Source organism: Pseudomonas sp. B16120, from assembly GCF_044218845.1.
In the GTDB taxonomy this organism is placed as follows: Bacteria; Pseudomonadota; Gammaproteobacteria; order Pseudomonadales; family Pseudomonadaceae; genus Aquipseudomonas; species Aquipseudomonas paracarnis.
Window position 1 is genome coordinate 4049931 of sequence record NZ_CP162588.1, and the last position, 447678, is coordinate 4497608.

444 protein-coding genes, 10 tRNA genes, 10 pseudogenes and 2 riboswitches (2 of these 466 running past the window's edge) are annotated in these 447678 nt (G+C 60.1%); of the genes and pseudogenes, 178 read left to right on the forward strand and 286 right to left on the reverse strand.

Annotation, left to right across the window (positions count from 1 at the left end; all coding sequences use genetic code 11):
- From AB4P90_RS18660 to AB4P90_RS18725, 14 genes are all read right to left on the reverse strand, one after another.
- On the reverse strand, nt 1-225 hold the 5' end (the start) of the coding sequence (locus AB4P90_RS18660; RefSeq protein ID WP_044274816.1) for a phage baseplate protein. Its footprint begins 396 nt before the window's first position; the window shows 225 of its 621 coding nt (coding positions 1-225); its start codon is at nt 223-225; its stop codon lies off the left edge, out of view.
- A complete protein-coding gene (locus AB4P90_RS18665) occupies nt 222-1763 on the reverse strand; it encodes a phage tail tip lysozyme (RefSeq protein WP_395605248.1) in 1542 nt (513 codons plus the stop codon). Before AB4P90_RS18665 ends, AB4P90_RS18660 begins: the two co-directional genes overlap by 4 nt.
- Nucleotides 1764-1989: 226 nt before the next feature.
- Nucleotides 1990-2436, reverse strand: a complete 447-nt coding sequence (locus AB4P90_RS18670) for a phage tail assembly chaperone (RefSeq protein ID WP_198719824.1) — start codon at nt 2434-2436, stop codon at nt 1990-1992.
- On the reverse strand, nt 2433-2837 hold the full coding sequence (locus tag AB4P90_RS18675; RefSeq protein ID WP_198719823.1) for a hypothetical protein: 405 nt from the start codon (nt 2835-2837) through the stop codon (nt 2433-2435). Before AB4P90_RS18675 ends, AB4P90_RS18670 begins: the two co-directional genes overlap by 4 nt.
- Before the next feature lie 12 nt (nt 2838-2849).
- Nucleotides 2850-3980: a DUF3383 family protein gene (locus AB4P90_RS18680; protein ID WP_395605249.1), complete on the reverse strand. Its 1131-nt coding sequence runs from the start codon at nt 3978-3980 to the stop codon at nt 2850-2852.
- Nucleotides 3964-4521 (reverse strand): LIC_12616 family protein, encoded by a 558-nt coding sequence (locus tag AB4P90_RS18685; RefSeq protein ID WP_044274823.1) that lies wholly within the window; start codon nt 4519-4521, stop codon nt 3964-3966. Before AB4P90_RS18685 ends, AB4P90_RS18680 begins: the two co-directional genes overlap by 17 nt.
- Nucleotides 4514-4933, reverse strand: coding sequence for a hypothetical protein (locus AB4P90_RS18690; protein WP_395605250.1), 420 nt, complete (start codon nt 4931-4933; stop codon nt 4514-4516). The genes AB4P90_RS18685 and AB4P90_RS18690 overlap by 8 nt, the downstream gene beginning before the upstream one ends.
- Nucleotides 4933-5430 (reverse strand): hypothetical protein, encoded by a 498-nt coding sequence (locus AB4P90_RS18695; protein WP_395605251.1) that lies wholly within the window; start codon nt 5428-5430, stop codon nt 4933-4935. The genes AB4P90_RS18690 and AB4P90_RS18695 overlap by 1 nt, the downstream gene beginning before the upstream one ends.
- Nucleotides 5427-5870: a DUF4054 domain-containing protein gene (locus AB4P90_RS18700; RefSeq protein ID WP_395605252.1), complete on the reverse strand. Its 444-nt coding sequence runs from the start codon at nt 5868-5870 to the stop codon at nt 5427-5429. Before AB4P90_RS18700 ends, AB4P90_RS18695 begins: the two co-directional genes overlap by 4 nt.
- A 62-nt stretch (nt 5871-5932) precedes the next feature.
- Nucleotides 5933-6226 (reverse strand): hypothetical protein, encoded by a 294-nt coding sequence (locus tag AB4P90_RS18705; protein WP_395605253.1) that lies wholly within the window; start codon nt 6224-6226, stop codon nt 5933-5935.
- Nucleotides 6227-6296: 70 nt separating this feature from the next.
- The gene (locus tag AB4P90_RS18710) at nt 6297-6641 is read right to left on the reverse strand and encodes a hypothetical protein (protein ID WP_395605254.1); all 345 of its coding nucleotides are present in this window, start codon (nt 6639-6641) and stop codon (nt 6297-6299) included.
- 9 nt (nt 6642-6650) lie between these two features.
- Entirely contained in the window at nt 6651-7628 is a 978-nt protein-coding gene (locus tag AB4P90_RS18715) for a major capsid family protein (protein WP_395605255.1), read from the reverse strand.
- A 12-nt stretch (nt 7629-7640) separates the two neighbouring features.
- On the reverse strand, nt 7641-8150 hold the full coding sequence (locus AB4P90_RS18720; protein WP_083377830.1) for a hypothetical protein: 510 nt from the start codon (nt 8148-8150) through the stop codon (nt 7641-7643).
- Entirely contained in the window at nt 8150-9256 is a 1107-nt protein-coding gene (locus AB4P90_RS18725; protein ID WP_395605256.1) for a DUF2213 domain-containing protein, read from the reverse strand. Before AB4P90_RS18725 ends, AB4P90_RS18720 begins: the two co-directional genes overlap by 1 nt.
- Before the next feature lie 104 nt (nt 9257-9360).
- Between AB4P90_RS18725 and AB4P90_RS18730 the strand changes: the two genes are divergently transcribed.
- Nucleotides 9361-9843: an ead/Ea22-like family protein gene (locus AB4P90_RS18730; protein WP_220381665.1), complete on the forward strand. Its 483-nt coding sequence runs from the start codon at nt 9361-9363 to the stop codon at nt 9841-9843.
- A complete protein-coding gene (locus tag AB4P90_RS18735) occupies nt 9833-10057 on the forward strand; it encodes a helix-turn-helix transcriptional regulator (RefSeq protein WP_220381666.1) in 225 nt (74 codons plus the stop codon). Before AB4P90_RS18730 ends, AB4P90_RS18735 begins: the two co-directional genes overlap by 11 nt.
- Here AB4P90_RS18735 and AB4P90_RS18740 read toward each other — a convergent pair.
- The 19 genes from AB4P90_RS18740 to AB4P90_RS18830 form a co-directional block, all read right to left on the reverse strand.
- Nucleotides 10036-10959, reverse strand: a complete 924-nt coding sequence (locus AB4P90_RS18740) for a phage head morphogenesis protein (RefSeq protein WP_258925257.1) — start codon at nt 10957-10959, stop codon at nt 10036-10038. The two genes, AB4P90_RS18735 and AB4P90_RS18740, sit on opposite strands and share 22 nt — an antisense overlap.
- Nucleotides 10892-12298: a DUF1073 domain-containing protein gene (locus AB4P90_RS18745; RefSeq protein WP_395605257.1), complete on the reverse strand. Its 1407-nt coding sequence runs from the start codon at nt 12296-12298 to the stop codon at nt 10892-10894. The genes AB4P90_RS18740 and AB4P90_RS18745 overlap by 68 nt, the downstream gene beginning before the upstream one ends.
- A gap of 52 nt (nt 12299-12350) precedes the next feature.
- Nucleotides 12351-12683 (reverse strand): hypothetical protein, encoded by a 333-nt coding sequence (locus tag AB4P90_RS18750; RefSeq protein ID WP_395605258.1) that lies wholly within the window; start codon nt 12681-12683, stop codon nt 12351-12353.
- A gap of 1 nt (nt 12684) precedes the next feature.
- Nucleotides 12685-13008 (reverse strand): peptidase M48, Ste24p, encoded by a 324-nt coding sequence (locus AB4P90_RS18755; protein ID WP_395606105.1) that lies wholly within the window; start codon nt 13006-13008, stop codon nt 12685-12687.
- A gap of 310 nt (nt 13009-13318) precedes the next feature.
- Nucleotides 13319-13483 carry a hypothetical protein gene (locus AB4P90_RS18760; protein WP_395605259.1) on the reverse strand — a complete coding sequence of 55 codons (165 nt, stop codon included), beginning with the start codon at nt 13481-13483 and terminating at the stop codon, nt 13319-13321.
- A gap of 79 nt (nt 13484-13562) precedes the next feature.
- The gene (locus tag AB4P90_RS18765; RefSeq protein ID WP_395605260.1) at nt 13563-14009 is read right to left on the reverse strand and encodes a GIY-YIG nuclease family protein; all 447 of its coding nucleotides are present in this window, start codon (nt 14007-14009) and stop codon (nt 13563-13565) included.
- A gap of 198 nt (nt 14010-14207) precedes the next feature.
- The gene (locus AB4P90_RS18770; protein ID WP_395605261.1) at nt 14208-14879 is read right to left on the reverse strand and encodes a hypothetical protein; all 672 of its coding nucleotides are present in this window, start codon (nt 14877-14879) and stop codon (nt 14208-14210) included.
- A complete protein-coding gene (locus AB4P90_RS18775; protein ID WP_395605262.1) occupies nt 14876-15520 on the reverse strand; it encodes a recombination protein NinG in 645 nt (214 codons plus the stop codon). Before AB4P90_RS18775 ends, AB4P90_RS18770 begins: the two co-directional genes overlap by 4 nt.
- Nucleotides 15517-16011, reverse strand: coding sequence for an HNH endonuclease (locus tag AB4P90_RS18780; protein ID WP_215518715.1), 495 nt, complete (start codon nt 16009-16011; stop codon nt 15517-15519). Before AB4P90_RS18780 ends, AB4P90_RS18775 begins: the two co-directional genes overlap by 4 nt.
- On the reverse strand, nt 16011-16427 hold the full coding sequence (locus AB4P90_RS18785) for a recombination protein NinB (RefSeq protein WP_395605263.1): 417 nt from the start codon (nt 16425-16427) through the stop codon (nt 16011-16013). Before AB4P90_RS18785 ends, AB4P90_RS18780 begins: the two co-directional genes overlap by 1 nt.
- Nucleotides 16424-16645, reverse strand: a complete 222-nt coding sequence (locus AB4P90_RS18790; protein WP_395605264.1) for a hypothetical protein — start codon at nt 16643-16645, stop codon at nt 16424-16426. The genes AB4P90_RS18785 and AB4P90_RS18790 overlap by 4 nt, the downstream gene beginning before the upstream one ends.
- Nucleotides 16642-17118: a hypothetical protein gene (locus AB4P90_RS18795; RefSeq protein ID WP_395605265.1), complete on the reverse strand. Its 477-nt coding sequence runs from the start codon at nt 17116-17118 to the stop codon at nt 16642-16644. Before AB4P90_RS18795 ends, AB4P90_RS18790 begins: the two co-directional genes overlap by 4 nt.
- Nucleotides 17115-17423: a hypothetical protein gene (locus AB4P90_RS18800; protein ID WP_395605266.1), complete on the reverse strand. Its 309-nt coding sequence runs from the start codon at nt 17421-17423 to the stop codon at nt 17115-17117. Before AB4P90_RS18800 ends, AB4P90_RS18795 begins: the two co-directional genes overlap by 4 nt.
- Complete coding sequence (locus AB4P90_RS18805) at nt 17423-18148, reverse strand: replication protein P (protein ID WP_395605267.1); 726 nt, start codon at nt 18146-18148, stop codon at nt 17423-17425. Before AB4P90_RS18805 ends, AB4P90_RS18800 begins: the two co-directional genes overlap by 1 nt.
- Nucleotides 18145-18987 carry a DnaT-like ssDNA-binding domain-containing protein gene (locus AB4P90_RS18810; protein WP_198719802.1) on the reverse strand — a complete coding sequence of 281 codons (843 nt, stop codon included), beginning with the start codon at nt 18985-18987 and terminating at the stop codon, nt 18145-18147. The genes AB4P90_RS18805 and AB4P90_RS18810 overlap by 4 nt, the downstream gene beginning before the upstream one ends.
- The gene (locus AB4P90_RS18815) at nt 18987-19853 is read right to left on the reverse strand and encodes a Bro-N domain-containing protein (RefSeq protein ID WP_395605268.1); all 867 of its coding nucleotides are present in this window, start codon (nt 19851-19853) and stop codon (nt 18987-18989) included. The genes AB4P90_RS18810 and AB4P90_RS18815 overlap by 1 nt, the downstream gene beginning before the upstream one ends.
- 86 nt (nt 19854-19939) lie before the next feature.
- On the reverse strand, nt 19940-20185 hold the full coding sequence (locus AB4P90_RS18820) for a hypothetical protein (RefSeq protein ID WP_053254929.1): 246 nt from the start codon (nt 20183-20185) through the stop codon (nt 19940-19942).
- A gap of 20 nt (nt 20186-20205) precedes the next feature.
- A complete protein-coding gene (locus tag AB4P90_RS18825; RefSeq protein WP_040267807.1) occupies nt 20206-20400 on the reverse strand; it encodes a hypothetical protein in 195 nt (64 codons plus the stop codon).
- 29 nt (nt 20401-20429) lie between these two features.
- A complete protein-coding gene (locus AB4P90_RS18830; RefSeq protein WP_395605269.1) occupies nt 20430-20615 on the reverse strand; it encodes a hypothetical protein in 186 nt (61 codons plus the stop codon).
- Between the two features lie 96 nt (nt 20616-20711).
- Here AB4P90_RS18830 and AB4P90_RS18835 point away from each other — a divergent pair, with 96 nt between their 5' ends.
- Nucleotides 20712-21383, forward strand: coding sequence for a LexA family protein (locus tag AB4P90_RS18835; RefSeq protein WP_395605270.1), 672 nt, complete (start codon nt 20712-20714; stop codon nt 21381-21383).
- Nucleotides 21384-21408: 25 nt separating this feature from the next.
- Here the strand turns inward: AB4P90_RS18835 and AB4P90_RS18840 are convergent, their stop codons facing one another.
- A complete protein-coding gene (locus tag AB4P90_RS18840; protein WP_395605271.1) occupies nt 21409-22176 on the reverse strand; it encodes a hypothetical protein in 768 nt (255 codons plus the stop codon).
- A 454-nt stretch (nt 22177-22630) separates the two neighbouring features.
- Between AB4P90_RS18840 and AB4P90_RS18845 the strand changes: the two genes are divergently transcribed.
- The 22 genes from AB4P90_RS18845 to AB4P90_RS18950 all read left to right on the forward strand — a co-directional run bounded on the left by AB4P90_RS18845 (nt 22631) and on the right by AB4P90_RS18950 (nt 35395).
- Nucleotides 22631-23164, forward strand: a complete 534-nt coding sequence (locus AB4P90_RS18845) for a tellurite resistance TerB family protein (RefSeq protein WP_395605272.1) — start codon at nt 22631-22633, stop codon at nt 23162-23164.
- A gap of 279 nt (nt 23165-23443) precedes the next feature.
- The gene (locus AB4P90_RS18850) at nt 23444-23716 is read left to right on the forward strand and encodes a hypothetical protein (RefSeq protein WP_010566440.1); all 273 of its coding nucleotides are present in this window, start codon (nt 23444-23446) and stop codon (nt 23714-23716) included.
- 714 nt (nt 23717-24430) lie between these two features.
- Nucleotides 24431-24733, forward strand: coding sequence for a hypothetical protein (locus tag AB4P90_RS18855; RefSeq protein WP_395605273.1), 303 nt, complete (start codon nt 24431-24433; stop codon nt 24731-24733).
- A 21-nt stretch (nt 24734-24754) separates the two neighbouring features.
- Nucleotides 24755-25189 carry a hypothetical protein gene (locus AB4P90_RS18860; protein ID WP_141123435.1) on the forward strand — a complete coding sequence of 145 codons (435 nt, stop codon included), beginning with the start codon at nt 24755-24757 and terminating at the stop codon, nt 25187-25189.
- Nucleotides 25190-25206: 17 nt separating this feature from the next.
- Nucleotides 25207-25467, forward strand: a complete 261-nt coding sequence (locus AB4P90_RS18865) for a hypothetical protein (RefSeq protein WP_395605274.1) — start codon at nt 25207-25209, stop codon at nt 25465-25467.
- A gap of 21 nt (nt 25468-25488) precedes the next feature.
- A complete protein-coding gene (locus tag AB4P90_RS18870; RefSeq protein ID WP_198831154.1) occupies nt 25489-25776 on the forward strand; it encodes a hypothetical protein in 288 nt (95 codons plus the stop codon).
- Complete coding sequence (locus AB4P90_RS18875; protein ID WP_038440773.1) at nt 25773-26009, forward strand: hypothetical protein; 237 nt, start codon at nt 25773-25775, stop codon at nt 26007-26009. Before AB4P90_RS18870 ends, AB4P90_RS18875 begins: the two co-directional genes overlap by 4 nt.
- Nucleotides 26006-26155: a hypothetical protein gene (locus AB4P90_RS18880; protein ID WP_169862700.1), complete on the forward strand. Its 150-nt coding sequence runs from the start codon at nt 26006-26008 to the stop codon at nt 26153-26155. The genes AB4P90_RS18875 and AB4P90_RS18880 overlap by 4 nt, the downstream gene beginning before the upstream one ends.
- Complete coding sequence (locus tag AB4P90_RS18885) at nt 26155-26970, forward strand: hypothetical protein (RefSeq protein ID WP_395605275.1); 816 nt, start codon at nt 26155-26157, stop codon at nt 26968-26970. Before AB4P90_RS18880 ends, AB4P90_RS18885 begins: the two co-directional genes overlap by 1 nt.
- Before the next feature lie 159 nt (nt 26971-27129).
- Nucleotides 27130-28239 carry a hypothetical protein gene (locus AB4P90_RS18890; protein ID WP_395605276.1) on the forward strand — a complete coding sequence of 370 codons (1110 nt, stop codon included), beginning with the start codon at nt 27130-27132 and terminating at the stop codon, nt 28237-28239.
- Between the two features lie 10 nt (nt 28240-28249).
- On the forward strand, nt 28250-29014 hold the full coding sequence (locus AB4P90_RS18895) for an ERF family protein (RefSeq protein ID WP_219903626.1): 765 nt from the start codon (nt 28250-28252) through the stop codon (nt 29012-29014).
- 5 nt (nt 29015-29019) lie between these two features.
- Complete coding sequence (locus AB4P90_RS18900; protein WP_106119901.1) at nt 29020-29637, forward strand: lambda exonuclease family protein; 618 nt, start codon at nt 29020-29022, stop codon at nt 29635-29637.
- Complete coding sequence (locus tag AB4P90_RS18905) at nt 29634-30224, forward strand: hypothetical protein (RefSeq protein WP_395605277.1); 591 nt, start codon at nt 29634-29636, stop codon at nt 30222-30224. Before AB4P90_RS18900 ends, AB4P90_RS18905 begins: the two co-directional genes overlap by 4 nt.
- A gap of 69 nt (nt 30225-30293) precedes the next feature.
- Nucleotides 30294-30782 (forward strand): hypothetical protein, encoded by a 489-nt coding sequence (locus tag AB4P90_RS18910; protein ID WP_395605278.1) that lies wholly within the window; start codon nt 30294-30296, stop codon nt 30780-30782.
- 110 nt (nt 30783-30892) lie between these two features.
- Entirely contained in the window at nt 30893-31480 is a 588-nt protein-coding gene (locus AB4P90_RS18915; RefSeq protein WP_395605279.1) for a hypothetical protein, read from the forward strand.
- Nucleotides 31477-32034, forward strand: a complete 558-nt coding sequence (locus tag AB4P90_RS18920) for a hypothetical protein (protein WP_395605280.1) — start codon at nt 31477-31479, stop codon at nt 32032-32034. The genes AB4P90_RS18915 and AB4P90_RS18920 overlap by 4 nt, the downstream gene beginning before the upstream one ends.
- 10 nt (nt 32035-32044) lie before the next feature.
- Nucleotides 32045-32482, forward strand: a complete 438-nt coding sequence (locus AB4P90_RS18925; protein WP_395605281.1) for a hypothetical protein — start codon at nt 32045-32047, stop codon at nt 32480-32482.
- Nucleotides 32461-32784 (forward strand): hypothetical protein, encoded by a 324-nt coding sequence (locus AB4P90_RS18930; protein WP_395605282.1) that lies wholly within the window; start codon nt 32461-32463, stop codon nt 32782-32784. Before AB4P90_RS18925 ends, AB4P90_RS18930 begins: the two co-directional genes overlap by 22 nt.
- A 49-nt stretch (nt 32785-32833) precedes the next feature.
- Nucleotides 32834-33100 (forward strand): hypothetical protein, encoded by a 267-nt coding sequence (locus tag AB4P90_RS18935; RefSeq protein WP_395605283.1) that lies wholly within the window; start codon nt 32834-32836, stop codon nt 33098-33100.
- A 51-nt stretch (nt 33101-33151) separates the two neighbouring features.
- Nucleotides 33152-33886, forward strand: coding sequence for a metallophosphoesterase (locus AB4P90_RS18940; RefSeq protein WP_395605284.1), 735 nt, complete (start codon nt 33152-33154; stop codon nt 33884-33886).
- Nucleotides 33887-33926: 40 nt separating this feature from the next.
- Nucleotides 33927-34343 (forward strand): hypothetical protein, encoded by a 417-nt coding sequence (locus AB4P90_RS18945; RefSeq protein WP_395605285.1) that lies wholly within the window; start codon nt 33927-33929, stop codon nt 34341-34343.
- Nucleotides 34244-35395: a tyrosine-type recombinase/integrase gene (locus AB4P90_RS18950; RefSeq protein WP_227778907.1), complete on the forward strand. Its 1152-nt coding sequence runs from the start codon at nt 34244-34246 to the stop codon at nt 35393-35395. Before AB4P90_RS18945 ends, AB4P90_RS18950 begins: the two co-directional genes overlap by 100 nt.
- An 82-nt stretch (nt 35396-35477) precedes the next feature.
- On the opposite strand, the gene AB4P90_RS18955 is transcribed toward AB4P90_RS18950, so the two are convergent.
- The 9 genes from AB4P90_RS18955 to thrS all read right to left on the reverse strand — a co-directional run bounded on the left by AB4P90_RS18955 (nt 35478) and on the right by thrS (nt 42932).
- Nucleotides 35478-35554, reverse strand: a tRNA-Pro gene (locus tag AB4P90_RS18955).
- A gap of 90 nt (nt 35555-35644) precedes the next feature.
- The gene (locus AB4P90_RS18960; protein ID WP_003174972.1) at nt 35645-36001 is read right to left on the reverse strand and encodes a MerR family transcriptional regulator; all 357 of its coding nucleotides are present in this window, start codon (nt 35999-36001) and stop codon (nt 35645-35647) included.
- Nucleotides 35982-36284 (reverse strand): integration host factor subunit alpha, encoded by a 303-nt coding sequence (ihfA, locus tag AB4P90_RS18965; protein WP_002553164.1) that lies wholly within the window; start codon nt 36282-36284, stop codon nt 35982-35984. Before ihfA ends, AB4P90_RS18960 begins: the two co-directional genes overlap by 20 nt.
- Before the next feature lie 3 nt (nt 36285-36287).
- Nucleotides 36288-38666, reverse strand: coding sequence for a phenylalanine--tRNA ligase subunit beta (pheT, locus tag AB4P90_RS18970; RefSeq protein WP_395605286.1), 2379 nt, complete (start codon nt 38664-38666; stop codon nt 36288-36290).
- Nucleotides 38667-38692: 26 nt separating this feature from the next.
- Nucleotides 38693-39709 (reverse strand): phenylalanine--tRNA ligase subunit alpha, encoded by a 1017-nt coding sequence (pheS, locus tag AB4P90_RS18975; RefSeq protein ID WP_003192486.1) that lies wholly within the window; start codon nt 39707-39709, stop codon nt 38693-38695.
- A 109-nt stretch (nt 39710-39818) separates the two neighbouring features.
- Complete coding sequence (gene rplT, locus AB4P90_RS18980) at nt 39819-40175, reverse strand: 50S ribosomal protein L20 (RefSeq protein WP_003192488.1); 357 nt, start codon at nt 40173-40175, stop codon at nt 39819-39821.
- 29 nt (nt 40176-40204) lie between these two features.
- Nucleotides 40205-40399 (reverse strand): 50S ribosomal protein L35, encoded by a 195-nt coding sequence (rpmI, locus tag AB4P90_RS18985; protein WP_002553160.1) that lies wholly within the window; start codon nt 40397-40399, stop codon nt 40205-40207.
- A gap of 59 nt (nt 40400-40458) precedes the next feature.
- Complete coding sequence (gene infC, locus AB4P90_RS18990; protein ID WP_015884933.1) at nt 40459-41010, reverse strand: translation initiation factor IF-3; 552 nt, start codon at nt 41008-41010, stop codon at nt 40459-40461.
- Nucleotides 41010-42932: a threonine--tRNA ligase gene (thrS, locus tag AB4P90_RS18995; RefSeq protein ID WP_003192490.1), complete on the reverse strand. Its 1923-nt coding sequence runs from the start codon at nt 42930-42932 to the stop codon at nt 41010-41012. The genes infC and thrS overlap by 1 nt, the downstream gene beginning before the upstream one ends.
- 364 nt (nt 42933-43296) lie before the next feature.
- On the opposite strand from thrS, the gene AB4P90_RS19000 reads away from it, so the two are divergent.
- Both AB4P90_RS19000 and AB4P90_RS19005 read left to right on the forward strand, forming a co-directional pair.
- Nucleotides 43297-43611 (forward strand): hypothetical protein, encoded by a 315-nt coding sequence (locus tag AB4P90_RS19000; protein WP_019820908.1) that lies wholly within the window; start codon nt 43297-43299, stop codon nt 43609-43611.
- 289 nt (nt 43612-43900) lie between these two features.
- The gene (locus AB4P90_RS19005; RefSeq protein WP_003192493.1) at nt 43901-44113 is read left to right on the forward strand and encodes a cold-shock protein; all 213 of its coding nucleotides are present in this window, start codon (nt 43901-43903) and stop codon (nt 44111-44113) included.
- A gap of 67 nt (nt 44114-44180) precedes the next feature.
- Here the strand turns inward: AB4P90_RS19005 and AB4P90_RS19010 are convergent, their stop codons facing one another.
- The gene (locus AB4P90_RS19010) at nt 44181-44501 is read right to left on the reverse strand and encodes an I78 family peptidase inhibitor (RefSeq protein WP_003192494.1); all 321 of its coding nucleotides are present in this window, start codon (nt 44499-44501) and stop codon (nt 44181-44183) included.
- A 144-nt stretch (nt 44502-44645) separates the two neighbouring features.
- Nucleotides 44646-44951 (reverse strand): hypothetical protein, encoded by a 306-nt coding sequence (locus AB4P90_RS19015; protein ID WP_014719123.1) that lies wholly within the window; start codon nt 44949-44951, stop codon nt 44646-44648.
- A 156-nt stretch (nt 44952-45107) separates the two neighbouring features.
- Between AB4P90_RS19015 and AB4P90_RS19020 the strand changes: the two genes are divergently transcribed.
- On the forward strand, nt 45108-45314 hold the full coding sequence (locus AB4P90_RS19020) for a hypothetical protein (RefSeq protein WP_014719124.1): 207 nt from the start codon (nt 45108-45110) through the stop codon (nt 45312-45314).
- A gap of 29 nt (nt 45315-45343) precedes the next feature.
- On the opposite strand, the gene AB4P90_RS19025 is transcribed toward AB4P90_RS19020, so the two are convergent.
- The 7 genes from AB4P90_RS19025 to AB4P90_RS19055 are packed head-to-tail and all read right to left on the reverse strand — an operon-like array spanning nt 45344 to nt 52312.
- On the reverse strand, nt 45344-46372 hold the full coding sequence (locus AB4P90_RS19025) for a nucleoside hydrolase (RefSeq protein WP_395605287.1): 1029 nt from the start codon (nt 46370-46372) through the stop codon (nt 45344-45346).
- A gap of 27 nt (nt 46373-46399) precedes the next feature.
- Nucleotides 46400-46804 carry a D-ribose pyranase gene (rbsD, locus tag AB4P90_RS19030; RefSeq protein WP_019820905.1) on the reverse strand — a complete coding sequence of 135 codons (405 nt, stop codon included), beginning with the start codon at nt 46802-46804 and terminating at the stop codon, nt 46400-46402.
- Nucleotides 46801-47718, reverse strand: a complete 918-nt coding sequence (gene rbsK / locus AB4P90_RS19035) for a ribokinase (RefSeq protein ID WP_395605288.1) — start codon at nt 47716-47718, stop codon at nt 46801-46803. Before rbsK ends, rbsD begins: the two co-directional genes overlap by 4 nt.
- 23 nt (nt 47719-47741) lie before the next feature.
- Nucleotides 47742-48764: a LacI family DNA-binding transcriptional regulator gene (locus AB4P90_RS19040; protein ID WP_014719128.1), complete on the reverse strand. Its 1023-nt coding sequence runs from the start codon at nt 48762-48764 to the stop codon at nt 47742-47744.
- 3 nt (nt 48765-48767) lie between these two features.
- Nucleotides 48768-49745, reverse strand: coding sequence for an ABC transporter permease (locus AB4P90_RS19045; RefSeq protein WP_032903933.1), 978 nt, complete (start codon nt 49743-49745; stop codon nt 48768-48770).
- The gene (locus tag AB4P90_RS19050; protein ID WP_019820902.1) at nt 49742-51295 is read right to left on the reverse strand and encodes a sugar ABC transporter ATP-binding protein; all 1554 of its coding nucleotides are present in this window, start codon (nt 51293-51295) and stop codon (nt 49742-49744) included. Before AB4P90_RS19050 ends, AB4P90_RS19045 begins: the two co-directional genes overlap by 4 nt.
- Before the next feature lie 57 nt (nt 51296-51352).
- Nucleotides 51353-52312, reverse strand: a complete 960-nt coding sequence (locus AB4P90_RS19055) for a sugar ABC transporter substrate-binding protein (RefSeq protein WP_014719130.1) — start codon at nt 52310-52312, stop codon at nt 51353-51355.
- A gap of 565 nt (nt 52313-52877) precedes the next feature.
- Here AB4P90_RS19055 and AB4P90_RS19060 point away from each other — a divergent pair.
- The 3 genes from AB4P90_RS19060 to AB4P90_RS19070 all read left to right on the forward strand — a co-directional run bounded on the left by AB4P90_RS19060 (nt 52878) and on the right by AB4P90_RS19070 (nt 55103).
- Entirely contained in the window at nt 52878-53966 is a 1089-nt protein-coding gene (locus tag AB4P90_RS19060) for an asparaginase (protein WP_019820900.1), read from the forward strand.
- A gap of 191 nt (nt 53967-54157) precedes the next feature.
- Entirely contained in the window at nt 54158-54409 is a 252-nt protein-coding gene (locus AB4P90_RS19065) for a DUF1654 domain-containing protein (RefSeq protein ID WP_014719132.1), read from the forward strand.
- A gap of 4 nt (nt 54410-54413) precedes the next feature.
- Nucleotides 54414-55103 (forward strand): endonuclease, encoded by a 690-nt coding sequence (locus tag AB4P90_RS19070; protein WP_019820898.1) that lies wholly within the window; start codon nt 54414-54416, stop codon nt 55101-55103.
- A gap of 35 nt (nt 55104-55138) precedes the next feature.
- On the opposite strand, the gene AB4P90_RS19075 is transcribed toward AB4P90_RS19070, so the two are convergent.
- Nucleotides 55139-55504 carry an SPOR domain-containing protein gene (locus tag AB4P90_RS19075; protein WP_019820896.1) on the reverse strand — a complete coding sequence of 122 codons (366 nt, stop codon included), beginning with the start codon at nt 55502-55504 and terminating at the stop codon, nt 55139-55141.
- A 264-nt stretch (nt 55505-55768) separates the two neighbouring features.
- Here AB4P90_RS19075 and csrA (AB4P90_RS19080) point away from each other — a divergent pair, with 264 nt between their 5' ends.
- The 3 genes from csrA (AB4P90_RS19080) (at nt 55769) to AB4P90_RS19090 (ending at nt 56829) form a co-directional block, all read left to right on the forward strand.
- Nucleotides 55769-55963 (forward strand): carbon storage regulator CsrA, encoded by a 195-nt coding sequence (csrA, locus tag AB4P90_RS19080; protein WP_003192511.1) that lies wholly within the window; start codon nt 55769-55771, stop codon nt 55961-55963.
- A 210-nt stretch (nt 55964-56173) separates the two neighbouring features.
- A complete protein-coding gene (locus tag AB4P90_RS19085; RefSeq protein WP_014719135.1) occupies nt 56174-56434 on the forward strand; it encodes a hypothetical protein in 261 nt (86 codons plus the stop codon).
- Nucleotides 56435-56532: 98 nt separating this feature from the next.
- Nucleotides 56533-56829: a hypothetical protein gene (locus tag AB4P90_RS19090; protein ID WP_014719136.1), complete on the forward strand. Its 297-nt coding sequence runs from the start codon at nt 56533-56535 to the stop codon at nt 56827-56829.
- Here AB4P90_RS19090 and AB4P90_RS19095 read toward each other — a convergent pair.
- Complete coding sequence (locus tag AB4P90_RS19095; RefSeq protein ID WP_014719137.1) at nt 56791-57495, reverse strand: HAD family hydrolase; 705 nt, start codon at nt 57493-57495, stop codon at nt 56791-56793. The two genes, AB4P90_RS19090 and AB4P90_RS19095, sit on opposite strands and share 39 nt — an antisense overlap.
- A gap of 184 nt (nt 57496-57679) precedes the next feature.
- On the opposite strand from AB4P90_RS19095, the gene AB4P90_RS19100 reads away from it, so the two are divergent.
- From AB4P90_RS19100 to AB4P90_RS19110, 3 genes are read left to right on the forward strand one after another with little or no spacing between them, the layout of a single operon-like run.
- Nucleotides 57680-57940, forward strand: a complete 261-nt coding sequence (locus AB4P90_RS19100; protein WP_020300939.1) for a DUF2790 domain-containing protein — start codon at nt 57680-57682, stop codon at nt 57938-57940.
- A 42-nt stretch (nt 57941-57982) separates the two neighbouring features.
- Entirely contained in the window at nt 57983-58654 is a 672-nt protein-coding gene (locus tag AB4P90_RS19105; protein ID WP_003192516.1) for a heavy metal response regulator transcription factor, read from the forward strand.
- Nucleotides 58651-60051 carry a heavy metal sensor histidine kinase gene (locus tag AB4P90_RS19110; RefSeq protein WP_038450862.1) on the forward strand — a complete coding sequence of 467 codons (1401 nt, stop codon included), beginning with the start codon at nt 58651-58653 and terminating at the stop codon, nt 60049-60051. The genes AB4P90_RS19105 and AB4P90_RS19110 overlap by 4 nt, the downstream gene beginning before the upstream one ends.
- Nucleotides 60052-60063: 12 nt before the next feature.
- On the opposite strand, the gene AB4P90_RS19115 is transcribed toward AB4P90_RS19110, so the two are convergent.
- The 5 genes from AB4P90_RS19115 to AB4P90_RS19135 all read right to left on the reverse strand — a co-directional run bounded on the left by AB4P90_RS19115 (nt 60064) and on the right by AB4P90_RS19135 (nt 63620).
- Nucleotides 60064-60555 (reverse strand): anti-virulence regulator CigR family protein, encoded by a 492-nt coding sequence (locus AB4P90_RS19115; protein WP_019820889.1) that lies wholly within the window; start codon nt 60553-60555, stop codon nt 60064-60066.
- 64 nt (nt 60556-60619) lie between these two features.
- Entirely contained in the window at nt 60620-61249 is a 630-nt protein-coding gene (gene pcp, locus AB4P90_RS19120) for a pyroglutamyl-peptidase I (RefSeq protein WP_395605289.1), read from the reverse strand.
- 7 nt (nt 61250-61256) lie between these two features.
- A complete protein-coding gene (locus AB4P90_RS19125) occupies nt 61257-62207 on the reverse strand; it encodes a DUF979 domain-containing protein (RefSeq protein ID WP_019820885.1) in 951 nt (316 codons plus the stop codon).
- Entirely contained in the window at nt 62204-62920 is a 717-nt protein-coding gene (locus AB4P90_RS19130; protein ID WP_014719143.1) for a DUF969 domain-containing protein, read from the reverse strand. The genes AB4P90_RS19125 and AB4P90_RS19130 overlap by 4 nt, the downstream gene beginning before the upstream one ends.
- 623 nt (nt 62921-63543) lie before the next feature.
- Nucleotides 63544-63620 (reverse strand) — tRNA-Val (locus AB4P90_RS19135).
- A gap of 184 nt (nt 63621-63804) precedes the next feature.
- On the opposite strand from AB4P90_RS19135, the gene AB4P90_RS19140 reads away from it, so the two are divergent.
- A complete protein-coding gene (locus AB4P90_RS19140) occupies nt 63805-65088 on the forward strand; it encodes an FAD-binding oxidoreductase (protein ID WP_020300943.1) in 1284 nt (427 codons plus the stop codon).
- 42 nt (nt 65089-65130) lie between these two features.
- Here the strand turns inward: AB4P90_RS19140 and AB4P90_RS19145 are convergent, their stop codons facing one another.
- From AB4P90_RS19145 to leuC, 23 genes are all read right to left on the reverse strand, one after another.
- Nucleotides 65131-66102, reverse strand: coding sequence for an XdhC family protein (locus tag AB4P90_RS19145; protein WP_014719145.1), 972 nt, complete (start codon nt 66100-66102; stop codon nt 65131-65133).
- 1 nt (nt 66103) lies between these two features.
- Nucleotides 66104-67339, reverse strand: coding sequence for a c-type cytochrome (locus AB4P90_RS19150; RefSeq protein WP_395605290.1), 1236 nt, complete (start codon nt 67337-67339; stop codon nt 66104-66106).
- Between the two features lie 2 nt (nt 67340-67341).
- A complete protein-coding gene (locus tag AB4P90_RS19155) occupies nt 67342-67881 on the reverse strand; it encodes a (2Fe-2S)-binding protein (protein ID WP_034128255.1) in 540 nt (179 codons plus the stop codon).
- On the reverse strand, nt 67874-70705 hold the full coding sequence (locus AB4P90_RS19160; RefSeq protein ID WP_395605291.1) for a xanthine dehydrogenase family protein molybdopterin-binding subunit: 2832 nt from the start codon (nt 70703-70705) through the stop codon (nt 67874-67876). Before AB4P90_RS19160 ends, AB4P90_RS19155 begins: the two co-directional genes overlap by 8 nt.
- Nucleotides 70706-71092: 387 nt before the next feature.
- A tRNA-Asp gene (locus AB4P90_RS19165) sits at nt 71093-71169 on the reverse strand.
- Nucleotides 71170-71274: 105 nt separating this feature from the next.
- Nucleotides 71275-71351: transfer RNA gene (locus AB4P90_RS19170), tRNA-Asp, on the reverse strand.
- 56 nt (nt 71352-71407) lie between these two features.
- Nucleotides 71408-71483: transfer RNA gene (locus AB4P90_RS19175), tRNA-Val, on the reverse strand.
- A gap of 107 nt (nt 71484-71590) precedes the next feature.
- The gene (locus AB4P90_RS19180; protein ID WP_395606106.1) at nt 71591-72355 is read right to left on the reverse strand and encodes an SDR family oxidoreductase; all 765 of its coding nucleotides are present in this window, start codon (nt 72353-72355) and stop codon (nt 71591-71593) included.
- 11 nt (nt 72356-72366) lie between these two features.
- Nucleotides 72367-73578 (reverse strand): O-succinylhomoserine sulfhydrylase, encoded by a 1212-nt coding sequence (locus AB4P90_RS19185; RefSeq protein WP_014719150.1) that lies wholly within the window; start codon nt 73576-73578, stop codon nt 72367-72369.
- Nucleotides 73579-73643: 65 nt separating this feature from the next.
- Nucleotides 73644-75149 (reverse strand): amidophosphoribosyltransferase, encoded by a 1506-nt coding sequence (gene purF, locus AB4P90_RS19190; protein WP_003192537.1) that lies wholly within the window; start codon nt 75147-75149, stop codon nt 73644-73646.
- Nucleotides 75150-75190: 41 nt separating this feature from the next.
- Nucleotides 75191-75748 carry a CvpA family protein gene (locus tag AB4P90_RS19195; RefSeq protein ID WP_014719151.1) on the reverse strand — a complete coding sequence of 186 codons (558 nt, stop codon included), beginning with the start codon at nt 75746-75748 and terminating at the stop codon, nt 75191-75193.
- A 242-nt stretch (nt 75749-75990) separates the two neighbouring features.
- On the reverse strand, nt 75991-76659 hold the full coding sequence (locus AB4P90_RS19200; RefSeq protein WP_014719152.1) for an SPOR domain-containing protein: 669 nt from the start codon (nt 76657-76659) through the stop codon (nt 75991-75993).
- The gene (gene folC, locus AB4P90_RS19205) at nt 76643-77950 is read right to left on the reverse strand and encodes a bifunctional tetrahydrofolate synthase/dihydrofolate synthase (protein ID WP_019820868.1); all 1308 of its coding nucleotides are present in this window, start codon (nt 77948-77950) and stop codon (nt 76643-76645) included. The genes AB4P90_RS19200 and folC overlap by 17 nt, the downstream gene beginning before the upstream one ends.
- Nucleotides 77947-78867, reverse strand: coding sequence for an acetyl-CoA carboxylase, carboxyltransferase subunit beta (gene accD / locus AB4P90_RS19210; RefSeq protein ID WP_014719154.1), 921 nt, complete (start codon nt 78865-78867; stop codon nt 77947-77949). The genes folC and accD overlap by 4 nt, the downstream gene beginning before the upstream one ends.
- Nucleotides 78868-79112: 245 nt before the next feature.
- Entirely contained in the window at nt 79113-79745 is a 633-nt protein-coding gene (locus tag AB4P90_RS19215) for a phosphoribosylanthranilate isomerase (RefSeq protein WP_014719155.1), read from the reverse strand.
- 63 nt (nt 79746-79808) lie between these two features.
- On the reverse strand, nt 79809-80633 hold the full coding sequence (gene truA / locus AB4P90_RS19220; protein WP_003192549.1) for a tRNA pseudouridine(38-40) synthase TruA: 825 nt from the start codon (nt 80631-80633) through the stop codon (nt 79809-79811).
- Between the two features lie 207 nt (nt 80634-80840).
- Nucleotides 80841-83366, reverse strand: a complete 2526-nt coding sequence (locus tag AB4P90_RS19225; RefSeq protein ID WP_395605292.1) for a FimV/HubP family polar landmark protein — start codon at nt 83364-83366, stop codon at nt 80841-80843.
- A 161-nt stretch (nt 83367-83527) separates the two neighbouring features.
- The gene (locus AB4P90_RS19230; protein ID WP_395605293.1) at nt 83528-84538 is read right to left on the reverse strand and encodes an aspartate-semialdehyde dehydrogenase; all 1011 of its coding nucleotides are present in this window, start codon (nt 84536-84538) and stop codon (nt 83528-83530) included.
- A gap of 249 nt (nt 84539-84787) precedes the next feature.
- On the reverse strand, nt 84788-85900 hold the full coding sequence (gene asd, locus AB4P90_RS19235) for an aspartate-semialdehyde dehydrogenase (protein WP_003192554.1): 1113 nt from the start codon (nt 85898-85900) through the stop codon (nt 84788-84790).
- Nucleotides 85901-85964: 64 nt separating this feature from the next.
- Nucleotides 85965-87047, reverse strand: a complete 1083-nt coding sequence (gene leuB, locus AB4P90_RS19240) for a 3-isopropylmalate dehydrogenase (protein WP_014719158.1) — start codon at nt 87045-87047, stop codon at nt 85965-85967.
- Nucleotides 87048-87100: 53 nt separating this feature from the next.
- Nucleotides 87101-87865 carry a class I SAM-dependent methyltransferase gene (locus AB4P90_RS19245; RefSeq protein WP_019820862.1) on the reverse strand — a complete coding sequence of 255 codons (765 nt, stop codon included), beginning with the start codon at nt 87863-87865 and terminating at the stop codon, nt 87101-87103.
- 129 nt (nt 87866-87994) lie between these two features.
- Nucleotides 87995-88639, reverse strand: a complete 645-nt coding sequence (leuD, locus tag AB4P90_RS19250) for a 3-isopropylmalate dehydratase small subunit (RefSeq protein WP_014719160.1) — start codon at nt 88637-88639, stop codon at nt 87995-87997.
- A 10-nt stretch (nt 88640-88649) separates the two neighbouring features.
- Complete coding sequence (gene leuC, locus AB4P90_RS19255; protein ID WP_020300951.1) at nt 88650-90068, reverse strand: 3-isopropylmalate dehydratase large subunit; 1419 nt, start codon at nt 90066-90068, stop codon at nt 88650-88652.
- Between the two features lie 140 nt (nt 90069-90208).
- On the opposite strand from leuC, the gene AB4P90_RS19260 reads away from it, so the two are divergent.
- Together AB4P90_RS19260 and AB4P90_RS19265 are read left to right on the forward strand one after the other, a co-directional pair.
- Nucleotides 90209-91099, forward strand: coding sequence for a LysR family transcriptional regulator (locus AB4P90_RS19260; RefSeq protein WP_014719162.1), 891 nt, complete (start codon nt 90209-90211; stop codon nt 91097-91099).
- 66 nt (nt 91100-91165) lie between these two features.
- Nucleotides 91166-94465 (forward strand): EAL domain-containing protein, encoded by a 3300-nt coding sequence (locus AB4P90_RS19265; protein WP_200600268.1) that lies wholly within the window; start codon nt 91166-91168, stop codon nt 94463-94465.
- Here AB4P90_RS19265 and AB4P90_RS19270 read toward each other — a convergent pair.
- From AB4P90_RS19270 to uvrB, 10 genes are all read right to left on the reverse strand, one after another.
- The gene (locus AB4P90_RS19270; protein WP_057711844.1) at nt 94425-95384 is read right to left on the reverse strand and encodes a tRNA-dihydrouridine synthase; all 960 of its coding nucleotides are present in this window, start codon (nt 95382-95384) and stop codon (nt 94425-94427) included. The genes AB4P90_RS19265 and AB4P90_RS19270 overlap by 41 nt on opposite strands.
- A gap of 55 nt (nt 95385-95439) precedes the next feature.
- Nucleotides 95440-95874 carry a thioesterase family protein gene (locus AB4P90_RS19275; protein ID WP_020300953.1) on the reverse strand — a complete coding sequence of 145 codons (435 nt, stop codon included), beginning with the start codon at nt 95872-95874 and terminating at the stop codon, nt 95440-95442.
- 38 nt (nt 95875-95912) lie between these two features.
- Nucleotides 95913-96746, reverse strand: coding sequence for an alpha/beta hydrolase (locus tag AB4P90_RS19280; RefSeq protein ID WP_395605294.1), 834 nt, complete (start codon nt 96744-96746; stop codon nt 95913-95915).
- A gap of 15 nt (nt 96747-96761) precedes the next feature.
- Entirely contained in the window at nt 96762-97301 is a 540-nt protein-coding gene (locus AB4P90_RS19285; protein ID WP_014719166.1) for a TetR/AcrR family transcriptional regulator, read from the reverse strand.
- A 185-nt stretch (nt 97302-97486) separates the two neighbouring features.
- Nucleotides 97487-97562: transfer RNA gene (locus tag AB4P90_RS19290), tRNA-Glu, on the reverse strand.
- A gap of 81 nt (nt 97563-97643) precedes the next feature.
- Nucleotides 97644-97719, reverse strand: a tRNA-Ala gene (locus AB4P90_RS19295).
- 50 nt (nt 97720-97769) lie between these two features.
- A tRNA-Glu gene (locus AB4P90_RS19300) sits at nt 97770-97845 on the reverse strand.
- Nucleotides 97846-97924: 79 nt separating this feature from the next.
- A tRNA-Ala gene (locus AB4P90_RS19305) sits at nt 97925-98000 on the reverse strand.
- A gap of 147 nt (nt 98001-98147) precedes the next feature.
- Nucleotides 98148-99629, reverse strand: coding sequence for a glutamate--tRNA ligase (gene gltX, locus AB4P90_RS19310; RefSeq protein WP_014719167.1), 1482 nt, complete (start codon nt 99627-99629; stop codon nt 98148-98150).
- Nucleotides 99630-99813: 184 nt separating this feature from the next.
- Nucleotides 99814-101829 carry an excinuclease ABC subunit UvrB gene (gene uvrB, locus AB4P90_RS19315; protein ID WP_003192575.1) on the reverse strand — a complete coding sequence of 672 codons (2016 nt, stop codon included), beginning with the start codon at nt 101827-101829 and terminating at the stop codon, nt 99814-99816.
- 343 nt (nt 101830-102172) lie between these two features.
- Between uvrB and AB4P90_RS19320 the strand changes: the two genes are divergently transcribed.
- Together AB4P90_RS19320 and AB4P90_RS19325 are read left to right on the forward strand one after the other, a co-directional pair.
- Entirely contained in the window at nt 102173-103369 is a 1197-nt protein-coding gene (locus AB4P90_RS19320; RefSeq protein WP_137270621.1) for an amino acid aminotransferase, read from the forward strand.
- 106 nt (nt 103370-103475) lie between these two features.
- Entirely contained in the window at nt 103476-103685 is a 210-nt protein-coding gene (locus AB4P90_RS19325) for a hypothetical protein (RefSeq protein ID WP_005789784.1), read from the forward strand.
- A 106-nt stretch (nt 103686-103791) separates the two neighbouring features.
- Here the strand turns inward: AB4P90_RS19325 and AB4P90_RS19330 are convergent, their stop codons facing one another.
- Nucleotides 103792-104664, reverse strand: a complete 873-nt coding sequence (locus AB4P90_RS19330; RefSeq protein ID WP_019820847.1) for a LysR family transcriptional regulator — start codon at nt 104662-104664, stop codon at nt 103792-103794.
- 256 nt (nt 104665-104920) lie between these two features.
- Here AB4P90_RS19330 and AB4P90_RS19335 point away from each other — a divergent pair, with 256 nt between their 5' ends.
- Nucleotides 104921-106315: an aldehyde dehydrogenase family protein gene (locus tag AB4P90_RS19335; RefSeq protein ID WP_395605295.1), complete on the forward strand. Its 1395-nt coding sequence runs from the start codon at nt 104921-104923 to the stop codon at nt 106313-106315.
- Nucleotides 106316-106326: 11 nt separating this feature from the next.
- Here AB4P90_RS19335 and AB4P90_RS19340 read toward each other — a convergent pair whose 3' ends face one another.
- Nucleotides 106327-106725: a helix-turn-helix domain-containing protein gene (locus tag AB4P90_RS19340; protein WP_019820843.1), complete on the reverse strand. Its 399-nt coding sequence runs from the start codon at nt 106723-106725 to the stop codon at nt 106327-106329.
- A gap of 99 nt (nt 106726-106824) precedes the next feature.
- On the opposite strand from AB4P90_RS19340, the gene AB4P90_RS19345 reads away from it, so the two are divergent.
- A complete protein-coding gene (locus AB4P90_RS19345; RefSeq protein WP_014719171.1) occupies nt 106825-107946 on the forward strand; it encodes an NADH:flavin oxidoreductase in 1122 nt (373 codons plus the stop codon).
- A 14-nt stretch (nt 107947-107960) separates the two neighbouring features.
- Here AB4P90_RS19345 and AB4P90_RS19350 read toward each other — a convergent pair whose 3' ends face one another.
- Complete coding sequence (locus AB4P90_RS19350; RefSeq protein WP_003192587.1) at nt 107961-108266, reverse strand: protealysin inhibitor emfourin; 306 nt, start codon at nt 108264-108266, stop codon at nt 107961-107963.
- Nucleotides 108267-108295: 29 nt separating this feature from the next.
- Complete coding sequence (locus AB4P90_RS19355) at nt 108296-109357, reverse strand: M4 family metallopeptidase (RefSeq protein WP_014719172.1); 1062 nt, start codon at nt 109355-109357, stop codon at nt 108296-108298.
- Between the two features lie 136 nt (nt 109358-109493).
- Here AB4P90_RS19355 and AB4P90_RS19360 point away from each other — a divergent pair, with 136 nt between their 5' ends.
- The 4 genes from AB4P90_RS19360 to AB4P90_RS19375 all read left to right on the forward strand — a co-directional run bounded on the left by AB4P90_RS19360 (nt 109494) and on the right by AB4P90_RS19375 (nt 113622).
- Nucleotides 109494-110423 (forward strand): DNA/RNA non-specific endonuclease, encoded by a 930-nt coding sequence (locus tag AB4P90_RS19360; protein ID WP_073842545.1) that lies wholly within the window; start codon nt 109494-109496, stop codon nt 110421-110423.
- 118 nt (nt 110424-110541) lie between these two features.
- Nucleotides 110542-110735: riboswitch (cobalamin riboswitch) on the forward strand.
- Between the two features lie 114 nt (nt 110736-110849).
- Nucleotides 110850-111860, forward strand: a complete 1011-nt coding sequence (locus AB4P90_RS19365; protein WP_395605296.1) for an ABC transporter substrate-binding protein — start codon at nt 110850-110852, stop codon at nt 111858-111860.
- Nucleotides 111857-112861 (forward strand): iron ABC transporter permease, encoded by a 1005-nt coding sequence (locus tag AB4P90_RS19370; protein ID WP_014719175.1) that lies wholly within the window; start codon nt 111857-111859, stop codon nt 112859-112861. Before AB4P90_RS19365 ends, AB4P90_RS19370 begins: the two co-directional genes overlap by 4 nt.
- Nucleotides 112858-113622: an ABC transporter ATP-binding protein gene (locus tag AB4P90_RS19375; RefSeq protein WP_038450899.1), complete on the forward strand. Its 765-nt coding sequence runs from the start codon at nt 112858-112860 to the stop codon at nt 113620-113622. The genes AB4P90_RS19370 and AB4P90_RS19375 overlap by 4 nt, the downstream gene beginning before the upstream one ends.
- A 464-nt stretch (nt 113623-114086) precedes the next feature.
- Here AB4P90_RS19375 and AB4P90_RS19380 read toward each other — a convergent pair whose 3' ends face one another.
- The 3 genes from AB4P90_RS19380 to AB4P90_RS19390 are packed head-to-tail and all read right to left on the reverse strand — an operon-like array spanning nt 114087 to nt 115937.
- A complete protein-coding gene (locus AB4P90_RS19380) occupies nt 114087-114578 on the reverse strand; it encodes a GNAT family N-acetyltransferase (protein ID WP_395605297.1) in 492 nt (163 codons plus the stop codon).
- Nucleotides 114568-115497, reverse strand: coding sequence for an alpha/beta hydrolase (locus AB4P90_RS19385; protein ID WP_003192599.1), 930 nt, complete (start codon nt 115495-115497; stop codon nt 114568-114570). The genes AB4P90_RS19380 and AB4P90_RS19385 overlap by 11 nt, the downstream gene beginning before the upstream one ends.
- On the reverse strand, nt 115497-115937 hold the full coding sequence (locus AB4P90_RS19390) for a TspO/MBR family protein (RefSeq protein WP_003192600.1): 441 nt from the start codon (nt 115935-115937) through the stop codon (nt 115497-115499). The genes AB4P90_RS19385 and AB4P90_RS19390 overlap by 1 nt, the downstream gene beginning before the upstream one ends.
- A gap of 164 nt (nt 115938-116101) precedes the next feature.
- Between AB4P90_RS19390 and chrA the strand changes: the two genes are divergently transcribed.
- Complete coding sequence (chrA, locus tag AB4P90_RS19395) at nt 116102-117301, forward strand: chromate efflux transporter (RefSeq protein WP_395605298.1); 1200 nt, start codon at nt 116102-116104, stop codon at nt 117299-117301.
- An 8-nt stretch (nt 117302-117309) separates the two neighbouring features.
- On the opposite strand, the gene AB4P90_RS19400 is transcribed toward chrA, so the two are convergent.
- The 3 genes from AB4P90_RS19400 to AB4P90_RS19410 form a co-directional block, all read right to left on the reverse strand.
- Nucleotides 117310-117873, reverse strand: coding sequence for a nucleotidyltransferase family protein (locus tag AB4P90_RS19400; RefSeq protein WP_072433773.1), 564 nt, complete (start codon nt 117871-117873; stop codon nt 117310-117312).
- Nucleotides 117874-118065: 192 nt separating this feature from the next.
- On the reverse strand, nt 118066-118587 hold the full coding sequence (locus AB4P90_RS19405) for a DUF2846 domain-containing protein (RefSeq protein ID WP_395605299.1): 522 nt from the start codon (nt 118585-118587) through the stop codon (nt 118066-118068).
- Nucleotides 118588-118650: 63 nt separating this feature from the next.
- On the reverse strand, nt 118651-119253 hold the full coding sequence (locus AB4P90_RS19410; protein WP_122299345.1) for a hypothetical protein: 603 nt from the start codon (nt 119251-119253) through the stop codon (nt 118651-118653).
- A 524-nt stretch (nt 119254-119777) separates the two neighbouring features.
- Here AB4P90_RS19410 and AB4P90_RS19415 point away from each other — a divergent pair.
- The 5 genes from AB4P90_RS19415 to AB4P90_RS19435 all read left to right on the forward strand — a co-directional run bounded on the left by AB4P90_RS19415 (nt 119778) and on the right by AB4P90_RS19435 (nt 122497).
- Nucleotides 119778-120011: a DUF6124 family protein gene (locus AB4P90_RS19415; protein ID WP_072433770.1), complete on the forward strand. Its 234-nt coding sequence runs from the start codon at nt 119778-119780 to the stop codon at nt 120009-120011.
- Between the two features lie 301 nt (nt 120012-120312).
- Nucleotides 120313-120783 carry a hypothetical protein gene (locus AB4P90_RS19420; protein WP_032874212.1) on the forward strand — a complete coding sequence of 157 codons (471 nt, stop codon included), beginning with the start codon at nt 120313-120315 and terminating at the stop codon, nt 120781-120783.
- Nucleotides 120784-120934: 151 nt separating this feature from the next.
- Nucleotides 120935-121312: a GFA family protein gene (locus AB4P90_RS19425; RefSeq protein ID WP_395605300.1), complete on the forward strand. Its 378-nt coding sequence runs from the start codon at nt 120935-120937 to the stop codon at nt 121310-121312.
- Nucleotides 121313-121713: 401 nt separating this feature from the next.
- Nucleotides 121714-121944, forward strand: coding sequence for a DUF6124 family protein (locus tag AB4P90_RS19430; RefSeq protein ID WP_106111508.1), 231 nt, complete (start codon nt 121714-121716; stop codon nt 121942-121944).
- 145 nt (nt 121945-122089) lie between these two features.
- A complete protein-coding gene (locus AB4P90_RS19435; protein WP_200601335.1) occupies nt 122090-122497 on the forward strand; it encodes a GFA family protein in 408 nt (135 codons plus the stop codon).
- Here AB4P90_RS19435 and AB4P90_RS19440 read toward each other — a convergent pair.
- A complete protein-coding gene (locus AB4P90_RS19440) occupies nt 122470-122916 on the reverse strand; it encodes a GNAT family N-acetyltransferase (protein ID WP_395606107.1) in 447 nt (148 codons plus the stop codon). The genes AB4P90_RS19435 and AB4P90_RS19440 overlap by 28 nt on opposite strands.
- 455 nt (nt 122917-123371) lie before the next feature.
- On the opposite strand from AB4P90_RS19440, the gene AB4P90_RS19445 reads away from it, so the two are divergent.
- A complete protein-coding gene (locus AB4P90_RS19445; protein WP_169912643.1) occupies nt 123372-123605 on the forward strand; it encodes a DUF6124 family protein in 234 nt (77 codons plus the stop codon).
- 195 nt (nt 123606-123800) lie between these two features.
- Here AB4P90_RS19445 and AB4P90_RS19450 read toward each other — a convergent pair.
- Nucleotides 123801-123970 (reverse strand): annotated as a pseudogene (locus AB4P90_RS19450) (IS110 family transposase); the annotation flags it as partial.
- A 165-nt stretch (nt 123971-124135) separates the two neighbouring features.
- On the opposite strand from AB4P90_RS19450, the gene AB4P90_RS19455 reads away from it, so the two are divergent.
- Complete coding sequence (locus AB4P90_RS19455) at nt 124136-125068, forward strand: hypothetical protein (protein ID WP_198790793.1); 933 nt, start codon at nt 124136-124138, stop codon at nt 125066-125068.
- A gap of 2 nt (nt 125069-125070) precedes the next feature.
- Entirely contained in the window at nt 125071-125601 is a 531-nt protein-coding gene (locus tag AB4P90_RS19460; protein ID WP_395605301.1) for a restriction endonuclease, read from the forward strand.
- A gap of 129 nt (nt 125602-125730) precedes the next feature.
- On the opposite strand, the gene AB4P90_RS19465 is transcribed toward AB4P90_RS19460, so the two are convergent.
- Together AB4P90_RS19465 and AB4P90_RS19470 are read right to left on the reverse strand one after the other, a co-directional pair.
- The gene (locus AB4P90_RS19465) at nt 125731-127848 is read right to left on the reverse strand and encodes a hypothetical protein (RefSeq protein ID WP_395605302.1); all 2118 of its coding nucleotides are present in this window, start codon (nt 127846-127848) and stop codon (nt 125731-125733) included.
- A gap of 153 nt (nt 127849-128001) precedes the next feature.
- Nucleotides 128002-129161: pseudogene (locus AB4P90_RS19470) on the reverse strand (IS3 family transposase); the annotation flags it as partial.
- 38 nt (nt 129162-129199) lie between these two features.
- On the opposite strand from AB4P90_RS19470, the gene AB4P90_RS19475 reads away from it, so the two are divergent.
- Nucleotides 129200-129655, forward strand: coding sequence for a Shedu anti-phage system protein SduA domain-containing protein (locus tag AB4P90_RS19475; protein WP_395605303.1), 456 nt, complete (start codon nt 129200-129202; stop codon nt 129653-129655).
- Between the two features lie 282 nt (nt 129656-129937).
- Here the strand turns inward: AB4P90_RS19475 and AB4P90_RS19480 are convergent, their stop codons facing one another.
- From AB4P90_RS19480 to AB4P90_RS19490, 3 genes are all read right to left on the reverse strand, one after another.
- Nucleotides 129938-131869 (reverse strand): UvrD-helicase domain-containing protein, encoded by a 1932-nt coding sequence (locus tag AB4P90_RS19480; protein WP_395605304.1) that lies wholly within the window; start codon nt 131867-131869, stop codon nt 129938-129940.
- Entirely contained in the window at nt 131866-134268 is a 2403-nt protein-coding gene (locus AB4P90_RS19485; RefSeq protein ID WP_395605305.1) for an AAA family ATPase, read from the reverse strand. Before AB4P90_RS19485 ends, AB4P90_RS19480 begins: the two co-directional genes overlap by 4 nt.
- A gap of 481 nt (nt 134269-134749) precedes the next feature.
- Nucleotides 134750-135265 (reverse strand): GNAT family N-acetyltransferase, encoded by a 516-nt coding sequence (locus AB4P90_RS19490; protein ID WP_395605306.1) that lies wholly within the window; start codon nt 135263-135265, stop codon nt 134750-134752.
- A gap of 119 nt (nt 135266-135384) precedes the next feature.
- Between AB4P90_RS19490 and AB4P90_RS19495 the strand changes: the two genes are divergently transcribed.
- Nucleotides 135385-135879 carry a GNAT family N-acetyltransferase gene (locus AB4P90_RS19495; protein WP_395605307.1) on the forward strand — a complete coding sequence of 165 codons (495 nt, stop codon included), beginning with the start codon at nt 135385-135387 and terminating at the stop codon, nt 135877-135879.
- A gap of 6 nt (nt 135880-135885) precedes the next feature.
- On the opposite strand, the gene AB4P90_RS19500 is transcribed toward AB4P90_RS19495, so the two are convergent.
- Nucleotides 135886-136119 carry a hypothetical protein gene (locus tag AB4P90_RS19500; RefSeq protein WP_323556263.1) on the reverse strand — a complete coding sequence of 78 codons (234 nt, stop codon included), beginning with the start codon at nt 136117-136119 and terminating at the stop codon, nt 135886-135888.
- 160 nt (nt 136120-136279) lie between these two features.
- On the opposite strand from AB4P90_RS19500, the gene AB4P90_RS19505 reads away from it, so the two are divergent.
- From AB4P90_RS19505 to AB4P90_RS19515, 3 genes are all read left to right on the forward strand, one after another.
- The gene (locus AB4P90_RS19505; RefSeq protein ID WP_323556262.1) at nt 136280-136819 is read left to right on the forward strand and encodes a GNAT family N-acetyltransferase; all 540 of its coding nucleotides are present in this window, start codon (nt 136280-136282) and stop codon (nt 136817-136819) included.
- 28 nt (nt 136820-136847) lie between these two features.
- The gene (locus tag AB4P90_RS19510; protein ID WP_014719193.1) at nt 136848-137090 is read left to right on the forward strand and encodes a hypothetical protein; all 243 of its coding nucleotides are present in this window, start codon (nt 136848-136850) and stop codon (nt 137088-137090) included.
- 809 nt (nt 137091-137899) lie between these two features.
- Nucleotides 137900-138265, forward strand: a complete 366-nt coding sequence (locus AB4P90_RS19515; protein ID WP_395605308.1) for a hypothetical protein — start codon at nt 137900-137902, stop codon at nt 138263-138265.
- 25 nt (nt 138266-138290) lie between these two features.
- Here the strand turns inward: AB4P90_RS19515 and AB4P90_RS19520 are convergent, their stop codons facing one another.
- A complete protein-coding gene (locus AB4P90_RS19520) occupies nt 138291-139007 on the reverse strand; it encodes a class I SAM-dependent methyltransferase (RefSeq protein WP_032904106.1) in 717 nt (238 codons plus the stop codon).
- Between the two features lie 185 nt (nt 139008-139192).
- On the opposite strand from AB4P90_RS19520, the gene AB4P90_RS19525 reads away from it, so the two are divergent.
- Nucleotides 139193-139561: a cupin domain-containing protein gene (locus AB4P90_RS19525; protein ID WP_005789834.1), complete on the forward strand. Its 369-nt coding sequence runs from the start codon at nt 139193-139195 to the stop codon at nt 139559-139561.
- 72 nt (nt 139562-139633) lie between these two features.
- Here the strand turns inward: AB4P90_RS19525 and AB4P90_RS19530 are convergent, their stop codons facing one another.
- From AB4P90_RS19530 to AB4P90_RS19560, 7 genes are all read right to left on the reverse strand, one after another.
- Nucleotides 139634-140719, reverse strand: a complete 1086-nt coding sequence (locus AB4P90_RS19530; protein ID WP_032904108.1) for a GlxA family transcriptional regulator — start codon at nt 140717-140719, stop codon at nt 139634-139636.
- Nucleotides 140720-140741: 22 nt separating this feature from the next.
- Nucleotides 140742-142148 (reverse strand): amino acid permease, encoded by a 1407-nt coding sequence (locus AB4P90_RS19535; RefSeq protein ID WP_019817557.1) that lies wholly within the window; start codon nt 142146-142148, stop codon nt 140742-140744.
- A 138-nt stretch (nt 142149-142286) separates the two neighbouring features.
- Nucleotides 142287-143027, reverse strand: a complete 741-nt coding sequence (locus AB4P90_RS19540; RefSeq protein ID WP_014719200.1) for a BPL-N domain-containing protein — start codon at nt 143025-143027, stop codon at nt 142287-142289.
- 110 nt (nt 143028-143137) lie between these two features.
- Nucleotides 143138-144868 carry an OPT family oligopeptide transporter gene (locus AB4P90_RS19545; RefSeq protein ID WP_395605309.1) on the reverse strand — a complete coding sequence of 577 codons (1731 nt, stop codon included), beginning with the start codon at nt 144866-144868 and terminating at the stop codon, nt 143138-143140.
- A 311-nt stretch (nt 144869-145179) separates the two neighbouring features.
- Nucleotides 145180-145806: a glutathione S-transferase family protein gene (locus AB4P90_RS19550; RefSeq protein WP_019817555.1), complete on the reverse strand. Its 627-nt coding sequence runs from the start codon at nt 145804-145806 to the stop codon at nt 145180-145182.
- Nucleotides 145807-146023: 217 nt separating this feature from the next.
- On the reverse strand, nt 146024-146719 hold the full coding sequence (locus AB4P90_RS19555; RefSeq protein WP_395605310.1) for a tRNA (adenine(22)-N(1))-methyltransferase: 696 nt from the start codon (nt 146717-146719) through the stop codon (nt 146024-146026).
- A 10-nt stretch (nt 146720-146729) separates the two neighbouring features.
- The gene (locus AB4P90_RS19560) at nt 146730-147443 is read right to left on the reverse strand and encodes a FadR/GntR family transcriptional regulator (protein ID WP_032896089.1); all 714 of its coding nucleotides are present in this window, start codon (nt 147441-147443) and stop codon (nt 146730-146732) included.
- Between the two features lie 337 nt (nt 147444-147780).
- On the opposite strand from AB4P90_RS19560, the gene AB4P90_RS19565 reads away from it, so the two are divergent.
- Nucleotides 147781-149130: an MFS transporter gene (locus tag AB4P90_RS19565; protein ID WP_395605311.1), complete on the forward strand. Its 1350-nt coding sequence runs from the start codon at nt 147781-147783 to the stop codon at nt 149128-149130.
- Nucleotides 149131-149149: 19 nt separating this feature from the next.
- The gene (gene gudD / locus AB4P90_RS19570) at nt 149150-150475 is read left to right on the forward strand and encodes a glucarate dehydratase (protein WP_014719206.1); all 1326 of its coding nucleotides are present in this window, start codon (nt 149150-149152) and stop codon (nt 150473-150475) included.
- Between the two features lie 196 nt (nt 150476-150671).
- Here the strand turns inward: gudD and AB4P90_RS19575 are convergent.
- The 4 genes and pseudogenes from AB4P90_RS19575 to AB4P90_RS19590 form a co-directional block, all read right to left on the reverse strand.
- A pseudogene (locus tag AB4P90_RS19575) lies at nt 150672-151673 on the reverse strand (chitinase); the annotation flags it as partial.
- A 40-nt stretch (nt 151674-151713) separates the two neighbouring features.
- Nucleotides 151714-152349, reverse strand: coding sequence for a lytic polysaccharide monooxygenase auxiliary activity family 9 protein (locus AB4P90_RS19580; protein WP_019817551.1), 636 nt, complete (start codon nt 152347-152349; stop codon nt 151714-151716).
- A gap of 306 nt (nt 152350-152655) precedes the next feature.
- Nucleotides 152656-153030, reverse strand: a complete 375-nt coding sequence (locus tag AB4P90_RS19585; protein WP_395605312.1) for an addiction module antidote protein — start codon at nt 153028-153030, stop codon at nt 152656-152658.
- Between the two features lies 1 nt (nt 153031).
- On the reverse strand, nt 153032-153334 hold the full coding sequence (locus AB4P90_RS19590; RefSeq protein WP_014719210.1) for a type II toxin-antitoxin system RelE/ParE family toxin: 303 nt from the start codon (nt 153332-153334) through the stop codon (nt 153032-153034).
- 627 nt (nt 153335-153961) lie between these two features.
- On the opposite strand from AB4P90_RS19590, the gene AB4P90_RS19595 reads away from it, so the two are divergent.
- The 3 genes from AB4P90_RS19595 (at nt 153962) to AB4P90_RS19605 (ending at nt 156273) form a co-directional block, all read left to right on the forward strand.
- Nucleotides 153962-154297, forward strand: coding sequence for a DUF6124 family protein (locus tag AB4P90_RS19595; RefSeq protein ID WP_019817546.1), 336 nt, complete (start codon nt 153962-153964; stop codon nt 154295-154297).
- 189 nt (nt 154298-154486) lie between these two features.
- On the forward strand, nt 154487-155227 hold the full coding sequence (locus tag AB4P90_RS19600) for a type 1 glutamine amidotransferase domain-containing protein (RefSeq protein ID WP_019817545.1): 741 nt from the start codon (nt 154487-154489) through the stop codon (nt 155225-155227).
- 119 nt (nt 155228-155346) lie between these two features.
- Nucleotides 155347-156273 carry an acetoacetate decarboxylase family protein gene (locus AB4P90_RS19605; RefSeq protein WP_019817544.1) on the forward strand — a complete coding sequence of 309 codons (927 nt, stop codon included), beginning with the start codon at nt 155347-155349 and terminating at the stop codon, nt 156271-156273.
- 14 nt (nt 156274-156287) lie between these two features.
- Here AB4P90_RS19605 and AB4P90_RS19610 read toward each other — a convergent pair whose 3' ends face one another.
- Nucleotides 156288-156746 carry a MerR family transcriptional regulator gene (locus AB4P90_RS19610; protein WP_395605313.1) on the reverse strand — a complete coding sequence of 153 codons (459 nt, stop codon included), beginning with the start codon at nt 156744-156746 and terminating at the stop codon, nt 156288-156290.
- Between the two features lie 177 nt (nt 156747-156923).
- Here AB4P90_RS19610 and AB4P90_RS19615 point away from each other — a divergent pair, with 177 nt between their 5' ends.
- The 3 genes from AB4P90_RS19615 (at nt 156924) to AB4P90_RS19625 (ending at nt 159088) form a co-directional block, all read left to right on the forward strand.
- The gene (locus AB4P90_RS19615) at nt 156924-157754 is read left to right on the forward strand and encodes an alpha/beta fold hydrolase (RefSeq protein ID WP_395605314.1); all 831 of its coding nucleotides are present in this window, start codon (nt 156924-156926) and stop codon (nt 157752-157754) included.
- A gap of 94 nt (nt 157755-157848) precedes the next feature.
- Entirely contained in the window at nt 157849-158874 is a 1026-nt protein-coding gene (locus AB4P90_RS19620) for an alpha/beta hydrolase family protein (RefSeq protein WP_395605315.1), read from the forward strand.
- 43 nt (nt 158875-158917) lie between these two features.
- The gene (locus AB4P90_RS19625) at nt 158918-159088 is read left to right on the forward strand and encodes a DUF2986 domain-containing protein (RefSeq protein ID WP_069558568.1); all 171 of its coding nucleotides are present in this window, start codon (nt 158918-158920) and stop codon (nt 159086-159088) included.
- On the opposite strand, the gene AB4P90_RS19630 is transcribed toward AB4P90_RS19625, so the two are convergent.
- The 5 genes from AB4P90_RS19630 to AB4P90_RS19650 all read right to left on the reverse strand — a co-directional run bounded on the left by AB4P90_RS19630 (nt 159060) and on the right by AB4P90_RS19650 (nt 164146).
- Complete coding sequence (locus tag AB4P90_RS19630; protein ID WP_395605316.1) at nt 159060-160055, reverse strand: GlxA family transcriptional regulator; 996 nt, start codon at nt 160053-160055, stop codon at nt 159060-159062. The genes AB4P90_RS19625 and AB4P90_RS19630 overlap by 29 nt on opposite strands.
- Before the next feature lie 4 nt (nt 160056-160059).
- Nucleotides 160060-160602, reverse strand: coding sequence for a cysteine hydrolase family protein (locus AB4P90_RS19635; RefSeq protein WP_019817539.1), 543 nt, complete (start codon nt 160600-160602; stop codon nt 160060-160062).
- A 91-nt stretch (nt 160603-160693) separates the two neighbouring features.
- On the reverse strand, nt 160694-161230 hold the full coding sequence (locus tag AB4P90_RS19640; protein WP_060767255.1) for a GNAT family N-acetyltransferase: 537 nt from the start codon (nt 161228-161230) through the stop codon (nt 160694-160696).
- Nucleotides 161220-162431 carry a YeeE/YedE family protein gene (locus AB4P90_RS19645; protein WP_019817537.1) on the reverse strand — a complete coding sequence of 404 codons (1212 nt, stop codon included), beginning with the start codon at nt 162429-162431 and terminating at the stop codon, nt 161220-161222. Before AB4P90_RS19645 ends, AB4P90_RS19640 begins: the two co-directional genes overlap by 11 nt.
- 1097 nt (nt 162432-163528) lie before the next feature.
- Nucleotides 163529-164146 (reverse strand): TetR/AcrR family transcriptional regulator, encoded by a 618-nt coding sequence (locus tag AB4P90_RS19650; protein ID WP_014719222.1) that lies wholly within the window; start codon nt 164144-164146, stop codon nt 163529-163531.
- Nucleotides 164147-164280: 134 nt separating this feature from the next.
- Here AB4P90_RS19650 and AB4P90_RS19655 point away from each other — a divergent pair, with 134 nt between their 5' ends.
- Together AB4P90_RS19655 and AB4P90_RS19660 are read left to right on the forward strand one after the other, a co-directional pair.
- Entirely contained in the window at nt 164281-164721 is a 441-nt protein-coding gene (locus tag AB4P90_RS19655) for a hotdog fold domain-containing protein (protein WP_395605317.1), read from the forward strand.
- Between the two features lie 512 nt (nt 164722-165233).
- Entirely contained in the window at nt 165234-167096 is a 1863-nt protein-coding gene (locus tag AB4P90_RS19660) for a DUF3857 domain-containing transglutaminase family protein (RefSeq protein WP_395605318.1), read from the forward strand.
- Between the two features lie 126 nt (nt 167097-167222).
- On the opposite strand, the gene AB4P90_RS19665 is transcribed toward AB4P90_RS19660, so the two are convergent.
- Both AB4P90_RS19665 and AB4P90_RS19670 read right to left on the reverse strand, forming a co-directional pair.
- Nucleotides 167223-168533 (reverse strand): HAMP domain-containing sensor histidine kinase, encoded by a 1311-nt coding sequence (locus tag AB4P90_RS19665; RefSeq protein ID WP_014719226.1) that lies wholly within the window; start codon nt 168531-168533, stop codon nt 167223-167225.
- On the reverse strand, nt 168526-169200 hold the full coding sequence (locus AB4P90_RS19670; RefSeq protein WP_020302273.1) for a response regulator transcription factor: 675 nt from the start codon (nt 169198-169200) through the stop codon (nt 168526-168528). Before AB4P90_RS19670 ends, AB4P90_RS19665 begins: the two co-directional genes overlap by 8 nt.
- A gap of 135 nt (nt 169201-169335) precedes the next feature.
- Between AB4P90_RS19670 and AB4P90_RS19675 the strand changes: the two genes are divergently transcribed.
- Both AB4P90_RS19675 and AB4P90_RS19680 read left to right on the forward strand, forming a co-directional pair.
- A complete protein-coding gene (locus AB4P90_RS19675) occupies nt 169336-169509 on the forward strand; it encodes a hypothetical protein (RefSeq protein WP_395605319.1) in 174 nt (57 codons plus the stop codon).
- On the forward strand, nt 169490-169837 hold the full coding sequence (locus tag AB4P90_RS19680; RefSeq protein ID WP_020302272.1) for a hypothetical protein: 348 nt from the start codon (nt 169490-169492) through the stop codon (nt 169835-169837). Before AB4P90_RS19675 ends, AB4P90_RS19680 begins: the two co-directional genes overlap by 20 nt.
- A gap of 27 nt (nt 169838-169864) precedes the next feature.
- Here the strand turns inward: AB4P90_RS19680 and AB4P90_RS19685 are convergent, their stop codons facing one another.
- The gene (locus AB4P90_RS19685) at nt 169865-171364 is read right to left on the reverse strand and encodes a PLP-dependent aminotransferase family protein (RefSeq protein ID WP_058410780.1); all 1500 of its coding nucleotides are present in this window, start codon (nt 171362-171364) and stop codon (nt 169865-169867) included.
- 95 nt (nt 171365-171459) lie between these two features.
- On the opposite strand from AB4P90_RS19685, the gene AB4P90_RS19690 reads away from it, so the two are divergent.
- The 4 genes and pseudogenes from AB4P90_RS19690 to AB4P90_RS19705 all read left to right on the forward strand — a co-directional run.
- Complete coding sequence (locus AB4P90_RS19690; RefSeq protein WP_019817531.1) at nt 171460-172683, forward strand: benzoate/H(+) symporter BenE family transporter; 1224 nt, start codon at nt 171460-171462, stop codon at nt 172681-172683.
- 285 nt (nt 172684-172968) lie between these two features.
- Nucleotides 172969-173334, forward strand: a pseudogene (locus AB4P90_RS19695) (BrnA antitoxin family protein).
- A 211-nt stretch (nt 173335-173545) separates the two neighbouring features.
- The gene (locus AB4P90_RS19700) at nt 173546-174097 is read left to right on the forward strand and encodes a hypothetical protein (RefSeq protein WP_019817530.1); all 552 of its coding nucleotides are present in this window, start codon (nt 173546-173548) and stop codon (nt 174095-174097) included.
- 80 nt (nt 174098-174177) lie between these two features.
- Nucleotides 174178-174704: pseudogene (locus tag AB4P90_RS19705) on the forward strand (NAD(P)-dependent alcohol dehydrogenase); the annotation flags it as partial.
- Here AB4P90_RS19705 and AB4P90_RS19710 read toward each other — a convergent pair.
- Nucleotides 174701-174793 (reverse strand): annotated as a pseudogene (locus AB4P90_RS19710) (transposase domain-containing protein); the annotation flags it as partial. The pseudogenes AB4P90_RS19705 and AB4P90_RS19710 sit on opposite strands and share 4 nt — an antisense overlap.
- Nucleotides 174794-175089: 296 nt before the next feature.
- Nucleotides 175090-175683 (reverse strand): SH3 domain-containing protein, encoded by a 594-nt coding sequence (locus AB4P90_RS19715; protein WP_306372330.1) that lies wholly within the window; start codon nt 175681-175683, stop codon nt 175090-175092.
- Between the two features lie 505 nt (nt 175684-176188).
- On the opposite strand from AB4P90_RS19715, the gene AB4P90_RS19720 reads away from it, so the two are divergent.
- From AB4P90_RS19720 to AB4P90_RS19740, 5 genes and pseudogenes are all read left to right on the forward strand, one after another.
- Nucleotides 176189-176521 (forward strand): carboxymuconolactone decarboxylase family protein, encoded by a 333-nt coding sequence (locus AB4P90_RS19720; RefSeq protein WP_014719234.1) that lies wholly within the window; start codon nt 176189-176191, stop codon nt 176519-176521.
- 45 nt (nt 176522-176566) lie between these two features.
- Nucleotides 176567-177673, forward strand: a complete 1107-nt coding sequence (locus AB4P90_RS19725; protein WP_108538346.1) for an alkene reductase — start codon at nt 176567-176569, stop codon at nt 177671-177673.
- 30 nt (nt 177674-177703) lie between these two features.
- Complete coding sequence (locus AB4P90_RS19730) at nt 177704-177922, forward strand: 4-oxalocrotonate tautomerase family protein (RefSeq protein WP_014719236.1); 219 nt, start codon at nt 177704-177706, stop codon at nt 177920-177922.
- A gap of 107 nt (nt 177923-178029) precedes the next feature.
- Nucleotides 178030-178236: pseudogene (locus AB4P90_RS19735) on the forward strand (NAD(P)H-dependent oxidoreductase); the annotation flags it as partial.
- Nucleotide 178237: 1 nt separating this feature from the next.
- Nucleotides 178238-178568 (forward strand): annotated as a pseudogene (locus AB4P90_RS19740) (glutathione-regulated potassium-efflux system protein KefC); the annotation flags it as partial.
- 31 nt (nt 178569-178599) lie between these two features.
- Here AB4P90_RS19740 and AB4P90_RS19745 read toward each other — a convergent pair.
- The 9 genes and pseudogenes from AB4P90_RS19745 to AB4P90_RS19785 form a co-directional block, all read right to left on the reverse strand.
- Nucleotides 178600-178929: a co-chaperone YbbN gene (locus tag AB4P90_RS19745; RefSeq protein WP_038450968.1), complete on the reverse strand. Its 330-nt coding sequence runs from the start codon at nt 178927-178929 to the stop codon at nt 178600-178602.
- Nucleotides 178930-178994: 65 nt separating this feature from the next.
- Nucleotides 178995-179693, reverse strand: coding sequence for a DsbA family oxidoreductase (locus tag AB4P90_RS19750; RefSeq protein WP_014719238.1), 699 nt, complete (start codon nt 179691-179693; stop codon nt 178995-178997).
- A 6-nt stretch (nt 179694-179699) separates the two neighbouring features.
- Nucleotides 179700-180050: pseudogene (locus tag AB4P90_RS19755) on the reverse strand (TetR/AcrR family transcriptional regulator); the annotation flags it as partial.
- 132 nt (nt 180051-180182) lie between these two features.
- Nucleotides 180183-180956 (reverse strand): SDR family NAD(P)-dependent oxidoreductase, encoded by a 774-nt coding sequence (locus AB4P90_RS19760; RefSeq protein ID WP_019817523.1) that lies wholly within the window; start codon nt 180954-180956, stop codon nt 180183-180185.
- Between the two features lie 72 nt (nt 180957-181028).
- Nucleotides 181029-181583 carry an OsmC family protein gene (locus tag AB4P90_RS19765; protein ID WP_014719240.1) on the reverse strand — a complete coding sequence of 185 codons (555 nt, stop codon included), beginning with the start codon at nt 181581-181583 and terminating at the stop codon, nt 181029-181031.
- Nucleotides 181584-182280: 697 nt separating this feature from the next.
- Nucleotides 182281-182841 carry a TetR/AcrR family transcriptional regulator gene (locus AB4P90_RS19770; RefSeq protein ID WP_014719241.1) on the reverse strand — a complete coding sequence of 187 codons (561 nt, stop codon included), beginning with the start codon at nt 182839-182841 and terminating at the stop codon, nt 182281-182283.
- A 340-nt stretch (nt 182842-183181) separates the two neighbouring features.
- Nucleotides 183182-184276 (reverse strand): HlyD family secretion protein, encoded by a 1095-nt coding sequence (locus AB4P90_RS19775; RefSeq protein ID WP_038450971.1) that lies wholly within the window; start codon nt 184274-184276, stop codon nt 183182-183184.
- Nucleotides 184269-185906 carry an MFS transporter gene (locus tag AB4P90_RS19780; RefSeq protein WP_395605320.1) on the reverse strand — a complete coding sequence of 546 codons (1638 nt, stop codon included), beginning with the start codon at nt 185904-185906 and terminating at the stop codon, nt 184269-184271. Before AB4P90_RS19780 ends, AB4P90_RS19775 begins: the two co-directional genes overlap by 8 nt.
- Before the next feature lie 39 nt (nt 185907-185945).
- Nucleotides 185946-188240, reverse strand: a complete 2295-nt coding sequence (locus AB4P90_RS19785) for a membrane-bound PQQ-dependent dehydrogenase, glucose/quinate/shikimate family (RefSeq protein WP_395606108.1) — start codon at nt 188238-188240, stop codon at nt 185946-185948.
- A 134-nt stretch (nt 188241-188374) separates the two neighbouring features.
- Here AB4P90_RS19785 and AB4P90_RS19790 point away from each other — a divergent pair, with 134 nt between their 5' ends.
- A complete protein-coding gene (locus tag AB4P90_RS19790; RefSeq protein WP_069868682.1) occupies nt 188375-189280 on the forward strand; it encodes a LysR family transcriptional regulator in 906 nt (301 codons plus the stop codon).
- A gap of 93 nt (nt 189281-189373) precedes the next feature.
- Nucleotides 189374-190048, forward strand: a complete 675-nt coding sequence (locus AB4P90_RS19795; protein ID WP_038450977.1) for a MarC family NAAT transporter — start codon at nt 189374-189376, stop codon at nt 190046-190048.
- Nucleotides 190049-190239: 191 nt separating this feature from the next.
- Here AB4P90_RS19795 and AB4P90_RS19800 read toward each other — a convergent pair whose 3' ends face one another.
- Entirely contained in the window at nt 190240-191139 is a 900-nt protein-coding gene (locus tag AB4P90_RS19800) for a LysR substrate-binding domain-containing protein (protein WP_395605321.1), read from the reverse strand.
- Nucleotides 191140-191322: 183 nt separating this feature from the next.
- Between AB4P90_RS19800 and AB4P90_RS19805 the strand changes: the two genes are divergently transcribed.
- Complete coding sequence (locus AB4P90_RS19805; protein ID WP_395605322.1) at nt 191323-192333, forward strand: NAD(P)-dependent alcohol dehydrogenase; 1011 nt, start codon at nt 191323-191325, stop codon at nt 192331-192333.
- Here AB4P90_RS19805 and AB4P90_RS19810 read toward each other — a convergent pair.
- The 3 genes and pseudogenes from AB4P90_RS19810 to AB4P90_RS19820 all read right to left on the reverse strand — a co-directional run.
- Nucleotides 192264-192422 (reverse strand): annotated as a pseudogene (locus AB4P90_RS19810) (transposase domain-containing protein); the annotation flags it as partial. The gene AB4P90_RS19805 and the pseudogene AB4P90_RS19810 sit on opposite strands and share 70 nt — an antisense overlap.
- 89 nt (nt 192423-192511) lie before the next feature.
- Nucleotides 192512-192587, reverse strand: a tRNA-Asn gene (locus tag AB4P90_RS19815).
- Nucleotides 192588-192620: 33 nt separating this feature from the next.
- Nucleotides 192621-193544, reverse strand: a complete 924-nt coding sequence (locus AB4P90_RS19820; RefSeq protein WP_395605323.1) for a LysR family transcriptional regulator — start codon at nt 193542-193544, stop codon at nt 192621-192623.
- Nucleotides 193545-193644: 100 nt separating this feature from the next.
- On the opposite strand from AB4P90_RS19820, the gene lldD reads away from it, so the two are divergent.
- Together lldD and AB4P90_RS19830 are read left to right on the forward strand one after the other, a co-directional pair.
- Complete coding sequence (lldD, locus tag AB4P90_RS19825; protein WP_014719250.1) at nt 193645-194775, forward strand: FMN-dependent L-lactate dehydrogenase LldD; 1131 nt, start codon at nt 193645-193647, stop codon at nt 194773-194775.
- A gap of 413 nt (nt 194776-195188) precedes the next feature.
- Nucleotides 195189-196115 (forward strand): GGDEF domain-containing protein, encoded by a 927-nt coding sequence (locus AB4P90_RS19830; protein WP_014719251.1) that lies wholly within the window; start codon nt 195189-195191, stop codon nt 196113-196115.
- A 44-nt stretch (nt 196116-196159) separates the two neighbouring features.
- Here AB4P90_RS19830 and AB4P90_RS19835 read toward each other — a convergent pair whose 3' ends face one another.
- From AB4P90_RS19835 to AB4P90_RS19865, 7 genes are all read right to left on the reverse strand, one after another.
- The gene (locus AB4P90_RS19835; protein ID WP_178122936.1) at nt 196160-196933 is read right to left on the reverse strand and encodes a TenA family transcriptional regulator; all 774 of its coding nucleotides are present in this window, start codon (nt 196931-196933) and stop codon (nt 196160-196162) included.
- Nucleotides 196934-197011: 78 nt separating this feature from the next.
- Nucleotides 197012-199474, reverse strand: coding sequence for an EAL domain-containing protein (locus tag AB4P90_RS19840; protein ID WP_020302253.1), 2463 nt, complete (start codon nt 199472-199474; stop codon nt 197012-197014).
- A 71-nt stretch (nt 199475-199545) separates the two neighbouring features.
- Nucleotides 199546-201348: an ABC transporter ATP-binding protein gene (locus AB4P90_RS19845; protein ID WP_019817586.1), complete on the reverse strand. Its 1803-nt coding sequence runs from the start codon at nt 201346-201348 to the stop codon at nt 199546-199548.
- Nucleotides 201341-201976, reverse strand: coding sequence for a DsbA family protein (locus AB4P90_RS19850; RefSeq protein WP_058410342.1), 636 nt, complete (start codon nt 201974-201976; stop codon nt 201341-201343). Before AB4P90_RS19850 ends, AB4P90_RS19845 begins: the two co-directional genes overlap by 8 nt.
- Before the next feature lie 3 nt (nt 201977-201979).
- Nucleotides 201980-202921 carry a rhodanese-related sulfurtransferase gene (locus tag AB4P90_RS19855; RefSeq protein WP_019817587.1) on the reverse strand — a complete coding sequence of 314 codons (942 nt, stop codon included), beginning with the start codon at nt 202919-202921 and terminating at the stop codon, nt 201980-201982.
- A 101-nt stretch (nt 202922-203022) separates the two neighbouring features.
- The gene (locus AB4P90_RS19860) at nt 203023-203316 is read right to left on the reverse strand and encodes a BolA family transcriptional regulator (protein WP_014719257.1); all 294 of its coding nucleotides are present in this window, start codon (nt 203314-203316) and stop codon (nt 203023-203025) included.
- A 6-nt stretch (nt 203317-203322) separates the two neighbouring features.
- Nucleotides 203323-203841 (reverse strand): DUF2059 domain-containing protein, encoded by a 519-nt coding sequence (locus tag AB4P90_RS19865; protein WP_014719258.1) that lies wholly within the window; start codon nt 203839-203841, stop codon nt 203323-203325.
- Nucleotides 203842-204037: 196 nt separating this feature from the next.
- Here AB4P90_RS19865 and AB4P90_RS19870 point away from each other — a divergent pair, with 196 nt between their 5' ends.
- Complete coding sequence (locus AB4P90_RS19870) at nt 204038-205420, forward strand: class II fumarate hydratase (protein WP_133633020.1); 1383 nt, start codon at nt 204038-204040, stop codon at nt 205418-205420.
- Here AB4P90_RS19870 and AB4P90_RS19875 read toward each other — a convergent pair.
- The 3 genes from AB4P90_RS19875 to pap form a co-directional block, all read right to left on the reverse strand.
- Nucleotides 205417-206373, reverse strand: coding sequence for a DMT family transporter (locus tag AB4P90_RS19875; RefSeq protein WP_014719260.1), 957 nt, complete (start codon nt 206371-206373; stop codon nt 205417-205419). The two genes, AB4P90_RS19870 and AB4P90_RS19875, sit on opposite strands and share 4 nt — an antisense overlap.
- A gap of 633 nt (nt 206374-207006) precedes the next feature.
- The gene (locus AB4P90_RS19880) at nt 207007-208191 is read right to left on the reverse strand and encodes a thiolase family protein (RefSeq protein ID WP_014719261.1); all 1185 of its coding nucleotides are present in this window, start codon (nt 208189-208191) and stop codon (nt 207007-207009) included.
- A gap of 92 nt (nt 208192-208283) precedes the next feature.
- Nucleotides 208284-209798, reverse strand: a complete 1515-nt coding sequence (gene pap, locus AB4P90_RS19885; RefSeq protein ID WP_020302249.1) for a polyphosphate:AMP phosphotransferase — start codon at nt 209796-209798, stop codon at nt 208284-208286.
- Nucleotides 209799-209952: 154 nt separating this feature from the next.
- Here pap and mnmC point away from each other — a divergent pair, with 154 nt between their 5' ends.
- From mnmC to AB4P90_RS19910, 5 genes are all read left to right on the forward strand, one after another.
- Nucleotides 209953-211953 carry a bifunctional tRNA (5-methylaminomethyl-2-thiouridine)(34)-methyltransferase MnmD/FAD-dependent 5-carboxymethylaminomethyl-2-thiouridine(34) oxidoreductase MnmC gene (gene mnmC, locus AB4P90_RS19890; protein WP_395605324.1) on the forward strand — a complete coding sequence of 667 codons (2001 nt, stop codon included), beginning with the start codon at nt 209953-209955 and terminating at the stop codon, nt 211951-211953.
- Nucleotides 211954-212089: 136 nt separating this feature from the next.
- On the forward strand, nt 212090-213862 hold the full coding sequence (locus AB4P90_RS19895) for an N-acetylglutaminylglutamine amidotransferase (RefSeq protein ID WP_201914618.1): 1773 nt from the start codon (nt 212090-212092) through the stop codon (nt 213860-213862).
- A 3-nt stretch (nt 213863-213865) separates the two neighbouring features.
- Nucleotides 213866-215611 carry an N-acetylglutaminylglutamine synthetase gene (gene ngg / locus AB4P90_RS19900; protein WP_014719265.1) on the forward strand — a complete coding sequence of 582 codons (1746 nt, stop codon included), beginning with the start codon at nt 213866-213868 and terminating at the stop codon, nt 215609-215611.
- Between the two features lie 135 nt (nt 215612-215746).
- Nucleotides 215747-216931: an osmoprotectant NAGGN system M42 family peptidase gene (locus tag AB4P90_RS19905; RefSeq protein ID WP_020302247.1), complete on the forward strand. Its 1185-nt coding sequence runs from the start codon at nt 215747-215749 to the stop codon at nt 216929-216931.
- Between the two features lie 72 nt (nt 216932-217003).
- The gene (locus tag AB4P90_RS19910) at nt 217004-217231 is read left to right on the forward strand and encodes a YheU family protein (RefSeq protein ID WP_003192759.1); all 228 of its coding nucleotides are present in this window, start codon (nt 217004-217006) and stop codon (nt 217229-217231) included.
- 7 nt (nt 217232-217238) lie between these two features.
- Here the strand turns inward: AB4P90_RS19910 and csrA (AB4P90_RS19915) are convergent, their stop codons facing one another.
- Both csrA (AB4P90_RS19915) and AB4P90_RS19920 read right to left on the reverse strand, forming a co-directional pair.
- Nucleotides 217239-217442 carry a carbon storage regulator CsrA gene (gene csrA / locus AB4P90_RS19915; protein WP_014719267.1) on the reverse strand — a complete coding sequence of 68 codons (204 nt, stop codon included), beginning with the start codon at nt 217440-217442 and terminating at the stop codon, nt 217239-217241.
- A 127-nt stretch (nt 217443-217569) separates the two neighbouring features.
- The gene (locus AB4P90_RS19920) at nt 217570-218385 is read right to left on the reverse strand and encodes an SDR family oxidoreductase (protein ID WP_073527032.1); all 816 of its coding nucleotides are present in this window, start codon (nt 218383-218385) and stop codon (nt 217570-217572) included.
- A gap of 329 nt (nt 218386-218714) precedes the next feature.
- Here AB4P90_RS19920 and AB4P90_RS19925 point away from each other — a divergent pair, with 329 nt between their 5' ends.
- Nucleotides 218715-218867 (forward strand): DUF3309 family protein, encoded by a 153-nt coding sequence (locus AB4P90_RS19925; RefSeq protein ID WP_003192767.1) that lies wholly within the window; start codon nt 218715-218717, stop codon nt 218865-218867.
- Nucleotides 218868-218966: 99 nt separating this feature from the next.
- Here the strand turns inward: AB4P90_RS19925 and AB4P90_RS19930 are convergent, their stop codons facing one another.
- The 5 genes from AB4P90_RS19930 to AB4P90_RS19950 form a co-directional block, all read right to left on the reverse strand.
- Nucleotides 218967-221054 (reverse strand): LTA synthase family protein, encoded by a 2088-nt coding sequence (locus AB4P90_RS19930; RefSeq protein ID WP_014719269.1) that lies wholly within the window; start codon nt 221052-221054, stop codon nt 218967-218969.
- Between the two features lie 409 nt (nt 221055-221463).
- Nucleotides 221464-221655, reverse strand: coding sequence for a PLDc N-terminal domain-containing protein (locus tag AB4P90_RS19935; protein WP_003192770.1), 192 nt, complete (start codon nt 221653-221655; stop codon nt 221464-221466).
- Nucleotides 221656-221722: 67 nt separating this feature from the next.
- A complete protein-coding gene (locus AB4P90_RS19940) occupies nt 221723-222253 on the reverse strand; it encodes a hypothetical protein (protein ID WP_032903736.1) in 531 nt (176 codons plus the stop codon).
- 41 nt (nt 222254-222294) lie between these two features.
- On the reverse strand, nt 222295-222810 hold the full coding sequence (locus AB4P90_RS19945) for an ankyrin repeat domain-containing protein (RefSeq protein ID WP_014719271.1): 516 nt from the start codon (nt 222808-222810) through the stop codon (nt 222295-222297).
- Nucleotides 222811-222916: 106 nt separating this feature from the next.
- Nucleotides 222917-224743 (reverse strand): long-chain-acyl-CoA synthetase, encoded by a 1827-nt coding sequence (locus AB4P90_RS19950; protein WP_198833583.1) that lies wholly within the window; start codon nt 224741-224743, stop codon nt 222917-222919.
- A 468-nt stretch (nt 224744-225211) separates the two neighbouring features.
- On the opposite strand from AB4P90_RS19950, the gene AB4P90_RS19955 reads away from it, so the two are divergent.
- Complete coding sequence (locus tag AB4P90_RS19955) at nt 225212-225490, forward strand: DUF3509 domain-containing protein (RefSeq protein WP_003172952.1); 279 nt, start codon at nt 225212-225214, stop codon at nt 225488-225490.
- A 59-nt stretch (nt 225491-225549) separates the two neighbouring features.
- On the opposite strand, the gene AB4P90_RS19960 is transcribed toward AB4P90_RS19955, so the two are convergent.
- From AB4P90_RS19960 to aroC, 4 genes are all read right to left on the reverse strand, one after another.
- A complete protein-coding gene (locus AB4P90_RS19960) occupies nt 225550-225819 on the reverse strand; it encodes a response regulator transcription factor (RefSeq protein ID WP_014719273.1) in 270 nt (89 codons plus the stop codon).
- Between the two features lie 209 nt (nt 225820-226028).
- The gene (locus AB4P90_RS19965; RefSeq protein ID WP_014719274.1) at nt 226029-226559 is read right to left on the reverse strand and encodes an acireductone dioxygenase; all 531 of its coding nucleotides are present in this window, start codon (nt 226557-226559) and stop codon (nt 226029-226031) included.
- Complete coding sequence (locus AB4P90_RS19970) at nt 226556-227719, reverse strand: MFS transporter (RefSeq protein WP_395605325.1); 1164 nt, start codon at nt 227717-227719, stop codon at nt 226556-226558. Before AB4P90_RS19970 ends, AB4P90_RS19965 begins: the two co-directional genes overlap by 4 nt.
- Nucleotides 227720-227795: 76 nt before the next feature.
- Nucleotides 227796-228887 (reverse strand): chorismate synthase, encoded by a 1092-nt coding sequence (gene aroC, locus AB4P90_RS19975; RefSeq protein WP_014719276.1) that lies wholly within the window; start codon nt 228885-228887, stop codon nt 227796-227798.
- 143 nt (nt 228888-229030) lie between these two features.
- Here aroC and AB4P90_RS19980 point away from each other — a divergent pair, with 143 nt between their 5' ends.
- Nucleotides 229031-229993, forward strand: coding sequence for an alpha/beta hydrolase (locus tag AB4P90_RS19980; protein WP_038450997.1), 963 nt, complete (start codon nt 229031-229033; stop codon nt 229991-229993).
- 99 nt (nt 229994-230092) lie between these two features.
- Nucleotides 230093-230896 (forward strand): hypothetical protein, encoded by an 804-nt coding sequence (locus AB4P90_RS19985; protein ID WP_395605326.1) that lies wholly within the window; start codon nt 230093-230095, stop codon nt 230894-230896.
- A 128-nt stretch (nt 230897-231024) separates the two neighbouring features.
- Here the strand turns inward: AB4P90_RS19985 and prmB are convergent, their stop codons facing one another.
- Nucleotides 231025-231933, reverse strand: coding sequence for a 50S ribosomal protein L3 N(5)-glutamine methyltransferase (gene prmB, locus AB4P90_RS19990; protein ID WP_014719279.1), 909 nt, complete (start codon nt 231931-231933; stop codon nt 231025-231027).
- Nucleotides 231934-232173: 240 nt separating this feature from the next.
- Here prmB and AB4P90_RS19995 point away from each other — a divergent pair, with 240 nt between their 5' ends.
- The 5 genes from AB4P90_RS19995 (at nt 232174) to AB4P90_RS20015 (ending at nt 234951) form a co-directional block, all read left to right on the forward strand.
- Nucleotides 232174-232764, forward strand: coding sequence for a cysteine hydrolase family protein (locus AB4P90_RS19995; RefSeq protein WP_014719280.1), 591 nt, complete (start codon nt 232174-232176; stop codon nt 232762-232764).
- Nucleotides 232765-232900: 136 nt separating this feature from the next.
- Nucleotides 232901-233221 (forward strand): hypothetical protein, encoded by a 321-nt coding sequence (locus tag AB4P90_RS20000; protein WP_395605327.1) that lies wholly within the window; start codon nt 232901-232903, stop codon nt 233219-233221.
- 75 nt (nt 233222-233296) lie between these two features.
- The gene (locus AB4P90_RS20005) at nt 233297-233854 is read left to right on the forward strand and encodes a Smr/MutS family protein (protein WP_003192796.1); all 558 of its coding nucleotides are present in this window, start codon (nt 233297-233299) and stop codon (nt 233852-233854) included.
- Nucleotides 233855-233932: 78 nt separating this feature from the next.
- Nucleotides 233933-234478 (forward strand): GTP cyclohydrolase I FolE, encoded by a 546-nt coding sequence (gene folE, locus AB4P90_RS20010; protein ID WP_014719282.1) that lies wholly within the window; start codon nt 233933-233935, stop codon nt 234476-234478.
- Between the two features lie 101 nt (nt 234479-234579).
- Nucleotides 234580-234951: a glutathione S-transferase N-terminal domain-containing protein gene (locus AB4P90_RS20015; protein ID WP_014719283.1), complete on the forward strand. Its 372-nt coding sequence runs from the start codon at nt 234580-234582 to the stop codon at nt 234949-234951.
- Nucleotides 234952-235066: 115 nt separating this feature from the next.
- Here AB4P90_RS20015 and AB4P90_RS20020 read toward each other — a convergent pair whose 3' ends face one another.
- The 3 genes from AB4P90_RS20020 to AB4P90_RS20030 are packed head-to-tail and all read right to left on the reverse strand — an operon-like array spanning nt 235067 to nt 238003.
- A complete protein-coding gene (locus tag AB4P90_RS20020) occupies nt 235067-235387 on the reverse strand; it encodes a hypothetical protein (RefSeq protein ID WP_014719284.1) in 321 nt (106 codons plus the stop codon).
- Nucleotides 235384-236709, reverse strand: a complete 1326-nt coding sequence (locus AB4P90_RS20025) for an acyclic terpene utilization AtuA family protein (RefSeq protein ID WP_395605328.1) — start codon at nt 236707-236709, stop codon at nt 235384-235386. The genes AB4P90_RS20020 and AB4P90_RS20025 overlap by 4 nt, the downstream gene beginning before the upstream one ends.
- A 1-nt stretch (nt 236710) precedes the next feature.
- Nucleotides 236711-238003 (reverse strand): CitMHS family transporter, encoded by a 1293-nt coding sequence (locus tag AB4P90_RS20030; protein ID WP_003192804.1) that lies wholly within the window; start codon nt 238001-238003, stop codon nt 236711-236713.
- Nucleotides 238004-238128: 125 nt separating this feature from the next.
- On the opposite strand from AB4P90_RS20030, the gene AB4P90_RS20035 reads away from it, so the two are divergent.
- Nucleotides 238129-239025, forward strand: coding sequence for a LysR family transcriptional regulator (locus AB4P90_RS20035; protein ID WP_014719286.1), 897 nt, complete (start codon nt 238129-238131; stop codon nt 239023-239025).
- Nucleotides 239026-239127: 102 nt separating this feature from the next.
- Here AB4P90_RS20035 and AB4P90_RS20040 read toward each other — a convergent pair whose 3' ends face one another.
- Nucleotides 239128-239730: a glutathione S-transferase family protein gene (locus tag AB4P90_RS20040; protein WP_014719287.1), complete on the reverse strand. Its 603-nt coding sequence runs from the start codon at nt 239728-239730 to the stop codon at nt 239128-239130.
- A gap of 290 nt (nt 239731-240020) precedes the next feature.
- Between AB4P90_RS20040 and AB4P90_RS20045 the strand changes: the two genes are divergently transcribed.
- Nucleotides 240021-241367 carry an NCS2 family permease gene (locus AB4P90_RS20045; protein ID WP_102667007.1) on the forward strand — a complete coding sequence of 449 codons (1347 nt, stop codon included), beginning with the start codon at nt 240021-240023 and terminating at the stop codon, nt 241365-241367.
- 66 nt (nt 241368-241433) lie between these two features.
- Complete coding sequence (locus AB4P90_RS20050) at nt 241434-242072, forward strand: LysE family translocator (RefSeq protein WP_014719289.1); 639 nt, start codon at nt 241434-241436, stop codon at nt 242070-242072.
- Here the strand turns inward: AB4P90_RS20050 and AB4P90_RS20055 are convergent.
- Nucleotides 242056-247341, reverse strand: coding sequence for a dermonecrotic toxin domain-containing protein (locus tag AB4P90_RS20055; protein WP_395605329.1), 5286 nt, complete (start codon nt 247339-247341; stop codon nt 242056-242058). The two genes, AB4P90_RS20050 and AB4P90_RS20055, sit on opposite strands and share 17 nt — an antisense overlap.
- 148 nt (nt 247342-247489) lie before the next feature.
- Entirely contained in the window at nt 247490-247843 is a 354-nt protein-coding gene (uraH, locus tag AB4P90_RS20060) for a hydroxyisourate hydrolase (RefSeq protein ID WP_014719291.1), read from the reverse strand.
- 148 nt (nt 247844-247991) lie between these two features.
- Here uraH and AB4P90_RS20065 point away from each other — a divergent pair, with 148 nt between their 5' ends.
- The 9 genes from AB4P90_RS20065 to AB4P90_RS20105 all read left to right on the forward strand — a co-directional run bounded on the left by AB4P90_RS20065 (nt 247992) and on the right by AB4P90_RS20105 (nt 255495).
- Nucleotides 247992-248288 carry a hypothetical protein gene (locus AB4P90_RS20065; protein WP_395605330.1) on the forward strand — a complete coding sequence of 99 codons (297 nt, stop codon included), beginning with the start codon at nt 247992-247994 and terminating at the stop codon, nt 248286-248288.
- Complete coding sequence (gene puuE / locus AB4P90_RS20070) at nt 248285-249211, forward strand: allantoinase PuuE (RefSeq protein ID WP_014719292.1); 927 nt, start codon at nt 248285-248287, stop codon at nt 249209-249211. Before AB4P90_RS20065 ends, puuE begins: the two co-directional genes overlap by 4 nt.
- Complete coding sequence (uraD, locus tag AB4P90_RS20075) at nt 249208-249723, forward strand: 2-oxo-4-hydroxy-4-carboxy-5-ureidoimidazoline decarboxylase (RefSeq protein WP_014719293.1); 516 nt, start codon at nt 249208-249210, stop codon at nt 249721-249723. The genes puuE and uraD overlap by 4 nt, the downstream gene beginning before the upstream one ends.
- A 41-nt stretch (nt 249724-249764) precedes the next feature.
- Entirely contained in the window at nt 249765-250760 is a 996-nt protein-coding gene (gene alc, locus AB4P90_RS20080) for an allantoicase (RefSeq protein WP_014719294.1), read from the forward strand.
- A 135-nt stretch (nt 250761-250895) separates the two neighbouring features.
- The gene (locus AB4P90_RS20085; protein WP_014719295.1) at nt 250896-251399 is read left to right on the forward strand and encodes an ureidoglycolate lyase; all 504 of its coding nucleotides are present in this window, start codon (nt 250896-250898) and stop codon (nt 251397-251399) included.
- 51 nt (nt 251400-251450) lie between these two features.
- On the forward strand, nt 251451-252734 hold the full coding sequence (locus tag AB4P90_RS20090) for a urate hydroxylase PuuD (protein ID WP_003192825.1): 1284 nt from the start codon (nt 251451-251453) through the stop codon (nt 252732-252734).
- Between the two features lie 195 nt (nt 252735-252929).
- Nucleotides 252930-254273 (forward strand): nucleobase:cation symporter-2 family protein, encoded by a 1344-nt coding sequence (locus tag AB4P90_RS20095; protein WP_014719296.1) that lies wholly within the window; start codon nt 252930-252932, stop codon nt 254271-254273.
- 44 nt (nt 254274-254317) lie between these two features.
- The gene (locus tag AB4P90_RS20100) at nt 254318-254686 is read left to right on the forward strand and encodes a hypothetical protein (RefSeq protein ID WP_130175205.1); all 369 of its coding nucleotides are present in this window, start codon (nt 254318-254320) and stop codon (nt 254684-254686) included.
- Between the two features lie 23 nt (nt 254687-254709).
- The gene (locus AB4P90_RS20105) at nt 254710-255495 is read left to right on the forward strand and encodes an outer membrane protein OmpK (protein ID WP_003192827.1); all 786 of its coding nucleotides are present in this window, start codon (nt 254710-254712) and stop codon (nt 255493-255495) included.
- Between the two features lie 108 nt (nt 255496-255603).
- Here AB4P90_RS20105 and AB4P90_RS20110 read toward each other — a convergent pair whose 3' ends face one another.
- Nucleotides 255604-256752, reverse strand: a complete 1149-nt coding sequence (locus AB4P90_RS20110; RefSeq protein ID WP_060767620.1) for a patatin-like phospholipase family protein — start codon at nt 256750-256752, stop codon at nt 255604-255606.
- A gap of 30 nt (nt 256753-256782) precedes the next feature.
- The gene (locus AB4P90_RS20115; protein WP_288856114.1) at nt 256783-257718 is read right to left on the reverse strand and encodes a lipid A biosynthesis lauroyl acyltransferase; all 936 of its coding nucleotides are present in this window, start codon (nt 257716-257718) and stop codon (nt 256783-256785) included.
- A 119-nt stretch (nt 257719-257837) separates the two neighbouring features.
- Here AB4P90_RS20115 and minC point away from each other — a divergent pair, with 119 nt between their 5' ends.
- From minC to AB4P90_RS20155, 8 genes are all read left to right on the forward strand, one after another.
- Nucleotides 257838-258575, forward strand: a complete 738-nt coding sequence (gene minC, locus AB4P90_RS20120; protein ID WP_014719299.1) for a septum site-determining protein MinC — start codon at nt 257838-257840, stop codon at nt 258573-258575.
- 199 nt (nt 258576-258774) lie between these two features.
- On the forward strand, nt 258775-259587 hold the full coding sequence (gene minD, locus AB4P90_RS20125) for a septum site-determining protein MinD (protein WP_003192835.1): 813 nt from the start codon (nt 258775-258777) through the stop codon (nt 259585-259587).
- A 3-nt stretch (nt 259588-259590) separates the two neighbouring features.
- Entirely contained in the window at nt 259591-259845 is a 255-nt protein-coding gene (minE, locus tag AB4P90_RS20130) for a cell division topological specificity factor MinE (RefSeq protein WP_003175252.1), read from the forward strand.
- 106 nt (nt 259846-259951) lie between these two features.
- Complete coding sequence (locus AB4P90_RS20135) at nt 259952-260587, forward strand: RluA family pseudouridine synthase (RefSeq protein WP_003192838.1); 636 nt, start codon at nt 259952-259954, stop codon at nt 260585-260587.
- A gap of 195 nt (nt 260588-260782) precedes the next feature.
- Nucleotides 260783-262072 (forward strand): M18 family aminopeptidase, encoded by a 1290-nt coding sequence (locus AB4P90_RS20140; protein WP_014719300.1) that lies wholly within the window; start codon nt 260783-260785, stop codon nt 262070-262072.
- A 199-nt stretch (nt 262073-262271) separates the two neighbouring features.
- Nucleotides 262272-262439: a hypothetical protein gene (locus AB4P90_RS20145; protein ID WP_014719301.1), complete on the forward strand. Its 168-nt coding sequence runs from the start codon at nt 262272-262274 to the stop codon at nt 262437-262439.
- Nucleotides 262440-262511: 72 nt separating this feature from the next.
- Complete coding sequence (locus AB4P90_RS20150; RefSeq protein ID WP_191949367.1) at nt 262512-264677, forward strand: mechanosensitive ion channel family protein; 2166 nt, start codon at nt 262512-262514, stop codon at nt 264675-264677.
- A 16-nt stretch (nt 264678-264693) separates the two neighbouring features.
- A complete protein-coding gene (locus tag AB4P90_RS20155) occupies nt 264694-266040 on the forward strand; it encodes an amidohydrolase (protein ID WP_014719303.1) in 1347 nt (448 codons plus the stop codon).
- Between the two features lie 51 nt (nt 266041-266091).
- Here the strand turns inward: AB4P90_RS20155 and AB4P90_RS20160 are convergent, their stop codons facing one another.
- From AB4P90_RS20160 to AB4P90_RS20180, 5 genes are all read right to left on the reverse strand, one after another.
- Nucleotides 266092-266316 (reverse strand): MbtH family protein, encoded by a 225-nt coding sequence (locus tag AB4P90_RS20160; protein WP_003192847.1) that lies wholly within the window; start codon nt 266314-266316, stop codon nt 266092-266094.
- Nucleotides 266317-266398: 82 nt separating this feature from the next.
- Entirely contained in the window at nt 266399-267799 is a 1401-nt protein-coding gene (locus AB4P90_RS20165; protein WP_014719304.1) for an aspartate aminotransferase family protein, read from the reverse strand.
- Between the two features lie 260 nt (nt 267800-268059).
- On the reverse strand, nt 268060-268833 hold the full coding sequence (locus AB4P90_RS20170; RefSeq protein ID WP_060767617.1) for an N-acetylmuramoyl-L-alanine amidase: 774 nt from the start codon (nt 268831-268833) through the stop codon (nt 268060-268062).
- A gap of 122 nt (nt 268834-268955) precedes the next feature.
- Nucleotides 268956-270275 carry an ATP-binding protein gene (locus AB4P90_RS20175; RefSeq protein WP_014719306.1) on the reverse strand — a complete coding sequence of 440 codons (1320 nt, stop codon included), beginning with the start codon at nt 270273-270275 and terminating at the stop codon, nt 268956-268958.
- Entirely contained in the window at nt 270275-270955 is a 681-nt protein-coding gene (locus AB4P90_RS20180; protein ID WP_014719307.1) for a response regulator, read from the reverse strand. The genes AB4P90_RS20175 and AB4P90_RS20180 overlap by 1 nt, the downstream gene beginning before the upstream one ends.
- 175 nt (nt 270956-271130) lie before the next feature.
- Here AB4P90_RS20180 and dsbD point away from each other — a divergent pair, with 175 nt between their 5' ends.
- Genes dsbD through dsbG form a run of 3 tightly spaced genes read left to right on the forward strand, consistent with a single transcriptional unit; the run spans nt 271131 to nt 274440 of the window.
- Nucleotides 271131-272858 carry a protein-disulfide reductase DsbD gene (dsbD, locus tag AB4P90_RS20185; RefSeq protein ID WP_020302231.1) on the forward strand — a complete coding sequence of 576 codons (1728 nt, stop codon included), beginning with the start codon at nt 271131-271133 and terminating at the stop codon, nt 272856-272858.
- Nucleotides 272858-273703 carry a TlpA disulfide reductase family protein gene (locus tag AB4P90_RS20190; protein ID WP_014719309.1) on the forward strand — a complete coding sequence of 282 codons (846 nt, stop codon included), beginning with the start codon at nt 272858-272860 and terminating at the stop codon, nt 273701-273703. The genes dsbD and AB4P90_RS20190 overlap by 1 nt, the downstream gene beginning before the upstream one ends.
- On the forward strand, nt 273679-274440 hold the full coding sequence (gene dsbG, locus AB4P90_RS20195) for a thiol:disulfide interchange protein DsbG (protein ID WP_014719310.1): 762 nt from the start codon (nt 273679-273681) through the stop codon (nt 274438-274440). Before AB4P90_RS20190 ends, dsbG begins: the two co-directional genes overlap by 25 nt.
- Before the next feature lie 76 nt (nt 274441-274516).
- Here dsbG and AB4P90_RS20200 read toward each other — a convergent pair whose 3' ends face one another.
- The 3 genes from AB4P90_RS20200 to AB4P90_RS20210 all read right to left on the reverse strand — a co-directional run bounded on the left by AB4P90_RS20200 (nt 274517) and on the right by AB4P90_RS20210 (nt 291090).
- Nucleotides 274517-277222, reverse strand: coding sequence for a hypothetical protein (locus tag AB4P90_RS20200; protein WP_395605331.1), 2706 nt, complete (start codon nt 277220-277222; stop codon nt 274517-274519).
- A 167-nt stretch (nt 277223-277389) separates the two neighbouring features.
- Nucleotides 277390-290286 carry a non-ribosomal peptide synthetase gene (locus tag AB4P90_RS20205; RefSeq protein ID WP_395605332.1) on the reverse strand — a complete coding sequence of 4299 codons (12897 nt, stop codon included), beginning with the start codon at nt 290284-290286 and terminating at the stop codon, nt 277390-277392.
- Between the two features lie 51 nt (nt 290287-290337).
- Nucleotides 290338-291090: a thioesterase II family protein gene (locus tag AB4P90_RS20210; protein ID WP_038451030.1), complete on the reverse strand. Its 753-nt coding sequence runs from the start codon at nt 291088-291090 to the stop codon at nt 290338-290340.
- A 301-nt stretch (nt 291091-291391) separates the two neighbouring features.
- Between AB4P90_RS20210 and AB4P90_RS20215 the strand changes: the two genes are divergently transcribed.
- Nucleotides 291392-291943 (forward strand): RNA polymerase factor sigma-70, encoded by a 552-nt coding sequence (locus AB4P90_RS20215; RefSeq protein ID WP_014719314.1) that lies wholly within the window; start codon nt 291392-291394, stop codon nt 291941-291943.
- 539 nt (nt 291944-292482) lie between these two features.
- On the opposite strand, the gene AB4P90_RS20220 is transcribed toward AB4P90_RS20215, so the two are convergent.
- Both AB4P90_RS20220 and AB4P90_RS20225 read right to left on the reverse strand, forming a co-directional pair.
- The gene (locus AB4P90_RS20220; RefSeq protein WP_020302548.1) at nt 292483-293271 is read right to left on the reverse strand and encodes an ABC transporter substrate-binding protein; all 789 of its coding nucleotides are present in this window, start codon (nt 293269-293271) and stop codon (nt 292483-292485) included.
- Nucleotides 293272-293363: 92 nt separating this feature from the next.
- Entirely contained in the window at nt 293364-293987 is a 624-nt protein-coding gene (locus AB4P90_RS20225; protein WP_014719316.1) for a TetR/AcrR family transcriptional regulator, read from the reverse strand.
- Between the two features lie 153 nt (nt 293988-294140).
- Here AB4P90_RS20225 and AB4P90_RS20230 point away from each other — a divergent pair, with 153 nt between their 5' ends.
- The 8 genes from AB4P90_RS20230 (at nt 294141) to AB4P90_RS20265 (ending at nt 303524) form a co-directional block, all read left to right on the forward strand.
- Nucleotides 294141-295919, forward strand: coding sequence for an acyclic terpene utilization AtuA family protein (locus AB4P90_RS20230; protein WP_395605333.1), 1779 nt, complete (start codon nt 294141-294143; stop codon nt 295917-295919).
- A 12-nt stretch (nt 295920-295931) separates the two neighbouring features.
- Nucleotides 295932-296804: an SDR family oxidoreductase gene (locus tag AB4P90_RS20235; protein ID WP_395605334.1), complete on the forward strand. Its 873-nt coding sequence runs from the start codon at nt 295932-295934 to the stop codon at nt 296802-296804.
- Between the two features lie 4 nt (nt 296805-296808).
- On the forward strand, nt 296809-298422 hold the full coding sequence (gene atuC / locus AB4P90_RS20240; protein WP_019818528.1) for a geranyl-CoA carboxylase subunit beta: 1614 nt from the start codon (nt 296809-296811) through the stop codon (nt 298420-298422).
- 93 nt (nt 298423-298515) lie between these two features.
- Complete coding sequence (gene atuD / locus AB4P90_RS20245; protein ID WP_395605335.1) at nt 298516-299673, forward strand: citronellyl-CoA dehydrogenase; 1158 nt, start codon at nt 298516-298518, stop codon at nt 299671-299673.
- Nucleotides 299670-300431 carry an enoyl-CoA hydratase/isomerase family protein gene (locus AB4P90_RS20250; protein WP_089041954.1) on the forward strand — a complete coding sequence of 254 codons (762 nt, stop codon included), beginning with the start codon at nt 299670-299672 and terminating at the stop codon, nt 300429-300431. Before atuD ends, AB4P90_RS20250 begins: the two co-directional genes overlap by 4 nt.
- Before the next feature lie 109 nt (nt 300432-300540).
- Nucleotides 300541-302424 (forward strand): acetyl/propionyl/methylcrotonyl-CoA carboxylase subunit alpha, encoded by a 1884-nt coding sequence (locus AB4P90_RS20255; RefSeq protein WP_019818533.1) that lies wholly within the window; start codon nt 300541-300543, stop codon nt 302422-302424.
- 74 nt (nt 302425-302498) lie between these two features.
- Nucleotides 302499-303041 carry an exonuclease domain-containing protein gene (locus tag AB4P90_RS20260; RefSeq protein WP_395605336.1) on the forward strand — a complete coding sequence of 181 codons (543 nt, stop codon included), beginning with the start codon at nt 302499-302501 and terminating at the stop codon, nt 303039-303041.
- Between the two features lie 198 nt (nt 303042-303239).
- Nucleotides 303240-303524: a pyrimidine/purine nucleoside phosphorylase gene (locus AB4P90_RS20265; RefSeq protein WP_014719324.1), complete on the forward strand. Its 285-nt coding sequence runs from the start codon at nt 303240-303242 to the stop codon at nt 303522-303524.
- Nucleotides 303525-303573: 49 nt separating this feature from the next.
- On the opposite strand, the gene AB4P90_RS20270 is transcribed toward AB4P90_RS20265, so the two are convergent.
- Both AB4P90_RS20270 and AB4P90_RS20275 read right to left on the reverse strand, forming a co-directional pair.
- Complete coding sequence (locus tag AB4P90_RS20270; RefSeq protein ID WP_032904201.1) at nt 303574-304380, reverse strand: MOSC domain-containing protein; 807 nt, start codon at nt 304378-304380, stop codon at nt 303574-303576.
- 38 nt (nt 304381-304418) lie between these two features.
- Nucleotides 304419-305354, reverse strand: coding sequence for a chemotaxis protein CheV (locus AB4P90_RS20275; protein WP_003192887.1), 936 nt, complete (start codon nt 305352-305354; stop codon nt 304419-304421).
- A 548-nt stretch (nt 305355-305902) separates the two neighbouring features.
- Between AB4P90_RS20275 and AB4P90_RS20280 the strand changes: the two genes are divergently transcribed.
- The 3 genes from AB4P90_RS20280 (at nt 305903) to AB4P90_RS20290 (ending at nt 308159) form a co-directional block, all read left to right on the forward strand.
- Nucleotides 305903-306349 (forward strand): hypothetical protein, encoded by a 447-nt coding sequence (locus AB4P90_RS20280; RefSeq protein ID WP_014719326.1) that lies wholly within the window; start codon nt 305903-305905, stop codon nt 306347-306349.
- Between the two features lie 260 nt (nt 306350-306609).
- Nucleotides 306610-307503 carry a sensor histidine kinase gene (locus AB4P90_RS20285; RefSeq protein WP_060767608.1) on the forward strand — a complete coding sequence of 298 codons (894 nt, stop codon included), beginning with the start codon at nt 306610-306612 and terminating at the stop codon, nt 307501-307503.
- The gene (locus tag AB4P90_RS20290) at nt 307500-308159 is read left to right on the forward strand and encodes a response regulator transcription factor (protein ID WP_014719328.1); all 660 of its coding nucleotides are present in this window, start codon (nt 307500-307502) and stop codon (nt 308157-308159) included. The genes AB4P90_RS20285 and AB4P90_RS20290 overlap by 4 nt, the downstream gene beginning before the upstream one ends.
- Here the strand turns inward: AB4P90_RS20290 and yegS are convergent.
- From yegS to flhA, 15 genes are all read right to left on the reverse strand, one after another.
- Nucleotides 308118-309038 (reverse strand): lipid kinase YegS, encoded by a 921-nt coding sequence (gene yegS / locus AB4P90_RS20295; RefSeq protein WP_019818546.1) that lies wholly within the window; start codon nt 309036-309038, stop codon nt 308118-308120. The genes AB4P90_RS20290 and yegS overlap by 42 nt on opposite strands.
- A 934-nt stretch (nt 309039-309972) precedes the next feature.
- Entirely contained in the window at nt 309973-310365 is a 393-nt protein-coding gene (locus AB4P90_RS20300; RefSeq protein ID WP_014719330.1) for a DUF2802 domain-containing protein, read from the reverse strand.
- The gene (locus tag AB4P90_RS20305) at nt 310366-310848 is read right to left on the reverse strand and encodes a chemotaxis protein CheW (protein ID WP_003192896.1); all 483 of its coding nucleotides are present in this window, start codon (nt 310846-310848) and stop codon (nt 310366-310368) included. It lies immediately after the preceding gene.
- A gap of 79 nt (nt 310849-310927) precedes the next feature.
- Nucleotides 310928-311719 (reverse strand): CheW domain-containing protein, encoded by a 792-nt coding sequence (locus AB4P90_RS20310; protein ID WP_014719331.1) that lies wholly within the window; start codon nt 311717-311719, stop codon nt 310928-310930.
- The gene (locus AB4P90_RS20315; protein ID WP_014719332.1) at nt 311719-312507 is read right to left on the reverse strand and encodes a ParA family protein; all 789 of its coding nucleotides are present in this window, start codon (nt 312505-312507) and stop codon (nt 311719-311721) included. The genes AB4P90_RS20310 and AB4P90_RS20315 overlap by 1 nt, the downstream gene beginning before the upstream one ends.
- Nucleotides 312508-312558: 51 nt before the next feature.
- A complete protein-coding gene (motD, locus tag AB4P90_RS20320) occupies nt 312559-313446 on the reverse strand; it encodes a flagellar motor protein MotD (protein WP_014719333.1) in 888 nt (295 codons plus the stop codon).
- A gap of 16 nt (nt 313447-313462) precedes the next feature.
- Nucleotides 313463-314203 (reverse strand): flagellar motor protein, encoded by a 741-nt coding sequence (locus AB4P90_RS20325; protein ID WP_003192902.1) that lies wholly within the window; start codon nt 314201-314203, stop codon nt 313463-313465.
- Complete coding sequence (locus AB4P90_RS20330) at nt 314203-315333, reverse strand: chemotaxis response regulator protein-glutamate methylesterase (protein WP_003192904.1); 1131 nt, start codon at nt 315331-315333, stop codon at nt 314203-314205. Before AB4P90_RS20330 ends, AB4P90_RS20325 begins: the two co-directional genes overlap by 1 nt.
- A 48-nt stretch (nt 315334-315381) precedes the next feature.
- Nucleotides 315382-317586: a chemotaxis protein CheA gene (locus tag AB4P90_RS20335; RefSeq protein WP_014719334.1), complete on the reverse strand. Its 2205-nt coding sequence runs from the start codon at nt 317584-317586 to the stop codon at nt 315382-315384.
- An 11-nt stretch (nt 317587-317597) separates the two neighbouring features.
- A complete protein-coding gene (locus AB4P90_RS20340; RefSeq protein WP_003192906.1) occupies nt 317598-318386 on the reverse strand; it encodes a protein phosphatase CheZ in 789 nt (262 codons plus the stop codon).
- 18 nt (nt 318387-318404) lie between these two features.
- Nucleotides 318405-318779, reverse strand: coding sequence for a chemotaxis response regulator CheY (locus AB4P90_RS20345; protein ID WP_003192908.1), 375 nt, complete (start codon nt 318777-318779; stop codon nt 318405-318407).
- 167 nt (nt 318780-318946) lie between these two features.
- Nucleotides 318947-319687: an RNA polymerase sigma factor FliA gene (fliA, locus tag AB4P90_RS20350; protein WP_003192909.1), complete on the reverse strand. Its 741-nt coding sequence runs from the start codon at nt 319685-319687 to the stop codon at nt 318947-318949.
- Complete coding sequence (gene fleN, locus AB4P90_RS20355; RefSeq protein ID WP_003192912.1) at nt 319684-320517, reverse strand: flagellar synthesis regulator FleN; 834 nt, start codon at nt 320515-320517, stop codon at nt 319684-319686. Before fleN ends, fliA begins: the two co-directional genes overlap by 4 nt.
- 105 nt (nt 320518-320622) lie before the next feature.
- On the reverse strand, nt 320623-321939 hold the full coding sequence (gene flhF / locus AB4P90_RS20360; protein ID WP_019818351.1) for a flagellar biosynthesis protein FlhF: 1317 nt from the start codon (nt 321937-321939) through the stop codon (nt 320623-320625).
- An 11-nt stretch (nt 321940-321950) separates the two neighbouring features.
- Nucleotides 321951-324065: a flagellar biosynthesis protein FlhA gene (gene flhA, locus AB4P90_RS20365; protein WP_058410283.1), complete on the reverse strand. Its 2115-nt coding sequence runs from the start codon at nt 324063-324065 to the stop codon at nt 321951-321953.
- 401 nt (nt 324066-324466) lie between these two features.
- Between flhA and AB4P90_RS20370 the strand changes: the two genes are divergently transcribed.
- Entirely contained in the window at nt 324467-324721 is a 255-nt protein-coding gene (locus AB4P90_RS20370; protein WP_020302703.1) for a DUF6124 family protein, read from the forward strand.
- 112 nt (nt 324722-324833) lie between these two features.
- On the opposite strand, the gene AB4P90_RS20375 is transcribed toward AB4P90_RS20370, so the two are convergent.
- Complete coding sequence (locus AB4P90_RS20375; RefSeq protein ID WP_020302702.1) at nt 324834-325037, reverse strand: cold-shock protein; 204 nt, start codon at nt 325035-325037, stop codon at nt 324834-324836.
- Nucleotides 325038-325422: 385 nt separating this feature from the next.
- Complete coding sequence (locus tag AB4P90_RS20380) at nt 325423-325599, reverse strand: cold-shock protein (RefSeq protein ID WP_020302700.1); 177 nt, start codon at nt 325597-325599, stop codon at nt 325423-325425.
- Between the two features lie 283 nt (nt 325600-325882).
- Between AB4P90_RS20380 and AB4P90_RS20385 the strand changes: the two genes are divergently transcribed.
- Entirely contained in the window at nt 325883-326995 is a 1113-nt protein-coding gene (locus AB4P90_RS20385) for a hypothetical protein (RefSeq protein WP_032902455.1), read from the forward strand.
- Between the two features lie 33 nt (nt 326996-327028).
- Here the strand turns inward: AB4P90_RS20385 and flhB are convergent, their stop codons facing one another.
- The 35 genes from flhB to AB4P90_RS20560 form a co-directional block, all read right to left on the reverse strand.
- Entirely contained in the window at nt 327029-328165 is a 1137-nt protein-coding gene (flhB, locus tag AB4P90_RS20390; protein ID WP_019818363.1) for a flagellar biosynthesis protein FlhB, read from the reverse strand.
- Nucleotides 328166-328168: 3 nt separating this feature from the next.
- Nucleotides 328169-328954: a flagellar biosynthetic protein FliR gene (gene fliR / locus AB4P90_RS20395; RefSeq protein WP_005790062.1), complete on the reverse strand. Its 786-nt coding sequence runs from the start codon at nt 328952-328954 to the stop codon at nt 328169-328171.
- A gap of 4 nt (nt 328955-328958) precedes the next feature.
- Nucleotides 328959-329228: a flagellar biosynthesis protein FliQ gene (gene fliQ, locus AB4P90_RS20400; protein ID WP_003192936.1), complete on the reverse strand. Its 270-nt coding sequence runs from the start codon at nt 329226-329228 to the stop codon at nt 328959-328961.
- 4 nt (nt 329229-329232) lie between these two features.
- Nucleotides 329233-329976 (reverse strand): flagellar type III secretion system pore protein FliP, encoded by a 744-nt coding sequence (fliP, locus tag AB4P90_RS20405; protein WP_003192937.1) that lies wholly within the window; start codon nt 329974-329976, stop codon nt 329233-329235.
- Nucleotides 329976-330410 carry a flagellar biosynthetic protein FliO gene (fliO, locus tag AB4P90_RS20410; RefSeq protein WP_019818369.1) on the reverse strand — a complete coding sequence of 145 codons (435 nt, stop codon included), beginning with the start codon at nt 330408-330410 and terminating at the stop codon, nt 329976-329978. The genes fliP and fliO overlap by 1 nt, the downstream gene beginning before the upstream one ends.
- Before the next feature lies 1 nt (nt 330411).
- Nucleotides 330412-330879, reverse strand: a complete 468-nt coding sequence (gene fliN, locus AB4P90_RS20415) for a flagellar motor switch protein FliN (RefSeq protein ID WP_003192941.1) — start codon at nt 330877-330879, stop codon at nt 330412-330414.
- Between the two features lie 43 nt (nt 330880-330922).
- Nucleotides 330923-331891 (reverse strand): flagellar motor switch protein FliM, encoded by a 969-nt coding sequence (gene fliM, locus AB4P90_RS20420; RefSeq protein WP_014719344.1) that lies wholly within the window; start codon nt 331889-331891, stop codon nt 330923-330925.
- Between the two features lie 9 nt (nt 331892-331900).
- Nucleotides 331901-332401, reverse strand: coding sequence for a flagellar basal body-associated protein FliL (gene fliL, locus AB4P90_RS20425; protein ID WP_014719345.1), 501 nt, complete (start codon nt 332399-332401; stop codon nt 331901-331903).
- A gap of 262 nt (nt 332402-332663) precedes the next feature.
- Nucleotides 332664-333968 carry a flagellar hook-length control protein FliK gene (locus AB4P90_RS20430; protein ID WP_395605337.1) on the reverse strand — a complete coding sequence of 435 codons (1305 nt, stop codon included), beginning with the start codon at nt 333966-333968 and terminating at the stop codon, nt 332664-332666.
- Between the two features lie 84 nt (nt 333969-334052).
- On the reverse strand, nt 334053-334400 hold the full coding sequence (locus AB4P90_RS20435) for an Hpt domain-containing protein (RefSeq protein ID WP_014719347.1): 348 nt from the start codon (nt 334398-334400) through the stop codon (nt 334053-334055).
- 30 nt (nt 334401-334430) lie between these two features.
- Nucleotides 334431-336149, reverse strand: a complete 1719-nt coding sequence (locus tag AB4P90_RS20440; RefSeq protein ID WP_058410279.1) for a fused response regulator/phosphatase — start codon at nt 336147-336149, stop codon at nt 334431-334433.
- The gene (locus AB4P90_RS20445; protein ID WP_014719349.1) at nt 336146-336451 is read right to left on the reverse strand and encodes an STAS domain-containing protein; all 306 of its coding nucleotides are present in this window, start codon (nt 336449-336451) and stop codon (nt 336146-336148) included. The genes AB4P90_RS20440 and AB4P90_RS20445 overlap by 4 nt, the downstream gene beginning before the upstream one ends.
- Nucleotides 336452-336634: 183 nt before the next feature.
- Complete coding sequence (gene fliJ, locus AB4P90_RS20450) at nt 336635-337084, reverse strand: flagellar export protein FliJ (RefSeq protein WP_003192954.1); 450 nt, start codon at nt 337082-337084, stop codon at nt 336635-336637.
- A gap of 3 nt (nt 337085-337087) precedes the next feature.
- Nucleotides 337088-338446, reverse strand: a complete 1359-nt coding sequence (fliI, locus tag AB4P90_RS20455; RefSeq protein ID WP_003192955.1) for a flagellar protein export ATPase FliI — start codon at nt 338444-338446, stop codon at nt 337088-337090.
- Nucleotides 338436-339200: a flagellar assembly protein FliH gene (gene fliH, locus AB4P90_RS20460; protein WP_395605338.1), complete on the reverse strand. Its 765-nt coding sequence runs from the start codon at nt 339198-339200 to the stop codon at nt 338436-338438. The genes fliI and fliH overlap by 11 nt, the downstream gene beginning before the upstream one ends.
- 10 nt (nt 339201-339210) lie before the next feature.
- Nucleotides 339211-340227, reverse strand: coding sequence for a flagellar motor switch protein FliG (gene fliG / locus AB4P90_RS20465; RefSeq protein WP_003192957.1), 1017 nt, complete (start codon nt 340225-340227; stop codon nt 339211-339213).
- Nucleotides 340220-341995: a flagellar basal-body MS-ring/collar protein FliF gene (gene fliF / locus AB4P90_RS20470; protein ID WP_014719351.1), complete on the reverse strand. Its 1776-nt coding sequence runs from the start codon at nt 341993-341995 to the stop codon at nt 340220-340222. Before fliF ends, fliG begins: the two co-directional genes overlap by 8 nt.
- A 16-nt stretch (nt 341996-342011) precedes the next feature.
- Nucleotides 342012-342341, reverse strand: a complete 330-nt coding sequence (fliE, locus tag AB4P90_RS20475) for a flagellar hook-basal body complex protein FliE (protein ID WP_003192959.1) — start codon at nt 342339-342341, stop codon at nt 342012-342014.
- 131 nt (nt 342342-342472) lie between these two features.
- Complete coding sequence (locus AB4P90_RS20480; protein ID WP_019818386.1) at nt 342473-343849, reverse strand: sigma-54 dependent transcriptional regulator; 1377 nt, start codon at nt 343847-343849, stop codon at nt 342473-342475.
- Between the two features lie 7 nt (nt 343850-343856).
- Nucleotides 343857-345068: a PAS domain-containing sensor histidine kinase gene (locus AB4P90_RS20485; RefSeq protein WP_014719353.1), complete on the reverse strand. Its 1212-nt coding sequence runs from the start codon at nt 345066-345068 to the stop codon at nt 343857-343859.
- A gap of 111 nt (nt 345069-345179) precedes the next feature.
- Nucleotides 345180-346652 (reverse strand): sigma-54 dependent transcriptional regulator, encoded by a 1473-nt coding sequence (locus tag AB4P90_RS20490; RefSeq protein WP_003192966.1) that lies wholly within the window; start codon nt 346650-346652, stop codon nt 345180-345182.
- Nucleotides 346653-346821: 169 nt separating this feature from the next.
- Nucleotides 346822-347118 (reverse strand): hypothetical protein, encoded by a 297-nt coding sequence (locus tag AB4P90_RS20495; RefSeq protein WP_014719354.1) that lies wholly within the window; start codon nt 347116-347118, stop codon nt 346822-346824.
- Between the two features lie 25 nt (nt 347119-347143).
- A complete protein-coding gene (gene fliS / locus AB4P90_RS20500; RefSeq protein WP_057023033.1) occupies nt 347144-347533 on the reverse strand; it encodes a flagellar export chaperone FliS in 390 nt (129 codons plus the stop codon).
- Nucleotides 347534-347661: 128 nt separating this feature from the next.
- Complete coding sequence (fliD, locus tag AB4P90_RS20505) at nt 347662-349029, reverse strand: flagellar filament capping protein FliD (protein WP_014719356.1); 1368 nt, start codon at nt 349027-349029, stop codon at nt 347662-347664.
- 82 nt (nt 349030-349111) lie between these two features.
- Nucleotides 349112-349459, reverse strand: coding sequence for a flagellar protein FlaG (locus AB4P90_RS20510; RefSeq protein WP_395605339.1), 348 nt, complete (start codon nt 349457-349459; stop codon nt 349112-349114).
- Between the two features lie 76 nt (nt 349460-349535).
- The gene (locus AB4P90_RS20515; RefSeq protein WP_395605340.1) at nt 349536-351266 is read right to left on the reverse strand and encodes a flagellin; all 1731 of its coding nucleotides are present in this window, start codon (nt 351264-351266) and stop codon (nt 349536-349538) included.
- A gap of 264 nt (nt 351267-351530) precedes the next feature.
- Nucleotides 351531-352460, reverse strand: a complete 930-nt coding sequence (locus tag AB4P90_RS20520) for a ketoacyl-ACP synthase III (RefSeq protein WP_014719359.1) — start codon at nt 352458-352460, stop codon at nt 351531-351533.
- Between the two features lie 276 nt (nt 352461-352736).
- Nucleotides 352737-354347, reverse strand: a complete 1611-nt coding sequence (locus AB4P90_RS20525; RefSeq protein ID WP_014719360.1) for a flagellar hook-associated protein 3 — start codon at nt 354345-354347, stop codon at nt 352737-352739.
- 14 nt (nt 354348-354361) lie between these two features.
- Complete coding sequence (gene flgK, locus AB4P90_RS20530) at nt 354362-356407, reverse strand: flagellar hook-associated protein FlgK (protein ID WP_060767637.1); 2046 nt, start codon at nt 356405-356407, stop codon at nt 354362-354364.
- 10 nt (nt 356408-356417) lie between these two features.
- Nucleotides 356418-357677, reverse strand: coding sequence for a flagellar assembly peptidoglycan hydrolase FlgJ (gene flgJ, locus AB4P90_RS20535; RefSeq protein ID WP_032902465.1), 1260 nt, complete (start codon nt 357675-357677; stop codon nt 356418-356420).
- A 4-nt stretch (nt 357678-357681) separates the two neighbouring features.
- Nucleotides 357682-358791: a flagellar basal body P-ring protein FlgI gene (locus tag AB4P90_RS20540; RefSeq protein ID WP_161793221.1), complete on the reverse strand. Its 1110-nt coding sequence runs from the start codon at nt 358789-358791 to the stop codon at nt 357682-357684.
- Nucleotides 358792-358797: 6 nt separating this feature from the next.
- The gene (gene flgH, locus AB4P90_RS20545; protein ID WP_014719364.1) at nt 358798-359493 is read right to left on the reverse strand and encodes a flagellar basal body L-ring protein FlgH; all 696 of its coding nucleotides are present in this window, start codon (nt 359491-359493) and stop codon (nt 358798-358800) included.
- Nucleotides 359494-359545: 52 nt separating this feature from the next.
- A complete protein-coding gene (gene flgG, locus AB4P90_RS20550) occupies nt 359546-360331 on the reverse strand; it encodes a flagellar basal-body rod protein FlgG (protein WP_003192986.1) in 786 nt (261 codons plus the stop codon).
- A gap of 62 nt (nt 360332-360393) precedes the next feature.
- Nucleotides 360394-361134, reverse strand: a complete 741-nt coding sequence (locus AB4P90_RS20555; protein WP_003192988.1) for a flagellar basal body rod protein FlgF — start codon at nt 361132-361134, stop codon at nt 360394-360396.
- A 244-nt stretch (nt 361135-361378) separates the two neighbouring features.
- The gene (locus AB4P90_RS20560) at nt 361379-362941 is read right to left on the reverse strand and encodes a sigma-54-dependent transcriptional regulator (RefSeq protein WP_072433691.1); all 1563 of its coding nucleotides are present in this window, start codon (nt 362939-362941) and stop codon (nt 361379-361381) included.
- Nucleotides 362942-363198: 257 nt separating this feature from the next.
- On the opposite strand from AB4P90_RS20560, the gene phhA reads away from it, so the two are divergent.
- The 3 genes from phhA (at nt 363199) to AB4P90_RS20575 (ending at nt 365638) form a co-directional block, all read left to right on the forward strand.
- Entirely contained in the window at nt 363199-363990 is a 792-nt protein-coding gene (gene phhA, locus AB4P90_RS20565; protein WP_014719366.1) for a phenylalanine 4-monooxygenase, read from the forward strand.
- Between the two features lie 98 nt (nt 363991-364088).
- Nucleotides 364089-364445, forward strand: a complete 357-nt coding sequence (locus tag AB4P90_RS20570; RefSeq protein ID WP_003192995.1) for a 4a-hydroxytetrahydrobiopterin dehydratase — start codon at nt 364089-364091, stop codon at nt 364443-364445.
- Nucleotides 364445-365638, forward strand: a complete 1194-nt coding sequence (locus AB4P90_RS20575; protein WP_019818405.1) for an amino acid aminotransferase — start codon at nt 364445-364447, stop codon at nt 365636-365638. The genes AB4P90_RS20570 and AB4P90_RS20575 overlap by 1 nt, the downstream gene beginning before the upstream one ends.
- Nucleotides 365639-365814: 176 nt before the next feature.
- Here the strand turns inward: AB4P90_RS20575 and AB4P90_RS20580 are convergent, their stop codons facing one another.
- Nucleotides 365815-366624, reverse strand: coding sequence for a UDP-2,3-diacylglucosamine diphosphatase (locus tag AB4P90_RS20580; protein ID WP_014719368.1), 810 nt, complete (start codon nt 366622-366624; stop codon nt 365815-365817).
- A gap of 137 nt (nt 366625-366761) precedes the next feature.
- Here AB4P90_RS20580 and AB4P90_RS20585 point away from each other — a divergent pair, with 137 nt between their 5' ends.
- Nucleotides 366762-367511, forward strand: a complete 750-nt coding sequence (locus AB4P90_RS20585; protein ID WP_014719369.1) for an AraC family transcriptional regulator — start codon at nt 366762-366764, stop codon at nt 367509-367511.
- A 100-nt stretch (nt 367512-367611) separates the two neighbouring features.
- On the forward strand, nt 367612-368493 hold the full coding sequence (locus AB4P90_RS20590) for a DMT family transporter (RefSeq protein ID WP_019818408.1): 882 nt from the start codon (nt 367612-367614) through the stop codon (nt 368491-368493).
- 2 nt (nt 368494-368495) lie between these two features.
- Here AB4P90_RS20590 and AB4P90_RS20595 read toward each other — a convergent pair whose 3' ends face one another.
- Nucleotides 368496-368783 (reverse strand): SelT/SelW/SelH family protein, encoded by a 288-nt coding sequence (locus AB4P90_RS20595; protein WP_014719371.1) that lies wholly within the window; start codon nt 368781-368783, stop codon nt 368496-368498.
- Between the two features lie 83 nt (nt 368784-368866).
- On the opposite strand from AB4P90_RS20595, the gene AB4P90_RS20600 reads away from it, so the two are divergent.
- Nucleotides 368867-371056, forward strand: a complete 2190-nt coding sequence (locus AB4P90_RS20600) for a patatin-like phospholipase family protein (protein ID WP_032903134.1) — start codon at nt 368867-368869, stop codon at nt 371054-371056.
- A gap of 120 nt (nt 371057-371176) precedes the next feature.
- On the opposite strand, the gene AB4P90_RS20605 is transcribed toward AB4P90_RS20600, so the two are convergent.
- Together AB4P90_RS20605 and recQ are read right to left on the reverse strand one after the other, a co-directional pair.
- Nucleotides 371177-371611 (reverse strand): MarR family transcriptional regulator, encoded by a 435-nt coding sequence (locus AB4P90_RS20605; protein ID WP_003193007.1) that lies wholly within the window; start codon nt 371609-371611, stop codon nt 371177-371179.
- Nucleotides 371612-371732: 121 nt separating this feature from the next.
- Nucleotides 371733-373862, reverse strand: coding sequence for a DNA helicase RecQ (gene recQ / locus AB4P90_RS20610; protein ID WP_014719373.1), 2130 nt, complete (start codon nt 373860-373862; stop codon nt 371733-371735).
- A 276-nt stretch (nt 373863-374138) separates the two neighbouring features.
- Between recQ and AB4P90_RS20615 the strand changes: the two genes are divergently transcribed.
- The 3 genes from AB4P90_RS20615 to AB4P90_RS20625 all read left to right on the forward strand — a co-directional run bounded on the left by AB4P90_RS20615 (nt 374139) and on the right by AB4P90_RS20625 (nt 378720).
- Nucleotides 374139-374726, forward strand: coding sequence for a YecA family protein (locus AB4P90_RS20615; protein WP_003193011.1), 588 nt, complete (start codon nt 374139-374141; stop codon nt 374724-374726).
- Nucleotides 374727-374746: 20 nt separating this feature from the next.
- Entirely contained in the window at nt 374747-375130 is a 384-nt protein-coding gene (locus AB4P90_RS20620; protein ID WP_019818414.1) for a YbaN family protein, read from the forward strand.
- A gap of 119 nt (nt 375131-375249) precedes the next feature.
- Nucleotides 375250-378720: a PAS domain-containing hybrid sensor histidine kinase/response regulator gene (locus AB4P90_RS20625; RefSeq protein ID WP_038451065.1), complete on the forward strand. Its 3471-nt coding sequence runs from the start codon at nt 375250-375252 to the stop codon at nt 378718-378720.
- A gap of 48 nt (nt 378721-378768) precedes the next feature.
- On the opposite strand, the gene rmuC is transcribed toward AB4P90_RS20625, so the two are convergent.
- Nucleotides 378769-380133: a DNA recombination protein RmuC gene (rmuC, locus tag AB4P90_RS20630; RefSeq protein WP_169918249.1), complete on the reverse strand. Its 1365-nt coding sequence runs from the start codon at nt 380131-380133 to the stop codon at nt 378769-378771.
- A 175-nt stretch (nt 380134-380308) separates the two neighbouring features.
- Nucleotides 380309-380632 (reverse strand): hypothetical protein, encoded by a 324-nt coding sequence (locus AB4P90_RS20635; protein ID WP_038451067.1) that lies wholly within the window; start codon nt 380630-380632, stop codon nt 380309-380311.
- 457 nt (nt 380633-381089) lie between these two features.
- Between AB4P90_RS20635 and AB4P90_RS20640 the strand changes: the two genes are divergently transcribed.
- The 4 genes from AB4P90_RS20640 (at nt 381090) to AB4P90_RS20655 (ending at nt 384247) form a co-directional block, all read left to right on the forward strand.
- A complete protein-coding gene (locus tag AB4P90_RS20640) occupies nt 381090-381395 on the forward strand; it encodes a hypothetical protein (RefSeq protein ID WP_014719378.1) in 306 nt (101 codons plus the stop codon).
- 443 nt (nt 381396-381838) lie between these two features.
- Nucleotides 381839-382063, forward strand: a complete 225-nt coding sequence (locus tag AB4P90_RS20645; protein ID WP_003193022.1) for a hypothetical protein — start codon at nt 381839-381841, stop codon at nt 382061-382063.
- 278 nt (nt 382064-382341) lie between these two features.
- Entirely contained in the window at nt 382342-382824 is a 483-nt protein-coding gene (locus tag AB4P90_RS20650; RefSeq protein ID WP_130175629.1) for a hypothetical protein, read from the forward strand.
- A gap of 145 nt (nt 382825-382969) precedes the next feature.
- Complete coding sequence (locus AB4P90_RS20655; protein WP_003193026.1) at nt 382970-384247, forward strand: OmpP1/FadL family transporter; 1278 nt, start codon at nt 382970-382972, stop codon at nt 384245-384247.
- 64 nt (nt 384248-384311) lie between these two features.
- Here AB4P90_RS20655 and AB4P90_RS20660 read toward each other — a convergent pair whose 3' ends face one another.
- The 13 genes from AB4P90_RS20660 to cobO form a co-directional block, all read right to left on the reverse strand.
- Nucleotides 384312-384863 carry a glutathione peroxidase gene (locus AB4P90_RS20660; RefSeq protein WP_014719380.1) on the reverse strand — a complete coding sequence of 184 codons (552 nt, stop codon included), beginning with the start codon at nt 384861-384863 and terminating at the stop codon, nt 384312-384314.
- Nucleotides 384864-385013: 150 nt separating this feature from the next.
- Nucleotides 385014-386222: an MFS transporter gene (locus AB4P90_RS20665; protein ID WP_395605341.1), complete on the reverse strand. Its 1209-nt coding sequence runs from the start codon at nt 386220-386222 to the stop codon at nt 385014-385016.
- Between the two features lie 54 nt (nt 386223-386276).
- A complete protein-coding gene (locus AB4P90_RS20670) occupies nt 386277-386681 on the reverse strand; it encodes a MarR family winged helix-turn-helix transcriptional regulator (RefSeq protein WP_014719383.1) in 405 nt (134 codons plus the stop codon).
- A gap of 42 nt (nt 386682-386723) precedes the next feature.
- Nucleotides 386724-387452 carry an adenosylcobinamide-GDP ribazoletransferase gene (locus tag AB4P90_RS20675; protein ID WP_032873566.1) on the reverse strand — a complete coding sequence of 243 codons (729 nt, stop codon included), beginning with the start codon at nt 387450-387452 and terminating at the stop codon, nt 386724-386726.
- A 2-nt stretch (nt 387453-387454) separates the two neighbouring features.
- The gene (gene cobC / locus AB4P90_RS20680) at nt 387455-388030 is read right to left on the reverse strand and encodes an alpha-ribazole phosphatase family protein (RefSeq protein WP_333958704.1); all 576 of its coding nucleotides are present in this window, start codon (nt 388028-388030) and stop codon (nt 387455-387457) included.
- A complete protein-coding gene (cobT, locus tag AB4P90_RS20685; RefSeq protein WP_395605342.1) occupies nt 388027-389082 on the reverse strand; it encodes a nicotinate-nucleotide--dimethylbenzimidazole phosphoribosyltransferase in 1056 nt (351 codons plus the stop codon). The genes cobC and cobT overlap by 4 nt, the downstream gene beginning before the upstream one ends.
- Nucleotides 389079-389600: a bifunctional adenosylcobinamide kinase/adenosylcobinamide-phosphate guanylyltransferase gene (gene cobU / locus AB4P90_RS20690; RefSeq protein WP_019818435.1), complete on the reverse strand. Its 522-nt coding sequence runs from the start codon at nt 389598-389600 to the stop codon at nt 389079-389081. The genes cobT and cobU overlap by 4 nt, the downstream gene beginning before the upstream one ends.
- A gap of 550 nt (nt 389601-390150) precedes the next feature.
- Entirely contained in the window at nt 390151-391602 is a 1452-nt protein-coding gene (locus tag AB4P90_RS20695) for a cobyric acid synthase (protein ID WP_072433686.1), read from the reverse strand.
- A complete protein-coding gene (gene cobD, locus AB4P90_RS20700) occupies nt 391599-392588 on the reverse strand; it encodes a threonine-phosphate decarboxylase CobD (RefSeq protein WP_032903127.1) in 990 nt (329 codons plus the stop codon). Before cobD ends, AB4P90_RS20695 begins: the two co-directional genes overlap by 4 nt.
- Nucleotides 392581-393489 (reverse strand): adenosylcobinamide-phosphate synthase CbiB, encoded by a 909-nt coding sequence (gene cbiB / locus AB4P90_RS20705; protein ID WP_395605343.1) that lies wholly within the window; start codon nt 393487-393489, stop codon nt 392581-392583. The genes cobD and cbiB overlap by 8 nt, the downstream gene beginning before the upstream one ends.
- The gene (gene bluB / locus AB4P90_RS20710) at nt 393486-394136 is read right to left on the reverse strand and encodes a 5,6-dimethylbenzimidazole synthase (protein WP_014719391.1); all 651 of its coding nucleotides are present in this window, start codon (nt 394134-394136) and stop codon (nt 393486-393488) included. Before bluB ends, cbiB begins: the two co-directional genes overlap by 4 nt.
- Nucleotides 394133-395524, reverse strand: a complete 1392-nt coding sequence (locus tag AB4P90_RS20715; protein WP_060767400.1) for a cobyrinate a,c-diamide synthase — start codon at nt 395522-395524, stop codon at nt 394133-394135. The genes bluB and AB4P90_RS20715 overlap by 4 nt, the downstream gene beginning before the upstream one ends.
- A complete protein-coding gene (cobO, locus tag AB4P90_RS20720; RefSeq protein ID WP_073845497.1) occupies nt 395521-396132 on the reverse strand; it encodes a cob(I)yrinic acid a,c-diamide adenosyltransferase in 612 nt (203 codons plus the stop codon). Before cobO ends, AB4P90_RS20715 begins: the two co-directional genes overlap by 4 nt.
- A 78-nt stretch (nt 396133-396210) precedes the next feature.
- A riboswitch (cobalamin riboswitch) is annotated at nt 396211-396458 on the reverse strand.
- A gap of 99 nt (nt 396459-396557) precedes the next feature.
- Between cobO and AB4P90_RS20725 the strand changes: the two genes are divergently transcribed.
- Nucleotides 396558-397871, forward strand: a complete 1314-nt coding sequence (locus tag AB4P90_RS20725) for a PQQ-dependent sugar dehydrogenase (protein ID WP_395605344.1) — start codon at nt 396558-396560, stop codon at nt 397869-397871.
- Nucleotides 397872-397994: 123 nt separating this feature from the next.
- On the opposite strand, the gene AB4P90_RS20730 is transcribed toward AB4P90_RS20725, so the two are convergent.
- From AB4P90_RS20730 to AB4P90_RS20750, 5 genes are all read right to left on the reverse strand, one after another.
- Nucleotides 397995-398534 carry a C40 family peptidase gene (locus AB4P90_RS20730; RefSeq protein ID WP_003193049.1) on the reverse strand — a complete coding sequence of 180 codons (540 nt, stop codon included), beginning with the start codon at nt 398532-398534 and terminating at the stop codon, nt 397995-397997.
- A 144-nt stretch (nt 398535-398678) separates the two neighbouring features.
- The gene (locus tag AB4P90_RS20735) at nt 398679-399308 is read right to left on the reverse strand and encodes a C40 family peptidase (RefSeq protein ID WP_003193051.1); all 630 of its coding nucleotides are present in this window, start codon (nt 399306-399308) and stop codon (nt 398679-398681) included.
- A gap of 209 nt (nt 399309-399517) precedes the next feature.
- Nucleotides 399518-400222 (reverse strand): DnaA regulatory inactivator Hda, encoded by a 705-nt coding sequence (hda, locus tag AB4P90_RS20740; protein WP_014719395.1) that lies wholly within the window; start codon nt 400220-400222, stop codon nt 399518-399520.
- A gap of 205 nt (nt 400223-400427) precedes the next feature.
- A complete protein-coding gene (locus AB4P90_RS20745) occupies nt 400428-401501 on the reverse strand; it encodes an AI-2E family transporter (protein WP_014719396.1) in 1074 nt (357 codons plus the stop codon).
- 55 nt (nt 401502-401556) lie between these two features.
- On the reverse strand, nt 401557-402597 hold the full coding sequence (locus tag AB4P90_RS20750; RefSeq protein WP_014719397.1) for a DUF2066 domain-containing protein: 1041 nt from the start codon (nt 402595-402597) through the stop codon (nt 401557-401559).
- A 341-nt stretch (nt 402598-402938) separates the two neighbouring features.
- Between AB4P90_RS20750 and purM the strand changes: the two genes are divergently transcribed.
- From purM to AB4P90_RS20785, 7 genes are all read left to right on the forward strand, one after another.
- On the forward strand, nt 402939-403997 hold the full coding sequence (purM, locus tag AB4P90_RS20755; protein WP_014719398.1) for a phosphoribosylformylglycinamidine cyclo-ligase: 1059 nt from the start codon (nt 402939-402941) through the stop codon (nt 403995-403997).
- The gene (purN, locus tag AB4P90_RS20760) at nt 403997-404647 is read left to right on the forward strand and encodes a phosphoribosylglycinamide formyltransferase (protein WP_003193061.1); all 651 of its coding nucleotides are present in this window, start codon (nt 403997-403999) and stop codon (nt 404645-404647) included. Before purM ends, purN begins: the two co-directional genes overlap by 1 nt.
- An 8-nt stretch (nt 404648-404655) precedes the next feature.
- A complete protein-coding gene (locus tag AB4P90_RS20765; protein ID WP_014719399.1) occupies nt 404656-405369 on the forward strand; it encodes a DUF3108 domain-containing protein in 714 nt (237 codons plus the stop codon).
- A 364-nt stretch (nt 405370-405733) separates the two neighbouring features.
- Nucleotides 405734-405922 carry a hypothetical protein gene (locus AB4P90_RS20770; protein WP_003193064.1) on the forward strand — a complete coding sequence of 63 codons (189 nt, stop codon included), beginning with the start codon at nt 405734-405736 and terminating at the stop codon, nt 405920-405922.
- Nucleotides 405923-406108: 186 nt separating this feature from the next.
- Nucleotides 406109-408034 (forward strand): IucA/IucC family protein, encoded by a 1926-nt coding sequence (locus tag AB4P90_RS20775; protein WP_339231311.1) that lies wholly within the window; start codon nt 406109-406111, stop codon nt 408032-408034.
- Nucleotides 408024-409250: an MFS transporter gene (locus tag AB4P90_RS20780; protein ID WP_019820433.1), complete on the forward strand. Its 1227-nt coding sequence runs from the start codon at nt 408024-408026 to the stop codon at nt 409248-409250. The genes AB4P90_RS20775 and AB4P90_RS20780 overlap by 11 nt, the downstream gene beginning before the upstream one ends.
- Nucleotides 409247-411367, forward strand: coding sequence for a TonB-dependent receptor (locus tag AB4P90_RS20785; protein WP_014719401.1), 2121 nt, complete (start codon nt 409247-409249; stop codon nt 411365-411367). Before AB4P90_RS20780 ends, AB4P90_RS20785 begins: the two co-directional genes overlap by 4 nt.
- 60 nt (nt 411368-411427) lie before the next feature.
- Here the strand turns inward: AB4P90_RS20785 and AB4P90_RS20790 are convergent, their stop codons facing one another.
- From AB4P90_RS20790 to AB4P90_RS20820, 7 genes are all read right to left on the reverse strand, one after another.
- Nucleotides 411428-411973: a DUF2058 domain-containing protein gene (locus tag AB4P90_RS20790; RefSeq protein ID WP_014719402.1), complete on the reverse strand. Its 546-nt coding sequence runs from the start codon at nt 411971-411973 to the stop codon at nt 411428-411430.
- Between the two features lie 25 nt (nt 411974-411998).
- A complete protein-coding gene (mazG, locus tag AB4P90_RS20795) occupies nt 411999-412832 on the reverse strand; it encodes a nucleoside triphosphate pyrophosphohydrolase (RefSeq protein WP_014719403.1) in 834 nt (277 codons plus the stop codon).
- Nucleotides 412833-412986: 154 nt separating this feature from the next.
- Nucleotides 412987-415230 carry a GTP diphosphokinase gene (gene relA / locus AB4P90_RS20800; RefSeq protein WP_005790193.1) on the reverse strand — a complete coding sequence of 748 codons (2244 nt, stop codon included), beginning with the start codon at nt 415228-415230 and terminating at the stop codon, nt 412987-412989.
- A 120-nt stretch (nt 415231-415350) separates the two neighbouring features.
- Nucleotides 415351-416703 carry a 23S rRNA (uracil(1939)-C(5))-methyltransferase RlmD gene (gene rlmD, locus AB4P90_RS20805; RefSeq protein WP_038451087.1) on the reverse strand — a complete coding sequence of 451 codons (1353 nt, stop codon included), beginning with the start codon at nt 416701-416703 and terminating at the stop codon, nt 415351-415353.
- Nucleotides 416703-417605: a cysteine synthase CysM gene (cysM, locus tag AB4P90_RS20810; protein WP_003193080.1), complete on the reverse strand. Its 903-nt coding sequence runs from the start codon at nt 417603-417605 to the stop codon at nt 416703-416705. Before cysM ends, rlmD begins: the two co-directional genes overlap by 1 nt.
- Before the next feature lie 105 nt (nt 417606-417710).
- Nucleotides 417711-418310 carry a tRNA-uridine aminocarboxypropyltransferase gene (locus tag AB4P90_RS20815; RefSeq protein WP_014719405.1) on the reverse strand — a complete coding sequence of 200 codons (600 nt, stop codon included), beginning with the start codon at nt 418308-418310 and terminating at the stop codon, nt 417711-417713.
- Between the two features lie 7 nt (nt 418311-418317).
- On the reverse strand, nt 418318-419211 hold the full coding sequence (locus AB4P90_RS20820; RefSeq protein ID WP_014719406.1) for a LysR family transcriptional regulator: 894 nt from the start codon (nt 419209-419211) through the stop codon (nt 418318-418320).
- A gap of 186 nt (nt 419212-419397) precedes the next feature.
- Between AB4P90_RS20820 and speB the strand changes: the two genes are divergently transcribed.
- Both speB and AB4P90_RS20830 read left to right on the forward strand, forming a co-directional pair.
- Nucleotides 419398-420348 (forward strand): agmatinase, encoded by a 951-nt coding sequence (gene speB, locus AB4P90_RS20825; protein ID WP_014719407.1) that lies wholly within the window; start codon nt 419398-419400, stop codon nt 420346-420348.
- A 163-nt stretch (nt 420349-420511) separates the two neighbouring features.
- A complete protein-coding gene (locus AB4P90_RS20830) occupies nt 420512-421894 on the forward strand; it encodes a sodium:solute symporter (protein WP_014719408.1) in 1383 nt (460 codons plus the stop codon).
- A 177-nt stretch (nt 421895-422071) separates the two neighbouring features.
- Here the strand turns inward: AB4P90_RS20830 and AB4P90_RS20835 are convergent, their stop codons facing one another.
- A complete protein-coding gene (locus AB4P90_RS20835; protein WP_003193089.1) occupies nt 422072-422194 on the reverse strand; it encodes a PA1414 family protein in 123 nt (40 codons plus the stop codon).
- A gap of 142 nt (nt 422195-422336) precedes the next feature.
- Nucleotides 422337-423230 carry a LysR family transcriptional regulator gene (locus AB4P90_RS20840; RefSeq protein ID WP_032903115.1) on the reverse strand — a complete coding sequence of 298 codons (894 nt, stop codon included), beginning with the start codon at nt 423228-423230 and terminating at the stop codon, nt 422337-422339.
- Nucleotides 423231-423334: 104 nt separating this feature from the next.
- On the opposite strand from AB4P90_RS20840, the gene AB4P90_RS20845 reads away from it, so the two are divergent.
- Entirely contained in the window at nt 423335-424513 is a 1179-nt protein-coding gene (locus AB4P90_RS20845; protein ID WP_395605345.1) for an MFS transporter, read from the forward strand.
- Here AB4P90_RS20845 and AB4P90_RS20850 read toward each other — a convergent pair.
- A complete protein-coding gene (locus tag AB4P90_RS20850; RefSeq protein ID WP_058410744.1) occupies nt 424457-424855 on the reverse strand; it encodes a DUF2177 family protein in 399 nt (132 codons plus the stop codon). The two genes, AB4P90_RS20845 and AB4P90_RS20850, sit on opposite strands and share 57 nt — an antisense overlap.
- A gap of 111 nt (nt 424856-424966) precedes the next feature.
- Nucleotides 424967-425803, reverse strand: a complete 837-nt coding sequence (locus AB4P90_RS20855) for a S1 RNA-binding domain-containing protein (RefSeq protein ID WP_019820451.1) — start codon at nt 425801-425803, stop codon at nt 424967-424969.
- A 312-nt stretch (nt 425804-426115) separates the two neighbouring features.
- Between AB4P90_RS20855 and AB4P90_RS20860 the strand changes: the two genes are divergently transcribed.
- The 3 genes from AB4P90_RS20860 to AB4P90_RS20870 all read left to right on the forward strand — a co-directional run bounded on the left by AB4P90_RS20860 (nt 426116) and on the right by AB4P90_RS20870 (nt 428163).
- Nucleotides 426116-426295, forward strand: coding sequence for a hypothetical protein (locus AB4P90_RS20860; RefSeq protein WP_003193095.1), 180 nt, complete (start codon nt 426116-426118; stop codon nt 426293-426295).
- A gap of 212 nt (nt 426296-426507) precedes the next feature.
- A complete protein-coding gene (locus AB4P90_RS20865; protein WP_019820453.1) occupies nt 426508-427230 on the forward strand; it encodes a TorF family putative porin in 723 nt (240 codons plus the stop codon).
- 66 nt (nt 427231-427296) lie between these two features.
- Nucleotides 427297-428163: a DUF6279 family lipoprotein gene (locus AB4P90_RS20870; RefSeq protein WP_395605346.1), complete on the forward strand. Its 867-nt coding sequence runs from the start codon at nt 427297-427299 to the stop codon at nt 428161-428163.
- Here AB4P90_RS20870 and copD read toward each other — a convergent pair.
- From copD to AB4P90_RS20895, 5 genes are all read right to left on the reverse strand, one after another.
- Nucleotides 428160-429041 (reverse strand): copper homeostasis membrane protein CopD, encoded by an 882-nt coding sequence (gene copD / locus AB4P90_RS20875; protein ID WP_003193101.1) that lies wholly within the window; start codon nt 429039-429041, stop codon nt 428160-428162. The two genes, AB4P90_RS20870 and copD, sit on opposite strands and share 4 nt — an antisense overlap.
- Nucleotides 429038-429424, reverse strand: a complete 387-nt coding sequence (copC, locus tag AB4P90_RS20880; protein ID WP_003193103.1) for a copper homeostasis periplasmic binding protein CopC — start codon at nt 429422-429424, stop codon at nt 429038-429040. The genes copD and copC overlap by 4 nt, the downstream gene beginning before the upstream one ends.
- A 49-nt stretch (nt 429425-429473) precedes the next feature.
- Nucleotides 429474-430301: a copper resistance protein B gene (locus tag AB4P90_RS20885; protein ID WP_014719414.1), complete on the reverse strand. Its 828-nt coding sequence runs from the start codon at nt 430299-430301 to the stop codon at nt 429474-429476.
- 10 nt (nt 430302-430311) lie between these two features.
- Nucleotides 430312-432027, reverse strand: a complete 1716-nt coding sequence (locus AB4P90_RS20890; RefSeq protein ID WP_014719415.1) for a copper resistance system multicopper oxidase — start codon at nt 432025-432027, stop codon at nt 430312-430314.
- Nucleotides 432028-432154: 127 nt separating this feature from the next.
- Nucleotides 432155-432544 (reverse strand): hypothetical protein, encoded by a 390-nt coding sequence (locus AB4P90_RS20895; protein ID WP_014719416.1) that lies wholly within the window; start codon nt 432542-432544, stop codon nt 432155-432157.
- A gap of 153 nt (nt 432545-432697) precedes the next feature.
- Here AB4P90_RS20895 and AB4P90_RS20900 point away from each other — a divergent pair, with 153 nt between their 5' ends.
- On the forward strand, nt 432698-432967 hold the full coding sequence (locus tag AB4P90_RS20900; RefSeq protein WP_014719417.1) for a hypothetical protein: 270 nt from the start codon (nt 432698-432700) through the stop codon (nt 432965-432967).
- A gap of 64 nt (nt 432968-433031) precedes the next feature.
- On the opposite strand, the gene AB4P90_RS20905 is transcribed toward AB4P90_RS20900, so the two are convergent.
- Nucleotides 433032-434378 (reverse strand): DEAD/DEAH box helicase, encoded by a 1347-nt coding sequence (locus AB4P90_RS20905; RefSeq protein WP_014719418.1) that lies wholly within the window; start codon nt 434376-434378, stop codon nt 433032-433034.
- Nucleotides 434379-434569: 191 nt separating this feature from the next.
- Between AB4P90_RS20905 and AB4P90_RS20910 the strand changes: the two genes are divergently transcribed.
- The gene (locus AB4P90_RS20910) at nt 434570-435862 is read left to right on the forward strand and encodes a mechanosensitive ion channel family protein (RefSeq protein WP_014719419.1); all 1293 of its coding nucleotides are present in this window, start codon (nt 434570-434572) and stop codon (nt 435860-435862) included.
- Between the two features lie 16 nt (nt 435863-435878).
- Here the strand turns inward: AB4P90_RS20910 and AB4P90_RS20915 are convergent, their stop codons facing one another.
- The gene (locus AB4P90_RS20915) at nt 435879-436445 is read right to left on the reverse strand and encodes a TetR/AcrR family transcriptional regulator (RefSeq protein WP_014719420.1); all 567 of its coding nucleotides are present in this window, start codon (nt 436443-436445) and stop codon (nt 435879-435881) included.
- A gap of 125 nt (nt 436446-436570) precedes the next feature.
- Here AB4P90_RS20915 and AB4P90_RS20920 point away from each other — a divergent pair, with 125 nt between their 5' ends.
- Nucleotides 436571-437359 (forward strand): SDR family oxidoreductase, encoded by a 789-nt coding sequence (locus AB4P90_RS20920; RefSeq protein WP_014719421.1) that lies wholly within the window; start codon nt 436571-436573, stop codon nt 437357-437359.
- Between the two features lie 62 nt (nt 437360-437421).
- Nucleotides 437422-438450, forward strand: a complete 1029-nt coding sequence (locus AB4P90_RS20925; RefSeq protein ID WP_020302666.1) for an NADP-dependent oxidoreductase — start codon at nt 437422-437424, stop codon at nt 438448-438450.
- Here AB4P90_RS20925 and AB4P90_RS20930 read toward each other — a convergent pair.
- The 3 genes from AB4P90_RS20930 to AB4P90_RS20940 all read right to left on the reverse strand — a co-directional run bounded on the left by AB4P90_RS20930 (nt 438407) and on the right by AB4P90_RS20940 (nt 440544).
- The gene (locus AB4P90_RS20930) at nt 438407-439276 is read right to left on the reverse strand and encodes a carboxylate/amino acid/amine transporter (protein WP_060767370.1); all 870 of its coding nucleotides are present in this window, start codon (nt 439274-439276) and stop codon (nt 438407-438409) included. The two genes, AB4P90_RS20925 and AB4P90_RS20930, sit on opposite strands and share 44 nt — an antisense overlap.
- A 202-nt stretch (nt 439277-439478) precedes the next feature.
- Nucleotides 439479-440078 (reverse strand): FMN-dependent NADH-azoreductase, encoded by a 600-nt coding sequence (locus AB4P90_RS20935; protein ID WP_014719424.1) that lies wholly within the window; start codon nt 440076-440078, stop codon nt 439479-439481.
- Between the two features lie 151 nt (nt 440079-440229).
- Complete coding sequence (locus AB4P90_RS20940) at nt 440230-440544, reverse strand: 3-phosphoglycerate kinase (protein ID WP_014719425.1); 315 nt, start codon at nt 440542-440544, stop codon at nt 440230-440232.
- Between the two features lie 49 nt (nt 440545-440593).
- Here AB4P90_RS20940 and AB4P90_RS20945 point away from each other — a divergent pair, with 49 nt between their 5' ends.
- The 5 genes from AB4P90_RS20945 (at nt 440594) to aqpZ (ending at nt 445694) form a co-directional block, all read left to right on the forward strand.
- A complete protein-coding gene (locus tag AB4P90_RS20945; protein WP_014719426.1) occupies nt 440594-441517 on the forward strand; it encodes a LysR family transcriptional regulator in 924 nt (307 codons plus the stop codon).
- Between the two features lie 14 nt (nt 441518-441531).
- Nucleotides 441532-442335 carry an alpha/beta fold hydrolase gene (locus AB4P90_RS20950; protein ID WP_032903108.1) on the forward strand — a complete coding sequence of 268 codons (804 nt, stop codon included), beginning with the start codon at nt 441532-441534 and terminating at the stop codon, nt 442333-442335.
- Nucleotides 442336-442338: 3 nt separating this feature from the next.
- Complete coding sequence (locus AB4P90_RS20955) at nt 442339-442902, forward strand: peptidylprolyl isomerase A (RefSeq protein WP_014719428.1); 564 nt, start codon at nt 442339-442341, stop codon at nt 442900-442902.
- Nucleotides 442903-442984: 82 nt separating this feature from the next.
- Complete coding sequence (locus AB4P90_RS20960; RefSeq protein ID WP_073527169.1) at nt 442985-444817, forward strand: ABC transporter ATP-binding protein; 1833 nt, start codon at nt 442985-442987, stop codon at nt 444815-444817.
- Nucleotides 444818-444992: 175 nt separating this feature from the next.
- Complete coding sequence (aqpZ, locus tag AB4P90_RS20965; protein WP_019820470.1) at nt 444993-445694, forward strand: aquaporin Z; 702 nt, start codon at nt 444993-444995, stop codon at nt 445692-445694.
- Between the two features lie 44 nt (nt 445695-445738).
- Here aqpZ and AB4P90_RS20970 read toward each other — a convergent pair whose 3' ends face one another.
- Nucleotides 445739-446872: a GNAT family N-acetyltransferase gene (locus AB4P90_RS20970; protein WP_014719431.1), complete on the reverse strand. Its 1134-nt coding sequence runs from the start codon at nt 446870-446872 to the stop codon at nt 445739-445741.
- A gap of 285 nt (nt 446873-447157) precedes the next feature.
- Here AB4P90_RS20970 and AB4P90_RS20975 point away from each other — a divergent pair, with 285 nt between their 5' ends.
- Nucleotides 447158-447678 carry the beginning of a putative porin gene (locus tag AB4P90_RS20975; protein ID WP_003193136.1) on the forward strand. Its footprint extends 802 nt past the window's final position, so the window shows 521 of its 1323 coding nt (coding positions 1-521); its start codon is at nt 447158-447160; its stop codon lies beyond the right edge, outside the window.

Consider the following 447678-nt stretch of genomic DNA (forward strand, 5'->3'; position numbering starts at 1 on the left):
CATGCCGATGTCGTCCAGGCCGAGGCCGAGAGGGCTATTCGATACAGCTCCGGTGAGCAGGTATCGGTTCGGCATGAGAATCGCGTGATCGTTGGTGTTGGCGCCGAACTCGACCGGATATTGGGTCAGCGTGATCGCCTTGCTAGTAATGCCTTCCAGCTTGGCGTCGAACTCAAGAGGGCCGATCTTCGGCAGCGTCTTGGTGAATATGCTCATCAGGCTCATAGTTCTGGGCTCTTGAAGTCCTGCATGGTCTGCTCGGTCATCTGACCCATCTGCTCGTTGAGTACCTGCTTGACCTTCTCTGTGTCGGCGCCGCTGATGTGATACACGCGGTTGTCGGTGTATCCAGCAGCACTTGCTCCGCGCCTGGACGCCTCGCCAGCAGCGTCTGCAGGTCTCTCATATTCGCGGGAGACGATAGAAGCAGCGTCGTAGGAGCTGGTCGCGGCGCGTAGCTTGGTGCCGGCCGACTTCTCGTTGCCCCGAGTCAACTCGTGGTTGATGAACTCAAGCTGTTCGGCGCCGGTGGAGTTGCGGATGTCTTTGCCATATTGCTTGGCGAACTCGGCCTGGCGATCTGGGTGCCACTGGGCCAGGCCGTATGCCTGACCGCCGTCACCGGTAGCGTTTGCCTTGAATCCGCTCTCAGCCTCGAGGTTGGCCGCGATCCCCTCGGCCTGCTCCTTGGTCCAACCTTTGGACGTGAAGTAGTCCACGACAGCGCCAATAGCCTCTCCTCCGCCTTTCTTTAGGCGGTTGTTCAGCAGTTCTGTGTCTTCGCCGCTGTTCAAGCTGCTGGAATACAGAAGGGCTGCAGCGCTGCCGCCGGCGACTGCGAGCATTGAGGCGCCACCAGCGGCCGCAGCACCACCGGCAGATCCAGCGGCAGCAACACCGCCAAGACCAACAATGGCGCGCAGAGCGGCCAGGCCCTTGAGAGCAGCGCCACCACCAAGCAACGCCATGGCAATGGCGACAAGCTCAATGTTGTCAGCCAGGCCGCCGAAGAACTCCTTCAAGCCCGAATCTACGAGCTCTTTGTTGTTTCGGTAGAAGGCTACGAAGTCCTCGGCCATATCGGCCAGGGCCGGGGTCAGCTCTCCGGCGATGGTGTTACCGATATCGGTGAACACCTGGTCAAGTTCGCTGGTTGCCTTGGTCAAACGTGCCGAGTCGTCGATTTGCTTCTGGGTCATCACGGCAAGCTTCCCGCGGGAATCCAGCTGCTTCTCTACCTCGTCGCGACCACGCATCAGCAGACGAACCGTGGAATCGTCCAATCCCAAGGCCTGGCCTGCCAGGCGCTGGTTTAGCGCACTCATGTGCTCGAACTCACCAGCAATACCAGCCAGGGCGTCAGCCGTGTTCTGCGCGCCGATGATCACGTCCGGGTTAAGACCCAGCTTGGCCACGTCGCCAAACCATCCGGTATCACCGGTGATAGGCGATGCCATCAGGTCCTGAATCTTCTTCATTGCAGAGAAGGCATCAGAGGCGCTGCCGCCCTGGGCCTTCAATGCCTGGCCGAGCGACTGCACGTTTTGAGTGCTGAGCCCGGTCAGTTTGTTGAAGTTGTTCAGCTCGGTGCCGGCCTGCTTGAAATCGCCCACCACCTTGTCGATGGCCAGCTTCCCGGCGAACACAGCACCAAGCTGCAGCGCCGATTTAGTCAGCCCACCAAACGCAGCATCAGCCTTCTGGAATGACTTTTCATCGACCTTCATGCCGAGGGCGATCAAGAAGCTTTCGAGAACTTTCAAATTTCAGCCCCTTGAAAAACAAAAGCCCCACGAGTGCAGGGCTATTTCGGTCGATTGGCTTCAGCCAGGTGGCGGGCGTAGATCATTTCGTCCATGACCAGGTTGGCCCGCTTTACCCATCCCAGTGAATGAGTGCCGTCCGTGAGCTGGCTATACGTGCACAGCGGCGGGCAAAGCCCAGGTATGCCAACGCACGGGCGCCACAGCTCCCAATCGACAGCCGGGTTTAGGCGTTCTCCTGACTCGAATCCGGCGCCTCGGCTGAAGCGGTAGATTTCTGGAAGGGGGTCAGGAGTCCGGAAAAATCCTCGAAGGCATTCCCCAAAGCCAGCACAACGATCGTGAAATATGTCTTCAGGCGCCCGGAAAAGTCTTCCATGGTCAGCGGCGTTTGGCTTCCTTCCTTGAAAAGCTTGCCAAGCATGGAGTCGCAGACGAAGTTGAAGTCATCCTCCGGCATGCGCGAGAGCATAGAGCCGACGATGCCGCCGGCAACGATGAACGAGGACGCGCTGCCAAGCTCGGCCAGGGCCAGGCCCTTGATCATTGGCTCTACACCGTACTTGCCCAGGCGGAACAGAACCGCCCGCTGTTTCTCTGCGCTTGGCATACCGAAGCGATAGGTCACACCGTCATGCTCAATCGTTCGGATGTAGGATTCAGCCTGACTCATACGATATTGCCCTTGTTGAACTCGATCACGAAGGTGGCGTCGTTCATGCCTGGACCGCCGCGAGCCATGGACTTTCCGCGAGTGATAACGCCTTCAGAGAACACGCTACCCTCAAGGCCGGAGATTGAGGCATAAGAACCTGAGATTTCAGCCCGGGCTGTTACCTGGGCCTGCATTGCGAGCGCTTGAGGACTGCCGGGCATGAAGTTCACCGTGAGCCGCAGGCCGGGGTTCTTACGATGGAACCGAACAGCGTTACCACCCAGGCCGCGACTGAGGTTCGCTACGTCATCGATGTTCTCAATCGTGAACGGCGGGTCGGTACGGCCCCAGTCGTCCAGCACGCCGACGCCAGTGATGACCACAATGGTGTTTTCTACAGAAAGATCAGATAAAGACATGGTGGTCGATCCTTATTCTACGTTGGCGGTCAAGTCGACGGCATGGATGGCGCCAGCACGGAATAGCCGCATGCTGATCGGAGACGATCCCCGTGCTGCCCGCTCAGCGTCCGAAATCGACAAGATATCCTCGGCCTTACTGAGCATTTCATACCCTTGGCTCGTTTTATCCTCTCCTGTTTCATCATCGGTGTAGGTGCGCTCACCGAGATATCCGTTACTGATGAACTTCTCACCGACTTGGCAGGCGGCATCAATCAGCACCTGCTGGCCTGGCGGTGTCTGACGCAGCTTCGTTGGCACCTTGGTGAGGGCGTTGTACAGCGCTACACGCTCAAAGTTCACGAAAGCGTCAAGGTTGAACACATCGTCGATGTACTCGCCGAAGGTGGAGGTGGACTTCGAGTTGATGATGCGACCCATGTCCTTCTCGCCGCCGGTCTCGACAACCGTGTAGAAAATGGCTCCCTTCGACTTCATGGTGCTGTAGGCGGTAGGGGTGAGGCTTTCCGCATCAATACCCGGCAGCTTCTTGAACTCCCCGGTAATGGTCGAGTTGGCTGCGTTGAAATTGACTCGACTGAATACGGCTGCAAGCTCGAAGCCCGCATACAGTTCAGTGGCGTGACTCACAATGAGCATGCGGCGAGAGCCTTGAATGAAGGCCTTGCTGACAATGTCGGTAGTGATCGCTGGGTCGCGGACTGACGCTTGATTTGTAGTGAACGCAAAGAACTTGTTCGCGGCGTCTCCAGCGGCGCCAAGAGCGAGCACGTCTGCATCTACAGCACGAATGGAGGTTTCGAACTCGTACCAGTAGAACCAGATTCCCTTGCTGATTGCGTCATTCAGCGATTCGACAGGGGTGTCGTCCTCGATGCGCAGATAGATTCGCATGGTCTTCGGCTTGGGAGTCGCCGAAAACCATGCCAGTGCAGCTGCATATGGGTCCGAAGCGATGTTGAAGTCTGCCGCTACTTGGGCCGCCGTGCCGTAGTCACGGTAGGTGCCGGTCACGAATGTCGCATCGCTCGATGAGTCAAAGTCCGCAAACACCATGCCCGCGCCGAAGTTGGAAGTACCAAGCCCGGCCGAGTTGATTAGGACGTTGATGTTGATGATTTCTTCAGCCGGATAAGCCATTTACTTCCCCTTGCGCGACAGCGCCAGATTGTTCGGTTTGCACGGAGAAGCCCGCTCGATAGATCCGCTGTACGCGGTCTTCGGCGATGGATTCGCCATACAGGTAGAGGGTGAGCTGGGAGCGCTCTTCCATGGCGGCCTGATATAGGCCGGTCAGGTTGTTGATTGGTGACACGCGGGACCAGCCAAGCTTTGCAGCGCGCAGGATGGTCTTCACCGGTTCGCGCTTGTTTGCCTCGCACAGGGCGGCGGCATACATCACGGCGCCGGCCCGGTAGAAGTTGATGCTGAACCCCAGGGTGAACTGGGTAGCCACCTTGGCGATGATGTCCTCGTATTGAGGGTCGTCCTGGGCAGGCACGTTGGTTTGCGAGTTGAGCGCCTGACCGAATTGCTCAGGGTTTTGCAGGCGCACCGCGCAGTAGCTGCCAGATGGGGCCGCCGTGTTGTTGTCCGCAAGGATCACCTTATCGGCCGGAAGCCCAGTAACAGCCACGACAATCCGGCATACCGCCTTGGATAGCGCTTTGGAGTCAAGCATCTGTGTGCGCCTCCAGACTGGCTATCTCGGCAGGGTCAAGCTTGGCCACCACGGCGCGGCAGAAGTTGTGCCAGGGCCGGTAATCGGTCGCGATGGACTTCCACCAGGTGGCAGGCTTGTCGGGCGTCTCGGCGAACACGAGGATGTCGGCCAACTTGCCAGGGGTCGAAACCTCGATACCCTTACCATCGTTTCGGTGGATCACCCGAACATCATTGATGCGCTCGGCGCCGATCTGGAGGAATTCGATTTCCTTGTCACTGACTGGCTGCACGTTTGCGTCGAAAGCATCCGTGTAGGTGATGGCCAAGACAGGCTCAAAGTCGACTATCTCGCTGGAGTAGCGGTTTAGCACCACGCCCTTGTGGGTGATGAATGGCCCGCTGACATGGCCGCGCATGTTCAGGCCCATTACAAGCCCTCTTCAATTTGGTCGCCCGGTTCGGCGATGACGTAGCGAATGGACTGACGGAAGGCGCCGGTGTCAATCAGCGGACTGTCAGAGCCCTTCTTGGCAATGGTCGACGGCGCGTTGGGCGGGCTGTCGAGGTCGGTTATTTCCTGCTTGATATGACCCTCGGCCAGCTGGCCCATCTGCTCAAGCAGGGTGGTCATTGCCATTTCGCCGCTGAGTACTTTAGGGATCATCACCTCGGCAAGGCGCTGGTACTGAGGTGCACCCTTGGTAATTGCTGGTTCAAGCACTGGGCGGGCCGGGATGCGGCCATCAGCCGAACCGAAGTTGTTCACTGCTGCGACTGTCGCCAGGGTCAGACCGTCCTCGTAGGTGCCGGCCCCCTCAGGAACACCAGCAAGAACACGAGTTTCGCCGGAGAGTCGCTTGGCGAGCTGCTTCAGCGCTTCCTCGACCTGCTGCGTCCCGACCATGCTTATGGTTGGCTCGATCATACGCAGATAGCCCCCATGCCAGCCCGAGAGCGCAAGTGGAGATACTCGACACCGTATGGAGTCAGGGCCAGGGCCGCTTCCCAGGTCGTAAGCGAGGCGTTCGCGCCTGGAATGGCGTAGGACACCGACTCGTCGCGTACGCCCTTGCTGGACTGAGCGTAGGGCGTCGATGCGCTACCGTCTGCCGAGGTGGCATCAGTCGCCAGCTTGTTCCAAGTCAGGTAATGCGCTGCGAGGGCGAACCAGCTGCGCTGGAGGAATGAGTAGGGCTTGTAATCCCCCCATCCGGCACAGCCACAGCCGCCAAACTCGCCGCGTGCGATGTACAGCGCTTTGGTGATCTTGGCATCAGGCCAAATAGCACTGTCAGAAAATTCTTCGTAGAACGCTCGGAAGTCCGCAATGATCGCCGGCGTCACTTCAATGGTCAGTTCAGCCACGGGTCAGACTCCGGAATGCAAAAAAACCCGCACTTGGCGGGTCTTGTGTGTTGTTTCGTGCGCTACCGGTCGGCGGCGCTGATTGCGCGCCTCAGCTCGGATCGCGAGAACTGCGGAAATTCAAGAGCAATCGACTCAAAAACTCCGCTAGCGTAGCGATTGACCTTTTCGCGCTCAAATTGACTCACGGGCACTATCGAGCCATGAACAATTGGGCCTGTGCATACAGTGCGGTCATAGGCCTCCGTTACGCGATGGTACTTTTCGGCAAGCTGCACCAAAAGATAATCGGTATCGGTGATCTCGAACTTGCCTTCGTACAATTCCTTGAATTGCTCAAAGGTGAATTGGCTCATAGCGGAATCCTTGGCAGGAGGTTGACATGGCCCATCTTAGCTCAAGATGGGCCACGCCACGCACCAGATATTACTCGGCCTTTGGAATCTTAGCCTTCAGCTCATCGAGCTCGGTCTGGAGCGCGGACTTCTCGCCGCCGACGGAGAGCAGTTGAGCGCGCAGGGTTTCAATCTCGGCGCTCAACACTTCGATCTGACCAGCACCGTCATCGGTCAGAACCGGCGCGCCAGACACCAACACGCCATGCTCCTCCCACAACGACCCCTCGGCGAACTCAGCCTGCTCTGGGGTGGTTTGCTCACCAGCCCCCACAGTGCTGCCATCGCCCAGGACCACTGGGTTCTTGCTGATATTGGTCCAGACAGTCGCTTCCGACGAAGAGGATTCACCGGTTTGCTTTTTCTTCGCAGCCATGTGACCCCCTTAGATGCCGTCTACATACAAATGGCTCATCGGAACACGCAGCTCAGTACCAGCAGTGCGCACCACGCCAGCGGCTTCGAAGCGCAGGCCGCCGTGAGACGGGATCGGCGCGTTCAGCGTGTAAGGCATTGGCAGGTGGAACTTGGCGAACTGAGCGTTCTTGGTGTAGACCATCATGCGATTGCCGCCACCAGCGCCGGCGGTGGACGCCTGCAGGATTGGCTCAATCTTGATGTTCAGCACGCGCTCAAGGTAGCTGACCAACGTTTCCGAGGTGTTCGGGATTCGGAAGGTGGTCAACAGGCCGTATTCAACCAGCGGCAGCAGGATGTGTGTCGGGCGGAAAATAGAGTTGGTCTGAGTAGCGTAAACACGCAGGATCGCGTTGTTCAGCAGGGTCAGGATCTCGTTTGCGGCTGTCTCACCACCACCAGCCAGGATCTGGGCGATGGTCTTGTTCGCGCCGCCCAGCAAGGTGCCGGTAGCCACGACAGGAACGCCTGGGTATTTCAGCAGGCCGCCAGTGGTCAGCGAAGGCCAGCGAGCATCACCGACGAACGCCACTCGATCCAGCCACTGCTCGGTCAGGGTGCGGGTTGCGATTGGCTTCTCGGCCAACAGGTTGATCGCGCCACCGAAACCGACGGAGTTGGCGATTTGCATGGCCTTGCCGACTTCGATCTGGGTGTAGGTGTAGCCCAGGCCAGCCTGAACCACGTCAACACCTCCGACCTTGGCAGCGATTTCAGCCAGCGGGAAGTCGTGGGAGACGTCGCCGATTGGCGCCGGCTCACCCTTGTAGTCGAGAACCTTAAAGGCGATCGACTCGGTGTAATCCGGTGCCGAGGTGTCGACGGTCAGGATCGACGGGTATTTGATTTCTGGGTATGGCTGGCGCAGGACTTCCTGTTCAACGTAGGTCAGTTGACCAATCAGGAAGCCCAGTTGCGCCTGGGGGGAAGCGTCGAAAGTCTTCATTCGATCTGATCCTTAAGCGGCGATGGTGGTGGTGACGTCGGACTTGACCTGTACCAGCGCCAACTCACCTGCCGCCGCGGTGGTCTTGAATACGCAACCTGGGAGCAGGTGATTACCTGCTGTGGCTGCGTTGGTCAGCTCGCCTGTCAATGGCACGGCGTAGACCTGGGCGCCCTTGGTGGCACCGGCCAGGGTCTTGACCCAGATACGGCCAGTGCTGAGCAGGCTGACTTCTTCGTTCAGGCGATAGCCGCCAACAGTGTTGCCGCTGTCGGATACCTGGCCAGTCATGTAGTTACCGCTCACGCCCACAGGCTTACGCACGGAGATGCCCAAGAAGAAGCCAGCGCCAGCGGCTGGAAGTGCGCCTTGCTTGTCGACAGTGGCGGAAACCACGGCGCGTGCAAATGGAATGGCGACCGATGCGACGGCGGTGGTTACATCCGCCATGCTCAGGTCATTGATCTGGCCTTCGTAGGCCTTGCCGGCGTACTGGCCGAAGGTATCAATTGCAATGCCCATTATTTGCCACCATTCAGGAATTTGTTGTAGGCGTCAGTACCGTCTTGGGTCGGCTTCAGGCCGCGTGCGGCTGCGTCCCTGGCGAACTGGCGGAGGCTGTCGTTGACTTTCGACTTGTCGTCATCGTCGTCTTCGTCCTCGGTTTTCTTCTCTTCAGCTTCGTCAGCCGCAGCATCGAATGCGGCGGTTACGTAGGCTTCGGACTTGGATGCCCAGTCGCGAGTCGGCTTGAGTTGAGCCATTGCGGCGCGCTTGATCTCCAGAGAGGAGACCAGGCCTTTGGCGTCGAAGGACTTAACGACCTTGGCAGCAAGTGCGATGGTGTCGAGGGTTGCTTTCACGCGCAGGCCGATAGCGGCGTCAGAAGTCTCCTTCTTGGCCTCTTCCAGTTCTTCCTCTGCCGAGTCCTTGGTGGCTTCGGCCTTGTCTGCGCGCTCAGACTCTTCGTCAGCGAACTTTTGCAGTACCGCGAAGGCGTCCTCAACAATGACTGCTGTGTCTTCGTCGAGCACGACGGAGCGTGTTTTTTTGGAGTCCAGAAAAAGCTTCCGGGTCGCCATAGTGGTAGTACCTTTCGGTTTGTGATCAAAAATACGGGCGACCTTTCCGGCCCGTGCTGCTTCTACAACGGCGTTGTGATTGATTTGAATGTCACGCTGCTCGTATTCGTAGGCGGTGCCGTCGGGGGAAACGCCAGGGGCTTCCACGTATTCAGCGAGGTAGCCGGGGGATAGTTCGGCCTTGCCGGACTGGATGTCGTCGATGGCTGACTGATCCTTGATGATCATGTCCACCACCAGGTTGTCGCCGTCACGCTCAACGCCACGCACATGTCCGACCGAGACATCCTTGAACGTGGTTGAGTCGACCAGATCGTCGGGGTGGTCGTTGGTAACGTCCTTGTCGAGGTAGGTGGCCATCGACTCAGGCTTGAACACCTCTTCTGGCGAGCGGTAGACGTTTACGATGCGCTCAGGCCCATCCAGATCCAGTTCGCTCGACAGGTACTGATAAACCCCTGTCCGGGCCGCCACTCCCTTCACGCAAAGGAAGCCTTCAGGCGTGACAGTGCGCGACGAAGGCTTGAAGGCCTCATCGATGGTCATTCTTTTCATAAGGTTGGTTTCGCCCATTGCAAAATAGGAACATTGTTCCTATATTGGTAGCCATGCCAGCCGATTGGGCGAGGCAAATAACGGAGTGATTCGAGATGGATTACGAAAACCTTAAACGTCTGGCAAAGTCTGCAACGCGCGGTCCTTGGTTTTGGGAAAAGACTAGAACCTATGGCGTTTCAGGTGGGGTCGGAGAAGATGAGATCGTTGTAAGTCAGGAGTTCGGCATAGATCGTTCTGCCGACGCCTTCTTCATTGCAGCAGCTAGCCCCTCCACAGTTCTGCTCCTAATCTCTGAAATCGAGCGCCTAACCGCTCACATTGCCGATGGCATGGATTGCAAGGCTGTAGCGATCCAGGGCATGGCACGCCTAACAGCTGAGAACAAGGCCCTGCTCAAGGACGGTGAGCGCTACCGGTGGCTGCGCAATCGACTCATAGGCGTATCTTCGGATTGGGATGACAGCGGCAATGGAATGCTAGGTCTGGCTTTCAAGATCAAGGGTGATCGATGGATCGGTTGCGACGAGAATATCGACGACGCCATGAGTAAGGGCCTCAATACAAATGAAGCCTGACGCCTCCAACCACAACCCAAGCCCTCACTACCTGCGCGGCGTGCTTGATCAGGCTGGCATCAGTCAGCGAGAAGCGGCAACGATGCTCGGCCTGTCCGACAGGGTGATACGCTACTACCTGAGCGACACGTCATCGCCAAGCCATAGGCCAGCGCCGTATGTCGTTCAGTTCGCTATCGAATGCCTGGCAGATCAGCCCTTGTCGGGGAAGTAGTTCACGCCTGGAATTTGAGCCAATCCGACGCATCTACATAAAATATGGTGCTTCCCTGGGTGCAGATTGGTGACACCCTTCCAGGTCGCACCGTCCGCTACCTTGTAGATGCCCACCCCATAACCGATGTCCTGCCGAGCGATACCCCAGCAGCTGATCTTGGCGTTTGGGTATTTCCCGCCTGGCGCGCCAGATACACGCTGATCCCCAGCATCCACTGCCTTGTAGAACTCGATCCCGGCTGCGGCCTGTCGCTGCCGGGTCAGGTCGCTATTGAGCTGAGACACTTGATCGCGCGCAATGAGCTTGGCCCGCCTGGCGCTGACACCGGTCTGCTCCTGTATCTGCTTGGCGATGGCGGTAGGTGCGAGACCATCCTTCATGCCGCCAAGTACGATCGTCTCGACGTTTTTGAAGTACTCGTCGGGTATCGACTTGATCAGGTTGACGTTTTCAGCCGTCGAGGCTTCCAGGTAGTCCTGCATGCCCCGTGGCCGGGTGATCAGCTGGAAGTCGACACCGACCGCCTGATTGACTGACTTCCGGAAGTCCTCGGCATTATCTGCGTCGGCCCGGCTGACAGTGCTGGCGGCTACCCGCTGGATCTGGGATTCGAACAGGGATGAGCTGAACCGGCGTGATACCCCGCGTATCGCCGCAAGGACCTCATCAGTCCAGCCGTCCATGGTCAGCATGGCGTCTGCGATGTAGTCACGCTTGAGGCGCTTCAGCTCAGGCTCCAGCGCCTTAACCAACTCACCAGCCATCAGCCTAACCATTCCACGAAGCTGGCCGCTGTAGTAGCGCTCAGCCTCTTGGCTTGGCAGAACAGGCTTAGGGGCGCGGGGTTTCTTTTTCCGCTGCTCCATCATCGCCAGGTTTGTCGCCGTCAGTTTCTCCAAGGGAGAATCCGGGGAGACCTTCGCCGTCGTCGCCGATTCCATTGTCCTGATCCTTCTCGATCTTCTCTTGGGCGGCAATCTGCTCGTCGGTGATGGCGTACGTGCCTTTCGACTGTATGCGGCGCATGGCATGACTGGGGCGAATGACGCGGGATTCAATGCCCAGAGCATCCGCCTGGGCGTCTGCCAGATCTTCCTGGGCCTGTTCAGTCCCTGTTGGCAGGGAGAGAGGCTTCCATTCAAATTCGAGATCGTCGGGATAATCGCCAAGGGCGGATCGGATCAGCACCTGGTCGAGCGCCTCAAGGTCGAGACGCATCTGTCCGTCCTGCTTGCCCTTGATGGTGCCTTCGTAGGTCTTGCGGTCACCCTCACCTGTAGCGCTAAGACCAGAGGCCGACTGCCCCCAAAGCTCTGTGACAGGCATCTCAGCTGCACCGGCAGTCCACACCATGAATTGCTCCATGATCTGGCTGAGCCCGGAGAACGAGATGCTGTTGCGCTCGTACTCTTCGCTGTCCGCATCAAGCAATCCGAGGTTAACCAGCGACTTCATCATGCCGAACATGCGGTAACGCTCAGTGACGTTGTCGCACTGGGCGCTGGCCAATGCTGACTTGAGGCCTTTCACCTTGATGGTGTCGACGTTGGCTTCCAGCACCAGGGAAGCAATACCGCCCTTGGTAGCCACCACATCGCGCAGGTCAGACATGCAGCGACGTAGGCGACTATCACCCCAACCCTGCTCGAACATGCGCATACGGCGCGGCAGGCGAGCCCCAGTGCGGCGAATGATGTGGCTATAGTGAATGCGTTGCTCGCCGTTCACCATCATGTAGAACTCTGGAAGCATCCAGTTTTGCTTGAGCGGGTCTGTCAGGTTGAATTCGGTTGGCTGGATATCCCAGCGGTCGAGGACGACCAGGTTCTTCAGGTCGCCCTTCTTGATCTTCTTCAGGTCGAGCGGCGAGCTTAGGTCCTGCCCGGTCACCATCAGCAAAGCTGCGCCACCGTACAGGTCAGCCCAGCAGCACGTATCAAGATAGGCTTGCTGAACACCAAGGCGGCGCTCTTCGTTCGCGATGTCCTTGGCCTGCTTGCCATTGAACGTGCGCCACTCACGCAGCGCATCTTCGTTCGGCTTGTCCACGATACGACGGGCAATCCAGTTCGACTGGTACGCCGCCTCAAGCTCAATCTGGTTGACGAACTCAAAGCCGAATACGTTGTGGGTGCGCTTGTCTCGGTTGGTGCCGATATTGGCAACCATGTTCGACAAACTATCAGTTGACACGACCTTACCGGCCTGAATCTGAATTCGCGGTTTTGATGTGGTCATAAATTGATCTATCTCGCGCCACGAAACGGCGGTTATGAAAACGTGGCGCGGATTACGGATTCTTCGGTGGTGGCGCTACCTGGCCTTTTCGCTCAATGGGCTGATAGCCACCGACTGGCGCGATCTCGCATACATACCCACGACGAGCCCAGGCATAAGCCACCATCCCAGCGTGAAGCATCGCGCTCATGGGGTTCACCCAGTGACCTTGCATGGAAGTGACGAATGAACCGAAGGCGCCGATCGCGACCAGGTAGAACGCAGCACTAAGTAGTGGCTGATCGATCGGACGCAACCGCCGCAGGTAGTCACAGGCGGCCAGAGCGACGACGAGGCAAAGAGCCGCATCAACCAGCCCCAGCGTCGATAAAAGAATGCTGTTCATGTCAGGCACCTCGCGCCGTTACGACCGCGCCCATTGCTGCCTTCATGGCCGGAATGATGTTCATCGCTGTCAGGCCGAGCACGAATGCCACGCCACACAACAGATCATCATTCACAGCAAGGCCGAGCTTGGGGGCAAGCCATAACGTCACTGGTTGCGTCAGGTAAACCGAAAATCCGAAGCCGGTAGCTACAGCGGTTGCCGCCTGGCCCCGAGTAAGGTCTTTCAGAAAACCAAGGGACAGGATCGAACCGATGAAAGCAGCCATGACCACGCCGTACTTCACCAGCAACACGCTGGCGGCAGTGCTCGTTGGTTCTGCCATTGGTTTCTCCGCGGAATAGATCGGCATCCGCTGCACTCCCAGCTCGGAGCAATGGGTGTGGGGAGCCGAAAATGAAAAAGCCCCGATCAATGTCGAGGCCCTGAATAGGTGCGCGTGTCTTCCCACGCTGCCAGCCAAAGACCATCACGGCGTCGACACCCAAGTGCATCGATCTCGCTGTTCCTGTCTCGCACCACCCTGAAAGCGTGTTAGGTCAGGGCGCGCGGGCTGCCGGTGTTTTTCCGTAGCGCTGCACTACCGGCTTATCAGCGTCCAGGCCTCCCGATGGCTGCCCTGGCTGCAGGTGAAACTACAGATTCTTTTTGTGGATCCGCCAACCCATGGCGACACCGGGATGCAAATACTCGCCGGTGCGTGGATGGCGCGAGAAGTCGGTCTCGCCAACTTGGCGTGCGACCGCCTCCCAAGCATTTCTGGCGCGCTCCAGCAGATTGCTTTTGGCTTTCAGCTTCATGCGCATCTCCAGAAGGATGAATTCGAGGAAATAAAAAAACCCGGCTCGAAAGCAGGGTTTTGGTGTTCTTTTGTTTGGTTTAGATGTTCTTGAGGCTGCCTATTAGCGCTTTCTTCGCGCCGCTTCTCGGCAGTCCCTGAGCGTCCCAGTGATAGCCCTCAGCAATGAACCTGCACACAACGTCACGGATACCCAGCTGGTCGCGCAAAGCCTTGCTTACGCCAAGCCTTACGGCCAGAGCTTTGGCTTCGTCGTAGTGGAACCACTCACCCCTGACATGATGCTCCTGAAGCTCTCGGTGCATGAGCGCCTCGGATTTTACGTCACCGGCAAACACGGCCAAAACCAGAAGCTTCTTCGGCGAGCCAACCTGCATGTTGATCATGCGGCTACTCAGCTCTGACGCAAATCCAACCTTGATGTAAGGCTCGCCCTCAATACCAACCATGTACACGACATTGAGACCTACCCAAGAGGGCGGCCTTGATTTCGGCTTTGGCTGGTGAGCGGCGCAGTGGTTGGTCATCTTGACCGTGTCCCGATAGCATCTCGATCGCAGACATATTCCAGGAAGTGCGCTTGTATCGGTAGGTACGACAGTGCGTAAAGTCTGCAAAGTATCTCCAGATACTCAGTGCCGCTCTTGCGCATTACCCTCAACGCGCAAGATCGACAGGATGGATAAATATTCTCTCACTTTCTCACTAATTGCAATGGGTATTTGCTACGCCGCGCAACTTTCGATAAGCCCCTCAGCATCAAGCAGTTCCTGGGCGGCCGTCAGCGCCTCGTTCACCTGGTCATCCAGCGCCTTGCGGATCGACGAGCGCCACCGGTAGCGGGTCGACTCCGGCTTGCCATCGTTGTCCCAATTAGTAATGTCGTACCAGGCAGCAGGCAGAACTGCTGTAGAGCGCTTGAGCGTCTGCTTGCGATCTACAGTGTCATCCATACCGCGCACGCCCTTCTCATGAAACGAATCCAGCAACGCCTTGTTCTTGGCTATGGCCTCAGCTTCACGACTTACCACCTCGATACCAGCCGACTCATGCTTGCCGCGCACCTGAGGAATTGCCCAGGTCAGAATGGCGCACTCGCGAAACCGCTGCGGCGCTGGCGTCTTCACGGAATTGAGCAATTCCAGGATGGCGCCGTGCTTGCGTTCGTCGTGAGTGGAGTACTTCGCCACCAGTGCCCGCCAGTGCGCCGGATTCAGCGCCTTGTGCAGTCGACCGAACACCCAGCAGTCCTGGAGAAGCGCCGCCTCCTTACCGACGATCTCCCCCTTCTGCTTGGCGCACTGCACCTTTGGCTCAAAGTCGCAGCCGCCTGCGGAATTGATGGTCTCGGCCGCAAGGGCGCGAACTACTGCTGAAACAACGTTGCGATAGGTCATGCTGCCTGCCCCTTCTTCAGTTCTTTGGTCTTTGCCCGGTATTCGGCAGTGATGGCTTTCAGTTGCTCTATGGTTTCCTTGCGCGGCGTGTGGTCTGCCTCCAGCGCCTCGACAGCCTCCAGGCCGATGCGGCCGATCAGCCCTTCCCGGAACGCCTGCGAAACCGTTTGGCCCTTTCGGGCGTACTTGGACGAACCGGCATTACAGCTCTTGCACTGCAACCAAATATTGCTGGGCACCAGCCTTAACTCTGGCCGAGCGCCCTTGCCGAGGAAGTGCCCGGCATCAAATGCGCCGCCAGTCTTCCAACCCTGGGCGTGGAGGATTGATTCCTGCGACTCACCGCAACTGATGCACCCGCTACCGATGCTCAGTTCGTAGGTGCGCCGGTAGTCGCGTACGGCCTTCTCGGCGTCCTTCATGTGGTCGCCGCGACTTTTCAGGGCCTCCTTGCGCACCTTGATATCCCGGCGCCCGGCCTGGGCCAGCGACTTCTTCTCCTTGGCCTTCTGCACCTCTACGGTGGCCAGCGCACACTTAGGGCTGCACACCGCCTGACCCAGGCGCTGCGGGACGAATGAGGCCCTGCATGCTGGGTTCTTGCAGGTCTTGGGCTTGGGTTGTTTGGCTTGAATGCTCATAGAGTGCACCCCGCATGAATCTTTCGCTTTTCGGCCACGTACGCGTCATGGGCCGCTATGGCAGTATCGAAAACCCCAAGGTGATGTTTTTTCCCTAAGTGATGGATCTGCGCACAGAATCTTTTGCCGAGAGGCGAAACCCCCAAATAACCGGATGAGTTATCGGATCGCGGGCGGCGCTGATTTTGCACGTTCAGCAACTGATCGCCCGGACGAAGATTGCTAAAGCGGTTATTGGCGCCAACCCCGTCTCGATGATCAATACCGGTGGCGGGGTCTTCACCTGTAACCCAGTACCACGCGAGGCGATGCGCAAAATAGCGAACACCGTCTACGGTTATGAGCAAGTAACCATTCTTCTGCAAAGAGCCTGCTGGCTCGTCTTGATATCGTCCCTTCCTGCGAACCTTCCAGGTGAAAACCCCGGTTTCTTGTGAGTAATGGATCTGATCGATCAAGTACGAGTGATCTGGCATTGAATTCAACTTCATCAGTACCGGCCCCCATAGTGATCCTGAGCCGCCCAGCGGACGCCCTCTTGGCTGCCAAATGCTTCGATCCAAGTGATAAGGCTTGCGCACTGGGCAATGCTCAGCTTTGAGGTGTGCTCGAAAATCATATCTATCCCATGCCCATCCAAAGCCGGAACCAGCATCGGCGAATGTCCGGCCTCTCTGAGCCATGCTGCGGTGCACAGTCGCTTCCATACGTCGATGGTGAGTTTCTGACCGTGCCAGGAAACTTGCTCTGCGATTTGGCTCAGTAACTTGTGGAGCTTCTTGTTCTGCTCCCCGCTGCGGTCCACTTCGGTGATGGCCAGCTTCTTCGGCTTGGCCAGGTCCAGGCCGGCGATGTAGCCCATGGCCTTGTTGCGGTCTGATTCGTTGCGGATCTGGAGGCTGGTCATGGCTTCACTCCCGTCGACTTACTCACCTTCCCTTCCGCCTCAAGCTGACGCATGGTCTTGCGCAAGGTGCCAAGGTCGTAGGCTCGCATCATTGCCTTGATCCACTTGTTCACGATCGTTACGCAGGCATAGGACAGGACGAACAGAATCAAGGCCAGGAAGCCAACGGCCGAGCAAACCATCACGCCATAGCCGATCCATTGAGCAATCTCGTTCATGACTGCTCTCCCTGGCTCATGGCGGCGTCAGCCATAGCTTGGTCGCACATCGCATCCATTTTTTCTGGAGTCATCTTTCCCCATGCGTGTGGGAACGCCTGAAGATCATTTGCCAATACCGAAAAGAATCTCCAGCGCTCTGCATCCTTGCGAAGCGCCTCATTCTCAGCCTTCAGCTCAGCATTCACCTGCTCGTAGGCTTCGTAGCCGGTCTTGAGGCCGGCGATTTCGGCGCGGAGTTGGTCGCGCTCGGTGACAACTTCGACAAGCTCAACTACGCGGCTCCAACCCGGCACGCCTTCAAGTTCAGTCAGCGGCACATGCTGCTCTACGGTTCGCTCAAGAAGATTTAACAACCGCTCGTTCTCGGCGATCAGGGCCAGGACCGTGTCGATTGACAGGCCGTCGGTGCATTGCCAGCCGGCGGCTTTCTTTGCTGTGAGTTCGGCTTGCAGTTCGTTGTAGTCGGTCATGTCCGCTGCTCCGCTGCTTCTGCGATCAATGCCATGCGCTCAAAGCGCTCCGATTCGTCTTTGCGGATTGCCCGAACCATCGTGAAGATGCAGTAGCCGAGGAAGATGGCGATGGGCGCGAACAGAATCCAGCCGTTGTAAACCCATGCCTTGCGCCACTCGAAGGTGCCAATGGTTGTCCCCTCGTAGATCCATGGGCCAATCCAGATAGTGTTCAGCGGCCCCCAAATCACGAAACAGAAAACCAGCATTGCGAGCCCTGCAACAGCGCATCGAATACCCGCTTTGTCGATGTGATCCTTCATCAGAATTTCCCCTCTACGCGCTGTGCTTCGCGCTTGATATTCATTTTTGCCAGCAGCAGTTCACGGGCTGACTTGCCGTCTGCCGGGATGCCTTGCTGAAGGATTCGTGCCTGGGTTTGTTGGTCGGCCAGGTCGTTGGCCATCTCAAAGGCCGTCTTCTGGCTGTCGTGGCCGATGCCTGTCAGGATCTTGCCGTCGAGCGGCTGGCCTTCCTGGGCGCGGCGGATCACCACGGCGTAGTTGTGATCGAAGCGCTGGCGAAGGCCCTTGTCTTCCTGCTTGGCTGAGCGAAGGTCGAACAGGCCAGTGGCAACGGCAGCGATCTTCACGCCTTCATGGCTGTAGGTCTCCATCAGCGCCTCCATCCAGGCCCCGGCGACCGAAGGCATGCCGAAGTCTTCCGGGCCAGGCACGCACATCGCGATGAACTCCCCCACGCTCGGCGCGAAAGGCTTCTTGAGCTTGCGGCACTTCTGGATACCGAACTCGATCTGCTCCAGAGTGCGGATGCCCTCATCGGCGAATTCCTTGATCCACTCGGCCTTGGCGGCGTCGAGCGCTTCGGTGGATGGCCATGCCTGGCGCCACGCCGGGAAGATCCCGCGCAGGCGGCGGAACAGGTCGTTAACCACTTCGGCCGTCTGCGGCGTCACATGGAGGGGCAAGGCGTGAATGGCTGGCGGCAGGTTTCCCATGGTCGCCATCAGTTGGTTGACTGGCTTCATGGGCTCACCACGATGCCTTCGGCCCAGGCGTTGCTGTCGAAGTCAGGCTCGTTGCTCTGGCGGCGCGCCGGGAACTGACGGACGTTGCTGGCTTGATTTCGGTCAGTTTTGACCCACTTCACCAGCAGCGCCACCCATGCGTCTTGCGTCTCCATCCGGCCGGATGCCGTGTAGTGACAGACGAACGAAGCCGTGGCATCAGCAGTGAACACATCCACCGGCAGCGTCATCCGAAGGGCATAGTTTTTCAGGAGGTTCCGGTTCGGCTCCCAATCCAGCGTCATTTCAGATGGCGCCTTGGGGTCGACAGGAACGGGGTCGGCTTCTGGCTTTTCTTCTCCCTGCACACCTTCGGCTGGCGCCAAGCCGTCGAACGTTTCGGCGACCAGCGCTTCGTGCGCAGAGAGAGAGTTGTGTTGATCTTTATTCTTCTCTACATCTACATCTTCTTTAGGTAACGCAGAAGTAACGATGCGAGCGTTACCTTTTGCGTTACCTGCTTTATGACTGGCTACGCGCTTTGCCGTGAGGAGCCTGTTTTTAGCGGTCTTCCCGTTGTGACGCTCAAAATGAGGAAGGCTGATCACACCCTCAGCTTCTGCCATCCAGCCCACGGACTTCATGTGATCGCAGAAACCGGTAACGCCTACTGAGCGATCAAGTAACTTTTTACTAACGCTTGGAGCGTTACCATTTTCTGTTTGCTGATCGAACCAAGCCCACACACGCATGAGCTTCCCCACCACCGCATCCGGATCAATGCCGGCCAGGTCGGCGATAAGGCAAACCTCTGGCTTGTCCATGGTAGTGAGTTCGAATTTAATCCAGTCGCCAGCCATTACTTGGCTCCTTTGCCGACAAGGCAGGCCAATTCAAGGAAGCGATCCACGTACCAGTGCGGCGCGGTCTCGCGGGGGTTATTGGGGCTGGTCAGGTTCTTGCCATAACGAAGGCCCTTATCAGTCACCGACCAGAAGTCGACGACGCCGCGCTTGGTGCTGTTGCGCTGGCACTTCTTGATAAAGCCGTTGGCAGCCAACAAGCGGTTGAAGGCCGTGGCCGTGCTGGCAATGCCGTTTTCTTTGATGAGGTCGGTGATGGGCTTGGTTTCCATCGAAGATCCGCCAGTAGCGTCTGGGGCGGCGTCAATGGCATAGCCTGGGAGGAATTTCGCATCCAGTCCGTTATTGGCGGCGATCTGCGCAAGCATCATCATTTTGCTGGAGGGTGCCGGCTTCAGTAGACGATCGAAGCATTCCAGAATGGCGAGTTCGCCAATGACCTTGGAGTTGTTCGTGTCCTGGGCAGTGTAAGAACCAGTCTTTCGAATAGTCGGCAGCACCTGGCCCACCACCCATTCTTCGAACTGCTCAGCAGCCGGAAGCTTGGACTTCATCACCAGACGGTAGAGATCGCGCTCAGGGATGATTTGCACTGCGCGAACCTGACCTCCCATTTCGGTATGGCAGGTACTGACCGCTTTGCAGTGGACATTGATCGCCTTCGACGTGTTGGAGTAGCCGAGGGCTTCGGCGATGTCCTTGGCGATGAACCAGGGCTCCCCGTGACCGTCGTCAATTACGCGGACAGGGAAACCGTGGAAGTCGAAAGGAGTCACTGGCTTAATCCGCGCCACGTTTTCAGATTGCGAAAAACGTGGCGCGGGATTATTCAGGGCCTGTACATCGAGATTAGAGGTGTGCATAATCGGCTCCAGATTGAAACGATTTTTGCAAGCGCTGTGAAAGAGCCGGGATTGCGCCCCGGCTTTTTTGTGCCTGCGATTTGGGTTTATGGATTGGGGTCTTCATCAGTCCCTCCTTTTTCAGGCCCTATTCCGGCCTTCGGCGGGTCACGCCTTGTTGTTGGTAGATGCCGGATCTTTCCAGCCCCTTTTGGCCTGGTCTTCTCGAAAAAGCGTTCTGCTCCAAGCTTTGCGGCGTACTCGTCAGGGGTCATCCCTGCCGCTGCTGCCAACCGTTCAAGCTTTTCGTAGAGGCGCCCATCGATCCCGTGGCAGATCGTGGTTTCAGGCACGTAAGCCTCCTTCAGGGCCTTCAGGCCTGCATGTGTTTACCGGTAGCATTCGGTTCAACGATGCTTTCCAACTTCTCCTCGACGCACATCCGAACGAACACGGCCAGTTGCAGCTTGTGCAGGCGGGCCACAGCCTTTAACGCCTCATAGGTTTCATCGTCATAGCGGGACTTGATCTCCCGGTCTTTCAGGTGGCGTGTGTCGTCGTATGCCATTGGTGAGGCTCCTTGGTTGTTCGAGAGGGTTAAGCGGCTGATTTCTGGATGGCTTCTTCGTACAGGGTTTCGATAGCTTTCCCTGTTTCATAGCGAACCCCGGCGCCCTTGCTGGCCCGGTGAATAGTTGGCTGAGTGGTCTCTGCCTTGTCGGCTATTGCCTTCTGGGAGAAGCCCATGGCGAACAAGCCGGACAGCATCTGTTGAATCGTCATAAGTGCCTCCAATTCGGCGACGTATCGAGCGAATGATACGCGCACGTATTGATACAAGCAATACACTCTTGCAATACGTTTTTCTATTGGTGGCAAATGCACATTGGTGATCGGGTATTTTCGGAGATGACCGCGCGAGGCTGGAGCGAGGGCGAGCTTGCTCGGCAGGCGGGACTCAAGCAGCCGACCGTGCATCGCATAATTTCAGGTGAGTCGAAATCCCCCAGAAGGGAAAATATCGAGAAAATCGCTAAAGTGTTGCGCGTCCCTAGTAAGTGGCTTTGGGATGGCGGCCCGCGCCCCGACTTGATTGATCAGTTCGACGCGAACGTAGAGATGACTCTGCAACCAACAAGATCATTTCTGTACCCGGAAATAAGCTGGGTGCAAGCCGGGAGCGCTAAGGAAGCGGTAGAAATGAGCAATGTGGCGCTGTGCCCTCAGCACTCTTCAGACGTGTGGGCAGGCGAAAACGCATTCTGGCTTAGGGTAGTTGGATCATCCATGACCAGCTCCAGCGGAAGCTCGTTCCCGGAGGGATTTCTAATCCTGGTTGCGCCAGATATTGAGCCGCGCCCCGGGCAGTATGTCGTAGCAAGGATGACAGATACCAATGAGGCGACATTTAAGCAACTGGTCCGCGACGCCGGGGATCTTTATCTGAAGCCATTGAATTCATCTTACCCGACGAAACTGGTGGATGACACCTGGGAGATCGTCGGGACCGTTGTCGATGGCAAGATGCCTAAATCTGTGTTCATGATGTAGCGGGCACAGTTGGCTGCCTAAGTTACTAGATTGGCCTGAAGATCAGGGTCTGCCGGGTCGCTCCTATTGCTGTCCTGTAGCTTTTGACCCCGACGAACTGGAGTGGACCTCTCGACGCCGCTGACCAGAACTGCCCCTCTATCACTTGCTTATCGGTGATTATCGTTATGGCAGGCCATCTGACAGGATTAGTCATGCTGAGCAGAAGCACGGCGCCGTCCATAACCTGCGAAACGACGTAGTCTCCATCCTCAACCCAAACAAATTTCCCTTGGAAGGATGCGATCCCGGATGTCTGGAATATTCCGACCAGATTGTTGAGTGTCTTCTGATTCTCTCCGCCAAACATAGGCTGGGTGCCGGTCCGGCTGACGACGTCAGCTATCAAGTCTTCGTCCTTTTTTCGACTTTTTTCGATTGTGCTGTTGATGTTAGCCACAACCTCGGCCTGCTTCTGCTTGCACAGTTCGGGAATGCGGAGCATCTGGGCATTTGCAACTTGCATCCGGGGCTGACCGCTAAGAATACTCACGGGGCCGACTATCTCCATAGTTTCGAGCGAGGCAAGGAATGATGCCTCATCGTCATAGCTGAGGTCGCTCCGCCAGAACTTGTCGCCATCAATTTTCACAGTCCATCGCCTTCCCTCGACCCTGAATTCAGTTGTCGGATTAATGGAGTACTCGCGTCGATCCGCATCGCAATATGCGAAGACGTCAATAGTTGTCCCGGCGGCGGCGGAGCTAGCTCGAATGCCGACCATCGCGTAATCGGAGATGCTTTCATAGGTCATATCATCCTGGCTGCGATCGGGTGCACTCATGCATCCAGCCAAAACCAACGTCGACAATAGAGGGGCTACCCGTTTCATTTCCTACTCCGATCAGTTAATGAGCCGGATTCTAGCAGAGAGCCAACGTCGACCCATTCCCGCCACTGAGCGGGTTTTTTGTGCCCATCAAAAAAATGATACGTCAGCGTATTGACTATATTGATACGCAGACGTATTGTTCACTCCATCGAGTCACCCAACAGGGACTCGCCAGGGCCTCACAGCTCGCCGCTCTTTAGCGACACCCCTTGCCGGATCACCACCGGCCTAGATTCAAAGGCAGCGATGAACCGGCCTAAACGGTTCAGAGGGTTGGCAACTGACCCGGGCGTGCAGCGTAAAGCGCCAAGAACAGTTATCCAGCGGGAGAAAAAGCCGAAAGGCCCGCGGCTGGAGTGACATTTGATTCAAGCCAGTGACCGACGCCAGTTGCGGGTCACGGCGAACAGATTTCCTCGATGACCTTGGCGACAGGGTCATCTGGGAAATCACCCAAAAAGAGGAATCACCCATGTTCGGCATTGGCAAAAAATTGTTCGGCGCCAAGCGCGCAGTAAAGAAACTGGAAAATCGCGACCTGATGCAGGCCATCGTCGGCGGCTGCCTGCTGGTGGCAGCGTCGGACGGCGAGATCAGCAAGAACGAAGCGGCACAAATTGATATCCAGATCCGGGCCAACAAGGCGCTGGAGCATTTCGGCTCCGAGATCACCAGCACCGTCAACCTTTTCACCGAGCAACTGCAGGCCGGTTTCCGCCTCGGCCGCATGAACATCCTGCGCGAGATTCGCGATATCAAGAACAACCCAGCCGACGCGGAAGAGGTGTTCGTGAACATGCTCACCGTTGCAGAAGGTGACGGCAATATCAGTCCTGAAGAGCTGAAGGTCCTGGGTGAGATCGGCAACGAACTCGGCCTGCGACTGAAAGACTTCGGCATTGAGGCTTAAGGCCTGGGTCGGAATAGCTGCCGCGACTGCGATCGCAATCTCAGCGGCCTCTAACTGGACCAATTGCGCATGGTTCGGCTACCAAACCGACAGAACAACGCGCTATGCACTTGGTGTCGGGTGCTTGGTGAAAATGCCAACTGGTTGGACGCCAAGATCAGAGATCAGAACCGAGCAATAGCACACAGATGGCCCCCTGCTGATTCAGGTAGCCATCTGGTTTCACAAATGCCTCTAGACCCCCTGGAGGTATTTGGAAGCCAATCAGGAGACAGCAGCATGCAAATCAATCAGCAAAAAACGGTGCAGGTCGATGTGACTGAGCTGCACCTCTACATCAAGGTCCGCGACGGTTTCGCTGCTGGCCTGAAAGACGCCCAGGGCGAGGAAGTCGGCAGCTATGAAGGCTACGTGCCGGACTTCTTTCCCGGCCAGCACTACGGCGACTACCTGATCCTGAACATCGACCTGGAAACAGGCCAGATCAAGAACTGGCAGAAGCCGGTCGCCGCCGACATCGAAAAGATGATCGAAGCAGGCGACGACGACTGATCAACCCCTTCCTTGCACGTCAGCCAGACGAAAATTGGACCGATCCTTTCCTTGGGGAGACTCGTATAGGGAGAGGCTGCATCGGAGTGTGATCTGGTTGCGACGGAGGTTCGCCCTCGATGGCGGATCGACGGATTGGGTCAGATCACACCCCGATGCGGAAGAAATCGCGGCCTATAACCGCCCACCTGCATCACCGCAACAAGCAGATGAATGCCCGGGCTGACGGGCAAGTGTAAGACCTGAGGGATCGCGGGAATCGTGGCCGGTAGAGTGAGTAAGCGCCCAGATGGCCACGGCGAGTCCAAGAATAAGCGGCTGAAACCTTCGCCCCGGTGAAACCCCGGTGTCACTAAGGCCGCTAATAGTCGTGCCGGGATCAGCTCCGGCCTCTGCATCAACCCCGGGGCCCACTGCACATCCCGCCGGGAGGGAGCCGAAAGGTAGCAGCAGCCCGCACATGCGGATTAATTCAATAGGTGGCCACTGCCTTCCCAGTGAGCGAACGATAGGAGGGTTTCACCATGGACTAGCCAATAGCTGCCCGACGCCACATGCGCCCGGCAGGCTTGTACGTAAAGAGGGAAAAGCCCGGTTTCGACTGGGCTTTTTTGCGCGCCTCTACCCGTCAGCACTCCTCCCCCCGCGCCCATCGGCAACCAGCGGGAGGCATGAGTGTTGAGCGAATACAGGTGAACCCACAGAGGAAACGACATGGCACTTCAAGTTGACGAGGTCGCGGTAACGGGCGGCTTCCGGATCATTGATACCGACCGTAGCCCTGCTTATCAGGGCGTTGCGGTTGTGGTCCAGCGCGATGCGCACCCGGTGATTGCCGATTGCGAGATCACTTACGCCGAAGCACTTTCCACCGCAAAGGCAATGGCTTCGGCACGTGAGCTGCTGGAAAGCCTTACAAACCTGGTTGGACTGGCAAGGCTTGGCGCAGCGCACCTCAGCAAGTACCACGCCGCCCTGGCTCATGCAGAAGCTGTAATCGCCAAGGCTACCGCCTAACCCCAAACACTGGAGGTCGCCATGAGCGATTTCGGATATTCCGAGGGCGACGTGTGCGCCCGTGATGGCTGCCAAGGTGTAATCGAGCTGGAGCCAGTCAAGGATTGTAGTTGCCACATATCAGCGCCGTGCTGGCGACATGAGAGCGCCGACATGCACTGTCATGACTGTGGGTGGCGCGCCGCTGATGACCCGCTGTGCGTTCGCGATATCTCGTCTATCAGCATGGGCGGCCCGGTTCCATACATCCAAACAAAGCCTCGCGTGCTAGACCCCACCAAGATCGACTGGGTGGACAAGCTCCACAGCAGCAGCTCGATGATTAAGGAGGGAGTTTTCCCTATCGGCACCGAGGCCAAGGAAGTCGAGGAGAAGGTGCGCGGAACGTTCGGCGGCAGGTTTGAGCGCTTCAACAAAGATACCGGACACTTCAAATACATCGCTTACACCGACTAACGCCACCTGGAGGAATCATGGCCCGCACTTACGAATACTGGACGGTCAAGGGCGGCGAGGACGTTGCCATCAGCCTGACCGTCGCATATTTCTCGGCTCGAAAAGGCAATTTCAGCTCCCAAGCCGCCGATCCCGATGAGTACTTCGGTCATTGCGAAATCGAGTGGGATTCGAAAGACGACACCAGCTTCATGACTGAATCCGAGATCGCCTCAATGGAGGAATGGCTTGTAAGCGAGCATTCCGAGTATCTGGCCGATCAGGACTACTACGACTAACCCGCCACTCTGGAGGCATCCATGGAACACGAAATAGTTGTTGAGGGGTTTGTCCTCCAGGTGGGAGTGACCCATTGCGTGAATGAGCCTGCACGGCCGGGAACGTGGGATAGCGACTGGGACGCCCAGGGCTGTCGGGAACTGGAATTCAAGTTGGTTTCGGGCATCTGCTACGACGAAGACGGCACTCGCATGGATGTTCCGGACTATCAACTGCCGGTGCTGGCCCACCAGTACGGGCCGCAGATCACGCTGGCGCTGTGGGTTGAGATCGACGCCATCAAGCGCCGGCAACGGTGGGCAGCATGAGCCGTGCAAACGTTATCGCGGTGGGCATGATCGATGCTCGCTTCGAATGCATTCGCAACGGCGACACGTCGTCTCAGTTGTTCGCCGAAACCAGCATGGCCATGGAAATGGCCTATGCGTTGGGCGCCATCGATGACGGCGAATTCTTCCACTACAAGGAACGCTACAACCGCCTTTATCAAACACAGGCGGAAGCGTTTCTTGCGGATATCCGAGCGAGGTCTGCGCAATGAACACCATGACCCTGGCATTTACCCACACGTCCTGGCTCGGCGCACTGTCGCTGGCCTACGACGCCGGTATCGAAAACGTCCACGCCTGGAGCCGTAGGGCCTGCCTGTGCGGTGAGTGGACCGTGGCTTATGAGGTGAAAGCGTAATGAATAATCAATTTGAAGCAGGTCAGACGGTCTACAGCATCCACGGCGAAGCGGCCTCGTTCGTTGCGCAGACCTCAAGCGGTTATGCGGTTGAGCCGATTTATGAACAGGAAGACGGTGAGCCTCACTACGGCCCGGTGAAGTCCTGGCCCGAGGTCTACGCCGAACCACCAGTTGCAAAGCTGCACGGAAAGGTTCAAGAGCTGGAAGGCCGAATTAATGAGCGGCGCAAAGAGCTGAACGATCTTTCCAGCGAAAAACGCACCATGGAGAGCGATCTTGCCAAAATGCGCAAGCGCCATGAAGAGAACGACCAGCTTCGAAACCTGGACCTGTGGATTTCCGGAGCGGTGACGCACTTGGTCAAGATCGACCACTACAGCGGCTTCTTAATCGGCACGGTCGAGTCGATCCTTGGCTATGACAGCGACAAGGAAATGCGCCTGCTCTCGATCTACGGCGGGACTAAAAATCACTACCGCTGGAAAATGGCCGCCTACTCCGATGGTAGCGGCTCAAATACCGAGGTTCTCTTGGCAACGTCAGAAGAAGAGGCTCGGCAAGTTGCAGCAAAGTGGTACGCCAAAGAGGTCGCGTCTTGCGCTCGCAACAATCAGGATCACGTAGTTATCAGTCTGGCTAGGTCAGCGATGAAGTACGGAATTCCTGTATCCGATGAGCTGCGGGAGAAGATCGCCAAGAGTGAAGTAGAGGGCCGGAAGCGCATTATCGAATCCGCGCAAAAGGAATTCGAACGGGCAAAACAGCGGCTTGATGAAGCTGTTGCAGCCGCCTCACTGCCTGCGACGCCATGACCACCCACCAGCGGCACCGGCGCCGCGCCATCCGCTGGACCTCGGCCATCGTTGGCCTGACCTTCCTCACCATCGTTCTACTGGGCCCCGCCATCGGCGGCCTGATCACCCAATAACCACCACCTTCAATCGCTGCGAGCATCGCGGCAGGGAGTCACCGTGTCCGCAGAAACTCAACTGGCCGTCGTGCCGCCGAAAGAAACCGCTCTGGCCGTGTTCAGCACAGTGAAAGGCCTGGATCCTTGGCTTGATCAGGTGCGCGCCAAAGTCGACGAATTCAAAAAAGTGCTTCCTGATCTCAAGACCCGCAAAGGCCGAGAGGCTTATGCCTCGATGGCGCACCAGATCGCCAAATCGAAAACGGCACTCGAAGCGGTAGGTAAGGAAATCTCTGCGAAGCAAAAGGAGATACCGAAACTGATCGACGCCGAACGTAAGCGCGTATGGGACACGCTGGAGTCATGGCAGAAGGAAGTCCGCCAGCCGCTGGATGATTGGCAGGCGGCCGAAGACGCTCGCGTTGCCAAGCACGAGGAAGGAATCCAGCAGATCAAGGACATGGCGCTGTTCGGCGAAACACCTCAGGCGTCCGTAGTTGCCAGGGTGATCGCCGACCTCGAAGCCATCGAAATAAACGATACATGGGAAGAGTTCTTGCCAGAGGTCGCCCAGGTGAAGGACGAGACACTGGCAAAGCTGCGCAACCTGCTGGCAGAACGCACCCAGTACGAAGCCGAACAGGCCGAACTGACCCGCCTGCGCCTGGAGAAGGAAGCCCGCGACAAGAAGGACAACGAAGATCGCATTGCCCGCGAAGCCGCAGAGCAAGCCACCCGCGAAGCTGAAGCGCGTGCCCAGCGTGATCGTGATGCCGAAGCGCAGCGTGTCCGTGATGAGCAGGCCGCCGCCGAGAAGCGCGAGAACGATTTGAAGTTGCAGGCCGCCGAGTCTGAGCGCCGCGCCGAGCAGGCAAAGCGCGAACAGATCGAAGCCGAGCAGAAGGCCGAGCGCGACCGTCTCGCATCCATTGAGCGCGAGCGGCAAGCCGTGGAACAGGCCCGCCTAGACGAGAAAGCCCGTGCAGATGCAGCCGCAGACGAAATCCTGCGCCAACAGCAGGAACGCCAGGCTGACGTAGCGCACAAGTCGAAAATCCTGGGCGAAGCCAAAAAGGCTTTGATCGACATGAACATCAGCGAAGAGCTGGCCAAGGCCATCGTCCTAAAGATCGCCCGCGGCGAAGTCCCCCACATCACCATTCAATTTTGAGGCTATAGCCATGTCGCAAGAAATCATCATGCCGCTGGAGAGAGATCGCCAAATGGCCGCCCATGCAGCGCCAGCGCAGGAAATCAGCATGTTGTCGACCATCAGCCGGCTTGCCCTGGATCCTCGATGCGACATGGACAAGCTTGAGCGCCTCATCTCGCTTCAAGATCGAATGGAAGCTAAAACCGCGCTTGAAGCCTTCAATGCCTCATTCGCCGAAATGCAGTGCGAAATGCCTTCTGTAGAGAAGCGCACCGAGAATACGCATACCAAGAAGATGTACGCCGACCTGGACGATATCAACTACGCCGTGCGCCCGGTCATGGCCAAGTTTGGCTTTGGTGTGTCGTTCAAGATCGTCAATCAGGCCGCCGGCGTGAGCGTCACCGGCATTCTGATGCACAAGGCCGGACACCGCGAAGAAACGACCATGATCCTGCCCCTCGATACCGGTGCTGGTCGCAGCGCTGTGCAGTCGGTTGGCTCGACCACTACCTACGGAAAGCGCTACGTCATGTGCGCCCTGCTGAACATCACCAGCGGCGACGACAACGACAACGACGGCTATGTCGAACCATCTGATCAACTGGTGACTCCAGCCCAGGCGCGGCAGGTTCAGGCCCTGCTGGATAAGTGCAGCGCGTCTGTTCACGCCAACTTTGAAAAGATGTACGGCGACCCAGGCCAGATTCCTAAGCTGGCGTTCGATGGAGTTGTTGCCGGGCTGAACAACTCAATTTCAAAAGCTGCGAAGACGGCGCAACAGGCGGGGTAAAGACCATGCAAATCATCACTGAGGTTGAACAGGGTTCGCCGGAATGGCTGGCCCTGCGCTTGGGTATCGTCACTTGCTCGGAGCTGGAATGCCTGCTTACCAACGGCAAGGGCGAGGCCGGTTTCGGTGTCGGCGCCTTCACCTACATGAACACCCTGATCGGCGAGCGCATAACCGGCGAAGCTGCCGACCCGTTCATGGGTAACCGCCATACCGAGCGCGGCCACGAACTGGAAGGTGTCGCCCGCAAGCTCTACGAGCAGCGAGAGGAAGTCAAAACCAACCAGGTGGCGATCATCCTCAACCACGGCGCCGGATACTCGCCTGACTCGCTGGTGGGACCTAAGGGCCTGACCGAAATCAAAACCAAACTCCCGAAGTTCCAGGTTGAGGTGATCCTCTCCGGCGAGATCCCCAAGGAACACGTCGCCCAGTGCCAGGGCGGCCTTTGGGTATCGGAGCGCGAGTGGATTGATTTCGTTTGCTACTGGCCAGGTATGCCGCTGTTCATCAAGCGCGCTTACCGCGACGAGGCGATGATCCGCAAGCTGTCCGAGCGGGTTAAGACATTCTACGAGATCCTCGAAGACCGCATGAACCAAGTATTGGGGATAGCAGCATGATCAGCATCCTACAGAACGAAGTAGAACGGCTTCGGAAGTCTTCGAACGAGCTGGCCGCCCAGGTCGCTGAGTTTGTGGCGGCCGGCGGTGAGATAGAGGAAATAAAGCCTCCACCACCGCCGAAACCGGTCGTATACGTACCTCAAGAGCCGCCCGCGCCAAAGCCGTTCGTTCGGCGCAGGGTTGAAGCAGCTCCCCTGCCCCTGGACAGGGAAGATGTTCGGGAGCAGGCCCGGCTAAAGCTGGTCGAGCACATGCGCCAACTGAGCGCCACGCACACCCAAACAGAGGCCGCCGCCGCCCTGGGCATAAGTCGCCGCAACGTCTACAAGCACGCCACCATGAACGACATCACGTTCAAGAAGCCGGAACGAGGCGGTGCGAACAACAACTACCGCCGAGACCAAATGGGCGAGCGCGAAGCGAAGTACGCCGAGCGCATCCGTGCATTCCTGGCGCTTGGAATCACACGGCGCCAGTGCTGCGGAAAGCTCGCCATCAACAATAAGGCCTTTGAGCGGATCATCGCGGCCCACGGCACAGACTATCCAAAGGCCCGGCGTGGAAGCACCTCATGCGCCGCATAGCCCGCACCCAGCAACGCAAACGACAAACCTGGCTCGCACTGCCGGCCAGCGGAATAGAAGAGGTAGGCCATGGCTGTGAGCCAGGAAGAACGAACGGCCAGGCTTGCCGAGAAACGGCAGGAGCTTGGCGAGCAGGAATTGCGGCACACGGTGCCATACGGCGCCCGGCAGATGCTCGACGAGCTGATGCTCTGGCATGAGATCGAGGAAGTCAGCGAGGCGGTGCAACTGCTGGTGCTGAATGGGCGGGCCGAGGATCTGCCTCCGGCGCCGCCGAAAGTCAAAGGGCCGTCCGATATCATCCGCCATTACTTCCGTCAGGGAATGCGTGACCGCCTGGAAGCGCTCACCGCTGAACTGGGCGAGACGAAAGACCGCACGACCATCTGGCGACTGATCGCACATGCCCACTCGCTGGGCGCCGAGAGGTCCGCCTCGATGCTCGAAATTAAGCGCCACGGAATAGATATACCGCAAAACGTGGCGCGCAAATTACGGCAAGCAGGCTTTGCCGAATCGCTCCAGATGAACGCCGAAGACGACGGCGACAACGACTGATCCGGCTCCATGCCGGTCACCCGTAATACCCCATATCAAACAATCACGCCAGCCGGCGCCGCATAACTCCCCCACTCCACCGCCCGGGCATGGCCCGGCAAGGACTCCCCATGCCTACAGAAACCCAAATCGCTGAGCCCGCGCCGAGCCTGGCAACCGGCCACGGCCTTGACGCTGCTACCTGGGCCGACTTCGTGACCCGTCTTCGCCATGACTGCAACGGCGCCGGCGTTAAATGGCACCACACAGCGGCAGCGCTGTTCACCGTGCAGACCAAGCGCATTGATTACGGATATGAGCCGGACTACGCGGAAGGCCTGGTGGTTTGCCGCGAGGACTGCTCGTGGTTCAGCCCTGAAGAATACTGGGAGGACTGCGACGAGGAAGACCAGGCCGACCTGAACGCCAGGGTGCAACAAGACTTCGAGTGCGACTTCCTGGGGCTCAGCGTCGACGATCAGTGGGAGTTGCTCGGAGAGCTTGACGATCACACCGTCACTGGCTGGAACAAGCGCTGGGAGATAGTGAACAGCCACTTCACCAAAGACGCGGCAGAGGCATTCATCCGCCGCAAGCAGCACGACTACGGCGAGATGCGCGTCTACGTGGAATCGCAGTATTACGCCTGGGAATTCGAGGCCATCAAGGAAGCGATCATTGCCGGCGCGCTGACCTACACGCCGAAGGAGGCAGCATGACCAACCTGTTCTGGCGCCTGGTCGCCAAGCTGCTTGCGCGCCCGGCGGTTGCCGCCTGGCTCATCGCCCGCGCCCAGCGCACCCCGTACCTGCACATCATGTCCGCTGACGGCACCGAGATGTACATGGGCCGTTGGTGGCTGTTCAACCCCTACTCCCGAGAAACGCACAAGCCGGCGCTGTGGTGGTGTCCGTGGTCGTTCCGTGTGCACCACATCATGCGGCCCGACGAAGACCGGGACCTGCACGACCATCCGTGGAACGCTCGCACGATCATCCTGCGCGGGTGGTACACGGAACAGCGGCTGCTCGACCATGAAGACCCGGTGCTGTCAGGCCTCAACGTGCCGACCGGCGCCCAGGCCACCGAGTACATCGACCGCCACGCCGGAGACACCGCTCGACTCAATCACGGCGAGTACCACCGGATCGACGAACTATCGCCTGGTGGCGTCTACACCCTCTTCATCACCAGCAAGTGGCGTGGTGACTGGGGCTTTCTGGTCAACGGCGTGAAGGTGCCTTGGCGCACCTACACCGGCACAGACAATTGAGGTTATGAGCATGAGCAAGCCAATTAAAACGCTTGAAGAACTGGACGCCGCGCTGTACTGGCGCAGCAAGCATGCGCAGGCAATCAAAGAGCGTGACGCCCTGCAGCAAAAATTGGCAGTGGCGGCAGCGATGCATCCATTCGCCGAAAAGGTGATCCGCAAACTGGAACGCTTCCAGGAGTGCGCGGACGACGGGCAAGGCGCCGACATCGGACGGCACTGGTTTGACCTGCTGACCCAGCTCGGCCTGCTGAATCGCGTGCAGCGCAGCCCTGCCTTGTGGGAAATGTCCCAGCAAGGCGAAGACGCCCTGGAATTGTCGCGGCAGAACGCAAAATCCCGACAGGAGTACATCCGTACTCCACCCGCAAAACCTGTAACCCCTCCCCCTTCAAAGTCAGCCGCTATAGCGGCAAGGAACCCGGCATGCCTGAAGAAAGTGTTTTGATCCAGCCGCTGCCAGTCGAGCGTGACGCACACGGCTACTGGACCCACCCAGCCTGGCCATCAACCGAAGACGAGTTGATCCCATACGCCTGGTTTGACTCGCGCGGTCTGGAAGCTCGCGAACGGGCTTTCGAATACGACGCGCCAGAGGAAGTGCAGGCGTCTTGGCTTGCTGAAGGTATCGCCGATTGTGCGGCCTGGCACCCGACCAATCCTCCTGGCGAAGGCTGGTTCATCTTCTCGATCCACGATACCGACGACGGCCCGATCTGTGTGTGGGTGCGTAAGCTGGTGACGCCATGATCGCCACCCTCTGGTTCGCCTACGTCTTCAACAACAAGGGGCCAAGGCCATGAGCGATTCCCCGAAGAGCATTGGCTTCATAGATCACGGCAAGACAAATTGCGGCCTTCTCGTGATGAGCCGTTGGGATGAGCCTGATCGCGCCGGTAACGCAAAAGACCTGCAGCGCTTTGTAAAAGACATTAAGCGCACCGGCCTAAGCCACTCCCGCATTGAGCGCTTCGAGGGCGACCAATTCCCTGAATGGGTTGGTGAGCTGTACTGCGACGATCAGCAATGTCAGTGCCGGCGCTACCTCCGCACCAAACAAGCCTAACCCCAATCCCCCTACATGCCTGCCGGTGAGCGGCGGGCGAGGTATTCATGCATGCTCGAAACTATCGAGGTGTCGCGCGTGAAGCGCTTCGCCGCAAACACTGCTGGACGGGATTTCGCGGTTGGCGACATTCATGGGCATTTCACCCGGCTACAGGTCGCACTTGATACAGCCGGGTTCGATCCTGCAGTTGACCGGCTCTTCAGCGTTGGCGATCTGGTTGATCGCGGGCCCGAGTGTCGCGCCGTGATCGACTGGCTTGCCAGGCCTTGGTTTCACCCCGTTCGCGGCAACCATGACGACTACGTGGTGCGCTTCGATACCTGCGACGTCGACAACTGGGTCTACAACGGCGGCTCATGGTTCGCCGGTCTGGCATGGGATGAGCAGCGTGAGTTCGCGACGCAATTCCGCGATATCCCTATCGCCATAGAGGTCGAGACGGCCGGCGGCCTGATCGGCATCCTGCATGCGGATTGCCCTTTCCCGTCATGGGACCAACTTCGCACTGAGCTGGAAGCCCCGGAGAGCAACAAGCGGCTGAAGCTGGTGCAGAACTCCTGCATGTGGTCGCGCAGCCGAATTCAGGATGCTGACTCCTCAGGGGTTGCAGGGATCCGCGCCCTGGTGGTCGGGCACACCCCGCTGCGTCAGCCGGCAGTCCTCGGCAACGTCTATCACATCGATACCGCCGGATGGATGGATGGGCACTTCACGCTGCTTGATCTGGCATCCCTGCAATGCATCACGCCTATCAACCCTGCGCTCAGTTACGACTGGGAATAACCACCTTCTGCCGCCCAGCGCGGCGCGGAGCAGTACCGCTATGGCAAACAAATCTGCCGCCCAGGTAGCGCCAATCCCGCCCCGATTCATCCGGGCCGGTGATGCCTACGGCTACCTCGGCATGTGCCGGGACGAATTCAACAAGACGGTACGCCCTAACGTCCGCGAATTCCCCATTGGAAAACAGGGGGTCGGGTTTGATCGGCTGGAGCTTGACGCGTGGGCTGACGCCTACGTCGAAAGCAAGTCGATTGAAAAGGCGACCAATCAGGACAACAATCAGCCCCGCAGCGAGCGCCATGCGCGGGCCACAGGAGCAACGCCATGGCCCAAAAAGCAATCACCGGCCTCCAGCAAATGCCGAACGGCATCTGGAAGATCGACAAAAAATACAGAGGAGAGCGAATTCAAGAGAGTACTGGCACTTGTAACCGCGCCGAAGCAGAACAGTACCTGATCCACAAGCTGGAGAAGTTGCGCCAGCAGAAGGTGTACGGCATTCGGCGTGTTAGGACCTGGCGGGAGGCGGCGACTCGCTTCCTGCTTGAAGTGAAGGATCAGGCGTCCATCCACATTTCGGCGACCTATATGGAGCAGCTCGACCCGTTCATTGGTGACATGCCGCTGACTCACATTGATGACGATGCGCTTGCCCCATACGTGCGATCGAAGCTGAACCCGGCGACGGGCAAGCCGGTCACGAACAGGACTGTGAATATCGCACTACAGCGGGTTATCCGGGTTTTGAACCTCTGCGCACGAAAGTGGCGAGATGAAGAGCGACGGCCATTGCTCGACGTGGTTCCGATGATTTCTCTGCTGGATGAGAAGACGAACAGCCGGAAGCCCTACCCGCTTTCGTGGGAAGAGCAGTCGATCCTGTTCGCCGAGCTTCCGGCACACCTTCAGACCATGGCAATGTTCAAGGTCAATACGGGGTGCCGGGAGCAGGAGGTTTGCAAACTTCAGTGGAATTGGGAGATTGCCGTACCTGAGCTGGGAACGAGTGTGTTCCTGATACCGGCTGGATTTGGAGGAAGGAGCGCAAGGGCTGGAGTGAAGAACCGGGACGAGCGCCTGGTCGTGATGAATGACGTTGCCAAGTCAGTGATCGAGAAGCAGCGCGGAAAGCATCCGCTCTACGTGTTCCCGTTTGGCAAGCCAGATGGCGAGGGGAATGAAACGACGGTTCACCGCATGAACGACTCAGCCTGGAAGAAGGCGAGGATTCGGGCGGCGAAGAAGTGGCAGGAGAAGTTCTTGCGGCCGGCACATGACGGCTTTGCCAGAATCCGCATACACGACTTGAAGCACACCTTTGGGAGAAGGCTGCGTGCTGCTGGCGTGACAGAGGAGGATCGGAAAGCGCTGCTCGGCCACAAGAACGGAAGCATTACCAGCCACTACTCGGCGGCGGAGCTGGATCAGCTTATTGCGGCGGCAAACAAGGTATCAGCAACCGACTCGCGCGCACCAGCGCTGACTATTCTGAAAAGGAGGGAAGCGTGAAGAAAAAGGCCAGGGTCACTAGGAAGGTCACTATGGCAGAAACAACAAAGCCGCTAAAAAGCGGCTAAGTCATTGAAAAATATGGTCGGGACGGAGTGATTCGAACACTCGACCCCTAGCACCCCATGCTAGTGCGCTACCGGACTGCGCTACGCCCCGACTAGGCGTGTTACTGGGTTCGCTTCTTAACGAAGCGAACCGGAATATACCGCAAGCTTTTGAAATGTGAAAGTATTTTTAAAGCTTGAATCATTTTTTCAGCACCACCAGTACATCTTCCAATTCGGAGATCATCTGGCGGATCAGTTGCTTGTATTGGGTGGTGTCGTCTTTGGCTTCATCACCGGACATACGCTGACGTGCGCCGCTGATGGTGAACCCCTGGTCGTACAGCAACGCGCGGATCTGTCGGATCATCAGCACGTCCTGGCGCTGATAATACCGACGGTTCCCGGTGCGTTTGACGGGGTTGAGTTGAGGAAACTCCTGCTCCCAATAGCGCAGCACGTGCGGTTTTACCGCACACAGCTCGCTGACTTCACCGATGGTGAAGTAGCGCTTGCCTGGGATGACGGGTAGCTCGTCGTTATGACTTGGTTCCAGCATAAGCCTCAACTCGGGCCTTCAACTTCTGCCCTGGACGAAAGGTGACCACACGGCGAGCCGTGATCGGGATTTCTTCTCCCGTTTTTGGATTGCGGCCAGGCCGCTGGCGTTTGTCTCGCAGGTCAAAATTGCCGAAACCGGACAATTTGACCTGTTCGTTGTCTTCCAGAGCGTGTCTGATCTCTTCAAAAAACAGCTCAACCAATTCCTTGGCCTCGCGCTTGTTCAGACCCAACTCTTCGTACAGACGTTCCGCCATCTCAGCTTTCGTCAAAGCCCCCATACGTCACTTCCTTAACGTGGCGTTCAACCTTTGTTCGAGCGAGGTGAGGATATTTTGCGTCGTGGTATTCACCTCATCGTCATTAAGAGTGCGCGATGGATGCTGCCAGGTCAAGCCAACTGCGAGGCTTTTTCTATGCGGATCAATGCCTTTACCCTGATAGACGTCAAATAGCCTGAGGTCTGTCAGCCATTCCCCTGCATTTTCACGGATTACATCCAGAACTGCAGTGGCAGCGACTTCACGGTCGGCAATCAGGGCCAGGTCGCGACGCACTTCAGGGAAGCGCGACAACTCGCTGAATTTAGGCATCTTGCCCGACGCAACTTCAGCCAAGACTAGCTCAAACACAAAGACTGGACGGTCCAGCCCCAAGGTTTTCGACAGTTCTGGGTGAATGGCGCCCACGAAGCCTACCAAGCGACCTTCACGCTCGATACGTGCAGTCTGGCCTGGATGCAAGGCTGGGTGGCTACCCGGCACGAACGTAAAGGCGTCCAGCGCACCGGCAAAGCCGAGCACCGCTTCCACGTCTGCCTTGACGTCGAAGAAGTCCACGACCTCACGGCCTTGCGCCCAGCCTTCTGGCAGACGGCTGCCGCAAACGACGCCCGCCAGCATCGGCTCTTGCTTCAAGCCATCAAGCTGGCCGACGAAACGCAAGCCGCTTTCGAACAGACGCACGCGGTCTTGCTGGCGGTTCAGGTTGTGGGAAAGCGCCTTCACCAGGCCCGGCCACAGCGACGAACGCATGGCAGCCATATCGTTGGAGATCGGGTTAGCCAACAGCAACGGCTCAACGCCAGGGTTGAACAGTTCGAACTGTTTTGGATCAATGAAGCTATACGTCACGGCTTCCTGGTAACCACGGGCAACCAGCAGGCGACGCAGTTCAGGCAGGTGCGCACGCGCTTCGGCCTTGGGTTGCGGTGCCAGGCGTGCTTGCGGATAGCGAACCGGCAGACGGTTGTAACCGTACAGGCGCGCCAGCTCTTCGATCAGGTCGACTTCCAGGCTGATGTCGAAGCGATGGCTAGGTACTGCAACTTGCCACTGCCCTTCCCCGCCCGCGGAAATACCCAGGCCGAGCGCGGACAGCAGTTGCTCGATTTCAGCCGGTTCGATGACTAGGCCGAGCATTTGCTCGACGCTTTTGGCACGCAGGGTGATCGGCGCAATCGACGGCAGGTACTGTTCGCTGACGGTTTCGGTGATCGGGCCGGCTTCGCCACCGGTGATTTCCAGCAGCAGGCCGGTGGCGCGCTCCATGGCTTCACGGGCGAGCTTCCAGTCCACACCACGCTCGTAGCGGTGCGACGCATCGGTGTGCAGGCCGTAGGAACGAGCCTTGCCAGCGATCGCGATCTGGTCGAAGAACGCGCTTTCAAGGAATACGTCACGGGTGGTCGCGGATACACCGCTGTGCTCGCCACCCATCACGCCGGCAATCGCCAGGGCGCGAGCGTGGTCGGCGATGACCAGGGTGTCGGCACGCAGGCTGACTTCCTGGCCATCGAGCAGCACCAGTTTTTCACCCTCTTCGGCCATACGCACGCGGATGCCGCCGTTAATTTCGGCGAGATCGAAGGCGTGCAGCGGCTGGCCGAGTTCCAGCATCACATAGTTAGTGATGTCGACGGCGGCGTCGATGCTGCGCACGTCGGCACGACGCAGGCGCTCGACCATCCACAGCGGGGTTGGCTTGGACAGGTCGACGTTACGGATCACACGCCCCAGGTAACGCGGGCAAGCGTTGGACGCCAATACTTCAATCGAGCGTACTTCGTCGTGTACCGCCGGCACGGCAGCAACCACTGGACGAGTGACAGGCGCGTTGTACAGCGCACCCACTTCACGGGCCAGGCCAGCCAGGGACAGGCAGTCGCCGCGGTTGGGGGTCAGGTCGACCTCGATGCTGGCGTCTTCCAGTTCCAGGTAAGCACGAATGTCCTGACCCACTGGCGCGTCGGCCGGCAGCTCCATCAGGCCATCATTGCCCTCACCCACTTGCAGCTCGGCCTGGGAGCACAGCATGCCGTTGGATTCAACGCCACGCAGCTTGGCCTTCTTGATCTTGAAGTCGCCCGGCAACTGGGCACCAATCATGGCGAACGGGATCTTCAGGCCCGGGCGCACATTAGGCGCTCCGCACACGACCTGAAAGGTTTCCGAACCGTTGCTGACCTGGCACACACGCAATTTGTCGGCATCCGGGTGCTGCTCGGTGCTCAACACCTCGCCCACCACCACACCACTGAAAACACCGGCGGCCGGCGTAACGCTATCGACCTCAAGACCGGCCATCGACAGACGAGCAACCAGCTCGTCGCGATCTACCTGCGGGCTTACCCAGCCACGCAGCCATTGTTCACTGAATTTCATCCTGCTCTCCTAAAGATTCGTTACGACTAGCGAAATTGCGCGAGGAACCGCAAGTCGTTGTCGAAGAACAGACGCAAGTCGTTCACGCCGTAACGCAGCATGGCCAGACGCTCAACGCCCATGCCGAAGGCAAAGCCCGAGAACTCTTCCGGGTCGATCCCGGACATGCGCAGCACGTTGGGGTGAACCATGCCGCAGCCCATCACTTCCAGCCAGCCGGTCTGCTTGCACACACGGCAGCCTTTACCGCTGCACATCACGCATTCCATGTCGACTTCAGCCGATGGCTCGGTGAACGGGAAGAACGAAGGACGGAAACGTACCGCCAACTCTTTTTCGAAGAACACCCGCAGGAATTCTTCGATGGTGCCTTTGAGGTCGGCGAAATTGATATCGCGATCAACCAGCAGGCCTTCGACCTGGTGGAACATCGGCGAATGGGTGATATCCGAGTCGCTACGGTACACACGGCCTGGGCAGACAATGCGGATCGGCGGCTTGTTCGCTTCCATGGTGCGGACCTGTACCGGCGAGGTATGGGTGCGCAGCAGCATGTTGGCGTTGAAATAGAAGGTGTCGTGCATCGACCGGGCCGGGTGATGGCCTGGGATGTTGAGCGCCTCGAAGTTGTGGTAGTCGTCTTCGACCTCAGGGCCTTCGGCAATGCCGTAGCCGATGTGGGTGAAGAACTGTTCGATACGTTCCAGAGTCCGGGTGATCGGATGCAGACCGCCCGACGCCTGGCCACGACCAGGCAAGGTCACGTCAATGGACTCGGCGGCGAGCTTGGCCGCAAGATCGGCCTCCTCGAGCGACGCCTTGCGCGCATTGAGAACCTCTGTGACACGCTCCTTGGCGACGTTGATCAGCGCACCGACTTGCGGACGCTCTTCAGCGGGCAGATTTCCCAGGGTCTTCATCACCTGAGTCAATTCACCTTTCTTACCAAGGTAGTGAACCCGGATTTGCTCCAGGGCATTTACATCTTCAGCGCTTTGCACAGCCTCAAGGGCTTGGGCGACGAGCGCGTCCAGGTTTTCCATGTACAGACTCCAGATACAAAATAGGGGAAGAGCTTGAAGGCTCTTCCCCTATTTATGACGTTTACCACCTTGGGCTACAGGAGTAGCCCAGGGTGACTGTCGGGGGTACTTAAGCCAAAGAGGCTTTAGCTTTCTCGACAATCGCAGCAAACACCGCTTTTTCGTTCACGGCCAGTTCAGCCAGAACCTTACGGTCGATTTCGATGGACGCTTTTTTCAGGCCAGCGATGAAACGGCTGTAGGACAGACCGTTAACACGCGCACCAGCATTGATACGAGCGATCCACAGAGCGCGGAACTGACGTTTTTTCTGACGACGGTCGCGGTAGGCGTATTGGCCTGCCTTGATTACCGCTTGCTTGGCAACACGGAATACGCGTGAACGCGCGCCGTAGTAGCCTTTAGCAAGTTTCAGAATTTTTTTGTGACGCTTACGGGCCATGACGCCACGCTTTACACGAGCCATGAGTTACTTCCTCTATTCTTGAACCAAAATTAACGAAGGCGCAGCATGCGCTCGACTTTTGCCACGTCAGACGGATGCAGCAAGCTGCTACCGCGCAGTTGACGCTTACGCTTGGTCGACATTTTGGTCAGGATGTGGCTCTTGAAAGCGTGCTTGTGCTTGATGCCGTTAGCAGTTTTCAGAAACCGCTTAGCAGCACCACTTTTAGTTTTCATCTTTGGCATGTTCGGTACTCCGCATTCAGTTGATAAACATAATCAGAAGGCCTGCCGTGCCCTGTTGATTACTTCTTCTTTTTCGGGGCGATGACCATAATAAGCTGGCGTCCTTCCATCTTAGGATGCTGTTCGACCGAACCGTACTCGAGCAGGTCAGCTTCAACCCGCTTGAGGAGTTCCATCCCCAGCTCCTGGTGGGCCATCTCACGGCCGCGGAATCGCAAGGATACCTTGGCCCTGTCCCCATCACTCAGGAAACGTACCAGGTTGCGCAGTTTTACCTGGTAATCCCCTTCCTCCGTCCCTGGACGAAACTTGATTTCTTTTACTTGAATCTGCTTCTGGTTCTTCTTCGCTGCGGCAACCTGCTTCTTCTTTTCGAAGATCGATTTGCCGTAGTCCATCACCCGACAAACAGGTGGGATTGCATCGGCGGAGATTTCCACCAGGTCCAGCTTGGACTCTTCTGCAATACGAAGCGCTTCATCAATCGAGACGATGCCAATCTGCTCGCCATCAGCGCCAATTAACCGAACCTCGCGTGCCGAGATATTCTCGTTGATCGGGGCTTTCGGTGCAGCTCGTTTATCTTGTCTCATTTCACGCTTAATAATAATTACTCCGAATCTGGGCGACCACGCCGGGAAACCGCTTGCGCGAGGAACTCAGCGAACTGGGCGACGGGCATCGAGCCCAGGTCAGCACCTTCACGAGTACGCACAGCGACAGTCTGCATCTCGACTTCCCGATCTCCGATAACCAAGAGATAGGGAACCTTGAGCAAGGTATGCTCGCGGATTTTAAAGCCGATCTTTTCATTTCTCAAGTCGGACTTGGCACGAAACCCGCTTTCGTTGAGAGTTTTTTCAACTTCAGCGGCAAAATCTGCCTGTTTATCAGTGATATTCATGATCACTGCCTGAGTCGGAGCCAGCCACGCAGGGAACGCGCCCTCGTAGTGCTCGATCAGGATACCGACGAACCGCTCGAACGAACCGAGGATCGCCCGGTGCAGCATAACCGGGTGTTTACGGCTGTTGTCTTCGGAGACGTATTCGGCTCCCAGACGGATCGGCAGGTTAAAATCGAGCTGCAGGGTACCACACTGCCAGACACGGCCAAGGCAATCTTTGAGCGAGAACTCGATCTTCGGACCGTAGAAGGCGCCCTCACCCGGCTGCAGATCGTACGCAAGGCCCGCACTGTCGAGCGCAGCGGCCAGTGCCGCTTCAGCGCGATCCCACAGCTCGTCGGAACCGACGCGCTTTTCCGGACGAGTGGACAGCTTCATCTCGACTTCGGTAAAGCCGAAATCGCGATAAACGTCCATGGTCAGCTTGATGAACGCTGCGGACTCGGCCTGCATCTGCTCTTCGGTGCAGAAGATGTGGGCGTCGTCCTGGGTGAAGCCACGCACGCGCATGATGCCGTGCAGCGCACCCGATGGCTCGTTACGGTGGCAGGCACCGAATTCGGCCAGGCGCATCGGCAACTCGCGGTAGCTCTTCAGGCCCTGATTGAAGACCTGCACGTGGCACGGGCAGTTCATCGGCTTGATGGCGTAGTCGCGGTTTTCCGACTGGGTGGTGAACATGTTGTCGGCGTAGTTGGCCCAGTGCCCGGATTTCTCCCACAGGCTGCGATCGACCACCTGTGGAGTCTTGATCTCCAGGTAACCGTTTTCGCGCTGCACCTTGCGCATGTACTGCTCAAGCACCTGGTACAGGGTCCAGCCATTCGGGTGCCAGAACACCATGCCCGGCGCTTCTTCCTGAAGGTGGAACAGGTTCAGGCGCTTGCCGATCTTGCGGTGGTCGCGCTTTTCGGCTTCTTCGATGCGCTGGATGTAGGCGGCCAGCTGTTTCTTGTCAGCCCAGGCAGTGCCGTAGATCCGTTGCAGTTGCTCGTTCTTTGCATCGCCGCGCCAGTAGGCACCGGACAGCTTGGTCAGCTTGAACGACTTGAGAAAGCGCGTGTTCGGCACGTGCGGGCCACGGCACATGTCGACGTATTCTTCGTGGTAGTACAGGCCCATGGCCTGCTCGTCCGGCATGTCTTCCACCAGGCGCAGCTTGTAGTCTTCGCCACGCGCGGTAAACACGTCGATCACTTCGGCACGGGGGGTGACTTTCTTGATGACGTCGTAATCTTTTTCGATCAGCGCGTGCATGCGCTGCTCGATGGCCGCCAGGTCGTCCGGAGTAAAAGGACGCTCATAGGCGATGTCGTAATAGAAGCCTTCTTCAATGACCGGGCCGATCACCATCTTGGCGGTTGGATACAGTTGCTTGACCGCATGGCCAATCAAGTGCGCGCAAGAGTGGCGAATGATCTCCAGCCCCTCTTGGTCCTTGGGCGTGATGATTTGCAGGCTGGCGTCGCTGGTGATCAGGTCGCTGGCGTCAACCAGCTTGCCGTCGACCTTGCCGGCCACGGTGGCCTTGGCCAGGCCAGCACCAATGGATGCGGCGACCTCGGCTACGGAAACCGGATGATCGAATGAACGTTGACTGCCGTCGGGAAGAGTAATAGTTGGCATGGCGCCTCCTCTCCTAGTGGTGACCCCTACCAAAGGTCACGTGGGTTGGGATGAGCCAGTACAAGATCCAACACCAGGCCGTTCAATGAAGAACGCCTGCCTTACAGCGGCAGGAGCCTTTCGGCCAACCGATAATCGAACCAGAGTGACTGGAGTGAACAAAAAGGACCTGGCAAGGCGGCAAATGGCGCGCCCGGAAATAGCCAGGCAAGGATGCTAGCACAGATGAACGGTCATCGCTTCGGCCAAGCGTTGGGTAAAGAGCAATTCATGGCTTTATAGCTGCGAAAGTGAACTTGAGCTGTACGCAGGGCCTCAAAGCCACTGAGAATCGCCGTTCGTCCTCGACCCAAAGGAGCATCCCATGATGCGTTTTACCTCTACCCTCGCTGTCGCCGCTACCCTGAGCCTCCTTTCCCTCGGCGCGCAGGCTGCAGCGCCTTCCAACTGGCCAGCCGGCGCCCGTGACGCCTTCGTCAACGACTGCAGTGCCGCCGCCAGCCAGAACGTGGACGTCAAGACCGCCAAGGCCCACTGCGAATGCGGCGCTGACAAGATCAATGCCGAATTGAGCACTGCCGAGATCAAGGAATTGATGACCAACCAGAACGCCAGCCCGGAGCTTAAAAACAAAGCGGTCGCGGCTATTTCGTCCTGCAAAGTGGTGAAGAAAAAGTAAGATTGGCTGACGATTCGACGGCCATTTCGCTGGAAAAACAGCCTGAAAACTGCCATTTCACACAAATTATGCAGGTTTTACGGCTTTTTTTAACAGCTGATATTTCGTCGCAAAGCCCCGTAAATCGGGGCTTTCAGCCGAATGATGAATCAAACGCAAAGCGATTGATTAGCAAACAGTGCCTTGGGGGGGCTCCCAAGCCGAACATTTCGACTATGATAGCCCAGTGTGCCCAGTTGGCCTGAGCAGCACAGCACTACTGAAAATATATGTTTCTTGGAGATACACCATGTCTAATCGCCAAACCGGCACCGTTAAATGGTTCAACGATGAAAAAGGCTTCGGCTTCATCACTCCTACAGGTGGCGGTGACGACTTGTTCGTACACTTCAAAGCTATCGAAAGCGACGGTTTCAAAAGCCTGAAAGAAGGCCAAACCGTTTCCTTCGTGGCTGAGAAAGGCCAAAAGGGTATGCAAGCTGCACAGGTTCGCGGCGAGTAATTCTCCGCTGAGCTAAAAAAACCCCGTCCATGTGACGGGGTTTTTTATGGGTAATGCAAAAGCCGTATCAGCCGCAGTTAACCCGGTTGATCACCAGATTGTTGTCGGTGTTCAGGTTCAAGCGGTCGGAGCGATATTCCAGCGTGATCATGTCATTGGGCTTGAGAATGCGTGCATTCTGCGCGCCGGCACGTGTGCGAGCTTGCTCCAGCAACTGGGGCGAGGCCTTCTGGCCGATGGCGAACTCTGCAGCCTTCGACTCACAGCGGCTATGACCGGCATCGGTCGCAGTGGCAGCTTTGCCTGGCTCAGAGGCACCCGGGGTGCTGCAACCTGCCAACGCGAGCGCAGCCAACAAAGTACCGAATGATGCGAGCTTCCAAGGCATGAAGCCTCCTATGATAAAAAGTGGAGAGAGATCGTGCGACATCAGTCAAAGCGATTGGTTTCAAGACGTTAACCGCTTGTGGGCAAGTCTGCCTGACTCACTGCTGGCAAGCGCCCTGTCAATCGTGACTAGATATGAACGCACTTAGTAGATGTCGATATAGTCTGACGTCGCTGTAGGCCAATTCTGCTTCAGCGCGTTAAAAATCTGCATGACCCACACTTCATCACTGGCCGCCACGAGGCCGACATAACCGGAACCCTTGGCCCAGGTCTCCAGGCGAAACAGCAGGCCACCGATATCAGCCCCCCCGACTACGCCGGAAGAAATGTAGGCAACGCCTGCCTTGCTCACCCGCAGCTGGGTATGTTCGTCGTCACTGGCGCTGCCAAGCAGTTGGCGCACGGCCTCCAGCGTCAGGTTGTCGGGGTTGCTCAAATCGATTTGCACGCGGTGTTTCCGGGCCATTTAACAGGCCGACAGTGTCGCACAGCCGCTGCTTCATGCCTAAGTAGCAGTGCCAAATGCCGTACAAAATGCTTAACTGCGCCCCTCTGGAACGGCGTTCCAGTGCACTACCCCGCATTTTCAGCCCGTGAGATTTCCATGACCACCGTAACGCTTCAAGCCGACATCAAAGCCAAGTGGCCCCAAGGGCAAAGCTCCTACAGCCCCGGAAGCCCGGAAGAACTGGCGATCATTGGTATCGATCTGTTGGTCAAGGAACTGGGCACCCAGGCGGCGCAAGCGTTCATCGGCCAGATATTCGAGAAATACCCGGCCGACTACAGGGGCGCCCAAGAGCGCGATTAGAACCGGGCGACGAGTGCCGCCCCGCTAACTTACTTCAGACGCGCCAGGCGCTCGGTCAACAGATCGAAGAAGCCCTGGGCGTCGCCATTCTCAACCCAGAACACATTCTTTGGCTGCTTGAGCCCATCGTACCAATCGACGATGGTCTGGCCGAAGGTCGGGCCTTCGCGGCTGTCGACTACCATATTGGCCTCACGACCGCTGAACAGCGAAGGCTTGAGCAGGTACGCCACCACGGTAGCGTCATGGACCGGGCCACCCGGAATGCCGTAGTGCTCCATATCGCCTTTGACGTACTCATTCAGAATACTGCTGACGACCTTGCTCGCGTTGTTGTTCAGGTCCGCAATCTTCTTCAGGCGGGCGTCGCTGGTGAGGACTTTATGGGTCACGTCCAACGGCAGGTAGGTCAACTTCACACTGCTTTTGAGCACGATCTCCGCCGCCACCGGATCGGCGAACAGGTTGAACTCAGCCACTGGGGTGATATTGCCGCCATTGAAGTGGGCGCCGCCCATCACGACCACTTCCTTGATGCCCTGGGTGATTTCGGGCGCTTGAGTCAGTGCCAGTGCCAGGTTGGTCTGCGGGCCGAGCATGGCGATGGTGATGCTGTGCGGCTTGGCGCTGCTCAGGGTGTTGATCAGATAGTCGACCGCATTGCCTTCGGCCAGACCTTTTTTCGGTTCATGCACCGTGACGCCCGAGATGCCTTCCTTGCCATGAATATTCTCGGCGTAGATCGGTTTGCGCAGCAGCGGCGCTGGCGCACCGGCGTACACCGGGATGTCCTCGCGCCCTGCCCACTCGCGCGCCAGGCGTGCGTTGCGCGAGGTCTTGTCCAGGCGCACATTGCCGGCGACGGTGGTCAGCGCACGAATGCTCAACTCCTGCGGCGAGGCCATGGCGAACAGCAAGGCCACCACGTCATCGGCACCCGGGTCGGTATCGATGATCAGGTCGATTTTTTCCGCCGCTTGGGCGCTTGCAGCAGTGAGCGCGGACAAAAGCAGAACACTCCGGAACAGGTTTTTCAGGGTAGGTAGACCACGTTGCATAAAGCACTCCTTGTCATTGGGGGGACGCTAGAACGTTACGCCGGACACCAGCGCGATATTGCAGTACGGCTGGCATTCGCCAGTGCGCACCACGGCGCGGGCATTGCGGCTCAATTGCTTGAATTGGTCATGGCTGAGCAGGCGGCGCTCACCCAGTGCAGCCTGCTCTGTGAGCGCATTTAGCGCGGTCAGCGCGGGCGGTTGTTTCAGCAGGATCTCTTCTGCCAGCACATGGCTTTCCACCTGCATTTCGCTAAGCACGATGCGCAAGGTGCTGATGAAGTCAGGGATGCCCTGAGTCAGTGCCAGGTCGATCAGTTCGACGCCGGGAGGCACCGGCAGGCCGGCATCGCCGATGACCAGGATGTCGCCGTGACCCAGGGACGCGATCACGCGCGACAGGGCGATATTCAGCAAAGGTGTCTTTTTCATGCGGGCACAAAACCTTGTACGTCGTGCAGCGTAGGAATGGAAGGCTGAGCGCCGGCGCGGGTCACTGACAATGCCGCCGCCACCTGGCCAAAACGGATCGCCCGGGCTTCGCTCTGGCCCGCGGCCAGCGCGGCGGCAAAGCCACCGACAAAGGTATCGCCAGCAGCGGTGGTATCCACCGCCTTGACCTTCGGCGCCACCAAGTGCTCAAAGCTCTTGCCGTCGGCAAACAGCGCGCCTTGGGCGCCAAGGGTGATGATGACCTTACCGGCGCCCGCCTGGATCAGCGCGATCGCGGCGACCTTGGCGCTGTCGAGGGAGTCGACCGTCACGCCACTCAGAGCGCTGGCCTCGCTTTCATTGGGGATCAGATAATCGATCGAGGCATACCAATCAGCGGGCAACGGCCCGCTTGCCGGGGCCGGGTTGAGAATGACCGTCTTGCCCAGTTCGCGCCCCCGCTGGAGCGCATACCCAACAGTCTCCATCGGCACCTCAAGCTGGCAGATGATCACGTCTGCCGCCTGCAGCACAGCGTCGCACGTTCGCAGCGACGCAGGCGTCAGCTCACCGTTGCTGCCGGCCACAATGACAATGGCGTTCTGGCTGCTGTCATCGACCACGATCAATGCCACACCGCTGGAGCCGTCCACCGTGCTGACGGCCTGGCAATCGATCCCTTCCACCAACAGCGCATCGCGCAATTGGCTGCCATAGGCGTCGGTACCGATGCATCCCACCATGGCGACACTCGCCCCCAGGCGTGCCGAGGCGACGGCCTGGTTGGCGCCCTTGCCGCCGGGCACAGTGGAGAACGTCTGGCCGATCAGGGTTTCACCGGCACGCGGCAAGCGACTGGCGCGAGTGACCAGGTCCATGTTCAAGCTGCCTATTACCACTACTTTTGCTGGCATACATCAGTACTCATCAATTCGGTTCAGCGGTATTGGGCGAACACATCAGCCAATGGCGCAGTCGACTCACGCAAAACAATACTGGGCGTCACGATACGTTGATCGATCGGCAGTTGGGGTGTTGCTATTCGTTGCAGTAACAATTCGGCCGCAGTCTCGCCCAATTGCAGGATCGACTGGCCGACCGTCGTCAGCGCGGGGTAGACGTAGCGCCCCATCTGGATGTCATCGAAACCGATGACCGACAGCTCGCCCGGCACCCGCACATTGCGCTCGGCGGCGGCGCGCAGCACGCCAAAACCAATCATATCGTTGCTGGCGAAAATCGCGCTGGGCGGGTGTTGCGATAATAACTCTACGGCTGCGGCATACCCGCCCGTGCTGGTGAAATCGCTTTCCAGGGTACGACTGGCCAACACCTCGATGCCCGCCTCGCGCAATGCACGCTGGTAACCCGCCAGGCGCATCTGCGCCACGCGGGTATGCCCAGGGCCGCCGATACAGGCGATGTCCCGGTGCCCCAGTTCAAGCAAGTGCCGGGTCGCCAGGTAAGCGCCCTCTTCGTGATCGATGCGCACCAGGTCCACATCAATCCCATCCAGCGCCCGGTCGACAATCACCATGGGCGTGCGCACTGCACTCAAGCCCGCGGCAAGGCCACTGTCATCGCCGCCCACGGATGTCACGATCAAGCCATCGACGCGCTTTTCCAGCAACACGCGCAAGTAACTGCGCTGTTTCTCTGCGTCGTCATCCGAGTTGCAGAGGATCACGCAATAGCCATTACGCTCGCAGTAATCCTCGATACCCCGAGCCAGTTCGGCAAAATACGGGTTGAGGCTATTGGGCACCAGCAGGCCGATGGTGGCCGTGGTCTTGGCCTTGAGCGAGCGTGCGACGGCACTGGGCACGTAGTCCAACTGCTTGATCGCCGCCTCGACCTTGATGCGTACCGGCTCGCTGACTGGGCGCGTCTTGTTCACCACATGGGACACGGTGGTGTAGGAAATACCTGCAAGCGCTGCCACATCCTTGATCGTTGCCATGGTTCAGCCCCGCCGACTGGCGCGCTGGCTGCGGTAAGTATCGAGGACCACGGCAATCACGATCACGGCGCCGGTAATGATACGTTTAGTCGGTTCCGTCGCGCCGATCTGTGCCAGCCCAGCGGCCAAGACCGAAATAATCAACACCCCGAAGAACGTACTGATGACCGAACCACGCCCGCCCATCAGGCTGGTACCACCGATCACCACGGCGGCGATCACTTGCAGCTCCAGGCCCGAACCGGCATTCGGGTCCGCCGCTTCCAGGCGCGAAATCTGGAACAGCGCCGCCACACCGGCCAGCAGGCCCATCAGGCTGAACACCAGAATCTTGTATGGCTTGGGGTTAATACCCGCCAGGCGCACCGCTTCTTCGTTGGTACCGATGCCGATCAGGTAACGCCCGAACACAGTACGGGTCAGCACCAACTGGGCCGCGATGATCACCAGCAAGGCGATGATGAACGACGGGGAAATACCAAAAGCAATCGGGTTGGACAGCCAGGCAAACGAGTCACCGATATAAGCGGTGCGCGAGCCCGTCATCTGGTAGGCCACGCCGCGGGCCATCTCCAGCACGCCGAGGGATACGATAAATGACGGAATGCGCCAGGCCACCGTGATGGAACCGGTGATGGTGCCGGCCAACGCCGCGCAGCCCATGCCCAACAGGGCGGCGGGCAACACGCTCCAGCCCCAGCCCAGGATCGCCACGCTGACCGCCGAGGCCGCCAATGCCAACACCGAGCCCACGGACAGGTCGATGCCGCCAATGATCAGGATGAAGGTCATGCCCACCGCGAGCACCATCAGGTCAGGAATCTGGTTGGCCAGGGTGCTGAAGGTGTCATAGGACAGGAAGTGATCGCTGAGCACCGAGAACAGCGCAATCATCGCCAGCAAGGCACCTGCCAGCCCCAGGTAAGTACCCAGGCCATAGAAGTTGCCGCCAGTTTTACCGGGGGAAGTGCTTGTTTTCATGGGGTATTCCTAGGCGCGGCTTCGTTGAGCAGCGCATCACGTTTCTGATAGCCGGCGAAGGCGGCGGCGAGCAATTCGTCCTGGGTCCAGCTGTCACGCTCGAAGGTCTCGATCAGCCGCCCGGCGGACAACACACCGATGCGGTCACAGATCAGCATCAGCTCACGCAGGTCACTGGACACCACTACCAGCGCTTTGCCCTGACGGGTCAACTCACCGAGCAAAGCGTAGATGTCGAACTTGGCACCGACGTCGATACCACGGGTGGGCTCATCGAACAGCATCACCGCGCAATCGCGCTCCAGCCAGCGGCCAATCACCACCTTCTGCTGGTTACCACCCGACAGCTCGGACACCAGTTGCGTCGGGCTGGAACTGCGGATACGCATGGCGTCGATCTGGCGCTTGGCCAGAGCGGTTTCGTTGCGACTGTTGACGACGCCACCGCCGGAAATTTCCGGCATGTTGCCCAGGGCGATGTTGGCGCTGATGGATTGGGTCAGCAGCAGGCCCTCACCCTTGCGGTCTTCGGTGATCAAGGCAATACCATGACCGACCGCGTCCACCGGCGAGCGAATGCTCACCACCTTGGCCGGCGAACCCAAGGCCACGGTGCCGCTGTCGGCCGGGTCGGCGCCGAAGATCAGGCGCAGCAATTCGGTGCGGCCGGCGCCGATCAGGCCGGAAATGCCATAGATTTCACCGGCGCGCACTTCAAAGGACACATCGCGGACCTTGTCCGAACGGGTCAGGCCCTTCACCGTCAAGGCCGGGCCTCCGATGGTGCGCGGGCCCAAATCGATGTGTTCACCCAGTTCGCGCCCGACCATCAAGGTCACCAACTGCTCACTGTTGTAATTGGCCATCGGCTCGACGCAGACCAGCTTGCCGTCGCGCAATACCGCAATGCGCTGGGCGACACGGGCCAACTCTTCGAGCCGGTGAGAAATATAAATGATCGCCACGCCTCGAGCCTGCAGGCGCGTGATTTGTTCGAACAGCATCTCGACTTCACGAGCGGTGAGCATCGCCGTGGGCTCGTCGAGGATCAGTACATGGCAGTCGCCGATCAGGTTACGGGCGATCTCGACCATTTGCTGGTGACCGATGCCCAGGCTGCCCACCAGCGTGTCCGGGTCGATCGCGTCCAGGCCGACTTGGGCCATGGCTTCGATCGCGGCTTTGCGCAGTTGTTTGCGGCTGATCCAGCCACAGCGGCTCGGCAGGTTATCCAGGAATAGGTTCTCAGCCACGGTCAGCGTCGGCAGCAGGTTGAGTTCCTGCATGACCATGCGCACGCCCAAGGCTTCGGCCTGGGTGCGGCTGGCGGGGCGGTAATCCTGACCATTGAATTGCATGTGCCCGGTAGTGGGCGTGACCAAGCCACCGATGATCTTCGACAAGGTGCTTTTGCCTGCGCCGTTCTCACCGGTCAGCGCCAACACTTCCCCGCGATTGAGCGTCAGGGTGATGTCGGACAGAACCGGTTGGGCATAGGTCTTACCGATACCGCTGACCGAGAGGACAGCGTTCGGGGCGGAAGATGACATAGGAAAATCTCCAGGCGCCCGCTCAGGACGAGCAGGCGCTGTTGGGTACTGCCAGGATTACTGCTTGATGACGAGCTCGACCGGGGTTTCGATCACGCCATCTTTGGCATCGACTTTCTCACCCTTGACCAGCTTCAGCGCGTTCTGGATACCAAACACGGCTTGCTGGGCAGCGGCCTGGTCAGCGGTGGCCAACACACGACCGTCCTTGAGCATTGGTTTGATCGCGTCAATGTTGTCATAACCCACAACCAGCACCTTGCCGGCCTTGCCTGCCGCACGCACGGCGGAAACAGCGCCCAGGGCCATGTTGTCGTTACCGGCCAACAGCGCCTTGATATCCGGTGTTTCGCTCAGCATCGCTGCCGCGATCTTGTTGCCTTGGTCGATTTCCCAGTTACCGGATTGGGTGGAAACAATCTTCATGCCTGCCGCGTCCATCGCATCCTTGAAGCCTGCGGTGCGCTGCTGGGCATTGGTGGTAGTGGGTACGCCCTCGATGATGCCGACCTTGTCACCGGCGGCCAGTTGCTTGGCCAGGTAGTCGCCCACCAGCTTGGAGCCTTTGCGGTTATCCGGGCCTACGAACGGGATATTGAGGTTTTTGCTTTTGAGTACTTCCGGGTCCAGGCGGTTGTCGATGTTGACGACTTTGATACCGGCATCGGAAGCTTTCTTCAGCACACTGGCGAGTGCCTTGGAGTCGGCGGGAGCGATGACAAGCGCATCGACCTTGGCGTTGATCATTTCGTTGACAATGGCGATCTGCGCGCTGGTATCGGTTTCGTTCTTGATGCCGTTGGAGATCAACTTGAATTCTGTTGGGTGCGCTTTCTGGTAGTCCTTCGCACCGTCGGTCATGGTGACGAAAAACTCATTGGCAAGGGACTTCATGACCAAACCCACGGTAGGCGTTTTGGCAGCGTCATCGGCAAATGCAGAAGAGAGAGGCAAAGCGGCGGATGCGGCAGCAAGCACAGCAACAGCAAGAAGACGTCCAGCAAATGGCAGCTTCATGGGTTCACTCCGATCTTATGATTATTGTGAGCAACGCTTGCACCGAAGACCCCTTCGGCAGCCCTCCCACTTGGGCGGCTGATACGAGCTGTCACGATGTGCCAAGGGCGCAGTGAAACATCTCGCAAACGTTTGCGTTGAGTAAACTATGAGAACCTTGTCGAGATTTGTCAACGGTAGCAGCAAGGCTTTCACGGACGCCCTCCACGCCCTCCCTTCAGCTATCGGCCGCTGATACGTTTAAGCAAGCTCGCCCTCTCTGACCTTCGCTGAAACGACAGCCTGGGTGGCGAATGATCATGCAGGGTGCCCGGACAAATCGTGAACGCTTTTCGGACAACCGAACACCACAGCCCTTCTCGTTCGGAAAGCCGGACAGCACCGACCCCCACCAAACCGAAATCTTGCTTTAAGTTGTTTTAAATCAATAAGTTAATTTAAAAAAACCAACATACTCAGCCTGGTACAAATCCTGCTCTTTCTCAGCACCTCGCGGCGTTCAGAACCGCCCGGGTGTTCTAGATGAACCTGCTACAGCACTCATCAAAAACCAGAGAGAAAAATAATGAAATCTGCATTGAAGAACGTTATTCCGGGCGCATTGGCCCTTCTGCTGCTGTTCCCCGTTGCCGCCCAGGCAAAGGAAGTTGAAAGCAAGACCAAACTGTCCAACGTGGTCATCCTCGCCACCGGCGGCACCATCGCTGGCGCCGGCGCCAGCGCGGCCAACAGCGCCACCTACCAGGCAGCCAAAGTCGGCATCGAACAACTGATCGCCGGCGTTCCTGAGCTTAGCCAGATCGCCAATGTTCGCGGCGAACAAGTAATGCAAATTGCGTCGGAAAGCATCAATAACGAAAACCTGCTGCAATTGGGTCGCCGTGTCGCCGAATTGGCCGACAGCAAGGACGTGGATGGCATCGTGATCACCCACGGCACCGACACCCTTGAAGAAACCGCCTACTTCCTGAACCTTGTGGAAAAAACCGACAAGCCTATCGTGGTCGTCGGCTCCATGCGCCCAGGCACCGCGATGTCGGCAGACGGCATGCTCAACCTGTACAACGCCGTTGCGGTCGCAGGCAGCAAGGAAGCCCGCGGCAAAGGCGTGCTGGTGACCATGAACGACGAGATCCAATCGGGTCGCGACGTCAGCAAGATGATCAACATCAAAACCGAAGCCTTCAAGAGCCCATGGGGCCCAATGGGCATGGTCGTTGAAGGCAAATCCTACTGGTTCCGCCTGCCGGCCAAGCGTCACACCATGGATTCTGAGTTCGACATCAAGACCATCAAAAGCCTGCCTGACGTTGAAATTGCCTACGGCTACGGCAACGTGAGCGACACCGCTTACAAAGCATTGGCCCAAGCGGGCGCCAAAGCGATCATTCACGCCGGTACCGGCAATGGCTCGGTATCGTCCAAGGTCGTTCCAGCACTGGTGGAATTGCGTAAGCAAGGCGTGCAGATCATTCGTTCTTCCCACGTCAACGCCGGTGGCATGGTTCTGCGTAACGCCGAACAGCCAGACGACAAATACGACTGGGTCGCCGCCCTTGACCTGAACCCGCAGAAAGCCCGCATCCTGGCCATGGTCGCACTGACCAAGACCCAGGACAGCAAGGAACTGCAACGGATCTTCTGGGAATACTGATCCCTGCTGATTCACCTGTAGATGCTTTTGTGGCGAGGGAGCTTGCTCCCTCGCCATATTCAACCCCTCTCCCCCCGCACCTCAACAAACTTCCTGATTCGCTGTCAGACGAACTTCTTGAAATTTAAGCAGTTGCGAAATTGCCTACAGTTAAATACTGTATGTGCGTACAGCCAATTAAGGAATGTTCTGTGGCAAAGCCCTCTTCCGCAGCCCCTGCATCGCCTGACGCCTACCAGCGCCTGGCTATCCGCGTGCAAAAAATCATCAATTCGACCAACGCCCAAAAAGCCAAGGCAGCGTTGATCTTCCGTTTACCCGATGAACCGGAGACCGATTGGCAACGTTTACTGGAAGAGATTTCGGAAAACGACAACGTCACCCTCGCCTATCGAGATGACGGTGGCGTGCAGATTTTCTGGGTTGTGCCGAAGGAAGATTGATTCAATGAGTGCCCGTTTTATTGCTGTGTGCTGTCTGTTTTTAACCGTCACCGCCAACGCCCAAGCCCCTCGAACCTTCAGCGAAGCCAAGAAAATCGCCTGGAAGCTCTACGCGCCGCAATCCACCGAATTTTATTGCGGCTGCAAATACACCGGTAACCGGGTCAACCTGAAAGCCTGCGGTTACATCCCCCGCAAAAACGCCAACCGCGCCGCGCGCATTGAGTGGGAACACATCGTACCGGCCTGGCAAATCGGGCATCTGCGCCAATGCTGGCAAAATGGCGGGCGAAAAAACTGCACGCGCCATGATGAGGTGTTCAAGCGCGCCGAGGCAGACCTGCACAATCTGGTGCCGAGCATCGGCGAAGTGAATGGCGACCGTAACAACTTCAGCTTTGGCTGGCTGCCGGTGCAAAGCGGGCAGTATGGCTCATGCCTGACCCAGGTGGACTTCAAGGCAAAGAAAGTCATGCCGCGCCCGTCCATTCGCGGAATGATCGCGCGCACGTATTTCTACATGAGCAAGCAATATGGCCTACGCCTGTCGAAGCAGGACCGGCAATTGTATGAAGCCTGGAACAAGACCTATCCGGTGCAAATCTGGGAGCGCCAGCGCAACCAGACCGTGGCTTGCGTGATGGGGCGCGGCAATGAGTTCGTCGGTCCGGTCAACCTGAAGGCCTGCGGCTGAACGTGGGCGGGGCTGCCCGCCCACCTGGCCTGCTGCTACTGCGCAGCCTTGTGTTCGATGATCTCCGACACGGTGTCGTTTTTCTTGGCCCGTGCCATTTTTTCGTTTAGCAGCGCCTGCTTGGCTTCGGCCTCGGCTTTGGTCGCGAACGGCCCCAATAGCACCTCATCCTTGCCGTCGACTTTGACGATATAGAAATTGAAGCCGTGTTCCAGCAACCAGGCGGTCAGGTCGGTGATCGCCTGCAGCTTGTGGTCCGGCGGGCCGACCCGTATATCCCACTCCTGAGCGGCAATCGCACCGGTTTGCGGCAGGCTTTCGGTCACGGCAGGCTTGGCCTTGGGGGCATCGACCGACTTACCTTCACCGCATCCGGCCAACGCCAACACCACAATTGCCATCGCTACTTTACGCACTGCCCTGCTCCTTTGAGGATCAAAGAGGCAACTTTACCATTCACTGTCTATTCTGGCCGTCATAAACGTTGGCTTAAACAATGCGAATCATGTATCGCGACCTGTATGATACCGCCATGGGAATTAATGTTGCCTCTATGCGTCCTAGAAAGAGGCAGTCACAGGGAAGCGCTTCGCAGTAAGCTACACACATCCGACACCTACCCTGTCTGAAACATGTGTCCTTAAAAGTAATTCAAGGAGAAGTCCATGCTTATACTCACCCGCAAAGTCGGTGAAAGCATAAACATCGGTGATGACATTACGATCACCATCCTGGGCGTTAGCGGCCAGCAAGTACGAATCGGCATCAACGCCCCTAAGGATGTTGCCGTGCATCGCGAGGAGATTTACCAGCGTATCCAGGCCGGCCTGACTGCACCCGATAAAAACCAGACGCCTTGAAACGCCTCCAGTAGCCAGCCTTTTCGTTCACTGTAACGGCTGGCGAAAACCCAATTGGCCTGCTCGCGTTTCCCCGCGTGACCAGCGCGCCTTGAGCTTTCCCTTCGCTGCAAGATGAAACTGTCAGGGTATCCGGAACTTGTCGCGCTATTGGCAGCCCAATTTCTGACACTTTATCCTGCCATCCGAGTGCATTTCAGGAACACGTCGATGAGGCCAGCCGCGTCGCAATCCCTTGTTTCCAGATCCTGGATGATTGCCCTGTTGATAGGGCTGACCTTCGTGGCACTCGGGTGTGGCCTGAGAATGGAAGTTGAAGGGGCCGATCCCGACACCCATTCCTGGGTGGATCTGGCGCTTCTACTCTGTGGCTACCTGCTTGTGTTCTGCCTCAAGCCCATCCAGAAGGTGATCTTGCGCAAGCTGTGTCAGCGCGCCGCTCATCGCGCCCATGAAAAAGCCGCACGCTGAGGGCGTTTAGCGGTTATCGGATCGCCGGTATTTACACCGCCGCACCACCACCTATCATTGGGCTTGCGTTGCGCAGCTAATCAAAGGTGCAAAAGCAGATGGACACCCTCAACAAATCCCAAATCGAAAAAGCCTTGGCAGAACGCCTGCCGAGCTACAGGGTTGAGTGCACGCTGCATGCCGACGGCACCCTGTCAGCCGTGCTCAGCGGCCCAGAGACCGATCACTTCGCGATTACCGGCATCGTGCGTGCGCACTATCACGGTACAGAGGCCATCAACCAGCTCGCCACCGAGATACTCAGGGAAATGGTGATGTCGCGCCAAGGCATGAAAAACAGCCGGTTGCAGGCGCTATCAGACTCCCTCGACTGCCTGGAAGGCCGAGACCGGTAACGGACTTAAGGACAGCAAGCCATCAGCCCCACGCTCGGCTTTCAACGCACTATATTCCTCGATGCAAGCATGGGCAGTCACCATCGGCGCCATGTGTGTCGAGGTCACCACCATGATATCCGCCCCCGCCGCTTCCCCAGCCTGAATGCCCACTGTGGCGTCCTCGAACACCAGGCAGTCTTGCACCGGCACGCCCAGGCGCTGGGCACCCAGCACATAACAGGCCGGATCGGGCTTGCCCGTCTTTACATCTTCGGCTGTCACCAGTACCGCCGGCACCGGAATGCCCGCCGCTTGCAGCCGGCGCACGGCCAACGCTTTTGGCGCAGAGGTGACCAACGCCCATTGATCGACGGGCAGGCTGGCCAAAAACGCCACCGCGCCGGGAACTGCCACGATGCCTTCGACATCGTCCAGCTCAGCCTCGGTGATCCATTGGGCTTCTACCTGTGGATCGACACCCGGCAACGCCTGGCGGGTGATCGTATCAATTGCGCGGGCACCATGAATGGTGTGCAGGAACGCTTCCACATCCAAGCCATGCCGTGCAGCCCAGATGCCCCACACGCGCTCCGCAGCCGCAATGGAGTTGAGCAGGGTCCCGTCCATATCGAACAGAAAGGCGCGGTAACGCCGGGTAAATACGTTTGGAGTTGGGCTGGACACTGCACGGCTTCCTCATGGGCTGGGCCCCTGCAATCTACGGATCACCTTGACGCTTGTAAACGCCGAGATCTGGCCCGTCAGTTCCGAGGCAAAAATGACGAACTTGTCATGATCCTGTTGGTTGGCTGTTGGGGTCGCCTGGTTACCGTGAGCTCACTACCCACCCGGAACGTGAGACACCACCATGAAACTGATTGCCTTGGGCTTCGCCGCTTTGCTCGCCACTGGCTCGGTATTCGCTGCCGATACCGCCCCCGCCACCAACGTGATCCACGACAAAACCGGCTTCTTCGTGCACCTGGATGTCGCCAAGGTGCTGTCGAGCACCGACACCTACGGCCAATGCGGGGTTGTGCCGGCGCAACTGCGCTACCTGGACCACCAAGACCGCGAACATGTGCTGGATTACCAAGTCCAGGGCACCGGTTGCGCCAATGACAATTGATCGGGCTACACTGGCGCAACTTATTGAAGCAGAGCACTTCCCATGAACATCCTTGTAGTCGAAGACGAACCCAAGGCCGGCAATTATCTGCTCAATGGCCTGCAGGAACTGGGGCATTGTGTGAGCCTGGCCCGCGATGGCGTGGACGGTTTGCACCAGGCCCTTGAAACGCCCTTCGACGTGATCGTACTCGACGTGATGATGCCGAAAATGGATGGCTGGGAAGTGCTGCGTCGCCTGCGCAAAGAGGCCGATACGCCGGTGCTGTTCCTCACCGCCCGCGATGACATCGCCGACCGCATCAAAGGCCTTGAACTGGGTGCCGATGACTACCTGATCAAGCCCTTTTCGTTCGCCGAACTGGTGGCGCGCCTGCGTACCCTCAACCGTCGTGGCCCGAGCCGGGATGAAGAGCAACTGCACATCGCCGACCTGCACATTGACGTACTCAAACGTCGGGTCACCCGCGCCGGCACGCGCATTACCCTGACCAACAAAGAGTTCGCCCTTCTGCACCTGTTTGCCACGCACCAGGACCAAGTGCTGTCCCGCTCGCTGATTGCTTCGCGGGTATGGGACATGAACTTCGACAGCGACACTAATGTGGTGGATGTCGCCGTGCGCCGCCTGCGCCTGAAAATCGACGACCCGTTCCAGCTCAAGCTGATCCACAGCGTGCGGGGCATTGGCTACCGCTTCGATACCCAGCCATGAGCCGCCAGCACCCTTACTCCCTGACCCTGCGCCTGGCATTGATCTTCGCCCTGCTCGCCTTCGCCCTGCTGGCAACCCTGGGCGTGGCGCTGTACCGGGAGCTGGAGCGCGAACTGATCCGCCGCGATGACGCCGCGCTGATATCGCGAGTGGATCAGTTGCGCAACCTGCTTAACGACAGCAATACCTTGGACTTGATCAAGACCAAGCCAGAGCTGTTCCAGAACATGTTGGGCAACCGCGAATCGGTGCTGAGCATTACCGCCCCCGGCAAACAGGCACTGCTGCTGGTAAACCCGGGGAATATTGAGTTGCCGTCGATCCAGCCGCTGCCCAAGGATCACCGGCTCATATTGAGCGACGTGCAACATTTACCAGGCCTGAACGGCATTCCCTTCTCGCTGGTGGCCGTGGCCATCGACTCCGGCGACCTGGGCAGCTTGCAAATCACCAGCGGCCGCCTGATGACCGAGCGCACCGCGGTGCTCGCCAGTTATCGACTCAGCGTCTACATCCTGGCGAGTATCGCCGCGATCATCCTGGCGCTGGTGGGTTACCTGCTGGTTCATCGCGGCTTGCTGCCGTTGCGCCGCCTGGCCCGGCATGCCCAAGGGATCGGCGTCAGCAACCTGGCCGAACGCCTCGACAGCCACGGCGCGCCGAAAGAATTGCTGCCAATGATCGACTCGTTCAACACCATGCTTGAGCGCCTGGCCAAAGGTTTTGTACAACTGGGCCAAGTGTCCACCGATATGGCCCATGAACTGCGCACCCCGATCAACAACCTGCTCGGCGAAACCCAGGTGGCCCTGCAGCAGCAGCGCAGCATCGAGAGCTACCAGCAACTGCTGGCCTCCAATGTCGAAGAGCTGGAACGCCTGGCGCGAATGCTCGACAACATGCTGTTCCTGGCCCGCACCGACCCCGCCAGCGCACTGCGCCAACGCCAAGCGCTGGACGCAGCGGATGAAGTGGAACGCATCGCGGATTACTTCGAGGGGCTGGCCGGTGATGTGGACATGCACATCACGGCCTTGGGCGAAGGGGTGATCTGGGCTGAACCGATGCTGCTGCGCCGTGCCTTGGCCAACCTGTGTGCCAACGCCATCAAGTATGGCGCGCCGGGCTCGGAGCTGAGTATCCAGGCAGTGCCGGATGGCGCGGGCATCAACCTGAAAGTCAGCAACCAAGGCCAGACGATCCCGGCTGAGCACCTGCCGCGGCTGTTCGAACGGTTCTACCGGGTGGATGAATCCCGCGAGCGGTCATCCCAGTCCAACGGCCTGGGACTCTCGATCGTGGCGACCATCATGCAACTGCATAACGGGCGGTACCGTGTAAGCAGTGAAGATGGCGTGACCTGTTTTGAGTTGTTTTTCCCCGGCCGTGAAGCCTGAGGGCGCTGCACCTCAATCAAACGCACCGTTCAGAACTTCGTAGATGATACCGGTCGCAATGGCCACCAATATCAAGTCGGTTCCCGCTTGCTGCCATTCGTAACCATCATAACGAGGCAACTGCCCCAGCAAGCGGCCGTCCAGCTTCTTGGCAATACCAGGCGGCAGGGGCTTGCCGCGTGCCAGGTTTTTCTGAATGCCAGGCGGTAAGGCTGGCCCTGGGCGCCAATAATCGCGGTGACCGCCCAGCACGTTCAGTACAAGACCGCGATCAACGCTGAAGTCATTTCTGGATTGGCCGCCCTTGTCTTTGGCCTTACCCGGCCCGCCCTGGGCATTACCTTTGTTATTACCGTGACCTTTGCCGTTGTCCTGCCCACCATAGGCATCACCCTTGTTATTGCCTTGGCCTTTGCCATTACCTGGATCTGCAAGGGCAAGGCCACTGGTGACGGCCAGTGCAAGCGACAACGCAGCCGATACAAGTTTCGTACGCTTTAACATGGCGACTTTCCGAGGCAAGGGTGTGCTGGAACTGTAGTTGAAATTGCAACACAGCGTACAGCTGTCAGCTGATCTGGCCACCGGCAAGGACGACATCCGCCTGGGTTTGCCAGGCTGCCAGCGCCGCAACCCGCAGCCCTTCCACGGTTGTCGATAGCACCATCGACGGCTCGCTCGATCCGGGCAAGCCGGGAACGTGAATAAACCCACTGCGCACCCCAGTCCCCACCAAGGCGTGCTGCAAACGATAAAACACCTGGTTGCACACAAACGTCCCCGCCGTCTGCGATACCGAGGCCGCAATACCCGCCTCACGCACCGCCTTGACCATGCCCTTGATCGGCAACGTCGAGAAGTACGCCGCCGGGCCGCCGTCCACCACTGAGGTATCAATTGGCTGAGCGCCCAGATTGTCGGGAATACGCGCATCGTTAACGTTGATCGCAACGCGCTCGACGGAAATATCACTGCGCCCAGGCCCCAGGCCCGTGGCGATGACCATTGCCGGCTGCAGTTCGTTGATCAACTGCAGCAAGGTCTCGGCCGCGGTGGCAAATGCGCAGGGCAAGCAACGCGCAACTATCTGCACCCCCTCGCACAACTGCACACCGTCCAACTGGCGCACGGCCTCCCAAGAAGGGTTTACCGCCGCCTTATCAAAGGGCTCGAAGCCCGTCAGCAATACGTTTTGCACAATGACCTCACATCAACAGGTAAAGCAGCACGATATTGACCACCAGCATCATCAGCGCCGTGGGTATCTGGGCCTTGATCACCGCATTTTTGTCCGGCAGTTCCAGTAGCGCCGCCGGTACGATATTGAAGTTGGCCGCCATGGGCGTCATCAACGTACCGCAATAGCCCGAGAACATACCAATGGCCGCCATCACCGCAGGGTTGCCGCCGTAAATCCCCACCAGCACCGGCACGCCGACGCCACCGGTCATCACCGGAAAGGCCGCAAAACCATTGCCCATGATCACGGTAAACAAGGCCATGCCCAACACATAGACCATCACCGCCACCAACTTGTAGTCCAGGTTGATGTAGGTGGTGGTGACATGAGCGACCGCCGTGCCCACCCCGGCCTCATTGAACAACAGCCCGAGCATCGCCAGCATTTGCGGGAGCACCATGGCCCAGCCCAGAGCTTCGGTCAGGCGACGGGATTCGCGTAACGCTTGTACCGGCGTATCCCGGGTCAGCCAGCAGGCCAGGCCAAGGGCGATCAGGCAACCGATGCCCAGGGAGACGAAGGTGGTGTTCTTCGGGTCCAGCAGCGGTACACCACCGATTTCGGTGTGTTTGAGCAACACTGAGCCAATCACCGTGGTCAGCGGAATCGCCAACGCCGGGATGAACAATTTGTGGCCCAGGCGCCCGGCACTGGCGCGGGACGCCTTGTCGTGCAATTGGGCATGCTGGCCACGACCAACGCCGCCCAAGCCCGCAATCAATGCCATCACCACCACACCCACTCCGATGACCACCGAAGGCAAGCGCTCGCCTATAAGGAACGGTACGGCGAACAACAACCAGAACAGCGCACTGGACCAGCGCTTGGGGTGGGAACGGTCGAGCAGGATCATGCCGGCGGTGATCAGCAACAGCACGCCCGCCAGCCAGTACAGGTATTGAATGGAAATAATCATTGAGCAGCCTCCACTGGAGCGGTGGCCGAGCTCATTTCGCGGGTCAAGCGCCGGTCGAAACGATGCAACCGGATAGCGTGAATGATGAAGGCGCAGATCGCCGTCGGGATGCCCCACACCGCAATGTGCAGCGGCTCCACATCAATCCCCGAGCCAAGCAGGAAGGTGTGCATCAACGCAATCGCACCAAAGGCCACGAAGATGTCCTCACCAAAGAACAACCCGACGTTGTCGGTGGCAGCGCACATGGCCAGTACCTTGTGGCGTAGCTTGTCAGGCAGCTTGCCATAACGTTTTTCTGCGGCGCCCTCGGCCATCGGCGCCAGCAGCGGCCGCACCATCTGCGGATGCCCACCCAGGCTCGTCAACCCCATGGCCGCCGTGGACTCACGCACAAACAGATAGATGATCAACAAACGCCCGACCGTGGCGCGTTCGAAGCGTGCAATCCAGTTCTGCGCATGCAGGCGCAGGCCATGGCGTTCCAGCAGGCCAATCACCGCCAGCGGCAATAACAGAATCAGTTGCAAGGCACGGGTCTGAAGGAAGCCATCGCCCATGGTGGCGAGAATTTTTTCCAGCGGGAACTGGGCGGCAAGCCCGGTGGCGATGGCGGCCGCGGTGACCACCAACAGCGGATTGAAGCGCAATACAAAGCCGACCACGATGACAAGTACGCCGATCAACGGCCATAAGTTCACAACAGTTTGCATGGCGAAGAGGTCCTTTAGTGCGCGCTGCGGCGCCATTACAGCAGGATGTGGGCAAAGGGCTCACAGCATGAAAATGACGTGCAATCGGCTCGGTTTTTTATTGTTGACCTGGAAGGTCGAGCGTCAGTGGCGGCAACTTTGCTGCCTGGGGACGGGGGTGTCCAACAAGAAAAATTGTTGCTGCAAACCAATAATTTTTGTGGGGGGATGGCATCGGGGGTACGGCACCATGGAGAGATTCAGCGCAGTTTTTTTGGAAAAGACGTGAGGATGAACTCGCTATGGCGTCGGCAGGGAAAATTCCTGATCTGCACCTATACTCCACGGTGCAGCTGTGTGTACTTGCAGTTCATTCACGGTGTCACGCCGACAATGAGGGTTCCCGCTATGTATGCCGGACAAATGAGTAATATGGCGACCACGCTTGGCGAAATACGCTGCCAGCTGTTCGCCCAGGTAATTTGCCTGCTGGCGGTGGCGACGCTTTTCGCCTGATTGGACATACAAGCCCTGAAAGGACGCCGCCCGGCGTCTTGATGTTCCTTTGCCCAAATTTCAGGCAACAAAAAAGGGCCCACCTTTCGGTGAGCCCTTCCAGACCGCCCAGCAGAGCGGATTTTGTTTGGTAGGCGCGATTGGACTCGAACCAACGACCCCCACCATGTCAAGGTGGTGCTCTAACCAACTGAGCTACGTGCCTGCTGTGAGGCGGCATTCTACGGAATTCCGGAGGGGTGTCAACATCTTTTTTGCAGCTAACCCTATGAATATGCGAATTTTTTATTTGCGCCGGGTACACCCGTGATTTTCGGGTGGCTGGCAGGCAATTTTCAACTCAGGTAGGATCGGCGCACTCGTAAAAAATATAAAACAGAGGTTCCAGGATGGCGAACACCCCCTACCCCCAGTCGTATTACGCCGCTTCTGCGAATGCAGTTCCGCCCCGTCCTGTGTTGCAAGGTGAGGTCGAGACCGATGTGTGCGTGATCGGGGCCGGCTATACCGGGCTTTCCAGTGCGCTGTTTCTGCTGGAGAACGGCTTTCGCGTTACGGTGCTGGAAGCCGCCAAGGTCGGTTTTGGTGCCTCGGGTCGCAACGGTGGGCAGATCGTCAATAGTTACAGCCGCGATATCGACGTGATCGAGCGCAGCGTCGGGCCTCAGCAGGCGCAGTTGTTGGGGCAGATGGCGTTTGAAGGCGGCAGGATCATCCGTGAGCGCGTGGCCAAGTACCAGATCCAGTGCGACTTGAAGGACGGTGGCGTGTTCGCCGCCCTCAACAGCAAGCACATGGGCCACTTGGAATCGCAGAAGCGTCTGTGGGAGCGCTACGGCCATACGCAACTGGAGTTGCTGGACGAGCGACGCATCCGCGAAGTGGTGGCCTGTGACAACTATGTGGGCGGCTTGCTGGACATGAGCGGCGGCCATATCCACCCGCTCAACCTGGCGCTCGGTGAAGCCGCGGCTGTGGAATCCCTGGGCGGCACGATCTATGAGCAATCGGCAGCGGTGCGCATCGAGCGCGGCGCTAATCCGGTGGTGCATACCGCCGAAGGCAAGGTCAGGGCCAAATTCATTATCGTCGCGGGGAACGCTTACCTGGGCAATCTGGTGCCGGAGCTGGCGGCCAAGTCGATGCCGTGTGGCACCCAAGTGATCACCACGGCGCCACTGGGCGATGAAGTAGCCAAGACTTTATTGCCACAAGATTACTGTGTCGAGGACTGCAACTACCTGCTCGACTACTACCGCCTCACCAGCGACAAGCGCCTGATCTTCGGCGGCGGCGTGGTGTATGGCGCGCGGGACCCGGCGAATATCGAAGCGATTATCCGGCCGAAAATGCTCAAGGCATTTCCGCAACTGAAGAACGTGAAGATCGACTACGCCTGGACTGGCAATTTCCTGCTGACCCTGTCGCGTTTGCCGCAGGTCGGTCGCCTGGGTGACAACATCTATTACTCCCAGGGCTGTAGCGGCCATGGCGTGACGTACACGCACCTGGCAGGCAAAGTACTGGCAGAGGCCTTGCGGGGTCAGGCAGAGCGTTTTGATGCGTTTGCGGGTTTGCCGCATTACCCGTTCCCGGGTGGGCAAATGTTGCGCACGCCGTTTGCGGCGCTGGGGGCTTGGTACTACGGGTTGCGAGATAAATTCGGGATGTAAACACTGTAGGAGCGAGCTTGCTCGCTCCTACAGGGCTGCGCTTCAGAGCCGGTCGCGAGCAATCCCGCTGCGAATCCGCACGATATCCGCCAATACCGCCAACGCAATTTCCGACGGCGTCCTGCTCCCCAGGTTAAGCCCGATGGGCGCGTGTATCCGCGCCAGTTCAGGCTCCCCCAACCCACCGATGCGGCGCAGTCGCTCAAAGCGCTTCTGCGAGGTCTGCAACGACCCCATCACGCCAATGTAGAACGCGTCGGTACGCACCGCTTCCATCATCGCCAGATCGTCGATACGCGGGTCATGCGTCAGCGCAACCACCGCCGTATCACGGTGACAGCCGCCATCGGCAATAAACACCGACGGCAACTGGCGACGAATCTCCACGCCATTGAGCACCACGCCTTCGAGCACTTCATCGCGTGGGTCGCAGAGAATCACTTCGAACCCGAGGCCGACTGCAAACTCGGCACACGCCTGCGCCACGCTGGAGTACCCGGCCAGCAATAGACGCTGAGCCGCACCGACGCGGAGGCGCACCCGCTCACTGTCACGCTCGATGCGCGCGCCCTGCTCACAATCAGCGACCAGGCGGCGCGCCCCGCTGGCCAGGTCGACCTGGCGAATCAAGCGCCGCTGCCCGAGCAGCGCCGACTCCACTTCACGCAGGTGCGCCTGCACCTCGCAGTCAGGCTCGAACTTCTCAACCAATACTTCGAGAATGCCGCCGCAGGGCAGGCTGACCCGCGAGCGCGGATCGTCCCCTGCGCCGTAGCGCACCACGTTGACCGCATCGAGAAACGCACCGTCAGCGACGCGTTCGAGAAAGTCTTCCTCGACGCAACCACCCGACAACGACCCAATCCACTGCCCTGCGGCGTTCACTGCCAGCAACGAACCCGGCGCACGCGGCGCCGAGCCGTAGGTGGCCAGTACCGTACAGAGCCAGATGCGTTGCCCGGCCACCGACCACTCCAGCGCCCGTCGTATCACCTGCAGGTCCAGATGCTGCATGTCAGTGCGCCTTGTGCTCGATGGACGGCGCCTCAGCCTGCAACTTCTGCACATCGCTCACCGCCAGCTCCGCCGATTGCCCGCCCCAGCCTTGGCGCAGGTAATTGATCAGATCGGTGAGTTGCGCCGGGCTGAGTTTTCCAGCGAAGCCCGGCATCGGTTGCATGTGCTCGAACCCGGAGAACTTCTGCTCACCGATCCCGTCCTCGATCACCCGCACTAGGTTGCGCGGGTCTTCCAGACGCAGCGTGGTGTTGCCGCGCATCGCCACCGCGATGTGCGGCTTGCCTTCACCACCGGCGGCATGGCAACCGGCACAGACGTTCAGGTATTCCTGGCGGCCGCGCAGAGCGCTCGGGCCGAGCTTGTCCACCGGCACTTCGACCAACGCCTTGGCTGCCGGCGGTTTATCGCCGAGCAGGAAGGTCGCCATCGCGGCCAGGTCCGTATCGCTCAGGCCCTGGGTGCTGTTGTGGAACACCGGGAACATCTCGTTGAACATCGTCCCTTGGGCGCTCATGCCGTGCTTGAGGAACGTGGCCAGGTCCTGCTCATTCCAGCCGCGCGCGGCCAGGTCCGTGGCGAGCAGGCTGGGCGCCAGATAGCCATTGAGGATGCCGCCGGTCAGGCGCTTGTCCAGCTCCATCGCACCGGGCAGGCCACGTGGCGTGTGGCATTCGCCGCAGTGGCCGAGCACTTCGACCATGTACTGGCCGCGCTTCCAGGCTTCGCTCTTGCCTTCGGCCGGTTCCAGTTTCAGCGCTTTGCCGTACAACACGTTCCAGCCCATCAAGCCCAGGCGCACGTTGAAGGGAAAGCTCAGGCTCGTGACCGGCGCTGCGCGCTTGATCGGCTCGATGGTTTTGAGGTACGCATGAATGGCGTCCGAGTCTTCACGCGGCATCAGGTGGTACGAGGTGTAGGGCATCGCCGGATACAAGTACGCACCGTCGCGACGCTTGCCTTCGGTCAACGCAGCGAAGAACTCGTCATCGCTGTACAAGCCGATGCCGTGTTCTTTGCTTGGCGTGATATTGGTGCCATAGATGGTGCCAAACGGCGAGACAATCGGCAGGCCGCCCGCAAACGGCGCGCCGCCCGGTGCAGTGTGGCAGGCCATGCAGTCAGCGGCGCGGGCGAGGTATTCGCCACGCTTGGCTTGATCATCAGCGTGGGCAAACAATACCGGCGCGGCCAGGCCGGCCGCCAAAGCCAAGCGGGTCAGAAAAAGCTTCATGCTTAACCCTCCTTGACCAGGCCGAGATCGGTCAGCACGTTGCGGGTGGCGTTGTAATAACGCACGTACCCGGTACAACGGCAGACGTGATGACCGAGGCTGTCCTCGATGACTTGTTCCAGCTTGCTGTGCACGGTCGGCTGGCGTTGCAGTTTCTCCACCAATACGGTGGCCGCATTGACGAAGCCCGGCGCGCAATAGCTGCACTGAAAGGCGAACTCATCCACGAAGCGCTGCTGGATCGGGTTGAGCTCAGTGACCTGGCCCGACTCATCGCGCTTGGCGTGGCCTTCGATAGTGCGCACTTGCTTGCCTTCGAAGTAATGCGCGCCGGTGATGCAGGTGCGCACTTCTTCGCTGGTGCCATCCGGGTTGTCGACGATCACCACACAGGCGTGGCAAATGCCTTGGCCGCAGCCCAGCCGCGAGCCCGTGAGGTTTTTGTATTCGTGCAGGTAGTCGATCATCGGCAGGTCATCAGGGATGTCCACCGGGCCGACGGGTTGACCATTGAGGGTCAGTTGAAGCGGACGGTTAGCCATTGAGGGCCTCCTTAATGCGGGCAGCCGTGATTGGCAGGTCGCGAACACGTTTACCGATGGCGTGTGCCACCGCATTACCAATGGCCCCGACAATCGGGATCATCACCACTTCAGCGATACCTTTGGACGGGTCGCTTGGCGACAGCGCCGGCAGAATCTCCGAGGTCTGTTTCCATACGGCAACGTGACGCGCCATCGGCAGACGGTAGCGGTTGAAGTTCCAGTCGCCCTCCCCCGGCCCGCCTTCGTACAACGGCATTTCCTCCATCAACGCGTGACCGATACCCATGGCCACTCCACCTTCGAGCTGGCCTTTGACCAACTCTTCAACCAGCACACGCCCGCACTCGACCCATGAATGGTGATTGAGCACTTCGACCTGCGCCGAACCCTTGTTGACCTTCAACTCGACCAACGTGGCGACGGGGCTGTAGTACGTCACCGCAGCGTTATTCAACTGGGTGGCGGGATAGCTGACGTTCTGGCGATCGAGCAGGTGGAAACCGGCAGTGCTCATCAGCGCCTGCTTGGCTTTCGGTGCGCCATCGCCGTATTTCACCGCCAGACCGTCGAGCGGCAGGCGCTCGCGCACACCGTCGATGCTGTACTCAGCCTCGGCCCAGCTCCAGCGGTTGAACCCGTGGACCGTGGCAGCGGTGACCAGGCCGCGCTCATGAGCGCGCTTGGCCAGTTCTTCAAAGCTCAATGGCTGCATGCCGTTGGCAGTGAGCTTGCCGTCCACCCAATGTGCGTCTTCGCGGCGCACCACATAGGGGTTGGCCTGGCCGCCGAACGGGCCCTGGCGCCAGATCTCCAGCGCCGCTGGCCACAGGCCGTGGTTGAACAGCACACGCGCCGCTTCACGGGTGGCGTGGCTGAAGTAGTACGCCGAGTTGGTCGCGGACGACGCCGACGCGAGCTTGCCCACCCAACGCGGGTTGCGCAGCAGGTTGTCCTGCTCGGCCTGGCTCATGGTGTAGGGGTTGCCGCCGGTGACCAACTGCATTTCCTGCCATTGTGTTTCGCCGGTCTTCACTTCGTGGGCCGGGCTGCCAAGGAAGTCGGCGACCACCAGCGATTGCGAAGTGGACATGCCGGTGCCGATTTCGATCCCGATGTGGCGCAGGCTGATGCGGCCGTCAGCGCTGAATTCAACACTGGCCATCGGCGCTTCGGAACCGGTGCCGAAGTCTTTCTGGCAGATGGCAAAACCGACGCCATACCAGTTATCCGGGTCTGCGGCTTCGCGTTGTTGCTTGATCGCGTCGCGGTTTTTCCACACGTCGTGCACAGCGGCCTTGTCGAGAATTTCGTGCAGGCGCAACGCACCGGCAGGGATCGCGCCCTGGGTGTTCTTCATGCCCGAACGCAGTGCGTTCTTGCGCCGCAGCTCAATGGCATCCACACCCAGGCGACCGGCGATTTCGTCGACCATCATTTCGGTCGCCGCCATGCTTTGCAGGGTGCCGTAGCCCCGCATCGAACCGGCTTCAACGCCACGGGAATGGTACGCGGTGACTTGCAGGTCGTTCTGCGGCATGTAGTAGATCGACTGCGCCGCCGTGGCGCCGACCGCAGCCACCGACGGGCTGTAGTTGATCCGGCCACCGCCGTCGACGCTCATGTCGGCGAGGAAGATTTTGAAGCTGTGGTCGTTCTTGTCGACCGCCAACTGATAGCGCATATCGAACGAGTGACGCTTGATGCCGCTCTGGAATTGCTCGTAACGATCATTGGCCAGACGCACCGGTACACCGGCGCCATACAACGCAGCGAGGGCGGCGTAGTAGACGAAAATGTTGTGGTCTTTGGAACCGTAACCCACGGTATAACCCGGATGCATGTTCAGGTGGGCCAGGCCGAAGCGCGACGGCGAGATCATCTTGGCGGTCTCGGTCGCCACTTCCAATGGGCACTGGGTGGCCACCACAAAGTGCAGGGTCTTGGTCGCCGGATCGTACCAACCGTTGCCGTTGTCCGGCTCCATGGCGGCCGGTTCGATCGATGGGGTTTTGTAGCGCTCGTCAAACACCAGCCAGTTGTCCGGTGGCGTGTTGATCTGGCTTTTCATGCGCTCGGCGTAGAACAGCCCGCGCTCGGTCAGGTTGCCGTGCAGGTTTGGCTGGGAATTCCACACCGGGCGACGGTTTTTCAGCATCGGGAACAGGATCGAATCCTTGAGGCTGGCGAATTCGTCTTCGTCGGCCGAGGTCGGGCCACCCACGCGCACGTAGCGGAAGCTACCGTAGGGGTCACCTTCGTAATACGGCACTTTGGCGCCGTAACGAATCGCCTTGTCATTGAACTTGAGTTTGTTCTTGGCCTGACGGAAACGCTCGAAGTCGTTCCAGATCAGGATCGCCACCGGGTGACCGATGAACATCGGCACTTTGCCCTCGGGCAACAACGGGTCCGGCGCATGTTCTTCCGGGAAGACGATACCGTCCTTGTCCAGGTCGGCAGCGGTGACAACGCGGTCCGGCTGCAACTCGGCGCCAAGCCACGACAGGTCGTAGCCCGCGTAGATGTGGTCGGCCTTGATGGTTTTGAGCAACATGGCGTGACCTTGCTGCTGGGGCCAGCCAGGCATGTCCTTGGAACGGATGTCGCGGGCAAACACCTTGCTGCCGCAGACTTTCGACAAGGCATCGTTACGCTGGCGCGCCTTGCCGTTATGGCCGAGCCACTTTTCAGACGGCACGGTCACGCTGTTTTCCATCAAGGCAGCCAGCGCCTGGGTGCTGAGCGGCGTGAGCGTGACACTCACACCCGCCACCAGCCCGCCCTGAAGGAACGAGCGCCGGGTGATTTCACGGTTGGACATGGATCATCCTCTGAGCGGTTATAAATCCGCCCTTATGGTTAAGTACACCGAATCTGGAGACTTGCAGAAGCCTTTCTCGACGAATCAAAAGGCCATGATGACAGTGCAAAGTTGACCGAAGGGTTAACTTTAAAGGTTTCTGCGCCTGCGGCAAATAACCACATTGAAATTTTTTGACACAAGAACGCAAAAACGGCCGACAGAATCGAAATGATCTGTCGGCCGTTTGCCGATAATGAGCGCTGTTGGCAGCGAAGAAGATGAGGTTTTTTCAAACCCCAGACACAAAAAACCCCGGTCTTTCGACCAGGGTCTTTGCTATCGGATCAAGGTGAGCCAGTGGCTTTCCTTGTGCTTCAAGGCGTTCAGTGGGCCTTGAGGCAGATATGGCGCAGCGGACGGGACTCGAACCCGCGACCCCCGGCGTGACAGGCCGGTATTCTAACCGACTGAACTACCGCTGCGTATCGCTTGGCTGATTGAGCATGAACCCTCAACCACCTTTAAACATCTGATCGATCAGCCTTGGCTGTTCAATCTCAAGCCCGACAGATCGAACCTGGAAAATATGGCGCAGCGGACGGGACTCGAACCCGCGACCCCCGGCGTGACAGGCCGGTATTCTAACCGACTGAACTACCGCTGCGCGTCGGTGCAACCTTTAACGTTGCGTCTTGCCCTAGGGGCAAAACTCTCAAGAAGTGGTGGGTGATGACGGGATCGAACCGCCGACCCTCTGCTTGTAAGGCAGATGCTCTCCCAGCTGAGCTAATCACCCTTTGCTTCGTTGAGGCCGCGAAATTTACGCAGGTAGCGGACCTAAGTCAATAGCCTGCTTGAAGTTTTTCTGAAAAAGACAAAATAACTTCAAGGCGGCTACCCGCCCTACTCGCTGTAAATCATCTTCTTGCTCATGCCGCCGTCCACCACGAACTCTTGCCCGGTGACGAACCCGGCCTGGCGTGACAACAACCAGGCCACCATCGCCGCCACGTCCTCCACCGTCCCCACCCTGCCCGCCGGATGCTGGGCATGATCGGCGTCGGTGAGCGGCTCTGCACGCCGCGCAGCCGGGTCACGTGCGTCGATCCAGCCAGGGCTGACCGCATTGACCCGCACTTCGGGACCCAGGCTCATGGCCAACGCGTGGGTCAGGGCCAACAGCCCACCTTTGCTGGCCGCATAGGCTTCGGTGTCGGGCTCGGATTGACGCGCCCGGGTCGAGGCCAGGTTGACGATAGCGCCGCCGTGGGCACGCAGGTAAGGCGCGCAGTGCTTGGCCAACAGCATCGGCCCGCTGAGGTTGACCGCCAGCACCCGATTCCAATACGTCAGATCGAGGCTTTCCAGGGTGATATTGCGCGGGTCGGCCACCGCCGCGTTGCACACCAACGCATCCAGGCGCCCGAACTGCCCCAGCACCTCGGCGACACCCTGGGCCACTTGCTTCTCGTCGGCCACGTCCATGGTGATAAACCAGGCATTGTCGCCCAGCACCTTGGACACCTTGGCACCGCGCTCGCGGTCCAGGTCGGTCAGCACCACCTGCCAACCTTCACTGATCAGCCACGCGGAAATCCCGAGGCCAATGCCCCGCGCCGCGCCCGTCACCAGCGCCACGCGCCCGTTACTGGCCGCCGCAGCCTCCATGGACCACTCGATCACAAGGCCGCCAGCCCGCGGGCCAGGTCTGCCTGCAAGTCAGCAACATCTTCCAGGCCCACCGCGATGCGGATCAGGCTGTCACGAATGCCGGCCGCTTCACGCTCCTGCGGCGCCAGGCGCCCGTGGGAGGTGGTGCTCGGGTGGGTGATGGTGGTCTTGCTGTCACCCAGGTTGGCGGTAATGGAGATCAAGCGTGTCGCGTCGATGAAGCGCCAGGCGCCGTCTTTGCCGCCCTTCACTTCAAAACTCACCACCGCCCCGAAACCACGCTGCTGGCGCTGGGCCAAGGCGTGTTGCGGGTGGCTCTTGAGGCCGGCGTAATGCACTTTCTCGATACCGTCCTGCTGCTCCAGCCACTCGGCCAGGGCCTGGGCGTTGGCGCAATGGGCTTTCATGCGCAGGCTGAGGGTTTCCAGGCCTTTGAGGAAGATCCAGGCGTTGAACGGGCTGAGGGTCGGGCCGGCGGTGCGCAGGAAGCCCACCACTTCCTTCATCTGCTCGCTGCGACCGGCCACCACGCCGCCCATGCAACGGCCCTGGCCGTCGATAAACTTGGTTGCCGAGTGCACCACGATGTCCGCACCCAGCTTCAGCGGTTGCTGCAAGGCCGGGGTGCAGAAGCAGTTGTCCACCACCAGCATCGCGCCCTTGGCATGCGCGACTTCGGACAGCGCGGCGATGTCCACCAGCTCAGCGAGCGGGTTGGACGGCGATTCGACGAACAACAGCTTGGTATTGGCCTTGATGGCCGCCTCCCAACCGGACAGGTCCGCCAGGGGCACGTAATCGACTTCAATACCGAAACGCTTGAAGTACTTCTCGAACAGGCTGATGGTCGAGCCGAACACGCTGCGCGATACCAGCACATGGTCGCCGGCGCTGCACAGGCTCATCACCACCGCCAGGATGGCCGCCATTCCGGTGGCAGTCGCCACGGCCTGCTCGGCACCTTCCAGGGCCGCGATGCGCTCTTCAAACGCACGCACGGTCGGGTTGGTGTAGCGCGAATACACGTTGCCCGGCACTTCGCCAGCAAACCGCGCAGCGGCGTCGGCGGCAGTACGGAACACGTAGCTGGAGGTGAAGAACATCGGGTCGCCGTGCTCACCTTCCGGGGTACGGTGCTGGCCGGCGCGCACAGCCAGGGTATCGAAAGCTACGCCATCGAGGTCGCTGTCCAACCGACCGGCATCCCATTCCTGACTCATGCTGCGACTCCTTATTCAATTCTTTGTTTAAGATACAAAACCGGCCCCTCAGGGCCGGTGTTTACTCAGTTGTTATACAGGTCGATGATCGCGCTGACCGCCTGGGTCTTGATCTTCGACGAGTCGTTGCGCGCTTGCTCGATCTTGTTCAGGTAGGCCTCGTCGACATCGCCGGTGACGTACTTGCCGTCGAACACGGCGCAGTCGAACTGCTCGATCTTGATCTTGCCACCGCCAACCGCTTCGATCAGGTCCGGCAGGTCCTGGTAGATCAGCCAGTCGGCGCCGATCAGGTCGGCCACGTCCTGAGTCGAACGGTTATGCGCGATCAGCTCATGGGCGCTCGGCATGTCGATACCGTACACGTTCGGGTAACGCACTGCGGGCGCCGCAGAGCAGAAGTACACGTTCTTCGCCCCGGCTTCGCGGGCCATCTGGATGATCTGCTTGCAGGTGGTGCCGCGTACGATGGAGTCATCTACCAGCATTACGTTCTTGCCGCGGAACTCAAGCTCGATGGCGTTGAGCTTCTGGCGTACCGACTTCTTGCGCGCAGCCTGGCCGGGCATGATGAAAGTACGACCGATGTAGCGGTTCTTCACGAAGCCTTCGCGGAATTTGACGCCCAGATGGTTGGCCAGCTCCAGCGCGGCGGTGCGGCTGGTGTCCGGAATCGGGATGACCACATCGATATCGTGCTCGGGACGCTCGCGCAGGATCTTCTCGGCCAGCTTCTCGCCCATACGCAGGCGCGCCTTGTAGACCGAGACACCGTCGATGATCGAGTCCGGACGCGCCAGGTAGACGTGTTCGAAGATGCACGGGGTGAGCTTCGGCGCTACGGCGCACTGACGGGTGTGCAGCTTGCCGTCTTCGGTGATGTAGACAGCCTCGCCCGGCGCCAGGTCGCGGATCAGGGTGAAGCCCAGCACGTCCAGGGACACGCTTTCGGAGGCGATCATGTACTCGACGCCTTCGTCGGTGTGACGCTGGCCGAACACGATCGGGCGAATGCCGTGGGGGTCGCGGAAACCGACGATGCCGTAACCGGTGATCATCGCCACCACCGCATAACCACCGACGCAACGGTTGTGCACGTCGATCACGGCGGCGAACACGTCTTCTTCGGTCGGCTGCAGCTTGCCGCGCTGGGCCAGCTCGTGGGCGAACACGTTGAGCAGCACTTCCGAATCCGAGCTGGTGTTGACGTGGCGCAGGTCAGATTCGTAGATCTCCTTGGCCAGTTGTTCAACGTTGGTCAGGTTACCGTTGTGCGCCAAAGTGATGCCGTAAGGCGAGTTGACGTAGAACGGTTGAGCTTCGGCCGAGGTCGAGCTACCGGCAGTCGGGTATCGCACATGGCCAATGCCCATGTGCCCGACGAGGCGCTGCATGTGACGCTGATGGAACACGTCACGCACCAGGCCATTGTCCTTGCGCAGGAATAACCGGCCGTCGTGGCTGGTCACAATACCGGCAGCGTCCTGGCCGCGGTGCTGGAGGACGGTTAGCGCGTCATACAGCGCCTGATTGACGTTCGACTTACCGACGATACCGACGATGCCACACATGCGACGCAACCCCTACTTAATGAATCTTGACTGAACACAGCTTACTGAGGCGTTTTGGCCGGTAAGAGGTGTTCCTTGAACGGAAGATCAGCGGGTACGCTGATTCCGCTGGCCAGCCACTGACTGCTCCACCCCAATATGAGGTTCTTGGACCAGTCTGCAACCAATAGAAATTTTGGCACGAGTACCGACTCCTGCCACCACGAATCCTGCTGTACCGGCCCCAGGCTCAACAGCCCGACCGCCACGACCACCAGCAGCGCGCCACGCGCAGCCCCGAAGGCCATGCCGAGAAATCGATCGGTCCCTTCGATGCCGGTGACACGTATCAACTCGCCAATAAGATAATTGACCATTGCCCCCACCAACAGCGTGGCGATGAACATGATGGCGCAGCCCGCGATGACGCGAGCCGAAGGTGTCTCTATGTACCCGGCCAGGTAGACCGACAGTGAACCACCGAACATCCAGGCTACGACTCCTGCAATGATCCAGGTCAGCAACGACAGTGCTTCTTTTACGAAGCCGCGGCTCAGACTGATCAAAGCGGAGATGGCGACGATTGCAACGATCGCCCAATCAACCCAGGTAAATGGCACAGTGCAGCCTACGTACGGATAAGGCGGCGCATTTTAGCAGAGCGCCGGGCTATCGGTAAGCGGTGATTGCGGCTGCTTTGCAAATCAATAGATTGGGCGGTGTGAACGCCATTTCAAGCCCACCATAAATCAATGTGGGAGCTGGCTTGCCTGCGATGAGGGCGGCATATTCGACATCGTTGTCGATTGAACCACCGCCATCGCAGGCAAGCCAGCTCCCACATTTAGAGCCTATTGCCCGTTCAGCCGCGCTCGGGCTGGAAACGCACCACAAACCCGTTGAGGTTCTGCTGACGACCCAGCAAATCGCGCAGGCGATCTGCCTCGGCACGCTCGATCAGCGGCCCCACAAACACACGGTTCTTGCCATCGGCACTGCGGATATAGGCGTTATATCCCTGGGCACGCAGCTTTTTCTGCAAGGCATCGGCGCTTTCGCGATTGGCCAGGCTGGCGAGCTGGATCGACCAACTGATCGGCAAGCCATTAGGGTCGATGCGGCTCTGACCCACATCCGGCTTACCCGGTGCAGCAGGCTGCGGCGCCACAGGCTTGGGCGCTGGCGCCGGTGCAGCCGGTTTGGCGGCGACAGCCGGGGCTGGCGTCGGCTTGACCACCGGCACACTTGGCTGCACCGGCATCGAAGGGGCCTGCGAAGGTGCCTGTTGGGTGACGACCTCCTCCTCGACGGGCACAGGTTCTTCCGGCAACACCTGAGGCTCAGGCACAACTACCGGTTCGACTTGAACCTGGGGCACCACCGGCGCCTGGGGCGCAGCGGGAGCTTCAACCACCACCTGGCGCTGTTCGTCCTGGCGGGAAAACAGCATCGGCAGAAAGATTACCGCCAACGCCACCAGCACCAGGGCCCCGACCATTCGCTGCTTGTATGCGCTATCCAGTAATGCCATGTGCAGCTTCCTCCGTGGAGCGCCGGGCCAGCCATTCAAGCGCCTCGGCAACACAATAAAATGATCCGAACAACAGGATTTCGTCTTCGGCCGCAGCCAGCGCACACTGCGCCTCAAGGGCGGCAGTGATGCTTGCATACGACGTCACGGGCGCGCCAAGGTTCTGCAAGGCAGTTTCCAGCTCAACCGCAGGACGGCTGCGCGGCGTATCCAGCGGCGCAACGGCCCAAGACTGTACGCTGCCAAACAACGGCGCTATTACGCCATCAAGATCCTTGTCGGCCAGCAACCCGAACACCGCCAGGCGGCGGCCGGCCGGTGGTGTGCGCGCCAGGCGCTGAGCCAGATAGTGAGCCGCATGGGGGTTATGCCCGACATCCAGCAACAGGTTCAGGCGCTTGCCTTGCCAGTCCAGCACCCGGCGATCCAGGCGCCCCACCACCTTCGTCGCTCGCAGGGTTGCGCCGATCTGCTTGGCATCCCACGGCAGATCCAGCAGCAAATAGGCTTGCAGCGCGAGTGCGGCGTTTTCCATCGGCAGGTTCAGCAACGGCAAATCGAGCAGCTCTACCACCTTGCCACGGGCATCACGCCCACGCCATTGCCAGTGGGTCGCACCGATGTCGAGATTGAATTCACGACCTCGCAGGTAGAACGGGCAATCCAGCTCGCGCACCTTGTCCAGCAAAGGTTGCGGCGGATCCAGGTCGCCACAGAGCGCGGGCCTGCTCTGGCGGAAGATCCCGGCCTTTTCATAGGCCACAGACTCGCGGGTATTGCCTAGATAGTCGGCGTGATCAACACCGATGCTGGTGACCAGCGCCAGGTCGGCATCCACCACGTTGACCGTATCCAGGCGCCCGCCGAGGCCGACTTCCAGCACGACCACATCCAGCTGCGCACGCTCGAACAGCCAGAACGCCGCCAGGGTGCCCATTTCGAAATAGGTCAGGGAAGTCTCGCCACGCCCGGCCTCCAGGGCCGCGAAGGCTTCGCACAGTTGGGCATCAGTGGCTTCTACGCCATTGAGCTGCACCCGCTCGTTGTAGCGCAGCAGGTGCGGCGAGCTGTACACGCCGACTTTGAGGCCCTGGGCCTGCAACAGCGCGGCGACAAAGGCACAGGTAGAGCCCTTGCCGTTGGTGCCGGTCACCGTGATCACACGCGGTGCCGGCTGACCCAACCCGAGGCGGGCCGCTACCTGTTGCGAGCGCTCCAGGCCCATGTCGATGGCGGACGGATGCAACTGCTCAAGGTAGGCGAGCCATTCGCCCAGGGTACGTTGGGTCATAGGTTTGCTGGCACCGGCGGCACAACGATCGGCTCGACTTTAGGTGCGACGTACACAGGCGTCGGCAAGCCCATCATTTGCGCGAGCAGGCTGCCCAGGCGCGGGCGCAGTTCGCCACGCGGAATGATCAGGTCGATCGCACCGTGCTCCAACAGGAACTCGCTGCGCTGGAAGCCTTCCGGCAGTTTTTCCCGCACGGTCTGCTCGATCACGCGTGGGCCGGCAAAACCGATCAGGGCTTTAGGCTCGCCAACGATCACATCGCCCAACATCGCCAGGCTGGCGGACACGCCGCCGTAGACCGGGTCGGTCAGTACGGAGATGAACGGAATGCCTTCTTCACGCAGGCGCGCCAGTACCGCCGAGGTCTTGGCCATTTGCATCAGGGAAATCAGGGCTTCCTGCATACGCGCACCACCGGAGGCGGCGAAGCAGATCATCGGGCAACGGTTTTCCAGGGCATAGTTGGCAGCGCGAACAAAGCGCTCACCGACGATGGCACCCATGGAACCGCCCATGAAGGAGAATTCGAAGGCCGAAACCACCACCGGCATGCCCAGCAGCTTGCCGCTGACCGAAATCAGCGCGTCTTTCTCGCCGGTCTGCTTCTGCGCGCCGACCAGACGGTCCTTGTACTTCTTGCTGTCGCGGAACTTGAGACGGTCAACCGGCTCCAGGTCGGCACCTAGCTCATTACGGCCGTCGGCATCCAGGAAGATGTCGATACGGGCGCGGGCGCCAATACGCATGTGGTGGTTGCACTTGGGGCAAACGTCCAGGGTCTTTTCCAGCTCTGGGCGATACAGTACCGCGTCGCAGGATGGGCATTTGTGCCACAGACCTTCAGGAACCGAGCTTTTCTTCACCTCGGAACGCATGATCGAAGGGATCAGTTTGTCTACTAACCAGTTGCTCATGCTTTCTTTTCTCCAGTACCGGTGGCTTGAACACAGCCCCGCGTATGCCCTTGAGCTAAATTCATATGTGGCGATGACACAGGCGGGACGGGGTCAGACGTTGGACCTGCCATTTCCCGCCCGTATCCTCAGCCTTCCAGACAACCTGCCAGCGCAGGGTTGCCACTTCGTTTCCGGGCCACCCACAGGCGGCGCCGGGCTGTTTTACACAGTGGTAGTTATGGACGGCGGCAGACTGCCAGCCGTCACATCCCACCCCTGCTGTTGCGCACGGCCTGCATGAACGCGCGAATCTTGCTCGGGTCCTTGATCCCCTTGCCCTGCTCCACCCCACCGCTGACGTCGACGGCATACGGCCGAACCTGTTCGATGGCCGCCTGGACGTTCTCTGAGGTGAGCCCACCCGCGAGAATAACCGGCTTGCTCAACCCCTCGGGAATCAGCGACCAGTCGAACGCCTCGCCCGTACCACCGGGTACGCCTTCGACGTAGGTGTCCAGCAGAATCCCGCGAGCGCCGGCATACGCGGCGCAGGCTGCGGCAATATCGTCCCCGGCCTTGACCCGCAACGCCTTGATGTACGGGCGCTGATAGCTTTCGCATTCCTCTGGCGATTCGTCGCCGTGGAACTGCAACATATCCAGCGCCACCGCATCCAGGGTCTCGTTGAGCTCGCAGCGGCTGGCGTTGACAAACAACCCCACGGTGGTCACGAAGGGCGGCAACGCAGCGATAATCGCCCGCGCCTGCAGCACATTTACCGCCCGTGGGCTCTTGGCATAAAACACCAGGCCAATGGCATCCGCCCCCGCTTCGACTGCCGCCAGCGCGTCTTCTATGCGGGTAATCCCGCAAATCTTGCTGCGAACGGCTGACATGTCGTAGGAACCTCAGGGTTGGTCCGAGAAAGTCCCGGATGGTAACAAAAGCTTTTCCGGGCGTCAGCCGCCAAGTTCGCTGAAACCGGTGAGGAAGTGCGGCCCGATAAAGCGTTCCGGCAGTTCGAACTCGTCGCGGTACTCCACATCCACCAGATACAGGCCGAACGGATGCGCCGTGACCCCGCCCGTGCGGCGGATGCGGCTTTCCAGCACTTCCTTGGCCCACTCCACCGGGCGTTCACCGGTGCCGATGGTCATCAGCACCCCAGCGATATTGCGCACCATATGATGCAGAAAGGCCCCGGCACGGATATCCAGCACGATCATCTTGCCGTGGCGCGTCACCCGCAGGTGGTGGACTTCCTTGATCGGCGACTTGGCCTGGCACTGCCCGGCACGGAAGGCGCTGAAGTCATGCACCCCCACCAGATGCTGCGCGGCTTCGGCCATACGCTCGGCATCCAGTGGGCGGTGGTTCCAGGTGATTTCTTCATTGAGGTGCGCCGGGCGGATCTGATCGTTGTAGATCACGTAGCGGTAACGCCGGGCGATGGCCTTGAAACGGGCGTGAAAATGCGCCGGCATGACCTTGGCCCAGCTGACACTGACATCATGGGGCAAATTGATATTGGCCCCCATCACCCACGCCTTCATCGACCGCTCGGCCTGGGTGTCGAAGTGCACCACTTGGCCACACGCGTGCACGCCGGCATCGGTGCGCCCGGCACACATCAGCGACACCGGCGAGTTGGCGACTTTGGACAGGGCGTTTTCCAGGGTTTCCTGCACCGTCAGCACCCCGGAGGCCTGACGCTGCCAGCCGCGATAGCGCGAGCCTTTGTATTCCACGCCCAGAGCGATGCGGTAAAAGCCTGCGGCCGCCATTTCGGCAGCCGCGTTATCTATATTTGCCAAGAACTGAGAGCCTGATGAGTTGCGCAAAGGCGGGCATTATAGGGCGTCAGGGTGCATGAGTGGACTTTAAATATGGGAGCGGGCTTGCTCGCAAATGCACCGTGTCATCCAGCACATCAGCAACTGCACCACCGCATTCGCGAGCAAGCCCGCTCCCACATTTTTCTGCGTCGGCCGTTAGATTCTGCCGAGCATTTCCTTGGCTTCGCTACGCTGACCCTCGTCGCCTTCGGTCAACACTTCGGACAGGATGTCTCGCGCGCCGTCCGCATCGCCCATGTCGATGTAGGCCTGGGCCAAGTCGAGCTTGGTGGCCACTTCATCAGTGCCAGAGAGGAAATCGAACTCTGGCTCATCCTCAGCACCCAGCGCGGCATCTTCAGCCGTGAAGGAAGGCTCGATCGGCGGATGCTCCAGACTCTGTGACAAACGATCCAGTTCAGCGTTGACGTCGTCCAGCTCCGAAGCAAAAGCATCGGGCTTGGCTGCCGGGGCGCTCGGCTCGTCCGCCAGCGAGAGGTCAAAGTCTTCTGGCAGGTCGAATTCGTCCAGCGCGGCCGGCGTCAGGGTCGGCGGCTCAACCGGCGGGACATCCTTGATCTGCCCTTCAAGGCCCGACAGGAAGTCGTCATCGGATTGCGACGTCGGCGGGTCCAGTTGCAGGTCCAGATCGAAGTCCGACAGGTCCGGCGCATCGGCCTTGGGCTCAGTCTGTTGTTTGAGCAGCGATTCAAAGGTTTGCTGGTCTTGCGCGATCTCGGCCGGCGAGGCGGCTTCCAGGTCATCCAGACTCAGGTCGAAATCGGTGTCGAAGGTGTCTGCCTGCGGGGCCGGGGTCGGCTTGTCATCGAGCAGGTCCTTGACGTACTGCGCATCCAGGGCCGCGGCAGCCACTGCGGCACTGACACCCGCCGCCAACACGGCCATGGCCGGGAAACGCGCCTTGAGCTGCTCGACCTGGGCATGGTTCTCACCGTTGGCCACCAACTGGCGCTCCTGGGTGACGAACCCGTCCTTGTTGTTCTGCAGCCCATAGACTTCCATCAGCTTCAAACGCAGGTCGCTGCGCTTGGGCTCGCGCTTGATGGCTTGTTCAAGCACATCCGCCGCCTGGTTCAGATGGCCACGGTCGATATGGGATTGGGCCTGGGCCAGGGCGTCACTGGCGTTTTCCTGAGCCACGGCAACCGCCAACGGCGCCAGCACGGAGGCGACCGTCGGTGCCACTACCGTCTCAACCACCGGCGCCGGCGCGGGCGCAGATGCTGGCGGCGTTGCGGTGGCGAGCTTGACGCTCGGCGGCGGCACTTCAAGGCCCTCGAAGCTGTCAGGCGGCAGGTCTTGATCGATATTGGAAACGAACTCAGGCTCTTCGGCCAACGCCCGCGCCATACGCAGATGTTTCTCTTCTTCGCGGCGAGCATTGCGATGGCGTGCCCACAGCAGCAGAAGCAGCAACACCACCAGCAGGGCCGCACCGCCAAGGATGCCGAGCACAATCGGGTTGGTCAGCAGGTCGTTGAACTTGCCTTCGGTGCTGGCCGGCGCAGCAGCCGGCTTGGCCGGTTCAGGCACTGGCGCTGGTGTTGCAACGGGGGCCGCCGGCTCAGCTGCCGGTTCACCCGGCAACTGCGCGGGCATCGCGGCTGTCTGTGGCTCGCCCGTTTGCGCTTGCAAACGAGCCAATTGGTCATTCTTCAGCTGGATCAGCTTCTGCAGCTTGTCCAACTGGCTTTGCAAGTCGGCGGCACGGCTTTTCAGTTCTTCGTTGTCGCGCCGCGTGGTGTCGAGCTCTTCCTGGGTCATTGCCAGCTTGTCGCTCAGGGCGCGGCTGTCACCGACGGTGCCCTTCGCGCCTTTCTTGGCAGCTTCGGCCGACACCAGGCTCAGGTTATCCTTGGCCTGGGTACTCGACGGCGCATTGCCGGCCTGGGTGCGTTTGGTCGCGTCCAACTGCGGCTTGCCGGCCACTTGGCTCTGAGGGCCACGGCGGCCCTGGCGCCAGGCGGCGTTCTGCGCGCTCACTTCGGCAATCGCTTGCGGCTGCGCCAGCGCTGTACTTTGCGTGGTATCTGGCAGGCGCAGGACCTGGCCGGTTTTCAGGCGGTTGATATTGCCGTCGACAAAGGCATCCGGGTTAAGCGCCTGGATGGCCAGCATCGTTTGCTGGACCGAGGCGCCATTGCGGTTCTTTGCGGCAATTTCCCACAAGGTGTCGCGGGACGTGGTGGTGTGCTGGGCAGGCGTGCTGGCGGCTGGCGCGGTACTGGCCGGCGCGCTCGCCGTCGGCGCTGGCTGATCGAACTTGGCCGGGTCGAGCAGTACGCTGTAGTCACGCATCAAACGGCCATTGGGCCATTGCACCTGCATGAGGAAGCGCACATAGGAATCGGGCAGAGGCTTGCTGGAGGTCACGCGCACCACGCTGCGCCCCTCGGGGTTGATCACCGGGGTGAACGTCAGGTCATCGAGAAACGCCTGGCGGTCGACACCCGCATCCACGAAGGCCTGGGCCGACGCCAGGCTAGGGGTGATCTCGGCCGCCGTAAGGCCGCCCACATCGCGCAATTCGATTTCCACCGACAGCGGCTGGTTCAACTTCGACTTGAGCGTCATCTCCCCAAGTTGCAGCGCCTGCGCCATACCGGAGGACAGCGCCGAGGCGGCCGCTATTGCTAACACCAGTTTGCGAACTTGAACCATAGCCTCATCCTTTGTTTGAACACTTCCCGCCCTGCGAGAAGGTTGGTAACCGCTGCCATTAGGCATGGCGAGCCGATAGGTCACCGACGCGCTTGTGTTTCACTTGGGACCAAGCATAGCGCCTGGTTAGAATCAATCTACAAATTGCCGCCAAGTATCTTTTACACAAGGCCTTTTATCAACAACTGCGCCAGCTCCACGGCGTTCAGGGCCGAGCCTTTGCGTACGTTATCTGACGTCAGCCAAAGATTTAGTTCCGCCGGGTCGTCGATACCGGCGCGAACTCGCCCTACGTACACCACGTCCTGGCCGACGGCATCGCCTACGGCCGTGGGGTAATCGCCCTCCTCGACCCGCTCTATTCCCGGTGCAGCGTCGAGCGCACGGTTCACCGCGTCCAGGTCGACCGGCGCGGCCAATTGCAGCGACACAGCCAGGCTATCGCCGAAAAACACCGGGGCTTGAACGCAGGTGGCGGAAATCTTTAGTAAAGGTGTTTCCAGCACCGCACGCAGTTCGTGTACGAGACGTTTCTCCAGGGCGGTATGACCTTGGGCATCCGGCGTGCCGACTTGCGCCAGCAGGTTGAACGCCACTTGCCGATCAAAGAACGCCGGTTCCAAGGGACGCACGTTCAACAGTTCAGCGGTCTGGCGCGCCAACTCGCTGACGGCCTCGCGGCCCTGGGCAGAGATGGCCAGGTTAGCGGTGACACTCACGCGCTGGATGTCCACCACACCGCGCAAGGGCGCCAGCACCACCGCGAGGTACGTGGCACAGGGGCTCGGGCTGCCGAGTTGAAAAGGCTTTTTCAACTCGTTCAGCACATGGGCGTTGGCCTGCGGTACCACTTGCGGCGCCTGCTCGGCGGGCAATGCGCCGGACAAGTCAATCACCGCGCAACCAGCGGCGGTGGCACGCGGAGCGAAGCTCAAGGTCACCGCCGGGCCTGCAGCGAAGAACGCCAACTGCACCTTGCTGAAGTCAAACGTGTCGACTTCTTTGACCCGCACGTTCTTGCCCCGAAACGGCACCGAAGCCCCCGCCGAGTTGCTGCCCGCCAGCAAGTACAAGGTGCCCACAGGGAACTCCAGCTCTTCAAGAATCTGCACCAGGGTTTCACCCACGGTACCGGTGGCGCCGATCACGGCGATTTCAAAGGTCTGGGTCATGGGGTTGCCTCGGGCATTACGGGGGAGCGGCACTTTACCGGGTGGTAGAGGGTGAGGCAATTACAGCCCCCCTGATCGTTCCCACGCTCTGCGTGGGAATGCCTCCTGTGACGCTCCGCGTCACGCCTCTAAAGCAGACGCAGAGCGTCCAGAGCTGCATTCCCACGCAGAGCGTGGGAATGATCACAAAGGCAACAAAAAACCCGCGCCTATCACCAGAACGCGGGTTTCTGTTATTGCTTCAAGCGATCAACGCTCCAGCAAAATCCGCAACATGCGACGCAACGGCTCAGCCGCGCCCCACAGCAGTTGGTCGCCGACGGTGAACGCGCCGAGGAACTGGCTGCCCATGTTCAGCTTGCGCAGACGGCCCACCGGTACATTCAGGGTGCCGGTGACCTTGGTCGGGCTCAGCTCCTGCATGCTGATATCGCGGTTGTTCGGCACCAGCTTGACCCAGGGGTTGTGCTGGCTGATCAGGCCTTCGATATCGGCGATCGGCACGTCTTTGTTCAGCTTGATGGTCAGCGCCTGGCTGTGGCAACGCATGGCGCCAATGCGCACGCAGATGCCATCCACCGGGATCGGGTTCTTGAAGCGACCCAGGATCTTGTTGGTTTCGGCCTGGGCCTTCCACTCTTCACGGCTCTGGCCGTTAGGCAGTTCCTTGTCGATCCACGGGATCAAGCTACCGGCCAATGGCACGCCAAAGTTCTCGGTCGGGTAAGCGTCGCTGCGCATGGCCTCGGCCACACGGCGGTCGATATCGAGAATCGCACTCGCCGGGTCAGCCAGTTGATCGGCGACAGCGGCGTGGGTCGCGCCCATCTGCTTGATCAGTTCGCGCATGTTCTGCGCGCCGGCGCCGGAGGCCGCCTGATAGGTCATGGCGCTCATCCACTCCACCAGGCCCGCTTCGAACAGGCCACCCAGGCCCATCAGCATCAGGCTCACGGTGCAGTTGCCGCCCACGTAGTTCTTGGTGCCGGCGTCCAGTTGCTGATCGATGACCTTGCGGTTGACCGGATCGAGGATGATCACCGCGTCATCCTGCATGCGCAGGCTCGAAGCGGCGTCGATCCAGTAACCCTGCCAGCCGGCTTCGCGCAGCTTGGGGAAGACTTCGCTGGTGTAGTCGCCACCCTGGCAGGTCAGGATCACGTCGAGGCTCTTCAACTCTTCAATGCTGTAGGCATCCTTGAGCGGGGCAATATCCTTGCCCACGGACGGCCCTTGGCCACCTACGTTCGAAGTGGTGAAAAACACCGGCTCAATAAGATCGAAATCCTGCTCTTCCAGCATCCGCTGCATGAGCACGGAACCGACCATACCGCGCCAACCGATCAGACCTACACGTTTCATCGCAACTACACCTTGTTAAAAAGTGGGCCGCCTTGCAGCAACAACTGCAAGCGGGCCCGAGAGATTACAGATTCCGCAGCGCGGCGACTACTGCGTCGCCCATTTCTTGCGTCCCGACCTTGGTGCAACCCTGGGACCAGATATCGCCCGTGCGCAAGCCCTGATCCAGCACCAGGCTGACAGCCTTCTCGATGGCGTCCGCCGCATCGCCCAGGTTGAAGCTGTAGCGCAGCATCATCGACACCGACAAAATCGTCGCCAGCGGGTTGGCAATGCCCTGCCCCGCGATGTCTGGCGCCGAACCGTGGCACGGCTCGTACATACCTTTATTGTTGGTGTCCAGGGACGCCGACGGCAGCATGCCGATGGAACCGGTGAGCATCGACGCCTGGTCGGACAGGATGTCGCCGAACAGGTTGTCGGTGACGATCACGTCGAACTGCTTGGGTGCGCGCACCAACTGCATGGCGGCGTTGTCGACGTACATGTGGCTCAGTTCGACGTCCGGGTAATCCTTGGCGACTTCTTCGACGATTTCACGCCACAGCTGGCTGGAAGCCAACACGTTGGCTTTATCCACCGAGCAGACCTTTTTACCGCGCACCCGCGCCATGTCGAAACCGACACGGGCGATACGGCGGATTTCGCTCTCGCTGTACGGCAGCGTGTCGTAGGCCTGGCGTTCGCCATTTTCCAACTCGCGCACGCCCCGTGGCGAGCCGAAGTAGATACCGCCGGTCAGCTCGCGCACGATGAGGATATCCAGGCCCGCCACCACTTCCGGCTTGAGGCTCGACGCGTCGGCCAGTTGCGGGTAGAGGATGGCCGGGCGCAGGTTGCCGAACAGGCCCAGTTGCGCACGGATTTTCAGCAGGCCGCGCTCAGGGCGGATGTCACGCTCGATCTTGTCCCATTTCGGCCCACCCACGGCGCCGAGCAGCACGGCATCGGCAGCCCGGGCGCGGTCGAGGGTCTCGTCGGCCAGCGGCACGCCGTGCTTGTCGATGGCGGCGCCGCCGATCACATCGTGGCTCAGCTCGAAGCCCAGGTTGTACTTGCTGTTGGCAAGCTCAAGGACCTTGACCGCTTCGGCCATGATTTCCGGACCAATACCGTCGCCAGGGAGAATCAGAATCTGCTTGCTCATGCGTTCCTCATTTCATCAAGCGACCCGCCCGTGGGCAGGTCGGGAAAAATCAATCAGCGTTCGGCGAAGACCACCAGCACATCGGTGCTGAAGGTGCCGTCGGCTTGAATGTCGTAATAATCGCGCACTTCCTGGCCCATCGCCTGTTGCAGCTTAAGGATTGCCGCACGCAATACCTCTGGCGTGCGCATGCGCTCGACCCACGAGGTGTATTCCAGGCGCAAGCGCTGGCGACTGCTGTTGCGCACGTGCAGGCCAGCCTCACTCAACTGGCGCATCCACTCGGCGCCGGAGTAATCACGCACGTGGCTGGTGTCGCGCAGCACTTCGACGGTTTGCAGGTAAGTGTCCAACAGGGGGCTGCCCGGTGACAAGACATCCACAAATGCCGCCACGCCGCCCGGCTTGAGCACCCGGCGCACTTCACGCAGGGCCAGGCCGAGGTCGCTCCAGTGATGGGCCGAATAACGGCTGAATACGAAGTCGAACTCACCCTCGGCAAAGGGCAAGCACTCAGCGGCGCCGTGCACGGTGCGGATGTTGTCCAGGTTGCGGTCTTTGGCGGCAGCGGCCACCACGTCGAGCATGGGCTGGGACAAGTCGTAGGCCACCACTTCTTTGACCAGAGGCGCCACATGGAAGCTGACATGACCGGCACCGCAGCCCAGGTCCAGCAAGCGTGCAGCGCCCTGCCCAGCCAGCTCGGCCTGTAGCACAGCGAATTCGGTGCCCTGGGCGTGTACGGCGCTGCTCAGGTAGGCCGAGGCTTGCTCGCCGAATTGTTTTTGCACGACTTGGGTGTGGGCGGTGGTGGTCATGGTGGCTTTCCTTGGGGTTTGTGGTGGTTGCACTGGCGCTATCGCAGGCAAGCCAGCTCCCACCGTTGGAATGCACTCCAATGTGGGAGTCGGGCTTGCCCGCGATGGGGCCCGCACGGTTACCGCAAATCAGGCATCGCGAAACAACCAGGGCTGGCTCGCCCGGTGCCTGGTTTCAAACGCAGCAATCGCATCGCCGTCCTGCAAGGTCAGGCCAATGTCATCCAGGCCGTTGATCAGGCAGTGCTTACGGAAGGCATCCACTTCAAAGTGGTACACCTTGCCGTCAGGGCGGGTCACGGTTTGCGCGGCCAGGTCCACCGTCAATTGGTAGCCGACATTGGCCTCCACTTGCTGGAACAACTCGTCCACTTCTGCGTCGCTCAAGATGATCGGCAACAGGCCGTTCTTGAAGCTGTTGTTGAAGAAGATATCGGCGTAGCTCGGCGCGATGATGCTGCGAAAGCCGTACTCTTCCAGGGCCCACGGCGCGTGTTCACGGCTGGAGCCGCAACCGAAGTTTTCCCGGGCCAGCAACACGCTGGCACCTTGGTAACGCTCGGCGTTGAGCACAAAGTCCTTGTTCAGGGGGCGCTTGGAGTTGTCCTGGTAGGCGTAGCCCACGTCCAGGTAGCGCCACTCATCGAACAAGTTGGGGCCGAAACCGGTGCGCTTGATCGACTTCAAAAATTGCTTGGGGATGATCTGGTCGGTGTCCACATTGGCACGGTCCAACGGCGCTACAAGGCCTGTATGTTGGGTAAAAGCTCTCATCGGGTTTTCCTCAGATCAATTCGCGAACGTCGATGAAACGACCGTTGACGGCAGCAGCGGCGGCCATGGCCGGGCTCACCAGGTGGGTACGCCCACCCGCGCCCTGACGCCCTTCGAAGTTACGGTTGGAGGTCGATGCGCAATGCTCGCCCGACTCCAGGCGGTCCGGGTTCATCGCCAGGCACATCGAGCAGCCCGGCTCCCGCCATTCAAAACCGGCTTCGAGGAAGATCTTGTCCAGCCCTTCGGCTTCCGCCTGGGCTTTAACCAGCCCGGAACCTGGCACCACAATGGCTTGCTTGATAGTCGAGGCCACCTTGCGGCCCTTGGCGATCACCGCCGCGGCGCGCAGGTCTTCGATCCGCGAGTTGGTGCAGGAGCCGATAAATACACGGTCCAACTGGATATCAGTGATCGCCTGATTGGCGGTCAACCCCATGTATTTCAAGGCGCGCTCGATGGAGCCGCGCTTGACCAGGTCGGCCTCTTTGGCCGGGTCCGGCACGTTCTGGTCAACGGCCAAGACCATTTCCGGCGAAGTGCCCCAGCTGACTTGCGGCTTGATCTGCGCAGCGTCGAGTTCGACCACGGTGTCGAACACCGCATCGGCGTCGGAGACCAGGTCTTTCCAGGCTTCGACGGCGGCGTCCCAATCGGCGCCTTGCGGCGCGAAGGGGCGACCTTTGACGTATTCGACGGTTTTTTCGTCCGCCGCCACCATACCCACGCGGGCACCGGCTTCGATGGACATGTTGCAGATGGTCATGCGGCCTTCAATGGACAGCTCGCGGATAGCACTGCCGGCGAACTCGATGGCATGGCCGTTACCGCCCGCGGTGCCGATCTTGCCGATCACAGCCAGTACGATGTCCTTGGCGGTCACGCCAAACGGCAATTGGCCTTCGACGCGTACCAGCATGTTCTTCATTTTCTTGGCCACCAGGCACTGGGTGGCAAACACGTGCTCCACCTCGGAAGTACCGATGCCGTGGGCCAGGGCGCCGAACGCACCATGGGTGGAGGTATGGGAGTCACCGCAGACCACGGTCATGCCCGGCAAGGTTGCGCCCTGCTCCGGGCCGATGACGTGGACGATGCCTTGGCGCACGTCGTTCATCTTGAATTCGGTGATGCCGTATTCGTCGCAATAGTCGTCAAGGGTCTGCACCTGCAACCGCGAGACCTGGTCGGCAATGGCGTCGATGCCGCCTTTGCGCTCAGGAGTGGTCGGCACGTTGTGGTCCGGCGTGGCGATGATGGAGTCGACGCGCCAAGGCTTGCGCCCGGCCAGTCGCAGGCCTTCGAACGCTTGGGGCGAGGTCACTTCATGGATGATGTGACGGTCGATGTAGATCAGCGACGATCCATCATCGCGACGTTTCACTTCATGGGAATCCCAAAGCTTGTCGTAAAGCGTTTTGCCGGCCATCAGTCGGTCCTCATCAGCGGTGCTTCTATACGCCGGGCTTTTCAATAACCCTTTGGCTTGTGAGGCTGATGGTATGGCGCTACATTAAATAACTCAAATTCATATTTTTTATGCTTTGGATTACCAACTGGAATAGCACCATGGACCTGGCCAACCTCAACGCCTTTATAGCCATCGCCGAGACCGGCAGCTTCTCCGGCGCCGGCGAACGCCTGCACCTGACCCAGCCGGCCATCAGCAAGCGCATCGCCGGTCTGGAACAACAATTGAAGGTACGACTGTTCGACCGCCTGGGCCGCGAAGTCGGCCTGACCGAGGCCGGGCGGGCCTTATTGCCCCGCGCCTATCAAATCCTCAACGTGCTGGACGACACCCGCCGGGCCCTGACCAACCTCACCGGCGAAGTCAGCGGCCGCCTCACCCTGGCCACCAGCCACCATATCGGCCTGCACCGCCTGCCACCGATTCTGCGCACCTTCACCCGGCAATACCCGAATGTGGCGCTGGATATTCAGTTTCTGGATTCAGAAGTGGCCTACGAAGAAATCCTCCACGGCCGTGCGGAAGTCGCAGTGATCACCCTGGCGCCAGAGCCCCACAACCTGGTACGCGCCACCCGGGTGTGGGACGACCCGCTGGATTTTGTGGTGGCGCCGGAACACAGCCTGATCAGCAACGGTTCCGTCAGCCTGGCGGATATAGCCGGGCATCCGGCGGTGTTTCCCGGAGGCAATACCTTTACCCACCATATTGTCAGCCGCCTGTTCGAGGCGCAGGGCCTGATGCCCAATATCGCGATGAGTACTAACTACCTGGAAACCATCAAGATGATGGTCTCCATCGGTCTGGCCTGGAGTGTGTTACCACGCACCATGCTCGACGATCAGGTGGCAAGTATCGCTTTGCCGGGCATACAGCTCAGTCGCCAGCTAGGCTATATCGTGCACACCGAAAGGACGCTGTCGAACGCTGCGCGGGCTTTCATGAGCCTGTTGGATGCACAGGTCGATCTGCCAGGGTTATCGGCATGACACCGTGCGGGCCAAGGGTTTGGGTCAAACCGCGCGGTTTTCTCAATGAGCCAAGGCCCTTTGATAATGCGCAACCCCCTTGACCCGATTCCACCCCTGCCCCGCATCTACGCCCTGGACCCTCAAGCGGCGGAACAAAGCTGGGACAGTGCCCCGCAGCTGCTGGCGGCCCTCAATGCCGCGCGGCTGGGTGCCTGGTGCTGGGAAATCGACACAGGAAGAATCAGTTGGTCACGGGGCACCCAGGCGCTATTCGGCTTTGACCCGCGCCAGCCTCTGCCCAAGGACCTGGACTACCTCGACCTGCTGGCCCCGCAAGACAGCGCGCGGGTGGTGCGCGGCTTTCATGCGGTGCTCGCCGGAGAGCCCTTCGACCGCGCCATGCACCACCGCATCCAATGGCCCGATGGCAGCCTGCACTGGCTGGAAATCAGCGGCAACCTGGCCCCCGACAAAGCCGGACGGCGACGCATGATCGGGGTGATCCGCGAGATCACCCACCAACGCGACCGTGAACATGCCCTCAGCCATTCTGAAAAGCGCTTCGCCACACTCTTCCACCTGTGCCCGAACATGGTGCTGCTGACGCGCCAGGCCGACGGCTTGATCAGCGAAGCCAACCAGTATTTCGAGATGCTGTTCGGCTGGCCAGTGGCCGATGCCATCGGCCGCACCACCCTGGAACTGGGCCTGTGGCGCCATCCGGAACAGCGGGCGCTGCTGGTCAAGGCCACCCAGCGCAAAGGCGAACCCATCACCATGGAAGTGCAGTTCTGCGCCAGCAACGGCCAGATCCATGACGGCACCCTCAGCGCACAAAAGGTCGAACTGGACGGCGAGGCGTACCTGATCAGCACGTTCCTGGACACCACCGAACGTAAAAACGCCGAGCAAGCACTCAAGGACAGCCAGGAGCGCCTGGACCTGGCTCTGGATTCCGCGCAACTGGGCACCTGGGATTGGCACATCCCCAGCGGCATGCTCTACGGCTCGGCGCGTGCCGCCCAGTTGCACGGACTGGAACCCGCGCCGTTCCATGAATCCTTCGATGCGTTTTTTGAGGGCATGTCCGATGAAGACCGCGAGGGTATGCGCCATGCGTACCGCAGTTTGCGCGAAGGCCCGGACGGCAACTATCAGTTGACCTACCGCGTGCAAATGGAAGACGGCAGCCCGCGTTACCTGGAGAGCCGCGCACGCCTGTATCGCGATGAGTCAGGCAAGCCCCTGCGCATGGCCGGCACCTTGCTGGATATCACCGACCAGGTCGAGCGCGAGCAACGGCTGACCGCCTCGGAGGAAAAGTTCGCCAGCCTGTTCCAGGCCAGCCCCGACCCGATCTGCGTCACCTGCCTGGACAGCGGCGCGTTCATCGAGATCAACCCGGCGTTTACCCAGACGTTTGGCTTTACAGCCGCCGAAGTACTCGACAAAAGCGCCGAACAAATCGGCCTGTGGGACGACTCCAGCAAGCGCCTGCAACGCATCGAGCAGGTGATTCGCGAGCAGGCCCTGAGCAATGTGGCCATCGTGGTGCATCACAAGGACGGCCAAAGCCTGACTTGCATGATTTCCAGCCGTTTAATCAAGGTCAGCGACCAGCCGTGCATCGTCACCACGCTGCGCGATATTACCCAACAGCAACGCTCGGAAGCCGCACTCAAGGCCAGCGAAGAGAAGTTCGCCAAGGCGTTCCACTCCAGCCCCGATGCGATTTCCATCACCGAGCGCGACACCGGCCGCTATGTGGAGGTCAACGATGGCTTTTGCCGCCTGACCGGTTACCGCACCGAAGAGGCCATCGGCCTGACCCTGTACCAGATCGGCATCTGGGCCGACGAAAACCAACGCGCCGCACTGTTGGCCGAGTTGCAGATCAAGGGGCGCATTCACCACCTGGAAATGCTCTGGCGCAACAAGCGTGGCGAGGTACTGGCGGTGGAGGTCTCGGTGGAGCCGATCACCTTGAATGAAACCCCCTGCCTGCTGCTGACCGCACGGGATGTGAGCCTATTGAAGAACGCCCAGGCACAAATCCGGCACCTGGCCTATCACGACCCGCTGACCAACCTGCCGAACCGCGCACTGCTGATGGACCGCCTGAGCCAGCAGATCGCCCTGCTCAAGCGCCACAACCTGCGCGGCGCCCTGCTGTTTCTGGACTTGGACCACTTCAAGCACATCAACGACTCCCTCGGCCACCCCGTTGGCGATACCGTGTTGAAAATCGTCACCGCGCGCCTGGAAGCCAGCGTGCGCATGGAGGACACCGTGGCGCGCTTGGGCGGCGATGAGTTTGTGGTATTGCTCAGCGGCCTGGAGGGCACCCGCCAGACGGTCAGCAGCCAAGTGCAAGCGCTGGCCGATACCCTGCGCGAATTGCTCTCGGAGCCGATGTTTCTCGACGGTCATCGGCTGCAGGTCACACCCAGCATCGGCGTGGCACTGATCCCCGACCACGGCACCACACCCGCCGATTTGCTCAAGCGCGCCGACATCGCCCTGTACCGCGCCAAGGACTCCGGGCGCAACACCACGCAGATGTTCCACAACAGCATGCAAAGAACCGCTAGCGAACGCCTGCGCATGGAGACTGACTTGCGCCTGGCCTTGTCACGCGGCGAATTCAGCGTGCATTACCAGCCCCAGGTGGATGCGCGCGGCAACCGGATAGTCGGCGCCGAGGCCCTGGTGCGCTGGCAGCACCCACAATTGGGCGCGCAGTCACCGGCGGAATTTATCAAGGTATTGGAAGACAGCGGCCTGATCCTGGAGGTCGGCACCTGGATTCTCGATGAAGCCTGCGGCGCCTTTGCCCAGTTGATTGCCGACGGCTTGGTGGACCCGCTCAATTTCAGCCTGTGCGTGAACATCAGTCCCCGGCAGTTTCGCCAGAACGACTTTGTGGAACGGGTGGAGCACAGCCTCAAGCAACACGGTTTGCCGTTCAGCCTGCTGAAACTGGAAATTACCGAAGGCATCGTGATCCAGAACCTGGACGACACGGTGGTGAAGATGCGCCGCCTGAAAAAACTCGGCGTGAGCTTTGCGATGGATGATTTCGGTACCGGCTATTCATCCCTGACCTACCTCAAGCGCCTGCCGGTGGACGCGCTGAAGATTGATCAGTCGTTCGTGCGCGATGCGACCCACGACCCCAATGATGCGGAAATCATCCGCGCCATTGTGGCCATGGCCCGCAGCCTGAACCTGGAAGTCATCGCCGAGGGGGTGGAAACCCTGGAGCAGTTGGCGTTCCTGCAAAAGCTGGGCTGCCATTTATTCCAGGGGTATTTGCACAGCCGACCGTTGCCGATCGAGGGGTTCAGGCGGCTGCTGGATGAGGCATGCCCAGCAGGCGGCTGACTTGGCCCAAGTCCGTCTCGCGGCGCAGGGCCGTGAACAACTCCACTGCCTCCGGGTAGTTGCGCGTGAGCATCGCCAGCCACTGCTTCAAGCGGCCGGGCGCCTGCTTTTCCGTCAGTTGCGCCACCGACTGGCGCCAGAACTCCTGAAGCATCGGCTGCATCTGCGCCCAGGTCATCTCGACCACGTCTTCGCCGGCCTTGGCCGCCACAATCTGCCGCGCCAGATCGGGCCGCGCCACCAGGCCACGGCCCAGCATGATGTCTTCGGCGCCGCTGATTTCGCGGCAGCGTTTCCAGTCTTCGACGCTCCAGATATCGCCATTGGCAAACACCGGCACCTTGACCACGTCCTGCACCCGCGGGATCCACTCCCAATGAGCCGGCGGCTTGTAGCCATCGGCCTTGGTGCGTGCATGCACCACGATATGCGCAGCGCCGCCCTCGGCCAGGGCCGTGGCGCACACCAGCGCGCCATCCGGGCTGTCGAAGCCCAGGCGCATCTTGGCGGTCACGGGAATATGGGCGGGTACGGCGCGGCGCACGTGCTCGACGATCTGGTTGAGCAGCTCCGGCTCCTTGAGCAGCACCGCGCCACCTCGGGATTTATTCACGGTCTTGGCCGGACACCCGAAGTTCAGGTCGATCACTTCAGAGCCCAATTCACAGGCCAGGGCGGCATTTTCCGCCAGGCACACTGGGTCGGAACCGAGCAACTGCACCCGCAACGGCACACCCGCCGCCGTGTGGGCACCGTGCAGCAGTTCAGGCGCGAGCTTGTGGAAATAGGCAGGCGTGAGCAGGCGGTCGTTGACCCGGATGAACTCGGTCACGCACCAGTCGATACCGCCCACGTGGGTCAACACGTCCCGCAGGATGTTGTCGACCAACCCCTCCATGGGCGCCAAAGCAATTTGCATGGAAAACACTCAACAAAAATCGTGGCGCAGTTTACTGGGTTTCCCGCGGCAACCGTTAACCCCCTGTCAGGGCGGGGCCGTAACCTTCAATAAACTCGGCGGGCATGCGCTTGGGCTTGCCGCTGGACAACTCAATGCACACGAAGGTTGTTTGCGCACGCAGTAGAGTCGCGCCGTCGCGGGGGCGTACCAGCTGGAAACGACGGGTCATTTTCAGCCGTTGGTCCCAATCGACGATCCAGGTGGCCAGTTGTAACTCATCGCCCTCATAGCCTGCCGCCAAGTAGTCGATTTCATGGCGCACCACGGCCATGGCGCGGTCCAGGCGGCGGTATTCGGTGAGGTCCAGCCCCAGGCGCTGGGAATGGCGCCAGGCGCAACGCTCCAGCCACGAGACATACACCGCATTATTGGCGTGTCCCAGGCCGTCGATGTCTTCAGCCGCAACCTGCAGATCGATGATGAACGGCGTTGCCAAATCCCAGCCCATGCCTTGCTCCAGTCGATTGATGTCGGCGGGGCAGTGTATCAGGCGCTCTGGCGCTCCTGTAGACGGCAGCCGGCTAATAGGGCGAGTACAGCGTCGATCACCTGCGGGTCGGCGAGCACTTTCTGGTGGCCGCCCTGCTCCAGGCGCAGCAGGCGGCTGTCGAACCAGGCTTCGTGAATGGCTTGAGCCGCCCTGACCGGAACGAAGGTGTCGTCTTCGGCGTGGACGATCAGGCCGGGAATGTTCATTTGGTAGTGGGCCACGTCCAGATGCTTGAGCGGCATGCCCATGCTCAACTCCACTTCTTGGAAAAAGGCTGAGCGCGCCCGTGGCGGCAAGCCGACCATGCGGGTGAACCCGCGCAACACATCCAGAAAGCGCGACGGTGCGGCAATGCTGACCAATGCCTGTGTACGCAACCCCAACTGCACCGCCAGCATCGCACTGGCGCCGCCCATGGAGTGGCCGACCACCGCGTACAGCGGCGGCAGCTCGGCCGCCGCCTCAAGCATGGCGCGGGCAAACAGCAGTACATGGGCTTCACGCCCTGGCGACCGGCCGTGAGCGGGACCGTCCAGGGCTATCACCGAATAGCCGTTGTCGACCAACGCCGTGATCAAGCTGGCGAATTGAGTCGGCCGGCCTTCCCAGCCATGCATCAGCAGCACCGCCGGGCCATGCCCCCATCGCAACGCCGACAGACCGAAACGCAGGGTAATGCGCTCCGATTGGGCCAGCAGCGGCAGCTCCCAGTCACGCGGCGGCAGATCGCGCGGGGTCATGAAGGTGCGACGCATCTTGCTGGCGACCGCATGCGGCGCAAGGCGCCCCACCGTGCCATTGAAACCACGAACCCAGGTCAATGCGCCCATCTCGCGTCCCCTTTTTCAGCGTACCGCCGACTTGGCCGCACGTATCACCCGATCCGATAACTCGCCCGGCCCCAGCGCCCGCGCCAGGGTCAGCCCCCCGACCATCAAGGCCATGTCCGCCAGGGCTTTGTCGATCTCTTCAGGGCTGCCGGCCAGTTGCGCAGCCATCAACTCGACGTGCTCGTTCAAGACCTCGCGAAAAGCGTCCGGCAAGCGCCCCATCTCCCCCACCGTCGCGGGCAACGGGCAGGCCTGGGTCGTGGAGTCGCGGTGCTTGCGTGACAGATAAAACGCGGCGACCAACGTGCGACGCTCTTCGCCGGTCAGCTGGTCATCCAAGTCATCGATGGAGGCGCGGCGCTGCGCCAACAACTGGTTGAACGCTTCCAGCATCAGTGCGTCTTTGCTTTCAAAATGCGCGTAGAAGCCTCCTACCGTCAGCCCAGCCGCCCCCATCACTTCGCCCACACTGGGCTCAGCCGGGCCACGCTGGATCAACGCCGCGCTGGCAGCCTGCAAAATACGTTCGCGGGTTTGCGCTTTTTTATCGCTCATCGAAGCCTCCGTCTCTCATGGGGTTTAATATTATTACCATAATAATATTTGGCAAGCGACAAGCACGACCGCCGGTCAGAACAGAAAAATGGGTAATAAAGGAGGGAATTGGCCAAACGCCAGACAAACAAAAGGGCCATTCAATAATTGAATGACCCTTAAAAATCCCGCAGAGCGGGTAATCGTGGCGTCCCCTAGGGGACTCGAACCCCTGTTACCGCCGTGAAAGGGCGGTGTCCTAGGCCACTAGACGAAGGGGACACAAACCTTCTATACAACTGATCAGCGCTGAGAACTGATCGATTCAAGGACGGTGTGGCCGGAACCTTGAACCTGTAAAATTGGTGGAGCTAAACGGGATCGAACCGTTGACCTCTTGCATGCCATGCAAGCGCTCTCCCAGCTGAGCTATAGCCCCGGATTTTTCGTCTCGCGACGCAGCAGACCTTTCGAGCTGCTTGTTGAAACTGGCGTCCCCTAGGGGACTCGAACCCCTGTTACCGCCGTGAAAGGGCGGTGTCCTAGGCCACTAGACGAAGGGGACAAAACCTTCTGTACATCTGATCAGAGCTGAGACCTGATCAATTCAAGGACGGTGTGGCCGGAACCTTGAACCTGTAAATTGGTGGAGCTAAACGGGATCGAACCGTTGACCTCTTGCATGCCATGCAAGCGCTCTCCCAGCTGAGCTATAGCCCCTCATCGGTGAGGACGGGGCGAATCTTAATGGCGGTTTGGAAACGTGTCAAATTTATTTTCAACAATTTCCAAAATTTTTTGCCGGGATAACAATCACTTACCGACGAAACCCCGAAAAACCGGGGTTTCGTGCCCTAAGCGGCCTGCTTAAACGATAGCGCCCAGCAGCTTTTCCCATTCCTTGTTTTCTTTCTTCGATACACCCCCAAGCAAATCAAGGGCTTGGCGTAGACGGAAACGAGTCAAGTCCGGGCCGAGAATTTCCATCGCATCAAGCACCGACACCGAACTGGCCTGCCCGGTGATTGCGGCAAACATCAGCGGCATGGCATCGCGCAGTTTCAGCTCCAGGGATTCCACCACCGCCTGGATGGTCGCGGTGATCGCATCCTTCTCCCACTGACGCAGGCTTTCAAGCTTCCACAGAATCAACTGCATCAGCTGGCGCACCTGATCACCGGAAAGCTTCTTGGACTCGAACAGCTTGGGATCGGGATTCACGCCACCAGCAAAGAAGAAACTGGCCAAGGGTGCGACCTGGCTGAACGTCTCTACCCTGCCCTGCACCAACGGCGCAATTTTCATCATGTACTCGGGGTTCAATGCCCACTGCTGCACACGGGAGGCAAACTCCTCCACGGGCAAGTCACGCAGCCACTGACCATTGAGCCACGACAGCTTCTCGATATCGAAGATCGGCCCACCGAGGGAGACGCGGGACAGGTCGAAGTTGTCGACCATTTCCTGCAGCGAGAACTTCTCGCGCTCGTCCGGCATAGACCAGCCCATGCGACCCAGGTAGTTGAGCATCGCCTCAGGCATAAAGCCCATGCGCTCGTAGAACGTCACCGACGTCGGGTTCTTACGCTTGGACAGCTTGCTCTTGTCCGGGTTACGCAGCAGCGGCATGTAGCACAGCTGCGGTTGCTCCCAGCCGAAGTATTCGTACAGCAGGATCAGTTTCGGCGCCGATGGCAGCCACTCTTCGCCGCGCAGCACATGGGTGATGCCCATCAGATGGTCATCGACCACGTTGGCCAGGAAGTACGTCGGCAAGCCGTCGGTCTTCATCAGCACCTGCATGTCCATGCGGTCCCACGGGATTTCGACGTCACCGCGCAGCATGTCCGGCACCACGCATACGCCTTCGCTTGGCACTTTCATACGAATGACGTGAGGCTCACCGGCGGCCAGGCGCGCAGCCACTTCTTCCTTGGACAACAGCAGCGCACGGCCATCGTAGCGCGGAGTTTCGCCACGGGCCTGTTGCTCGGCGCGCATCTGGTCCAGTTCTTCGGCGGTGCAGAAGCACGGGAAGGCATGGCCCATATCGACCAGTTGCTGGGTGTACTGCTTGTAGATGTCGCTGCGCTCGCTCTGGCGATACGGACCGTGAGGGCCGCCCACGTCCGGGCCTTCAGCCCAGGTAATGCCCAACCAGCGCAGGGCATCGAAAATCTGCTGTTCGGACTCACGGGTGGAGCGCAGTTGATCGGTGTCTTCGATCCGCAGGATGAACTCACCGCCATGCTGCTTGGCAAAGCAGTAGTTGAACAGGGCGATGTAAGCAGTACCGACGTGGGGATCCCCAGTAGGCGATGGCGCAATGCGCGTGCGGACGGTGGTCATGGCAGGTCTCGAATGGGCGATATAACTGAAAATTGAAACAAGGGGCGAATGGTAACAGCCTGGGTGATTTCTGGAAAACCGAGGCGCGGCCATCGCAGGCAAGCCAGCTCCCACATTGACCGTGTTCACAGATCAATGTGGGAGCCGGGCTTGGCCGCGATGAAGCCAGCCCAATCTACGCAAATCAAACAGCCAACAGACGCTCACGCAACTTGCCAATCTCATCACGCGTCTGCGCCGCCGCTTCAAACTCCAGATCCCGCGCCAGCTGGTACATTTTTTCTTCCAACTGCCGAATCCGCTTGGTGATCTCACTCGGCGAGCGCAGTTCGTTCTCGTACTTGGCACTTTCCTCGGCAGCCTTGGCCATGCCCTTGCGCTTCTTGCTGCGCGAGCCTGGCACGGTGGCGCCTTCCATGATGTCGGCAACGTCCTTGAACACGCCCTTGGGGGTGATGCCGTGTTCCAGGTTGAACGCGATCTGCTTGTCGCGACGACGCTGGGTCTCGCCAATCGCACGCTCCATGGAACCGGTGATGCGGTCCGCATACAGGATCGCCCGCCCATTGAGGTTACGCGCCGCTCGGCCGATGGTCTGGATCAGCGAGCGTTCGGAGCGCAGGAAGCCCTCCTTGTCCGCATCCAGGATCGCCACCAGCGACACTTCCGGCATGTCCAGGCCTTCGCGCAGCAGGTTGATCCCCACCAGCACATCAAAGGTGCCCAGGCGCAGGTCGCGGATGATTTCCACGCGCTCCACGGTGTCGATGTCCGAGTGCAGGTAACGCACGCGCACGCCGTGGTCGGCCAGGTAATCAGTCAAGTCTTCGGACATGCGCTTGGTCAGAGTGGTGACCAGCACCCGCTCTTCCAGGGCCACGCGCTTGTTGATTTCCGAGAGCAAGTCGTCGACCTGGGTCAGCGCGGGGCGGATTTCGATTTCCGGGTCCACCAGGCCAGTGGGACGTACCAGTTGCTCGATGACGCGGCCCGCGTGCTCGGCTTCATAGTTGCCGGGCGTAGCGGAGACGAAGATGGTCTGCGGGCTGATGGCTTCCCACTCGTCAAAGCGCATCGGCCGGTTGTCCAGCGCCGACGGCAGGCGGAAACCGTATTCCACCAGGGTTTCCTTGCGCGAACGGTCGCCCTTATACATGGCGCCCACCTGCGGCACGCTGACGTGGGATTCGTCGATCACCAGCAAGGCGTCCGGCGGCAGGTAGTCATAGAGCGTCGGTGGCGGCGCCCCGGAGTCACGGCCCGACAGGTAACGCGAATAGTTTTCGATGCCGTTGCAGTAACCCAGTTCCAGGATCATCTCCAGGTCGAAGCGAGTGCGCTGCTCCAGGCGCTGGGCTTCCACCAGCTTATTGTTGGAGCGCAAGTATTCCAGGCGCTCGGCCAGCTCGACCTTGATGCCCTCGATGGCGCCCATCAAGGTTTCGCGTGGAGTCACGTAATGGCTTTTGGGGTAGAAGGTGAAGCGTGGCAGCTTGCGGATCACTTCACCGGTCAACGGGTCGAAGGCTGACAGGCTTTCGACCTCATCATCGAACAGCTCGATGCGAATCGCTTCCAGGTCGGATTCCGCCGGGTAGATGTCGATCACATCGCCGCGCACCCGGAAGGTGGCGCGGGCAAAATCCATGTCGTTACGGGTGTACTGCAGGCTCGCCAGGCGCCGCAGCAATTCGCGCTGGTCGAGTTTGTCACCACGGTCGACGTGCAGCACCATCTTCAGATAGGTTTCCGGGCTGCCCAAGCCGTAGATGCACGACACCGTGGTGACGATGATCGCGTCTTTGCGCTCCAGCAGTGCCTTGGTGGCCGACAGGCGCATCTGCTCGATGTGGTCGTTGATCGACGCATCCTTCTCGATAAAGGTATCGGACGACGGCACATAGGCTTCGGGCTGGTAGTAGTCGTAGTAGGAAACGAAATACTCCACCGCGTTGTTCGGGAAGAACGCCTTGAACTCGCCATAGAGCTGCGCCGCCAGGGTTTTGTTCGGCGCCAGCACCAGGGTCGGGCGGTTGGTCTGGGCGATCACGTTGGCGATGCTGAAGGTCTTGCCGGACCCGGTCACCCCAAGCAGCGTCTGGTGCGCCAGGCCGGCTTCAATGCCTTCGACCATCTGACGAATGGCTTCCGGTTGATCGCCGGCGGGTTCAAAACGGGTAACGAGCTGGAAATCCGACATAACGTACCTCGTGAAGTCACCCCAGACTCGACACCGCCAGGGACGAAATAGCTCAGCAACCCGCGAATAATCATCGCAGGTTGCAGGAAAAAACCATGATAGCTGTAGAAGTGGTGTCAAATGTGACGGGTTTCAAGGCCGTCGTCCTACACGACCTTGCTCGCCAATGTTGCAATAAGACTAACGGTCAGCAAATAAACCGAAAAACATGGCCGAAAAGCCGTTTCCGTTGTCGCTCTCAGCCGTGATGGCCTCTATACTAGCTCCCCGTTTGTGCACCGCTCTAGTGCATTCGGCTGGAGCGCGACACGTCCCTCCTACCCCCCATAGAGCTGCCGCAAAAATGAGCCTGTTCTCCGCTGTCGAAATGGCACCACGCGATCCAATCCTGGGCCTCAACGAAGCATTCAACGCCGACACACGAACCACCAAGGTGAACCTTGGCGTGGGCGTTTACTGCAACGAGGAGGGGAAGATTCCACTCTTGCGTGCCGTTGCCGAAGCGGAAGCCATTCGTGTGGCGCAACATGCCGCCCGTGGCTACTTGCCAATCGACGGCATCGTGGCGTACGACCAGGCCGTGCAAAAGCTGCTGTTTGGCGCTGAGTCGCCGCTGTTGAGCGCCGGCCGTGTGATTACCGCCCAGGCCGTGGGCGGCACAGGCGCGCTGAAAATCGGCGCCGACTTCCTCAAGCAACTGCTGCCCAACGCCGTCGTCGCCATCAGCGACCCAAGTTGGGAAAACCACCAGGCGCTGTTTGAAAAAGCCGGTTTCCCGGTGCAGACCTACCGCTACTACGACGCCGCCACCCACGACGTGAACCGTGCCGGCCTGCTCGAAGACCTCAACGCCCTGCCGCCACAGTCCATCGTGGTGCTGCACGCCTGCTGCCATAACCCGACCGGCGTCGACCTCAGCCCGGCCGACTGGCAAAACGTGCTGGACGTGGTCAAGGCCAAGAACCTGGTGCCGTTCCTCGACATGGCCTACCAGGGCTTCGGCGACGGCATCCACGAAGACGCCGCCGCGGTGCGCTTGTTCGCGGAATCAGGCTTGACCTTCTTTGTGTCCAGCTCGTTCTCCAAGTCGTTCTCCTTGTATGGCGAACGCGTAGGCGCGCTGTCGATCGTCAGCGAGTCCAAGGAAGAAAGCGCGCGCATCCTGTCCCAGGTCAAGCGTGTGATCCGCACCAACTACTCCAACCCGCCCACCCACGGCGCAGCCATCGTTGCCGCAGTGTTGAACAACCCTGAGCTGCGCGCCCAGTGGGAAGCCGAGCTGGCCGAGATGCGCCTGCGCATCCGCGGTATGCGCGAGCAGATGGTCGCCGAACTGGCCAAGGCCGCGCCAGGTCACGACTTCAGCTTCGTCGGTCGCCAGCGCGGGATGTTCTCCTACTCCGGTTTGAGCGTTGAGCAAGTCACCCGTCTGCGCAGCGAGTTTGGTATCTACGCACTGGATACCGGCCGTATCTGCGTAGCGGCGCTGAACCAATCGAACATTGGTGCCGTGACCAAGGCGATTGTCGAGGTGCTGTAAGCAAGCCGGCAAACGTAAGACGAAGGGGGAAGCCACTGGCTTCCCCCTTTTTATTGGCGAACACACTAGACTGAACGCCGACTGCCTCTTTGCTGCGAGAACCCTAATGAGAAACGATGACCTGGACCTGCGCGCCGACCGCGACGAACTGCACGACTACGCCCCACGCGCACCGCAAGCCAAGCGCCAGAAGAGCCTGGTGTTGCAGGTTGCGCTGGGAGTATTCCTCGGTGGGTTGGCGTTATGGCTGGTACAACTGGGCGCGACGGCAATCATGGCCAAACTGGCCATGGGCACCCTGCAGTTCGGCGGCTGATGTACGACACCTGTGGGAGCTGGCTTGCCTGCGATAGAGGCGGTTCAGTTAAAGATTCATTGACTGACACACCGCTATCGCAGGCAAGCCAGCTCCCACATTTGATCTAGGATGCTGGCAGATTGCGTTCTTCCAGCAGTTTTACGAAGCTGTTCAAGCTTTGTGACACCGTGCCCCGCCGCCAGATCAGCCAGGTATTCAAGATACGGAATGTGTCGGGCAGCGGCCACACACTCACCGCCGCACACCCCGGCATACTCTCCAGCATGCTGCGTGGCATCAGCGCCAGCCCGGCCCCGGCGCTGACACAGGCCAACATGCCGTGGTACGACTCGATCTCGAAGATCCTGCCCGGCACCGCGCCATCCTGTGAGAACCAGCGTTCGAAGTGATGCCGGTAAGAGCAGTTGGAGCGAAACGTATAGATGTTCTCGCCATTCACATCCTGGCCGCGGGTGATCGGCGCGTGATGCAGTGGCGCAATCACCACCATCTCTTCCTCGAACACCGCCACACCCTCTAGCGTGGAATGCAGCACCGGCCCATCGACAAAGGCCGCCGTCAGCCGGCCCGACAGCACACCTTCGATCATGGTGCCCGAGGGACCCGTGCTCAGGTCTAGCTCGACCTTGGTGTATTGCTGGTTATACGCCGCCAGTAACGCAGGTATACGCACGGCCGCCGTGCTCTCCAGCGAGCCCAGGGCAAAGGCGCCTTGGGGCTCCTCCCCCGCCACCGTCGCACGGGCTTCTTGCACAAGGTCGAGAATGCGCCGCGTATAGCCAAGGAAATTCCACCCGGCCGGCGACAGGCGCAGGCGGCTTTTCTCGCGGATAAACAACTCCACGCCCAGGTCCTGCTCCAGTTGTTTGATGCGCGTGGTGAGGTTCGATGGCACGCGATGAATCAACTGCGCGGCGGCGCTGATGCTGCCTTGCTCGGCAACGGCCTTGAAGATTTCCAGCTGCACCAGATCCAAATCATTCTCCAATCATGTACATGATCGTTCCCACGCTCTGCGTGGGAACGCTGCCTCGGACGCTCCGCGTCCGATCGTTGGCGCATAGGTCTTTGACGCGGAGCGTCATGGGATGCATTCCCACGCAGAGCGTGGGAACGATCTAATTTCCAAATCATTCTCCATTCATGAACGTATTGCTTAATATTATTCAGTTTCCAGAAAACATACAGCCCCGTACGCTGGCCCCATTCCACTCATTCAGCCGGACGGTGCCATGAACAATGCTATCTCCCACCAGACCCACGCCCTGTCGATCAACCCCGCCAGCGGCGAAACAGTCGGCAGCTACCCCTACGAAAGCGCAGAACAGCTGAACGCCGCCCTCGCCCGCTCGACCGATGCCTTCCGCACCTGGCGCCGCACGCCTGTGAGCCAGCGCGCCGAATACCTGCTGGCCCTGGCTGCCGCCCTGCGTGAGCAAGCTGAAGACATGGCGCAAATGATCACCCTGGAAATGGGCAAACCCATCGCCCAGGCCCGCGCCGAAATCGAAAAATGCGCCCAACTGAGCGAATGGTACGCCGCCCACGGCCCGGCCATGCTCGCCCCGGAGCCCACCCTGGTGGACAACGGCAGCGCCCGGATCGAATACCGCCCACTGGGCCCGATCCTCGCGGTAATGCCGTGGAATTTCCCGGTATGGCAAGTGCTGCGCGGCGCGGTGCCGACCCTGCTTGCCGGCAACACCTACGTACTCAAACACGCGCCAAATGTGATGGGCAGCGCCTACCTGATCCAGCAAGCGTTGCGCAAAGCCGGTTTTACTGAAGGCGTGTTTGAAGTCATCAACGTAACCCAGGACGGCGTGTCCACCGCCATCGCCGACCCGCGCATCGCCGCTGTGACCCTCACCGGCAGCGTGCGCGCTGGCATCGCCATCGGCTCACAGGCCGGGGCCGCGTTGAAGAAATGCGTGCTGGAACTGGGCGGCTCCGACCCCTTTATCGTGCTCAACGACGCTGACCTCGACGCCGCCGTACAAGCCGCTGTCATCGGCCGCTTCCAGAACAGCGGCCAAGTCTGCGCCGCCGCCAAGCGCTTGATCATCGAAGCGGGCGTGGTTGAAGCCTTCACCGCCAAATTCCTAGAAGCCAGCCGCGCCCTGGTGATGGGCGAGCCCACCTCCTACAGCACCTATATCGGCCCCATGGCGCGTTTTGATCTGCGTGACGAACTGCACGGCCAGGTCCAGGCGACCCTGGAAGAAGGCGCCACGCTGCTGCTGGGTGGCCATAAAGTCGCGGGCGCGGGCAATTACTACGAACCGACCGTCCTGGCTGACGTCACCGACCAAATGACGTCGTTCAAACAGGAACTGTTCGGCCCAGTAGCCTCGATCATCACCGCCCGCGACGCCGAGCACGCCGTGGCGCTGGCCAATGACAGCGAGTTTGGCCTGACCGCGAGCATCTTCACCAGCGACTCGGCAAAGGCGCGGGCTATTGCCGATCAGTTGGAAACCGGCGGGGTCTTTGTCAACGCGTTCAGCGTCTCAGACCCGCGGGTGGCGTTTGGCGGCGTGAAGAAGAGCGGGTTCGGCCGCGAGCTGTCGCACTTCGGCGTACGCGAGTTCTGCAATGCGCAGACGGTGTGGCTGGATCGCAAGTAAAGCTGCAACGGCTAGGCATCGTCGGTGCGCGCATCGAACGCCGCCTGCGCCTGCAGCACCGCTTCCGAATGGCTGAGCGTCCAGGCGTAAAGCGCCTTGAACGGCTCTTCCAGCGTCCCCCCCAGCGGCGTAATGCTGTACTCCACCGCCACCTGCGAAGACGCGATGACCCGGCGCGCCAGAATGCCACTGCGCTCAAGACGGCGCAGGCTCTGGGTCAGAGCTTTTTGCGTGATGCCGTCCAGGCGACGCCTGATTTCATTGAAGCGCAACGGTTTTTCGCACAAAGAGCCCAGTATCAGCACCGACCACTTGTCGGTGATCTGATCAAGCAATAATCGGCTGGAGCAATCGGCTTTGAATACCTTCACGGTACCGTCTTGAGTCAGCGCCGGGTCATGATCGAGCATGTGGTTTCCTCTGGGATACCTGATAGCTTTAAAGTGCCTAATTGATATTAGGTATACACAATATACTATCAAGACTCATTTCAAATGGAGTCTCTGGCAATGAGTGTTACGAATCTGGATGCTTTGTTTCAGCCATTTGCGCTGAAATCCCTGGCCCTGAAAAATCGCATCGTCATGGCACCCATGACCCGTTCGTTTTCCCCCACCGGTGTACCAGAAGAAAACGTCGCCGCCTATTATCGCCGACGTGCCGAACACGACGTCGGGCTGATTCTCTCAGAAGGCACCGCCATTGATCGCCCCGGCGCACGTAACGACCCCGGCGTCCCGCTGTTCCATGGCGACCGGGCATTGGCGGGCTGGAAACAGGTCATCGACGGCGTGCATGCGGCAGGCGGCAAAATGGGGCCGCAAATCTGGCATGTCGGATCGGTGGGCAATCCCTTCAACGACTGGGCGCCCGAGACAGGTATCGAAGGCCCTTCCGGCCTCGCCGCACCCAGTACGCCACGCGGTGACGCGATGAGTGATGAAGCCATCGCCGATACGATTGCGGCTTACGCCAAGGCGGCTGCCGACTCCAAACGGTTAGGGTTTGATACCGTTGAAATACACGGTGCACACGGTTACTTACTCGATCAGTTCTTCTGGGAAGGCACCAATCAGCGTCCCGACCAGTTCAATGGCGCATCCATCAAGGAGCGCTCGCGTTTCGCCGCAGAGGTGGTCAAGGCGATACGTGCAGCAGTAGGCCCGGCGTTCCCCGTGATATTGCGGGTGAGCCAGTGGAAGCAGCAGGATTACAGCGCGCGCCTGGTGACCACGCCGAACGCCATGTCGGACTGGCTGGTGCCGTTGGTGGAAGCGGGTGTCGATATCCTGCATTGCTCACAACGGCGTTTCTGGGAAGCCGAATTTCCCGAACTGGATGGCGAGCAGGGGCTGAACTTCGCCGGCTGGGCCAAGAAACTCACCGGCGCGGCGACCATCAGCGTGGGCTCGGTCGGCCTGTCCGGGGACTTTCTTGCCGCCTTCGGAGGCGAAAGCTCTCAACCCGCCAGCCTGGATAATCTAGTGCACAGGCTTGAACGCGAAGAATTTGACCTCATCGCCGTTGGCCGCGCATTACTGAGCGACCCACAGTGGGCCAGCAAAATTCGCACGGGAGAGACCTCCAGCCTGAAAGCCTTCAGCCCATCGGATCTTGCTGAGCTCATCTAGCCAATAGGCCCAAGTCAGCCCCGACTATGCCGTCGCACGCACTGCACCAACCCGTCCAGTGCCGGGGGATTCACCGGCGCGAGCACACAGACCGTGTGCTCGCGCTTGCCTTCCGCAACTGTCAGGGTGTAATGCACCCGGCCTGGGTTGCCAGGCTCGGGATCGGTGCTTTGCGGCAACTGGAAAAAACCCGACGCTTCAATCAGTTGCCGCAACTCCTGCTGATCAGGCTCGGGCAGCGCGTCCAACTCTACCGTGCGCGGCTTGGCCAACCCCGGAAAAAACGCCGGTCCGCCGCTTTCCTTGATTGAAATTCGCATGGTTTTTCCTCGCCGCTCAGGCGGCTTCGTCAAACGTTTATGCCCACCGCTTTCCAGCCTTCCTTGACTGCCTTTTGCTCAGCTTTGTTCACACCATAAAGCTGGCCGGCAATATCGTGCGTGATACGTGCAAAACGCAAAAAGCCGGAATTGGGCCGCAACCGCGAATCGCGCAGTGCGTCATACCAGATACGCCCGGCACGCTCCCAGGCGAACCCGCCAATCCGGGTGGCCACCTGATAGAACGCGTGGTTGGGAATGCCGGAATTGATATGCACCCCACCATTGTCCTCGTAAGTGTGCACAAAATCATCCATGTGCCCAGGCTGCGGGTCTTTGCCCAGCAGCTTGTCATCAAACGCGGTGCCCGGCGCTTTCATCGAACGCAGAGCGGTGCCTTTGATCTTTTTGGTAAACAGCCCCTTGCCGATCAACCAGTCGGCGTCCTCGGCCTTTTGCTTCAGCGCGTACTGCTTGATCAGCGAACCAAACACATCCGACAGCGACTCGTTCAGCGCACCGGATTGATTAAAATACATCAGCTTGGCTTCATCCTCGGTCACGCCATGGGCCAACTCATGGCCAATGACGTCGAGTGCCACGGTGAAGCGGTTGAACAGCTGCTGGTCGCCATCGCCGAACACCATCTGGGTCGAATTCCAGAACGCATTGTTGTAGTCCTGGCCGAAGTGCACCGTGGCGTCCAGCGCCATGCCCGCATCGTCGATGGAGTTGCGGTCGAAGACCTGGTCGAAAAAATCGAAGGTTGCGCCCAGGCCGTCATAGGCTTCGTCTACTGCGGCATCGCCACTGGCGGGCTGCCCTTCGCCGCGAATCAGCTTGCCGGGCAGGCTGTCGGTGTTTTCGGCACTGTAGATCGAGCGTTGCTTCTCGGCGCCCACGGCCAGTGCCATGCGGGCCGGGCCCTTGGCGGGTACCGCGACCATACGCAACGAGCGGAACGTGCTGTCCTTGGCGCGCGTGCGTAATGCGACCTCCCGTTGGGCTTTATCCCCGTGGCGGGCGATCTGGTCGAGCATGTACGGCGGGATCAGGCAAAAAATCGGGTTGCGCAGTTGGCGAACACACATGAGCTGGCTCCTTTTTGGCGTGTGATGAACGTCCGGGTAACGGTTTTCAGGATAGTCCTGAGTTCGCCACCTGGGCCAAATTGTCATGAGTTTGTGTTTCAGTGGTGTTTATCCGAGGCCCATAAGGAACATGCCCATGCCTGCCCGCACAGCTAACATCGACCTTTCCCATCGCCCAAGGCTCGCCGACCTGCGCCCATTGGTCGCAGCCAGCCCCAGCCTGCTGGAAGCCAGAGCCGCGACGCCGCGTGTCACAGCAGCCAAGGACCTCAAAAACCGCGCGGGCTATGCCGACGACTTCCTCAGCGACTTCGTGGTGCCATGGCCCACGGTTGACCAGCCACTGGCAGGCGACGTGCAACCCAAGCGTCTGGACTACACGCATTTCTCCATCACCCTGTCGCGCTCTCGACGACTGGCGCTGTACGTGGGGGTGAATATCGACGGCGCCAAGCATGTAGACATCACCCGCAGCAACGACACCTGGGCCTACGATGGTCGCCTACCCCTGGAGGCGCAGGTAGGTGAAGAGCTCTATGCCGGCAATGGCCTGGACCGCGGCCACCTGGTACGGCGCCAGGATCCCAATTGGGGCGACGAGGCGACCACCGCCAACTTCGACACCTTTCACTTCACCAACTGCTCGCCACAGATGAGCGGCTTCAACCAGAAGACGTGGCTGGAACTCGAAGACTACATCCTCGACAACACCCAGCGCTGGAAAGCCCGGGCCACGGTATTTACCGGACCAGTGTTCGCCGATGACGACCGACTTTACCGTGGCGTGAAAATCCCCAAGGCGTTCTGGAAAGTGGTGGCCTACCTCAGCGACGAGGGCAAGCCGTCCGCCAGCGCCTACATGATCGACCAAAGCCGCGAGCTGGGCCAACTCGACCTGGTATTCGGCCCGCTGCGAACCTACCAGCGCAGTGTGATTGCGATCGAACAATTGACCGGCATCCGCTTCGCCAACCTGGCCGACTACGACGGCTTCAGCAACGAAGAGCGCGCCACAGGCACCCGGATCGAAGCGCTGATCCGCGGCCCCCAGGATATTCGGCTCTGACGCTTCTTTTGTAGCAGCGAGCTTGCTCGCGAAGACCAGGAAAGCGCCGCGGGGCATCAGGTGCCCAGCGTTATCGTTGACGACCTTCGCGAGCAAGCTCGCTCCTACAGGGATGATCGCTTACCATACGGCCGCCGGTTCCCGTATGGGACTAACAGGGAATTCGAAACGCCGCACGCGGCGTGAACCGAAACTGCCCCCGCAACTGTAGATGCCGAGCCTACCCTCGAATGCCACTGGACCACGTCCGGGAAGGCGGGGCATGGCGACGACGCATCAGTCAGGAGACCTGCCGGCCTAGCTAATTCACTAACCGGCGGGGTGTCCGGGAAGGACATCCTGGCCCTGCGCTTCAGCAGCCTCCATGGGCGTATTTCCGAGCCGTACCTCCCCTGCTGCACCTACGGTTCACAAGGAGATCGCCTCATGCTGCCACGCGTTACCGCCCTGATCGCAGGTTTGAGTGTGTGTGCCCTGGCGCAAGCCGCGCCCACTCAGTACCCGCTGACCCTGCAAAACTGCGGCAGCCCCCTGACCTTCCAGCACGCCCCCGCCCGCAGCGTCACCATCGGCCAGGCCGCCACCGAGATGCTCTACGCCCTGGGCGTGGGCGACAAGGTGGTCGGCACTTCGCTGTGGTTCAACAACGTGGCGGCGCAGTACAAGGCCCAGGACGATCACATCGAGCGCCTGGCCAACAACGAGCCCAGCTTTGAAGCCGTACTCGCCAAGCGCCCGCAACTGGTGGCCGCCGAGCTGGAATGGGTGGTGGGCCCCCAAGGCGTGGTCGGCACCCGTGAGCAGTTTCATGAACTGAAGATCCCCACCTACCTGTTGCCGTCCGACTGCGAAGGCAAGGACAACCTGGTGGGCGCCGATGGCACGCGATTGGAGCCCTTTCGCATCGAGACGATCTACCAGAGCCTCCAGCAACTGGCGCAGATTTTCGACGTGCAGGATCGCGGCCAACAACTGACCGACGAACTCAAGGCGCGCCTGGCCAAATCCGTCGCCACGGCCCAAGGCAAGGGCTTGCAGCAAGCCAGTGCACTGGTGTGGTTCTCCAGCGCCGAAATGGCCAGCGACCCTTACGTAGCCGGCCACAAAGGCGTGCCGCAATTCATGCTGCAAACCCTTGGCCTGCGTAACGTGGTGCAGTCCGATGAGGAGTGGCCCGCCGTCGGCTGGGAAACCATCGCCAAGGCCAATCCCACCTTCCTGGTGATCGCACGCATGGATCGCCGTCGCTACCCGGCCGACGACCATGAAAAGAAACTCGCCTTCCTGCGCAGCGACCCCGTGACCCGCAACATGGACGCGGTGAAGAACAACCGCATCATCATCCTCGACGCTCTGGCCTTGCAGGCGAGCCTGCGCACCTTCGAAGGCCTTGAACAACTGGCGGCCGCCATTGACGGCTACCACCTGGGCCAATGATGCGCACCCTACTCGCCCTGGCGTTGCTGCTGCTCGCCCTGCTCGCTGGCGTCGCCATCGGTGAAACCGCTATCGAACCGCAGGTGGTGCTGCAGGTGCTCGCCAATAAACTCTGGGGCGCCGGCTACGTACTGGACCCCATCGACGAAGGCGTGGTGTGGAACTACCGCCTCACCCGTGCATTGGTGGCCGCAGCTTGCGGCGCAGGGTTGGCAACGTGCGGGGTGATCCTGCAATCGCTGCTGCGTAACCCGCTGGCCGACCCGTACCTGCTGGGCATCAGCGCCGGCGCGTCAACCGGCGCGGTGCTCGTGGCCTTGATCGGCGTGGGCGGTGGCCTGGTGTCGTTGTCGGCGGGCGCGTTTGTGGGGGCGATGGCGGCCTTTGCGCTGGTGACGCTGCTGGCGCGGGCCAGCGGATCGTCCAGCGGTACCGGGCAGATCATCCTCGCGGGCATCGCCGGTTCACAGTTGTTCAATGCCCTGACGGCCTTCCTGATCACCAAGTCGGCCAGTTCCGAACAAGCCCGCGGCATTATGTTCTGGCTGCTGGGCAACCTCAGCGGCGTACGCTGGCCGTCGGTGTGGTTGGCGGTGCCGGTGGCGGTCGTGGGGCTCGCGGTGTGCCTGTGGCACCGGCGGGCACTGGATGCGTTCACCTTCGGCAGCGACTCGGCGGCCTCCCTCGGCATCCCGGTGCGCCGCGTGCAATTTGTGCTGGTGGCCTGCGCCGCGCTGGTGACGGCGGTGATGGTGTCCATCGTCGGCTCCATCGGGTTTGTCGGCTTGGTGATTCCCCATGCGGTGCGCCTGTTGCTTGGCACCGGGCATTCGCGCTTGCTGCCGGCCAGCGCCTTGGGGGGCGCGCTGTTTCTGATCGCTGCAGACGTGCTGTCGCGCACCTTGATCAAGGGCCAGGTGATTCCGGTGGGGGTGGTCACGGCATTGGTGGGCGCGCCGGTGTTTGCGTTGATTTTGATTGGCCGGAGGAACGCCCGATGAGCGTGCTCAGTTGCAGCGGCCTGGGTTTCAAGGTGCGTGAGGCCCAGTTACTGGACGGTATCGACCTGGACGTGCAGGCGGGCGAAACCCTGGGCATCGTCGGGCCGAACGGTTCGGGCAAGTCCACCCTGCTCAAATTACTCGCCGGTTTGCGCCCGCCGGCCAGCGGTGAAGTGCGCCTGGGCGGCAAGCGGGTCGGTGAGTTGTCACGCCGCACCATCGCGCAACAGCTGGCGGTGGTGGAGCAACAGGCCGACACCGACGACGCCATCCGCGTGTTCGACGCCGTGGCGCTAGGCCGCACGCCCTGGCTGTCGGCGCTGAGCCCGTGGTCGCGTGAAGACGACGCCATCGTGCACCAGGCGCTGCACGACGTAGACGCCACCCACCTGAGCCAACGCGCCTGGCGCAGCCTCTCTGGCGGCGAACGCCAACGCGTGCACATCGCCCGCGCCCTGGCGCAACGGCCGCAGATTTTATTGCTGGATGAGCCGACCAATCACCTGGATATCCAGCATCAACTGGCGATCCTCAAAGGTGTGCAAGGCTTGCCGGTGACCACCTTGATTGCGCTGCATGATCTGAATCAGGCATTGACCTGTGATCGCCTGGCCGTGCTGGATCGCGGGCGGCTGGTGGCGCTGGGTACGCCGCTTGAGGTGCTGACGCCGCAGCGTTTGCAGGAGACATTCGGAGTGCAGGGGCATTACCTGACGGACCCGTTCGACGGCGCGCAAATCCTGCGCCTGCGCTCCAACTGAATCCGTACGTTGGGGCAGCTTGCTCCCGCGACGGCCTGGCAGCCGACGCTGATCTAACTGACGCACCGCGATCCAACTGTGGGAGCTGGCTTGCCTGCGAAGACGGCTTGACAGTCAACACAGTTGGACCGTGTACATATCCATTCCTGCGGTAACGGCCACTTAGGGTTCCGCCCTGACGGCGGCTCACTTTCGAAAAGCGCGAAAGTAAGCAAAGCGCTCTTGCCCCACCACTCGGCACCTCGCCCAGGCTCGGTGTGCCCGTAATCCGCCAGTGATTTGGGGGGGCGCCTAAGATCAAAAGCAGATCAAGATCAAGAGCGTCTCGCTTCGCATCGTGGTTACCGTCGGCTGCTACAGCCTACAAAGTTGTGTAGATACCTCTGCCCCGATGAGGGAGTGTCAGCAAATACATCGGTGACTGGCCCACCGCTATCGGGGGCAAGCCCCCTCCCACACTTCATCTACAGAAGTTGGTGCATATGGGTGGTCTGCCATATCGGGTCGGCCTCGACATCCACCACCTCAAACCCCTGCCTGCGCCAGAATTCAATCGCACCGGGCAGAAACGGATGGGTGTGCAGGTACATCACCTCTACGCCATCGGCCCGCGCCAGCGCTTGCAGCGAGCGGTATAACCGGCCCGCCAGGCCCAAGCATCGTGCTGCCGGGAGCACATACAGGCGCACCACTTCCACCGTGTTGCGGCCCTGGTAGTTCAACTGGGGGAAACGGCCGTCGTAGGGCCGATAAGCCACGGAGGCAACGATCCGGCCTTCAGCACGAGCAATCAAAAATCGCCCGCTGCCCTCAAGGTAGAGGGCTTCAAACTGCGCCAGATCCTGGGGTACTCCGGTGGCACTGAGCGTGGGAAACAGTTCATCACGCGCCTGCAAAGCGAAGCTCAGCACCTGGGAAATGTCAGCGGCCTGCACCGCCTCGATACTAACGCTCATTGCCAAGGATCCGGCCCGTTATCCACTGGCGAGCGTAAGCCAACACGCGATCAGCCATCGCCACCGGAAAGTGAATAAACCCATGGGCCGCTTCCGGCAAGAGATGGGCCTCCACCGCCGCCCATCGCTCGGCAATAAGCAGGGTGTCATCCTTGAGCGGGTCCAGTTCACCCACAAACATCAATGCTGGCGGCAACCCCGCAAAGTCCCCATACAAGGGGGACAACGGTGGCTGACGGCGCGTCTCGTCGCTGATCCCCGGCGTCAGCAGGCGCAGCGCCTGAACCATGCCCGGTCCGTCCAACAACAGCGTGTCCCGCCCGGCCGTGCGCACGCTGGGGGTGCCGGTCAAATCGTAGACGCCGTAATACAACACCGCGCCGCTGACCCGCTGGAGTAACTCGGGCCATTGCTTGAGCGCCAACAAAGTGGCCGCCGCCAGGTGCCCGCCGGCCGACTCACCGACAAAAAACACCGGCAGGCCGGCAAACTCCGGGCAGTCCGCCAACAGCCAGCGCGCAGCCGTCAGGCAGTCATCCAGCAGCCCTTCAATTGGCGTATCCACCGCCAGCCGATAATCCACCGACACCACCGCCACATCGCACGCGTTGACCATGCCAAGGTTAAGGTCGTCATCCATTTGCGCATTGCCGATCACCCAGCCACCGCCGTGGATATCCAGCACCACGCCTTTGGGCTTGCCACTGGGGCGCAAGATGCGCACGGGCACCGTGCCCAGCCTTTTCAGCTCAACCACGGGCGCCTTCTTGAACGTCTGTCTAGCGCGTAGCAGTGCCTGGATCAGACGCGGTGTCACGCGGTTGCGGACTTTAAAGCGCGGCATCCACGCCAGTTTCCGATTGAAGCGGCGCATCTGGGCCAGTTCGGGCTCGCTGGCGGGCCAATGCTGGTAGGCCATCAGCGATTATTACGCAGGATCGAGAAGTTCAACGCCGCGGCCACGCACAGCCACGCCAGATACGGGAACAGGATCAGGCCGGTGATCAAATCCAGGCGCACGGCCAGCACTACCATGGCGGCTACGGTGAGCCACAAGAGCACGATAATCACCATCCCCGCGAACAAGCGATGGGCACCAAAGAACACCGGCGTCCACAGCGTGTTCAACGCGATCTGCGCCGCCCACAGGGCCAACACCATTTCGCTGCCGGGGATCAAGGTCAAGCGGTAACCGGCCCAGGCCAACAGCAGGTAAATGATCGTCCATGCCACCGGGAACAGCCAATTAGGCGGGGTAAAGCTGGGCTTGACCAGGGATTCGTACCAGGCGCCGGGTTTGAAGATCACGCCAGTGCTGGCGGCGGCGGCGCAGGCGAGCAGGAAGATGAAAAAGGTCATGGTCGGTCCTTGAGGTCCTGTGGATGGAAAAACAATGCACTGCTTTGAGTGACTCAAGCAACCTCGGATAAATTCAATGGGAGCAGCAAAATACCCGCGCTTCTACGCGTCATGAAAATTGGTTATGGTCGGCGAAATCCAGCACCGTTGCCCGAGACATCCCCTTGCCCCAGCTTACCGATCACCGCAGCCGCCCCTGGTCAGTGTTCCTGATCTTCCTGCGCCTGGGCCTCACCTCTTTCGGCGGGCCGATTGCACACCTGGGCTATTTTCGCCAAGAGTTCGTCACCCGCCGCCGCTGGCTCAGCGAGCGCAGCTATGCCGAACTGGTCGCCCTGTGCCAGTTCCTCCCCGGCCCGGCCAGCAGCCAGGTCGGTATCGCGTTGGGCCTGTCCCAAGCAGGTTACCGGGGCGCGGCGGCAGCCTGGGCCGGGTTCACCTTGCCGTCGGCCATCGCCCTGATTCTGTTTGCCCTGGGGCTGGCCCACTACGGCGGCGCCCTCCCCCATGGCGCGCTGCACGGCCTCAAGGTTGTCGCCGTGGCGGTGGTGGCCCAGGCCGTGTGGGGCATGGCACGCAACCTGTGCCGAGGCGTTTTACGGGTGGCGTTGATGTTGATCGCCGCCTGCGTGGTGCTGCTGCAACCCTCCGCCTGGGCTCAGGTCGGGGTCATGGTGGCTGCAGGCGTGGCTGGCCTGCTGTTGTTCAAGCCCGAGAGCAGTGCCGAGCCCGACGCCCTGCCCATCGCCATCAGCCGCCGCACCGGAGCCCTGTGGTTGATGCTGTTTTTGCTGTTGCTGGTGGCCTTGCCACTCCTCGCCGCATGGGCGCTCAACCCCACGCTGGCGCTGGTGGACGCCTTCTACCGCACCGGCGCGCTGGTATTCGGCGGCGGCCACGTGGTGTTGCCATTGCTGCAAGCCGAAGTGGTGCCCAGCCAATGGGTCAGCAACGATGTTTTCCTCGCCGGCTACGGCGCCACTCAAGCTGTGCCCGGCCCGCTGTTCACCTTCGCCGCCTTCCTCGGTGCCTCGATGACCCACGCCCCGAGCGGTTGGCTTGGCGGGGGGATCGCGCTGCTGGCGATCTTCGCCCCGTCGTTCCTGCTGATCTTCGGCGCCTTGCCCTTCTGGGCCAACCTGCGCAAAAGCCCGCGTACCCAGGCGGCGCTCGCCGGGGTGAACGCGGCGGTGGTTGGCGTGTTGTTGGCGGCGCTGTACCAGCCGGTGTGGACCAGTGCGGTTTTCAACGGCTATGACGTGGCGTTGGCGTTGCTCGCACTGGTCGCGTTGATGGTGTGGAAGCTGCCGCCATGGCTGGTGGTGTTAGGTTGCGGCGTACTCGGGGGGTTACTGGATTTGTGAGCGGGGGCTCAGCCCGGCTCGACAATCTTGAGCCACGGCCAACGCGCCTGATAACTCCTGGCCTTGTGCAAAAACAACGCCGGCTCCGGATGCAAAGGGTTGATGCGCAAGACACCCTGCTCCACATCCTCCAAGCCATAAGGCGCATACACCTCGCCCGAGGCAATATCCAGCGCAATGCACGTACCCGCCACCAGGTAACGGTCAACCCCTTGCCGGGCCGAATGCAACTGCGGGTAAGGCCGGCCAAACCGCTGCCCATACCAAAGGTGCACCCGCGCCTGATTCCTGACCTCCACATTCACCCCCAGGTCTTGGAATAGCACCTGCGCCGCACGAATTACCGCGTCTTCCGCCTCGTAGGACAGGTCCTCGTCAAAGTAAAAAACGTCGTAGTCCTTCACGCCCTGAGCCGCCGGCAGATTCGCCTGATGGTTCCACACCGCCTGGAACAAACAGCCCGCCGTGAGCAAGCACTGCTGCACACCCAGATCCGGCAGGCGCGCGGTGATTTGCGCGTTGATAGGATTGGCCATGGCCAATTCGAGCAAGGTGTCGACAGTCAATGTCATGTTCAGTCCTCCATCGTCAGCGCCAACCATAACACCTGAATATGGCACTCCTGTAGGAGCAAGCTTGCCCGCCAAGCGCCCTGCCCTGGCTGATGATTATCCCTTCACTCAATAGCTCGCCCACTCGCCGCGTCTTCCTAATCCACGTAAAACGACTCGGCGAGTTGGATGTTGATGAAGTGGGGCGGGGGGTTACCGTGCGGTTGCCGGCAGCTCCTGGCACCACTTGATAGAACGCAGCGCTTCCTCGGCAGGCACAAGCGCGTAGCGCGAGTAAAACATTGTTCCGCTGAAACGACGGCCGTCGACTTCACCCAAGGTCTGCCCATCCTTGTAGTCAGAGGTGCTGAGTTGATCGGCGGTGTAATACACCTTGCCATTCTCGACGGTGATATCGAAACGCTGGTTAACCATACCGCTGATGATCGGTGGCGAAGTGGAGGCGACGCTGTGCTTACCGGCGGAAATGCCAGCCTTGAAAAAACTACCGGAAGGCAAGCTGCCGACGGTGCGGCCATCGACCTGAATAGTCGGGGCGACCCCGCCACCGATGCTCGCCGCCGTGCGATAAAAGTAAACCGTGGCCTCATCCGCACGAGGTTCCGCCGGTGACGTGAAGAACGGTTGGCCTTTGAGGTCCGGACCACTGATGCAACCGGTCAGTGAGGCCAGGGCTGCGAACAGGCCGACCCAGAGTAGCGTAGAGCGCTTCATGCATGAATTCCTTGAACGTGGATCAATGGGCGTCGGGTTTGATGACTGTCACCGGTACCGGCTTCAAATCGTGCACAACCCTTTACCGAAGTCAGTGGCATCAGAACTCGGCCAAGGCGCAAAACCACTCTTCGGTGTCAGATTCACGATGTTCCGGTCCTTGAGCATCGGGTACTTGCGCTTGAGCGCCTGCACCGTGTCATCGGCATTGTTCACGTTTGACAGGCAAAAGCGCAGGGCATCGACGCGCAGATCACCGATATAGAGAGTTTCCCCGGCCTTCACCGAGAAAACCGCAGGCACCGGGCGCGGCATCGACTTACCCGCGTAATACACGTAATGCCACTGCGTGTACTCATACTCACCCGGTGGCACTTCATACATGAAGTAATGACCCAGCACAGAGGGTGATGGCTGATCATCTTCATTGCCCAGCGTCGTCAGCCGTAATACGGTGCCGGGGGCTCCCTGTTGCTTGATCTCAACCACCAGCCCATGGGGCTGCATCATCGGAAAGCTCTCACCAACCGAACCCACGATGATCGCCTTACTTGGGTCCGGTGCGTGCTTGCCGTCGTAGCGTGACGTCGCGCAGCCGGACAAAAGGGTCGCGCAAAGTGCGACTGCGCCCCAGACGAGATGTTTACTGCTGACTTTCCCTAGCATTGGTTTTTTTCCGATCAGTAATCTTGCAGTTCGTGGAGCCCAGCCGAGCGAACCAAACGTTCGCACATCTGATGCTTCGTTGCTGGCTCGTCGGCCTCTATTGTCCAGCTACCCGCACCTTGATAACAACCCACGCTTGACCCACTCTTGTAGGAGCGAGCTTGCTCGCGAAAAACCCAAACGATCACGCAGCGCCTGAAGGCAAAATCCGATTCCCCTGCCGCACCTTGCTCCATTGCCTACGCCTGCGTCAGAATCCGCCGGCTTGTGCGCTGAGGTGGCCGTCTCTAAGGTGGCTCGGTCGCTGAATTGTTCAGTGATTCGGGTTTAGTAGCCTGAGCTTGGGTATCTATTAGTGCATGAGTTTCATCAATCAGACAGTGCGTCTGTGCTTGATGGTGGCTGTGCGTAGGGCGTCTTCGGGCGCGCCGGCTTTAGATATCCACCGGTCTACTAACCTGCGTACAGCTGCCACCCACTGTTTAGTAGCGGAAAGGTGGTGGCATCACTCAGGATGTCTACTCATGCCAAAAGCAGATTCAACAACGCTCTTCACCGTCGCCCCCAACACCAGCAACGAAACCCTCATCACCAACAGCTACGAAACCTTCACCAGCGTCAGCACCCTGCTGCTCGACCTGTCCGAAGACCTCAACGGCAAACACCGCGACATCGCCCTCGCCATACACCAACTGAGCGAACTGGGCGTACTCCTCACCGCCAGACTCCTCGACCGTGAAGCGCCTTGCCCTGGCTGATGATTAGCTCTTCGACTCATTAAACCGATGACTCGCCGCGTCGTTGTAGGCCACATACAACGACTCGGCGAGTTGGCGCTTGATGGCATTGGGGGATTCCAGCCTCGTTACAAAATCCTCTGCTTTGAGTGCCTTGCCGCCGACGCGGTTGAGTCATTCATGAAACGAAGACGGGTGGACCTGACAACAAGAGCGGTGACCGCTTTCGGCCACGAGCAATTCATCGCGATCAGAAAGGTTTGACGACAGCGCGTCGCTCTCCCACCCTGTTTTGCCACCTATTTCTTCGCTAGGCTAACTTATGTCATTCGCAACTGTAGTGCTGCTCGACTCCTGGCCACAGCCAAGTACGTCGCCCGAACCCGTCGTGTTTGTCACGGACACTCAGCTATGTTTACGGTATTGCACCGCTGGGGAAGAAATAGCTGTAATCCATTTTCCGCTAGTTAAAAAAATTCAGTTCGGGTCACCAAACGACGAGGCTTTGGGCGGCCACCCGCTTATTGGACTTGGTCTAAAGCACTACCAAATTCATCGAATAGATAATTCCCCTTGGCTAGCAGAGCTTGAGCAGAGAAACGCCATTCATCCGCGACATGATAAACAGCGATTTCTAAAAGATGCCATCCATTATGTCTTTACATTTCAGGACTCTACTCTGGAATGCATCGTAATTGAGGGGCAATTCTGGCATCCGAAAGTACAAGTCTTTGCGTCGGAGCAGAAGGCAAGGGAAGTCTGGCGGGAACTGATAAATGACGTGGGCGCATGATCTCACTAGCCACGAGCGGATGACCGCTTTGGAGTGAAAAGGGCAAAGATTTATTTTTTTGTCTAAAAATAACCCCCTCGCCTTTCCCCAATCGGTCGACTGACTAGAGTGGGGCAGTTACGCTGACGTTTTCTGCATGACTGGAAAGCGCATGTACCAAGGAAGCTGCTTATGCACAGCCGTCACTTACGAGCTATCCGCAACGCCGAAAGCAGTGAGCCATTGCCATTGCAGCCAGTGCCGCAAAGGTCACGGGGCCGCATTCGCTTCTTACGGCAGTGTTCCTCGTGACGCACTACGGGTACTTTCCGGCACCACCAGCATCAGAACCTATGCATCCTCAGAAAACGTGTTACGCGAATTTTGCTCGCATTGTGGCTCGACATTGTTCTGGTCACGGACTCAAGGCGACTTTGCCGACTGGGTTTCGATAGCCTTGGGCACGCTCGACACATCCTTCATACCTGAAAAGCAAAAACACGTTCATGTCGACTCCGCAGTGCACTGGTACACGCCATCCGAAATATAGAGCCAGGGTGGCTGTCACTCCTGTAGGAGCGAACTTGAACTCGCGAAAACCCCAAACGATCACGCAGCGACTGAAGGCAAAATCCGATTCCCCTGCCGCACCTTGCTCCATTGCCTACGCCTGCGTCAGAATCCGCCGGCTTGTGCGCTGAGGTGGCCGTCTCTAAGGTGGCTCGGTCGCTGAATTGTTCAGTGATCGGGTTTAGTAGCCCACCTTAGACCTAACAAGTGCACACGCTTCATCCATCAGACGTTCGCGTCTGTGCTTGATGGTGGCTGTGCGTAGGGCGTCCTCGGACGCGCCGGTTTTTGTTAGGTTCCACCGGTCTACTAACCTGCGTACAGCTACCGCCCTTATTGTTTAGTAGCGATGGGGAAGTGGCCCAAGCAAGGAACTTAACCATGGTTAACGATTCAACCACCCTCTTCACCGTCGCCCCCAACGCCAGCAACGAAACCCTCATCACCAACACCTACGAAACCTTCACCAGCGTCAGCACCCTGCTGCTCGACCTGTCCGAAGACCTCAACGGCAAACACCGCGACATCGCCCTCGCCATACACCAACTGAGCGAACTGGGCGTACTCCTCACCGCCAGACTCCTGGACCGCGAAGCGCCCTGCCCTGGCTGATGATTAGCCCTTCAACTTGCTAGCCCGATAAACCGCCGCGTCGTCGTGAGCCACCTACAGCGACTCGGCGGTTGGGTTTGATGGGTAGGTCGACTGACTAGAGCGGGACGGTTACGCTGACGTTTTCGCATGACGGGAAAAGCGAATGACAACGGTGTATCAGGGAAGCTGCTTATGCGCAGCCGTCACTTACGAGCTATCCGCCACGCCCAAATCAGTGAGCCACTGCCATTGCCGCCAGTGCCGCAAAAGTCACGGGGCCGCATTCGCTTCTTACGGCAGTGTTCCCCGTAACGCACTACGCCTACTTTCCGGCGCCAACAGCATCAAAACCTATGCATCCTCAGAGGCAGTGTTGCGCGAATTTTGCACGCACTGCAGCTCGGCATTGTTCTGGTCGCGGTCTCAAGGGGAATTCGCCGACTGGGTGTCGATAGCGCTGGGCACGCTCGATACGCCCTTCATAGCTGAAAAGCAAAAACACGTTCATCTCGACTCCGCAGTCCACTGGTGCAGCTACCCGCCTCAGAAACCGCCAAGCTGCATGATATGAGTCGCCTGGGCATCATCTGTTCGCTTGAAGCCACAGCGCTCATAAAAGGCGCTTCCTTCAGCCGTATCCGTGAAAAGACGCACGACCTGAAACCTGAAAGCGGCACGTTCAACAAGCGCCTTTACCAGCGCCTGCCCGACATGTTGCCCCCTTGCCGACGCTGCGACGTACACCCGCCGCAGTCTGGCCACATCATTGTCAGCATAGGGATCAACTGAAACACCTCCGATGCCTATCAGTTGCCGATTCAAATAGGCCGCCATCAGACACTCGCCGGGTGCATCAAAGCGGTTTGCTCCAGAGTGCCACTCGTTAATCAGACGAGTGAGAAACCTGAAACCCTCGCCAACGGCTTCCTTTTCAAGCACTTGTATCTGGCGCGGAAGGTGGGTGATCCGTTGAACCTCATATCGTTTCATCCATCCCAGCCTCCAATATGAAACTCGTACAATGCTAACAATTTCGTTTGAGGTGATGAACACTGCAAGGTGACTCCTGTAGGAGCGAGCTTGCTCGCGAAAACCCCAAACGATCACGCAGCGCCTGAAGGCAAAATCCGATTCCCCTGCCGCACCTTGCTCCATTGCCTACGCCTGCGTCAGAATCCGCCGGCTTGTGCGCTGGAGTGGCCGTCTCTAAGGTGGCTCGGTCGCTGAATTGTTCAGTGATCGGGTTTAGTAGCCTGAAGGTTAATCCAGACAACGTGCACAAGCTTCATCGATCAGACATTGCGTCTGTGTTTGATGGTGGCTGTGCGCAGGGCACCTTCGGGTGCGCCGGCTTTGTTTGGATTCCCCGGTCTACTAACCTGCGCACAGCCGCCACCCTTATGTTTAGTAGCTAAAGGATGATGGCCCTAAACAGGAATTCAAACATGCTCAAACCAGACTCAACCACGCTCTTCACCGTCGCCCCCAACGCCAGCAACGAAACCCTCATCACCAACAGCTACGAAACCTTCACCAGCGTCAGCACCCTGCTGCTCGACCTGTCCGAAGACCTCAACGGCAAACACCGCGACATCGCCCTGGCCATCCACCAACTGAGCGAACTGGGTGTACTCCTCACCGCCAGACTTCTCGATCGCGAAGTGCCCTGTCCTGGGTGATGATCGGCTCTTCAGGTCGATGACTCGTCGCGTCGTTGTAAGCCACGTACAACGACTCGGCGAGTTGGCTTTGGATGACTTTGGTAAGCGCAGCCGCGGCGCAAAAGCCTCTGCGATCACAAAAGCGGCGACTGCTCTCAGCCCCAGAAGCAGTCAGCTGTGATATGCCATATTCAGCACCAAGCGCCCTTAGGAGTACGCCGTGCCACACGATTCCATCACCCACTCGACTGGTTCCACCTGCTGCTGTATATATCGCCGAGATGCTCACGCCTAAGGCGGTAGTGCTGACTCACTTGACCGACACGGACACTGTCGGAAACCTGGTAAACGGACTTGGCCAAATCAACCGCTGTGCGCTTAATCGTCGCTGCTCCCTTGCTAAAGCCACCGACCATGCAATTTCTTCTGCTTTCGGTGCAAGTGGGGTTGATTACAAAAAACAAGTCCCTCATTCATTCGAAAGTGTGGCGTGTCGCCCATAGATTAACTGTTATCGCCTTTGACAAGGCATCAGATGTGAGAAAAAAATGAAAAGAATTGGGCTATTAAACGGTTTTACTTACGAAGCAGACCAGCTGAAAAGTGCGCTTAAGCACATATCCGAAGTTGAAGGTTATGAAATTGAAACCCTTGATGATTTTAACCTTCAGGAAACCGTTTCAGGAGCCATATGGGGGCTTATTAATTTATGCGATGTGCTTATTGCTTTTGTTAGCAGCAATACTGAAAGTCTCTATTACCAAATAGGGCTTGCGCATGGAGCAGGAAAACCAGTAATAATTGTCACTGACCACGAACACTCCTTACCTCCAGAAATTAGAGGGCAGCGCATTTTAAGCATATCTCAGCGAAGCCTTTTTGATGACAATTTTATTTTTCAATTAAAGGAGGCAATTGAAGATTCAGCGCGCAGAAAGTCTGGTTATCTCGGCCCTAGAAGCGAACATAAGCAATACCCAATATCGCAGGACTTTAGACCCTCAGAAAACTTTCGAGACCTTTTTGCTGCGGAGGGCCCTAGGAGAGGCAGGCTATTTGAGAGGTGGTTTGCCGAGGTAGCCTCTGGAATCGAAGGCTGGGAAGTAATAGAGTCCGAGGCCCAAAACCCAAGAGGTAGAGGCTTTGACTTAGTAATTTGGAACTCGCAAGATGACTCCGAACTTGCAGTTTTGGGAAACCCAATAGCTGTAGAAATAAAAGCTATTGGTTCAATGAACTCTTCAATGCTGCATCATTTCCTTCATATGAGCAAAAAATCCGGAATAAAAGGGCTTATTCTAGCCACTACCGGATTGAATGATAGAAGAACTAAAGACTTACTCAGCAGATTGAGGGCTGAGGAAGGTGTAAATGCGATCGCGCTAGACCGAGATGATCTTATAAATGTAAAAAACCCTAGTGATATGTTATTTCTGGTGAAATCTAAAGTTAGGGAGCTACTGTATGGGCAGGAGTTCTAAAAATGTTTGACATAAATAACTTTAGAGCTCTAATAGCCAGTGTTGATCGGGCAACTACCAACCAAGAAAAAGGGCTATCTTTCGAGCTTTTGTCAATATATATGTTCGAACATCTTGATGGCGTTGATGTTACTGAGCATGACATACGAATGCCTTCTGAAGAAATAGATATTGTCCTTTGGAATGCTCAAACTGAAGAAATATTGAGGCCATGGGACTCCATAATATTGGTGGAGTGTAAAAATTGGAGCGCAACTGTAGGAGCTCCCGTGCTGGATAATTTTATCAACAAAGTTAGACGGCGCGCTCTAACTACAGGAATTTTCGTTGCAGCCAATGGAGTCACTGGTGGATTCGTTAGGGGCGATGGAACAGATCCTGGAGCTGTTGGAATTTTAACAAGTGCCTTACAGGACGGAATCAGGGTTATTGTTATTACAATGAATGATATTCGAACCATCACATCTCTTGATGACATTAGAGCTTTGATAAAGAAACGGTATTGCGGCCTATATGTTCATAAGGTTTTATAAAAATAGCAGGCCGCACATGCTCGCGGCGCTCTAATTTGAGTCGCCGCGATCGTCTGACCTTGAAAAAACACTTCGTGTCACGCCACTTTCAGAATACGTTAGGCCTTTTATTTAACGATCAGAAAGATTTTAGTCCCTACACCCACCTCTGCATTCTGGAAGCTCAAAATACATCAGCTTAGTTAAAGATGCGCTACCAATATCGGTGCGAACTTTCAGGACCTGAAGCTTGTCCAGTTGCATTTTTGCTATTCCACCGTCGTCAAGATAGACAACAAGGTCTTGTGTTGTAAAATCATCTTCCTTCCAAAATTTTTTAATTGGTAGCCCCTCTCCTTCAATCTTTCCACGCAAAATAACGTTTATAAACTCATGGGCCTGTCTACTAGGGTGTTCCCCTTGTTTGAATCCAGTGAAAAGTCGATTCGCAGTTATGACGGCGGTGTGAATTGAACTCACCGGAACATCCCACTTCAAAGACTTTAATAGCTTTTCTTTATTTCCAGATTTTTCCAACCAGCGTTTCCGGATGCTCAATTGCTTTTCGGCAGTTTTCAAATGTTCAAATGTATTGCTCAGTTCGTGCGCTGAGCAAGGCAGGTATGAATTTTTACACTCAAAGACAAATAAATGACCATCTCGCCAGCAAAATATGTCGGTTTCGCGCTTGCCGTCTATGTTGTACTCATGCCCCGTTTTTACTTTAAAACCGGCTTTCGTCAAAGCGCTAGAAACAGCTCCTTGCATAGGGTCATTTTTAGGATCGATCAGTTTTTGCCTGAGCCCATTGGCAATCGCGATATTTCTTGCCAAGTTTGAATACCCGATCACTGCCGGAGCCAAGACGTACCACTCACCGGCCTTGATGAATGGCCTATATTGTATATCTACGAATTTATGCGCTGTATCAAGACTGAGAAGTTCAATAGCCTCTTGCGCCTTTTCTTTACCAATCAACAGAGAAAGCTGTTGCAAGAAAACGTCATTTTTTATAATCGGCAAAGTTGACCTAGCCCTCAAAATACGTTTCTCTTTTGAGTTTTCAATAGCGTTGAAGTGCTCATCGAATATCGCTTTCAAAAATCGAAAATATCTCTGAATATGTATTGCGTCACCTGCAGTAAGAGTCCTGCCAATCAGAATTCTTCTCGGATCATCTGACTCTCTTTCAAAGTTTTCTATACTAAGCCCCACGAGCTCGGATACTTCATCTGAAAACAAAAAATCCCCAGTCAGTATCGGAAGAGCTGTAAACGGAACACATACGACGTAACGACTAATTGGCTCTTTTGCCAAAATCACACAACTACTGAAATCGCCTTTGAACTGCAGGCTAACAAACTCCTCAATCGATTCAAAAGGAGGAGTTGGCTTAAGCCAATATTGTATCCCTCTAGCCCTTATATAGATTTGCTTATTAGTTTGAATATAGCCTAACTGAATAGTTTTATCGAAATTCTCGTTTTCAGAAAACAAATGATAAGTTCCGCCTTCAACAGCGACAGTGTACGGCATTGATTCAACTTTATATTCAGCCTCTCTTAAATCCTGCAACACTGCAGCATCCATCAATATCTCGCCATAGGAGTTATCAAAATTGCCAGTCATTGAGTCATCCACATGTTGCCAATCGTGAAGAGAAAACCCGACTTTTTCTCTCATTAAATTAAATATATAAGAATACGCCTCGGCCATATCCTCCTGGCTCCATCTACGCAGATCGTTCGATGGCATCTCAGGATCACCCCGCCAAGGTAGTGAAAATAGGTGATTGACGAATGCCAGCAAAGATTTCAAAACATACTTCTTCTTTGCATGCAACCTTGCAACAAGACGCTTATAAATTTTTTCTGCGTCGCGACTAATTTGTATTAGATTTTTGAGAGAAATCAAATAATTTATTCGGTGCGCCTGGACCTCTGCAAGCAACGAATCCAAAGAAAATATGGCATCAATCACCCTCTGAATTCCACCTGCTCGAAACTCATACTTGGACATACTTAGAATGCCGCTTCGCCTAATACGTGCAATTGCTCCATCCGCATCGACGATTATCATGGCAAGCGTTATTGACACCGCTGCATGATGTTTGTTTGACTTAAGGTAGCTTTCAAGCAGCTCAACTCCGCCCTTTAAGTCTTCTTTGGCTCGCGATATAGTAGAAATCTTTCTAGCCTCAGCATGAATCCGAGAAACCCCTCTAAATTTCTCTAACTCTTTTGCAGTTTCAAAGATATTCAAGCTCATGCGCTTTGACCTCATTATTGTAATACATAAAAATAACTGCGACATCGTGAACATCTAACGCAGCGAAAGCAATATGAAATAAAAAGAATCGCTGCAAACGTAGGAAACAGAGTGGCATTGCCGCGTCCTTATTCTACAGGACTGTAGTGGGCAACTAATCCCGGACACGACGTTAAGTTTTTCCTCGGCCCGCGCTGGCGCCACCCCCTCGTTGAATTGATGAGGCCGAATCCAGTTGTAGCGACGCATCAAAAAATGGCTGATATCGCGCTGTGCTTCCTGCGCAGTTCGATAGCCCACGGTCGGTATCCATTCTGTTTTCAAGCTGCGAAATACGCGCTCCATCGGTGCGTTATCCCAGCAGTTTCCTCGTCGGCTCATGCTCTGTCGCATGCGGTATCGCCACAACCGCTGGCGAAAGAGTCGGCTTACATATTGCGATCCCTGGTCCGAGTGGAATAGCAGATCCGAAGGCCTGCCACGCTGCTCGTAAGCCATATCCAGCGCTTTGATCACCAGCTCAGCGTCTGGCTTTTCCGACAGCGCCCAGCCCACGATGCGACGCGTACAAAGATCCAGGACGACAGCCAGGTAATGCCACTTTCCTTGCGCCCAAATTTAGGTGATATCGCCGCACCAAACTTGATTGGGCGCTGGCACGTCGAACTCGCGGTTCAATGTGTTCGGGATATCCAGTCTTTCTACTGTTGCTCGTTTGTAGGCATGGGAGCCGGGTTGTTTGCTGACTAAATCAAGCTCGCGCATCAAGCTGCGCACTTTGAATCGACCGATCTGCTCACCGTCTTCACGCATCAGCGACAGGATGCTGCGACTGCCCGCAGAGCTGCGACTTTGCGAGAACAGCTCACTGACGCGACTTCGCAATCGAAGCCTTTCAACATCGGGCGTGCGGCGCCGCAGGCGCTGGGCGTAGTAATACGAGCGCGTGACGTCAAACACCTTGCACAGCCAATCAACCGGCTCATGTGCACTCAACTGGTCAATCAGCGCGAACGCACGTGATCTTCCGACATCAAGAGCGCGGTAGCCTTTTTTAATATGGATTTCGCTCGCTCAAGCCGAGCGATCCGTGCCTCCAGTTCCTGAATTTTTTGCTGTTACGGTGTCAGCGCCTTGCTCTACGGGGTGATGCCTTTATGTTCTTTCTGAATCTGGTCAACCCAGCGGCGCAATGCTGACTCACCAATGCCGAGTGAACGGCTGGCTTCGATGTAGCTGTAGTTTTGTTTGAGCACGAGGTCGGCAGCCTCGCGCTTGAATTCAGGAGTAAAGGAGCGGCGTTGTTTGGTCATCTGACACCTCGATCTGGCGAGCATTCTCGCCTAAATGGGTGTCCGGTTTCATTAGAACACTACACAACGACCTCCACCCTGATTTCGTATCAGCTTTTAGCCAAATTCTGCAGTGGCGCGCCTGGTTTGAAAACCAGAGTAACTATACGGGATTTATAAATGGCACGTTGGGGTCAGTACGAGAGCCCATGGGCCACAATAGTTGCCACGTAAAGTACGTCCTCGTGCATGGCCGTCGCCATGAGTTCGCCGAAAACGCGGTTAAACGCAACAAAATCAAAGCCATGGAGCAACATGACTTCAAGATCCTGTCCTATGACAGTCTGCTTGAGGCTCTTGATAGGAAACACCCACTTTACGCGTGCGCCCGCAAGAACGAATGGATAGATTTCCTCTCCACAGCATATGTTTCAGATGAGGTCTTCTCTTATTTCGATCCGAGCATACTTCGGATCAATGATGACCTCAGAAAAGACATTGTCGAAAAAACCTAACTGGCGTATCAGCAGCCTAAGAGGTGGAATGGCATTAGATCATGTGCTGGATAAGCTAGGTCGCTGCTGACGAGCATCACTGTAGAAGCTCAAATGAACTGGTCAAGTCATCCCGGACAACCGCGACTGTCTGCTCTGGGTCGTTTTCTGACTCTCACGGCGGGCAGAAAACGGCCAATTGCTTTCAATCATACCCGCAGAGTTACCACCCGGTAGCTACCACTTGCCACGGCGGGAGCCTACCGCTCGCTCTTGCTTCAAGTAGGTCAGACAATCATTTGTCTATGGCCATTCAGCTAAAACCTCCTGTGTAAACACTGCGCTTCGCGGCAAGATCCCGCTCGCCACGACATTTTCCAAGGTGGTCGTCGGATCGGCGACAAAGAACGTTAGTACCAGCCCCCGCTGGGCGCGAGTGCAGCAGACGTAAAGCAGTCGCAGCGTTCGGCTCCAAGTGTTTTCATCACCGCCTAGTGCTCGTGCACGATCTGCAGCACGGGCCTTAGCGCTCGCGAAGACACGTTCGTAGTTGTACGTTCGGTAGTCGCTTTCTTCCTCGTCCATCACCACCATGACGCGTTCGAACTGCGCTCCCTTCACACCGTGCTGTGTAGCATAGGGAGACCCTTCTGAGACATAGCGCTCATAGGGCCAAAGCTCTTGTGCAGAGCACTTGAAGAACTTGGCCATTGCCGCATCTGAGGATAGTCCTTCGGCCGGAACTGCATCAGCAGCCTCGGGCTCCTGGGCAGCGTCTGCAACATCCCTGACAAATCCGAGAACACGCGCATAGCGATCGTCGAACTCGAAAAGACCCGTGTCACAGAGATGGAGTGCTATGTCACCAATGGTGGTCCCTGCCTCGTCCAGCATGGCGACAAGTCTAGACATAGCAGCGTGCAGTTCTCGCAATACAGCCGCGGCACGTCGGCCGGTAAGAGCCCCTGGCGCCAGACGCGGGCTGAACTTCCGGAGCAGGTTCATCGCCGCGAACTCGTTGCCGGCCTTCACGGCGGCAACGATCGGTAGCGCAAAACTTAGGAACGGTCGAACGGGCCAGCCGGTGCCATCCTGCATCCCCTGCTTCATGCCCTCCGATGTCTTATCGTTCAGCGCCGAGTAGATGCCACCGAAGCCGAGCCGGTTTGCGGCCATGCGGTGCACGATGACAAGAATCTTGAGCGCGATGTCTGGGGTCGTCCAACCCTCGTCGTTGTTCGTCGCCGCACTCCACGCACGGACTCTCGCCAGGGCCTCAATTCGGTTCAGCGTGTTCGGCAGGATGAACATCCGGGCCGAGCCCTCCACCGGCTTGAGTTCTCCATCAACCCTTTCGTGCAGCCCGCGGACTTGCTCCATGCCGTCGCCCTGCGCACGCACGGCGTTGGCAACGTCAAGGATCTGCTTGGCACAGCGAAAATTCTCTGGTTTCGTGATGGCCCGCCAATGGTCCTCAAGCGGGATGTCCCCCGCCCCTCTCATGAAAATCGCCTGCATCGGGTCGCCAAAAAAACCGAGACAGAACTTGCGCCGCATCTGGGCTTCCACTTCCTTGAAGGACTTCACTACGCTCAGGAACGTGTCCTGACTCTCGTCAATGAACACAAACGGGAAGTTCAGCGCTACGACCCGTCGGAACAGCGGGCGATTTTGCAACAGGAAATCGGCGAGCTGAAGGATGTCCTCGTGGCCGAGGACGCCCTTCGCGTAGTCACTGCCCACGCCGTAGTTGAAAGTCTTGACGTCAGCAATAGCCTCCAGGCTTCGGGCATAACGCTCTTGGTCAGCCTTGTTCCTGTCGCGTGTAGTCTGCCGGACACGCGAGCTGTAGTTCTTGAATTCTTCTTCCAGTTCGGTGATCCGCCTGCGGATGTCGTTCTGTAGCCAAACCTTAATGTCCGCCTGAAACGTCTTGGTAATAGACCAGTAGAAGCTGTGGATGGTCGAGACATGAACCAGCGGGTCATCGTTGACATCCGCCAAGATTTCTTTGGCGGCGAGGTCCGTATATGTGATGCAGGCGACCTTCTGCTTCTTCGCCCGCATGCTGGCGCCGTGCTCTGAGATCACCCAGTCCAGCGCCTTGATAAGGGAGGTGGTCTTGCCGGAACCTGCGCCGGCGCGGACCACGAACGGCTGCGGGGGGGTCTCGGTAATACACGCGTGGATCTCGCGGTCGGCGCCGGTGTCTGGGCTATCAATTCGTCTGCTCATGTCGTCTGCCCCGCGCCTGCAATAACGGCGACAACACCGGCTGCAGTCGGCTCAATTGTCGCGACCTCGTTGGCAATAGCCGCGTCCGCCTCAATCTCGTGGGCTACTTTGGTTTCGAGCCAGGCCAAGCCCTCGGCGATGTACGTGGGGACTTTCCAGCAGTTGAGCGGCCCGCTTGCGAGGACCTCCAGCGCAAAGCGAGTCTTGTCGAAGTTCTTGCCGATCACCCTTTCGTGCAACTTCTCAGCCAGTTCTTCAGGGCTGTTTGGTGCGCGCTTCAGCTTGAGTCCGACCGCCCGGTTAGCCTCAGCCTGACACCAGTCGGAGTTCTCAAGACCGAAGGCCTCCTCAAGCGTGCGGCCGCAGAGCTGCGAGGTCGTGGCGCCCACCGTCACCAAAACCTTGGTTTGATAGGCCACCCGAACCTCAGCGCTGGTCCCCTCGGCAAGCGACAGCGTTTTTTGCTCCGCCGTGACTTCCCAGAGTTCGGCAACCAACCGCTTCTTAGGGATCCAACTGATAAGGGTTTGGTTGGACGTGAACGCACCCTCCACGTGAGCATGGCAGGTGCTGCCACGCTTCTTGGACTTCTTCTTTCCGCCCGGTGCTGCTTCGTCGTCGTCTTCGAGCTCGAAGGGCTTCAGGTCGTCTTCCTCGTTATCTCCGTCGACGGCACCGGCTCCTGTGTCTTGCTCAGCGGCATTCTCGGCATCCGCCTTGACCGCTACGCTGTCCAGATCCGTGATGACCAGCGTAGTAAGTCCAACGAAGGCAATCAATTCCTGGAACCGATGCGCGAACGCGCCACCGACTTCAAGGATGGTTAGGGCGGAGGAACGCAGGCGCTTGGCCGCCGTCTCGATCATGGCTGGCAAGAGCAGGCGCTCGACATTGCCCTCCACTAGGATGACAGCATCGGAAAAGAAGAGATCGCAGTGTGTCAGTTTCAGATACCGCTGCAAGAATTCGCGCGCTGGAGCGTCGGCCGCGCCCGTCTTGAAGAGCGAAAGATTCCTTACCTCGGTGTTATGGTCCAACTGGTCGCTAACACGGCGAAAGTACCTGATGGGAGAGAACCCGCGCTCATAGAGAATGTGCGGGGAGTGCGTGGTGACAACGAGCTGCGTGTGGAAAAACGTTGCGTGATCGTTGGCATCCTCAAGGAGGCGCAAAACATTCCTGATGAAGACCTGCTGGATCTGAGCGTGCAGATGCGCCTCAGGCTCCTCGATGAAGACCAGATGCAGTGGCGCCCGCTTGTCTTCCTCGGCTTTCCACTGCTCGTGCAGGTCGAGGAGTTCAACCACCATATAGACTAGGTTCTTGAACCCCAGGCCATTGTAGCTGTCGGGCAGTTGCGCGGTGATCGCACCAGGAACCACGTAGTGAACCTTGGAATCCTGCCCCAGGACGGTGGTCGGATCCAAGGCCGCCCGAATCACGATCTCGGGGTTGTTGACGCCTGGATAGCCGAGTTTGGCGAGGCGCTTGAGAGTGTCGCTGAAGACTTCCTTCAGGTGGAAGTTCAGTTCTTTCTCCGAGGTATCGAGCGCTTTGAGCGCTGCATGGTCGTCGCCACGTTTCTCCAGATTGCGGTGATAGAAACGGCTCAGACGCCGCGACAAGCTCTCGGCGCGGTCGGAGCTGCCAGCATCCGGGTCATCGAGGTGCCGCTGCGCGCGCAGGAAGTCCACCCTCACCAGAGACTTGAGAATCGCCGCGCCACCCGGTTCCTTGCCTAGGGGCAGCGGCGCATAATCAACTTCCTTTGGCTGATAGCCGACAAATGCGCGCTCATCGAGCACGTAGTAGCGGAACGTATATTCTTTGCTCAGTTCCTTGGTGAGGTACTTCGTCAGACTTTCCGGCCAGGGCTTGTACTCGCCGGGATCCGCTACCACCGCCGCCGCATTTTCCGCACCTGCCTCCGCGCCTACACTGCGTCCGGCCACCAGTGCGTTCGCAGCGTTGTTGGCCTTTTCATGCAGTTCGTGGAACTTCCGGACGAGTGCATGGGCGTCCTGAGGCTCGAACGCCACCCGGATCCCGACGCACTTACCGTCCCACTCCGTGCTCGGAAGAAGCGACATTGCAGTGGCGAGGTCGTCTTCACCGACCCGGAACCAGAGATCCAAAAGAATGGACGGCAACTGCTTGGGCGCGTCCTCATCGCCTGGAGGCGTCCTGCCGATAGTGTCGATCTCGGCCCACAACGCCGCGCTGAAGTCGAAGAGTTCGAACTTCTTCGCTTCGCCACGGAGCATCGAGTACAGGCCTTGTACGGCAGACGTCTTGCCGCTGTTGTTGGCGCCAACGAAGATGGAAATCTCATCGTCAAGCTCAATGACGACGTCGCGCAGTCGGCGATAGTTCTGCAGCCGATATGCCTGTAGCTTCATGATCACCTCTTCCTAAGTGTGGCCGGGACAACTTGGTGCTGAGCACACAGGCCGGCTGCGTTCCTTTGAGCGTTCGTGAATCTAACAGCATCTATGTTCGGATGCCGAGAGGAAACTTATATAGCGCACGCCATGCTAAACCTCCAGTCAGCACATCAACGTCGAAATAACGACGACCTTACCCATACATACATCACTTCACGTATCGTAGCAGCGGCGATTTTGAGGCCATGCCAATCAAGAAGAAGTAGGAGACAATGATGAAAAGCAATGAGTTACCAACAGAAATATCTTGCGAGGTCGACCTTACGCTGACCTATGAATCGCCCCTAGTTTCGTAGAGCCATCACGCTTCAAGGAAGGGTTGCTAACTTTGCGTAACTGTCCGCTTTTGGCCGAAAGCGGCGGCTCACGAACGACCGCTTTCGAGGGATTTCTGCCGTTCGTGAAGGACAGCAATCGGCCAACCTGATACCCAGAGTTAAACCACCGGTATCCGGTACACAACCGAATCATATTTCTCCGCCATCCGCCTCTCGATGACCACTCCCCCCAAAGCTTCGGCAATACGTCGACTCGCACGATTCTGCGTCGCAACAGGATAGATGAAGTGCTTTGCCGCCACCCACTGGCTAGCCCACTGAACAACCGCCCGCACCGCTTCACCACCAAACCCCAACCCATGTTTATCTTCACGAATCCAGATACCCAACTCCGGTGTTTCACTGCCGGTATGGTGCAACCCAACCAAGCCGGCAAAACGAGCACCTACCCGCTCCCTGACCGTGAACACAATGTCGCTGCCATCCGCTATCGCAGGCAGCCACCGCCCCCAGACTTGCGAGTACTCTTCCAGCGAGGCAGGCGGTTCCCAGGACATGTAGCGAGTCAAAGACGGTGTGATACAAGCGAAAGACTCAACAGCGTCTTGCTCGCAGAAGGGCTCGATGCTCAGGCGTTGCGAGAGAATGCGGATTGCGTGGGTGTCCACTGGCATGGCCATTTCCTTCCTGGGGGCCGTTACTCCATGTATGCCGTGAACATATCATGCGGGTCGCGTCATCAGTATCAGGCTCTCTATACTGAGCCCCCAGGATGGTAGCTAGAGCACCCAATATGCCCGTCGCACCCAATCAAAATTCCCCCATCAGTTTGGTCCCGGTTCAACAACGCGACTTGGATAATCTTGTAGCCATTCGAATCGAGGCCATGCGCGATAGTCTGGAGCGTGTTGGGCGATTTGATCCAGCCCGTGCGCGGGAGCGGTTTGTTGGCGGCTTTGAAGCTCGCGACACACGCTATATCGAGGCGTCTGGAGAGAGGGTGGGTTTCGTAGTGGTCAAACATCACCCCAATGAACTCTTGCTCGACCACTTGTATGTAAGGCCGAGCGCGCAAGGTTCAGGGGTAGGGTCTGCTGTTCTCTCTCAGATTTTCAAAGAGGCGGATGCGGCTGCGCTGCCTATCAAAGTAGGGGCTCTCAAAGAAAGCGCTTCGAATCGCTTTTATACCCGCCATGGCTTTCAATTCATCGAAAGCAGTGAGTTCGACAATTATTATGTTCGTCAGCCTATTCCAGTGATTGGCGCTCATTCCGCAACCATGGGCTGACTGGCACTAGCCCTTCAGTTCACCAGCTCGATTGCTCGCCGCGTCGTCATACGCCACATACAGCGACTCTGCAATTTGGCTTTTGATCGCCTTGGTGGCCTCCAGCCCCAGCACAAAACCTTCGGCTTTACCGCCAGCACGGTTGAGTTCTTCATGGGTGGAGGCGCCAGTAATGGCGTCAAGCAGCTTGGCGGCGTTGGGGCCGACGCCTTTGGGGAGGGAGATTTGGTCGATGGACATTATCGCTACCTTGAAAAATGGAGTTCGGGAGCGAGTGAAACCACTGCCGGGGCTGGCATGGTAGACCTGTTTGCCATGAAAGGGGTCGCTTTACGCGCAGCGGCGCTATTCTTTGCGGCTACGCAGTGAGATGGGGCCATTGGTAAATCTGGAGGGGCTTATGGAGTATTGCGTTGAGGGCTACTGCCTTCGGCCATTGGCATGTGACGATTTCGAGAGGGTCAGCCGTTACGAACGCGTCAATCGCAAGCATCTGCAACCCTGGGAGCCGCTCAGGGACGAGGAATACTTCACCACGGGCAACGCCAAGGCCAGGGTCGAGCAGCAGGTCAACAATATGCACGCTGACAACGCTCTGTGTTTCCTCTTGCTTGCCGAAAGCGGAGAGGTTCTAGCGCGGTGTAACTACACGAACATTGTGAGGGGCGTTTTTCAGGCCTGTCATCTCGGCTTTTCGTTGGCGGAATCTGCCCAAGGTCGCGGCTTGATGAATAAAACGCTTCAGGTCACTAACCGACACTGTTTTGAGCAGTTGGGTCTTCACCGGATCATGGCCAATCATTTGCCCCGCAATGTGCGGAGTGAACGCCTTCTGGAGTCGCTGGGGTTTGAGAAGGAGGGACATGCGCGAGCCTATCTAAAAATCGCTGGCGTTTGGGAGGACCATACGTTGAGATCGTTGATCAACCCTGAACAATAAGCGCCCCACCCCACTCAGGAAAAAGCTGATGTCTACCGAGCCCCTCTGCCTGGTTTTCGTGCCCGCCCTGGCCGCCTTGCTGACCGCCGCCGAATCGAAAAAAGGCACCCCTCTCAGCGAAGTCGAAGTGTGCAATATCCGCGACCAGGCCACTTGCATTGCGGTAACCTTCTCCACCGCGTTGGCGATGGAACAAGAACGGGGTTACCCGGATATCGTTGCCGAGGATTGCTGGAATGAGTGGCAACGCTTGCGTCCCTCGCTTCAATAGCGCCCGCTCTGATCAGCATAGGTATCTACACAACTCTGTAGCGCTCAACGGTAACCACGATGCGAAGCGAGCCGCTGTTGATCTTGATCTACTTTTGATCTTGATCTCAGGCGCCCCGTTAAACCACGCTGGCCGAACGCAGGCTTGAATTCGTGGGTAACCCGGCAGGACGCCGGGTTAGCCGCCCCGCGCCATGGATGGCGCGTGGCGGCGGCCCACGGATTCAAGCCTGCGTTCGGGCACACCGAGCCTAGGCGAGGTGCCGAGTGGTGAGGCAAGAGCGCTTTGCTTACTTTCGCGCTTTTCGAAAGTGAGCCGCCGTCAGGGCGGAACCCTAAGTGGCCGTTACCGCAGGAATGGATATGTACTCGGTATAGCTGTGTCGCCTATAAGGCCGCCTTCGCGAGCAAGCCCGCTCCCACAGTTTGACTGCGGGGTGTCAGGTAGATTGGCGTCGGCTGGCAGGCCGCCATCGCAGGCAAGCCAGCTCCCACAGTTGGATCGCTGAGTGTCAGGTAGATTGGCGTGGGCTGGCAGGCCGTCATCGCAGGCAAGCCAGCTCCCACAGTTGATCGTGGGGTGTCAGGTAGATTGGCGTCGGCTGGCAGGCCGTCTTCGCAGCGATGCGGCGACCCGACAAGCCAGCTCCCACATTTGGATTTCGGAGCGTCAGATGGATATGCGCCGGCTGTCAGGCCGTCACGGGAGCAAGCTCCCTTGCCACAGATTTAGCGTCGTGCCGAAGTTGTGTAGATAGCTATGCTCTGATCAGCGCCCCAACCCACTTCCAGGATTCACGGACTTCCTTTATGCCCCCGGCCTCACGCGACCACGCCCGTATCGAACGCTGCCTCATCGCAGCCCTGACCGACGCCTGCGAGATCGCAAAGGCCGAAATCCCGGGCTTCGACTGGTTGACCCACACCGTCGACTACCGCGCCTTCCCCCAAAGCCTGCGGGTGATCTGGGTGTTCGACAGCGTCGCGAGCAAGGCTCACGCCCTCGCGACCGGGGCGGACGCCCGTATGCGCGAGCTGACTACCGCCGCGCTGGATGACGTTGACGTGCACGTCCCGAACATCGCCCGCTGCGTCAGTTTCGACTCCGAAGAGGAATGCCACCTTCGGCATGGCGGCGATTGGCGTCGGCGGCTGGCTACTCTCCGGGCGATCTGAATCGTGCCACGGGTTGCTGACTTCGCTATTGCACCTTACACGTCAGCCAAGCCCCCCAGAACAGGCTGCTGAAGAAACGGGTCGCGTCGCCGAAGCCAGCGTCGTGCAACAGCTTCTGAACAGCGGCCTCGGAATGTGGCGGGTCGGCGCCTTGAAGGATTTTGCCGAGCTTGGCCTTCACTTCGTCCGGGGTGGCGCCATGCTGACGCCAGCGTTGGCCCCATGCCGCCAGCAGCAACGGCTGGCTGGCATACGCGTAGTGATTGCCCGCGACGATCAGCGGTGCCCCCGGTTTCAGGTGCGCCCGAATCGATCGCAGCATTCGGGCCTTGGCGTCATCACCCTCCAGATGGTGGAGCACACCGATCAAGGTGGCGGCATCGTATGATGCGTCTGCTGCCAGGTCTTCAAGCGTCCCGAGATGCAGGGTGGTTCTATCAAGCAAGTGGTTGGCTTCCAACTGCTGCCTTGCCGCGTCGAGCATCGGCTGGGAGGGATCAACCGCCATGAAGCGCCATTCCGGTTCAAGGCTGGCCATGGCGATGATCTCCTGCGCCGTACCGCCGGCGCCGACCACAAGTACCTTGGCCGAAGGGGCATCACCAAGGCTTGCCGCGAGCATGCAGGCTGCCAGGTCCTGGCACGCGTCATAGCCCGCCAACGCGATACGGCTTTGTCGTGCGTACTCGTTGGCTCTTGAGGTATCGAATTTGTCAGCAGGATTGGATGAGGATGAGTTCAAGGCGGTTCTCCGTGGCCTTGACGCAAATTACGTTAACCGTCGCAGTAAGAAAAATGCATTAATTTTATGTGCTGCATTCCCGTGGGGAATGCGGGAGCGTACGAGTGGAGAGGTTGCAGGATCGTACAAGCCTGCTGACCGCTTGCTTGGATAGTCTGGCCTTCTCATCGAAAGGAAGATCCCGCATGACTCAAGCACAGCCTGTAAACCTTGCTCAAAAAGCCTCGCTCATCGACCAGCAATGGAGCCCAAGAGTGGTCGCCGAAATGAACGACTACCAGTTCAAGGTCGTGCGTATCGAGGGTGAATTCATTTGGCATTCGCACCCCGAAACCGATGAAGCGTTCCTGGTGCTTGAAGGCACGCTGCGTATCGACCTGCCGGATGGCCCGGTGTATGTGAAGCCGGGCGAGTTGTATGTGGTGCCGCGTGGCATTGAGCACAGGACCGCCGCCGAAGGTGAAGCCAGGCTGATGATGATCGAGCCAAGGGGCATTTTGAATACCGGGCATGAAGGCGGTGAGCGTACCGCGTTGAATGACCAGTGGATTTGAGCGCTGAAGCTTATTGCCTTTTGTAGGAGCGGGCTTGCTCGCTCCTACTGGCATTCGGGCAAGCCCCAAGCCCTATCGCCTTTGAATCTGCACCGTAGCAAACGTCGGCTCGTCGCGCGCCTGCTCCAGTGTATTTCTGGGCTGTTGCGGGGCCAGGGATTGCCCCTCTGGCCGTAACGCAGGCGGCGGATGCAGGCGCATGTCCGAGCGCTCATCGCTGGGCGCCACGCCGAAGAAATCCCGGTAGCACTTGGAAAAATGCGGCGTGGAGACAAAGCCGCAAATCACCGCCAGTTCGACAATCGAAATGGGCGTCTGCATCAGCAACTGGCGGGCACGGGTCAGGCGCAGTTTGAGGTAATAGCGCGATGGCGTGCAGTACAAGTGCTTCTGGAACATACGCTCCAACTGGCGGCGGGACACGTGCACGTAGGCGGCCAGTTCGTCGAGGTCGATGGGTTCTTCCAGGTTGGCTTCCATCAGGGCGACCACTTCTTGCAGCTTGGGCTGTTGCGTGCCGAGCAGGTGCTTGAGCGGCACGCGTTGGTGGTCGCGCTCGTTGCGAATGCGCTCGTACACGAACATCTGGGAAATCGCCGCCGACAGCGTGTGCCCGTGATCGCGGCCGATCAGGTGCAGCATCATGTCCAGCGGCGCAGTGCCGCCAGAGCTGGTAAAGCGGTTGCCGTCGAGGGTGAACACGCTGGAGCTGACCTTGACGCGGGTAAACGCCTCCTGCATCGACGCCATCAGCTCCCAATGCACGCTGCACTGGAAGCCATCAAGCAACCCCGCCTGGGCCAGCGCCCAACTGCCGGTGCATACCGCGCCGAGACGTTTGCAGTACAGGCGCGCCTGGCTGCGCAACCAAGCGATGAGCGCAGGGCTGATAGCCTGTTGAATGCCGACGCCGCCGCACACGATCACCGCATCAAAACCGCGCTGGTCCTGCGCGCACGCATCCGGGGTCACCGACACGCCATCGCTGGCCCACACCGGCTGGCCGTCCAGGCTCAGGGTTTGCCAACGGTAGAGCTCTTCGCCCGCCAATTGGTTGGCCATGCGCAGCGGCTCGACCGCACACGACAGCGATATCAGCGTGAATTGGTCCAGCAGCAAAAAGCCGATGGTCTGGCAAACAGGTGCCTCGGTTTCCATCACCGCTACCCCACGGGCGTGATCAGGACTGTTCCAGCGCCACCGGCTTGGGTGCCCGGTTGTGCTGGCGCGACGTGACCAGGCCGATAAAGGAAATCACCAACGCCAGGCCAATGGTCGAGGACACTTCGGTGCGGTGCTCGGGCGTCACCATCATCACCCCCAGGGCCAGGCAGATGAACACGATCACCAGGTAAGTCAGCCAGGGAAACAGCCACATGCGAAAGGTCAACTCGACGTTCTGCCGAAGCAGCAAGCGACGCATACGCAGTTGCGAGATAGCGATCACCAGGTACACCAACAACGCGATGGCGCCGGAGCTGGCGAGCAGGAACTGGAACAGACCGGCCGGCATGAAGTAGCTCAGCAACGTAACGCCCGCACCGATGATGGTGCTGGCGATCACCGCAGCCCTGGGCACGCCCGCCTTTGAGGTGATTTTAAGTGCCGGTGGCGCATCGCCGCGTTTGCCCAGGGAAAACAACATGCGCGAGGAAATGTAGATTGAGGAGTTCATGCAACTGGCTACCGCGATCAACACCACCACATCGACCATGAACTTGGCGTTGGGGATGTTCATAATTTCCAGTGCACGCTGATAGGAACCCACGGACGCCAGTAGCGGATCGTTCCAGGGCACCACGGAAATCACGACGGAGATCGACAACAGGTAGAACACGCCAATGCGCCAGATCACCGAGCGGGTAGCCTTGGCGATGTTCTGCGCCGGGTTGCTCGATTCTGCTGCAGCGATGGTCACCGCTTCGGTGCCGATGAAACTGAACATGATGGTAATGAACGCGCCCACCACCGCCGACAGGCCGTTGGGAGCAAACCCGCCATGCTCTTCCATCAAGCGGCTCAAGCCGCTGGCTTCGCGATCCGGGATCCAGCCCATGAGTACGCTGAAGCCCAGGCCGATAAAGCCGACGATGGCGATCACCTTGGCCATGGCGAACCAGAATTCGAATTCGCCGTATTTGGCCACGCTGAACAGATTGGTGATCACCAGCAGAACGATTGAGATCAACGCAAACAGCCACGCATCGACCTGAGGGAACCACTGATTGAGCACATGCCCGGCGGCCAACGCTTCGATGGGAATGACCAGCACCCAGAACCACCAATACAACCAGCCGATGGTAAACCCCGCCCACGGGCCGATGGCCTGGTCGGCGTAGGTGGAAAACGAACCGGTGTCCGGGCGCGCCACCGCCATCTCCCCCAGCATGCGCATGACCAGCACCACCAGCAGGCCGGAGAACAGGTAAGCCAGCAACACCGCTGGCCCTGCTGCGGCGATGGCATGTCCGGAGCCGACAAACAACCCCGCGCCGATGATGCCGGCGATGGACAACATAGTCACGTGGCGGGGCTTGAAGCCTTGCGCCAGCTGACCGTTAGAATCGTTGGGAGTCGGGCTAATCATTGTTTTTGTTGTGCTCAGGCGGCCAATGACCCTCACCTTAAGTGCGCGGGGCCCGGTACAAGTAGCCTGGTTACGCCATCATCGAGTCTGATATCGACATTGGTCATGGCGGTGCACGGGTTTACCGAGCGTCACGCCTTACTCTTGAACGCTGCGTATGAGCGAGCCAAACAGCTCCCCACGCGGCATCTTGTCCAGTGGGATACCGGCATTCTCGAACCACTCCTGGCCGGCTTCCGGATGCGGCCCGCTCAGCACCACAACGCCTTTCTGGTAGGCATAGCGCGCCGCTGCCACATCGCCATTGCGGTAAGTGGCGAGGGTCCTGTAGGGCGCGGCGGCACTGGCCTTGGGAAAGTACGGGCCGTCCTGATAGAACACATGATCAGCCTGGCCGTCCCACGTCACCCGCACAGCAGCGTCGTCGATACCGGTCACTTCAAAACCGGGGCGGCCGGCTTCGGTGTCCAGCGCCTGGGGGATCAGCCCGAGATTGTTGTCGTCCGCCAGGTAGGCGCCCATGCACAGGCCCAGGTAACGGCCACCCTTGGCAACATAGTCGCGGATAGCCTCGGCACGCTCATCACCGAGACTGTCGAGGGCGCCGGGGATGTCCTGGCCGCCGCCGGGTTGTACATAAAGGTCGTAGCGGGCCAGGGTGTGTGGGGTGATGTCGATGGGTTCGTCGGCACCCACGAAGTCGATCTGGTAATTCGGGTTGAGACGCTGCAAGGCGGTTTTCACGTTTTCCGAGCAGTCCGGGCAGCCTGCCGGGCCTCGGTAGATAGCGACATGGGTAATGGGGCCTGCGCCGTGTACGGGTAAAGGGTGCAGCGTCGCAACGGCGAGAAACGTGGCAGCGAGGGCAGGCAGTTTCATGGGATAGGCTCAACGGTCAGTTGAATGGGTTTGATCCAGTGGTCGCAGCGCCAAGCCTATAACGATGAGCCTTTTGAATTCGTGAAGAGTTGTAAATCCACGGGGGCCACTCATCCACTTCCCAGCATCTGCCATAACGACGCGCCTACGCCGGTAATGCTCTCGCCGGCGATCAGCCCCGCCGCTGCCGTGATCGCAAAGCGCTGCGTCACACTTGGCCAGCGACAGCTCACGGCCCAGGTCATGATCGCGCCAAGGGCCATCATCAGCGACACCGACGCAGGCAAGACAAACGCCAGTCCCAAGGCTGCCGCACTCGGCAGGTAGCGGGCGCGATGGGTGGGTAATGTGCTGTCGAGTATGCCCAGCAGCACGCCGAACAAGCTTGCAATGCCGATGGCCCAGCGGATGCTGGGGGACAGTGAATCCAAACCGTGGGTCAGGGTTTGGGCCACGGCTTTCCAGGTGGCGACGGCCGGGGCTGGCCATTGTTCGGTGAGCAGCATGGTTTGCGGGTCGGGGATCAACGCCAGGTACGCGAATACGCCGACGATGCTGCCGACAAAAATCCCAAGAATCTGGGCGATAACCTGTTTGTGCGGCGTCGCGCCAATCGCCTTGCCCACCTTGAAGTCATTCATCAGGTCCGTGCACTGCCCCGCCGAACCGCCAGCGGTGTTGGCGCTCATCAGGTTGATCGGTACCTGGCCGGGCGCAGCGATACCAAAGCTCAGCTGGGACAGTTGCCCGATGGCGCCAATCGGCGGAATACCGGTAGCCCCCACCACCCGCGCCGCGACGGCGGCCAGGCAGATTGCCAGGGGAATGGTCAGCAGCGCCATCCCAAGGTTGATACCGAACAACAGCGCTTGCAGGCTCACCACCAACGCAATCGCCAAGGCAAACCCCACGGCAGGCCCAGGCTTGGGAACCGCCCAGGGCGTGCCGCCAGCCGCTCGGGTTGAGCGATGCAACGCCCACAGGCGAATCGCCAGGGACGCCAGGGTGGAACACACCATCAGGCTCACGCCGGGCCACAGCAGCCATTCCACCAGCGCGGCAAATTGCGGGCCGCTGCTGTCGGCGGGCAGGCTCACCAAGCCATCGGCCAACAGCCACGGCCCCAGCCCGCCCCATGCCAGCAAGGCGCCGAGCAACAGGGTCAGGCCTACGCGAATGCCGATGATGCCGCCGAACCCCAGCAACAGCAGAGAGGGGTCGGCGGTGAAGGTCAGGCGCTCCAACTGGGCGTTCGGCGACCAGCGCGGGAAGGCCCATATAAAGGTATCCACCCACTTGACCAGCCCCGACAACAGCGCCGCGCCGAGCAGCACTTTCAAGCGCGTGGCAGCTTCGCGGCCATGGTTGTAGATGTGCAGCAGGGTTTCCAGGGTGGCCATGCCTTCGGGAAACTTCAGCGCCTTGTCATTGAGCAATGAAGGCCGCAGGTACCACGCGATCCAGATCCCCAGGAAGCTCACCGAGAACACCCACGCGATCATCGGCAGCGCTGCCAGTTGGTTGCCGGTGAGCAAGGTATACGCCGGGATGGGCGCGACCAGCCCGCCGGAAATGATCGACGCCGCGGCAGAGGCCACGGTCTGGTTGATATTGCTCTCGTGCAGGGTCCACGGCAGGTGTTCAGCGGAACGCTGGGCCAGGCCTTGCCAGAGGCCATAACCGATCAGCAAGGCGATGATCGACATATTGAACGACCAGCCGATCTTCAAGCCTGCGTACACGTTGGAAGGGGTCAGCAGGATACCCAGCACGATCCCGGTGATGACTGCCCGCAGGCTCAGTTCGCGCTCTACGGGCGCGATTGACGAGATGGAGTGCATGCAGATTCCTTTCGAGAAAAGCCAGTGCCACCTTTTAAGTGAGCGCTGGGAGACTCGAAGGTTCACCTGACGAACCTGGGTCTAAGGCTGTAAATGTGGGAGGGGGCAAGCCTCAATGCCAGTCAGTTAAGCGAACGAAGTGTTCAAAGCAGCGAAGGTCAAATGTGGGAGCGGGCTTGCTCGCGAAGGCGTCGGCCCAGCAAACATCGAGGCTGACTGACCCACCGCTTTCGCGAGCAAGCCCGCTCCCACAGGAGATCTGCGCTTAACTGACTGGCATTAGGGCAAGCCTCCTCCAACATGGCTTCTGGCTATTTGGCGAATGCGTATTCCCCACCCCGCTCCACCGCCTTGCGATAAGCCGGCCGCGCCTGGAGCTTTTGCAGCCACGCCGCGAGGTTCGGGTAGGCCTGCAATTTGCCCTGGGCCTGGGCGACTTCGCCGATAAAGCTCATCTGGATATCCGCGCCGCTGAGTGCGTCGCCCACCAGGTACGGCGTGTGGCCCAGCACATCATTCAGGTAGCCCAGGTAGTTGGCCAGCTCCGATTCAATCCGCGGATGCAGCGGCGCACCCGCTTCACCCAGGCGTCCGACGTAGAGGTTGAGCATCAGCGGCAGCATGGCCGAGCCTTCGGCAAAATGCAGCCATTGCACATAGCTGTCGTAGGCATCGGTGGCCGGGTCGGGTTGCAGTTGGCCGTTGCCGTGGCGGCGGATGAGGTAGTCGATGATCGCGGCGGACTCGATCAGCACACGCGAGCCGTCTTCGATCACCGGGGATTTGCCCAGGGGGTGAATGGCCTTGAGCTCAGGCGGCGCCAGGTTGGTCTTGGCGTCGCGCTGGTAGCATTTGATGTCGTAGGGCAGGCCCAGTTCTTCAAGCGCCCACAGGATACGTTGTGAGCGGGAATTGTTGAGGTGGTGAACAGTGATCATCGAGGCAACACCTTGGGGGGATTTAAGAGAAGACTACAGCGTAGCGGTGAAGTGCCGCGAATGTCGCCAGGCAGCACCGGCCTGCACGATCGAATGTGGGAGATGTCGAGCTTTAGCGAGGCTTCGAAGGCTGCGGCATTCACGACATGGATGTTGCCTGATACACCGCTCGAAGCCTCGCTAAGGCTCCACATCTCCCACACTGGACCGGTGGCGGTCAGGCGAGCAACTGATCGATCCACTTCACCTGCTGCACGATCTCCTGCACTTTCTGCTCGGGCACCGCCTGCCGCGCCTGTTCGAGGCTGGCCAATGTCTTGCGCTTCTGGCGCAACATCCGTTGCCATTTCGCCACAAACGCCGGGCTGCGGGCCTGCATTTGCAGCGGGCCGAAGTACAGTTGCTCGGCGGTATAGGTGACCGCCTCGGCGCGTTCGGCAACGATGATTTCGTAGTAGAAGCGGTTTTCCAGCAGCAGCTCCTCGTGCAGGATCCGGTAGCCGTTGTCCATCAACCATAGGCGCAGGGGCTGCTCGCCGCCGTTGGGTTGCAGGATCAGGCGTTCCCGGCCATTGAGGTGCGCCTTGCCACTGTCGAGAATGTCGCGGATCGTCTCGCCGCCCATGCCGCACAGGCTGATGGCGGTAATGTCATCGCCGGCTTGAATCGCCGCCAAACCATCGGCCAGGCGCACGGTGATGTGCTGCGTCAGGCCGTTGTCGGCCACGGTACGGTTGGCCGCCTGAAACGGTGTCGCGGCCACTTCCCCCGCCACGGCCGCCGCAATAGCGCCGCGGTGTATCAGGGCCACCGGCAGGTAGGCGTGGTCGGAGCCGATATCGGCCAGGCGGGCACCCGTCGGTATGTGCGTGGCAACGCGCTCCAGGCGCTGGGACAAGGTGTGTTCGTTCAACGGTGATTCCTTAAGAGTGCCCGGAAAATCGATCCCGGCTGTTGGTCAAGTGCAGCACCATGGCCGCCCGTGCGGCGTCCGGGTCCTGGCGCTTGATAGCGTTGTAGATGGCCTCGTGTTCCAGGTTCGCCAACTGCCCCAGTTGGGCAAAGTCCGCGCCGCCGCGCTCGACGGCATTCACCTGGGTGCGCGGAATCATCGCCGTGCCCAGGTGCTGCATGATGTCGGTGAAAAACGTATTGCCGGTGGCTTCGGCGATCAGTTGGTGAAAGCGCTTGTCCTCCTCCACACAGCTGTCGTTGTTGGCCAGGGAGGCTTGGTAGTCGTCCAGTGCCTGGCGCATGTGGGCCAGTTGTGCCTCGCTCCTGCGCAGCGCGGCCAACGCCACCGCTTGCACTTCCAGGCCCAGGCGCAATTCGAGCATGTTGCGCACGCTGGCGACCGTGTCCACATGTAGGCGCAGGCCCGGCTGCGTGTGCTGCTCCAGCACAAAGGTGCCGATGCCGTGACGCGTCTCCACCAGCCCCGACGCCTGCAGCTTGGACAAGGCCTCACGCACCACGGTACGGCTCACCCCATGCTCAAGCACGATGGTGGATTCGGACGGCAGTTTTTCACCCGGCTTGAGTTGTCCCAACTGGATGCGCTGGGTCAGTGCCTCGACCACACCCTGTGCCAGGTTGGCGGAACGTTTACGCACAGGCGGTGTGCTTTTAATCGGCATCGAGACGGGTCCACGGGGTTGGGCTGGGGGGGAGCTTATCACCCTGAGCGCACGGGGCGACGGGTGGTGGCGAAAAACACCCAACTTGTATGACAACACACTCATCCCACCTCACCTGACCCTGTCTTCGCTTTGAGAGAAGCGCACACCCCGAGCCGTCACCAGCGGGGCAAAACCCAATAAAATCTGGCAAATAACCAAAATAGCCAATCTCAATACCGGCTTATAAGAACAAAAACAGCCCTCACAGGATTGCGGCCTTCAAAAAACAACTTGTATGATGTCTGTCAACAAAACACCAAACCCGCATAAAAATAATCAGGGGGAGTTTTCATTCGTGAAGCATTCAAGCCCAGCATCTGCCGTACCCGAAAGTGATTCAGCGCTCGCCCGCGCCGTGAGCAAAGTGAAGGGTCATGTGCTCCCACTGTTCGTGGTCATGTTCATCCTCAACTACATCGACCGGGTCAATATCGGCTTCGTGCGCACGCACATGGAGCATGACCTGGGGATCGGCGCAGCGGCCTACGGCTTCGGCGCCGGGCTGTTCTTCATTGGCTATGCGCTGTTCGAAGTGCCGTCCAATATGCTGCTGCAAAAAGTCGGCGCGCGTATCTGGCTGACCCGCATCATGTTCACCTGGGGCATCGTCGCCACGCTGATGGCGTTTATCCAGAACGAAACCCACTTCTACATCCTGCGTTTCCTGCTGGGTGTGGCGGAAGCAGGATTCTTCCCGGGCGTGATCTATTACTTCACGCGCTGGTTGCCCGGCGTGGAGCGTGGCAAGGCCATCGCGATCTTCCTCAGTGGCTCGGCGGTGGCGTCGTTGATCTCCGGGCCGTTGTCGGGCGCGTTGTTGCAGATCGAAGGCTTTGGTTTGCATGGCTGGCAATGGATGTTCGGCATCGAGGGCCTGGCCTCGGTGGCGCTGGGCTTCTTCGTGTGGTTCTGGCTCGACTCCAAACCCCACGACGCCAAGTGGCTGAGCCGCGAAGAGCAGGATGCGCTGGTGGGCGCCATCGATCAGGAGCAACGTGATCGCGAAGCCCTGACCACGGTGAAACCCACCCTCGGCAAGCTGCTCAAGGACCGCCAGATCCTGCTGTTTTGTGCTCTGTACTTCTGCATTCAACTGACGATCTACGCCGCCACCTTCTGGCTGCCCAGCATCATCAAGAAGATGGGTGACCTCACTGATGTGCAGGTGGGTTTCTTCAACTCGATCCCCTGGCTGATCTCGATCATTGCCATGTACGCCTTCGCGTCGCTGTCGGGCAAGTTCAAGTTCCAGCAAGCCTGGGTCGCGGCGGCCCTGCTGATCGCGGCGGCCGGCATGTTCATGTCCACCACCGGCGGGCCGATTTTCGCTTTCGTTGCGATCTGCTTTGCGGCCATCGGCTTTAAATCTGCGTCTTCGCTGTTCTGGCCGATCCCTCAGGGCTACCTGGATGTGCGCATCGCCGCCGCCGTAATCGCGCTGATCAACTCCATCGGCAACCTGGGCGGTTTTGTGGCGCCGACTACCTTCGGCTTTCTCGAACAAACCACCGGCTCGATCCAGGGCGGGCTGTATGGCCTGGCCTGTACCTCGGTGCTCGCGGCCATCCTGGTGTTCTTTGCCAAGACCTCTCCCTCTGCCGTGTTGGCCGTGCCCGACGGTGCCGCCATCAGCAAACCTCTTTGAACTCAGCCAGGAACACGCCATGAATACCCCTGTAGTCACCCACTTCCAAGTCATCCCCGTCGCCGGCCACGACAGCATGTTGCTGAACCTCAGCGGCGCCCACGGGCCTTACTTCACGCGCAATATCGTCATTCTCAAGGACAGCAGCGGCAACACCGGCGTGGGCGAAGTACCCGGCGGCGAGCGCATTCGCCAAACCCTGGAAGACGCCCGCAGCCTGGTGGTCGGCCAGCCGATTGGCCAGTACCAGCGCGTTCTCAACCAGATGCGCAGTACCTTTGCGTCTCGAGACAGCGCGGGCCGCGGCCTGCAAACCTTCGACCTGCGCATCACCATCCACGCCGTCACCGCCATGGAGGCCGCACTGCTAGACCTGCTGGGCCAGTTCCTCGAAGTGCCGGTGGCCGCCTTGCTAGGCGAAGGCCAGCAACGCGACGCAGTGAAGATGCTCGGCTACCTGTTCTATGTGGGGGATCGCAACGCCACCGACCTGGCCTACCGCAACGAGGCCGACGCCGATGACGACTGGTTCCGCCTGCGCCATGAAACAGCCCTGACCGCCGACGCGGTAGTGCGCCTGGCCGAAGCGGCCAAGGCCAAATACGGTTTCAACGATTTCAAGCTCAAGGGCGGCGTATTGAGTGGCGACGCGGAAATCGAAGCCGTCACTGCGCTGGCCGAGCGTTTTCCCGATGCGCGCATCACCCTTGATCCCAACGGCGCATGGTCCTTAAAAGAAGCCATCCGCCTGTGCCGCGACCAGCATCATGTGCTGGCCTACGCCGAAGACCCCTGCGGCGCAGAAAACGGCTACTCGGGCCGCGAAGTCATGGCCGAATTCCGCCGCGCCACGGGCCTGAAAACCGCCACCAACATGATCGCCACCGACTGGCGTGAAATGGGCCATGCCATCCAGTTGCAATCAGTGGACATCCCCCTCGCCGACCCGCACTTCTGGACCATGCAGGGCTCGGTGCGCGTCGCGCAGATGTGCAACGAGTGGGGCCTGACCTGGGGCTCGCACTCCAATAACCACTTCGATATTTCCCTGGCGATGTTTACCCAGGTGGCGGCGGCCGCCCCCGGCGAGATCACCGCCATCGATACCCACTGGATCTGGCAGGACGGCCAGCGCCTGACGCGGGAGCCGTTGAAGATTGAAGGGGGCTATGTGAAGGTGCCGGCCAAGCCGGGCCTGGGTGTGGATATTGATATGGACGCCGTAGCCCAGGCCCATGAGCTGTACAAAGGCATGGGCCTTGGAGCCCGGGATGACAGTGTGGCGATGCAGTTTCTGATCCCGGGTTGGGGCTTTGATAACAAGCGGCCTTGTTTGGTGCGGTAACTCGGTTTGAGGAACGCTCAGCGCAATATGAGCGTGACGCAAAAAATCCGATGCCCAAACAGGCATCGGATTTTAGTCAGATCAGAAGCTTACCGGTTTGACCTCTGGCACGTCTGCCAGAGGCCCCTTTGCGCTACTGCCGATTGGCGACCTCCAGATCCGCCGCATCCTGTTCCAGGCCAGAGAGAGCAGTGCCATTGATCATCGGCCCATAACGGCGGCTGAATTCCCAGTTGTAGGGCACATGGTCTTTGCTGATCCCGTTGTCCCAATTCACCGACCAGGTCATCAGGCCCTTGATCGACAATCCTTTGTCGTGCAAACGCTTGAATGTATTGGTCACGGCTGTCGGGTTGATCACATAACCGGTGGCAGCCGCATCGACGTTCGCAGGCAGGCCAATGACGAACTTGTCTGCCGGGATCTTGGTAAACCCGCGCGTTCCGCTCACCAGACTTTCGGTGAGGTAAAACAGGAAGTCCTCCTTCAGCGCGTCGTTGTTCTGGGCAATCCAGGCGCCGTTGCCGCTGTTGACCTCCTGCACCCAGATGCCGTCGCCACCCTGGTTGTAATACTGCGGGGCGATGAAGTCGTAATAGCCTTCCAGCGCCTGGATGTAACCGACGTATTTGCCGGCGGTGGTGAGGTACGGAAACTCCGGCGCCATGCTGATGATGAAGTGTTTGCCTTGAGCCGCGTAGTGGTCCTTGACCAGTTTCAAGGCGGCGGGCAGGACAGTCTTGTTGTCGGCGAAATCAATCGCGCTCTGTTCAAGATCGATATCCAGGCCATCAAAGCCATAGGTTTCCACCAGGCGGATAATCTCGCTGGCCAGTGGCTGTTCGTTGCCTTTATGCAGTTCGATGTGTGCATCGGCGCCGCCAAGGGAAATCAGCACCGCCCTGCCCTGGCTGTTCAGCACGCCCACCTGGCGACGAAACTCGGCATCGGACAGGTTGTACGGTTTGAAGGTTGGGATACCGTTGCCCTTCATGAAGGCCACGGCCACCACGTTGTAATCCTTTGGGACATCCGCCAGGCTGATATTGGCGAACTGGCCACGCTGGTAGCCATCGCTCGGGCCGGCAGGCCAGTTGTGCCAGAAGCCCATGAGGATCTTTTTGCCGGCAATGCTCGGCATCAGCGAAGCGGCATCGTTGAGCGGCGATTGCAGTGAGGTAAAGTCAATCTTTGACATGTTCTAATCCTTCAGAACGTGTGGGTTTAACGGTGGGGGCTTATTTGAAGTCCACATCGAAGGCTTGATAGAAGGCGTTGCCGGTGTTGGCGACGATCCACATCAACACAATCACATGCTGGCCCTTTTTGTGGGTCGGCAGTTTCACTTCATGATCGACCTTGGCCTTCAGTTCGCCTGCATGGCTGTAGTACGGCACCTGGGCATAGAAGTCTTCAGCGAACGGCTGGGCTTCCAGCTGTGCGCGGGTGATGCGCTGTTTCGGATCCCAGCCATCCTTGGTGATCAGCCAGCGATAGCCACGGGTGGTGTGCGGCGCGGTGTATGCCCAGGTGACCTTGAAGGTCTGACCCGGCTCGACATTGAGCAACGGCCAGGTGAAGGCGCGACCAAGTTTCTTGGCCATTTCCTCGTGGGTGAAGTTGACGCAGTCACGGGCATCGGTCTTGCCACCGCTGAGGATGACGCCGTCGGCGGGTGGCGTGACGCTGTCACTGTCGGTTTGATAAGGCGCCGGGAACGGACCGGCCGTCAGTGCCGGGAAGTTCTTGCCGCCTTCCATTTCATTGACCTGCCAGGTTTCCAGCAGGCCAAGATCCACGGCGACTGCGCCACGGCTGGAAGGGGATGTGACACGACCATGGCGAAGAGGTGTCTGGGTTTGTGGTTTGTTCATGTTGTGACTCCATTGATTTGATTAAGAACTCTCCTTTCTTGAAGGAGAGGACCTCAACCTAACGGAGTTGCTTTTTTTTGCCACAGGCCCATTTTTCACTCATTTTCGTTTCAGGAGCGCGCCGACCTGCAAATACTGGATATATAACCAGCATCATGGAGGAAACCCTACGCTGCCAGAGGTCGATTTCCTACAAGACCAGGCGCACATCAACACGCCTTCTCGCGTAAATGGCGAATGGGCGCTCTGTCGACAAAAAGGGACGTATCTATTTTCAAGCAAATAAACCGTCCTGTTTTTGGTTCATCACGTTTTGCCAATGACGACCGTTTTATTAATTGCGGTCGCGGCAATCGGTTGCACCGTCAGTTCCACCCCTAATGCCAACATCAGCTTCTGGACCGTCTCATAACGCGTCTTTGAGCCGCCTTTCAGGGTTTTATACAGGCTCTCCCGATTCACCCCCGCCGCTTCGGCAACCTTGTTCACTCCCTGGGCCTTGGCAGCCTCGGCCAGCGCCTTCATAAGGACTTGCGGGTCGTGGCACGCCATGCTTTGCGCAAGATAGGCACTGATAGTTTGCGGGCTATCAAGGAAACGTGAAGCCTCATAGGCGCTGGTGCCGGATGTATCCAGCTCGAGGATCGGCATGTCCTCTGGTTTGAATGTTGACTGACTCATGTCATTGACCTCTCAGGGCATCAAGAATCTCTTTTGCCCGCTTGATTCCTCGTTTCTGGTCGGTTTTATCGCTTCCCCACAGCATCAGGTAAGCGGTGATGCCCGTGCGCACAAAGTAAATCCTGTAGCCGGGCCCGACAAACACACGCATTTCACTCATGCCATCGCCTACAGGCTGGCAATCGCCAAAATTGTTTTCTTCGGCTCGATCCAGGCGGATCAGTACAGCCGTCTTACCCCACACATCCTTCATACCGTCGAGCCATGTATCGAACTCGGGCGTCCTGCCGATCGTATTGGTCACAGATTCAAATGTAGCCTACTGGCTACTCCTTGTAGATGCCAGTGAATTTTTAATGTCGGTGTGCACCGCCAGAAAAAATCCTAGTCCAGCCGCCGCGCAGGCAGCCGAGCAATACTATTAGCGCTTGTGTCCTCAAGACCGAAACGTTGCGTCGCGACTGAGGCATCCTCTCTGTAGGAGCGAGCTTGCTCGCGAAGAACGTAAAGATAATGTGTTCATCCAGAATGAACGCGGCGCCTATGGTTTTTCGCGAGCAAGCTCGCTCCTACAGGGAGTGAGTGAGTGGGCCGGCGTTGATGTAGACCCGTCCTACAGCAAGCTGCACCACCTTGCTCCGTTGCCTACAGTTGCGTCAGAATCCGCCGGCTTGTGCGCTTGGATGGGCGTCTCGAAGGTGGCTCGGTCGCTGACAACTCAGTGATCGGGTTTAGTAGCCCGAGGGTCAATTACACTTAGTGCATGAGCTTCATCTATCAGACGTTCCTGTCTGTGCCTGATGGTGGCTGTGCGTAGGGCGCCTTCGGGCGCGCCGGCTTTGTGTAATTCCCCGGTCTACTAACCTGCGTACAGCTGCCACCCTTTCGTTTAGTAGCGAAACGGTGTCGGCCCCATTCAGGAATTACGCATATGTACAAAGTCACGCCCAACCCTCCAAACGATCCAAACCTGAAGCTTGATCAGGCAGCCCGTCGTGCGATCGATCACGCCCTCAACCCCAACGCCGAGCCCCCTCCTCCACCCTCGACACCGCTGTTCAGCGTTGCCGACGATGCCAGCAACGAAATGCTCGTCGCCAATAGCTATGAAACCTTTTCCTCAGTAACCGCCCTGCTGCTCGACCTGTCGGATGAACTGACCGGTAAACAGCGCGACGTCGCGTTGGCGATTCATCAGTTAAGTGAGCTGGGAATGTTGTTGGTCGATAAGTTGATGGAGCGCGAGGCGGCTGTAGCAGCTGGCTAAACGTTCAACACGCCCAAAAAAAGCCGAGCCGTCGCGCCCCAAGACGACTCGGTTTTTTTTTGCCAAAGCAGGGGTTGACCTTAAAGCGAGGTTTAAGGTGAGCATGCACCAACCGACAGGATTACTGGACCCTGGATCATGCTCAAAACCCTTATTTCTTTTGCGTTGGTAGCGATAGGTGGCGCGCTTATGACATTTGCACAGGCTGAACCCGGCCCTTCCACGGCCGCTGCAAACAATCGCCAGATCCTGGTGATCATGACCAACCACGCCAGCTACCCCTCAAGGGCCGATACCACGGGCCTCTGGCTGACTGAGCTGACGCATTTCACCGAGGTTGTGGAAGCCGCTGGCTATACGACGGTGTTTGCCAGCCCCAAAGGTGGCGCTGTGCCCCTGGACGAGCGCAGCCTCGGTTGGCTGTACATGGACAAGCCGGCGCGTGAGCAGTTGCAGTCCCCAGCCTTTCGCGCCCGGCTGCAAAACACGCTGCCCATCGCCAATGTCGATCCGTCGCAATTTCGCGCGATCTACTTCACCGGCGGCCACGGTGTCATGTGGGACTTCCCAGGCAACCTCGACCTGCAACGTGTCGCCCAAACCATTTACAACCAGGGCGGCATCGTCTCGGCCGTGTGCCACGGTGTGGCGGGCCTGCTGGACCTGAAGGATGAACAGGGCAACGCGATCATCAAGGGTAAAAACATCACCGGCTTCTCCAACCGCGAAGAACTGCTGTCGGGCATGAAGCGTGAGGTGCCGTTCTTGCTTGAAGACCGGCTGCTGAGCCAAGGGGCGCGTTACCGCAAGGGCTGGGTGCCGTTCACCTCATTTGTCATCACCGATGGCCGCCTGATCACGGGCCAGAACCCGCAATCGCCCAGGGCCGTCGCACTCGCCGTGATAACCGAGCTGTCCCACGAACGATAGAGCCTAGGCCCCACCCGTAGCCCCTCCCTGGAGAAGACCGATTGAACATTCCAAGCGCCGTTTTAACCGGATTGCTGCTCACCCCTTTTGCCAACCTTGCGTTGGCGGGAACGCCCGAGATGCCCAGCCCCAACGACACAACCCACATCGATATCGCCGGCCAGCAGGTGCCCGTCGTCAAGGGCGGCTTGTACGACCGCTTTCGCTCCAACCCGCCGTTGTCGGTGGTTGCAGCAGAATTACCAGAGGTTGATTTAAGCTGGTTCAAAGGGTTGCAAAAGCACAAGGTCGACATCGGTTTTGAATCCTACTCGCCCAATTTTTACTATCAGAACAGTCGGGTAACAGCGGTCTATACGGCTGACATCGATAAGCTTCGGGCGTTGATGCCACCGCAGGTACTGGCCGCCGTGCAACCCTTGCAAGTCTGGCCGGGTCGCGGACTGATCGCGTTTACTGCGTACACCTATGAGCATTGCGATAACGACGCCTATAACGAAGTCGCCGTGTCGATCATCACTAACAAACCTGGCAAAGCCAACCTGGGCCCCTTCACGCTGGTGGGCCAGTCGATGTCGCAGGATTTTTGGGGCTATGTGCTCAAGCTGCCGGTGAATACCGAGCTGGCGCGGGTGCGCGGCGTGGTCGGTTACAACCTGCCGAAATGGCTGACTGGCATTGATCGCAAAGAGGATGGGCACTCGGTGGTGTATGACATTACCGACAGCCAGACCGGCAAGCTGGACGTGTCGTTCAAGGCCAAAAAGCTTGAGAAACTGTCCCATGATGCGGACCTGGTCACCAGCAGTTTCACCAATCTCGATCACCACGGCCAACTGGCCTACGGGTACGCGGTTTCCCGCCAGCTCAGCCATGGCTCCAGCCGTGACGCAGACTCAGCCACCCTCACGCTGGGCGATGGCAGCCTGTCCAATTACCTGCGCGACCTCAAGCTGGGGAAAATGCTGAAGTACGAATACGTACCCGAGTTCCAGAGCGCACTCTATGCGCCAGAGCCGCTCGCCAACCTGATTGGCGAACGCTGACCCTTGTGCGCCGGTCAGGCCCTCGGGGCCCGGCGGGCGCTTTTTCTTGTGGATGAGGCTGGAGCGCCCCCTTCCTCGCGCAGACGGTTAATCAGCATCTGCGCATTCTCCGCACAGGCCATGCCCTCGGGCTTGCCTTCGATGCCCTTGATGACGTTCAGCAACTGCGCCTTGTTCTGGGCCAGCCGTTGTTGCAGCACCTCGATTTCCTCGACCTTGTGCTTGAGCCCGCTGAGCAGCTCGTCATGCCGCCAACCACCGGCACTTCTGGGCATTAACTGCCGGATTTCTTCCAGAGAGAAACCGGCTGCCTGGGCACCCTTGATGATCTCCAACACCGCCTCGGTGCCGGGTGCATAGTCCCGATAGCCGTTGGATTTACGCTCAACCGATTGGATCAGGCCGCTCGCTTCGTAGAAACGGATGCGTGAGGCCGCCAACCCGCTGATTTTTGCCAACTCGCCTATTCTCATGTACCACCCACAAAAAACCATTGACCTTAAAGTTGACTTTAAACCTAAAGTCATTGGGCGGCCAAGGCGGCGATTCGTAGACGGCACGCTTGCCAGACACGAATGGGCTGCAGTGGGTCAATCCAGCGCCATGATCGCGATTCGATCAGGCCATCATTTCATTTGGGAGAGGCGAACATGGGCTACGTCACCACGCGAGACGGTGTTGAAATTTTCTACAAGGACTGGGGCCCACGCGATGCCCAGGTCATTTTCTTTCATCATGGCTGGCCACTGAGCGCAGATGATTGGGACGCGCAAATGCTGTTTTTCCTGGGCGAAGGTTACCGGGTCGTTGCCCACGACCGGCGTGGCCACGGGCGTTCCAGCCAGGTCTGGGACGGGCACGATATGGACCACTATGCCGACGACGTTGCGGCGGTGGTCGAGCACCTGGGTATACAAACTGCGGTGCATGTCGGTCACTCCACCGGCGGCGGTGAAGTGGTTCATTACATCGCCCGCCACGGCGAAGACCGCGTCTCGAAGGCCGCCATCATCAGCGCCGTGCCACCGTTGATGGTCCAGACCCCGAGCAATCCTGGCGGCCTGCCCAAGTCAGTGTTCGACGACTTGCAGGCGCAACTGAAAGCCAACCGTGCACAGTTCTATCATGACGTTCCGGCGGGCCCTTTCTACGGCTATAACCGCCCAGGCGCCACACCGTCCGAGGGCATCATCCTGAACTGGTGGCGCCAAGGCATGATGGGCTGTGCCAAGGCGCACTATGACGGGATCGTGGCGTTTTCCCAGACCGATTTCACCGAAGACCTGAAGAGCATCCAGATTCCCGTATTGGTCATGCATGGCGACGATGATCAGATCGTCCCCCATGAAAATGCCGGGGTGCTGTCCGCCAAATTGTTGAAAAACAGCACGCTGAAAATCTACCCGGGCTTCCCGCATGGCATGCCTACTACCCATGCCGATACGATTAATGCGGATTTGCTGGCGTTTATAAGGAGCTGATTGATTATTGGGGGGGCGGGTGACCGCCTCCCCTCTACCTGAACCGCTCGTTTCAGGTCATGCTGCGTCCTTCATTTCAAGGACGATAAAAACAATGAAAGCCCCCCTCGCCGCCCTGCTCCTGATCAGCCTGACTGGGCCTGCACTCGCCAACGACCCCATCGGTTTCCAAACCACCACCATCCCTGACACTCACAACATTCGCCCACTGGAAATGGCCGTGTGGTACCCCTCCACCAGCACCGCCCAACCCAAGCTGATCGCTGACAACCTGGTGTTCATCGGTGTGCTTGCGGTGCCTGATGCCGCACCGACGCCCGGTAAACATCCGGTGGTGGTGCTCTCCCACGGCTACGGTGGCAATTGGGGCAAGCAGGCGTGGTTGGCCAGTGCGCTGGCCCGGCAGGGGTATATCGTGGCGGCAGTGAATCACCCTGGCACCACCAGCCAGGATCGCAGCGCGCAAGCCGCCGCGCAGTTGTGGCAACGGCCCAAGGATTTGAGCCGGGCCATTGATGCGCTGCTGGCGCAGGCCACGCCATTTGGCGCGGCGGATAGTGGCCGGATCGCGGTGATAGGCCATTCCCTGGGGGGCTGGACGGTCATGGAGAGCGCGGGGGCGCGTTTCGACCCGGCGTTGTTTGCCCGGGACTGCAACGCCCATCCGACGTTGGTGGCGTGCACGGCCTATCGCGAGATGAACCCTGAAGGTACGCCGAACGGGAAGGCTCAACTGGCTGCGGACTTGAGCGATAAGCGCGTGACCGCTGTGGTGTCCCTGGACCTGGGCCTGTCACGCGGTTTTACCGATGCGAGCCTCGCGGCGTTGCCAGTGCCGGCCCTGGTGATCGCCGCCGGTGAGCCATCAGCGGATTTGCCGGCGCAGATGGAATCGGCTGACATGGCCAAGCGGCTGCCAAAAACGTCGACTCAGTACGTGGAGATCCATGACGCCAACCACTTCAGTTTTATGTCTCAGTGCAAACCGGGCGCGGCAGCGTTGCTTGACGCTGATGTGCCCGGCGACAGCATCATTTGCCAGGACGGCAAAGGCGCGCGGCCACGGCCCGTGATCCAGCAGCAGGTGATCACACTGATCAGCGAGTTCCTGGCGCGCTGAACCGGTAGTATCATCCGCGCCTTTCCCCTTCAGGCAACGGAACATGAACCGCCAGAAAAAACTTCAGCAGCTCTTCAAAGCCAAAGCGAAAAAGGCCAGCGCCAAGCTGGCGCCAAAAAGCAAAGACAAATACATCAGCAAGGCGGACCGCTTGAAGCTGGCGACCGAAGCCGGCCAGGAGCCGGTCACGGCTGTCGAGACGCCTGCTGAGTAAGACGCATGGCTGAAGGGGTTGCCGCTTCGTATTTACCCCAGATACGCCGCAAATGCCGCGCCGAGCCAAAGCCTGCGCGCTCGGCGATGGTTTCTATGTCCAGGGCCGACTCGGCCAGCAGTTCCCGCGCCACCGCCAGGCGCAGGCGATGCAGGTAATCCAGTGGGCTGATGCCGACATGCTCCTGGAACAGGCGCGCCAGGTGTCGGCTGCTGGTGCAGGCCAGGCTTGCCATACGGGTGAGTGTCCAGGCCTCGCAGGGGGCGGCGGCGATGGCGTCCTGCACGCGATGGACCGCCGGGTGCAGGTGATTGCGCCCGGTCACCCAAGGCGATAGCTGCGGGTCGCTGCCGCTGCGGCGCAGGTACACCACCATGTCCCGCGCCACGGCGCAGGCCAAGCGTGGCCCGGCCAGTTCGGCAACCAGGTGCAGCATCAGGTCGATACCCGCCGTGATACCGGCGCTGCAACTGACCGGGCCGTCGGTGACGTACAGCCGGTTTTCCAGGACCCGGGCCTTGGGTGCGAGGGCTTGCAAGGTGGCGCACAGCGAATGGTGCGTGGTGCATTGGCGCCCATCGAGCAGCCCGGCCCTGGCGGCACTCAACGCGCCGGCGCACACGCACACCAGGCGTCCGGCCGAGGGCGCGAAGACGTTTTGCAACCACAGGGTGAGCTGCTGGCTGGCCGATTCGAAAGCCTTTTGGTGGGCCTTTGATACGTTCATCGTGGAGCCCACCAGCACCACCAGCGTGCCGGGCGCCAGAGTCTGCGGCAGGGGCGCCAGCCCGGTCAGTGGCAAGCCGATGGAGCTGTGCAGCGACTCCACCGGGCTGACGTACTGCAGGTCGAAATCCACCGCCGCCGGGTCCTCGGCTTGCGCGGCCAGGCGCAACACTTCAGCAGGCCCCGCCAGGTCGAGCATCAGCACATTGGGCAACAGCACGAACAGCACCGGTACGCTCACAGGTTCATCCTTCCAAGGCCTGTTCGACCGTGACGATGCGCGCAAAACGCTCTTCCAGCACTAGCTCCGTGCGTTCGCGGATTTGCGCCGAGGTGTACTCCCGGCCGCTACGCAGGTGGGTCATGGGGAACGTCAATGTCGCTTCACTGACAAAGTCCACCTTGAAGCCGCTGTCCGACGCCTGCCGCGTGGTGGTCTCGCAGCATTGCTCGGTCCGGATGCCACTGATGATCAGCGTGGTGACGTCCATCTCCGTGAGGCGAGCGGCCAGGGGCGTACCGGCGAAGGCGCTGTGGTAACGCTTGTGGATCACCAACTGTGGATTGATCGACAGCTCGCTCAATGCCCTGACGTTGCCCGATTGCATGGAGAAATGCCCCTGGTCTTCAACATGGAAGACTTGTACCACCGGGATGCCGCGCTGAACACAACCATCGATGAGGGCCTGCTGTTTTTCCAGATAGTCGGGCAGGTCATTTTCGGACCAGTAGGTTGAATGGCGGAAGGAATGTTGGGCGTCGATCACGATCAGGGCTTTATGGGTCATGGACAGTCCTTGTGGCTTGCATCAGTGGGTAAACGATGCACGCCATGGTAAGGACCACCCACAGTGCGCGACAGACGCAAGGCGGACTACTTCAGGACGGATTCGGACATGTCACCGGGCACGCCATGGCACAACGGCTGCCGGGTTCGAAGCCATGGGCGTATTCATCCGCCAGGATTGTTTCCAGACGCGGATCGACGTGAATTGCAAAGCCCAGGCGCCGGTAGAACGGAGCATTCCAGGGTACATGCTTGAAGGTGGTCAGCGTCACCGCACGCAGGTGTTGGGCGCGGGCATGCTCTATCGCCGTTTCCACCAATCTGCGCCCCCAGCCCTGGCCTTGCAGCGGCTGGGCAACCGACACTTCATGGATATGCAGGTCGTCGCCAAAGCGTTCTGCGCTGAGGAAGCCTTGAGGGTGATCGTGGTCATCAACCACCACCCAACAGGTCGATAGCGCGATCCATTGCCGATGGCGTTCGATGCTGATCGACGCCGCATCCGCCAGCCAAGCCAGCCCTTCGATTGCGCCAAATGCCTGGGCTGCGCACTGCTCGATTGCGGGCAACAAACCGGCATCTTGCGCGCGCGCCAGGCGAATAATGTGGGTGGACTGCTCAGCAGCCACTCAATGCCACCTGGGGCCGTTCACCCGCAAAGAAGAAGGGCCGCAAACGTACGCCCACGCCGTTGCCGATAAAGGCCGCCACCAGCCACACCCAGCCATGCAGGCTGCCCGAGGCGATGCCACTGAAGTACGCGCCGATGTTGCAGCCATAGGCCAGACGCGACCCATAGCCGAGCATCAGGCCGCCGATCACCGCCGCGATCAACGAGCGCAGCGGGATGTTCAGGCTGGGCGCGAAACGCCCGGCCAGGCCTGCGGCCAGCAGCGCGCCGAGGACAATGCCGATGTCCATGACGCTGGTGATGTCTTCCCACACCGGTGCAGCCAGGGCCTTGGCATTGCCCGGCATCTGCCAGAATGCCCAACTGGCGACATCCACGCCCAGCCCGCTCGCCACCTTGGCGCCCCACAGCGCGAACGCCGAGGTGATGCCCCACGGCCGTCCGGCCAGGGCGAGGGTGGCGTAGTTGAGCAGCGCCAGGCCAATCGCGCCCCACACCAGCGGCCAGGGTCCGCGCAGGAAGCGGCGTAGCCCTTGGTGCTCGCTTTGCACGCCTTGTTCAAGCTGGCCGTGACGGCGCTTTTCCAGGCGCACTGTCACCACTGCAATCAGCGCGAACACCGCCAGGCTCAAGACCAGCGCCGGCAGCACACCGAAACTTTTGACAATGGAAACCGCCGGGAACGATGGCAGTGCAAACCACCAGTCGACGTGATGGGTGGCGATCAACGAGCCACAGATAAAGAACAGCAGCGTCACCAACATCCGGGCATTACCGCCGCCCACGGTGAACAAAGTACCCGACGCACAACCACCACCCAGCTGCATGCCGATCCCGAAGATGAACGCCCCGAACACCACCGACACACCGGCCGGCGCCACCAGCCCCACGACCGGCTGACCGAACAAAGTGCCCGCGCCCAACGCCGGGAAAAACAACAGCACCGCCACCGCCAGCATCACCATCTGCGCACGCAAGCCAGCGCCACGCCGATCATTGATGAACACACGCCAGGCCGAAGTGAAGCCGAAGGCCGCGTGATACAGCGTCAGGCCCAGCGCGGCGCCGACCACCAGCAGCAACACCTGGCGTGCGCCGACCATGTTTTGCAGGAACAGCGCGCCCGCCACCAGGATGATAAAGGCAATCAGTGGCGCGAGCGGCTTGCGCGCAGGCGTCAGGGAAAGAGAGGTGCTCATGGGGTTCTCGATTGGTTGGAAGGAGGCAAGTATAGCCCTAGACGGAATTTGATCAGATGGCGGCATTGCCGAAAGGCTCATCGCCTGAACCACCGCTATCGCAGCCTCGCTAAAGCTCGACAGCTCCCACAGGGGATCGGCGGTGTATGTGGAATACCGCTTTGCAGGGCCATCGCGACAAGCACAACTCCCGACAGCAACACCGCCCAAATGTGGGAGCTGTCGAGCCCCAGCGAGGCTGCGATGGCGGCGGCACAGGCAACCTCTTCATCGCCTGAACCACCGCTTTCGCAGCCTCGCTGAAGCTCGACAGCTCCCACAGGAGATCGGCGGTGTATGTGGAATATCGGTTTGCAGGGCCATTGCGCCAAACACAACTCCCGACAGCAACACCGCCCAAATGTGGGAGCTGTCGAGCCCCAGCGAGACTGCGAAGGCGGCGGCACAGGCAACCTCTTCATCGCCTGAAGCACCGCTTTCGCAGCCTTGCTAAAGCTCGACAGCTCCCACAAGGGATCGGCGGTGTATGTGGAATACCGTTTTGCAGGGCCATCGCGACAAGCACAACTCCCGACAGCAACACCGCCCAAATGTGGGAGCTGTCGAGCCCCAGCGAGGCTGCGATGGCGGCGGCACAGGCAACCTCTTCATCGCCTGAACCACCGCTTTCGCAGCCTCGCTGAAGCTCGACAGCTCCCACAGGAGATCGGCGGTGTATGTGGAATATCGGTTTGCAGGGCCATCGCGCCAAACACAACTCTCGACAGCAACACCGCCCAAATGTGGGAGCTGTCGAGCCCCAGCGAGGCTGCGATGGCGGCGGCACAGGCAAAATCTTCAGCGCCTGAACCACCGCTTTCGCAGCCTCGCTAAAGCTCGACAGCTCCCACAGGGGATCGGCGGTGTATGTGGAATATCGGTTTGCAGGGCCATTGCGCCAAACACAACTCTCGACAGCAACACCGCCCAAATGTGGGAGCTGTCGAGCCCCAGCGAGGCTGCGAAGGCGGCGGCACAGGCAACCTCTTCAGCGCCTGAACCACCGCTTTCGCAGCCTCGCTGAAGCTCGACAGCTCCCACAGGGAATGGAGGACTGACTAACCCAGGCTGATCGACTTCCACGCGGCTTCAGCCAGCAGTTCGCGGTACTCAAAGGGGCTTTTTTTGACCTTCGCCGACAGCCACGCACGCGAGTAGCTTTCGGCCGCGCCAATGATCAGCGAAGGGATAAGTTCTGCGGGCAAATGACTGAAGTGCTCCTTGCGCCCTTCCCCGCCCATCCACTCCTTCAACTGCTGGTTGCGCTGCTTGTTGCGGGCAATCAACTCGTCCTTGAACGGCCCGCTGGACACGGCGAAACGGCTCTGGAAAACAAACCGCGCCCAGTCCGGCTGGGCGGTGACCCACTCAACGTAGCTGTATACCAGGCCGACCACACCGGCATGGGCCGTATCCGCCGCTTGCAGGTAGTGGTCACGCAGGGCGGCCTGGTCTTCCAGCGCAGCGAAGAACAGCGCGGCGACCAGCCCTTCCTTGTTGCCGAAGTGGTGATAGATAGCCCCCACACTGGTGTCGCAGCGCGCACGAATGGTCTCGATGTTGGTCGCCTCGATGCCTGCCTCGTTAAAACAGGCCAGCGCCTCACGCAGGATGGTGCGTTTGAGGTCGCTGCGCCTGCCGGGGAAGGTGCGCTCAATGAGATCGATGGAGTGCATGGGAGAACGCCAAATCGAAATAGTTTATAGGCTGAGCGCCCAGCAGAGAAAGCTCAGGTTGACAGCCATGAAATCTACAGAATATTGTTCTGTTACAGAATATTATTCTGCAACTACCCCTTGAGGATATTCCGATGAGCCAAGCCCTGAGCATGTTCAATAGCGTAGGCCCCGCCGCATTCAGCAACCTGGCGTGCCAAATGGCGCCCTACTTCAGCACCATCACGCCCGAGATCGCGGAGCTCAAACCCAACCATGCGGTGGTCACCGTGCCGTTTCGCAAGGAAATCACCAACCACCTGGCCTCGGTGCATGCCATCGCACTGTGCAACGCCGCCGAACTGGCCGGCGGCATGATGACCGACGCGTCGATCCCCGCAGGCGCACGCTGGATTCCCAAAGGCATGACTGTGGAATACCTGGCCAAGGCGAAAACCGATATCCGCGCTGTTGCCGATGGCAGCGCTATCGATTGGCAGACTGCGGGGGACAAGATCGTGCCGGTCGAGATTTTCGATGCGGGTGGCGTCAAGATCTTCACCGCCCACATCACCATGAATGTGAAGCTCGCTTAGGTAATCGGCCGGCCCAGGCAGTATCAGCTACGCCGCATCTGCAATGCGTGACTGGACGCCTGGTGCGGTCGACGATGCACTGCGAAGCGGTGCGGATTGCCGTGGTGGTATCGCCGGCGACGTGCGGCATCAATTGCGCATCGGCAATACCGCCAACGGCGAGCTGAACCGGTCTTTTCCAGGGCGGAGGTATCAATGGCGAACGCCTTATCGGCATATCAAATAAGAGGACGGGAAAAGATCATCGGCCGTCAAAAAAATACCTCTTCTCCCAGGAGACACGGATCAAAGCTTTTAACTTTCTGATTAACCAGCGCTAAATAAAATCCTTCGAAAACGTCTTACTCAATGGGAAGTCTCGGCACACATAGCGTGCGAGAGAAACCTAAAAATCTTCATAACCCCTGAACGTCAGCCAATTGAGTAGGCGAAGCACTTGCGAGTCCTATCCATCGGCTTATTCAGGAACACACGGCCGGTGAAATGGCGCCCCCTAGCTCAGAAGGATCTCTATGCAAAGCCTCCCGCTCTCTTCGTTACGCCTGTTCGGTGTGCTGGCAGTCACGGTCTGCGCGCTGTTGACGACGCCAGCCCGTGCCGATTACACCGACCTTTCCCTGACCCACGAAAAAAACATCCAGTCCTACGTCGTGAACCCCGACGGTAGCTTTGTGCTGGATGTCGAACGGGTTATGCGGATCAATGAAGAGCGCGCGATCACCTCCAACGCCCAGCGCTCTGTGACCTACAATCGCACCCTGGAAACTCTGGATATTGTCGAGGCCTACACTCTCAAATCCGATGGCCGCAAAGTCGTGGTAACACCAGACCGGATCAAGGAGCAGCAGGAACTGGAGTCTGCCCAGGCGCCGATGTTTCAGGACTCGCGGGTCAAAGTGGTGATCTTCCCGGAGCTGCAAGTGGGTGATCGCATGGTTCTGCGGTACCAGCGCCATCGCAATACGCCGTTGTTTGCGGGGCAGTTCGAAGACCTTTTCTCGCCGGATTTCTACCAGAATGAGCAGGTGCGCCTGAGCTACGACATGCCCGCCGAAATGAAGCTGTACGCCGACTCACGGGGTTTCAAAGCGTCCACGCCAGCCAACGCCAACGGGCGAACGGTGTACCGCTGGGACGTGGAACAAACCAAGAAAAATCGCGTGGAAGATGGCTCCGTTGCCTACACCGACTACGGGCAACTGCTGGCCGTATCGACGTTCACCGACTACAAACAGTTTGCCCAGGCCTACGCCGCACGCGCACAGGTAGAAGTGACCCCGGCCATGACCCAACTGGCCAAGGAACTCACCGCCAACCTCGACAACCCACGCAGCAAGGCCTTGGTGCTGAGTGACTGGGTACGCAAGAACATTCGCTATGTGGCCGTGTACGTCGGTGCCGGTGGCGTGGTGCCGCATTCAGCGCAGGCGGTGCTGGATAACCGTTATGGCGACTGCAAAGACCATGTAGCCCTGCTTGAAGCGCTGCTCAAAGCCGTCGCCATTGAAAGCTCGCCCGCACTGATCAACGCCGGCAACGCCTACGTACTGCCCCAGGTGCCGACCCTGGGCGTGCTCAACCATGTAATCACTTATGTACCCAGCCTCGATCTGTACCTGGACTCCACCGCGACACCCATCTCCGCTGGCTACCTGCCTCTGCCCGAACTCGGCAAACCGGTATTGCTGACACAGACCGGTGAACGTAAGCAGACACCGTCCCGCCAGCCTGGCAAAGTGGACACAACCATGGTGTTCAAGGTCAACACCAAAGGCGCTGCAGACTTTACCAACGACTCCACCATCGACGGTTGGGGCGCGGAGCTTAACCGCTTCATGCTCAAGGCCATGCAGCCAGCCGACCGTAATCAGTTGGTGCAACAGGTCCTGAGCATGTTTGGGCAATCCGGTAGCGGAGTGATCGAAACTGACGCTTTGGACAGTACTGCCAATACCTTCAAGTTCACCCTCAAAGGCCACACCAGCAATCTGGTCAACCTGCCTGGCCCGACCGGGGTGCCTACCCTCTCCAGCCTGGCCGGCGGTATTGGCCAGAGCGTGTTTTCCTTGATGGCCGAAAAGGAACGCACTCAGAACTTCTCCTGCCTTTCGAGTGAAATCTCAGAAGTTGCGCGCCTGGAGTTCCCCGCCAAGGTGAAGATCCTCGCGGTGCCCAAGGCAGTGTCGGTGAAACAGGCGGGCTTCGACTATCGCTCGACCTATGTGAAGAAGGCCAATACGGTGCTGATCACGCGCCAATATGTGTTTAGCAAGCCAGAGATTCTCTGCACGCCGGAGGATTTTGCGGCCATGCAGCCGGCGATTGAAGGCATGGTCAACGATTTGAAAAGCCAGGTCATTGTGCAGACGTTGTAACGCCCTGGCCCTTCTTGCGTGTCAGTGGTTATGCACTGGCGCGCGGGAAGCGGGGACTGCATGCTGAGGCCTAGCTATAAAACCGTTCCTAACCCGGTTGGCGCTTCTGTGAGGCGCTATCAGCCTTTAACGTTCTGACTCGACAGCCCGCCCGCTCGTAAAATCAAGAATGACGGTAAACCTCTGTTGCTCACGGATCACCTCAATCTGCCAGCCCAGCTTTGCGCACAATTGCCGCATCAACTGCAACCCAAGACCATATCCATAGTCGTCGGATTCCTGCCGCGGCTTGGCCTCGTTGATGTAATTGGCAATCACCAGCCGGGGGTATTTGAAACTGATATCCACCGTGCCCTCTTCCGCGTATTGCAGCGCATTGCGCAGGAAGTTGCCGATCACGATACGACACGCCGTAGGGGGCAGTCGGCAAGGTTCGTTGTGGATGTCGATGCTCAGCTCAATATCTCGGTGACCGATCAGGTAGCGGTGTTTTTCAATCAGGTCGCCCACCAGCTCGCTCAGGTCAACGTCTTCTTCCGGCAGCGGCTCTGGACGCTCGCGACTCATCCACAGCAATGTCTCGGCGATCAGTTGCATATTCAGCACCGAGCGTTCTATGCGCTGCAATGAGGGTGGCAGCACACCGCCCGATTGCAGGGCCAACAATTCGATTGTGGCCTTGAGCACCGCCAGGGGCGTGCGCAGTTCATGGCTGGTGTAGCGCAACAGGCGGCCTTCGCGCTGGCTGGCGGCCTGCACCTGCTCAACACTTTTGGCCAGGGCATCAGCCAGCATGTTGAACTCCTTGAAACTGAAACCCGGCCGTGTGCCGGTCAGTGCCTCAGGGTCTTTGAGTGTGCCGGACCATTGCACCAGGCGCCCCAGCGGCCGAACCAGCCACCAGACCAGCAAGGCGATGATGATCAGCGCCGGCACGAAGACCGCCAGGCTGATGAACTTGACACTCTCTATGACCTGATCGAAATAGGCGTCAGACAACGGCGTCTCGACCTCTCCCCCTGCTTCCTTATCGTGATCGATGTCGTACATGTAGAGGATTTTGCCGTCACCCAGGGGCTGTTCGAGGATGATCTGGAAGGGCTCGTCGTCGTCATCGGAATAGAGATCGCCAAAGATATTCACCGCGCCGAAGGACAGGCTCGGCGATGTAGTGAGCAACTCGCGCACGTCCTGCGGCAACGCCTCCTTGCCGATGACGCTGGTGTAGAAGTAATTGTGCGGCGTCGGCGTGGTCGGGTCCTGTTTGTAATGCCGGAGAAAATACTGAGCTTCCTCCTCCATCATCGCGCTGGCCGTGTAGAACAGGCCGCGCACGGTGAATTCAGGCAGCAGCTTGCTGTAGATCACCAGCACCACCGCAATCAGACACAGGAAACTGCCGCTGATTACCCACTTCAGACTCAGGCCGTTACGCATGGGGTTTTACCTGAATGCCGACACCCGCCAGGGTATGAATCAACGGCCGGCCAAAGGGTTTGTCTACCGTCTTGCGCAGCCGATGCATATGTACTTTGAGCGAATTACTGTCGGGCGGCTCATCGCCCCAGATCTTCGCCTCCAGGCGCTCCCGAGAGACCGGTTGAGGACTTGCGCGCATCAGGTTTTCCAACAAGGTCCAACAGATGGGCGACAAATGCAGCTCCTGCCCTGCCCGGCTGACTTTACGCGTGGTCAGTTCCATCACTAGGTCGTCCACTTGCAGCCGACTGGTCTGGCCGCTGCGACGCAGGCTCAGGGCACGAATCCTGGCGACCAGTTCGGCCAGTTCGAACGGCTTGACCAGGTAGTCGTCGGCGCCAGCGGCAAAACTGGCGAGCTTGTCGGATAACGCGTCCAGCGAGGTCAGCATCAGGATCGGCGTCTGGATGCCTTGCTGGCGCAACCGATCGCATACCTGCTGGCCGTCCAGGCGCGGCAGCATGATGTCCAGGAGAATAACGTCGTAATGCTGATTGAGGGCCAGGTTAAGCCCGGTCTGACCATTGCTGACGTGATCGCAGACGATGCCGCTGATGTCCAGGTACTCGATGACGGTGGTGGCCAGATCCAGGTTGTCCTCGACCAGCAGCAGATGAATATGCACGGAAAAAACCTCGGGCGGGTAGTGCTCAGCGGTGTGAAGGATAGCGGAAGTCGGGCTGTTTCCCGCGATGTTTACCTGGTGTTAACCCCGTGCTGCTTAGGCTAAGGCTCTTCTTATCCAGAGCTCGTCACCGTCATGAACCTGTATTCGATGATCAAAGGGGTGCTGTTAGCCGTGATTTTCCTCGCGCTGATGGTGGGCATCCTTCCACAGCAAACTCAGTTGGTACGCATGGGAGGCAGTGGCTGGTTTCTGGTGGGCCAGAACGTTGAGCAGACAGGGTCGTGTGATGTCGCCCGTGCGTCGTGATGAGCTGGGCGCCAACTATGCCAGCCAGTTGGTCGCCTGCGTGGTGCTGGTTATTGGTGTGGCGGTTTCGATGGGTGTCTATATCGCGCGCTTGAATGCGCACCTCGATGAGCAACGCGACCTGTCCTCGGTGTATCTGCCCGACTGCCCTGACGGCCGTGGTGGTTTTATGGTCTATCCCGATGACAGGCGCAGTGGTGATCAGTGCTACACCGCCGGTGAGGATGAATCGATGGATGTCGATCAGGTGCAGCGGCTATCAGGCTCGAACCTGGCGCAATGGTTCGACTCCATCCTGCCTGCGGTTCAAACCCCGAGCAGGCACTAGATACCTCGCGCACTGAACGGCACGGGCCTATTGCTTGCGCAGCGCAGCAGCCAGCCGCCCCATGGCTGTTTCGATTTCATGGGCAGTCAAGGATGAATACCCCAACAGCCAACCTTGTTTCTTCTCCTCGCCGGCGTACAACCGACTGAGTCCGGGCAACTGCACGCCTGCGCTGGCAGCTTGGCGGATGGTGTTTTCCTCCGACCAGCCATCGGCCAAAAGGCAGGGCATCTGCAGCCCGCCATGGGGGCACAAGGCTGTGGCAATCCCCTTCAGGTGTTTGCCGATGGCGGTGAGCATGACGGCCCGGCGCGCAGCGTACAGTTTGCGCATGGCCCGGACATGGGCGTGGTAGTGGCCGTCCTCCATGAAGCGCGCCAGGGTCAGTTGGAGGATCTGTGGCGTGTGACCGTCCATGATGCTTCGCGCATAGGTGAATGCGCTGACCAGTTCGGCAGGCAGCACCATGTAGCCCATCCGCAATCCGGGATAGAGGGTTTTGCTGAAGGTGCCGAGGTAGATCGTGCGCTGGTACGGGTCCAGGCCCTGGACGCAGGCAATCGGCGGCCCGTCGTAGTGGAACTCGCTGTCATAGTCGTCCTCGAGGATCCACTTGCCCTGCTCGGCCGCCCAGTTGATCAGCTCCAACCGGCGCTCCAGCGCTAACGTGGCGCCGGTGGGGTATTGGTGCGAAGGCGTCACATAGACGCAATTGGCGCCGCTGCGGTCTGCCCGCAGCAGGTCGGTGCGGATCCCCAGTGCATCAACTTCAATAGGCACCACCTGGGTCTCGGCCGCTTCAAAAGCCTTCTTGGCACCGTAGTAACCGGGGTTTTCCAGGAGGATGGGCTTGCCGGCATCCACTAATAATTGGGCACACAGGTACAGGGCCTGGCGAGTGCTGCTCAGTACCAGAACCTGGCTGGGTGAGCATTTGGCGCCGCGCTCGAGGTTCAAGTAGGTGGCGATCGCCTTGCGCAAAGGCTCGGCGCCTTGCGGGTCGCCATGCAACAGGACGTTGCCCCGGTAGTCCTTCATGGCCTGGCGTTGCAGGCGCTCCCATATATCGACAGGAAAGGTACGGGTTTCCGGCAGCCCGGTGGCGAAGGCCTTCACCGCCTGTTGATCAGTCACGCCACCCGTATCGAACATCATCCGGCCGCGCCGGCTCAAGCCCGCCCCTGGCACTGCATCACTGCGCTGGGTGTCTTGCATGTTGATGCGCTGGCGCGCAGCCCCGCGTAACTCGGTGCCCACTGCCTCCGATACATAGCTGCCCGAGCCCTCGCGCCGCACAATGAAGCCGTCCCGGTGCAAATGCACATAGGCGTTCTCGACCGTGTCGCGGGCAACACCTAGCGTTTTGGCCAGAACTCGGGTTGCCGGCAGCTTGAGGCCCGCATCAAGGGCCCCCTCAAGAATCAATGCCCGCAAGGCGCGCTGGATTCGCAGGTGCAGATCCAGCCGCTGAAACTCGGCATCGTTGAGCCGGATTTTCAGTGTTTCGAGCTCGAAGGTTTGCGCCATGCGGTCTGCTCTATATGAATAAATTGGCAGGAAGAAGCAGGCCAGTTTATCCGTAGACTCTGCGCTTCGCCATTTGCAAGGAGCAACGTAACGCCATGCCTTCGTCAACACCCAACGCATCGGTTCGCCTCAGCGACCTCATCCCGCCGATTGTCGCCGGCCTGATCTCGGTCATCGTCAATTATGGCGGCACCTTCATTCTGGTGTTCCAGGCCGCCAAGGTCGCTGGGCTGAGCCCTGAGTTGACGGCGTCCTGGGTGTGGTCGGTGTCCATCGGCGTGGGGGTCACCGGGCTGTTTCTCAGCTGGGTTTCCCGCACACCTATCATCACCGCCTGGTCCACACCGGCTGCTGCCTTTCTGGTTGTGGCCCTGTCCACCACGCCCTATGCCGAGGCGGTGGGCGCGTACATGATCTCGGCCGCGGCCTTCGTGCTGCTGGGCTTATCCGGCTATTTCGAAAAAGTCATCCGGCTGATCCCGCCAGGCGTGACCGCCGGGTTGCTCGCCGGTATTCTGTTACAGTTCGGCATCGGTGCTTTCGGCGGCATGAGCCTTGACCCGATGCTGGTCGGCTTGCTGATTGTTGCCTACCTCGTGCTCAAACGCCTGACCGCACGCTACGCGGTTGTGGGTATTCTGGCGTTGGGACTGGCCTTCTTGATGGCTCAGGGACGGGTCGACTTGTCGGGCCTGGAACTGCAACTGGCAGCGCCCATATTCACCCGGCCTGAGTTTTCGCTCAACGCCTTGCTCAGCGTCGCGCTGCCGCTGTTTCTGATCACCCTGACCGGCCAGTACATGCCCGGCATGCTGGTGCTGCGCAACGATGGGTTCAACATCAGTGCCAACCCTATCGTGACCATCACCGGGCTGGGCTCCTTGCTCATGGCGCCCTTTGGTTCCCACGCGTTCAATATCGCGGCGATCACTGCTGCCATCTGCACCGGCAAGCAAGCCCACGAAGAGCCCTCCAAGCGCTGGATCGCCGGCATTGCGGCAGGTGTTTTTTACATCCTGGTCGGAGTCTTCGGCGTGACCCTCGCCGCGCTGTTCATGGCCTTTCCGGCCACCTTCATCACCACCCTGGCCGGGCTCGCCCTGCTCGGCACTATCGGCGGCAGCCTGGCCGGCGCCATGGCCGATGCCAGCTCCCGTGAGGCTTCGCTGATTACCTTTCTGGCAGCGGCCGCCAACATCACGTTGTTCGGGATTGGCGGGGCGTTTTGGGGGCTGCTGATTGGGTTGGCGGCGTACGTCGTGCTTAATGGGCAGTTGCCGCGTCGGGGGCTTGATGCTCGTGAGAACGCTGCTAACTGAGGCTCCGCGACCTGGGCTCAAACGCAGCCCGCCTACCACTCAAACGCTTCGATATGGCATTCGGTCATGTCTATGCATGCCTTCCGACAAAGCATACAGAACATGGCTACGTAAACAGACGCCCGTTGCGCACGGAAATCCGCAGGCAATCTCTGCAAGATCAAGCTCCAACTGATCGGAGGGAAAATGGCGTGTCCACGATATGGATCGTCACAGCCGATCGTCCATTTCATCGCTTTTCATGCATCCAAAAATGAACGGCGCCAGTACCTGGAGGTTTGAGCCATGAAAGACGAATACGACTTCAGTAACGCCAAGCGCGGCGTCATCGCAAGCAACAAAGGCAAAACCCGTATCACGATCATGCTGGACGATGCTGTGATCGAAGCCGCCCGTGAACGTGCGCAGAGTGCAGGCACCGGCTATCAGACCGTAATCAACAATCTACTGCGGCAGGCATTGGTGTCCCAGGACACCTATAACCTAGCGCCAGCCTCGAAGAAATAAGCCAAAACCTTGCAAGTTCTCAACAATGGCATCAGCGTGTCAGAGGTCGAAGCGTTGGAACAGCAGTTGATAGCGCTCGCTGGAGAATTGAATCGAATGCTTGTTAATCCGCTGCCTGCCAAATCAAAAAGCAAACCTGTCTAAATCGAAGCGCTAGAGTTGGCTTCTTGCGAATCGCGCCATGCAGGCCAAATCCTAGGCAAAAAAAGCCTGCATCTCTGCAGCCCGCCTCCCGAGCAAGAGTCTCTCCCAAGTATCCTAGCTGAGTAAGACGCTACCAAGGCGGCTAGGAAAAAATTCCGTTTTGTGGAAGTCGTTTCTATCAGGTCGATGTAATTCATAGGAAATGAAAGCCATGTACTTCAAGTTCATCACTCTGTTCGCACTCGCATTGCTCACTGGCTGCACGACAATCCCCTACGAAAAACCGCAAGACCAGTTGAACATCCAGAAAGACTTGTTATTAAAGCCTGAGGAAATTGTCACAATGACCCAGGTGAATTGGTGCGCCTACGCCTATGGAGAAGTGACGCCTTGCCACCCTCAGGAAGCGCTGGGGGTTCAGACTCGGACAAAATTGATATTGGCCAGTTACGACAAGCCCCACTACAAAACAGTTGTTGAAGTACGAGCCAGCGACGTCATGTGCGCGCACCTACAAACGCCGGTAGATACCGCTCCCAATCTGCTTTTGTTCGCCCAAGACTATGCCGTGCAGATTTGGCCAGTAGAGCCGAGTTTTAAACCGGATATCGCGAAGAAAAAGCTCATTGTGGAAACCCTGCTCCAACCAGGAAAACGAACCTTGGTGGGCACTGAAAAGGATTATGTAAGGGACACGGGGCGAGGGAGAGCGGGGATGACGATGACCTCTATCGTAAACCTGGTTAATCCTTGTTCGCTTTGAAACTGTAAGGTAACCGTCCGGCCCACTCACCGTAAGCGTCTGCCGAACACATCTTGCACTCGCCCGTCTTGGTGCGCAGGCAAACCGTCTTGGTTCAGGGATCTGGAGGTGTTTCTGTTTTTGCAGCACAAATTGCTACAGCTTTGGGAGCCAAGGTTATCGTCACCTCCAGCCGTGATGACAATCTGGAGGCTGTAAAAAACTGGGCGCTGTTGCGGGTATAAATTATCGCACTACCCCTGAGTGGGCAGAGGAAGTTCTGAAGCTCACTGACGGCAAGGGAGTGGATCTCCTGCTGGATGTGGCAGGCGGTGACGGCATCAATCAATCGATTGCTGCAACAAAGGCAGGTGGACGTATCGCACAGATCGGCTTTCTGACAGGCCAGACCTCTACCTTGAACCTGATGCCTATGATTTTCCGGCAAACAACGATTCGCGGCATAGCCGTTGCTCCACGCTCGGCATTTGACCGAATGAACGAATTCTTGAACGAGCACAAGATTCGCCCGGTAATCGACCACGTGTATCCAGTCGATCAAGCACGCGAAGCGTACGAACATTTGGCCAGAGGCGCCTTTGGTAAGGTAGTAATCAAAATTGCTTAGGACCCAGCCACTTCAATCTCACTCGCCCGCTGCGAAGGCAGGCGCGTGAGCACGCCCTTCAAATAAGCATACGGATCATGCCCGTTGATGGCGTCATGGGAAGCGCGCTGGGTTGCTGGGTCAAATCCCAAGAAAAAAAAGCCTGTATCTCTACAGGCTTTTCTCTATCTGGCTCCACGACCTGGACTCGAACCAGGGACCCAATGATTAACAGTCATTTGCTACCTGTTAGTCACAACGGTGCCACGAAAAACGAGGTGGAGACATAGAAACGCTGTGTAGCGCGAGCGCATGAACGCATCACGCCATGAAAGTTAGTCGCGTTGGATTAGCTTGTCAAAGCAGGGTAACTCATTGGGCTGTAGGAAAAGGAGACGGTAATCGCTCATACGCCATACCGCTTGTTACCGCCAGAGGTAATGCAGTATCGACCACCCCTAGGCCCTATACACACGTTTCCAGAGGAACAGGGGCACGAGGAGCCGTAAGCTGGAGTCTGTTGGCGAGCAGGCTGTACTGGCTGCGTCACTGGTTTGGGTTTCGAAACGAAGTAGCAGCCCGACCCGCTGCACAAGCTTTTTGACGAAAGCCACTTCGGTGATTGACCATCAATACTGATGCGCGCCCAATCGTTGCGCGTCTCGAAAACCTGAACCTTTTCCCCGCGCTTCAGCTTTGAGACGACCTTACCGCTTGGTTGATTCCGGACATTGAGATTATCAGCGCTTACAAAGTGCTCAGTCGCAGAGACAGGGGCCGGCGTTGAGGGTGAGGCTGGAGAAGTCGACTCAAACGTACTCGGCGCGCTCAGAACGCCTGACTGTGCGGGGGCTGAAGGCGTGTCCTTCTTCCCCACTGCCCACAGGACGGCAAAAACAAGCAGGAGCGGGACAAACCATGACCGGGACTTCTTGCGCATATCCATTGCTCTCATTCGGCACGTATTACAACGGGTGTCTTCCTGACCAACCTGACGCATCACCTATTGCGAGCTTAGCCAATCTTCCGTTTTTTGCAGCCAACCTAATTTCGAAAGCTTGGTTTTTCCCTGATCCAGTATCTCGAGCAGACGCTGCGTCGCATCATTAGAAAGAAACCATTTGGCTCTTTCTGCGTTGCAGTGTTTTGGGTCGCTCCACGCCCATTCACCACTCTGTCCGCCGCAGCTATGTAGTGGTCAGCTATGAAGATCTGATGCCCTTTGAAAGCCCCCAATTGCTCGGTCGCATCAGTGACACTGGTGTCACCAAAAGACGTAGTGGTATGAAATGGTTGAGTTGCTAAACAACCCGCCAGATAAGCCTCCAGCTAGCTAAGCGATATTTTTCACTCGAAATTTCCTTCCAAAAAACAGCGTAAAGCCGCCTATTAAATTGCATTGATATTAAAAATCACCCCAGACTCGTTGAAACCCTACCAACTGGATGGTAGCTTTGTTTCAGATCTTAAATATCTGCAACCAACGACATCCCTGTGAGAATCCCATGCAAGACTGGAAGCAAACCCGGAAAGACATCAACACTCGTTTGATAGAGCTGAATGGCTTGTCACCTGAAACCATGAAGGGTATGGCTGCTCTCGGTGCCGCCGGAAGCAAAACCCATCATCTAGACGCCAAGACTCGCGAACTCATCTCCCTCGCAGTGGCCGTGACGACTCGCTGCGATGGCTGCATTGCATTTCACGCCGCTGAAGCAAAGAAGCTCGGTGTAACCAGTGAAGAGGTCGCCGAAGCACTGGGTGTAGCTATCAACATGAATGCCGGTGCCGCGCTGGTCTACAGCACCCACGTACTCGACGCGTTCGATAAGTCCTAATTCAAACGCCGATGTTCTTCCCCTTCAACGACGTCGAGATTAATTATGAATACGCTGTTCGCACCTTACGATCTGGCCGGTACTCCGCTGAAAAACCGTGTTGTCATGGCCCCAATGACTCGCACCCGAACCTTGAACAACATTCCGAATGAATCCAACGCGCTTTACTACGCGCAACGAGCTTCCGCCGGCTTGCTGATCACAGAAGGCCTGCCTATTTCCGATGAGGCTCGCGGCTATCTGTACACCCCTGGCATTTACGAAGATGTGCACTTACCAGGCTGGCGCAAAGTGACTGACGCGGTGCACGCCAAGGGCGGGAAGATTTTTGCGCAGCTCTGGCACGTAGGCCGTATGTCCCACACCTCGGTACACGGCATGGTGCCAGTCTCCTCGGGCACGGTGCCTGCGGTAGATACCACGGTGTATGCCTGGATCGAACCAGGTAAATCTGGCCCGGTACAGCCAAGCACACCACGTGCGCTGGAAACTGAAGAAGTGAAACGCGTCATCGCCGACTTCGTGAAGTCCGCAAGGATGGCCATTGACGCCGGCTTTGACGGTATCGAAATCATGGCAGCCAACGGCTTCCTGTTCGACCAATTCCTGAGCAGCGCCCTGAACACTCGTACTGATCAGTACGGTGGCTCTATTGCAAACCGTCAACGCTTCCTGCTGGAGACCATTGATGCGATTGCTGCTGAAATCGGCGGATCGAAGATTGGTGTTCGCTTCTCTCCGTTTGGTCGACTGTATGACTTCGGTGTGTACGAAGGCGAAGAAGAAACCTGGATGAGTATGGCGGCTGCCCTCAACGAAAGAGAGCTGGCATTTGTTCACCTGAACTACCAACCGACCATCCTCGCCGCGCAAACGCCACCAGGTTTCGGCGCTGCATTTCGTGAAGCGTACAAGGGCACCTTGATGGCTGCGGGCGGCTTCACCAAAGAGATTGCAGAGTCTGAGTTGGCCAAAGGCGAGCTAGATCTGATTGCCTTTGGCACCGCCTACATTGCCAACCCTGATCTGGTAGAGCGCATGCAGAACAATTGGCCATTGGCCGAGGGTGATCGCGCGACCTACTACGGCGTAAGCGGTTCGATTGATAAGGGCTACACCGACTATCCGGAATACGCAGCGGCCAAAGCCTGATATTCCTTCACAAACATCTAGGAGAACACCATGCCACTCGTAACTATCAAAGGGATTGAAGGCGTTTTTTCCGACGAGCAAAAAGCTGAGGTGATTCGCAAAGTGACTGACGCTATGGTGTCGGTTGAAGGCGAAAACATGCGCGCTCTCACGTGGGTCATCTTCGAAGAGGTAAAAAGTGGAGACTGGGGTATTGGTGGCAAACCTGTGACCACCCAAGAAGTATTGAAGCTGCAAGCCGGCGAGTAAGGCTTCACCTTCAGATCATTAGCTTCCTGTTATTTGAGTGCGGCCATGCTCAACGAACAGGGAGCTTTTCCGTTCTTGGAGAACGCCAGGTTTGTGGGGACTACTCCGTGATTCTGATCATTTACGCCCATCCTTACCCTGACAAATCCAACGTCAACATGTTGATGCTCAATCTGGCAGCCAGCAATCCCGCTGTCGCAATCCGTTCGCTGTACGACCTCTACCCCGGTTTCAATATCGACGTTCAAGCTGAGCAGAGAGCGGTGGAACAGGCGGATCTCCTCGCTCTGCAACACCCGCTGTACTGGTATAGCTATGGGGCACATCATTACCCTACGTCAGATGGGTGTGGAAGAAGTCGAGCGAGAAACATTTGAAAGCGCATTGCCCCTCGGGCGCCGGGGTTTTGGAGCAACTCGGGATAGGACGCTACGAAGCTCGTGAGCGTGCGGATCGATTCCGCCGCCTGAGTTTGGAGATGCTAGAGGAGATGGCCGCTCAGGCCCAGGACGATACCGAATTCAAGTATGACGCTTACAAACGAGCCAACGCTTTACTAACGGAAATATTCAATGAAGACCGCGCTCATCCAAGTGATGCTGGCCCAGGAAAAGTGAGCCTTGCGCATAGGGAGACAGGTAGCTGATTTGGCTTATAGGTCGCGGAGGGATGCTTGGTTAGCTAGCATCTTCCAGCTCAGTGATGATTGCTTTTTTCAAGGCCGAGACCGATTTAGACCCAGCGAAGACTTTCAACAGTCGGCCTTCATGAAACACCGCCAACGACGGCACAGAGCGGATGCCGTACATCTGCGCGATTGTCGGAGACGCCGCGATATCGATCTTCCCAAAAACTGCTAGAGAGTGGAGCTTTTCCTCCAGCTCAATGAAGATTGGCTTCATTTCTTTACAGGGTTTGCACCAAGAGGCTGAGAACATTACGACACTGCTTCCTTTGGCTACGAAGCGGGCAAATTGGGGAGCGCTCAATTCAACGATACGGCTCATTGGGATCTCACATGTTGTGTTAAGGAAAAGGGGGCACCTTCTGAGTACCCCCGTTCCGTTGTCCATCAAATTTCGCAGCCATCAATGCCGCAGACTTGACCCATCAATGAGCTATCCCCGGTTCTCGCTTTAGCAACCATTTGATCCAGCGCTTCAAGAAAGATCGCTTCTGGCTGAGCACCTGACACCGAGAACGCGTTGTTGAAGACAAAAAGTGGCACGCCGGAACCCAGTTGGGCTGCGAAATGCTCGTCCTCTAGCATCTCAACACGCAGCTCCACGGATGACCGCGCCAACTGAATTGATTCATCGGGCACACCTGCCTCCTTCGCAATCGCCTCCAAATTGACGCGATCAAAAAGCGACTTGCCGTGACTGGTACTTTGCTCGTACAGCGCCTCAACAAGGCGCTTTTTCACTGTCGTGTCTTCAACTGCTTTCACCAGGATATGAGCATCCGCTGTGTCACCAAACATCATGGTGTCGAAGCGATAATCCAGCCCGTCAGCCTGGCCATATTTACTGACCGTACTCATCATCGCCGCTGCGGAGTCTGGGTTGCCGAGTTTACGTTTCAGTGCCGCGATCATCGGTTCAGGGGCGTGATTTGCAGCCAGTCGATAGGCCCGAATGTTGACCTGTACATCGTCCTTCTGCGGTAAGTTTTCGAGTGCTTTTTCAAAACGACGCTTGGCAATCCAGCACCAGGGACACACATAATCAGACCAGATATCGACTACATATTTTTTCGAAGGGGTTTGCATATTTTTTCCTGCACGGAGAAGTGAAGATTGCATTGCGGCCATTTCAAGCAAATGGTTAAAGCCAGCCAACGGGTCGGCTGAGCGACCCAATGTCCAATCAATGAGGCTTGCTCCCTCCAACATGCTCAGAAGCATGAAAGCGAAGTGCTCAACAGATGTTCCCAGCGATCAGCTGTGCTGCCGGACGGCGTCATTGAGGGTGCTTTGGAGCCAAGTGAGCTGCGAATTGAAGAATTCCCTTGTGAGCCCTTGGAGCGACAAAGGCAACGCAGCGATTTGCGCCGCCAAGGCGCCGCATAACGGCAGCAGCCCCTCATTCGCGCTGATCACAAAAAGTCGGGAAAAAGCCTGTAAGCGGTTTCCGCGTAGCTCAGCAGCGCGGCTTTTGATGGACACTTGAAACTCCTACAACCAGCACCCTTGTCACCGGAGCGGCGTGCTGCAGAGCGCCCCAATGAGAGGCGCTACACGCAGAGCTTGCCTCGGTGTTTAGGCACGCACCGCCATCACCCCTGCATCGACGTCCCAGATAGCACCAGTCACCCAGGAGGTTTTATCGGAGAGTAAGAAGAGGATGGTGTTGGCGACGTCTTCAGGAACACCGACTCGACCCAGTGGGTGGAAGTCGTTCAGCGACTTCATCGCATCCGGGATCGCGTCCTTATCCATGAAACCTTCATAGATCGAGGTGTGAACGATGCCTGGCGAAACGGCATTGACTCGGATACCTGAGGGAGCCAATTCAATTGCCAGGTTTCGGGTGACTGCGTGCAGGCCCGCCTTGGCCATCGAATAAGCGGTTGCTGGAGAGCCGGCCAGCGCGGCCTGCGCGCCAATCGAACCGACGTTAACAATGGAGCCTTCGCGCTTGGCAGCAAGCATATTCTTGACCACGGCCTGCGTGATAAAGAATGTGGCGCGGTTCAGATCCAAGTACATGTCGTAGTCAGCCTCATCGTGCTCGATGAAAGGCTTCGGAATGAATATGCCTGCAGAGTTCACCATGAAGCCGATGTCACTGTGGTTGGCATTGATTTCGTTGCGTACATGATTCATCCCTTCCTCGGTCATGAGGTTGGCAACGATCACTGATACGGTCCCCAACTGACTCAGCTCGGCGCGCACAGCATCGGCTTTATCCTGTTTGCTGCCGGTGAGAACCACGCTGCCACCTGCCTTTAAAAACTGGCGCGCTGTTTCCAGGCCCATGCCGCTCGTGCCGCCAACAACCAACAGTTTTTTACCTGCAAAAAAATCGCTCATTACAGACTCCGGTATTAGATTCGTAAGAGGTCGCCAGCGGCAAGGTGCCGCGCTGACCTATGGCCAGAACGGTTAGCCTTCGATGACTTCGAGCTTAGGGAGCATGCGAATGGCTTTAGAGAAGTTTGCGTAGTTGACCGAAGTCTTGAGCACTACGTTGTGCAGCTCCTCTACACGCTCACGGGAGGCGTCGGTTTGCAGGCGAATGACGACACTCACCTCGTCGTAGCCTGGGTTAACGCTTTCGTCGATGCCTAGGAAACCGCGCAGGTCGAGGGTGCCGTCAGTCTCGATCTCCAGGCTGTGAATCTTGATGCCCATCATCGCGGCATTGGCGGCATAGCCGACCGACATGCAGGCGTTGAGAGCAGCCATCAGCAGCTCCTGAGGGTTGGGCGCGGTGTTCTCGCCAAGCAATTCATTCGGCTCATCGGCTGCAATTTCAAAATCGCGGGAATAGGTTTCACCAGCCAAGCTGTAACGGCTGACTTTGGCTACAGAACGGGTCTGACCCTTCCAAGCAGTCTTAACGTTGAAGCTTGCGTGGCGCTTAGTCGCATCACCAGCAACGCCTTCGGCGAAATTCTGGAGTGCGGCGACATCGATACCATTCAGATTGCTGCTCATTGGACGTTCCTCTTCAGATAAGCCGGACGATTCGACCGGAAGAGAAACAAGCCTACCAAGTAGTAGGTTGGCTTACAAGGAAGATGACGATACCAATAGCTTCGAAAAGCTAGGCTGCATAGAGGATTTGGGAATATTGATGACAACACAGTGGGAGTCGTGACCGACAGAATCACTCCGAGAGTGACGCCAGCACAGGTCATCTCACAGCTCTAAGCATCAGGTTTGTTTTATATAACTGTACGAATTGATGGCACAAGACCGTCTCCGCATAGATATAAAATCAAGGAGGTTTATCGCTGTTTATGCCCCAGGCCACGTATTGGGACGAGATGGAGCTTCGTTTCAAGAGGTCACTTTGAACGCAGCCAAGAGCGCGGTCGCCGCTAAACATGGGCGATACTGTACAATTCGCGGTCAGGAAAAAGCGCCGCCTACAAGCAAACCTCCCCGTTATTGGATGCAAATCTACCGCACACCAGATAATACCGAGTGATCTATCTGGTGGTTTTAGTCTGCGCTAATTAAAACAGCGTAGATTGGCTCGCGACCCCGAATCAAATAATTCAAGGCCGCCTGCTCTTGGCAGGCGATCAAGTCGGGAGACTATTGGAATATGTACCAAAGATACAGCGATGAAAGACGCCCCCGGGCAGAGAGTGCAGCGGTAGAGTCTATAAACGTAATTGCTACGTCTTTAGTGACGAAGGGTAGATAAAATCAAATCAAATCCCGAAGATCTCTCGTAATCATCGCTCATCGCCCAAGAAACAAAGCTCGCACCTTCTAAAGTGTTCAATATGAACCTTGAAACCCTGATTACATCCAGTTCGGCTTTAAGCTCTCCTCGATCTTGACCCTGCTTAATATTTTCTTGGAGCCAAGTGAGATGGATCTCAAAGAATTCCTTTGTCACTTCTTTGAGGCTTTCAGGCAGGGCCATAAGCTCTGCGGCCAAGGCTCCACAGAGTGGAAGCATCCCGTTCAGGCTGCTGTGAGCGAACATCAAGGCGAAGGCATTCAGCCGGTCGACAACACTGACGTGTTCATCATTGATAGCGTCCAGCTGCTTTTTAAACCGGAACAGGTAGCTCTCGACGATGGCAATTGCCAAGCCTTCCTTGGTGGGGAAGTGATGATGAATACTCGCCTTTTTAATGCCGATGTCGTCCGCAAGGTCGGCATAGCTGAAGGCCGCATAGCCTTTCGTGCGCAGCAGAACCTCGGCGCTGGTCAAAAGGTCTGAACGTGTACTCATGATGCTGCATCCAAATTTATCATCCTGGCATCATAAATTAGTCACACCTCATAAGACAGCGTTCGCCGAACGCTGAACTGAGCTACCGATGTGATTGCCGATTTCGTGTGCATGCCCTAAGCCGCATGAACCTCCTCGAATAGCCAATCTTGAAACGCTCTCAACCTCGGCACGCTCGCATATTTTTTACACGGGACAACGTCGTGGCAAAGTAAAGCACCCTCAGATTACGGGGCACGTGTGCCCTACGGGAAAGCCGGACCTGGGACCCACTACCTGTCCATACGCTCCAGGGGGCTCTCAACAGCAACTGAATGCTGATGGCCCACTACCCGCCTCCTCACCGATGACGCGTATCGACATCGACCTCAACCGACATGCCCGGGCGCAGCGAAGACTCGAAAGGCTGGTCCGGATCAACAGATATGCGCACCCCGATACGCTGCGGTACCTTGACGAAATTGCCCGTTGCATTGTCCGGCTTGAGCACCGCGAATTCCGAGCCCGTCGCTGGTGAGAGCCGCTCGACATGCCCCGTTAGCGTCGCCCCTCCTAACGCATCAATCCTGAGCGTCGCGATCTGGCCGGGCGCAATAGCCTTAGTCTGCGCCTCCTTGTAGTTCGCGACTATCCAGTGATCAGCGGGCACTACCGACATCAATTGTGTGCCGTGGGTCACGAATTGGCCCAACCGCACGCCCACTTCTCCGAGCACGCCATCCTCCGGCGCCTGGATGACCGTGTGATTAAGATCAATCTGAGCCGCACGCAGTTTTGCCTGTGCCACCCGCACCTGGGCTTCCAGACCTTCACGGCCGACATCCACGGTACGCAACTCCTCCCGAGCAATCGACTCTTGCGCACCCGCCTGCTGTACCTCGGCCTGGGCTTGACTGAAATCGGCTCGTGCCTGGTCGCGCTCGCGCGTAGAAATGGCGCCATCCATGACCAACGCGTTTGCGCGCTGCATGTCAGCGCGGGCACGCAATAAGCGCGCCTGCGCACCGGCCATAGCTGCAACATGACTCTCGATGCCCGCCATGCGAGCAGCGTGCGCCTGCTGGTTGTTGGAGAGGTCGGCATTGGCGACGCCAAGATTGGCCGTCGCCTCATCTACCTGCGCCTGATAGACCTCATCGTCAATACGCACAAGGACCTCGCCTCGCTTGACCTGCGCGAAATCTTGCCCGGCCACCTGGACGATATAGCCGCTGACCTGAGGGGCAATCACCGTGGTTCGCCCCCTCACATAGGCGTTATCTGTCTGTTGCAGACCTGCGTCAAAAGGCGGCAACTTCCAGATGTACAGGACGATCGTAATAACGCCAATCGCAGCCAGCACCATGATGATGCCTTGCAAACGGCCCCGGGGCGGGGGCGACCAATGAAAAGCAGTGTGTTCAACATCCGATGGAACAGTCATGGAATCAGTCATTTACGTTCTCAGGCTCGCGACGGATGCGCGAGAGGAAAAAAGCCGACATCTGCAGATAAAACACATACATCGCGGTGCCAAAAGCCAGCACTGACACCATGCGAAAGACGTCATTGAATGCCAGTACGCTAGCCTGTTGCTGCAACGCTTGTCCTAGCAGCTTGCTGCTCTGTTTCTGGCGCTGTTCCGGGTCGGCTATATGACTCGAAAGCAACGCCTCGCCAATGCCGAGGCGCGCTACGACAAGGGGATTGGTGATCGGCGCACTGTCCGCCAGGCTAGCGATATGGGACTGGGTTCTGATGAACTCGTAGCTGCCCATTACAGCCGACCCTGCCAGGCTGCCGATACTCTGGCTCGCCCCGTACAGGACCACGAGCGTGATCATGTACTGAGGTCCCTTCGCGAACAGTTTGAGAAAGCCAAAGATCAAGGCAGGCCCGATGAACAGCGTCGCACCGAACCCAATCAAACACTGGCTCAGGTACAGTTGCGGCGCACGCGTGAGGCTGGTGGATTGCGAGTCCAGATACGCTCCCGTTGCGATAAACAACGCCGCGACCATGACCTGCCAGGGGATACGTTTGGGCGACAACGTCAGGCAAGCGACGACGATCCCCATCAGCATCGACACCAGTACGCACGCAAACAGGACACGCAACTGATCGTTATTGAGCCCGCCCATTGATAGCAAACCTACCGAGCCGAAAGTCTGCTCGGCCAGCGATAGCCGAACCAGCAGCGCAATCGCAACAAAACGCATCAAGTCGAAACTGCCCAGCCAATCCAATTGCAACAGCGGCTGACGCCGACGTCGTTCAATGAACACCACCGTCACCAGCAACGAGATAGCCGCCACCAGCATCCAGCCGAGAAAGGGCGCGTCGGTCCACCAATAGCTCCGGCCGAGGCCAAGCACACCGGCAAACAGCAGGAAGGATGAAACCAGCAATACAATCACGACTGCGTCCGAGGCAGCAAACACGCTGGCCCTATCACTGCGTGGCAAAGGCACCGCCAACGTCACACCCAACACCGCTATACCAATGCCTAGATTCAACAAGTGCAGCCCCAGCCAATGTTCCGAGGCGAGAAATTCCACGGGAATCATGCGCGCCACCGGCGATCCTATCTGGGTAAGCCCTACGCTGATAATCAGGGCCATCGGCTGGGCCGATGGGGCTATGGCCTGCATCAGATAATAGGTACTCAAGGCGATCAACGTCGCGCACATCAAGCCGTTGATCGCCGTGGCAATGACCGCAGTTGTCAAAGTGGGCCACAGTAACTGCAGCACACAGGCAGCGATGTAGGTACCGACAATGCTTGCCGTGACCAAAGGGATTCCGAACTGCATCCGGGCCTTGACCAAGGTCAGGTTGGCGCTGGCATTGATCGCCAAAAAAACTGCCACCAACCATGAGACCTGAGCCGTGTACTCGCCAATAGAGCCAGAGATTACGCCTAGATTGCTCGCCACCAGGCCGTTGCACAGCGTCGTGCAGGTCCCGAGGAATAAGCCTACGACAAAATATATGCCACGCCTGGCCGGCGACAGCCTGGGCTTATAAGGACTGCCCGCCATCGCCGGTTTCTCGTCAGCTTTGAACACGTATTCAGCGCTGGCCATGTACAGGTAACGCCTTCTTTTGCTGTCGCTGCAGACGCTTCACGGTTGGGATGTCGGAAGGCTGAAGGCCATTACATAGTCACCGGTGTCGGGAGAATGCGCTGCCCCGCCTACGGAAATGACAACGTACTGTTTGCCCGTCGTCGGCGAGACGTAGGAGATCGGCGTGGCGCTGGCGCCGACCGGTAATTCATGTTCCCAGACGAGTTTGCCACTTTGCCCGTCGTATGCCCGGATGTAGTAGTCCTGATAACCGGCAAAGAATACGAGGCCGCCTGCCGTGGTCATCGTTCCTGCATAAGTTGGCATGCCCATGGGCATGGGCAGGTGTGATGCGATACCCAGTGGCCCCAATTGCTCTGTGGTGCCAGCCGGCACTTGCCAGGCCACCTTGTGCGTATTCAGATCGACCGCCGTGACGGTCCCATAGGGTGGCTGGTTGCACGGAACCCCTAGGGATGACATCCAGATATAAATGGCTTGACCGTAAGGTGTTTTCAACTGCGGTGACGGCCCATGTCCGCTCACCTCGATCTGGTGGTTTTTTGTCCAAGTATTGAACTCATCACGAGGCATCAGCCAAAAGATGTTCGGCACCCGGATATCGTTCATATAAGCCAGATGATTAACGGGGTCGTAGGAGACGCTACCCCAGTTGAATCCTCCGATATTGCCGGGCTGATCCAGCGCCTTGGTCAGACCGATCGGCGTGAAGTCGCCCTCGTAGCGCAGTTGCTTGAACATGATGCGGCACATGAGTTGGTCGAACATGGTTGCCCCCCACATCTTCTTCTCGGTGAGGTGTTCGGCACCGATAGTCGGCATCCCTACCGAATAAGGCTGTGTAGGCGAAAGCTTTTCTTCAGGTACCGCACCGGCCGTAGGCACGGGCTTTTCGACGACGTCCGCAATCGGCTCTCCGGTGGCGCGATTTAGCAGGAAAAGCTGGCCACGCTTGGTGGTTTGCAATACCCCGGGGATGGTTCCGCCTTGGCCGTCAGGCAAATCGACCAGCGCGGGTTGAGAAGGCAAGTCGTAGTCCCAGATGTCGTGATGGACGGTCTGGAATTTCCATTTCGGGCGGCCCGTCATGATATCGAGGGCGACAAGGGAAGAGTTGTATTCATCCGAGTGCGGTGGTCGCTCCATGCCGAAAAAGTCCGGCGTGGCATTTCCCAGCGGCGCATAGATAAGACCCAACTGGTCGTCATAGGCAGCGGCGGTCCACATGTTGGGCGTGCCGGGCGTGTAGGTCTGCCCCGCCGGTGGCAAGCCGGTTATGTCCGGGTTGCCCAGGTCCCACGCCCATGCCAGTGCGCCGGTGCGGGCATCAAAGGCGCGGATCACGCCTGACGGCTCACCGCGGCTGTAGTTATCAACTACCCAGCCACTGATAATAATGTAGTCGCGCGCCACCAGCGGCGCGGAAGTCTGAAAGTAGAACCCAGGCTTAACGTCGCCCATGCCCTGCTTCAGGTCGACGACGCCGTCGCTGCCAAAACCTGGGCACTGCTTGCCGGTCTTGGCATCTAGTTCGATCAGGCGCGCATCGATGGTGGAATTGACGATTCGTTCCGCACAGACGCCATCAGCCGGCGCCTCCTTGAGCTTGTAGTAACCCAGGCCGCGGCAACGGTTCCAGATAGGAGATGCACTATGGGTATCGAATTTCCAACGTTCTCCCCCCGTATCTGCATCGATAGCAGCAATGCGATCATCGGGTGTGCAAGTGAACAACGTATCTTCAATTTGCAATGGGGTGTTCGAATCCACGGCGCCCTTGTCCAACTGGATCTTCGCGCCGGTACGATACGTCCAGGCCACTTTCAGGTCCTGAACGTTGTCACGGTTGATCTGCGTAAAGGGCGCGTAGCGCGTACCCGCAGTGGTTCGGCCATATGCGGACCAATTTGAAGGCGTGGTGTTTGTGGCTGCTGCAGTAAAAGGTGTGCCCGAGACAGGCGAGACGACACCATGTGGAGTAAAGGCAAACCCAAAGAACACAGCCGTCCCTAATAGCGCTAGTACACCCAGGCCGCGTATCCGACGCCGGGAGTCCGCAGGCGACCAAGTGGATAACAGGAGCAAGCCGATGCTCGCCAACGCTGCCGGTACGAGCAGGCGTGGAAACAGCGCCCAATAGAACGTGCCTGACTCCCAGAGCGCCCATGGAACACTCAGCACGGCAACCGCTACCAGCAGCCATACTCCACAAACTTGCCTACGCCAAAGCATGACGCCAGCGCTCAGATAGGCCCATCCGGCCAGCACGTAATAAAACGATCCGCCAAGGGTTAAGAGGTAAGCTCCACCTAACAATAGCCCCAGCCCCATCAAGGCAACTAGGCTGGCAAAAATACGATTTATCGAGGTCACAGTTGAACTCCTATACGCTAAATGGCTCTCAGACTTGGTGATGATAGTGTTAGTCTATTAATTTTAGCCATGCCATATGGAGCAACTATACATTGCATAAAAGCAACGCCATGTGGAGCGAATACCACACCTTCCTCGTTGCCGCGCAAACATTGAACTTCAGCCGTGCGGCTGAACGGCTTGGGCAGAACACTTCAAGCATCAGTCGCGCCGTGACCCGGCTGGAGGAGCACCTGGGTCTGCGCTTGTTCAATCGGATGCCCTCTATGCGATTGACGGACCCGGGCGAGCGGCTCTATAGCGAAATCGCGCCCTTGTTCGAAGGCCTTCAGGAGGTTGAAAGCGCGATCAAGTCGGATGATGGAAAAATTAGAGGACGTATCCGGGTCGTCGGATCGCCCGAGGTTGTGCACTGGTTTATCAACCCGGCTATCGCTCGAATGCTGGAAGAACAGCACGAAATTCATTTTGAAGTGGAGGCCAGCACACGCGTGCCAAACCCCATTGAAGAGCCAGTGGATGTCTACTTCAGTCATCGCCGCGCCGAAGTGATTAACAAGTCGCTGGTTGCTCGGCCAATCTGTTCAATGCCACAAGGGTTATTCGCTTCTCCCCTGTTACTGGCCGGCAGGAAACCTCCCCGTGTACCGGACGATCTCCTGCAATGGCCCTGCCTTGGACGTCAGGGAGAACCCGAGTGGGAGCTGATCGACCCCCAAGGACATAAACACCTGATGCCGGTGCAAGCCATCCTGCTTGCCACACCGAACGATGCGCGCATGGATCTTACTCTGCGCGGACTTGGCATCGCGCAGTTCAATTTGCCCAGCGCCAATGAGGCCGTAGAGAGCGGAAAACTGGTACGTGTTTTACCTGGCTATACCCTCCAGAACATGTCGCTGTATGCTTTTCTACTGTCACGACGCTTGATTCCGCAGGCGGTGCAGATCTTTCTGCGCTATACCACGGAAGAGGCAAAAAAATACTTCCCCGATTGACCCCTGACTTGATATCGGTTCGTTAGGGCAGATGACGTACGACCTTAATAATCTTATAGCCTCCTATTCGTTGCATAACCGAGTAAAAACACTATGGGCAATTACTTTCATCATGTTCTTATTGGACTATTGGCCCTGCTTCCTATGGCCAATCCTCTAACTAGCATCTCCCTTTTACTAGGCCTTGGAGGAAAGCTGCCTACAGTAGAGCGTAACCGGCAAATCCTGAAGGCAAGCTTATATGTAGCTCTGATTATGTTTGTCAGCTTCTACGGAGGCAGCCTGGTAATGCAGGTATTCGGAATATCTGTCCCCGGCTTGAGAATAGCCGGAGGCCTGATCGTTACCTACATCGGTTTCGCCATGCTTTTTCCAGCAACGACACCTGACGAAACAGAGGTTCAGAAAGATTTACTTTCAGAGAAAGAGAAATCAACCCCACATTTCCGCGATCTGTCATTTGTACCTTTAGCTCTTCCTGGTGCAGCAGGCCCCGGCACGATAGCGTTGCTTATCAGCTCCGCCTCTACCCTGCAGTCGACCTACCAGACCCTGCCACTCGTCATTCACCTTGCAGCCGCAACCGTATTCATCATTACTGCGCTTATTTTCTGGATAGCTTTACGATGTTCGGGGCGAATCATGAAAGTGCTTGGTGAGTCAGGAATCGATGCAATTTCCCGCGTCGTTGGTTTTCTACTGGTTTGTATGGGCGTTCAGTTCGTTATCAATGGTGGTTTTGAGTTAGCGTCTACACCTATGCACTGATCATAGTTCTCATAATAGTGAATTATTAAAGGCCGTTGATATTCCCGCGGCCACATTCGCTAGCACCAGGTGAATGGGTGTTCCTACGCCTATGGAGAACTGACGCCTTGCCGCCCTCAGGAAGCTAGGGGGCCAGACTCGGACAAAATCAACATTGGCCAGTTACGACTAGCCCCACTACAAAACAATGGTTAGTGCGCTGTGAACCAGTTGGGGTGTAGCACCGGAAAATGTTCCTTCAGCCAATCCACAAATGCCTCGACCTGAGGCGCAAGATGCGTTCTGCTTGGATAAAGCACGAAAACCAGGCGAGGCTTTGGACGAAATGCCTTGAGCACTTCGATCAGTTCTCCGCTTGCGAGGAATGTCTCAACGGCAATTCCAGGCGCTTGAACAATGCCGAAGCCTGCAACACCGCATTGAACGTAGGCATTCGACTCATTCACGGTGATTCCACGCCGAGGCGTATGTGGACGATCTTCGCCGTCTACCGAGAAGTGCCAAGGCAGCGGTCTGTTATTTTGACCGGAAAGGAAGCTGACACATTGGTGGTCTACTAGATCTTGTAGGGTTATGGGTGCACCGCAGGCTTGGAGATAACCTGCAGACGCACAGGTCACCATGGTGGCGGTGCCAATTTCTCTAGCCACCATGCTTGAATCCGGAAGTTCACCCATTCGCAATACACAGTCGATGCCCTCGGCTACGAGATCTACCGTACGGTCGGTCACGCCTAGCACAAGCTCGATGTCGGGAAATGCCTCGGTAAACCTCCTAAGGCTTTCCATGAAGCTGTGCTGGGAAAATGCAGTAGGGATGTCAATTCGAAGCCGCCCTCGCAACGTCGATCCACTACGGTCGAACATGGAAGTGGTTTCTGCGATGGTTGCTAAAATCTCTTTGACGCGTTCGTAAAACCGCTCTCCCTCAACAGTCAGTTTTACTTTACGCGTAGTGCGCTGGAACAGACGGACACCCAGCGAGGCTTCCAGATCCTGAATGGTGCGTGTGACGTGCGGTCGCCCGGCCTGCATTGCCTCAGCGACTTTGGTGAAGCTCCCCAACTCCGCTAGCTTGGCGAATACTTGCATCGACTGTAGAAGCTCCATAAGTCTCTTCTCGGGAAGCGAGTTAACGGGATGATTGTTGCTTATCAGGATAACAATCCTGTTCGTTTCTGCACATTTATCTAGGGCCGCGAAACCTTAACAATGTCCTCAGCGTAAAGGAGGAGCTTTGCTCCCCTGCACATTCAAAATTGTTGGAGACAGAAAATGAAAGCGTGGCTTCTAAAAGATTTCGGCTTGGATAATCTCGTGCAGGGCGAAACGGAAACCCCCGTGCCCCGAGCGGGTGAGCTGCTGGTTAAAGTAGGCGCTGTATCACTCAATTTCCGGGACAAGGCCATCGTTGACGGCATCTATGAACCTCACATGGTGCCCAAGCCGCTGATCCCCGTCAGCGATGCGGCGGGAACTGTCGTGGCAGTAGGTGAAGGTGTCAGCCGCTTTGCTATCGGAGATCGGGTCAACTCACACCTCTACTCACGTTGGTTAGACGGCATGCCTGGGCCAGATGAACCCAACTACTGCTTCGGCTCGCCATTGCCTGGTGGTCTGGCGCAATACATGATCATCCATGAAGACAGCGCAGTACGTGCCCCCGACAATATGTCTGATGAGGAAGCAGCGACCCTTCCAATTGCTGCTCTGACGGCGTGGTATGCGCTCGTCGACTATGGCCAGATAGAGGCCGGCCAAACCGTTTTGGTTCAGGGCTCTGGAGGTGTTTCTGTTTTTGCAGCACAAATTGCTACCGCTTTGGGAGCCAAGGTTATCGTCACCTCCAGCCGTGATGACAATCTGGAAGCTGTAAAAAAACTGGGCGCGGTTGCGGGTGTGAATTATCGCACCACCCCTGAGTGGGCAGAGGAAGTTCTGAAGCTCACTGACGGCAAGGGAGTGGATCTGCTGCTGGATGTGGCGGGCGGGGACGGCATCAACCAATCGATTGCTGCGACAAAGGCAGGTGGACGTATTGCACAGATCGGCTTTCTGACAGGCCAGACCTCCGCCTTGAACCTGATGCCTATGATTTTCCGGCAAACAACGATTCGCGGCATAGCCGTTGCTCCACGCTCGTCATTTGACCGAATGAACGAATTCTTGAACGAGCACAAGATTCGCCCGGTAATCGACCACGTGTATCCATTTGATCAAGCACGCGAAGCGTACGAACATCTGGCCAGAGGCGCCGTTGGTAAGGTAGTAATCAAAATCGCGTAGGACCAAGCCGCTTCAATCTCACTCGCCCGCTGCAACGGCAGGCGCGTGAGCACGGCCTTCAAATAAGCATGCGGATCATGCCCATTGATGGCGTCATACGAAGCGCGCTAAGCGTCTGGATTGCTGGGTCAAATCCCAAGCAAAAAAAAGCCTGCATCTCTGCAGGCTTTTCTCTATCTGGCTCCACGACCTGGACTCGAACCAGGGACCCAATGATTAACAGTCATTTGCTCTACCAACTGAGCTATCGCGGAATGCGCCGTATGTTACTGATTAAAAAGAAGAAGTCAAGCGCCATCAGAAATTTTCCGCAAATTCCCCCCCTGTTCGCTTGAATACGACGGTTCCCTGGCCAGTTCCAACCAGGCCCGCGCTGCCGGTGGCAGGTGGGCGCTGGCGCGCCAGGCCAGGGCGATGTGCCAATCGGTGTGGGGCTCGTCCAGGGGGATCAAGGCGATGCCGGGGTGTTGGTGTTTGTGCGCCAGCATCCGGGGCAGGAAGGCGACGCCCAGCCCGGCGGTGACCAGGTCGACGATAAAGTCTATTTGCCCACTGCGAGCGGTGACTTTAGGTGTCACGCCTTTACGTTCGCAGGCGCTGAGGATCTTGGCGTTGAGGGCAAAGCCGGCTTCGAACAGGATGAACGGCGAGTCGGCCAGGTCGGTGAAGTCGATGCGCTTGCGCCGGGCCAATGGGTGGCCCATGGGCAACACGGCGACCAATGGCTCGTTGCGCACCGGTTGGTAGTCGAAGCCTTCATCAACCGGTAGCAGCAAGGCGGCGAGGTCAACCTCCCCCGCTTCCAGGCATTCGCGCAGCCTTTTACTGCCGTATTCGGTCAGTTCGATGTCGATGCCCGGGTAGCGGCTGCGGTAAGTGGCAAACATGGCCGCGAACAGCACGCCGCACCCTACCGGCGGCAGACCGATGCGCAGCACGCCGCGCTTGAGACCGCGCAGGTCGTTGATTTCAGCCATCAGGTCGGTGCGTTCGGCGAGCATTACCAAGGCGCGGCGGTAGGCAATTTCGCCGGCGGCGGTGAGTTCGTTCTTGTGGCCAAGGCGATTGAGCAGCGGCATGCCTAATTCGTCCTCAAGGGTCTTGATCGCTTTGCTGACGGTGGACTGGGTCAGGGCAACCACTTCGGCCGCCTGGGAGAACCCACCCTGGCGCACCACTTCGACAAACGCACGCAGTGTTCGTAGGTTCATCAGTATTCCTATAACGACTGGATGGCAGTGATAAAAGTTGTTTTCATCATGGCATAACTTTGCTTAGGGTGTAGCACTTTGCCCTGTGGAGACACCGTCGATGATCATCTCGTCCGCTTCCGACTACCGCGCTGCGGCCAAACGCAAGTTGCCGCGCTTTCTGTTCGATTACATCGACGGCGGCGCCTACGCCGAGCACACGCTGCGCGCCAACAGTTCGGACCTGGCCGAGATCAGCCTGCGCCAACGCATCCTGCGCAATGTCGACAACCTGAGCCTGAGCACCCATTTGTTCGGCACGGAACTGGCGATGCCGGTCATCCTCAGCCCCGTCGGGCTGACCGGCATGTATGCGCGACGCGGTGAAGTGCAAGCAGCCAAGGCGGCGGCCAACAAAAACATCCCTTTTTGCCTGTCGACAGTGTCGGTGTGTTCGATTGAGGAAGTGGCCTCGCAAAGCCCGCAATCGATCTGGTTCCAGCTGTATGTGCTCAAGGATCGCGGCTTCATGCGCAACGCCCTGGAGCGGGCGCAGGCCGCCGGGGTGACAACGCTGGTGTTCACCGTTGACATGCCGACACCGGGCGCACGCTACCGTGACGCTCACTCCGGCATGTCCGGCCCCTACGCGGCGCAGCGGCGCATGTTGCAGGCAGTGACCAAGCCGCAATGGGCCTTCGATGTGGGCTTGATGGGCCGCCCCCACGACCTGGGCAATATCTCCAAATATCTGGGCAAACCCACCCACCTGGAGGACTACATTGGCTGGCTGGCCAACAACTTCGACCCGTCGATCAGTTGGAAAGACCTGGAATGGATCCGCGAATTCTGGAAAGGCCCGATGATCATCAAGGGCATCCTCGACCCGCAGGACGCCAAGGACGCGGTGAGTTTCGGGGCCGACGGCATCGTGGTCTCCAACCATGGCGGCCGCCAGCTCGACGGGGTGCTCTCCACGGCCAAGGCGTTGCCGCCGATTGCCGAAGCGGTAGGCGATGACCTGACCGTGCTGGTGGACTCGGGCATTCGCTCCGGGCTCGACGTGGTGCGCATGCTAGCCCTGGGTGCCAAGGCGTGCCTGCTAGGGCGTGCCACCGCCTATGCGCTGGCCGCCGAGGGCCAGCATGGGGTAGAGAACCTGCTGGACATCTTCGCCAAGGAAATGCGCGTGGCCATGACCCTGACCGGGGTCACCTCCATCGCGCAGATCGACCGTACCACCTTGGTCTAGTAGTGATGAGGGATGGTGTACGTTGTGTGCGGATAACCGAAGCGTTGTTTATTTGCGACAAACAACTCGCCCCACCGAAACAGTAAGGTTAACCGGGCCGGCAGTAATGCCGGCCCCAATCAGCCAAATAACTGGCGCCATGCTTTAACAGACTTTTCTTACTTAAAAATTAGTTAATTGATTTATAAGGATTTTTACCAACCAAATACACTTGGCATGAATCTCGCTCCAGTACTGTTCAAGCAGGTTCGGCGATGACAAGACGTGCGGCAGTGCCCCGGGGTTATAACCCAAAGAAAAGCGGTTTAAACTGTTTCCAATGTTTTACGGAACTGAAGGATCAGTAAGACGCTTGGCACTCGCCACTCTCATCCCGCCTGTAAGACAGCCCAGTGCTTAGAGGCCACCCGCTTATGAAAACCCCCACCCAGACCAACGCAATTGACTTTGACAGTGCCAAATTGCAACGCCTGGGATTTGGCCAGCCATCCTTACGCCCACGTCGCCCCGCCACCCTTGCCGAACTTCGCCAGCAACTGAACCAGCAGTTGCAGACCAGCCTGGAGCCGGAGCGCATCCTGGGCCTGTTCTTTCGTGAGGTTCAGCGCCTGGTGCCGCTGGACGCGTTGCAATACCGTCACGCCGCCAGCGACCTGCGCCTGGAGTTTGGCCACCGGGGTCATCACTCCGTCAGCTACACCCTGAGCCATGAAGGCGAGCATCTGGGGGAACTGGTCTTTCGTCGCAACCAGCGGTTGCTTGAAGAAGAACTGAGCCAGCTCGAACTCCTGCTGGTGACCTTGCTTTATCCGATGCGCAACGCCCTGCTCTACCGCGCCGCCACCCGCAGCGCCCTGCGTGACCCGTTGACCGAAACCGGCAACCGTGTGGCCATGGACCAGACGCTGCAGAGAGAAATCGACATGGCACGCCGGCATTTGCACCCGCTGTCGTTGTTGATGCTGGACATCGACCACTTCAAGAAAATCAACGACACCCATGGGCATGCCGCGGGCGACAGCGTGCTGCGCGCCGTGGCCGGAGCGATCAAACGCCAGCTGCGCAACGTGGACATGGTGTTCCGGTTTGGCGGGGAGGAGTTTTTGATCCTGCTGTCCAACACCGGTCGCGATGCCGCGAGGATGGTGGGAGAGCGCCTTCGCCAGGCGGCACAAGCCCAGGACTACTGGGTGGAGGGCACGCGAATAGAACTGACCGTGAGCCTCGGCTGCTCGACGCTGCTGGCGGCCGAGTCGGCTGAAAGCCTGCTGCGTCGGGCCGACAATGCGTTGTATGTGGCCAAGCGCGAAGGTCGTAACCGCTTGGCGATGGCGGGGTAAAGTCAATTGTGGCGAGGGAGATTGCTCCCTCGCCACAGTTACCGCTACGCCTCACTGGCGATGCGCACAGGGCGCTCGCGAACGGCTGGCGCCTTGTCTTTCTCTGTATGCTCTAGACGCATGCAGCTTTCCAGGAACAAGTGCATGTAGTCGTAGCTCTTGCATACCGCCTGGCGCAACTCTTCCTGCAGGGCCTTGCTCGGGTTGGTCCCGGCCAGCGTGCAGATGATTTCCAGGGCTTCCCAAGGGTGGGCGTCATCGTACTGGGCGTGCATCTTCAGCCACTTCATCGCCCGCTTGCGATCTTCCTCAGGGAAGGCGGCAGCATACACACCGGTAGAGCAGACCACGGCGGACCACTCCCCCGTCGCCCCCTCGATCGCGTAGTTGGTGGCGGCAATCGCGACGATCAACGCATCCGCCGAGCTGGTGTGCCAGCACCAATGACTCAGGGCGTGCAACTCAGGCGGCACCTCCTGCGCTTGCAGTTCTTCAAGGCTGACGCCGTGAGCCCGCGCCCAATTGACCCAATAGTCGGCATGGTTGAGCTCCACGCGGATATTGCGCATGAGCCAACGGCGCGCCATATCCTCCCCAGGATGACGGGCAAACTTGGTCTTGGTCAGGTTCTGCGCCATGTACAAGGCAAACTGTTCCACCACCGGCCAACCACCAATCAGGTAGTGGCGCATGGTCTTGGCGCTGAGGGCGTTGTCACGCATGCGCTGATACAGTTCGTGCTCGACAACCCGACGCTTGCTCTCGCTACAGTCCTGGATCAATTGCTGCGCCCAGGCGGGGTAACTGGAGGCTTCCATAAGCGGGCCGGTTCTGTTGAATGTGTCGATCACTGTGGGGCTCCTTTTCAAGTGTGATTGTACAGACCAGCAAATGTTTCAGCGGAAAGTGCCGGGCGCCTTGAATAACAGTGGCTGCGGCCGCTCAGGTCGGCACTGCAAGCTATCAAAGGTAAACAATTGCGGGCGTTCAATCAGGTAGCCCTGAGCGTAATCCACACCTATCTCAAGTAAAGCCTGTTCGATCTGGGGTGTTTCAACAAACTCGGCAATCGTGCGCTTACCCATGACGTGGCCGATGTGGTTGATCACTTCGACCATGGCGCGGTTAATCGGGTCGTCCAGCATATCCTTTACGAAACTTCCATCGATCTTCAGGAAGTCTACAGGTAAATGTTTCAAATATGCGAATGAGGACATTCCGGCGCAAAAATCATCGAGTGAGAAATGGCACCCTAACGCTTTGAGTTCATTAATAAACCGAATCGCGCTGCCCAAATTGGCTATAGCGCTGGTTTCAGTTATTTCAAAACAAATCATTTCCGGTGGAATGTTGTAAGTATCGAATTTCTGACGCAAAAAACCTAAAAAGTCATCATCGCCAATGGTTATGCCTGACAGATTAATCGCACACATGGCCATGGGGCGGCCCGGGCGCTCATGCATGCAACGGGCGATAATCTTGAATACGTTTTCCACTACCCAACGATCCAGGGACGTCATCAACCCGTAGCGTTCGGCCGCCGGAATAAAACTGTTGGGCAAAATGATCCGCCCCGCTTCGTCATGCAGGCGCAGGAGAATTTCGATGTGCCCACTGCCGGCGTCGGTAGGGCCCAAAGGCGCAATTTCCTGGGCGTAAAGGCAAAAGCGGTCTTCCTCAAGCGCAATATGCAGCCGCTGTACCCAGGCCATCTCGCCAAACCGCAGAGACAACTCCGAGTCGTCGACATGGTAGACCTGCACCCGGTTGCGCCCCTTTTCCTTGGCCATGTAGCACGCCATGTCGGCGGCACGCAGGGAGGTTTCCAGGGTGGTCGGGGTTTGCGAGATATGCACCAGGCCGATGCTGACGGTGGTCATGAAGGGCCGACCCTTCCACACGAAGTGCAAGTTCTGCACAGTGTGGCGCAGGCTCTCGGCGATTTTTTCCGCCACCGGCGCCGGGCAGTTCTCCAGCAGGATACCAAACTCGTCGCCGCCCAACCGAGCCAGGGTGTCGCCCTCGCGCAGGTCCGACTGCAGCAACGCGCAGATGTGGCGCAGCAGTTCATCGCCCGCGGCATGGCCACAGGTGTCATTGACCAGCTTGAACTGGTCGAGGTCGAGGAACATCAAGGCATGTCGCCCACTTTGCTGGCGCGCGACCTGTTGCAGCACCTGTTCAAGGCGGAACTCGAACTCGCGACGGTTAGCCAGGCCAGTCAACGCGTCGTGGGTGGCCTGCCAGGAAAGGTTGGCGATGTACTGGCGTTCCTGGGTCATGTCATGCAGCACCAGGACCGCACCGCTGACCTTGCCGGCACTGCGGATCGGCGCGCCCACCAGGGTGACCGAGACGGTGCTGCCGTCCAGGCGCTGGATCAGCTTGGAATGCTCGCTGCCGCCGCTGAACTGGCCTTTGACGATGTGTTCAATCAGTGTGAAACCGTCGGGCTCGGCGTTTTCATTCAAAAGCTTGAACAGCGCCGCCAGCGGCAGGCCCTGGGCTTGCTCCGAGCGCCAGTGGGTCAACGCTTCGGCTGCAGGGTTCATATAGGCAATGGCCCCGTCGACGTCGGTGGTAATCACCCCGTCGCCAATCGACTCCAATGTGATCTGCGCCCGCTCCTTCTCCGCTTGCAGCGCATCGGCAAAGGCATGACGCTGGGCCAGCAGCTTGTGGGTGCGCAGCAGCGCCAACACGATCAGGCCCAAGGCAGTCGCCAGGTTGGTGATCAACAACAGGCGCAGGATCATCCGCGAACCTTCGCCCAGGGCATCGCTGAACGCCTTGGCAGCGGGCGTCACCCCTTCATTGATGGCCGTGATGCGCGCCTTCCAATGATGGACATCGTCACTGCTGACGTAGCCGGAGGTAATGGCGCCGTGCATCTCCTGAGCCAGCTCATCGAGCTGCACGAGGTAGCCGTCGCCCACCGTCCACAGCTCAATGGCTTTTTCCAGGTAGCTGAAATGACGGAAGTTGAGGTATAGCCAGATCAGGCTGGAAACGTCGTCCGGATGATTACCGCCCTTGAGAATGCCCAAGCGGGCCGCGTCCGTATCGGGGGTGGGACGGTCCAGAGCAATGCGCAATTCATGCCCACCCTGGGGCACGGCAATGGCCTGCTGGTATTTGAGGTAGGTGGCGTCGTTGCGGTTATCGGCGTAGAGGGTCAGGTAGTAGATGGCATCCTTCTGGCCCTTGGACCACAGGCTTTCGCCCGCCACATAGCCCCGCACTGCCGAAAGCACGTAGAGACTGACGCAGCCTAACAATGCCTGGAACAACACGACGGCGATAAAGGGCCAGACAATACCCAGCAGGCGTGGCGTTCCGAGAGTCCGCTTTTGCTTCATGAAGTCCCTTACACATGCACAGCTTGATACGCACGCGAAAATCCGCTCCCGATAGCACAGCCTAAGCTAAATCAACGCACTTGTTGCAAGTGTCCGTACAGTTTGGCGTACAGCCCGCCATCGGCAATCAACTGCTGATGGTCGCCGTCCTCGGCGATGTGCCCGCCATCGAACACCAGCACTCGGTCAGCCTGCTTCACCGCAGACAGCCGGTGGGCGATGATCAGTGTAGTACGCCCGCTGAGAAACCGCGCCAGTGCCTGGTGCAGGTTGTACTCGGTCGCCGCGTCCAATGCGGAGGTGGCCTCGTCCAGAATCACCACTTTAGGCTCGGCGAGCACCATGCGGGCAATGGCCAGGCGTTGCCGCTGGCCACCGGAAAAGCGCACGCCCGAACGCCCGACCACGCTGTCCAGGCCCAAGGGCAATGCCTTGACAGTAGCATCCAGTTGGGCGATTTCCAGCGCCTGCCAGCAGGCTTGATCGGTGCGGGTGCGGCCCATGGTCAGGTTGGCGCGCACGGTATCGTTGAACAGCGCAGGATGTTGCAGCACCACCGCGACGTTTTCGCGGATGGTCTCCAGGCCGATCTCCTGCTGGGTGGCAGTGCCAAAACGAATGCTGCCGGCCTGCGGCGTGTAGAGCCCCAGCAACAGTTGCACCAGGGTGCTTTTACCGCCGCCGCTGGCGCCGACAATTGCCACCTTTTCACCCGGTGCGATGGCCAGGTTCAACTGGTTGAGTACCAGCTCTTCGCCGTAGCCGAAGTCGAGGCCACGCACTTCGATGCCGACCGTCTCGCGCCCGCTGAACGGGTCTGCGCCGCCTGGGTATTGCGGCTCATCGGCACGCGCCAGCAGCTCGTTGATGCGCGACAGCGCGCCGCCTGCCGCGTAATAGGCGTATTGCAGGTTCAGCAATTGTTCCACCGGGCCAATCATGAACCACAGGTAACTGAACACCGCGAGCATCTGGCCGATGGACAGGTCGGAAAACAGCACGGTGAGCATGGCCGCGGCGCGGAAGATGTCGATACCGAACTGGAACAGCAAGCCACTGGCGCGGCTCGACGCGTCGGTTTTCCATTGGGAATGAATGGCGTAGTCACGCACTTCCTGGGCACGCTGGCCCAGGCGCCCGAGGAAAAAGCCCTGGCGGTTGCCAGCACGTACTTCCTGTATGGCATCGAGGGTTTCGGTCAGCGCCTGGGTAAAGCGTGAAGTACTGTCGTTTTCCAGCTTCTTGAGGTGCTTGACGCGCTTGCCCAACTGCACCGTGGCGTAGATCACCAATGGGTTGAACAACAGGATCAACAACGCCAGTTGCCAATGCATCCACACCAGGATCGCCGAGGTGCCGACCAGGGTCAGCATCGCCACCAAGAAGCGGCTGAGGGTTTCGCCGACGAATTTGTCCAGGGTGTCCAGGTCGGTCACCAAGTGGGTGGTGACCGTACCGCTGCCCAGGCTTTCGTACTCACCCAGGGAGATGCGCTTGAGACGCTCGATCAGGCGCACGCGGATGCGGTACACGATGTCCTTGGCCAAGCGCGCAAACAGCCGCGCCTGCACCACGTTGAACACCAACGCGCCGCAACGCAGGGCCAGGGTGACCAAGAGCATCAGGCCGATATAGCCAGCCGCTTTTTGCCAGCCCAGGGGCAACGCGTGGTTCATCACCTTGAGGGCGGCATCGCCATGGCCCAGTAGCACTTCGTCGACCAGCAACGGCAACAACAGCGGGATAGGCACGCTGCACAGGGTGGCGAGCACGGCGACACCGTTGGCGACCCACAGGGATTTTTTGTGACGCAGGGCCAGGCGGCGAATTTCCGCCCAGGTCAGGCGGTCGGTGCGTGGAGGCTGTTCATACACAGGCAGCTCGCTCCAACCATCGAGCGAGTAACGGCGACAGCTCGGACAGCGGCTGGTAACCATTGGTCAGCAAAGCCAACTGGCCGTTGCGCTCGGCCAGCAGGGTCGGAAACCCGGCAATGCCCAGGTCCTGCACCCAGGTGAAATCGGCCGCCGTGGCCGCGTGCTGATCGGCACGGTCGAACTCGCCGGCAAACTCGATACGTGGAATACCGGCCTGTTCGGCCAGCTCCACCAGCACAGGGGCGAGCGTCACGTCCCGGCCTTCGACATAGAACGCGCGCTGGATCAGCCCCAGCAGCTTCCAGGCGCAATCCGGCGCCAGGCTGCGTGCGGTGACGATAGCGCGGCACGCAGGCTCGGTGTCATAGACAAACCCGTCGGGCAATGCGCCTTCTCGCTTGAACGGCTGGCCGGTGGCGTCGGTGACGGCCTGCCAGTGTTCAAGGATGTAGCGCCGGGTAGTCGGCTCCAGCGCCGCGCCGCTGCCGGTGCGCAAGCCGCCCACCACCAGGTGCACGTCCACGCCGGCCGCCTGGGCCTGCTCCACCAGCGCTTGTGCCACCGGGGCAAAGCCCCAGCACCAGGAACACATCGGGTCCATTACATAGAGCAGGCGCGCAGACATGGCTCAGGCCTCGGAAGGGGTTTGCTTGTAGTTGTAACCAATCGGGTGCGGCATGTTGCGGGCCTTGGCCAGTTCGATCTGCTTCTGGCGGTCGATCGCACTGCGACGGGTCTTCTCCGGCAGCTTATCCCAGCAATGGGGGCAACTGATGCCGGCCACATAATGCTCGGAGGCGCGGTCTTCTACGCTCACCGGTGTGCGGCAGGCATGACATTGATCGTAGTCGCCTTCGCTCAAGTCGTGGCGCACGGTCACGCGATTGTCGAACACAAAGCAGTCGCCCTGCCATTTGGTTTCTTCCTGGGGCACCTCTTCGAGGTACTTCAGGATACCGCCCTTGAGGTGGTAGACCTCATCGAAGCCTTCGCTGAGCATGTAGCTCGACGCCTTCTCACAGCGAATGCCGCCAGTGCAGAACATGGCGACCTTCTTGTGCTTGGCCGGGTCGAAGTGGGCTTTGATGTAGTCGGGAAATTCGCGAAAACTGGTAGTTTTCGGGTCGATTGCGCCTTCAAAGGTGCCGATGGACACTTCGTAGTCGTTACGGGTGTCGATCAACAATACTTCCGGGTCGCTGATCAGCGCGTTCCAATCCTGCGGGTCGACGTAAGTACCCACCTTTTTGTTCGGGTCCACGCCTTCGACACCCAGGGTCACGATCTCTTTCTTGAGTTTGACCTTGGTGCGGTAGAACGGCTGGTCGTCGCAGTAAGACTCTTTGTGGTCGATGTCGACCATGCGTGGGTCTTTCTTGAGCCAGGCCATCAGGCCGTCAATGCCTTCGCGGCTGCCGGAAACGGTGCCGTTGATGCCTTCTTCGGCGATCAGCAAGGTGCCTTTGATGCCGTTATCGACCATCGCCTGCAACAGGGGCTCGCGCAGGGCGACGTAATCTTCGAGGGTGACGAACTTGTACAGTGCCGCCACGACAATCGGTTGAGTCATGGGTGTTCTCTCCAGGTGGCTACCCTCGTAAGGGGTGAACCGGATGCAAAAAAAACGCGCCGGCTAAGCGGCGCGTTGCGGATTCTATCAGGGTTACCCCATCAATGTCCGCCGGCGCAGGTCGGCGAGGCCGGGGCTGCGCCGATTGTCGCCCATTCTTCGGGCGTATAGGTATGCAGCGCCAGCGCATGAAATTCGCTCATCAGGCTACCCAGGGTGGCGTAGACCTTCTGGTGGCGCTTGACGCGGTTAAGCCCCTCGAACTGCTGGCTGACCAGCACGGCCTTGAAGTGGGTCTGCAACCCACGACTGTGCATGTGGCTTTCATCCAGCACGCTCAAATGCTCCGGGGCCAGGGCGGCAAGGGCCGTTTCGATACGCTGTTGCATGGTCATTCCTGCTTACTTCTTCTTGGCCGGTGCGGCGGCTTTTGGCGCCAGCTCGTTGGTCATGTCTTCCAACAGCTTGTTCACCACCGGTACGGCGCTTTCCAGCTTGGCCTGGGTCATCTGGGCCGACTGCTGGGTCAGCTGGGGCATTTTTTCCAGGACTTTCTTGCCAAGTGGCGACTGGTAGAACGCTACCAGGTCCTTGAGCTCGGATTCGCTGAAGTTGGTGGTGTAGAGCTTGACCATGTCGGGCTTGAGCTTCGGCCAGCCGATGGCCTGGTCCAGAGCGGCGTTGGCCTTGGCCTGGTAGCTGTCCAGTACGGACTGCTTGGCGGCAGGCGCCTTGGTCTGTTCGAAACGCTGGGCGAACATTTGCTGCACTTGCATGTACACCGGGGTCCCCAGCTTGTCAGCATGGGCCAGGGTAAGGAAGGCTTCGGCACTGGCGTTGTGGCTGGCGGTATCGGCAAGAACCTGGCCGCTGGCGCAAACCAGAGCAACCGCGGTACAGATGGCACGAAGACGAGTCATCGAGTTTCCTTTTCTAGCAGGCGAGGTAAGACCCCAAGGGCGACCATTCTGCGCCTAAAAAACCTCGCGGCTCAACCCCACCCCTCGGCAAGCCCTGGTTTCACGGGGCACGAGGGCACAAATGCGCTTTTAGGGAACCCACGCTGGCCGCCAGGGCCTAAACTGACCAATCACGACTGGATAAGGAGGGTGACCGATGAGCCGTATCGAAACCGACAGCCTGGGGGAAGTACAGGTCCCTGATGACGCCTATTGGGGTGCGCAAACCCAACGTTCGCTGGTCAATTTCGCGATTGGCGAGCAGCGCATGCCGCTGGCGGTATTGCATGCCTTGGCCTTGATCAAGAAGGCTGCGGCACGGGTCAACGACCGTAACGGCGACCTGCCCGCCGATATTGCCCGCCTGATCGAGCAAGCTGCCGACGAGGTTCTGGACGGCCAGCACGACGACCAGTTCCCGCTGGTGGTCTGGCAGACCGGCAGTGGCACCCAGAGCAACATGAACGCCAACGAAGTGATCGCTGGCCGCGCCAACGAACTGGCCGGCAACAACCGCGGCGGCAAGAGCCCGGTGCACCCCAACGATCACGTCAACCGTTCCCAGAGTTCCAACGACTGCTTCCCTACTGCCATGAGCATTGCTGCGGTGCAAGCGGTGAACAAGCAACTGCTGCCGGCGATCGCCACCTTGTCCGGTGGCCTGGCGGAATTGGCCGCGCGGCATATGAAACTGGTCAAGACCGGCCGTACCCACATGATGGATGCCACGCCGATCACCTTCGGCCAGGAACTTTCGGCGTTTATCGCCCAGCTCGATTACGCCGAGCGTGCGATCCGCAGCGCCCTGCCCGCGGTGTGCGAGCTGGCCCAGGGCGGCACTGCCGTCGGCACCGGCCTCAATGCCCCTCATGGCTTTGGCGAGGCGATTGCTTCCGAACTGGCCGCGTTGTCAGGTTTACCCTTTGTGACCGCGCCGAACAAATTCGCCGCCCTCTCCGGCCATGAGCCGCTGGTGACCCTGCACGGCGCGCTGAAAACCCTGGCCGTGGCGCTGATGAAAATCGCCAACGACCTGCGCCTGCTGGGTTCGGGCCCTCGCGCCGGGCTGGCCGAAGTCAAGTTGCCGGCCAACGAACCGGGCAGTTCGATCATGCCCGGCAAGGTCAATCCGACCCAGTGCGAAGCGCTGTCGATGCTGGCCTGCCAGGTACTGGGCAACGACGTGACCATCGGCATGGCCGCCAGCCAAGGGCACTTGCAGTTGAACGTGTACAAACCGGTGATCATCCACAACCTGCTGGAGTCGATTCGCCTGCTGGCCGATGGCTGCAACAACTTTCAGGAGCATTGCATTGCCGGTCTTGAACCCGACGCCGAGCAAATGGCCCAGCACCTGGAACGCGGGCTGATGCTGGTCACTGCACTCAACCCGCATATCGGCTACGACAAGTCGGCCGAGATCGCCAAGAAGGCTTACGCCGAAGGGCTGACACTGCGTGAGGCTGCACTGGAACTCGGCTATCTTAACGATGCCGAGTTTGACCAGTGGGTACGCCCGGAAAACATGCTCGGCGCTTAAACCGACATCCGCAGCCGCCGGGCCCTGAGCCCGGCGAGCAGCGAAGGCGCCAGCGCCACCATCGCCGAGCCCGTCACCACCACTAGCGCCCCCACATACCCCAAGGCATTGATCTCTTCGGCTTGCACATAGTCCGGCCATAGCCACGCCGCTACCGCCACGGCTACGAAGGTCACCAGGGGCGTCAACGCCAGGGTTGCACTGACCCGCGAAGCTTCCCAATGCGCCAGGGCTTCGGCAAATGCGCCGTAGGCCACCAGCGTATTCATGCAGCACGCCAGCAGCAGCCAGCCTTGCAGCGGGCTCAACTGCAACGCCTCCAGCGGATGTGCCCAAGGGGTGAGCAACAGCGCGCACGACAGATAGATCACCATCATCACCTGCAGCGAATTCCACACCGTCAGCAACTGCTTCTGACCCAGTGCATAGAACACCCAGATGGTGGTGGCGAGCAGGATCGTCAGCACACCGGCGGTGTAGGTGCCCATGGACGTCAGCAATTCCACCAGACGTTGGTTGAAGAACAAACCAAAGCCTGCGATCAGCACCAACAACCCCACTCCCTGCCCCAGGCTGAAGCGCTCCTTGAACACAAACACACTGGCTACCATCAGAAAGATCGGCCCCATCTGCACCACCAACTGCGCCGTGCCCGGGCTGAGCATTTTCAGGCCCACCAGGTACAACACGTAGTTGCCCACCAGGCCACACACCGCCATGCCCACCAGCCACCCACCCTTGGGGCCAAGCACTTTGCGGCTGGGCAGGCGTTTGGTGGCGGCCAGGTAAACGAACAGGCACGTGCCCGCTACCATGAGGCGAAACCAAGTCACAGTGATCGGATCCATCACCTGCAACACTTGCTTGAGCTTGATCGGAAGAATGCCCCACAGAAACGCGGTCAGCAGGGTCAGGAAAAAACCGTAGACCCAGCGGCCGGAAGAGATGTGCATGAGTGCCCCAGATGCCAGAGGAAGTGGAGCAGGCATTCTAGGGGCAAGTCACTGAGTTCGGATACGTCACAGTCTTGAATGGGGGAGCTGGCTTGCAAGCGATGGCCATAGGCATCTATATAAATTTCATAGGTTGTTGCAGCCAACGGTAACCACGATGCGAAGCGAGCCGCTCTTGATCTGGCTCTTGATCTGCTTTTGATTTTGATCTTAAGCGCCCCGTTAAACCACGCTGGCCGAACGCAGGTTTGAATTCGTGGGTAACCCGGCAGGACGCCGGGTTAGCCGCCCCGCGCCATGGATGGCGCGTGGCGGCGGCCCACGGATTCAAGCCTGCGTTCGGGCACACCGAGCCTAGGCGAGGTGCCGAGTGGTGGGGCAAGAGCCCTTTGGTTACTTTGGGGCTTTTCCAAAGTGACCCGCCGTCAGGCGGAACCCTAGGTGGCCGTTACCGCAGAAACGGATATGTACTCGCTATTACAGTGTCGCCTGCCAGGCCGCCTTCGCGAGCAGGCCCGCTCCCACAGTTGGGTTGTGGGGTGTCAGGGAGAGAAGTATCGGCTAGTAGGCCGTCATCGCAGGCAAGCCAGCTCCCACATTAGCCCTCCCACACTGGCGCTGTTCCAACCGCAATCAGCGTACGGCTTCGAAGAGTCCGGTGGCGCCCATCCCGCCCCCCACGCACATGGTGACAATCCCGTAACGCAGGTTGCGCCGTTGCAGCTCGCGCACCAGGTGCCCCACCTGCCGCGAGCCGGTCATGCCGAACGGGTGCCCGATGGAAATCGAGCCGCCGTTGACATTGTATTTGGCATTATCGATCTCCAGGCGATTGCGTGCGTAAAGGCACTGGGAAGCAAAGGCCTCATTGAGTTCCCACACGTCGATGTCCGCCACCTGCAAGCCCTTGGCCTTGAGCAACTTGGGCACCGAGAACACCGGGCCAATGCCCATTTCATCCGGTTCGCAACCGGCCACGGTAAAGCCCCGGAAGAACGCCTTGGGCTTGAGCCCCAGTGCCAAGGCTTTTTCCAGGCTCATCACCAAGGTCATCGACGCACCGTCGGAAAGCTGCGAGGAGTTACCTGCCGTCACCGAGCCATCCTCGGCAAATACCGGCTTCAGGCCGCTGAGGCTGGCCAGGGTGGTGTCCGGGCGGTTGCAGTCGTCACGGTCGACCACGCCATCCAGGATCTGCACCGTGCCAGTGTTCTTGTCCTCGACCTTGTACTTGACCGCCATCGGCACGATTTCATCGTTGAACAAGCCATCAGCCTGGGCCTGGGCGGTGCGCTGCTGGCTTTGCAGCGCGTAAAGATCCTGGTCTTCGCGGCTGACGTGATAGCGGCGCGCAACGATTTCGGCGGTCTGGCCCATGGGCAAGTAAATGCCCGGCACCTGTTCCTTAAGCAGCGGGTTGATCAGGTTATCGGTGTTGACGCTCTTCATGGTCAGGCTGATGGACTCCACGCCACCGGCAACAATGATGTCGCTGCAGCCCGAAGCGATCTGGTTGGCGGCAATGGCAATCGCCTGCAAGCCCGACGAACAGAAACGGTTGAGGGTCATGCCCGCCGTACCGGTGCCCAGTTGCGAGAGCACCGCCACGTTACGCCCGATGTTATAGCCCTGGGCGCCTTCGTTGGAGCCGGCACCGACGATGCAGTCTTCTACCGTCGCCGGGTCGATACCGTTGCGGGCCAGCAGCGCATTGACACAATGGGCCGCCATGTCATCGGGGCGGGTCTGGTTGAACTTGCCGCGAAAGGACTTGGCCAGGCCGGTTCGCACGCTGTCGACGATCACTACTTCACGCATGGGCTACCTCAATCTTGTGGTTGTGGATCGAGGATAGAGCCGGGCCAGGCCGACCGCGATGATCATTCACTGCGTGGATGCAAAAGCATGGGCTATTTCTTTTTCTTTTTGTCGTGCTTGTCGCTTTTATCAAACGCCTCTTCCAGCGCACGGTTGATGGTGCGCAGCACCTTGACCCGCGCCCAGCGTTTGTCGTTGGCTTCTACCAGGGTCCAAGGCGCCACCTCGGTGCTGGTGCGGTCAACCATGTCGCCCACCGCCGCGCGGTAGTCGTCCCACTTGTCGCGATTGCGCCAGTCGTCTTCAGTAATCTTGAAGCGCTTGAAGGGGATTTCTTCACGGGCCTGGAAGCGTTCCAGCTGCGTCTCCTTGTCGATGGCCAGCCAGAACTTGACCACGATCACGCCCGCATCGCGCAGTTGCTCTTCGAAGTCATTGATCTCGCCATAGGCGCGCATCCAGTCCGCTGGGGTACAGAAGCCTTCGATGCGCTCCACCAGCACGCGACCGTACCAGGAGCGGTCAAACACGGTGAACATGCCGCGCGCCGGGATCTTCTGCCAGAACCGCCACAGATAAGGCTGGGCCCGTTCGTCTTCGCTGGGCGCGGCAATCGGCACGATGTGGTACTGGCGTGGGTCCAGTGCTGCCGCCACACGGCGGATCGCCCCGCCCTTGCCTGCCGCGTCGTTGCCCTCGAATACACTCACCAACGCGTGCTTGCGCATGCGTTTGTCGCGCATCAGCCCAGAGAAGCGCGCCTGCTCGGTAATCAGTTGTTCTTCGTAATCATCCTTGTCCAGGCGCAGGGTCATGTCGAGGCTGTCGAGCAGGCTCTTTTGGTCCACCGAGGCAAGCAACGGCGCCGGGTTCATACCGCTGGCCTTGACCTTGGCCTGCTTCAGGGCACTTTGCAGCCCATCGAGCAGGATCTTGCCCACGGTCAGCCCCCGGTAATGGGGGTCGACGCCTTCGATCACATGCCACGGCGCGTAATCGCGGCTGGTGCGGCGCAGCACCCGCTCACCGAAATGTACGAACTTGTCGTAGGTCCTGGACTGCTGCCAGTCCAATGGGCTGATACGCCAGCTGTGCAGCGGGTCGTCGGCCAAAGCCTTGAGGCGCGCCTTCATCTGTTTTTTGGACAGATGGAACCAGAACTTGAAGATCAGCGCACCTTCATCGCAGAGCATCTTTTCCAGACGTTCGGCGCCGGCAATGGCCTGGTCCAGCCGCGCATCCTTGATCTGCCCATGCACGCGGCCTTGGAGCATCTGGCTGTACCAGTTGCCGAAGAAAATGCCCATGCGGCCCTTGGCCGGCAGTTGCCGCCAGTAGCGCCATGCCGGTGGGCGCGCCAGTTCTTCGTCGGTCTGCTGGTCGAAGGTGCGCACTTCGATCAGGCGCGGGTCCATCCATTCATTGAGCAGCTTGACGGTTTCACCCTTGCCCGCGCCCTCGATGCCGTTGATGAGGATGATCACCGGGAAGCGCTTCTGCTGTTGCAGCTCGTACTGAACTTCCAGCAAGGCTTCACGCAGGGCAGGCACTTCGGCGTCGTAGGTGTCTTTGTCGATGGCGTGACCGATTTCGGCGGATTCGAACATGGGCAGCTCCGTTTCAAGATGGCTCAAGACTAGCGGATTGGGCCAAGACACGCGCAAGGAAATACAACCCAGCCTTGCCATGGATCAATTCAACGCCTGTTGATCGGCTAGAATGGCCGCCTTGCCTTTGCCCGCTTTCATTTTATGAGCCGCCATGAACCCCATCACCCACGCCCAGCTCGACTGGGATGACCAAGGCCGCCCGCATTCGCGGGTATTCGACGACGTGTATTTCTCCGACCAGTCGGGCCTGGAAGAAACCCGCTACGTGTTCCTGGAGCAGAACCGCTTGCAGGAACGCTTCGCCGCCTTGCCCACAGGTGGGCGCCTGGTGATTGGTGAAACTGGCTTCGGCACCGGTTTGAACTTCCTCTGCGCCTGGCAGTTGTTCGAACAGCACGCAGTCGCCGGTGCGCGGCTGCACTTTGTCAGCGTGGAAAAGTACCCCCTCAGCCATGCCGACCTGCAACGCGCCCTCGCCCTCTGGCCCGAACTGCAACCCTTGGCCGAGCAACTGCTGACGCAATACATTGCCATCCACCAGGGTTTTCAGCGCCTGGTATTGGACAATGGCCGCGTGACCCTGACCCTGTTGATCGGTGATGCGCTGGAACAATTGCCGCAACTGGACGCCCAGGTCGATGCGTGGTTTCTCGACGGGTTCGCCCCGGCGAAAAACCCCGACATGTGGACCGCTGAGCTGTTCGCCCAACTGGCGCGCCTGGCGGCACCGGGCTCGACCATCAGCACCTTCACCAGCACCGGCTGGGTAAGGCGGTTGATCAATGCCGCCGGGTTCAAGATGAAACGCACGCCAGGCATCGGCCATAAGTGGGAGATCCTGCGTGGGGAGTTTGTCGGTTGGCCCGCCGACTTACCCGCGCCGGCCCCACGTAAACCCTGGTTCGCCCGGCCACCCGCCATCGAGGGAGAACGTCATGCCCTGGTCATCGGCGGTGGCCTGGCCGGTTGCGCGACCGCCGCCAGCCTGGCCGCCCGGGGTTGGCGTGTCAGCCTTCTGGAGCGCCATGCCGGCCTGGCACAGGAAGCTTCGGGCAACCCACAGGGTGTGTTGTACCTCAAGCTTTCGGCCCATGGCACGGCCTTGTCCCAACTGATAGTCAGCGGTTTTGGCCACACCCGACGCCTGCTGGAACATTTGCACCGAGGTGTCGATTGGGACGGCTGTGGCGTGTTGCAACTGGCGTTTGACGCTAAAGAAACCCAGCGTCAGGCTCAATTGGCCAACGCCTTTGCTCCGGACCTGCTGCATCTGCTGGACCGCGAGCAGGCGCAGCAAAAGGCGGGAATCGAACTGGCCCACGGCGGGTTGTTTTTTCCACAGGGCGGTTGGGTGCATCCGCCCGCGCTGTGTCAGTGGCAGGCGAAACATCCACTGATTGAAGTGCTCACCCACCACGAGGCCCTGGAACTGCGCCGGCTCGACGACCAATGGCAAGCCCGCGCCGGTGACCGCGTATTGGCCAGCGCCAGTGTCGTGGTGCTCGCCGGGGCTGCGGAGATCAAGCGTTTCCCCTTCAGTGCAGACATACCGCTCAAGCGCATCCGTGGGCAGATCACTCGGCTGGCGCAAACCTGCGCGAGTAAAGCGCTGGCCACGGTGGTCTGTGCCGAAGGCTACGTCGCGCCGGCCCGGCTTGGCGAACACACCCTGGGCGCGAGTTTCGACTTCAACAATCAAGACCTCACGCCCACGCCCGCCGAACACCATGGCAACCTGCAGATGCTGGGTGAGATTTCTACCGACCTGCTGCAACGCCTGGGTGCTGATCGCTTGACACCTGAACAGCTGGAGGGCCGTGCCGCGTTTCGTTGTACCAGCCCTGACTACCTGCCCATCGTTGGGCCACTGGCTGACCATGCGGCGTTTGAGCAGGCTTATGCGGTACTGGGCAAAGACGCGCGGCAAGTGCCGCAAACGCCCTGCCCGTGGCTGCCGGGGCTGTTTCTCAATAGCGGCCATGGCTCGCGTGGCCTGATCACTGCGCCGTTGTGCGGCGAACTGCTGGCTGCATGGCTGAGTGATGAGCCCCTGCCAGTGCCAACCAGCGTAGCCGAGGCTTGCCACCCCAATCGATTTGCCCTGCGCGCGTTGGTGCGAGGCCAGGGCGCTGCACAAAAAAAGCCGGATTAAAGGCAAGGCGGCTATCTGCCTTATAACTTATCGGTCTAAAACTCCACGCATAGCACTGGGTCAGTTTCTGGGTACGCGCCCTTTTGGGCGTATTGAGTGTTGACCCCTCCCCAACGGAAAAACCGGTAAGGAACTTATGTGTGGACTAGCTGGCGAGTTACGCTTTGATTATCAACCTGCCGACCTGGCAGCCGTAGAACGCATCACCCATCACCTCGCCCCCCGAGGCCCCGACGCCTGGGGCTTTCATGCCCAAGGGCCGATTGCCCTGGGCCACCGCCGCCTGAAGATCATGGACCTGTCGGACGGCTCTGCCCAACCGATGGTCGACGCCCATCTGGGGCTGTCCCTGGCGTTCAATGGCGCTATCTATAATTTCCCGGAGCTGCGCCAAGAGCTGGAAGCCCTGGGTTACGCCTTCTATTCCGGTGGCGACACCGAAGTGTTGCTCAAGGGTTATCACGCCTGGGGCGAAGCGCTGCTGCCCAAGCTCAACGGCATGTTCGCTTTCGCCATCTGGGAGCGTGATGCCCAGCGTCTGTTCATCGCTCGTGACCGTCTCGGTGTGAAGCCCTTGTACCTGTCGCGCACCGGCCAGCGCCTGCGTTTCGCCTCGGCGTTGCCAGCGTTGCTCAAGGGTGGGGATATCAACCCGATCCTCGATCCGGTCGCCCTCAACCACTACCTGAATTTCCACGCCGTGGTCCCCGCGCCGCGCACGCTGTTGGCCGGCATCGAAAAGCTGCCGCCCGCCAGTTGGATGCGCATCGACGCCAGCGGCAAGACTGAACAGAAAACCTGGTGGACCCTGCCCTACGGCCCCCATGAGGACGAAAAACACCTGACCCTGGAAGACTGGACCGACCGCGTGCTCGACAGCACCCGCGAAGCCGTGGCCATCCGCCAACGTGCGGCGGTGGATGTGGGTGTGCTGCTGTCAGGCGGCGTCGATTCGAGCATGCTCGTCGGCCTGCTGCGTGAAGTGGGCGTGGAGGATTTGTCGACCTTCTCCATCGGCTTTGAAGACGCCGGCGGCGAACGTGGCGATGAGTTCCAGTACTCAGACCTGATCGCCAAACACTACGGCACCCATCACCACCAACTGCGCATCGCCGAAAGCGAGATCATCGAGCAACTGCCAGCAGCCTTCCGCGCCATGAGCGAGCCGATGGTCAGCCATGACTGCATCGCCTTCTACCTGCTGTCGCGGGAAGTGGCCAAGCATTGCAAAGTGGTGCAGAGCGGCCAGGGCGCCGATGAACTGTTCGCCGGTTACCACTGGTACCCGCAAGTGGACGGTGCCAGCGACCCGTACGCGGCCTATCGCGAGGCGTTTTTCGACCGCAGCTACGACGACTACGCGGCGACCGTCGCGCCCCAATGGCTGACCGCCAACGACGCTGCCGGCGACTTCGTGCGCGAGCATTTCGCGATGCCGGGCGCCGACGCGGCGGTGGACAAGGCCCTGCGTCTGGACAGCACGGTGATGCTGGTGGACGACCCGGTCAAACGCGTCGACAACATGACCATGGCCTGGGGCCTGGAAGCGCGCACACCGTTCCTCGACTACCGCCTGGTAGAACTGTCGGCCCGTGTGCCGGCCCAGTTCAAGCTGCCCGACGGCGGCAAACAGGTGCTCAAGGAAGCGGCGCGTCGGGTGATCCCCAGCGAAGTCATCGACCGCAAGAAAGGCTACTTCCCCGTGCCCGGCCTCAAGCACCTGCAGGGCGATACCTTGAATTGGGTGCGCGAGTTGCTGCTGGACCCGAGCCAGGACCGCGGGCTGTTCAACCCGGCCATGCTCGACCGCTTGCTCACCGACCCGCAAGGCCAATTGACCCCGCTGCGCGGCTCCAAGCTGTGGCAGCTGGCGGCGCTGAACCTGTGGCTGAGCGAACAAGGAATCTGATCCATGAAACCGAATGCCGCGGCTTACAGCCAACGCTTACTCAAGGGCCAGGCGCCGACCTACGAGCGCCTGCAAGCGCGCCTGGCCGAAGATGGCAGCGCACTGGCCGCCGACCCGATTGCCGTGCATTGCGGCTGGGGCCGGTTGTTGATTGGCCACACCTTTCCCGACCCGGCAAGCCTGGCCCAGGAACTGCTCAACGAGCAGCCTGGCGAGCGCGATATCGCCCTGTACGTGGCAGCGCCCCAGCAAATCCTGGGCATTGACCCGCAGCAACTGTTCCTCGACCCGTCCGACACCCTGCGCCTGTGGTTCACCGACTACCGCCCGGCCACCCGGGTGTTTCGCGGCTTTCGTATTCGCCGGGTACAGAGCGAGGCCGACTGGCAAGCGGTCAACCACTTGTACCAGGGCCGCGGGATGCTGCCCATCGACCCGGAACGCCTCACCCCACGTCATCAAGGCGGCCCGGTGTACTGGCTGGCCGAAGATGAAGACAGCGGCGCGGTGATTGGCAGCGTGATGGGCCTCAACCATCACAAGGCCTTCCACGACCCGGAGAACGGTTGCAGCCTCTGGTGTTTGGCCGTCGACCCTCAATGCACCCGCCCTGGCGTCGGTGAAGTGTTGGTGCGCCACTTGGTGGAGCACTTCATGAGCCGAGGCTTGAGCTACCTGGACTTGTCGGTGCTGCACGATAACCGCCAGGCCAAGAGCCTTTACGCCAAGCTCGGCTTTCGGGCGTTGACCACCTTTGCAATCAAGCGCAAGAACGGCATCAATCAACCGCTGTTTCTGGGCCCGGGGCCTCAGGCGGAGTTCAACCCTTACGCGCGCATCATTGTCGAAGAAGCCCACCGACGCGGTATTGATGTGCACGTTGACGACGCCGATGCGGGCCTGTTCACCCTCAGCCACGGCGGGCGTCGCGTGCGTTGCCGTGAGTCCTTGAGCGACCTGACCAGCGCCATCAGCATGACCCTGTGCCAGGACAAGAGCCTCACCCACAAGGTGCTCAAGGCGGCGGGCCTGCAGGTGCCGGTGCAACAGTTGGCGGGCAGTGCCGACGACAACCTGGAGTTTCTCGACGAACACCAGCGCATCGTGGTCAAGCCGCTGGATGGCGAGCAAGGCCATGGCGTCGCCGTGGATCTGCGCAGCATCGAAGAGGTGCAGCAGGCGATCGAAGCGGCGCGCCAGTTCGACAGCCGCGTGTTGCTGGAAAGCTTCCACGAAGGCCTGGACCTGCGCATTCTGGTGATCGGTTTTGAAGTGGTCGCGGCTGCGATTCGTCGCCCTGCCGAAGTGATCGGCGACGGCCAGCATTCGATTCGCGCGTTGATCCAGGCGCAAAGCCGTCGTCGCCAGGCGGCCACCGACGGCGAGAGCAAAATCCCGCTGGATGCAGAAACCGAGCGCACCCTCAAAGCCGCAGGTTACGACTACAACAGCATCCTGCCCCGTGGCGTGCAACTGGCCGTGCGACGCACCGCCAACCTGCACACCGGGGGTTGCCTGGAAGATGTCACGGCGATCCTGCACCCGACACTGGTGGACGCAGCCGTACGTGCGGCCCGTGCCCTGGATATCCCTATGGTCGGCCTGGACCTGATGGTACCTGCGGCCGACCAGCCAGAGTATGTGTTTATCGAAGCCAACGAACGGGCCGGCCTGGCCAACCATGAACCGCAACCCACGGCTGAGAAGTTTGTGGATTTGTTGTTTCCACACAGTCAGCCAGCTACCTGACTACCGATCGTTCCCACGCTCCGCGTGGGAATGCAGCCTGTGATGCTCTGCGTCACCACAGCGGACGCAAAGCGTCCCTGAGGCGTTCCCACGCAGAGCGTGGGAACGATCGCCCTCAACTCATCAGGAGTTTCCATGACCCGAACCATTCCCGAACCCGATCTCGCGTACCTGCAAAAAGTGCTGCTGGAAATGCTCGCCATTCCCAGCCCCACCGGTTTTACCGACACCATCGTGCGTTACGTCGCCGAACGCCTGGAAGAGCTCGGCATTCCGTTTGAAATGACCCGACGCGGCACCATTCGCGCCACCCTCAAGGGCCAGAAAAACAGCCCTGACCGCGCCGTCTCCGCCCACCTGGACACCATCGGCGCCGCCGTGCGTGCGATCAAGGACAACGGGCGCCTGACCCTGGCGCCGGTGGGCTGCTGGTCGAGCCGCTTTGCCGAAGGTAGCCGGGTCAGCCTGTTCACCGACAACGGCGTGATTCGCGGCAGCGTATTACCGCTGATGGCCTCCGGGCACGCATTCAACACCGCCGTGGATGAAATGCCGGTGAGCTGGGACCATGTCGAGCTGCGCCTGGACGCCTACTGCGCCACGCGTGCCGACTGCGACTCCCTGGGCATCAGTGTGGGTGACTACGTGGCGTTCGACCCACTGCCCGAGTTCACCGAGAGCGGGCATATCAGCGCTCGCCACCTGGACGACAAGGCCGGCGTCGCCGCCCTGCTCGCCGCGCTCAAGGCCATCATCGACAGTGGCGAACCCTTGCTGATCGACTGCCACCCGCTGTTCACCATTACCGAGGAAACCGGCAGTGGCGCAGCGGCCGCCCTGCCCTGGGATGTGAGTGAGTTTGTCGGCATCGATATCGCCCCGGTCGCCCCCGGCCAGCACTCCAGCGAACATGCGGTGAGCGTGGCCATGCAGGACTCCGGCGGGCCCTATGACTATCACCTGTCCCGCCACTTGCTGCGCCTGGCGTCGGACAACGACCTGCCGGTACGCCGCGATCTGTTCCGCTATTACTTCAGCGATGCGCACTCGGCGGTCACCGCCGGCCATGACATTCGCACTGCATTACTGGCCTTCGGTTGTGACGCCACCCATGGTTACGAGCGTACCCATATCGACAGCCTCGCCGCCCTGAGCCGCTTATTGGGCGCCTATATCCTCAGCCCGCCGGTGTTTGCCAGCGATGCGCAACCGGCCCAGGGCTCACTGGATCGGTTCAGTCATCAGATCGAGCATGAAACGCAAATGGAGAGCGACACCCGCGTGCCGTCGGTAGACAGCCTGGTCGGCCAGAAGTCCTGACGCGGTGAGTTGATACTGGCAACAAAGGTCCCGGCACAGTAGCATCGCCGGGACCTGACACCTGAGGCTTGTATGCTGATTCCCTACGATGCACTTGAAGTCGACACCCTGACCCGCCTCATCGAAGACTTCGTCACCCGCGACGGCACCGACAATGGCGACGACACGCCCCTGGAAACCCGCGTGCTGCGCGTGCGCCAGGCGCTGACCAAAGGCCAGGCGCTGATCGTCTTCGATCCCGAGAGCGAGCAATGCCAGTTGATGCTCAAGCACGATGTGCCCAAGCACCTGTTCGACTGAAGCCTGCCTAAGGGTTGGGCACCGGCACGGGGTGGGTAGCCTGGCCCTCGCCTTTGAGAATCTTGCGGTACACCTCGGCACGGTACACGTTGACGCCCACCGGCGCCTCGATGCCGAATTTCACGTGAGTACCGTTCACTTCAAGGATATGCACGGTGATGTCATCGCCAATGGCGATGGCTTCGCCTATGGCACGGCTTAAGACCAGCATGGCGGTAGTCCTTTTCCAGTAACAGGACCTCGACCATGCCCCCTTCGCGCTGGACCGGCAATGGCTTGCGGGCAAATCAGGCGCCGCCTACACAGGTAGGTAACTTGCCTGACAGACCGCAGCCAAATCAGCCCTTCACAGCCTGCGCCTTGGCGCGCATCTTGTCGGCCATCAGGGTCATTTCGTCATACAGCAGTTGCGGATTTTTCTGTTTCAACGCCCAAGCCATGCGGCCTTGCTCGTGGGGCAGGATCATGAATTCACCTTCGGCCACGCGCTGGTAAATGTAGTCGGCAATATCCGCCGCCGAGATGGGCGAACTCTCAAGCAACTTGCCCACTTGAGCCTTCATGGCTGGGGTTGGCCCACGGAACGAGTCGAGCAGGTTGGTCTGGAAAAACGACGGGCACACCACATGCACGCCCACTTCCTGTTGCTTGAGTTCCACCAACAGGCTCTCGGATAACGCCACCACGCCCGCCTTGGCGACGTTGTAGTTGCTCATGGCCGGGCCCTGCATCAGCGCTGCCATTGACGCGATGTTGATGATGCGCCCCTTGCTCTTTTCCAACAGCGGCAGGAACGCCTTGCAGCCTTTGACGACGCCCATCAGGTTGATTGCGATCTGCCAGTCCCAATCCTCCAGGGACAGTTCAGCGAAGAACCCGCCCGAGGCCACGCCGGCGTTGTTGACGATCACATCGATGCCCCCGAGCTTCACCTCACAGGCCTGGGCAAAGGCCGTTAGCTGGCTATAGTCACGCACGTCGCAGCGCTGGGTAAAGCCATCCCCCCCGGCTTCGCGAACCTGCTTGAGGGTTTCCTGCAAACCGGGCTCGCTGACATCAGACAACGCCAACTGCCAGCCTTCACGGGCCCAGCGCAGAGCGATTTCGCGACCCAGGCCAGACCCGGCGCCAGTGATCATCATGCGGTTTTGCATAGGAAGTAGCCTTGTGGTTCACGAAAGAAGTGACCGGCAGTGTAGCGAAGGTTTTTGCTCTACCCACGCACCATCAGGGTGATGAATGCCCCGGGCAAACCGTGGGCTCGGTCGCAGGCGTGCCTATAGATTAAGTTCAATTTTTTTCAACTGATTAGTTCAAGTTGCGCACGCGTTAAAAGAAATAAGCGACCCATCAAAATGTTTTATAAAAACAATGAATTTTTTACGAAGTGGCAGAGTCGGAATGGGTAAGGCGTCCCACTGTACATGGACGAACCAACGGTTAAACAGCCGGTTTTTGCAAAGAACCTATAAGGAATAAAACCATGAGCCTCATTCTGATTATTATCCTGATCCTGCTGCTGGTCGGTGGTCTGCCGGTGTTCCCGCACTCGCGTAACTGGGGTTATGGACCGTCGGGTATCCTGGGTGTGGTACTGGTTGTTCTGCTGGTGCTGTTGTTGCTCGGCAAGATATAAACACCGCGCTACGGTGTTTGTCGGAGCGAGCAAGCGCTCCTACAATTGAGAAGCAAAAAAAGAGGCCTTCTAGAAGGCCTCTTTTTTATTGTCGGTCAGTTAGTCCGGCTTACCGTCCACGACACCTGCGGTGTTATCCAACAAGCTCTTGGTCGCGGTCTGCAGGAACGACTCGAGTTTCTGCTTGAGTGCAGCTTCGTCCGGCGACTCCGGAATCACCTTGCCAGTCGGCTCGGCGCCCAGTGTGTATTCCCACAACTTGGGTGGCATTTCCTTGGGCAATACCAGTACGCGGTCGCCGGTGAGCAAGGCCACGGTCTGGTCGCTGCCCGATGGCTTGATCACGCCGAAACCCTTGTCACCTTCGGGCAGGTTCAGCAGGTCGCGGCCCCAGCACTGGTGCAAGGTATCGCCGCCCAGGCGGCCCATGATGGTCGGCACGATGTCGATCTGGGTGCCCACAGTGTGGTCACGCTCACCGAACTTCTCGCGCATGCCCGGTGCAATCATCAGCATCGGCACGTTGAAGCGACCCAGGTCCATCTCGGTGATCTGCTGCTCATTGCCAAAGCCGTGGTCACCGACGATCACAAACAGGGTTTCCTTGAAGTACGGCTCTTTGCGGGCCTTTTCAAAGAACTGGCCCAAGGCCCAGTCGGAGTAACGCATGGCCGTCAAATGCTCGTTGAGGCTGCCACGGTCGGTGACCTTCTCAACCGGCAATGGGGTCGGCAATGCGTACGGCGTGTGGTTGGACAGGGTTTGCAGCAGTGCGTAGAACGGCTTGCCGCCTTCGCGCGCCTTCAGTTCTTCCAGGCCACGGTTGAACATGTCCTGGTCGGACACGCCCCAGGTCGGGTCGGAGAATACCGGGTCGACGAAGTCATTGCGGCCGATGAAGTTGGTCATGCCCTGGTTGCTGAAGAAGCCCGACTGGTTGTCCCAGGCGAAATCGCCGTTGTAGACATACACATCGTCGAAATCACGCGCACTGAGCAACTGCGGCAGGCCCGACAGCTTGTGGCTGCCTTCCGGAGTCTGCATCAGGTATTCGAAACCCGGCAGGTTCGGGAAGCAGGCCATGGTGGCGAACATACCCTGGTGGGTGTGGGTGCCGTTGGAGAAGAAGCGGTCGAACAGCAAGCCCTCGTGGGTCAACTTGTCGAAGTACGGGGTGATATTGCCCGGACGTCCCAATGCGCCCACCGAATGACCAGCGAAGCTTTCCATCAGGATCACCACGACGTTCTTGATCGGCAGGGTTTTCTCGGCCGGTGGCGTGAAGTCACGGCGCACGGCAGCGGTGTCGGTGTCTACCAGCTTCTCTTGCGGCAGCACCAGCATGTCACGCACGGTCTGGGTGGCCAGCGGTTGTTCCAGGGTCGCCTTCCAGATGTTGGCGCGGTCTTCACCAAAGCGCGCCTTGGCCGCCGCGATCAGCGACAAGGTGCCATTGAGGCCCAACTGGTTGGCGAAGTTCGAATCGGTGGTGTAGACGTCACCCCAACGCAGCGGTGGCCCCTGGCGCAGGGTGCCACGGATGGCGACCACGGCGACCAGCAGGCAAACCATGAACACTGCGATGCGGCTGTACCATGGCGCCACCTGGCGCGTGCTGACAGTGCCGCCGCTGAACGGGCCCCGTGGGCGCGTTGCGCGGTCAGCGCCCTTGAAGGCCATGCTCAGGATCAGCGTGCCCACGGCCCAGGCCAGCAGGTAACGCACCACCGGGAAACCGTACCAGAGCATGCTCATCACGGTTTTCGGGTCTTCCTTCACATACTGGAAGACCAGGCCGTTGAGGCGCTGGTGGAATTCGCGGTAGAAGTCCATCTCCATCAAGCCCAGGAACAAGGCGATGCTGGACGCGACGGTCAGCCACAAACGGAAAAACCCGCGCGCCGCCATGGCCCGCACGCTGAACAGCGCCAACAGCAGCGGAATCAGCAGGTACATCACCAGGCGAATGTCCAGGCGCAGGCCGTTGGCGAACGCTTCAAGGAACGTCGAGGCCGGCGTATCGAGGATCATCTCGCGGTTGTAGACCAGCAACGCCAGGCGCAGCAGGGAAAACATCACCATCATGACCAATGCGCAGAGCAGCGTGTACGCCAGATGGGATTTGACGGTCGGTTGCAGCAGGCGATTTGAAGCTCGCTGCTGATTCAGGGCGTCCGGGTTTGCCATGTCGTTTTAGGACCCATTGGAAGTTTAAGTTGCGAAATAATGCAGTGGCGTCCGTCCCTCGCCCAGGCTGGCTGGGGTAGGCGGTTAACGCGGTGGCACAAATGGTGCCCGATCGAGGCCGGCAAGGCTATTAATTACTGAACGTAAGGCACGGCCCTGCCTTTAAGGGCACTGGAGATAGAGCCCTGGCAGCCGGATAAAGCCGGCGAATTGTCTTGGATGGGATGTGAAAATTTCGTGCGGCGAATAGTTTCGACACACAAATTTAATTAATGCTGTGAAACCCACTGTGGGAGCTGGCTTGCCTGCGATAGCGGTGTGTCAACCAAAACAATGCAAGCTGACCCACCGCTATCGCAGGCAAGCCAGCTCCCACATTGACTGTGCCCGCTCCAAATCGGGTGGGGCGTCAGATCCGCACGTTACCGCGCGGCCCGGCGATAGCCCAGATGATCAGGCCCAGCACTGGCAACAGCAGGATCAACAGGATCCACAGCACTTTGGCGCCGGTGCTGGCGCCGCTTTTGAACACGTTGATGATTGCCCAGATATCCAGCGCGAGGATGATCAGGCCAATCAGACTATTAAACGTGGAACCCATGGTGTCGCTCCTAAGTGAGGGCATGCACTTGTAGGATAGTCAGCCTTGGCGCGGGTTCCGTTTTATTTCAGACGTGTACGGCAATCTTCAAGGCTTCCAATGATGGTTCGGCCTTGATGCCGACTTCGGCACACAGTTCCAGTACCCGCGCCAGGTCGTTGCCGAACACCAGCACTGCCTGGATCTCGTCGTCCAGCAACTGGCTGAAGTTCATCAGCACATAACCGCCGTCTTCCGGGCTCAGGGCGCTCATCTGGATCTGGATGCGGTTGAGCGCGGTCAGGTCTTCGGTCTTGGCCAGTTGCTTGGGCTTGAGGTTGAACGCCACGCCCGGACCGAACGACGCGACGATCTGGGCAAACAGGTCGCCATAGGTATCGGCCTGGAACAACACCGTGTCTGGCAGGCTACCGACCACCACCCACTCTCCCAGCGGAATCGGGAAACTGTCGTCGTAGTTGATATCCGGATTGGCCGCCAGGAACGCCGCCGGGTCCGCGTAGGCCTGGGCCGCTTCGTCGGCAATACGCGCTACTTCATCCTCCCCCATGACGCCGGCGCTGATTTTGCTGATGAGTTCGACGAGGGCGGTTTTCATGGGGCGATCCTGTAACGGGCAAGTTTTGAAGGGCGCGTAGCCTACACCAGTTTCTGCAACTGCGCCGCCGTATCCACCGCGCCCATGGTCTGCGCCGCGGCCAGTGCCGTCGCGCCTTGTGCATCGGTGGCCTTGGGGTTTGCGCCTTTACCAAGCAGGTAATCAACCATGTCAACGCGGTTGAACATCGCCGCCATCATCAAGGCCGTACGCCCGTCCGAGGAGGCCGCGTCAATCGGCGTGCCGCCCTCGATCAACGCCTGCACCACCGGCAGGTTGCCTTTGAACGCCGCGCCGGCAATCGGCAACTGGTTCTTGTCGTTGGCGATCAGGGGGTCGGCCTTGAACTCCAGCAGCACTTTGACCGCCTCGGCATGGCCGTGGTACGCCGCGAGCATCAACAAGGTGTCGCCATTGTGATTACGAAAGTTGGCCGGCAGGCCTTTCGCCAACAGTGCGGCAAGCATGGCGGCGTCGCCGCGCCGGGCGACGTCGAAGACTTGCTCGGCAAACTCGGCGGCTTCGTCTTCGGTCATTTGTTTAGGCTGATCTGACATGGGGGCTCCTTGCTGAGGCGACTGACATAACTGTTTAAGGCGCCCAGTGTCGCGATGGAGTTCCCCGGTGTCATGGCTTTTTTGTCAAAAGCCGCCATAGCCAGAATCAATAACGGAATTGGCCGCCCTGGATCTGCGCCAGCAATTGCCCGGTCACCGGCACATAGCTGTCCGAACCCGGCAACCAGGCGTAGACCGGGTCATTGCCAGCCTTGTCCGGGTCGAACCCTTGCTCCTTGAGCTTCACTTTCTGGTACTTGAACGTGCCGGTGGTTTCCATCTTCACCTTGATCCGCAAAAACAACGGCACCGCATAAGGGGGCAACTGGCCGTGGGCGAATTGCAGCAGTTCGCGCATGTCCAGGCTGGCCAGGGATTCGCTGGGGGTGATGGCGACCATGCCGGCGCGGCCGTTGGTGTTGTCGATTTCGACGCCATAGGCCACCACTTCAGCGATCTGCGGGTGTTTCAGCAGGACGTTTTCCACCTCGGTGGTCGAGACGTTTTCGCCCTTCCAGCGATAGGTATCCCCCAGGCGATCGACAAATTGCGCATGCCCGAAACCGATGCTGCGCACCAGGTCGCCGGTGTTGAAATAGCGGTCGCCTTTTTCGAATACGTCGGTCAGTACCACCTTGCGGTTCTTTTCCGGGTCGGTGTAACCGTCGAAGGGCGACTTATCATCAATGCGCGCCAATAACAGGCCCTGCCCGCCGGTGGGCACCTTGACCATGAACCCGTTGCTGCCGCGCAGCGGTTCACCAGTGTCATGGGCGTAGTCCACCAGCGCCCAATGCTGCAGGCAAAAGCCGATGGTGTTGTCAAAGTTCAGCACGTTGGTAAAGCCGATATTGCCGTCGCTGGCGGCATACAGTTCGCAGATATGCTCCACACCATAGCGCTGCTTGAACTGCGCCCACACACCGGGGCGCAGGCCGTTGCCGACCATCTTGGTCACCTGGTTATCACGGTCCTGCGCACTCGCGGGCTGGTCGAGCAGATAGCGGCACAACTCACCGACATAGCCCAGGGTGGTCGCCTTGAACTTGCGTGCATCGTCCCAGAACTGGCTGGCGCTGAATTTGCGCCGAATGGCAAAGCCGGACGCACCGATAATCGCCGCCCCCCAGCACACGCACAGGCCGGTGGCGTGGTACAGCGGCAAGGTGCAATAGAGGACGTCCTGTGGCCCCATGTCCAGGGCGATACTGCCGAAGCTCACGGCGGTTTTGGTCCAGCGCCCGTGCTTCATGATGCCGGCCTTGGGCAAGCCGGTGGTGCCGGAGGTGTAGATATAGAAGCAGGGATCGTGGAAGAACACCTGCGCGGAACTCGCCGGGTCGTCCACCGGGCTTTCGGCACTGGCGGCCATCAGGTCGATGTAGCCGTCGGGCACCCTACTGCCCGGCTGATCGGCCACGAACCAAGTGCGCTCGGCCGGGATCTGGACTTGATCGCGCACTGCTGCGTAAGGGCTCAGCAATTCGGCACCGACCACAATGGCAACCGGCTTGACCAGGGTCAGGCTGTGTACCAGCGCCCCTTGAGTTTGCGCCGTGTTGAGCATGGCGCAGATGCCGCCCAGCTTGGCCACGGCCAGCACGTTGAGCAGCAACTCGGGGCGATTCTCGATAAACAGCGCTACCACATCGCCCTTGCGGATGCCCTGGGCCTGCAAGTGATGGGCAATGCGATTGGCGCACTGATTGGCGTCGCGGTAGCTGATCACGCTGTCCCCATACAGCAGGGCAGCACCGTCAGGGTTACGCAAGGTGGCTTGTTCGAAATGCCAGCCCAGGCCGCAGGGTTGGTTGGGGTCGGTGACGTTGGCCGCACGCATGCCGCGCACCACCCGTGGGAGCGCCCGAACAATGGCAGGCACCTTACGCAGCATCATGCGCCAGGTGATCATGTCGACTTGCTGATGAGTCATGGCGGGACGTCCCTTTTCTTATTCTTGGTCTGGTCCAGGTACATCGACTGGTGTAGCGGAAAATACGTCAGCGGTTCTTTGGCTGTACACGTGGGATTTGAAAAGTTTTGTATCTCGTGGCGGCCGGCCGATGCTTATCTCCCTGACACTGCACCCTCAAAATGTGGGAGCTGGCTTGTCGGGTCGGCGCATCGCTGCGATGACGACCTCCCAGCCGACCGGGATTTTTCCGAGCAAAAGACGGTCAGTATCATTACAGCCCTCCCCCTTCCTGCCGGAAAAATCACCGGGCAGATAGCGCAAAATGCAGGATGCACGATGGCCCTTCATGCAAATTGCACGAAAACGAAAATCCTATAAATTTATAACTTGCTGATTTATAACGATTTTTTAGAATAACCAATACTGGCACAATCACTGCACCTATCACTCCATGCTTGCCAACTTGAGCCAATGGAGCTGATAGACATGAGCCTGATCCAAGATAAATTCGCTTCAGTATTCTCCAACTACGACGTCACCACCCAGCCACGTCCGGACGGCGGTATCCTGTTGACCCTGCGCAACAGCGAAGGTAAGCAGGTCAAGCGCTCGATCTCTTATCAGCAGCTGCACACTGCCGACCAACTGACTTGGGTGATTAGCGCTATTCGCCGTGACTTGGCCGAACAAGCCAGCGAACTGCCGCAGATTTCGATGTTGCAAAGCCAGAACCGCTTTGCGCTGCCGACCTATCACTCGGCCTAATCTACACCTCTGAAAAAGGGCCGCGACGCTACTCAGCGTCGCGGCCCTTTTTCATGCCATTAACATAAGCCCTGCCGAACCGCCTCATTCTTTGCCTGCACACGGTTGGTGACATCCAACTTGCCGTAGATGTTGCGCAGATGAAATTTCACCGTGGCTTCAGAGGTGGCGCGAATCTGGCTGATTTCCCAGACAGTCTTGCCCTCGGAGGCCCATCGCAGGATTTCCAGCTCCGTGGGAGTCAGGGGCTTGCCGGACAAGCTCCGGCGTTTTCTGATAGCCGTGGGCACAATAACCGACGGGCGATACGTCTCCTCGGGGCCACTCATTGTTCTCTCCTTATGTCTGCTGATGCGCTGCCATCTTTCGGATTCCTCCTATTGACAGATGGCATAAACATTTACGCTGAACAGAGAGTTACATAACGAGTGGAATCAAAGCGCACGGCAGAGAACAAACAGCTTTACCCTACAAATAATTAAGTTTCTTCCCACAGCGACTTCCAACTTGCCAGGGTTGAACATTCAGTTATCTACGCTTAGTCATCCAGTCCTGGAAAGCGAGTGGCAATCGCATCACAGGTCAACGAGGGCACAACGCCTTGGGCCGTGTTGAACAAACGCAGTGTCACACAGTGCGGGTTCTCGCCCATGTCGAACCAGTGCGGCACACCGGCCGGGATGATCAGCAAGTCATTCTTCTCACAGCGCAAGCTGTACACATAGTCGCCTATGTGCAGCGTAAACAGCCCCTGGCCTGCGATGAAGAAACGCACCTCGTCTTCACTGTAGGTACGTTCGTCCAGGAACTGCGCACGTAACACGTCCTTCTGCGGATGGTCTTGGGTCACGCTGACCACTTCCACAGCGGCGTAGCCGAGGGCTTCGATCTGAGCCTGGTAGGCGGCAATCATTTCAGCATCAGTGGCGCCCTTTTCTATCGGGCTGGGCTGCCAGCGCTCAAAACGCACGCCGTGCTCGGCCAGGGTCGACTGGATGTCGTCGGCATGGGTCAACACTTTGTTCGGGGTGTCCGGGGAGGCGATGGAGTAGACGGCTACATAGCTCATTGCACGGTTCCTTGGTTCGGCTCTTGCAATCGAAGGCCAATGATAATGGCGACGGCCAGGGCCGCGAGGCTGGCGATACTGAACGTGAAGGTGGGCCCCAGCAGGTTCCAGCTGTAACCGGAATAGAGGGCGCCGAGCGCGCCGCCGGTGCCGGCCAGCGCGGCATAAAGGGCCTGACCCTTGCCTTGCTGGCGGTCACCGAAGCTGCGTTGCACAAAGGCAATTGCCGCCGCGTGAAAGCTGCCGAACGTGGCGGCGTGCATCAACTGCGCCACCAGCAGCAGCCAGAAAACTTCGGCAAATGAACCCAGCAGCCACCAGCGCAGCGCGGCCAGCAGGAAACTGGCGAGCAGCACCCGGCGCACCGAAAAGCGCGCAAGAATACGGCTCATGGCCAGGAACATCAGCACTTCCGCCACCACCCCCAGCGCCCACAGTAGGCCGATTACGCCGCGGCTGTAGCCCAAATGCTCCAGGTGCAGGGTCAGGAAGGTGTAATACGGGCCATGGCTCATTTGCATCAGCGCCACGCAGGCATAAAACGCCAGCACGCCGGGGCTGCGCAATTGTTTGAGAAAGCCATCGCCGGCCATGCGGTTGCCGTGGCTGGCCGGCTGCGCGTTCGGTACCCAAAGGCTGGCGCCGATGATGCCGGCCATGATCACCACGACCACCACCGGGTAGATATCCAGGCTCAGCCAATCGAACAGGCGCCCCATGATCACCACGGTGAGGATAAAACCAATGGAGCCCCACAGACGGATCTGGCTGTAGCGCGAGGTTTGCTTGTGCAGGTGGGCCAGGGTGATGACTTCAAACTGCGGCAGCACCGCGTGCCAGAAGAACGCGTGCAGGGCCATGACCATCGCCAGCCAGGCGTAGGTCTTGCTGACAAAAATCAGGCAGAAGCTGGCCAGGGTGCACACCGCGCCGAATCGCACAATGGCCAGGCGCCGGCCGGTGTAGTCGCCGATCCAGCCCCACAGGTTGGGGGCCACGCAGCGCATCAGCATGGGAATCGCCACCAGTTCGCCGATGCGCGCGCTGGAGAAACCGAGGTGATCGAAGTACAGCGCCAGGAACGGCGCTGTCGCCCCCAGCAGGGCGAAATAGAACAGGTAGAAGCTGGAGAGGCGCCAGTATGGGAGGGCTGGGTTCATTTTATTCAGGGCTGCTTTGCAGCCCAGCGCGAGCAAGCTCGCTCACCACAATAAGCGCGCTCATTGCCCCAGGCGATCACAGTTGGCCCAGTACCGGGGTACTCACGCGCACATCGGCATTCTGCCCGCGGTTGCGCAGCAGGTGGTCCATCAGCACGATGGCCATCATGGCTTCGGCAATCGGTGTGGCGCGGATGCCGACGCACGGGTCGTGGCGGCCTTTGGTGATCACGTCCACCGGGTTGCCGTGCACATCGATCGAACGGCCAGGCGTGGTAATGCTCGACGTGGCCTTGAGCGCCAGGTGCGCCACGATCGGCTGGCCGGAAGAAATACCGCCGAGGATGCCGCCCGCGTTGTTGCTGAGGAAACCTTCAGGGGTCATCTCATCGCGATGCTCGGTACCGCGCTGGGATACGCAGGCGAAGCCGGCGCCGATTTCCACACCTTTCACCGCGTTGATGCTCATCAGCGCATGGGCCAGTTCGGCGTCGAGGCGATCAAAGATCGGCTCGCCCAGGCCCGGCTTCACGCCTTCGGCCACCACGGTGATCTTCGCGCCGACCGAGTCCTGGTCGCGGCGCAACTGGTCCATGTAGGCTTCCAGTTCCGGCACCTTGTCCGGGTCGGGGCAGAAGAAGGCGTTGTCTTCGACGCTGTCCCAGGTCTTGAACGGGATTTCAATCGGCCCCAACTGGCTCATGTAGCCACGGATGACGATGCCCTGGGTGGCCAGGTATTTCTTGGCGATGGCGCCGGCGGCCACGCGCATGGCGGTTTCACGCGCCGAGCTGCGGCCACCGCCACGGTAGTCGCGTTCGCCGTATTTGTGGTGGTAGGTGTAGTCGGCATGGGCCGGGCGGAACAGGTCCTTGATCGCCGAGTAGTCCTTGGACTTCTGGTCGGTGTTGCGGATCAACAGGCCAATGGCGCAGCCGGTAGTGCGGCCCTCGAACACCCCGGAAAGGATTTCGACTTCGTCCGGCTCCTGGCGCTGGGTGGTGTGGCGGCTGGTGCCGGGCTTGCGGCGGTCGAGATCACGCTGCAGGTCGTCCAGGCTCAGCTCCAGGCCTGGCGGGCAGCCGTCGACAATGGCGACCAACGCCGGGCCATGGCTTTCGCCCGCGGTGGTGACAGTGAACAGCTTGCCGAAGGTATTGCCGGACATGCAGGGCGCTCCGTGAAATCAGTTGAATCAAGTCAACCGTAATAACTTAAGGCGGCCAGTATACGCAGGCTAACCGACTAGTTCATCCTCGAAACCTTACCGGTAGACGTTGGTCCAACCGGCACCTCTCCAATGATGGCGCTATGATGCTGCGAGTTCTGCTGTTCACCCTCACCCTGTTCACCGCCGTGGCCCAGGCCGCCTCCCCTGTCGTCTTGCAACGCCCGATCAGCCTGGACACCGGCAGCGGCCAACTCTTTGGCTCGCTGCTCTTGCCGCAATCGGATAAACCGGTGCCGGTGGTGCTGATCATCGCCGGCTCCGGCCCCACCGACCGCAACGGCAACAGCGCCGACGGCGCGCGCAACGACAGCCTCAAGCGCCTGGCCTGGGTACTGGCCCGGCATAAGATCGCCAGCGTGCGCTACGACAAGCGCGGCGTGGCTGCAAGCCTGGCGGCCACGCCGGATGAGCGCAACCTGACCCTGGCGGCGTATGTGGCCGACGCCGTGGCCTGGGGCAAGTTACTCAAGGCCGACAAGCGCATGGGCCCGCTGATTGTGCTGGGCCACAGCGAGGGCGCGCTGGTCGCCGCCCTCGCCGCGCCGCAACTTGAACCGGCCGGGGTCATTTCCTTGTCTGGCAGCGCCCGCCCGGTGGACCAGGTGATCCGTCAGCAACTGGCCGATCACTTGCCCCCTGCCCTGCTGCTGCGCAGCAATGAAATACTCGATCACCTCAAGGCCGGCCAGGTGGACGCCGACGTGCCGCGCCCATTGGAGGGCATTTTCCGACCCAGCGTGCAGCCGTATCTGATCAGCCTGTTCCGCGCCGATCCGTCGGCCGCCTTTGCGCGCTTGGACATGCCGGCGCTGATTATCCAAGGCACCAACGATATCCAGGTTGGCGTAGGTGATGCCCGGCAACTGAAGCAGGCCAAGCCCGACGCGCAGTTGACGGTGATCGAAGGCATGAACCACGTGATGCGCATCGTGCCCAATAACGTGAAGCAGCAACTGGCCTCCTACAACGACCCGAAACTGCCGCTGGCTGCGGAGCTGGGCCAACGTATCGTCAGCTTTATCGAAGGACTTCAACCCCGTTAAGCGGCAATTGGCCTCCAGTCCTGGGAAAAACGGCCGATAAGTCCAGAGTCGACAGTAAAAAGACTGTCGGCTCGCAGGGCTTGGACAGGATCGCGCCGCATGACAACCACCGAAACAACACCCGAATCGACCGCCGAGACCCCGGCCGCAACCGAAGCTGGCGCCGCAGCGGCCCTGCCGTGGGCCGACGTTCACGCCGAACATTTCAAGATGCTGCGCCTGGCCCCGCTGGCCACCGACCGCGCGACCGGCGCACGGCCGTTGCGCTTTGTGCAGTTCGGCTATGCCGAGCGCCATGATAAACACCACAGCCTGTTGCGCATGGTCATCCAGTTACCGGGCCAGCGAGTACGGCGCGAGCAGAACCACCTGGATATCTGGGTCGATCACGATAAACACCGCGTGCACTTCGGGCCCGGCAACAGTCTGGAAATCGAGCCGGCCAACCGCGGTATCGGGCGTTTCCTGGTGGCTCAAGGCGCCGCCTGGGCGAAGAAGAAGTGGTCCCACTACCGCGTCGACGGCGTGGACCTGGCCAACAAGGACGCCATCAACGAAGCCACGCGCCTGCGCCGCGATCATTTCCTGCGTATCCAGGGTTTCGATGTGGCCTACGCCGATGTGCAGCACCTCAAAGGCAATGTGCAGCCCGGCAAGGTCAGCGAGGTGCTGGACAGCTGGAACACCGAGAAAGTGCAGTTCGTGGAGATCCTTGAAGCCGCACAGATGCTGCAACAGGCCGAGCAGAACCTGGCGGAGCAGGAAGTGAAGCTGCGCAAGGAAGAGGAGAAAGTCACCAAGTTCAAGCGTGAGGACAGCGGGCTGCGCTTTACCATCACTTGTCTGGTGGCGTTTACGGTGTTCCAGGCGGGGTTGTTGATCTGGATTGCCACGCACCGCTGATAGATTGAAATGCAATCAAAATGGGGGAGCTGGCTTGCCTGCGATAGCGATGTATCAGTAGCACAAGTGCAAGCTGACCCACCGCTATCGCAGGCAAGCCAGCTCCCACATTGACCGAGTTTCTGCAGTTATATCCGGGCAGCGAAAACGGCCTGGTGTTGGCGGCACTGCTCAGCCGTCAACATAAACACCCCATGCCCACCGCGCTTGAAGTCCAGCCAGGCGAAGTCCACTTCCGGGTACAGCGCCTCGACATGCACCTGGCTGTTGCCCACTTCGACAATCAGCAAGCCCTTCTCGGTCAGGTGGTCCGCCGCTTCGGCCAGCATCCGGCGTACCAGGTTCAGGCCGTCTTCACCGCAGGCCAGGCCCAGTTCCGGTTCGTGCTGGTATTCATCGGGCATGTCGGCGAAATCTTCGGCATCCACGTAGGGCGGGTTCGACACGATGAGGTCGAAACGCTGGCCGGGTAACCCGTCAAAACCATCGCCCTGCACGGTGTAGACGCGCTCGTCGACGCCATGGCGCTCGATGTTCTGGTTCGCCACTTCCAGGGCTTCGAAGGACAAGTCTCCCAGCACCACTTCGGCCTCGGGGAACTCATAGGCACAGGCGATGCCGATGCAACCGGAGCCGGTGCACAGGTCGAGGATGCGTGCCGGCGGCTGGGCCAGCCAGGGTTCGAAGCGGTCTTCAATCAGCTCGCCTATGGGTGAACGCGGGATCAATACGCGCTCATCGACGATAAACGACATGCCGCAAAACCAGGCTTCGTTCAACAGGTAGGCCGTCGGCACTCGCTCATGGATACGGCGATGCAGCAAGCGCTGCACGTGGGAGATTTCCTCTTCTTCCAGGTTGCAATCCAAATAGCTGTCGGCGATTTCCCACGGCAGGTGCAAGGCGCCCAGCACCAATTGTCGGGCTTCGTCCCAGGCATTGTCGGTGCCATGGCCAAAAAACAGCTCTTCCCCATGGAAACGGCTGACAGCCCAACGGATATGGTCGCGCAAGGTGCGCAGGCGGGAAGTGATCACGGGGGCAAGCTCCTGGAAAAAACGACTGGCGATTCTAACAGCCTTCACCTGTACCGACGATGTACGAAAAACCTGGCGCCGTACGTCGGATTTCATCCAATTTGCCCGCATTGTGTTAAACAGGCCTGCCTCTTGACATGGCTGCACGCCAGCAACGGCGTACCTTACGATAGTAGCGATTCACAGAAGCGCTCAGCCAGTGGACAATGTCGCAAAAGCCCCACTCACAGGAGCCCCAGAATGTCCGTTCCAAAGACGATGTTTCAACTCAGCGGTCGCGGTTACGCAGCAGCCAACCTCAATCATGCGACCCTGGTGATCATCGACGCCCAGAAAGAATACCTCAGCGGCCCGCTCGCCCTCTCGGGCATGGACGCGGCGGTAGAGAACATCAAGCAGCTTGTGACCGCAGCGCGCAGCGCCGGGCGCCCGATTGTGCATGTGCGCCACCTGGGCACCGTGGGCGGCCTGTTTGACCCCCAGGGCGAGCGCGGCGAATTCATTCCGGGCCTTGAGCCTGAGGGTGACGAAACCATCATCGGCAAACTGCTGCCTAGCGCCTTCCATGGCACCGGTCTGGAAAAGCACCTGCAAGACCTCGGCTCCCTGGACCTGATCGTCTGCGGTTTCATGAGCCACTCCAGCGTCAGCACCACCGTGCGCGCGGCCAAGAACCTGGGCTTTCGCTGCACCCTGGTGGAAGACGCCTGCGCCACCCGCGACCTGCCCTACAAGGGCGGTATCCTGAGCGCCGAGCATGTGCAGCAAACCGAAATGGCCATCATGGCAGACAACTTCGCCACCCTGGCGCTGGCCAAAGACTTGATCTGATCCTGCTGGCGGTGAGCGGCGTGTTTATTGCTCCGCTCATCCGCAAAGCCCTTTCATTTGGCGCATTTACCTCTCCCCCCGGAACAACCTGTGTATCTTCCGGTCGAAGGGCCGATACCCTGGAGGAAAGGTCGGAATGAAGATATCCGATGGTTTTGATGCTCGTCGCTTGCGCCCCAAGGGCCCGAGCAATTGGCGTCTGCGCCTGGTAGCGTGCATGGCCGCGTTGCTGGCGATAGTAGGCTTGTTGTTGGCGGGCGCTGGTGGCGCCGGCCTGTTTGGGCATTCGCCCGCCCTGGGCGAACTGAATGCCAGCCCGGGCGGCTCGGCACTTCTGCTGGGGATCGGCTTGCTGGTGCTGTGGTTGGGCGTGTGGCTATGGCGTCGCAGCCGTCGGAAAATGCGCCAGCCGCTGTCGTTGAATATCGCCTCTCACCTGATGAGAAAGCACGACTGATGGCGCTTGGATAGCGTTTCCTGCGCCCTGGCCGCCGCGATTTAGGTAAACTGCCCGCCCTTCGCGGAGGCTGACATGCAAGACGACGATTTTTCCCTGTTCAAAAACGAGCTGCGCGGCGTCAAGCCGATCAAGCACGACCGCGCCGACACCGGCAAACCCAAGACTGACCGGGCGCAGATCGCCAAGCTGCGCCAGGCCGCGACCGTGCGCACCGATGCCACCACCGTGGATGGCCTGTCTGACCAGTTCGTGATCGACGTCGGCCCCGAAGATGAACTGATGTGGGCCCGCGACGGCGTGCAGGAAAGCCAGATGCGCAAGCTCAAGGCTGGCCAGATCCCGTTCGAAGGCAGCCTCGACCTGCACGGCATGACCGTGGAAAAAGCCCGGGAAACCCTCTGGGCCTTCCTGGCCGAAGCGACCAAATTCGAAATCCGCTGCGTGCGCGTCACCCACGGCAAGGCGGTGCGGTTGGACGGGAAGCGGCCGATGATCAAAAGCCACGTCAATACCTGGCTGCGCCAGCATGCCCAGGTGCTCGGCTTTACCTCCTGCCAGGCTCGTCACGGCGGCGCCGGCGCGGTGTATGTGATGCTCAAGCGCACCATGATGGAAGGGCGCGACGAGTAACAAGTGCCATCGTCAGGCTTGCAGCGATGTGTCCGCCACCGTAACCTTGCGCTTTGCGAAAATCCCACAGGTAGTTTCATGTCCCTGGAACAGAATTACACCGCGATCCTCGGCCAACTCGGCGAGGACGTGTCCCGCGAGGGCCTGCTCGACACGCCAAAGCGTGCCGCCAAGGCAATGCAGTACCTCTGCCGCGGTTATGAACAGACACTCGAAGAAGTCACCAACGGTGCCTTGTTCAGCTCTGACAACAGCGAAATGGTGCTGGTCAAGGACATCGAGCTGTACTCGTTGTGCGAGCATCATCTGCTGCCGTTTATCGGCAAGGCCCACGTGGCCTATATCCCGAGCGGCAAAGTGCTGGGCCTGTCGAAGGTCGCGCGTATTGTCGACATGTATGCGCGCCGCCTGCAGATCCAGGAAAACCTCAGCCGCCAGATCGCCGACGCCGTGTTGGAAGTCACAGGCGCCCTGGGCGTGGCCGTGGTGATCGAGGCCAAGCACATGTGCATGATGATGCGCGGTGTCGAGAAACAGAATTCGTCGATGATCACCTCGGTGATGCTGGGTGAGTTCCGCGAGAACGCGGCCACCCGCAGCGAATTTCTCAGCCTGATCAAGTAACCGGCCAGGCAGGAAAAAACCGGCGTTCATCGCCGGTTTTTTTTCGCCTGCAGAAATCAGGTAAGCTGCGCCCCCTCAGTCATGGGCAAGAGGTTTCAGCCATGTTCGTCAAAGCACTTCGAGTGGGCCTCGGCCACGTCATCATCGCGGGCGACTTTCTTACCCGCCCACGTAAAAAACAACGCCCGGCGGAGCAACAGGCCAAGGTCAATGCTGCAGCCAAGGACCTGACCCTGTATCAGTTCCACGCCTGCCCGTTCTGCGTGAAGACCCGTCGCACCCTGCACCGTCTGAATGTGCCGGTGGCGCTCAAGGACGCGAAGAACAACGAGCAGGACCGTCAGACCCTGCTGGAGCAAGGCGGCAAGATCAAAGTGCCGTGCCTGCGCATCGAAGAGAACGGCCAGACCACCTGGATGTATGACTCCAAGGTCATCATTGACTACCTGGACAAGCGCTTCGCTGCGCTCTGAAGCCCACTGCGGTCAATGTGGGGCTTGCCTGCGATGCGGGCACCGCGGTGCAGCAGATGTACCGAGGTGATGCAATCGCAGGCAAGCCAGCTCCCACATTTGCTCTGCTGTGTTCTTAATTCGGTATTGTCAGGTCGAGATTCAACAGTGCCGAACCCAGGCACTTGCCGTGGGCGTCCAGGGCCAGCGACCGGGTTACGCCGCCGCGCAGGATTCCCGGCAGGACGAAGTTCAGCGCCTGCACGTTCGGCAACTCATGACGCTGAACCGGTGCCGCATCGGGATCGCGTAAATCGGCAAAGAACTCGGCCACGCGCTCAGCCGTCAGTTGTTCACACAGCAACGGATAATCCTCGGCGCGATAGGCAATGATCGAGATGTTCGACGTGTCGCCCTTATCCCCGGTGCGGGAATGGGCCAGCCTGTGCAGTTTCATTCTTCAATCCTCGGTTTGACCGCTTCACGGGGCAACAGCAACGACGCCACCGCCACCACCTGACGCACGCTCTTGCTCGCCCCACCGCCGCCGGCCGGGCCGTTGGTGTAGAGGGTCTCCACTTCATTGCCGATCCGCACGGCGTCGCTGCGCTCGTCACACCGGGCAGCGACCCGCAGGCGCACTTCCCAAGGCTCGACGCTGCTGCGCAGGCCGTGCAATGAATCCATGCCGATCAACTCGGCGCGCAGGTCCTGCATGTTGACGCCGATCAACGCCAGACGTTTGAGCACCACTTCTCGCGCCAACTCAGCCCGTGCGACAGCACCGGGACCGCCGTAAGACATCTGCCCTTCACCGATCCAACCGTCCAGGTAACCGACGCTGACCTTCAGTTGATCAGGCCGGGCACGCCCACTGGCACCTTGGGCACGCACCCGGTCCACGCCCTCCTCGACAAACCCGACCTGAGAAAAGTCGGCCGTCACATCCGGGGTCAAGTAGGCTGCCGGGTCGTGAACTTCATAAATCAGTTGTTCGGCGCAGGTCGCGCGGCTGACCCGCCCACCGGAGCCTGCCACCTTGGTGATCACTGCATTGCCGTCGGCGTCGACCTCGGCCAGGGGAAAGCCCAGGCGCGCCAGATCCTCCACATCCTTGAAGCCTGGATCAGCGAAATAACCGCCACTGACCTGCCCCGCGCACTCGAGCAAATGCCCCACCAACGTGCCCCGGCCCAGTCGCGGCCAATCATCGAAGGCCCAGCCGAACTCGAACATCTGCGGCGCCAGGAATAGCGAAGGGTCGGCCACGCGTCCGGTGATCACCACATCGGCGTCGGCGTGCAACGCGTTAAGAATGCCCTCCACACCCAAGTAGGCATTCGCGGAAATCAGCCGCTCGCCCAATGCGCCTAAGGTCTGGCCGTTATCCAGCAACTGCTCGGCAGACAAGGTATGCAGCACGTCATCCCCGACCACCGCCACGACCTTGAGACCCAGGCCCAGCTCGCCGGCAATGCGCCGCACTTCCCCGGCCGCCGCCAACGGGTTTGCCGCCCCCATGTTGGTGATCACGCGCAGGCGACGACGCCCCGCCCCCTGCCCTACAAAGGGCAAGACACGGCGCATGCGCTCAGCGAGCAGCGGGTCATAACCGCCCTGCGGGTCGCTGATGCGCGCCTGTTGCGCCAGGGCGATGGTGCGTTCGGCCAGGCATTCGAAGACCAGGTAATCCAGGTCGCCGTGTTCGGCCAGTTCCACCGCAGGTTCTATACGGTCGCCGGAGTAGCCGGCGCCGGAGCCGATGCGCAAGGTGTTCATCTCAAATCACTCCCAGGAGCAACGCCGTCAGGGTCATCAACACCGAGGCGGCAAACAGGAAAGGAATGGTGAAGCGCTGGTGATCGGCCAACTCGATCTTGCACAGGCCCACCAGCAGGAAGGTCGCAGGCGTCAGCGGGCTGACCGGGAAGCCGGTGGTGTGCACGCCCAGCAGCGAAGCCTGGGCCACCTGAAGCGGGTCGACGCCCAGGGCCTTGCCGACTTCGGCGATCACCGGCATCACGCCGAAATAGTAGGAATCGGGGTCAAACAACATGCTCAGGGGCATGGACAAGAAGCCCACGACGGCCGGGATCAACTTGCCGTGGCCCGCCGGGATCTGCGCCACCGCCACTTCGGCGATGGCCTTGAGCATGCCGGTGCCTTGCATGATGCCGGTAAATACCCCGGCGGCGAGCAGGATACTGGCCATGGTCAGGGCGGTTTTCGCATGGGCGTCGATGCGCGCACGCTGGGCGTCCACGTTGGGATAGTTGATGCACAACGCAACCACGGTGCCGAGCATGAACATCACCACCGGGTCGACCCAGCCGGCGATCATCACCACCATCACCAGCACGGTCAGCATCAGGTTGACCCAGAACAACCGTGGACGACGCAGCGTGATGTCGTCATCGCTGAGCACTCGTTGCGGCACCGCCTCCACGCTGGAACCCGCGCCCAGGCCGAGGCGCTTTTCTTCGCGATGGCCCAGCCACCAGGCGCAGGCGAAGACAAAGATCAGCCCGACGATCTGAACCGGGATCAATGGTTGGAACAGGTCGGCCACCGGCACATGCAAGGCCGCCGACGAACGCAGCACCGGGCCGGTCCAGGGCAGGAAGTTGACCCCGGCGGCCATCGCACATACGCAGGCGAGGATGCGTTTATCAATGCCGAGGCGCGTATACAGCGGCAGCATCGCCGGCACCGTCACCAAGAAAGTCACAGCGCCAGAGCCGTCCAGGTGTACCAGCAACGCCAGGGTCGCAGTACCCACCACAATTCGTGTAGGACGCGTCCCGACCGTGCGCAGGATGCGATCAATGATGGGATCGAGCATGCCCGCGTCGGTCATGATCCCGAAAAACAGGATCGCGAACACAAACATGCCCACCACAGGGGCGACGTTCTTGATACCGGTAATGATGAAGGCGCTGGTTTGCAGGCCAAATCCACCGATCAGCGCGGCAATGATCGGCAAGGCGATCAAGGCCACCAGCGGCGAGAGACGTTTGCTCATGACGGCAGCGAGCAGGCACAGGATGGTGATGACACCCAGGGTTGCGAGCATGGGTTACTCCAGGGCGGCCTGGTTGGCCGGTTATTGTTTTCCCTGGAGTATTGGAATCGCGCTAGGCTTTGTAAATTGCAATATTCAGCCACCAGCGTTCGGAAAAACAAAATGAAGCGACGCGCATGAAAAACAGCATCCAGCACATTCAAGCTTTCCTTGCGGTTGCCCGCACAGGCAGCTTCACCAAGGCGGCCAACGAACTGCATCTGTCGCCGTCGGCCCTCACCGTGCAGGTGCAACAACTGGAAGACTGGCTCGGCGTCGCCCTGCTCGACCGCAGCCCGCGCCACGTGAGCATTACCGCTGCGGGCCAGGAGGCGCGCGGGCCCATGGAAAAACTGCTGCTGGACCTGGACAACATCGTCACCGGCTCCCGCGACCTCGCCGCCTTGCGCCGCGGCGTGGTGACCATTGCCGCCCTGCCCTCAGTCTGCGCAGGCGCTCTGCCCCCGGCCTTGCGCCTGTTTCGCCAACGCTTCGCCGGCATCGAAGTGCGCCTGCATGACCTAGTGGCCCAGCGCATTCATGCAAAGGTTCGCAACGGCGAAGTGGATTTCGGCATCGGCGTGCGCGCCCGCCTGAGCCACGGGCTGGACTTCGTGCCGGTGCTCAATGATCGGCTGTGCGCATTTGTGCCATCGGGCCATGCGCTCGCCCGCCATCGCCAACTGACTCTGGAACAATTGGCGGACCAGCCGATCATCCTGACCGGCCGCGACAGCAGTGTGCGCGAGCAAGTGGACACGCTGTTCGATGAGACACGGCTGACGCTGAACGCCGGCATGGAGGCCAACTACATGTCGACCGTATTGGCCTTGGTGCGCCAGGGCCTGGGCATCAGTGTGTTGCCGGAGTCAGCGGCGGATAGCCTGGAAGGTTTGAAGCGGATCAGCATCGATCATCCCGGGGTGAATCGAGAGATCGGGTTGATCAGCCGTAGCGGGATGGGCTTGAGCCCGGCGGCGCAGCGCTGCTTTGAACTGCTCAACAAAGCACTGCCTGACACGCCGCCGCGCTAAATGTGGGAGCTGGCTTGCATGCGATGCAGACACCTCGGTTTAGCCGGGGCGCCAGGGTGACGCTCTCGCAGGCAAGCCAGCTCCCACATTGGACCGAGGGAGTCAGTCGAGCATCGCCACGTACTTGGGATGACTGGCCACGCGCTGCAACCACGCCTGCACCGCCGGATACGGCGCCAGGTCAAAGCCGCCTTCATGGGCCACATGGGTGTAGGCATACAACGCAATATCGGCAATGGAAAACTGCTCGCCCACTAAATAAGGCGTGGCTTGAAGCTGACGCTCCATCACTCTCAAGGCCTTGTAACCGCCTTTGTGGGTGGTCTTGTATTCTTCCAGCCGATCCTCGGGCATGTTCAGGTAGAACTGAATAAACCGCGCCACCGCAATGTAAGGCTCATGGCTGTACTGCTCGAAAAACTGCCACTGCAATACCTGGGTACGCAGGCGCGGTTCGGTCGGCAGGAATTCGCTGCCATCGGCGAGGAAGTTGAGAATCGCGTTGGACTCCCACAGGCAGGTGCCGTCTTCAAGCTCCAATACCGGGACCTTGCCATTGGGGTTCTTGGCCAGGAACTCAGGGGTCTGGGTATCGCCCTTGAGGATATCGATATCGATCCATTCATACGGGATGCCCAACAGATTGAGCATCAATTTGACCTTGTAGCAATTGCCCGACTTGTAATCGCCATAAACCTTGTACATGGGGCTCCCCTTTTCGCCGCGCTGACCGAATGCTTGCGCCCACAAGGTGCGGGTATCGAAGGCTTGTTTCAAGGCGTTGCGCAGAATAAATCCCTTGGCCTGCGCCTTTCATCCCTTTTCGCCGAGACAATCGAAAACATTATTTGCTTTATTTGTATACAAAAGCATAATTCGCTTCGTGCGAGTTCCTGACCTTTTGGTCAACAAACCCGCCGGTACCTCAAAGCGCTGTTGCCCACTCATGTGACCGGCGCTGGACATAACAATAAAACGATTGAGGAGTACTCGCTGTGGATAGCCGCAAAACCGAAGCCCCTACGTTGGACCTGGCCGCGCCCCGAGGCGGTTGGCTGGAACGCCTGTTCAAACTGCGCTTGCATGGCACCACAGTGAAGACCGAGCTGATCGCCGGCCTCACCACCTTTATCACCATGGCCTACATCATCTTCGTCAACCCCAACATCATGGCCGATGCCGGTATCGATCACGGCGCGGCTTTCGTCGCCACCTGCATCGCCGCGGCGCTGGGTTGCCTGCTGATGGGCCTGTACGCCAACTGGCCAGTGGGCCTGGCACCGGGCATGGGCTTGAACGCGTTTTTCACCTACACCGTGGTCGGCACCATGGGTTACACCTGGGAAACCGCCCTCGGCGCGGTGTTTATTTCCGGCGTGCTGTTCATGATCCTGACGCTGTCGCGCATCCGCGAATGGCTGCTCAACAGTATTCCGGTCAGCCTGCGCCATGCCATGGGCGCCGGCGTGGGTTTGTTCCTGGGGGTGATCGGCCTGAAAACCGCCGGCATCATTGTCGACAGCCCGGCTACGCTGATCAAGCTCGGCTCCCTGCATGAGCCCGCGCCGTTGCTGGCGGCGGTGTGCTTCCTGCTGATTGCTATCCTCAGTTATCACCGCGTATTCGGCGCAATTCTCATCAGCATCATCGCCGTGACCCTGGCCGGCTGGGGCCTGGGCCTGGTGCACTACAACGGCATTCTCGCCACCCCACCGAGCCTGGCACCGACCTGGATGGCCATGGACGTGATGGGTGTGTTCAATGTGAGCATGATCAGCGTGGTATTTGCCTTTCTTTTTGTACACATGTTCGACACTGCCGGTACACTGATGGGCGTTGCCCAACGCGCCGGGCTAGTCAAGGCAGACGGCAAGATCGACAACCTGTCTCGCGCCTTGAAGGCTGACAGTGCGTCCAGCGTGTTCGGCGCCATGGTCGGTGTACCGCCGGTGACCAGCTATGTAGAAAGTGCCGCCGGTGTGGCTGCTGGCGGCCGTACGGGTTTGACCGCGGTGACCGTGGGCATATTGTTCGTGGCGGCGATGTTTTTTGCGCCGCTGGCCGGCATGATTCCCGCCTACGCCACCGCGGGCGCGTTGATTTACGTTGCGATGCTGATGATGGCGAGCATGGCCCATATCAACTGGGATGAAGCCACCGACAGCATTCCGGCGATCGTCACCGCGATCATGATGCCGCTGACGTTTTCGGTCGCCGACGGAATCGCCCTGGGTTTTATCACTTACGTGGCGTTGAAAGCCGGCACCGGCAAGTACCGCGAGATTTCCATCAGCCTTTGGGTGCTGTGCGCGATCTTTATCGCCAAGTTCATCTTTCTGTAGTTCAGGAAGGGCTGAAAAACCGCCTCACCTTCGGGTGAGGCTTTTGCATGAAAGGGAGGAATGTAAATGACCTTGGAAACCTGGCTGCTGTTCAGCGGCGCTGCGCTGGTGGTGATCCTGATCCCCGGCCCGCTCTCATTGCTGATGATCAGCAACAGCCTTAACTATGGCCTGCGCCGCTCGTACCCGGCGTTTCTCGGTGGTGTGTTTGCCTCGATCTGCCTGTTGAGCGCCTCGGCCCTGGGCCTGGGCGCGCTGCTGCTAGCGTCCGAACAACTGTTCAGCGCGCTCAAAATTGTCGGCGCACTCTACCTGTTCTACCTGGCGTGGCAGAGCTGGCAGCAATCGCGCCTGCCGAATGCGGGCGCTGAAGTTCCGCACGCTGCGCCAGTACCACGCTTTCGTGCATTGTTTGGCCGGGCTTTTGTACTGGGCGCCAGCAACCCCAAGGACATCCTGTTTTTCGCTGCCTTCCTGCCACAATTTCTCAGCAGCCAGCAACCGTTCCTGCCGCAGTTGCTGGTCATGATCGTCACCTGGACGCTGCTTGATCTGCTGTGCAAGTTGGCTTACGGCTTGGGCGCCCATGGCGCTGCGCGCTATTTGCGCAGCGGCTCGGGCCAGAGCTGGTTCAATCGGATCAGTGCCGCACTGTTTGGTGGCGCCGCAGCAGCGGCACTCGTCAACGCTAGGGGGCCAATTTGACGAAGTAGACGCTGGGGTTCAGATTGCCCTTCGTCGCCCATTGGATACCCGCCACGATCCGCACCAAGCGCTGTTCTTGCAGCGCGCTGTCGACCGCTTTCAATAGAAGAGAGTCGGGGTGTAATTTAATTGCGAACCGAATCCACTTGTCCGTCAGCTTGGTTCTCAATGTCATTCGCCCCGTCTCAAGCCATTGATAGGCGACATAGTAAATTTTGTTCGAATGGCGATGCGTCACAACTGATTCGTGGCTGAATTCTCCAGCGGTTGTCCCCTGCCGCCGCAAAGACAAATCCTGGACGGCGAAGCCCTGCTGCTCCAGCACGGTTCTGACGGCAGAGCGCTCTGCCTCGAGCCGCTGCGTCCTGACCGGTGTGACACCAAATTGAAGGCGCGGATCCAACGGGTGAGGCGGCGTGAAGTCAACACGCGTGAAGCCTGGCGCCTTGCCATCGTACCCGATGTACACCATTTCTTTGCGCCGCTCATTGGGCCGCAACATCTGTAGCAAATCATCCGTCTGGCCAACACGGCCATTTACAGCAAGCAACCACTTGTCGAGCGTGGCGCGAATATTCAGTAAATGACTGGCCGTTGCCAGTTGTGGCGGCCCCGATAACTCAATCAGCCTGGCGACTGCCAGCGCTTGGCTTGTATTTGTGAGGGTGGGAAAAGCACTGCCCACATAGCGCTCCAGTGGCCTGTCGAACAGCGGCGCATGCAGCTGCCACTCGCCCGCCGAAGTGCGTGATACCGGAATGGGCTGATCGTTGATTGCCGTACTTGTCCAGCGCTCAATATCAGTGCGAGCCAATGAAACCTGCTGCGTATCCCTGGTAATAAACGCAATGTCGGTCAATGGCGCCTGATCCCCCGTGTCCAGTAGCCTGTAATATCCGATTCCCGATCCAGCGCTCGGTGTGTCATACCTCGCGCCGATATAGATGGCATTGTAGAAGGCTCCTTGAGGAGTCGATTGCACACGTAAAACGCCAGGTATCGATGAGTCCGACAGCTCAATGGCCTGGGCTCGGATACGCCAATCGAACCAGTGGGTGGCGACCGTTGAGGACTGGACAATGGTGCTTTGTGTAGCAGAACGCACAGTCGGTGGGAACCAATCCCGTAGCGCCTCTACTTCTACGCGCCAGGGGTTGAGCACCCCCGAGCTGGGCCCCGGTTGAGGGTCGCCCGAGCCCAACAAGCGTTCACCGGGCTGATCGATGTGCAAGATCAACTCGTCTTCGCCCGGCTGCCGGGTATTTTTGAGTCGAAATACCTGTTCGTTTTCGCGCTGGTAAATCGGGTAATGGTGCGTATCGTCTGTCAGAAACAGCTCACCCTTTTTGACATGGATTCCCTTTTTGCCCGGGCCTTTCAGCGCCACGGCGTCGTCAGCAATCGCCTTGATTTTGAACCGGTCGAACACCTTGAGCTGAGTTACAACGGGCACCTTCACGCGCGCAAGGCTACCGCGCACGGCCATGCGCATGCGGTGTATGCGTGCCAGTAAAGCCCTCGGCGCAGGACGCGTCACCTTGGCCACAGCACTGCCGCGCCCCTTGGGCCCCGGTATAAAGTTTGTCAGCAGGTCAGCCGCCATAAACGCACTCATAAAACCCACGTCAACGGCATCATGAGGGTCCCCATAGCGATGAAAGCGCCGCGCCACAAGCAGCAACTCGTAGGCATCATTGAACATCCCGAATAACGGAGAGAAAAAAGCGATCAACCGGCGCCTGCGTGTCTCGCCCTGCTCGCCCAGCCGACGGGTGCGATACTCATCCAGCGCTTTGCCGGAATGGCTGGCTGCCTGGGTCTGACGTTTCAACTCCAGCACCGGGGCGTCGTAAAGCAATGCCTGGGCATCACTGTGGGACGTGGGGACAATTGCCAGCCAAGCCTCAGGTTCACTGGCAATCTGCTCAAGGATTACCTGCTCAACCTCATCCGGCAGCACCGTCGGCTCCAAGTGCTTGATACCGAAGGAGCGAACAAACTCAACCGCTTGCCATATCCCTTTGACCATGGCAAACGCAGGTATAGCGTCCAGGTAACTGACGGCAGCACCGAGCCTATCGACCCTGACCGGGTGATGGGTAATTGCCTGAAATGCCCAGCCGGGTGCGATCTGCCTCGCCAGCATCTGGGTGTTTTCAGGCCGTGCGCCAAGGCGGTTCAATGCATCCTGGGCTTGTTGCAAACTGCAGTACTCGGTGAGAACCAACGCGGGCGAAGCATTCGGCCAATAGATCACGCAATGCCCCGACCGCAGGTCTCGCACGATCACCAGGCCCGCGATATAGCGGTCATGCTGCATCGTGTGGCCCACTAAATGAAGCACATGCAGTTGCAGCTCATGTTGGTTTTTCAACAAGTCTTGCGGCGTTCGTGCGGCCATCGCCGTGGTGAAGATACTTTGCGCGGTTGCCGTCAAGCCTTGTTGCGTGGCCAACAACAGATGTTGCTCAGTGCCGGCAAGCAACGTCCGGTTCAGTAACTCGGGAATGCGCCCTTTGCTGAGCGTGTGGAGGGTATCGCCAGGCGGGTAAAAAACCTGGTTGATCAACGCGTCGTACTGACCGCCGACATCCAGCGAGGAAATCGTACGGATCAAGTAAGCGGCATTCAGTTGATTTTTCCATTCAGGTTGCAAATAGCGGGCGCGATTGAGTCGCCACTGCGTCCAGGGCGCCAGTGGGTCCAGGTTATGCTGCGCCAGTTGTAACAGGCTGTAGGTGGTGCGCTTCAGGGTCGGGGTAAGTTTTATGGCGCGGTCGCCAATGGCACAACCGCTTGTCCATCCACAATAACTGCCTTGAACATCATCGGGCATATCAATGAAGGGCTGGTCGATATCAAACTGCGCAGGTATGCCGTCCAACCGCAAGCGATCGATCAGGGCACGGCGAGCGAAGGTTTCCAGACCGGGCAACTGGTCTTCAAGCCTTGTCTTGAATGCAAAAGTACTGCTCAGGTAAAAGCGCTGCGATCGCCTGAACTTCTTACGCTGGTAACGGGATGCGTGCTCCAGCCAAGCTGGCAGTTTCTTCGCTTGCAGTGCGGTTTTGCGCAACAACTCGACATTGGCCTGGGCGCGGCTCTGGGCGTCACTGACAGGTGCCTTGAGCTGCTCTTGCAGTTCTGCCAGCAGCAGGGCGCGACTTATTTGCGCATCTTTCACGCCGTTGAATATGCGCGTGATGTCTTCTGTGCTGTTGTGCAGGCGCTGATAGCACCCAAGCAATGTCTTGATCGCAGCCAGTGCGGGCTTGCCATTAATCGGTACGTAGCGCACAGCCAGCGTTCCACGCGCCGCGTGTGAGCGCAAGTCGTTACGCTTGTCGTGCTCGACATAGTCCCACAGCGCGCTGCGGTCCCAACTCTCAAGGCTGGCTTTGATACTTCGGGTCAGGGCGTCCAGTCCGAAAAACCCCTGCACCCCACCTTCCGCTCCGAAACCGCACAGGACTACCGCATGCTGGCGCCGCGGCACCCGTACCGCCGCCGCCGTAGTCACCACCCACATGTTATGGAGCGGATAGAAGGCATCCGGGTCATTGCCAATCGCAATTGACAGCACTCGGGTTTGACTGTCTGGACGTTTTGACGGCAAAGGCTGATCGAGCACTTCGATGATCAGGTCCCGATGCGCGGTGCTTATCAACTTGAGTCGATGCTGCAATTGCACCTCACAGCGTAGCGCCTCAGTCTGGGCGTCAAGAAACAACGTGCCGCGCCTGAGCGTACCCTTTCCACCAGGGCGCTCAGCCCAAAATGCCACCTCGAACAGCCGTTGCTGGGCATCCTGCACCCACCTGTCCATCGTTTGGGCATGGGCGTTGAGCTGGGATACCAGCGATACAAATGCCTGGTATGCGGGCGTATCGTTACTCAAATCATCGGGATCGAGCAACGCAACCAGCCCTTTTTCGTAGCGTTTGATCCGGTGTTCTACGGTGTATTCGGCCAAGCCTGGCGCAGTGCTGCCAAAGATTATTTCGGCGTGTCGTCGTTGCTGGTCCCATTTGAGCAACTGCTCTCGAAGCGGGCCAAGTCGGGCCCCGCCGATTAACTGCTGCCGGTTACGCTCCACTCGTGCGAGAACAACTGCTGACTCCAGAGGCTGTGACGTTCCGGCGGCAAACACATGGGCGTGGTTGCTTTTTACCGTACACGCTAATTCATTGGCCCATTGCCCTTCCAACAACGCCTGCGCGCTTGACGCCAGCGCATCCTCCATAAGCTCCACGCCTCGAGAGACAGTGGATACCGAGGAGAACGTTGCAGGTGGATGCAACACAGAGCGACGACTTAATGGCAAACATTGCCAGAGCTCGTGTAGACGAGACCTGCCCAGCGCCTGCACGCCGCACGCCAGGGCGACGAAAGACGGGTACTCGTAAAAATTGCGAGCCACACCCGGTAAATAGACAACATGAGGCACATCATCGGGATCGCCCTCACGATAGAAATGCAACGCGCCCGCAATAGCCACCGCAGGGTTACCCGGCCACATCAACGGGCCTACTCGCACATCGGCCCACTGTCCGCCCGCACGCAGGCGTGCTTCAGCGGTTGGTGCATCGATCACGGCCTGAACCATGGCCAATCCAGCCCGTGATAGCTCGTTCAGTTGCCTGGCAATAAAGGCCCGGTCAGCAAAAAGCGCCTGGTGCAGCTCGATCCAACGCTCCCGGCGTGTGAGCCAGGAGCCGTACTCCAGCGCGTCCCAATATTGATTGGCTGCGCGACCCAACCGCTCAAACAGCCCCAACGCGATAACCCGCCGCAGCGCTTCCAGCGGTGTATAGGGCAACCGACGGTCAGGCGCGCCCTTGACGCTGAGGAGGGTGTATTGATTGATATTGAAAGGCACCGAAGGGCGGACCAGCAGCAACAACGCACGATCAGTCAAGGTGTCGACTTTCTGCGGTAAACGCGGAGGCATGGGTTCGGTGAAGAGCAGACTGTCCGGGTCAATCTCGAACGCCTTCTGCAACTGGGCGCGGATCACCTTCAAGATCCTGGGTGAGCGCCCTATCAGGCGTGTGAGCGCCCGTGTCGACTCGCGGCATCTCGCGTCGGCCAGCCCGATCTGATTGATCAGGCGGCTGGGATGGGGATAGGCGTTGATCCGTTCTCGCAACGGAGTGCGTAGGGCCTGTAAATCGGCATCGACGAAAAAGGGCGGCGCGTCCTCCTCAAGGGTGTCGTCAGGGTCACTGGAGGGCGCTGTAACGCCGAGCTGATCAGGGGGCAAGGTCATGGTGTTTTCTTCTCTATGCACTGAGGAAAAACCAGCCTAGGGCCCATCAATGAGCAAGAGGGGCTAGATAGTTGAGCGAAAAAAAGCCCGCAGTGTGCGCGGGCGAAACCAACGAAGAGCATTTGGGGGTGTGAAGCGAGGTGACGACTCAGCTACCGCGATAAGTGGAGTAGCTGTAAGGCGAAATCAGCAGAGGCACGTGGTAGTGGTCTTGCTCGGCACTGATACCAAAGCGCAACACCACCACGTCGAGGAAGGCAGGTTCAGGCAATTGCACACCGCGGGCACGGTAGTAATCACCGGCGCTGAACTGCAGTTGGTACACGCCGCTGCGGTAGTCGTCGCCTTGCAGCAGCGGCGCGTCGCAACGACCGTCTCCGTTGGTAGTGGCGGTAGCGACGAGCTCAAGCTGCGTGCCTTCGACACGGTAGAGCTCAACCTTGATTGCGCTGCCAGGGCAGCCGTGTGCAGCGTCCAAAACGTGTGTGGTCAAACGTCCCATGGCTTCTATGCGCCTCCGGAAGTCAGTGATTGAGAAACCCGCACCTTTTCAGAGCGTTGAAAAAGCCGGCGATGACTGATTAAGACACTTTTTATAAAAATTGTACACAATAAATTCCACAGCCTTCCAATCCCCTGTAGGAGCGAGCTTGCTCGCGAAAAACGTCAACGATGACGCGGGCTTTCAGGATGAAAAGTGGCGCGCTCGGGTTTTTCGCGAGCAAGCTCGCTCCTACAGTGGGCTTTTTCATTTTAATCTGACCATTCAGGCAAGTTTCTTGCAGAGACCCGTAGAGAGCCCGTTCAGAAAAAATGCAGAAATGCAGGCTTACAAAGTTCGCGATAAGTTGTATACAATCAATCATCGCTGTGACGCCACTCAGTCATTCCACTGCCCGGACGCCACACACACCTGCTACCACGAACAAGAAGGAAGACTGCAGTGAGCGCTGACTACCCACGCGACCTGATCGGTTACGGCAGTAACCCTCCTCACCCCCACTGGCCGGGCAAGGCACGCATTGCGCTGTCGTTCGTACTCAACTACGAAGAAGGCGGCGAGCGCAATATCCTGCATGGCGACAAAGAGTCCGAAGCCTTCCTTTCGGAAATGGTCTCGGCCCAACCGCTGCAAGGCGAGCGCAACATGAGCATGGAGTCGCTGTATGAGTACGGCAGCCGTGCCGGTGTGTGGCGCATCCTCAAGTTGTTCAAAGAGTTCGACATCCCGCTGACCATCTTCGCCGTGGCCATGGCCGCCCAGCGCCATCCGGACGTGATCCGCGCCATGGTCGCCGCCGGCCACGAGATTTGCAGCCACGGCTACCGCTGGATCGACTACCAGTACATGGACGAGGCTCAGGAGCGCGAGCACATGCTCGAAGCCATCCGCATCCTCACCGAACTCACCGGTGAACGCCCACTGGGCTGGTACACCGGCCGCACCGGCCCCAACACCCGTCGCCTGGTGATGGAGGAAGGTGGCTTTCTGTACGACTGCGACACCTACGACGACGACCTGCCCTACTGGGAACCCAACACCCCCAACGGCAAGCCGCACTTGGTGATCCCCTATACCCTGGACACCAACGACATGCGCTTCACCCAGGTGCAGGGCTTCAACAAGGGCGACGACTTTTTCGAATACCTCAAGGACGCCTTCGACGTGCTGTATGCCGAAGGTGCCGAAGCGCCAAAGATGCTGTCCATCGGCCTGCATTGCCGCCTGATCGGCCGCCCGGCACGCCTGGCCTCGCTCAAGCGCTTCATTGAATACGTCAAAGGCCATGACCAGGTGTGGTTCACCCGCCGCGTGGACATCGCCCGTCACTGGCACCAAACCCACCCTTTCCCGGGAGCGGCGAAATGACTGCGTTCCAGACCCTGAAACCTTCGACCTTGAGCCGCGACGCCTTCGTCCAGGCCTTTGCCGATATCTACGAACACTCGCCATGGGTGGCCGAAAAGGCCTTCGACCTGGGCCAGGACGCGTCGATCGACCAGATCGAAACCCTGCACCAGCGCATGAGCGATATCCTGTTGAGTGCTGATCACGCCTCGCAACTGGCGCTGATCAATGCTCACCCGGACCTGGCCGGAAAAGCTGCCGTCCAGGGCCAACTGACCCAAGCCAGCACCGATGAACAAGCGGGCGCGGGTATTCACCAATGCACGGCCGAAGAGTTTTCTCGCTTCACCGAGCTGAATGAGGCCTACAAAGCCAAGTTCAAGTTTCCCTTCATCATGGCGGTAAAAGGCAGCAACCGGCATCAGATCCTCGCCGCGTTCGAAACGCGCATCCACAATTCGGCAGACACCGAGTTCAAGTGCGCGCTGGACGAGATCAACAAGATCGCGTTGTTCCGTTTACTGACCCTCTAGCAGTCCATCCCCAGCCACTCTATCTAAGGCAGACAAGAAGAATGAAAGCTTACGCCGTACCTTTCGAAAAGTTCGTCAACCTGGCCGACGCCCGCCTGGGCACCAAGATCATCTCGGTGACCGATGACTGGTTCGCTGACGCCAACCGCCTGTTCCAGCCGACCCCGGCCGTGTGGAAGGAGGGCGTTTTCGATGACAACGGCAAGTGGATGGACGGCTGGGAGTCACGCCGCAAGCGCTTCGAAGGCTACGACAGTGCAGTGATCCGCCTGGGCGTGCCGGGTTCGATCAAAGGCGTGGACATCGACACTTCATTCTTCACCGGCAACTTCCCGCCGTCGGCCTCCCTGGAAGCCTGCTTCCTGGCCTCGGGCGAGCCGGATGCCAACACTCAGTGGGTGGAAGTGCTGTCAGCCGTCGAGCTGCAAGGCAACAGCCACCACTACCACGAGATCAACAACGACCAGGCGTTCAGCCACCTGCGCTTCAACATCTACCCGGATGGCGGCGTGGCCCGTCTGCGTGTGTACGGCGTGCCGTTCCGTGACTGGTCTTCGGTGGGCGACAACGAACAGGTCGACCTGGCTGCCGCGCTCAATGGCGGTCGTGCCCTGGCCTGTTCCGACGAACACTTCGGCCGCATGAGCAACATCCTCAACCCGGGCCGCGGCATCAACATGGGCGATGGCTGGGAAACCGCGCGTCGTCGTACACCGGGCAATGACTGGGTGATCGTCGCCTTGGGCCACCCGGGCGAGATCGAGAAAATCGTGGTCGACACCCTGCACTTCAAGGGCAACTACCCGGATACCTGCTCGATCCAGGGCGCTTTCGTGAAAGGCGGCACCGACAGCCAGATCGAAACCCAGTCGCTGTTCTGGCGCGAACTGCTGCCGGCGCAGAAGCTGGAAATGCACGCCGAACACACCTTCGCCGAGCAGATCAAGGCGCTGGGGCCGATTACCCACATCCGCCTGAATGTGTTCCCGGATGGTGGTGTGAGTCGCCTGCGTGTCCTGGGCAAAGTCTCGAAATAACACCCGATCGTCCCCACGCTCTGCGTGGGGACGCATCCCGTGACGCTCCGCGTCACACAGCGGACGCAGAGCGTCCAGGGCAGCGTTCCCACGCAGAGCGTGGGAACGATCTATAGACAAGATAAGAAGACAGCCATGCGCACACTGATGATCGAACCCCTGACCAAAGAAGCCTTCGCCCCTTTCGGAGACGTTATCGAAACCGATGGCAGCGATCACTTCATGATCAACAACGGGTCGACCATGCGCTTTCACAAACTGGCCACGGTCGACACCGCGAAGCCGGAAGACCACGCCATCATCAGCATCTTCCGCGCCGACGCGCAGGACATGCCGCTGACCGTGTGCATGCTGGAGAGACACCCGCTGGGCAGCCAGGCTTTCATTCCGCTGCTCGGCAACCCCTTTCTGATCGTGGTCGCGCCACTTGGCGATGAACCTGTATCGGGCTTGGTCCGCGCCTTCGTCACCAACGGCAGGCAGGGCATTAATTACCATCGCGGCGTCTGGCACCACCCGGTGCTGACGATCGAAAAGCGGGATGACTTCCTGGTGGTTGATCGCAGTGGCACAGGCAATAACTGCGATGAGCATTTTTTCAAAGAGGATGAGCGTTTGATCCTCGCCCCCCACCAATAAGAGAAGGTCTGATCACCCGACAACAAGGGTGACAGGCGAGAGGTAAAGACTGTGGAAGCACATCTGTTGGAATGGCTGAACCTGAGCGTGCGCTGGGTTCACATGATCACTGGCGTCGCCTGGATCGGCGCTTCTTTCTACTTCGTCTGGCTGGAAAACAACCTTAATCGCGTCAACCCCAAGAACGGCCTGGCCGGTGACTTGTGGGCGATCCACGGTGGCGGTATCTACCACCTGGAAAAATACAAACTGGCCCCGCCGACCATGCCGGACAACCTGCACTGGTTCAAATGGGAAGCCTATTTCACCTGGATGTCAGGCGTCGCGCTGCTGTGCGTGGTGTTCTACCTCAACCCGACGCTGTACTTGCTCGCCCCCGGCAGCAGCCTCAGCGGCACCGAAGGCGTATTGCTGGGTATCGGTTCACTGTTCGCCGGCTGGTTTATCTACTCCTTCCTGTGCGATTCGGCCCTGGGCAAACGCCCTGCCCTGCTCGGCTTGATCCTGTTTGTGCTGTTGATTGCGGCGGCCTACGGCTTCAGCAAGGTGTTCAGCGGCCGTGGCGCCTACCTGCATGTGGGCGCGGTGATCGGCACGATCATGGTCGGTAACGTGTTCCGCATCATCATGCCCGCCCAGCGTGCGCTGGTGGCGGCCATCGCCGAGAACCGCACACCGGACCCGGCGCTGCCGGCCAAGGGTTTGCTGCGCTCACGGCATAACAACTACTTCACCTTGCCGGTGCTGTTCATCATGATCAGCAACCACTTCCCGAGCACCTATGGCAGCCAATACAACTGGCTGATCCTGGCCGGGATCGCGGTGGCAGCAGTGTTGGTGCGCCATTACTTCAACACCCGGCATGACAGCCAGAAGTATGCGTGGACCTTGCCGGTGGGCGCGTTGGCAATGATCAGCCTGGCCTACGTGACCGGGCCCAAGCCGGCTGAACCGATTGCCAAGGCACCGGCGGCGATTGAGTATCAGCCGCTGCCGGAAACCGCCTTGGGCGGTGGCTTGAAACCCGCCGCGCCTGCCGCACCCGCCGCTGAACCGGCACCAGCCCAGGCCACCACGGACTTCGGTCAGGTGCACCACGTGATCGAGCAACGCTGCACCGTGTGCCATTCGGCCAAGCCCACCAGCCCGCTGTTCAGCACCGCTCCGGCTGGGGTGATGTTCGACACACCGGCACAGATCCAGCAGCAGGCGGCGCGCATTCAAGCGCAGGCCGTGGCCAGCCAGATCATGCCGCTGGGCAACATTACCCAGATGACCCAGCAGGAAAGGGATTTGATTGGCACCTGGATCAATCAGGGGGCCCGCACCAACTGACTGTTTCACACAGGACCAATGTGGGAGCTGGCTTGCCTGCGATAGCGGCAGATCACCAACATTTTCGGTGACTGACACACCGCCATCGCAGGCAAGCCAGCTCCCACAAGGGAGATCAGTGATGGTTTGAAGATTAAGTTTCATCCGGCAATTGAATGCCAAACAACACAAAAATAAAAAGATTCGAGGTGTTGCATGTCCCAGTTAGAAACGCAGACTCCTGCCGCGCCCGCCATGGTGCGGCTGCCCCTCTTGCAATTGATCCTGGTAGGCCTGCAACACGTCTTGCTGATGTACGGCGGTGCCGTCGCCGTGCCCCTGATCATTGGCCAGGCCGCCGGCTTGAGCCGTGAAGAAATCGCCTTTCTGATCAACGCCGACCTGCTGGTGGCTGGTATCGCCACCATGGTGCAGTCGTTCGGCATCGGCCCCATGGGCATCCGCATGCCGGTGATGATGGGCGCCAGTTTTGCCGCCGTGGGCAGCATGGTCGCCATGGCCGGCATGCCCGGCATCGGTTTGCAGGGCATCTTCGGCGCGACCATCGCCGCCGGGTTCTTCGGCATGCTTATCGCACCGTTCATGTCCAAGGTAGTGCGCTTTTTCCCGCCGCTGGTGACCGGCACGGTGATCACCGCCATCGGCCTTTCGCTGTTTCCCGTGGCGGTGAACTGGGCCGGCGGGGGCAGCGCCGCCGCCACGTTTGGCTCGCCGGTCTACCTGGCGATTGCCGCCCTGGTGCTGGGCACTATCTTGCTGATCAACCGCTTCATGCGCGGCTTCTGGGTGAACATCTCGGTGCTGATCGGCATGGGCCTGGGTTACGCCCTGTGTGGTGTGATCGGCATGGTCGACCTCAGTGGCCTGGCCCAGGCGCCGTGGGTGCAGGTGGTGACGCCGTTGCACTTTGGCATGCCCACGTTCGAGTTGGCACCGATCCTGTCGATGTGCCTGGTAGTGGTGATCATTTTTGTCGAGTCCACCGGCATGTTCCTCGCCCTGGGCAAGATCACCGGCCAGGAGGTCACGCCGAAGATGCTGCGACGCGGCCTGTTGTGTGATGCCGGCGCGTCGTTCTTTGCCGGCTTCTTCAACACCTTTACCCACTCCTCCTTCGCGCAGAATATCGGCCTGGTGCAGATGACCGGCGTGCGCTGCCGCTCGGTCACGCTCATGGCCGGCGCGTTCTTGATCGTGCTCAGCCTGTTACCCAAGGCGGCCTATCTGGTGGCATCGATTCCACCTGCGGTACTCGGCGGCGCGGCGATTGCGATGTTCGGGATGGTGGCGGCAACCGGGATCAAGATTCTGCAGGAAGCCGACATCGCCGACCGCCGTAACCAGTTGCTGGTGGCGGTGAGCATCGGCATGGGCCTGATCCCCGTGGTACGCCCGGAGTTCTTCGCACAACTGCCGTTGTGGATGAGCCCGATTACCCACAGCGGCATCGCCATGGCCACCCTCAGCGCGCTGTCGCTGAACATCCTGTTCAACATTCTCGGCGGCGCTGAGCGCCCCGAAGTCGCACATACGCATTGATTCCTTTGTTAGTACAAAAATAACAACAAACAGGGAACCCCCACATGCACAACCTTGACATGGGGCCGGCCACACGCCGCGCCCCATTCTTGCCCCTCGCGCTCTGTTACAGCGCACTTGAGCCCAGGCCTGGGAGCCAGTATTCTCCGCGCCCGCTCGAATCGACTCAAAAAAAAACAGCGAATGTAAAAGCTGACCTCAAGGCCAACTTATCCCGGCCTGATGTTTGCTGCCAAAGTGCACAAAAGTCCCCTGAATTCGACTGCATCCGCTGCAGCCGACGGGGATTTTTTGGCTTTTTCAACACCTTGGCGCAGCTCTTGCTAAAAGCATCAAAGCTGACCGAACAGACGATTTTTGCAGCGAACCAAAAGGCGCCACACCAGAGCGCCTGCGTAGAAGAAAAACCATAAAATTTTAACTCGGGAGCAACCGAATGAAACCTATGTTCAAAGGCCTGATGCTGGCTGGATCACTGTTGGCCGGTGGCCAGGCCGTAGCCGGTGACTTGTTGCAATGGCAAAACAACAGCCTGACTTATCTGTGGGGCAAGAGCTTTACCGTCAACCCGCAGATCCAGCAAACCGTCACCTTCGAACATGCCGACGCATGGAAGTACGGCGACAACTTCTTCTTCCTCGACCGTATCTTTTACAACGGCAAGGAAGACGGCAATGTCGGCCCGAATACTTACTACGGCGAGTTCAGCCCGCGTTTGTCGTTCGGCAAGATCCTGGACAAGGACCTGTCGTTCGGCCCGATCAAGGACGTGCTGCTGGCCTTCACCTATGAGTTCGGCGAGGGCGATAACGAGTCCTACCTGCTGGGTCCGGCGTTCGACTTGAACATCCCCGGTTTCGACTACTTCCAGTTGAACTTCTACCAGCGCCAGACCGAGGGCAATCGCCCGGGTGACGGCGTGTGGCAGATCACTCCGGTCTGGTCGTACACCATTCCCGTGGGTAATTCCGACGTGCTGATCGACGGTTTCATGGACTGGGTGGTGGATAACGACAAGAACGCCCGCGGCACTTATCACGCCAACCTGCACTTCAACCCGCAGGTCAAATACGACTTGGGCAAGGCGCTGCATTGGGGCGACAAGCAGTTGTATGTGGGTTTTGAATACGACTACTGGAAGAACAAGTACGGGATTGAAGACAGCGGCGCCTTCAAGACAACCCAGGACACAGCAAGCTTCCTGGTCAAATACCACTTCTAAAGGTTGATCGCGGTTCCCTGTGGGAGCTGGCTTGCCTGCGATCGCGATGTGTCTGTGCCAGCAGTGTTGGCTGGCATACCGCTATCGCAGGCAAGCCAGCTCCCACATTCAGTTTGACGTCAGGCCGAGGAAACGAGTGATTTCTTCGCGCTTGGCCAGCGCATCCTTGCGCCCCAGTTCGATCAACTCACTGCAATACCCCGCCTCGAACAACAGATAGCTCAACACTCCTGCCCCGCTGGTCTTGGTCGCCCCCGGCCCGCGCAAAAACACACGCAACGCCGCCGGCAACTCCTGGCGATGTCGTGCGGCGATCTCATCGATGGGCTGGCTGGGGGCAATCACCAGCACCTCTACCGGCGCCAGGCCCTGCACCGCCGCATCCGCAGGCACGACGCGGCTGAACTGGTTCAAGCGCTCCAGCAGTTCGATATCGCTTTCCAGGCTGTCAATGAAGGTGCTGTTGAGCATGTGCCCGCCGATTTGCGCCAGGGTCGGTTGCTGGCCGGTGTAGGTGCGTTGCGTCGAGGCTTCATTGCCCCTTGGGTTGCCGCTCACACCGACAACCAATACGCGGCTGGCCCCCAGGTGCAAGGCCGGGCTGATGGGCGCGGACTGCCGCACTGCGCCATCGCCGAAGTACTCTTCGTCAAGTTTGATCGGAGCGAACAACAGCGGAATTGCGGAGCTTGCCAACAGGTGCTCTACCGTCAGTTGGGTCGGTACCCCAATGCGCCGATGACGCAACCAGGCATCGATGGTGCCGCCGCCCTGATAGAAGGTCACCGCTTGCCCGGACTCATAGCCAAAGGCCGTCACCGCCACAGCCTGCAAGTGCTTGCGGCGGATAGCCTCGTCGATGCCGTCCAGGTTCAAGCGCTCTTGTAACAAGTCGCGCAGTGGCGAACTGTTGAGCAACGCCACCGGCACCTGGCTACCCAGGCCCAACAGGCTATGGATCAGGAAACGACTGGCCTGGCGCATCACCCCCGGCCAGTCACTGCGCAGCACCTGATGGCTGCGAAAGCCCTGCCAGAAGGCCGTCAGCCGTTGGATGGCTGCCGAAAAATCACTGGCGCCGCTGGCCAGGCTCACCGCATTGATCGCACCAGCCGAGGTGCCGACGATCACCGGAAAAGGATTCGCTGCCCCCGCAGGCAGCAATTCGGCAACCGCCGCCAGCACCCCCACCTGATACGCCGCTCGCGCCCCGCCGCCGGAAAGAATCAAGCCTGTGACCGGTTCAGCTGGGCGCATTGCGTCACTCCATGTGAGAAAGGGTTGGGCTTATCGACGGCGCTTTTCGTACAACTTGGGCTCACCCGGCGGTCGGCTCTTGAAGCGGCGGTGGGTCCACAGGTATTGCTCGGGGCATGCGCGTACCGAGGCTTCGACCCACTGGTTGATGCGCAGGCAGTCGATTTCGTCGGTTTCACCCGGGAAGTCGGTCAGCGGCGCATGGATCACCAGGCGGTACCCGCTACCGTCAGCCAGGCGCTCCTGGGTAAACGGCACCACCAGCGCCTTGCCCAGGCGTGCGAACTTGCTGGTGGCGGTGACGGTAGCAGCCTGGATGCCAAACAACGGCACGAAGATGCTTTGCTTGGCGCCGTAGTCCTGGTCTGGCGCGTACCAGATGGCCCGGCCGGCGCGCAGCAGCTTGAGCATGCCGCGCACGTCGTCACGCTCCACGGCCAGGGAATCGAGGTTGTGGCGTTCACGACCACGGCGCTGGATAAAGTCGAACAGCGGGTTGCCGTGTTCGCGGTACATGCCGTCAATGGTGTGCTTCTGCCCCAGCAGCGCCGCGCCGATTTCCAGGGTGGTGAAGTGCAGCGCCATGAGGATCACGCCCTTGCCGTCCAACTGCGCCTGCGTGAGGCGCTCCAACCCTTCGACATGGGCCAGGCGCGCCAGGCGCGGCTTGGGCCACCACCAGCTCATGGCCATTTCAAAGAAGGCGATGCCGGTGGAAGCGAAGTTTTCCTTGAGCAGGCGTTTACGTTCCTTGGCGGATTTTTCCGGGAAGCACAGCTCAAGGTTGCGCGCCGCAATACGGCGACGATCGCCCGCCACGCGGTACATGCCCGCGCCCAGCAGGCGACCAATGTTCAACAGCGCCCGATACGGCAATTGAGTGACCAGCCACAGCAGGCCGAGCCCCAGCCATAGCAGCCAAAAACGCGGGTGAAGAAATACAGCTCGAAAACGCGGGCGATCCATTACAGATTCCGGTAAAGACAAGGGCCGCGCATTCTACAACGGTTCGACTCGGCTTGCGGCGAGTGAGTGTTCTCGTTATAAGTCTCGACACTTTTCGTGACAAGCCGCTTTCGCCGACCATGAGCCAAACCGAACCGCTAGACCAAGATCCCGTGTTCCAGCTAAAAGGCAGCATGCTCGCCATTACCGTGCTGGAACTGGCCCGCAATGACCTCGACGCCCTGGACCGCCAACTGGCCGCCAAGGTCGCCCTGGCGCCAAACTTTTTCAACAACGCCCCGCTGGTGCTGGCGCTGGACAAGCTGCCGGCCGGCCAGGGCGTGATTGATTTGCCCGGCCTGATGCGCGTATGCCGTTCCCATGGCCTGCGCACCCTGGCGATTCGCGCCAGCCGCATCGAAGACATTGCCGCCGCCATCGCCATTGAACTGCCAGTACTGCCACCATCGGGCGCCCGTGAGCGCCCTCTGGAACCATTGGTCGGCGAAGAAAAGAAAAAACCGGAAAAACCACCGGAGCCTGCGATCAGGCCTACAAAGATCATCACTTCGCCGGTACGCGGCGGGCAGCAGATTTACGCCCAAGGCGGCGACCTTGTGGTGGTCTCCTCGGTCAGCCCGGGGGCGGAACTTCTTGCCGATGGCAACATCCATGTATACGGCCCGATGCGCGGACGCGCCCTGGCCGGCATCAAGGGTGATACCAAGGCGCGTATTTTTTGCCAGCAGTTGACCGCTGAGCTGGTTTCCATCGCGGGTCAGTACAAGGTTTCCGAAGATTTGCGCCGCGATCCACTGTGGGGCGCTTCGGTACAGGTCAACCTGTCGGGCGATGTGTTGAACATCATCCGTCTTTAACGGATACTGCCGCATTTTCCAAGCATCTCTAGACTCTGATAGCAAAGCGAAACCGGCAAGACTTGTGTAGGACTTTTTGGAAGTTGGTGTTTCCCCATGGAAACCCCGTCTTTTTCCTGCAAAGGCTGTCCGCCTGCGGCGAGTTCCAAGAGATGTTTTTCAGGGACCGAAAGTCCTTTTTCCTTAGGGGTGAAACACCTTGGCCAAGATTCTCGTGGTTACATCCGGCAAGGGTGGTGTGGGTAAGACCACCACCAGCGCCGCTATCGGTACCGGCCTCGCTCTGCGCGGCCACAAGACAGTCATCGTCGACTTCGACGTCGGTCTGCGTAACCTTGACCTGATCATGGGCTGCGAGCGTCGCGTGGTGTATGACTTCGTCAACGTGGTGAACGGCGAAGCCAACCTGCAACAGGCCCTGATCAAGGACAAGCGCCTTGAGAACCTGTACGTGCTGGCTGCCAGCCAGACCCGTGACAAAGACGCGCTGACCAAAGAAGGCGTCGGCAAAGTCCTCGCCGAGCTCAAGGAAACCTTCGAATACGTGGTCTGCGATTCCCCGGCCGGTATCGAAACCGGTGCTCACCTGGCGATGTACTTCGCCGACGAAGCCATCGTGGTGACCAACCCGGAAGTCTCCTCGGTACGTGACTCGGACCGCATGCTCGGCCTGTTGGCCAGCAAGTCCAAGCGCGCCGAAGAAGGCCAGGACCCGATCAAGGAGCACCTGCTGCTCACCCGCTACAACCCGGAGCGCGTCAACAACGGCGAAATGCTCGGTGTTGAAGACGTGAAGGAAATCCTCGCCGTGACCCTGCTGGGCGTGATTCCGGAATCCCAGGCCGTGCTGAAGGCATCCAACCAGGGCGTACCGGTGATTCTCGACGACCAGAGCGACGCCGGCCAGGCGTACAGCGATGCCGTCGATCGCTTGCTGGGCAAGACCGTGGAACACCGCTTCCTCGATGTCAAGAAGAAGGGATTCTTCGAGCGTATCTTTGGAGGCAACTAAACAATGAAATTTCTCGACTTCTTTCGCGCCAACAAAAAACCCAGTACCGCATCGGTCGCGAAAGAGCGTCTACAGATCATCGTGGCGCACGAACGCGGCCAACGCAGCACCCCGGACTACCTGCCAGCCTTGCAGAAGGAACTGGTCGAGGTGATCCGCAAGTACGTCAATATCGGCAACGATGACGTGCATGTCGCCCTGGAAAATGACGGCAGCTGCTCGATTCTGGAACTCAATATCACCCTGCCCGATCGTTGATCGAACGGGCGGTCGCCACGGCGGCTCCACTGACGGCCCCCTCGCTCCTACAGGGTGAGGGGGCCGTCAGTGGAGCCGCCGTTGGCGTTTGTTACGAGGCTGTTTAATGCCGCTGTCCAATATCCACATCCTGCATCAGGACGACGCTGTCCTGGTGGTGAACAAGCCGACCCTGCTGCTCTCGGTGCCTGGCCGCGCCGACGACAACAAGGACTGCCTGATCACTCGCCTGCAGGAAAACGGCTACCCCGAAGCCCGCATCGTCCATCGCCTGGACTGGGAAACGTCGGGGATCATCCTGCTGGCCCGGGACGCCGACACCCACCGCGAACTGTCCCGCCAGTTTCACGACCGCGAGACCGAAAAGGCCTACACCGCCCTGGCCTGGGGCCAACCGGCACTGGACAGCGGCAGCATTGACCTGCCCCTGCGCTACGACCCGCCGACCAAGCCCCGCCATGTGGTCGACCATGAGTTCGGCAAACATGCACTGACCTTCTGGAAAGTCCTGGAGCGTTGCGGCGACTGGTGCCGCGTAGAGCTGACACCCATCACCGGGCGCTCGCACCAGTTGCGCGTGCATATGTTGTCCATCGGGCATCCGTTGCTGGGCGATGGTCTGTACGCCCATGAACAAGCCCTGGCCGCCTGGCCGCGCCTGTGCCTGCATGCAAGCATGCTCAGCTTCACCCATCCGCAAAGCGGCGAGCGCCTGCGCTTCGAGTGCCCTGCGCCTTTTTGAAGGGCTGATGCGCTCAAATGTGGGAGCTGGCTTGCCTGCGATATCGGCGTGCCAGCCAATACATCTGGCACAGAAAGACCGCTATCGCAGGCAAGCCAGCTCCCACAGGGTTTGATGTGGTTCTCGGCCATGCACGCTCACTCCAAATATCTGGCCAATACGGTAAACTCTCGCCACTGCTGTCTGGAGCTATTTATGCGCGAAGCGTTGAATCAAGGCCTGATCGACTTCCTCAAGGCCTCCCCTACTCCTTTTCATGCCACTGCCGCCCTGGCCCAGCGCCTGGAAGCCGCCGGCTACCAGCGTCTCGACGAGCGCGACACCTGGGCCACCGAGGCCAACGGTCGCTACTACGTGACCCGCAACGATTCCTCGATCATCGCCTTCAAGCTCGGCCGCCAATCGCCGCTGCAGGACGGTATCCGCATGGTCGGCGCCCACACCGACAGCCCATGCCTGCGGGTCAAGCCCCAGCCGGAACTGCAACGCCACGGCTTCTGGCAACTGGGTGTGGAAGTCTACGGCGGCGCGCTGCTGGCGCCCTGGTTCGACCGCGACCTGTCCCTGGCCGGGCGTGTCACCTTCCGCCGCGATGGCAAGGTCGAGAGCCAACTGATCGACTTCAAGCTGCCGATCGCTATCATTCCCAACCTGGCCATTCACCTCAACCGTGAAGCCAACCAGGGCTGGGCGATCAATGCCCAGACCGAGCTGCCGCCGATCCTGGCGCAGTTTGCCGGTGACGAACGCGTGGACTTTCGCGCCGTGCTCACCGAACAGTTGGCTCGCGAGCATGGGTTGAATGCCGATGTGGTGCTCGACTACGAGCTGAGTTTCTACGACACCCAAAGTGCTGCCGTGATCGGCCTCAATGGCGACTTCATTGCCGGTGCACGCCTGGACAACCTGCTGTCATGCTACGCCGGCTTGCAAGCCTTGCTCTCCAGCGACACCGATGAAACCTGCGTGCTGGTGTGCAACGACCACGAAGAAGTCGGCTCCTGCTCGGCCTGCGGTGCCGATGGCCCGATGCTGGAACAGACCCTGCGTCGCCTGCTGCCCGAAGGTGAAGAATTCGTACGCACCATTCAGAAATCCCTGCTGGTGTCGGCAGACAACGCCCACGGCGTGCACCCCAACTACGCCGACAAACACGACGCCAACCACGGCCCGAAACTCAACGCCGGCCCGGTGATCAAGGTCAACAGCAACCAGCGCTACGCCACCAACAGCGAAACCGCGGGGTTCTTCCGCCACCTGTGCATGGCCCAGGAAGTGCCGGTGCAGAGCTTCGTGGTGCGCAGCGACATGGGCTGTGGTTCGACCATCGGCCCCATCACTGCCAGCCACCTGGGCGTGCGCACCGTGGACATCGGCTTGCCGACCTTTGCCATGCACTCGATCCGCGAGCTGTGCGGCAGCCATGACCTGGCGCATCTGGTCAAGGTGCTGGGGGCGTTCTACGCCAGCCGCGACTTACCCTGAGACCGAGGCGCGCCCATCGCGGGCAAGCCCGCTCCCACATTGATCTGTGAATGCATTTCAGTGTGGGAGCGGGCTTGCCCGCGATGGGTTTCCAAACAGATATAAGGCTATCTGACTCACATCAACTGCACTTCTGCCAATCCGGCCTAGACTTGTCAGAACTTCCAGTCCGACAAGGCCGCCCCTCGCCATGATCTCAATGTCCTCATTCCACGCCATGCTGATCCCCATCCTGATCGGCATGATCATGCTCGCGGTCGGCTTCAACTTTCGCGACAAGCCTCTGGGCGTGTTTGGCATGTGGATCGGCATGCTGTTGATCCTCGGCACCGTGCTCTACAAGATCCTCGCCAAACTGGCGCAGTGACAAATGCGCTCGCATTGGGCATAGCGGCCTCGTACACTCGGTCAATTCGTCGTTTTCAAGGTTGACCGCCTCGTGCTTTCCCGTCTGTTTGCCCTGCCCTGCTACCTGCTGATCGCCCTGCTCACGCTGCTGCCAGTGATGCCCGCCCAAGCCGTGGGCTTGCCCGGGATGCTGGGCGGCTCCAGCAAGACCCAACCCCAGGCCGAAGTGCCCTTGGGGCAGTCGCTGGACGACGTGATCAAGACCCTGGAAAACGACCAGCAACGCACCCAGTTGCTCAGCGACCTGAAGAAGCTGCGCGCCGCCACGCAAAAGGCCCAGCCCGCCGCCGAACTCGGCGTACTCGGGTTGATCGGCAGTACGCTGTCGGGCTTTGAGCAGCAGTTTTCCGGCGCCGACAGCCCGTTGGGGCGCTGGTCCAATGAAGTCGACCTGGCCAAGGATGAACTCGCGGCCCTGATGTTGCCGGCCAGCGAATGGCTGCCGATCATCTTCGGTTTTGCCGTGATCCTGGCCGTATGGAGCCTGCTGGCCGCTGCGCTGATCTGGCTCAGCCATCGGGTGCGCGAGCGTTTCGGCCTGCCCGAAGAGCTGCCGCAGCACCCGCGCACTTGGGACATGCTGCGCTTTGCCCTGCGCAAGCTGGGCCCCTGGTTGATCGCGCTGGTGATCACGGTGTACCTGAGCTACGCCCTGCCTTCCTCCCTGGGCAAATCCCTGGCCATGGTGCTGGCCTATGCCTTGGTGGTCGGCACCTGTTTCTCGGCCATCTGCGTGATTGCCTTCTCCGTACTCGACGGCCCGCACCGCCACCGCGCCCTGTATATCCTGCGCCATCAGGCGTTCCGCCCGCTGTGGTGGATCGGCAGCTTTGCCGCCTTCGGTGAAGCCTTGAGCGACCCGCGCCTGGTTGCCGCGCTCGGCCAGCATCTGGCCCACACCGCCGCGACCGTGGCCAATGTCATGGCGGCGTTGTCCACCGGGGTGTTTATCCTGCGGTTCCGCCGTCCGATTGCGCACCTGATCCGCAACCAACCGCTGTCGCGCCGCCTCAACCGCCGAGCGCTCACCGATACCCTGTCGATCATCGGCACCTTCTGGTACATCCCGGCTCTTCTGCTGGTGGGCATCTCACTGTTCGCCACCTTCCTGTCGGCCGGCGACACCAGCACCGCCCTGCGCCAGTCGCTGCTGTGCACGGTGTTGCTGGTGTTGTGCATGGTGATCAACGGCCTGGTGCGCCGCCACGCCCTCAAGCCGCACCGCGGGCACAAGCGCCATGCGCTGTACTCCGAACGCCTCAAAGGCTTTGTCTACACCCTGGTGCACCTGGTGGTGTGGCTGGTATTTATCGAACTGGGGCTGCGGGTCTGGGGCCTGTCGATGATTCGCTTTACCGAAGGTGAAGGCCATGAAATAGCCGTGAAGCTGTTCGGCCTCGGTGGGACCTTGTTGTTCGCCTGGCTGATCTGGATCCTCAGCGACACCGCGATTCACCACGCCCTGACCCGCTCGCGCAAAGGCCTGGCCAACGCCCGCGCGCAAACCATGATGCCGCTGATCCGCAACGTGCTGTTCGTGACCATCTTCATCATCGCCGCCATCGTGGCGCTGGCGAACATGGGCATGAACGTTACGCCACTGCTGGCCGGTGCGGGCGTGATCGGTATCGCCATCGGTTTTGGTGCGCAATCGCTGGTAGCCGACTTGATCACCGGGTTGTTCATCATCATCGAAGACTCCCTGGCCATCGACGACTACGTGGACGTCGGCGGCCACCTCGGTACCGTAGAGGGCCTGACCATCCGTACCGTGCGCCTGCGCGATATCGACGGCATCGTGCACACCATCCCGTTCAGCGAAATCAAGAGCATCAAGAACTACTCCCGCGAGTTCGGCTACGCCATCTTCCGGGTGGCGATCCCTTACAACATGGAAATCGACGACGCGATCAAACTGATGCGCGAGGTCGGCCATGCCATGCGCAACGACCCGCTGCAACGCCGCAATATCTGGTCGCCGTTGGAGATCCAGGGCGTGGAAAGTTTCGAGTCCGGCAGCGCAATCCTGCGCGCACGCTTCAAGACCGCGCCGATCAAGCAGTGGGAAGTGTCGCGGGCATTCAACCTGTCGCTCAAGCGGCACCTGGATGAAGCCGGGCTTGACCTGGCGACACCGCGCTTGAGCGTGCAGGTGCTGACCGCCGGCAGCGTGCAGGAGAAAGATCCACAACAATAAGCAAGGAGAGGTTGGTATGCGAATGAACGGTCTGACACACCAATGGGTTTTGGGTCTGCTCGGCGCGGTCGCGAGCAGTGCAGTGATCGCCGCCAGCAGCGGCCAGGACAGTGCTCGGGAAACCATTGCCGCCCAGGCAAAAATCCTCGAACCCAGCCTGTTGGAAACCCGCCGCGATATCCACGCCCATCCCGAACTGGGCAATACCGAAACCCGCACCGCCGAGTTGGTCGCCAAACAGTTGCGCGAACTCGGCCTTGAAGTAAAGACCGGGGTGGCCCGCACTGGCGTCGTCGCCATCTTGAAAGGTGCCCTGCCCGGCCCGACCGTGGCCCTGCGCGCCGACATGGATGCGCTGCCGGTCAAGGAAGTCGCCGACCTGCCCTTCGCCTCCAAAGCCAAGGGCACCTACCTGGGCAAAGAAGTCGACGTGATGCACGCCTGCGGCCACGACGCCCATACCGCTATCCTGCTGAGCACTGCGAAGATTCTTACCGGGATGCGCGAGCGGCTGCCCGGCACCGTGGTGTTTTATTTCCAACCGGCCGAAGAAGGCCCCAGCGATTTTATCCCCGACGGCAAGAACACCTGGGGCGCGAAGATGATGGTGCAGGAAGGCGTAATGAAAGCGCCCAAGCCTGACGCGGTGTTTGGCCTGCACGTATGGGCCGGTGTGCCTGCCGGGCAAATCGCCTATCGCCCGGGCCCGACCCTGGCCAGTTCCGATGACCTGCGCATCAGGATCCTCGGCAAACAGACCCACGCCGGCCGCCCCTGGGACGGTATCGACCCGATCACCGTCGGCGCGCAAACCATTGTCGGCTTGCAGACCGTAGTCAGCCGCCGTACCGATATTTCGTCATTCCCCTCTGTGGTGAGCATCGGCACCATCAACGGTGGCACCCGCTATAACATCATCCCCGAGTCGGTGGACATGAGCGGCACCATTCGCTCCTACGACTACGGCATTCGCCAGAAGCTGCATGGGGATGTGCGCCAGACCGTAGAGAAAATCGCCGAAAGCGGTGGCGCCAAGGCCGAAGTGACGATCATCGAGAAGTACGACCCCACCATCAACAATCCGGCGCTGACCGAGAAAATGCTGCCGAGCCTGCGCTGGGCGGCTCAGGATGATGTGGTGCAAGGCCCGTTGGTGGGTGGCGCCGAAGACTTCTCGTTCTATGCCAAGGAGGCGCCGGGGCTGTTTGTCTTCCTGGGGGTGACCCCAAGGGACCAGGACATGAGCAAGGCGGCGCCAAATCACAACCCTGGGTTCTTTGTGGATGAGTCGGCGTTGGTGGTGGGCGTGAGGACACTGGCGTCGTTGGCGACGGATTACCTCTACACCCACACATCACTGTAATGCTTGATGTGGGAGGGAGCTTGCCCCCTCCCACATTTGAACCCAGGTGAATCAGTTGGCGAGGGCCGCGCCGTCCATTTTCTGGCGCAGGCTCAGCGGGCGCATATCGGTCCAGACTTCCTCGATGTAGGCCAGGCATTCTTTCTTCATGCCGCTCTTGCCCACGGTGCGCCAGCCTTCCGGCACGGCCTTATAGTCGGGCCAGATCGAATACTGTTCTTCATGGTTGACCACTACCTGAAAGAGGATGTCGTCGCGGTCAAATACTGAGGTCATTGCTGTTCTCCGTCGCTCAAAGGCTGGCTGCGCACCACGCGCAGCACTGATATCTGTAGAAACGTACCAAGGGCCTGGAAAATTAGACGCTGGCCACAGCCGCCGCCAAGGCGCGCCCGAAAATCTCGGCCACCTGGTCGACTTCGCCAGCGGTGATCACCAGCGGTGGCAGAAAACGCACCACACTGCCATGGCGCCCGCCCAGTTCCAGGATCAGCCCGCGCTTGAGGCATTCGCGCTGCACCAGCGGCGCCAACTGGCGATGCACCGGTGGGTGGCCCTGACTATCCGGCGTGCCAGTCGGGTCTACCAGCTCCACCCCCAGCATCAGCCCACGCCCACGGATATCCCCCAGATGCGGGAAGTCGCGCTGCAGGATGCGCAGGTGTTCGCCCAGGCGCTCACCCATGGCCGCCGCATGGCCCGCCAAGTCGTGATCCCTGAGGTAGCGCATCACCGCTGAGCCTGCCGCCATCGCCATCTGGTTGCCACGGAAGGTCCCGGCATGGGCGCCAGGCAGCCAGGTGTCGAGCCAGTCGCGATACACCACCACCGCCAGGGGCAGGCTGCCGCCAATCGCCTTGGACATGACCACCACGTCCGGGATGATGCCGGCGTGTTCGAAGGCAAACATTTTGCCGGTACGCCCAAAACCACTCTGGATTTCATCGACGATCAGCGCCACCCCCGCTTGCGCGGTGATACGGCGCAGGCCACGCAGCCAGTCGAGGTCCGCCGGGATCACGCCACCCTCGCCCTGGACCACTTCGACAATCACCGCCGCTGGCAGCAACACGCCGGCTTCCGGATCGTTGAGCAGATTCTCCAGATAATGCAGGTTGACCCGCACGCCTTCGGCGCCACCCAGCCCAAACGGGCAACGGTAGTCATACGGGAATGGCAGGAACTGCACGCCATTGCCGAGCAAGGCGCCCAAGGGTTTCTTGGGTCCCAGGCTGCCCATCAAACTCAGCGCGCCCTGGCTCATGCCGTGATAGCCGCCCTGGAACGACAGCACGGTGCTGCGCCCGGTGGCGGTGCGCACCAGCTTCAACGCGGCTTCCACCGCATCGGTGCCGGTGGGGCCGCAGAACTGGATTTTCGCTTCTCGCGCCAGCTCCGAAGGCAGCAAACCGAACAGGTCCTGCACGAATTGATCCTTGACCGGCGTGGTCAGGTCCAGGGTGTGCAGGGGCAGTTCGTCGCTCAGCACTTGCTGGATGGCCTGGATCACCACCGGGTGGTTATGCCCCAGCGCCAGGGTTCCGGCGCCGGCCAGGCAATCGATGAACCGACGCCCCTCGACGTCCTCCACGTAGATCCCCTTGGCGCGCTTGAGCGCCAAGGGGATGCGCCGAGGGTAGCTGCGGGCGTTGGATTCCTGCTGGCGCTGGCGGGCCAGCAGCGGGCTTTCGTCAAACTGATAGAGCGTTTCCGCGGCCTGCACCGGGGCGTCTTCGATACGGCTGGTAGCGACTGACATCTCTGGATCCCTCAATACGCTGTTGATCGTGACCAAACTGCCGATCCGTTGGCGTCTGGCCCAAGGGCATGCGCACGGATTTCCTGTTGTGGAGACGCTTCAGGTGCACGGGGATTTAGGAGGTTGGTCGGATATTTACCGATTGTGGGGAGATTAAAATGTGGGAGCGGGCTTGCTCGCGAAGGCAGTGTGTCAGTCGCTGCATCGGTTACTGCACTACCGCTTTCGCAGGCAAGCCAGCTTCCACATTTGAACAGCGCTCAGCTCCGAAGCCCGCGGTATTTTTCATTCAGCGCATAAAGAATCGCGCACGTCTCTGCATCCAGGAATCCACAATAATCCCGTGGCCGAAAGTGCATCTGGAACGCCCGGGTGCGCTGCTCAAAGGCCCGGCGATTCTGCGCCGGCTTATACCCATAACGCTGAAACGCCCTCTCCACCTCGACCTCCGGCGGCAAGCCGAGACAAAAGCGGCGCTGGTACATCGCCCGCGTCTGCTCATCAAACCAAGCCCCAATGCCGGCTTCATGCAGCAGACGCCAGGGCAGCCGAGGCCCCGGATCGCTCTTGCGCCAGTAGGCCACGTCCGAATGCCCGAGCCAGTCAGTAGGGCCGACCTGCGGATAGCGCTCCAGCAGGTCGCGAAGCAATGCAATCAGTAGGTCAATCTGCGCGGGTGCGTATTGCGTAAAGGTAAAGACGCCCGCGTCATCCCGCGCCAGGTTGACGATTTCAATGCCCACCGAGCGGCTGTTGAGATCCGCCTTCCCCGCCCAATAACTCACGCCGGCGTGCCAGGCGCGCTGGCCCTCGTCCACCAGGCGAAACACGCGCAGCTCTTCATAACCGGCAGCACAGTAGCTGGGCTCATCGGGGTCGGGCAGCAGGTAGTGGGCGCTGACGCCATCTTGAGTGAGGGTGCGTAGCGATGAAGCAAAGGGCGCTGCGGTGTAGTGCACAATCACCTGCTGCACGGATTCGCCGCGGCGGTCGTTGAAATCCCTGGCAGGGAAACTGGTGTCGATCACCAACATAAGAACAGTCCTTTTCAATTCAGGCCGACTCATTCGGCCCGTTCAAGCACAAAAAATTACCGCCATCCTGAAGACTTGAGCCTCAGGCGGGCGGTAATTATTTGCCACGTGAAAAGGGCAGCTCAGCGCCGCAACGGCATGCCCAGGTCGACCCGCATACCATCGGGCTGGCTGTCGAAGTGCAGCGAGCAGGAGCAACGCTGCACGATCGCCTGGACAATCGCCAAGCCCAGGCCACAACCTTCGCTGCTGCCATTGCGCCAAAAGCGTTGGGTGAGGTATTGCAGGTCTTCGCTGGAGATCTGCTGGCCATGGTCACGCACGCGGAACACCACGTTATCCGGGGTAGAAAACACCTGCAGTTCCACGCGGGTATCGGCGGGGGTATGGCGCAAGGCGTTGTCCAGCAGGTTACGCAAGGCCGCGACGGCAAGGCCAACGGGCATTGCCACTGGAACAGGGGAAAGATCCGGCGCCAGGATCAGATCAATGCGTGAATTGTCGCCGGCGTTGGCATCCTGGATCGCCAACCGGGCGACTTCCTCGGCACTGGATTGCAGGCCATCGTCAAACGACAGGCTGCCCTCCACCCGCGCCAGCAACAACAGTTGCTCCAGGGTGCGATGCAAGCGGTCGGCGCCCTCCTCGGCGTGCGCCAGGGACTGGTCGCGGGCCGCGCCCTCGGTCATGCGCGCGACTTGCAGGTGGGTCTTGATCGCGGTCAACGGGCTGCGCAGCTCATGGGCGGCGTCGCCGGTCAGGCGACGTTCGCGCTCGATGGTCTTGGCGATGCGCTGCAGCAGTTGGTTCTGGGTGTCGAGCAACGGCTTGAGTTCACTGGGCAGCGGGTGAATCTGCAAGGGTTCCAGGGAATCGGCACTGCGCCGCATCAAGGCATCACGCATACGGTTGAGCGGCACCAGGCTCTGGCCGATGCCCAGCCATAGCAGGCACAGGCAGCCCAGCAATGCCACACCGACCGGCACCGACGCCGCCAGCAGGATCGACAGGTTGAGGGCTTCACGCTCCACCTGGCGGTCGGCGGTGGTGATCAGCAAGTCGCCACGGGACAGGGTAAAGCTGCGCCAGCCCACGCCGTCGATGATCTGGTCGCGAAAACCGCTGCGGCGCGACTCCAGCCCTTCCTCCGGCGTGGTATGGCTGCGCGCCAGGATCTCGCCGCGCAACGAACTGACCTGGCAGGCCATGCCGCCCGGCACATTCAGCTGTTCGGTACGCAAATGCGCGCCACCGCTGACGCTGGCCAGGCCCGGCATCTGCTCGGTGAGCCCGGCTACCATGCGCGCCGAAGCCACCAGGCGCTGGTCGAGGGAAAACATCATCTGGTTGCGCAAATCGTTGAGCATCCAGGCGGCCGCCAGCACCCAGATCAGTACAAAAGCGGCGCCCAGCTTGAACGTCAGGCGCAGGCGCAAGCTCATCACGGCGTGTTTTCTCCCCCATCAGCGGTGCCCAGGCGATAGCCCAGCCCCCTGACGGTTTCGACGATGCCATTGCCCAACTTGCGCCGCAGGTGGTGGATATGCACGTTGAGGGCGTTGCTTTCCAGTTCGTCGCTGAAGCCGTAGACGCTGTCCTTGAGCTGTTCACTGGACAGTACGCGGCCCTTGTTGTGCAAAAGCGCCTGCAACAACGCCTGTTCACGCCGGGACAAATCTACCGGCTGGCCGCCGAGGAAGGTCTCGCGGCTGCTGGGGTCGTAGGCCAGGCGGCCATGTTCGATCAGATTGACGCTGCGTCCCGCCACACGGCGCAGCAGGGTTTGCAGGCGAGCAGCGAGTTCACGCAGGTCGAAGGGCTTGAGCAGGTAGTCGTCGGCGCCGGCTTGCAGGCCGTCGACGCGGTTGGTCACCGAGTCCCGCGCGGTGAGGATCAGCACCGGAATGTCCAACCCCTGGCTGCGCTGTTGTTGCAGCAGCTTGAGGCCGTCTTCGTCGGGCAGGCCAAGGTCGAGCACCATAATGTCGAAGGCCGCGGCCTTGAGCATCGCCCGCGCAGCCGAGGCCGTGGCCACGCGCTCCACGGTGAAGCCCTGGGCAGTCAGGCCGGCCACGATGCCACTGGCGATCAGTTCGTCGTCTTCACAGACCAGTACGTGCATGGTTAACCCTTCATAAAAGATGGCGCGATTAGAAAAGCCACGGATTAAGCGCGCATTATGCCGCTAAAGTTCGCAACACCGGATAATCCCTACGCTCTAGAATAGCGGCGGTTAATCATCGGTTAATCAACGCCACACATTGTGTGCCTCACTTGCATCGAACTAAGGCTTGACCATGCGGCATCTGTTTACCTTTCTGCTGGTGTTGTTCGCGGGATTCGCCCAGGCAGCGCCGGGCAGCCCCTTCGAAACCAAACCCGACTTCCTCCCGGTGGGCAAAGCCTTCGCCTTTACCTCCGAACGTCTTGAGAGCGGCGAAACCCAGCTGTTTTGGCAGATTGCCGACGGTTATTACCTGTACCAGCAACGCATGAAGTTCGACGGCCTGGCCGAAAAACCCGTGCTGCCCGAGGGTGAAGCCCATAGCGACGAGTTCTTTGGCGAGCAGCAAGTCTATCGCCAGGGCCTGGAAGTGAAGATCCCCGCCGGCACCACCGGCCAGGTCAAGCTCGGCTGGCAGGGCTGCGCCGATGCGGGTCTGTGCTATCCGCCGCAGTCGATCACCGTGGACCTGGGCGGCAACCCGGCCGTCGCCGCGACCGCGCAAGCCCAGGACCAAAGCCTGGCCAGCGGCCTGCAACAGCGCAGCCTGGGGTGGAGCCTGCTGGTGTTCTTCGGCCTGGGCCTGCTGTTGGCGTTTGCGCCCTGCTCGTTGCCGATGCTGCCGATCCTCGCCGGCCTGGTGGTGGGCAGTGGCGCCAGCCCGCGCCGTGGCTTTGCCTTGGCCGGCAGTTACGTGGTGTGCATGGCGCTGGTGTATGCCGCCCTGGGGGTGATGGCCGCGTTGCTCGGCGCCAACCTGGCGGCGTTGCTGCAAACCCCCTGGATCCTTGGCAGCTTTGCGGCGTTGTTCGTGCTGCTCGCCCTGCCGATGTTCGGCTTCTTTGAACTGCAACTGCCCGCCTTCCTGCGCGACCGCCTCGATAACGTCAGCCGCCAGCAAAGCGGTGGCAGCCTGGTGGGTGCCGGTGTGCTCGGCGCATTGTCCGGCCTGCTGGTGGGGCCGTGCATGACCGCGCCCCTGGCCGGCGCCCTGTTGTATATCGCTCAAAGCGGCAATGCGCTGCACGGCGGCCTGATCCTGTTCGCCATGGGCATCGGTATCGGCATTCCGTTGTTGCTGTTGGTCACTGTGGGCAACCGCTTCCTGCCCAAGCCGGGTACCTGGATGAACGTGCTCAAGGGCATCTTCGGCTTCCTGTTCCTGGGCACCGCGGTGCTGATGATTCGCCCGGTAGTCGGCGACAGCCTGTGGATCGGCCTGTGGGGCGCCTTGGCGCTGGTGATGGCGTACTGTGGCTGGGCGCTGGCCCGTGAGTTCGGCCTGGCGGCCAAGGTGTTCGGCGCCGGTTCCCTGGTGCTGGGCCTGTGGGGCGCGGTGCTGGTGGTGGGGGCGGCCGGTGGCAGCGATGAGCTGTGGCAACCCTTGAAGGTTTACAGCGGCTCAAAGGTCGCCGGTGCACCGAGCGCCCACGATGCCTTCACCACGATCAACGACCCGGCCGTACTGCAAAGCCAACTCGACAGCGCCAAGGCCCAGGGCCAGTGGGTGCTGTTGGACTATTACGCCGACTGGTGCGTGTCGTGCAAGATCATGGAAAAACAGGTGTTCGGCAAACCCGAGGTGATGGACGCGCTCAAAAACGTGCGCTTGCTGCGCCTGGACGTCACCGCCGACAACGCCGCCAGCCGCGAGCTGCTGGGCCGCTACAAAGTGCCAGGGCCACCGAGCTTCGTGTGGATCGGCCCGGACGGTGAAGAACGCCGCGCCCAACGCATCACCGGGGAAGTAGACGCCGCCGCCTTCCTGCAACGCTGGACCCAGACGCGGGACGCTCTCTGATGCTGACCCTTACCATCGGCACCTTCGCCATCGCCCTGAATCACCTGCTGCTGATCAGCGCGCTGATTCTCGCCACCCTGGTGGGCTGGCGCGTGGCCAAGCGCGGCGGCGAAAACCCGGAGTCGGTGCTGTTCAGCCTGTTTCTGCTGGGCCTGCTCGCCGCCCGGGTCAGCTTTGTGCTGATGTACTGGAGTTATTACAGCAACGACTGGGTGGAAATGGTCGACCTGCGTGACGGCGGCTTTCTCGCCTGGCCCGGGATCATCGCGCTGATCCTCGGCGCGCTGGCGTACGGCTGGCGTCGCCCGACCCTTCGCAAGCCGCTCAGCGCCGGGGTGATCACCGGCCTGTTGTTCTGGGGCATGACCAGCCTGTCCCTGAGCCTGTACGAAAAAGGCACACGCCTGCCGGACATCACCCTGCGCAATGCCAATGGCGAGGTGGTGCAACTGGCGGATTATCAGGGCGGCCCCTTGGTGATCAACCTCTGGGCCACCTGGTGCCCGCCGTGCCGGCGCGAAATGCCCGTACTGGAAAACGCCCAGCGCATGCGCCCCGACGTGACCTTCCTGTTCGTCAACCAGGCCGAAAGCATGCAAAGCGTCAGCACCTACCTGGCCACCCAGGGCCTGACCCTGGACAACGTGCTGTTCGACGCCAGCGGCCGCCTCGGCCAGGCCGTGGGTTCCATGGCCTTGCCGACTACGCTGTTCTACCAAGCCGATGGGCGCCTGATCAACAGCCACCTGGGCGAACTCTCCGAAGCCAGCCTGGCTCGTGCCATGGAACCCTTCGACAACACCACAACAAGGAAACCGACATGCCTCGCCTCCGCCACCTGCTGACCCTGCTGCCTTTGACGCTAGCCGCTACGCTGGCCCAGGCCGAAGACCTGCCGGCCCCGATCAAACAGATCGAAGCCAAGGGTGCCAAGATCATCGGCAAATTCGATGCGCCCAGTGGCCTTACCGGCTACGCCGCCCAGTACCAGAACCGTGGCATGGCCTTGTACCTGACCGCCGACGGCAAGCACGTGATCGCGGGCAACCTGTACGACGCCCAGGGCAATGACCTGAGCACCGCGCCCCTGGAAAAACTGGTGTACGCGCCGATGGCCAAGGAAGTCTGGGCCAAGATGGAAAACAGCAGCTGGATCCAGGACGGCGACAAAAATGCCCCGCGCACCGTCTACCTGTTCAGCGACCCCAACTGCCCGTACTGCAACATGTTCTGGGAACAGGCGCGCCCGTGGGTGAAGGCCGGCAAGGTGCAGTTGCGCCACATCATGGTCGGCATCATCCGCGAAGACAGCCCAGGCAAATCCGCGGCCCTGCTCGCCGCCAAAGACCCGCAAAAAGCCCTGCAAGAACACGAAGCCGCCGGCAAGGGCAGCAAGCTCAAGGCGCTGGAAAAGATCCCGGCCGAGGTCGAGGCCAAGCTTGATGCCAATATGAAGCTGATGGATGAACTGGAGTTGTCGGCGACGCCGGCGATCTTCTATCTGGATGACAAGGGTGGGTTGCAGCAGCAGCAAGGGGCGCCTTCGCCGGAGAAGTTGGTGAAGATTCTTGGGCCGAAGTAGCGTAAAAAAAGAAATGCTCCCGCGTTACCGGGAGCATGTTAAAAAAGCACTTAGGCCGACAAGCCGGCCCACTTAGTCAGTAGTAGAACTGGAAGCTATCCAAGTACGAGTGCTGCTGACTAACAACGCTGATCTTGTTGATTAACTTTCCATCCGGGGCGCTGAAGTCTACCCAGCTATTGACTGACAATCCCGAACGCGTCCCAAGGAGTTCGCCGTTGCGGCCATAGAAGTAGCACACCCCATAATAGGCATTGCGCGTAAAAGCAAACCTGACACGCAGATACTCGCGTTTAAGAAATAGGTCAACTGTTTGAGAGGGCGTCGGCCCCTCAGTGCCAGTGGAACAACTCAATGCGATGGCATTGCCTGAGGTCATTCCAGGAACAGCTGGTGAAGCCGCATGGATACCGACGATACCGGACCTGGCTGTAATGGTCATTGTCGGCGTCTGTGCTGGAGAGCCCGCCGGAAAGTAACCCGGCAGCGTAGTCGTAAAGTCCTCGGTGACTAACGTGATCACGCGCACGACCAGTGTCCGCGATGGGCATACCACATTCTCATTCAAACTAGCGCCCGTTGCCACACTGAATGTCAGCGTCAACTGGGTGTTGTCTTTTAACTTATCCAACTCCGATCGCAGGACTGGATATGTCACCCCTTCTGTCACCTCCTGAGGTGTAATGGTCCTGTCGGCATATATATCGAACGTATAAGGGGTGTCGTTTTTATCAGTTCCAGTTGCCCGCAGCCAGCACTTCTGCCCTGCCCGCAAAAACCACATAGGGTCTTCGTGGGAGTTGGCATTCCCGGCAAATATTCTAGTGTCCAAGATGGCATTCTGGGTCTTTGGCGGCGTCGCCTCCAGCACGTTCGGCGTTTCCAGACGCGTAGGCAGACTGATATTCAAATTCAGAGGCAGTGAAGTCTGGACCTTGCACGCAGTGGCCACGGTGTAAGTGATAGGTATGGTTTCTCCCATGCCCTCAATGACCGCTTCCGGCGGCAGAGCGAAGATGACAGACCCTACCGCACTGCCGGGTTTGGAAATCAGGGGCCAGCAGGTATCGTCTTGCTTGCGCCAGCAAACACTGATGCTGTGTTTGGGGTTGCTGCCAACGTAATTCACTTCCACATGCACACCGCCACGACCATTCCAAGCGGTCAAATCAGAGCCCACTGCTTCGGTCACTGAAGGCTCAGGCAGGACAAACGGCTCCTGCTCGATGTTGAAAACCTGCGAAGGGAACACCAGCGCGTTCGCATGCGTAGAGGCCTCGCAAAAACCCACCGCAAAGTGCAATGTAAACGTGCTGCAATCGGCCAGCTTTTGCAGATCACTCCTGCGGATAGGTGCATCGACCCCATGCGCCTTCCAATCATCAGTAACTGCGACACCCGCTAAAATATCGAACCTATAGGCGCTACCGTCTTCATGCTCACCAGTAGCCCACATCCAACACCGGTTCGAGCACTCGGCATAGGCCCATACAGGCACCTTGGCCATCGCATTCTCGCTGAATGTGCGGAGGTCCAGCGTCCCTCTGGTTGCCTCTTCAATATCCGAGTGGGGAAATTTGGGCGCTGAAACACCGACCACCTGTCCAGGGGATTGCTGTTCATTATCGTTGAACGCAAGGGTGTAGGTCAGCGTCATAGATTTGTCGAAGAAACACGCGACGATACAGGGCGACAGAGTGACAGCCGGAAGATCGCCGTCATGCTCAATGGTCACGCAATCAAGCAGTTTTCGTCCATACCCGAGCCCGTTTACATAGAAACAGATACGGTCGCCTGCATAGGTGTCCAGGTTGAGAGCTTCTACATCTCCGCCCTCTTTGGTAAGTTCAGGGTTGAGCAGCCATTCACCGTTGTATTCCACAGACTGCCTCAGACGCGGAGGTGGCAGGTCTAACTCAGGCGCCACAATCAAAGCCGCAGTGCGGCGACGCTGAACTTCGAGCGCATTTCTCGGTAAGCGCGTTTCAAGATGAGGATCAACGTCAGCAGGGGGTTCGGCCGGTAAGCCGCTGGTGATCCAGGCAGACTGGAGTGTGATGGATCTCCATGGTTTACGCCGTGCCAGCCAGCCCCGTGAAATTTCGGGACGAAGTGGAACACCGCTGGCGATTTCCTCTTCGGTCAATACATGGTCGTAAATCACGGTGTAGAACGCGTGTGGAGGGGCGTCTTGCTCGGTGACCGCCGTGCAGTAAACCTTATCGCCCGCCTTCGCAAGAGGATGGAGCGGCACGACAACCGGCTCGTTCCCTTGATGGTCGTTCATGTCATAAGTAGGCGTGTTATGCAGGATTTTTTCATGAAACAGTCGAGGCGCAAGCTCTTCACTTTCACTTGCCGGGTAGAACGATATGCCCACTTCCTTGACCAGAGAAGCCGCGGGCTGACCTTGCGACCTGCCTGTGTATGAAATAAGAGCCGTGAACCCCATGAGCGTCGTCAAGTAGTCCAATGGAATTTCAATATCCCTGGCCCCTGGCTCATCGCTTGAATCCACCACATCGTCAAGTACAAGTTCAGGCGCCTCCTTCGCGCTGAACGTTACGGTGATGTCTGACCTGTCCATACGTGGATCAACGGTCAGATATGAGCCGATCATTGCGGATGGAGCGACGCTTCCGTGAACCTCGCTGGAAATCAACGGGGCGTTGACTTCCAGCGCATTTGGCTTAACCGCTTTCGGTCTAGGGCTCTTGGGTTTTGGCGAGCTTTCAGCGCTCGATGAGGCCTCAGGGGTTGCGGCTGACGTTTGTTTGGCCATATGAGAGAACTCCGTGTTCAGGGTGTTTTTATTCTTGGCCAACCTTGCCAGCCAAGTAGCTCCCTACCAGTAGGTCTTTTTTTCATGCCTGTGCCTACTGTCAGAATTGACAGTTCTCACGGAAAAAACGGCGCTACCCGACCAACGGGCAGCCCTCCACTCTTGCCTTAAAGCCCCTCAAGCTCCGCCATCAAATCACTCAACCGATCCACCTTCTCGGCACTGATCTCATTGCCCACCAACCCCTCGATATACCCGACCAACTCCGCCACCGTGCTGCACTCGAACATCGCCCGCAGCGGCACGTCGCGCTGCAACGTCTTCTGCACCCGCGAAGCGATCTGCGTAGCCAGCAGCGAGTGCCCGCCCAGTTCGAAGAAGTTGTCCCGCACCCCGACCCGTTCGACCCTCAGCACCTCGGCCCAGATACCCGCCAACGTGGCTTCCAGTTCGGTGCGAGGCGCCACATAGTCCTGGCTGTGCAACTGGCCAATCTCCAGGGCCGGCAGGGCCTTGCGGTCGAGTTTGCCGTTGGCATTCAGGGGCAGGCGGTCAAGCCATAGCCAATGCAGCGGCACCATGTATTCGGGCAGTTCGGCACGCAGGCGTTGCTTGATGCGCTCCAGGCGCTCGCCAGTGTTCAATGTTGCATCGGCCGCCACCAGGTAGCCAACCAGATGCTTACCATTGACGCCCTCCTGAACGCCGACCGCCGCGTCGCGGATGTCAGGTTGTTCGTGCAGGCGCGCTTCGATTTCACCCAGTTCAATGCGGTAGCCGCGAATCTTCACTTGATGGTCGATCCGACCGACGTACTCCAACACGCCGTCGCTGCGGCGCCGCGCCAGATCGCCGGTACGGTAGAGCCGCTCGCCGGGCGCGCCAAATGGGTTGGGCACAAAGACCTGGGCAGTACGCAGCGGATCGCTGACGTAGCCGCGACCGACACCGGTGCCAGCGACGCACAACTCGCCCACGGCGCCTTGGGGCACCAGTTCCAATGCGCCATCGAGCAGGTACAAACGGTTGTTGTCGGTCGGCGTACCAATCGGCAGGTAAGTGCCACGGGTCGCCGCCAGATCGACGCGGAAGAACGCCACATCATCGGAGCATTCCGCCGGGCCATACGCGTTAACCAGACCGATCTGCGGATAGCGCAGCAACCACTGGTGCGCCAACTCCGGCGGCATGGCCTCCCCGGTCGGCAACATCCAGCGCAGGCCGTCGAGGCTGATACGCTCCTGGGCCAGCATGCCCTGAATCAGCGACGGCACACTCTCCAGCACGGTGATGCCCTGTGTTTGAACGTGGGCCAGCAACCCTTGCGGATCATGGGCGATGGTAGTGGGCACAATGTCCACCCGTGCGCCAAACAGCGGCGCGGCGAGGAACTGCCAGACGGAAATATCGAAGCTTTGCGACGCGGTCTGGGCGATCACATCGGCATCGCTCAAGTTCAGGTACGGCACTTTGCTCAACTGGTTGTTGAGCATGCCGCGCTGTTCGACCATCACGCCTTTGGGCAAGCCAGTGGAACCCGAGGTGTAGATCACGTAGGCAAGGTTGTCCGGGGCACTGTAGATGCCTGGGTTTTCGCCACGGGCGGGGATTTCCTCCCACACCAGCAACTGGCAGTCGAAGCCTTCAAGCAGTTCGATGGCCTGTTCCCGGCACGCTTCGGTGCACACCAGCAACGGTGTGCGGCTCAAGTCGATGATGCGGCTCAGGCGTTGACCTGGCAGCCCAGGATCCAACGGCAGGTAACCGGCGCCGGCCTTGAAGCTGCCGATGATCATGCCCAGCAGGTCCAACCCACGTTCAGCCAGCAACGCCACCGGTTGATCCTGCCCCACACCCGCCGCAATCAGCGCGTGGCCCAGGCCATTGCTGCGGCGATTCAGCTCGTCATAGCTCCATTGCTGATCGAGGCAGCTGGCGGCGATACGTTGCGGATGCTGTGCGACCTGCGCCTCGAACAACTCGATATAGCTGCGTTCCAGCGGGTAGGCATGTGCGCTCTGGTTACAGCCTTCCACGAGAAACTCACGCTCCTGCTCGCCCATCAGCGCCAGCTCGGCCATGTCGCCATGGAAGCCCTGCACCAGCGCCAGCAACAGGCGTTTGAACTCAGCGAGCATGCCTTGCACGGTGCTTTCGTCGAAATAACGCTGGTCGTAGGACAGGTGCAAACCGAGGTCATCCCCCGGATAGCACACGGCAGTCAGCGGGAAGTTGGTGTGGGTACGCCCGGAATCCGAGGTGGCGTTCAGGCTTTGCGCACGGTCCAGCACCGAGACTTCCACCGGTGCGTTCTCGAACACAAACAGGCTGTCGAACAGCGGCTGGCCCTTGGGCAATTCGCTGTGTTCCTGGATCGACACCAGCGGCAGGTACTCGTACTCGCGCAACTGCATATTACTGTCGAGCAAAGCGCTCAACCACTGGCGCACGCTGCAAGGCTGATCATCCTCGGGCAGTTTCACCCGCAGCGCGATACTGTTGATAAACAGCCCGACGGTGCGTTGCATCTCGGGCATGTCCACCGGGCGCCCGGCCACGGTGACGCCGAACAACACATCGCGATCACCACTCAAACGCCGCAGCACCAGGGCCCACGCCGCCTGGGCGAAGGTGTTGACGGTAAGCTGATGCGCCTGGGCCAGTTCGCGCAGTTGCGCACCGTCGCGGGCATCCAGGCGGGTGTAGCAGTCGCCCACCACCATGCCGCCGCTGCCACCAGCGTGTTCGCGCAGGAACGGGCGGTCGCTCGGGATCGGCGTGGCGCGCTCGAAGCCTTGCAAGTTTTGCTGCCACCACTGGCGCGCTTCGTTGAGGTTCTGGCGTTGCAGCCAGGCAATGTAGTCGCGGTAGCGCGGCGGCGCGGCCAGTTGCGCATCGCGGCCTTCGCCCAGGGCTGTGTAGATATCGAAGAAGTCATTCATCAGCAGCGAACGGCACCAGGCATCGATCAGGATGTGGTGGTTGCTCATCATGAACCAGTAGCGCGCCTCGGCCACGCGGATCAGGCGCAAGTGGAAAGGTGCTTGATTGAGCAGGTCAAAGCCGGCTTCGCGCTCGGCCTTGAGCAAGGCTTGCAGACGCGGCTCCTGCTCATCCTGCGGGTCGGCGCTCCAGTCCAGGTACTCAATCGGCGTGCTGCCGGGCTTGTGGATCACTTGCAGCATGTCTTCGCCGACGTTCCAGCAGAACGAGGCACGCAAAGCTTCGTGGCGGGCGATCACCGCTTGCCAGGCCTGGGCAAAACGCTCCGGGTCCAGGGCGCTGTTGATGCGATAGCGGTCCTGCATGTAATACAGGCCGGTGCCGGGCTCCAGCAGCGTGTGCAGCAGCAGGCCCTCCTGCATCGGGGTCAGCGGGTAGACGTCTTCGATGGCGCTGGCCGGGACCGGCAAGGCGTCCAGTTGCACCTGGGTCAGGCGCGCCAGGGGGAAGTCGGACGGCGTGAGGCCGCCGGCATCGTCCTGCAGGCAATGGGCGATCAGGCTGTGCAATTCGGCCAGGTAAGCTTCGGCCAGATCGCCAATCACCTGCTGATCATGCCGCTCACGGCTGAAGGTCCAGCGTAGCACTAGCTCGCCGCCATACACCTGGCTGTCGATGCTCAGTTCGTTGGGCAACGGCGCATCCGGGTCATGGGCCTGACCGGCGGATTCCTCCAGCGGATGGAACAGCGCGTCAGTGCCAAAGCTCTGGTCGAACTGGCCCAGGTAGTTGAAGGTAATCTGCGCGCTCGGCAATGCGGCCATGCTCTGCTTGCACAGATCATCGGCCAGGTAACGCAGTACGCCATAACCCAAGCCTTTATGCGGCACGCCACGCAGTTGCTCCTTGATCGCCTTGATCGAGTCGCCTTGCTCGGCCTGCGGCGTCAGACGCAACGGGTAGGCACTGGTGAACCAGCCCACGCTGCGGGTCAGGTCGATGTCATCGAACAAGGTTTCGCGGCCATGGCCTTCCAGTTGGATCAGTGCCGAGGCCTGCCCGCTCCAGCGGCACAGTACGCGGGCCAGGGCGGTCAGCAACAGGTCGTTGACCTGGGTGCGATAGGCACTCGGCGCCTGTTGCAGCAACTGCCGGGTGCGCTCGGCATCCAGGCGCACGCTGACCGTTTCGGCATCGCTATTGCGCCGTGCGCCTTGGGGACGCTGCACCGGCAAGGCCACGGCCGGGCCAGCCAATTGCGCTTGCCACAGGCTCAACTCTTCGCGCAAGGACTCACTGTGGGCATAGGCTTGCAAGCGCGCAGCCCAATCGCGCAGCGCGCTGGTCTTGGCCGGCAGGCTGACGGACTGGCCTTCACTGAGTTGGCGATAAACGTTTTGCAGGTCTTCCAGCAGGACGCGCCACGACACGCCGTCCACCACCAGGTGATGGATGGCGATCAGCAAGCGCTGCTGGCCTTGCGGCCCGTCCACCAGCAAGGCGCGCAACAGCGGCCCCTGTGCCAGGTCGAGGCTGCGCTGGGTGTCGGTGAACAACGCCGTGCACGCCTGCATGTCGCGCACCTGCGCCTGCAGCAGCACGCCACCTTCCGGCACGCCCAAGTGCTCGGCATGCCATTGCGCGCCACGCGGGGTAAAGCTCAAGCGCAGCGCGTCGTGGTGTTCCAGCACGGCCAGCAGCGCTTGCTCCAGGCGATGGGCATCGAGCAGTTGCAGTGGCTTGAGCACCAACGCCTGGTTCCAGTGCTGGCGAGCCGGGATGTCGGTGTCGAAGAACCAGTGCTGGATCGGCGTGAGGCCCGAGGGGCCGGTCAGCAATCCTTGCTCGGCGATGATGAGCTCCGAGCGAGTCGCCACGGCAGCCAGGCTCTGTACGGTCTGGTGCTGGAACAGGTCACGGGGGCTGAAATGAATCCCGGCCTGGCGCGCCCGGCTCACCACCTGGATCGACAGGATCGAGTCGCCGCCCAGTTCAAAGAAGTTATCGTCGAGGCCCACTTGCTCCACGTTCAGCACCGCGCACCAGATGGCGGCCAGGCTGTGTTCCAGCTCGCTGCGGGGCGCGACGTAGGCTTGGCGATTGGCCTCTGGGTCCGGCTCAGGCAAGGCGCGGCGGTCTAGCTTGCCGTTGGCGGTCAGCGGCATGCTCTGCAGCACGATCAGATGCGCGGGCACCATGTAGTCCGGCAGTTGCGCCTTGAGGTGCGCCTTCAACGCGTCGCGCAAGGCGGCGTGCTCGGCATCGCTGACCAGGTACGCCACCAGTTGCTTGCCACTCGGCGCCTCCAGTGCCAGTACCACCGCTTCGCGCACAGCGTCATGTTCGAGCAAGCGCGTTTCGATTTCGCCCAGTTCGATGCGAAAACCGCGGATCTTCACCTGATGGTCGATGCGCCCCAGGTACTCCACCAGGCCATCGGCGCGTTGGCGTACCAGGTCGCCGGTGCGGTACAGGCGCCCACCCTTGCCAGCAAACGGGTCTGCGACAAAGCGCTCCGCCGTCATCCCCGGCCGCTGGTGGTAACCCTGGGCCAGGCCGGCGCCACCGATATACAGCTCACCGCTGGCGCCCTGGGGCACCAGCGCCAGGTCGGCGTCGAGAATGTAGGCCACGCGCGCGCCGACGATGCTACCGATCGGCACACTGCCAGCGCCCTCCTCCAACTGCTCGGGCGCCAGGCTGGCCAGGGGCATCACCACGGTTTCGGTGGGGCCGTAGGCGTTGAAGAACAGCTGGGGCGTAAACGCCGCACGGATGCGTTGCAGGTGTTCGCCGGTCAAGGCTTCGCCACCGGTGATGCACATGCGCACCGGCAGTGTCTGTTGCTGGGTCGCCAGCCACTGCGCCAACTGGCTGCCGTAGCTGGGGGTGAAACCGAGCACATTGATGCGATGGGTACGGATCAGCGCGCAGATCTCTTCGGCATCCCACTGGCCCTGGGCGCGCAATACCACCCGCGCCCCGCACAGCAGCGGCACCAGCAAACGTTCGGTGGCAGCGTCGAAGTTGATCGAGTAAAAGTGCAGTTCGCAGTCATCCGGGCGCATGTCAAACCGCTCGATCACTGCCTGGCAATGCATGGCGATCTCACCGTGGGACACCACCACACCTTTGGGCTTGCCCGTGGAACCCGAGGTGTAGATGAGGTACGCCTGGTGTTGCGCCAGGCTCACCAGCGGCAGCGCCTCGGCGGGGTAATTGGCCAGCACCGGCGAGTCATCCTCCAGGCACCAGCACGCCACCGTCGCCGGCAATTCACCCAGGGCTTCGAACAGGGCCGCATCACTGAGCAGCAGGCCGATGCCACTGTCTTCGATCATGTAATGCAAGCGATCCAGCGGGTATTCGGGGTCCAGCGGCACATAGGCACCGCCGGCCTTGAGGATCGCCAGCAAACCGATGACCATTTCCAGCGAACGCGGCAGCGCCAGGCCCACGCGCACCTGCGGGCCCACGCCACGCTCGCGCAGCATCCAGGCCAGGCGGTTGGCGCGCTCATCCAGTTGCGCATACGAGAGGGTCACACCGGCAAAGGTCAGCGCCGGGGACTCCGGCCGCTGGCTGGCCTGCTGGCTGAACAGTTGATGGATGCACTGGTCGAGGCGATGCTCGCCCTTCCCCACCCCCAGGCTGTCTTGCAAGGCGCGTTGTTCATCTGCGCTCAGCAACGGCAATTCGCTCAGGCGCTGGCCAGGATCGGCGACCAACGCTTCAAGCAAGTTGCGCCAATGCTCGGCCATACGCGCAATACGCGGCTCGTCGAACAGGTCGGTGCTGTAGGTCAGGCAGCAACCCAGGCGATGGTCGAGGTCGGTGACTTCCAGGTTGAGGTCGAACTTGGTCGCCCGCGCATCGTTGGCCAGGTACTCCACGGTCATGCCAGCCAGTTGGCGGCTTTGCTGGAACTCCCAGCGCTGCACGTTGCACATCACCTGGAACAACGGGTTGTACGCCGCGCTGCGCGGCGGTTGCAGGGCTTCCACCAGATGGTCGAACGGCAGGTCCTGATGGGACTGGCCCTCGATCACGGTATGGCGCACCTGCTCGAACAGCTCGCTGACCCGCATCTGCCCAGTGAGCTGGCAACGCAGCACCTGGGTATTGAGGAACGCGCCAATCAAGCCTTCGCTTTCCGGACGGATACGGTTGGCCACTGGCGCGCCGATGCGCAGGTCGGTCTGGCCGCTGTAGCGGTAGAGCAACACCGCCAGGGTCGCGGTCATGGTCATGAACAGCGTGAGGCCGTGCTGGGCGTTGAAGGCTCGCACGCGGGCGGCCAGCTCATCGCTCAAATCAAAGCGGTACAGCTCGCCCCGATGGCTTTGCACCGGTGGCCGCGGACGGTCGCCGGGCAGTTCCAGCAATGGGTGTTCGTTGCCCAGTTGGGCGGTCCAGTAGTCCAGCTGACGCTGGCGCTCACCGGCTTCCATCCACTGGCGTTGCCATACGCTGTAATCGAGGTACTGCACCGGCAACGTTGGCAGCGGTGAGTCGCGCTCGTCGATAAAGGCTTCATACAAGGCGCTGAGTTCACGGGCAAAGATGTCCATGGCCCAGCCTTCGGTGACGATATGGTGCAGGGTCAGCACCAGGTAATGTTCCTGCTCGCCGGCCTTGACCAGGCAGGCGCGCAACAGCGGCCCGGTTTCCAGGTTGAACGGCGTGTGCGCCTCGACATCGGCCAGTTGCTGCAAACGCTGCTGGCGCTGCGGCTCATTCAGCGCGGAGAAATCCTGCCAGTCCATGCGCACATTGGTTTGCGCCGAGACCTTTTGACAGGCCACACCATCGACACTGGGGAAAGTGGTGCGCAGGGTTTCGTGACGCATGATCAAGGCCTGCAAGGCGGCCTCGAAACGTCCCACATCCAGCACGCCGCGCAGGCGCGCCATGCCGCCGACGTTGTAGGCCGGGCTGTCCGGTTCCATCTGCCAGAGGAACCACATGCGCTGCTGGGAATAGGACAAGGGGACCGGCTGGCTGCGGTCGACTTTGGCGATGGCCGTCTGTTGGTTGCGCTGGCCCGCCGCCTGGATCAGCCCGACCTGCTCGGCGAAATCGCCCAGCTCGCTGGCTTCGAACAGGGTGCGCAGCGGCAGTTCGACGTCACAGGCCTGGCGGGTGCGGGAGATGATTTGCGTGGCCAGCAACGAGTGCCCGCCGAGTGCGAAAAAGTCATCGCGCAGGCCGATGCGTGGCAAGCCAAGCACCTCGCGCCAGATCGCGGCGATGTGCAGTTGCAAAGGTGTATGCGGTTCGACGTGTTCGCGGGTTTGCCATACCGGCTCTGGCAAGGCACGCCGGTCGAGCTTGCCGCTGGGGCTCAGGGGCATGGCGTCCAGGCGCATCAGCAGCGCGGGCACCATGTACTCCGGCAACTCGGCAGCCAGGGCGATTTTGACCCTTTGCTCATCCAGTTCGGCGTCGGCGGTGTAGTAGCCGATCAACTGGGCATCACGTACCAGCACCACGGCTTGGGCGATGCCTGCCTGGGCCAGCAGGCGCGTTTCTATTTCTTCCGGTTCCACTCGGAAACCCCGCAGCTTGACCTGCTGATCGAGGCGTCCGAGGTATTCGAGCACACCATCGGCGTTCCAGCGCGCACGGTCACCGGTGCGATACAAGCGGGTGCCCGCCGCGCCCAGCGGGTCGGCGACAAAACGTTCGGCCGTCAGCCCGGCACGGCCCAGGTAACCCCGCGCCAGGCCGATACCGCCGATGCACAATTCGCCCGGCACACCGGCCGGTAGCGGGTTGAGTTGCTCGTCCAGTACGCGGCAGATCACATTGCCCAATGGTCGGCCAATCGGCGAGCGCTCACCATCCGAGGCGGCGCACTGCCAGTGGGTGACGTTGATCGCGGTTTCGGTCGGGCCATAGCGGTTGTGCAATTGCACCGCGGGCAAGCGCGCCAGTACACGGTTACGCAACTCGGCGGGCAAGGCTTCGCCACCGGAGAACAGGCGACGCAGGCTGGTGCATTCGGCTGCCAGGGGTTCATCGATAAACAGCTGTAACAACGGTGGCACGAAGTGCAGCGTGGTCACCCCATGTTCCTGCACAAGCTGCGCGATGCGGTGCGGGTCGCGATGTTCGCCCGGCCCGGCCAATACCAGGCGGCAGCCGGTAATCAGTGGCCAGAAGCATTCCCACACCGACACGTCGAAACTGATTGGCGCCTTTTGCATCAGCACATCGGTTTCGTTCAGTTGATAGGTGGCCTGCATCCACTGCAAACGCTCGGCCAGGGCGCCGTGGGTGGTGCCCACGCCTTTGGGTTGGCCGGTGGAACCGGAGGTGTAAATCACGTAGGCGAGGTTATCGCCGTGCAGGTGCAAGCCTGGCGCCTGGGTCGGCCAGCTGTCCAGATGCAGGCTGTCCATGGCAATCACGCACACGCCTTCGGCGCTGGGCAGTTGGGGCAGCAACGCGGTCTGGGTGAGCAGCAGTTGCACGCCGCTGTCCTTGAGCATGTAGGCCAGGCGTTCAGCGGGGTAATCCGGGTCCAGCGGCACGTAGGCGCCACCGGCCTTGATGATGGCGAGCAGGCCGATCAGCAGTTGCGGCGAACGCTCGGCGGCGATGGCCACGCACACGTCCGGGCCGACGCCTTTGTCGCGCAGGTAATGGGCCAGGCGGTTGGCCTGGGTGTGCAATTGGGCGAAGGTCAGGCTGCCGTCCTGCCAGACCAATGCGGTGGCGTCCGACGTTTGTTGGTTGAGCAGCTCGGGCAGCCAGTGCCGGGCCGGCGCGCAGGGGGCTTCGCTCCAGGGTTGCTGTTCGTCAGCCTGCATCAACGGCAGGTCGCCGATGGCGTGTTGTGGTTGCGCGCACACAGCGTGAAGTAGATGGATAAAGTGCTCGGCCAGACGCTGGATGGTCGCGCAATCGAACAGCTCGTCGGCGTAGTCGAACGACAGGCTCAAGCGCCCATTGCGATCTTCTTCGCTGTGCAGTTGCAGGTCGAACTTGGCTTCGCGGCTGTGCCAGGGCAACTCATCGGCCAGCAGGCCCGGCAGGCGGCGCAAGGCACTGAGGTCGCGCTGCTGGTGGTTGAACATGACCTGGAACAGGCCCTGTTCGCGGGCCTGGGGGAAGGCTTCCAGCAGTTGTTCGAAGGGCAGGTCCTGATGCGCCTGGGCGGCCAATGTGGTCTCGCGAGTGGCGGCCAACAGCTGGTTGAACGGCAGGCGCCCGTCCAGCTCGGCGCGCAGCACCAGGGTGTTGATAAAGAAGCCGATCAGGCCCTGGGTTTCATGGCGTGGGCGGTTGGCATTGGGCACGCCGATACGGATATCGCGCTGGCCACTGTAGCGATAGAGCAAGGTCTGGAACGTCGCCAACAACAGCATGAACGATGTTGAGTCGTGGGCCTGGGCGGTCTGGCGAATCGCCGCACTGAGGCGCGCATCCAGGCGCTGGCGATGGCGCGAGGCGCTGTGCCGATGCTGGGCGGCACGCGGGTGATCGGTGGCCAGGTTCAGGGCCGGGTGCTCGTCACCCAACTGCGCTGTCCAGTACGTCAGCTGTCGCTGGCCCTCGCCTTCGGCCAACCATTGGCGCTGCCAGCTGCCGTAGTCAGCGTATTGCAAGGCCAGCGGCGGCAACTCCAGGGACTGGCCTTGGGCGGCAGCGGCGTACAGGCGCGAGAACTCGTCGATCAGGATATTCAGCGACCAACCGTCAGCAATGATGTGGTGCAGCGTCACCAGCAGTTGGTGCTCTTCATCGCCCAGGCGCACCAGGGTAACCCGCAGCAACGGGCCTGTTTCCAGATCGAACGGGCTGCGCGCCTGGTCTTCACGAACCTGTTGCGCACGGGCTTCGCGCACGTCGTTTGGCAAGTCGCTGAGGTCGATGACCGGCAGTTCGAAATCCGCCGTAGCCTCGACACGCTGAAACGCCTGACCATCGCGCTCGTAGAAGCGCGTGCGCAGGGCTTCGTGACGCTGGATCAGTTGCTGGAAGCTGTGGCGCAGTGCGTCTTCATCCAGCTCGCCGCGCAGGTGCAAGGCGCCTGGAATGGTGTAGGCGCTGCTGTGGGGGTCCAATTGCCAGGTGATCCACAGGCGGTTCTGTGCCAGGGATTGGGGCAGGTCTTCTTGACGTGACAACGCGTGTATTGCGCCTTGGGCCACGCCGCCGTCCTGTTGCAGGTGCGCCACAGCCGCAGCAAAGGCCGCGAGTGTCGGCGCTTCGAACAGCAGGCGTAGGTTCAGCTCCAGCCCGAGGCTTTCGCGCAGGCGCGCGACCACTTGGGTCGCGGTGATGGAGTTGCCGCCCAGCAAGAAAAAGTGATCGTCGCCCGCCACATGAGCCAGTTGCAGTTGCTCGCACCAGATCGCCGCAATCTGCTGTTGCAGGTCCGATTCCAGCGCCACTTCGCTCGCCGGCCCCTGCTGCCCGGGGAACTGCGCGTAGCTGTCGAGGCTGCCATCGGCATGCCGAAGCGCACAGGCCGCACGCTGCACTTTGCCGCTGGAGGTCTTCGGCAAGGCGCCGGGGTTGAGCAGCACCACCACGCTCGGGGCTTGCTGGCAGGCCTCGGCCACGGCTTGGCGGATCGCCTTGATCAGCGCTTCGGGCGGCAGGATTTTCTGCACGCTGCGGCTGATTTCCGCGGCGATGCCGATGCCTTCCAGGCCCTGGTCATTGACCGCAAACGCGGCAACCCGGCCCTTGCGCACCCCTTCCACTTCGCGCTCGATGGTCTGCTCGATGTCCTGGGGGTAGAGGTTGTGGCCGCGCACGATCAGCAGGTCTTTCAGGCGCCCGGTGATGTACACCTCACCGTCGCGGATAAAACCCAGGTCACCGGTGCGCAACCAGGTGCGGCCAGCATGCTGGACGAAGGTCTTGGCGCTGGCTTGCGGGTTGCGCCAGTAGCCGTGGGCGATGCTCGGGCCCGTGGCCCAGAGTTCGCCGACGCACTGGTCGGGCAGTTCGGTGAGGGTGTGCGGGTCGGCGATCAGCACGGCGTGGTCCGGCTGGCTGGTGCCGCAACTCATGATCGCAGGGCCCTGCCCCGGTTCGGCACGGTTTGCGGCCAGCGCCTGTTCGTCCAGGCGCAGGGCGGGAATGCCATGGCCACGGGTGCCGCCGGCGACAAACAGGGTGGCTTCGGCCAGACCGTAGGAGGCGAAGAAATTATTCGGGGTGAAACCACAGGCCGCGAATTTTTCCGCAAAGCGTTCCAGGGTGTCGAGGCGGATCGGCTCGGAACCCGAATAGGCCACGCGCCAGCGGCTCAAATCCAGGCGCTCCAGGGCCGACTCACTGACCCGTTCGCTGCACAGGCGGTAGGCGAAATCCGGCCCACCACTGATGGTGCCGCCGTATTCGCTGATCGCCTCCAGCCAGCGCAAAGGTCGGCCAAGGAAGTAGGCCGGCGACATCAACACGCAGGGCACGCCGCTGAAGATCGGTTGCAGCAGGCCGCCGATCAGGCCCATGTCGTGGTACAGCGGCAACCAGCTGACGATCACGTCGTCGGGGTTGAGGTCGATGCCAAAACCACGGCGGATCAGCACTTCGTTGGCCACCAGATTGCCGTGGCTGACCTGCACGCCCTTGGGCAATGCAGTGGAGCCGGAGGTGTATTGCAAGAACGCGATGTCGTCGGCCTTGAGGTCGGGCTCGACCCACTGGTCGGCCCGCTGCGCCTCCAGGGTGTCGACGCTCAATACCGGCGGCGCATTTTCAATCTGGGCCAGGCCCTCGCTGAGGCTGGCAATGGTCAACAGCAGCCGCGGCTCGGCATCGCTGATGATCGACAGCAGGCGCTCCTGGTGATGACGACGCGTGGATTCCGGCGGATACGCCGGCACCGCGATCACCCCGGCGTACAGGCAGCCAAAGAACGCCGCCACATAGTCCGGGCCACTGGGGAACAGCAACACCGCACGCTCGCCCAGGCCAACGTTGGCCTGCAGGGCAGCGGCGATGGTGCGGGCGCGTTGGTCGAGGTCGCGATAACTGAGCACCACACTGTGCTCGGCGCTCTCGGCGAGGAAGCGCAACGCCACCTGATCCGGTGTCTGCGCAGCACGCTGTTGAAGGGACTGGACCAGGGTGCGGGGGAGTTCGAAGGCGTCCATCATGGGGTTCCTGCCTGAAATCGGCTTACGGGAAATTCGGGAAGTCGGTGGAGGTCAGCCGGCGACGAGCTGCCGCGCCGCGCCAATGCGCCAGCGCGCCAAGTGCTCGTCGGCATAGCGACGCACGCACCGCAGCACGGCGCTTTCGTGCTGCACGAGGAAGAAGTGATGGCCGTCAAACATGTCCAGGGAAAACCCACTGGCAGCGTCGAGTTGCCAGTCGAGCAACTGGTCGGCACGCACGCTGTCCTGCTTGCCACCGAACACATGGATCGGCAGCGCCAGGGGCTGGCGCTCGCCATAGGTGAAACTGCCGCACAGCAGGAAATCGGCGCGCAGGATCGGCAACATCAGTTGCATCAGCTCGGGGTTGGCCAGGGCTTCTTCGGCGGTGCCTTGCAATTGCCGCAGGCGGGCAATCAGTTGGGCATCGGTCTTTTCGACGGCGTACTCACTCACATCACGACGCGCCGGGCCCGCCGTGCCGGACGCGAACAACGCCAGGGGCGCAGGCAGATTGCGCGCGTTCAAAGCGTGAGCCAATTCAAACGCCAACAGCCCGCCAAGGCTGTGGCCGAACAAGGCATAGGGGCCATCGAGATCACGGCTGATTTCTTCAGCAAGCTGCGCGGCCAAGGCCTTGATATCGCGCTGCAATGGCTCGTCCATGCGCATGCCGCGTCCCGGCAATTCCAGCGGGCACACTTGCAGCCAGTCCGGCAGCACCCGGCGCCAGCGAGCGTAGACCGAGGCGCTGGCGCCTGAGTGGGGCAGGCAAAACAGGCGCAGCCGCAGGGACGTACTCATCCCGCGAGGACTCCGAACTGAAACACGCTGAATGCACGATAAAAACCCATCTGGTCCTCCTGCGGGTGCTGATCCTTGGCCGTTGTACTAACGAACCTGTCACCCATGAGAACGGACGGAGCCTTCAAATAATTAGTCGCCGGGGGCGAGCGAGACGTGGTTCACACCTTTGCCCAAGGCATAAGATTAGTTCGCCTTCTCATTTGACAATCATTATCATTAAGCATAATTTGTTGCCCGATATGTAGGAGGCCTCAGCAGGGATGCCCTCCCCTAACCTATTCGCAGCAAGGTGATTTCCATGACGGAACCAGTATCCACAGGCAGGTGCGATTCACCCCTTCTCCAGGCGTTCGTCGACAATCGACTGATTCTGGTGAAGATCGCGGCCCGTATCACCGGGTGCCGCTCACGCGCCGAAGACGTGGTGCAGGACGCCTACTTCCGGCTGCAGTCGGCGCCGACCATCACCTCATCGTTCAAGGCCCAACTGAGTTATCTGTTTCAGATCGTGCGCAACCTGGCGATCGATCATTACCGCAAGCAGGCCCTGGAGCTCAAATACTCCGGGACCGAAGAGGAAGGCTTGAATGTGGTTATTCACGGCGCTTCACCGGAAACCTCGCACATCAATTTCAACACCCTGGAAAACATCGCCGACGCCCTGACGCAACTGCCCCAGCGTACCCGCTACGCGTTCGAGATGTACCGCTTGCATGGCGTGCCGCAAAAAGACATCGCCAAGGAGCTTGGGGTGTCTCCGACCTTGGTGAACTTCATGATTCGCGATGCGCTGGTGCATTGCCGCAAGGTGTCGGGCAGTCATAGCGATACGTTTGCGCGGCGGGTTTAATGCAGCGCCGACATATGTGGGTAAGGGCTCCACGGAAACTACGATGCGAAGCGAGCCGCTCTTGATCTTGATCTGCTTGTGATCTTGATCTGGCTTTTGATCTTAGGCGCCCCGTTAAACCACGCTGGCCGGAATTCGACAGGGATTTGGGAGGTAAACCGGCAGGGATGCCGGTTTAGCCGCCCCGCGCCATGGATGGCGCGTGGCGGCGGCCCCCCAAATCACTGGCGGATTACGGGCACACCGAGCCTGGGCGAGGTGCCGAGTGGTGGGGCAAGAGCGTTTTGCTTACTTTTGCGCTTTTCAAAAGTGAGCCGCTGTAAAAGCGGAACCCTAAGTAGCCGTTACCGCAGGGATGGATATGTACACGGTCCAACTGTGTTGACTGTCAGGCCGTCTTCGCAGGCAAGCCAGCTCCCACATTGGATCGCGGGGCATCAGCATCAGTTAATCTGTGTCGGCTGTCAGGCCGCCATCGCAGGCAAGCCAGCTCCCACAGTTGATCCCACTGCGCCCGAAGGATTTTATTCACAAAGACCTCAGGGCACCGGCGTCACATCAATACGATACGGCTCAAAAATCTTCAGCATCTGGCCACTGTCGCGCAGACGCTTGAGCAGTTCGGCAAACGCCGGACCAGTGATCGGTGCCTTGGGCCGCAACAACGCATAGTGGTGATACACCTGGTCAATACGCTCCGACACCAAAAACTGCCCCGCCATGTCCGCGTTGCGCACCATGAAATCACTCAGGTACGAACGGGTAACCAACGCAATATCCGCACGCCCACGAGCAACCATCAGCAGATTACTGTCATGGGAGTAGGTCAACGTCGCGTTGAAACGCTCGGCCATGTTCTTGGGATCGGGATTGAAGTCAGCAAAGGCATAGTGATACCCGCTGAATACCGCCAGGCGCTTGCCGGTGAGGTCGGAAAAATAACTCTGGTCGCGACCGGGCTGACGCTGAGCGACAAAAATCTCCGCATCTTCCAGCCCCATATCAACACTGGTATGGGCAATATTCTGCCAACCCCAGGACGGGTTTTCGAAGATCGCCATGTCGACCCGGCCTTGCTCGAAGTCACGAAAACGCCGAGGTATCGAGGTAGGCACCACCACAAACTGGTAATCGGTTTGCGCAGCGTTCAACGCCTCGACCAATTGCGGCAGCAACCCGGTGTCGGCGCCTTGTTCAGGGCGTACGGTGTAGGGCGGAAAATGCGCCGCGCCGATTCTCACCAACTGCGCGGCACCAGCCTGCGTCCACGCGGCGGTGCCCAGTGCCCATAAAGTAAGTCCTGCAGCCAGCCGCCATGGCGAAAACATCGAGGCACACACCGTTGAAGAGTTCAATGCCGATAAGCTAGGCGTTTTTACTGGGGGAGACAACTTTCGCCAGCAAATTAATAACTTGCGCCTCAGTCCGACTTCAGCACCATCAACAAGGCCTCTTCGGCCAACTCCTCAAGGGTCAGGCTGCCTTGGGCACGAAACCAGGTGGTGGTCCAGGATAAGGCCCCGGTGAGGAAGCGCCGGGTAATAAACACATCGCCCCGGATGTAGCCAGCGGCCTTGGCCTCGCCCAGTACCTGCAACCAGATCTGCTCATACACGTCACGCAGGGCCAGCACGTGCGCCTGGCCTTCGGCCGACAGCGAGCGCCATTCGTAGACCAGCACCGCCATGGCCTCGCCACTGCCACCCATGATCGACTGCAACTCGCAGCGGATCAGCGCCAGCACGCGTTCGCGCACCGTGCTCGCCTCCTCCAGTGAAGCGCGCATCATCGCGGTGTTGTAATGGATGGTTTCCTCCATCACGGCACGCAATATCTCATCCTTGCTCTTGAAGTGATGAAAGATGCTGCCGGACTGGATGCCCACGGCGCTGGCCAGATCTCGCACGGTGGTGCGCTCGAAACCCTTGTTGCGAAACAGATGAGCCGCGGTTTGCAGCAACTTGCCGCGGGCGCTCTCGGGGTCGGTCAATTGGCCACTGTCGACCATGGTGCGCATCACCCCCAGGGCTTTGTGCTCATCCATGCTGCTCTCCTTCACGTCTACTGTCGTCTTGGCCGGCAATTTAGGCCGTGACTGCCACCCAAGCAAGCGCTTGGGTAAAACTTGTGACTGGAGTTTACAAACCAAGCGCTTGCTTGGTAGTCTCGGCACCAGCCCTTAGAGGAAGGATTTCTCATGAGCAAGACGGTACGTATCGGCTGCGCCAGCGCCTTCTGGGGCGACACTTGCACCGCCGCCGCCCAATTGGTGCAGGGCGGTGCCTTGGATTACCTGGTGTTCGATTACCTCGCGGAAGTCACCCTGTCGATCCTCGCCGGTGCCCGCCTGAAAGACCCCAAGGCCGGTTACGCCACGGATTTTGTCGAGGTGCTGACACCCCTGCTGGCGGATATCCAGCGCCAGGGCATCCGGGTGATCAGCAATGCCGGTGGTATCAACCCCCAAGCCTGCGCCGCCGCCCTGCAAGCGGCCTGCGATAACGCGCACATCCCGCTGAAAATCGCCGTGTTGCTCGGCGATGACCTGCACCCTCAACTCAAACAGCTGCCACCTGTCACCGACCTGTACAACGGCGCTCCGCTGCCGCCTCTGTGCGTGTCCGCCAACGCCTACCTCGGCGCACCGGGCATTGCCCAGGCCCTGGGGCTCGGCGCTGATATTGTCATCACCGGCCGGGTGGTCGACAGCGCAGTGGTCAGCGCGGCACTGGTGTATGAATTCAATTGGTCATGGCAGGACTACGATCACCTGGCCCAGGCTGCCCTGGCCGGGCATATCATCGAATGCGGCGCCCAATGCACCGGCGGAAACTTCACCGACTGGCGTGACGTGCCCGACTACGAACACATCGGCTTCCCTATCGTCGAAGTCAGCGCCGACGGCCAGTTCACCGTCAACAAGGTCGAAGGCAGCGGGGGGCTGATCAGCGAACTCAGCGTGGCCGAACAACTGCTGTATGAAATCGGTGACCCGCGCGCCTATGTGCTGCCGGACGTGATCTGCGATTTCAGCCAGGTCAAACTGCAGCAACAAGGCAAACACGCGGTGCGCCTGCACGGCGCCAAGGGCCTGCCACCCACCGACCAGTACAAGGTCAGCGCCACCTACCCCGATGGCTTTCGCTGCACCGCCAGTTGCCTGCTCGCTGGCATCGACGCGGTGGCCAAGGCCGAGCGGGTCAGCCAGGCGCTCATCAACAAGACTTCGGAGCTGTTCAGCCAGCGCGGCTGGGCGCCCTACACCGACGTCAACATCGAACTGCTCGGCAGCGAAGCCACCTACGGCGCCCACGCCCGGCGTGCGGATTGCCGCGAAGTGGTGGTGAAGCTGGCGGTGCGGCATCCGAACAAGCAGGCGCTGGTACTGTTCGCTCGCGAGATCGCCCAGGCGGCCACCGGCATGGCACCGGGGCTGACCGGCATTGTGGGCGGGCGGCCGACGGTGTATCCGCTGATTCGGCTGTTTTCGTTCCTGGTCGACAAATCACGGTGTAGCGTCGCCATCGAGTACCAAGACCAACGTCATGCCGTCGAGCTGCCCGCCTCCGCGCCTCTGCTCACGCCGGCTGTGCCCATCGAGCCGGCCAAGCCGGAGGGCCGTGCCGATGCCAGTGTGCCGCTGGTGAAACTCGCCGTGGCGCGCTCAGGTGACAAGGGCAACCACAGCAATATCGGCGTGATCGCTCGCCACCCTGACTACCTGCCGTGGATCGCCGAAGCCCTGACCCCGGAGGTAATCGTCGACTGGATGGACCACGTGCTCGACCCGATCCATGGCCGCGTCGAGCGCTGGTACTTGCCCGGCAGTCACAGCCTCAACTTCCTGCTGGAAAACGCCCTGGGCGGCGGCGGCATCGCCAGTTTGCGCATCGATCCCCAGGGCAAGGCCTTCGCCCAGCAACTGCTGGAAATCCCCATCGCCGTACCGCAACACATTGCCGATCAACTCACCTAAAGGACCGTTGCCGTGGCCTTCGACTCGATCTTCAAAGCCGACCTGTTCCAAGGGCAAACCCTGATCGTCACCGGCGGCGGCAGTGGCATTGGCCGTTGCACCGCCCATGAACTGGCGGCCCTTGGCGCCCGCGTGATCCTGGTGGGGCGCAAGCCGGACAAGTTGCAGCAGGTTGCACAGGAAATTATCGATGACGGCGGCGTCGCCCATTGGCAGGCCTGTGACATCCGCGATGAAGAGGCGGTGAAGGCACTGGTCACGCAAGTTCTGCACGACCACGGCCCCATCCATGGGCTGGTGAATAACGCCGGCGGCCAATACCCGTCGCCCCTGGCCGCGATCAATCAGAAGGGCTTTGAAACCGTACTGCGCACCAACCTGGTGGGCGGTTTCCTGATGGCGCGGGAAGTGTTCAACCAGTCGATGAGCAAGCACGGTGGCGCGATCGTCAACATGCTCGCCGACATGTGGGGCGGCATGCCCGGCATGGGCCACTCCGGCGCGGCGCGCTCCGGCATGGACAACTTCACCAAGACCGCCGCGTTTGAGTGGGGCTATGCCGGGGTGCGCGTCAACGCCGTGGCGCCTGGCTGGATTGCCTCCAGCGGCATGGACACCTACGAAGGCGCGTTCAAGGCGGTGATTCCCACCCTGCGTGAGCATGTGCCGCTCAAGAGCATCGGCACCGAGTCGGAAGTCAGCGCGGCCATCGTCTTCCTGCTCAGCCCGGCTGCGGCCTTTATCAGCGGCAGCACCCTGCGCATCGACGGCGCCGCCAGCCTGGGCAGCCGCGCATGGCCGCTGCACAAGGCGCAGGCGCCGAGCGAGCCGTTCAACGGGTTCCACCGCGCCTACCTGCCGGATGTGCTCAAGGCGGAGCAATAACGCCATGCCAACCATTGAAACCCTGATCGACCCCAACAGCCCAGCGTTCGCGCAGAACCGCGAAGCCATGCTGGCGTGCATCGCCCAACTGCGCCAACTGGAACACGCCCTGCTGGCCAAGGCCCAGGAAGCCAAGCCCAAGTTCGACAAGCGCGGCCAATTGCTGCCCCGTGAGCGCCTCAACCTGCTGCTGGACCCCGGCGCGCCGTTCCTGGAGCTGGCCAGCCTGGCCGGCTACAAACTCCACGACGACAAGGACGGCAGCGCCGCCGGTGGCGGGCTGATCGCCGGCATCGGCTATGTCAGCGGCGTGCGCATGCTGGTGGTGGCCAACAACAGCGCGATCAAAGGCGGCACCATTTCCCCTTCCGGGCTGAAGAAATCTCTGCGCCTGCAACAGATCGCCATGGAGAACAAACTGCCGGTGGTGACCCTCGCCGAAAGCGGCGGCGCCAACCTCAACTACGCCGCCGAGATTTTCGTCGAAGGCGCGCGCAGCTTTGCCAACCAGGCCCGCATGTCCGCCATGGGCTTGCCGCAGATTACCGTGGTGCACGGCTCGGCCACGGCCGGCGGTGCGTATCAGCCGGGCCTGTCGGATTACGTGGTGGTGGTGCGCGGCAAGGCCAAGCTGTTCCTCGCCGGGCCACCGTTGCTCAAGGCCGCCACTGGCGAAGTCGCCACCGATGAAGAACTGGGGGGTGCGCAGATGCACGCGCAAACCGCCGGCACCGCTGAGTACCTGGCCCAAGACGATGCCGACGGCGTGCGCATCGTGCGTGAAATTGTGGGCCTGCTGCCCTGGAATGATCGCTTGCCGCACGCACCACAACGCGCTTATCGCGAACCGCTGTATCCGATTGAAGAGCTGTTGGGGCTGATCCCCGATGACCCGAAAAAACCCTACGACGTGCGCGAGATCCTGGCGCGCCTGGCTGACGGTTCCAACCTGCTGGAATTCAAGGGCGAGTTCGACCCCCACACCGTCTGTGCCCATCTGCATATCCAGGGGCGCGCCGTGGGAGTGATCGGCAATAACGGCCCCATCACGCCGAAGGGCGCGAGCAAGGCCGCGCAGTTTATCCAGCTGTGCGACCAAAGCCGCACGCCGCTGCTGTTTTTGCACAACACCACCGGCTTCATGGTGGGCACCGAGTCGGAACAGCAAGGGGTAATCAAGCACGGCGCGAAGATGATCCAGGCGGTGGCCAATGCCCGGGTGCCTAAACTCACCATCGTGGTCGGTGGCTCCTACGGTGCCGGCAACTACGCAATGTGCGGCCGCGGCCTCGACCCACGCTTTATCTTCGCCTGGCCCAACAGCCGCACGGCAGTGATGGGCGGCGCACAGGCCGGTAAGGTGCTGCGCATTGTCACCGAGGCCAAGCAACTCAAGGACGGCCTGGTGCCCGACCCCAAAGTGCTCGACATGCTCGAACAGGTCACCGCGCAGAAGCTCGACAGCCAGTCCACCGCCCTCTACGGCAGCGCCAACCTGTGGGACGACGGGCTGATTGATCCACGGGACACCCGCACCTTGCTCGGTTTTTTGCTGGATATCTGTCACGAAGCCGAACTGCGGCAACTGCAACCGAACACCTTCGGCGTGGCGCGCTGATCGTTCCCACGCTCCACGTGGGTGATCGCTCCCACGCTCCGCGTGGGAATGCAAACCAGGACGCTCCGCGTCCCAACAGGGAGAACAATAAAAATGATCTTCACCCAGGAACACCAGGAACTGCGCCGCACCGTGCGCGCCTTCGTCGACCGCGAGATCAACCCGTACGTGGATGAATGGGAAAAAGCCGGACGCTTTCCCATTCACGAGATCTTCCGCAAGGCCGGCGACCTCGGCCTGCTGGGCATTTCCAAACCGGAAAAATTCGGCGGCATGGGCCTGGACTACAGCTATTCCATCATCGCCGCCGAAGAGTTCGGCACCATCCGCTGCGGCGGCATCCCCATGTCCATTGGTGTGCAGACCGATATGTGCACCCCGGCCCTGGCGCGCTTCGGCTCCGATGAACTGCGCGAAGAGTTCCTGCGCCCGGCCATCAGCGGCGAACAGGTCGGCTGCATCGGTGTCTCGGAAACCGGTGCCGGCTCCGACGTGGCCGGGCTCAAGACCCATGCGCGCAAGGATGGCGACGACTATGTGATCAATGGCAGCAAGATGTGGATCACCAATTCGCCCAGCGCCGACTTCATCTGCCTGCTCGCCAACACCTCGGACGACAAGCCGCACATCAACAAATCCCTGATCATGGTGCCGATGAACAGCCCCGGCATCAGCGTCAGCCCGCCGTTGGAAAAACTCGGCATGCACAGCTCCGAGACCGCCCAGGTGTTTTTCGACGACGTGCGCGTGCCGCAACGCAACCGCATCGGCCACGAGGGCGCGGGCTTCATGATGCAGATGTTGCAGTTCCAGGAGGAACGCCTGTTTGGCGCGGCCAATATGATCAAGGGCCTGGAGTACTGCATCGACAGCACCATCGAATACTGCAAGGAGCGCCAGACCTTCGGCAAGGCGTTGATCGACAACCAGGTGATCCACTTTCGCCTGGCGGAACTGGCCACCGAAATCGAATGCCTGCGCGCCTTGGTCTACCAGGCCACCGAGCAGTACATCAAGGGCCTAGATGTCACGCGGCTGGCCTCCATGGCCAAGCTCAAGGCCGGGCGCCTGGGCCGTGAGGTCAGCGACAGTTGCCTGCAATATTGGGGCGGCATGGGCTTCATGTGGGACAACCCGGTGGCCCGCGCCTATCGCGACGTGCGCCTGGTGTCGATTGGCGGCGGTGCCGACGAAATCATGCTGGGCATCATCTGCAAACTGATGGGCACCCTGCCCGGTAAAAAGCCATGAACACCTTGCTGCTAGAAGCCCACAACGGCGTGCTGCATATCACCCTCAACCGGCCCGAATGCCGCAATGCAATGAGCCTTGAAATGGTCAATGAGCTGCGTGCGGTACTGGCGCAGTTGGACAGCCAGGTGCGCGCCGTGGTGATCAGCGGCGCGGGCGGGCATTTTTGCGCGGGGGCCGATGTGAAGGATCTGGTCGGCGCGGGGGATCAACTGCAAGCGTTGAACCGCGCGTTTGGGACCTTGCTGCAAGAGGTGGAGGCGCTGGCGCAGGTGGTGATCGTGGTGCTGCAAGGCGCGGTGCTGGGCGGTGGGTTCGGGCTGGCGTGCGTGAGTGATATTGCGATTGCACAGGGCCAGGCGCAATTCGGCTTGCCGGAAACCCGCCTGGGCTTGTTGCCGGCGCAGATTGCGCCCTTTGTGGTCAAGCGTATTGGCCTTACCCACACGCGGCGCCTGGCGCTGACAGCGGCGCGGTTTGATGGGGTGGAGGCTGGGCGGCTGGGAGTGGTGCATTTTGTCGAGCACGACTCCCAGGCATTGGCGCAGCGGGTGGATGAGGTGTTGGGGCAGGTGTTGCAGTGTGCGCCGGGGGCGAACGCACGGACTAAAGCGCTGTTGCTGGCCAGTGTGGATGAGCCCCTTGAGACCGTGCTGGATCGCGGGGCGCAGTGGTTTGCCGAGGCGGTGAGGAGTGAAGAAGGGGTTGAGGGGACGCAGGCGTTTGTGCAGAAGCGAAAGCCGAGTTGGTCTCGATGACGCCATCGCAGGCAAGCCAGCTCCCACAGGGGAACACATTTCAAATGTGGGAGCTGGCTTGCCTGCGAAGAGGCCCCAACACACGCCACATTCATCAAGGGATAACCCAATGCCCGCATTCAGCAAGATCCTGATCGCCAACCGCGGCGAAATCGCCTGCCGCATCCAGCGCACTGCCCAGGCCCTCGGCTACCGCACCGTGGCCGTGTACAGCGACGCCGATACCGATGCCCTGCACGTGCAGATGGCCGACGAAGCCGTACACATCGGCCCGGCGCCCGTCCACCAGTCCTACCTGAACACAGAGGCCATCCTCGCCGCCGCCCAACTGACCGGCGCCGACGCCATTCACCCCGGCTACGGCTTCCTCTCGGAAAACCCCGACTTCGCCCGCGCCTGCCTGCAGGCCACGCTCACCTTCATCGGCCCCAGCGCCGAAGCGATCGAACTGATGGGCAGCAAACGCCTGTCCAAACTCGCCATGCTCGACGCCGGCGTACCTTGCATCGCCGGCTACCAAGGCAGTGCCCAGGACGATGCCACCCTGCAACAGGAAGCCGAACGCATCGGCTTCCCGCTGATGATCAAGGCCAGCGCCGGTGGCGGTGGACGAGGCATGCGTCTGGTGCATCAGCGCGAACAGCTGCTGGAGCAACTGCGCACCGCACGCTCGGAAGCCATGAATGCGTTCGGCAGCGACGAGTTGATCCTCGAACAGGCGTTGATCGACCCGCGTCACGTGGAAGTGCAACTGTTCGGCGACCGCCATGGCAACCTCATCTACCTCGGCGAACGCGACTGTTCGATCCAGCGCCGCCATCAGAAAGTCATTGAAGAAGCGCCCTGCCCCGTGATGACGGCCGATCTGCGCCAGGCCATGGGCGAAGCCGCGCTCAAGGCCGGGCGGGCGGTGAACTATGTAGGTGCCGGCACCGTGGAGTTTCTGCTCGACCGCAACGGCCAGTTTTATTTCCTGGAAATGAACACGCGCCTGCAAGTCGAACACCCCGTCACCGAGATGATTACCGGCCTCGACCTGGTGGACTGGCAGTTGCAGATCGCCGCCGGCCAACCGCTGCCACTCACCCAATCACAGGTAACCCTGACCGGCCACGCCATGGAAGTGCGCCTGTACGCCGAAGACCCGGCCCAGGGTTTCCTGCCGCAAACCGGTGACGTGTTGCGTTGGGAACCAGCCCCCGGCGTACGCATCGACCATGGACTGCTTGAAGGCCAAACCGTCAGCCCGTTCTACGACCCAATGCTGGGCAAGATCATCGCCCACGGCGCCAGCCGCGAAGAAGCCCGGCGAAAACTGCTGCGGGCCGTGGAAGACAGTGTATTACTGGGGGTAGCGACCAATCAGCGCTTGCTCATCGACCTGCTCAAGCACCCGGACTTTATCAACGGCGACTTCAGCACGGGCTTGATCGCCGAACACTTCAGCGTCATCTCACAGCAGACGGCGACCGCTGAACAGCTCTCGCTGGCCGCCGCGCTGTTTTATCAACACAGCGCCAACCAGCACCCCCAAACACTCGCGCGCTGGCGCAACACGGCGAGTGTCCCCGCCACGTACCGCCTGGAGGTCAACGGCCAACTCCACAGTGTCAGCGTTGACGACCTGCAACTCACCACCGACAGCCGCCACGCCAGCCTGGTCATCAACGGTATCCGCCGCCGCATCGCCTATCACCTGGACGGCAACCGGCTATGGCTGCCAGGGCTGACCGTCACCGACCGCACCCAGCAAGTCGCCAGCCGCCAGGCCGACGCCAGCAGCGGTACGGTCCAGGCGCCCATGGACGGCGCCATCGTCGATATACGGGTGTGCGTCGGTGAGGCCGTCAGCAAAGGCCAACTGTTGCTGGTGCTCGAAGCGATGAAAATGGAGCACCCGTTGAAGGCCGGCATCGATGGCACCGTCAAGGAGATGCGCGTCATGACGGGCGATCAGGTGCGCAACCGTCAGGTTTTGCTGGAGATCGAATAACGCCCCTAGGCGGAACTACAGGGCCGGGCTACGCTCTATCCCCATCAGGAAGGGACGAGTACGGGAACCTGCACATGCCTCATTGGCTGATTATTGACCTTGAAGCCACAACGGATGACGGCGGCTGGCCCGTGACGGAGATGGAAGTCATCGAGATCGGTGCCAGCCTGGTCAACCGCCAGGGCCGCGAACTGGACCACTTCCAGCGCTTTGTGCGGCCCTTGCGCCGGCCATTGCTGACACCCTTTTGCCGCAAACTCACCCATATCACCCAGGCCAATATCGACACGGCCGCGCCGATCACCGAGGTGTGGCCGCTGTTCGAGCGCTGGCTGGGCCAACATCAGCCACGCCTGGAAGGCTGGGCCAGCTGGGGTGACTATGATCGCGTGCAGCTTGAGCTGGAGTGGCAGCGCCATGGCCTCGCCAGCGCCTTGGGCGACACGCCGCATGTGAACCTCAAGCAACGCTTTGCCAAGGCCCGGCGCCTGGACAAGCCGCTGGGGCTCAATGGTGCGCTGCAATTGGCCGGAATGCAGTTCAATGGCCAGCAGCATCGCGCCCTGGAGGATGCACGCAACACCGCGCGCCTGCTGCCACTGATTTTGCCGGTCTAGGCAGCGCTTGCAGCCTTGGGCATACTGGCCAGCCAATTTCCGTTGATGCTGCCCACCTGTAGGAGCGAGCTTGCTCGCGAAGGTCGCCAACGATAACGCAGCGCCTCAGCTTTAACGCGGTGTTCTCAGGTTTTTCGCGAGCAAGCTCGCTCCTACAGTGGTTGGCGTAAGTCTTGACCTTTTTCCGAGGATTCACCCATGTTCAAAGTCAACGAGTACTTCGACGGCACCGTCAAGTCGATCGCTTTCGGCACCGCAGAAGGGCCGGCGACCATCGGCGTGATGGCTCCGGGTGAATACGAATTCGGCACCGCCCAACGTGAAATCATGCACGTGGTCTCCGGCGCCCTGACCGTGAAGCTGCCTGACAGCAGCGACTGGGAAACCTTCGCCGCCGGCAGTCAGTTCCACGTACCGGCCAACAGCAAGTTCCAATTGAAGGTTGCGGTGGACACCGCCTACCTGTGTGAATACCGCGGCTAAGCGGTACCCGGCACACAAAAAAGCCCGTCTCCCACCAGACGGGCTTTTTTTATTCCAACACCGTTACCGGCATGCCGACTTCCAGGCGCCCGATGCCATCGTTGACCAGGTTCTGGCCGAACATCGCGCCCTTTTCGGTCTTGCGGTAGGTTTCCAGTGTCGTGAAGGGCTCGCGGTCGGGGCTGCGCTCACCGGTCTGGGGGTCGATGGTGGTGAGGATGCACCGCGAACACGGCTTGACCACCCGAAACTCCACATCGCCGATGCGCAAGCGCTTCCAGCCGTCTTCGGCGAAGGCCTCGGCGCCTTCGATGACCAGGTTGGGACGAAAACGCAGCATCTCCATCGGGCGGCCGATCTTTACACACAAGTCGTCGAGGGAGCCCTGGCCGATCAACAGCAACGGGTAGCCGTCAGCGAAGCCGACCTTGTCGTCATCCTTGCCATAACCGGCTTCGGTGGTGCGCGCACGTTCCAGGGGCAGTTGCACCAGGCGCGTCGGCTTGCCAATGAACGCGCTGACCCAGGCCGCGGCCTCATCGCCAGCATCCGGCACGCGCAGAGTGTCACGCCAAATGGTCACACCGCGCAGTTCGCTGGCGCTGCCCGGCAACGCTACATCCAGCGGCGCGTAGCCCGGCGAGCTCAGGGTCAGGCCCCCGCTGCTGTTCCATAACGCCGAGAGCTGGCTCATCTTCGCCACGGCCCGCTGCGTCAGGAACCGCCCGCTGGCTTCATCCACCAGCATCCAGCGTCGATCCCCGTCCAACCCGAGTTTATCCAGCCCAATCTGCTGCAAAGTTTCGGCCTTGCCGGACTTCAAGGGGTAACGGTACAACGCGCTGAGACGCAGCATGGGCCTGCCTTCCTAGGAAACAAAGTGTCATCCTAAAGTCAGGCGGGCATTTCGTCCAACATCAGTCGCTGGCGCACCACGTCCACCAGCTTGTCCGGCTGGAATTTGGAGAGGAAATTGTCGCAGCCGACCTTCTTGACCATCGAATCATTGAAGCTGCCCGACAGCGAGGTGTGCATCACCACGTACAGACCGCGCAGGCGTGGGTCGTTGCGGATCTCGGTGGTGAGGCGGTAGCCATCCATCTCGGGCATTTCAGCGTCGGTAAAGATCATCAGCAGTTTGTCGGTCATGACCTGGCCACTGTCAGCCCAGGCCTTGAGCATGTTCAATGCCTTGAGGCCGTCGCTGGCAATGTGCATCTTCACACCCAACTGGCCCAGGGTGTCACGCAGCTGCGACAACGCCACGTTGGAGTCATCCACCAGCAGCACTTCGCGGCCACGGGCACGCTCCAGCACCGGGTCTTCAAGTTTGTCCCGGGAGACCTTGGCGTTGTAGGGCACGATCTCGGCGAGGACTTTTTCCACGTCGATGATTTCCACCAGTTGCTCATCGACCTTGCTGATGGCGGTGAGGTAGTGCTGGCGACCGGCGCTGGTCGGCGGCGGCAGGATGGCTTCCCAGTTCATGTTGACGATGCGGTCGACGCCGCCCACCAGGAACGCCTGCACCGAGCGATTATATTCGGTGACGATAATGGTGCTGTTGGGGCCCGGCACCAAAGGACGCATACCGATGGCCTGGGACAGGTCGATCACCGGCAGGGTCTGGCCACGCAGGTTGACCACCCCACACACGAACGGGTGGCGCTGGGGCATCAGGGTCAGCTTGGGCAACTGCAGCACTTCCTGCACTTTGAACACGTTGATCGCGAACAACTGCCGTCCGAAGAGGCGGAACATGAGAATTTCCAGGCGATTCTCACCCACCAATTGCGTGCGTTGATCTACCGTGTCGAGAATGCCGGCCATTAAAAGCTCCTGGTGTACACGCCGCAGGCGCGTTGAAAGGGTGTGCAACTGTATAAGCACGTTATCGGCGGCAAGCGCCGGACCTTGACCCGAATAAAATGCCATGTAAATCCATTGATGTCACACTGACATCATGCTTTACTGCCTAGGCCCCTGATGCTCTTTCAAGCCGCCTTGCGCGACAGTCGAATTGACGTGCAGTTCCACCACATAGGGGATTCCCCTATGCGCAATCAGGCCCAACCTGATATTCGCGATATCTAATAGCCATTAATGTGACGCCATTCTCATTGCATGAATGGAGTCAGGCTTTTGTTTGCCATCCCCAGCCCTTGGCCCACGGGCCTTTCAGGCACTCACGTATCGGCAACTGAAGTCGTGTCATCCCGTACAACCGGGGCTACATACGACTTTCGTGAGCACTTCGCTAAACGTCCTACTGGATTATCAGAATCGACCTACAAGTCCGAGCCGTATTTCAGCGCTAGTTTTACGTCATTCACCCGGTGCGACATCTCATCATCCGACCCTACGTTGCGGAGACCTGCATGATGAACGACGGTAACGAGTGGCAATCTGCACTTCCCGAGTTCCTGCACGAGGCTGAAAAGCTGCTGATCAGGTCAGAAGAGTGCTTGAACCACCTGCATTTGATTCGAAACGACAGTGACGCTATCGACTGCATGAAAGCCAGCCTGAACAAGCTCGCCGAGAGCGCAGACTGTCTCGCATTGCAGGCCATTAGCGAGTTCTCTCGGCAGATTCAATACTTGATTGCCAATGCCGTGAGCCCGGTGCAATTGCATGACCAGGCGCTGCATGCCTTGCATGACTGCTTGACGCTACTGGCCTGGCAACTGGAACTGATCGATATCCGTACTGGCAAGCTTAGTCTGGATGAAGAAGAGCAGTCGTCGCTGATTGAGGCGGTCAGCTTGCAGATCCCGCAAAAAGCCCCCCAATACACTCCGCAGCATGATCGGCGCGCACAATAAATATCAATTAGCTATCAATGCAATAACGATACAAACCAACTTTGTTAATACAACTTTCCATGTTGAACTCTGGGGTGCCCGCCCAGAGTATTCGCGTGGGCCATAAACCCAATCAGACGACCAACGCTAATAGGGGTGTTACTATGCGCCCCCCGAAGTGATTTAACTTCAACAGGCTTAAAAACGATTTGGCAGCGCACTCCAAACAGAGCCCGGTCAACCGGCCTCCCCGCAGTGAACCCTCATTGGCTCCATCCGCTATGTACGCCAGTTTCAAGTCACTTGTCGCCAGGTCCGTGTCCCCCAGCCACGCACGCCGCCTTACCCTTTCGCTATGCCTGTGCTCGTTGGTGGCGAGCCTGTGGGTCTATCTGCTGGACGCGCCACTGCCGTTGCTGATCGTGCTGCTCAACCTCGCCACGCTGATGGTGGTCGGGCTGCAACAGTGGCGTTCGCGCACAGCCATCAAGTTCGAGCCTCAGGAACTGGCCGCCCGCCTATTGCAAGTTCAGGAGAACGAACGTCACCGACTCAGCCGCGAACTGCATGACGACATCGGCCAGCTACTGACAGCCGCCAAGCTGCAAAGTGAATGGCTGCAGCGCCGCCTGCCCCAGGATCTGCAAAACCATTGTTCGGTGCTGTGCAATACGCTCAATGAAACCCTGGCCAAGGTGCGTGACGTCTGCGCCATCCTCAACCCGCGCCAACTGACCAGCCTGGGCCTGGAAGCCAGCCTGCGCGCGCACCTGCTCAAGACCCTGGAAAACACCCAGGTGTGCTGGAGCCTGGAGTGCCAGCAACGGCTCACCGGCATCCCCGAAGAAATGGCCGTGGCGGCCTTTCGCGTCACTCAGGAAGCGGTGACCAACATGCTTCGCCATGCAAAGGCTCGCAACCTGCTGGTGCGTCTGCAACGCCTGCCTGAAGGCTTGTCGTTGATAATCTGCGATGACGGCCAGGGGTTCTTGCCTGCCCCCGATCCGGGCCGGGAAGGCCAACGGGGCATGGCCGGTATGTGCGAACGAACACACCAACTGGGAGGCACCTTTTCCGTCAGCAGCGAGCCCGGCAAAGGTACACGCATCAACGCACTTTTCCCTTGGGCGCCCCGCGCTCTCGAACGGGCCAGCGCCCCTAAGGTTCTCGAGTGACCTGCAATTTACTCTTGGTAGACGACCATGCACTGATTCGCGCCGGCGTGCGCGCGCTGATTCTGGATATTCCCGGCTACAGCGTCATCGGCGAAGCCAGCGATGGCGCGCAACTACTGGAGCAATACAGTGCCTTGCAGCCAGATATCGTGCTGCTCGACCTGTCGATGAAGCACACCGGCGGGCTGGATGCCTTGCAGCAACTCAAGCGTTTTTACCCCACGTGCAAGGTGCTGATTCTGTCGATGCACACCGAGCCGGACCTGATCATGCGCGCACTGGAGTCCGGTGCCCACGGCTACCTGCTCAAGGACACCACCGCCAACGAGCTGGAACATGCCCTGCTGGCCCTGCGTAACAACGAACGCTACCTGAGCCCCGCCATCGCCCACACAGTGATCAACCAGGCGCTGATCCGTAGCCAGGCCCCCAGCGCGCCTGTCGCCCACAGCCACAGCCTGACGGCGCGGCAACTGGAAATCCTGCGCTTGATCGTGCGCGGCAAATCCACCCGCGAAATTGCCCACGGCCTGGGCCTGAGCATCAAGACTGTCGAAGCCCACCGCTCGCAGATCATGAAGCGCTTGCAGATTTTTGACGTGGCGGGCCTGGTGTTATTTGCCGTGCGTGAGCAGATCATCAGCCTGGACGACTAACGGCGAACCCAGCGGCAAGTGCACGCGCAGGGCCTTGGGCAGCACCTCGAAGTGCAGGTCGTCGCCTTCCAGCGGCTCGCCGTCGAGGTTGATGTACAAGCCTTGTGCGACCTTGATCTTCACCCAGGGCAGGCGTGCGCGCACGAACATGGTGTCCAGGCCCCAGCCGTTGTTCATCAACTCACGCAACGTGCCGACCACCTCTTGAGGCGCCGGCAAGATGCTGACATCCAATAGCCCGTCATCAGCCAATGCACCGGGGCACAGCACATGCCCGCCACCGGCCTGGCGACCGTTACCGATGCCCAGCGCGAGCAACTCGCCTTTCCAATGGAAATCCGGGCCTTCCAATTCACCGTAGGCGGCTTTCAATTCACTGAAGCGGGTTAAACCGGTAAACAGGTACGCGGCACCGCCCAGGACCTTCTTCAGGTCTTCGGACGTGTTGGCCGTGACCTGGCTGCCAAAACCACCGGTGGCCATGTTCAGGAAGATTTGCCCACCGACCTGGCCCAGGTCAATCGCCTTGGGCGGCACATCCAGCAAGGCCAGGGCGCCAGCCGGCTCCAACGGCACGCCGGCGGCCTTGGCGAAATCATTGGCGGTACCCAGGGGCATCAGCACCAGGCTGGCGTCGGTGTTGGCATGGGCCATGGCTTCGGCCACATCGCGCAAGGTGCCGTCGCCACCGCCGGCAATGATATGGGTGTACCCCTCGGCCAGCGCTTCATTGACCAGTCGCCGGGCATCACCGCCCTCCCACGTCACCCGCACGGCCAGCTCCCCACCCTGCTCACGCCGGGCCAGCACGGCAGCGCGCACATCCTCGTTGAGGGCTTGTTTGCCGTGGAGGATCAACAGGGCTTTGGGGGCGGTCATTTGGGAGAATCTCCTGGGTCAAGGTGCTTGAAGGATGTTGACCTTTGGGGAACAGGAAAAGTCTGTGGCTGGAGAAAATTGATTGAAGTACACAGATCAAGAAGTGGGAGCTGGCTTGCCTGCGATGGCGGCGGTTCAATCGACAAAGACCTCAAATCTGCCACCCAACGGTAACCACGATGCGAAGCGAGCCGCTCTTGATCTTGATCTTGCTCTGCTTTTGATCTCAGGCGCCCCGTTAAACCACGCTGGCCGAACGCAGGCTTGAATTCGTGGGTAACCCGGCAGGACGCCGGGTTAGCCGCCCCGCGCCATGGATGGCGCGTGGCGGCGGCCCACGGATTCAAGACTGTGTTCGGGCACACCGAGCCTAAGCGAGGTGCCGAGTGGTGGGGCAAGAGCGCTTTGCTTACTTTCGCGCTTTTCGAAAGTGAGCCGCCGTCAGGGCGGAACCCTAAGTGGCCGTTACCGCAGGAATGGATATGTACTCGCTATAACAGCGTCGCCTGTCAGGCCGCCTTCGCGAGCAAGCCCGCTCCCACAGTTGGATCGGGGGGTGTCAGGCAGAGAAGTGTCGGCTGATAGGCCGTCATCGCAGGCAAGCCAGCTCCCACAGTTGGATCGGGGGTGTCAGGTAGAGAGGTGTCGGCTGGTAGGCCGTCATCGCAGGCAAGCCAGCTCCCACAGTTGGATCGGGGGTGTCAGGTAGAGAGGTGTCGGCTGGTAGGCCGTCATCGCAGGCAAGCCAGCTCCCACAGTTGGATCGGGGGTGTCAGGTAGAGAGGTGTCGGCTGGTAGGCCGTCATCGCAGGCAAGCCAGCTCCCACAGTTGGATCGGGGGGTGTCAGGTAGAGAGGTGTCGGCTGGTAGGCCGTCATCGCAGGCAAGCCAGCTCCCACAGTTGATCGCTGCGGCGGCCAAGCCGCGTCGAGAATCAGCCCTTGTGCAACTTACTCATCAACTGCGCCTCGGCCTGGGTCAGCCCGCACGACTGGGTCAACTCATCCACCGTCGCGCCCATGCCGACCAGCTTGGCCGCCTGGGCAAACGACAGGTTCGACGGATCACGCTGCTCCAACTGCACCAACCTGTCCGGCAACGGCGCAAGAATCGCACGCAGTTCATGCACCTCATCCCCCACCCGCACCGCACTTTGCTGGTAATGATCAACGCGCTTGACCAGTTCCAGAATGCGCCGGTCACGCACCGCATCGCGCTCGGCCTGTTGCAAGGCCAACTCCCGCTGCTGGCGCACATAGCGCAGCACAAACGCCAAGGTCCCGGCCCACAACAGGGCCAGGACAATCACCGCTGCCTCAAGGAACAATCAGATGCTCTCCAGTTCCGACCACTCTTCTTCGCTCATCATCTTGTCCAGCTCAACCAGAATCAGCAGTTCGCCGTTCTTGTTGCACACGCCCTGGATGAACTTGGCCGACTCTTCGTTACCGACGTTCGGTGCGGTTTCCACTTCCGATTGGCGCAGGTAAACCACCTCGGCCACGCTGTCGACCAGGATGCCGACCACTTGCTTGTCGGCCTCGATGATCACGATACGGGTGTTGTCGCTGACTTCAACCGTGTCCAGGCCGAACCGCTGGCGGGTGTCGATCACCGTCACCACGTTGCCACGCAGGTTGATGATGCCCAGCACGTAACTTGGCGCGCCTGGAACCGGGGCGATCTCGGTGTAGCGCAGCACTTCCTGCACGCGCATCACGTTAATGCCGTAGGTTTCGTTGTCCAGCTTGAAGGTCACCCATTGCAGGATCGGATCATCCAAACCTTGTGCGGACGCTGACTTGTTCATTCATCTGACCCCTTCAAATGCCGCTATCGACGGCGTGTGTGCACGTAGGCCGCGCAACCGCACGGCCCTTATTGTTCAATCAACTGCGTTTGTTCTGTGGCATTGCCTTCACCGCACCGCTGGCGATCAACTCGGCCAGTTCGGCGACATCCAGCAACGCGCACATGTGTTCAATCACCGTGCCCGCCAGCCACGGCCGCTGGCCGCGGTGGCTGCGCCATTTGATTTCATTGGGGTCCAGGCGCAACGAGCGGCTGACTTGATGCACCGCCAGCCCCCACTCGTAGCCCTGCACCGAGATCACGTATTGCAGGCCCTGGCGAAAATCATCGCGGTAGCGGTCGGGCATCACCCAGCGCGCCGTATCCAGCACCTTGAGGTTGCCGGCCTGGCTGGGCAGGATGCCGAGGAACCACTCCGGCTGCCCGAACAGCGGCGTCAGCTCCTGGCCTTCCAGGGAATAGATCGAGCCCAGGCACACCAGCGGCACCGCCAGGGTCAACCCGGCGACGTCGAACAGCAGGCACTCGAACGGCTCGGCCGCCCATGAGGGGCGACCGTCGCCCGTCACCGGTGGCGGCGTGATGCTGGGCGGCAGGTGCACGTCCACCAGCGGTTCGACCACCGGGGGCGCCACCACCGCGGGGGCGCTTGGCACCACCACGGGCACCTCCACCCCCTGCGCATCCCGTGCCTGCTCTTCCATCACCGCCTGCTGGAATTCATCCAGCGGGCTTTCGGGTTCGACAGCAGGCTCAAGTACCAGAATCGGTTCTGGCAGTTCCTCGGCCGTCGCATCCTGCAGCAAGGCATCCAGGTAGGATTCCAGTGCCAGTTGCGGGCGGGTCTTGAATTCGACAGGACGGTTCATCACGCCACCTGCGCCACAAGTTGTTGCGACAGCAGGTGCTTGAGCAACGCACGGTAGGCCAGCACGCCACGGCTCTTGCCGTCGAACTGCGACGGTGTGAGCCCGGCACGGCTGGCGTCACGCAGGCGCGTGTCCACCGGGATGTAACCGTTCCAGATGGTGTCCGGGTAGGCATCGCGCAATACGCGCAAGGTGCCGAGGGACGCCTGGGTGCGACGGTCGAACAAGGTCGGCACGATGCTGAACGGCAGCGCCTGCTTGCGCGAACGGTTGATCATCGCCAGGGTGCTGACCATACGCTCCAGGCCCTTGACCGCCAGGTGCTCGGTCTGCACCGGGATCACCAATTGCTGGCTGGCCGCCAACGCGTTGACCATCAGCACGCCGAGCAACGGCGGGCTGTCAATGATCGCGTAATCGAAGTCCTGCCAAAGCTGCGCCAGGGTCTTGGCGATCACCAGGCCCAGGCCGCTCTGGCCTGGCGACTGGCGCTCCAGCGTGGCCAGGGCGGTGCTCGACGGCAGCAGGGAAATGCTTTCGTTGCTGGTGGGCAACAGCAGTTGCCCAGGCAGATCCGCCGGCACGCTGCCCTTGTGCAAAAACAGGTCATAGCAGCTATGTTCCAGCGCATCCGGGTCGTAGCCGAAATAGCTGGTCATGGAACCGTGGGGGTCCAGGTCGACCACGACCACACGCTTGCCCGCTTCGGCCAGCAAACCGGCCAAGGCGATGGAAGTGGTGGTCTTGCCGACTCCACCCTTTTGATTGGCAACTGCCCAGACTCTCATTCGGTTGGTTCCTCCCGGCGGGCACAGGCGCGACCGAGACATTGCATACGGTTATTGAGCCAGCGACGGAGAATTGACGTTACTCGGTCGGACCGGCGGTTTGACAACGGGCGGTGCAGTTTGTGTGCCAGCACGCTTCAACGCCGCATCCGGGGTGGCATTGGCGGTGCCGGTTCCGGTCAGGCTGCGACGCACATCCAGGTTGCGCGAGACCACCAGCACCACCCGGCGGTTACGGGCACGGCCTTCGACCGTGGCGTTATTGGCCACCGGCTGGAATTCACCATAGCCCACCGACGCCAGGCGCTGGGGGTTCACACCCTGCATCGCCAACATGCGCACGATGCTCGACGCGCGAGCCGAGGACAGTTCCCAGTTGGTCGGGTACTGCGCAGTGCTGATGGGGAAATTGTCGGTGAAGCCTTCCACGTGGATCGGGTTTTCAAACGGTTTGAGGATCGCCGCGACCTTGTCGATGATGGTGAACGCCTGGTCACTGGGCAATGCATCGGCACTGGCGAACAACAGGCTGGAGTTCAGCTCGATCTCCACCCACAACTCATTGCCGCGCACGGTCATCTGGTTGGAGCTGATCAGGTCGCCAAAGGCGGCACTGATATCGTCGGCGATGCTCTTGAGCGGGTCGCTGGTGCCTTGGATGCCAGCAGCGGTTTCATCACTGTCATTGACCAGGGGCTTGGCCGGGGTCACGGTCTTGGGCCGCTCTTCGCCGATAGGGATCGGCTTGAGCGACCGCTCGGCATCGTTGAACACGCCCACCAGCGCCTGGGAAATGATCTTGTACTTGCCTTCGTTGATCGACGAGATCGAGTACATCACCACAAAAAACGCGAACAGCAAGGTGATGAAGTCCGCGTAGGACACCAACCAGCGTTCGTGGTTGACGTGTTCCTCGGGCTCGCGACGGCGACGGCTCACAGGCAGTTCCTCCCCATCAATCCATGAAGCCCTGAAGCTTCAATTCGATGGAGCGCGGGTTCTCGCCCTCGGCAATCGACAGGATGCCTTCGAGCAACATTTCGCGATAACGCGACTGGCGCATGGCAATCGACTTGAGCTTGCTGGCCACCGGCAGCAACACCAGGTTGGCACTGGCCACGCCGTAGATGGTCGCGACAAACGCCACGGCAATGCCGCTGCCCAGTTGCGAAGGGTCGGCCAGGTTGCCCATCACGTGGATCAGGCCCATCACCGCGCCGATGATGCCAATGGTCGGCGCGTAGCCGCCCATGCTTTCAAAGACTTTGGCCGCGTTGATGTCACGGCTTTCCTGAGTGTAGAAGTCCACTTCGAGGATGCTGCGGATCGCTTCCGGTTCGGCGCCATCGACCAACAGTTGCAGGCCTTTGCGCGCGTAGCTGTCAGGCTCGGCATCGGCCACGCCTTCCAGGCCCAGCAGGCCTTCCTTGCGGGCGGTGAGGCTCCAATTGACCACGCGGTCGATGCCGCCTGCCAGGTCGACCCGTGGCGGAAAAATGATCCACACCAGAATCTGCATGGCACGCTTGAATGAGCTCAGGGGCGACTGCAACAACGCCGCGCCCACGGTGCCACCGATCACGATCAGCGCTGCCGGGCCGTTGGCCAAGGCGCCGAGGTGGCCGCCTTCCAGGTAGTTGCCACCAATAATGGCGACAAACGCCATGGTGATGCCGATCAGGCTCAACACATCCATCAGAGGCAGGCCTCCACCAGGTGCTTGCCGATGTCGTCCAGGCTGTAGACCGCATCGGCCAGGTCAGCCTTGACGATGGCCATGGGCATGCCATAGATCACGCAACTGGCTTCATCCTGGGCCCAGATGGCGCTGCCGCCCTGCTTGAGCAGGCGCGCACCTTCACGGCCATCGGCGCCCATGCCGGTGAGCACCACCGCCAGAACTTTGTCGCCATAGGACTTGGCCGCCGAACCGAAGGTGATGTCCACACACGGCTTGTAGTTCAGGCGCTCATCGCCCGGCAGGATTTTGATCGCGCCACGCCCGTCCACCATCATCTGCTTGCCGCCCGGCGCCAGCAGTGCCAGGCCAGGACGCAGAATGTCGCCATCCTCGGCTTCCTTCACGGTGATACGGCACAACTTGTCCAAGCGCTCGGCGAACGCCTTGGTGAATGCCGCCGGCATGTGCTGCACCAGCACAATCGGCGCAGGGAAGTTGGCCGGCAGTTGGGTCAATACTCGCTGCAAGGCCACCGGGCCGCCGGTGGAGGTGCCGATGGCGACCAGCTTGTAAGCCTTGCGCTTGGGTGCCGGCGAATGCGCACTCGGCGCTGCGGCGGCACGTACCGGCGCGACCGCAGGCCGGGCCACGGGCGCCGGGGCCGGGCGCGCAAACGACGAACTGGGCGCCGCTGCGGCGGGCGCAGGCGTAGGGGCTGGCGCAGGTGTGCTGAACAGGCTGCGACGGTTACTGCGGGAAATGCTGTGCACCTTCTCGCACAGCATCTGCTTGACCTTGTCGGGGTTGCGCGAGATGTCTTCGAAATTCTTCGGCAAAAAGTCCACCGCGCCGGCATCCAAAGCGTCGAGGGTCACCCGCGCGCCTTCGTGAGTCAGCGAGGAAAACATCAATACCGGTGTAGGGCAGCGTTGCATGATGTGGCGCACGGCCGTGATGCCATCCATCATCGGCATCTCGTAGTCCATGGTGATCACGTCCGGCTTCAAGGCAATGGCTTGATCGATCGCCTCTTTGCCGTTGGTGGCCGTGCCGACCACCTGGATCGTTGGATCAGCGGAAAGAATTTCCGAGACGCGGCGGCGGAAGAAACCCGAATCGTCCACCACCAGGACCTTGACTGCCATAAACACTCCGTTAGGCGGGGCGGGCATGACCGCCCTGCCCCACCAGAATCAAATACGCCGTGCGGCGTAACGCTTGAGCATGCTCGGAACATCGAGAATCAGTGCGATGCGACCGTCACCGGTAATGGTTGCGCCCGACATGCCTGGGGTTCCCTGCAGCATCTTGCCCAAAGGCTTGATCACCACTTCTTCCTGGCCCACCAGTTGGTCGACCACAAAGCCGATGCGCTGGGTACCCACGGACAGAATCACCACATGGCCTTCGCGTTGTTCTTCATGGGCGGCCGAGGCCACCAGCCAACGCTTGAGGTAGAACAGCGGCAACGCCTTGTCACGCACGATCACCACTTCCTGGCCGTCCACCACGTTAGTGCGCGACAGGTCGAGGTGGAAGATCTCGTTGACGTTGACCAGCGGGAAGGCGAACGCCTGGTTGCCCAGCATCACCATCAGGGTCGGCATGATCGCCAGGGTCAACGGCACCTTGATGACGATCTTGGAGCCCTGGCCCTTGGTCGAGTAGATATTGATCGAGCCGTTGAGCTGGCTTATCTTGGTCTTCACCACGTCCATGCCCACGCCACGCCCGGACACGTCGGAGATCTCGGTTTTGGTCGAAAACCCCGGGGCAAAGATCAGGTTGTAGCACTCGGTGTCGGTCAGGCGGTCGGCGGCGTCCTTGTCCATCACGCCGCGCTTGACCGCGATATTGCGCAAGATGGTCGGGTCCATGCCTTTGCCGTCATCGGTGATCGACAGCAGGATGTGGTCGCCCTCTTGCTCCGCCGCCAAAATCACTTTGCCGTTGCGGGACTTGCCCGCAGCTTCGCGTTCTTCCGGCGTCTCTACGCCGTGGTCGACCGCGTTGCGCACCAAGTGGACCAGCGGGTCGGCCAGGGCCTCGACGAGGTTTTTGTCGAGGTCGGTTTCTTCGCCCACCAGTTCCAGGTTGATTTCTTTCTTGAGCTGGCGCGCCAGGTCACGAACCAGGCGCGGGAAACGGCCGAAGACTTTCTTGATCGGCTGCATCCGCGTTTTCATCACCGCGGTTTGCAGGTCGGCGGTGACCACGTCGAGGTTCGACACGGCCTTCTGCATGGCTTCGTCGCCGCTGTTCAGGCCCAGGCGCACCAGGCGGTTACGCACCAGCACCAGTTCGCCCACCATGTTCATGATGTCGTCCAGGCGCGCGGTATCCACACGCACGGTGGTTTCGGCTTCGCTGGCAGGTTTTTCCGCTGCCGCTGGGGCCGCTGCACGCGCAGGGGCCGGGGCGGCGGCAGGTGCTGGCTTGGCTGCCGGCGCAGGTTTGGCAGCAACCGGTGCCGCAGTGGCTGGTGCTGCAACCTGCGCGGCCGCGGCCGGGGCCACTTCGCTGAACTTGCCTTTGCCGTGCAGCTCGTCGAGCAAGGCTTCGAATTCGTGATCCGAGATCAACCCGTCACCGGCCGGTGCGGTACTGGCCGCTGGCGCAGCGGCGGCGGCAGTCGCTGCAACCTCGGGCAGGGCTTCGGCCACAAAGGTGCCTTTGCCATGCAGTTGGTCGAGCAGTGCCTCGAATTCGTCGTCGGTAATGTCAGTGCTGGTGTTGGCAGCGGGTGCTTCTGGCGTCGCCGCAGGAGGTGCCACGGCATCCGCCGCGAACTGGCCTTTGCCGTGCAACTGGTCGAGCAACGACTCGAACTCGGCGTCCGTAATGTCTTCACTGCTCGGCGTCGCGGCAGGCTGCACCGGCACTTCAGCTTCGGCCTTGACCGCGCTGAGGGAGTTGAGCAGTTGTTCGAACTCGCTGTCGGTCACGTCCGGCTCGGCTTGCGCCACCGGCTCCGGTGCGGCCTCGACCACCGGCGCAGCCGCGGTATCGGCAGGTTCGGCCAGGCGCGCCAGGGCGGCCAGCAGTTCCGGCGTGGCGGCAGTGATCGGTGCACGTTCACGCACTTGGCTGAACATGCCGTTGACCGCATCCAGTGCTTCGAGAATCACGTCCATCAGTTCCGAGTCGACGTGACGCTCACCCTTGCGCAGGATGTCGAAAACGTTCTCGGCGATGTGACAGCACTCCACCAGCTCATGGAGCTGGAGGAAGCCGGCGCCCCCTTTTACAGTGTGAAAACCGCGAAAAATTGCATTGAGCAGGTTCGCATCATCCGGTCGGCTTTCCAGCTCGACCAGTTGTTCGGACAGTTGCTCTAGAATTTCGCCGGCCTCTACAAGGAAATCCTGAAGGATTTCTTCATCGGCGCCGAAGCTCATGTGGGTGCTCCTTAGAAGCCTAAACTGGATAACAGGTCATCTACGTCATCCTGACCTGACACAACGTCTTCACGTTTATCGGCATGAATCTGCGGACCTTCACCCTTGGCGAGATGTTTTTGTGGATCTTTTTCAGAGAGGATCGCTTCACGGTCATGTTCGATGCCGGCAAAACGATCGACCTGGCCGGCCATCAGCACCAATTTGAGCAAGTTGCTTTCCACTTCGGTAACCAACTGGGTCACGCGCTTGATCACCTGGCCGGTGAGGTCCTGGTAATCCTGGGCCAGCAGGATGTCGTTGAGGTTGCTGGCCACCGTGCGGTTTTCCTGTTCGCTGCGCGACAGGAACCCGTCGACGCGACGCGCCAGTTCACGAAACTCTTCAGCGCCCACTTCGCGGCGCATGAAGCGGCCCCAGTCCTGGCTCAAGGCCTGGGCTTCGGTGGCCATGCCGTTGACCAGGGGCGTGGCGTTTTCCACCAGGTCCATGGTGCGGTTGGCCGCCGCCTCAGTCAGCCTGACCACATAGGACAGGCGCTCGGTGGCGTCGGTAATCTGGGAAATTTCTTCGGCCTGGGGCATGCGCGGGTCAATCTGGAAATTGACGATTGCGCTGTGCAGCTCGCGTGTGAGCTTGCCCACTTCCTGGTACAGGCCGCGGTCACGGGTCTGGTTAAGCTCATGGATCAACTGCACCGCATCGGCGAACTGGCCTTTTTCCAGGCTGTCGACCAACTGGTGAGCATGTTTTTTCAGGGTCGACTCAAAGTCGCCCTGTGACGTTTCGTTATGCTCCATAGCTCCCCCGCGATGGCATTAGCCGTGGATGCGTTCGAAGATTTTCTCGATCTTCTCTTTCAAGGCCAGTGCCGTGAATGGTTTGACCACATAACCGTTGACCCCGGCTTGGGCGGCTTCGATGATCTGTTCGCGCTTGGCTTCGGCGGTCACCATCAGCACAGGCAAGCTGCGCAGTTTTTCATCGGCGCGCACATGGCGCAGCAGGTCGATACCGGTCATGCCCGGCATGTTCCAGTCGGTTACCAGAAAGTCGATGCTCCCGCTGTTGAGGATCGGAATGGCCGTCAGGCCGTCATCCGCCTCGACCGTGTTGGTGAACCCAAGGTCACGCAACAGGTTTTTAATGATCCGCCGCATCGTTGAGAAGTCATCAACGATGAGGATTTTCATGTTCTTGTCCAATTCGACCTCCAAGCAGTCTTAAACGCGCCCAGCACCTGGACGCGCCATTTCAATCAACAGGCGTTACACAAAAAGGACTGCCCAGGGCACCACGGCACACAGCCGCGAAACCTTGCGATCTCACGGCAGCGTCTGCAGTGCCCCCACACTGCCTGTCAGCGCGCGCGCCACTCGGCCAATCGCCCCCGCAAGCGGGCTGCGCACTGGCTATGCAACTGGCTGACACGCGATTCGCTGACCCCCAGGACCTCACCGATTTCCTTGAGGTTCAGCTCTTCGTCGTAGTACAGCGCCAGCACCAGCCGCTCACGCTCCGGCAAGTTGGCGATTGCATCGGCCAACGCGCCCTGGAAACGTTCATCTTCCAGGTCGCGTGACGGCTCCGTATGCGCGCTCGCGCCGTCCTCGTGCAGCCCTTCGTGTTCGCCGTCCTGTAAAAGGTCGTCAAAACTGAACAGGCGGCTGCCCAAGGTATCGTTCAAAATCCCGTAATAATCGTCGAGACTCAATTGGAGTTCGGCCGCAACTTCATGATCTTTAGCGTCACGACCGGTTTTTGCTTCAATTGCTCGAATTGCATCACTGACCATGCGCGTATTGCGGTGTACCGAACGCGGCGCCCAATCGCCTTTACGCACCTCGTCGAGCATCGCGCCACGGATACGGATACCCGCATACGTTTCGAAACTGGCACCCTTGCTGGCGTCGTATTTGGTCGAGACTTCAAGCAAGCCGATCATGCCGGCCTGGATCAAGTCTTCAACCTGCACACTCGCGGGCAGGCGCGCCAACAGGTGATAGGCAATGCGCTTGACCAACGGCGCATAGCGCTCGATCAATTCGCCCTGGCTGTCACGTGCCGACTTTTTGTAAAGGTTGTAGCCGCTGGATGTCATAGCACCGGTCCTGCGCTCGTCTGATGCACCAAACGCTCGACGAAAAACTCCAGATGCCCCCGCGGGTTGGCGGGCAACGGCCAGGTATCGACCTTCTGGGCAATGGCCTTGAACGCCAGTGCGCATTTCGAACGAGGGAACGCTTCGTAGACCGCACGCTGCTTTTGCACGGCCTTGCGCACACACTCGTCATAGGGAACTGCGCCGACGTATTGTAAAGCCACATCGAGGAAGCGGTCCGTGACCTTGGTCAACTTGGCGAACAGGTTGCGCCCTTCCTGCGGGCTCTGGGCCATGTTGGCCAGCACGCGGAAGCGATTCATGCCGTAGTCACGGTTAAGCAGTTTGATCAGCGCGTAGGCATCGGTGATCGAGGTGGGCTCGTCGCACACCACCAACAGCACTTCCTGCGCTGCGCGCACAAAGCTGACCACCGACTCGCCGATCCCGGCGGCGGTGTCGATCACCAGCACGTCGAGGTTGTCGCCGATGTCGCTGAACGCCTGGATCAGCCCGGCATGCTGCGCGGGGCTCAGGTGCACCATGCTCTGGGTGCCCGAGGCCGCCGGCACGATGCGAATGCCACCAGGGCCCTGGAGCAGCACATCGCGCAGCTCGCAGCGGCCCTCGATCACATCGGCCAGGGTATGTTTGGGTGTCAGCCCCAGGAGAACGTCCACGTTCGCCAAGCCCAGGTCAGCATCCAGCAGCATGACGCGACGGCCAAGCTCTGCCAGGGCCAGGGACAAATTCACTGACACGTTAGTTTTCCCGACGCCACCTTTGCCGCCGGTCACCGCGATCACCTGTACGGGATGCATGCTGCCCATTTTATTTCTTTACCTTGTCTTGCTTAGACGCAGGCTACATGGCTTGGCCGCGTGAATCGCTTGCAGACCATCGATGTAGGTACATTTCACGGTGTTCATCCTGCCTCAACCCACCCGTTTAGCCGGGTGGTGGTAAAGGTCGGCGAACATATCGGCCATCGCTTCCTCGCTAGGCTCGTCTTGCATTTGCACACTCACGGCACGGCTGACCAACTGATGACGGCGCGGCAGATGCAGATCATCCGGGATCCGCGGCCCGTCGGTGAGGTAGGCAACCGGTAATTCATGGCTGATGGCCAGGCTCAATACCTCGCCCAGGCTCGCGGTTTCGTCGAGTTTGGTGAGGATGCAGCCGGCCAGGCCGCAACGCTTGTAGCTGTGATAGGCAGCGGTAAGAACCTGTTTCTGGCTGGTGGTTGCAAGCACCAGGTAATTTTTCGACTTGATGCCACGCCCGGCCAGGCTTTCGAGCTGCATGCGCAGCGCTGGATCACTGGCTTGCAGGCCGGCGGTATCGATCAGCACCACGCGCTTGCGCAGCAACGGCTCGAGGGCATTGGCCAGGGACTGGCCCGGGTCGACATGGGTCACCGGCACGTTGAGAATGCGGCCCAGGGTCTTGAGCTGCTCCTGGGCGCCGATGCGGTAGCTGTCCATGCTCACCAACGCGATATTCTGTGCGCCGTACTTAAGCACATAACGGGCGGCCAGCTTGGCCAGGGTGGTGGTCTTGCCCATGCCGGCGGGGCCGACCATGGCGATCACACCGCCCTCTTCCAGGGGTTCGATTTCCGGCGTGGCGATCATGCGCGCCAGATGCGCCAGCAACATGCGCCAGGCCTGACGAGGTTCTTCGACTTCGGCGGTCAAGGCCAGCAGGTCGCGGGACAACGGGCCGGACAAGCCGATGCGTTGCAAGCGGCGCCAAAGGTTGGCTTGCTGGGGCTTGCTGCCTTGCAACTGAGTCCAGGCCAACGAGCCCAGCTGCACTTCGAGCAATTCGCGCAGGCCATTGAGTTCAAAGCGCATCGAGTCGATCACACGCTGGTCAACTGCGGCGGCCGGGGCAGGCGCTGCAGGACGCGGCGGTTCGACAAAGGTGGGCTCAACCAGCGGCTCGGCGGCGGTCAGCGGCAGGCCGGCGAATAATTGGCGATTGGTGCTGGCATCGCTGTCACCGCGCATGCTCAGTTCAGCCTGGGCCGACACAATGCGCGAGGCGGTCTTGCGCAGCTCGTCTTCGAGTTCCATGTTCGGCACGCGCGGGGCCAGCGCCTGGGGCGTGTAATCCAGGGCAGCCGTCAGCTCGACACCGCCAGCAATCCGACGGTTACCGATAATCGCGGCATCGGCGCCCAGCTCATCGCGGACCAACTTCATGGCCTGACGCATATCGGCGGCGAAAAAACGCTTAACTTGCATAACCCACTACCTCAGCCATTGGGCCCAACTGTCGCGACGATAGTCACTTGCTTATTGTCAGGAATTTCCTGGTAAGCCAACACGTGCAAATTCGGTACAGCCAGGCGTCCAAACCGCGACAACATTGCGCGAACCGGGCCGGCCACCAGCAGGATCACCGGGTTGCCCTGCATTTCCTGGCGCTGTGCGGCGTCGATCAACGAACGCTGCAGCTTTTCAGCCATGCTTGGCTCCAGTAAAACGCCCTCTTCCTGGCCTTGCCCTGCCTTCTGAATACTATTGAGCAATATTTGTTCCAACCTGGGTTCCAAGGTGATCACAGGCAGCTCGGACTCAGTCCCTACAATGCTTTGCACGATTGCGCGGGACACGCCGACACGCACCGCCGCCACCAGAGCGGCAGTATCTTGACTCTTGGCGGCATTGTTGGCGATGGCCTCGGCAATGCTGCGAATGTCGCGCACAGGCACCTGTTCGGCCAACAGCGCTTGCAACACCTTGAGCAACTGCGACAACGACAGCACGCCAGGCACCAGCTCTTCGGCCAGTCTTGGCGACGATTTGGCCAGCAAGCCCATCAATTGCTGGACTTCCTCGTGGCCGATCAGCTCGTGGGAGTGCTTGTAGAGAATCTGGTTGAGGTGCGTGGCGACCACGGTGCTGGCATCCACCACGGTGTAACCCAGGGACTGCGCCTGGCTGCGCTGGCTGACTTCGATCCACACCGCTTCCAGGCCGAAAGCCGGATCTTTGGCGGTGATGCCGTTGAGCGTACCGAACACTTGGCCGGGGTTGATCGCCAGTTCGCGGTCCGGGTAGATCTCGGCTTCGGCCAGGATCACCCCCATCAGGGTCAGGCGATAGGCGCTGGGGGCCAGGTCGAGGTTGTCACGGATATGCACAGTGGGCATCAGGAAGCCCAAGTCCTGCGACAGCTTCTTGCGCACGCCCTTGATTCGCGCCAGCAGTTGCCCACCCTGGTTGCGGTCGACCAGCGGGATCAGGCGGTAGCCGACTTCCAGGCCGATCATGTCGATGGGCGTGACGTCGTCCCAGCCCAGTTCCTTGGTTTCCTGGGCACGGGCCGGGGATGGCAGCAGATCCTGTTGACGGGCAATCTCCTGCTCGGCCTGGACCTTGACCTGGTTCTGCTTCTTCCAGAACAGGTACGCCGCGCCACCCGCCAGGGCCGCCATGCTCAGGAACGAGAAGTGCGGCATGCCCGGCACGATACCCATGATCGCCATAATGCCCGCCGCCACGGCCAGGGCCTTGGGCGAAGCGAACATCTGCCGGCTGATCTGCTTGCCCATGTCTTCGGAGCCCGAAGCACGGGTAACCATGATGGCCGCCGCTGTGGATAACAACAGTGATGGCAATTGCGCCACTAAACCGTCACCAATGGTCAGCAAGGCGTACACCTTGCCGGCATCGCCGAAGGTCATGCCGTGCTGGAAGATACCGACCGCCATGCCGCCGATCAGGTTGATAAACAGAATCAACAGGCCAGCGATGGCGTCACCGCGCACAAATTTGCTGGCGCCGTCCATGGAGCCGTAGAACTCGGCTTCCTGAGCAACTTCGGCCCGGCGCGACTTGGCTTGGTTCTGGTCGATCAAGCCGGCGTTGAGGTCGGCGTCGATGGCCATCTGCTTGCCGGGCATGGCGTCGAGGGTAAACCGCGCGCTCACCTCGGAAATCCGCCCGGCGCCCTTGGTCACCACCACAAAGTTGATGATCATCAGGATCGCGAACACCACGATACCGACCACGTAGTTACCGCCGATCACCACCTCACCGAAGGCCTGGATCACCTTACCGGCAGCGGCATGGCCGTCCTGGCCGTGGAGCATCACCACCCGCGTGGAGGCGACGTTCAATGCCAGACGTAGCAGGGTCGCCACCAGCAGAATCGTCGGGAACACCGCGAAATCCAGCGGCCGCAAGGCGTACACGCACACCAGCAAGACCACGACAGACAGGGCAATGTTGAAGGTAAAGAACACGTCGAGCAGAAAGGGCGGCATCGGCAACATCATCATTGCCAGCATCACCAGCAACAACAACGGCACACCCAGATTGCCCCGCGACAGGTCAGTCAGGGTGCCACGGGCCGTGTTGAGCATTTGAGAGCGATCTACCACCGGTATTCCTCGGGTCCTTGAAGCAAAGTTTTGACGCTGGAGGGCGACTTGGAGGCGGGGTTGCAAGAAGCCTTCCAACTTTGGTTTTGGGATGATTCTCGAGTGCTAGCCGATTCAAGTGTGGGAGCTGGCTTGCCTGCGATTGCGGTGTGTCAGCCACTGAGATATTGGCTGTAAATCAGCTATCGCAGGCCAGCCAGCTCCCACATTTGGATTTGTGTGCACCTTGGATATCGAGGAAATTTCCGATAAGGATTTGGGGTTGCCCCTAGGAAACTCGCTCTCTAGTCTCCGTACACCGCTGCAAACGCAGCGGACGGGCGTCGCGGCCCGGATTACCTAGGAGCAAAAGCACCCTCTCCCTTTCTAAAAGGAGCTTCACAGTGATCAAACACGCCTCAAATTCCCCCACCCGGCTGTTTACCGTAGCCGACGGCATCAGCAGCGAAGACCTGCTGGTCAACCTCAGTGAAACACTTGCTTCGGCCAATGCGCTGAGCTGCGACTTGGCCTTTGACCTGGAAGGTTCGAAACGAGAGGAATTGCTCGGCGTTGCGCAGTTGATCGAACTCGCGCAGTTACTGGCTGATCGCCTGCACGTTGGCGCCACAATGGCGGGCAAAGCAAGCAGCGGATAATACGGGCAAGGGTGGGAGCTGGCTTGCCTGCGATTGCGGTGTGTCAGCCACTGGGATATTGGCTGTGAGTCAGCCATCGCAGGCAAGCCAGCTCCCACCTGTGATTCAGTTTTTAAACTGGCCGTATATTGTAAGCCTGTGGGCCTTTTGGACCTTGTGTGATGTCAAACTCTACTTTTTGATTCTCCTCCAGGCTTTTGTACCCAGCCGTCGCAATTGCCGAGTAATGGGCAAACACATCGGGCCCTTCATCATCTTGGGTAATAAAACCAAATCCCTTCTCCGCGTTAAACCACTTCACCGTGCCAGTTGCCATTGCCATTCTCCCTACACTTCACTTGAGACCCGGTTCACCTGGGTTGCACCGTTTGATAGGCAACGCATAAATACCCTCGGGTCGATGGACCATTTGGAACTCCATGCGCTTGCCAAACCACAGCGCGGTGCAACGCCAGTCTCTGCCATTGATAAACACATCCTCTCCCCCGCCATCGGGCTTGATCAACCAATCGCCTCTGAGCCAGACGTAATACCTGACCGTACCCGTAGCCACCTTCACAACCGCTCTCCCTGCATCTCGTTACTACATACGCGCAGTGCATGGTGGGTAATAAAACAGCGGGCAGCGCCCGTTGGCTACTGTCAGAGTTGACAGGTAGACGCGGGCTTTCAATGGGTGATAGGCATGGCAACGTTGCGGGTCATGCATCCGCTGATTTTTTGCGTTTGCGCGGTTTGCGCTGCTTGGCAGGCGCTTGCGGGATTTCAGCACATGTGACATTCATCGATTGGACGGCAACCTCGTTGCCATCGCGATCCCGCACAATAAAGCCGATGCCTTTGACCGCATCGAACCACCTGACCGTACCCCTATCCATCACCGCCTCCCGAGCCGCGCATGGCTGCGCGCCTCATCGCTGTATCAAACAGTGAAGGCGGCGTAATGGCTACTGTCAAAGTTGACAGGTAAGACCGGGTTTGAATCCTGATGAAGTCATCATGATAGGTACTTCGACGCCTGCGAAAACGCTATCGGGCCTAGGGATAAAGATTTTGTGGAACCGGTACGACATTTTTTGTCACTCAACTCGCTGAGCGATCAGCTCTTTAAAATCACCCTTCCCTAGGGTGGATAACCGATTAAAAAATAGCGGCGAAACCATGGACTTAAATTTAAACGCATTAAACACCTTTTTTCGCTTTGCCTCCTCAGAGGCTGAAACGGTTGAATCAGGGCCCCCTAAAGCTGAGTACGTTTGGGCGCCAGCGCCGTCGACGGGCGAAACTAAACTGGTACCAGATCTGAAAAAAACGCTATTCGAGATTTTAGGCAATGAAGTGGATTCACCCGCAGCGTTCGATAAGTTGATCGAAAAACTCAAGGTGATGCCGCAAAAAGATCTGAAAGCCTATCTACAGCGTTTTGAATCAGCCCTGTCACCTGAACGATTCAAACGCCTGCAGGACGATCTTAATTTGGTAAGAGGAGGCTGGACATCTGACCCGCGCGGGATTCCAGGTGATGGTGGCAGCAATTCCCAAAACGTCGACATGAGCCTTTACCCCGCGGGCGAGGTCATCAGTGACAAGCCCCTGATGAAGGCGGACAGCTTCTATCACTATCATCCTGGTGGGTCTGAACCCGGAAAAAAGCCAGAAAATATCTATAGTGGTTTCAGCCAAGGTTATGAAGATAACTGTGTAATTACTTCCTGGATCAAGGCAGGGATGGCGCTGTTTGGTCAAAAGGATGTCTTTGAAGCGGTAAAGGAAGTCGCTCAGGGTTATTTTGTGACCATGCGCGACGGTTTCAAACTGTACCTGTCAAAAGGCGAGTTACAGTTGGCAGCCCGCAATTCAGGGTATAAAGGCGATGATCCGGTGATGCTCACCGACGCTAACTTTATGTTCGCAGTGGCTGCCAAGCGAGCACAACTGGTAAATAGCTATGATCGTGTTGGACAGAGCTACGCTAATGGCGTGAAAAGCCTTAACGATGGAGCTTCTCCCTGGGAAGGGTATGAACTCCTTGGGTTAAAGGATCACATTAAACCCGGCCGCGATAGTAACGCGAAGTTGAAGGAGCTGGAAACTCCGGGTGAAATCGGGGTTGCCAGCGCTCCAGGCCACAATTTTTTGGTAGTGGATGGCCGGCAAGAGCTCTTTGGAACCCGTGGCGGTAAACCAGACCCTACACTTGTAGAGCAGGTGTACGTGCTGCAATTATCGAAAGTCGAAGCACCCCAAAGCGATACTCCCGAGCGACTTAAATAACTACGGTTTACCACAGCCGCGGCGCATTGAGCCTCAGGAATCCCGACGCAAATCCGGCGGAATCGGCAAATCCTTGAGCGGATCAGGCCGCTTGCCCTTGCCGGCGCGGTATTGGCGGATTTGGTAAACGTAGGCCAGTACCTGTGCAACGGCCAGGTACAAGCCGGCCGGGATTTCCTGGTCGAGGTCGGTGGAATAGAAAATCGAGCGCGCCAACGCCGGCGATTCCAGCAACAAAATGTCGTTGGCCACGGCGATTTCGCGGATTTTCAACGCAGTAAAATCACTGCCCTTGGCCAGCAGCATCGGTGCGCCACCCTTCTCCGGGTCGTATTTGAGGGCCACGGCGTAGTGGGTCGGGTTGGTGATGATCACATCGGCGTCGGGCACCGAGGCCATCATCTTGCGCTGGGACATTTCCCGCTGCAGTTGGCGGATGCGTTGCTTGACCTCGGGGCGGCCTTCCTGGTCCTTGTGCTCGTCGCGCACTTCCTGCTTGGTCATCAGCAGTTTCTTGTGGCTTTCCCACAGTTGGATCGGCGCATCCACGGCGGCGATCAGGATCAGCCCGAGGGCCATCCACAGTGCGCTCCAGCCCACCACCTGCACGCTGTGGATGATCGCCGATTCCAGCGGTTCATGGGCAATGCGCAGCAAGTCGTCGATGTCGGATGACAACACCGCCAACGCCACGAACAGAATCAGGAAAAACTTGGCCAGGGCCTTGAGCAATTCAATCAGGGCCTTGGCAGAGAACATGCGCTTGAGCCCCGCACCCGGGTTCATGCGGCTGAACTTGGGCGCCATGCTGCCCGCGGCAAACAACCAGCCGCCGAGGGCGACCGGGCCGATCAGCGCGGCCAGCAGCAAAGTGATCAAGATCGGCTGCACCGCCAACAGGGCGATTTTGCCTGAGTGCAGCAGGTACTGGGCCATGGCGTCGGGGTTGAGCAGCACTTCGCGGGGCAAGCTGAAGTTGTGCTTCATCATCTCCAGCAGGTCCAGCGCCAGGCCTCCCCCGTAGATCAACAAGGCCCCGGCACCGGCGATCATGGTGGCGAACGTGTTGAGCTCTTTGGAGCGTGCGATCTCGCCCTTTTCCCGGGAGTCCTTTTTACGTTTCTCCGTGGGGTCTTCTGTTTTGTCCTGACCACTCTCGCTCTCGGCCATGGCTCAGCGCGCCCGTGCCAGGTCACGTAAGAACTGCAAGGCATCGGTGGCCAGCGGTTGATACTGATTGAGAATGTCAGCCAGGCCGACCCAGAAAATCCCCATACCCAACACCAGGGTCAGCGGGAAACCAATCGAGAAGATGTTCAGTTGCGGCGCCGCGCGGGTCATCACGCCGAACGCGATATTGACCACCAGCAGCGCCGTGATCGCCGGCAACACCAGCAACAGCGCCGCGCCCAGCACCCAACCGAGGCGCCCCACCAGTTCCCAGAAGTGGTTGACCACCAAGCCTGCGCCCACCGGCAAGGTGGTGAAACTCTCGGTCAGCACCTCGAACGCCACCAGGTGACCGTTCATGGCCAGGAATAGCAAGGTCACCAGCATGGTCAGAAACTGCCCGATCACCGCCGCCGACACGCCGTTGGTGGGGTCCACCATTGAAGCGAAGCCCATACCCATCTGGATCGAGATGATTTGCCCGGCCACCACGAAAGCCTGGAAGAACAGGGTCAGGGAAAACCCCAGCATGGCGCCGATCAGAATCTGTTCGGCAATCAGCAACAAGGCGCTAAGGTCCAGTGCGTTCACCGGCGGCATCGGCGGCAGGCCCGGCACGATCACCACGGTGATTGCCACAGCGAAATACAGGCGCACACGACGCGGTACCAGCGTGGTGCCGAACACCGGCATGGCCATCAACATCGCCGTGACGCGAAACAGCGGCAGGATGAACGAGGCCACCCAGGTACTGATCTGGGTGTCGGTCAAGGCCAGCAAGGATTGCATCGGCTCAGCCGATCAACTGCGGAATACTGCCGTACAACTGCAGGATGTATTCCATGAAGGTTTGCACCAGCCACGGGCCGGCGACGATCAGGGTCACCAGCATCACCAGCAAGCGCGGCAGAAAGCTCAGGGTTTGTTCGTTGATCTGGGTGGCCGCCTGGAACATCGCCACCAGCAGGCCCACCAACAGACTGGGCACCACCAGCACGGCGACCATCAGGGTGGTCAGCCACAGCGCTTCACGGAACAGGTCAACGGCGACTTCTGGCGTCATAGCGCTATACCCCTCCGAAACTGCCGGCCAGGGTGCCGATAATCAGCGCCCAGCCGTCCACCAGCACAAACAGCATGATCTTGAACGGCAGCGAGATGATCAACGGTGACAGCATCATCATACCCATGGCCATCAACACGCTCGCCACCACCAGGTCGATGATCAGGAACGGGATGAAGATCATGAAGCCAATCTGGAACGCGGTCTTCAGTTCGGAGGTGACGAACGCCGGCACCAGAATAGTCAGCGGCGCCTGGTCCGGGGTAGCGATGTCGGTGCGCTTGGACAGACGCATGAACAGCTCAAGGTCGCTGGAGCGGGTTTGCGACAGCATGAAGTCCTTGATCGGGCCCTGAGCCTTGTCGATGGCATCCTGGGCTGTGAGCTTTTCCGCCAGATAAGGTTGCAGGGCTTGCTGGTTCACCTTGTCGAACACCGGCGCCATGATGAACAGCGTCAAAAACAGCGCCATGCCGGTGAGGATCTGGTTCGATGGCGTCTGCTGCAGGCCCAGGGCCTGGCGCAGGATCGAGAAGACGATGATGATCCGCGTAAAGCTGGTCATCAGCATGACGAACGCCGGGATAAAACTCAGCGCCGTCATGATCAGCAGGATCTGCAGGCTGACCGAATATTCCTGCGCGCCCGCCGCGTTGGTGCCCAGGGTGATCGCCGGGATCGACAACGGGTCGGCGCCCAGGGCCATCGGTGCGGCCAGCAACAGCATGAGCGTCAACAAAACGCGCATTACTTCTTATCCTTCTGATCCTTGCCCAGCAACTCCATCAGGCGCTGGGCGAATTCTGGCGTGGCGGCTTCGGTCTTGACCGCGTCCACCGGGGTCTTGAGTACATGCAGCGGGGTGATGCGGCCGGGGGTGATGCCGAGCAGGATCTGCTCCTCGCCCACCTGCACCAGCACCAGCCGATCACGCGGGCCGAGGGCGCGCGAGCCCACCAGCTCGATCACTTGGCCGTTGCCCGGGCCGATGCGCTGCACGCGGCGCATCAACCAGGCCAGCACGAAGATCAGGCCAATCACCAGCAACAGGCCCAGCACCAGTTGCGTCAACTGCCCACTGACACTGCCGACCGCTGGCGCCGCAGCCACCTGCGCCACCGGCTCCGCCGCCAGGGCGCTCAATGGCAGCGCCAGCAACAGTCCCGCCATCGAGTACTTCATCTCAGCGCAACTTCTTGATGCGTTCACTCGGGCTGATCACGTCGGTCAGGCGGATGCCGAACTTCTCGTTGACCACCACCACCTCGCCATGGGCAATCAGGGTGCCGTTGACCAGCACGTCCAACGGCTCGCCGGCCAAGCGGTCCAGCTCGATCACCGAGCCCTGGTTGAGCTGCAACAGGTTGCGGATGTTGATTTCGGTGCTGCCCACTTCCATGGAAATCGACACCGGGATGTCGAGGATCACATCCAGGTTCGGGCCGTCGAGGCTCACCGGGTCGTTGTTCTTCGGCACGCTGCCGAATTCTTCCATGGCCAGACGGTTGCCGGCCGGCGCGGTAGCGGCGTCGGCGGCCAGCAGCGCGTCGATGTCGTCCTGGCCAACATCGCCGGTTTCTTCCAGGGCCGCAGCCCACTCGTCAGCCAGGGCCTGGTCTTCGGCGGAAGTGTTTTCGTGTTCGGTAGCCATTACATGTCCTCGGCGCAGCAAACAATCATGAATTGGGGTTGAATCAGCGGCGGTTGATCGGCTCAACCACTTGCAGCGCCAGGTTGCCCTTGTGGGAACCGAGCTTGACCTTGAATGACGGCACGCCGTTGGCGCGCATGATCAACTCTTCCGGCAAGTCGACGGGGATGATGTCCCCAGGCGCCATGTGCAAAATATCGCGCAGGCGCAACTGACGGCGGGCCACGGTGGCGCTCAACGGCACGTCGACGTCCAGCAGGTCTTCGCGCAGGGCCTTGACCCAGCGTTCGTCCTGGTCGTCGAGGTCGGACTGGAAGCCGGCGTCGAGCATTTCGCGCACCGGCTCGATCATCGAGTACGGCATGGTCACGTGCAGGTCGCCGCCACCGCCATCGAGTTCGATGTGGAAGGTCGACACCACAATGGCCTCGCTCGGCCCGACGATGTTGGCCATGGCCGGGTTCACTTCCGAGTTGATGTACTCGAAGTTGACTTCCATGATCGCCTGCCAGGCTTCCTTCAAGTCGATGAAGGCCTGCTCCAGCACCATGCGTACCACGCGCAGTTCGGTGGGGGTGAATTCACGCCCTTCGATCTTGGCGTGACGGCCGTCGCCGCCGAAGAAGTTGTCCACCAGCTTGAACACCAGCTTGGCGTCGAGGATGAACAGCGCAGTGCCGCGCAACGGCTTGATCTTGACCAGGTTGAGGCTGGTGGGCACGTACAGCGAGTGTACGTATTCACCGAACTTCATCACCTGCACACCGCCCACGGCCACGTCCGCCGAGCGGCGCAGCATGTTGAACATGCTGATGCGGGTGTAGCGGGCAAAGCGTTCGTTGATCATCTCCAGGGTCGGCATGCGTCCCCGCACGATGCGATCCTGGCTGGTCAGGTCATAACTTTTGACGCTGCCGGGTTCGGCAGCCATTTCGGTCTGTACCAGACCATCGTCCACGCCATGCAACAGCGCATCGATTTCATCCTGGGACAGCAGGTCTTGCACGGCCATGTCGTGATCCTACTGCAATACGAAGTTAGTGAAGAGCGCCTGCTCGACCACAACTTTGCCGAGTTCTTTCTGGGCCACTTCCTGCACGCTGGCAGTGACCTTCTGGCGCAGCATTTCCTGGCCGACTGGCGTGGCCAGGCTGTCGAAGCTCTGCCCGGAGAACAGCATCACCAGGTTGTTGCGGATCACCGGCATATGCACCTTGAGGGCATCGAGGTCCGCCTGGTTGCGCGCCAGCAAGGTGATGCTCACCTGCAGGTAGCGTTGACGACCATTCTGGTTGTAGTTGGCGACAAAGGCCGGAAGCATCTGTTCGAAGATTGCCGGTTGCTTGACGTTCGTGGCGGCTTCGGCGGCGGGCGCCGGTTTGCTCGCACTGCTGTGCATGATGTACCAGGTGCCGCCCACCGACGCACCGATGGCCAGAAGCAGGCCCAGCACAATCATCAGGATCAGCTTGAGCTTGCCTTTGCCTGCGGGGGGAGTTGCTGCGTCGTCGCTCTTCGCCATGCCAATAATCCGTCACTATTCGGGGATTCGTAGATCTATGGCAAGGCAAGAGCAAGTGTTATGCCAGAGTTGGCTGGCAGGCGCAGGAAGATGATCGTTCCCACGCTCTGCGTGGGAATGCATCCTGTGACGCTACGCGTCACCGTGCGCAACGGTCGAAAACATCGCCGACTTCGGGACGCGGAGCGTCCGGGGTGGCATTCCCACGCAGAGCGTGGGAACGATCAGCCAGCTCCCACACTGACCGGGTTTGAGCAGGAAGTCAGGCGTAGTAGTCGACGGCGCTGGAGCCGATCACGCTCTGGCTCACGGGCGCTACCACTTCGGCCACGTCCACAGGGCCACCGGCGTCGCCGCTGTCAGCACGCCTGCCGCTGCCACTGACGCCCCGCGCCTGGCCCTGGTGTTGCTGCTGCTCCTGGCCCCGCGACTGGTCGGACACGTTCACATCCACCTGCCCCATGCCCTGCTGGGCAAACATCTCGCGCAAACGGCCGGACTGGCTTTCCAGGGCTTCACGCACCACCGCATGGCCGCTCATGAAGTTGACTTGGGCTTGCTGGTCCGCCGTCATATTGACCTTGATATCCAGGCGCCCCAGTTCAGCGGGCTGCAACTGGATCTCGGCCGACTTGAGGTTGGCGCTGGACAGGTACATCACGCGGTTGACCACCTCTTCGGTCCAGCCGCTCTGATGCATGGCAAGCGGCGCGTTGGCAACCGGCGGCAAGGCGTTGGCGGTTTTGGGCGTGGCGGCCTGGGTCAGCGCGGCGAGGCGGTTGGCGAAGTCGTCCACGCGGGTGTCGCTGCTGGCGTTCTTGAGGTCCTTGAGGCCGTCATCGATCAGCGCGCCGAAGGCCTTGTCGCCCCCCTGGTCGGTGCTGTCCTTGGTGGCTTGCTGGTCGACCATGTTGGCCAGGCCGGCGGCAAAGCTCTGCGCGGCGGTCGGCTGGTCCTGGGGGGTGGGCGCGGCTTTCTGCGGCGCCTGGCTGCTGGCCGAGACGTGACCGCCCTGCTCCATCGCCAGACGCACGGCCGGCATCGAATCCAGCGGGTCGGCCTCAGGGTCGAAGGCCGGCTGCTTGGGCTCCTCGGTCACAGCAATGAGCGGCTGGGCCTGGTCATCTTCGGCCGTAACGGCAGGCGCTTGTACGGACACAGGGGCTGCCACGGGCGTCACGGCGGCGACCAGCGCCGGGTCGGCCACCGGTTGCTGCGCCAGGGACGGGTCGGCAGGTGGCTCGCCTTCACTGTCAGCGTGGTCGTCGCTCTTGGCCGGCTTGGCAGGCAAGGGATTGCCGCTATCGGCAACCGCTGGCGCGCTGGCGGCAGGTTTATCGTCGCCGGCGGCCGGTTTGGCGCTGGGATCAGAAGCCTTGTCGCGCACGGGTTTGGCTGGCGCATCGTCGCTCTTGGCCTGCGGCTTGGCAGCTTGCTTGGCAAACACTTGAGCGAAGCCAGCGCCCTTGTCCCGCGGGGCCGCAGGCGCTACCGCAGGCGTGGCGGCCGGCGCTTGAGGCTTGGCCGCAGCAGCAGCCTGAAGAAGCGAATTGGGGGCGACTGGCATAAGTAAGGGTCTCCACTGCATGGGGTCGGGGATGCAGTCTATGGAGGTAGAGCAAGAGTCGGGCCAAGTCAGGCCGATAAAATATCAAACCCCAGAAAACCGCTCCCGCTCATGCTCATAAAGCGGCCGAACCAGCGCAAACTCACGATCAATCTGATCCACCAACGCCCCCAAGTCGGAAGCAGACTTGAAGGACTCGGTCTCCAACCGCTCACACAACGTTGCCAAGCGCAGCGCCCCCAAGTTGCCACTGCTGCCCTTGAAGCTGTGTGCGATACGCCCCAACGTCTTGGCGTCGTCCCGCGCCTTGCGCAGCGCTTGCACGCGCTCTTCAGAGTCATGCAGAAAGGTGTCCAGCAGCGTGGGGTATTCGCTTTCCATGACTTCCTGCAAACCCGACAACACCTCGGGGTCCATATGAATCTCAGCCACTTGCTCGCTCCTTGATCAAGAATCGGCGGATTATGCCAGAGCCGCCCAACAAAACTCCACGCAGACAGTGCGCCCGCCATCGGACCAGCCTACAGCGCTGCTCAGTTGACGCACCAGGCTCAGGCCCCGACCAGACAGACGGTCGATGTCCACGGGGCGCGCCAGCTCTTGCTCCACATCAAAACCCTGCCCGCTGTCTTCGAGGCGCAAGGTCAGTTTGCCGCCCTTGTCGGTGGGTACCACCTGCACATGCACGCGCACGTAACCGCTGTCCAACTGCGCCAGGCGCTCATGGCGCTGGCGATAATACTGCGCAAACCCCTGGGCATCGCGCTTGAGCCGTGAGTCCAGGCCCAGCACGCCATGCTCCAGCGCGTTGGAATACAACTCGGCCATCACACTGTAAAGCGCCCCGCTCTGCGCACGCAGGCCATGGATCTCCAACAGCAGTTGCAGCAGGTACGGCAACGGGTTGTAGGTCCTGAGCGTCTGGGCGCGGAATTCGAAACTCACCGACCAATCCAGCGGGCACGACCGGCCGCTGTCGGCATACATCGGTTCGGCCGCCCGCAAGGGTTGGCCCGCCTGCAACGTGATCTCGACCATGCTGACGTCATCGCGCGCCTGGCCGCGAAAGGCCGCCAGGGCCTGCTCGATGTCCTCGAACAGGCGGTCGGGCTCGCGGTTGGCGGCGAACACCTGCTGCAAGCGCTCGGCGCCGAACAGTTGATCGTTGGCGTCAGCGGTGTCGAGCACGCCGTCGGAAAGCAAAAACACCCGGTCGCCCAACGCCATGGGCCAGACCTCGGTGCTGTCATCGAACGCCTCTGCCGACAACACCCCCAGGGGCAGGTGCCGCGACATCAATGGCGTGCGCCTGCCCGTGGCGACTTCATGCACATAGCCTTCGGGCATGCCGCCGTTCCACACCTCCACCGCCCGCCGCTGGGCGCTCAGGCACAGCAAGGTGGCGCAGCAGAACATGTCCACCGGCAGGATGCGCTTGAGCTTGGCGTTCATTTCCCGCAGGGTCTGCGTGAGGCCGTAGCCCTTGGCGGTCATGCCGTAGAACACTTCGGCCAGGGGCATGGCGCCGATGGCGGCCGGCAAGCCATGGCCGGTGAAATCACCCAGCATCACATGCATGTCACCCGATGGCGTGTAAGCCGCCAGCAACAAGTCGCCATTGAACAACGCATAAGGCGATTGCAGATAGCGGATATTCGGCGCGGCGTTGATGCAACCGGAATGGGCGACCTTGTCGAACACCGCCTTGGCCGCCCGCTGTTCATGCAGCAGGTGTTCGTGGTGCCTGGCGATCAGGTCACGCTGTTGCAAAACCGTGGCCTGCAGGCGGCGCAGGCGGTCCATGGCGTTGATCTTCGCTGCCAGGATCAAGGGGTTATAGGGCTTGGGCAGAAAGTCATCGCCGCCCGCGTCCAGGCACTGGGCCAGGGCTTCGCTTTCGCGCAGCGACGTGAGGAAGATGATCGGCACCAGCGCCTCCCCCGCCAGTTGCTTGATCTGCCGTGCGGCTTCGAAGCCGTCCATCACCGGCATCAGCGCGTCCATCAACACCAGTTGCGGGCGCTCACGGGCAAACACCTCAATCGCTTCGGCGCCGTTGCTGACAGTCAGCACCTGGTGGCCCTGACGGCGGATGATGCTCGCCAGCAACAGGCGGTCGGCGGCGCTGTCTTCGGCGATCAGGATGGTCAGCGCCTCCAGGACAGGGGCCAGGGCGCTCAATTGATATCGAACAGTTTGTCGAAGTTGGAGATGGCGAGGATCTTGCGCACGTCGGAGTTGCTGTTCGTCACGCGAACTTCGGCGTCATCACCTCCAGCATGATCCCGTAGCAACAGCAGCATGCCGAGGGCTGAACTGTCCATGTAGGTGGCATCCTTGAGGTCGACGATATAAGTCTCGGGCACCTTGTAGAAACGCTCGTAGGCTTCCCGAAACGCCTGGTGGCTGCCGAAATCGAACCGACCCTTGATTGCGATCGTCAACTTCTTCCCGTCCAGGGATACTTCTGACTCGACTGTCATGTGACTGCTTCCTTGTCGTTGCACTAGACACAAGGTGTAGCAGCTGAACCGCATCTGAGCAACACAGTGAATCAACTGTGGGAGCTGGCTTGCCTGCGATGGCGGCGTGTCAGCCACTGAATCTTTAACTGAACCACCGCGTTCGCAGGCAAGCCAGCTCCCACACTGGATTTGTGGTGTCGGTTAGAACTGTTCTGGGCGGGGAAGGCGTTGGGACAATTCATCGAGCAGCTTTTGCTCGCGCTTGTCTTCGATGGCTCGCGCTTCGTCGATGTAGCGCTGCACCAGTTTGCGCAGCCCCTCGACCCGGGCAAACGCCTGTTGCCAGGCCTCGCGCGCTTTGTCGAGGTTGGCCTCGTGCCAGGCCAGGCTCTGGCGTTGCTGACCAACGGCGGTTTCAAGCTGATTGAGAAAGCCCTGGTACCCCATCAGCCACTGGCCGGATACACCCTGGCTGCCGCGCTCGATCCACTGTTGCTGGTACTCGCCCCGAAAGCGCTCCAGGTCGCCCAGCTTGCTTTGGGCCAGGCGCACCTGGCCCTGGAAGTAGCCCAGGCGCTGCACAGCGGCTTTCTCGGCCTTTTCGGCCATGTCCACCACCGGAGCCAGGCGGGCGGCGCGGCTGTTGGCCATGGCTTAGCCGCCCGGCGCCGGGGCGAAGATGGACTGCAAGTGCGACTGGCTCTCGCCCATGGTGATCTTGTCGTTGAGACCCTGGCGCAGGTAGGTCACCAGTTGCGGCTGCAAGGCGATGGCCAGGTCGGTGTCGCGGTCACCACCGGCCACATAGGCGCCGACGCTGATCAGGTCGCGACTTTGCTGGTAACGCGACCACAACTGTTTGAACTGCTGGGCACGGGCCATATGCTCCGGCGTGACCACCGCCGGCATCACCCGGCTGATGGACGCTTCGATGTCGATGGCCGGATAGTGCCCTTCTTCGGCCAGGCGGCGCGACAGCACGATGTGGCCGTCGAGCACACCTCGCGCCGAGTCGGCAATCGGGTCCTGTTGGTCGTCGCCTTCGGACAACACGGTGTAGAACGCGGTGATCGAGCCACCGCCGGCTTCGGCATTACCGGCACGCTCCACCAGCTTGGGCAGCTTGGCGAACACCGATGGCGGGTAACCCTTGGTCGCGGGCGGTTCACCGATGGCCAGGGCGATTTCGCGCTGGGCCTGGGCGAAACGCGTGAGCGAGTCCATCAGCAACAGGACGTTCTTGCCCTTGTCGCGAAAATATTCGGCGATGCGCGTGCAGTACATCGCCGCACGCAGGCGCATCAGCGGTGCATCGTCTGCCGGAGAAGCGACGACAACGGAACGCTTGAGCCCTTCTTCACCGAGGCTGTGCTCGATGAACTCCTTCACTTCGCGGCCCCGCTCGCCGATCAGCCCCACCACGATGATGTCGGCCTCGGTAAAGCGCGTCATCATGCCCAGCAACACCGACTTACCCACGCCAGTACCGGCGAACAGGCCCAGGCGCTGGCCGCGACCGACCGTCAATAAACCGTTGATGCTGCGAATACCCACGTCCAGTGGCACGCTGATGGGGTTGCGCTTGAGCGGATTGATGGTGGGGCCGTCCATCGGCACCCAGTCTTCGGCCTTCATGCCGCCCTTGCCGTCCAGCGCACGGCCGGCCCCGTCGAGTACGCGGCCCAGCATGCTCATGCCCATGGGCAGGCGGCCAGTGTCGGCCAGCGGCACCACGCGGGCGCCGGGGGCAATGCCGGCGAGGCTGCCGACCGGCATCAGAAAAATCTTGCTGCCCGAAAAGCCCATCACCTCGGCTTCGACCTGCACCGGGTGGTAGCTGTCGTCGTTGATCACCAGGCAGCGGCTGCCCATGGCGGCGCGCAGGCCCTCGGCTTCGAGGGTCAGGCCGACCATGCGCAACAGGCGCCCTTCGAGGATCGGCTGGCCGGGCAACTCGGTGGCCTCGGCGTAGCTGCCCAGGCGCTTGGCGAAGCTGGTGCGATCAAGGCGCATCGGTGGCGTCCAGGTCAACGCTCAGGTCCGACTCGGCGGGGTGCAGGGCTTGTTCATGCAGTTGATCGAACAACTTGGCCATGATCTGGCTGATGCGGGTTTCCACCGTTGCATCGATGCGGCTGTGCTCGGTTTCGACACGGCAACCACCGGGCTGCAACGAAGCGTCTTCGACGATGCGCCAGGTTTCTTCATGGCGCTCGCGCAGGGCTTTGACCTGTTCGAAATCCTGGGGGTTGATGTACAGCCGCACATTGCCGACGCCCAGGGGCAGCAGCTTGAGGGCTTCGCGCATCACGCCTTCGATCTGGCTGGAATCGAGCACCAGTTCGCGCTGGATCACCTGGCGCGCGATGTGCTGCACCAGGCCAACCATGGATTTTTCCAGCTGCGAGTCCTGTTCGGCGATAGGGTCGAACAGGTTGCCCATCAGGCGTTCCAGGCTACCCAACTTGGTGGCCAGCGCCGCTTCGGCCTCCTGGCGAACCTTGAGGGTGGTGCTGCGAAAACCGTCTTTTTCCCCCGCCGCGAAGCCTTCGTTGTAGGCCTCCTGACGAATGGTTTCCAGCTCTTCGAGGGTCAGTGGCTGGACTTCATCCAGTGGCACTTCTTCCATCTCTGCCGGAGGTTCTTCAACCGGTTCAGGCTCAGGCTCCGGCACATGGGGGTCGAAACTGGGCAGCGACCAGATGTCGAAACCACCGACATCCCGCGCGCGAATCAGATCGCTGGGCGCCTCATCTTTATTCGACATGCAAGGCGCCTTAGATCATTTCTTCGCCGCCCTTCCCGCCGAGAACGATTTCTCCGGCTTCGGCCATACGGCGGGCAATGGTGAGGATTTCCTTCTGGGCGGTTTCCACGTCGCTGACGCGCACCGGGCCCTTGGCTTCCAGGTCGTCGCGCAACAGCTCCGAGGCGCGCTTGGACATGTTCTTGAAGATCTTTTCTTTGACGTTTTCGTCCGAGCCCTTGAGCGCCAGCACCAGCACGTCCGAGGAAACTTCGCGCAGCAGCGCCTGGATGCCACGGTCGTCGACATCGGCCAGGTTGTTGAACACGAACATCAGGTCTTCGATCTGGCCGGACAGGGTGTCGTCGATCTCGCGGATCGAGTCCATCAACTGGCCTTCGACCGAGCTGTCGAGGAAGTTCATGATGTCGGCTGCGCGCTTGATGCCACCCAGGGTGGTGCGCGAGGCGTTGGAATTGCCGGAGAACTGCTTCTCCAGAATGGTGTTGAGTTCTTTGAGCGCCGCCGGCTGCACGGTGTTCAACGATGACACACGCAGGATGATGTCCAGGCGCACTTTATGGTCGAAGTGGCCGAGCACTTCACCGGCCTGGTCCGGGTCCAGATAGGCCACCACGATCGCCTGGATCTGCGGGTGCTCATAGCGGATCACGTCGGCCACTGCCCGCGGTTCCATCCACTTGAGGCTGTCCAGGCCGCTGGTGTTGCCGCCCAGCAGGATGCGGTCGATCAGGCCGTTGGCCTTGTCTTCGCCCAGGGCCGAGGTGAGCATCTTGCGAATGTAGCTGTCGGAGCCGACGCCCAGGCTGGTCTGGTCGCCGACGATCTCGACGAACTCGCTCATCACCTGCTCGACTTGCTCGCGGTGCACATTGCGCATCTGCGCCATGGCCACGCCGACACGCTGGACCTCTTTGGGGCCCATGTGGCGCAGCACTTGGGCAGCGTCGGTTTCACCCAGGGACAGCAGCAACACAGCGGCTTTGTCGACCCGGGACAGCTTGGCCACAGCGGCTCGATCATTCATCAGCGTTAATCCACTCTTTCACGACCTGAGCCACACGGCCCGGGTCTTCTGCCACCAGACTCTTGATTGCGTTCAACTGAGCGTCATAGCCTTCGCTCGGGCTTGGCAACAGGATGCTTTGCGGGCCGCCAAGGCTGACGCGGTCGTTGGCCAGTTCGCCGTCCAGGCCGCCCATGCCACCCAACTCGACGTCGCCACCGGCCAGTGCCAGTTGCTTCTTGCCGCCACCGGTGATGTTGTTGAGCACCGGGCGCAGTACACCAAACACCAGCACCAGGATGAACAACACGCCCAGCACTTGCTTGACGATGTCCCAGAACCACGGCTGGGTGTAGAACGCAGGGTCAGCGATCACTTCACCGCGCTCGGCGGAGAACGGCATGTTGATCACGCTGACGCTGTCGCCACGGCTGGCGTCGAAGCCAACGGCGTCCTGCACCAGGCGGGTGAAACGGGCCAGTTCGTCAGCCGTCCACGGCGCACGGGTCACCGCGCCGTCTGCCGGGTTGACCTTGACCTGGTCATCGACCACCACCGACACCGACAGACGATTGATCTTGCCCTGTTGCTGCTTGGTGTGGCTGATGGAACGGTCCAGTTCGAAGTTCTTGGTGGACTGGTTACGCTTGTCAGCAGGGTACGGCGCAAGCATCGGCTGGCCGGTGGCCGGGTCCATGATCTGCTGGCCGTTGGCGTCCAGCAATGGCTGGCCAGGCTGGATCGCGCCCGCCGTGGCGGCAGCGCCACCGGTGGTCTGCGGTGCCGAGGCCGGCGCGGGTGGCTGGTTGCTCAGGGCGCCCGGCACACCTTGGGGGCCATTGCTGGCGGTGCGTTGTTCGCTGGTGGACTGCTCGCTGCGCAACGCTGGCTGGTCCGGGTTGAACTGCTCGGAGGTGGACTCGACGGCGCTGAAATCCACATCGGCGGAGACTTCAGCCTTGTAGCGGTCGTTGCCCAGTACCGGTTGCAGGATGTTGTGCACGCGCTGGGTGAGCATGCTTTCCATGCGGCGACTGTAGTCGAACTGCTTGCCGGCCTGGGTCAGCGCGGAGTTTTCGGCCATGTCGGACAGCAGGTTGCCCTTCTGGTCCACCACGGTGATTTGCGACTTGCTCAATTCGGGAACACTGGTTGCCACCAGGTTGACGATCGCCAGTACCTGGCCAGGCTCCAGGGAGCGGCCGGCGAAGAGTTCGACCAAGACCGAGGCGCTGGGCTTGCGTTCGTCACGCACGAACACCGAGCTTTTCGGAATCGCCAGGTGCACACGGGCGGCCTTGACGTTATTGAGGCTGGAAATGGTGCGCGCCAGTTCGCCTTCCAGGCCACGGCGATAACGGGTGGCTTCCATGAACTGGCTGGTGCCCAGGCCCTGGTCTTTGTCGAGGATCTCGAAGCCGATGTTGCTGTCGGACGGCGCCACACCAGCGGCGGCCAATTTCATGCGTGCGCGGGCGACGTCGTCAGCCTTGACCAGCAAGGCACCTGAGTTGGGCTCCACGGTGTAGGCGATGTCGGCGGCGGCGAGGGTTTCCATGATCTGCTTGGAATCCATGCCCGACAGGCTGCCGTACAGGGGGCGGTAATCGGGTTGCTGCGACCACAGCACCACGGCAAAACCAATCGCCACGCTGGCTGCCAGGCCCACCATCAGGCCCACCTGACGCAGCATGGTCATTTCCGAGAGGTTTTCCAGGAACGACAGGCCAAACAACGGCGGTTTGCCGTCGGCCTTGGCGGGGAGGTTGTCGGAGACTGCTTCAGCCATGACTTAAATCTCGTCCTTAAACCGGCATCTGCATGATGTCTTGATACGCCTGAACCAGCTTGTTACGCACTTGGGTCAAGGCCTGGAAGGACACACTGGCCTTTTGCGAGGCGACCATCACATCGGTGAGGTCCACGCCGCTTTTACCGATCTCGAAAGCCGTCGCCAACTGGCTGGACGCCTGCTGGGTATCACTGACTTTATTGATTGCCTGACCGAGCATGTCGGCAAAATTGCTTTGGCCCAATTCCGGCGCTGGCGCGACGGATTTCGGTTGAGCCATGGCGTCCATTTGCATGGCGCGCATATCCAACATCAACCGATTGAACTCAATACCCTGGCTCATGACCTTCTCTCTCCGACGACCCGCAATTTTTTGACACTACGCAGCGGTTACTAGGGGTGGTAGCAACAAGGGTGCCAGCTCTGTGACAACTCGTAAGAAAAGGCGACAAAGCTTGTCGAACTTGTTACCGGTCATGTGGCGAAAAGATACGCTTCCACATCCATACCGGCGTCGCGCATCTGCGCCAGCTTGTAGCGCAAGGTGCGCGGGCTGATGCCCAGGCGCTCGGCCGCTTCTTTGCGACGGCCGCGCTCGGCGCGCAGGGTGTCGATGATCATCTGAAATTCACGGCGGCGCAGGTCATCACCCAGGGCGCCTGCCGATTCCGCCTCGGCGACCACTGGAGCCGGAGCCAGGCTCGGCAACGGCGCAGCGCCAGTGCCCATGGCCAGGCAGAAATCCTGCGGCTGGATCAAGCCGCCCTGCTGCAAAATCAGCGCACGCTGGATGGCATTGTCCAGCTCGCGCACGTTGCCCGGCCATGGGTAATTGACCAGGCACGCCTGGGCCTCGGGCGACAACCGCGCCTGGGCATGCTTCATTTTTTTGACGTGGTTGTTCAGTAGGCGCTCGGCCAAGGGGATGATATCCGCCGGGCGCTCACGCAATGGGCGCCAGGCCAGCGGGAACACCGACAACCGGTAGAACAGGTCCTCACGGAAGCGCCCCGCCGCCACTTCGCCCGCCAGGTCGCGGTTGGTGGTGGCAACCACGCGAATATCCAGCTGGATCGGCTTGCGCGCGCCCACGCGCTCCACCTCACGTTCCTGCAATACGCGCAGCAACTTGGCTTGCAGGCCCAGGGGCATTTCCGAAATTTCGTCGAGCAGGATGGTGCCGCCGTCGGCCTGTTCGAACTTGCCGGCCTGGGCCGCGATGGCGCCGGTGAACGAGCCCTTTTCATGACCAAACAAGGTCGCTTCGAGCATGTTGTCGGGGATCGCCGCGCAGTTGATCGCAATGAACGGTTGCTGGGCGCGGCTGGACTGCTGGTGGATGTAGCGCGCCAGCACTTCTTTACCGGTACCGGATTCACCGGAAATCAACACAGTGGAATCACTGCGCGCCACCCGCGCGGCCAGTTCCAGCAATTGCGCGCTGGCCGGCTCAAAGGCAATCGGGCCATCGCCCTCGCCCGCCGACGCTACGCCCAGAGCATGTCGGGCCACCAGCTCGATCAGCGCCTTGGGCTCGAACGGTTTGACCAGGTAATCCGCCGCGCCCTGACGCATAGCATCCACCGCCCGCTCCACCGCGCCATGGGCGGTCATCAGCAGCACCGGCAGCTGCGGCTGGCGCACCCGCAGCAGGCCGAGCAATTGATGGCCGTCCATGCCGGGCATGTTGACGTCGCTGACCACCAGACTGAAGGCCTCCTGTTCGACCGCCTCCAAGGCTTCCTCGGCAGAGCCGACCGCACGGTAGTCATGGCCCGCCAGCAGCAGCGTGTCAGCCAATGCTTCACGCAGGGCGCGATCGTCTTCCACCAATAAAACCTTGATAGCCATCATCCTCTTACTCCGCGCTTGCCGCGCTGGAAAACAGCGGCAAGGTCATCAATGCACAGGTGCCACGCCCCAGGCGGGAACGCAGCTGCAATTGTCCCTGATGGGCGCGGGCCACTGCCTTGACCACAGTCAGGCCCAGGCCAGTGCCGTTGGTCTTGGTGGTAAAAAACGGCTCGCCCAGACGTTGCAGCACCTGCGGGGCGATACCGCTGCCGCTGTCGCTGACGCACAGGCGCAGGGTTTGCCCGCGGGTGTACAGGTGCACTTTCAGGCGCGCCCCGGGGCCACTGGCCTGGGTGGCGTTTTCGATCAGGTTGAGCAGCGCGCCCACCAGGGTGTCGCGGTTGCACAGCAATTCGCCCTGATGGCTGTCGCACTGCCAGCGCAGGTTGGCCTCCTGCACATGGATCGCCGCTGCCGCTTGCAGGGACTGCATCAAGCCGGCAGGTGTAACGCGATCGGTCAGCGGCAGTTCGCCACGGGCAAACACCAGCATGTCGCGCACTTGGTGCTCCAACTCATGCAGGCGCTCCTTGAGGCGCCCGGCAAAGCGTTGGTGGGTGGCCGCCGGTAATTGCTCGTCAGTCAAATGGCTGGCGTAGATCAATGCCGCCGACAACGGCGTACGAATCTGATGGGCCAAGGAAGCGACCATTCGCCCCAGGGACGACAGCCGCTCATGGCGCGCCAGTTGATCTTGCAGGTGCCGGGTTTCTGTCAGGTCATTGAGCAACACAAGCTGGCCCGGCTCGGCGTCCAGGGAACGGGTCGCGATGGACAGCCGACGCCCGTCCTTGAGGGAGACTTCGTGGCCGTCGTCTTCACGGGGGGCAAAACAGCGGGTGATGACTTCACGCCACAGCTCGCCTTCCAGCGGCAGGCCGAGCAGATCACAGGCTGCCGGGTTGGCTTCGCGCACGCGGCCCTGGTCATCGATGACGATTACGCCACCGGGCAACAGGTCCAGCAGGTTTTGCAGGCGGTTGGCCAGGCGCTCTTTCTCGGCCAGCTCTTGCATGCGCTGGGCGCTGACCACCGCCAGTTCGCCTTTAAGCTCGGAAACCCGGGCCTCAAGCAGGCTGTAGGAGTCGGTCAGCTGGCTCGACATCTGATTGAACTGCGAGAACGCGCGCTCCAGGCCCTGGCGGGTCGGCGGTTCTACAGGCGAAACCAGCCCCTGGATGGCAGGGGCCGAAGATAGTTGGGCGGCGTGGGGCATGATGCTCTCTCGCTTGGCTGACCGTCAGTTAAACGGAACGTTGCGAGGGCTGTAGCAATACCCGTGCCGAAAAAAATCTACCCTATAAATCAAATAGTTGAAAAACAGGCGTCAATCATCCGCCTGTTCATCACCTTCTTTGCGGCTCATACCGTACTTGCGCATCTTCTCCACCAGGGTGGTGCGACGGATACGCAGGCGCTCGGCGGCGCGGGCCACGATGCCATGGGCATCGTCCAGGGCCTGCTGGATCAACCCTTGTTCGAGGTTGCCGAGGTAGTCCTTAAGGTCTAGGCCTTCGGGCGGCAACATCGCGGTGGCGCCGAAGTCCGGCGTATGGCCGTTGATCGCCACGCGCTCTTCCATATCGCTGCGCAGGCTGTCCATCTGTTCGTCTTCGTCGTCGACGTAGCGGAATTTCTTCGGCAGTTCGACCACGCCGATCACCCCGTACGGGTGCATGATCGCCATGCGCTCCACTAGGTTGGCCAGCTCGCGCACGTTGCCCGGCCAGCCGTGGCGGCACAGGGACATGATTGCCGCGGAGTTGAAGCGAATGGAGCCGCGCTTTTCGTGCTCCATGCGCGAGATCAGTTCGTTCATCAACAGCGGGATGTCTTCCACGCGCTCGCGCAGCGGGGCCATCTCGATAGGGAATACGTTGAGGCGGTAGTACAGGTCTTCGCGGAAGCTGCCGACCTCGATCATGCTTTCGAGGTTCTTGTGGGTGGCGGCAATGATGCGCACGTCCACGCTCTGGGTCTTGTTGCTGCCCACGCGCTCGAAGGTGCGCTCCTGCAATACGCGCAGCAGCTTGACCTGCATCGGCAACGGCATGTCGCCGATTTCGTCGAGGAACAGAGTGCCGCCATTGGCCAGCTCAAAACGCCCGGCACGGCTAGTGATCGCCCCGGTAAAGGCGCCCTTCTCGTGGCCGAACAATTCGCTTTCCAGCAGCTCTGCCGGGATCGCCCCGCAGTTGACCGGCACAAAGGGCCCGTCGCGACGCTTGGAGTGATAGTGCAGGTTGCGCGCGACCACTTCCTTGCCGGTGCCCGACTCGCCGAGGATCAGCACGCTGGCGTCGGTGTCGGCCACTTGCTGCATCATCTGGCGCACATGCTGGATGGCGCGGCTGGTACCGACGAGGCTGCGAAACAGGTTGGGCTCACGGTGACGGCCGCGCTCGCGGGCCTGGTCGTACATCTCGCGATAGACCTGGGCGCGGTGCAGGGAATCGAGCAATTTGCTGTAGCTGGGCGGCATTTCCAGGTTGGACAACACACGGCGGCGCTGGTCTTCCGGCAGGTCCACGGAAGAAATATCGCCCATTAGCAACACCGGAAGGAACTCATCCCAGGTAGACAGTGTCTTTAACAGGCCCAGAACTGCGCCAGGAGCGTTTACCGTCCCGATCAATACGCAAATGACTTCACGGCTCGACGACAACGAGCTGACCGCCTGCTGCCAATCGTGGCTGCCGCAGGGTAAATTTTCTTCACCAAGAAAATTTAAAATCACCGCTAAATCGCGGCGGCGGACGCTATCGTCATCGATCAGCAGAATTTTGGTTTCACGCCACATGCAATAGCAACTTCCCTAGTAAAACTTCCTGCCCCGGAATGAGGGCAATCTAGACGTCTGTAAGATTTCTTACCTTCTAGACGTCTGAAATCTGAAAACAGCACTAGTTAAGTCAAAAATGCTGGCACAGTCAAATATATGACGCGCCGTTCGGATTAACTGCGCCCGTTCAACCGAACAGATGGTAAACCTTTGACGCATTTTTCGCTTGGTTGATCTGCGACATCTCTTCGAAAATCGCCTGGCGTTCGCCGGTCGTCACCTCCAGCAACTGCTGGTACACCACCAACAAACTTTCCAGCTTCTCGCGCAATGCGCCCTCGTCTACCGGTGCCTCACTGAGCACCTCATCAATCACCGCGCGGCAACCCAGGTCCAACTCGCCCACGGCTTCCCAATTGCGCTCAGCCAGCGCGCCGAGAAGGGCTTCGCGGGTTTCGTCGATGCGTTGCAGTGCGTGGCTCATGATGTGTACCTCAAGGCAATCGGCCTTATTGTGGAGCGATGGCATCCCAGCCGGTCTTGACGGTGATCAGCAGGCGGGCGACTTCGTCGATCATCTCGACATCATTGACTTGGTTCGCCTCGACCAGGCGATTGCCCATGTAGTTATACAGGGCATCCAGACGCTGGATCGCGGCCGGATCTTCGGCTTTCTCAGGCTCCAGGCCATCGCGCAGGCCCGAAATGATTTCGATCGCCTTGCCCAGCATCAGGCCTTTTTGCGCAATGTCCCCGCGACTCAACGCCCCCTTGGCCTGGGCCATGCGATCCAGGCCACCTTCCATCAGCATCTGCACCAGGCGGTGCGGGCTGGCTTCGGAGACCTGAGCGTGGGCATTGACCTTCTGGTACTGGCGAAGGGCTCTCATCGGGTTCATGTTGCTACCTCGTTACTGGCGACAATCGAATAGGTTTGCTTAACCAGTTTTTCGACCACGGCGATAAAAACTTTAATCCAGCACCCTGCGCGAGGGCCCCTGGACAGGGCCCTGGCGCGCACCGCTCATCAGTTCGACTTAGGATTGTTCAGCGAGTTGAGGGTGGTCAGGATGCTGGAGCTGCTGGCGTTGATCTGCGCGATCATGGTGTCCATCGCCGTGTACTTGGCGGTCAGGGACTTCTGCAAGGCATCCATGCGCCGCGTCAGGTCGTCGGTCTCTTTGGTCAAGTCGGTCAACTTGTTGTTGAGATCGGTGGCACGTGTCGCCAGGGTGCCGGTAGTGCCGACGTAGCTGTTGGTCGCCTTGTTCATGCGGGTGATCAAGCCCGTGTCGCCGGTGAACAGCTTGGCAATGTCGCCAGCGCCCTTGACCACGGCCTTGTCCCAGGTTTTGTCATCCAGGCTCAGCAGGCCGGTTTTCTGGTCAGTGGTGATGCCCATCTGCGCCAGGCTGGTCATGGTGCCCGCGCCGGAGCCGTTGACCAATTCGGAACGCAGGCTGTTCACCAATTGACGCATCGACGCATCGCCGGTCAACGCACCTGCGGTGGTGGTGGAGGCATCACCGGTTGCAGTGACCTTGGTTTGGGTGTTGATCGCCGTCATCAGCGTGTTGTAGGCGCTGACGAAGGACTGCACCGAGGTTTTCAAGGTATCGGTGTTGCTGGCCACGGTGATGGTGGTCGGCTTGGTGATGTCTACCGTGTCCAACAGGTCCAGGGTCACGCCGCTGATCGCCGAGGTGATCTTGTTGCTGTTCGATGACATTTCAATGCCATCAATGGAGTACTTGGCGTTGGTCGGCGCCTTGCCTTTGTCGTAGCCGACAGCCAGCTGCGAATCACCGCTGAGGGTGATGTCGGTGCCCTCGCCCATGGTGGTCGAAGTCAATACCAGACGCGCGCCATTAGAGTCACTCAGTACGTTGGCACTGATGCCTTGGGACGAGAGCTGGGTATTGATCGACTCGCGCACCTGTTGCAAGGTCGCGCCGCCTGGGATCACCACGTCGTAGCTTTTGCCCGACTGGTTGATGGTCAGCGTCTGGTCTTCGTCCGTGCTGTTGGCCTTGCCCGACGCGCCGTCCGCATTCACCGCCGTGGTGACTTTCGAGGCGGTCGCAAGGTTGGCGATCTTCAACAGGTATTTGCCGCTGGACGCACCGTCGGTCAGGGTGACCTTGGCGTTTTTCTCTTCCGAAGAAGTCGCCGCCAGCCCGTTGAAGGCCGAGGCATTGTTCAACTTGGTGATCGCCGCCTGGTAGGCTTCCAACGCCGTCTTGACCGAGCCCACGGCAGACAACTGCACGGTGGCCTTCTTCTGCTCGTTGGTGATCTGAGCCTGCTTGGGCGCCTGCTCGGCACCTACCAGCGCCTTGACGATTGCTTGGGTGTCGTAGCCCGAACCTGGGCCGGAAATCGTTGAACTAGCCATTTGCCATTCTCCTTGTCCTGCAGCGGCCGTTTTTTGGCGCTTATACGCCTAGACCGCAATCAGAAACATGTTTCGTGCCAACTCAAGCCTTGCTATCAAACAGCAGGCTGCCGGCATCGCTCAGGTTCTGCGCCAATTTCAGCGCGGTCTCCGATGGAATCTGTCGAATCACTTCACCACTGTCAGTGGCGATCACCTTGACCACTACCTTGCCGGTAGAGTCATCGATGGAAAAATCCAGGTTGCGCTGTGAAGCCTGCACAAACTCACGCATATCGGTAACAGCCTTTTCCAGCGCCACGCGCTGCGGCTCTTCACTTTTGATCGGCTCATTGCTGGCCACAGGCTTGGCCTGGGCCACCACTGCGCCAAGGTTGGCCGGGGCCGTGGCTGCGGGGTAAGACGAGGTCAGCTTGATGCTCATGTCCATGTCACCACCTCCAAACTGAAAAAACGGAAGGGCACGTTGTTAAACGCACCCTCCCGTTATTTAACCGCTAGCGCTATTACTGAAGCAGCTTCAGAACAGACGATGGCAGTTGGTTGGCCTGGGACAGGATCGCAGTGGAAGCCTGTTGCAGGGTTTGTTGCTTGGTCAGCTCAGCGGCTTCAGAAGCGAAGTCAGCGTCTTCTACGCGGCCTTTGGCAGCGGAGGAGTTCTGCGAAATGCTCTGCAGGTTGGCCACGGTGCTGGCGAAGCGGTTTTGTACGGCACCCAGCTGCGAACGCTGGCTGTCGATCTGCTGCATGGCATCGTCCAGAGCCTGGATGGCCTGCTGCGAAGAAGCGGCAGACAGGATGCTCAGGTCGGAAACGCTGGTTTCCATGGTGACGGCGGTTTTGGTGCCGGCAGTGGCAACATCTTCCAGACCCAGGGCTTTCAGGCCAGTACCGGCGCTACCGTCCTTGATGGTGATGTCTTTGTCAGCGAACAGGTTCAGGGTGCCATCAGCGTTTTTGCTGGCTTGAACACCGGTGCTCGCGCTGTTGATCGAAGCTACAACTGCGTCAGCGGTATCACCTTTTTTGAACTTTACTTCAACACCGTTTACGTCGATGGAGGTGTCAGCCGTCAGCTTGGCTTGGGAGGTGCCAGCTGACAGGCCCAACTGCGACAACGAACCGCTAGTAGTATTGGCCAGCTTGATGTCCTTACCTTCGCCAGAAGTCAAAACAATACGGCCGTCTTTAAATTCTGCAGTAGCATCAGCACCAGCTTTTGCTTTAACCAGATCCATGATTTCGGTAACTGTTTTAGTGTCATCCCAAGTCACTGCGCTGCCGTTAACAGTAATGGAACCAGCGGTACCCAATACGGTAGTTTTGTCAATCGCTACTGCTGCAACCGGCGCACCAGCAGCCGGTGGCGTCACGCCGAGCTTATCGAGAGCGCCAGCACTACCACTAGCGTCAGCGATGGTGAAACTGCTTTTTGAGTTCAGGGTCAACTTACCTGAAGTAGCATCAGCGGTTGCTGATACGCCCGTTTTGGCAGTTTGCTTGTTGATTTCAGCAGCAGCAGCAACACCAGCGTCCAAAGCAGAAGTGGTATCAGCCGTTGTCAGCGCAATATCCACACCGTTGATGTTAATTTTATCGGTTGTCAGCGTACCTGCGGCCAAAGGCGTGCCGGATATCGAGGCTTTTGTACCGATGTTAGTGCCAGTAGCGGTAGCAGCCAAACCTGTCATTGCAGTGCCATCTACAGCCGCTTCTTTGTAGTTACCTTTCAGCGCAGTCGAGCTGATATCGGTCATACCGAACGAGATAGTCTCGTTGGCGTTGGCGCCGATCTGGAACGCTACGTTGCTGAACGAGCCGTCCAGCAGGTTACGACCACCGAAGGTGGTGGTGCTGGCGATACGGTTCAGCTCGCCCACTTTAGCGGTGAATTCCTGCTGCAGGGAAACACGGTCAGCGTCGCTTTTATCACCGTTGGCCGCTTGCAGGGCGAGTTCACGCAGACGCTGCAGGGTGTTGGTGGATTCTTGCATCGCGCCTTCAGCGGTCTGGGCAATCGACACGCCGTTGTTGGCGTTGGCGATGGCAACGTTCAGACCTTTGACCTGGTTGTTCAGACGGTTAGCGATCTGCATGCCGGCAGCGTCGTCTTTGGCGCTGTTGATTTTCAGGCCGGAGGACAGACGGTTCATCGACTGGCTCAGAGCGTCGGAAGCTTTGTTCAGGTTCTTCTGGACACCCAGGGAGGTGATGTTGGTGTTTACTGATAATGCCATGACGAAATCCTCGTGGTTTGGATACTGCGGCTTCCGGCCCTGGCGACCGCCGGGTGTGGCCTAGAGAACCTACGTAATAGTTATCGTCGTGGTAGCCGGTTGCTTGAGGATTTTTTTGATTTTTTTTAGTAGCCCTGTGCCAGCCCTTGTATTTCAAGGGCTTATGCAGGCGCAGAAGCCCGGTTTCATTGGCTTTTCTGGCGCCAATAAAAAAACGCCGATGATCATTCGATCATCGGCGTTTTTTGTGCAGCCGCTAAAGCATCACGGACGATAGAGAATCGCCGAGCCCCACGACAGGCCCACGCCAAAGCCGCTGATTGCCACGCGCTTCCAGGTGGCGTCCATCACGTGCTTTTCCAGCAGCAGCGGGATGCTCGACGACACGGTGTTGCCGGTCTCGACCATGTCCTTGATGAACTTGTCCACCGGCGCTTCTTCAAAACGGCGCGCCACGGCGTCGACGATGGCCGCGCTGCCCTGGTGGATGCAGAACGCATCGATGTCATCGGCCTTGAGGTCCGACTCTTTGAGCAGCTCGTGCAAGTGCGCAGGCACCTTGAGCAAGGCGAAGTTGAACACCTGGCGGCCGTTCATGAAGAACACGCCGTCGCTGACCTTCAGGTGCGGTGCGCCGGAACCGTCGGTGCCGAACTTGGATTTGCCCAGCAGCCATGGCGCGTCCTCGCCCATCCAGGTGGCGGTGGCGGCATCGCCGAACAGCATGGTGGTGTTGCGGTCTTCCGGGTCGACAATCTTGGAATACGGGTCGGCGGTGATCAGCAGGCCGTTTTTCAGGCCCGCGGCTTCCATGAAGCCTTTCATCGCGTAGATGCCGTAGACGTAGCCGGAGCAGCCCAGGGAAATGTCGAAGGCGGCCACGTGAGTGGGCAGGCCCAGTTTGTCCTGCACGATGGCGGCGGTGTGAGGCAGGCCCTCTTCATCGCCGTTCTGGGTGACGACGATCAGCGCGTCGATGGATTCGCGCTTCAATTGCGGGTTGTTGGCAAACAAGGCGTTGACCGCCTCGACACACAGATCCGAGGTTTCCTGTGCCGCTTCCTTGCGCGGCAGGAACGCCGAGCCGATCTTGCCGATGATGAACTCTTCATCCTTGGCGAACTTGGCACCCTGGGCGTAGTTATCGATCCCGTCCGCCGGCACGTAACTGGCGATGCTTTTTATGCCAATCATTGTGGCTTCCCAATACTAAATAGCTGGAGAACACCCCTCGGGCTATGCCGGAAGTGCTGACAATAAAGGGGATAACCCCATAAAAATCCCGCTGAAAGCCGCCCGATGAAGGCCCTGTGACGACTTATCCTTTTCACACGATACAGTGAAGATGCGCTTTATGACTCACAGGTCACTCAATTTTGCGTGGTTTATGCAAAACGTTTCAACAATTAAGCCCCCGAAACGACAACGGCCCGCCCTGTTTCCAGAGCGGGCCGCTTGACTGAACGCCGTTTACATCTTGTTGAACAGGCTCAACTGCGAGATTTTCACGAAGGCCAACTGCGAGGCCTGCAACATGGTTTGTTGCAAGCTCAGGTTGATGGCGGCTTCGGCGAAGTCGACATTGCCCAGGGCATTCATGGTGGTGGTATTGGCCAGGTCCAGGCTGACGTTTTCCTTGGACTGAATGTCCAGGCCATTGAGGCGCGCGCCCAGGGAGCCACGCGCCTGGTCGATCTGGCCGTAGGCATTGGTCAGGTTGCCAATGGACTTGGCCACCACATCCTTGAGTTCCTTCTGCGCTGCCGGGTTGCCGTCTGACGGCGTTTCCAGGATTTTGCGCAGATGGCTCAGGGTGTCGAGGACGTTCTCGTTCTTGTTGCTGGTGGCACTGATCGCAAACTGGTCGCCGGCTGCCGGTGCCGGTGCGGTGGTGACATCAAAGGTCACCCCTGCCGCCGTGATGGTGGTGGCGCCGGCCGCCAGGGTGCCACTGGCGATGGATTTGCTGTCTGCGCTATACGGCTGGGCATACAGGTCATAGGCGCCGGCGGCACCGAACTTCACGATCACGCCCGAGTTGGGAAAGGTGCTGGCGTACGCCGCCGGATCGCTCACCGTGCCGCCGCTCAGTTGCGCGGTGGACGGATTGCTCGGGGTGCGCGAAACGCTGAAGGTGTCCGGCTTGACCGACAGGCTGAACTCGCGATCCTTGACGATGGCGTCCGACGGCGCGCCTGGCAGTATGTCTTTGCCCAGTGCGTCTTTGCCCAGGTTCAAGCCAATGTCGAACTTGACCCCGCGCAGGTTGATAGTCGAGCCGCCTTCCTTGGTGGCATCGAAAGTGCCGTTGCCTGGAATCTCCGAAGTGATGTCCTTGCCAGCATTGTCCGTGACCACGTATTGGGTGCTGCTGGTGAAGGTCAGCTTATACGGCTGACCATCGGAAAAGCTGCTGTTATAGCTGCTGTTGGCCGCGATCAGCCCGGCAGATACGGTGACCTTGCCATCGTCGACCGCTGGCGGCACGAGGATCGGCGCGGTTTGCGTACGGCCCGTATTCGCTGAGCTTTCAAGCATGCTCTTGGCGGTATTGCCCATGGCAACCGACAGGTTCTCTGCGATCTGCAGGCTCAACGGCGTGTCATCGCCCTGGTAACTGTAGGTGCCGTCATTGTTGCGGGCGTAGGGCGGCGTATCGGTCTTGCTGCCGGAGAACAAGTAATTGCCGCTGGCGTCCTTGGTATTGAGCAGGCCCAGGATCTGGTCTTCAATGGCGCCAATCTCGGCGGCCGTCGACTTGCGGTCAGCGTCGCTGATGCCGACGTTACCCGCCTTGAGCGCCAACTCACTGGCCCGTTGAATCGCGATATTGATATTTTCCAGCACGCCGTCCTGGGTGGTCAGCGAGTTTTTCAGGGTGTCGATGTTGCCATTGAACTGCGCCAGCATGTCTTTCTGCTGCTGCAGCATCAACAACCGCGCCGCCGCCACCGGATCATCTGCGGCGGTTTGCACGCGCACGCCGGAGCTGGCCTGGTCCTGGGCCTTGACCACGCTGGAATAGTTGCTCTGGTACTTGGCAGAGCTGGTCTCGAAATACTGCTGTGTAGAAATACGCATCGTCCCAGCCTCCCTTAAAGAGCATTCATCAGTGTGGTGAAGGTTTCCTGCGCAGCCTTGATGATCTGCGACGACGCGGTGTAGTACTGCTGGAACTTGATCATGTCGCCCGCTTCATCATCCAGGTTGACCCCGGATACCGAGTTGCGTGCTTCCTTGTTGGCGCTGAGCAACGCACCGGTGGCGGCGGTGTCGACCCCGGCCTGGCTGGCCTTGGCACCCACGGTCGAGACCAGCTTGCTGTTGGCACCCACCAGGCTGGTGCCCGCGTTGCCCTCGCCCATACCGACGGTGGCCTTGGTTTGCAGGTTCAGCAGTTCCTGGGCGTTGCGACCGTCGGATTTGCCGCCACTGTTGAAGGCGAAGGTGGTGCTGTCGCCGTCTGCCGGGGAGCCGTTGACGGTGGTGTCGAACTTGAAGCTCTTGCCGGGAATGGCGGCACCGCTGGCGTCGCGCATTGGCACGTCCACGGTGATTTTGTTGCCCTGCCCCGGAATGATCGAGCCGGTGCTAATCGGGTTGCCCTTGGAATCGCTGATGGTATAGGACTGCGTACCGTCGGCGGCAGGCTTGCCGAACACCATCTTCACCGGCATCGAGTTTTCAATACCGGCGCGCAACTGGGCAGTGTCAGTGCCGCCATGGATATCCAAAGGCACTGTCAAGGCCGGCTGGGTAAAGGTGCCCGTGCCACTGTTGGTCTTGCTGCTGGTACCTGCCAACGGGCCGGCAAACGCCAGCTTGTTCGCATCGGTGAGCGCCACGCCAATACCGCTGGCGCCCGTGGCGGTGGGGCTGACCTTGAAGCTGTCGCCAAACGCCATGGTGCCCTTGCCGTCCAGCGCCAGGGTGAAACCATCCAGGGTCGGCGGCGGTGTAGCGCTCATGTCAAAGGTGCCCATGGCCTTGCCGTCCGAGCGCAACACCGTGATTTTGTTAGGATCGGTCTTGTCGCTGAAGGTCACGGTGTAGTCAAACGTGGACAACTGACTGCTGTCCTTGATCGTCACGTTCAGGTTGCCCGCGCCGGCGCTGTTGCCCGAGGCACCCTGGCTGCGCGAGGCAATGGCGGCCGCGCTGTTGATGTCTTTGAACAGCGAAACGCCAAAGTCACCATTGAGGTCCAGGCCCTGGCCCAGTTGGCTGTTGAGCGTGTCCGCGGTGGCAATGGCGATACGCCCCAGCTCATTGATGGCCGGCATCAAGGCATCGCTGCGATAGCGCAACAGGCCACCGATGCTGCCGCCGCTGATCACCGAGCCCAGGTCTAGGCTGGTGCCGTTCATGTCCAACTGGATGGTGTACTGGCTGTTATCGGTTTTGCTTGGTGCCGCGGAAATCTTGTTGGAGATCCCGCCCTCTACCAGGGACTGGCCGCTGCCGGTGGTCACGCTGAACTGGCCGTTTTTCTCGGTGGCCGTGACACCGATCAACTCATTGAGCGAGCGTACTGCCTCGTTACGCGAGTCCAGCAGGTTGGCTGGGGCGCTATTGGAGCTGCCCTGGGCCTGGGAGATCTGCTGGTTAAGCGAGGCAATCGAGGCGGTCAATTGGTTGACCTGATCACTCATGCTGCTCAGTTGGTTGTTGATGGTCTCTTTCTGCTGGGTCAACTGCGTGGAGATCGAGTTGAAACGGCTGCTCAGGGTCTGGGCGTTGGTCACCAGCAATTGGCGGGCCGACAGGTCGCTGGGGTTGGACGCGGCGGTTTGCAGGGTGGCGAAGAACGAACTGAGCACTGAGGACAGACCGGTGGTTTTGTCCGACAGCACTTTGTCGACGGCCCCCACCTGGTCCAGGTACGCCTTGGCGTCGTTATTGAGCGCCGTGCTGTTCTGGTAAGCGGTGTCCAGGTACTCGTTGTACACCCGGCGCACATCGGCCAGGGTGGTGCCGCTGCCGATGTACACGCCGCCGAACGGGTTTGATGCGTTGGTATTTTGCGTGGTCTGCTGACGCGAGTACCCTGGGGTATTCACGTTGGCGATGTTATTACTCAAGACCGACAACGATCCTTGAGCGGCATTGAGCCCTGACATCCCGATACTGAGCAAACTCATGGTTCAGACCTTATAAATGTGTGGTTGCGCCAGCGGCAGCGTAGTTCTGGTAACTGTTCATGTTTTTTGCGATCTGCGAAATCTTGCTGGCGTAATCCGGGTCGGTTGCATAACCGGCTTTTTGCAACTCGCGTACAAACTGTTCCGGGTTGTCGGCTGATTTCACAACTTCTTTATAGCGATCATGGCTTTGCAGCAAAGTCACGAGGTCGTGGAAGCTGTCCTGATACGAGCTGTAGGAACGGAACTGCGCCGTTTCCTTGACCATCGCACCATCGCGAAACTCGCTGGTGATCGCCCGGGCCTGACCGCCCTGCCAGCTCTGGCCAGCCTTGATGCCGAACAGGTTGTGGCTGCTACTGCCGTCCTCGGCGCGCATCACCGATTTGCCCCAGCCGGTTTCCAGCGCGGCCTGGGCCACGAGATATTTGGGGTCGATACCGATACGTGCGGCGGCGGCCTTGGCCATCGGCAGCATAGTGGCGACGAATTCATCCTGGGAGCTGAAGGCTTTCTTGGCCGGCGCCAGCGGTGGCTGCGCAATAGCGCGGCCATACACCTGCATGCGCCCGCTCGGCACGGCAAAGCTACGCGCGCTGCTGTTGATGACCGTGTCGTCGGCAGCGCTGTTACGCAGGGGCGCGGCTTTGGCTTCGACCGGAGCGTTCGGCACGATGCCCGCCAGCAGTCGGTCGGCCAGCTTGCTGGGCAAGGCGATACGGCGCTGGTTCATCAGTTCCATGTCGTTGGCATGGGTGCTGGCGCCCTCAGGCACGGCCACGCGATACGCCCACAAAGGCCGCTGGCCATTGGAGCGGCCCAACGGGCCTTCGGCCTGGGTACCGGCGGCAATCTCGGTCGGCACATCGACTTTCTTCACCGGCGCATCCGCCGCCGGGCCTTGCAAGGTGGCGGCCTGGGCCTCCACCGGCTTGTTCTTCTGCATCTGGCGCATCAGCACATCGGCCAGGCCGATACCACCGCCTTCGCGGGACATCGACACCGCCAATTGCTGGTCGTACATTTCCTGGTATTGCTTGGCGGCCGGGGTGTTCAGCGGGTTGTCCTTGCCCAGGGCCTCGGTGGCCGAACGCATGGACTTGAGCATCTCGTTCAAAAACAGCGACTCGAATTCCTGCGCCACTTTGCGCAGGTTGCCTTCGCTGTTTTTGTCGGCACCGACCTTGAGCTGGTTAAGCCGGTTCAGGTCGGAGTAAGACCCCGAGTCCGCCGTGCTGCTGATACCGCTCTTGCGCATATCCATGGCCATGGCCTCAGATCACGATCAGGTCGGCTTGCAACGCGCCGGCCTGCTTCAAAGCTTCGAGGATCGCCATCAAGTCGCCGGGCGCAGCGCCCACCTGGTTCACCGCACGGACAATCTCGTCCAGGGTGGTGCCGGGGCCGAACTTGAACATCGGCTTGGCTTCTTGCTGGGCATTGACGCGCGAGCGCGGGACCACGGCCGTCTGGCCACCGGACAACGGCCCAGGCTGGCTGACGATCGGGTCTTCGGTGATGGTCACCGTCAGACTGCCGTGGGTCACCGCCGCTGGCGAAACCTTGACGTTCTGGCCGATCACGATGGTGCCGGTGCGCGAGTTGATGATGACTTTGGCCACGGCCTGGCCGGGGTCCACCTCAAGGTTTTCCAGGATCGACAGGTAGTCCACACGCTGGCTTGGGTCCAAAGGCGCAGTGACGCGAACCGAGCCGCCGTCGATGGCCTGGGCCACGCCAGGGCCGAGCATGTCGTTGATCTTGTCGACCACGCGCTTGGCGGTGGTGAAGTCGGAGCGGTTGAGGTTCAGGGTCAGGCTGTTGCCCTGGTTGAAACCACTCGGCACGGTGCGTTCAACCGTGGCGCCACCGGGGATACGCCCGGCCGACGGCACGTTGACGGTGATCTTCGAGCCGTCGCGGCCTTCGGCATCAAAACCGCCGACCACCAGGTTGCCCTGGGCGATGGCGTAGACATTGCCGTCGATACCTTTGAGCGGCGTCATCAGCAAGGTGCCGCCGCGCAGGCTCTTGGAGTTACCCATGGACGACACGGTGATATCCACCACCTGCCCCGGCTTGGCGAACGCAGGCAGATCGGCGCTGATCGACACTGCTGCGACGTTCTTCAACTGCACGTTGCCCGAGCCTGGCGGTACCTTGATGCCGAACTGCGAGAGCATGTTGTTGAAGGTTTGCAGGGTGAACGGCGTCTGGGTGGTCTGGTCACCCGTGCCGTTGAGCCCCACCACCAGGCCATAGCCGATCAACTGGTTGGAGCGCACGCCAGAAATACTGGCGATGTCCTTCAGGCGCTCGGCCTGGGCCACAGCGCTCAAGGCCAACAAGAGCGCCATCGCCATCAGCTGTTTGAACTTCAAAATGGCCACCTAGAAAGGGAACAGCGGGCTGAGGAAGAAGCGGTCGAACCAGCCCGGCTGGCTCGCATCGGCAAACGAACCGGTGCCCGAGTAGGTAATGCGTGCATCGGCAATGCGCGTCGACGGCACGGTGTTGTCGGTGGAGATGTCATCGGCGCGGACCATGCCGGCGATGCGCACCAACTCGTCGCCGGTGTTGAGGGTCATCCACTTTTCACCACGCACGGCAATGATGCCGTTGGGCAATACGTCGGCGACGGTCACGGTGATCGAACCGGTCAGGCTGTTGCCCTGCCCTGCCGCGCTCTTGCCGTTGGTGGCACGGTCGCCGCTGTAGCCGGCGTCCAGGCTCAGGTCACCACTGCCCAGCGGGTTGTTGGTGTTCAGGCCGCCGCCGAACAGCGAGGTCAGGCCGATGCTGGTCTTGCTGTTCTTGCCGATCTGCGAGTTAGCGTTCTTGCTGGCCTGGGTCTTCTCATTCAGGGTAATGGTGATGATGTCACCGACCCGGAACGCCTTGCGGTCGCTGTACAGGTTCTGCTCGAAACCAGCCTGGTAGATCGAGCCATTGTTGGCCGCCGCCGGCAGCGGTGTGCGTGGCAACACCGGCGCGTAGTACGGGTCATTGGGCTTTGGCGTGGGGGCGACACAGCCCGCAAGCACGGCGATCCCACTCAATGCCAACACACAAACATAGCGATTCATGACCCTAACCTCACGGTGTTGCAGGCACCCTCAAGGGCGCCCCATAGACTGATTACAGATTTTGCGTAACGAACGAAAGCATCTGGTCGGCGGTGGAAATCACCTTGGAGTTCATCTCGTAGGCGCGCTGGGTGGTGATCATGTTGACCATCTCCTCAACGGTGCTGACGTTGGAGGTTTCCAGGGTGCTTTGCAGCGTGGTGCCGAAGCCGTTCAAGCCAGGGGTGCCGATTTGCGGCGCGCCACTGGAGGCGGTTTCCAGGAACAGGTTGTTGCCCATCGCCTGCAGGCCGGCCGGGTTGATGAAGTCGGCGGTTTGCAGGTTGCCGATCACCTGGGACGCTGGGTTGCCAGCGACGGTGATGGACACGGTGCCGTCGTTGCCGACGGTGAAGGTCTTGGCGTCGGGCGGCACCACGACAGCAGGCTCCAGGGCGAAACCGTTGGCGGTCACGATCTGGCCGTTGGAGTCCAGGTGGAAGGTGCCGTCACGGGTGTAAGAAGTGGTGCCATCCGGTTGCAGCACCTGGAAAAAGCCGCGACCATTGATCGCCATGTCCAGGGGCTGGCCGGTTTGCTGCAGGTTACCGGCGCTGAAGTTTTTCTGGGTGCCGACGATCTGCACACCGGTACCCAGTTGCAGGCCCGACGGCAGTTCGCTGTCCTGGGTCGACTGGGCGCCCGGTTGCTTCTTGATCTGATAGAGCAAGTCCTGGAACTCGGCGCGGTCACGTTTGAAGCCCGTGGTCGACACGTTTGCCAGGTTGTTGGAAATGGTCGTCAGGTTGGTGTCCTGGGCGGACAGGCCTGTCTTGGCAACCCATAGAGCCGGAAGCATGCTGTTCTCCTTCGTGCGCCGGATGGTTGGCGCTGCGTTGCAAATTAGTTAGTGGGCTTGAATCAGCTCATCTGCATGACGCGCGTCATGGCCTGGTCGTCTTCTTTAGCGCTGTTCATCATCTTGATGTGCAGCTCGAACTGCTTGGCCAGCGCCAGCACCGCGGTCATTTCTTCCACGGCATTGACGTTGCTCGCCTGCAGGAAACCCGAGGTCAGCCGCACGTTCGCGTCGGCCTGGGCCGGCTGGCCATCCTTGGTGTGGATGGTGCCGTCCAGGCCCTTGGTCATGTTCTTGAGGTCAGGCTGGACCATCTTGATACGGTCCACTTCCGCCATCACCCGCGGGCCTTCGCCCATGGCACGGATGCTGATGGTGCCGTCCGAACCCACTTCGATTTTCTGCTGGGGCGGCACGGCAATCGGGCCACCGTTGCCCATGATCGGCATACCGTTGCCGGCCCGCAGCACGCCCAAGGCATCCACGTTCATGCTGGCGCTGCGCACGTAGGCTTCGCCGCCATCCGGGGTTTGCACCGCCATCCAGCCGTCGCCGCTGACGGCCACGTCGAGGTCGCGGCCGGTTTCGATCATCGCGCCCGGTGAAAAGTCGGTAGCCGGACGTTCGGTCATGGCAAACGCCCGCGCCGGAAAGCTGTCACCGAACACCGGCATCGAACGCGCCTGTTCCAGGTCGCGCTGGAAACCGTTGGTGGAAATGTTCGCCAGATTGTTGGCATGGGCCTTCTGCGCCAGTGCATTCTGGCTGGCGCCGGTCATTGCCACATAAAGGTACTTGTCCACGCTCTATCCTCTTTCTGACGGACGCTTGCCGCCCACCGCTGTACTGAGGAGGCTTAAGCAATTTGCGAACCAACTTTTCAAAAGAGACCAAAGTCCAAGCGCGGCGGGGGTTTCGTAGAGGTAGCTGAAATAGCGCGGGAAGAAACAGTCGAAAAAACGGCGGACTACTGCCGCCTGCGGCAAACACCGGCCTGGAAAACGACAGAGCCCGCTCCCACATTTTTGGCCGCGTTGAATCAGCGAACTATTTATCGGCCTTGAGCACTTCGTAATCACGCAGCTTGTTGGCAATGGTGGTGTGCGACACCCCCAGGCGCTTGCCTAACTGGCGACTGCTCGGGTGTTCGGCGTACAGGCTTTCCAACACCGCCTTCTCAAAGCGCCCGACGATATCCTCCAGGCTCCCCTCCAGGGAAAAATCACCCAGCGGCTGACGCACGCCGTAATCGGGCAAGCGAATATGCTCAACCTTGACCGTGCCGCCTTCGCACAACGACACCGCCTGGAACAGCACGTTTTCCAGTTGCCGCACGTTGCCTGGCCAGTGGTAGTGGCTGAGTTTGTCCATGGCCGCAGGGGCCAGCCTGGGCAGTGGGCAACCGATCTGCCGACTGGCCTGGTCGAGAAAGTGCTCGACCAACGGCGCGAGGCCATCCAGGCATTCGCGCAACGGCGGGATATGCAACGACAGCACATTCAGCCGGTGATAAAGGTCCTGACGAAACTCCCCCCGGGCGCAGAGTTCCGACAAGTCCATCTGGGTCGCGCAGATCACCCGCACGTCCAGGTACACCTCTTCATCACTGCCCACCCGGCGAAAACAACCATCCTGCAAAAAGCGCAGCAGCTTGACCTGCAAGCGCGCGCTCATTTCTCCCACGCCATCCAGAAACAAGGTACCGCCCGCCGTCAGCTCAAGCAGGCCCAATTTACCTTCCGCCCGCGCCCCTTCAAATGCGCCGGGGCCATAGCCAAACAGTTCAGTCTCGGCCATCGACTCGGGCAACCCCGCGCAGTTGAGCGCCATCAACGGCGACTGCCCCCGCGGGCTGGCCAAGTGGCAGGCCCGGGCCAATAGCTCCTTGCCGGTGCCGGTTTCGCCTTCTATTAATAGCGGCGCATCCAGCGGCGCCATGCGCCGCGCTTCACGCACCACTGCGGCCATGACCTTGGAGCTTTGGAAGATGCTGTCGAAACCGCGCAGCTCTTGCTTGCGCACGTTATAGATACGCTCACCGACACGGTCGGCACGGTGCAGGGTGAGCACGGCGCCGGCCATGGCTTCGCTGTCGTCGTGCTCGGAGGATTGCAGCGGCGCGATATCCGCCAGAAATACGTCGCCCTTGACCTTGACCCGCAGGCCATTGATCCGCGACTTGCTGGCACGCACCAGTTCCGGCAGGTCAAAATCCTCGGCATAACGCGACAGGGGAATCCCCGGCACTTCATCTACCCGCACGCCAAGCAACTGCGCCGCCGCCCGGTTGGCGGCCACAATGGAGCCGCCCATATCAATGGACAGCACCGGGAATTCCAGGGCACCGAGCAACGCATTGAGTTCCATATGCCGCCGCTCGCTGGGCATCAGCCCTACCCGCTTGACCCCGAACACTCCGGCAATCGCCTCGAACTGCGGGCGCAACGCCTGGAATTGCATGTTCACCAGGTTGGGGCAGAACAGGTAGATGGCATTGCCATGCTCACCGCCGACTTCGCCCTTGGCGACGTTGACGCCGTACTCCACCAGCAGGTTGAGGATGTCCCGCAGGATGCCGATGCGGTTCTGGCAGTGCACTTTGATACGCATGGAAAAACTCGAAAAAGGAGTAGGCGCCGCGTCTTTTTGTCGCTAGGCGCAGATAGTCGTCAAGATTATGTGACAGTACGGCAGCTATTCCCAGCCCATAGCTGCGAGAAGCGAGCCTATCGTAACGAATTCTTTACGAATATCGGTAATTTTTCCCACACGCATTGGCTAAAGGCTGATGGAATCCTGCGCCTATCCGGTTATCAATAGAGGCATCCCAGGACATAACAAGAACGAATGCCTAGCAGGAGAGCCGTATGAAGCAGACGCAGTACGTGGCCCGCGAGCCCGATGCGCAAGGTTTTATCCACTACCCGCCAGAAGAACACGCGGTGTGGAATACCCTGATCACTCGTCAGTTGAAGGTGATTGAGGGCCGCGCCTGCCAGGAATACCTGGACGGCATCGACAAGCTCGGCCTGCCCCTGGACCGCATCCCCCAACTGGGCGAGATCAACAAGGTGCTGGCCGACACCACCGGTTGGCAAGTCGCCCGCGTGCCGGCGCTGATTCCCTTCCAGACCTTCTTTGAATTGCTGGCCAGCAAGCAGTTTCCGGTGGCGACCTTTATCCGCACCCGTGAAGAACTGGACTACCTGCAAGAGCCGGATATTTTTCACGAGATCTTTGGCCACTGCCCGCTGCTAACCAACCCCTGGTTCGCTGAATTCACCCACACCTACGGCAAGCTCGGCCTGGCGGCCACCAAGGAGCAACGGGTATACCTGGCGCGCCTGTACTGGATGACCATCGAGTTCGGCCTGGTGGACACGCCTCAGGGCCGGCGTATCTACGGTGGCGGCATTTTGTCGTCGCCTAAAGAAAGTGTGTATTGCCTGTCGGACGAGCCCGAGCACCAGGCCTTCGACCCGCTGGAAGCGATGCGCACCCCCTATCGCATCGACATCCTGCAACCGCTGTACTTCGTCTTGCCCGAGCTCAAGCGCCTGTTCGACGTGGCGCAGGAAGACATCATGGGCATGGTCGAGCGCGGCATGCAGTTGGGTCTGCACGCACCGAAATTTCCGCCCAAACCCAAAGCCGCGTGAACCTCACGTTTTAAGGCCAGGTGAGTCTGTTCCCTGGCCCCGCGTTGCTTTAGGGTAACGCCACTGACCTTCAATCATTCGAATTCAGGACACCTTCCATGACCACCTTGAACCAAGCCCACTGCGAAGCCTGCCGCGCCGATGCCCCGCAAGTCAGCGATGAAGAACTGCCGGTGCTGATCAAGCAGATCCCTGACTGGAACATCGAAGTGCGCGACGGCGTGATGCAGTTGGAAAAGGTTTTCCTGTTCAAGAACTTCAAATTCGCCCTGGCTTTCACCAACGCCATGGGTGAAATTTCCGAAGCCGAAGGCCATCACCCTGGCCTGCTCACCGAGTGGGGCAAAGTCACCGTGACCTGGTGGAGCCACTCCATCAAGGGCCTGCACCGCAACGACTTCATCATGGCCGCGCGCACCGACGAAGTGGCTAAGACTGCCGAGGGTCGCAAGTAATGCATTTCGATGCCATCGACCGCGTGCCCGGCGACCCGATCCTCGGGTTGATGGACCTGTATACCCAGGACGCCAACCCGAACAAGTTCGACCTGGGCGTAGGTGTCTATAAGGACGAGCAAGGCCTGACGCCGATTCCCCACTCGGTGAAGCTGGCGGAACAGCGCCTGGTCGACACCCAAGTGACCAAGACCTATATCGGTGGGCATGGCGATGCAGCCTTCGGCAGCCTGATCAGCCAACTGGTGCTCGGCGCCGACTCGGCCTTGCTGCGTGACCGCCGCGCTGGCGCCACGCAAACCCCAGGCGGCACCGGCGCCCTGCGCTTGAGTGCCGACTTTATCGCCCACAGCCTGCCGGGCCGTGGCGTGTGGCTGAGCAACCCGACCTGGCCGATCCACGAAACCATTTTTGCCAAAGCCGGGCTCAAGGTCAGTCATTACCCTTACGTGGGCAGCGACAACCGCCTGGATGTGACGGCAATGCTGGCAACCCTGTCCAGCGTGCCCAAGGGCGACGTGGTATTGCTGCACGCGTGCTGCCATAACCCGACCGGCTTTGATCTGTCCCAGGATGACTGGCGCCAGGTCTTGCAGATCGTGCGTGAACGCCAGTTGCTGCCGCTGATCGACTTCGCCTACCAGGGCTTTGGCGATGGCCTGGAACAGGATGCCTGGGCGGTGCGCCTGTTTGCCGCCGAGCTGCCGGAAGTGCTGATCACCAGCTCCTGCTCGAAGAACTTCGGCCTGTATCGCGACCGCGTGGGTGCATTGATCGTCTGTGCGGCGGATGCCGAAAAGCTCACCGATGTACGCAGCCAACTGGCGAATATCGCTCGCAACCTGTGGTCGACACCGCCGGATCACGGTGCTGCCGTGGTGGCGACCATCCTCGGTGATGCACAGCTGAAAAAGCAGTGGAGCGAGGAAGTCGAGGCCATGCGTTCGCGGATCGCCCATCTGCGCGCAGGATTGGTGGAAGCGCTTGCGCCCCATGGCCTGGCCGAGAAATTCGCACATATCGGCACGCAGCGTGGGATGTTTTCCTATACCGGCTTGAGTGCCGAGCAGGTCAAGCAACTGCGCGAAAAGCACAGTGTGTATATGGTCAGTTCGGGGCGGGCTAACGTGGCCGGTGTTGATGCAACGCGCTTGACGTTGCTGGCTCAAGCCATCGCCGACGTTTCCAACTGAAGCAACAGGATTACGTGTGGGAGCTGGCTTGCCTGCGATGGCGGTGGTTCAGTTGCAGATTAATTGCCTGGCCCACCGCCATCGCGGGCAAGCCCGCTCCCACAGGGGATTGATGCCGGACGCTGAATCCGTGTGCGATACCTAGCCAGCGCCCACTTTTATAAGAACGCAGGGCTTCAGCCAGCGACCATTTCGGCCTTTAGCAGTGCCTCTTTGGCCTGCGCATCCGCCAACCGATACAACTCGATATGCCCATCCCAGTGCTCGATCAAGGCCGTGCACGACTCCACCCAATCCCCGCAGTTGAGGTAATCCACCTCGCCCACCTTGCGAATCTCGGCATGGTGAATATGCCCGCACACCACCCCGTGCAATTCACGCTTGGTCACCTCGTGGGCAATCGCCTCTTCGAAATCGCTGATAAAACTCACTGCCGTCTTGACCTTGTGTTTCAGGTACGCCGACAGCGACCAATAACCGTAGCCATACCGCGCACGCCAGTGGTTCAGCCAGCGGTTCAGCGTCAGGGTGAATTCGTAGGCCGAGTCGCCGAGGAAGGCGAGCCAGCGGTGATAGCGCGTGATCACATCAAACTGGTCGCCATGAATCACCAGCAAGTGGCGGCCATCGGCGGTGACGTGTACAGCCTCATCGACCAATTGGATATTGCCCAGGATCAGCTTGGAATAGCGACGCAGGAACTCGTCATGGTTGCCGGTGACATAGATCACCTCGGTGCCACGTTTGGCCATGGTCAGCAAGCGGCGGATCACGTTGGTGTGAGCCTGGGGCCAATACATGCCACCGCGCAGTTTCCAACCGTCGATGATGTCACCGACCAGGTAGACCTTGTCGGCATGGTAGCCCTTGAGAAAGTGCGACAGGTGTTCGGCCTGGCAATCCCGAGTGCCCAGGTGCACGTCGGAAATCCACAGGGTTCGCACCCGTTGCTTGCGGCTGGGCTTGGTGAACTCGGCACGGGTCATGGGCATCCCTCGACGCTGTTTTGGCGAGCTTGCGCCTTGGCGATTAATAGTCCATGACAAGCGTGCGTCAGTCTGATGACAGCGCCCGTCGCTCGCCAAGCGTTGTAGACTGACAGCTTGCCGGCCTGGAGACCGCGATGAGCCCGACCCTCACGCTACGCCACTACCTCGAAGCGCCCATTGCCCACAGCCATGACCATGCGCAGTTGGTGTTCGGCCTTTCCGGGCACCTGGACCTGGAAGTCGATGGCCGTGGCAGCCAGGTGCGCGAAAGCAGCGTGATGGTGCTGCCCTTCTCCACCCACCACGCCTGCATCAGCCGCGATGGCAGCCGCTGCCTGGTGCTGGATGTGCCGACCGAGCACTGGGTGGTGCAATCCTTGGGCGAACATGCCGATGCCAGCCGCCGCTTGCTCGACCAACCCGCACGCCTGGCGCTGGATGCCCGGCAACACCAGTTGGTGCAGTGGCTGGCACAAAGCCCGGTGCACGACCCGCTGATCGTCCAGCAAGGCGCCGTGTTGTTACTGGCCAGCCTCAACCACCCTCAGGGTCAACCGCTGCCTGGCCGGCGTCTGCCTTATGCCGCGTTCAATAGCCATATCGAGCGCCATGCGGCGCGTCCGCTCCAGGTGGCCGACCTGGCGCGGATTGCCGATTTGTCCGTGCCGCGCCTGCATGCACGGTTTATGGCTGAGTGCGGGCAAACGCCGATGGACTATCTACGCAGTCGTCGCTTGCATATGGCGCTCAGGCTTTTACGCGAAACCTCCCTGCCCATCGGCGAGATTGCCGAGCGCGTCGGCTACGCCTCGCAAAGTGCATTTTGCGCGGCCATGCTACGGGCCTTTGGCGCCTCGCCCGGGGCGTTGCGTCGGGCGGGCTAGCAAGAGTCTTGCGCTAAAAATCACCCGGCCCGCGACAGACGCCCATCCTCCAACCCTCTAGACTGCGAGGCTGTCACCCCCTGTTGGATCAAGGATCGCAATGACTCCCCGCTCAGCCCTTGGCGCCCTGCATATCGGCGCACTGATGTTTGGCCTCACCGGCGTATTCGGCAAGCTGGCGGCGGCCTCCCCTGCCATCATCGTATTCGGCCGGGCCGCGTTTGCCGTGCTGGCCCTGGCGGTATTCGCCCGCTTTGCCAGCAACGCTCCCTGGAAAAAACTGGAGATGCGTGACTGGCGTCGCCTGCTGGTCAGCGGCGTCGTGCTGGCCGCCCATTGGGTGACCTTCTTTATCGCTGTCAAAGTCGCGGGTGTGGCCGTGGCGACCCTGGGGTTCACCGCATTTCCGGCCTTTACCGTAATCCTTGAGGGGCTGATTTTCCGCGAGCGCATTCGCGCCAATGAAGTGCTGCTGGTGGTGCTGGTCACCGTTGGCCTGGTGCTTGTGACCCCGGATTTCAATCTCGCCAGCGAGGCCACGGGCGGGCTGCTGTGGGGCATCGCCTCGGGCCTGTTGTTCTCGTTGTTGTCGCTGAACAATCGCGCCAGTTCAGGGCGCATTCCTGCGGTACAGGCCGCGCTGTGCCAGAACGTCGTGGTCGCCGCGCTCCTGCTGCCCGTGGCCGCGCCGGGGTTGGCGGATGTGCGAGGGATAGATTGGCTGTGGATCGGGCTGCTGGGGGTGTTTTGTACCGGCCTGGCCCACAGCCTGTTTGTCGCCAGCCTTGCGGTGATCAAGGCGCGCACCGCGTCGGTGGTGTTTGCGATGGAACCGGTCTACGGCATCACCGTGGCCTGGCTGTTGTTTGCCGAAACCCCGACCCTGCGCATGCTGCTGGGCGGCGCCTTGATCATCGTCGCCATCGTGCTCTCCGGCCTGATGGGCAGCGCCAGCCAGGCCAAGCAACCGGCGCCGGCCTGACTTCAGACGGTACGGTCGTTATGCCCGAGGTCGCGCTGCGGGTCGATCTGGTCGCGCACTCGCTGCTTGAGCACCTTGGCCTCGGGAAAACCGCCATCGGCCTTGCGCTCCCAAATCTGCACGCCATCGCAGGTAATGCGAAAGGCCCCGCCGGTGGCTGGTTCCAGTGCCACGCGCCCCAAGTCATCGGCAAAGGTGCTGAGTAGCTCCTGGGCCAGCCACGCGGCGCGCAGCAACCACTGGCACTGGGTGCAATAGGTGATCACGATCTCGGGTTTGCATGCAGACATCATTAAGCGGCTCCTGGCGTAACAGGCTCAGCGAATCGGGTGGCTATAATAGCGGCCTTTGTCGCCCAGCCACGAGATTGATGATGCGCCGCCTGCTGTCTTGCCTGTTCCTGTGCCTTGTCCCCCTACTTGCCGACGCGGTAGAAGCCCCCCGCCCGAAAATCGGCCTGGTGCTGTCCGGCGGCGCCGCCCGTGGCCTGGCGCATATCGGCGTGCTCAAGGCGCTTGAAGAGCAAGGTATTCATATCGATGCGATTGCCGGCACCAGTATGGGCGCGGTGATTGGCGGGTTGTATGCGTCGGGCTACAAAATTGACGAGCTGGAGAAGTTGGCGCTGGGGATCGACTGGCAGCAGGCCCTGTCCGACGCGCCACCGCGTGAAGATGTACCGTTTCGGCGCAAACAGGACGACCGGGATTTCCTGGTCAAACAAAAACTCAGTTTCCGCGACGATGGCAGCCTCGGCCTGCCGCTGGGCGTGATCCAGGGCCAGAACCTGGCGTTGCTGCTGGAAAGCATGTTCGCCCACAGCAGCAACACGCGTAACTTCGACAAGCTGCCGATCCCATTCCGCGCCGTGGCCACCGACATCACCACCGGCGAAAAAGTAGTCTTCAGCAAAGGCCACCTGCCCCAGGTGATACGCGCCAGCATGTCGATTCCCGCGGTGTTCGCCCCGGTGGAGCTGGATGGCCGCCTGCTGGTGGACGGCGGTATGACCGACAACATCCCGTTGGATGTGGCGCGGGAGATGGGCGTCGATATTGCTATCGTGGTCGACATCGGCACCCCGCTGCGCTCGCGCAAACAACTGGCCACCGTGGTGGACGTGCTCAACCAGTCCATCACCCTGATGACCCGGCGTAACTCCGAGGAACAACTCAAGGCCCTGAACCCTAAGGACGTGTTGATCCAACCGCCGCTGGCCGCTTATGGCGTCACCGACTTTGGCCGCGCCAAGGACATGATCGATGCCGGCTACCGCGCCACCCGTGCCCTCGACGTACGCCTGGCACACCTGCGCCCTGCCGAACCCATCGACGCCGACCTGATAGCCGCCCGCACACCGGGCGAACGCACCCCGGTAATCACCGCAATCCAGGTGGAGAACGACTCCAAGGTCAGTGATGACGTCATCCGCTATTACATTCGCCAGGGGCTGGGAGAACCGTTGAACCTGGGCCGCCTGCAATCAGACATGGGCACCCTGTACGGCCTCGATTACTTCGAGCAGGTGCAATACCGCGTGGTAAAAAAAGGCCAGGACAACACCCTGGTGATCAGCGCACGCGGCAAGCGCAGCGGCACCGACTACCTGCGCCTGGGCTTGAACCTCTCGGACGACATGCGCGGCGACAGCGCCTTCAACCTCGGCGCCAGTTACCGCGTGAACGGCATCAACCGCCTCGGCGCGGAATGGCTCACACGGGTGCAGATCGGTGATCGGCAGGAGCTCTACAGTGAATTCTACCAACCCATGGACACCGGCTCACGCTACTTTGTGGCCCCCTACATCAGGGCCGAGGCGCAGAACGTCGAGCTGATCCTGGATAACGACCCCATCTCCGAATACCGCCTGGAACGCTATGGCTTCGGTTTGAACGTGGGCCGGCAGATCGGCAACAGCGGCGAGATCCGCTTTGGCGTGGGCGAAGCCTGGGGCAAGGCGGACGTGCGCATTGGCGACCGCGATCTGCCAAGCGTGAGCTTCAGCGAAGGCTTCTATGAACTCAAATATTCCTTCGACTCCCTGGACAACGTGTACTTCCCCCACAGCGGCGAAGACATCGGCCTGGCCTTTCGCGAGTTCGAACCTGGCCTGGGCTCGGACCAGCGCTACCGCCAGTGGGAATTCAAGCTGGACAAGGCCATGAGCCACGGCCCGGACACCCTGATACTGGGCGGCCGCTATGGGCGCACCCTGGACGATTCGGATGTGGTGATTTCCAGCTTCCTGCTAGGAGGCGCACGGCAATTATCAGGCTTCCGCCAGGATGCGATTTCGGGGCAGAACATCAGTTTGATGCGCGCGGTGTACTACCGCAGGCTCACCCCGCGCTCTTACCTGCCTCTGGACTTCCCGTTGTACCTGGGTGCATCCCTGGAACGGGGTCGGGCGTGGAACAACGATAACGAGTTCGATAGCGGCTATATCAACGCGGCGAGTATTTTCCTGGGGTTTGATACACCCTTGGGGCCGCTGAATTTCAGCTATGGGTTCAATGATGATAATCAGAAGGCGGTGTACTTGAACCTGGGCCAGACGTTCTAAGAAGCCGAACACTAAACCCAATGTGGGAGCTGGCTTGCCTGCGATAGCGGTGCGTCAGTCAGCTAATCCCTTGACTGAATGTCCGTCATCGCAGGCAAGCCAGCTCCCACATTATTTAGATCAGGACTTTTCCAGGTTCGCCAGGATGTGCTCATGCACCCGCATGCACACCCGCAGGTCTTCCTCATTCACGCCCACGAACAACTCATGGCGCAACGCCGTGGCGATGGTTTCGATCTGGTCGATCAGCGGTTGGGCGGTATCGCACAGCAGAATACGTTTGGCGCGGCGGTCTTCCACCACGGCTTGGCGTTGCACCAGGCCCTGGCCTTCCAGGCTATCGAGCAGACGGGCCAGGGTGGGCCCTTCTACGCCGACACTCTGGGCCAATTCACGCTGGGTGGGTGCTTCGACAAAACGGGCCAGGTGCAGCAGCACCAGCCAGCGCGCCTGGGACAAGCCCAGCCCCGCCAGCCGGCGATCCAGTTCGGCGCGCCAACCTCGGGACATTTGCGCCAACTGCATGCCAAAACGGTGTTGATCGGTTAACGGCATAAAAAACTCATGTTTAAGACTGAAAATAAAGTATGGCTAATTATTAGTCAGCTAAGCATGAGCCCTGTCAGTAGGCAAGGCCCGCTATGTACTGATTCGTTACATTGTCGTAATTGGCACACTAAATTTCGAATTCCGACTGCAAAGCAGCACGCACGCAGTACAAAACGCCTTCCGGAACACGCCCGGTAAATAACGGCGCAATCTCCGTGACAGCTGGCAATTCGCCTTCTCCATCGAGAAAAGCGTCCTGGATTTCACCGAGCAAATCTTCAGGCAAATCAAGGGCCTGCTCCAGGGACAATTGCTGCTTGCCGATGGCTTCGGCGAGCAAGGTGTATACGTTTTTTTCCGAGCATTGCAGCTGGCCGGCGATCTGGATCGGGGTCATGCCGGCGCGGGCCAGGCTGATCAGTTCGTGGCGAATATCGGCGATTTCCTTCGGCGCTTCGGCCTGGCCGCCGAGCACTTCCAGGAAGGCCTGGCCGTAGCGTTCCAGTTTACGCGCGCCCACACCGCTGACCCGGGCCATCTCGGCCATGGTGGTGGGCTGCTCACGAAGCATCTCCAGCAAGGTGGAGTCGGGGAAGATAACGTAGGGTGGCACGCTGTGCTCCTGCGCCAGTTTGCGCCGCAGGGTGCGCAAGGCTTCCCACTGTTCGCGTTCTTCACCCCGCACCAGTTGGCTGGCCTGGCTAGTACTGCTGCTTTTGGCGGTGGTCTGCGGCTTGAGGTCACGGCGCAGTTCCAGGCTCACTTCGCCCTTGAGCAAGGGCCGGCAACTGTCATTCAGGCGCAGCCCGCCGTAGCCTTCGATATCGATGTCGACCAGCCCACGGGCAACCATCTGGCGAAACAGCGAACGCCACTCACCTTCGGCGCGAGCTTTGCCGACACCGTACACCGAGAGTTTCTCGTGGCCGAAGCTGCGGATTTTTTCATTGTCCTTGCCCAGCAGTACGTCCACCAGATGGCCCACACCATAACGCTGGCCGGTGCGATAGATCGTCGACAACGCCTGGCGCGCCGGCTCGGTGGCGTCCCAGGTTTGTACGCCGTCGATGCAGTTATCGCAGTGGCCGCAGGGTTCAGGCATGTCTTCGTCGAAATACGCCAGCAGGGTCTGGCGGCGGCAGCGGGTCTCTTCGCACAACGAGAGCATGGCATCGAGCTTGTGCTGTTCCAGGCGTTTGTGGCGCTCGTCGCCCTCGGAGTTCTGCAGCATCTGCTTGAGCATCACCACGTCTTGCAGTCCGTAGACCATCCAGGCATCCGCCGGCAGGCCATCGCGGCCGGCACGCCCGGTTTCCTGGTAATAGGCCTCAAGGGACTTGGGCAGGTCCATGTGCGCCACGAAACGCACGTTGGATTTGTCGATGCCCATGCCAAAGGCGATGGTTGCCACCATGATCAGGCCTTCCTCGTTCAGGAAGCGTTTCTGGTGCGCTGATCGCGTTTCATTGGGCAGGCCGGCATGGTAAGGCAGTGCCGGGTAGCCTTGTTCACAGAGGAACGCCGCGACCTCATCGACTTTCTTGCGCGATAGGCAGTACACGATGCCCGCGTCACTGCGCCGCTCGGACAGGAACGCCAGCAACTGCTTACGTGGCTGCTCCTTGGGCACGATGCGGTAGAAAATATTGGGCCGGTCAAAACTCGACAGGAAGCGCTCGGCGTTCTGCAAATGCAGGCGCTCGACGATCTCTTCGCGGGTCCGCTTGTCGGCGGTGGCGGTCAGCGCGATACGCGGCACATCGGGAAACAGTTCGGCCAATTGGCCAAGCTGCAGGTATTCGCGACGGAAATCGTGACCCCATTGCGACACACAGTGGGCTTCGTCAATGGCGAACAGGGCGATTTCCAGGCTCTGCAAAAAAGCCAGCATGCGTGGCTGCACCAGGCGCTCCGGCGCCAGGTAGAGCATTTTCACCTCGCCACGCTTGATGCGTGCGGCCAGGTCGCGCTGCTGCTCGGCGCTGAGGGTGGAGTTCAACGACGCGGCGGCGACACCGAGTTCTTCAAGGGTGGCGACCTGATCGTCCATCAACGCAATCAGCGGCGACACCACCACGGCCAGGCCATTGCGCAACAGCGCCGGCACCTGGAAGCACAGCGACTTGCCGCCACCGGTAGGCATCAGTACCAGGGCATCGCCGCCACTGGCCACGCGCTCAATGATCGCACCCTGGCGGCCACGAAAACTGTCGTAGCCGAAGATGTCCTTGAGGACGCGTTGAGCCTGCTCGAGCATGTAAAACTCCAAAATGGTGCCGAAATCCCTCTATACAGGCTGGCCGAAAAAATCCCCGTTCACGAAAAATAATCCGTAAGCGAAGTTTTCCCGGATTGGCGCTGGGCCTGTAGGGGCATCACAAAACGCGGCAGTATACCCGAGCGTTATCCACCAAAGGGCGCGACTGACGAATAGACGCACCAGGCTAAAACCGGGCAAATATGCCGTGCGGCTGGCCTGGGCGCTCAAGAAAGCCTAGAATTCAGCATCGTTTATTCCCAAGGTAGCCCTTCAATGTCCTTCGCTGAGCAACTAACCCGCCTGCAAGCCTTCCTCGACGCCGATGAGCTGCATGACGAGGCGCTGGACTACGTGGCCGCCCACGGCTACCTGACCGCCCTGTCGATCTGCTCCGACCCCGTTCCGGACCGTGAATGGATCGACGCGCTGTTCGCTGAAGAGCCTCACTACAGCGACGACGCCCAGCGCGCAGAAATCGAATCCACCCTGGTCGCCCTCAAGGCCCACATCGCCCGCCAACTGGCCTCCGACGAAGAGTTCGAGCTGCCGTGCGAGCTGGACCTGGGCGACGACCCTGATGACTCCGACCTGCGCGGCTGGTGCATCGGCTTCATGGAAGGCGTGTTCCTGCGCGAAGCCGCCTGGTTCGAAACCGCCGAAGAAGAAGTCAGCGAAATGCTGCTGCCGATCATGGTCGGTTCGGGTCTGTTCGAAGAGGAAGCAGAGTTCTCCGACATCGCCGCCGACGCCAACCTGATGGACGACATGATCGTGCAGATCCCGGAAGCCCTCACCGCGCTGTACCTGCTGTGCAACGCGCCTGACGAAAAACCGGCGATCCTCAAGCCACGTCACCACTGAGTCGCTTGCCCGTGGCACCCATGGGCAACCGTCCACTGCTCCTGCGCTACGCGCTGCTGGCCATCGGCTGGCTAAGCGTAGCGCTGGGAGTCATCGGCATTTTCCTACCTGTGCTGCCGACCACGCCCTTCCTGTTACTCGCCGCCGCCTGTTTCGCTCGCAGCTCCCCGCGCTTCTACCACTGGCTGGTGGAACACCCGCGCCTGGGGCCCTGGGTGCGCGATTACCTGGACGGCAATGGCATCCCGCTCAAAGGCAAGGTCTACGCCATTGGCTTGATGTGGTTGAGCATCTCGATTTCCTGCTACCTGGTGCCGCTGCCATGGGCACGGGGCTTTATGCTGACCAGTGCGGTGCTGGTGACGATCTACATCCTGCGCCAGAAAACCCTGCCGCCACGCTGAGCGCCACCTGCGACATTCGATCCCACACGACCTTGGTCGACACTGACTAACACCAGGCATCATGCGAGACTGTCCAACCGGGCCTGGAATGTCCGGGTGTTCTTATGCTCGGAGTTACCATGACGCTGTCCAGCGGGCTGATCGCCGCCGTTGCCCTGGCCTATATGGCCACTATGTTTGCCATCGCCTTTTACGGTGACCGCCGCCATGCGCCGCTGCCACCGCGCGTGCGTGCCTGGGTGTATAGCCTGTCACTGGCGGTGTACTGCACCAGTTGGACCTTCTTCGGCGCCGTAGGCCAAGCCGCCGAACAACTGTGGGCATTCTTGCCGATCTACCTGGGACCTGTGCTGTTGCTGGTGCTGGCACCCTGGGTGCTGCAGAAGATGATCCTGATCAGCAAGCAGGAAAACATTACCTCCATCGCCGACTTTATCGCTGCCCGCTACGGCAAGTCCCAGTCCCTGGCGGTGGTGGTGGCACTTATTTGCCTGGTGGGCGTGCTGCCCTATATCGCGCTGCAGCTCAAAGGCATCGTGCTGGGCGTGAACCTGCTGATCGGCGCCGGCCCCGACACCACCGGCACCCGCGCCCAGGACACGGCCTTGATCGTGTCGCTGGTGCTGGCGCTGTTTACCATCGTGTTCGGCACACGCAACCTCGACGCCACCGAACACCACCGCGGCATGGTGCTGGCGATTGCGTTTGAGTCGCTGGTCAAGCTGTTCGCTTTTCTCGCCGTCGGTGCGTTTGTCACCTACGGCTTGTACGACGGTTTCGGCGATCTGTTCAGCCAGGCCATGCTCGCCCCGCGCCTGGAGGAATACTGGAAAGAGACCATCAACTGGCCTTCGATGGTGGTACAGACCGGCGTCGCCATGATGGCGATCATCTGCCTGCCGCGACAATTTCATGTGACGGTGGTGGAGAACATCGACCCCCAGGATTTGCGCCTGGCCAAGTGGGTGTTCCCGGCTTATTTGATCCTCGCGGCACTGTTCGTGGTGCCCATCGCCTTGGGCGGCAAGATGCTGTTGCCCAGCTCAGTGCTGCCGGACTCCTATGTGATCAGCCTGCCAATGGCCGAGGCCCATCCTGCCCTCGCCGTGCTGGCATTCATTGGCGGTGCATCAGCGGCCACTGGCATGGTGATCGTGGCGAGCATTGCACTGTCGACGATGGTCTCCAACGATATGCTGCTGCCATGGCTGTTGCGCCGATCCAGCGCCGAGCGGCCATTCGAAGTCTTTCGCCACTGGATGCTGTCGGTTCGCCGGGTGAGCATTGTGATCATCCTGCTGCTGGCGTACGTGAGCTACCGCTTGCTGGGCTCCACTGCCAGCCTGGCGACCATCGGCCAGATCGCCTTTGCCGCTGTGACCCAACTGGCCCCAGCGATGCTCGGCGCACTCTATTGGAAGCAGGCCAACCGGCGTGGGGTGTTTGCCGGTTTGGCCGCCGGTACCTTCCTGTGGTTCTACACCTTGGTCTTGCCAGTGACGGCGAAAAGTCTGGGCTGGTCGCTCAGCCTTTTCCCCGGCCTGACCTGGATGCATTCCCACCCGTTCGGGCTGTCGGTCACGTCGCTGACCTTGGGCACCGTGTTCTCCCTGGCGGGGAATTTCACCCTCTTCGTGTGGGTGTCGATGCTGTCGCGCACACGGGTTTCCGAGCACTGGCAGGCAGGCCGTTTTATCGGCCAGGAAATCAACCAGCGTGCGAGTGCGCGCTCCATGCTGTCGGTGCAGATCAGCGACCTGCTCAGCCTCGCGGCGCGCTTCGTCGGGGAAGAACGGGCCCAGCAGAGCTTTATTCGCTTCGCCTACCGCCAAGGCAAAGGCTTCAACCCCAACCAGAATGCCGATAACGATTGGATCGCCCACACCGAACGCTTGCTGGCCGGCGTACTCGGGGCCTCCTCGACGCGGGCGGTGGTGAAAGCGGCAATCGAAGGGCGGGAAATGCAACTGGAGGACGTTGTCCGTATCGCCGACGAAGCCTCGGAAGTGCTGCAGTTCAACCGCGCCCTACTGCAAGGCGCCATCGAGAACATCACCCAGGGCATCAGCGTGGTGGACCAGTCGCTCAAGCTGGTGGCCTGGAACCGGCGTTACCTGGAACTGTTCAACTACCCGGACGGCTTGATCAGCGTCGGCCGGCCCATTGCAGACATCATTCGCTACAACGCCGAGCGCGGCCTGTGTGGCCCTGGCGAAGCGCAAGTGCACGTGGCGCGTCGCCTGCACTGGATGCGCCAGGGGCGTGCGCACACCTCCGAGCGCTTGTTCCCCAATGGCCGGGTGATCGAGTTGATCGGCAACCCGATGCCCGGCGGCGGGTTTGTCATGAGCTTCACCGACATCACCGCCTTCCGCGAAGCCGAACAAGCACTGACCGAAGCCAACGAGGGCCTGGAGCAGCGGGTGACCGAGCGCACCCATGAACTGTCGCAACTGAACGTGGCCCTCACCGACGCCAAGGGCGTGGCCGAATCCGCCAGCCAGTCGAAGACGCGGTTCCTGGCGGCCGTGAGCCATGACCTGATGCAACCGCTGAACGCTGCGCGGCTGTTTTCCGCCGCCCTCTCCCACCAGACCGATGGCCTGTCCAGTGAGGCACGGCAATTGGTGCAGCACCTGGACAGCTCGCTGCGCTCGGCTGAAGACTTGATCAGTGATTTGCTGGATATTTCGCGCCTGGAAAACGGCAAGATCAACCCACAACGCCAACCCTTTGTCCTCAACGAGCTGTTCGACACCCTGGGTGCAGAATTCAAGGCGCTGGCCCAGGAGCAACACTTGCGCTTCCGCTGGCGCGGCAGCCGTTTGCGGGTCGACAGCGATATCAAACTTTTACGGCGAATTTTGCAGAACTTTCTGACCAATGCCTTCCGTTATGCCGACGGCCCGGTGCTGCTAGGCGTACGTCGCCGCAAGGGCGAACTCTGCCTGGAGGTCTGGGACCGCGGCCCTGGCATTGCGCCGGATAAACAAAAGGTGATCTTCGAAGAGTTCAAGCGCCTGGACAGCCACCAGACCCGTGCCGAAAAGGGCCTGGGCCTGGGCCTGGCGATTGCCGACGGTCTGTGCCGCGTGCTGGGCCATCGCCTGAGCGTGCGCTCCTGGCCGGGCAAAGGCAGCGTCTTCAGCGTGTGCGTGCCGCTGGCCCGCAACCAGGCCAGCGTGCAACCCAAACCGCCCACAGAAACCGGCCTGCCCTTGAGTGGCGCACGGGTGCTATGCGTGGATAACGAAGACAGCATCCTGATCGGCATGCGCAGCCTGCTAACGCGCTGGGGCTGTGAAGTCTGGACGGCCGCCAACCAGGCCGAATGCGCGGCACTGCTGGCCGACGGTATCCGCCCGCAACTGGCGTTGGTGGATTACCACCTGGACCACGGCGAAACCGGTACCGAGTTGATGGGCTGGCTGCGTGCGCAACTGGCCGAGCCGATTCCCGGTGTGGTGATCAGTGCCGATGGGCGACCGGAGATGGTGGCCGAGGTGCACGGGGCGGGGTTGGATTACTTGGCCAAACCGGTGAAGCCGGCGGCGTTGCGGGCGCTGTTGAGCAGGCATTTGCCCCTGTAACGGGGCTGTATTCGAGCTATTTGTGGGAGCAATTTAGACCCCTATTTATTATTCCGGGAGATGCGCCACGCCATCCGAATCGGTCATCGCCCGCTCCAGCAGATCCGCCGGCAAGCTCTTACTGGCGCGGGCGCCGAGCAACCTTAGTTGCTCGGTACGGCTGACCAAGTTCCCACGCCCATCCGTCAGCTTGTTGCGCGCCGCGCTGTAGGCCTTGTCCAACTGTTGTAGCCGGTTGCCCACTTCGTCCAGGTCCTGGATAAACAACACGAACTTGTCATACAGCCAGCCGGCACGCTCGGCAATTTCCCGCGCGTTCTGGCTCTGGCGCTCCTGCTTCCACAGGCTGTCGATCACGCGCAGGGTGGCGAGCAAGGTCGTGGGACTGACGATTACGATATGGCGGTCGAAGGCTTCCTGGAACAGGTTGGGCTCGGCCTGCAATGCCGCAGAAAAGGCAGCCTCGATCGGTACGAACAGCAGGACGAAATCCAGGCTGTGCAAACCCTCCAGGCGCTTGTAGTCCTTGCCGGCCAAGCCTTTGACATGATTACGCAGGGACAGCACGTGTTGCTTCAACGCGGCCTGGCCAATCACCTCGTCATCCGCCGCCACGTACTGTTGATAGGCGGTCAAGCTGACCTTGGAGTCGACCACCACCTGCTTGTCGCCCGGCAACATGATCAGCACATCGGGCTGGAAACGCTCGCCATCCGGGCCTTTGAGGCTGACCTGGGTCTGGTACTCACGGCCCTTCTCCAGGCCCGCGTGTTCCAGCACTCGTTCAAGAATCAGCTCACCCCAGTTACCCTGGGTTTTCTGGCCCTTGAGAGCGCGGGTCAGGTTAGTGGCTTCGTCCGACAGACGCAGGTTCAATTGCTGTAGGCGCTCAAGCTCTTTGGCGAGGGAAAAGCGCTCACGGGCTTCGTTCTGATAGCTTTCTTCGACACGCTTCTCGAAGGACTGGATACGTTCCTTGAGCGGGTCCAGAAGTTGGCCCAGGCGCTCCTGACTGGTTTCGGCGAAGCGTTGCTCACGCTCGTCGAAGATCTTGCCGGCCAGCTCGGCAAATTGCGCACGCAGTTCGTCTCGTGAGCCTTGCAGGTCGGTGAGGCGTTGCTGATGACTCTCTTGCTGCTCACGCAATTCGGCGCTCAGGGCCGCGGCCAAGGCGTCGAGGCGACGCAGTTCGGTTTCCTTGGCGCTACGGTCGAGGTTCCAGGCGTGCGCGGCATCGCGGGCGTTATCGCGGTCGATCTGCAACAGCTCGACTTCACGGCGCAGCGCCGCCAGGTCGGCTTGTTTGGCGGCATTGGCCTGGCTGAGGTCACTGATCTCATCGCGACTGGCGTCCAGTTGCGCGGCGAGCCCTTCCTGGGCCAGTTGTGCGGTCGCCAGGCGCTCCTCCAGCAACTCCCAGCCGGTGGTGCGTGCGGTCAGGCGCCGCTGGAGTTGCCAGCACAGCGCCAGTAGCGGCACGGCTGCGCCCACAAGACCCAAGGCGATACTGGTCCAGTCAAACACCATAGCCATTTCTGCCATCACCGAAAAAGATCAAGGGTAACCAAGCCTAAGGCCGGAGGACAGCTCAGTCTTCGACCTGCCCCAGTTCGCGCTGGGCGCGACGGTCGCCGGCGCGAGCAGCCGAACGCAACAAATCGTGGCCGATGCGCCGGTCTCGGGCATTTCCGCACTCGCGGCACATCAGTTGGCCAAGACGGCTCTGAGCGGCCACCACGCCTTCGCGGGCGGGCTGCTTGAGCAAGCGTCCGGCGAGATGCTTGATATTGTTGCTCTGCCCCAGGCGCGGGCTGTCGAGCAGCCACAAAGCAACCTTCAAGGAAAAACGCTTGGGCGCGGTAACAGTTTGGGCCGTGTCGGTAACAGAAGGTGATACTGAGCGAAACTTCATAAAGCACTGTGGGGCAGAACGGAAGGCGCGCCACTCTACTCTTTTTTTCGTACAGGTAAAGCTGAAAAAACCGTGCACGCCCGTCCTAGAGCAAGCGCTCGGGACAATCCACAGAAGCTGTGGATAACTCAGTGGACAACCCCCCTTGAACAGGCGCAAAGCCCCATGGAACGGGGGCCGCGGTCAAACTGACGATTTTTTCACCAATAAAAAAAAGCGAGATTTTTCATTGACTTAAATTTTGATTACAGGCAAATGGGCGCACTTGCACACCCGTGGCAGCAGGGTTACACCCTTGACCACAAATGTGCACAAGTCCCGATCGGCTGGTTATATCGTCGGCGTTTTTTGATTCAACACCGGTTAAACATGTTACTAAGCGCGCAAACCCGAGGGCTTTTCAAATCTGCCTCGGCTCGCCACACTGCGCCACCGCCAATGCAAACCAGTAGGGCCGATGAAAGGAATTCTGTTATTCGCCGGGCTGCTGCTGGCCATCTGCGCGACCTCGCTTGGGATCAATGCCGCGCTCCCCTCGCCGGACGGCGCACTGTTTGCTATTGCTATTCTGCTATCGGCCGCCTTTACCGCCGTGATTCTGTGCATCGAACTCAGTGATGGCAGAATTAACGACATGGGCGATGTGATCCGCATGATCGAGACCGGCCAGTCCTTGCGGCTGACGCTCGCCGCCTACGGTCTGGGCTGTGCCCTGGCCGCATCCATGACCGTGCTGGTCTATTGCGAGTTACTCGGCGGCTGAACGAAGTTTTTTTGCAAGCGGCCTTCCCTTCCCTGTTTCAATCCGTTACTATCCGCGGCGTTAGTACCAAGCTGAAAGTCAATTCTGGTCGAACACGTCCCCTGAACCACATGGGATCGGCCACCTCGATGGTTTCCAGGTATTCCTTGCGACGACACTGCCTTTGAACAAGCAAAGGGTGGCGCGAAGTTCCAATACTCTGACCGAACCAACCTGCAAATTGATCAGGATCTCCACCCTGGGCCCAGAACCTTTGCCCTTGTTGTGTTGCCTGCCCTCCTAAGTACCTACCTGCCAGCCCAAGCGCGCCAAATTTAATTGCGCTTCAAACTGGCTGCTTTGTTCCAGTCGGGTTCTTCGTTTGATCAATGGTGATCAGCGTTACTGGAACGTTTTAACGTTGCACGGTTCTTATCCGTGTCATTTGTAGGAACACCAATAATATGAACGCTCAAATCCACACTCAGGATGCCATTCGCACCCTCACCAACGCTTTTGCCCCAATGAACTGCCTGATCATGGCCGCTCGCAAAGGCTGCTTCAGCTTCACCCTGGTCAACGAACACGGCATCGCTCGTCACAGCGAACGCCTGTACCCCGATCAATACTCCAGCGCAGAACCGCTGCAGGCCGTGATCGATCGTACCCGTCAGGCACTGACTGCCTGATCGACCCGCGTCGCTGAAACCTCAAAAACCCTGTTTGAATAACAGGGTTTTTTATTGCCTGGAATTTGGCCCTGAGTTCGCCGGGCTAAGTACAAATGGATATAAACGTTATAACCAGTTGCAGAAGATGTTTTAAAAACAGTCCTTTACATCGTGAATATGACACTACACTTCAACTCAAGCGGCGTGATCCGCTTACGACGGGCCTGAGATCCGATTCACCGCTGCCAAGCCCCCCTTCTCAGGCTCGTCCACTCTTTGCAAGGACTGAGGCTCGTATGGGTATTGCCGCCAGTGAATTGTGTCGTTATGTGATCAGGCCGACGCTGATGTACCTCGGCCGCCACAGCTCGACAGCCGAATCCCTGCTGCTGGGCATTGCCGCCAGCCAGTCAGAACTGGGCTCGGCGCTGCATGACCGCCGCGGCCATGGCCTCTACAGCATCACCGAACCACGCCACCGCGCGCTCTGGGATAACTACCTGGCGCTGGACCCGGAACGCGCCAGCCTGGTGCGCGGGCTGGCCAGCCAACATGCGTTCCTCAGCGCGCCTCAGTTGGAGTTGACCGTGAACCTGCGCTACGCCACGGCCATCGCCTGGTTGCTGGTGGAACAACAACGCCCCGCCCTTCCCGCACCCGGCGATGTGCTGGCCATGGCGCGTATCTGGAAAGAAATATTCCATCCACAAGGCCGCCTGCGAGATTTCACCCAAGCGTGGCAAACCTGTGTAAGCCCCATGAAACAGGCAGCTTGCTGACCGGGCAAATTGCAAGATTCGGCAAAAAACGGCAATTTTGGTCGGATTGTCCTACAAAACCGCTCTATCTCCTGCATTACAGCCTATAGCGCGATGTGAAATTTATTGATACTTTCCGCAGCGGTGATCACACGGAGTTCTAATAATGAAAAAAGTAATGCTCAAGACCACACTTAGCCTCGCCGTTGCCATGGCATCCTCCCAATTGTTCGCCAGCGGCTTTGCCCTCAACGAACAGAGCGTGAGCGGGATGGGTACCGGTTTCGCAGGTCGCTCTTCTTCTGCCGATGATGCGAGTACTGTGTTCGGTAACCCTGCCGGTATGGCACGTCTGGAAGGCCAACAGATCACCGGTGGCGTTGCAGCCATTGATGCCTCCACCGATATCAGCAATGTCAGCGGCCGCTCCGCTGGCAGCAACAAAGGCGATATGGTGCCTTTCACCGCCGTGCCTTTCGGTTTCTACACCAATAAACTTAACGACCAGTGGGCTGTCGGCTTCGGCGTCTATGCGCCGTTCGGCCTGGTGACCGACTACGAAAGCGGCTTCCAGGGCCGTGGCTTTGGCAGCAAGAGCGAAGTGAAAGTCATCACCTTGCAACCGACTGTCAGCTACGCCTTCAACGATCGCGTTTCCGTGGGTTTTGGCCCGACCATCAACCGCATCGCCGGTACCCTGGAATCGGACCTGACGCTGAACCCTCGCGCGCCAGACACCAATATCAAGATCAAGGGTGACGACACCGCGCTGGGCTTCAACATCGGCGTACTGGTCCAGGCCACCGATACCACCCGTGTCGGCCTGACCTACCACTCCAAGGTCAGCTACAAGCTGGACGGCCACACCGAAGTCACCGCACCGACCGCGACCTCGCCGTTCCTGCGCAGCAACCGCTATGACGCCTCGCTGAAAATCGACACACCTGAGTCCTACGACCTGTCCGTCACTCAAGACCTGACCGACGCGTGGAAACTCTATGCCGGTGCAACCTGGACACGCTGGAGCCGCCTCAAAGACATCACCGTCAAGAACGAAGGCGTCAGCGGCGCTACTGGCGGCGCGCTTGCCCCAGGCCTGGTCAGCACAATCAAGGAAGACCAGAACTGGCACGACACCTGGGCCTACGCCGTGGGTACTTCGTACCAGCTCACCAAGCAAGTGGTACTGCGTACCGGCCTGACATTCGACCAGTCGCCTACCAACAACACGGATCGCTCACCGCGCATCCCGACCGGCGACCGTACTATCTTCAGCCTGGGCCTGGGCTACCAGGTCATGGATAACATGACCATCGACCTGGCCTACTCCTACCTGAAGGAAGAGGACGTCAAGATTTCACGCTCCAACCAATTGGCCAGCTACAACGCCAAGTATGAAAACAGCGCCAACGGTTTCGGCTTGGGCATGACCTACAAGTTCTAACCGCAGTCGTATAAAAAAGCCCCGCTCTCCTGTGAAGGAGGCGGGGCTTTTGTTTGGCTGGCGGTCAGGGTTTGGAAGCCAATGCCTGTTCCACCGCCTTGATCAGCTCCGGACTGTCCGGCTTGGTCAGGCTGGAAAAACTGGCCACAACATTGCCCTGGCGATCCACCACATACTTGTAGAAATTCCACTTCGGCGCCGCGTCGGCTTGCTGTGCAAGCACCTTGAACAGGTGCACCGCATCCGGCCCCTTGACCTTCTGCGGCTCGGTCATGGTGAAGGTCACGCCATAGTTCACGTAGCAGACCTTGGCGGTTTCCTCACCGGTCTTGGCTTCCTGCTTGAAGTCATCGGACGGCACGCCGATCACTTCCAGGCCCTGGCCCTTGTAGCGCTGATATAACGCTTCCAGGCCTTTGAACTGTGGGGCAAAGCCGCAGAAGCTCGCTGTGTTAACGATCACCAAGGGCTTGCCAGCGAATTGCTGGCACAGGTCGATGGATTCCTTGGCCCGCAGCTTGGGCAATTGGCCCGCAAGCAACGGTGGGCAACTGGCGGCCATCGCCACGCTGCCAATAGCCATCAGGACGGGTACAGCGAGCCAGCGCATCTGCATGTCAAAAGTCCTTGAGTCAGTTCAGACCCACAACTTAGCAGATCGCCATGCCCAGTTGCATCAATGCCAGGCCGCCCTGATGCCAGCCCCACCAGGCCAGCAGCAATAACACCATCCCCACAGCCACCAGCATAAGACGCGCTGTCATGCTCATGCCGCCTCCATCTGCGCCTGAATACGTGCCACCGGCCGCTCACGCACCGGCCAATTCAGCGCGGCGGCGAGCAGGCTGAGTAAAATTGCCACCTGCCAGATCAAATCGTAGCTACCGGTTCGATCATAGACCACCCCGCCCAGCCACCCGCCGAGGAACGAGCCAAGCTGGTGGAACAGGAACACAATCCCGCCGAGCATCGAGAGGTTGCGCACCCCAAACAGGGTCGCAACGGTGCCATTGGTCAGCGGCACTGTGGACAGCCACAGGAATCCCATCGCCATGCCAAACAGATACGCCGTGACCTCGGTGACCGGCGCCCACAGGAACAACACAATCACTACCGCCCGCAACAGGTACAAGCCGGTGAGCAGACGCGGCTTGGACATGCGGCCACCGAGCCAACCCGCCGTGTAGGTGCCAAATACGTTGAACAGGCCGATCAAGGCCAGCACCGTAGTGCCCACGGTGGCCGGCAGATGCTGGTCCACCAGGTAGGCCGGCAAGTGCACACCGATAAACACCACTTGGAAACCGCAGACAAAAAAGCCGAAGGACAGCAGCCAAAAGCCGGAGTGAGAACAGGCTTCTTTGAGCGCCTCACCCAGGGTTTGCTGGCCCACTATGACCGCCAGCGGCCGGTCCTTTAGCATGGCGACCAGCGGCAGGATCAGCGCCACCATCAAGCCCAGCGCCAGCAAGGCGGCCGACCAGCCGAGCCAGCCAATCAGGCCCAGGGTGCCGGGCACCATGGCGAACTGGCCGAACGAGCCGGCGGCGCTGGCAATGCCCATGGCCATGCTGCGTTTTTTCGGCGCTACGGCGCGGCCAACCACGCCGAGAATCACCGAGAACGAGGTGCCGGACAGGCCAATACCAATCAGCAAACCTGCGCTCAACGACAGCGACCAGGCAGAGTCGGACATGCCCATCAGCACCAGGCCGACGGCGTACAACACCCCGCCGACAAACACCGCCTTGGTCGCGCCGAAACGGTCGGCCAAGGCTCCGGTAAATGGCTGCGCCAAGCCCCAGATCAGGTTCTGCAAGGCGATAGCAAAGGCAAAGGTTTCACGCCCCCAACCGAATTCGCTGCTCATCGGCGCCAGGAACAGGCCAAAGCCATGCCGTACGCCCAAGGACAACGCCAGGATCAGCGCACTGCCTAAAAGAACCCAACCACTGGTGCGCCACATCGAGGTCATTTCTTATTCTCCGTTCGCGGGTATATACCCGCTTGTAGCCGAACAAACCGCCGTTCAGGCGAGTTCATCCAGCAAGGCCAACAACATTTCGCGCTTTTCGGCGCCGAGCTTATCAATCAGTTTCTGCTGCGCTGCTTCCCACGCCGGCAACGCAGCGCCTAGCCGTTCATGGCCGGCGTCAGTCAACACCACCAGGCGGTTGCGCAAATCGTCGCCCTCCACCAACTGCACCAGCCCTTCACCTTCCAGGACGCGCAGGTTGCGCCCCAGGGTGCTGCGATCCAAGCCCATGGCGTCCGCCAGGCTGGAAATGCTCGGCTGGTCGAGACGCTGCAGGTTGCACAACAGAGAATACTGGGCAACGTTGATCCCGAAGCCGTCGAGAGCGCCGTCGTAGTGCCTGCTGACGCCACGGGCGGCACGTCGCAGGTTGGTGCATAAACATTGGGAGGCAAGCATAGAGCGTGTATATACCCGGAGTTAACCAATTGCAAGAAAGCGTTACAACGCCAGCCCGACCAGTACCGCAACTTCAAGCAGCTCCAGCAGTGCGCCAGCGGTGTCGCCCGTGGTGCCGCCCAGACGCTTGACCATCAACTGGCGCAGCCACACGAAACACAGGACCGCCAGCAACACCGCGATGCCGCCGCTGAAACCACCGATCAGGATGCAGGCCAACCCGCTGAGGATCAGCACCTGTTGGCCGACAATTCGCGGCAGATGATCTGACAGTGCCTGGCCCAATCCGCCCGCCCGCACATAGCGCGTGGTGAGAAACAGCGCCAGCATCGAAGCACGTCCGATCAAAGGCGCCAGGATCAAGGCGGCGCCATTGTGTTGTTCGATCAACGCCACCAACGCGCTGAACTTGAGCAGCAGCACCAGCCCCAGGGTGACCACCGCAATCGGGCCGCTGCGCGGGTCTTTCATGATGCTGAGGGTGCGCTCCCGGTCGCCAAAACCGCCCAACCAGGCATCGGCGCTGTCGGCCAGCCCGTCCAGGTGCAGGCCACCGCTGAGCAGCACCCAGGCGGTGAGCAGCAACGCGGCGTGCAACAGCAACGGGGTACCCTGCAATACCTGGTTGAGGCCCCATAACAGCACGCCGAACAGCAACCCTACCAGCGGATAAAACAGCAACGAACGGCCCAGCTCTTGAGGCTGCGGCATGCCCGGCAAGCGAATGGGCAGGCTACTGAGAAATTGCAGGGCGATCCAGAAAGGCAGCAGCATCAGCGCCCTTCCTTCAACACGCCATCGGCCGCAACCTGCAGGCCGAACAGGGCACCGTGGCCCACTTCGACATTCAGCAGTTGCTCACGGGGCAACCCTCGCGCCTGGGCCAGCAGCAGGCGCATTACACCGCCATGGCTGATCAACAGCACGCGCTGGCCAGCATAGGCCTGATGCAGCCGCCTGACAGCGCCAAGCACGCGCGCGGAAAACTGGATGACCGGCTCGCCTTCCGGCGGCGTGAATTCATAGGGGTTGGCCCAGAACAAGCCCAGCCCTTGGGCATCGGTGTCCATCAACGCGGCCGCACTCTGCCCTTCCCACGCGCCGAAGTGCAGCTCTTGCAGATCGGCCTCCAGAGTCACCGGCACTTCGAGCTGTGCCCCCAACTCCTGGGCGAACAGAGCGCAGCGTTGCAGCGGTGAGCTGATCAGCCGATCCCACGGCCCCTGCCCCACCACTGCGTCGCGCATCTGCCGCCAGCCGTTGGCGGTCAGCGCATCGTCCAGGCTGCCACGCAGGCCTCCGCCCAGTTCGGTTTCGCCGTGACGCAGCAGGTCCAGGCGTAAGGTCATGCGGGGCGGTCCGCCACGGCGGCTTCGGCGAAGGTCGCCATCTGCCCGTGCAGTGCACACGCCAGGCGCAACAAAGGCACCGCCAACGCCGCGCCGCTGCCTTCGCCCAGGCGCAGGCCCAGTTCCAGCAACGGTTGCGCATCGAGGCTATGCAGCACATGGCGATGGCCCGGCTCGGCCCCCCGATGGCCGAACACCAACCATTCGCGGCACGCCGGGTTCAAGCGCACCGCCACCATCGCGGCCACGCTGCAGATGAACCCATCCACCAGCACCACGATGCCTTCCTGGGCGCAGGCCAGGTAGGCGCCAACCAAGGCAGCAATTTCAAAACCGCCGAGATTGAACAGGGTTTGCAACGCATCGCTGCGCTGACCGGCGTGCAACCCCAGGGCGCGCTCGATGACCGCGACCTTGTGGCTGACCCCTGCGGCATTCAAACCGGTGCCAGGGCCTGTGAGGTCAGTGACCTGGCAATCCAGCAATGCGCAGGCCAAGGCACTGGCGGCAGTGGTATTGCCGATGCCCATCTCACCGCCGATAAAGAGTTGCGCGCCGCTTTCCAGGGCACGGCGTGCGCTGTCTCGTCCAGCTTGCAAGGCCAACTGCCCTTGGGCTTGGGTCATCGCCGGGCCATGCACGAAATTAGCCGTGCCCGCACCGATATTCAGGTGACGAACGCCGGGCAAATCCAGGGACGGCGTGATCGTGCCGAGGTCAATCACCTCCAATTGCGCTTGCAGTTGCCGCGCCAACACGCTGATCGCCGCGCCACCGGTGACGAAGTTTTGCAGCATCTGCCCGGTGACCTCTTGGGGAAATGCCGACACGCCTTCAGCGACCACACCGTGATCGCCGGCAAAAATCGCGATCCACAGGTGATCTACCGTCGGTTTGACCTGGCACTGCAAACCCGCCAGCCGCACCGCCAGGGCCTCCAACTGGCCGAGGGAACCGGCGGGCTTGGTCAACTGCTGCTGACGCGCCAGCGCCTGTTCGTGGGCCGTGGTATCCACCGCCTTGCAGGGGTTGAGCCACCAGGAATCGGTCATAACGCAGTACCTTTCAAAGTCAGGGGCAGGCCGGCAACCGTCAGCACAACGCGCTGACATTGCTCGGCCAAGGCTTGATGCAGCCAACCGGCTTCATCCACATAACGGCGAGTCAACTCGCCCAGCGGCACGACACCCAGACCGGTCTCGTTGCTGACAAAAATGATCTCCCCCGGCAGCGAGGCCAGGGTTTGCAACAGTTGATCACGCTCGGATGCAAGGCGAGCCGGGTCTTCGAGCATCAGAAGATTGGTGAGCCATAAGGTCAGGCAATCCACCAGCAGGCAGCGATCAGTGGCGGCGTTTTCCTGTAGCACACGCGCCAGGTCGATGGGCTCTTCAACCAGGCCCCAATGGTCGGGACGACGCTGGCGGTGCAGCGCGACGCGCTCGCTCATCTCACCGTCGAGCGGTTGGCTGGTGGCGATATAAATGACGGCAAGCCCGCTCTCTGCGGCAAGCTTTTCGGCCAGGCGGCTCTTACCCGAACGGGCACCGCCGAGGATCAATTGATACATGCAAAGGCCCCTGGTAAACGATGTGGCGAGGGAGCTTGCTCCCGTGACGGCCTGACAGCCGACGCTGATCCAGCTGACGCACCGCGCCCCAAATGTGGGAGCTGGCTTGCCTGCGAAGACGGCCTGACAGTCAACACAGTTGGACCGTGTACATATCCATTTCTGCGGTAACGGCCACTTAGGGTTCCGCTTTTACAGCGGCTCACTTTTGAAAAGCGCAAAAGTAAGCAAAACGCTCTTGCCCCACCACTCGGCACCTCGCCCAGGCTCGGTGTGCCCGTAATCCGCCAGTGATTTGGGGGGCCGCCGCCCCGCGCCATCCATGGCGCGGGGCGGCTAAACCGGCATCCCTGCCGGTTTACCCCCCAAATCACTGTCGAATTCCGGCCAGCGTGGTTTAACGGGGCGCCTAAGATCAAGATCAAAAGCAGGTCAAGATCAAGGGCGGCTCGCTTCGCATCGTGGTTACCGTTGAGCACTACAGCGTTGTGTAGATACACATGGCTATCGCAGGCAAGCCAGCTCCCACAGTTGGATGGTGTGAACACCGTCAGATCCCACATAGCTTGCGCAACAAATCGGTGTCCAAGTGGTGCTCCACCAAGTCCGCCAACCGCTCGATATCGCGCTCGCGCAAGCCGTGATAATCCACCTCTTGCACATCCTGCAACCCGGCCCAACGCAGCAACGCGCTGCACGCAGCCGGGGTCTCGAATAGGCCGTGCAGGTAGGTGCCTAGAATTTGCCCATCAGGGCTCTGCGCGCCATCGCTGCGGCCATCGTCCAGCAGGACCGCAGCGCTTGCCAAGGCAGCGCCGCAGGTCACCCCCGCATGGATTTCATAACCGCTGACGTCGGCATCTTCCAATACCAGACGCCCACGCACATTGCGCAGTTGTTTCTCTTGTTCCAGGGTGGTGCTGAACGCCAGCAACCCAAGGCCGGCACTGGAGCCCGCGAGCCCTTCCAGACCCAGCGGGTCATGGACCTGCTCGCCGAGCATCTGCAAGCCGCCGCAGATCCCCAGTACCTTGCCGCCATAACGCAGATGCCGCGCCACGGCGGTGTCCCAGCCATTGGCACGCAGATAGGCCAAGTCACTGCGCACGCTTTTCGAGCCCGGCAGGATGATCAGGTCAGCGGCAGGTATCGCCTGGCCCGGCCCGACGAACTGCAAGTCCACCTGGGGGTGCAAGCGCAGCGGGTCGAAGTCGGTATGGTTGCTGATGCGCGGCAGCACCGGCACCACCACCTTGAGCACCTGGGCGGCCTTGTCGATCTGGCGCTGGTCGATGCCGTCTTCCGCCTCCAGGTGCAGGTCCATCACGTAGGGCAGCACGCCGACGACCGGTTTGCCGGTGCGCGCTTCGAGCCAGTCCAGCCCTGGTTGCAGCAACGCGATATCGCCGCGAAAACGGTTGATGATGAAGCCCTTGACCCGCGCCTGTTCACTGGGCGACAGCAGCTCCAGGGTGCCAACCAGATGGGCAAACACGCCGCCGCGGTTGATGTCCGCGATCAACAGCACCGGGCAGTCCACCGCCTCGGCGAAGCCCATGTTGGCAATGTCATTGGCGCGCAGGTTGATCTCGGCCGGTGAGCCCGCGCCTTCGACCATCACCACCGGGTAGGCCTGGCTCAAACGCGCGTGGGAGGCCAGCACCGCTTGCATCGCAATGGCTTTGTAGTCGTGATAGGCCACGGCATTCATGCTGGTGACCGCACGGCCATGGATGATCACTTGGGAGCCGGTGTCGCTGTTGGGCTTGAGCAATACCGGGTTCATGTCGGTATGGGGCGCCAGGTTGGCAGCCTGGGCCTGCACCGCCTGGGCGCGGCCGATCTCGCCGCCTTCGGCGGTCACCGCGCTGTTGAGCGCCATGTTCTGCGGTTTGAACGGTGCCACCGCGACGCCTTGGCGTACCAGCCAGCGACACAGCGCAGTCACCAGGGTGCTTTTACCGGCGTCGGAGGTGGTGCCCTGCACCATCAACGTGGTCATGTGGCGTCCTTGTAGGCGGCCAGGGCTTCATCAAGGCGCAGCCAGTCGGCGTCGGTGTCGGGCAGGCCCAAGCGCACGCTGCTGTTGTGCACGAACAGGCGCAGCAGGATGCCGCGTTGGGCCATGAATTCGTACAGCCGTTCAGCGTGGGGGGTAATCAACCACTGGAACAATGCGCAGCCGCCGTGCGGTTGAAGCCCACGGCGCTCAAGCAACTCGAACAGACGCTGGCCGGCTGCGATGCAACGACTGCGCTGGCGCGCATGCCCGTCGGTGTCGCGCAGGCACACTTGGCCCAACACCCGCGTCGGCCCACTGACGGCCCAGGGCCCGACCTGTTCGGCCAACAGCTTGAGCAACTTGCGCTCGGCCAGCACAAAGCCCAGGCGCACGCCGGCCAAGCCGAAGAACTTGCCGAATGAGCGCAGTACGATCAAGCCGACCTGATCGGCATGGCTGGCCAGGCTCAAGTCCGGGGTCACGTCAATGAACGCCTCGTCCACCACCAGCCAGCCACCGCGCTGGGCCAACCGCGCATGCCAGTCCAGCAGGCGTTGCGGGCTCAGGCTCAAGCCCGTGGGGTTGTTGGGGTTGACCACGACCAGCACGTCGAGGCTGTCGAGAAAGAAGTCGACTTCCTGCTCCTGCACTTCGCGCACCACATAACCGGCGCGGCGCCAGGCTTCGGCGTGTTCGGCGTAACAGGGCGAAAGCACGCCGACCTTGCCGGAACGACGCAAGCGCGGCAGCAGTTGGATCGCGGCCTGAGAGCCCGGCACCGGCAGCAATGGGCCGGCGCCGTAGTACTCGCTGGCAGCCTTCTCCAAGCCGTCATCGGTTTCCGGCAAGCGCGCCCAGGCACGCAAGGGAATCTCGGGAATCGGCCACGGCCAGGGCGCCAGGCCGCTGGACAGGTCGAGCCAATCCGCTTCGGCAATGCCGTACTCAATCGCGGCCTTACGCAGCCGACCACCATGTTCAAGCATAGATTTGCGCCCCCACGCACAGGACCAGCAGCCACAGCCATACGCCGCGCTGCACCAGTTGCCAGCCGCGATCAATGGAATCGGCGTCGGCCGGCGGGCCTTCGCCCAATGGCGGGCGCTGATGCACCTCGCCGTGATAAATCGCCGCGCCGCCGAGCTCCACACCCAAGGCACCGGCCCCTGCCGCCATCACCGGGCCGGCGTTGGGGCTGTCCCAAGTCGGGCCCTGAGTGCGCCAGCATTTGAGCGCCAGGCGGGTTTTACCCAATAACGCGTAGGTTAAAGCCACCAAGCGCGCAGGAATATAGTTGAGCACATCATCGATCCTGGCGGCTGCCCAACCGAAGCGCTCAAAGCGCTCATTGCGATAGCCCCACATGGCGTCCAGGGTGTTGCTCAGACGATAGAGCACCACGCCCGGCACACCGGCCACCACAAACCAGAACAACGCGGCGAATACCGCATCGCTGCCGTTCTCCAGCACCGATTCGGTGGCTGCGCGGGCCACTTCAGTACGGTCCAGTTCACTGGTCTGACGGCTGACCAGGTAACTCACACGTGTACGCGCCTCGTCCAGGTCATCACGGCGCAGGGCCTGGGCCACTGGTATCACGTGCTCGCCCAGGCTGCGCATGCCCAGGGCGCAGTACAACGCCAGGATCTCCAGCAGCCAGCCGATATAAGGCGCCCACGACAACGCCGTGGCCAGCAGGGTCAGCGGCACCACCGCAACAAACCACGCGGTCACACCATGGCTGCGCCAGCCACGCCCGCCAGTATTGAAACGTTGCTCGATGCGCCCGGCGAAATTGCCAAACGCCACCAGCGGATGCCAGCGCCTGGGCTCACCGAGCAGCGCATCCAGCGCCACCGCAGCCACACACAGCAAGGCCACACTCATTGACTCACTCCCCACGTGTTTTCATACAGCATGTCACTCAGCGGTCGCGGATCGGCCCAGCCTTCAAGCTGCAACATCGGTGCCGGGTAAAACTCGGCCACCGGCCCCAGGCACAACACTGCAAGGGGTTTTGCGCCGGGTGGCAAACCCAGCAACTCGGCCAGGGCCTGGGGGTCGAACAGCGAAACCCAGCCCATGCCCAACCCTTCCACGCGCGCCGCCAGCCACAGGTTCTGGATGGCGCAGGAGAGCGAGGCCATGTCCATTTCCGGCAGGGTGCGGCGCCCGAAGATGTGGCGCTCGCGATCGTCCATCAAGGCGGCGACCAATACCTCGGCACAATCGTTGATGCCTTCGACCTTGAGCTTCATGAACGCATCGGAGCGCTCGCCCAATGCTTCGGCGGTGCGTACGCGCTCTTCTTCTACCAACTGTTGAATCTGGCTGCGCAACGAGCGATCGCTGATGCGGATAAAACGCCACGGCTGCATCAGGCCGACGCTGGGCGCCTGGTGCGCAGCGTGGAGCAGGCGCTGCAGCAGTTCAGGCGCGACGCTGCCACCGCGGAAGTGGCGCATGTCGCGGCGTTCGGCGATGGCGCGGTAGACGGCTTCGCGGTCGGCTTGGGGGAATGCGTTGTCAGTCATGGCCTCTTCGCGAGCAAGCCCGCTCCCACATTGGATTGGTTTGCAACTGGGTCAACTGTGGGAGCTGGCTTGCCTGCGATAGCGGTCTCAAGGTCGGGCGCAAACAACGCGGCCACCGCGCCAGGATTCGACGGAAAATAAAAGTGCACATAGGAGGCGGTCAAACGACCCTGTCGGTAAACCGCTTCGGCACCGCGCCCGCCGTTAGGGCTCAGGCCACGGGCAATCGGCGCCCATTCGGTACTGGTCAGGGAATGGTGATAGGTATGCCCACGCAAGGTCCCCTCCGGCAGCTCGACGCTTTGCAGCGCCAGGGCCGCGAGTTTCTTCTGCATCACCGCATCACCTTGCAACAAGCCAACCAGTTCGGCGCGCTCACCCTCCACATCGGTCAACGAGTCGAGCAGATAGAGCATGCCACCGCATTCGGCGAGCAGCGGTTTGCCAGCGGCGTGATGAGCACGAATGGCGTCCAGCATCGAGGTATTGGCCGACAATGCCTGGTGGTGCAGTTCCGGATACCCGCCGGGCAAATAGAGGCTGTCCGCTTCAGGCAATTGGCGATCATGGATCGGTGAGAAGAACTTCAGCTCCGCGCCCATTGCCCGCAACAGATCCAGGCTGGCGCCGTAAGTAAAAGCAAAGGCTTCGTCACGGGCCACGGCAATCCGCACACCGGCCAGCAAGGGTTCGGTTTCGATCACGTGCGGCGCGGCAAAGGTCACCGGCGGCGGCAGGGCCACTTCGCAACTGCTGCCCAACGCCTGGGCGGCGGCATCCAGGCGTATATCAAGGTCATTCAGTTCGCTGGCTTGCACCAGGCCCAGGTGGCGGCTGGGCAGTTCGATGCCGGTCTCGCGGGACAATGCACCGTACCAACGCAAGCCCTCAGTGAGGCTGCCTTCAAGCAATTGCGCATGGCGCAGGGTGCCGACGCGATTGGCCAGCACGCCGGCGAACGGCAGGTCGGGCTGATAGCGCGCCAGCCCCAGGGCCAGGGCGCCGAACGTCTGGGCCATAGCCGTGCCATCGATCACGCCCAGCACCGGTACACCGAAGTGCCGCGCCAAGTCAGCGCTGGAAGGCGTGCCGTCGAACAGGCCCATCACGCCTTCGATGAGGATCAGGTCGGCCTCCCCCGCTGCCTCCCAGAGCAGGCGGCGGCTTTCCTGCTCGCCCACCATCCACATGTCCAACTGGTACACCGGCGCGCCACTGGCACGCTCGTGGATCATCGGGTCGAGAAAGTCCGGCCCGCATTTGAACACGCGCACCTTGCGCCCCAGGTTGCGGTGCAAACGCGCCAACGCGGCGGTGACCGTGGTTTTGCCCTGGCCGGACGCCGGAGCGGCGATCAGTACGGCCGGGCAATGACGGGGCTGATTCAAAGTTCGACGCCTTTCTGTGCCTTGATACCGGCCTGGAACGCGTGCTTGAGCATGCCCATTTCGGTGACGGTGTCGCCCATTTCGATCAGCTCAGGCTTGGCGCCACGGCCGGTGACCACCACATGCTGCATGGGCGGGCGGGCTTGCAGGTCGCTGAGTACCTGGTCCAGGTCAAGATAACCGTGCTTGAGGGCGATGTTCAGTTCATCCAGCACCACCAAGCCGATGGAAGGGTCATTCAACATGGCCCGGGACACTGCCCAAGCCGCTTCGGCAGCGGCGATATCGCGCTGGCGATCCTGGGTTTCCCAGGTGAAACCTTCGCCCATCACGTGAAAGCGCACCTGCTCGGGGAAGCGGCGAAAAAACAATTCTTCGCCGGTGCTGTTACGCCCCTTGATGAACTGCACCACACCGCACTGCATGCCATGGCCCATGGCCCGGGCCAACATGCCGAACGCCGAACTGCTCTTGCCTTTGCCGTTGCCAGTCAGCACCAGCAGCAGGCCGCACTCGTTGGGCGAATTGGCGATGCGCTCGTCAATCACGGCTTTTTTGCGCAGCATGCGCGCCAGGTGGCGTTCGTCGCGATCGTGGGAATCAGTCATGGCAGCTCTCCGTTGGGGCTGGACAAAAACGGCGGGCAGGAAAAAGAAACAACAGACAGCCAAGCATCGCCCACCGTGATGCTGTTGGATGATCCAGGCCGGTCTCCGGGCTCATGAGTGGCGCTTTTGATAGCAAGCAGCCGAGGGCGCGCCTTCCCATATCGCACGCGACACAGTGGCAAACAGCACCGTCTTGACTCATTTACCGTTGCGGGGGCAGCGCCGGAATCGCGGCAGCACTGTGTACAAGTGCGCTCGCTCACCGGCTTCCCTGTTTCACTCCGTCGACGCGTACGCCACAGAGCACCTGGAACAAGCCGCGAAGGTTAGTGGGTTGGGGGTGGAGCGTCAATTAAAGCTGGCCTTGTACTTGAACCATCCGCCGTTCGTGCTTCTCTACCCCTACAGGTATCAAGGAGAAAACCATGCCTAAAACCCGACTTGCCCTACTGATCATGTTCGCCGGTAGCCTCGCTGCGTGCGGCGAAAGCTCGACCCTGCAGGTCGCCGACGGCACCGGGCCCTCGCCCCGGCTGCCGGAGCCGAACAAGACGTTGATCCCCACCGTCAATATCGCCCCGGCCATCGGCTGGCCCGAAGGCGCCAAGCCCGTCGCCGCCGCCGGCACCCAAGTGGCCGCATTCGCCGAAGGCCTGGACCACCCGCGCTGGCTCTACGTGCTGCCCAACGGCGACGTGCTGGTCGCCGAGACCAATGCACCGCCCAAGCCGGACGATGCCAAAGGCGTGCGCGGCTGGGTGATGGAAAAAGTCATGGACCGCGCTGGCGCCGGCGTGCCGAGCCCGAACCGCATTACCTTGCTGCGCGATGCCGACCATGACGGTGTGGCAGAAACTCGTACGGTGTTCCTGGAGAACCTCAACTCGCCGTTTGGCATGGCCTTGGTGGGCAACGACCTGTACGTGGCCGATTCGGATAAGTTGCTGCGCTTCCCCTATCAGCCGGGTGAAACCGCAATCACCTCCCCAGGCACCAAGGTGGTGGATTTACCCGGTGGCCCCTTGAACCACCACTGGACCAAAAATGTGGTGGCCAGCCAGGACGGCAGCAAGCTGTACGTGAGCGTCGGCTCCAACAGCAACGTCGGCGAAAACGGCCTGGAAGCCGAACAGGGCCGCGCCGCCATTTGGGAAGTCGACCGCGCCAGCGGCCAACACCGCATTTTTGCCTCCGGCCTGCGCAACCCCAACGGCATGGCCTGGGAACCCCAGAGCGGCAAGCTGTGGACGGCAGTCAACGAGCGCGATGAAATCGGCAGTGACCTGGTGCCGGATTACATCACCTCGGTCAAGGATGGCGGCTTCTACGGCTGGCCTTTCAGTTATTACGGCCAGCATGTAGATGTGCGTGTGACCCCGCAGAACCTGGTCATGGTCGCCAAGGCCATCGCTCCCGACTATGCGGTAGGCCCCCATACTGCCTCGCTGGGGTTGACCTTCGCCGAGGGCAGCAAACTGCCGGCCCCCTTCAGTAATGGCGCATTTATCGGCCAGCATGGCTCCTGGAACCGCAAGCCGCACAGTGGCTATAAGGTGATTTTCGTCCCCTTCGAAGGGGGCCAGCCGAAAGGGCAACCGGTGGATGTGCTGACGGGGTTTCTTGATAGCGATGAGAAAGCCATGGGCCGGCCGGTCGGCGTGGTGATAGATCAGCAGGGGGATTTGCTGGTGGCCGATGATGTGGGCAATAAGGTTTGGCGGGTGTCGGCTGTTAAGTAAATAACCACATACCCATGTGGGAGCGGGCTTGCCCGCGATTACGGTGGCCCAGCCAACTAAGCCGTTGACTGACACACTGCATTCGCGGGCAAGCCCGCTCCCACATTTTGGAGTTTTATTGATTCAGGGGTTACGCGCCAGATTCCCTGGCAACACGCGCTTGGCACTCAGGTAGGCATTCTGCCAATACGCTTTGGATAGCGTATCCAGCTTCACCGTACCGCCGGTCTGCGGTGCATGCACGAAGCGCCCTTCGCCCACATAGATGCCCGCATGGCTGACCCGCGAACCGCCACCGGTGGCGAAGAACAGCAGATCGCCGGTTTGCAGGTTTTGTTCGCTGACGTCCTGGGCACGCATCACGATCAATTCACGGGTGGTGCGCGGCAATGAGATGCCGGCAGCGTCGCGAAATACAAAGCCGATCAAGCCACTGCAATCGAACCCCGAGTCCGGTGTGTTGCCGCCCCAGCGATATGGCGTGCCGACCAGGCCCAGCGCACGAAAGAGCACGTCTTCGGCAGCAGGCGAGAAATTTTGGGTGGCATAGTTGAACACCGGCTTAGGCTTGACCGCGACGGGCGCGGGCGGCGGTGTACGACTGGCGCAGGCGCTGAGCAGCGCGGCGCAAACAATAAGCATCAGGCGGGCCGAGGTCGACATGTGCAGAACAATCCTGGTCTGGATGCGGCTTTCGCTGCCGAACGTTGAAAACCAGAACGCGCAAGCAAAGCTCGCGCGAACGGATGACAACAATGTCCAGGGATTCTAGCGCTTACACGTCAAACTTCAAGTATCACTTTAACTTTACTTACTAGCGGTAACCGTAGTCGGAGCCATGGCGAGTGCACGCTTGGCTTCGATGAAGGTTTTGCTCCAGTAGCTGTCACCCAGGTTATCGACCCGAACACCACCACTGCGGCGGCTGCTGGAGTGAATAAACTGGTTATCGCCCAAGTAGATACCGGCGTGGCTGACACGACCGCGACCACTGGTACTAAAGAAAAGCAGATCACCGGGCTTGAGGTTGTTTCGTGCGACCAACGGTGCATTCACGTTGATCATCTCGCGCGTAGAGCGCGGCAGATTCATGCCGGCTTCTTCACGAAACAGGTAGCCAATGAACCCACTGCAATCAAAACCGGCTTCCGAGGTGCCGCCGAAACGGTAACGGGTACCGATCAAGGACATGCCGCGCTCAAGGATGCTGTCGGCCAGAAGAGGCAGTTGGTAAGGCTTGCTGTCAGAGAACTCGGCGAGTTCTTTTTCGGTTGCCACCTCTTCTTCATAAACAGAAGCAGACTGTGCAGCAACGAACTTTGCCTGATTTTGAACCTGTGGTTTTTGCTGTTCTGCCACCTGCTGAGGGTGGGAGGCGCAACCAAACAACAGGGTAACGAGTGCGAGAGGCACGAGGGGTGCGAAGCGATTTAGCATGGGCACGACCGTGGCTGATGTGTAAAGAAGCCGAGACTATGCCCTCTATCACATCGATTTGCAAATTCAATCGCGATCTATGTGACTTATCGTTTCGACTATGCCATCTAAGCCGTGATTCCATTTCTCGCTTGAGTTGCGTAGCCCTTCGGGCTCAAACGCAGGTTTTCTGACGCCTTGAAAATGCCGATACACGGAAAATCAAGACCTTACCAGCCCAAGGTTTCTTTCAGGAAAGGGATCGTCAATTTTCTTTGTGCCTGCAAGGAAGCCTGGTCGAGTTGCTCAAGCAAATCGAACAGCGCGCTCATGCTGCGGGTGCCACGGGTGAGGATAAAGTGCCCGACTTCGTCGGTCAGGTGCAGGCCACGACGGGAAGCGCGCAGTTGCAGCGCACGCAGCTTGTCCTCATCGGATAATGGGCGCATCTGGAAGATCAACGCCAGGGTCAGGCGCGACTTGAGGTCAGCCAGCTTCACCGGCAGTTCACGCGGTGAGGTGGACGCGGCGATCAGCAAACGCCGGCCGCTGTCGCGCAGGCGGTTGAACAGATGAAACAGCGCCTCTTCCCACTCCGGCTTGCCGGCCACTGCCTGCAGGTCGTCGAGACACACCAGTTCATATTGCTCAAGGTTATCGAAGATGCCGATCCCGCGGTCCATCAATTCGGCCAAGGGCAGGTAGACCGCCGGCTCGCCCGTCTGCTCGAAACGCAGGCATGCGGCCTGCAGCAGGTGGGTACGCCCCACGCCATGCTTGCCCCACAGATAGATCAGGCTTTCAGTCCACCCGGCGTCGGCTTCGCAAAGCCGCTCCACATAGCCGAGTGCAGCGGCATTGGCGCCTGGGTAGTAGTTGATAAAGGTAGCGTCATCACGCAGACGCACACCTAGGGGCAGCTGAATCGGTTTCATGCTGACTGAACGGCTCCCATCGAACCGTTAGTGGCCTCTATGTAAAGTTTGCAAAGTTTATACCCGTGACGCCGGGCGCACAATGCAGCAGACCACAAGCAAAATCAAAGGTTTGCGTTAACCCGGGGGTTTTACGCAGTTTGTTTGACGCACCCCGGCGCCAGAAACAACAAACCCGGCCAGGGCCGGGTTTGTGACACCGCGATTACAACTCGGGCTCATCCACCCCGGTATACACGTCCGAATCCTTGTACAGGTCGTGCACATGGCGCACCAACACCATGATCACCGCCGCCACCGGCAGCGCCAACAGGATGCCGGTAAAGCCGAACAGCTCGCCACCCGCCAAAATCGCAAAGATCACTGCCACCGGGTGCAGGCCGATCCGATCGCCCACCAGCAGTGGCGTCAGCACCATGCCTTCCAAGGCCTGGCCCACCATGAACACTGCGACAATCCCGAGCATCGGGTACAGGTCGCCGCCGAACTGGAACAGCCCGGCCACCAGCGCCGCACCGATGCCGATCACAAAGCCCATGTACGGCACGATGGCAGCCAAGCCCGCGATCAAGCCGATCAACAGCCCCAGCTCCAGGCCGATCGCCATCAGGCCAGCAGCGTAAATCACCCCCAGGGCCAGCATCACCAGCAACTGGCCACGCACGAACGCACCCAATACCTCATGACACTCCGCTGCCAGGGAAACAACACGCTCTTCGCGGTCACGAGGCAGCAGACTGCGGATCTTGGCCATCATGATGTCCCAGTCTCGCAGCAGGTAGAACGCCACCACCGGGATCAGCACCAGGTTGGTCAACCAGCCGATCAGCGCCAGGCTCGACGCAGTCGCCTGGCTGAGCACCACCGTGACGATATCGGTGGTCTTGTCCATATGCTCGCTGATAGCTGCCTTGACCTTGTCGAACTTCCAGAAGCCATCGGCCAGCCCGAACTTGGACTGGGCCCACGGCATGGCCGTGTGCTGCAACCAGTCGAGCATCTGCGGCGCCAGCTCATAGAGGCGAAACAGCTGCTTGGCCAACATCGGCACCAATATCAACACCAGCGCCGTGATGATCAACGTGAACAGCGCAAACACCGTGATCACGCCCCAGGTGCGCGACATACCGACTTTTTCCAGGCGATCCACCACGGGATCGAACAGATAGGCGAGCAGTAGCGCCACCAGGAACGGCGTCAGGATCGAATGCAGCAAGAACACAAAACCGCACAGCAGGACAATCCCGCCAAGCCACACCCAACGACGCGTATCCGCCATAAACCACTCCATCTGTTTTTTACGCCCTTCTTCTATATAGAAGGAGGAACACTATTTACCAACGAAAACGCAGTTGCGCCTGGGGCTCAGGTGCAACAGCCGGTTGCGTGCCATCGATCACGGCTGGCTGGGCCGGGGCTTCGCCAGCAGGAATTTCCTGCAGCTTGGCCAGGCTCAGTTGGGTGCGCAGTTGTTCGGCGCTGCCATTGACGCGATACACGATCCGGGTGCCATCCACTAACTGCGGCTGGCCGCCAAAGGGCTCCAGCAAACGGCCCAGGGCGGCGTAGCGCTCCAGGTTCATGCCTTGCACTTCAAGCAGTTGCTCACTGCTCACCCCAGGTTTGACCGCAAAGCGCGGCGCCAGCTTTTGGCTGACCGCCAGCAATACCGCGTCGGCAAGCGCGGCAGTGTCAGCGCCTTGAGCGGTACCCTCCTCAGCCTTGTCGCCCAGCCACAAGCGCCATTTTGCCTGCCACTGGCTACCCTCCTGACGCGCATGCACTGCCAGCAACGCATCGGCACCGTAACGCTCGGAGGCTGCGCGCAAAGGCGTGGCGTCCGGGCTTTCAAGGTTCGGCGCGGTGGCGACTACCTGTTCATCCAGGTCTCCCAGCGGCAAGCGCAGCGGCAGACCCCTGTGTTGCGCGGCTCGGCGCAGGGCCTGGGCAACGGCCTGGCCATCGCCGACCAGGCTGCTGCCTTCAGTTGAATCGTTCAGCCACCAACCCAGGATCGACGGCCGGTTGCTGCCCCAGATCGACAGGCCCGCATCCCGCAAGGCGCGATCGGTGCTGACCGGGTCGAAGTCCACTTGCAGGCTTTCCGGCGGGCCGGCGTCGTAGCCGTACTGGCTGATGATTTGTTGCGGGTCTTTGCGGATCGCTGCCAGGCCAGGGCCATCGGCGGCCTTGGCGTCGCCGGTCAGGCGGATCACGAGGGTCTGCACGGCACGCTGGGTGGCCTGGTCGCGCTCTTGGGGCGACTGGCTGCTGACCGGTTCAAGTACTTGATAGAGGCCATTGAGGGTTTCGGCATGACTCGCCAGGCTGACCAACGACAAGCAGCCTACAAAGAAGAATTTACACAGACGCATGGAAGATTCCCGAACGACAAATTTAGCGGTTGGAACAGACCGCGTGATCTCGGCTTGGCAAGGCTGTGACACAGCGACCGGTAAAACATTCACAAGGTCCCGGTAAGTTTTCATACTGTCATAACGCTAGCGAGCTCAAGGCTATACCTTAATACGCACGATTACCGGCCCGATTTGCATTTTTTTGAACTCATATGCCCTGCCCGTCGGCCCGAGGATGGCCGCTGCCCCTCAAGCCTGATAAAATCGCGCGCCTTCGCAGACCGTCAACGGCAGGGCACTTTCCAAAAGCCCCCGCCCGCCCGGTCGTTACCCAGAAATCCCCCCTAAAGGCCTGGATCATGAGCAAGCAACCCTCCCTGAGCTACAAGGACGCCGGTGTAGACATCGACGCCGGTGAAGCATTGGTCGAACGCATCAAGAGCGTCGCCAAGCGCACTGCGCGCCCTGAAGTCATGGGTGGCCTGGGCGGTTTTGGCGCCCTCTGCGAAATCCCGGCCGGCTACAAGCAGCCTGTACTGGTGTCCGGCACCGACGGCGTGGGCACCAAGCTGCGTCTGGCCCTGAACCTGAACAAGCACGACAGCATCGGCATCGATCTGGTCGCCATGTGCGTCAACGACCTGGTGGTGTGCGGCGCCGAGCCGCTGTTCTTTCTCGACTACTACGCCACCGGCAAGCTCAATGTCGAGACCGCGACCCAGGTCGTAACCGGCATCGGTGCTGGCTGCGAACTGTCGGGTTGCTCCCTGGTCGGCGGTGAAACCGCTGAAATGCCAGGCATGTACGAAGGCGAAGACTACGACTTGGCCGGCTTCTGCGTCGGCGTGGTGGAAAAAGCCGAGATCATCGACGGCTCCAAAGTAGCTGCTGGTGACGCCCTGCTCGCCCTGCCATCGTCCGGCCCGCACTCCAACGGCTACTCGCTGATCCGCAAGATCATCGAAGTGTCCGGCGCCGACATCGAGAACATCCAGCTCGACGGCAAGCCACTGACCGACCTGCTGATGGCGCCGACCCGCATCTACGTCAAGCCACTGCTCAAGCTGATCAAGGACACCGGCGCCGTCAAGGCCATGGCCCACATTACCGGTGGCGGCCTGCTGGACAACATCCCGCGCGTACTGCCAAAAGGCGCCCAGGCGATTGTCGACGTGGCCAGCTGGCAGCGCCCGGCTGTCTTCGATTGGCTGCAGGAAAAAGGCAACGTCAACGAAACCGAAATGCACCGCGTGCTCAACTGCGGCGTGGGCATGGTGATCTGCGTTGCGCAGGAACACGTTGAAACCGCACTGAACGTGCTGCGTGAAGCCGGCGAGCAACCTTGGGTCATTGGCCAGATCGCCACTGCCGCCGAAGGCGCAGCCCAGGTTGAACTGAAGAACCTCAAGGCTCACTGATGCCCCAGACCTGTGATGTCGTGGTGCTGCTTTCCGGCACCGGCAGTAACTTGCAGGCCCTGATCGACAGCACGCGCACCGGCGACAGCCCGGTGCGCATCGCTGCGGTGATTTCCAACCGCAGCGACGCCTACGGTCTGCAACGCGCCCGTGACGCGGGTATCGATACTCGCTCCCTGGATCACAAGGCGTTCGACGGTCGCGAGGCCTTCGACAGCGCCTTGATCGAACTGATCGACGCCTTCAACCCCAAACTCGTGGTCCTTGCCGGTTTCATGCGCATCCTCAGCGCAGATTTCGTCCGGCACTACGAAGGACGCCTGCTCAATATCCACCCTTCCCTGCTGCCCAAGTACAAAGGCATGCACACCCACCAGCGCGCCCTCGACGCCGGCGACAGTGAGCATGGCTGCAGCGTGCACTTTGTGACCGAGGAACTCGATGGCGGGCCTCTGGTCGTACAGGCAGTGGTTCCGGTAGAGTCAGGCGACTCGGCGCAGACGCTTGCGCAACGGGTTCATACCCAGGAACACAGGATTTACCCGCTGGCTGTTCGCTGGTTTGCCGAAGGACGGTTGATTCTTGGCGACCAGGGTGCATTATTGGACGGCCAGTTACTCGCGGCCAGCGGCCACTTGATTCGAACCTAGGAGATTTTATGCGTCGCGCCCTGCTTTTCGCTTTTGCGCTGTTCGCTTTGCCTGCCGTACAAGCGGCAGACCTTCACCCCTTCTCCGTCAGCTACACCGCCGACTGGAAACAACTGCCCATGAGCGGTTCGGCTGAACGCAGCCTGAGCAAGAATGGCGACGGTACCTGGACCTTGAATTTCAAGGCCTCGATGATGATTGCCAGCTTGACCGAAACCAGCGTGATCCTGTTCGACAAGGACACCCTGCAACCCAAGAGCTACAGCTTCGAACGCGGCGGCCTGGGCAAGGCGAAGAAGATCAACCTGGACTTCGACCAGAGCGCTAAAAAAGTCACCGGCTTTGAAAACAAAGACCCGGTCAATGTCACTCTCGAAAGCGGCATGCTCGACAAGTCCACCTACCAGCTTGCTCTGCAACGCGATGTTGCCGCCGGCAAGAAGAGCATGAGCTACCGCGTGGTTGAGGGTACTGATACCGATACCTACGACTTCCGCGTGATCGGCTCGGAAAAGGTCCAGACCAAAGTCGGTTCGATCGACGCGATCAAGGTCGAGCGCGTGCGCGACCCGTCGCAGAGCAAGCGCATCACCCAGATGTGGTTTGCCAAGGACCAGGGCGGCATCCTGGTTGCCCTGCGTCAGGTCGAGACTGACGGCAAGGAATACAACATCATGCTGCAGGATGGCACCGTTGACGGTAAGGCTGTCAAAGGCAGCTGATTGCTGATGCACCGGAAAAGAGCCTCGCTGAATGCGGGGCTTTTTTTTGCCTGGGATTTTTAGGGGACGCCACTCCCGCTATCGCATGCAAGCCAGCTCCCACAGTGGAATGCATTCCAAGGTGGGAGCTGGCTTGCCTGCGATAGCGGTGCCGAGGTCAACCTAGCCGACCTGAACATGAAACTTTTGTCATAAAGCCGCTGCGCTGGCGACGCAATGCCTTGGTTTACAAGGCCTGCAGCATTGTTGCGTTCCCCGCAATGAATTATTGCGCGCAAAATCAGTTTACTTAGCAAGCTAACAAATCATATAACAGAGGCCTGCGACGACTTGCCGCAGATCAACCAGAGATTGGAGCAAGCAGATGACTGTAAAAGTAACTGAACGCGACGATGAACATATGTCCCATGAAGCAGTAGGCCACGGGATTCACATCTGGGATGTCCATCAGCAAGACGTATTGGTCGGCATGTTTCACAACGAGAGCGACGCCCACAACTATAAAAACGAGCTCGAAACTCTCGAACTGCAACGCCAGGCAAAAAGCTCCTGAAGCTCTGAAATCATGTGGACGCCCGGCCCACGCAGCCGGGCCGTTTACGAGAAACCGCGCCTTTGGAGCGCGGTTTTTTTGTCAATAATCGCCATAAATTAATGTAACAAAAACACACACAAATAATGATTCTCGATATCATTCGTTCGCTTTTCATTCAGGCTCACGAATCAGGGAATCAATTAGATGCATGGAAATAGCAGCAAGCCAGAAAACGCGTTACTGGAACGCTGGAGCGAAGCACTTGCCACTGCGCAATTTCAGGCCAGCCACGTCAGCCTCCAAGCCCTGATCAATACGCTGGCACCCGCCGCCGAACGTAGCTTCCAACGCCTGATCCAAGCTTTGTTTCGTGAAAGCCTGCTGGCCCCCAGCACCCTCCTTTATGACGAACAGGGGCATTGCTCGCTGACACTACCTTGCCAAGCCCGACTACGTTTCGAACATTTGCGTCCTGGCCGCATGGCAAGCTGGGACCTGCGCGGCGAAGTCATCCTGTTGCGCGAAGGCCAGCCCGAACAGAAAATCCAATTTCCCTCACAATTGTTGACGTTACTTAACGCCAGCCTTGAGTCGCCTGCTGACCGGGAAGTGCTCAACCGCCTCAACGTCGAGATCGACGACAGCTTCATCAACGACACCTTGTGCCTGGCCTTCCATGAGCAATGGACGCTCAAGCTGCATGCGTCCATGGACCCGGTGTATCAAGACAATCTCCTCAGTCATCTCAAGAACAGCCCGAGCGTTATCAACCCGACTTCCGTGCTTGAACAATGGGGAACACTGGGTCACCCATGGCACCCCAACTACAAGACCAAGCTAGGCCTGAATACCGAGCAAGTCATCGACTACTCGCCGGAATTCGAAGCACGCTTTCCGGTATTGCTGTGCGCGCTGCATCGCCAATTTGCCCATGTCGAAAAGTTGGCCGGTACCGCCGATTACTGGCAGTGGTGGAGCGAGCACTTCCCGCAAGCGGCACAGCAATTGACCGCAGTCCTGCAAGCACAGGGCCTTCAGGCAGGCGATTATCTGCCATTGCCCGCCCACCCTTGGCAGGCACGCCAGGAACTGCCCCAACTGTTCGCCAACGAAATCGGCGACAAACTGCTGGTGCTGACCGATATCGTCGCGTTTACCGCCCACCCCACCATGTCATTCAGAACCGTATTGCCTGAAGGGCGTTGCGATGCGCCTATGGTCAAACTGCCCGTGTCGCTGCGACTGACCAGCGTGCAGCGCACCGTCTCACCGCGCTCAGCGCGCATGGGCCCACGGATCAGCCATTTGCTGCTGGCCATTCTGGAGCGCGAGCCTGCGATTCAGAAAATCCTCAGCATCGTTCCCGAGCGTATCGGTGTGCATTTCAAGCCACAGCCGGCCAATGACGAGCACTCCCGCCACCTGGCGGTGCTCTATCGCGACAATCCCCATAGCCAGCTCCAGCCCGGGGAAATGGCCGTGCCGGTGGGCAGCCTGTTTGCCATTGATCAACACGGCCAGCCGCTGCTGCGCCAATGGGTGCGCCTGAGCCAAGGCAAGGATGACGCGGCGGCCATGCTCGCCTTCTTCCATGAGTACGCGGCGATCAGTGTGCCGGCGCTGCTGGGCATGTATTTGCGCTACGGCGTTGCATTCGAGGCCCATCAGCAGAACTCCTTTATGGTCATGGCCGCAGGCGGGCAATTGAGCCGCCTGCTGTTACGCGATTTCGGCGATATCCGTATCGACCGCAAAACCTTGCACGCCCACGGCCTGGACATTGAACTGCACGACCCGAAGATGACGCTGTACGACGATGCAGGTTTCGTAAGGGACAAGCTGCTGCACACCGTATTCATGTGCCATCTGGGCGAGCTCATCCTGCTTGCCGCGCGCCACTTCGACATCCCCCAGGCGCTGCTCTGGAATGAACTGTCGGCTCAGGTCAGCCAGTGTTTTGACGACCTGCGCTCGCAGGTTGATCCGCAGCGCTGGGCCACCGAGCGCGAAGCACTGCTGGAGCACGCGTGGCCGGCCAAGTCGTTCATGCGCATGCGTCTGCTGGAGAGTCATGCCGATATCGTCGGGCGCCTGCCCAACCCGTTGAGCGCGGCCGCCAATGCCGACTAACAACACAGCGCTGCGGCTGCTGGTGGTGATTCAGTTGGTGTCGATGGGGGCGATGGAAATGAGCGGACCGTTCTGGCCGCTGCAAATCCAGACGCTGTTGGGCGTTGCCAATGCTCAGTACACCGGCCTGCTGTCTTCGCTGGTGTATGCCGGGCCGATGATGGCAGCGATGATCCTCACGCCCATGTGGGGGAAGCTGGGCGACCGTACCGGCCATAAGCCCATGATCATCCGCGCGTTGCTGGCACTGGCGGTGTGTCAGGCGCTGGCTGCGATAACGCCTGATCCGTGGTGGCTGGTGGTCATCCGCGTGGTGCAAGGTGCGTTGGCCGGCTTCATTGCAGCTGCCCAAGCCTACGCACTGGCCTGCTGCGGCGACGGGGGACGGGGGCACATTCTTGCCAGGCTGCAATCAGCCACTGCCGTAGGCTCCCTGGCCGGGCCGGTATTGGGCGGCTGGCTCATGGACATATCCGGTTTCGCATTGCTGTGCTACAGCGCCACCGCCGTCTGCCTGTTGTGCGCGATAATCAGCGCGTTCTTGCCCAGCGACTCACCACGATCCAGACCTGCCCGCCCATCGAAGCCTGTCGCACTGCCCAAAGGCTGGCTTGGCGCGATGTTGGGAATCATCGTATTGATCCAGGCAGCCAGGATGATGCCGCAACCGTTTTACGCTTTATATGTTGCCGAGGTTTTGCAGGCGCCCGCGTGGCTGATCGGCGCCAGCTATGGCGCCAGCGCCTTGACCCTGGCACTGTCTGCGCCGTTATGGGGCCGCCTGTTCGATCGACATCAGCCAGCACATACGCTGCGCATCATCGAATGGGTCACCTGGGCCTGCGCCCTCACGCTGGCCTGCACGGCGCTGGCCAGTGAATGGTTGGGGTTCATCGCCAGCCGGTTGCTGTGGGGCGTGTGGCAGGGAGCTTTGCTGCCCGTGGCCTACACGCTGATCGCCAATACCGTCGCGTCCAGCCAGCAGGGTTTTGCCCTGGGCATGGGTAACAGCGCCGCCAAAGCAGGTGCGCTGTGCGGCGCCTTGATAGGCGGTATCGGCATGGGGTGGGTGGGCCTGGCGCACAGCTTCTGGCTGGTCGCACTGACCTATGCATTGGCCGCAGTGAGTATCCGCGCGATCCGTTCATATACGCGAGCGCCTGAGACACCCGATTTTTCTGTCAATACTTCTAATAACTCTGAGACAAACCCATGAATAAATCGCAATTGGCCGTTCTGCTGCCGCTTCTCGGCTCGATGAGTGCGCCCGCCTGGGCCGATCAGACAGAACAGACACAGGCAGCCCCGACCAGCCTGCAATTACAGGCAACAGTCGTATCGGCCACGCGCAGCGAAACCAGCATTGCGCAGATTCCAGGCTCAGTGCAGGTGATCAATGAAGCGCAAATCCGCCAGCAGACCGGGGCAGGACGTCGGGTCGCCGATATCCTCGGCCAACTGGTGCCTGGCATTGCCCCTTCCAGCGGCGGCATGAGCAACTTCGGCCAGACGCTTCGCGGGCGTAATACCCTGATCCTGATCGATGGGGTTTCACAAAACGCCACGCGCGATAACTTCCGCCAGCTCAACAGCGTGGCACCGGAAAGCATCGAGCGTATCGAAGTGATCTCCGGTGCCAGCAGTGTCTACGGCGCAGGCGCATCGGGCGGCATCATCAACATCATCACCAAACGCAACCAAGGTGAAGACCTGGCGTTCAGCAGCAAGATCGGCATGACCGCCGGTAACAACCTCAGCCACAAGGGGTTCGCTTACCAGGCGTTCCAAAGCGCCACCGGGCGCAAGGGCCCGGTGGACTGGTACCTCTCGGGCAACACCGTGCAGCGCAACGATCAGTTCGACGGTAATGGCAAGCGCATTCCCCAGGACACGTCCCAGGGCAGCAACATGGACACCGATACCTACGACCTGCAAGGTCGCTTCGGCTATGAGCTTGATGACGACAAGAAGATCAGCCTGTCGCTGCAAGACTACAAGGACGAACAAGACACCCGCTACACCAAGAACCCCCGCATCACCAGCAACGCAGTCGCCGTAAAAGGCCTGGACCTAGGCGACCAACCCTACACCCACAACCAGGCGGTCAACCTCAACTACGCCGACAAGGATTTCTACGGCCAGGGCCTGCAGATCGAAAGCTACTGGCGGCGGGCCGACGCCCTGTTCTTTCCAGACCTGTCCCGAGGCCGGGCAGGCGTGTCAGATAACAACAGCGTGCAGGACGTCTACGGCCTGCGTGCGGCGATCGAGACCCAGATGCCGGACATCGGCCCGGCAACGGGCAACCTGGTATGGGGCGCGGACTACGACCATGAAACCTCACGCCAGCGTGGCGACCAATACCGGGTCAATGGCCTGACCTACACGAAAACCGGTACCACGTTCGAACTGGGGCCAGATATCGAGACCACCACCAAAGCCATCTTTGGCCAGCTCTCCTACGACATCGACAACTGGACCTTGCGCGGTGGCGTACGTCGCGAATGGATTGAGAGTAAAGTCTCCGACAGCATCGCATACGGCGAAATCGTCCAGACCGGCAACCGCGCGACACTGCCCGGCGGCACGCTCAAATACGATGACACGCTCTATAACCTCGGTGCGGTGTACCACCTGACCGACAACCAGGATGTGTTCGTCAACTTCAGCCAGGGCTTTTCCCTGCCGGATATCCAGCGCTTCCTGCGTGACGTGAACAGCCAATACGATATCCAGGACCTCAATGCCCAGGCCTTGAAAGTCGATAGTTACGAGCTGGGCTGGCGTGGCGACTGGGACAAGTGGCAGGCCAGTGTCACCGCGTACGAAAACACCTCGGATGTCACGCAGTTCTATGATGCCAATGATCGTGTGCTGCGCCTGATCAATCAGAAAGAACGCGTACGTGGCGTCGAAACCGGCCTGACCTATAACATCAGCGACCAATGGTCCGTCGGCGGTACTTACGCTTACGCCAAAGGCGAGACCCAGCAGAACGGCAAGTGGATCGACCTGCCTGCCACCCGCATCTCCCCCGCCAAGACCACAGCCTTTGTCGGCTATGAGCGTGACGACTACAGCCTGCGCTTGCAGGGTATGCGCCTGGCCAATTATGACGCGGCGGCCAAAGACAACAACGGCCGCGATATCCAGGGCTACACCCTGGTCGACTTGCTGGGCTCGGTAAGGCTACCGGTAGGCCGCCTCGAAGGTGCGGTGTACAACCTCACCAACCGCAACTACCAGAACATGTTCGCCCAGGCCAACGCCCGCGCACCGTACCCGAATGCCGAAGGTCGTACCTTCAGCCTGAGTTACGCAGTGGATTGGTAACAGGCTGCACGCTTAAAACACAAACCCCGCCGTTTGGCGGGGTTTGTCGTTTCTAGCGGCTTACCACATCAGATCATCAGGGATCTGGTAAGCGGCGTACGGATCGTCTTCATCGGGCACCTGGCTTTCGGTGAGGATGTTGAGCTGCACGATACGCTCCGGAGCACGCTCCTGGATTTTGAGCGCCGCTTCGCGCGGGATCACCTCGTAGCCGCCACCGTGGTGCACGATCGCCAGGGAGCCGTTGCTCAGCTTGTTGCGCATCAGCGTGTTGACCGACAGGCGCTTGACCTTCTTGTCATCGACGAAGTTGTAGTAGTCCTCGGTGGTCAGCTTGGGCAGGCGCGAGGTCTCGATCAGTTGCTTGACCTGGGCGGTACGCGCCTTGGCCTCGGCTTTTTCCTGCTGCTGACGGTTCAGCTCCTGGTCACGCTTGACCTTCTCGGCGTGTGCCTCAGCGGCCAGGCGCGCCTGAGTATCATCGACTTCGGCCTGGCCCTTGTGGACCAGGCGCTGCTGTTTCTGCTTCTCTTTGCCGACCTGTTTGGCCTGCTTTTGGTTGACCAGACCTGCTTTGAGCAACTGGTCGCGAAGGGAAAGGCTCATGGTGCTTACTCACTTAGGCAGCTGCTCAACCGCAGCTGGACACATTCTTTTCCTGGCGTTTGGCTTCGCCCCACAGGGCGTCCAACTCTTCGAGGGTGCAATCTTCTATGGGTTGGTGCGTATCGCGCAATGCCTGTTCGATAAATCGGAAACGTCGTTCGAACTTGGCATTGGCACCGCGCAAGGCGGTTTCCGGGTCGACCTTGAGGTGACGGGCCAGGTTGACCGCGGCAAACAGCAGGTCGCCGACTTCATCGGCGATGGCTGCCGAGTCGTTATCGGCCATGGCTTCGAGCACTTCGTCCAACTCTTCGCGCACGTTATCCACCACCGGCAACGCGGACGGCCAGTCGAAACCGACCTGGCTGGCGCGCTTTTGTAATTTGGCCGCACGGGATAACGACGGTAAGGCGGTGGGCACATCATCGAGCAGGGAGAGTTGCTCGGGAGCGTCGGACTTTTCTGCGCGCTCCTCAGCTTTGATCTGCTCCCAGCGTTCCTTGACCTGTTCTTCGCTCAACTGCGGGATATCCAGCGGTGCGTACAGGTCGCCGGTTGGGAACACGTGAGGATGCCGGCGAATCAACTTACGGGTGATGCCGTCGATCACGCCGGCAAATTCGAAGCGCCCTTCTTCCCGCGCCAGCTGGCTGTAATACACCACTTGGAACAGCAGGTCGCCCAACTCACCTTGCAGGTGATCGAAATCGCCGCGCTCGATGGCGTCGGCCACTTCATAGGCCTCCTCCAGCGTGTGCGGGACGATGGTCGCGTAGGTTTGCTTGATGTCCCACGGGCAGCCGTATTGCGGGTCGCGCAGGCGGCTCATCAGGTGCAGCAGGTCTTCGAGTGAATACATCGTATCTCTTTCCGCTGAAAATCCAATGTGGGAGCTGGCTTGCCTGCGATGCTCGCGACTCGGTGCTTCAGTTAAACCGAGGTGATGCTATCGCAGGCAAGCCAGCTCCCACATGAAGCAGCTAACACAATTCAGTTCGCGCCCATCCAGCTATTCATGGGGTGCGGTTGCGCCGGGTTTCGATGATGTTCGGCAACTGGGAAATCCGCCCCAGCAACCGTCCCAGTGCGTCCAACCCCGGAATCTCGATGGTCAGGGACATCAACGCAGTGTTGTCTTCCTTGTTCGAACGGGTGTTGACCGCCAGCACGTTGATCCGCTCGTTGAGCAGCACTTGCGAGACGTCACGCAGCAAGCCGGAACGGTCGTAGGCACGGATGATAATGTCCACCGGATACGTGAGCACCGGCACCGGCCCCCAGCTGACCTGGATGATTCGCTCCGGTTCGCGCCCGCCCAACTGCAGCACCGAGGCGCAGTCCTGGCGGTGAATGCTCACGCCACGGCCCTGGGTGATGTAGCCGACGATGGCGTCGCCCGGCAACGGCTGGCAGCAGCCGGCCATTTGCGTCATCAGGTTGCCCACGCCCTGGATCTGGATATCGCCACGCTTGCCCGGCTTGTAGCCAGTGGCTTTGCGCGGGATCAGCTCCAGCTGTTCGTTGCCGCGCTCAGGCTCGACCAGTTGCTGGGCCAGGTTGACCAGTTGCGCCAGGCGCAGGTCGCCCGCGCCGAGGGCGGCAAACATGTCTTCGGCGATCTTCATGTTGGCCTTTTCGGCCAGCTTGTCGAAGTCCACCTGAGGCAGGCCCAGGCGCGCCAGTTCGCGTTCAAGCAAGGTCTTGCCGGCGGCGACGTTCTGGTCACGCGCCTGTAGCTTGAACCAGTGGACGATCTTCGCCCGCGCCCGCGAAGTGGTGATGTAACCCAGGTTCGGGTTCAGCCAGTCGCGGCTCGGCGTACCGTGCTTGCTGGTGATGATCTCGACCTGTTCACCGGTTTGCAGGCTGTAGTTGAGCGGCACGATGCGCCCGTTGATCTTGGCGCCGCGGCAGTTATGCCCGATTTCGGTGTGCACGCGGTAGGCAAAGTCCAGCGGCGTGGCGCCCTTGGGCAAGTCGATGGCGTGGCCGTCAGGCGTGAAGATATAGACCCGGTCCGGCTCGATATCCACCCGCAGTTGCTCGGCCAGGCCGCCGATGTCGCCGAGTTCTTCGTGCCATTCCAGCACTTGGCGCAGCCAGGAGATCTTCTCTTCGTACTGGTTGGACCCGGCCTTGACGTCGGTGCCCTTGTAGCGCCAGTGCGCGCACACCCCCAGCTCGGCCTCTTCGTGCATGGCGTGGGTGCGGATCTGCACTTCCAGCACCTTGCCTTCAGGGCCGATCACGGCGGTGTGCAGCGAGCGGTAGCCGTTTTCCTTGGGGTTGGCGATATAGTCGTCAAATTCCTTGGGGATGTGGCGCCACAGGGTGTGGACGATACCCAGCGCGGTGTAGCAGTCGCGCATTTCCGGCACCAGCACGCGCACCGCACGCACGTCGTAGATCTGGCTGAAGGCCAGGCCCTTGCGCTGCATTTTGCGCCAGATGGAATAGATGTGCTTGGCGCGGCCGCTGATGTCCGCGTCCACGCCGGTGGCCTGCAGCTCCGAACGCAACTGGCCCATCACGTCGCTGATAAAGCGCTCGCGGTCCAGGCGCCGCTCATGCAGCAGCGTGGCGATCTGTTTGTACTGGTCAGGTTCCAGGTAGCGGAAGGACAAATCCTCCAGCTCCCACTTGATATGGCCGATGCCCAGGCGATGGGCCAGCGGCGCGTAGATGTCGAAGACTTCGCGGGCCACACGGTTGCGCTTTTCGTCATCGGCGGTCTTCACCGCACGGATCGCGCAGGTACGCTCGGCCAGCTTGATCAGGGCGACGCGTACGTCGTCGACCATCGCTACCAGCATTTTGCGCAGGTTCTCTACCTGGCCCTGGGTGCCCAGCACCATCGACTGCCGCGGGCTGAGGCTGGCGCTAATGGCCGCCATGCGCAGCACGCCGTCGATCAGCTTGGCCACCACCGAACCGAAACGCTGGCCAACGGTGGCCAACGGAATATGCCCTTCGCGTACGCCGCGATAGAGCACGGCGGCGATCAGCGAATCCTGGTCCAGCTTGAGATCGGCCAGGATCTCGGCGATTTCCAGGCCAGTGCGAAAACTTGAAGTGCCTTCGGCCCACAGGTTCTTGGCCGCATTGTCTTGCTGTTCAGACTCACGAGCGAACTCGCAGGCTGCTTTCAAGGCTTCACGGTCCAGTGCCGGGTCGACACTGACGGCATGATCCAGCCATGCCTCGAGATTGATACTGCCGTCGGTGTTGATCGGCTGGTGTGCTCTCACCTGTACCATCTTGCTTACCTTCCCTACGACGCACCTTCGATGCGCCAAAATCATCGCCGACTTTACTGCGAGCTCCGTGGCAGTGTTCAGGCCCTGGAGAACGCAGGCCAGTCGGATTAAACGGGCATCCTAGCCCGCTTCAAATAACGCCATGGCCTCGACATGCGCGGTCTGCGGAAACATGTCGAGGATCCCGGCACGCTTTAGCCGGTAGCCTTGCTTGACCAACTCAACCGTGTCCCGCGCCAGCGTGGCTGGGTTGCAGGACACATACACCAGGCGCTTGGCCCCCAAGGCGGCGAGTTTGCGCACAACCTCCAGGGCACCATCGCGGGGTGGGTCCAAGAGTACCGCAGAAAAGCCCTGTTTGGCCCATTCTGCGTCGGTCAAAGGCTGGGACAAATCGGCCTGAAAAAACTGTGCGTTATGCAAATGGTTGCTGACGGCATTGAGGGCCGCACGGTCCACCATGGCCTGTACGCCCTCCACCGCCACCACTTCGCGTACGTGGCGAGCCAGTGGCAGGGCAAAGTTGCCCAGGCCGCAAAACAGGTCCAGTACCCGTTCGTCGGCTTGTGGCGCCAGCCATTGCAGGGCTTGGGCGACCATCGCCTGGTTGACCCCGGCGTTGACCTGCACAAAGTCGCCCGGACGGTACGCCAGCTCCAGATCCCACGCCTCCAAACGGAAGCCCAGGGCCTGACCCGGCTCGACGGGCTCCGGCTGCCCTTCCCCGTGCAGCCACAATTGGGCGTCATGGAAGGTGCAGAATTCCTTGAGGATCTGCAGGTCAGCCTCGGACAACGGCGCCATATGCCGCAGCAACACGGCGATGGACGAACCGCTGAACAACTCGACATGCCCCAACGCCTGCGGTTTGCTCAAGCGACGCAGCATCGCTGGCAAACGCTGCATGATCGGTTGCAAGGCCTGTACCAGCACCGGGCAATCATCGATAGCGACGATGTCCTGACTGGCCACGGCGCGAAAACCCACTTCGAGTTGCTTCGCCTTGGCGTCCCAACGCACGGCTACGCGGGCGCGGCGCCGATAACCGAACTCCGGCCCGCTCAACGGCGCGGCCCACTCTTGCGGTTCGACACCTGCCACCCGCGACAGTTGCTCGGCGAGCATGCGCTGTTTCAGGGCAAGTTGCTGGTCATGAGGCAGATGCTGCACGCTGCAGCCGCCACAGCGGCCAACATGAGCGCAGGGCGCAGGGCGCCGCAGCTCACTCGCCTGGAACACCCGCTCGGTGCGCGCCTCGACCACTTTGCCATGGGCGCCCAGCACCCGTGCTTCCACCTCTTCGCCGGCCAACGCACCAGTCACAAACCAGGTGCGGCCTTCAAAGAACACGATGCCTCGGCCATCATTGGCCAGGCGCTCGATGGTCAGGCGTTGTTTCTTGCCCACCGGGATCTGCGGGGCCCGGCTGCCGCCCGTTGGCTGGAAGCGCAAGCCTCTCTCGTGCTTGGCCATCAGTTGGGTTCGTCGAAAATGCCGGTCGACAGGTAACGGTCGCCTCGGTCACAGATGATCGCGACGATCACCGCGTTTTCCACTTCTTTGGACAAGCGCAACATACCGGCCACGGCGCCACCGGAGGACACGCCGCAGAAGATGCCTTCTTCACGGGCCAGGCGGCGCGTGGTGTCTTCGGCTTCGCGCTGGGCCATGTCGATGATGCGGTCTACCCGCGTGGCGTTGTAGATCTTCGGCAAATATTCTTCGGGCCAACGACGAATACCCGGGATGGCCGCGCCTTCCATCGGTTGCAGGCCGACGATCTGAATCGCTGGGTTCTGCTCCTTGAGGTAGCGCGAGTTGCCCATGATGGTACCGGTGGTGCCCATGGAGCTGACGAAGTGGGTGATGGTGCCCTGGGTCTGGCGCCAGATCTCCGGGCCGGTGCTGGTGTAGTGCGCCTCGGGGTTGTCGCCGTTGGCGAACTGATCGAGCACCACGCCACGGCCTTCGGCGGCCATGCGCTCGGCAAGATCGCGGGCGCCTTCCATGCCTTCTTCCTGAGTCACCAGGATCAGTTGGGCACCATAGGCGGTCATCGCCGCCTTGCGCTCGGCACTGCCGTTGTCGGGCATGATCAGCACCATCTTGTAACCCTTGATCGCTGCGGCCATGGCCAGGGCGATCCCGGTGTTACCGGAGGTGGCTTCGATCAGGGTGTCGCCGGGTTTGATCTGCCCACGCAACTCGGCGCGGGCGATCATCGACAGTGCCGGGCGGTCTTTGACGGAGCCGGCCGGGTTGTTGCCCTCGAGTTTGAGCAACAGGGTATTGCTGGTTTCACCCGCCATGCGTTGCAAGCGGACCAGGGGCGTGTTGCCGACACAATCGGCGATTGTTGGGTACTGCAAGGTCATGGCGTATTCGCAATCCAGACTGCGGGGCGCACATCATACCGGGAAAGGCCGGCGGGCCATATCACGCAAAGTGTGGTGCTTATGGCTTAAAGGCATAAGCCGGGTTTATGTCGGGTCGCCATGGTTGCGCTGGAATACTTCATCGCCCATCGCAGCAATCTGCCCTTCGATCAGCGCTTCAAAGGGTTTGAGCAGTGGCTCAAACGACGTCGGCGCTTCCAATACCTGCAACGCTTGCGTGATCGCTTCGACCGTCGACAAGGCGCCAGGCCCCGGCGCCTTGCGCAAGCGATAGCGGGAAACGCCGCCTTCGGCCAATGTCACCCGGGGCAACGCCGCCAGCAAGGGGTTGAGGTGCAGCAGTTTGCGCGCCTTGCGCCAGGTGCCATCGGGAACCACCAACAGCAGTGGCTGATCGTCAGGTGCGTAGGCGTGCAGCGGCTCGGCTTCATCCGCCGGAAACAACAGGCGTGCCCGATAGCCAGGCGGGTTCAATAGCGTCGCCAGGTCATCAAACACCTCCCCCACCACCAACTGCGCGTTGTTCAGGCCCAACGCCGCCAGCCGCGCAGTATTGAGCGCATGGCCGACCTCGCTCGGGTGCTGCAACACCAACACGCGGGTGCGGCTGTCGAGGTGGGGGATCAGCGCACACAGGCAGTGCGTGGTCGGGCGCAGGCAGCGCGGGCAATGGGGTCGGGACATGGTGTGTTCAGGCCTGGTTGAGCTGGGTCTTGAGCAAATCGCGGAAGGTCTGGATCAGGGGCTCGCGGCTGCGGCCACGGCGCATGATCAGCGAAAACGGCGCCTGGTAGCCGAAGGTGGCCGGCAGCAAAACGCGCAGGTCGCCCTTGTCAGCCCAGGCCTGGGCGTAGTGTTCGGGCAGGTAGCCAATATAAGCGCCCGACAGCACCAGAATCAGTTGCGCCTCCATACTTTCCACCGTGGCAGCGCTGTGCTTGAAGCCGTGGCGCGCCAGCTCGGCCTGGCTCCAGTAACCTCGCCCGACCATGCGTTGCTGGGTGATCACTTGTTCCGGGATGCGCCGCTCGTTGAACAATGGGTGCCGGTTGCTGCAATACAACCAGTGCTGTTCGCGGTACAGCGGCATGTAGACCAGCCCGCTCATGCGGTTGGAGAACGCACCGATGGCCAGGTCCAGGCGATTGTCCTGGACCCCCAGTTGCAATTCGTAAGGGCTCATCACCGACAGGTGTAAATGCACTGCCGGGTGCTCCAGGCTGTAGGCGCCAATCACTTCGGCGAACGGCAAGGCCTTGTCGCTGACGGTGGAGTCGAGCACCCCGAGCTTGAGGGTGCCGCGCAATTCGCCTTTCAACGCAGCGGCGTATTGCTCGAAACCTTCGAGTTCGCCCAACAGGCGCAGGGTTTCCTGATGAAACAGCTCGCCCTTGCTGGTCAGGCTGAAGCCGCCACGGCCACGATGGCACAGCACCAGGCCCAAGGCTGACTCGAGTTGGCTCATGTAGGTGCTGATGGCCGACGTCGACAGGTTGAGCTCGTGCTGGGCGTTGGCAAACCCTTGGTGGCGCACGACGCTGACGAAGATGCGCAGGAGTTTCAGGTCGGGCAAGGCGTTGGCCATGGGGGCTCCAGGGGGGGCACACTAAATTGTGGGAGCTGGCTTGCCTGCTCCCACATTTGAATGGAGTTTACCCCAGGCTTTAGTTTAGAAAAATCTGAACTAAGTATTTGCCTCTGCCGATTCTTCCTAAGCCAGGCTTTTCGCAGAATCGGCCATCAATAAACAAAACAACGATGAGGCATTCCCGTGGACAAGATTTTCCACCAACCACTGGGCGGCAACGAAATGCCGCGCTTCGCCGGCATCGCCACCATGATGCGTCTTCCCCACCTGCAAACCGCCAAGGGCCTGGACGCCGCCTTCGTCGGCGTGCCTCTGGATATCGGCACCTCGCTGCGCGCCGGTACGCGCTTCGGCCCACGGGAAATCCGTGCCGAGTCGGTGATGATCCGCCCCTATAACATGGCCACCGGCGCTGCCCCCTTCGACTCATTGTCGGTGGCCGATATCGGCGACGTGGCGATCAATACCTTTAACCTGCTCGACGCGGTGCGCATCATCGAAGAAGCCTACGACGAGATCCTCGAGCACAACGTCATCCCCCTGACCCTGGGTGGCGACCACACCATCACCCTGCCGATCCTGCGGGCGATCCACAAAAAACATGGCAAGGTCGGGCTGGTGCACATCGACGCCCACGCCGACGTCAACGACCATATGTTCGGCGAGAAAATTGCCCACGGCACCACCTTCCGCCGCGCCGTGGAAGAGGGCTTGCTCGATTGCGACCGCGTGGTGCAGATCGGCCTGCGCGCCCAGGGGTATACCGCCGAAGACTTCAACTGGAGCCGCAAGCAAGGCTTCCGTGTGGTCCAGGCCGAAGAATGCTGGCATCACTCCCTCGCGCCGCTGATGGCCGAAGTGCGGGAAAAAGTCGGCGGCGGCCCGGTGTATCTGAGCTTTGACATCGACGGCATCGACCCCGCCTGGGCGCCCGGCACCGGCACCCCTGAAATCGGCGGGCTGACCACCATCCAGGCCATCGAAATCATCCGTGGCTGCCAGGGCCTCGATCTGATTGGTTGCGACCTGGTAGAAGTTTCGCCGCCTTACGACACCACCGGCAATACCTCGTTGCTGGGCGCCAACTTGCTGTACGAGATGCTCTGCGTACTGCCTGGCGTCGCGCATCGCTGAATAAGGCGAATGCGCTGAGAACAATAAAAACCGCGTCTTCACACTCAGAACCAAGGGGATCGCACAGATCCCCGACAACGACGTACCTGACTTTCGCTCGCGTGTTTACCGAGCCAGCTGCCGCCTGATCGCCCATAAAAAATATAATCGGAGAACCGCCGTCATGGCTTTGGATTTATTCGTCGTACTCATCTACGCCGCCGGCATGCTGGTGCTCGGCTACTACGGCATGCGTCGCGCCAAAACCCACGAAGACTACCTGGTCGCCGGCCGTAACCTCGGCCCGTCACTGTACATGGGCACCATGGCCGCTACGGTGCTGGGCGGTGCCTCCACCGTCGGTACCGTGCGCCTGGGGTATGTGCATGGTATTTCGGGTTTCTGGCTGTGCGCCGCGCTCGGCGCGGGCATCATTGCCCTGAACCTGTTCCTGGCCAAGCCGCTGTTGAAGCTGAAAATCTTCACCGTCACCCAGGTCCTGGAAAAACGCTACAACCCCATGGCCCGCCAGGCCAGCGCGGTGATCATGCTGGCCTACGCGCTGATGATCGGCGTGACCTCGATCCTGGCCATTGGCACCGTGCTGCAAGTGCTGTTTGACCTGCCGTTCTGGATGTCGGTACTGGTGGGCGGCGGCGTGGTGGTGGTGTATTCGACCATCGGTGGCATGTGGTCGCTGACCCTCACTGATATTGTGCAATTCGTGATCAAGACCGTCGGCCTGATGTTCATCCTGTTGCCGATCTGCCTGTACCGCGTCGGTGGCTGGGATGAACTGGTGGCCAAACTGCCGGCGTCGAACTTCAGCTTCACCGCTATCGGCTGGGACACGATCATCACCTACTTCATGATCTACTTCTTTGGCATCCTGATCGGCCAGGATATCTGGCAACGGGTCTTCACCGCCCGTGACGAAAAGGTCGCCCAGTACGCAGGCACTTTCGCCGGCTTCTATTGCATCCTGTACGGCCTGGCCTGTGCGCTGATCGGCATGGCTGCCCATGTGCTGATCCCGGACCTGGACAACGTCAACAATGCCTTCGCCGCGATCGTCAAAGCTTCGCTGCCGGACGGCATTCGCGGCCTGGTCATCGCCGCCGCGCTGGCCGCCATGATGTCCACCGCCAGCGCCGGCCTGCTCGCCGCCTCCACTGTGTTGACCGAAGACCTGCTGCCCCGCCTGCGCGGCGGCAAGGCGTCGAGCCTGCGCATCAACCGGCTGTTCACCCTGTTGACCGGCATTGCCGTGCTGGGTATCGCATTGGTGGTGAACGATGTGATCAGCGCCCTGACCCTGGCCTATAACCTGTTGGTGGGCGGTATGTTGGTACCCTTGATCGGCGCGATCTTCTGGAAGCGCGCGACCACCTCGGGCGCAATCACGTCCATGAGCCTGGGCTTTGTGACCGCGCTGGTGTTTATGTTCAAGGATGGGCTGGATGCAAACACGCCGATCTACTACAGCCTGGCAGTGGCGCTGGTGAGCTTTGTACTGGTGAGTTTGCTGTCGCGTCGGCCGGCCAAGGTGGCGGCTGCGGTGGTTTGAGCTATAACAGGGACGAGGATATTTTCTTCAGCGGGCGCGACGTCGGAGGTCGCGCCCGTTTTTTTCGCCTAGTGCAATACAACTGTGGGAGCGGGCTTGCTCGCGAAAGCGGTGTGTCATTCAACCTTTCCGTTGGCTGATACACCGCTTTCGCGAGCAAGCCCGCTCCCACATTTTTTAGCGGCGACGGGGCCGACGTTGCTCGTCATCCGTGCGAATCGGCACCGGTTGCAGCGGAGGCTCGATCAAGCCCAACGCAACGCCAAGGTCGTGGAGCCAGTTTTGGATTTTCTCTTTCATGATTGCCCCCTTTGAGGGTAGTGCTGGCCGGCGTGAGTTCTGTCGCCGTTTCCTACAGTGATAGTAGCCCTAAGTCCTAGGTAATGCTTGAAGGAAACCACAACGAACTATTACTGAATTGATCCGAATCCTGACGGATCGTTCAAGCAATCGCGCGAGTGTCTTGCACGCACAGTGGGTTGCCGTCTTGCTGCAGGTCGATCCATGCATTGAGGTTAGCGCCGAGCATACCCTTTCGCCACATCAGCCAGGTGGTCGCAGTGGCAAAAGGCCCGGTCAGCGGATGAACGGACACGCTGTCCTTGCCGGGAAGGCTTGCGAGCATGGATTCAGACATCAACGCCACGCCGGAACCTGCGATCACGCAAGCGAGCATGCCTTGGTAGGACTCGATCTCGATCGCCCGCCCCATCGCCACTCGCTCATGGGAAAACCAGGTTTCCAGGCGCGTGCGGTAGGCGCAACTGCGCCGGAACGTGAACACCGCACGGCCCGCCACATCCTGGGGGCCACGCACCGGCGGATGATCGGCCTCGCAAATCAGCACCAGGCGCTCTTCGCACAGCGGTACGCCATCCAGGGTGGTGATGGTCAGCGGGCCGTCGACGAAGGCTGCGTCCAGGCGCCCGGTAATCAGCCCTTCCAGCAACTCCCCACTGGGTGCCGACTGCACCTGAAGGTTCACCATGGGGTAAGTCTTGTGATAGCGCGCCAGCAGCTTCGGCAAATGAACTGCGGCGGTGCTGTACATGCTGCCCAATACGAAATCACCGGCCGGTTGCCCGCCTTGTACGGCGCCGTGGGCTTCATCATGCAGCGCCAGCAGGCGAGTGCTGTAGTCCAGCAGTACCTTGCCCGCCGGAGAAAGCTGCAAACGCTGGCGCTCGCGCACGAACAGGTCGACACCCAATTGCTCTTCCATTTGTTTAAGCCGGGTCGACAGGTTGGACGGCACGCGGTGCAGGCGCTCGGCGGCACGGGTAATGGAGCCCTCTTCCGCCACAGCCTGGAAAATGCGCAATTGACTGAACTCCATTACTTTCTCCAAAACTGAACAAGTTACTCACTATTATTCAATTTTACAGAAAGTCAATCCGTCTTAGCCTGCAAGGCATTCGCTTCTTTGCAGGAAACCTGAACATGTCCCCGCTGATTCGTTTACTCGCCAGCTCCGTCGCCCTGATGATGGCCATGGGCATTGGCCGCTTCGCCCTGACTCCGCAAATGCCGCATTTGCTCAGTGAAGGCCAGATCGACCTGACCGGCGCCGGCCTGCTCGCTGCCGCCAATTACCTGGGTTATTTCGTCGGCGCGGTGGACTCGATCTTTGCCCGTAGCCATCAGCATGTGCGCGGGCGCCTCTACGGCGGGTTGTGGCTGTGCGTATTGCTGACCCTGGCGTCCTACTGGGCTAACGGGTTCTGGCCGCACTTGTTGCTGCGCTTTGGCACCGGGGTCGCCAGTGCCTGGGCCCTGGTGATGATTACCAGCCTGAGCCAGCCACTGGCGACTGCCGCCGGCCGCCCGCGCCTGGGTGCGTTGGTGTTTGCCGGGCCGGGGTTGGGGATTGTGCTGACGGGGCTGCTGGCGTTGGTTTCCAACCTATTAGGGCAAAGCTCTGCCACGCTGTGGTTGCTCTACGGGACGGTAGCGCTGGTGATGCTGCTGGCGATCCTGCCGTTTTTACCCAAGCCGGCCGTCACTGTTACCCAGATCTCCAGCGCGGGGAGCAACGGCAGCATCGCGCACCTGTGCTGGATTTATTTCCTGTACGGCCTGGGCTACATCATCCCCGCGACTTTTCTGTCGCAGATGGCCAGCGCTCAATTCAACGGGGCCTGGCAGGCCGATCTGTTCTGGCCCTGCTTTGGCCTGGCGGCCGCGCTGGGAGTGGGGGTGGCCAGCCTGCGCCGCAAGCACCCGAACACCACCCGTCGCTGGCTGATGGCGACTTTATGGCTGCAAGCGGCCGGGGTATTTGCCTGCCTGCTGGGCAATGGCTGGGGCTTGGCGCTGGGCGTGTTGCTGTGCGGTGCGCCATTTTTGGCCTGCATGCAGTTGGTGATGGCGCGATTAAGGGAGGTCGCACCCCATGGCTACCAACGCAGCACGGGGCTGCTGACCGCCAGCTTCGCCGTCGGCCAATTGAGCGGGCCACTATTGGCGTCGGTCAGCAGCCACCTCAGTGGCGGCCTGCAACCGGCGTTGGTCGCTGCCGGTACCGGGTTGTTATTAGCCGGTTCAGTACTGATCAACCACCCTCTACCGCCGCAGCCGATTTGCACACAAGTGGCCAGCGGTGCAGCAAATGGCGGTTAGGCACGTGCCCCACGCCATGTCCATCAGCGCCAACCCGGCGGACCAGCCTTGAAGCGTGGCCCAGTTGCTCAGGTCATAGGTGCCATAGGCCACCAAGCCAAGCAAGGCGCCCAAACGCGCAGCGCGCTGCCAACTGGCGCTGGGCAAGATCACCAACACCACGCAACCGAGGACATACAGGAGATAGAACAATATCGCAGGCAACAGGCGTGGCTGATCAAGCATCAGCGTGCCGAGCAGGGATTTATAGGTGGAGCCCATGAGCACGCCAAGCCAGAGGCCGTCGAGGACCAGGAAGGCGAGCAAGGTGCCGAGGTAGGCAAAAACCGTTCTTTTCGACATGACACAACCCTGTAGGAGCGAGCTTGCTCGCGAAAAACGTACATCCGACGCCACACTGCGCCTGGAATATTTTCGCGAGCAAGCTCGCTCCTACAGGAGAGCAGCCTGTACTCAGCTTAGTTCAATGCGGTCCGCATGAATCACGATCTGCCCTTGCTTGTAGAGCGCACCAATGGCCTTCTTGAAGTTGCCCTTGCTCACGCCGAACAAGTTGCTGATCACCGCCGGGTCGCTTTTGTCGCTGACCGGCAGGGTGCCGTTGTTGTCGCGCAACTTGGCGAGGATCTTCGAGTTCAGGCTGGAGGCCGCTTCCTGGCCCACCGGTTGCAGGCTCAGGCTGATGTTGCCATCGGCGCGGATCTCTTTGATGAAGCCCTTCTCTTCCTTGCCCGGACGCAGGAACTTGAACACTTCGTTCTTGTGGATCAGGCCCCAGTGCTTGTTGTTGATTATCGCCTTGAAGCCCATGTCGGTGGCTTCGGCAACCAGCAGGTCGACTTCCTGGCCCACCTGGTAGTTGGCTGGCGTCTTGTCCAGGTAACGGTCAAGGCGAGCGGTGGCGGTGATGCGCTTGGTGTGCTTGTCGAGGTAGACGTGCACCACGCAATACTCACCTGCGGTCAGCTGGCGTTTTTCTTCCGAATACGGCAGCAGCAGATCCTTGGGCAAACCCCAATCAAGGAATACGCCAATGCTGTTGACTTCCACAACTTTCAAACTGGCGAATTCACCGACTTGAACTTTGGGTTTTTCGGTGGTGGCGATAAGTTTGTCATCGCTGTCCAGATAAATGAAAACGTTGAGCCAGTCTTCATCTTCACTGGGAATATCTTTAGGGATATACCGATTAGGCAAGAGGATTTCCCCATCTTGCGCACCATCGAGGTACAAACCAAAGTTAGTGTGCTTGACCACTTGCAAGCTGTTGTAGCGCCCGACTAAAGCCATTTCCAATACCCTCATTGCGTGGGCGGCATTCTACCCGAGTTGGGCCCTGCACGCGCGCGCGCCTGAAAAATCGCGGGCTGGCATGGCGTTCCAATGGCAGCGCCCCACTCGTCTGATCGTTCGGTTCACTTTGAGCAGGCCACCCGGCCTGTGGTTTCCAGCTAAAACAGTAAGTTAGCGCTTTATTTCGGCGTTGAACTTCGGCTATTTCCAGCGCTGGATATTAATCCTGAGGGATATTTGCCAAGCAATTGTCAAGTATTTCCTGTACGATGCCTGGCCAAGTTAATTTTCTACAGGTTAGTGGCCGCCATGCGTGTAAAAGCATCCAACAGCAAAGCAAAGCCAGCTCCCGCCGTTGAAACCAGCGAATCGATCAATAGCCAGATTGCTGCGTTCCTCAAGTCCGGCGGCGAAATCCAGCAAATTGCCAAGGGCGTGAGCGGCCAGACTTTCGGCCCGTCCAAGCAGATCAGCCTGGGCAAGAAGTAATAGTCATACCCTCGCACTGTATCTGGTCCCTAAGCGTCTTGCCTTCAAGGCGCTAGGACTAGAGTTGCAACCCCCTGCTCACACCTTCAATACGCAGCTAATCGACGAACGGGCCTCAACGCCAGGCATTCGCCGGTATCCTTGCACACGTCTAGCACGGGCATCCGCCTGAATCTTTCCGTTACTGCTCCTCGCTTTTCATGGAGTGAAGCATGCTTAAACGCTGTATTTTCGTGGTCAGCCTCCTGGTCGCCAGCCCTTTGGCCCAAGCGCATATCTTCCAGCGCGAATTGGGTGACTTCGACCTGAAATTAGGTACAACCCCCAGCCGCACCATGGCCCAGGGCCTGGTCAAGCCGACCGCCCCTGGCAGCGACTCGTTCCACGGTGGCCTGGACCTTACCCACGACAGCGGCCTGTATTTCGGCCAGTTTTCCCCAAATATGGGCCTGTCGTCGGCCAATAACCTTGAAGTCGACTCCTACATGGGCTTCAAGCGTCCGTTCGACCAGACCCTGGGCTACGAAGTCGGCTTGATCCACTACAGCTACCCCAAGGTCAGCCCCCTCGACAGCCAGGAGTTCTACGGCGGGCTGAACCTGTTGGGCAACCGCTTTGGCGTGTCCTTCAGCAACGACCCCGACCGCCAGGACAGTACCCTGTTTGCCGACCTGGGCGGCACCCAGCCTTTCGGCATCGGCGTCAGCATGAAGTACACCACCCATCAACTGGGCACACCGGTCTCGGTAGAGAACGGCGCCATCAGCAGTTTCAGCGATTGGTCGGTGCAGTTTTCCCGGGCCTGGAAAGGCATTGACCTGGACCTGATCTACAGCGGCTCCAGCCTCAGCGGCAGTGACTGCTCGGCCTACTCCGGACACAACTCGCAATGTGATGGGCTGTTGACCTTGAAGGCCGCGCGGTCGTTTTATTGATGGGCTGAACTGTCGCACCCCGCGCAGGTTCACATGCATTAACGCCCTCCATGCAAGGACCTGCCCATGTTGCGCCGGCTCAAATTCCTGATGGTACTGCTGACCCTGAGCCTGGTGCTCGCCGGCTGCAATCGCGTGGGCCTGGCCTACCGTAACCTCGACGTGATCATCCCCTGGACCCTCAACGACTACCTGGACATGAATGCCGGGCAAAAGAGCTGGTTCAACGACACCCTCAAGGAACACCTGGCCTGGCACTGCACCACGCAATTGCCTGGCTACCTGGACTGGCTCGACCGCCTGCAGCAGATGGTCGACAGTAACCAGGTCACCGACGCCGCATTGCAAACCCGTACTGTCGAAGCCAAACAGGCAATTGCCGAGATTGCTCGGGAAATCACGCCCTCAGCTGTGCAATTGCTGCAAGGCCTGGACGATCAGCAGGTCAAAGACATGAGCGATGCTCTGGCCAAGGACCTGCGCAAGCGCCAGGACGAATACCTCAAGCCACCACTGGCTCAACAAATCAAGGAACGCGCCGAGCGTATGAGCAAGCGCCTGGACGCCTGGATCGGCCCGTTGAGCCCAGGCCAGCAAAACCGCGTCACGGCGTGGTCGGCCGAGTTGGGCGCGCAAAACCAAGCGTGGATCGGCAACCGCGCCCATTGGCAGGCGCAATTTATCGAGGCGCTGCAACAACGCCACAATGCCGATTTCCCGCAGAAAATCCAGCAACTGCTGGTGGATCGCGAAAGCCTGTGGACCCCGCAATACCGCGCCGCCTACGCACAGACCGAAGCCGCCGCGCGCGGCTTGCTCGTGGACGTGATGGCCCAAAGCTCCCCAGCGCAGCGCGTGAAACTCACCCAGAAAATCGACAAGGTCCGCAGCGACTTCCAGACGCTTAAATGCCTGAAAAGCGCACAGTCTTAGTCAGGCGCCAAGGTGCCCAGCCAGGCCACCAGGCCAAGGATGAGCACCACAGCGCCAAACTCCAGGGCCATGCTGCGCCGTAACGCACGGATCGCCACGTTATAATCGCCCGCCGCGATAGATTGTTGCAGAAGCGGCGTCAGGTGAAAGCGATTGAGCGCCGCCAAGGCCAGCATCACGCCGAACAACCCCAGCTTCAGGCATAGCAGCACCGCGTAGACTCCGCCGTTGATGCCCCCCAGATTCGGCCCGACAACAAACAGATAATTGGCAACGCCAGTGCCGATCAGCACCAAGACAAATCCCGCGCCAATGCGCTCAAAGCCTGCCAATGCGCTGGCCAGAACCTGCACTCGATCATCCTGTGGCAACGGCGCAGGCATCAACAACAAACCGAATGCCGCCAACGCCCCCACCCAACCCGCCGCTGCCAACAGGTGTGCACTGTCGCTGACGATATGCCACACACCTTGCACGCCTTCGTGCATTACGCCGTGCCCTGTCCACACCAGGGTGGCCAACGCCACGCCAGCCGACAGCGTGGCCAGCGCCAGATGAGTGCTCAGTGCCGCCAGGACCAGCGCCGCGATACGCACCCACCACGTCAGCCCCAAGTCGGTCTGCCACAGCATCATCTGCACATGCGGCCATAGCGCCTGCCAATCAGTGGCGCCGCTCATGGATTGGGTCATGACCAATAGCGACGCCACCGAAAACGCCAGCCCCAAGCCGCCCGTCAATCCCATCCATGCCCTTAGATTGAGCCATCTACGTTGCTCAGCGTGCAGACCATAAAGGCCGAACAGTCCCAATCCAAATAGCATCATCAGGTCGAGATAGAGCGCGAAGCGCAATGCGATGGAGATCAGCTCACTCATGGCTGCACGCTGAACACCACATTACCGGTGATCGGATGTGTATCGGACGACACGGCACGCCAATCCACCCGATAGCTGCCGGTGGTAAGTGCGGAGACCGGCTTGATCAACATCACCTTGGGGTCGCTGCTCGCCGACACGCTGGCCTTCACCGGCATCGGCGAATTGGGCATGCCCGGCATGTCGGTCATGATCAACTTGGCCCCGGAAAACTGGGTCAGCAGGTTTTCTGAGAAATGCAATTCAATCACTGCGGGAGCGGCGCCCTGTGCGCCTGCCGCCGGAATGGATGACAGCAGCTTGGGGTGGGCCGAAGCGGGCAGGCTAAGACTTAAACCTACCCACAGCGCAGCACCCAGCAGCGTGGTTTTCAACATAGACATGCAAGACTCCAGGCCGCGCCAGGCGGCGAATAATAAAAAGGGAAACCCGTCAGAACCACAAGCGCACGCCGACAACCCAGCGCAGTTGATTGATGTCTTCGTCTTCGTCCCGTGCGTATTGCGCGGTCTGGCCATAAGTGCGGTTCCAGCTGAGACCGACATATGGCGCAAACTCGCGGCGAACTTCGTAGCGCAAGCGCAGGCCCAGTTCACTTTCCGCCAAGCCCGAACCAACGCCGCGTTGCGGATCGTTCTGCGCATAGAAGTTGAGTTCGGCGGTCGGCTGCAGGATCAGGCGATTGGTGAGCAGAATGTCGTAGTCACCCTCAAGGCGTGCGGCGGTATGCCCCGATTCGCCGACAAACAACGTGGCTTCGGCCTCGAAGTTGTAGAGCGCCATGCCTTGTAGGCCAAAGGCCGCCCAGCTCTGGCTAGCACCGGGCTTGAAGTCCTGGCGCACGCCGCCGACCACATCCCACCACGGGCTGATTGCGTGCCCCCATAACGCTTGGGCTTCGGCGCTTTCAGTGCGGCCGGCGCTGCGTTCGCCTTCACTGCGTAGCCACAACCGGTCGATGTCACCGCCGACCCAACCCTTGATGTCCCAAGTCTGCGCGTTGCCGTCGCCGCCCTGCCATTCCAACTGGTTGACCAGTAGCATCGAGTTGACGCCGCTGTCGTGCACCTGATGCCCTCCCGGCGCGTTGTAGACCGCTGCACGGTCTGCGTCGGTCAGCGCCGGAATCGGCGTACGGCTTTGCGCCAGCGCTGGCGTCGCCGGGCTCATGCCCTGAAGTTCATCCTCGGCCGCCAACGCCCATGGGGCGAACCCCAGCGTGGCGAAAGCGATGCAAAGGGACGAGACGCAACGGTTCATGCTCGCTTCCTTATTCATGCACGCGCACCTCGCGGAACATGCCCATTTCCATGTGGTACAGCAGGTGGCAGTGATAGGCCCAGCGCCCCAAGGCATCGGCGGTGACGCGGTAACTGCGACGGGAGCCCGGTGGCATGTCGATGGTGTGTTTGCGCACCAGGAACTGGCCGTTTTCGTCCTCCAGGTCGCTCCATAAGCCATGCAGGTGAATCGGGTGGGCCATCATGGTGTCGTTGACCAGCACCACCCGCACGCGCTCGCCATAAGTCAGTTGCAAGGGCTCGGCATCGGAAAACTTCACGCCATTGAACGACCAGGCGAACTTTTCCATATGCCCGGTGAGATGCAATTCGACGGTGCGGGAGGGGTCGCGGCCATCGGGGTCTTCGAAGGTACTGCGCAGGTCGGCATAGGTGAGCACCCGGCGGCCATTGTGGCGCAGGCCGATTCCAGGGTCGTCCAGCTTGGGCACCGGGTTCATCGCCTGCATGTCTACCAGCGCGTTGTTTTGCTCGCTGGCGGGGTGTTTCTGCATGGCCATCGCGCCCATGGCACTGTGATCCATGCCTTCCATGCCCGGCATATCGGCCATGGCACCGTGGTCCATGCCGCCCATGCCCATGTCCTCCATGGTCAGCCACGGGCGCGGATCAAGCAGTGGAACTGAGGCGGTCGCTCCCATCTGCCGGGCGAGGGTGCCACGGGCATAGCCTGTGCGGTCCATGGACTGAGCAAACAGGGTGTAAGCCTCTGCCACAGGCTCGACCAGCACGTCGTAGGTTTCCGCCACGGCGATACGGAACTCGTCGACACTTACCGGCTTTACCGGCTGACCATCCGCGGCGATGACGGTCATTTTCAACCCTGGAATGCGCACATCAAAATAGGTCATCGCCGAGCCATTGATAAAACGCAGGCGAATCGTTTCCCCCGCCTTGAACACTCCGGTCCAGTTCTGTCCAGGCGGCTGGCCGTTGAGCAAGTAGGTGTAGGTCTCGCCGCTGACGTCCGCAAGGTCGGTGGGGTTCATCTTCATTTGCGCCCACATCAGCCGGTCGGCAGCCGTGGCCGACCAGCCCTGCTTGCCCACATCCCGGATAAAATCGCCCAGGGTGGGTTTGTGCAGGTTGTAGTAATCGGACTGCTTCTTGAGGGTTTTCATCAGGGCGACGGGGTCTTCGTCGGTCCAGTCCGACAGCATCACCACGTAATCGCGCTGGTAGCTATAAGGCTCGGGTTCCTTGGGATCGATAACCAGCGGACCGTACACGCCCTGCTGCTCCTGAAGCCCGGAATGGCTGTGGTACCAGTAGGTGCCGTGCTGCTTGACCTTGAACTGGTAAACGTAAAGGCCGCCCGGTTCGATGCCCTTGAAGCTCAGGCCGGGCACGCCGTCCATGGTCGATGGCAACAGGATGCCGTGCCAGTGGATCGAAGTGGGCTCGCCAAGGCGGTTTTTCACGCGCAGGGTCACGGTGTCGCCCTCCCGCCAGCGTAACAGCGGGCCGGGCAGGCTGCCGTTGACGGTCAACGCGGTGCGCGGTTGGCCTGTCAGGTTGACCGGGGTCTGGTCAATAAACAGGTCAAACTCGCTGCCGGCGAGCACCGTGGGCTGGCCGGGGCTGATCAGTGCCCACACAGGGGGGCGCCAAAGCCCGAGCCCGCCCAACAGGCCGCCTGCGGCCAGGCCTTTGACGAATGTGCGTCTGGAGGTTGTGGAGTGCATGCCGATTCAAGTCCGTGAGTTGAATGGCAGCAGATTAGGAGTCGCCGGCTGTCAGCAACCTTAGCGGCAGATTACCGATTCGACAGGTTCACCCGGCACCCTCAGGGGCGCCGGGGGCATAAGAGGATCAGGCGATCTGGGCTTTTGAGGCCACTTCCGCGAACGTTGCCGGATCAAGCGCATCCGCTTGTTCATCCAACACCTGACGCGGATGATCATTGCCCGGAATCGAACTGTCGATCAGCGCCAGCAATTGCGCCCCCAGCGCCGTCAGGATGAAGTTCTCGCCATTGCCGCCCTCTTCCTCAGGCCGCGACTCAATAAAGCCACGCTTGAACAGCAGCGCCTCGTAGTCGGCAGCGGTCTTCTTCAGCGCGTCCAGGTTGCCAGTGTCCTCGCCGGCCGTCGCCTTCTCGGCCGCTTCCTGTTCGGCGTATTTGCGCGGGGCAAAGCTGCCCTCGCCGTTCTGCACTTCATGCAGCAGACGTTCGATCAGATCCCAATTGTAAGTCGTCATCCTGATTCCTCCTGCAGGCCGATGGAGTTAGCCCGTCTTAGGGAGTGACACGTTCCGGCACGGGCCGTTCAACCAAACGGACGGGCGTCATTTCTCTGAACTTTGCAGAGGTTTGCCACCTCAACTGCACATCACTGCCAAGGAAGTCCGACCATGAAAACCTTGATGAAGCTGACTCTCGCCGCCACGCTGATAAGCGCCCTGCCCGCCTGGGGCTGCACGCCCGAGGAGGCCACGACCAAGCGGGAGGAACTGGCCAAGGAAGTGACCAAGCTCACCGAGCAGAACCCGACCAAGGCCAAGGAGATGAATGACCAGTTACAGAAGATGGACCTGGATACCGAAAGCGCCGAGTTTCCCGACAAGTGCCAGTTGATCGATGCGCGGCTCAAGGAGCTCAGAGAAGCTGCGGGGAAGCGTTGAGCACAGCGCGACGCTGATGGCGAAAAAAAACCGGACATCGTCCGGTTTTTTTAGGCCCGCCTGCTTATTCGGCAGCCGGAGCTTCTGGCTTGCGGCGCTTGAGCGGGGCCATGCCGTCCTTGCTGACGAGCGACAGGTTGTCGGTCTTCGGCCGGTTAGCGATCTTACGCTTGGTCGGTGACTTGGCGGCGGTTTTCTTCTTATCGCCCTTGGCGTCGGTCTTTTTCTTCTTCACGCCAACGGCCTTGCCCGACGCCTTGACCTTCTTCGGCCCGGTGTACGTGCCTTTGACTTCCTTGATGGTGCGGCGCTCGAACGACTGCTTCAGGTAGCGTTCGATGCTCGACATCAGGTTCCAGTCGCCGTGGCAGATCAGCGAGATGGCCAGGCCATCGTTGCCGGCCCGTCCGGTACGGCCGATGCGGTGCACGTATTCGTCGCCGCTGCGGGGCATGTCGAAGTTGATCACCAGGTCCAGGCCGTCCACGTCGAGGCCGCGCGCGGCAACGTCGGTGGCCACCAGGATCTTCACGCCGCCCGCCTTGAGACGGTCGATGGCCAGCTTGCGGTCCTTCTGGTCTTTCTCGCCGTGCAGCACGAACGCCTTGTATTCCTGCGCAACCAGGCGCCCGTAGATACGGTCGGCGGCGGCACGGGTGTTGGTGAACACGATGGCCTTCTGGTAGGTCTCGTTGGCCAGCAACCAGTTCAGGATCTGTTCTTTATGCACGTTATGGTCAGCGGTAACGATCTGCTGACGCGTGGTGGCGTTCAGGTCGCTGACGTTGTTGACCTGCAAGTGCTCAGGGTTGTTCAGCACCTTGGCGACCATGTCGCGCAGGGTCGAACCACCGGTGGTGGCGGAGAACAGCATGGTCTGCTGGCGGTTGACGCACTCGCCGACCAGACGTTGCACATCATCGGCAAAGCCCATGTCGAGCATGCGGTCGGCTTCGTCGAGCACCAGCACTTCGACTTCCTTGAGATCAAGGTTGCCAGCGTTGAGTTGCTCGATCATGCGCCCTGGGGTGCCGATCAGGATGTCCGGCACCTTGCGCAGCATCGCGGCCTGGACCTTGAAGTCTTCGCCACCGGTGATGATGCCGGACTTGATGAAGGTGAACTGCGAAAAGCGTTCGACTTCCTTCAGGGTTTGCTGGGCCAGCTCGCGGGTCGGCAGCAGGATCAGGGTCTTGATGCTGACGCGCACCTTGGCCGGGCCGATCAGGCGGTTAAGTACCGGCAGGACGAAAGCGGCGGTCTTGCCGCTGCCGGTTTGCGCCGTCACCCGCAGGTCACGCCCTTGCAGCGCGAGCGGGATGGCCGCTGCTTGCACAGGCGTAGGCTCGACAAATTTAAGCTCGGCCACGGCTTTAAGCAGGCGTTCGTGCAGGGCGAATTGGGAAAACACGGGTGCTACCTCGAAGAAATACAAATATCAGCTGCATAGGTTACCGGTTTCGGGCGCCCAAACCGAGTTTCTTTACGCGAACGGGGCTAATCAGCTGCTTTTTTGTCAGCGATTTTGTCCAGAGCGTCAACTTTGTTGCACTTAAATGCTCTAATCGCCCCGTGTTGTCTTACAGAAGAATCGGTTCACGCATGGATATCAAACAGCTCTGGCTCAACGTCCAAGACCTTTGGGGCGCCCTAGATGAACACCCGGTCCTGCATTCCAGCCTCGGCTTGCTGGTGTTGCTGGTGGTGGCATTGGTGGTGGGACGGGTCGCCCGTTACCTCATCCTGCACGCGGTCAAATTGCTCGGCCGGCAGCCGGCCCTGCACTGGCTGAACGACCTGCGGCATAACAAAGTCTTCCATCGCCTGGCGCAAATGACGCCGTCGCTGGTGGTCCAGTTCGGTCTGTACCTGGTGCCGGACCTGAGCAAGACCGCCATCCTGTTCATCGGCAACGTCGCCCTGGCGATCAGCATTCTGTTCATGGTTTTGGCCATGAGTGCCCTGCTCAACGCGCTGCTGGATATCTACGCACGCACCGAACACGCACGCACCCGCTCGATCAAGGGCTATGTGCAATTGGCGAAAATGGTGCTGTTCGTGTTCGGCGCGATCATCATCGTCGCCACCCTGATCGACCGCTCGCCACTGTTGCTGCTCTCAGGCCTGGGTGCGATGTCGGCGGTGATTCTGTTGGTGTACAAGGACACCCTGCTGTCGTTCGTCGCCAGTGTGCAATTGACCAGCAACGACATGCTGCGCGTCGGTGACTGGATCGAAATGCCCCAGGTCGGGGCCGATGGCGATGTGGTGGATATCACGCTGCACACGGTGAAGGTGCAGAACTTCGACAAGACCATCGTCTCCATCCCCACCTGGCGCCTGATGTCCGAGTCGTTCAAGAACTGGCGTGGCATGCAGGCCTCCGGTGGGCGCCGTATCAAGCGCAGCCTGTACATCGACGCCAGCGGCGTACGCTTCCTGAACGATGAGGAAGAAGTGCGCATGACCCAGGTGCACTTGCTCAGCGGCTACATCAGCCGCAAACAGGCCGAACTCAAGGCCTGGAACGAGGCCCAGGGCCACAGCGCGCAACTGTCGGCCAACCGTCGGCGCATGACCAACCTCGGCACCTTCCGCGCCTACGCCCTGGCGTACCTGCAAAGCCACCCGGACATCCAGCCGAACATGACCTGCATGGTGCGCCAGATGCAAACCACCGCCCAGGGCGTGCCGCTGGAGATCTACTGCTTTACCCGCACCACGGCGTGGGGCGATTACGAGCGGATCCAGGGCGATATCTTCGATTATCTATTGGCAGTGTTGCCGGAGTTCGGGCTGAGCCTGTATCAACAGCCGAGCGGCAACGACCTGCGGGCCGGCGTGCTGCCTGCATTGGCCGGGGCCACTCAGGTACCCGTGGCCGAAACGGCATGAGGTGATGCACGCGGGATTACGGCAGTGATGCCGTAATCTCCTTGCGGCACACCTCAAGCACTTCATCGGCCAGGGCGGAATCATCCGGGCACGCCCGCGACAACATGATTGCGCCGATGGCATGGGCCATGCTGTCGAGCATTTTCGCCCGCACGTCTTCTTTTGGCCCGTCATGAGCCGCGTTGTACTTTGCCTCCAGGGCCTGCAGGGTATTTTCCAAACCCTCGGCAAAGGTCGCCTTCAGCGTGTCCGACTGACGGGCGGCATCGGCACACAACGCCGCCAATGTGCATCCGCCGCCGCGATGGTCGCGGTGCTGCCTGGACAGGTAAACCTCGAAAAACTGCTCCACCTCCCTCTCCGCGCTGTCGGCCAGTGACTGCGCCAGGCTGTTAGCGGCTGCTTCCGCCATCAAGTCCGCCTTGGAACCGAAGTGCTTGTAAAAGCCGCCTTGGGTAAAACCGGCCGCAGCCATCAACTCGGCCACGCCCACCCCATCGAAACCCCGCTCGCGAAACAACTCGGAAGCTGTCGCGACGATATGGGCCCGATTGCTCTGTGACTGCGCCTTGGTGATCTTCATGTCTGTGGTCCTGACAGCGTGCGAGATAGGCATATTACTATGATGTCGATCATAATCAAAACCGTTGACAGCTTTGATTATGATCGACATCATAAAACCTCCTCGCACTCACAGAGCATCACACCATGAGTACTTCCAACACCGTTCTGATCACTGGCGCTTCGACCGGCATTGGCGCCGCCTACGCCGAACGCTTTGCCGCACGCGGCCACGACCTCGTACTGGTCGCCCGTGACATCACGCGCCTGGAAGCGCTCGCTGCCCGACTGCGCGAACAGCATGCCGTCAGCATTGATATCCTCCCCGCCGACCTGACCCAGACCGCTGACCTGGCAGCAGTTGAAGCGCGCCTGCGCGAGGACGCCAACATTGGCACCCTGGTCAACAATGCCGGCGCCGCGCAGTCTGGCGGTTTTATCGAGCAGTCCACCGACAGCGTCGCGCAGTTGGTCGCCCTCAACACCACTGCACTGGTGCGCCTGGCCAGTGCCATCGCCCCGCGCCTGGCGGCAGCGGGCAACGGCGCTATCATCAACATTGGCTCGGTAGTGGGCCTGGCCCCGGAATTCGGCATGACGGTATACGGCGCGACCAAGGCGTTCGTGCTGTTCCTGTCCCAGGGCATGAGCCTGGAGCTGGCGCCCAAAGGCGTGTACGTGCAAGCCGTGCTGCCCGCCGCCACGCGTACCGAGATCTGGGAGCGGGCGGGCATTGACATCAACACCCTCACGGACGTGATGGAAGTGGGCGATCTGGTGGACGCGGCGTTGGTGGGTTTTGATCGCCGCGAGCCGGTGACCATTCCGCCGTTGCAGGACGGCGCCCGTTGGGACGCGTTGCAGGCTGCGCGGCAAGGCTTGCTGGCACAGATCAAGCAGTCCCAGGTTGCCGAGCGTTACCTGGCCAACGCCTGAACAACCGGTAGCAGGCGTGCTGCGCGCCTGCCCCTTCTCACCGAAGCAACGAGCGTTGAACCATGAAGGCATTTTCCATCGAACGGTACGGCAAACAGCCCGGCCGCCTCACCGAGGCCCCCGCGCCTGTTGTGGGTGAGCATGACGTGCTGGTTCAGGTGCGGGCCAGCAGCGTCAATGTGCTGGATGCAAAGATCGCCAAGGGCGAATTCAAACTGATCCTGCCCTATGCGTTGCCGTTGACACTGGGCAATGACCTGGCCGGCGTGGTGCTCAGCGTCGGCGCGGCGGTACGACGCTTCAAGCCGGGGGACGAAGTCTACGCTCGCCCGCCCCAGCAACGTATCGGCACCTTCGCCGAGCGGATTGCCGTGCACGAAGACGCACTGGCGCGCAAACCCGACAACATCACCATGGAGCAAGCCGCGGCCCTGCCCCTGGTCGCGCTCACGGCGTGGCAGGTGCTGGTGGAAACCGCGAAGCTGAAGAAAGGCCAGAAGGTGTTCATTCATGCGGGCTCAGGCGGAGTGGGCAGTATCGCCATTCAGCTGGCCAAGCATTTGGGCGCTTTTGTCGCCACCACCACCAGCACCGCCAATGTCGAGTGGGTCAAGGCGTTGGGCGCAGATGTGGTGGTCGACTACAAACAGCAAGCCTTCGAGACCGTGCTGCGGGATTACGATGTGGTGCTGAACAGCCTGGGTCCAGATGCGCTGGCCAAGTCACTGAAGATTCTCAAGCCCGGCGGTCAGCTCATCTCCATCTCCGGGCCGCCGACACCCGCCTTCGCCCGCGCCCAGAACCTGCCCTGGGTATTGGGCCTGGTCATGGGCGTGTTGAGCAGCGGTATCCGCAGGAAAGCGCGCAAGCAAGGCGTGAGCTATGACTTTGTCTTCATGCGCGCCAGTGGCGCGCAGCTGGATGAAATCACCACGCTGGTCGAGTCGGGGATTATCCGGCCGGTCATCGACCGAACCTTCCCTTTCGAATCCACAGCCGCGGCCCTGGACTACGTCGAACAAGGCCGTGCCAAAGGCAAAGTGGTGATCACGATGGAGACGGCACCGCCCGACGCACACCCAGCCGGCTGATCCACACCGCCCCCAGAATCACCAGACCGCCCAGGGCCAGACGGCCCAGCGGTTCGTGCTGGTTCCAGATCAGCAGGTTCAGCAGCAACCCCACCGGCACATGCAGGTTGTTCATCACCGCCAGGGTGCCGCCATTGACCAGGCAGGCACCCTTGTTCCACCAGTACATGCCCAGCGCGGTGCTGACCAACCCGAGGAACACCAGCACGCCCCATTGCAGCGGCGCTTGCGGCAGGAAGTCAGCCTTGGCGAACAGCAGGAACGCCGGCAACACCACCATCAAGGCGCCCAGGTAGAAATAACCGAAACGCCGGAAGTGCGGCTGGTCACTGGGATAACGCGCCACCAGGTGCTTGTACATGACTTGCCCGGCGGCGTAGGTGAAATTGGCCAATTGCAGCAGCAAGAACCCCATCAGGAAATGCGGGGTGATCTGATCGAAACGAATCACCGCCGCACCGCCCACCGCCACCAGGGCCGCCACAAGCGCCCAGGGATTGAAGCGGCGATTAAGCGCGTCCTCGATCAGGGTCACATGCAGCGGCGTGAGGATGGTGAACAGCAGCACTTCCGGCACCGTCAGCACACGAAAGCTCAGGTACAGACATACGTAGGTCACGCCGAACTGCAATGCACCGATCACCAACATGCCGCGCATGAACGCGGGCTCCACCGAGCGCCAGCGCGTCAGCGGAATAAAGATCAGCCCGGCCAGCACCACGCGCACCAGCACCGCAAAGTAACTGTCGACGTGACCGGCGAGGTATTCGCCAATCAAGCTGAAGGAAAATGCCTGAATCAGGGTGACAACCAGTAGATAGCCCATGCGCGCCTCGTTTCGAATGGGCGCGACATTAAAGCTTTTTGGTTTTTGAAGAAACTCGGCGCAAAAAAAACCCGACCTCGCTAAAGCGGCAGTCGGGCGGGAGCACTCAGGAGCAAAAGTGCAAAGGGAGGTTCGATACGCGTACTTGAAGGGTTTGCGTGGCGCTATATAAGCAGCACGGGATTATCTGACGATTAACGCCTCAGGCGACCTGGGCCAGTTGCGCCTTGGCATGATTGACGCCCTTCTCCTGGAAGTCGCCGCCCAGGTTGACGCCTTCGGCGTGAATGAAGGTAACGTCATGAATGCCGATAAATGCCATGACCTGGCGCAGGTACGGTTCCTGGTGATCCGAGGTGGCGCCAGTGTGGATACCACCGCGTGCGGTGAGCACGATAGCGCGCTTGCCGGTCAACAGACCCTGGGGCCCGGTGGCGGTGTATTTAAAGGTCACACCCGCCCGCAACACGTGATCCAGCCAGGCTTTAAGGGTGCTCGGAATGGCGAAGTTGTACATCGGCGCGGCCATCACCAACACGTCGGCGGCCAGCAGTTCGTCAGTTAACTCGTTGGAGCGGTCCAGGGACACCTGTTCGTCGTCGTTACGCTGCTCCGCCGGTTTCATCCAGCCGCCCAGCAGGTTGGCATCCAGATGGGGTACCGGATTGAGCGCTACGTCGCGCACGGTGATGCGGTCTGCCGGATGGGCGACTTGCCATTGGCTGATGAACTGTTGGGTGAGCTGGCGGGAAATGGAATCCTGCTGGCGCGCACTGCTTTCGATGATCAGGACATTGGACATGGCTTCGTAGGCTCCATCGGTAATTGCTGTAAGTCGATGGAGAGAAGGTTAACCAGGGCCTATTCGATAAAAAAGCGCAAAAAACTGCTACAACCCATCTAGAAATTTGTTTATAAGCGGAGTATTCCTGTGAGCACGCTCCGCTGTTGCTTTATTTTGGCGCGCAGTCCAGGGCAATACGCATCTTGATGATGGCGCGGTTGAACTTGACCGTGGTGTTAGTGCTTTTGCCAGCAGGCACGGTCACGGTACGACGGCGTGGCGATTCCGGGCCGTTGGTAAAGGTGACCTTGCACACCGCGTCCTGGGCGCCGTAGTTGTTCAGCTGGATCGAACTGATGTCGCCGTCCACATCGGAGGCGGTGTAATCAATGCTCACGCCATCGATCTTTTTCGTCACGTCGATAGGATAGGCAAACGCGCTCATCGGCAGCAGCGCCAGCAACACACAACACAATTTTCTCATTCGGCAGTCTCCAATAAGGACCGCCAGCTTAGGACAAGAGGAGCTCATCTTGAAAGCGCCCCGCGTTACCCTCGATCAATGGCGCACCTTGCAAGCCGTGGTCGACCATGGCGGCTTTGCCCAAGCCGCCGAAGCGCTGCATCGTTCGCAATCTTCAGTGAGCTACACCGTGGCGCGCATGCAGGACCAACTCGGCGTCCCCTTGCTGCGTATCGACGGGCGCAAGGCGGTGCTGACCGAGGCCGGTGAGGTGCTGCTGCGCCGATCCCGCCAATTGGTGAAAAACGCCAGCCAGCTGGAAGACCTCGCTCATCATATGGAACAGGGCTGGGAAGCCGAAGTGCGCTTGGTGGTGGACGCCGCCTACCCCAGCGCACGTCTCGTTCGCGCATTAACCGCCTTTATGCCGCAAAGCCGTGGCTGCCGGGTGCGCCTGCGCGAAGAAGTACTGTCCGGCGTCGAAGAGTTGCTGCTCGACGGCATGGCGGACCTGGCCATTTGCGGGTTTATCATCCCGGGCTACCTGGGCACGGAAATGAGCGATGTGGAGTTCGTCGCCGTGGCCCACCCCGATCACTCGCTGCATCGCCTCAACCGTGAGCTGAGTTTCCACGACCTGGAGAGCCAGATGCAGGTGGTGATCCGTGACTCCGGCCGCCAACAACCGCGCGACGTCGGCTGGCTCGGCGCCGAACAGCGCTGGACCGTCGGCAGCCTCGCTACCGCGGCCACCTTCGTCGCCAGCGGCCTGGGCTTTGCCTGGCTGCCCCGGCACATGATCGAGCGCGAACTCAAGGAGGGCGTGCTCAAGCAGCTTCCCCTGGAAAAAGGTGGCAGTCGCAACCCGACGTTTTACCTGTACTCCAACAAAGACAAACCCTTGGGGCCCGCCACGCAGATCCTCGTGGAATTGCTGCGCACCTTTGACACCGCTCCCCTGGACGCGCCCTTCGCCGCCCCTCAACAAGCCTGAAACGGAGTTCATCCATGGCCTGGTTCGACCATGAAGGCTGCAGCCTGCATTACGAAGAATATGGCCATGGCAACCCGCTGATCCTGATTCACGGCCTGGGCTCCAGCAGCCAGGATTGGGAACTGCAAGTACCGGTACTCGCCCGACACTACCACCTGATCGTGGTTGACGTGCGCGGCCATGGTCGCTCGGCCAAACCCCGGGAGCGCTACAGCATCAAGGGGTTTACCTTCGACCTGATCGCGCTGATCGAACACCTCGACCTGCCAGCGGCCCACGTGGTGGGTTTATCCATGGGCGGCATGATCGCCTTCCAACTGGCGGTGGATGAACCCCGGCGGGTCAAGAGCCTATGCATCGTCAACAGCACGCCTGAGGTCAAGGTGCGCAGTGCCGATGACTATTGGCAGTGGGCCAAACGCTGGACCCTGGCCCGTGTGCTCAGCCTGGGCACCATCGGCAAGGCCCTGGGCGATCGGCTGTTCCCCAAACCTGAGCAGGCCGACCTGCGCCGCAAGATGGCCGAGCGCTGGGCAAGAAACGACAAACGTGCTTATCTCGCCAGCTTCGACGCCATTGTGGGCTGGGGCGTGCAGGAACAACTGTCGAGAATTACCTGTCCAACCCTGGTCATCAGCGCCGACCATGACTACACCCCCGTGGCGCAGAAAGAAATCTATGTAAAACTGCTGCCCGATGCGCGGCTGGTGGTCATCGAAGATTCCCGCCATGCCACGCCCTTGGATCAACCCGAGGTCTTTAACGCGACCTTGCTCGACTTTCTAAAGACCGTCGAAACCACTACCCAGGACCACTGACCCATGCTGAAAAAAATCGCCTTCTTTGCCGGTTCCGCCTTGTTTGCTGCCAACCTGATGGCAGCTGAGCCGGCCAAGGCGCCACATGTTTTGCTCGACACCACCAACGGCCAGATTGAAATCGAACTGGACCCGGTCAAGGCGCCGATCAGCACCAAGAACTTCCTGGCCTATGTCGACAAGGGCTTCTACACCAATACGATCTTTCACCGCGTGATCCCGGGCTTCATGGTCCAGGGCGGCGGGTTCACCCAGCAAATGTCACAAAAGCCGACCGAAGCACCGATCAAGAACGAAGCCAGCAATGGCCTGCATAACGTGCGTGGCACCTTGTCCATGGCTCGCACCAATGACCCGAATTCGGCCACCAGCCAATTCTTCATCAACGTGGCTGACAATGCCTTCCTCGACCCGGGCCGCGATGCCGGTTATGCCGTGTTCGCCAAAGTGGTCAAGGGCATGGACGTGGTCGACATCATCGTCAACTCCCAGACCACCACCAAGCAAGGCATGCAGAACGTGCCTATCGATCCTGTGATCATCAAGTCGGCCAAGCGCATCGACTGAGGTCCGCAGGCAGCTTTGCACGGTGCCCGCATGGCACCGTGCACCTTTGAAAGGAGAGCCCGCCCGGCGGGCGTCAAACCTAATGCTCTATCGTCGTTTTGAACAACTGATCGATATTTTCCGCGACGCCCCCAGCGCGGCCCCTCCCGAAAAAGTCCTGCCCTTCTATCTCTATTACCTGCGTCAGGTGTGGCCGTGCTTCGCCGCGCTCTTGGTAGTGGGACTGGTCGGCGCCCTGATCGAAGTCGCGTTGTTCAGCTACCTGAGCCGCATCATCGACCTGGCCCAGGGCACGCCACCGGCGAATTTCTTCCAGATCCACAGCGCCGAGCTGATCTGGATGGCCGTGGTGGCCCTGTTGTTGCGCCCGCTCTTCAACGGCCTGCATGACTTGCTGGTGCACCAGACCATCAATCCCGGCATGACCAGCCTGATTCGCTGGCAGAACCACAGCTACGTGCTCAAACAGAGCCTGAATTTCTTCCAGAACGACTTTGCCGGGCGCATCGCCCAGCGGATCATGCAAACCGGCAACTCCTTGCGTGACTCGGCGGTGGCGACCGCAGAAGCTATCTGGCACGTGTCGATCTACGCCATCAGTGCCCTGGTGTTGTTTGCCGAGGCCGACTGGCGGCTGATGATTCCGCTGATCACCTGGATCGTTTGCTACAGCCTGGCCTTGCGTTACTTCGTGCCTCGGGTGAAAGAACGCTCGGTGGTCTCCTCGGAGGCGCGCTCCAAGTTGATGGGCCGAATTGTTGACGGCTATACCAATATCACCACCTTGAAGCTGTTCGCCCATACGCAGAACGAACAGGAATACGCCAAGCAAGCGATCATCGAGCAGACCGAAAAAACCCAACTGGCCGCCCGCGTGCTCACCAGCATGGACACCGTGATCTGTATTCTGAACGGCCTGCTGATCGTCACCACCACCGGCCTGGCCCTGTGGCTGTGGACCCAGTCGCTGATTTCCGTGGGCGCGATTGCCCTGGCCACCGGCCTGGTGATCCGCATCGTCAACATGTCCGGCTGGATCATGTGGGTGGTCAACGGCATTTTCGAAAACATCGGTATCGTGCAGGACGGCCTGAAGACCATCGCCCAGCCACTGGCCGTTATCGATCGTGAAAACGCTCCGCGCCTGACGGTGCCCCACGGCCAGGTACGCTTTGAGCAAGTGGACTTCCACTACGGCAAGAAGAGCGGAATCATTGGCGGCCTCAACCTTGAGATCAAGGCCGGGGAAAAGATCGGCTTGATCGGCCCATCCGGCGCGGGCAAATCGACGCTGGTCAACCTGCTGCTGCGCCTGTACGACCTGCAGGGCGGGCGCATCCTCATCGACGGCCAGGACATCGCCGAGGTCGCCCAGGAAAGCCTGCGCGCGCAAATCGGCATGATCACCCAAGACACCTCGTTGCTGCACCGCTCGATCCGCGACAACCTGCTGTATGGCAAGCCCGACGCGACTGACGAGGAACTCTGGGCGGCGGTGCACAAGGCCCGCGCCGATGAGTTCATCCCACTGCTGTCGGATTCCGAGGGCCGCACCGGGCTGGATGCCCATGTGGGTGAGCGCGGCGTGAAACTCTCCGGCGGGCAACGCCAGCGTATCGCTATCGCCCGCGTGCTGCTCAAGGACGCGCCGATCCTGATCATGGACGAAGCCACCTCTGCGCTGGACTCTGAAGTGGAAGCGGCGATCCAGGAGAGCCTGGAAACCCTGATGCAGGGCAAGACGGTGATTGCGATTGCGCACCGGTTGTCGACCATCGCACGAATGGACCGTCTGGTGGTGCTGGAAAAAGGCCAGATTGCCGAGAGCGGCAGCCATTCCGAGTTGCTGGCATACGGCGGGCTTTATTCGCGGTTATGGCAGCATCAGACCGGGGGTTTTGTCGGCATAGACTGATTTCGCTGGGTAAAGCCCCGCTCAATTCCGAACAATTCTGACAGCTTTCTCTATCTGGCTGGTCTTGCGACACAATCCTGCTGTACTGCAATCAGGCCCCAGGAGGGCCCTGATTTAAGGCGGCAGGGAAGCCACACAGACCGTTAATCAGATAGAGCAATCTAAGGAAGTGTTCATGTCACTGTTCAAACGTTCCGTAACGGAAGGACTGGGTACGTTTTGGCTGGTGTTGGGTGGCTGCGGGAGTGCGGTATTGGCCGCAGCGTTCCCCAACGTTGGCATCGGCCTGCTCGGGGTGTCCCTGGCTTTTGGGCTCACGGTGCTGACCATGGCATTTGCCATCGGGCATATCAGCGGCTGTCACCTTAACCCGGCCGTCTCGGTGGGGTTGGTGGTCGGCGGCAGATTCCCGGCCAGGGAGTTGCCGGCCTACATCGTGTCGCAAGTGATCGGTGGCGCCATCGCCGCCGCACTGCTGTACTTCATCGCCAGCGGCAAGCCTGGGTTCGAGCTAGCGTCCGGGCTGGCAAGCAATGGTTATGGCGAGCATTCACCCGGAGGTTATTCAATGGCGGCAGGCTTTGTCTGTGAGCTGGTGATGACGGCGATGTTCGTGCTGATCATCCTTGGCGCCACCGACCGTCGAGCCCCGGCAGGCTTCGCGCCCATCGCCATTGGCCTGGGGCTGACGCTGATCCACCTGATCTCCATCCCGGTGACCAACACCTCGGTCAACCCGGCCCGCAGCACAGGGCCTGCGTTGATTGTCGGCGGCTGGGCGCTGCAGCAACTGTGGCTGTTCTGGCTCGCGCCGATCCTCGGCGCGGTGATCGGCGGCATTACGTACCGATGGTTGGGTGCAGAAAAAACAGCTTGACCCAATCCCTGTAGGAGCGAGCTTGCTCGCTCCTACAGGGTGTTTCACGTGCCGTCAGAGTGCCGATAAGGCAGGGCCGCCCTCGCCTCTTCGGCATACGCCAGAACCCCCACCCGCTCTCGCTCAAGAAAATCCTCCACGGCACTCTTCAACCCCGGGTGGCGCAAGTAGTGCCATGACCGCGTAATCACCGGCTCAAACCCGCGAATCAATTTGTGCTCCCCCTGGGCACCCGCATCGAAGCGTTGCAGGCCGTGGGCGATGGCGTAGTCCATGCCTTGGTAGAAACAGGTCTCGAAATGCAGGCGGTCGAATTCCGCCAGGCAGCCCCAGTAGCGGCCATAGAAGCTGTCGCCGCCAAGCAGGCTGAAGGCCATGGCCACCGGGCGCGTGCCTTGTTTGGCCAAGACTACGCGGATGGCTGCGGGCATGCGCTCAGCCAGCAGGCTGAAAAATGCGCGGGTCAGGTAGGGCGATTGCCGGCGCACCGCGTAGGTGTTGGCGTAGCAGGCGTAGACAAAATCCCACTGGGCTTCGCTCAGCTCATGGCCTTGCAACCACTCGAACTCGATACCCTGCCCTGCCACTTGTTCACGTTCTTTGCGCATCTGTTTGCGCTTGCGTGAACTCAGGGCGTCGAGGAAATCCTGGAAGTCGCGGTAGCCTCGGTTTTGCCAATGAAACTGGCAACCCAAGCGTTGCAACCAGCCGGGGTGTTGGGCCATGGCTTGATCGGCGAGGGCATCGGTAAAGTTGATATGGGCGCTCGACAGGCCTTCGATCTGCAGATAACCCGGCAGGCTGTTGAGCAATTCGAAAGCGTCGGCGGCACTGGCAGCCAATACCCGCGGCCCACCGACCGGGCTGAACGGCACGGCCGTCAGCAACTTGGGGTAATAGTCGATGCCGGCGCGCTCGCAGGCGTCGGCCCACCCGTGATCGAACACGTACTCGCCATAAGAATGCCATTTGCGATAACCCGGCAATGCCGCCATCAACCGGTCGCCTTCCCAGTGCAGCAAGTGCTCCGTCTGCCAGCCCGAATGCGGGCCGATGCTGGCGCTGTCTTCCAGCGCACTCAGAAACCCATGCTGCATAAACGGCTGGGCCTGTGGCATCAGGGCATCCCACGTGTGCGCAGCGATATCGGACAAGCTGTCCAGGCGTTGCAGCGGCATCGGCATCCTCATTGTTTCTTGGCATGAAAACCTGGCGAGTATCGCTGATCACAGCCGCGCGCACATCCTCAAAACACGCGGACAGGGCTCAAAACCCTTAGTTCCGTAGCGTAACGATTTGTCATCTAGATGAAATCACTTAGCCACTACTCCGTCATAAACGGTCGCGATACTGACGCCAGTTTTTAGAGCGTCCGGGTCTACCGGGCGACATTTTTTCCGTCCGTCATGGGTCGGTTGTGTCCTGGAGGGTGTTGCCCTCCCTCCTCACTTTCGGAGATTGATATGCGTCTTGCTTCCACTAAAACTGCGGCGGTCCTGTGTGGCGGCCTGTTGCTGGCACTGAGCGTTCCGGCCAGCGCTGCAGTCGACGCTAAATTGCTCGACATGCTCAAGGCCAACGGCCAGATCACCGCGGCGCAGTACACCGAACTGCAAATGGAACTGGCCAGGGATCAGAAAGAGCAGCAGATCGCACGCCAGGCTCAACAAGAGACCAACGAGCAGATCGCGGCCACCGCGAAAAAAACCAACGAGCTGAGCAGCTTCGACCAGAAATTGGCTTGGGCAGCCAAGACCCAGTTCAAGGGTGACGTGCGCTTCCGCCAGGAAACCATAAAGATCGACGGCGAACCCAACAACGGTGGGCGTGACAAGGACCGTCAACGCATTCGTGCCCGCCTGGGTGCCTACACCGAAATCAACCCGCAGGTGGACACCGGTATCCGTATCGCCACCGGCGGCGGCGATGATGCACGCTCCACCAACCAGGACCAGGATGGCTACTTCGATAAGAAGTCGATCTG

Bases quoted from the DNA above. Each gene is read 5' to 3' on its own strand.
- AB4P90_RS18670 (WP_198719824.1), bottom strand. From the start codon at position 2,436: ATGAGTCAGGCTGAATCCTACATCCGAACGATTGAGCATGACGGTGTG.
- AB4P90_RS18675 (WP_198719823.1), bottom strand. From the start codon at position 2,837: ATGTCTTTATCTGATCTTTCTGTAGAAAACACCATTGTGGTCATCACT.
- AB4P90_RS18680 (WP_395605249.1), bottom strand. From the start codon at position 3,980: ATGGCTTATCCGGCTGAAGAAATCATCAACATCAACGTCCTAATCAAC.
- AB4P90_RS18685 (WP_044274823.1), bottom strand. From the start codon at position 4,521: ATGCTTGACTCCAAAGCGCTATCCAAGGCGGTATGCCGGATTGTCGTG.
- AB4P90_RS18690 (WP_395605250.1), bottom strand. From the start codon at position 4,933: ATGGGCCTGAACATGCGCGGCCATGTCAGCGGGCCATTCATCACCCAC.
- AB4P90_RS18695 (WP_395605251.1), bottom strand. From the start codon at position 5,430: ATGATCGAGCCAACCATAAGCATGGTCGGGACGCAGCAGGTCGAGGAA.
- AB4P90_RS18705 (WP_395605253.1), bottom strand. From the start codon at position 6,226: ATGAGCCAATTCACCTTTGAGCAATTCAAGGAATTGTACGAAGGCAAG.
- AB4P90_RS18710 (WP_395605254.1), bottom strand. From the start codon at position 6,641: ATGGCTGCGAAGAAAAAGCAAACCGGTGAATCCTCTTCGTCGGAAGCG.
- AB4P90_RS18715 (WP_395605255.1), bottom strand. From the start codon at position 7,628: ATGAAGACTTTCGACGCTTCCCCCCAGGCGCAACTGGGCTTCCTGATT.
- AB4P90_RS18720 (WP_083377830.1), bottom strand. From the start codon at position 8,150: ATGGGCATTGCAATTGATACCTTCGGCCAGTACGCCGGCAAGGCCTAC.
- AB4P90_RS18725 (WP_395605256.1), bottom strand. From the start codon at position 9,256: ATGACCATCGATGAGGCCTTCAAGCCTTCGTCGCGCACTGTCACGCCT.
- AB4P90_RS18730 (WP_220381665.1), top strand. From the start codon at position 9,361: ATGGATTACGAAAACCTTAAACGTCTGGCAAAGTCTGCAACGCGCGGT.
- AB4P90_RS18735 (WP_220381666.1), top strand. From the start codon at position 9,833: ATGAAGCCTGACGCCTCCAACCACAACCCAAGCCCTCACTACCTGCGC.
- AB4P90_RS18745 (WP_395605257.1), bottom strand. From the start codon at position 12,298: ATGACCACATCAAAACCGCGAATTCAGATTCAGGCCGGTAAGGTCGTG.
- AB4P90_RS18750 (WP_395605258.1), bottom strand. From the start codon at position 12,683: ATGAACAGCATTCTTTTATCGACGCTGGGGCTGGTTGATGCGGCTCTT.
- AB4P90_RS18755 (WP_395606105.1), bottom strand. From the start codon at position 13,008: ATGGCAGAACCAACGAGCACTGCCGCCAGCGTGTTGCTGGTGAAGTAC.
- AB4P90_RS18760 (WP_395605259.1), bottom strand. From the start codon at position 13,483: ATGAAGCTGAAAGCCAAAAGCAATCTGCTGGAGCGCGCCAGAAATGCT.
- AB4P90_RS18765 (WP_395605260.1), bottom strand. From the start codon at position 14,009: ATGACCAACCACTGCGCCGCTCACCAGCCAAAGCCGAAATCAAGGCCG.
- AB4P90_RS18770 (WP_395605261.1), bottom strand. From the start codon at position 14,879: ATGACCTATCGCAACGTTGTTTCAGCAGTAGTTCGCGCCCTTGCGGCC.
- AB4P90_RS18775 (WP_395605262.1), bottom strand. From the start codon at position 15,520: ATGAGCATTCAAGCCAAACAACCCAAGCCCAAGACCTGCAAGAACCCA.
- AB4P90_RS18780 (WP_215518715.1), bottom strand. From the start codon at position 16,011: ATGAAGTTGAATTCAATGCCAGATCACTCGTACTTGATCGATCAGATC.
- AB4P90_RS18785 (WP_395605263.1), bottom strand. From the start codon at position 16,427: ATGACCAGCCTCCAGATCCGCAACGAATCAGACCGCAACAAGGCCATG.
- AB4P90_RS18790 (WP_395605264.1), bottom strand. From the start codon at position 16,645: ATGAACGAGATTGCTCAATGGATCGGCTATGGCGTGATGGTTTGCTCG.
- AB4P90_RS18795 (WP_395605265.1), bottom strand. From the start codon at position 17,118: ATGACCGACTACAACGAACTGCAAGCCGAACTCACAGCAAAGAAAGCC.
- AB4P90_RS18800 (WP_395605266.1), bottom strand. From the start codon at position 17,423: ATGAAGGATCACATCGACAAAGCGGGTATTCGATGCGCTGTTGCAGGG.
- AB4P90_RS18805 (WP_395605267.1), bottom strand. From the start codon at position 18,148: ATGAAGCCAGTCAACCAACTGATGGCGACCATGGGAAACCTGCCGCCA.
- AB4P90_RS18810 (WP_198719802.1), bottom strand. From the start codon at position 18,987: ATGGCTGGCGACTGGATTAAATTCGAACTCACTACCATGGACAAGCCA.
- AB4P90_RS18815 (WP_395605268.1), bottom strand. From the start codon at position 19,853: ATGCACACCTCTAATCTCGATGTACAGGCCCTGAATAATCCCGCGCCA.
- AB4P90_RS18825 (WP_040267807.1), bottom strand. From the start codon at position 20,400: ATGGCATACGACGACACACGCCACCTGAAAGACCGGGAGATCAAGTCC.
- AB4P90_RS18830 (WP_395605269.1), bottom strand. From the start codon at position 20,615: ATGACGATTCAACAGATGCTGTCCGGCTTGTTCGCCATGGGCTTCTCC.
- AB4P90_RS18835 (WP_395605270.1), top strand. From the start codon at position 20,712: ATGCACATTGGTGATCGGGTATTTTCGGAGATGACCGCGCGAGGCTGG.
- AB4P90_RS18840 (WP_395605271.1), bottom strand. From the start codon at position 22,176: ATGACCTATGAAAGCATCTCCGATTACGCGATGGTCGGCATTCGAGCT.
- AB4P90_RS18850 (WP_010566440.1), top strand. From the start codon at position 23,444: ATGCAAATCAATCAGCAAAAAACGGTGCAGGTCGATGTGACTGAGCTG.
- AB4P90_RS18855 (WP_395605273.1), top strand. From the start codon at position 24,431: ATGGCACTTCAAGTTGACGAGGTCGCGGTAACGGGCGGCTTCCGGATC.
- AB4P90_RS18860 (WP_141123435.1), top strand. From the start codon at position 24,755: ATGAGCGATTTCGGATATTCCGAGGGCGACGTGTGCGCCCGTGATGGC.
- AB4P90_RS18865 (WP_395605274.1), top strand. From the start codon at position 25,207: ATGGCCCGCACTTACGAATACTGGACGGTCAAGGGCGGCGAGGACGTT.
- AB4P90_RS18870 (WP_198831154.1), top strand. From the start codon at position 25,489: ATGGAACACGAAATAGTTGTTGAGGGGTTTGTCCTCCAGGTGGGAGTG.
- AB4P90_RS18875 (WP_038440773.1), top strand. From the start codon at position 25,773: ATGAGCCGTGCAAACGTTATCGCGGTGGGCATGATCGATGCTCGCTTC.
- AB4P90_RS18880 (WP_169862700.1), top strand. From the start codon at position 26,006: ATGAACACCATGACCCTGGCATTTACCCACACGTCCTGGCTCGGCGCA.
- AB4P90_RS18885 (WP_395605275.1), top strand. From the start codon at position 26,155: ATGAATAATCAATTTGAAGCAGGTCAGACGGTCTACAGCATCCACGGC.
- AB4P90_RS18895 (WP_219903626.1), top strand. From the start codon at position 28,250: ATGTCGCAAGAAATCATCATGCCGCTGGAGAGAGATCGCCAAATGGCC.
- AB4P90_RS18900 (WP_106119901.1), top strand. From the start codon at position 29,020: ATGCAAATCATCACTGAGGTTGAACAGGGTTCGCCGGAATGGCTGGCC.
- AB4P90_RS18905 (WP_395605277.1), top strand. From the start codon at position 29,634: ATGATCAGCATCCTACAGAACGAAGTAGAACGGCTTCGGAAGTCTTCG.
- AB4P90_RS18910 (WP_395605278.1), top strand. From the start codon at position 30,294: ATGGCTGTGAGCCAGGAAGAACGAACGGCCAGGCTTGCCGAGAAACGG.
- AB4P90_RS18915 (WP_395605279.1), top strand. From the start codon at position 30,893: ATGCCTACAGAAACCCAAATCGCTGAGCCCGCGCCGAGCCTGGCAACC.
- AB4P90_RS18920 (WP_395605280.1), top strand. From the start codon at position 31,477: ATGACCAACCTGTTCTGGCGCCTGGTCGCCAAGCTGCTTGCGCGCCCG.
- AB4P90_RS18925 (WP_395605281.1), top strand. From the start codon at position 32,045: ATGAGCAAGCCAATTAAAACGCTTGAAGAACTGGACGCCGCGCTGTAC.
- AB4P90_RS18930 (WP_395605282.1), top strand. From the start codon at position 32,461: ATGCCTGAAGAAAGTGTTTTGATCCAGCCGCTGCCAGTCGAGCGTGAC.
- AB4P90_RS18935 (WP_395605283.1), top strand. From the start codon at position 32,834: ATGAGCGATTCCCCGAAGAGCATTGGCTTCATAGATCACGGCAAGACA.
- AB4P90_RS18940 (WP_395605284.1), top strand. From the start codon at position 33,152: ATGCTCGAAACTATCGAGGTGTCGCGCGTGAAGCGCTTCGCCGCAAAC.
- AB4P90_RS18945 (WP_395605285.1), top strand. From the start codon at position 33,927: ATGGCAAACAAATCTGCCGCCCAGGTAGCGCCAATCCCGCCCCGATTC.
- AB4P90_RS18950 (WP_227778907.1), top strand. From the start codon at position 34,244: ATGCCGAACGGCATCTGGAAGATCGACAAAAAATACAGAGGAGAGCGA.
- AB4P90_RS18960 (WP_003174972.1), bottom strand. From the start codon at position 36,001: ATGCTGGAACCAAGTCATAACGACGAGCTACCCGTCATCCCAGGCAAG.
- ihfA (WP_002553164.1), bottom strand. From the start codon at position 36,284: ATGGGGGCTTTGACGAAAGCTGAGATGGCGGAACGTCTGTACGAAGAG.
- pheT (WP_395605286.1), bottom strand. From the start codon at position 38,666: ATGAAATTCAGTGAACAATGGCTGCGTGGCTGGGTAAGCCCGCAGGTA.
- pheS (WP_003192486.1), bottom strand. From the start codon at position 39,709: ATGGAAAACCTGGACGCGCTCGTCGCCCAAGCCCTTGAGGCTGTGCAA.
- rplT (WP_003192488.1), bottom strand. From the start codon at position 40,175: ATGGCTCGTGTAAAGCGTGGCGTCATGGCCCGTAAGCGTCACAAAAAA.
- rpmI (WP_002553160.1), bottom strand. From the start codon at position 40,399: ATGCCAAAGATGAAAACTAAAAGTGGTGCTGCTAAGCGGTTTCTGAAA.
- thrS (WP_003192490.1), bottom strand. From the start codon at position 42,932: ATGCCAACTATTACTCTTCCCGACGGCAGTCAACGTTCATTCGATCAT.
- AB4P90_RS19000 (WP_019820908.1), top strand. From the start codon at position 43,297: ATGATGCGTTTTACCTCTACCCTCGCTGTCGCCGCTACCCTGAGCCTC.
- AB4P90_RS19005 (WP_003192493.1), top strand. From the start codon at position 43,901: ATGTCTAATCGCCAAACCGGCACCGTTAAATGGTTCAACGATGAAAAA.
- AB4P90_RS19010 (WP_003192494.1), bottom strand. From the start codon at position 44,501: ATGCCTTGGAAGCTCGCATCATTCGGTACTTTGTTGGCTGCGCTCGCG.
- AB4P90_RS19020 (WP_014719124.1), top strand. From the start codon at position 45,108: ATGACCACCGTAACGCTTCAAGCCGACATCAAAGCCAAGTGGCCCCAA.
- AB4P90_RS19025 (WP_395605287.1), bottom strand. From the start codon at position 46,372: ATGCAACGTGGTCTACCTACCCTGAAAAACCTGTTCCGGAGTGTTCTG.
- rbsD (WP_019820905.1), bottom strand. From the start codon at position 46,804: ATGAAAAAGACACCTTTGCTGAATATCGCCCTGTCGCGCGTGATCGCG.
- rbsK (WP_395605288.1), bottom strand. From the start codon at position 47,718: ATGCCAGCAAAAGTAGTGGTAATAGGCAGCTTGAACATGGACCTGGTC.
- AB4P90_RS19040 (WP_014719128.1), bottom strand. From the start codon at position 48,764: ATGGCAACGATCAAGGATGTGGCAGCGCTTGCAGGTATTTCCTACACC.
- AB4P90_RS19045 (WP_032903933.1), bottom strand. From the start codon at position 49,745: ATGAAAACAAGCACTTCCCCCGGTAAAACTGGCGGCAACTTCTATGGC.
- AB4P90_RS19050 (WP_019820902.1), bottom strand. From the start codon at position 51,295: ATGTCATCTTCCGCCCCGAACGCTGTCCTCTCGGTCAGCGGTATCGGT.
- AB4P90_RS19055 (WP_014719130.1), bottom strand. From the start codon at position 52,312: ATGAAGCTGCCATTTGCTGGACGTCTTCTTGCTGTTGCTGTGCTTGCT.
- AB4P90_RS19060 (WP_019820900.1), top strand. From the start codon at position 52,878: ATGAAATCTGCATTGAAGAACGTTATTCCGGGCGCATTGGCCCTTCTG.
- AB4P90_RS19070 (WP_019820898.1), top strand. From the start codon at position 54,414: ATGAGTGCCCGTTTTATTGCTGTGTGCTGTCTGTTTTTAACCGTCACC.
- AB4P90_RS19075 (WP_019820896.1), bottom strand. From the start codon at position 55,504: ATGGCAATTGTGGTGTTGGCGTTGGCCGGATGCGGTGAAGGTAAGTCG.
- csrA (WP_003192511.1), top strand. From the start codon at position 55,769: ATGCTTATACTCACCCGCAAAGTCGGTGAAAGCATAAACATCGGTGAT.
- AB4P90_RS19085 (WP_014719135.1), top strand. From the start codon at position 56,174: ATGAGGCCAGCCGCGTCGCAATCCCTTGTTTCCAGATCCTGGATGATT.
- AB4P90_RS19090 (WP_014719136.1), top strand. From the start codon at position 56,533: ATGGACACCCTCAACAAATCCCAAATCGAAAAAGCCTTGGCAGAACGC.
- AB4P90_RS19100 (WP_020300939.1), top strand. From the start codon at position 57,680: ATGAAACTGATTGCCTTGGGCTTCGCCGCTTTGCTCGCCACTGGCTCG.
- AB4P90_RS19105 (WP_003192516.1), top strand. From the start codon at position 57,983: ATGAACATCCTTGTAGTCGAAGACGAACCCAAGGCCGGCAATTATCTG.
- AB4P90_RS19110 (WP_038450862.1), top strand. From the start codon at position 58,651: ATGAGCCGCCAGCACCCTTACTCCCTGACCCTGCGCCTGGCATTGATC.
- AB4P90_RS19115 (WP_019820889.1), bottom strand. From the start codon at position 60,555: ATGTTAAAGCGTACGAAACTTGTATCGGCTGCGTTGTCGCTTGCACTG.
- AB4P90_RS19125 (WP_019820885.1), bottom strand. From the start codon at position 62,207: ATGATTATTTCCATTCAATACCTGTACTGGCTGGCGGGCGTGCTGTTG.
- AB4P90_RS19130 (WP_014719143.1), bottom strand. From the start codon at position 62,920: ATGCAAACTGTTGTGAACTTATGGCCGTTGATCGGCGTACTTGTCATC.
- AB4P90_RS19140 (WP_020300943.1), top strand. From the start codon at position 63,805: ATGGCGAACACCCCCTACCCCCAGTCGTATTACGCCGCTTCTGCGAAT.
- AB4P90_RS19145 (WP_014719145.1), bottom strand. From the start codon at position 66,102: ATGCAGCATCTGGACCTGCAGGTGATACGACGGGCGCTGGAGTGGTCG.
- AB4P90_RS19150 (WP_395605290.1), bottom strand. From the start codon at position 67,339: ATGAAGCTTTTTCTGACCCGCTTGGCTTTGGCGGCCGGCCTGGCCGCG.
- AB4P90_RS19155 (WP_034128255.1), bottom strand. From the start codon at position 67,881: ATGGCTAACCGTCCGCTTCAACTGACCCTCAATGGTCAACCCGTCGGC.
- AB4P90_RS19160 (WP_395605291.1), bottom strand. From the start codon at position 70,705: ATGTCCAACCGTGAAATCACCCGGCGCTCGTTCCTTCAGGGCGGGCTG.
- AB4P90_RS19180 (WP_395606106.1), bottom strand. From the start codon at position 72,355: ATGGAGGCTGCGGCGGCCAGTAACGGGCGCGTGGCGCTGGTGACGGGC.
- AB4P90_RS19185 (WP_014719150.1), bottom strand. From the start codon at position 73,578: ATGAGTCAGGAATGGGATGCCGGTCGGTTGGACAGCGACCTCGATGGC.
- purF (WP_003192537.1), bottom strand. From the start codon at position 75,149: ATGTGTGGCATCGTCGGTATCGTCGGTAAGTCGAACGTCAATCAGGCG.
- AB4P90_RS19200 (WP_014719152.1), bottom strand. From the start codon at position 76,659: ATGGCATTACTGGATAGCGCATACAAGCAGCGAATGGTCGGGGCCCTG.
- folC (WP_019820868.1), bottom strand. From the start codon at position 77,950: ATGACCCAACGTACCCTGGGCGAATGGCTCGCCTACCTTGAGCAGTTG.
- accD (WP_014719154.1), bottom strand. From the start codon at position 78,867: ATGAGCAACTGGTTAGTAGACAAACTGATCCCTTCGATCATGCGTTCC.
- AB4P90_RS19215 (WP_014719155.1), bottom strand. From the start codon at position 79,745: ATGTCAGCCGTTCGCAGCAAGATTTGCGGGATTACCCGCATAGAAGAC.
- truA (WP_003192549.1), bottom strand. From the start codon at position 80,633: ATGGCGGCCGCAGGCTTTTACCGCATCGCTCTGGGCGTGGAATACAAA.
- AB4P90_RS19225 (WP_395605292.1), bottom strand. From the start codon at position 83,366: ATGGTTCAAGTTCGCAAACTGGTGTTAGCAATAGCGGCCGCCTCGGCG.
- AB4P90_RS19230 (WP_395605293.1), bottom strand. From the start codon at position 84,538: ATGACCCAGACCTTTGAAATCGCCGTGATCGGCGCCACCGGTACCGTG.
- asd (WP_003192554.1), bottom strand. From the start codon at position 85,900: ATGAAACGTGTAGGTCTGATCGGTTGGCGCGGTATGGTCGGTTCCGTG.
- leuB (WP_014719158.1), bottom strand. From the start codon at position 87,047: ATGAGCAAGCAGATTCTGATTCTCCCTGGCGACGGTATTGGTCCGGAA.
- AB4P90_RS19245 (WP_019820862.1), bottom strand. From the start codon at position 87,865: ATGACCACCACCGCCCACACCCAAGTCGTGCAAAAACAATTCGGCGAG.
- leuD (WP_014719160.1), bottom strand. From the start codon at position 88,639: ATGAGAGCTTTTACCCAACATACAGGCCTTGTAGCGCCGTTGGACCGT.
- leuC (WP_020300951.1), bottom strand. From the start codon at position 90,068: ATGGCCGGCAAAACGCTTTACGACAAGCTTTGGGATTCCCATGAAGTG.
- AB4P90_RS19260 (WP_014719162.1), top strand. From the start codon at position 90,209: ATGGACCTGGCCAACCTCAACGCCTTTATAGCCATCGCCGAGACCGGC.
- AB4P90_RS19265 (WP_200600268.1), top strand. From the start codon at position 91,166: ATGCGCAACCCCCTTGACCCGATTCCACCCCTGCCCCGCATCTACGCC.
- AB4P90_RS19270 (WP_057711844.1), bottom strand. From the start codon at position 95,384: ATGCAAATTGCTTTGGCGCCCATGGAGGGGTTGGTCGACAACATCCTG.
- AB4P90_RS19275 (WP_020300953.1), bottom strand. From the start codon at position 95,874: ATGGGCTGGGATTTGGCAACGCCGTTCATCATCGATCTGCAGGTTGCG.
- AB4P90_RS19280 (WP_395605294.1), bottom strand. From the start codon at position 96,746: ATGGGCGCATTGACCTGGGTTCGTGGTTTCAATGGCACGGTGGGGCGC.
- AB4P90_RS19285 (WP_014719166.1), bottom strand. From the start codon at position 97,301: ATGAGCGATAAAAAAGCGCAAACCCGCGAACGTATTTTGCAGGCTGCC.
- gltX (WP_014719167.1), bottom strand. From the start codon at position 99,629: ATGACCACCGTCCGCACGCGCATTGCGCCATCGCCTACTGGGGATCCC.
- uvrB (WP_003192575.1), bottom strand. From the start codon at position 101,829: ATGTCGGATTTCCAGCTCGTTACCCGTTTTGAACCCGCCGGCGATCAA.
- AB4P90_RS19320 (WP_137270621.1), top strand. From the start codon at position 102,173: ATGAGCCTGTTCTCCGCTGTCGAAATGGCACCACGCGATCCAATCCTG.
- AB4P90_RS19325 (WP_005789784.1), top strand. From the start codon at position 103,476: ATGAGAAACGATGACCTGGACCTGCGCGCCGACCGCGACGAACTGCAC.
- AB4P90_RS19335 (WP_395605295.1), top strand. From the start codon at position 104,921: ATGAACAATGCTATCTCCCACCAGACCCACGCCCTGTCGATCAACCCC.
- AB4P90_RS19340 (WP_019820843.1), bottom strand. From the start codon at position 106,725: ATGCTCGATCATGACCCGGCGCTGACTCAAGACGGTACCGTGAAGGTA.
- AB4P90_RS19345 (WP_014719171.1), top strand. From the start codon at position 106,825: ATGAGTGTTACGAATCTGGATGCTTTGTTTCAGCCATTTGCGCTGAAA.
- AB4P90_RS19350 (WP_003192587.1), bottom strand. From the start codon at position 108,266: ATGCGAATTTCAATCAAGGAAAGCGGCGGACCGGCGTTTTTTCCGGGG.
- AB4P90_RS19355 (WP_014719172.1), bottom strand. From the start codon at position 109,357: ATGTGTGTTCGCCAACTGCGCAACCCGATTTTTTGCCTGATCCCGCCG.
- AB4P90_RS19360 (WP_073842545.1), top strand. From the start codon at position 109,494: ATGCCTGCCCGCACAGCTAACATCGACCTTTCCCATCGCCCAAGGCTC.
- AB4P90_RS19365 (WP_395605296.1), top strand. From the start codon at position 110,850: ATGCTGCCACGCGTTACCGCCCTGATCGCAGGTTTGAGTGTGTGTGCC.
- AB4P90_RS19370 (WP_014719175.1), top strand. From the start codon at position 111,857: ATGATGCGCACCCTACTCGCCCTGGCGTTGCTGCTGCTCGCCCTGCTC.
- AB4P90_RS19375 (WP_038450899.1), top strand. From the start codon at position 112,858: ATGAGCGTGCTCAGTTGCAGCGGCCTGGGTTTCAAGGTGCGTGAGGCC.
- AB4P90_RS19380 (WP_395605297.1), bottom strand. From the start codon at position 114,578: ATGAGCGTTAGTATCGAGGCGGTGCAGGCCGCTGACATTTCCCAGGTG.
- AB4P90_RS19385 (WP_003192599.1), bottom strand. From the start codon at position 115,497: ATGGCCTACCAGCATTGGCCCGCCAGCGAGCCCGAACTGGCCCAGATG.
- AB4P90_RS19390 (WP_003192600.1), bottom strand. From the start codon at position 115,937: ATGACCTTTTTCATCTTCCTGCTCGCCTGCGCCGCCGCCGCCAGCACT.
- AB4P90_RS19400 (WP_072433773.1), bottom strand. From the start codon at position 117,873: ATGACATTGACTGTCGACACCTTGCTCGAATTGGCCATGGCCAATCCT.
- AB4P90_RS19405 (WP_395605299.1), bottom strand. From the start codon at position 118,587: ATGAAGCGCTCTACGCTACTCTGGGTCGGCCTGTTCGCAGCCCTGGCC.
- AB4P90_RS19410 (WP_122299345.1), bottom strand. From the start codon at position 119,253: ATGCTAGGGAAAGTCAGCAGTAAACATCTCGTCTGGGGCGCAGTCGCA.
- AB4P90_RS19415 (WP_072433770.1), top strand. From the start codon at position 119,778: ATGCCAAAAGCAGATTCAACAACGCTCTTCACCGTCGCCCCCAACACC.
- AB4P90_RS19420 (WP_032874212.1), top strand. From the start codon at position 120,313: ATGTCATTCGCAACTGTAGTGCTGCTCGACTCCTGGCCACAGCCAAGT.
- AB4P90_RS19425 (WP_395605300.1), top strand. From the start codon at position 120,935: ATGTACCAAGGAAGCTGCTTATGCACAGCCGTCACTTACGAGCTATCC.
- AB4P90_RS19430 (WP_106111508.1), top strand. From the start codon at position 121,714: ATGGTTAACGATTCAACCACCCTCTTCACCGTCGCCCCCAACGCCAGC.
- AB4P90_RS19435 (WP_200601335.1), top strand. From the start codon at position 122,090: ATGACAACGGTGTATCAGGGAAGCTGCTTATGCGCAGCCGTCACTTAC.
- AB4P90_RS19440 (WP_395606107.1), bottom strand. From the start codon at position 122,916: ATGAAACGATATGAGGTTCAACGGATCACCCACCTTCCGCGCCAGATA.
- AB4P90_RS19445 (WP_169912643.1), top strand. From the start codon at position 123,372: ATGCTCAAACCAGACTCAACCACGCTCTTCACCGTCGCCCCCAACGCC.
- AB4P90_RS19455 (WP_198790793.1), top strand. From the start codon at position 124,136: ATGAAAAGAATTGGGCTATTAAACGGTTTTACTTACGAAGCAGACCAG.
- AB4P90_RS19460 (WP_395605301.1), top strand. From the start codon at position 125,071: ATGTTTGACATAAATAACTTTAGAGCTCTAATAGCCAGTGTTGATCGG.
- AB4P90_RS19465 (WP_395605302.1), bottom strand. From the start codon at position 127,848: ATGAGCTTGAATATCTTTGAAACTGCAAAAGAGTTAGAGAAATTTAGA.
- AB4P90_RS19480 (WP_395605304.1), bottom strand. From the start codon at position 131,869: ATGAGCAGACGAATTGATAGCCCAGACACCGGCGCCGACCGCGAGATC.
- AB4P90_RS19485 (WP_395605305.1), bottom strand. From the start codon at position 134,268: ATGAAGCTACAGGCATATCGGCTGCAGAACTATCGCCGACTGCGCGAC.
- AB4P90_RS19490 (WP_395605306.1), bottom strand. From the start codon at position 135,265: ATGCCAGTGGACACCCACGCAATCCGCATTCTCTCGCAACGCCTGAGC.
- AB4P90_RS19495 (WP_395605307.1), top strand. From the start codon at position 135,385: ATGCCCGTCGCACCCAATCAAAATTCCCCCATCAGTTTGGTCCCGGTT.
- AB4P90_RS19500 (WP_323556263.1), bottom strand. From the start codon at position 136,119: ATGTCCATCGACCAAATCTCCCTCCCCAAAGGCGTCGGCCCCAACGCC.
- AB4P90_RS19505 (WP_323556262.1), top strand. From the start codon at position 136,280: ATGGAGTATTGCGTTGAGGGCTACTGCCTTCGGCCATTGGCATGTGAC.
- AB4P90_RS19510 (WP_014719193.1), top strand. From the start codon at position 136,848: ATGTCTACCGAGCCCCTCTGCCTGGTTTTCGTGCCCGCCCTGGCCGCC.
- AB4P90_RS19515 (WP_395605308.1), top strand. From the start codon at position 137,900: ATGCCCCCGGCCTCACGCGACCACGCCCGTATCGAACGCTGCCTCATC.
- AB4P90_RS19525 (WP_005789834.1), top strand. From the start codon at position 139,193: ATGACTCAAGCACAGCCTGTAAACCTTGCTCAAAAAGCCTCGCTCATC.
- AB4P90_RS19530 (WP_032904108.1), bottom strand. From the start codon at position 140,719: ATGGAAACCGAGGCACCTGTTTGCCAGACCATCGGCTTTTTGCTGCTG.
- AB4P90_RS19535 (WP_019817557.1), bottom strand. From the start codon at position 142,148: ATGATTAGCCCGACTCCCAACGATTCTAACGGTCAGCTGGCGCAAGGC.
- AB4P90_RS19540 (WP_014719200.1), bottom strand. From the start codon at position 143,027: ATGAAACTGCCTGCCCTCGCTGCCACGTTTCTCGCCGTTGCGACGCTG.
- AB4P90_RS19545 (WP_395605309.1), bottom strand. From the start codon at position 144,868: ATGCACTCCATCTCGTCAATCGCGCCCGTAGAGCGCGAACTGAGCCTG.
- AB4P90_RS19550 (WP_019817555.1), bottom strand. From the start codon at position 145,806: ATGATCACTGTTCACCACCTCAACAATTCCCGCTCACAACGTATCCTG.
- AB4P90_RS19560 (WP_032896089.1), bottom strand. From the start codon at position 147,443: ATGCCGATTAAAAGCACACCGCCTGTGCGTAAACGTTCCGCCAACCTG.
- gudD (WP_014719206.1), top strand. From the start codon at position 149,150: ATGAATACCCCTGTAGTCACCCACTTCCAAGTCATCCCCGTCGCCGGC.
- AB4P90_RS19580 (WP_019817551.1), bottom strand. From the start codon at position 152,349: ATGAACAAACCACAAACCCAGACACCTCTTCGCCATGGTCGTGTCACA.
- AB4P90_RS19585 (WP_395605312.1), bottom strand. From the start codon at position 153,030: ATGAGTCAGTCAACATTCAAACCAGAGGACATGCCGATCCTCGAGCTG.
- AB4P90_RS19595 (WP_019817546.1), top strand. From the start codon at position 153,962: ATGTACAAAGTCACGCCCAACCCTCCAAACGATCCAAACCTGAAGCTT.
- AB4P90_RS19600 (WP_019817545.1), top strand. From the start codon at position 154,487: ATGACATTTGCACAGGCTGAACCCGGCCCTTCCACGGCCGCTGCAAAC.
- AB4P90_RS19605 (WP_019817544.1), top strand. From the start codon at position 155,347: ATGCCCAGCCCCAACGACACAACCCACATCGATATCGCCGGCCAGCAG.
- AB4P90_RS19610 (WP_395605313.1), bottom strand. From the start codon at position 156,746: ATGAGAATAGGCGAGTTGGCAAAAATCAGCGGGTTGGCGGCCTCACGC.
- AB4P90_RS19615 (WP_395605314.1), top strand. From the start codon at position 156,924: ATGGGCTACGTCACCACGCGAGACGGTGTTGAAATTTTCTACAAGGAC.
- AB4P90_RS19620 (WP_395605315.1), top strand. From the start codon at position 157,849: ATGAAAGCCCCCCTCGCCGCCCTGCTCCTGATCAGCCTGACTGGGCCT.
- AB4P90_RS19625 (WP_069558568.1), top strand. From the start codon at position 158,918: ATGAACCGCCAGAAAAAACTTCAGCAGCTCTTCAAAGCCAAAGCGAAA.
- AB4P90_RS19635 (WP_019817539.1), bottom strand. From the start codon at position 160,602: ATGACCCATAAAGCCCTGATCGTGATCGACGCCCAACATTCCTTCCGC.
- AB4P90_RS19645 (WP_019817537.1), bottom strand. From the start codon at position 162,431: ATGAGCACCTCTCTTTCCCTGACGCCTGCGCGCAAGCCGCTCGCGCCA.
- AB4P90_RS19650 (WP_014719222.1), bottom strand. From the start codon at position 164,146: ATGCACTCCATCGATCTCATTGAGCGCACCTTCCCCGGCAGGCGCAGC.
- AB4P90_RS19655 (WP_395605317.1), top strand. From the start codon at position 164,281: ATGAGCCAAGCCCTGAGCATGTTCAATAGCGTAGGCCCCGCCGCATTC.
- AB4P90_RS19660 (WP_395605318.1), top strand. From the start codon at position 165,234: ATGCAAAGCCTCCCGCTCTCTTCGTTACGCCTGTTCGGTGTGCTGGCA.
- AB4P90_RS19665 (WP_014719226.1), bottom strand. From the start codon at position 168,533: ATGCGTAACGGCCTGAGTCTGAAGTGGGTAATCAGCGGCAGTTTCCTG.
- AB4P90_RS19675 (WP_395605319.1), top strand. From the start codon at position 169,336: ATGAACCTGTATTCGATGATCAAAGGGGTGCTGTTAGCCGTGATTTTC.
- AB4P90_RS19680 (WP_020302272.1), top strand. From the start codon at position 169,490: ATGTCGCCCGTGCGTCGTGATGAGCTGGGCGCCAACTATGCCAGCCAG.
- AB4P90_RS19685 (WP_058410780.1), bottom strand. From the start codon at position 171,364: ATGGCGCAAACCTTCGAGCTCGAAACACTGAAAATCCGGCTCAACGAT.
- AB4P90_RS19690 (WP_019817531.1), top strand. From the start codon at position 171,460: ATGCCTTCGTCAACACCCAACGCATCGGTTCGCCTCAGCGACCTCATC.
- AB4P90_RS19700 (WP_019817530.1), top strand. From the start codon at position 173,546: ATGTACTTCAAGTTCATCACTCTGTTCGCACTCGCATTGCTCACTGGC.
- AB4P90_RS19715 (WP_306372330.1), bottom strand. From the start codon at position 175,683: ATGCGTCAGGTTGGTCAGGAAGACACCCGTTGTAATACGTGCCGAATG.
- AB4P90_RS19720 (WP_014719234.1), top strand. From the start codon at position 176,189: ATGCAAGACTGGAAGCAAACCCGGAAAGACATCAACACTCGTTTGATA.
- AB4P90_RS19725 (WP_108538346.1), top strand. From the start codon at position 176,567: ATGAATACGCTGTTCGCACCTTACGATCTGGCCGGTACTCCGCTGAAA.
- AB4P90_RS19730 (WP_014719236.1), top strand. From the start codon at position 177,704: ATGCCACTCGTAACTATCAAAGGGATTGAAGGCGTTTTTTCCGACGAG.
- AB4P90_RS19745 (WP_038450968.1), bottom strand. From the start codon at position 178,929: ATGAGCCGTATCGTTGAATTGAGCGCTCCCCAATTTGCCCGCTTCGTA.
- AB4P90_RS19750 (WP_014719238.1), bottom strand. From the start codon at position 179,693: ATGCAAACCCCTTCGAAAAAATATGTAGTCGATATCTGGTCTGATTAT.
- AB4P90_RS19760 (WP_019817523.1), bottom strand. From the start codon at position 180,956: ATGAGCGATTTTTTTGCAGGTAAAAAACTGTTGGTTGTTGGCGGCACG.
- AB4P90_RS19765 (WP_014719240.1), bottom strand. From the start codon at position 181,583: ATGAGCAGCAATCTGAATGGTATCGATGTCGCCGCACTCCAGAATTTC.
- AB4P90_RS19770 (WP_014719241.1), bottom strand. From the start codon at position 182,841: ATGAGTACACGTTCAGACCTTTTGACCAGCGCCGAGGTTCTGCTGCGC.
- AB4P90_RS19775 (WP_038450971.1), bottom strand. From the start codon at position 184,276: ATGACTGATTCCATGACTGTTCCATCGGATGTTGAACACACTGCTTTT.
- AB4P90_RS19780 (WP_395605320.1), bottom strand. From the start codon at position 185,906: ATGGCCAGCGCTGAATACGTGTTCAAAGCTGACGAGAAACCGGCGATG.
- AB4P90_RS19785 (WP_395606108.1), bottom strand. From the start codon at position 188,240: ATGGGGCTGGGGCTATTGTTAGGTGGAGCTTACCTCTTAACCCTTGGC.
- AB4P90_RS19795 (WP_038450977.1), top strand. From the start codon at position 189,374: ATGGGCAATTACTTTCATCATGTTCTTATTGGACTATTGGCCCTGCTT.
- AB4P90_RS19800 (WP_395605321.1), bottom strand. From the start codon at position 191,139: ATGCAAGTATTCGCCAAGCTAGCGGAGTTGGGGAGCTTCACCAAAGTC.
- AB4P90_RS19805 (WP_395605322.1), top strand. From the start codon at position 191,323: ATGAAAGCGTGGCTTCTAAAAGATTTCGGCTTGGATAATCTCGTGCAG.
- AB4P90_RS19820 (WP_395605323.1), bottom strand. From the start codon at position 193,544: ATGAACCTACGAACACTGCGTGCGTTTGTCGAAGTGGTGCGCCAGGGT.
- lldD (WP_014719250.1), top strand. From the start codon at position 193,645: ATGATCATCTCGTCCGCTTCCGACTACCGCGCTGCGGCCAAACGCAAG.
- AB4P90_RS19830 (WP_014719251.1), top strand. From the start codon at position 195,189: ATGAAAACCCCCACCCAGACCAACGCAATTGACTTTGACAGTGCCAAA.
- AB4P90_RS19835 (WP_178122936.1), bottom strand. From the start codon at position 196,933: ATGGAAGCCTCCAGTTACCCCGCCTGGGCGCAGCAATTGATCCAGGAC.
- AB4P90_RS19840 (WP_020302253.1), bottom strand. From the start codon at position 199,474: ATGAAGCAAAAGCGGACTCTCGGAACGCCACGCCTGCTGGGTATTGTC.
- AB4P90_RS19850 (WP_058410342.1), bottom strand. From the start codon at position 201,976: ATGTCTGCGCGCCTGCTCTATGTAATGGACCCGATGTGTTCCTGGTGC.
- AB4P90_RS19855 (WP_019817587.1), bottom strand. From the start codon at position 202,921: ATGACTCAACCGATTGTCGTGGCGGCACTGTACAAGTTCGTCACCCTC.
- AB4P90_RS19860 (WP_014719257.1), bottom strand. From the start codon at position 203,316: ATGACCATGCAACAGCGTATCGAAACGGCCCTTGCCGCCCTGGCCCCG.
- AB4P90_RS19865 (WP_014719258.1), bottom strand. From the start codon at position 203,841: ATGACTCGTCTTCGTGCCATCTGTACCGCGGTTGCTCTGGTTTGCGCC.
- AB4P90_RS19870 (WP_133633020.1), top strand. From the start codon at position 204,038: ATGAGCCGTATCGAAACCGACAGCCTGGGGGAAGTACAGGTCCCTGAT.
- AB4P90_RS19875 (WP_014719260.1), bottom strand. From the start codon at position 206,373: ATGCACATCTCTTCCGGCCGCTGGGTCTACGGTTTTTTCCTGACCCTG.
- AB4P90_RS19880 (WP_014719261.1), bottom strand. From the start codon at position 208,191: ATGCGTGAAGTAGTGATCGTCGACAGCGTGCGAACCGGCCTGGCCAAG.
- pap (WP_020302249.1), bottom strand. From the start codon at position 209,798: ATGTTCGAATCCGCCGAAATCGGTCACGCCATCGACAAAGACACCTAC.
- mnmC (WP_395605324.1), top strand. From the start codon at position 209,953: ATGAACCCCATCACCCACGCCCAGCTCGACTGGGATGACCAAGGCCGC.
- AB4P90_RS19895 (WP_201914618.1), top strand. From the start codon at position 212,090: ATGTGTGGACTAGCTGGCGAGTTACGCTTTGATTATCAACCTGCCGAC.
- ngg (WP_014719265.1), top strand. From the start codon at position 213,866: ATGAAACCGAATGCCGCGGCTTACAGCCAACGCTTACTCAAGGGCCAG.
- AB4P90_RS19905 (WP_020302247.1), top strand. From the start codon at position 215,747: ATGACCCGAACCATTCCCGAACCCGATCTCGCGTACCTGCAAAAAGTG.
- AB4P90_RS19910 (WP_003192759.1), top strand. From the start codon at position 217,004: ATGCTGATTCCCTACGATGCACTTGAAGTCGACACCCTGACCCGCCTC.
- csrA (WP_014719267.1), bottom strand. From the start codon at position 217,442: ATGCTGGTCTTAAGCCGTGCCATAGGCGAAGCCATCGCCATTGGCGAT.
- AB4P90_RS19920 (WP_073527032.1), bottom strand. From the start codon at position 218,385: ATGCAAAACCGCATGATGATCACTGGCGCCGGGTCTGGCCTGGGTCGC.
- AB4P90_RS19925 (WP_003192767.1), top strand. From the start codon at position 218,715: ATGAGCCTCATTCTGATTATTATCCTGATCCTGCTGCTGGTCGGTGGT.
- AB4P90_RS19930 (WP_014719269.1), bottom strand. From the start codon at position 221,054: ATGGCAAACCCGGACGCCCTGAATCAGCAGCGAGCTTCAAATCGCCTG.
- AB4P90_RS19935 (WP_003192770.1), bottom strand. From the start codon at position 221,655: ATGGGTTCCACGTTTAATAGTCTGATTGGCCTGATCATCCTCGCGCTG.
- AB4P90_RS19940 (WP_032903736.1), bottom strand. From the start codon at position 222,253: ATGAAAACCGCCCTCGTCGAACTCATCAGCAAAATCAGCGCCGGCGTC.
- AB4P90_RS19945 (WP_014719271.1), bottom strand. From the start codon at position 222,810: ATGTCAGATCAGCCTAAACAAATGACCGAAGACGAAGCCGCCGAGTTT.
- AB4P90_RS19950 (WP_198833583.1), bottom strand. From the start codon at position 224,743: ATGACTCATCAGCAAGTCGACATGATCACCTGGCGCATGATGCTGCGT.
- AB4P90_RS19955 (WP_003172952.1), top strand. From the start codon at position 225,212: ATGAGCCTGATCCAAGATAAATTCGCTTCAGTATTCTCCAACTACGAC.
- AB4P90_RS19960 (WP_014719273.1), bottom strand. From the start codon at position 225,819: ATGAGTGGCCCCGAGGAGACGTATCGCCCGTCGGTTATTGTGCCCACG.
- AB4P90_RS19965 (WP_014719274.1), bottom strand. From the start codon at position 226,559: ATGAGCTATGTAGCCGTCTACTCCATCGCCTCCCCGGACACCCCGAAC.
- AB4P90_RS19970 (WP_395605325.1), bottom strand. From the start codon at position 227,719: ATGAACCCAGCCCTCCCATACTGGCGCCTCTCCAGCTTCTACCTGTTC.
- aroC (WP_014719276.1), bottom strand. From the start codon at position 228,887: ATGTCCGGCAATACCTTCGGCAAGCTGTTCACTGTCACCACCGCGGGC.
- AB4P90_RS19980 (WP_038450997.1), top strand. From the start codon at position 229,031: ATGATGCTGCGAGTTCTGCTGTTCACCCTCACCCTGTTCACCGCCGTG.
- AB4P90_RS19985 (WP_395605326.1), top strand. From the start codon at position 230,093: ATGACAACCACCGAAACAACACCCGAATCGACCGCCGAGACCCCGGCC.
- AB4P90_RS19995 (WP_014719280.1), top strand. From the start codon at position 232,174: ATGTCCGTTCCAAAGACGATGTTTCAACTCAGCGGTCGCGGTTACGCA.
- AB4P90_RS20000 (WP_395605327.1), top strand. From the start codon at position 232,901: ATGAAGATATCCGATGGTTTTGATGCTCGTCGCTTGCGCCCCAAGGGC.
- AB4P90_RS20005 (WP_003192796.1), top strand. From the start codon at position 233,297: ATGCAAGACGACGATTTTTCCCTGTTCAAAAACGAGCTGCGCGGCGTC.
- folE (WP_014719282.1), top strand. From the start codon at position 233,933: ATGTCCCTGGAACAGAATTACACCGCGATCCTCGGCCAACTCGGCGAG.
- AB4P90_RS20015 (WP_014719283.1), top strand. From the start codon at position 234,580: ATGTTCGTCAAAGCACTTCGAGTGGGCCTCGGCCACGTCATCATCGCG.
- AB4P90_RS20020 (WP_014719284.1), bottom strand. From the start codon at position 235,387: ATGAAACTGCACAGGCTGGCCCATTCCCGCACCGGGGATAAGGGCGAC.
- AB4P90_RS20025 (WP_395605328.1), bottom strand. From the start codon at position 236,709: ATGAACACCTTGCGCATCGGCTCCGGCGCCGGCTACTCCGGCGACCGT.
- AB4P90_RS20030 (WP_003192804.1), bottom strand. From the start codon at position 238,003: ATGCTCGCAACCCTGGGTGTCATCACCATCCTGTGCCTGCTCGCTGCC.
- AB4P90_RS20035 (WP_014719286.1), top strand. From the start codon at position 238,129: ATGAAAAACAGCATCCAGCACATTCAAGCTTTCCTTGCGGTTGCCCGC.
- AB4P90_RS20040 (WP_014719287.1), bottom strand. From the start codon at position 239,730: ATGTACAAGGTTTATGGCGATTACAAGTCGGGCAATTGCTACAAGGTC.
- AB4P90_RS20050 (WP_014719289.1), top strand. From the start codon at position 241,434: ATGACCTTGGAAACCTGGCTGCTGTTCAGCGGCGCTGCGCTGGTGGTG.
- AB4P90_RS20055 (WP_395605329.1), bottom strand. From the start codon at position 247,341: ATGACCTTGCCCCCTGATCAGCTCGGCGTTACAGCGCCCTCCAGTGAC.
- uraH (WP_014719291.1), bottom strand. From the start codon at position 247,843: ATGGGACGTTTGACCACACACGTTTTGGACGCTGCACACGGCTGCCCT.
- uraD (WP_014719293.1), top strand. From the start codon at position 249,208: ATGACTGCGTTCCAGACCCTGAAACCTTCGACCTTGAGCCGCGACGCC.
- alc (WP_014719294.1), top strand. From the start codon at position 249,765: ATGAAAGCTTACGCCGTACCTTTCGAAAAGTTCGTCAACCTGGCCGAC.
- AB4P90_RS20085 (WP_014719295.1), top strand. From the start codon at position 250,896: ATGCGCACACTGATGATCGAACCCCTGACCAAAGAAGCCTTCGCCCCT.
- AB4P90_RS20095 (WP_014719296.1), top strand. From the start codon at position 252,930: ATGTCCCAGTTAGAAACGCAGACTCCTGCCGCGCCCGCCATGGTGCGG.
- AB4P90_RS20100 (WP_130175205.1), top strand. From the start codon at position 254,318: ATGCACAACCTTGACATGGGGCCGGCCACACGCCGCGCCCCATTCTTG.
- AB4P90_RS20105 (WP_003192827.1), top strand. From the start codon at position 254,710: ATGAAACCTATGTTCAAAGGCCTGATGCTGGCTGGATCACTGTTGGCC.
- AB4P90_RS20110 (WP_060767620.1), bottom strand. From the start codon at position 256,752: ATGCGCCCAGCTGAACCGGTCACAGGCTTGATTCTTTCCGGCGGCGGG.
- AB4P90_RS20115 (WP_288856114.1), bottom strand. From the start codon at position 257,718: ATGGATCGCCCGCGTTTTCGAGCTGTATTTCTTCACCCGCGTTTTTGG.
- minC (WP_014719299.1), top strand. From the start codon at position 257,838: ATGAGCCAAACCGAACCGCTAGACCAAGATCCCGTGTTCCAGCTAAAA.
- minE (WP_003175252.1), top strand. From the start codon at position 259,591: ATGAAATTTCTCGACTTCTTTCGCGCCAACAAAAAACCCAGTACCGCA.
- AB4P90_RS20135 (WP_003192838.1), top strand. From the start codon at position 259,952: ATGCCGCTGTCCAATATCCACATCCTGCATCAGGACGACGCTGTCCTG.
- AB4P90_RS20140 (WP_014719300.1), top strand. From the start codon at position 260,783: ATGCGCGAAGCGTTGAATCAAGGCCTGATCGACTTCCTCAAGGCCTCC.
- AB4P90_RS20145 (WP_014719301.1), top strand. From the start codon at position 262,272: ATGTCCTCATTCCACGCCATGCTGATCCCCATCCTGATCGGCATGATC.
- AB4P90_RS20155 (WP_014719303.1), top strand. From the start codon at position 264,694: ATGCGAATGAACGGTCTGACACACCAATGGGTTTTGGGTCTGCTCGGC.
- AB4P90_RS20160 (WP_003192847.1), bottom strand. From the start codon at position 266,316: ATGACCTCAGTATTTGACCGCGACGACATCCTCTTTCAGGTAGTGGTC.
- AB4P90_RS20165 (WP_014719304.1), bottom strand. From the start codon at position 267,799: ATGTCAGTCGCTACCAGCCGTATCGAAGACGCCCCGGTGCAGGCCGCG.
- AB4P90_RS20170 (WP_060767617.1), bottom strand. From the start codon at position 268,833: ATGTTGGTGATCGACACCAGTTTCCCTGCCAGGGATTTCAACGACCGC.
- AB4P90_RS20175 (WP_014719306.1), bottom strand. From the start codon at position 270,275: ATGAGCTTGCGCCTGCGCCTGACGTTCAAGCTGGGCGCCGCTTTTGTA.
- AB4P90_RS20180 (WP_014719307.1), bottom strand. From the start codon at position 270,955: ATGCACGTACTGGTCTGTGAAGACGACGAACTGATCGCCAGTGGCATC.
- dsbD (WP_020302231.1), top strand. From the start codon at position 271,131: ATGCGGCATCTGTTTACCTTTCTGCTGGTGTTGTTCGCGGGATTCGCC.
- AB4P90_RS20190 (WP_014719309.1), top strand. From the start codon at position 272,858: ATGCTGACCCTTACCATCGGCACCTTCGCCATCGCCCTGAATCACCTG.
- dsbG (WP_014719310.1), top strand. From the start codon at position 273,679: ATGCCTCGCCTCCGCCACCTGCTGACCCTGCTGCCTTTGACGCTAGCC.
- AB4P90_RS20200 (WP_395605331.1), bottom strand. From the start codon at position 277,222: ATGGCCAAACAAACGTCAGCCGCAACCCCTGAGGCCTCATCGAGCGCT.
- AB4P90_RS20205 (WP_395605332.1), bottom strand. From the start codon at position 290,286: ATGATGGACGCCTTCGAACTCCCCCGCACCCTGGTCCAGTCCCTTCAA.
- AB4P90_RS20210 (WP_038451030.1), bottom strand. From the start codon at position 291,090: ATGAGTACGTCCCTGCGGCTGCGCCTGTTTTGCCTGCCCCACTCAGGC.
- AB4P90_RS20215 (WP_014719314.1), top strand. From the start codon at position 291,392: ATGACGGAACCAGTATCCACAGGCAGGTGCGATTCACCCCTTCTCCAG.
- AB4P90_RS20220 (WP_020302548.1), bottom strand. From the start codon at position 293,271: ATGTTTTCGCCATGGCGGCTGGCTGCAGGACTTACTTTATGGGCACTG.
- AB4P90_RS20225 (WP_014719316.1), bottom strand. From the start codon at position 293,987: ATGGATGAGCACAAAGCCCTGGGGGTGATGCGCACCATGGTCGACAGT.
- AB4P90_RS20230 (WP_395605333.1), top strand. From the start codon at position 294,141: ATGAGCAAGACGGTACGTATCGGCTGCGCCAGCGCCTTCTGGGGCGAC.
- atuC (WP_019818528.1), top strand. From the start codon at position 296,809: ATGCCAACCATTGAAACCCTGATCGACCCCAACAGCCCAGCGTTCGCG.
- atuD (WP_395605335.1), top strand. From the start codon at position 298,516: ATGATCTTCACCCAGGAACACCAGGAACTGCGCCGCACCGTGCGCGCC.
- AB4P90_RS20250 (WP_089041954.1), top strand. From the start codon at position 299,670: ATGAACACCTTGCTGCTAGAAGCCCACAACGGCGTGCTGCATATCACC.
- AB4P90_RS20255 (WP_019818533.1), top strand. From the start codon at position 300,541: ATGCCCGCATTCAGCAAGATCCTGATCGCCAACCGCGGCGAAATCGCC.
- AB4P90_RS20260 (WP_395605336.1), top strand. From the start codon at position 302,499: ATGCCTCATTGGCTGATTATTGACCTTGAAGCCACAACGGATGACGGC.
- AB4P90_RS20265 (WP_014719324.1), top strand. From the start codon at position 303,240: ATGTTCAAAGTCAACGAGTACTTCGACGGCACCGTCAAGTCGATCGCT.
- AB4P90_RS20270 (WP_032904201.1), bottom strand. From the start codon at position 304,380: ATGCTGCGTCTCAGCGCGTTGTACCGTTACCCCTTGAAGTCCGGCAAG.
- AB4P90_RS20275 (WP_003192887.1), bottom strand. From the start codon at position 305,354: ATGGCCGGCATTCTCGACACGGTAGATCAACGCACGCAATTGGTGGGT.
- AB4P90_RS20280 (WP_014719326.1), top strand. From the start codon at position 305,903: ATGATGAACGACGGTAACGAGTGGCAATCTGCACTTCCCGAGTTCCTG.
- AB4P90_RS20285 (WP_060767608.1), top strand. From the start codon at position 306,610: ATGTACGCCAGTTTCAAGTCACTTGTCGCCAGGTCCGTGTCCCCCAGC.
- yegS (WP_019818546.1), bottom strand. From the start codon at position 309,038: ATGACCGCCCCCAAAGCCCTGTTGATCCTCCACGGCAAACAAGCCCTC.
- AB4P90_RS20305 (WP_003192896.1), bottom strand. From the start codon at position 310,848: ATGAACAAGTCAGCGTCCGCACAAGGTTTGGATGATCCGATCCTGCAA.
- AB4P90_RS20310 (WP_014719331.1), bottom strand. From the start codon at position 311,719: ATGAACCGTCCTGTCGAATTCAAGACCCGCCCGCAACTGGCACTGGAA.
- AB4P90_RS20315 (WP_014719332.1), bottom strand. From the start codon at position 312,507: ATGAGAGTCTGGGCAGTTGCCAATCAAAAGGGTGGAGTCGGCAAGACC.
- AB4P90_RS20325 (WP_003192902.1), bottom strand. From the start codon at position 314,203: ATGGATGTGTTGAGCCTGATCGGCATCACCATGGCGTTTGTCGCCATT.
- AB4P90_RS20330 (WP_003192904.1), bottom strand. From the start codon at position 315,333: ATGGCAGTCAAGGTCCTGGTGGTGGACGATTCGGGTTTCTTCCGCCGC.
- AB4P90_RS20335 (WP_014719334.1), bottom strand. From the start codon at position 317,586: ATGAGCTTCGGCGCCGATGAAGAAATCCTTCAGGATTTCCTTGTAGAG.
- AB4P90_RS20340 (WP_003192906.1), bottom strand. From the start codon at position 318,386: ATGGAGCATAACGAAACGTCACAGGGCGACTTTGAGTCGACCCTGAAA.
- AB4P90_RS20345 (WP_003192908.1), bottom strand. From the start codon at position 318,779: ATGAAAATCCTCATCGTTGATGACTTCTCAACGATGCGGCGGATCATT.
- fliA (WP_003192909.1), bottom strand. From the start codon at position 319,687: ATGACATCCAGCGGCTACAACCTTTACAAAAAGTCGGCACGTGACAGC.
- fleN (WP_003192912.1), bottom strand. From the start codon at position 320,517: ATGGGCAGCATGCATCCCGTACAGGTGATCGCGGTGACCGGCGGCAAA.
- flhF (WP_019818351.1), bottom strand. From the start codon at position 321,939: ATGCAAGTTAAGCGTTTTTTCGCCGCCGATATGCGTCAGGCCATGAAG.
- flhA (WP_058410283.1), bottom strand. From the start codon at position 324,065: ATGCTCAACACGGCCCGTGGCACCCTGACTGACCTGTCGCGGGGCAAT.
- AB4P90_RS20375 (WP_020302702.1), bottom strand. From the start codon at position 325,037: ATGGCAACTGGCACGGTGAAGTGGTTTAACGCGGAGAAGGGATTTGGT.
- AB4P90_RS20380 (WP_020302700.1), bottom strand. From the start codon at position 325,599: ATGGATAGGGGTACGGTCAGGTGGTTCGATGCGGTCAAAGGCATCGGC.
- AB4P90_RS20385 (WP_032902455.1), top strand. From the start codon at position 325,883: ATGGACTTAAATTTAAACGCATTAAACACCTTTTTTCGCTTTGCCTCC.
- flhB (WP_019818363.1), bottom strand. From the start codon at position 328,165: ATGGCCGAGAGCGAGAGTGGTCAGGACAAAACAGAAGACCCCACGGAG.
- fliR (WP_005790062.1), bottom strand. From the start codon at position 328,954: ATGCAATCCTTGCTGGCCTTGACCGACACCCAGATCAGTACCTGGGTG.
- fliQ (WP_003192936.1), bottom strand. From the start codon at position 329,228: ATGACGCCAGAAGTCGCCGTTGACCTGTTCCGTGAAGCGCTGTGGCTG.
- fliP (WP_003192937.1), bottom strand. From the start codon at position 329,976: ATGCGCGTTTTGTTGACGCTCATGCTGTTGCTGGCCGCACCGATGGCC.
- fliO (WP_019818369.1), bottom strand. From the start codon at position 330,410: ATGAAGTACTCGATGGCGGGACTGTTGCTGGCGCTGCCATTGAGCGCC.
- fliN (WP_003192941.1), bottom strand. From the start codon at position 330,879: ATGGCTACCGAACACGAAAACACTTCCGCCGAAGACCAGGCCCTGGCT.
- fliM (WP_014719344.1), bottom strand. From the start codon at position 331,891: ATGGCCGTGCAAGACCTGCTGTCCCAGGATGAAATCGATGCGCTGTTG.
- fliL (WP_014719345.1), bottom strand. From the start codon at position 332,401: ATGGCGAAGAGCGACGACGCAGCAACTCCCCCCGCAGGCAAAGGCAAG.
- AB4P90_RS20430 (WP_395605337.1), bottom strand. From the start codon at position 333,968: ATGCCAGTCGCCCCCAATTCGCTTCTTCAGGCTGCTGCTGCGGCCAAG.
- AB4P90_RS20445 (WP_014719349.1), bottom strand. From the start codon at position 336,451: ATGACAGTCGAGTCAGAAGTATCCCTGGACGGGAAGAAGTTGACGATC.
- fliJ (WP_003192954.1), bottom strand. From the start codon at position 337,084: ATGGCCAACAGCCGCGCCGCCCGCCTGGCTCCGGTGGTGGACATGGCC.
- fliI (WP_003192955.1), bottom strand. From the start codon at position 338,446: ATGCGCCTTGATCGCACCAGCTTCGCCAAGCGCCTGGGCAGCTACGCC.
- fliH (WP_395605338.1), bottom strand. From the start codon at position 339,200: ATGTCGAATAAAGATGAGGCGCCCAGCGATCTGATTCGCGCGCGGGAT.
- fliG (WP_003192957.1), bottom strand. From the start codon at position 340,227: ATGAATGATCGAGCCGCTGTGGCCAAGCTGTCCCGGGTCGACAAAGCC.
- fliF (WP_014719351.1), bottom strand. From the start codon at position 341,995: ATGGCTGAAGCAGTCTCCGACAACCTCCCCGCCAAGGCCGACGGCAAA.
- fliE (WP_003192959.1), bottom strand. From the start codon at position 342,341: ATGAGCCAGGGTATTGAGTTCAATCGGTTGATGTTGGATATGCGCGCC.
- AB4P90_RS20480 (WP_019818386.1), bottom strand. From the start codon at position 343,849: ATGGCTATCAAGGTTTTATTGGTGGAAGACGATCGCGCCCTGCGTGAA.
- AB4P90_RS20485 (WP_014719353.1), bottom strand. From the start codon at position 345,068: ATGCCCCACGCCGCCCAACTATCTTCGGCCCCTGCCATCCAGGGGCTG.
- AB4P90_RS20490 (WP_003192966.1), bottom strand. From the start codon at position 346,652: ATGTGGCGTGAAACCAAAATTCTGCTGATCGATGACGATAGCGTCCGC.
- AB4P90_RS20495 (WP_014719354.1), bottom strand. From the start codon at position 347,118: ATGAGCCACGCACTGCAACGCATCGACGAAACCCGCGAAGCCCTTCTC.
- fliS (WP_057023033.1), bottom strand. From the start codon at position 347,533: ATGAACCCGATGAGAGCCCTTCGCCAGTACCAGAAGGTCAATGCCCAC.
- fliD (WP_014719356.1), bottom strand. From the start codon at position 349,029: ATGGCTAGTTCAACGATTTCCGGCCCAGGTTCGGGCTACGACACCCAA.
- AB4P90_RS20510 (WP_395605339.1), bottom strand. From the start codon at position 349,459: ATGGACATGAGCATCAAGCTGACCTCGTCTTACCCCGCAGCCACGGCC.
- AB4P90_RS20515 (WP_395605340.1), bottom strand. From the start codon at position 351,266: ATGGCATTATCAGTAAACACCAACATCACCTCCCTGGGTGTCCAGAAG.
- AB4P90_RS20520 (WP_014719359.1), bottom strand. From the start codon at position 352,460: ATGATTGGCATAAAAAGCATCGCCAGTTACGTGCCGGCGGACGGGATC.
- AB4P90_RS20525 (WP_014719360.1), bottom strand. From the start codon at position 354,347: ATGCGTATTTCTACACAGCAGTATTTCGAGACCAGCTCTGCCAAGTAC.
- flgK (WP_060767637.1), bottom strand. From the start codon at position 356,407: ATGAGTTTGCTCAGTATCGGGATGTCAGGGCTCAATGCCGCTCAAGGA.
- flgJ (WP_032902465.1), bottom strand. From the start codon at position 357,677: ATGGCCATGGATATGCGCAAGAGCGGTATCAGCAGCACGGCGGACTCG.
- flgH (WP_014719364.1), bottom strand. From the start codon at position 359,493: ATGAATCGCTATGTTTGTGTGTTGGCATTGAGTGGGATCGCCGTGCTT.
- flgG (WP_003192986.1), bottom strand. From the start codon at position 360,331: ATGCTTCCGGCTCTATGGGTTGCCAAGACAGGCCTGTCCGCCCAGGAC.
- AB4P90_RS20560 (WP_072433691.1), bottom strand. From the start codon at position 362,941: ATGCGTATCAAAGTGCACTGCCAGAACCGCATCGGCATCCTGCGGGAC.
- phhA (WP_014719366.1), top strand. From the start codon at position 363,199: ATGAAGCAGACGCAGTACGTGGCCCGCGAGCCCGATGCGCAAGGTTTT.
- AB4P90_RS20570 (WP_003192995.1), top strand. From the start codon at position 364,089: ATGACCACCTTGAACCAAGCCCACTGCGAAGCCTGCCGCGCCGATGCC.
- AB4P90_RS20575 (WP_019818405.1), top strand. From the start codon at position 364,445: ATGCATTTCGATGCCATCGACCGCGTGCCCGGCGACCCGATCCTCGGG.
- AB4P90_RS20580 (WP_014719368.1), bottom strand. From the start codon at position 366,624: ATGACCCGTGCCGAGTTCACCAAGCCCAGCCGCAAGCAACGGGTGCGA.
- AB4P90_RS20585 (WP_014719369.1), top strand. From the start codon at position 366,762: ATGAGCCCGACCCTCACGCTACGCCACTACCTCGAAGCGCCCATTGCC.
- AB4P90_RS20590 (WP_019818408.1), top strand. From the start codon at position 367,612: ATGACTCCCCGCTCAGCCCTTGGCGCCCTGCATATCGGCGCACTGATG.
- AB4P90_RS20595 (WP_014719371.1), bottom strand. From the start codon at position 368,783: ATGTCTGCATGCAAACCCGAGATCGTGATCACCTATTGCACCCAGTGC.
- AB4P90_RS20600 (WP_032903134.1), top strand. From the start codon at position 368,867: ATGCGCCGCCTGCTGTCTTGCCTGTTCCTGTGCCTTGTCCCCCTACTT.
- AB4P90_RS20605 (WP_003193007.1), bottom strand. From the start codon at position 371,611: ATGCCGTTAACCGATCAACACCGTTTTGGCATGCAGTTGGCGCAAATG.
- recQ (WP_014719373.1), bottom strand. From the start codon at position 373,862: ATGCTCGAGCAGGCTCAACGCGTCCTCAAGGACATCTTCGGCTACGAC.
- AB4P90_RS20615 (WP_003193011.1), top strand. From the start codon at position 374,139: ATGTCCTTCGCTGAGCAACTAACCCGCCTGCAAGCCTTCCTCGACGCC.
- AB4P90_RS20620 (WP_019818414.1), top strand. From the start codon at position 374,747: ATGGGCAACCGTCCACTGCTCCTGCGCTACGCGCTGCTGGCCATCGGC.
- AB4P90_RS20625 (WP_038451065.1), top strand. From the start codon at position 375,250: ATGACGCTGTCCAGCGGGCTGATCGCCGCCGTTGCCCTGGCCTATATG.
- AB4P90_RS20635 (WP_038451067.1), bottom strand. From the start codon at position 380,632: ATGAAGTTTCGCTCAGTATCACCTTCTGTTACCGACACGGCCCAAACT.
- AB4P90_RS20640 (WP_014719378.1), top strand. From the start codon at position 381,090: ATGAAAGGAATTCTGTTATTCGCCGGGCTGCTGCTGGCCATCTGCGCG.
- AB4P90_RS20645 (WP_003193022.1), top strand. From the start codon at position 381,839: ATGAACGCTCAAATCCACACTCAGGATGCCATTCGCACCCTCACCAAC.
- AB4P90_RS20650 (WP_130175629.1), top strand. From the start codon at position 382,342: ATGGGTATTGCCGCCAGTGAATTGTGTCGTTATGTGATCAGGCCGACG.
- AB4P90_RS20655 (WP_003193026.1), top strand. From the start codon at position 382,970: ATGAAAAAAGTAATGCTCAAGACCACACTTAGCCTCGCCGTTGCCATG.
- AB4P90_RS20660 (WP_014719380.1), bottom strand. From the start codon at position 384,863: ATGCAGATGCGCTGGCTCGCTGTACCCGTCCTGATGGCTATTGGCAGC.
- AB4P90_RS20665 (WP_395605341.1), bottom strand. From the start codon at position 386,222: ATGACCTCGATGTGGCGCACCAGTGGTTGGGTTCTTTTAGGCAGTGCG.
- AB4P90_RS20670 (WP_014719383.1), bottom strand. From the start codon at position 386,681: ATGCTTGCCTCCCAATGTTTATGCACCAACCTGCGACGTGCCGCCCGT.
- cobC (WP_333958704.1), bottom strand. From the start codon at position 388,030: ATGACCTTACGCCTGGACCTGCTGCGTCACGGCGAAACCGAACTGGGC.
- cobT (WP_395605342.1), bottom strand. From the start codon at position 389,082: ATGACCGATTCCTGGTGGCTCAACCCCTGCAAGGCGGTGGATACCACG.
- cobU (WP_019818435.1), bottom strand. From the start codon at position 389,600: ATGTATCAATTGATCCTCGGCGGTGCCCGTTCGGGTAAGAGCCGCCTG.
- AB4P90_RS20695 (WP_072433686.1), bottom strand. From the start codon at position 391,602: ATGACCACGTTGATGGTGCAGGGCACCACCTCCGACGCCGGTAAAAGC.
- cobD (WP_032903127.1), bottom strand. From the start codon at position 392,588: ATGCTTGAACATGGTGGTCGGCTGCGTAAGGCCGCGATTGAGTACGGC.
- cbiB (WP_395605343.1), bottom strand. From the start codon at position 393,489: ATGAGTGTGGCCTTGCTGTGTGTGGCTGCGGTGGCGCTGGATGCGCTG.
- bluB (WP_014719391.1), bottom strand. From the start codon at position 394,136: ATGACTGACAACGCATTCCCCCAAGCCGACCGCGAAGCCGTCTACCGC.
- cobO (WP_073845497.1), bottom strand. From the start codon at position 396,132: ATGACTGATTCCCACGATCGCGACGAACGCCACCTGGCGCGCATGCTG.
- AB4P90_RS20725 (WP_395605344.1), top strand. From the start codon at position 396,558: ATGCCTAAAACCCGACTTGCCCTACTGATCATGTTCGCCGGTAGCCTC.
- AB4P90_RS20730 (WP_003193049.1), bottom strand. From the start codon at position 398,534: ATGTCGACCTCGGCCCGCCTGATGCTTATTGTTTGCGCCGCGCTGCTC.
- AB4P90_RS20735 (WP_003193051.1), bottom strand. From the start codon at position 399,308: ATGCTAAATCGCTTCGCACCCCTCGTGCCTCTCGCACTCGTTACCCTG.
- hda (WP_014719395.1), bottom strand. From the start codon at position 400,222: ATGAAACCGATTCAGCTGCCCCTAGGTGTGCGTCTGCGTGATGACGCT.
- AB4P90_RS20745 (WP_014719396.1), bottom strand. From the start codon at position 401,501: ATGGCGGATACGCGTCGTTGGGTGTGGCTTGGCGGGATTGTCCTGCTG.
- AB4P90_RS20750 (WP_014719397.1), bottom strand. From the start codon at position 402,597: ATGCGTCTGTGTAAATTCTTCTTTGTAGGCTGCTTGTCGTTGGTCAGC.
- purM (WP_014719398.1), top strand. From the start codon at position 402,939: ATGAGCAAGCAACCCTCCCTGAGCTACAAGGACGCCGGTGTAGACATC.
- purN (WP_003193061.1), top strand. From the start codon at position 403,997: ATGCCCCAGACCTGTGATGTCGTGGTGCTGCTTTCCGGCACCGGCAGT.
- AB4P90_RS20765 (WP_014719399.1), top strand. From the start codon at position 404,656: ATGCGTCGCGCCCTGCTTTTCGCTTTTGCGCTGTTCGCTTTGCCTGCC.
- AB4P90_RS20770 (WP_003193064.1), top strand. From the start codon at position 405,734: ATGACTGTAAAAGTAACTGAACGCGACGATGAACATATGTCCCATGAA.
- AB4P90_RS20775 (WP_339231311.1), top strand. From the start codon at position 406,109: ATGCATGGAAATAGCAGCAAGCCAGAAAACGCGTTACTGGAACGCTGG.
- AB4P90_RS20780 (WP_019820433.1), top strand. From the start codon at position 408,024: ATGCCGACTAACAACACAGCGCTGCGGCTGCTGGTGGTGATTCAGTTG.
- AB4P90_RS20785 (WP_014719401.1), top strand. From the start codon at position 409,247: ATGAATAAATCGCAATTGGCCGTTCTGCTGCCGCTTCTCGGCTCGATG.
- AB4P90_RS20790 (WP_014719402.1), bottom strand. From the start codon at position 411,973: ATGAGCCTTTCCCTTCGCGACCAGTTGCTCAAAGCAGGTCTGGTCAAC.
- mazG (WP_014719403.1), bottom strand. From the start codon at position 412,832: ATGTATTCACTCGAAGACCTGCTGCACCTGATGAGCCGCCTGCGCGAC.
- relA (WP_005790193.1), bottom strand. From the start codon at position 415,230: ATGGTACAGGTGAGAGCACACCAGCCGATCAACACCGACGGCAGTATC.
- rlmD (WP_038451087.1), bottom strand. From the start codon at position 416,703: ATGGCCAAGCACGAGAGAGGCTTGCGCTTCCAGCCAACGGGCGGCAGC.
- cysM (WP_003193080.1), bottom strand. From the start codon at position 417,605: ATGACCTTGCAGTACCCAACAATCGCCGATTGTGTCGGCAACACGCCC.
- AB4P90_RS20815 (WP_014719405.1), bottom strand. From the start codon at position 418,310: ATGTCCCGACCCCATTGCCCGCGCTGCCTGCGCCCGACCACGCACTGC.
- AB4P90_RS20820 (WP_014719406.1), bottom strand. From the start codon at position 419,211: ATGGCCAACGCCTTGCCCGACCTGAAACTCCTGCGCATCTTCGTCAGC.
- AB4P90_RS20830 (WP_014719408.1), top strand. From the start codon at position 420,512: ATGGCTTTGGATTTATTCGTCGTACTCATCTACGCCGCCGGCATGCTG.
- AB4P90_RS20835 (WP_003193089.1), bottom strand. From the start codon at position 422,194: ATGAAAGAGAAAATCCAAAACTGGCTCCACGACCTTGGCGTTGCGTTG.
- AB4P90_RS20840 (WP_032903115.1), bottom strand. From the start codon at position 423,230: ATGGAGTTCAGTCAATTGCGCATTTTCCAGGCTGTGGCGGAAGAGGGC.
- AB4P90_RS20845 (WP_395605345.1), top strand. From the start codon at position 423,335: ATGTCCCCGCTGATTCGTTTACTCGCCAGCTCCGTCGCCCTGATGATG.
- AB4P90_RS20850 (WP_058410744.1), bottom strand. From the start codon at position 424,855: ATGTCGAAAAGAACGGTTTTTGCCTACCTCGGCACCTTGCTCGCCTTC.
- AB4P90_RS20855 (WP_019820451.1), bottom strand. From the start codon at position 425,803: ATGGCTTTAGTCGGGCGCTACAACAGCTTGCAAGTGGTCAAGCACACT.
- AB4P90_RS20860 (WP_003193095.1), top strand. From the start codon at position 426,116: ATGCGTGTAAAAGCATCCAACAGCAAAGCAAAGCCAGCTCCCGCCGTT.
- AB4P90_RS20865 (WP_019820453.1), top strand. From the start codon at position 426,508: ATGCTTAAACGCTGTATTTTCGTGGTCAGCCTCCTGGTCGCCAGCCCT.
- AB4P90_RS20870 (WP_395605346.1), top strand. From the start codon at position 427,297: ATGTTGCGCCGGCTCAAATTCCTGATGGTACTGCTGACCCTGAGCCTG.
- copD (WP_003193101.1), bottom strand. From the start codon at position 429,041: ATGAGTGAGCTGATCTCCATCGCATTGCGCTTCGCGCTCTATCTCGAC.
- copC (WP_003193103.1), bottom strand. From the start codon at position 429,424: ATGTCTATGTTGAAAACCACGCTGCTGGGTGCTGCGCTGTGGGTAGGT.
- AB4P90_RS20885 (WP_014719414.1), bottom strand. From the start codon at position 430,301: ATGAACCGTTGCGTCTCGTCCCTTTGCATCGCTTTCGCCACGCTGGGG.
- AB4P90_RS20890 (WP_014719415.1), bottom strand. From the start codon at position 432,027: ATGCACTCCACAACCTCCAGACGCACATTCGTCAAAGGCCTGGCCGCA.
- AB4P90_RS20895 (WP_014719416.1), bottom strand. From the start codon at position 432,544: ATGACGACTTACAATTGGGATCTGATCGAACGTCTGCTGCATGAAGTG.
- AB4P90_RS20900 (WP_014719417.1), top strand. From the start codon at position 432,698: ATGAAAACCTTGATGAAGCTGACTCTCGCCGCCACGCTGATAAGCGCC.
- AB4P90_RS20910 (WP_014719419.1), top strand. From the start codon at position 434,570: ATGGATATCAAACAGCTCTGGCTCAACGTCCAAGACCTTTGGGGCGCC.
- AB4P90_RS20915 (WP_014719420.1), bottom strand. From the start codon at position 436,445: ATGAAGATCACCAAGGCGCAGTCACAGAGCAATCGGGCCCATATCGTC.
- AB4P90_RS20920 (WP_014719421.1), top strand. From the start codon at position 436,571: ATGAGTACTTCCAACACCGTTCTGATCACTGGCGCTTCGACCGGCATT.
- AB4P90_RS20925 (WP_020302666.1), top strand. From the start codon at position 437,422: ATGAAGGCATTTTCCATCGAACGGTACGGCAAACAGCCCGGCCGCCTC.
- AB4P90_RS20930 (WP_060767370.1), bottom strand. From the start codon at position 439,276: ATGGGCTATCTACTGGTTGTCACCCTGATTCAGGCATTTTCCTTCAGC.
- AB4P90_RS20935 (WP_014719424.1), bottom strand. From the start codon at position 440,078: ATGTCCAATGTCCTGATCATCGAAAGCAGTGCGCGCCAGCAGGATTCC.
- AB4P90_RS20940 (WP_014719425.1), bottom strand. From the start codon at position 440,544: ATGAGAAAATTGTGTTGTGTGTTGCTGGCGCTGCTGCCGATGAGCGCG.
- AB4P90_RS20950 (WP_032903108.1), top strand. From the start codon at position 441,532: ATGGCCTGGTTCGACCATGAAGGCTGCAGCCTGCATTACGAAGAATAT.
- AB4P90_RS20955 (WP_014719428.1), top strand. From the start codon at position 442,339: ATGCTGAAAAAAATCGCCTTCTTTGCCGGTTCCGCCTTGTTTGCTGCC.
- AB4P90_RS20960 (WP_073527169.1), top strand. From the start codon at position 442,985: ATGCTCTATCGTCGTTTTGAACAACTGATCGATATTTTCCGCGACGCC.
- aqpZ (WP_019820470.1), top strand. From the start codon at position 444,993: ATGTCACTGTTCAAACGTTCCGTAACGGAAGGACTGGGTACGTTTTGG.
- AB4P90_RS20970 (WP_014719431.1), bottom strand. From the start codon at position 446,872: ATGCCGCTGCAACGCCTGGACAGCTTGTCCGATATCGCTGCGCACACG.